Here is a 324,252-nt window from a genome sequence, read left to right on the forward strand (position 1 = left end):
CGTCAACTTTCGAAGACTTTTTTCTCAACCGCCTAGCCGCTCGCTCCGAAGAGACTTGAACCACCAGACACGCTTTGCAGCGCGATCAGCTGAGCCCACGAGTATATGACAGTTTTTGGGCCCCGCAAGACTCTCCCCAACAGAAATCGTCTTCAAGCCCTTCTTATATAGAAGCACTCGCCTTCCCCTTGCTTATCCCTGTCTTGTGCCCCCTCCGATAATCCGTGCCACATGGCACTCATCACACTCCTCGACGCGCAACTCGCGTTCGGTCACGTCCCGCTGCTCGATCATGCGGACTTCTCTCTTCTTGAATCGGAACGCATCGGCCTGATCGGGCGCAATGGCGCTGGCAAGTCGTCCATGCTCAAGATACTGGGCGGCCTGGAAAAGGCAGACGATGGCACCCTCCAACTTCAGCAGAACCTCCGGGTGGCCTATGTGGCCCAGGAGCCGGCGCTCGATATGGATGCGGACGTCTTCACCGCAGCCAGCCAGGGCCTGGGCCCGGTCATTGCCATCCGTGATCTTTATCTGTCCGGCGCGGACGGCCTGGACCTCGACGCCCTCCAGTCCCAGATCGAAGCCTTCGACGCCTGGAACTGGGAGCAGCGCGTAGAAGAGACGCTGCATCGCCTGCACCTGGACCGCAACGCCCGCGTCGGCTCTCTCTCCGGCGGCACCCGCAAGCGCGTCGCCCTGGCCCAGGCCCTCGTGGCCGCGCCGGACGTCCTTCTCTTGGACGAGCCCACCAATCACCTGGACCTGGACTCCATCGAGTGGCTCGAACAGTTGCTGATCGACTTCAAGGGCAGCGTCGTCACCATCACTCATGACCGCAGCTTCCTGAACCGCGTCGCCACCCGCATCGTGGAGCTGGACCGGGGCAAGCTGAACTCCTACCCCGGCAATTTCGAGCAGTACCTATTACAGAAGGAAGAGCAGCTCGCCCAGGAAGCCGTCATCAGCGCCAAGGCCGACAAGCTGCTGGCTCAAGAAGAAATCTGGATCCGCAAGGGCGTTGAAGCCCGCCGCACCCGAAGCCAGAGCCGCATCACCCGCCTGCAGGAACTGCGCGCCAGCCGCGTCTCCCGCCGCGAGGTGCAAGGCAGCGTCAACATGGACGTGGCTTCCGGCCAGTCCAGCGGCAAGATCGTGGCCGAACTCACCGAGGCCACCAAGTCCTTCGGCGAGAAGACCGTCATCCGCAACTTCAGCGGCACCATCCTGCGCGGCGACAAGATCGGCCTGCTCGGCCCCAATGGCGCGGGCAAGACCACGCTGCTCAAGCTGATCCTGGGCGAGCTCGAACCCGACAGCGGCAAGATCCGCCGCGGCACCAACCTGCAGGTGGCGTATTTCGACCAGATGCGCGACAAGCTCGACCTCGACGCCACGCTGGAAGACTTCATCAGCCCCGGCAGCGAGTGGATCGAGATCGGCAGCCAGCGCAAGCACGTCAAGAGCTACCTGTCGGACTTCCTGTTCTCCCCCGCGCGCGCCAACTCCCCCGTGCGCTCGCTCAGCGGCGGTGAACGCAACCGCCTGCTGCTGGCCCGCCTGTTCGCCCGCCCCGCCAACGTGCTGGTGCTCGACGAACCGACCAACGACCTGGACATCGACACCCTGGAACTGCTCGAAAGCCTGCTGCAGGACTACGACGGCACCGTGTTCCTCGTGAGCCACGACCGGACCTTCCTCGACAACGTGGTCACCAGCACCATCGCCTTCGAGGGCAACGGCCACTGGCGCGAGTACGAGGGCAGCGTGCAGGACTGGCTGATCCAGTCCAAGCGCGCCCGCGAGATCGCCGAGCAGCGCCAGGCCGCCGCACCCGCTGCAGCACCGGCCCCCGCGCCTGCGGCGGCAAGCACCGAGCCCGCCGCCCGTGCGACCGCGCCGCGCAAGAAGCTCTCATATAAGGAGCAGCGCGAACTGGATGCCCTCCCCGCCCAGATCGAGACCCTCGAAACCGAGCAGAAGCGCATTTCCGAAATGCTCGAACTCGATGGCGGCGCCATCTACGCCAGTGACGCCTCGCGCGCCACCGAACTGGCCGAACGCCACGCCAAGATCGACGACGAGCTGCTCGCCGCCCTCGAACGGCAGGAAGAACTGAGCACCGCGCGTTAACGCCCACCCCGGTCGTCCGCCCGTCCGACGCGCGGCGGGCGCCGACTAGGCTATACATGCGGCTCATCCCTCCAAGCCCCGGGAAAGCCGCATGCCCTCCTCACTCCACGCGTTCCTGCGTCGTACCGCCGCCCTTCTTGCCATCGCGATCCTGGGCGCCTGCGCGCAACTGCCGCAGAACGTCGACCGCCCGGTGACCACGGCGCTGGCCTCGCCCGACGGCACCGCCCTGGCCACGCTGGTCCAGGAGCGCCGGCAGGCCGACAAGGCGCGCTACGAATCCGGTTTCCTGCTGCTCGGCGGCCCGCAGGCCGCCTACGGCAGCCGGCTCGCGCTGATCGAAAACGCGCAGAAGACGCTCGATTTGCAGTACTACGCCATCCACGCCGACGCCAGCACCGGCCGGCTGGTGCGCAGCCTGCGGACCGCCGCCGAGCGCGGCGTGCGCGTGCGTGTGCTGCTCGACGATTTCCACAGCACCGGCCGCGACGCGCTGGTGCTCGGCCTGGCTTTCATCCCGAACATCGAGATGCGGCTGTTCAACCCGCTGGCGGGTTCGCGCGACTCCACCTTCAGCCGCCTCTTCAACTCGATCGGCGACGCTTCGCGCATCCAGCAGCGCATGCACAACAAGCTGTTCCTGGCCGACAACGTGCTCGGCGTCGCGGGCGGCCGCAACCTGGGCGATGCCTACTTCGGCAACGCGACCACCGGCAACTTCATCGACGTGGACGTGCTGGCGGCCGGCCCGATCGTGCAGGACCTCTCGCGCAGCTTCGACAGCTACTGGAACAACGAGCGCGCCTATCCGGTGCAGTCGCTGGTCACGCGCGACGAACTGCAGGAAATCCGCGAGCGGGCGAAAAAGGCCGACCAGGAACTGGCCGACGAAGCCGCGCGGCTGCAGGCCACCGAAGGAACGACCGCGCAGCCGGGCGGCGAGCCATCGCCAGACATGCCGCCCACCGCGGCACAACGTTCGCGCGCGTGGGACGAAAAAGCGCTCGACCTGCGCACCGCCCAATTCGTCTGGGCCCCCGCCGTGATGCTGGCCGACAAGCCCGGCAAGATCGCGGCCGACTCGGGGCCTGAAGCACAGAAGGCGCCCGGCCTGGTCGTCAGCCGCCCGGACGACAAGGCCGCCGCCTCACGCGGCGCGGCAGCGCTGACGGCAGCATCGACCCTCGCGGCCAATGGCGACACCGTGGTCGAAGGCCTGCTGCAACTCATCGGCCAGGCGCGCAGCGACCTGCTGATCATCTCGCCCTACTTCGTGCCGGGCCGGGACATGACGCAAGCCTTCGCCGCCGCCCGCGCCAAGGGCGTGCGCATCCGGGTGCTGACCAACTCGCTGGCCTCGAACGACGCGCCGGCGGCCCACGTCGGCTACGCCCGTCACCGCGAGGAACTGCTGAAGATGGGCCTTGAACTCTACGAACTGCGCAGCGAGCAGGCCAGCTTCGGCACGGTCTTCGGCGGTTCGAGCGGCGGCGGCAGCAACGCCACGGGCGAATCGCGCGCGATGCTGCATTCCAAGGTGCTGGTGCTCGACGGCCGGCTGCTGGTGGTCGGCTCGATGAACCTCGATCTGCGCTCGCAACTGCAGAACACCGAGATCGCGCTGCTGATCCGCAGCGACGAACTCTCGAAGCTGGCTTCGGTGCAGATCGAGCGCGGCCTGCGCGAGCGGGCCTGGCACGTCGAGCTGGTGAAGGGCTCGCTGATCTGGCGCGCGCCCGAAGGCAGCGGCCTGCAGGACACGACCACCGAGCCCGACACCGGTGCCGGCCTGCGGCTGATGCTCAAGCTCTTCGGGCCATTGGCGCCGGACCAGTTGCTCTAGCCGAACTCAGTGCTTGTGTTGATGCGCCGAGCCGGCCGCATCGGCGCCTTCGGGCGTGCCCACCGGCAGCGTCACGTCCAGCGCGGTCTTCACGCCTTTGGCGTCCTCGAACTTCAGCGTCATCGGCACGGTCGCGCCCTTCGCCAGCGCGCCCTTCAGGTCCATCATCATCACGTGATAGCCGCCCGGCTTGAGCTCGATGGTCTGGCCCGCGGGCAGGTCGAGGCCGCCGGTCAGCTCGCGCATCTTCATGGTGTCGCCTTCCATCTTCATCTCGTGCACTTCGGCCACGCCGGCGGCCGGCGTCGAAATGCTGACGAGCTTCGTGCCGGTGGGCGCGGTCAGCTTCATGAAGGCACCGGTGCCGCTCTGGCCCGGCACCGACTGGCGCACCCAGCCGTCGCGCACGTCGACCGTCGCCACGCCCTGCGCCACCACCTGGACCTTGGCGGCCGGGCTCTTCAGGCCGGCGGTCGAGTTGCCCGATGCCGGCACTTCGGCCCAGTCGACGCTGCCCACGTCGCAGGTCTGCAGCACCTTGAACCACAGCGGACCCGGCATGCCTGGCACCTTGCCGCGCAGCACGAACTCGCCGCGCTCGCTGCCGGGCAGCGCGTTCTGCGCGGTCTCGGCGGTCCAGCGCACCTCGCCGTCGCCCTTGCTCTTTTGCACGTCGAGCTTCCAGCCCTTGCGTTCCTGGGCGTCGCTCAACACGAAGCCCTTGGGCAGGCGCACGGCCAGCCCGGTGGTGGCCTTGGCGCCTTCGCAGGCGTGGCCGACGCGAAAGGCCGCGTTGTAGTCGCTGCCGACCGTGGCGCCGCCCGGCGGCAGCGTGACGTGGGCAAATACTGCTGTAACGCCTGTCAGCATTGCGTATGCCGCTACGGTTTTGAGAGCGATGCGCGAAGAGGTCATGGAAGGCTCCTTGAAGAATCGGATGAATGAAGGAAAAAGTCAGAGGTCGAACTTGAGTTCGGCCACATAGGTGCGTTGCGGGTACGGGTGGAAGGCCCAGTACTTGTTGTTGTTCAGGTTGTCGATGCCCACGGCCGCGCTCCACTGCCGGTCGATCCGGTAGCGTATGCGCGCGTCGACCACGAAGAACTTCGAGAAGCCCATGTACGCGGCGCCGTTGGGGTCGCTGTTGTCGAGCGTGCCGTACTGCTTGCCGCTGTAGCGCGCGCCGACGGTGTAGCTCCAGTTGGCATCGGGCCGGTAGGTGGCGAGCAGCGCGGCGCGCACCTTGGGCACGCGCGGCTGCTGCTGGCCGACGCTGGCCGGAAAGCCGCTGTTGGCGGTGATCTTCGAGTTGGCGAGCGTGAGGCTGCCGCTCAGGTCGAGCCCCTGGATGCCGACGTCGACCGCGTTCAGCGCCACTTCGAGCCCGCGCGTGCGGATCGCATCGACGTTCTGCACCGTGCTCACGAGGTTGGTCAGCGCCTGCGTGTAGAGCGCGTCCTTCGTGTTCTCGAAGAACAGCGTGGTGCGCAGCACGCCGTCGAGCCCCCAGCCCTTGAGGTCGCGCTCGGCGCTGAGTTCGGTGGTCCACGAGCGCTCGGGGCGCAGGTTCGGGTTGGTGTTGACGACCTGGTTGCCGCTGATCGAGCCCTGGTACAGCTCGCTCACCGTCGGCATGCGCACCGCGCGGCCGGTCGAGGCCTTGAAGAGCCACGCCGGCGTGGCCTGCCAGGCGATGGCCGCCTTGGGCGAGTCATAACTGTTCTTGCGCGGCGCGAAGTTCAGCAGCGACGTCGCGTTGCCGAGCTGGCCGCCGTAGGCTTCCCAGCGCTCGTGGCGCAAGCCCAGCGTGGTCTTCCAGTCGGCGGCAAAGCGCCAGGTGTCCTGCACATAGAGCGACTGCAGCCGCGTGTTGCCGTTGAAGGCTGAGAACGGCGACACCGCCGGCCCGCCGATCCAGTCGAGCGTGTTGCCGACGCTGGTGCGCAGCCGCGCCGTGTCCTGCTGGAAGCCGAAGTCGACCACGTGCGCGCCCACGCCTTCCGCCGAACCGGTGGGCCGCCATGTGCCGGCCGCCTTGAAGGTGTTCCAGCCCGAGCCGCCCATGTCGGTGGTGCGCCCCGGGCCGCCGTTGAAGGCAGCGGGCAGCGGCGTGGTCGGCGTGCGCGAGGTGTCGCTCGAATAGTCGAACAGGCTCGCCGCCACTTCCCAGTCGAACACGCCGCCTGTGTGGCTCTTCACCGAAAGGCCGTGCATGTAGTGCGTGAGCGCGGTCTCGGTCGGCGCCAGCGCGGCGCTCGGCGTGTCGAGGTTGTAGCTGCGCCCGCCGATGTTCACCAGCCCGCCGTACACCGGCTGCCCGAAGGCGTTGCGCAGGTAGGTGTCGACGCTGCCGTGCGTGGTGTTGTTCCAGGCGCCCAGCGTGTAGGTGGCGCGCACGGTCGGCGAAAAGTCGTACGCCACCTTGAGCTTGGCCTGCTCCTGCGTGGTGTCGTAGATGGTGGCGCCGCCCACCAGCCACCACGGCTGGTTCGATGGATTCAGCCCGAGCACCGCGCCCGTGACCGGCGTGCCGGCGCTGCCGACCGTGCCGGCGCTCACGAGGCGGTTGCCGAACACCAGCGCCTGCCCCTTGCTCTGGGTGCGCGAGGCGCTGAGCCACCACGACCAGTCGCCGCTGCGGCTGCCCAGCGACAGGTCGAGCTGCTGGCCGGCGGGCGACGAATGGCTGTTGTACAGGTCGAAGTTCGACGCAAAGCCGCTGAGCTTGACGTGCGCCTCGAACTGCGTGGGCATGCGCGTCACGTAGTCGACCACCGCGCCCACCGAGTTGCCCGGGTACGCGGCAGAGAACGGCCCGTAGAGCACGTCGACCCGCTCGATTTCTTCCGGCGACACCATGCCCCAGCGCGGCGCGTAGGTGGCGCCGTTGCCCAGCGGGTTCGACAGCATGATGCCGTCGGCATAGACCATCGAGCGCGCGCTGTTGCCCGTACCCGAGGCGCGGGTGGCGAGCACCGCATGGTTGAAGTCGCCGATGTAGCGCTTGCGCACGACCAGGCTCGGCAGGTACTTGAGTGCGTCCTCGCTGTCGGTGGCGTTGACGGTTTCCACGATCTGATCGTGTGTCACGCCTTCGATGGTGGTCGGTATCTGCGCCGGCAGCGAGGTCGGCCGGCCGCCGCTCACGGTGACGGTGCTCAGGGCGCGGCCGTTGTTGCCGCCGCCTTCAGGCGGGTCGGCCGCCTGCTGCTGCGCCAACGCGGGTGCGCCCAGGGGGAATGCCAAGGCGATTGCCAAGGCGCGGGAATGTTTTTTCACGGGAAACCTGCTCCACGAACTTCAAGCCAGACGGGCCGCAGGCGACCGTCGGTCGGCCGCATGCAGCGATGGTTTTGAAAGTCAGGAGAAAGTCGGGGGCCCGCGCGCCGGCGGTGGCGCAGCGGTGGCCGCGGCAAGGCGCGCGGCGGGAATCGACTGGACCACGCGGCCCAGCGGCAAGGGAAGATCGAACGAGGCCACGGCCACGACCGGTGGCGGCGCACCGGTCAGCACGCACAGCGGGCAGTCCATGTGCGAGGCGCCCATTTCCTGCGCGCCGTTTTCGGTGTGCACCACCACCTTGATGGAACCCGCGCCGGCACACACCAGCTCCATGGCCTGCGGATGCACCAGCGGCGACGCCACCGCCACGCCCAGCGACAGCACAAACCACAACAGCACCCAGCGGCCGATCTGGCCGAGGAGGCGGGTGGGGTGGCGCAGCGCGTGCATGGCGGTCGCGATTATCTGCGCACTTTGGCCTTAGTGGCCGGTGCGGCGCCACGCGGCGCGGCCTTGGCCGGCGCTTTCGAAGCAGCGCCCTTCTGCGCCTTCTGGGCCGGCGCGGCCTTCGCCGACTTGCCGGCTTTGGCGCCCTTGGCAGCCGGCGCGCCCTTCTGGCCCCGCTGGCCCTTGACGGCCTTGCCACCGCGCGTGGCCCTGGGGCCCGGCGACGGCGCCGCGAGCGCCGGCATCGGCTGCGCCGTCTGCGCCTGCGCGTCGGTCAGCACCGGCGTCACGGTGAAGCCGCGCGCCGCCATCAGCGTGGGCAGGCCCTGCGGGCCGATCATGTGCAGCGCACCGACGGCCGCGAACACGTTCTTGCCACCCGCATGCAGCCGCTCGATGCCGTCGGCCAGGCCCGGGTTGCGGTCGTCCAGCAGGCGCTTCATGAGGCGTTGCTCGGCGGGCGTGTTGAGGCAGTCGCACCACTCGGCATAGCGGGCGAGTTTGGTCGCGTCGCTGCGCGCCCAGACATCGGCCAGCTCCTTCATCTGCCCGCGCAGCTTGCCGGATTCGAGTTCGTCGAGTGCCGCATCGACCTGCTCGGCCTCTTCGGTTTCGGACTCGCCCGTCAGCACCTTCAGTTGCTCGGCCGCGCTTTCGAGCGCGACGATCGGCTTGTTGCTGTTGCGCGCGGACACGGCCAGCGTTTCGTCGACGCCGAATTCCGGGTACAGGCCGTCCGCACGCGCCACCAGCCCGGCCAGCGCCGTCACCTGCAGGATCGGCTGCAACTTCGACAACGTGCCCGGCGGCACGCAGGCTTCGCTGTTCTGACGCTCCAGCCGACGCGCACGCTCACCGCTGAGCACGCGTGCCACCAGCGCCGGATCGGCCGGCTGGGACATGGTTTTGGCCGTGGCCTCGTCGCGCGAGTCCAGCTCCAGCGCGAGCGTGTCGCTCTGCGCCAGCGCCTTCTGGATGGTCGGGCCGGGGCGCACCCAGTCGCCACGCCCGATATGGATGGTTCCGTACAACCAGGAAGTACGGCCGTCTTTTTCGATGCGCCACAGCATCCCGCGGTCGATGCCGTTGCGCAGGCCGATGCCCGGCTTTTCGAGGCTGGCGATGGCCGAGGGCGGGCAGGCGGCATGGGCCGCGAATGTAAAGACGCAGCAGGCGCCGGCCAGCAACTGGCGTGGCAGGCGCGGAAGGCTCTGCACGAGGCGCGTCGGCGTCGTGAAATCAAGGCCGCGCATCCACGCGGAGAGGCTTCGGAGTATCCGCAAGGCTTGCTCCAAGATGAAAGAAAGTCCGGCATTCTCACAGCACCGCTGCCCATAATCCGAAACCATGCAGAGCATCTTCCATCTTGCCTTCCACGTTCGCGATCTCGACGGTGCCCGCCGTTTCTATGGCGACGTCCTGGGTTGCGCCGAAGGCCGCAGCACCGACACCTGGGTCGATTTCGACTTTTTCGGCCACCAGATCTCCCTTCACCTGGGCGAGCCCTTCGCCACCACGCGCACCGGCCGCGTCGGCGACGTGATGGTGCCGATGCCGCATTTCGGCCTTGCGCTGGCCCTGCCCGACTGGAAGGCGCTGGCCCAGCGCCTCGAAGCCGCCGGCACCGACTTCGTGCTGAAGCCCCAGGTGCGATTCGAAGGCCAGCCCGGCGAGCAGTGGACGATGTTCTTCAGCGACCCCTTTGGCAACCCGATCGAGGTCAAGGGCTTCCGTTCGCTTGATACGCTTTACGACAAGTGAGCTACACCTTCGCATCGGCTACGGTCTTGTTGCTGCTGATCACCGATCCGCTGGGCAACATCCCGATCTTCGCCAATGCGCTGAAGGGCGTGGCGCCCGAGCGCCGCACCCGGGTGATCGTGCGCGAAGTGCTGATCGCCTTCGCCCTGCTGCTGGGCTTCATGTTCGTGGGCGACGGCTTCCTGCGGGTGATGGGGCTGTCGGGCCTGTCGCTGCAGATCGCGGGCGGCGTCGTGATGTTCCTGATCGCGCTGCGCATGATCTTCCCGCCCGAGCACGTCGCCGCGCCCTCCGCCACGCCGGCCGAAGAGCCACTGATCGTGCCGCTGGCCGTGCCCGCGCTGGCCGGCCCTTCTGCGTTGGCCACGGTGATGCTGCTGGTGTCGCAGGCGCCCGAGCGGCGCCTCGAATGGGTCGCGGCGCTCAGCGTCACCATGGCGGTGTGCGCCGTGGTGCTAGTGCTGGCCGAACGCATCCAGCGGCTGGTGGGCGAACGGCTGGTGCAGGCCTTCGAGCGGCTCATGGGCCTGATCCTGGTGGCCGTCTCGGTCGAGATGATGATCCGCGGCGTCAAGCTGCTGGCCGCTGAAATGGGAAGGTGACTCGCGCCATGCCTGTCTTTGCCGCTCTCCCGCGCCTGCTCCGGACCGGCCTTGCCGCGCTCGTTCCCCTGCTCGGTGCCACGGCGGTTCATGCGCAGCAGGACTGCGACCTCAACGGCCGCAGCATCAACCCCAACAACGGCGCCAGCCTTGCCGGCAAGACCGGCCTGCTGCGCTGCAAGGACCGCGCAAGCGGCGAGCTGCAGCGCGAGGAGCAGGTGCAGAACGGCGTGTCCATGGGCCTGGTGCGCCTGTACGACAAGGGCAAGCTCGCCAAGGAGCACACGCTCAATGCCAAGGGCAACATGCAGGGCCGCGCCCGCGAGTTCTCGCCCACCGGCCGCGTGCTGCGCGACGCCACCTACGACGACGGCCAGGAGCGCGGGCTCGTTCGCAGCTTCTACCCCACCGGCCAGTTGCGGCGCGCGATGTTCTACCCGGACACCGGCAGCGAGCGCGCCTCGGTCGAGTTCACCGAGCGCGGCCAGATGTCGGCCCTGCGCTGCGCCGACGCGCCGGCGCTCGCGCCCGTGGTCGACGACGCCAAGCTGTGCGGCTTCACCGGCAACGCGTCGCAGGTCGAGCTGTTCGACACGCGCGGCACGCTGCGTTCGCGGCTGTCGTACCTGGCGGGCAAGCGGGTGCGCACGCAGAACTTCTACGACAACGGAAAGACCGCGCTGCTCGACGAAACCGTCGGCACCCAGCGCACCGAGCAGAACTATTCATCCGAAGGCATCAAGCGCCGCGAGACGGTGTACCTGCTGGTCGAGCGCACCACGATCCGCCAGCGCGAACAGGCCTTCTCCGAAAAGGGCACGCTGGTGCGCGACCAGCGCTGGAACACCTCGGGCGAGCCGGTGGTCGACGACAGCTACTACCTGAACGGCCAGCCGAGCAGCAAGGCGGTGTACAGCGGCAGTGGCGACACGCGCACGGTGGAAGTCACCGAGTTCCACGACAACGGCCAGCGCGCCGCGCAGGGCAGCTACCAGGTCGCGAGCCGCGGCCGGCAGGTGCCCACCGGCACGCACCAGCGCTTCAGCGAAAAAGGCCAGTTGCTGGCCGAGTCGAGCTTCGACGCCAAGGGCCGCGTGACGCGCGAACGCGCCTGGGACGAGAACGGCGAGCTGCAGCGCGACGACGAAGTCTTCGAGGACGGCTCGCGCAAGGCGTTCACGAGATAGGGTGAACGCCCGCTGCGGGCATCAGTCCAGCTTGATGCCAGCCTGCTTGATGATCGGGCCCCAGCGCATCGATTCCGCGCGCGACAGCGCCGCGAACTGCGCCGGCGTGCCGGGCATCGCTTCCATGCCGAAGTCCTCGAAGCGCTTTTGCACGGTCGGCGTGCCGAAGGCCTTGTTCAGGTCACCGTTGAGCTTGTTGACCACCGCAGGCGACAGGCCGGCCGGGCCGAGGATGCCCTGGAACGCGAACACCTCGGTGTTGGGCACGCCCACTTCGGCCAGCGTCGGCACGTTGGGCAGCAGCTTGCTGCGCGCACCCGAGCCGATGGCCAGCACGCGCACCTTGTTGCTCTGCATGATCGACAGGCCCGAGGCCAGGTCCAGGAACATGCAGGGCACCTGACCGCCCATCACGTCGGCCATGGCGGGCGCGGCGCCACGGTACGGAATGTGGGTGATGAAGGTGCCGGTGCGCACCTTGAACATTTCCATCGCCAGGTGATGCGGCGAGCCGTTGCCCGGCGAGGCGTAGTTGACCTTGCCCGGGTTGGCCTTCACGTAGGCCAGGAACTCCTTGAAGTTCTTCGCCGGAAAGTCCGGATGCACCACCAGCGCGAGCGGGAACTTGCCGATGGCGCCGATGTAGGTGAAGTCTTTTTCGGGGTTGAACGGCAGCTTGCTGAACAGGTGCTCGTTGAAGGCCAGCACCGCGTTGTCGGCCGAAAGAATCGTGTAGCCGTCGGGCTTGCTCTTGGCGACGATGTCGGCGCCGATGTTGGTGGAAGCACCGGGGCGGTTGTCGACCACGATCTGCTGGCCCAGCGTCTGGCGCATGGATTCGGCCAGCACGCGCGCGATCACGTCGGTACCGCCGCCTGCGGGATACGGCACGACCCACTTGACGAGCTGTGCGGGGTAGTCCTGTGCGCGAGCGAAGGGGCTGGCGGCCACGGCGGCGCCGGAGGCGAGCGTGGCGAGAAGGGTGCGGCGGTCCATGAGATCAATCTCCTGTTTGTAGTTCGAAAGCAGACAGCGATGGTACGGGCAGCGCGCGCAATGCGTCGGCCAGCGCATCGCGGCAGCGGGCCTCGTCGCCGACCTGCTCGAACAGCAGCAATGCGAGCCGCGCGAGGAACAGCGATTCGCGCTCGGCACCCGCTTCGCTGATGGCGCGCGCGCACTCGGCGTAGAGGCGGTCGCGGGCGTCGGGGTTGAGCGATGCGGGGGTCGTCATGCGGAAAGCTCCTGTGAAGCGATGGCGGCGGCGCGTGCCAGCGCAGGTTGCAAGGCACCGGCCGGCGGGCGGTGCCAGCGCGCGGCCACGTGGCCATCGGGGCGCAGCAGGTAGACCGCGCCATCGCTGGCACCGAGCGCAGCGAAGACGGTGGCGGACGCCTGCGCATCGGCGCCATCCACGCCCAGGCTCGCGATGGTGCGAACCACAAACGGCAAGGCGCCCTGCTGCGCCTGCGCGATGTCGGCGGCAGGCAGCGAGACCACATCGGACCGCAGCACCAGCAGCGTGAAGACCGGCGCGATCCAGTCGGTGAGATGGCCTTGTGCGAGCGGCTGATCCGCCATCACCTCGCCCGGCAGCGGTCCCGCCGGCAGCGCATCGCCTTCGCTCGACAACGCCGAGTCGGCATAGCGCACCGCCTGCGTCTGGCGCGGATTGATCAGTTGCGCGATGCCCCGATGCGCCTCGGACAGCGACAGCGCCGCCTCGCGCAGCAGGTCGAAGCCGCGCGACGGCGGCGACATGAACTCGGTGCTGCGCATCGCGTTCTCGGCGTTCAGATGAAAGGCCGCGATGCGCTCCTGCGAGTACGAGTCGAGCAGCGCCGCATCCGACGCGCCGCGCGCCACCAGCGCCAGCTTCCACGCGAGGTTGTCCGCATCGTCGAAGCCCGAGTTGAGCCCGCGCACGCCGAAGATCGGCATCGCATGCGCCGCATTGCCCGCGAACACGACGCGGCCGTGGCGATAACTGTCGAGCGTCATCGCGCCGGCACGGTAGACCGAGGTCCACACCGTCTTCCAGGGCAGGTGGCCTTCGCCGATGGCGTCGAGGTGGCGCTGCACGAACTCGGCCACGGCGGGCGGCTGCAGCGCTTCTTCGGTGCTCTGGCCGGGGCGCAACTGGTAGTCGATGCGCCAGATGTCGTCGGGCTGGCGGTGCATCAGCACGGTGGAGCCGGGGTTCCACGGCGGGTCGAACCATGCGCGGCGCTCGGTCGGATGGTCGCTGTGCAGCTCGATGTCGATGATCACGTAGCGGCCTTCGTAGCCCGTGCCTTCGAGCGCGAGCCCCAGCGCCTTGCGCACGAAGCTCTGGCCACCGTCGCAGGCCGCGAGCCACTGGCCGTGCAGGCTGTAGCTGCCTTCGGCATTGCGCACATCGAGCGCCACGCCGTCGTCGCCTTGCGCAAGGCCGGTGAGCTCGGTGCCCCAGCGGATGTCGATGAGCCCCGGCGTCGCCTCGTTGCGGCGAAAGATTTCTTCGAGCAGGTAGTGCTCGGCGTAGTACTGCTCGAGGTTGATCATCGGCGGCAGCTTCTGCTGCGCGTCGTGCGGCATCTCGAAGCGGAACACCTCGGCCGTCTTGTAGAAGCTGCGCCCTCCGGTCCACGGCAGGCCCTTGGCCATGAAGGCCGGCAGCACGCCGAGCCGCGCCATGATTTCAAGGCTGCGGCGCGAGATGCAGGCCGCGCGGCTGCCGACGCACACCGTGTCGTCGGCTTCGAGGATCACGCAGCGCACGCCGTGGTTGGCCAGCCCCAGCGCGAGCGCCATGCCGACCGGTCCGCCGCCGGCGATCACGACCGGATGGCGGCCGGGCTCGATGCCGCCTTCTTCAAGCGGCGGCGTCCAGGGCTTGTAGCGCGTGTAGTGGAAGGCGCCGACCGAGGGCGGCAGTTCGGTGGCGTGCATCGGCGGCGGCACGGGGCCGCTCGCGGCATCGGCGATGGCGGCAACGGTGGGGTTCGTCATGCAACGGGATTGTCCCGATGCGCCACGGCCCTCACTGTCATAACTTCGTACGAGGTACTTACCCTCCCCTTTCCTTTGGACCCATGAGACGCTGGCGTATCCACCCCACCACCGACGCCGCGCTGGCCGCGGCCGTGGTCGGCGATGTGCTGGCCGGCATCGGCACGCCGCACCTGGCCACGAGCTACCTCGCGGCCATGCACCGCGTGATGCCCGTGACCTTCTGCACCGTGTTCGTGGTCGACGCCACCGGCCGCATCGAGGCGGTATCGGCCGCCAGCAGCTACGGCAGCACGGCCGAGCGCACCGCCGAACGCTATGTGGCACTGCGCTTCGACCTGCTCGACCCCAACATGACCTGGCTCGCGGCCCGCAAGCTGCCGCGGCGCGCGCAGTTGTGGCTGGGCCATCAGCGCGCCGACGAAGTGGCCGACCCGGCCTACCGCGCCGCCTGCTATGGCGACGTCGGCATCCGCGAACGCGCCTCGGTGCTGCTGCTGACGCCCACCGGCCAGCGCGTGGCGGTGAGCTTCTATCGCAGCCTGGCGCAACCCGAGTTCGGCGACAGCGACTTCGCGGTGATCCAGACCCACGCCACGCTGCTGGCCGACGCCACGATGGCGCACGGCCGCAGCGCGGTGGTTGCACGGGAAGCGGTGGCGCCGGCTTTTGCCTCGCGCCTGCTGACGCTGAGCCTGCGCGAGCGCGAGGTCATCGCGCACCTGATGGCGGGCAAGACCGCCAAGGAAGCGGCGCGCGAGATCGGCGTCGAGCTGACCACCGTTCGCACGCACCAGTACCGGGCCTTCAGGCGGCTCGGCATCCGTTCGCAGAAAGAGTTGCTGCTGCGCGCGACGGCGGGCGCGTAGCGCCCTGCCTGCTTGCTTATTTGGCGGCGTCCAGGCGCTTTTGCATGCGCGCCGAGCGCTCGGCCGATGGCGGATGCGAACTCATGAGCGAGCTGCCGGTGGCGCCGCCACTGAGCTTTGCCAACTTGTCGAAGGCGCTGACCAGCCCCTTGCGCTCGAGCTTGCGCTCGGTGAGCAGGTCGAAGGAATAGTTGTCGGCCGCGGTTTCGTTCGCTTGCGAGAACTGCGCGTTGACGAACTTCTCGCCCAGGTCGCCGGCCTGCGACTTCGACAGTTGCGCCGCGACACCACCGGCAGCACCGGCCAGCCCGCGCACGGCCGAGGCGGCGTAGACGGTCTGCATGCGCGACTTGGAGTGGCCCAGCGCCACGTGGCCGATTTCGTGGCCGATCACGCCGCGCAGTTCGTCGTCATTCATCAGGTCCATGAGACCGCTGTAGACGCGGATGCAGCCGTTGGCCATGGCCCAGGCGTTCACGTCCTTGGTGATGTAGACCTTGTAGTTGGCCGTCTTGCCGTTCACGCTGGTGGGCATCTGCTTGATGACCTGGTTCAGGCGCGTGGTGTAGCGGCTGTTGGCGGGCGCGATCTGGTTCTTCTGGTCCAGGGCCGCGCAGGACTGGTCGGACATCGCTGCAACTTCCGCATCGGTCAGCGACACGGCCTTCAGGGCCGAGCCGCCCGCCTGGGCGAGCCCGCCGGTGTCGGCGTTCTTCATGGTCTCGCAGCCGACGAGGGTGACGACCGCGAGCACAGCCGCGGTGATAGGCAAATAACGCATTGGAAAACTCCCTTTTTTCTTGGTATGAGGCGGCCGCGGAACGCAGCCGCCGGACGCGCTGCCCGACGCGACTCAGGGACGCGAAGGCAGCGGCGCGATCATAGCCACGGCAGGGAGGGCGCCCGTGGCGAGCGCGGGCATGCATGCGGCGTTGTGCCGCAGCGCCTCAGTCTTCGGCGGCTTCTTCCGCCTGCGGCTTCACCAGCGACACCGGCGCCTCTTTCGGCCGCCCGTTCGTCGACACGATTTCCTGGTCGATCGCGCCGAACAGCGAGCGGCCGTCCAGGCCCTTCATCTCGATGCGGATGGTGTCGCCGAACTTCATGAAGTCGGTGACGGGCGCGCCGGTCTGGATGGTCTCGATGCAGCGCTTTTCGGCGATGCACGAGTAGCCCTTGGGCCAGTCCATCTGGCCGTCTTTCTTCTCGACGCCCTTGTTGCTCACGGTGCCGCTGCCGACGATGCTGCCGGCGCGCACGTTGCGCGTCTTGGCGATGTGGGCGATGAGCTGGCCGAAGTGGAAGGTCATCTCCGGGCCGGCGTCGCACATGCCGACCTTGCGGCCGTTCCAGCTGCTTTGCAGCGCCAGGTGCACGCGGCCGTCCTGCCAGGCCTCGCCGATCTCGTCGAGCGTCACGGCCACGGGGCTGAAGGCGGTGGCGGGCTTGCTCTGGAAGAAGCCGAAGCCCTTGGCCAGCTCGGCCGGGATCAGGTTGCGCAGGCTCACGTCGTTGGCCAGCATCACGAGGCGGATGCCGTCCAGCGCCTGGTCGGGCGTGGCGCCCATGCGCACGTCGCCGGTGATGACGGCGATCTCGGCCTCGAAGTCGATGCCCATGGCTTCGCTGGGCACGATCACGTCGTCGGTCGGGCCGAGGAAGTCGTCGCTGCCGCCCTGGTACATCAGCGGGTCGGTGTAGAAACTCTCGGGCACTTCGGCATTGCGTGCCTTGCGCACCAGCTCGACGTGGTTGATGTAGGCCGAGCCGTCGGCCCACTGGTAGGCGCGCGGCAGGGGCGCCATGCACAGCGAAGGATCGAAGGGAAAGGAATGGCGCGCGCGGCCGGTGTTGACGGCGTCGTACAGGTCCTGCAACTGCGGGCTCATGAAGCCCCAGTCGTCCAGCACCTGCTGCATGCGGCTCGCGATGCCGGTGGCGTAGTGGGCGAGCGTGAGGTCGCGCGAGACGACGACGAGCTGGCCGTCGCGCGAGCCGTCCTTCAGGGTGGCGAGTTTCATGGTGCGGTGCGTGGTGCGAAAGCGGCGCGAAGACAGGCTGCGCAGCCGCTCCCACTTAAACTGGTTGAACGGGCGGCAGTGTACCGAGATGGTCTTCGTGAACCTCCGCAGCCGCACCCACTCCACACACTGATGTCGACGCTCGTCGCCCCCTCTTCGCTGTCCCTTCGCCTGCCCGGTCGTCCGTCCTGGCGGGTGCTGGCCGGGCTGACGCTGGCGGTGGCGCTGGTCCATGTGCTGGTGCTCGGGCTGGCGCCGACGGCCATGGGGCCGGAGCCTTCGCCGCTGGCGAACAAGTTCATCACGCGCACGATCGTGATCGCGCCGCCGGCCTCGGACAAGCCCGCGGCACCGGCTGCGACCGCGCCGGTCGAAGCCAAGCCTCCAGCGGCGGTGAAGCCCAGGCGGCCGCGCGCGCCGTCGGTGCCCCGGCCGAAGCCGGCGCCGGCGCCCGAGGCGGCTGCGCCGGAACCGGATGCTTCTGCGACCCCAACCCCGGAAACGCCCGACCTGATTGCGCAGGCCGCTACCGATTCAGGAGCAAAGCCGCCGGAAGCTGCTGCCAGCGCCCCAGCCGGTGCATCGGCTGCAGGTGGCACCGGAAACGGCCCGCCAGGGGCCACGGCCGGTGCCGCCAACCCGGCGTCGGGCAACATCGTCGGCACCCAGTCGCTGCGCATTCCGGGCTCGGTCACGCTCGATTTCACGGCCACCGGCCAGGACGGCGCTTCGCCGATGCAGGGCGTGTTCGGCGAACTGGTCTGGCTGCAGGACGGCAGCCGCTACGACGCGCGGCTGACGCTCAAGCTGCTGTTCAGCACCATCCGCAGCCAGCACAGCACCGGCCGGATCGGCCCTTCGGGCATCGAGCCGGATCGCTACTCCGAGAGCCGCAAGGCCGAGGTGGCCTCGCATTTCGTGCGCGACCAGGCGCAGGTGATCTTCAGCAACAACGCGCCCCCCGTGCCACTGCTGGCGGGCGCGCAAGACCGGCTCAGCGTGATGATGCAGCTCGGCGGCCTGCTGGCCGGCGACCCGGGCCGCTACCCCACGGGCAGCAAGATTTCGGTGCAGACCGTGGGGCCGCGCGATGCCGGCATCTGGGTCTTCGTGGTCGGCGAAGAAGAAAAACTGAGCCTGCCGGCCGGTGAATACACGGCCCGCAAGCTCACCCGCAGCCCCCGGCAGGAATTCGACAGCAAGCTGGAGCTTTGGCTGGCCCCGGGGTACGGCTACCTGCCGGTGCGGATCAAGCAGACCGAGCCCAACGGCAACTTCGCTGACGCCCAATTGCGCAAATCCCTACCCGAAGCGCCCGTGAATTGAGGCAAAAAGACCATAAATCAGCTCCAGGACGAGGCCATACGACAACTGTTCTTGAAACTGGCGCGTTGATTGCTATCTAACCCCCATGAACGCCATCGACATCCTCACAGGGCCCGCCATGAACATGCTTTACGACTCGGAGTCCTTCGTCGTCGTGCACGTGCAGCCAAATGAAGGCGACGAGCGCGCGAAGCCCGACGTGCCCGTCCTCGAACGCCACGGTTTTGAAATCGTGGACAAGCGCTCGGGCAAGGAGGTCTACCTCGACGGCTCCTGGGCCGAACTGTTCCAGCAGCAGATCACTGCCTGGCAGCTCAACACGCCCACGCAGGAAGAAGTCGAGGACACGCTCGAAGGCTATGCCGAGCTGGCCCACACGCCGGTGCTGGTGCACTGAGCCAAGCCCTCCGCTCAAGCAAACAACAAAGCGCCCCACGGGGCGCTTTTTCATTGGGCGACAGCCATCACCCTCGGCGGTAGATCCACCGGAACATCGGCCCCACCAGCAGCAGCACCGCCACCAGCCGGCACACCTGAAAAGCCGTGACCACCGGCACCCCGAGCTGCAGCACCTTGGCCGTGATCGACATCTCGGCGATGCCGCCCGGCGAGGTGCTCAGGAGCATCGTGGCCGGATGCAACCCCGTCGCCCAGGCCAGCAGCCAGGCCACCCCACCGCACAGCACCAGCATGCCGAAGGTGCCCAACACGACCGAGCCCAGCCAGCGCGGCGCCGTGTGCAGAAACTCCCGGCTGAAGCGCACGCCCAGGCTCACCGCGATCACCAGTTGCGCCGCATTCGACATCCACGTGGGCACCGCCGACAGCGACTGGCCCGCGATGGTGAACCCCATCGCCACCAGCAGCGGCCCGATGAACCACGGGTTGGTGCGCTTGAGCGCGCGCATCACCAGCCCGCCGACACCCGTGGCCAGCGCGAGCAGCAGCAACCCGCCCGTGTTGACTTCACGCGGGCCGGGCGGGTTGATCTCCAGCCCCTGCAGCCCGCTCCACTGCATCGCGAACGGGATCGTGACCGTCACTACCACCAGCCGCAGGCTGTGCGCGGCGGCCACGAGATCGGTGCGCGCACCGGCCGATTCGGCCAGCAGCGTCATCTCCGACGCACCGCCGATCGCGCCTGCAAAGTAAGTAGTGGCTCTCATGGATTTCGCCGGCACATGCGGCATGCGCGCGGCGTGCAGCCCATGCAGCCAACGCCCGAAGCCCCATCCCAGCAACAGCGCCCAGGCAATGGCCAGCCCAATCGCCCACCACACGCTCGCCACCAGCGAGACCACATGCGGCGTGAAATAGAGCCCCAAGGCCGTGCCGATGGTCCACTGCCCCGCATTGCGCAGCGGCGTGGAACTCGCCGTGGGCGCGCCCGCGATCGAAGCCAGCGACACAGCGAGCAGCGGGCCGATCATCCAGGGCAGCGGCGTGTGCAGCGCAAGACAAGCACCCGCAGCGGCGAGCGCCAGCAACAGCGTGACCAGCACGCGAAGGAGAAAACGGAAGGACACGGACAGGGAAAAGCGGGAATGGATGGCACGGCGGGAAGACGCCGAGGGCCTAGTATGGCGCGATGCTTTTCCTTCGACACTGGCCCCTGCGGGCCTCCCGACTCCTGTTCCCGATGCTCGCCGCCACCACCTTCGCGGGCTGCACGGCGCTTTCCTCCGGCTCGACCGCGACGCCACCAGATGCCGATGCCCCCGTCGCACGCCGCATCACGGCCCTGCTGCCGGCCGACGCCCTCCTGCTGGGCGAACAGCACGACGCCCCCGAACACCATGTGATCGAACGCGAAGCCGTGCAGGCACTGGCCGAGCGCGGCCAGCTCGCCGCACTGGCACTGGAGATGGCCGAGGAAGGCCGCAGCACCGCCCACGTCGCGGCCAGTGCGAGCGAGGCCCAGGTGCAGGCCGCCCTCGACTGGAACGACAAGGCCTGGCCCTGGGCCAGCTACGGCCCCGCCGTGATGGCGGCCGTGCGTGCCGGCGTGCCCGTGGTCGGCGCCAACCTGCAGCGCGCCCACATGAAGGATGCGATGGCCGACGTGTCGCTCGACGCGCAGCTCAGCACCAAGGCCTACGCCGCGCAACAGGACGCCGTGCGCGAAGGCCACTGCAAGATGCTCCCCGAATCGCAGATCGTCCCGATGACACGCATCCAGGTCGGCCGCGACCGCGCGATGGCCCAGGCCATCGTTAAGGCCCGGCAGCCGGGCAAGACGGTGCTGCTGATCGCCGGTGCCGGCCATGTGGTGCGCACGCTGGGCGTGCCGCAGCATCTGCCGGACGACGTCAAGGTCGTCACCGTGCGCATGCTGGCCGCGCAGTCCCCTGCCAACGTGGTGGCGGGTGAATACGACAGCACCTGGCAAACGCCGCCGCTGCCTGAAAAAGACTACTGCGCCGAACTGCGCCGGCCCGCAAAGACAAGCTCGCAGTAAGCCTTAAAAAGCCAGCTCAAAAAAAGCCGCGAGCCCGAAGGCCCGCGGCTTTTTGCAGCCTGGTGAAGACGCGGTCTCAGCGCGTCGCGATCGACGAGACCGCCGAGTTGCCCGTGGCCGATGCCGTGATCTGGTTGCCCGTCGTGCGCAGTGCGCTGTTGCCCACGGCGCCCTGTGTGCTGATGCCGAAGTTCACGCTGGTCACCGTGGCCGTGACCGCTCCGGTGTTGACCTGGTAGTTGCCGACCGCCGCGCTCGGCGTGCCGGTGTTCAGCGCCACCTGGGTCACGCGGTTGGTTGCGCTGTTGCCATAGGCCTGCGCAGCCAGCGTGTTGCCCGTCACCCCCACCGTGCCGTTCGAGGTGCCCGCGCCGCCAGGCGTGCCATTGAGCGCCACCTGGTAGCTCACGCCAGAGCTCGACGCCATGACGGCGCCCGCATTGTTCTGGCTGTTCAGGATGGCCGCACTGGCCCCGACGTTGAGCGCGAGCGGTGTCCCCGCCAGAACGGCCGAGCCCGTCGGCGTGGCAGCGCCGTAGTTGCTGCCGGCACCCGAATCCAGCACGTTGGTCGCCGCATTGCCGCGTGCCAGCGCGGCGGTGGTGTTGCCGTCCAGGGAAACACTGCTGCCGTTGAGCGGCACCGCGCCTGCGAGCGTCACACGCGCCGTCGTCACGGCCGTGGCAGTCACAGCCCCCGTGCTGCCCTGCACGTTGACGATGCCGGCGCTGGCGCCCTGCGCCGCATCGCCCGTCACCGCGGCCGTGTTGGTCGCCCGGTTGGCCGATGCCTCGGCGATGGTGCTGTTGCCCGAGACGGTGAACGAGCCACCGACCAGCCCCGTCGTGTTCGGCACCAGGCGGTCCTCGTTGTACAGCGAGGTGGTGGCGGTGCTGCTGACCGCGGCCCCTGCGGTCTGGCGGTTCGACAGCACGTGGTCGCCGTTGGCCGTCACGTTGTCGGCGCTGCCGGTCTCGATGAGCGACACGGCGCCCGTGGAACCCGCGGGCTGCACGTTGCCTGCGGCCACCGTCAGCGTGTTGGCCACGTCGTTGATCACGCCGAGCGCGCTGTTGCTGTTGCCCGAAAGGCGAACCGTCGAGCCGGAAGACGCCGCCGGTGCGAACACGTCAAGGCCCGACGACGCCGCCACAGGCGCCAGTCCCGATTGCGTCGACTGCAATGCCGAGCGCGCCGCCACGTTCGTGCCGGTGATGCTCACGCTGTTGAGCGCCGTGTTGGCCACGGCCTTCGCGCTCTGGCGGTTGTCGGACACGGTGAGCGTCGAGCCCGTCACCGTCGACAGCGGTGCCGAGTCGACGCCGATGCTGCCCGTCACGGTGGCCGACACGGCCCCCGTGCCCACTTGCACGTTGCCCAGCACGTGGTCCGCCGTGAGCGCCGTGAGCGTGGCGCCGGGACCGGTCTGTGCCACCGCAGGCAGCGCGCTGCCTGCGATGCTGTTGCCCTTGACCTCCAGGCTGTTGGTCGCCGCGCTGCCCATGGCCGAGGCGCCCGTGGTGTTCTTGCTCAGCGTGGCGGTGCTGGCGTTCAGCGCGTTGGCGCCGGTCAGCGTCAGCGTGGCGGTGGTGTTCGCCTGCGCCGTCACGGCGGCCCCGCTGTCCTGCACGTTCAGCACCGCGGTTCTTGCGGCCTGCGTCACGCTGCCGGTGGTCGACATCGCATTGCTCGCGCGGTTGGCCGTGGCTTCGGACACGTTGCCGTTGCCCGAGACCGTGAACGTGCTGTTGACCAGGCCCGAGGTCGCCGGCACCGTGGCGTCTTCGTTGTAGAGCGAAAGATCGGCGCGGCTGCTGACCGAAGTCGTGGCCGACTGGCGGTTGGCGATCACCTGGTCGCCCGTGGCCAGCGTGTTGCCCGGCAGCGCGCCCTGCGTCACCAGGGCGGGAAGGCCGAGGCTGCTGGCGCTGCCCGCGGCCACGGTCACCTTGTTGGCGACGTCGTTGATAACAGCAAGCGCGCTGTTGCTGTTGTCCGAGAGGCGCACCGAAGAACTCCCGACGGCGCCGGGCGCAAAGGCCTGGCTGATCGAGCGCGCCTCGACCGCCGCCCCGCTCGCCTGTGTCGATTGCAACGCGGAACGCGCGGAAACCGTACCGGCGCTCAGCGCGATGGTGTTGGTGCCCGTGTTGGCCACGGCTTCAGCGCTTTGCGCGTTGCCCGAGACGCTCAGCTTCGAGCCGCTGATCACCGCGTTGGGCGCCGTGTCGATCCCGTAGGCCGCAGCCACCTTGGAAGACACGGGCGCCGGTCCGGTCACCCGCTGGACGTTCGAGATGGCGTAGTCCCCGTTGGCACTGGCCGCCGCACCGGTGTTCGTTGCAACGGCCGGCAGCAGGCTGCCCGTGGCAATCGTGTTGCCCTTCACGTCGATGCTGTTGGTGGCCGCGTTGCCGGTGGCCGAGCCGCTGGCAATGTTCTTGTCGACCGAGATCTGCGCGCCCGCGATGCTGGCGCCGCCAACGCCGACCTGCACGCCGCTCTTGTCGTTGAGGAACGGGCTCTCCTGGCCGACCGACGACGTCACCGCAGCCGACGTCACCTGGAAGTTCTGCACCGCACCCGAAGTCGTGATGCCGTTCGCGTCGATGCCCACGCCGTTGACCGCGCTGTTGCTCGTGGCCGTGGCCCCGACCGAGTTGCGGCTGGCGTCCACGCTGGTGTTGGCCAGGTTGCCGCCGATCTGCGTCAGCACTTCCGGTCCGCCGCTGCGGGTGGCCGACACCGTGCCTTGGCCGGCCTGTGCGTTCTGCACGCTGAAGGCGGCGTTCACGCCGAGCACGCCCGCGGCACTGAGCGACGCGCCGTTCAGGTTCACAAGGCCGGCGCTGTTGATGTTGTTGCCCTTCACCGCAACGGTGTTGCCGGTCGCGCGGCTGCCGAAGGCCAGCGCCTCGGTCTGGTTGTCCGAGGTCGAGACCGACGAGCCGGCGCCCGACACCGAGCCGCTGATCTGGGTCCGCTCCACGGCACCGCCGCCGACGAGCGCGGAGATGATCGTGTTGGCTCCCGCCACCGTCTGCGCGTTGGTCACGTTGGCCACGAATGTGCCCGTCAGCGGGAACGTGTTGGTCACGTTGTTCACATCCAGCTTGATGCCGTTGGCCGCATCGTTGGCATAGGTCGCCGAGACCACCGTGTTGCTGTCGTTCGAGATGCGCACACCCGCGACGTTGCCGCCGACGTTCACCGCCATCGTGTTGGCGCCAGTGGTGGAAGCATTGACGGTCGCCTGCACCGATTGGTCGTTCAGCACGCCGTAGGCCGCGCGCACCGTGGGCTGCGCAGCCGCGTTGTTGTCGAACGGCAGATTGCTCGCGAGGTTGGCGGTGACCGAGGAAGCCGGCGCACCGATGGGAAGAAGGACGGGCGCAACGGCGACGTTGCCCGTCTTGATGTCCAGCCCGTTCGCCACCGCGTTGCCGTAGGCAATCGAGCGCTGCAGGTTGCCGGTGAGCGCCAGCGAGCCGCCCGATACATTGCCGTTCGCGGCCAGCAAGGCCCGCGCGTCGGAAAGCCCCGCGCCCACCGGCGAGGTGCCGTCGGTCATCTGCACGCTGGCGATGCCCGCGCCGGTGCCCACCGCATTGCCGGACAGCGACAGCGAATTGGTCGCGCCGCTGCCGATCCCCACCGCTTCCTGCTGGTTGCCGGTCACCGACAGCGTGTTGTTCGCGATGTCCACCCCGCCGCCGTTGGCACGCAGCACGACCGTCGGATTGACGTTGACGCCGCCCACCGGGCTGCCGTAGTTGCCCTGCAGGTTGGTGAGCGTGGCGGCGCCGCCGGCCGACACGCGGCCGTCCGAGCTGGTGCCGCCCGTCAGCGTGACGTTGCCGCCACCGATTGCCGCACTGCCCACGCCGCCAGCGCCGAGCGCCACGCTCTGGGTGATCTGGTTGCCTTGGCCGGTGGCGGACAAACGGTTGTTGGCCACCGACACCGTGCTGCCGACGGTACGGCCCGTTGCATCCCCCGTCTCGGCCTGGATGGACGACAACAGGACCAGGCCGCCCACCGGCGTTCCCGAGTTCGATTGCTGGTTCGACAGCGCGACGGTGCCCGCGACCGAGCCGCCGTTTGCGCCCGTGGCAATGGTGCTGGAGGCCGTGTTGCCGACTGCGTCCGCCGTGATGTTGTTGCGTGCGAGCGTGAGGGTGCCGCCGTTGATCGACTGCGCAGCCGCAACCACCTGGGCGCGGTTTGTCGTCGCGGCGACGCCGCTCACAAGGAAGCCGACGCCGAGGTTGCCCTGGCTGTTGACGATGGCCAGGTCGCTGCGGACATTGGTGGTCACGCCCACGCCGACATGCGTGCTGTTGTTGGTCGCCGAGGCGGGCGTGACGGAGCCGACCACCGATACGCCGTCGATCAGGATGCGGTTGCCAGCGGTGCCTGCGGTGGCGCCAAGGGCTTCATTGCCGGTTGCCGCGCTGGAGATGGTGTTGTCCTGCACCGAGAGCTTGCCCTGCAACTGGTTGGAAGGTCCGGCGGGCAAGCCACCGACACCCCCCAGCACCAGCGTGTTCGCGTTGTTCGCGATCTGCGTGGCCGCCAGGATGCCGTTGCCGTTCACCTGCAGGTTCGACACCAGCGCCGAGCCCGCGAACGTGGGTGCGCCGCCAGCCGCGATCGAGGCCGTGTTCGACGCGGTGTTGCCTTTGAAAACGGCCGCGACCGAGTTGCGCGCGAGCGTCGAGTCGACCGTCACGACACCGCCGGTGGTCAGGGCCAGGTCGACGATGTTGCCCGTCACGCTCGCGCTGGAGTCGGGGCCGGTGGCCGCCTGCACGTTGGTCACGACCACATTGCCCTTGGCATCGAAGAGCTGGGCGCCCGCGGGATAGGTCAGCACCGCTGTGCCCGCCAGTGGCGCGGCCGGCCCCGCCGCGGCCGTGCCCGACACCGTGGAGCTGCCGCTGTTGAGCGTCGTCGTTGCCGAAATCGTGTTGTCGGTGTTGACCAGGCTGCCGCTCTGCAGCACGTTGGACTCGACGGCCATCTTGCTGGTGACGACGCTGCTGTTGATCGCGCCGGTGTTGACGCCGATGCCCAGCGAGGCATCTCCCCCGAAGTGATTGGCGATGGTGTTCGTGTAGGTGTTGCCCGTGGCGGTGGCGCCGATCAGGTTGCCGTTGGTGGTCTGGCTCCCGGGGTTCGGAGAGCTGGGCGTGCCGGTGGCGGTCGTGCCCACCGTTGCGCTGGTGATCGTGGCGGTGATCGGCGCCGCATTGGTGCTCTGGCTCGGCAGGGCCGATGCGCCGAGGGCCGTGCCGTTGTACGTGGGGCCGACCAGGGTCTCGGCCGCGTGTGCCCCACCGGTGGCAATCAGCGCCATCGCCACGGCCGCGCCGATGCTGCTGAGGCTGAACATGGGCGCGCTGGCGGCCCGGCTTTGGATCTTGCGTGCTTTCATGGCGTGACTCCTCGGATGTTGGAAAAGGTCTGGTCTGGGTCGAAAGAAAAACAGATGCGCGATGTGCGCGGAACAGTGCGTTCAGTCGCCCTTCACGGCGCTGTCGGAAGAAGAGGCCGGCACGGCCCCGCTGACCACCGGGCTGCCGACGCGCAGCTTGGCGATTTCCTGCAGGCCGGGGCCGTCGCGGTGGATCGACGTGTCGGCCGCATCGGGCCGCCACGTGACGCTGATGGCGCCCGGCGCCACGCCGCGGTTGGCCAGCGCAGAGGTGACGGCGGCAATGCGCTGGTCGGTCAGTTCGTCGCGCTTGCGGGCGTCCCAGTTCTCGGTGTCGCGCGCCACCAGCACGATGTCGGTCGCACCCTTCTTCGCGGCGCCCGCGATCTGGTCGATCAGCGCGAGCGTGCTGCCGCCGAGCGTGGTCGCGCCGAAGTCGAAGGGCACTTGCGTTGCCGTGCCCGTGAGGCGCGCGCCGCCCTGGCCCACGGCATTGACGGCCACGCCGCTCTGCACCACCGGCGAGGTGACCGCTGCGCCGCCCACCGTGGCATCGCCCGGGTTGTCGACCTTGCGCAGGTCGGCGGCGGGCACCAGCGGAATCTGCTCGCCGCCGCCGGGGCGCATCGTCATGCAAGGCCGGTGGTCGACCTGCGTGACGGCGGCCATGAGCCGCACCACGCCTTCTTCGAGCGCGGCGCGCACGCCCATCTGCACCGGCTCCTGGCCCTTCGCGCCGATGTCCACGTCGTACAGCTTGCTGCCGAAGAAACGGAACACGTTCAGGCCGACCTCGTAGCCGTTGAACTGCTTGGTCAGGCTCACGGTGCGCACCACCATCAGCGTCTTGGTGTCGACGATGCGCAGGTCCACGCCCACCGACTGGCTGAAGGTGCGCGCCTTCAGGCCCACCTGGTTCACTGCGAACTCGGCGCCGCCGGAGTTGATGTTGTAGTTCAGCTCGGTGATGCCGCCGACGATGAAGTAGTCGGACTTGTTGATCGAGCCGCCGAAGTACGGCAGCCACGGCACCTGCTGGCCGCCGTTGGGGCCGGCCAACTGGTGGGTCTTGCCGTCGCCGAGCTGGCGGCGGTCGGCGTACGCCAGCTCGCGCTCGGCGATCACCGGGTCGAAGCGTTCCGCGATGCTCACCGCGCCGCCCAGCTTGCCGAGCGCCGAATAGACCATCAGCGCGCCGCCCTGCGTGATGGCGTTGCCTTCGTTGATGCTGTACTTGCCGGTGTAGTCCTTCACGTCGCCAACGCCGATGACGATGGGCGCGCGCCGCGTGGCCGCGATGTGGTCGGCGAAGCAGGCGAGCACCGGCTCCATCGGCGTGATGTTGTCGCGCACCGCCGGGCCGAGCACGACCGGGGCTTCGCTGGGTGCAAAGCGTTGCTGCGGCGCGGAGACGCAACCGGCCAGCGCGAGGGTCGCGGTGGCAACCAGCGAGAGGGTTTGTGTGATGTGCATGGTGCGTGCCCTGTTCAATTGAGCACGCCGAATGCGCACGCCGAGCTGCCGCCCACACTGGCGGTCTGTGCGCCGGTGTTGCCCTGGTTGGAGTTCAGCGCCTGGGTGGCCGCGCCCTGCACCTGCGTGCTGGTGCCGCCCACGATGGCCGAGCCCACCGCACCGGCGTTGGCCTGCGAAGTGCCGACGGTCGCGCCGCCGGGCGTGCCGACGGACGTGCGGCTGTCGTTGCCCGAAGCGTCCGAACGCGCGCCCGCATTCGACGGCGAATTCGCGACCGTGCTGTTGTTGCCGTCATTGCCGGTCGAGTTGGCGGAGACGTTGCAGTTGTACTGGCGACCGATGGTCGTGTTGTAGACCGGCGCCGCGTAGTAGCCGCTCTTCTGCTTGCGGATCATGTCCTGGATGGCGGCCTGATTGACCTTGTCGGTGCTCGACTGGAACTGCCATGCGGCGTTCTCGCCGACGTTGTTGGCCAGCGCCGGCGGCGCGGCGCACACGGCCGCAAGCAGGAGTGCCAGCGACAGCGCTCCACGTTGGCGGCGGCAACCGGACACGTCGGTGCCGGCGGGGGGAAATACGCGTTGCATGACTGCTCCTCTCGGAAAACGCACTCGCACAAAATTCATGAGTGCGACGTTTCGCGAGGGCGATGCTAGGCATCGCAAGCAGCGTTCGGTATCCCGGGAACCGGTAGAAATAACCGGCGGGAACCTGGGGCGCGGGGCGGCGCGCATGGACCGCGATGCGCGGTCCGTGCAACGGAAATCAGTGGGTTTCGGGTGTCATCCGCGCGGCCATGGCAGCGCCATGATCGGCGTCGATGGCATGGGCCGACAGGTTGTCGCCGAGGACGACACGGCCATCGAAAAACGCGGCAGCGCAGCCCCTGCCGCGCATGCCGCTTGCCTGGGTCAGGCGTTCTTCCTGATCGAATCCGCCAGCGTGTTCACCAGCGTGTCGATATGCGATTTCTCCACGATGTAAGGCGGCGCGATCACCAGCACGTCGCCCGCGGCCCGCACCAGCGCGCCCTTGTGGAAGCAGTCCAGGAAGATGTCGTAGGCGCGCTTGCCGGGCAGGCCCGCGATGGGTGCCAGCTCCACCGCCGCGGCCAGGCCCAGGCTGCGGATGCTGATCACGTTGGGCAGGCCCTTGAAGGCGCTGTGGAAGGCATCGCCCAGCACCTTGCCCATCTCGCCGGCACGAGCGAACAGGTTTTCTTCCTTGAAGAGATCGAGCGTGGCAATGGCCGCGGCGCAGGCCACCGGATGGCCCGAGTAGGTGTAGCCGTGGAAGAACTCGACCACGTGCTCGGGCGCGTCGGTCTTCATCATCGCGTCATAAAGCTTGTCGCGGCAGATCACGCCACCCAGCGGAATCACGCCGTTGGTCACGCACTTGGCGAAGTTCAGCATGTCGGGCACGACGCCGAAATAGTCCGACGCGAAGTTGGTACCCATGCGGCCGAAGCCGGTGATGACTTCGTCGAAGATCAGCAGGATGCCGTGCTTGTCGCAGATCTCGCGCAGGCGCTTGAGGTACCCCTTGGGCGGCAGGTACCAGCCGGCCGAACCGGCCACCGGCTCCACGATGATCGCGGCCACGTTGCTCGGATCGTGCAGCGGCAGGATGCGCGTTTCAAGCTCGATCAGCGGGTCTTCGGCCCACACCGGTTCCTCGTTGTGGATGTAGGCGTGGTTCACCGGGTCATGGATGAAGCGCATGTGGTCCACGCGCGGCAAGAAGGCCGAGCCGAACACCTTGCGGTTGCCCGGAATGCCGCCCACCGACATGCCGCCGAAGCCCACGCCGTGGTAACCCTTCTCGCGGCCGATGAACACGTTGCGATGGCCTTCGCCGCGCGCGCGGTGGTAGGCCAGCGCCACCTTCATCGAGGTGTCGGCCGCTTCGCTGCCCGAGTTGCAGAACAGCACCTTGTTGAGGTCGCCGGGCGCGAGCGAGGCGATCATCTCGGCCGCCTTGAAGGCGCGGTCGTTGCTGACCTGGAAGGCGGTGGCGTAGTCGAGCGTGTCGAGCTGCTTCTTGATCGCCTCGTTGATCGGCTTGCGGTTGTGGCCCGCGCCCACGCACCACAGCGACGAGATGCCGTCGATCACCTTCTTGCCGTCATGGGTGGTGAACTCCATGCCGTCGGCCGCCACGAAGACGCGCGGGTCTTTCCTGAAATGGCGGTTGGGGGTGAAGGGCAACCACTGGTTGTCCATGTTGAAGTCCTGGAAGGCCATGTGTGTCTCCTGCGGTGGTCTGCGGTAATAGAGGGCGGGAAAATCGCGATTCTGGCACCCCTGCCACAATTACGCCCCTTGACATGGATCACCCCCAGGCTTGCCCACTGCGTGTGGCCTCCAACCCCCTCGCCGGGGGCGATACCAGCGGCCCGGCAAAGCCGGTTCCGCGGTATCCCTGGAAAATGCATGCGGCACCGCCATCTGTCGAGTGACCGAGTAACTGAATTGATATGACGACAAATACGCCGGCCTACATCCTGAACCTCTCGTGCCCCGACCGTACGGGCATCGTGCACGCCGTCTCGGGCTTCCTGCTCGAGCGCGGCGCCAACATCGAAGAGGCCGCCCAGTACAACGACCACGGCACCGGCCTGTTCTTCATGCGCGTGCGCTTCGCCTGCGGTGAGCACACCGAAGCCACGCTGCGCGAGGAACTGAAGACCTTCGCCGGCGGTTTCGGCATGAGCCTGCAACTGCACGCCGCCGCCGAGCCGATGAAGACCGTGATCCTGGTCAGCAAGGAGGGCCACTGCCTGAACGACCTGCTGTTCCGCTGGAAGAGCGGCCTGCTGTCGATCGACGTGCGCGCCATCATCTCGAACCACCGCGAGTTCTACCAATTGGCGGCCAGCTACAACGTGCCCTTTCACCACATCCCGGTGACCGGCGCGACCAAGGCGCAGGCTGAAGCCAAGCAGTTGGAAATCATCGAGGCCGAGGGCGCCGAACTGGTGGTGCTCGCGCGCTACATGCAGATCCTGAGCAACGACCTATGCCGCAACCTGGCCGGCCGCGCCATCAACATCCACCACTCGTTCCTGCCCAGCTTCAAGGGCGCCAAGCCCTACTACCAGGCGCATGACCGCGGCGTGAAGCTGATCGGTGCCACCGCCCACTACGTGACGGCCGACCTCGACGAAGGCCCGATCATCGAGCAGGACGTGGCCCGCGCCGACCACACCGACACCGTGGAAGACCTCACGGCCCGCGGCCGCGACACCGAGAGCCAGGTGCTGGCCCGCGCGGTGAAGTGGCACAGCGAGCACCGCGTGCTGCTGAACGGCCACCGCACCGTCGTCTTCCGCTAGTCCGGGTCAGTTCCTGTAAGGGTTGTTGGGGCGGCGGTCGTAGCGATCAGGCACGCCGTCGCCGTCACGGTCCCAGCGGCCCGCGCTGTACACCCAGCGCCCGCCATCCTGGCGCCACACCGGCGGGCGGTAGGCATAGCCCGGACGTGCACGCACCCAGACGCCGCCGACCCACACATGGCGCCCGCCGCGCCACTCGTAGTGCCCCGGCGCCCACACGAAGCCGCGCCGCGGCGGCGGCATGCGCTCGAAGCGCGGCGGCGGCGGCGCCACCTGGATGTTGATGATGGGCTGCGCCTGCGCGGCCGTAGGAACGGTCAGCGCACCCACGGACAGCAGCGACGCAGCGCCGACGGAAAGAGCCAATGCGAGTTTTTTCATGAAGAACGCCCCATGAGTTGTTGGAGGAGCCTTCATGCTGCCGGCGCCGTGTGAAGCACCTGTAAGTGGCGCGCGAAATCTTGTGTAGAGCTGTTTCGCGCTTCAACCGTCAGATCGCAGCAGGTCGCGCGATCTGACGCTTGTGCAGGCGCTTGCCCTCAGAACCCCTGCACATCGATCGCCGCCGCCATCGCGGCGCGGCCCGCCTTGCCCGGATGCAGGTGGTCGCCGCTGTCGTACTTGGGGTCCATGGCTGCAGGGTCCGCAGGGTCCCGCAATACGGCATCGAAATCGACCACACCATCCACGTCCTTGCGGGCGCGAATCCAACGGTTGACCTCGTCGCGCATCCTTTCGTTGTCCTCCGTCGAGTAGATCGTGTTCTTGAAAGGTGGCACGGTGCCGATCAGCACCTTCACACCCTTGGCGTGGGCTTGCGCGATCAGTTGCGCGAGACCGGTGGTGATGCGGTGGGTGGTCGGCATCTCGTTGGGCGGAATGACGATGCCCGGTGTGCGGGCGAACGCCTTGCGACCTATGTCGTTGGTACCGATCAGCACGATCACGTGTGTCACGCCGCTTTGCCCCAGCGCATCGCGCGCAAAGCGCGAAAGGCCGCTGGGTCCGGCACCGTCAAACAGCAGCCGGTTGCCGCCGACGCCCGCATTGAGCACCGACACCTCTTTGGGCGCCCCTGGCCGGCTGCGCAACCGCGTGGCCAGCAGGTCGGGGTACGTGCCCTCACCCGCCTCGCCGCCGCCCGCGGTGATCGAATCGCCGAAAGCGACCACAGTCAAGACAGGCTCGCGGCTCCACACATCCAGGCCCGTCACAATGTGATTGAGCACCATCGGTACCGCGCCCTCCAGCTTGGGCTTCAGGACTGCATTGCCCAGCACCACCCAACTCGTCTTCCGGTCTTGCAGGTTGATGGTCGCGAAGGGCGTGAGCTGATCCAGAAAAGTGCTCACCACCACGTCCTGACCGGCTTCGACCGGGAGATCGACGCCGTCACTCCAGGCCTCGGCACCGGGTTCGACGGTAAGGTCACCGCGACCAGCAAAGCGAAGTTCGCGCAATGATGCTGGCGAGGCCGAACTCGCGCCAGTGCCGAGCCCCACGCTCGCAGCCGCGATGTGCAGCGGCGTCTTTCCGAAGATGTTGGAAAAACGGATACGCACGCGCCCGCCGTCCAATGTGGGCCTTAGCAAATGGCGCAGGGTCTGGCCACGGAAGGCCTGTATGCCGACCGCGCCGACTGATGAAACTGCGGCTGGATTGATCGCCAATTCCTGGAAATCCATGGGTGCCATCGTCCAGCCGCCGACCCAATGGGCTTCAACAACGGGTGGACGTGGTTTTCCTGTACCCGCCTGCGCCTGCGCGCCGACAACGAGTGCCGCAAGAAAAAACCCGAGCACCCCTTGCATCGCGGTCGTTCCGCGAACGCGAGCCAGCCAGCGTGAAATCTGTTCCATGCGCGCAAAGCGACCCAGTTTACGGAGCCGCCTTGCCCCCGTGGGTTACGAGGTCTAGCGCAGGGTTACCAGGTGTCGACGTAGGGAGAGACGGGCTGCGCCACGCGCGTGGCGGAATTCAGCCCGCGCACAAGCCACGCGCGCGTCTCGGCGGGGTCGATCACCGCGTCGATCTCCAGCGTCTGCGCCATGTGGATCGCCTCGCCGTTGGCGTACTGCTGTGCCACGAGCTTCTTGAACAGCGCATCGCGCTCGGCGCCTTCGGGCACCGCCGCCAGCTCCTTGCGAAAGCCCAGCCGCACCGCGCCTTCGAGCCCCATCGCGCCGAACTCGCCGGTGGGCCACGCCACCGTGAACACCGGCGCATCGAAGCCGCCCGCCGTCATCGCCTGCGCGCCCAGGCCGTAGCCCTTGCGCAGCACCACGGCGAAGAAAGGCACGCGCAAGTGTGACGCCACCATGAACATGCGGCACACATGGCGCACCTGCGCCTGCGCCTCGATCTCGGGGCCGACCATGAAACCGGGCGTGTCGCACAGCGACACCAGCGGCAGCCCATGCGCGTTGCACAGCTGCATGAAGCGCGCGGACTTGTCAGCAGCCTCCACATCGATCGCGCCACCCAGGTGATGCGGGTTGTTCGCCATCAGCCCGACCGGCTTGCCCTCGATGCGCGCGAGCGCGGTGACGATGCCCGCACCAAAGCCGGCGCGCAACTCGAGCAGCGAGCCGGTGTCGGCCACACCGCGCATCGCGGCGCGCACGTCGTACACGCGCAGGCGGTTCTCGGGCACCACGTGGCGCAGCGTGCGCTGGTCGGCGCATTGCCAGTCGCTGGTCGCGCCCTGGAAGTACGACAGGTACTGCTTCGCGGCAGCAACAGCCGCGGCCTCGTCGTCCACCAGGATGTCGATCACGCCATTGCGCGACTGCACGCTGCTCGGCCCGATCTGTTCGGGCGCGAAAGTGCCGAGCCCACCGCCTTCGATCATCGCCGGGCCACTCATGCCGATGTTGCTGCCCTTGGTCGCGATGATCACGTCGGCGCAGCCCAGCAGCGCCGCATTGCCCGCGAAGCAGCGGCCATGCACGATGCCGACCACCGGCACCTTGCCCGACAGCGCCGCGAACTGGCTGAAGGTGTGGTTGTTCAGGCCCGCGACGATCGGCATGTCGGTGTCGCCCGGCCGGCCGCCACCACCTTCGGCGAACAGCACCACCGGCAGCTTCAGTTGATGCGCCACCGCCAGCAGCCGATCGGTCTTGTGGTGATTGCGCATGCCCTGCGTGCCGGCCAGCACGGTGTAGTCATAGGCCAGCACAGCGCAGCGCGAGACCTCGGGACCGAACTGCCTTGCATTGACGCTGCCAAGGCCGGTGACCATGCCGTCGGCGGGCGTGTTGGCGATCAGGTCTTCGAGCGTGCGGCGGCGCGTCTGCGCGGCGATGGCGAGCGCGCCGTATTCGATGAAGTTGCCGGGGTCGCCAGCGGTGTCGCACAGGTCGGCGATGTTCTCGCGCGCGGTGCGGCCGCCCTGTGCGTGGCGCTTGTCGACAGCGGCCTTGCGGTTGATGTCGAGCGTGGGCGCGTGGCGGTCGATCACCTTCTGCAGGTCGGGGCGAACTGCATCGAGATCGTGCTCGGCGCGCGCCTCGGCCTCGACGGCCTGCGCATCGACGGCCTCCAGCCGCACCAGCGACTGGCCTTCGACGAGGTAGTCGCCGGGCGCGGCCAGCAGCGCGACCACGCGGCCGGCCACGGGCGCGTGCAGCAGGTGTTCCATCTTCATGGCTTCGAGCACGCCGAGCTGGGCGCCGGCGGGCAGCACGTCGCCCACGGCGACTTCGAACTGCACGAGCTTTGCGGGCATCGGGGCCTTGACCGTGAGGTCGTCGGCGTCGTCGTCCACGACGGCCGAAGCGCCTTCCGTCGCAACCACGGGCGCGCCCTTCTTCGCATGCTTTTCCAGCGAAGCCGCAGCCGCGAGCAGGTCGCCCAGGTGCGCCTCCACGAAGCGCGTGTGCACCGCCTGCGTGGCGAACTCGGGCCGCGCCGCGATCGCGCGCAGCAGCGACAGGTTGGTGGCGATGCCGTCGATGTGGCATTCGTCCAGCGCGCGCGACGAGCGCCGCAGCGCATCCGCGAAACGCGGCGAAGGCGACTGCACGATGAGCTTGGCCAGCAGCGTGTCGTAGTGCGGCGAAGGCGCAAGGCCCGTGTAGCCATGCGTATCGACACGCACGCCCGGCCCCGCCGGCAGGTCGAAGCGCGCCAGCGTGCCGCCCGAAGGCCGCGCATTGCCTTGCGCATCAAGCGTCTCGGCGTTGATGCGCCACTGGATCGCAAAGCCGCGTTGCGGTGCCGTGCGATCAGCCTCCACGCCCAGTGCATTCAAACGCTCGCCCGCCGCCACCGCGATCTGCAGTTGCACCAGGTCCAACCCCGTGACCGCCTCGGTCACCGTGTGTTCCACCTGCAGGCGCGGATTGGCTTCGATGAAGACAAAGGGCAAGGTCGACGATTCCGCATCGACCAGAAATTCAAACGTGCCCAGGCCGCGATAGACCACCGTCTTCGCCATGCGCAGTGCGGCCTGCGTCACCTGCGCGCGCAAGGCCTCGGGCAGCGACGGGCTGGGCGCAATTTCCACCAGCTTCTGGAAGCGCCGCTGCAAGGTGCATTCGCGCTCGCCGAGGCTGGCCACGGACTGGCCGTCGCCCAGCACCTGCACTTCGATGTGCCGCGCGTTGCGCATCAGGCGTTCGACATACACGCCCTCGATGCCGAAGGCGGCCTTGGCTTCGGACATGCAGCGTGCATGCGCCTCGGGCAATTCCTCGGCCTTCAGCACCGCGCGCATGCCGCGTCCGCCGCCACCGCCGATGGCCTTCACCATCACGCCCGCGCCCTGCGCATGCTGTTCGGCAAAGAAGGCCTGCGCCTGCGCGAGCGTGACCGCGCCGGTGCTGCCGGGCATCACCGGCACTTCGCATTGGGTGGCCAGTGCGCGTGCACGCGCCTTGTCGCCGAACAGGCCCAGTTGCTCGGGCGTCGGGCCGATGAAGACCAGCCCCGCATCGGCACAGGCTTGCGCGAAATCGGCACGCTCACTCAAAAAGCCGTAGCCGGGGTGCACCGCATCGCAGCCCTGCGCGCGCGCCACGGCGATCAGCGCGGCGATGTCGAGGTAGGCGGAAGGCCCTGTCGCCTCGAGCGCCACGGCCACGTCGGCCAGTTGCACATGCAGCGCCGCCGCATCGTCGCGCGCATGCACCGCCACGCTGGCGATGCCGAGGTCGCGCAGCGCGCGCACCAGCCGGACCGCGATCTCGCCGCGGTTGGCAATCAGAACTTTGGAGAACAGCAAACGGAACCTCTCAGGTGGGGTCTTTGAGCAGGCGACGCAGCACCTTGCCGGCGCCGGTGGTCGGCAATGCATCGATGAAGCTCACGGCGCGCGGCGCCTTGTAGCTGGCCATGTTGTCGCGGGCCCAGGCCACGAGCGCATCGGCATCGAGCGCGGCACCGGGCTTGCGCACGATGAAGGCCTTCACGACCTCGCCTTTCTCGGCATCGGGCTGCGCGATCACCGCCGCCTGTGCCACGGCGGGGTGCTTGATGAGGATGGTCTCGACCTCTTCGGGGAACACGCTGTAGCCCGAGACCTTGATCATTTCCTTGAAGCGGCCGATGAAGGTGAGGTACCCGTCGGCGTCGAGCTTGCCCATGTCGCCGGTGTGCACCCAGCCGCGGCGCAATGTGGCGGCCGTGGCTTCAGGCTTGTTCCAGTAGCCCTTGAAGGTGCCCGGGCTGGTGAGCACGATCTCGCCGACTTCGCCGGTGGGCATGTCGGCGCCCGTGTCGGCATCCAGGATGCGGATCGTCACGCCCGGCACCGGAATGCCCTGCGTGCCCCAGCGCGGCGCATGGTGCGGCGTGTAGGTGTCGCAGGTGTGGGTTTCGCTCAGGCCATAGGCGGCCTCGAAGGACGTGCAGTTGCGCGCGTGCGAGCGCCATTGCGCGGCCAGCGGTTCGGTAAAGGTGATGCCGAAGCTGGTCACCGGGTTCATCTTCAGGCTGCCCAGGTCGAAGCTCGCGATGTCGGGCACCTGCATGCACGCGACGTTCATCGGCGCGATGCTGTACCACCAGCTCACCTTGTAGCCCGCGATGGCCTGCAGCACGGCGCGCGGATCGAAGCGGTGCAGCAGCACCGAGGCGGCGCCGCTGAGCACCGGCACGTTGACGCCCATCAGCATGCCGGCGATGTGATACAGCGGCGCGATGGACAGCAGCACGTCGTCCGGGCCTACGCCGTTGCAGTCGGCGGCAGCGCGTGTCTTGAAGAGCGCGTTGCCATAGCTCAGCATCGCGCCCTTGGGCAGGCCGGTGGTGCCCGAGGTGTAGGTCATGAGGGCCACGTCGTCGAGATCGATGGCCACGGGCTGTGGCCTGGTGTCGGCGCGCATGACGGCCAGGAAGTCTTCGCAGTTGTCGGGCACGCTGCGCGTGGCCTTCTGCTCCGCGGCCAGTTCAGCCGGCAGATCGAGCGAGGCTGGCGTGGGCAACAGGTCGGCGTAGTGCACCACGAACACATGCGCCAGGGCGCTCTCGGCCTGCACCTTGCGCACCACCGGCAGCAACGGCGCGGCCGCGACGATCACGCGCGCCTTCAGGTCGTTGACCTGGTAGGACAGCTCGTGCTCCTTGTTGAGCGGACCGCTCGGGCAGACGATGGCGCCGATCTTCTGGATGCCGAAATGCGCGACCAGGTACTGCGGGCAGTTGTTGAGAAAAAGCACCACCGGCTCGCCCTTCTTCACACCGATGGCCTGCAGGCGGGCCGCGAAGGCGTCGCTGGCGCGGTCGAGTTCGGCCCAGCTCATCGCATGGCCGTACCAGATGCAGGCGGGGCTGTCGCCACGCTCGCGCGCATGGGTGCGCAGGTACTCGTGCAGGGGCTGCTGGGGGCGGTCGGGCAATGTCTCCATGGCGTCACTTTCTCAGGGTTATCGATAGCCGCCTGCGCATGGCGGGCGCTTGCCAATGCGGCATGGTGCACGAACAATCCTACCCATGGGTATAACTTCCGCGACACGGCACAAACCCTCTGGGGACGACGAAACCACGACGCAGCCGCACCTGCCCCAGGGCACGGGGCGCCAGCGCGCGGCCACGCAGGGCACCGACCTGCAGCGCGAGCGCATCCTGCAGGCTGCCGCGCAGCTTTTCGCGGCGCAGGGCTACGCCAACACCACGATGGCGCAGATCGTGCGCGCGCTGGGCGTGACCAAGCCCTTCGTGTACTACTACTTCCGCGACAAGCAGGAGATCTTCGAGACACTGTCATGGCGCCCCGCGGTCGACTGCTTCACCGCGCTCGACTTCGCGGCCACCGACCCACGCCGCGCCAGCGAGAAGGTGATCGACGGCATCGAGCGGCTGATCCGCGCGACCATCACGCATCACCCGGTGGCCTTCTTTGCCTACCGCGAGCCGCAGGTGTACCGCCCCGAATACATCGCGGCGCAAAAGAAGCTCGCGCATCACTTCTACGACCTGTTGTGCCCATTGCTCGAAGAAGCACGGCGCGATGGCGACCTCGACTTTGCCGAGACCAAGATCACCGCGCTCGCGGCCTGCAGCCTGCCGGGCTTTCTGTACAGCTGGTATCGCCCCGGCGGGCGCCTCTCGATCGACGAGGTGGTGGCCGAACTCACGAAGCTGGCCGGCCGCGTGATCGGGCTGCAAGCGAAGAACTGACCGACAACCATCCCCGGAGACAAACCATGAAGTTCAACCGTGCGCCATTGGCGCGGATCGCCCTTGCCTGCCTGCTGGCCACCGCCGGCGCCGCCCACGCGCAGCAGCAACAGACCTACAAGATCGCGTACATCGATCCGCTCTCCGGCCCGTTCGCCAACGTCGGCGAACTGATGCTGATGCACACGCAGTACGCCGTCGACGACATCAACGCCAAGGGCGGCGTGCTCGGCGGCACCAAGCTGCAGTTGCTGCAGTTCGACAGCAAGCTCTCGGCGCAGGAAAGCCAGAGCGCACTGCAGGCGGCCATCGACCAGGGCGCCAGGGCCATCGTGACCGGTGGCTCGGGCTCGTCGGTGGTCACGGCGCTCGTGCAATCGGTGGCGCGCTGGAACCAGCGCAACCCGGGCAAGGAGCTGATCGTGCTGAACCACTCGTCGATCGACCCCGAGATGACCGGCAAGGCCTGCAGCTTCTGGCACTTCCAGACCGAGGCCAACACGGCGATGAAGATGAAGGCGCTGGCCAACTACATCAAGAAGACGCCGGACGTGAAGAAGGTCTACCTGCTGAACCAGGACTACGCGCACGGCAAGCAATGGGCGAGCTATGGCCGGCAGATGGTCGGCCTTGCGCGGCCCGACATCCAGTTCGTCGGCGAGGCGCTGCACCCCATCGGCCGCGTGAAGGACTTCGCGCCCTACGTGGCGAACATCCGCCAGAGCGGGGCCGACTCGGTCATCACTGGCAACTGGGGGCAGGACATGACGTTGCTGCTCAAGGCCGCGGGCGACGCGGGCTACAACCTGCGCTACTTCAACCACAGCGCGGGGTCGGTGCCGGGCACGGTCACGGCCGTGTCGCAGGCGAAGACGGGGCAGCTGACCTGGGTGGCCGAATGGCATCCGGGCGAGGCCGACACGCCGAAGGTGGACGCGCTGGCCAAGGCCTACAAGGCCAAGACCGGCAAGGACTTTCTGGCGCCGCGCATCGACATGACGCCGCGCCTGCTGGCAGCCGCCATCAACAAGGCGGGCTCGACCGATACGGTGAAGGTGGCGCACGCGCTCGAAGACCTGAGCTTCGATTCGGTGGTCGGGCCGGTGCGCATGCGCGCCGAAGACCATCAGTTGCTGTTGCCGCAGGTGGTCAACACCATTGCGCCGGTGGACGGCAAGACGGTGAAGACGGGCTGGGAAGGCACGAACTACGGCTTTCGCACCGATGCCGTCTATACGGGGAACGAACTGGCACAGGGCACCGACTGCAAGATGGTCCGGCCCTGAGGCCCGACGACCGCGCGGGGCTGGCGTGACGGTTCACACGGCCTCGTCGCGCAGCCTCGCCTTGTGGATCTTGCCGGCCGGCGTCAGCGGCAATTGCTCGCGCAGCACGATCTGCCGGGGCATCTTGTAGTCGGCGATGCGCCCGTCGCAATGCGCGAGCAGCGCATCCACCGTCAGGCTGATGCCTTCCCTGGGCACGACGAAGTAGCGGCCGACCTCGCCCAGCACCGGGTCGGGCACGCCGATGCCGGCCACCATCAGCACGCCCGGGTGGCTCGCGATCAGCGCCTCCACCTCGGCCGGGTAGACGTTGAAGCCGCCCTGGATGTACATGTCCTTCATGCGGCCCTTGAGCGTGATGAAGCCCCGGGCGTCCACCATCCCGAGGTCGCCCGTGTGCAGCCATCCGTCGGCGAAGGCACCGCCCGACGCGGCCGCGCCGATGTAGCCGCGCACCACGCCCAGGCCGCGAAAGCACAGCTCGCCGATCTCGCCGTGCGGCAACACGGCACCGCCGGGGGCAAGCACCTGCATCTCCACGCCCTGCAAGGGCTGGCCGATGGCCTGCATGAGGTCGTCGTCGGCGCAGTTTGCGGGCGACATCACTAGCGCGCCCGATGACTCGGACAGCCCGTAGAGGTTCATGACCGTCGCCGCCGGCATGCGCGCCTTCAGTTGCCCGAGCAAGGTGGCGTCGGCGTTCGAGCCGCCGGTGACGATGAGCCGCACGCTGTTCAGGTCGACCGACGCCGACGACGGATGCATCAGCAGCAGCGTCAGCATGGTCGGCACGCCCACCAGCAAGGCGGGCGGATGGCGCCGGATCATGTCGAGCACGGTCTGCGCCTTGAAGGTGCCGACCAGTTCGCAACTGCCTCCGGCCAGCAACTGCGCCAGCACGCCGCAGGTGATGCCGCCCACATGGTTGAGCGGATTGCCGAGCTGCAGCAGCTCGCCGGGCTGCACGCCCGTGTGCTGCGACTGTCCCCATGCCGAGGCCAGCATGCTGGCATGCGTGAGCGCGCAGCCCTTGGGGCGACCCGTGGTGCCGGAGGTGTAGATCACCATCGCGAGGTCGTCCGCCTGCACCTGGGCGGACGCATCGTCGAGCAGCGGGCGCCGTACCGGCGTGGCCGCCATCTCGGCGAAGCGCGCGCCATCGAGCGTCACCACCTGGCGCAACGCCGGCAATTGCGGCGCCAGGCGTTCGAACATCGCCGCGCAATCGAAGTCGTCCACCTGCTCGACCGTGAACACCGCCTGGCAGGCACTGTCGGCCAGCATGAACGCGAGTTCGCTGTCGCGGTAGCGCGGGCTCAGCGCCACCACGGCCACGCCGATGCGCGCCGCCGCAAAGAACAGTTGCAGCCATTCGATCCGGTTCGGCGACAGCAGCGCGATGCGCCCGCCCCGGCGCAGCCCCATGTCCAGCAGGGCGACGGCGAGGTGTTCGCTGGCCTGCGCGGCCTGGCCGAAGCTGAACCCGCGTTCGCCGTCGATGTAGGCCGTGACCTGGGGATGCCGCCGTGCGGCGCGGTCCAGGGCTTCGAAGAGTTTCAGGTCGTTGTCGGGTCCGGCAAAAGACATGGCGTGGCGGAATGAAAGCAAGGGGTCGGCGCAGCGTAGGCGGTGGCCCCGGCGTTGGCTTGCGTCAACAGGCTGCCGGCGCCGCAGGGGCCCAGGAGCTAAGGGAAACCCCGTCCTGCGGGCCCCCGTGCCATCGGGATACTCCGGTTGTTACACCACGGACATCCGAAGCGGGTCCATTCCAAAGGCACAACAACCCATGGCAGGCAAAAACTCGCTCCACCCGATCCCGCATCCGGCGAAGAAACCCTTCGTCGGGAACCTGCTGTCGATCGGCTCCGACTCTCCCGTGCTCGACATGTGGAAGATCGCGCAAGACCTCGGTGGCATCTACTGGCTCGACATGCCGGGCATGCCGGTGATCGTGGTGTCGTCGCCCGCGCTGGTCGACGAACTCTGCGAAGAGGCACGCTTCGACAAAAGTACACGCGGTGCATTGCGACGATTGCGCGCCGCGTCGCACGGGCTCTTCACCTCCGACACGCATGAAGAGACCTGGTCGAAGCCGCACAACATCCTGCTGGCCAACTTCAGCCAGCGCGCGATGCAGGCCTACCACCCGATGATGCTGGACATCGCGAGCCAGCTGGTCACCAAGTGGGAGCGCCTGAACTTCGACGAAGAGGTGGACGTGGTACGCGACATGACCGCGCTCACGCTCGACACCATCGGCCTGTGCGGCTTCGGCTACCGCTTCAACTCGTTCTACCGCGAGGGCTTCCATCCTTTTGTCGACGCGATGGTGCGCACGCTGGAGACGGTGCAGAACCGGCGCGGCCTGCCGCTCGAAGAACTGATGCTGAAGAAGGAGCTTGCACAGCAGCGCAAGGACATCCGCTTCATGCACAAGATGGTGGAAGACATCATCGAAGAGCGCCGCGCAAGCGGTGCCGACATCGCCACCAAGCCCGACCTGCTGAGCTACATGATCGCGGGCGTGGACAAGAAGAGCGGCGAGAAGCTCGACGACAAGATGATCCGCGACGAGTGCATCGAATTCCTCATCGCAGGGCATGAAACCACCAGCGGCCTGCTGTCCTTTGCCACCTACTTCCTGCTGAAGAACCCCGAAGCGCTGGCCAAGGCGCAGGCCGAGGTCGACAGCGTGTTCGGCCCCGACACCACGCAAAAGCCGACCTATGCGCAGGTCAATCGCCTGCAGTACGTGATGCAGGTGCTGAAGGAGGCGCTGCGCCTGTACCCGACGGCGCCGGCCATCGCGATGCGCGCGAAGGAAGACACGACCATCGGCGGCCAGTACACGATCAAGAAGAAGAACATGGTCATCATGCATGCGCTGGCGCTGCACCGTGACAAGGGCATCTGGGGCGAGGACGCCGACGAGTTCAACCCCGACCACTTCAGCCGCGAAGCCGAGCGCGAGCGGCCGGTGAATGCCTTCAAGCCCTTCGGCAACGGGCAGCGCGCGTGCATCGGCCGGCAGTTCGCGCTGCAAGAGGCGGTGCTCACGCTGGGCATGATCCTGCAGCGCTTCAACCTCGTCGACCACACGAACTACAAGCTGAAGATCAAGGAAGCGCTGACGATCAAGCCCGAGGGTTTCAAGATCAAGGCGCTGCTGCGCGACCCGGCCACGCGCCCGCGCAACCACTTGGCCGACGCGACGGCCGCGCCCGTGCAACCCACGCAGCCGGCCGCGCGCAAGCCGCAGGCGGCACGCCATGGCACCTCGCTGCTGGTGCTGCAGGGCTCCAACCTCGGCACGGCCGAAGACCTGGCGCGGCAACTGGCCGAGGCCGGCGAGCTGCGCGGCTTCTCGACCCAGTTGGCTTCGCTCGACGACTACGCCGAGCGCCTGCCGGCCAGCGGTGCGGTGGCGATCGTCTGCGCTTCATACAACGGCGTGGCGCCCGATAACGCGGCCGAGTTTCATCGCTGGCTCGACAAGGCCGACGATTCGCTCAACGGCGTGCGCTTCAGCGTCTTCGGCTGCGGCAACACCGACTGGGCCGCCACTTACCAGGCCGTACCGCGCCGCATCGACGAACGGCTCGAAGCGCTGGGCGCCACGCGCGTGCATCCGCGCGGCGAAGGCGATGCGCGCGAGGACATGGACGGCGCTTTCCAGGACTGGAGCGACGCGCTCTGGCCCGAGCTGGTGAAGGCCTTCGACATCAAGACCGGTGCGGACACGCCGGCGGAGGCGGAGCCGCTTTACACGCTCGAAGAGCTGCCGCCGCCGCAGAAGAACGCACTGGTCGATGCGCTGGGTGCGGTGGCCTTGCGTGTCATCGAAAACCGCGAGCTGCAAAGCGGTGGCAGCAACGGCGAGGCCGGGCGCTCCACGCGCCACGTCGAGCTGACGCTGCCCGAAGGCGTGATCTACCGCGCCGGCGACCACCTGAGCGTGGTGCCGCGCAACAGCCCCGCGCAGGTCGAACGCGCGATGGCGCGCTTCGGCTTCGACCGCTCGGCCCACGTGCGACTGCATGCAGGCGCGGGTCGCAAGGCGGCGCTGCCGGTCGATCAGGTGATCGCGGTCGACCGCCTGCTGGGCGACTACGTCGAGCTGCAGGACGTGGCCACGCGCAAGCAGATCGCCACGCTTGCGGCGCACACCGAATGCCCTTTCACCAAGCCGAAGCTGGTGGCGCTGTCAGGCAGCGACGAAGCCTCGCAGGCCGCGTACAAGGCCGAGGTGCTGCACAAGCGCAAGTCGCTGCTCGAACTGCTGGAAGAACATCGCGCCTGCCAGGTGCCGTTTGCGGTGTTCCTCGAAATGCTGTCGCCGCTGTCGCCGCGCTACTACTCGATCTCCTCGTCGCCGACGATGACGCCGGGCCGCTGCAGCGTCACGGTGGGCGTGGTGAGTGCGCCGGCGCTGTCGGGCAGCGGAACCTTCGAGGGCGTGTGCTCCAACTACCTGGCGCGCGCCGAGGCGGGCGACACGGTGCACGGCGTGATCCGAGAGACCACAGCCGAAGGCTTCCGGCTGCCGGAAGACGTGACGCGCCCGCTGATCATGGTCGGCCCCGGCACGGGTCTCGCACCGTTTCGCGGCTTTCTGCAGGAGCGCGCCGCGCAGGTCGAGGCGGGCGAGGCGCTGGGCGACGCCCTACTCTTCTTCGGCTGCAGGCACCCCGAGCAAGACTTCATCTACGCCGAGGAACTGAAGGCCTGGGCCCATCGCGGCGTGATGAAGCTGCACACCGCGTTCTCGCGCTCGGGCGAGCGCAAGGTCTATGTGCAGGACCTGATCCGCGAACAGGCAGCGCATGTCTGGAAGCTGCTGGAAGCGGGCGCCGTGGTGTACGTGTGCGGCGACGGCTCGCGCATGGAGCCCGACGTGCGGCGCACGCTGAGCGACCTGGCACGCGAGCATGGGCACGACAGCACGGCATGGATGGACAAGATGATTGCCGACCAGCGCTACGTGCTGGACGTGTGGGCCGGCACCTGACGGCCGGCACAGAAGGCGGGCTGGCCGCTAGGCCGGCAGCACGGACGCGTGGGCCCCGAAGGTGCCGCGCACCTTCCAGCCCTCGGGGGTCAGGGCGATCACCTGGTCCGACAGGCCATGCGCCCCGGCTTCGGCCTTGACCCGGGCCGCGGCCGAACACATGAGCGCGAGCCGGGTCGTGGTTGAAATGGGCTGGCCGGCAACGGTCAGCGTGGCCTGGCTGTCCATGAAATAGAGCGCGTCCTTGCTGGGCACCACCGCGATCAGCTCGCCCTTGAAGCCTGTCGAGAGCTTCGCCCAGAGGTCCGGCAGCAGCAGCATGCAGGCTTCGAGGCCGTCGCCCGTCACGAGGGCCTTGTACGCCACCAGATCCTGCGTGGCCGCTTTCGAGTTGGCCTTGCGGTGCAGGTTGTCGACCGCCTGCGCATGCAGCCCTTGCGCATCGAGGCCCAGTTGCTTCATGTACCCGTGGGTCAGCGTGGTGCGTTGCGTGGGGAATTCGATGGCGTAGGTCACGCGCAGATCGACGTCTCCGGCGACGGCCCGGGCAACGGGCGTTTGCGCCCTGGGGTGGCCTTCGGGCGTGGTGGCCGTGTCGGGCATGGGTTCGGATTCATGCAGAAAGTCGGGACGCGTGATGCGGGGATAGATGCGAGGCGGATTGCAGTTCATGGCGCCGGGCATTGTTCTGGCGAGCCCTCTTTGCGGCCAGTACGGAAGTCATGAACCGCCATGAAAAAAGCCGGCGGCTGCCGGCTTTGCTGCGGTTCCGTGACTTCCTACACCTCGCGGTCAGGGTCCGGGTACACCAGCGGCCCCAGCAAACCACGATTGAAGGGCTTCCACTGGCCCTCGGGCTGTGCCAGCCGGTCGGCCACCGCGTACAAAACGGCAGGGTGCGCGCCCAGCCCCAGGTGGCTGGCCATGACCTCGATGTTCTCCGACTGCGGGCCGGTCTTCTCGATGCTGCAGCGCCACGCGACCACGCCATCGGTGCGGCTGAAGATCGAGGTGGTCGGCACGGGCGGCGTGGGCTGCACGACCTTCATGCGGCGCGGGTCGTGCGAACTCTGGCCGCTCACGCCTTCGTACACGCGCCAGGCATTCGTCGCACGCGGGCTGCCGGAAAACGGGCTGCCCAGCGTGATCACGTTGCGGATCAGGTCCGATTGCGCCGATGCCAGCAAGCGCGCATAGACGCCACCCAGGCTCCAGCCGATCACGCTGACCTTCTGGCCGCTCTTCTCGTGCAGGGTCTTCAGCAACTGGACCATGCCGTCTTCCACGCCCTCGCGCGGGCCGAGGTTGCGGCCCAGGCCCCAGCCGTGGGCGTCATAGCCGCGGCTGCACAAATAGCGGCGCAGCAGCAGGGTCGATCCATCGCCGGCCACGAGGCCCGGCAGCACGAGCACGGGGTGCCCGTCGCCACGCGGCGTGAGCTGCAGCAGCGGCCACATGGCGATGCCGGCGCCGGTTTCCCAGAGGGCACGGGCCTCGGCCAGCAGGAGCAGGCGCGAAGGTGGCGCGATGTGGTCACGGGTGGCGGTGGTCATGATGGATGTTTCCTTTTTTGGTTTTTATCTTCTTCAAGACGAACTTGAGGCTGCTGGAGCCAATGCCCCGTCGGACAACAGCGACATTTATCCGAGGTATTTGCCCCTCAGGTAATCAAGGTAAGCCCTCGATTCGCTGGAAACATACGGAGAAACCAGCGTGAGCGTGTAGAAAGCCGCCAAACCGGGGTCGGCCTGCGCCAGCGCGTCGCGCCCCGGCACGAGCCGCTCGAACGACAGCCAGCAGGTGGTGGTGAAGACCATCTGCAGCGCCAGGATGCGGGCCTGCTCGGCGCTGGTCTCGATCACGCCCGAGGCCACCAGCCCTTCGCACAACGCCTGGGCCGCGAGCAGGTTCTGTGCGGTGAGCGCCTGCGCGCGCTGCCCGAGCGCCGGGTATTCGCTGGCCAGGAAAGCCATGTCGCGGTAGATGAAGCGGTATTCGTCGATGGCCTCGAAGCGCAGGTGCAGCGCGAGCCAGAGGTCGTCGATGGCCGCAATGGTGGCCGACGAGCCGTTGAGCGCTTCCATGCGCTGCTCGAAGCGCCGGAACAGCCATTCGACGATGAGCTGCTTGGCCTTGAAGTGGTAGTGCAGGTTGCCTGGGCTCATGCCGAGCTCGGCTGCGATCTTGTGGGTCGACACTGCGGCCAGGCCCTGTGCATTGAACAGCGCAAGGCTGGCCTGCAGGATGCGATCGCGCGTGGTGTTGTTGGAACTGGCCACAACCGGGGTGTGCCGTGGGCCGTTCAGCGTTTGCTGCCGCTGCCGCTGCCGCTGGCACGCGGGCCGGCGACGGGCTTCTCTAATTTCGCGAGACGCTCGCGCAGTTGCGCGACCTCGTCGCGCAGTGCCTGCACTTCCTGCACGCTGGGCATGCCCAGGCGCTGCATGGCGGTGGCGACGCGCTGGTCGAACACGTCCTCGAACTTGCGGATGCCGAAACTGTCGAGGCTGGGAAAGCCACGCGTGAGCGCCGCCTTGGCACCAGTGCCAGCACCGGCATCGACCTTGCCGTGCCCGATGCCGAGCAGACCTTCGATCACATTGGCCTGGCGCTTGGCGACGTCGTTGCGCACGTTGTCCAGCGCCTTGAGGCCGGCACGCAGCAGGACTTCGGCCTTGCCGGGTGCGGCGTCGGATTTCTTTGCGGCGGGCGCCGCCTTGCGGGGCGCCGCCTTCTTCCTGGCCACTGGCGCCTTCTTTGCAGGCACCGCCTTCTTCTTCAACTTTGCAGTTTCGTCAGGACGGGTCGCCATGCAGTGCTCCAGATGCCGGAAAAAAGAAAAAGGGCGCCATCAGGCGCCCCCGGGGGTCAGGCTGCCTTGCGGGCAGCAGCGCGGCGAACCGGCTTCTTGGCCGCGGCGACCTTGGCCTTCACGGTACGCACGGGCTTGGCAACAACGGCTTCGCCGCCAACGCGCGCTTCGATCTGCTTGGTGCCGGCGACGATCTTGTCGGCGATCTGCACCGAGACGGTGGCGATCGGCTGGTGGATGGCGCTCAGGGTGTTGATGACCGAGGTGGCCACAGGCGATTCGACGCGGGCCACGCGGCCGGCCACGGTTTCGATGCCGCTGGTGGTGCCGGCGGCAACACGGTCCATCGCGTTCACGATGCGGCTGGTGTCGATGTCCAGGCGCTTGGCCAGGAAACCGTTGATCTTTTCCTGCGCGCCGATCAGGTTGGCCTTTACCTGTTCGCTCACCAGCGGAATCTGGCGGCTGCCCAGGAAGTTGCTGTAGCGCGAAGCGGCGCCGCCCAGCAGGCGATGCACGCCGGTGCGGTAGGCGCCGACCAGGGTCTTGCCCGCGTCGTTGTACTGGCCGACGACGTGGATGGCTGCGGAAGCGATGGTGGTTTGCGTGGTGGACATGGTGATTTCCTTGAAGTTGATGGGCTCGTTCGCGGGGAATCGCGATGGGCCTATCTTCTTCCGCAGGGCCTAGGCCTGGAAAACTAGAACCGTCGGAAATCTAGTCCAACTGCCCCAATTTTCTGCAAGCCGGCCCGCCGATCATGCCGCAGCGGCTCGGGAAGCCCCGCCGCGCTTGGCCGGGGCTGCGGCGGCCTTGCGGGCCGCGGGCTTGGGCGCGACCTTCTTCGCCACGGTCTTGATGGCTGTCCTGGCTGCTGTCTTGGCCGGAGCCTTCTTCGCAGCCGCCTTCACCGGCGCCTTCTTGCGCGCTGCGGGCTTCTTCGCCGCTGGCACGGCCTTGGCGGCAGGCGCAGCAGGCTCGGCCGCCGGCGCAGGGCTTGCCGCAGCCTTCGCAGGCGCGGCAGTGGCCCCTGCGGCGGCCGGGTGCTTGTGCGTCAGCTCCATCAGCAGCTTGTGCTCGGCCAGCATGTAGTCGCCGATCTCGGTGATGTCGGGCACGGCGCGGCGGCAGGCGATCAGGCCGTAGTCCATGCGGCCGTTGTAGCTCTGCACCGTCACGTTCAGCGCCGTGCCATGGCTCGCGATCGACACCGGGTAGTAGCAGGTGACCAGCGCCCCTGCGAAGTACATCGGAAACGGCGCGCCCGCCACGTTGGAGATGGCCACGTTGGCGGCCGGTGGCAGCAGGTTGACGATGCCCGAGCGTCCCACCATCGAGGCGATGCCCGACACCAGCCAAGGCGCGGCGAAGGTCGGGAAGTCGTCCAGGATCACCGCCTTGAAGCGGTTCATCGTCGCCTTCGAGCTGTTCGACGAGGCGTTGATCGCCTTCAGGCGCTGGATCGGGTCGGTGATGTCGGTCGCCAGGCTCACCAGGATCATGCTGGCCTGGTTGTTGGCCGTGTCGTCGCCGGCTTCGCGCAGGCTCACCGGCACGCCGGCCACCAGCGGCTTGGCCGGCAGCTCGTTGTTGTCGGCCAGGTAGTGGCGCAGCGCACCGGCCACGGTGGCCATGACCACGTCGTTGAGCGACACGCCGAAGTGCTTGGCGATGTACTTGGTCTCGGCCAGCGAGATGGTGCGGCCCGCAAAGGTACGCTGGTTGGTGATGGACACGTTGAGCGACGTGCGCGGCGCAAAGAGGTTGAACTTCTTCGACGCGCCGGCCGTGGCTTTCTCGGCCGCTTTTTCATCGGGCTTGGCAAGGCCGCCGATGGCGCGCGCGATGGCCGGCGCCATCTTGAACAGCTTGACGTACTGCTGCGCCGTGTTGCGCAACGCGGCGGTCGCGAGTTCGGCCATGCCGAGCTGGTAGCCGTTGCCGCGCGGACGCGAGCGCGGCGGCTTCACCACGCGGCCGGTGGCCTCGAGGTCGAAGATGGCCTTGCCCACTTCCACGCCGGCCTGCCCGTCGATGCCCGCATGGTGCACCTTGGTGTAGAGCGCCACCTGGCCGCTTTGCAGGCCGTCGATGATGAAGAACTCCCACATCGGCCGGCTGCGGTCGATCAGCGTGGAATGCAGCCGCGCCACGTACTGCTGCAACTGCCGGTTGGTGCCGGGCTTGGGCAGCGTGATGTGGCGCACGTGGTAGTCGATGTCGATGTCCTCGTCCTCCACCCACACCGGGTTGGACATGTCGAAGGGCATGAGCGCGAGCTTGCGCGTGAACACATCGGCCAGGTGGATGCGGCTGGCCATGAACTGCTTGGCGTCTTCGTAGAAGTCGCCCTTGTAGCCCTTGGGCAGGTCCAGCACGTTGAGCGAGCCCACGTGCATCGGCATCTCTGGTGTTTCCAGGTGCAGGAAGGTGGCATCAAGTCCGCTCAGGTGTTTCATGTGTTGTGTCTCCTTGGTGGGGCATGCGCCGATTGGCAGGATACCGTGCACACCGCGTTTAGGGGCCTCGCCTTCTTCAGTGTTTCCACCGGGGGGAAGGCACCGGCGGGACAGGGGTTTGCCCCAAGTAATGCCAAAGTGCCCGTCGTGCGTTGGCACAAACGCCGGGCGCTATCGATCGGGCTACAGCGCGGGCCCGGACAAAGGCTCACAGACCTTTCTTTCACGGGGGCTTCGTACACTGGCCCCATGACACAAAGCCTCCCTCCGCAGCAGCAAGCCCCGCAGCAAGACGACCAACACCTCTGGCTCGAAGACATCGACGGCGATGCGCAACTGGCCTGGGCCCGGCAGGAGAACGCGAAGACCGTGCAGGCCCATGCGCAGTCGCCCGCGTTCAAGGCACTTGAGCAGGGCATCCTCGAAGTGCTCGACTCCGACGAGCGCATTCCCATGGTCCGCAAGATCGGCCCCGGCTACTACAACTTCTGGCGCGACAAGACGCATCCGAAGGGCCTCTGGCGCCGCACCACGCTGGCCGAATACCGCAAGCCGCAGCCCGCATGGGAGACCGTGCTCGACCTCGACGCGCTGGCCGCGGCCGACGGCGAGAACTGGGTGTGGCACGGCGCCGACTGCCTCGACCCCGACTACAAGCGCTGCCTGATCTCGCTGTCGCGCGGTGGTGCCGATGCGGACGTGGTGCGCGAGTTCGACCTGGAGCGCAAGCAATTCGTCGAAGGCGGCTTCACGCTGCCCGAGGCCAAGAACCACGTGGGCTGGAAAGACATCGACCACCTCTACGTGGCCACCGACTTCGGCCCCGGCTCGATGACCAGCTCCAGCTACCCGCGCATCGTGAAGGAATGGCAACGTGGCACGCCGCTGGCCAGCGCCGTCACGGTGTACGAAGGCGCGCACGAGGACATGTCGGTCAGTGCCTACCGCGACAACACGCCCGGCTTCGAGCGCGACTTCGTCTCGCGCCAGATCGACTTCTACGACAGCGAAACCTGGCTGCGCGGCAGCGACGGCCAGCTCGTCAAGATCGACGTGCCCGACGACTCCAACATGGAAGTCACGCGCGAGTGGATGCTGATCGAGCCGCGCGAAGACTGGACCGTGGGCGGCACGACCTACGCATCAGGCTCGCTGCTGGCCGCGAAGTTCGAGGACTTCATGGCGGGCAGGCGCGAGATCACGGTGCTGTTCGAGCCCGACGACACCACCGCACTGGACAGCCATTCGTGGACGCGGCACCACCTGATCCTGAACGTGATGCACGACGTGGTGAACCGGCTCGAAGTGCTCACGCCGCCGCCCGGCGGCACCGGCGCGTGGGAGCGCAAGGGCCTGGGCGGCGCGCCCGCGCTCTCGACCATCGATGCCGGCGGCATCGACGAGGACGATAACGACGACTACTTCCTGACGGTGAGCGGCTTCCTGCAGCCGACCACGCTCTACATCGGCACCATCGGCCAGGGCGAGCCCGAAGTGCTGAAGGACAGCCCCGGCTTCTTCGACGCCTCGCGCTACAGCGTGAGCCAGCATTTCACGACCTCGAAGGACGGCACGCGCGTGCCCTACTTCGAGATCGCCGCCAAAGACCTGGTCGCCAACGGCAAGAACCCGACGCTGCAGTACGCCTACGGCGGCTTCGAGATTTCGCTGCAGCCCAGCTACAGCGGCAGCATCGGCCGCGCCTGGCTCGACCAGGGCGGCGTGTACGTCATTGCCAACATCCGTGGCGGCGGCGAGTACGGCCCGCGCTGGCACCAGGCCGCACTGCAAGAAAACCGGCTGCGCACCTGCGAAGACTTCGCGGCCGTGTCCGAAGACCTGTTCGCGCGCAACATCACATCGCCCGCGCACCTGGGCGCGATGGGCGGCAGCAACGGCGGCCTGCTGATGGGCAACATGCTCACGCTGTACCCGCAGCTCTACGGCGCCATCGTGAGCGAGGTGGCGCTGCTGGACATGAAGCGCTACACGCATCTGTCGGCCGGCGCATCGTGGATCGCCGAGTACGGCGACCCGGACCAGCCCGAAGAGTGGGAATGGATCAAAGCCTTCTCGCCTTATGAGAACGCGAAGCCGGGCCAGGCGTATCCGCCCGCCCTCTTCACCACCTCGACGCGCGACGACCGCGTGGGCCCGGTGCATGCGCGCAAGATGCACGCGAAGATGGTCGGCCTTGGATACGACAGCAGCTTCTACGAGAACATGGAAGGCGGCCACAGCGCGGCGACGGACAACAAGGAATCGGCCTTCATGGATGCGCTGGGCTACGCGTACCTGTGGCATCACATCCGATAGGCCAATAGAGCAATTGAGCAATTGAGCAATAGACCGATGGAGCGCCCCCGGCCTACTTCATGAAGACAGGCTCCACGACCTGCCCGCTGCCGTAGCCGTCGTCATCCTCGAAGCGCTGGTAGCGGCGCCGCTCCTGCCGATCCAGCCGCTCGCGCAGTTCGTCGCAGGTCACGGGGCGACCGGTGCTGTAGCGGCCGTCCTGGCAGGGGTCGGAGGGCCGGCGCCCCGGATCGTCGAAGCGACGATGGCGGCGCTCCCAGGCTTCGTCGCGGTCCATCTGCCGCAGAAGCTCGCCGCAGTTCATGGCCCTGCCATAGCTGTTGCGGCCATCGCGGCAAGGGTCGTAGGCGGGAGGCTCGCGGTCGAAGACCGACACCACTTCGGCCATCGCCGCGGAGGCGAACCACAACACCGCCGCCAGGACGACCACCTCCAGAAGCTCGACCGTATAGAAGCTGCGCATGCTGTCTGTCCTCCGCGCCCGGTGGGCGTCGTTCGTTGGCAATGCGGCGGATCTTGTTCCACGAACATGGTGTGAACATGACGTCGATATTGGTGAACCGACGCAATACTGATGCAATGCGGCCTGCCTAAAGTGCGGCACGCCGGGGCTCCGGCGATGCAGCTTTTTTGGAAGGACAAGCACGGTGCGCATCCTGCTGGTGGAAGACGAACCCGAAATGGCGTCGGTGCTGCGCATTGCGCTGCACAAGCGCGGCATCCTCGTGGACCATGCCGACACGCTGGCCGGCGGTGCGCGCTACGTCGACGCCACGCCCTACAACGCGCTGGTGCTCGACCGGCGGCTGCCCGACGGCGACGGCCTGGCGCTGGTGTCGAACCTGCGCGCCGCCGGCAACCCCGTGCCGGTGCTGATGCTCACGGCCCGCGATGCGCTGGACGACCGCGTGGCCGGGCTCGACGCGGGCGCCGACGACTACCTGGGCAAGCCCTTCGCGGTCGAGGAACTGCTGGCCCGCATCCGCGCGCTGCTGCGAAGGCCCGCCGAGACGCAAGCGGACGCCCTGCACATCGCGGCGTTGTTGTTCGACTTCGCGCATTGCGAGGCCAGCGTCGCCGGCCAGCGGATGGAGCTGCCGCGCCGCGAACTGCTGGCGCTCGAAACCCTGGTGCGACGCGCCGGCCGCACCGTGCAGCGCGCCGCACTGGAGCGCGCGGTGTTCGGCTTCGACGCGGAGATCCAGTCGAACGCCCTCGACACGCATGTGTCGCGCCTGCGCAAGAAGCTCACTGACAGCGGCGCCGGCGTGGAGATCTGCAGCATCCGCGGCGTCGGCTATCTGCTGCGGCAGCAACCATGAAGCCATCGGCACCGCCCACGCTCAAGCGCCGGCTGATCCGCCAACTGGTGCTGCTGCAGGTCGCCATTCAACTCGTGGTGATAGGTGCGCTGGTGGCGTCGGGGCACCTGGTCGATTTCAGCTCGACGGAGAACACCGTCGAGATCCTGCAGGAGGCTGTGGCGCGCGATGCGACCGGCAAGCTCCACATGCGGCCGACCCGGCGGCTGGTTGCGCTGCGCAAGACCGTGCCGCATCTCTGGTTCTCGATCCGCGACCACCAGGGCGGGCAAGTGCTCGAAGGCCAGATACCGCCCGAGTTCGCGCGCATCGGCGACGTGCTCGATACGGTGCGCCAGGCACGGCTGGGCTGGAACATCGGCGATCCGCCACGGCAGGCTGCGCGCATGCGCTGGGTGGACTCGGCCGCGGGCGACGTGCAGATCCTGACCGGTCCCGACAGCCCCATCACCTGGCGCTACCTGGGCCTTGCGTTGTTGCTGCTCCTGGTCCAGCTGGTGCTGCCGATCATGGCCATCACCACCGCGGCGACGCTGCTGGCCACGCACTTCGTGGTGAAGCGGACCCTGGCCGGACTGAACGCCGCTGCGGCGCGCGCGGGCCAGATCGATGCCGACCAGCGCGGCGTGCGCCTGCCGCTGTCCGATGTGCCGGGGGAGGTGGCCACGCTGGTGGGCGCCTTCAACGACGCGCTGCAGCGGCTCGACGACGGCCATGCGCGCCACGAGCGTTTTCTGGCCGATGCCGCGCACGAGCTGCGCACGCCGCTGGCCATCTTGAACACCCGGCTGGAGAACCTGCCGGACGGCCCCGAAAAGCACCGCCTGCTGACCGACGCCGCGCGCCTGTCGGTGCTGGCGGGCCAGTTACTGGACCTGCAGCGCATGAAGGGCCATGCCGACCGGCGGCAGCGCATCGATCTGGTGGAGATGGCACGCGACGTGGTCGCCGAGATGGCGCCGCTGGCGCTGGCCGCCGGCTACGAGATTTCGCTCGAAGCACAGGCCGCATCCGTCGATGTGGAAGGCGACCGCGATGCGCTGGTGCGCGCGCTGACCAATCTCGTGCAGAACGCCATCGACCATGCAGGCGGCCATGGCGGCGTGGTGGTGCGGGTCGATGCGGCGGGCCACATCGATGTGATCGACGACGGGCCGGGCATTCCGCAGGCACAGCGCGCGCATGTCTTCAAGCCCTTCTACCGCGCGCACGCCACCGGGCCCGGCGCCGGGCTCGGACTGAGCCTGGTGCAGGAGATCGTGCGCGAGCACGGCGGCGATGTCTCGCTGCATGACGCGCCCGACGGCGGCACGCTGTTCCGCATGCGCCTGCCGCTGGCCGGGGCGGACCGCCCTGCATCCTTTCACCACTGAGAGCACCCCAATGAAAACACCGGCTGGCAACAACCGGCGGCTGCCGCTGCGCGCCGCGCTGTCATGGATGCTGTGGCCCGCCCTGTACGGGCTGGGCCTGCTCGGCGCGGGGATGGCCTTCGCAAGCCATGCGCCGCTGCTGTGGTTCAACTTCGTGTACCTGTCGCTGGCACTGGTGATCGCGGTGTTCGAGCGCTGGATGCCGCACGAGCCGCGCTGGCTGGTGGACGACGGCGAGACGCCCTGCAACCTGGCCCACACCCTGCTCACCAAGGGCTCGGCGCAGGTCGCGGCGGCGCTGGCGGCGAGCTTTCCGATGGCCGTGGCGGCGTTCGCGCAGCCTTCGCTGCGCGTGTCGCTGGGCGTGTGGCCCACGCACTGGCCGCTTGTCGCGCAGGTGGTGCTTGCGCTCGTGGTCGTCGAACTCGGGCTCTATGTGGCGCACCGGTCGGCACACGAGTTGCCACTGCTGTGGCGCTTTCATGCGCTGCACCACAGCGTGCGGCGGCTGTGGGTGCTGAACACCGGGCGCTTTCACGTGATCGACAGCGCCTTCAAGGCCGCGCTCGGCCAGATACCGCTGTACCTGCTCGGCGCGCCGCTCGCGGTGTTCGCGTGGGTCGGCGCCGTCACCGCCGTGACCGGCCTGCTGACCCACTGCAACATCGAGATGCGCACCGGCTGGCTCGACCGCGTCTTCAGCACGCCCGCGCTGCACCGCTGGCACCACTCCCGGGTGCTGGAGGAAGGCAACCGCAACTATGGCGAGAACATCGTGCTGTGGGACCTGCTGTTCGGCACCTACCTGCGGCCCGAGCGCCGGCCGCCGGCGGACATCGGCATCGACGGCCATGTCGCGGCGGGCTTCCTGGCGCAGTTGGTGCAGCCGCTGACGGCCACGGGCGTGCAGCAGATCATGGGCATGCCGCCGGTTCATCGGCACAATCGGCCATCCCGTTCCCCGCAGGCGGGGGACTCCACCGGCAGCACCTGAGAGCCCGCCCATGAACACCACCCTCGAACTGATTGGCGCGCCGACCGACATCGGCGCCAGCGTGCGCGGCGCCGGCATGGGGCCCGACGCGCTGCGCGTGGCGGGCCTGCCGGAAGCGCTGGCGCGGCAGGGCTTCGAGATCATCGACCGCGGCAACCTCGCGGGCCCGGCCACGCCTTGGGCGCCACCGGCGAACGGCTTGCGCCACCTCGACGAAGTGATCGCCTGGAACCGCTCGGTCTATGCGGCGGTCGATGCGGCGCTGGGCGCTGGCAACGTGCCGCTGATGATGGGCGGCGACCACTGCCTGGCCATCGGCTCCATCAGCGCGGTGGCGTGGCACGCACGCAAGCGCGGCAAGAAGCTGCGCGTGCTGTGGCTCGATGCGCACTCCGACGTCAACACCGAAACCACCAGCCCCAGCGGCAACCTGCACGGCATGCCGGTGTCGTGCCTGCTGGGCCACGGGCCCGCGGTGCTCACGGGCTGGAGCGGCGAGCGCGCGGCGCTGGAGCACGACGCCATCCGCTTCATCGGCATCCGCAGCGTGGACAGCGACGAGAAGGAAGCCATTCGCACGCTGGGCCTGAGCGTGTTCGACATGCGCCACATCGACGAGCACGGCATGCGCACCACCATGATCGAAGCGCTGCAGGACGTGGACGAAGACACGCACCTGCACGTGAGCTTCGACCTGGATTGCCTCGACCCCGGCATCGCGCCCGGCGTGGGCACCGGCGTGCGCGGCGGCCCGACCTATCGCGAGATGCAGCTTTGCATGGAGATGATTTCCGACACCGGGCGGCTCTGCTCGCTCGACGTGGTCGAACTCAACCCGGCGCTGGATGTGCGCAACCAGACGGCCGAAGTGGCGGTCGAGCTGATCGAAAGCCTGTTCGGCAAGTCGACGCTGGTGCGCTGACGGGTCAGGCGGCGATGCAGCGCTGCATGCGCTGAAGGTCGTCGTGCAGGAGGCACAGGGGCGCGGCCAGCAGTGCGTTCGAGGCGGTGGCCTCTGTTTGATTGCCCTGGTGCTGCATGGCCACCTGATTGAGGGCTGCGAGGTCCGCCTTGCCCTTGCCCTGCAAGGCACCGGCCATGCCGGCCAGCGCGGCGCTCGCGGCCTCTGCAGCTTCACACCAGACAGGGTCGGCACCCGGGTCCGGCATCCGGCGGAACAAGCGGTCCAGCACGATGGCGTCCTGGAAGATCCGCGCCGCGAGCCGTGCCTTGTTCCGATACGCACGTGATGCGCCCGCCGTGGCACCGCGTCGCCACCATCGCGCTTCCAGGTCCGCGCTGCCGGCCAGGATCGTCAGCCGCACCAGCGACGCACGGGTGGCGGCGTTGACGCGTTCGGTCTCTGCTTCGGCGGGCCGGTCCGCCCCGGCCAGCGCGGCGATCCGGCGTGCGATGCCATGCAGCAACGCAGCGCAGCCTTCGTCGAAACGCGGGCCCGCGTGGTACTCGGACGCCACCGTCGAGATCGCCAGCGCCACCCCGACGCCAATGCCGATCTGCACCATCCGCAGCAGCGCCACCTGCAATGCCGAATGACCCGGAATGCCGCCGGCCGACAGGATGATCAACGCCGCCACGGGCGCGCTGCGCAAGCCCGGCACGGCGGCACCGGCGAAAGCCAGCAGCATGACGATGCCCAGCGTGGTCGCCAGCATCGGCGCACCGTGGTGCTGCAGGTAGACGCCCGCGAGGCCGCACAAGGCACCGATGGCGGTGCCGCGCACGCGATCCCAGCCGGCGTCCAGCGTGGACCCGGCGCTGGGCCGCATGACGATCAGCACGCTCATCACCGCCCAGAAGCTTTCGGGCAGATGCAGGGCCATGGACACCAGCCATGCGACAGCCACGGCGACGGCCAGTTGCACGCCGGGGCGCCATCGGCCATGGCGCCAGAAACCGGTCATGCGTTGCGGGGTGGGTGCGGTGCTCATGAGGACGAAGCAGTGGGCGCCTGGCTGCCGAGCGCGGCGGTGAGGCCGTCGAGCATTTCGCAAGCCTGCAGCAGCAAGGCGCGCTGGTCGGCGTCCAGCGTGGTGCTGATCGCATCGGCCAATGCCGCCTCGCGCGAACGCATGAGCGCCTTGAGCCGCCGCGTGCCATCGGCCGTGAGCGACAGCATCCATTGGCGCCCGTCGGTGGGATGCGGAGCGCGACCGATCCAGCCCTCGGCCTCCAGCTCGGCCAGGAGGCGCGTCAGCGACTGGAGCTTGACCCGCTCATGCGCCGCCAGCGTGGTGGGGGAACAAGGCCCATGCCGATGCAACTGGCCGAGCACACTGAGCTTGGCAATGCTCGGACCGTCGGGCGTGGCGCTGCCACTGCGCAACTGGCGCGCCAGTTGCGCGACCGAATTGCGAAGGCGCGAGGCGCATTGCGCCGGGTTGGGTGAAGTTGAAGCCACGTCCAGATCATAAGACGTGTCTTGGTATCTGGCGCCCGGATTTTCAGCCGCGATTGGGCGATGAGTTCACGGGAAAGGTGATGGCGGGTGCCGTGGCGGGCGCGGTGGTCGGCGACGAAGCGGCCGGCGTTTCGGGTTCGGCGGGCGCTTCGGCCTCGCCCTCCGGGCCTTCGAGGAAGCGGTCGAGCAGCGCGAAGAAGCGGTCGTAGAAGCGCTCGTCGGTCAGCGTTTCGCTGGCCACCTTCACCATCGCATCGTCGCTGCCCGAGAACGGCAGCGAGAGCGATCCGATGGCGCCCACGCCCAGGCTCGCCGAGTTGTTGACCTTCTTGATGCCGTAGCGGTCCTGCAGCGCCGTCGCGAAGGCCACGGTGTTTTGCTGCTTGCTGGCCTTGCCGCCTTCGCGCGCGCAGACGATGCGGAACTCGACCTCGACATGCACCTCGGCCGCTGGCTGGAAGCTCTTGCGCCCGGTCACGAGGTCCGCGTTGGCGGCGGTGATCATGTAGCCCTGGCTCAGCAGCGCGCGGCGCGCGGCCTCGCAGGTCTGGGCCTCGGTCGCTTCGTAGTTGCGCGTGTGGGTGGTGGTGGAGCCGAACTCCTCCGGCTCGTAGTTCACGCGGCGCGAACTGCTGCCGCAACCGGCGAGCACGAGGGCGGACACCAGCCCCAGCAGGAGTGCCGGGGCGCGAAGGGAAGAGAAGGTAGTGAGGTGCATGGTCGGCATGGAACGGCGGCGAATGCTAACCGGCGCCTGTGCCGGCACAGGCTTCGAGCGCGGCCAGGTGCCGTCGTTCCCTGCCGCCGGAAATTCTCAGGACCAGAGCAGCACGTGATGGGCCTTCGCCCGCGTCGCCGCGATCAGCCGCGCATTCGGCGCGTCGGTGCTGGCGACCCAGTCGCGCGCGGCTTCGGCGCTGCGGCCGAACTGCTGGTGGCGCTGCACCAGGCGCTGTTCGCGCACGGCATCGTCGATGTCCACGTACCAGACCTCGTCGAGCATCGCCGCCGCGCCGGCCCACGGGCCGACGTCGTGCAGCAGGTAGTTGCCTTCGGTGATGACGAGTTGGGTCGACGGCAGCACGGCGATGGCGCCGGCAATCGGCTCCTCGATCTCGCGGCGGAATTCAGGGGCGTAGACGATGTCGCCATCGGGGCGCTGCTCGCGCAGGCGCTGCAGCAGCGCGACGTAGCCGGCGCTGTCGAAGGTGTCGGGCGCGCCCTTGCGGTCGGCACGGCCGAGCCGTTGCAGCTCGACGTTGGCCAGGTGGAAGCCGTCCATGGGGACGACCTGCGCGCGGTCGGCGCCCACCGCATGAAGCAGTGCAAGCGCCAGCGTGGACTTGCCGGCACCGGGCGCACCGACCAGCCCCAGCAGCTTGCGCTGCCCGCTGGCCATGAGGGCCTGCAGACGGGCGAGGCCGTCTGCAGGAACGGGAGGAAGCTTCTGCAAGGGGGAGGTGGTCGTCATCCCTCGAGCGTAGCGTCCCCGCGCGTCAAAAAAACATCAGCCCGCCCGACTCCTCGCCGAGCCAGAAAGGCGACTGAAACATTGGCCAAAGGCATCGCCGACGAGGAATTCGTCGAGCGCCGTCAACGCGTGCGGCGGCTGATGCTTCGCCGCTATTTCCGGATCGCGCGGAACGTCAGGCTGATGCGTTCCCCCACGCCTTCAGCCTTGGGAATTGCGTGCAACCAGTCCTGCTGGACAGCGTCCGACATGTAGAGCAACGAACCATGGGGCAGCGGGTATTCGAAGCGCAGGCTGCTGTCGGTCTTGCTGCGATACGCAATGGACCGCGTGGCTCCGACCGACACGATGGCGACACCAGTGCCGGGGACCAGCGCCGTGATGTCGTCGGAGTGGAAACCCATCGACGATGCCCCGTCTGGGTAGAGGTTCAGAAGGCAATTGTCCGGACGAAAACCAAGCTCGGCTTCGATCCCGGCGCACAGGATTTCCAGCTCGGCCGGCATCGGCACTGCCTGGTAGGCGATCTGCGAATAGTCGTAGGGCACGCCGAAGCTGGCGGTCTTGCGTGCACGCATGCGCTCGTCCCACGTCACCGCGGCGCCGAGCCATTCGAGAAGGGAATCGGGCGACGCGACGAACGCGGGATCGAGGTGAATCGGCGGGCCACTCATGGGCCCGCAGGATACTGCGACCGGGGTGTCCCCCGGTCGCAATGCACCCCTTTCAGGGGTACAGGCCGCGTTCCTGACGCGCCATCAGAATCCGCTCGCAAGCCACCGCATAGGTGGCGGTGCGCAGCGTGATCTTGTGCTTGTCCGCCGTGTCCCAGATCTGGTTGAGCGCGTTCATCATGATGCGATCGAGGCGCACGTTGATCTCGTCCTCGTCCCAGAAGAAGGACGAGAAGTCCTGCACCCATTCGAAATAGCTCACCGTCACGCCGCCGGCGTTGCAGATCACGTCGGGCACCACCAGCACGCCGCGCTCGGCGAGGATGTCGTCGGCGGTCGGCACCGTGGGTCCGTTGGCGCCTTCGAGCACCAGCTTGGCGGTGGTCTTCTGCGCACGCTCGGCGGTGATCTGGCCTTCGAGTGCGGCCGGGATCAGGATGTCGCAGGCCGTGTCCCAGAAGGCTTCGTTGGGCACCACGTCGCCGCCCTTGAAGGCGATCACACCGTCCTTGTTGGCGATGGGAATCAGCGTCGCGAGGTCCAGGCCGTTGGTGTTGACGATGGTGCCGGTGTGGTCCTGCACGGCCACGATCTTGGCGCCCGCTTCGGCGAAGAGTTCGGCCGCGACCGAGCCCACGTTGCCGAAGCCCTGCACCGCGATGCGCGCGCCGCGCAGGTCCATGCCCAGGCGGCGCGCGGCTTCGCGGCCGGTGACGAACACGCCGCGGCCGGTGGCCTTGACGCGGCCCAGCGAGCCACCCAGGTGCAGCGGCTTGCCGGTGACGACGCCGGTGGCGGTGCCGCCGGTGTTCATCGAGTAGGTGTCCATCATCCAGGCCATGATCTGGCCGTTGGTGTTGACGTCGGGCGCGGGGATGTCGGTGTGCGGGCCGATGATGATGCCGATCTCGCTGGTGTAGCGACGGGTGATCTTTTCCAGTTCGTTCTGCGACAGCTTCTTCGGATCGACGCGGATGCCGCCCTTGGCACCGCCGTAAGGCAGGTTCACCGCGGCGGTCTTGATGGTCATCCAGGCCGACAGGGCCATCACTTCTTCGAGCGTGACGTCGGGGTGGAAGCGCACGCCGCCCTTGCCCGGGCCGCGGCTCATGTTGTGCTGCACGCGGTAGCCCTCGTAGTGGGCAATGCGGCCGTCGTCCATTTCGATGGGCACGTCGACGATCAGCGCGCGCTTGGGGCGCTTGAGGGTTTCGACCCAGCGGGCCAGCGGGCCGAGGTACGGCACGACGCGGTCGACCTGCGAAAGATAGGTGCCCCACGGGCTGTTCGCGGTCGGATTGACGAAGGAAAGTTTTTCGCTCATGAGAGATCCCTTGGTTGAACGGGTGGCCGCAACGATAGACCTCTCGCGCCCGTCGCGCCATGGCTTATGCGCGTCGCGCTGACGGTTATGCAAGAGACGTTGGACGGGCACATTGCGCCGATGTAATCGCGGCGTGCGCCTGCTGACGCCCTGGGTTCCTAGATTGATCCGGCATGCTGGCCCGAAACCGGCATGGCCGGTTCCATCTGGTGCCGGCGAACAACCCAAGGAGATCTTCTACATGCTGCACCGCAAACTTTTCGCATCGTTCGTCGCCGCAACGGCCTCCGCTGCCGCGCTGGCACCCCTGGCTGCTTCGGCGGCCGGCGAATACCACTTCGCACCGACCGAGGCGGGCGTGACGCGCCATCCCGACCATCTTCAGCAGGAGCCGTCGCGCGACAAGGTGGTGGCCGAGTTGGAGACGGCACGGAAGCAACCCGCCTGGAACATCGTGAGCCGCGGCGCGCCCTGGCCCACGCCCCGCACCGGCCAGCCCGCCACGCGCGAGGCCGTGGAGGCGGAGACCATCAGGGCCATGCGCGCGGGAACGATTCCGTCGGGCGAGCGATAGGCCAGGCATGTCCGGCGAGCCCCGTTTGCCGGACATGCGCAGATGACAAAACTGTCATCAACGGGTTATCGATCGGGTGGATCCGTTTTTTAAAGTGAGCACACCAACCGATCAACCAATCACTCACCACCAAGGATCTACAAATGAAGCAGTCGTCCACCAGCACCCGCCTCCTGACCAGCGCCACCGTTGCCGCCCTGCTGGGCGTGTTCGCGGCACCGAGCTTTGCCGGCAACTACGCCGAAGGTGATCCGCGCCCCGTGGCGACGACCTCGTCGACGACGCGCGCCGCCGTGACGTCCGACGCACAGCAGTGGCTGAAGACCGCGCCCACGCAGGGCTACACCGACGGCATCTCGCAGCAGGCCGCCGTGGTGTCGACGAACACCCGCGCTGCCGTCGCAGCCGACACACGCCTGTGGATGCAGTCGGGCCTTGCGGCCAAGCAGAACAGCGAAGCCGGTGCCGACGTGACGCGGCCGGGCTACCAGCAGGCCGCCGCCGAATACGCGCGGCTGCGTGCCAGCCCCGCATACGGCGCGCTGGTCGACCCGCTGAAGAACCAGCAGGGAACGGCTGCGCCGCAGACCACCGTTCGCTGATGAAGATGAAGGGAATGCGCCGGCCGGCCCGCAAAGGGCAGGCGGCGGGCATTTCCTTGGTTCTATTTCCTATGGCCTGCCTGTGCAGGCCGCATCTTCTGCAAGGAATTGGTTCATGAGCCGGATAATCCTCCGATGCTCGACCTGGACCGCATCGATCTCCGCCTGTTGAAAATTCTTCAGGAGGATGGCCGCATCACCAACCTCAAGCTGGCCGAAGCAGTGGCGCTGTCGCCCACCGCCGTGCTGGCGCGCGTGCAGCGACTGACGCGCGACGGGTTCATCCAGGGCTACGAGGCGCGGCTCGATCCGCACAAGCTGGGCCGTGGCTTCACGGTGTTCGTCGAGGTGCTGCTGGACCGCACCACGCCCAACGTGTTCGACCAGTTCAAGGCCGCGGTGCAGGTGCGCGACGAGATCATGGAATGCCACATGGTCGCCGGCGGCTTCGACTACCTGCTCAAGACCCGCATGGCCGACATGGCCGCCTACCGCGAGTTCGCCGGCACCGTGCTGTGGCAGTTGCCCGGCGTGCGCGAGACGCGGACCTATGCGGTGATGGAAGAAGTGAAGAACAGCGCGCGCCTGCCACTGGGCGTGTGAGCGCGGCCGCGCGCGAAATCCTAGTGGTCTAGGCGGGCTTGCGCGCCCTGCCGCCGAAGATTGCGGTGCCGACGCGCACCATGGTGCTGCCGGCGCTGATCGCTGCTTCGAGGTCGGCGCTCATGCCGAGCGAAAGCGTGTCGAGTTCGATGCCCGCGTTGCGGATCGATTCGAAGAGCGCATGCGCGCGCAGGAACAACTCGCGCTGCGCTTCAAAGTCGGGCGCCGGTTCGGGGATCGCCATGAGCCCACGCAGCCGCAGTTGTGGCAAAGCAGCCACAGCCCGTGCAAGCGCCTGTGCCTCGTCGGGCGTCACGCCGGACTTGTTGGCGCCGCCGTCCACATTAACCTGAAGGCATACATTCAGCGGCGGCAAGTGCGCCGGCCGCTGCGCCGAAAGACGCTCGGCAATCTTCAGCCGATCGATGCTGTGGACCCAGTCGAAGTGCTCCGCCACGGGCCGCGTCTTGTTGCTTTGCAGAGGGCCGATGCAGTGCCATTCGAGGGAGGCGCGCAGATCGGCAAGGGCTTCGATCTTGTCGAGCCCTTCCTGCACATAGTTCTCGCCGAAGGCCGACTGCCCCGCCGCATGGGCTTCGCGCACCGCGTCCGCTGCGAAGGTCTTGGACACCGCCAGCAGCCGCACCCCGGCCGCGTCGCGCCCGGCCGTGTTGCACGCCTGCGCGATCCGGTTCTTTACTTGCTGGAGGTCGTCGCCAATCATCGTCATAATCTTCCAAAATCGTATCAAAACGTCACCAGATCCGAGCCAAGGAACCCCGTGGACATTACCCAATTGCTGGCGTTCAGCGTCAAGAACAAAGCGTCCGACCTGCACTTGTCGGCCGGCCTTCCGCCCATGATCCGCGTCAACGGCGACGTGCGCCGCATCAACGTCGATGCGCTCGATCACAAGGGCGTGCACGCGATGGTGTACGACATCATGAGCGACACGCACCGCAAGCACTACGAAGAGTTCCTGGAGGTCGACTTCTCGTTCGAGATCGACGGCCTCGCGCGCTTTCGCGTGAACGCCTTCAACCAGGCCCGTGGCGCAGCGGCGGTGTTCCGGACCATTCCCTCGAAGATCCTGACGCTGGAGCAACTGAACGCACCGAAGATTTTCGGCGAACTGGCGCTCAAGCCGCGCGGGCTGGTGCTGGTGACGGGCCCCACGGGTTCGGGCAAGTCGACCACGCTGGCGGCAATGGTGAACTACCTCAACGAAAACGAATACGGCCACATCCTCACGGTGGAAGACCCGATCGAGTTCGTGCACGAGTCCAAGAAGTGCCTGATCAACCAGCGCGAAGTGGGGCCGATGACGCTGTCGTTCTCGAACGCGCTGCGCTCCGCCCTGCGCGAAGACCCGGACGCCATTCTGGTGGGCGAGTTGCGCGACCTGGAAACCATTCGCCTGGCGATGACCGCGGCCGAAACGGGCCACCTGGTGTTCGGCACGCTGCACACCTCGTCGGCGGCCAAGACCATCGACCGGATCATCGACGTGTTCCCCGGTGAAGAAAAGGAAATGATCCGCGCGATGCTGTCGGAGTCATTGCAGGCCGTGATCTCGCAGACGCTGTGCAAGACCAAGGACGGCCAGGGCCGCGTGGCGGCGCACGAGATCATGCTGGGCACGCCGGCCATCCGCAACCTGATCCGCGAAGCCAAGGTGGCGCAGATGTACTCCACCATCCAGACCGGCCAGGGCTCGGGCATGCAGACTCTGGACCAGAACCTGACAGACCTGGTGCGCCGCAATACGATCTCTGCCGCCGAAGCACGCGGCAAGGCGAAGATTCCCGAGAATTTCCCCGGCTGATCCAGCCACCCGGAGCACGACATCATGGAACGCGATCAAGCCAGCCAGTTCATCAACGACCTGCTCAAGCTCATGGTGAGCCGCAACGGCAGTGACCTGTTCATCACCGCCGACTTTCCGCCGGCCATCAAGGTCGACGGCAAGGTCACCAAGGTGTCGCAGCAGGCGCTGGGCTCGCAGCACACGCTGGCGCTGACGCGCTCGGTCATGAACGATCGCCAGACGGCCGAGTTCGAGCGCACCAAGGAGTGCAACTTCGCAATCTCGCCGACCGGCATCGGCCGTTTCCGCGTGAACGCGTTCGTGCAGCAGGGCAAGGTCGGCATGGTGCTGCGGACCATTCCCGCGAAGCTGCCGACCATCGACGGCCTGGGCATGCCGCAGGTGCTGAAGGACGTGGCAATGACCAAGCGCGGCCTGTGCATCCTGGTGGGCGCCACGGGCTCGGGCAAGTCGACCACGCTGGCGGCCATGGTCGACTGGCGCAACGAGAACTCCTTCGGCCACATCGTGACGGTGGAAGACCCGGTCGAGTTCGTGCACCCGCACAAGAACTGCGTGGTGACGCAGCGCGAAGTGGGCATCGACACCGACAGCTGGGAAGCCGCGCTGAAGAACACGCTGCGCCAGGCACCCGACGTGATTTTGATGGGCGAAATCCGCGACCGCGAAACCATGGAGCACGCGGTGGCCTTCGCTGAAACCGGCCACCTGTGCATGGCCACGCTGCACGCCAACAGCGCCAACCAGGCGCTGGACCGCATCATCAACTTCTTCCCCGAAGAGCGCCGCGCGCAACTGCTGATGGACCTGTCGCTGAACCTGCGCTCGCTGGTCTCGCAGCGGCTGGTGCCCACGGAAGACGGCCAGGGCCGCGTGGCCGCGGTCGAAGTGCTGCTGAACACGCCGCTGATTGCCGACCTGATCTTCAAGGGCGAAGTGGGCGAGATCAAGGAGATCATGAAGAAGAGCCGCAACCTGGGCATGCAGACCTTCGACCAGGCGCTGTTCGACCTGTTCGAGAGCCACTCGATCACCTTCGACGACGCAATCCGCAACGCCGACTCGGCCAACGACCTGCGGCTGCAGATCAAGCTCAACAGCCAGCGCGCGCGAAGCACCGACCTGGCGGCGGGTACGGAGCACTTCGCGATCGTTTGAGCGGACCGGGCAGGCGCGGTTTACTGCACCGCGCTAGTCGATCTGCCGCTGCCACGCGGCGAAGACGCCGGCCACCAACGCAATCACCGCCATCGCGGTGAACCCGTCGAGCGAAGCCATGAAGGTGGCCTGCTGTTCGAGCGTGCGCCACAGCGTGCCCAGCGCCATCGCATGCGCCTCAGCCGCCGAATGCCCCGCTGCCGCAAAGCCATGGGTGAGCGACTCCAGCGCCTGCATGAAGCTGGCATTCGCGGGATTCGCCGACTCGCTCAGCCGCACTTCATGCAGCGCCAGCCGGTGCTGCTGCAATGCGATCACGCTCGATGTCGCGAATGAAATCGCGAGCTGCCGCACCAGGTTCTTGAGCCGGTAGCCGTGCGCGAATTCCTCGGCCGCGAAGGGGCGAAAGGTGAGGTTGGCCACCGGCAGCACGACGAACAGCATCAGCAGCCCACGCAGCAGCAGCGGCCCCAGCAAGGCTTCGCGCCCCACCTGCGGCGTGACCCGCGACAGCCACCATGCCGCCAACGCCGCAATGCCGAAGCCCATGACGATGAGCCACTTCTTGCGCGTGAGCAGCGCCGAATAGCGCAGGTAGACGAACACCAGCAGCCCGGTCGCCAGCGATGCCGCGCCCGTGAAGTAGCCGGTGTTGCCCACGGTGAAACCCAGGCCGCCTTCCATCAACCGGGGCAGCAGGTAGCTGAAGCCCGTCGACAGGTAGTAGTAGACGACGTACAGCGCCAGCCCGACCCGGAAGGACGCATTGCGCAACGCATGCAGCCGCACCAGCGGCGCCGGGTGCTGCCATTGCTGCCAGCCGAACCATGCGAGCCCCGCCACGCCAGCGAGCGTCAGGCCGATCAGTGCGGGCGAGCCGGTGAACAGCTCGAAGTGCGAGCGCGTCAGCACCACCTGCAGCGCCGCCTGCGCGAGCGCGAACACGAGGTAGGCGACGTAGTGCGGCTCGGTGCGCTCGTGCGGCTCGACGTCGCCGATGTCGGGCAGCGTCCACAGCACCAGCAGGCCGATCAGCGCCGCGGCCGGCGCGGTGCTCGCGAAGAGCCAGCGCCAGTCGAAGTTGGTGACGAGAAAGGCGCCCACGATCGGCGCCAGCGCGCCACCGAAGACGATCAGCACCATGAAGGCCTTCAGCGCCTTGGCACGGCGTGCCGGCGGAATGCCGATCTGGATCAGGATACGGCAGGCACCCAGCATCGGCCCGACGAAGTAGCCTTGCACCGCCCGCGCCAGCGTCAGTTGCGTGGAGCTGTCGCACAGCGCCGCGCCGACACCGCCGGCCGCGAAGGCGAACATGCAGATCGCCAGGTAGCGCCGGTAGCCCAATCGCTCGACCCACGCATGCTGTTGCAGGATGCCGAGCACGGCGCCCAGCGCGTACGCGCTCGAAGCCCACACCAGTTCGTCGGGCGAGGCGTTGACGCCGCCGGCGATGTAGCTCGCGAAGAAGGCGAACAGCGCGTTGTCGAAATAGTCGATGGCCGTGACGAGGCCGATGGCCCAGGGCAGCAGCGCGACCGCGACGCTGCTGCCGCGCGAAGGCCATGCCAGGGCCGGGGAGGTCATTTGCAAGCCTCCGTGCCGTGCACGGCAGCACGAGCGTTTTCGGGCGGCCTTGCGGTGCTCATGACGCCGGCCGCTCCTTGCGTCGGCTTTCGAGCGCCTCTTCCACCGGCTCGCCGGCCAAGCGGCGCTCGACATAGTCCAGGTCGCGCCGCAATTGCGCCTGCAATGCGGCGGCTTCCTTCAGCTCGCGGCGGACCTGCGCCACGCGCGCATCGAGCGTGCCCAGTTGCCCGGTCAGCGTTTCGCGCAGCGTCTTGAGCGAGGCATTGGACAGCCGGGGCCGCCCGCCTTCGGCCGGTGCTTCCATCGGCTGCTGCAGCATCGTGGTGATGGCCGTGAGCGAGAAACCCAGCGAGCGCATGCGCAGCACGCGCGCCAGCTTGTCGAGGTCGGCCTGCTCGTACAGGCGGTAGCCGCCCTCGCTGCGCACCGGCACCACGATGCCCAGTTCTTCGTAGTACTTGAGCGTGCGCGGCGTGACGTCGAGCCGCGCGGCGGCGTCGCGCACGGTGATGGTCTTGGCGGGGTTCGGCTCGGTCATGACAGGGGCATTGTAGCCAAACCTGTACGTTCACGTACAGGTTGAAGCCATCCCATCGCTCACGGAATGGCTTTAAGCTCCTGCCCCATGAGCAGCATCAACACCCGAACCTACGAATCCATCCCCGCACAGACGGTGGCCTTTCTCGGCCTCGGCGTCATGGGCGGGCCCATGGCCGGCCATCTGGCCAAGGCCGGCCACAGCGTGACGGTCTACAACCGCACGCCCGCCAAGGCGCAGGCCTGGGCCGCCGAATTCGGCGCGCCCGGCCGCCATGCCCCGACGCCGCGCGAAGCGGTGGCCGGCGCCAGCATCGTGTTCTGCTGCGTCGGCAACGACGACGACCTGCGCTCGGTGGTGCTGGGCGACGACGGCGCCTTCGCCGGCATGGCGAAGGGCGCGGTGTTCGTCGACCACACGACGGCATCGGCCGACGTGGCGCGCGAACTGTCGAAGGCGGCGCAGGCGCTGGGCCTGCACTTCATCGATGCGCCCGTCTCGGGCGGACAGGCGGGTGCGCAGAACGGCGCGCTGACCGTGATGTGCGGCGGTGAAGCCGCCGTGTTCGAGCGCATCAAGCCGGTGGCCATGGCGTTCTCGCGCGCAGTCACGCTGCTGGGCGAGAGCGGCGCCGGCCAGCTCGCGAAGATGGTGAACCAGATCGCCATCGCGGGCCTGGTGCAGGGCCTGTCGGAAGCCATTGCCTTCGGCCAGCGCGCCGGGCTCGACATGGAGGCGGTGCTGGGCGTCATCAGCAAGGGCGCCGCACAGAGCTGGCAGATGGAAAACCGCGGCAAGACGATGATCGAAGGCAAGTTCGACTACGGCTTCGCGGTCGACTGGATGCGCAAGGACCTGGGCCTGGTGCTGGACGAAGCCAAGCGCAATGGTGCGCGCGTGCCGGTGACGGCGCTGGTCGATCAGTTCTATGCCGACGTGCAGCAGGCCGGCGGCCAGCGCTGGGACACGTCCAGCCTCATCACTCGACTGAAATAGGCTCGCCGGAAGCGGCCGGGCTGCGCCGGCCGCTACTTCATTGCTGGATCAGCGGACGGGAGTTGTAGTCGCGCTGCCGGCGGGCTGCGTCGAAGTTCCGCCCGACGGCAGAGGCGCCATCGGCGGAAGCGGAACGCGCGACGATGACGACGAGGCCGGAATGGTCTGCGGCGGCGCGGGCGTGGCCGGAACCGACGAAGTCACCGGTGCGCCGGTGCCACCCGTTTGCGACTGGTTGGCAAGGTCGGCTTCGCTGACGATTTCGACCACGCGTACCACCTTCACGACACCGCCCACGCCGCGCGTGATCTCGGTGGCGCGATCGGTCTCGCGGCGGGTGGCGATGCCCATCAGGTAGACCACGCCGCGTTCGGTCACGACCTTGAACGAGTTGGCGAAGATGTCCTTGGCATCGAGCAGCGAGGCCTTGACCTTGCCAGTGATGTAGAGGTCGTTCGAGCGGTCCTGGAAGGTGCTCGGGGTGCCGATGGTGAGTTCGTTGACCACCGAGCGCACGTTGTCCACGCGCAGCACGGTTTCTTCGACCTTGCGGCGGTCGGCGTCGTTGCCCACCGCGCCGGTCAGCAGCACCTGGCGGTTGAAGCTGGTGACGCTCACATACATCTGGTCGTTGGCCATGTCGCGCACGCGGGCGGCGGCGCGCAGCTCGATGCCCTGATCGTCGAGCTGGGCACCCGAGCTGCGGCGATCGGTCGCCAGCAGGCCCACGCCCACCGCGGCACCGCCCACCACGAGCGGAACGCAGGCGGAAAGACCGGCGACCAGTGCGGCACCCATGGTGAGTGCAATGGCGAAACGCTGGATCGGTGTCGTCGTCATGGTCATGAGGAAATTTCCTGTTCTCCGAGTAACTGGGCATCCACACCGTCGCACAGGCAATGCAGCGCGAGCAGGTGGACTTCGTGGATGCGCGCCGCACGCTCGTGCGGGACGCTGATCTGGACATCGGTTTCGCGCAGCGCGCGGCCGATGACGCCGCCGGTGCCGCTGCTGCCCGCGCCCGGTGCCGAAGGCGGGCCCGAGACCGCGTTGCCCAGCAGGGCGACCACGGTCATGTCGCGCTCATGCGCGGCCATCACGGCAGCGAGCACTGCTGCGGACTGGCCGCTGGCGCTCAGTGCCAACAGCACGTCGCCGGCCTGGCCCAGCGCGCGCACCTGGCGGGCGAAGCGGTCGGCGTCCATGGCATTGGCGCTGTCGGCATTGGGGTCGGTGGTGTCGCCCGGCAGCGCGATGGCGCCCAGCTCGGGGCGCTCGCGCTCGAAGCGGCCGACGAACTGCGCGGCGAACTGCGCCGCCAGCAGACCCGACACGCCAGCACCGCAGGCCAGCACCTTGCCGCCGCTGGTCACGCAGGCCAGGATGGCCTGCATCGCTTGAGAGATGGGTTTGCTGAGGACCGGTCCGGTCTGGTATTTGAGGTCGGCACTGTCAATGAAGTGCTGCTGAATACGTTGCTCGAGCATGTGGCGGGATGATAACTGGGGGTTGTGAAACAAGACGTGTGAGTTGTGGAGCCTTCAGCAAGGCTTCAGTTCCCGCGCGATGCGGGTCAGCCGGCGTCGAACGCGGCTTGCAGCCAGGTGATTTTCTCCTCGACCAGCACCACGTCGAAACGGCAGGGTGGCACCGTGCGCAACTGGTTCAGGTAGTGCCGCGCGGCGAACACGATGCGCCGCTGCTTCAGCCCTGTGATGCTGCCGCCCGCGCCGCCGTGCGCGCCCGTGCTGCGCTGGCGGACCTCGACGAACACCAGCGTGCCACCGCCAGGGCCACGCGGATCGCGCATGATCAGGTCGATCTCGCCGCCGCCTCGGCCCGGCGTTCGATAATTGCGCGCGACCAGCAGCAGGCCGGCGTTGTTCAGATGGTCGAGCGCGGCGTCTTCCGCCGCATCGCCACGATGCTTCGTTGTGGTGGTCTTCATGCTCCCTGCCGTCTTCTTGTTTGTTTTTCCGGAGAAACCCATTGGCTTCACTCGCACCCGCTTCCTTCGGCGCCGCCCTCGCGGCCGCGCATGACGCCGCGGGTGCGCAGCATTATCCGCAGGCCACGCTGTACGTGGTCGCCACGCCCATCGGCAACCTGGCCGACATCACGCTGCGCGCGCTGCATGTGCTGCAACTGGTGGACGTGATCGCCTGCGAGGACACGCGCCACACGCAGAGCCTGCTGCGCGCCTACGGCATCGACCGGCCGGGCGCCCGGCTGCTGGCGGTGCACCAGCACAACGAGGCCGAGGCGGCGCAGACGGTGGTTGCGCGGCTCGCGCAGGGCGAGCGCATCGCTTATGTCAGCGATGCCGGCACGCCCGGCGTGAGCGATCCTGGCGCGCGGCTGGCCGCCGCCGTTCGTGCGGCGGGGCAGCGCGTGCTGCCACTGCCGGGCGCGAGCAGCGTCACCACGCTGATCGGCGCTGCCGGGCTCGTGGCCGACGGCGGCGACGGCAATGCCAGCAGCGCCTTCGTCTTTGCGGGCTTTTTGCCGAGCAAGGCCGGCGAGCGCGATACGGCCGTGCAGGCGCTGTCGCAGGAACCACGCGCCGTCGTGTTGCTGGAGGCGCCGCACCGCATCGAAAGCCTGGCGCGCGCGCTAGCCACGCTGGGCGAACGCCGCATCACGGTGGGCCGAGAACTCACCAAGCAGTTCGAGGAAATCGCAACCGTGGCCGCCAGTGCCCTGCCCGATTGGTTCACGGCCGACCGCGACCGCACGCGCGGCGAATTCGCGCTGGTGCTGCATCCGGTGGCGGTGGCGGGTGACGGCGGCGCAGAGGGCGAACGCGTGCTGCGCCTGCTGCTGGCCGAGTTGCCCGTGAAAACTGCGGTGCGGCTTGCCGCGGAAATCAGCGGCTCGCCCCGCAACGCGCTCTACGAAACGGCATTGCGCATTCGCAACGACGCGCAGGACGTGGACGGCGAATAGCCTGTCACTGCGCCGTGTCGCTGAACTAGCGAGTGGTGATGAACAAGCGCTTCACCCGTCCAGCTCCGCATAGCGCCTGAAGATCCCGTCTTCATTGAACGCGATGCGGCGCGGGCTTTGCAGGTAGTCGTGCACACGCTGGCGGCGCTTGATGTTGGCGTGCAATTTTTCGACCGTCGGCGTCGCGGCCAGCGCCCTCGCTGTGGCCTTGGGAAACGCGTAGTGCAGGCCATCCACCAACTGGAACAGCGAGAGATCGGCATAGGTCAGCATGTCGCCGACCAGGTGCAGATCGCCTGCGGGGTTGCGCTGCAGCACCTGCTCGAACCAGTTCAGAAACTTTGGAATGCGCTCGTCGCGAAAGGCCCGAGCACGCTGCACGGCGGCGTCGCGCTGGTCTTCGTAATAGGCGCCGGTCGAGATCGGGTGGTGCGTGTCGTGCGCCTCGGCCACCGCGTCGGCGATGGTGAGCTGCAACTGGTGGGTCCACAGCCCGTCGGACTCGCCGACGCCCGACAGGCCCAGCCGTGGCCCGAGGTACAGCAGGATCGCGGCAGTCTGCCCCACCACGATGTCGCCGTCGACAAGGAAGGGCGGCGCGAAGGCGGGACGCGCGTTGTTGGGATCGTCGAGGCGACGGCCCAATGCCGATTCGCCGCCGCCGCTGGACGCGGGCAAGCGCGCGACATCGACATAGTCGGCGCCGGCGGCCTCGAGCGCGAGCCGCACGAATTCACCGCGGCCCTGGATGCTGGGCCAGTAATGGAGTTGGTAAGGCATGCGGCCATGGTGTCAGGGACAGCAGGCCCCTGCAACCAATCCGGCCGAAGCAGCGACTTTCGACTACGCGGCGAGATCAGCGGGCGTCTTGCCGCTTTCGAGCGCCGCCTTGAACCACGCGGGGCGCGGACCGCGGCCACCCCAGACATTGCCCTGGTCGTCCTTGAAGCGAGGCGCCGAGGCCGATTTCGCGGACTTCACAGCACCCTTCTTCGCACCCTTGCGCTTGGCGACGGGCGCGGCCGCCGCCTTGGTCTTGCGCGTACCCACGCCCAACTCTTCGGCCGTGAAGCCATAGACCGAGATCGCTTCCTTGATACGGGCCAGCACGCCAGCCGCTTCCTTCTTTCTCAGTGTGTCGGCTTCCTTCTGGAGTTGCGCGATCTGCTTTTGCACCTGGAGGTAGGTCTTGGTCATTGCTTAAGTCGTTGTTGTGAGAGTCAAGCGGTGCTTATACACAGGTCGAGCTGACCACCCAGCGACATTAACGATTGTGTGCACATTGTTACCAACCTGACATCCACGGCCCGAGCGACCGCGCGCGGCGAGGAATGCGGAAGGCGTTGACGCCTTCCTGCCAATCGATCAATCAGCGCAGCGCCATGCCGGCCAGCACGGCGAGCAGCAACGCCAGATAGACCCATGTGTGCACACGGTCCGGAATGCGGCCGATCAATGGCGCGGCGGCGCGAATCCCCACCAGCGAACCGACGACCAGCGCGCCGAACGCGGGCACATCCACATAGCCGACGTGCCACCCTTCCAGCGACGAGGTCGAACGCCACGCCAGCGCCATGTAGGTCGCGGTGCCGGCCAGCGCGATGGGCAGCGACAGCGGGTTGGCCATGGCCGTCGCACGCGTCATGTCGATGCCCCGGCGGCGCATCAGCGGCACGGTCATGACGCTGCCGCCCACGCCAAGGAACGCGGCGATCAGGCCGATGACAACGCTGCCGAGCGCGGCGATGCCGCGCGACGGCGGGCGCACCGTGGAGGGCGCGGCGTGCGTCAGGAAGCCGGGGCGGATCAGGCAATCGAGGATCGTCGCGGCAAGGTAGGCAACGAAGGCCCATCGCACGAACTCGCCATCGGCGAAGACGGCGGCCGCGGCTCCCACGACGGCGCCGATGCCGATGAACCCGAGCAACGGGCGAACCTGCGTCCAGTCCAGCGTGCCCGCACGCTGGTGTCGCCGCGTGGCGAGCAATGCGCCGACGATCATCACGCAGGTCGACGTGGCAACGGCGATGTGCATGGCGGATTGGCCCACGGCGCTGTCGGCGCCATGGGCCGCAATCAAGGCCCGATAGAGCAGTGGCACCACCACGAATCCGCCGCCAAAGCCGAACAGCACGGTGGTGACGCCCGCCAGGCAACCGAAGCCGGCGAGCACGAAATAGAGCGACACGAAGCGCCTCCTGAAGGCATTGAAGAATGCTGCAACGATAGATTCGCCTCGCCTGGCTCGCTTGCGCATGCAGGCCAATAATGTTTTCATTCCGGCCAATCCGAGATCAGCCCGCCATGCGCAACATTTCGCTCGATTCCGTGGACGCCATCGACCGTCCGGTGCTGGCCATCGGTACCGATTACCCGCCCGGCACGCTGCTCCACACGCACAGCCACCGGCGCGCGCAGTTCCTCTACGGCGCAACGGGCGTGATGGAAGTGGGCACCGACGACGGCGCTTGGGTGGTGCCGCCACAGCGGGGCGTCTGGATTCCAGCCGGCAAGCCGCATCGGGTGCGCATGCTGGGCGTGAGCACGCGCAGCCTCTACATCGAACCGCGCGCCGTGCCGCGCAAGGGCAATCAATGCGAGGTGCTGAACGTGTCGCCCCTGCTGCGCCAGTTGCTGATGGAGGCGATCGAACTGCCGGCCGCCTACGAGCGGCAGGGCCGCGATGGCGCCTTGATGCGGCTCGCGCTGCACGAGTTGACGCGTGCGCAGGCCTTGCCGCTGCATGTGCCCCTGCCCCGCGACGCGGCACTGGCCGGTCTTTGCGTGGAATTTCTTCGCCAGCCCGACATCCACGTGACGCCCGCGATGTGGGCCGCGCAGTTGAATGTCAGCGAGCGCACTTTCAGCCGCCGCTTCAGTCTTGAAACGGGCATGGCTTTCGGCAAGTGGCGCCAGCGCGCCTGCGTGCTGGTCGCCCTGTCGCGCCTCGCGGAGGGACAGGCCGTGACCGTGGTGGCGCTGGACCTGGGCTACGACAGCCCGGGCGCGTTCTCTACGATGTTTCGCAAGACGCTCGGGCGCTCACCCTCGCATTTCGTGATGTCGTGATGTCGTGAAAGCAGACGCGGCAGCCCGGCTGGGCTCGCTCACCAGAACTTCCACCAGGGACGCGTCACCTCGCGCAACGCCAGGGGGCGGGTGTCCAGGTCGGCGCCCTGGGTGGGGACGATCGAGTCCCCGGTGCGCCGCCGCAATTCAGCTTCAAGGGCATGCGCAATGCCGCGCGCCTGCTTCTCGCCGCGCAAGGCACGACGACGCCATTCGGCGGCATGCGCTGCGAGGCTGGCCTCGTCCAGATCAGTCAACTCCGTCATGGGTGGGGAAAGAAAAAAACCGGAAGCCTTTGAGTGCTTCCGGTTTGGAATGTGGTCCCGCCGCCAGGAATCGAACCTGGATCTCAGCCTTCGGAGGGCCGAATTCTATCCGTTGAAATACAGCGAGAGAGGGGGTCCGGCAAGCACCGGAGCCACGCATTATCGCCTATCAGGCGACCTCGGTTTCCGCATCGTCCGCAACCGTGATGTCGAGCCGCGTCCGAACGAAGCCCAACCCCGCCAGATAGACGCGAAGCGTGTGTTTTCCCATCGGCACGAGGTCGAAGGCCTCGGGGTCGAGCAGCCAGTTCTGGATGAGTCCACTGATGAGCGCATGCAGGCCCTGCGCCGCCGCATAGCCGGGCACGGGCAGCCGGATGTGGTTGCGGCGCGCGGCCAGCCGCAGGGCTTTTTCGAAGTCGACCACGCAGGCATTGCGCGCATCGAGGTGGCGCTGCTGCACCGAGGCCATGTCGTGCGTGTACTCGACCTTGTGGGTCGCCACGTCGAACACGCGGCGCACCTGCGGGTCGGTGGTCATGAGTGTCAGCGCGTGGATCATGCCCTCCTCGATTTCCGCCAGCGGGTCGTCGGCGTCGGCGGCCGCGGCGGACGAGCACACGGCCTTCGGCCCGGCTTCGAGCGGCAGGATGACGCGTTCCATCATCGCGTTGAACAGGTCGGCCTTGTCCTTGAAGTGCCAATAGATGGCACCGCGCGTTGCGCCCGCCTGTTGCGCAATCTGTTGCAACGAGGTCTGCGAAACGCCTTGTGCCTGAAACAACAACTCCGCAGCATCGAGCAATCGATGCCGCGTAGCCAATGCTTCTTCCTTCGTACGACGTGCCACCAAGTCTCCAGTTTTGTAAAGGCAACGCCCCTTCCACATCGTGGGGCCATTGATCGCAGTCACTATACATCCATGAATGTATGTAGACTACCGGGCTTCCCCGATGGCCCGGCTGTTTATGCTGGCTTCCCGTTCGCACCGCGAACGCGCCATCTCCCGTCTTCGCTTCAAAGGAATCGCATGCCTCTCCTGCATGTTTCGCGTCAATCGTCCTTTTCGCCGCGTCTCGCGACCGTGGCTGCCGTCGTTCTGCTGGTCCTTGCGGGCTGCGGCAAGAGCGACGCGCCAGCCGGCCCCGGCGGTGGTGGCGGTGGCGCTCATCCGGCGCCCGAGGTGGGCGTGGTGGTGGCCGCGCCAACCGACGTGGGCCTCGTGACCGAGCTTCCTGGCCGTCTCGAAGCCTCGCGTATCGCCCAGGTTCGCGCCCGTGCCTCGGGCATCCTGCTCAAGCGTGAGTTCCGCGAAGGCAGCGATGTGAAGGCCGGCCAGTTGCTGTTCCGCATCGACCCGGCACCGCTGGTGGCCGCTTCGCAGAACGCACAAGCCACGCTGGCACGCGCCGAAGCCAACGCCGTGCAGGCCAAGGCCCTGGCCGACCGCTACAAGCCCCTGGTTGAAGCCAATGCGGTGAGCAAGCAGGAATACGCCACCGCCGTGGCCTCGTACAAGACGGCCGAAGCCGACGTGGCCGCCGGCCGCGCCGCCGTGCAGACCGCCAAGATCAACCTCGGCTACGCCGACGTGACCTCGCCCATCGCGGGCCGCATCGGCCGCGCCCTCGTGACCGAAGGCGCGCTGGTGGGCCAGGGCGATGCCACCGAGCTCGCCGTGGTGCAGCAGATCAACCCGCTGTACGTGAACTTCACGCAGTCGGCCTCCGACGCGATGAAGCTGCGCCGCGCAGTGGCCGCCGGCCAGTACAAGCGCGCAAGCGGCGAAGAAGCTGCAACCATCCGCGTGGTGCTGGAAGACGGCACCGACTACCCGCTCGAAGGCAAGCTGCTGTTCTCCGACCTCACGGTCGACTCCACCACCGGCCAGGTCACGCTGCGCGCCGAAGTTCCCAACCCCAAGGGCGAGCTGCTGCCGGGCCTGTACGTTCGCGTGAAGCTCGAACAGGCGCAGGCCACCAACGCGATCACGCTGCCGCAGCAGGCCGTCACGCGCACCCAGCAGGGTGACACCGTGTCGGTGGTCGACAAGGACGGCAAGATCAGCAAGCGCACCGTGAAGATCAGCGCCGCCAAAGACAACCAGTGGGTGGTGCTCGATGGCCTGAAGGCCGGCGAGCAGGTGATGGTCGACGGCTTCCAGAAGCTGCAGATGATGCCGCCCGGAACGCCCGTGAAGGCCGTGCCGTGGACCAAGCCGAACCCGGCTGCCGCGGCGGCCCAACCGGCTGCACCTGCAGCTCCGGCGGCTGCCGCCGCCACAAAGCCGGCTGCTGAGCCGGCACCGGCCACGGCCGAGAAGAAGTAATCAGGAGCGCGCCCGCATGGCCAAATTTTTTATCGACCGCCCGATCTTTGCGTGGGTGATCGCACTGTTCATCCTGGTGATGGGCGGTGTGGCAATCACCCAGCTGCCGATCTCGCAGTACCCGCCGGTGGCACCGCCCGCCATCGTCATCAACGTCGCCTACCCCGGCGCCTCGGCCCAGACGCTCGAGGACAGCGTGCTGTCCGTCATCGAACGTGAAATGAACGGCTCGCCAGGGCTGATCTATATGGAATCGGTGGCCCAGGCCGACGGCACCGGCACCATCACGATCAGCTTCGAAGCCGGCACCAACGACGACCTGGCACAGGTGGACGTGCAGAACCGGCTGTCGCGCGCGACGCCGCGCCTGCCGGCCGCCGTGACGCAGCAGGGTGTGCGCGTGGACAAGTCGCGCAACAACTTCCTGATGTTCGTCATGCTGTCGTCGGACGATCCGAACTTCGACCCGGTGGCACTCGGCGACTACGCTGCACGCAACGTCGTGCCCGAACTGCAGCGCGTGGTCGGCGTGGGCCAGGCCCAGTTGTTCGGCTCCGAAAACGCGATGCGCATCTGGATCGACCCGGCCAAGCTGCAGGGCTTCAACCTGTCGCCGACCGACGTCAACAACGCGATCCGCGCGCAGAACGCCCAGGTGTCCTCCGGCACCATCGGCGACCTGCCAAACATTCCCGGCCAGGCCATCGCGGCCACCGTGGTCGTGAACGGCCAGCTCGCCAACGTCGAGCAGTTCAAGAACATCGTGCTGCGCGCCAACACCGACGGCTCGACCGTGCGGCTGAAGGACGTGGCCCGCGTCGAACTCGGCGGCCAGTCGTACGCCACCTCGGCGCGCCTGAACGGCGTGCCGGCGGTCGGCGTCGGCGTCCAGCCCACGCCCAACGGCAACGCGCTGCAGTCGGCCAAGGCGATCCGCGCCAAGATGGCCGAGCTGGAACGCTTCTTCCCCGCGGGCGTGAAGTGGGCCATTCCGTACGACAGCTCGCGCTTCGTGCAGATCTCGATCACCGAAGTGGTCAAGACGCTGCTGGAAGCCGTGGCGCTGGTGTTCGTCGTGATGTTCCTGTTCCTGCAGAACTGGCGCTACACGATCATTCCAACGATCGTGGTGCCGATCGCGCTGCTGGGCACCTTTGCCACGCTGCTCGCGCTGGGCTTCTCGATCAACGTGCTGACCATGTTCGGCATGGTGCTGGTGATCGGTATCGTGGTGGACGATGCCATCGTGGTGGTCGAGAACGTCGAACGCATCATGAGCGAGGAGGGGCTGTCGCCGCTCGAAGCCACGCGCAAGGCCATGAAGCAGATCTCCGGCGCCATCATCGGCGTGACGGTGGTGCTGATCTCGGTGTTCGTGCCGCTCGCGTTCTTCGCGGGTTCGACCGGCAACATCTACCGCCAGTTCTCGGCGGTGATGGTGGCGTCGATCGCCTTCTCGGCCTTCATGGCGCTGTCGCTCACGCCTGCGCTGTGCGCCACGCTGCTCAAGCCCGTCGAAGCCGGCCACCACCACGAGAAGCGCGGCTTCTTCGGCTGGTTCAACCGCGGCTTCGCGCGCACGGCAAAGGGCTATGAAAGCGTCGTCGCGCGCATCCTGCGCCGCGCCGCGCGCTACCTGGTGATCTACGTTGCGATCGTCGGCGCGGTGGCGTTCACCTACTCGCGCCTGCCAAGCTCGTTCCTGCCGGAAGAAGACCAGGGCAACATCATCGTCAACGTGCAACTGCCGCCAGGTGCGACGCAAGAGCGTGCGCTGTCGGTCATGCAGCAGGTCGAAGGCTTCATCCTGAAGCAGCCCGAAGTGCAGAGCATGGTGGGTGTGATGGGCTTCAGCTTCTCGGGCCAGGGCCAGAACGCCGGCCTTGCCTTCGTGACGCTGAAGGACTGGTCGGAACGCAAGGACCCGGCTCACTCGGCCAGCGCGCTGGCCGGCCGTGCCTTCGGTGCGCTCTCGGGCATCCGCGACGCCTTCATCTACCCGCTGAGCCCGCCGCCCATTCCTGAACTGGGCAATGCCAGCGGCTTCAGCTTCCGCTTGCAGGATCGCGCCGGCTCGGGCCACGAGGCGCTGATCAACGCACGCAACCAGTTGCTGGGCATGGCTTCGCAGAGCAAGGTGCTCAAGCAGGTTCGCCCCGACGGCCTGGAAGACGCGCCGCAACTGCAGATCGACATCGACCGCGACAAGGCCAACGCCCTGGGCGTGAGCTTCGATTCGATCAATGCCACGCTGTCGACCGGCCTGGGTTCGAGCTACATCAACGACTTCCCGAACCGCGGCCGCCTGCAGCGCGTGGTCGTGCAGGCCGATGCACCGGCCCGCATGCAGCCCGACGACCTGCTCAGGCTGAACGCCAGCAACACGCAGGGCCAGCCGGTGCCGCTGTCGGCCTTCGCCACCACCAAGTGGGTGACGGGTGCCACGCAGACGGTGCGCTACAACGGCTATCCCGCCATCCGCATCAGCGGCGACGCAGCCCCGGGCTTCAGCACGGGTGCCGCGATGGCCGAGATGGAAAAGCTCGCCGCGCAGTTGCCACAAGGCTTCGGCTTCGAGTGGACCGGCCAGTCGCGTGAAGAAAAGCTCGCGGGTTCGCAGGCCATCATCCTGTACGGCTTCGCGATCCTGGCGGTGTTCCTCTGCCTGGCTGCGCTGTACGAGAGCTGGTCGATCCCGCTGTCGGTGATCCTGGTGGTGCCGCTCGGCGTGCTGGGCGTGCTGCTGGCGACGATGCTGCGGGCCTATTCGAACGACGTGTACTTCCAGGTGGGGCTGATCACCATCATCGGCCTCTCGGCGAAGAACGCGATTCTGATCATCGAGTTCGCCAAGGACCTGCAGGCGCAAGGCAAGGGCGTCATCGAATCGGCACTGGCCGCCGCCCACCTGCGGTTCCGCCCGATCATCATGACCTCGCTGGCCTTCGGCCTGGGCGTGGTGCCGCTGGTGATCGCCTCGGGTGCCGGTTCGGCCAGCCAGCGTGCTATCGGCACCGGCGTGCTGGGCGGCATGGTGACGGGCACGGCACTCGCGGTGATCTTTGTGCCGGTGTTCTTCGTGGTCGTGCGCACCCTGTTCAAGGGCAGCGCGCGCCAGCACGAAGCCGACAAGCGGCATGCGGAAGCCGCCGGCATCACGGAAGAGAAAGCACATGACTAAGAAACTGATTCCCACAGCCCTGGCCGCCGCGATGCTGCTGGCCGGCTGCTCGCTGATCCCGACCTACGAGCGCCCCGCCGCGCCGGTGCCGACCACCTACCCGGGTGACCCGGCGCAACCGGGCGGCCAGGCTTCGGCCGCGCTGCCCTGGCAGGACTTCTTCGCCGACCCGCGGCTGGCGGGCCTGATCCAGACCGCGCTGGCGAACAACCGCGACCTGCGTGTGTCGGTGCTCAACATCGAGCAGGCACGCGCGCAGTTCCAGATCGAGCGCTCCAACCTGTTCCCTGCGCTGGGCCTGACGGGCAACGGTTCGCGTTCGAGCCCCAACTCACTGCAGGCGGTCGACAGCGCTGCCGGCAGCGTGTCATCGCAATACAGCGTCAACTTCGGCTTCACGGCCTGGGAGCTGGACTTCTTCGGCCGCATCCGCGCGCTGAAGGACCAGGCGCTGTCGCAGTACCTCGCCACCGAAGAAACGCGCAAGGCCGTGCAGATCAGCCTGATCGCATCGGTCGCCAATGGCTGGCTCACGCTGCTGGCCGACGACGAGCTGCTCGAACTCACGCGCCAGACGATGGTCACGCGCGACGAGTCGGTGCGCCTGACCAAGATGCGCTTCGACAACGGTGTGTCGTCGGAACTGGACTTCCAGGCCGCGAACTCGCTCGCCGAAACCGCACGTGCCGCCTATGCGCAGCAACTGCGCGCCCGCATGCAGGACGAGAACGCACTGGCGCTGCTGCTGGGCGCGCCGGTGCCGGCCGAAGCCACGGCGGGCGGCGCCAAGGGCCTGGACGGCATCAAGCCCATGCCCGACGTACCGGCCGGCCTGCCTTCGGACCTGCTGGCCGAGCGGCCGGACATCCGCGCGGCCGAGCAGCAACTGATTGCGGCCAATGCCAACATCGGCGCGGCGCGCGCGAACTTCTTCCCGCGCGTGTCGCTGACGAGCGGCATCGGCACCGCCAGCACCGAGTTCTCGGGCCTGTTCGATCGCGGCTCCAAGGCCTGGTCTTTCGCGCCCACGGTCACGCTGCCGATCTTCGATGCGGGCCGCAACTTCGCGACGCTCAACTCGGCGAAGGCTGGACGCGAGATCGCCGTGGCGCAGTACGAAAAGTCGGTGCAAACGGCCTTCCGCGAGGTGGCGGATGCACTCGCTGGCCGTGCCACGCTGGGCGAAGAGGTGCGGGCGCAGCGCGCGCAGGCCACCGCGGAAGGTGTGCGCTTCAAGCTGTCCGACCTGCGCTATCGCAACGGCATCGCGAGCGCGCTCGACCTGCTCGATGCGCAGCGTTCGCTGTTCACGGCGCAGCAACTGGCGATCAATGCGCGGCTGCTGCAACTGCAGAACCAGGTCACGCTGTACAAGACCCTGGGTGGCGGCTGGGCCACACGCGACAAGGGCTAAGACGCTTCGGCGTCCGATATAGGGAAGCCGATTGCCCGTTAAGGCAAGGGGCCTCTCTATAATCGCCGGTTGGTTAGAAAAAGCCCCCCGACGAGCCCCCGATTTTGAGGACGCCATGAGCGCAGACCCGCATAACCAGGCCACAGAAGAAGCCCATACCGGGCCGATCAAGAACCCGAAGCAACTGCTGCTGGCGGTATTTTTCTCCTTCATTGCCCCGATCCTGATCATCGTGGGTCTTGTGGCCTACGTGGTCTCGGGCACCAAGCCCGCGGGCACCGCGGAGGGCGACAACATGGCGCTCTACGGGGTGACCAAGGAGGCACGCGACCGCGAAGTGGCCGACCGCCTCAAGAAGGTCGGCACCATCGAGATCCGCGACGCCAACCGTCCGCTTGCCGCCGGCGAGGCCGTCTTCAAGGCGCAGTGCATCGCCTGCCACGGCGCCCCCGGCATCCCCGGAGCGCCTCACCTGAACGACGCCGCGGCCTGGGGCCCTCGCATCGGCCAGGGCTACGCCACCCTCCTCGAACATGCCTTGAAGGGCAAGGGCGCCATGCCTGCCCAGGGCGGCGGCGACTTCGAAGACCTCGAAGTGGGCCGTGCCGTGGTCTACATGGCCAACGCCGGTGGCGCCAAGTTCCCGGTGCCTGATCGTCCGGCCACTGCGGCGCCCGCCGAAGGCGCTTCGGCCGCCGCTGCAGCACCTGCAGCCAGCGCACCCGCAGCCAACTGAGATACCTCGCCCCAACGACAAAGCCGGCCCAGCGCCGGCTTTTTTCATGGTCGATGCGTGCGCGAGGCTATTGTTTTGATAGCGACGGTGCAGCGGCGCCGGAATGATGTTCCGACGGACTCAGTACATGCCCAAAGCGGCCGGGCAGCTCGCTGGCTTGCACGACCTCGGGCGTCCAAAGCCCCCGCTCGATGGCCTCGGCCGCGATGCCCACGTCCTGCGTGTGAACCAGCCCGAGGCCGATCGGCGCGACCAGGTAAAGCCGGCCCTCTTCATCGAGCAGGCAGCCCGAGACCTGCACCACCTGGCCCGAATGGGCCGTGACCGTGAAGCCATCGCCCTCCTCGGCCACGCGCCACACCAGCGGCGCGGCCTCCAGCTCCACATAGACGCGCTGCGGCCCGTTCTGGAAGAACCACTGTCCTTCGTCGTCGTGCTCGTAGTTGCGGTGGATGAAGTCGATCAGCTTGTCGTGCCGCAGCATCGAGCCCTTGGCCACGCGGAACGGGCCCTGGGCCTGGGTGCGGTCGTCGCGCATGTACCAGTTGCCGCGCGCGTCGAGGCCGAGCCAGCCGTAGCAGTCGGGCACGTTGGGCCATTTGGCGAGCGCTTGTTTGACGATGTCATCCATAACGCGTCATTCTCGCGCCGGCTGCACGCCCGCGTCGTCAGCCGATGCGCCGCCGTGCACCTGCAGCCAGGCGCCGACCCGCTCCGGCATTCCCCGCACATGCCCCGGCGGCATCCCCATCGGAAAGCCCACATGGCCACCCTGCGCGGGCTGCCACAGCGTGACATGCGCACCAACCTCGCCGGGACGCGGCAGGCTGCTCGCGGGAATGAACGGGTCGTTGCGGGCATTCACCACCAGCGCGGGCACGCGGATGCGGTCCAGGTGGGGCTTGGCCGAGCCCCGGGCCCAGTAGTCTTCGGTGTCGCGAAAGCCGTGCAGCGGCGCGGTGAACACGTCGTCGAAGGTGTAGAGGTCGCGCGCGGCGAGCAGCCGGTCGCGGTCGAAAAGCCCCGGGAACTGCGCCAGCTTGGCCAGCGCCTTGGGCTTCATGGTCGCAAGGAACATGCGCGTGTAGACCAGCCGGTTGAAACCCCGGCCAATGGCGTCGCCGCCCGCCGCCAGGTCGAGCGGCGCGCACACCGAGGCCACCGCGCTCACCACGCGGGCCGCCGTGTCGCCGGCTTCGCTGGCCCAGCGCATCAGCGCATTGCCGCCGAGCGACACGCCCGCCGCCAGCACCGCCCCGCCACCGGCCAGCGCGTGCTGCTCGCGCATGCGCGCCAGGATCCAGCCGATTTCCTCGAAGTCACCCGAGTGGTAGGCGCGCGGCGCCAGGTTCATCTCGCCGCTGCAGCCGCGGAAATGCGGCACCGCGAACGCCATGCCGCGCGACGCCGCGAAGTCTGCGAAGGCTTCGGCGTAGTGGCTGCGCGAAGAGCCTTCGAGCCCGTGGAACAGCACCAGCAGCGGCGGCTTGGCCACCGAAGCGGGCGCGTCGACGAAATCAACATCGACGAAATCGCCATCGGGCGCGGTCCAGCGCTCGCGGCGGTAGACCGGCGCCAGCCCGTCGAAGCGCCGTGCATAGAGCGCAGCCCAGATCGTCTGCAGGTTGCCACCGGGCAGCCAGCGCGGCGCCGCGTAATCCATCGCCGACTGGAGCGAGGAGGATGAAGAGGAAGAAGGAGGGGGAGAAATAACGGCGGAGGACATCAATGCAGGGTCTGGGGCGGATCGTTCACGTCGTCGGGCTCGCGCGCGCTGCCGGGGCTTGCGTGGTGCGCCACCAGGCGCCAGCCTTGCGCGGTCTTGTGATAGACGTTGGTGGCCAGCACGAAGGCGTGGCGCGGGCCTTCAGCCGTGAGCACCTCGATGCGCTCCAGCACGTTATGCACCGCACTCGCGAGCGATTCGATCTTGCGCACCCGCGCCGGCTGAGCGTGGATTGCGCCGTTGCTGAACATCTGCTCGAAGGCCGTGCGAATCGCCACGGCACCCACAAGGCGCGGGCCGCCGGGGTGCACGCAGAACACCTCGTCCTCGTCGGCCCAGCAGGCCATCAATGCATCGATGTCGCCGCGTTGCAGCGCTTCGTAGAAGGCGGCTTCAATGTCATCGGCAGTGCCGCCGATGGCCGCGGCGGCGCGCAGGGGTGTCTTGGGCATGGCGTGATTCTGCCGCGCCGTTCGTGACGCCGGCACTGCACCGCTTTGGTCCCGCCTGCACCGTGCCGCCGCAATCCTTTCGATTCGCCTGCTCTGTTTTGGACCATTTGGTCAAAACAAAACAGAGAGATTGAGTTAACCCATTGATTTGAAATGACTTATTGAATTGGCATGGCGCATGCAAGGAGCTTTGAAACCCGCAACAGGAGCCCTTTCATGAACGTCGGCATCTTCATTCCCATCGGCAACAACGGCTGGCTGCTTTCCGAGAACGCACCGCAGTACAAGCCCAGTTTCGAACTCAACAAAGAGATCACGCTGAAGGCCGAGCGCTACGGCGTCGACTTCGCGCTGTCGATGATCAAGCTGCGCGGCTTCGGCGGCAAGACCGAGTTCTGGGACCACAACCTCGAGTCCTTCACGCTCATGGCCGGCCTTGCCGCCGTCACCAGCAAGATCAAGCTCTTCGCCACCGCCGCCTCGCTGGTGATGCCGCCGGCCATCGTCGCGCGCATGGGCTCGACCATCGACTCGATCTCCAACGGCCGCTTCGGCCTGAACCTCGTCACCGGCTGGCAGCGGCCCGAGTACTCGCAGATGGGCATGTGGCCCGGCGACCAGTTCTTCAGCACGCGCTACCAGTACCTGTCCGAATACATCCAGGTGCTGCGCGACCTCTGGGGCACCGGCCAGTCGGACTTCAAGGGCGAGCACTTCCAGATGGACGATTGCCGCCTGAGCCCGCAGCCGCAGGCCGACATGAAGGTGATCTGCGCCGGTCAGAGCGACGCGGGCATGGACTTTTCCGCGAAGTACGCCGACTACAACTTCTGCTTCGGCAAGGGTGTGAACACGCCCAAGGCCTTTGCGCCCGCCGCCGAAAAGCTCATCGAGGCCACGCGCAAGACCGGTCGCCACGTCACGACCTACGTGCTGATGATGGTGATCGCCGACGAAACCGACGAGGCCGCGCGCGCCAAGTGGGAGCACTACAAGGCCGGCGCCGACCACGAAGCCATCGCATGGCTGGGCCAGCAGGGCGCGGCCGACACCAAGTCGGGAGCGGACACCAACGTGCGCCAGATGGCCGACCCGACCTCGGCCGTGAACATCAACATGGGCACGCTCGTCGGCTCGTACGAAACCGTTGCGCGCCTGCTCGACGAAGTGGCCGAGGTGCCCGGCACCGAAGGCGTGCTGCTGACCTTCGACGACTTCGTGCAAGGCGTCGAAGCCTTCGGCGAACGCATCCAGCCGCTGATGAAGAGCCGTGCGCATGTGCAAAGCCCCGTGCCTTCGCAGGTCGAGCCTGAACGCCTTGCGGCCTGAAGAGGAGACGCGCATGACCACGCCCAAGAACACCACCCTCACCTCGACCACGCCCGTCGGCGCGCCGCGCCTGCCCGGTGCACCCGCACCGCTGGTGCTGCCCGCGCGCCCCGAGCCGCTGGCGCTGCACGCCACCGACTCCGCGCTCATCGTGGTCGACATGCAGAACGCCTATGCATCGATCGGCGGCTATGTCGATTCGGCCGGCTTCGACATCTCGGGTGCGCAAGGCACCATCGCCAACATCGCGCGCAGCATTGCCGCCGCGCGCGCGGCCGGCATGCTGGTCGTGTTCCTGCAGAACGGCTGGGACGCGGCGTACGTCGAAGCGGGCGGCCCCGGCTCGCCCAACTGGCACAAGTCGAACGCGCTCAAGACCATGCGCGCCAGGCCTGAACTGCAGGGCAAGTTCCTCGCCAAGGGCGGCTGGGACTACGAACTCATCGACCAGATGAAGCCGCAGCCCGGCGACATCGTCGTGCCCAAGACGCGCTACAGCGGCTTCTTCAACAGCACGCTCGACAGCACGCTGCGCGCACGCGGCATCCGCCACCTCGTGTTCACCGGCATCGCGACCAACGTGTGCGTCGAATCGACGCTGCGCGATGCCTTCCACCTCGAATATTTCGCCGTGATGCTCGAAGACGCGACGCATGAACTCGGCGGCCCCGCGATCCAGAAGGCCTCGGTCTACAACGTCGAGACCTTCTTCGGATGGGTCTCCACGGTGGACCAGTTCTGCGCCACCTTCGCGCCGCAAGCCGTTCCCCAACCCGCAGCGGCCGAAGCGGCCATCGCCTGATTCACTTCAAGGAGTTTCCGAATGCCCAAGCAAGCCATCATCCCGCCCGGCACCGGCGTGCCGCTCGCCCCCTACGTTCCCGGCACGCTCGCCGACGGCGTGCTCTATGTGTCGGGCACGCTGCCCTTCGACAAGGACAACAACGTGGTCCATGTCGGCGACGCCGCCGCGCAGGCGCGCCACGTGCTCACCACCATCCAGGGCGTGGTCGAAGCTGCCGGCGGCACCATGGACGATGTGACCTTCAACCAGATCATGCTCAAGGACTGGGCCGACTACGCGAAGATCAACGCGGTGTATGCCGATTTCTTCCCCGGCACCAAGCCCGCGCGTTACTGCATCCAGTGCGGCCTCGTGAAGCCCGATGCGCTGATCGAGATTGCCTCGATCGCCCACATCGGACACAAGGCCTGAACGCGATGAGCGCGCTGCACTGCGAGGTGCACGGGCCGTCCGATGCGGCGGCCACCGTGCTGCTGTCGTCCGGCCTCGGCGGTTCGGCCGGGTTCTGGCAGCCGCAGCTCGGTGCGCTGGTGGATGCGGGCTACCGCGTCGTTGCATACGACCAGCGCGGCACGGGCCGCAGCCCTGCTGCATTGCCCGAGGCTTATGCAATTGCAGACATGGCGCGTGACGTGATCGACATACTCGACGCCACGAACACCGCGCAGTGCCACTTCATCGGCCACGCGCTCGGTGGACTCGTTGGCCTGCAACTCGCGCTCGACGCGCCCGAGCGCATCGCCAGCCTGGTGCTCATCAACGCATGGTCCAAGCCCAACCCGCATTCGGTGCGCTGCTTCGATGCGCGGCTCACGCTGCTGGGTGCCAGCGGCCCACGTGCGTACGTGGAAGCTCAACCGATCTTTCTCTACCCCGCCGCGTGGTGCGCCGAGCATGCGCAGCGCGTCGCCGATGAAGTCGATCACGCCTTCGCGCATTTCCCCGGCGAGGCCAACATGCGCGCGCGCATCGCCGCACTGCGCGCCTTCAACATCGACGCGCGCCTTGCCGACATCACCGCCCCCACGCTGGTCGCCGCCGCCAAGGACGACGTGCTCGTGCCTTGGACCTGCTCGCAGCGACTGGCCGATGGCCTGCGTGACGTGACGCTCGACTTCATGCCGCACGGTGGGCATGCGCACAGCGTGACCGAAGCCGACGCCTTCAACCGCAGCCTGCTCGACTTTCTCTCGCGGGTGAGCACACCCACGGTACCAGCATGACCACCACATCCACACTCGACGACGCAGCCCTGTCGCTTCTCTTCACCGGCGCGCGCAGCCACAACGGCTGGACCGATGAACCGGTTTCCGACGCCCAACTGCAGCAGATCTACGCACTGGCCAGCCTCGGCCCGACCTCCGCCAACTGCTCGCCCGCACGCTTTGTGTTCGTGCGAACGGCCGAAGGCAAGCAACGTCTTGCGCCCGCGCTGTCGAAGGGCAACCTCGACAAGACCATGAGCGCACCGGTCACCGTGATCGCCGCATGGGATCGCAAGTTCTACGACAAGCTGCCCACGCTGTTCCCGCATGCCGATGCACGCAGCTGGTTCACCGGCAGCCCCGAGGCTGCGCACGAGACCGCCTTTCGCAATGCCAGCCTGCAGGCCGGCTACCTGCTGCTCGCGGCGCGCGCCGTGGGCCTGGACGCCGGCCCGATGTCGGGCTTCGACAAGGCAAAGGTCGATGCCGCCTTCTTCGAGGGCACCGACTGGAGCGCCAACTTCCTCATCAACCTCGGCCACGGCGACGTGTCGAAGGTGTTCGGCCGCCTGCCGCGGTTGCCCTTCGACGAAGCCTGCTTGTTGGCCTGAAAAAAGTCACCCCATGCTGAACGCGATGGCCTCCCACTCCCCCGCCTCGAACCCAACCGGGCTGCCGCCCGGCTTGCCCAAGGCCGACTACCGCAATGCGATGGCGCGGCTGGGCGCGGCGGTCAACATCATCACCACCGACGGCCCCGCGGGCCGCGCCGGCTTCACCGCCTCGGCCGTGTGCAGCGTGACCGACGAGCCGCCGATGCTGCTGGTGTGCCTGAACCGCTCGGCTTCGGTGTACCCCGCCTTCAAGGCCAATGGCGTGCTGTGCGTGAACGTGCTGGCTGCGGGGCACCAGACACTCTCAACCCTGTTCGGTGGCAAGACGCCGATGGACGAACGCTTCGCGGCCGGCAACTGGAGCCACAAGACCACCGGCTCGCCGATGCTCGACGATGCGGCCGTGTCCTTCGACTGCCGCGTGTTGCACGCCACGCACGCGGGCACGCACGATGTGTTGTTCTGCGAAGCGGTGGCCATTGCCATCGGTGGTGCGGCGCAGGGGTTGATCTATTTCGATCGCCGCTATCACGAGATCGCGGTGCCGCCGCAGCACTGATCCTTCCTGGGGCATTCGCAAGCGATGCCTTTGCATTGCTCCTTCCCCCTCTGGGGAAAGGCTGGGATGGGGGCAGGCAGAGCGCTCGATGGATGCGCCGCGAGCCTCCACCCCTGCCCTCCCCCGGAAGGGGAGGGAAAAAGAAAGATTCAGCGTGGCGTGATGCCTTGAAGAACGATGCGCTGCACGTTCTCCACCGTCTGCTCGAAGAACGCCGCATCGTCCAGCGTGTGCCCCGTCAGCGCCTGCACCTGCACGCCGAAATCCGCGTAGTGCTGCGTGACCGCCCACAGCGCGAAGATCAGGTGATGCGGATCGACCGGCGCGAGCTTGCCGGCCTCGACCCAGGCGCGGATCACCTCCGACTTGCGCTCCACCAGCGTGCGCAGTTCGCGATCAAGCTCATCGCGCAACAGCGGCGCACCCTGGATCATTTCAAGACAGAACAAACGCGACGCATCCGGCCGGTCCCGCGAGACCACCAGCTTGCGGCGGATGTAGTCGCCGATGGCTTCGGCCGGGTCTTGTTCGGCGCTGAAGCCGCGCAGCGGTTCGAGCCACAGCGCAAGCAGATCGCGCAGCACGTTGACGTACAGCTCTTCCTTGTTCGCGAAGTAATAGAGCAGGTTGCTCTTCGACACATCGGCGCGCGCCGCCACCTGGTCGATCGACGTGCCATGCAGCCCGAAGCGGGAGAACAGCCCCAGCGCGGCACCGAGGATCGCGCTGCGCTTGTCCTCGATCTGGCGCAACCGCCGGTTCACGGCCGACGCGCTGCGCACGGCGGGCTTCGCACGTTTGCGCGCCGGCTTGTCGGTGGTGGTCTTGCTGCTGCTGGCTGCGGCCAGCGCCTTGGTCTTCGGCATCGTCCCTCGTTTCTTCTGGATTCCGGATTCGTTCGTTCATTCACTCATCCGCCTGCGAACAGCAGGCTTGCACGAGCCATACCCGCAAGCCCCGGCGTCGCGGCGCACCACTGTAAGGCCACGGTGCATCGCCTTGCGCCACGGCGGCCTGCGGGCCTCGCGCCGCGCACCATGCTGACGCGGCAAAAGCGATTTGTCCATTTGGTCCAACTGGCACAGACGTTGCATGGAGCACGGGTACGCACGCCACGCATGAGGAATGTCCCATGACCCTTCTGTCCGTCCCCATCATCGATCTCGCGCCCTACTTTGCCGGCAGCCCTGAAGGCAAGTCGGAGGTCGCAAGAAAAGTCGACGAAGCCTGCCGCAGCATCGGCTTCCTGGTCATCACCAACCACGGCATTTCCACGGAGCTGATCTCGCGCGTGGCGACGCTGTCGCGCAAGTTCTTCGACATGCCACTGGGCGAGAAGCGCAAGGTCGACCGTCCGCGCGAAGACGCGGTGCGCGGTTACAGCGCAGTCGGCGAAGAGGGCCTGTCGTACAGCCTCGAAGAAGTGGCACCCGGCGACCTGAAGGAGTCGTTCTCCATCGGCCCGTCGAACGTGCCCGACGACGACTACCACCGTGGCCCCGCCGCCGGCCCGCACTTTGAGCCCAACAGCTGGCCGCCCATCGACGGTTTCCGTGAAGCGTACGAAGGCTACTTCGAGGCCATGAGCGATCTCTCGCGCTCGCTGATGCGCATCTTCGCGCTCGGCCTTTCGCTGCCCGAGACCTTCTTCGACGACAAGATCGATGAGCACATCAGCATGTTCCGCGTGCTGAGCTATCCGCCGCAGCGCGAGCAACCGTTGCCCGGCCAGTTGCGCGCAGGCGCACACAGCGACTACGGCAGCCTCACCATCGTGCTGCCCGACGACAAGGGCCTGCAGGTGTTCAACAAGGCCGGCCAGTGGGTCGATGTGCCGCAGGTCGAGGGCGGTTTGGTCGTCAACATCGCCGACCTGATGATGCAGTGGACCAACGACCAGTGGGTATCGACGCTGCACCGCGTGATCAACCCGCCGTTCGAAGTGGCGAGCACCAACCGGAGGCAGTCACTGGTGTTCTTTCACCAGCCCAACTACGACGCAATGGTCGAGTGCTTGCCGAGCTGCCTTGCACCTGACGAAGCGCCGAAGTACGCACCTATCTCTTCGGGCGATCACCTCACCTCGAAGTTCGTCAAGCAGACGACCTTCGGCGGCACCAAGGCGACGGCCTGAATGACGTCTTGCTTTTCTGTTCGTCGCGTCGTGTGGTTTGGGCGCTGCTGCTGTTCAGGGCGGCACTCCCGCCGACACGGTGCTCTTTTTCGCGAATGTCCCCCGCTTCGCTCCTCCTTTATTTCGCGAAAAAGAGCCCCGTATCGACGTGAGCGCTCAGAGCGGTTGTTGATCGGCCGCAAGCGCAGAGCGTGCCCATGTGCGAATGGCACCAGGTGCTCCCCGCAGCGAAATAAAGGAGGAGCGAAGCGGGGGACATTCGCGGAGGGGAGCTCCTGGTGTCATTCGCACTCGCCCCGAATGCTCCCGCCCTGAAGAACAGCAGCACCAAGAACACCAGCAATGAGCAGCTGACATGGCCCATCTCTCCTACGTCAACGTCTTCGCCAAAGACGTGGTCGCGCTCAGCGGCTTCTACCAGCGTGTGTTCGGCTTCCCGGAAATCGAGGCCATCCGCTCACCCATCTTTCGAGGACTCGACACCGGCAAGTCGAGCCTGGGCTTCAACGCCCTCGACGCCTATGAGCTGCTGCACCTTTCCGAGTTCTCCGACACACGCGGCGTGAAGTTCCTGCTGAACATCGATGTCGACAGCCAGGCCGACGTAGACCGCATGGTGCCCATCGCACTCGAAGCGGGTGCGACGCTCATCAAGCCGCCCTACGTCACTTACTACAACTGGTACCAGTCCGTGCTGCTCGACCCCGAGGGCAATGTGTTCCGCATCAACTTCATGATGTGACGCGCGCGGCGACTCCCACTTCTCTTCATCTGTCCTTCCCCTGCTTCCCATGAAAGGTTGCTCCATGCTGCGCACACACCCCACCGGCTTCCTCGGCCTTGCACTGACGCTCGCAGCCGGCGGCGCGTTCTTCACGACGCTGCCCGCTGCGGCCGCTGACGGCTTTACGCTCAAGGACAAGCCCAAGATCGCAATGCTCTACTTCGGCCCGAAGAACGACGGCGGCTGGACCCAAGCCTTCGACGAAGCCCGCGTGAAGATCGAAAAGGAAATCGGCCAGAAGATCCAGTTCGTCGAGAACGTGCCCGAAGACGCATCGGCCATCAAGCCCGCTGCAGAGAAGTTCATCCAGCGCGGCGCCAACATCGTGATCGGCACCGCCTTCGGTTATTCCGACAGCTTCAAGGACCTGGCCGCCAAGTACCCCGACGTCGCCTTCCTCAACGGCTCGGGCACCACCAACGGCAGCAACCTCGAATCGTTCTACGGCCGCACCTACGAAAGCCAGTACCTGTGCGGCATGGCCGCCGGCGCGGCCTCGAAGACCGGCAAGCTCGGCTTCGTCGCGGCCAACCCCTTCGGCGTGGTGAACTGGACCATCAACGCCTTCGCGCTCGGTGCGCAGAAGATGAACCCCAACGCCACCGTCAACGTGATCTACACCGGCGCGTGGAACGACCCCATCAAGGAACGCGCAGCAGCAGCCGCGCTGATCGACCAGGGCGCAGACGTGATCGGCCAGCACGTCGACAGCCCCACGCCGCAGATCGTGGCGCAAGAGCGCGGCGTGTACGGCACCGGCCACCACCGCGACCTGCGCCAGTTCGCGCCCAAGGCCACGCTGTGCTCGTCGGTGTGGGTGTGGGACCGTTTCCTCACCCCCGAGCTGAAGAAGGTGATGGCCGGCAACTGGAAGCCTGCGCCCTACGGCGCCTTCATCGAAATGAAAGATGGCGGCACCGACATCGCGGGCTTCGGCCCCGCCGTGCCCAAGGACAAGGCCGCGCAGATCACGGCGGAGCGTGAGGCGATCCTCAAGGGCAAGCAGATCTACGCCGGCCCGCTCGCCGACCGCGAGGGCAGGGAGCGCGTGGCCAAGGGCGCGGTGCTGTCGGACGCCGACCTCTGGAAGATGGACTGGTTCGTCAAGGGCGTGGTCACGCAGAAGTAAGAACGCCTTTCACAAAGACACCATGCCCAACGCGCTCGAACTCACCGGCATCCGCAAGTCCTTCGACGGCTTCGCGGCATTGACCGACGCCCACTTCGCCGCGCGCTGGGGCGAGGTGCACGCCCTGCTTGGCGAGAACGGCGCCGGCAAGTCGTCGCTGATGAACATCGCGGCCGGGCTCTATGCACCGGAGGCGGGGCAACTGCTGGTCGACGACAACGCGGTGCGCTTTGCCGGGCCGCGTGATGCGGCGCGGCACCGCATTGGCATGGTCCACCAGCATTTCAAGCTGGTCCGGCCGTTCACGGTGGCGCAAAACATCCTGCTCACCGCGCCACCGCCGGCCGAGTTCCAGAGCCACGGCGAGCGGCTGCGCGAGATCGAACGCGACATCCGCAACAAGGCCGCGGAGCTGGGCTTCGAGATCGATCCGTCCAAACGCATCGATGCGCTCTCCATCGCCGAGCAGCAGCGCGTGGAAATCCTCAAGGTGCTGCTGGCGGGCGCGCGCATCCTGATCCTCGACGAGCCCACGGCCGTGCTGACCGACCAGGAGGCCGCGCGCCTGCTGCAGACCGTGCAGGGGCTGGCGCGCGCGGGCGCCGCCGTGGTGCTGGTCACGCACAAGATGGCCGACGTGAAGACCTATGCCGACCGCGTGACGGTGATGCGCGGCGGGCGCACGGTGGCCACGCTGGAGCCGGGTGCGACGTCGGTGAGCGAACTCGTGAAACTGACGGTGGGCGAGTCCATCGCTGCTGCATCGGGCTTCCAGCCCGCGAAGGCGGCACGCGGCCCGGTGCGCCTCACGGTGCGCGGGCTGCGCTCGCCCGCTTCGCCGCAAGGACGGCGCGTGCTCGACGGCGTCGACCTCGAACTGCACGCGGGCGAAATCTACGGCCTTGCCGGCGTCGGTGGCAACGGCCAGGGCGAACTGGCGGGCGCAATCATGGGCCTGCCAGGCGAAGCGACCGAAGGCGAGATCCGGCTCGAAGGGCATGGCGACCTCAAGACGATGCCCGCACCGGCGCGGCGCGGGCTCGGCATCGCCGCGATTCCGGCCGACCGCTACGGGCTCGCGCTCGCGGGCGGCCTCTCGGTGGCCGAGAACTACGCCATCGGCCGCGTGCACAGCGGGCGCTATGGCCCGGTGTGGCACCTGCGCCGTGGCCGCATCCAGAGCGACACGCAAGAGGCCGTGCGCGCCTTCGACGTGCAGGGCGTGCGCTCGGTCGCGCAGAAGGCCGCGCTGCTGTCGGGCGGCAATGCACAGAAGCTGGTGCTGGCGCGCGAGTTCGGCAAGTCGCCGACGCTGGTGCTGGCGCACAGCCCCAGCCGCGGGCTCGACGTGCGCGCCAGTGCCGAGGTGCATGCGCGGCTGCGCGCCGCGCGCGATGGTGGCGCCGCGGTGCTGCTCATCAGCGAAGACCTCGACGAAGTGCTGCAACTGGCCGACCGCGTGGGCGTGATGACGCGCGGCCGCATCGCCGGCGAGTTCGCGCAACCGGCCGACCGGCAGGCCATCGGACAGGCGATGGTGGACCATGGCTGACGCATCGCTGGCCGCCGACATGGCACATCCTTCCCCATCAAAGCCGGCAACGCATCAAGGCGCGCGAACGGCACAGCCGCTCGCCGGCCGCCGCTACGCACTGGAAATCCGCCAGCACATGGCATGGCGATGGCAGGCGCTGATCCTCGCGGCAGCGCTGGGGGTCGGCTTCTCGATCTCGGCCGCGATCCTCGTGGCCGCCGGTGTGCCGGCCGATGAACTCGCCAACGAGTTCGTGGTGCAGACCTTCCTCGACGGCCAGAACTTTCGCGCCGTGCTGTTCCAGGCCGCGCCGATGATCCTGGTCGGCCTCGCGGGTTCCATCGCGTTCCGCGCGCGCTTCTGGAACCTGGGCCTGGAAGGCCAGATGGTCTGGGGCGCCATCGGCGCGACCGCCATCTCGATGTGGCAGATCGGCCCCGAGAACCTGCGCCTGCCGCTGATGTTTTTGGCGGCCGTGTGCTGCGGCCTGCTCTGGGTGCTGGGGCCGGCGTGGCTCAAGCTGAAGCTGGGCGTGAACGAGATCATCTCCACGCTGATGCTCAACTACATGGCGGCCAACTTCCTGCTGCACCTGGTCTATGGCAGCTGGAAAGACCCGAAGGACAACTTTCCGTACTCGCCGCAGTTCCGCGCCTTCGAGCGGCTGCCCGAGCTGGGCGCCGGTGTGGGCAGTGCGATTCTTCTCGCGGGCATCGTGGCGCTGCTGGCATGGTGGCTGGTGGGCGTGAGCCGCGCGGGGCTGTACCTGCGCTTCGTCGATGCCAATCCGCGCGTGGCGCATGCCAACGGCGTGCCGGTGCGCCGCACCATCTATGGCGCGGTGCTGCTGTCGGGCGCGATGGCCGGGCTCGCGGGCTTCGCGGTGGCGGCGGGGCAGGAAGGGCGGCTCACGCAGGCCTTCTATCAGGGCTACGGCTTCTCGGGCATCCTCATTGCCTTCCTTGCGCGCAACAACCCGTTGGCGGCCACCGTGGTGGCGCTGCTGGTGGCGGCGCTGTTCGTCACCGGGCGCAGCCTGCAGGTGTTCTATCAGGTGCCGTTCTCGATGGTGCAGCTGATACAGGCCATCATCGTGGTGTGCGTGGCGTCGAGTGACTTCTTCATTCGTCATCGGCTGCGCCGCGTGGGCGGGGAGACCGCAGCATGAGCGGAAGTGTGATCCTCAACTGGCTCGCGAGCACGCCCGACTTCGCGGTGCCTTATGCACTGGCATCGCTCGGCCTCATCATCTGCGAGCGCGCGGGCGTGCTCTCGCTCGGCGCCGAAGGGCTGATGCTGGTCGGCGCACTGGCCGGCATCGGCGCGCAACTGGCGCTCGGCCAGCCGGCGGTGTCGCTGGTGCTGGCGATGCTCGCGGCCAGCCTCGTCTCGGTGCTGTTCGCGGTCATGGTGATCTGGCTGCGCGTGAACCAGGTGATCGCCGGGCTCGCGCTGGTGTTCTTCTGCCAGGGGCTCACCGCGCTGGTCGGCTCGATGGCCGACTGGACCAACCATGCCACCGAAGGCATCGGCACGCTGGCGCTGTGGCCGCTGTCGCTGCTGCCGGGCGTGGGCAGATTGTTCGAGCAGAACGCGATGGTGTGGCTCACGCTGCCGATCTTCGGCGCGGTGGCGTGGTTCTTCACGCGCACCTCCACCGGCCTGCGGCTGCGTGCCGTGGGCGAGAACCCGCAGGCCGCCGACGCGGCCGGCATCCGCGTGACGACGTGGCGCTTTGCAGCCGTGCTCGCGGGCTCGGCGCTGGTGGGGCTGGCGGGTGCGTACATCTCGGTGGTCAGCACCAAGCTGTGGATCGCGGGCATGACCGGCGGACGCGGCTGGATCGCGGTGGGCCTCGTGATCTTCGCGCGCTGGTCGCCGTGGAAGGCGCTGGTGGGCGCGCTGCTGTTCGGCTGCATCGAAGCGCTCATTCCGCAACTGGCGGCAGCCGGCGTGCAGTTGCCGCAGTACTTCGTGATGATGACGCCGTATGCGGTAACGCTGGGCGTGATGGTCTGGGTCGCGCTCTCGCGGCGCGGTGCCGATGAAGAGCCCGGCGCGCTGGGCCAACCTTATGTGCGAGAGGAACGGCGATGAAGGCCTGGGTCTATGGAGAAGAACGTGCACTCGACAACGCGCAGTTTGCCGATTACCTCGATCCGGCCACCACCGCGGTGCTGTCGATCGACATGCATCGCGGCCATCTGGACGACGACCCCGATTGCCCCTGCCCCGCGCCACGCGCACGGGACGTGGTGGCGCCCATCGACAGCTTCCATGACGAAGCACGCGCGCTGGGCGTGCGCATCGTCCACATCAAGTCGGTGCTGCGGCCCGGTGGAGTGGACGACACCCAAGGCATTCCGGCTGCCTGGCGCCGCACCTTCCCGCTGCATGTGGGCGCGATCCCGAACGCCGATGCACATGCCCTCGAAGGCTCGCGCTGGACCGAATGGGTCACGCGCGTGGAGCCCGGCGACATGCGCGTGGAAAACAAGCGCCGGCTGTCGGCCTTCTACCCGACCGACCTCGACTTTCTGCTGCGCAACCAGCGCATCCAGACCGTGGTGCTCGATGGCGGCTTTACCGATTGCTGCGTGCTCAACACCGCCTTCGACGCGAACAACCACAACTACCGCGTGATCGTGCTGCGCGACCTGGTGCGCGGCACCGACGCGCATCTGGAAGGCGCGGCGCTGGCGATGGTGTCGCTGCACCTCGGGTTGGTGCTCGATTCGGCGGAGTTGCTGCGCCAGTGGCGCGGCTGATTCGCTAACCCGGCAAACCCAGCCAGCGCTGCGCGACCGATTGCATCTCGCCGCCCTGCGAGGCCTGCCACACCAGTTCGGGTGCGGCCACATGCACGCCTTCCGGCGCGATGCGTAGGGCCAGGTCGAGCAGTTCCGCCACTTTCGATGCGCGCACCGGCTGCTCGCTGCTCGGCACCATGAAGCGCACGACGGACAGCATCCACGCGGCCAGCCGCTCGGCCGGGTTCGCGAACTTCGCATTCAGCGGCTTGCGCGCCGAGCGCACGAGGATCACGCGCTCGAAGCCGTTCGCCACCACCGCCTGTTCGTCCAGGCTCGCGAGCCCGCGCTTGAGCGCCTCGGGCAGCCGGCCCTGGTCATGCGGCTGCACGATGGCCAGCGTGCGCACGCCGCACGCACGCAACCAGCGCGACAGCTCCGGCAGGTCGGACGGCTCAGGCACCCACAGCGCGCGCTCGCGCTCGTGGTACATGCGCGGCGGATCGAAAGCGATGACCGCCGTGTCGGCCGAGGTCAGCGGCCATTGCGCGATCGGCAGGCCAGGGCTCAGGTACGTCTCGACGCCACGCAGCCCATCGCGGATCGGCTCGCGCGCCAGCACGCGGGCATGGGCAAAGCGGTGGCTGCCCGCCAGCCGGCGCAGCAGCTCCTGCCCCAGGGCACCGGTCGCACCGGCAATGAGCAGCGTGCCGTCGGTGCTTGCAGCGACGGGCGGCGCCGCGCGGTTCGCGGCCTGCAGGGCTTGTAGGGGATCGAGGGACATGGAGCCACCTATGCTACCTTCCGCATCTTCCGCGGAGGTAATGCAAATGATGATGAAGCGCTGGCTATTGATTCTTGTGGCGGTCGTGTCCCTGAGCGGCTGCGGCTACAACCAGTTCCAGGCACTCGACGAGGCCAGCAAATCGGCCTGGAGCGAGGTGCTCAACCAATACCAACGGCGCGCCGACCTCGTGCCCAACATCGTCGCCACTGTGAAGGGCGAGGCCAGCTTCGAGCAGGACACGCTCACCAAGGTGATCGAGGCGCGGGCCAAGGCCACCTCGATCCAGGTGACACCCGAGACGCTCAACAACCCCGAAGCCTTCCAGAAGTTCCAGCAGGCGCAGGGCGAACTCTCGTCGGCGCTGTCGCGGCTGATGGCGGTGTCGGAACGCTACCCCGACCTGAAGGCCAACCAGGCTTTCCGCGACCTGCGCGTGACGCTCGAAGGCACCGAGAACCGCATCACCGTGGCGCGCAACCGCTACATCGAAAGTGTTCAGGAATACAACGTGCTCGCGCGCAGCTTCCCGACCAACATCACGGCCAAGATCTTCAGCTACGCGCCCAAGCCCAACTTCTCGGTGCAGAACGAGGCGCAGATTTCCACGCCCCCCACGGTCGATTTCAGCGCACCGAAGAAGTAAGCCGCGCCCGATGGCCATGGCTGCTGCACTGCTGATGATCCGTCGCGCGCTGGCCGCGGTCTTCCTGACAGCCATCGCCTGGGTGAGCCTGCCGGCGCTGGCGCAGCAAGGCCTCGTGCCGGTGCCCGCGCTCACGGCGCGGGTGATCGACCAGACCGGCACGCTCGACAGCGCACAGCGCAACGGCCTCGAAACCAAGCTCGCCGCCTTCGAGCAGCGCAAGGGCTCGCAGATCGTGGTGCTGATGGTGCCGACGACGCAGCCCGAAGACATCGCCAGCTTCACCCAGCGCGTGGGCGATACATGGAAGATCGGCCGCAAGGGTGTGGGCGACGGCCTGCTGGTGGTGGTGGCGAAGAACGATCGCCAGATGCGCATCGCAACCGCCAAGACGCTCGAAGGCGCGGTGCCCGACCTGGCGGCGGTGCGCATCATCGACGAAGAGATGAAGCCGCGCTTTCGCAACAACGACTTTGCGGGCGGCCTGAATGCGGCGGTGGACCGGCTCATCGGCCTCGTCGACGGCGAGCCGCTGCCGGAGCCTTCGCGCGACACGGGCAATGCGGGCGGCGGCAATGGCGGCTTCGATTGGGAAAACCTCGCGATCTTCCTGTTCGTCGGGGTCTTCGTCGGCGCGCCCATCGTGCGCGCGGTGCTGGGCCAGAAGCTGGGCGCGCTCGTCATGGGCGGCGGCATCGGCGTGGTGGCCTTCTTTCTCACGACCAGCGTGGTCATCGCGGCAATTGCCGGGCTGATCGCGCTGGTGGCTTCTTTCGTCGTCGGCACCGGCAGGCTTGGTGGCGGCGGTGGGGGTGGCTGGGGCGGTGGTGGTGGCGGAGGCTGGGGCGGCGGCCGAGGTGGTGGCGGGGGCGGTTTCGGCTCCGGCGGCGGTGGCAATTTCGGCGGCGGCGGTGCCTCCGGGGGTTGGTGAACATGGCAAGCGACGCAACGCTGTTTTCAAAGCTCGGCCGCATCTGGCGCCATCGCTGGACCGACGAGGCCGCCGTGCGCCATGCGCTGCCGGCCGATGCGCTGGAACGCCTAGGTCGCCGCGTGGCCGCGAGCGAACGCCGGCACAGCGGCGAGATCCGCCTGTGCATCGAAGCCGGCCTGCCGATGTCCTACCTGTGGCGCCATGCACCCGCGCGGGAACGCGCCGTCATGCTGTTCGGCAAGCTGCGCGTGTGGGACACGGCACACAACAACGGCGTGCTGATCTACCTGCTGCTGGCCGAACACGCGATCGAGATCGTGGCCGACCGTGGCATCCACGCGCGTGTGGGCGAAGCCGAATGGGCCGCGATGACGCAGCGCATGGGCGCGGCCTTTGCCGAAGGGCGCTTCGAGGATGGGTTGACGCAGGCGCTGGGGGAGATTTCGGCGCTGCTGGTCGAGCACTTCCCGCTGGGCGAGAACGACTTCGACGTCAACGAGTTGCCTGACGAGCCTGTGGTGCTCTGAGCGCTGTTTTTGTATTTCTCCCTCCCCTTCCGGGGGAGGGTTGGGGTGGGGGCAAGCGGCGTACCCATCGGGCGCTCTGCCCGCCCCCATCCCAGCCTTCCCCCAGAGGGGGAAGGGGCAAGACTCAATTCACCGTCGGCACCGCCCACACCGACTCGCCACCCACCGCATAGAAGCGCCGCCCCGGCGCGGACGCCATCACCAATCCCCCCGTGAATTCACCAAAGGCCGGCAGCACGGCCTGCCGCGCATCGCTCACGAAGCAGGGCAGGCGCATGCTGTCATGCCCACGCCCGTAGAGCCTGCAGGCGGGATGCAGATGCCCAGCGAGCACGAAGTGCGTCGCATGCGATTGCGGATGGTGGCAGCAGCCGAACGGCCCCAGCAGAAAGGGTTCGTCGACCACTTCGATGTCCAGCGTGTCCGGCGGATCGCCCGCGCGGCTGTCGTGGTTGCCGCGCACCAGCGTCATCGCGATGCCCGCATGCCGCGCGCGCCAGCCCTCCACGGTGGCGAGCACGATGCGCGCCTGTGCGGCATGCAGGAAGTCGCCCAGGAACACGAGGCGCTGCGGCGCATGCCGCTCGATCAGCGCATCGAGCCGCGACAGGTTCTCCAGCGTGGTGCCGCCCGGCACCGGCTGGCCCAGCGCCCGGTAGGTCGCGGCCTTGCCCAGATGCAGGTCGGCCACGAACAGCACGCGCGCACCGGGCCACCAGAGCGCGCGCTCGGGCAGCAGTTGCAGCAGCTCGCCCGCCCAATGGACCGGGAGCAGCGATGCGGAAGATTGCGAGGAAGTCACGGGCTGGCAGTGTCGCAAAAGGCGCAGGTGCTGGCGACCGGCTTGCAATTGGCCTCGGTGGCCCCCAGTTCTTGCGCATGACCGAATCGCCCCCGCTGCACATCGTCTGCCCGCACTGCCACACGACCAACCGCGTGCGCGCGGCGCAACTGGGCAGCGCGCCCGACTGCGGCAGTTGCCATCGCCCGCTGTTCGTCGGCCACTCGACCGCCTTGCCGGACGAAGCCACGTTCGACCGCCACATCGCGCGCAACGAGATTCCGGTGCTGGTCGATTTCTGGGCGCCCTGGTGCGGCCCCTGCCGCCAGATGGCGCCGGGCTACGAACAGGCAGCCGCCCAGCTCGAACCCTATGTGCGGCTGGCCAAGGTCGACACCGAGGCTGTGCCCACGCTGGGCGCGCGCTTCAACATCCGCAGCATCCCGACGCTGGCGCTGTTCCGTGGTGGCCGCGAGGTGGCGCGGCAGGCCGGCGCGATGGGCGCGGCGGACATCGTGCGGTGGGTGAAAGCGCACGGCGCCGGCTGATCCGCTCAAAGCGGCGGTAGCGGCCTTGACGGCCTCGAAGGCCGCCGCCGTTCGCGCCGGGCGCCTGATGGCTTCGCCGGCTTGCCCGGCCCCTCTTGCCCGAACACCAGCGTGTTCTTCACGCGCTCCACGCCACCGGCGGTGACCACGCCGCCCGCCGCTTTCTCCAGTTGTTCGACCATGCGCGCGATGCGGTCGGCCACGTTCTCGTTCGACAGCTTCTCGCGGAACAGCTCGACCATCAGCGGAAACGAAAACGGCGTCGGCCGTGCGAGCGGCTTCAGCACCAGCGCCTGCGTCGCCATGCGCGAAAGACTCGCGCGCAAGCGCCCGATCTCCAGCTCCTGCGCCAGCAGCTCCTGCTCGGCCTGCTGCAGCAACCTGTTGCCCGGGTCGTACTTGCGAAACACCTCCCAGAACAGCGAAGACGACGCTTGCAGTTGCTTGCTGCTGCGCTTCTCGCCCGGATAGCCCTGGAAGATCAGCCCCGACACGCGCGCGATCTCGCGAAAGCGGCGCTGTGCGAGTTCGCTTGCATTGAGCGAGGCCAGCACCTCGTGCAGCAACACCCCATGGGCTTCGTCACCCTCGCCTTCTGGCAAACGCAGCACCTGCGGCAGCAGCGTCGGCCAGTCGACCTCGGTGGCGCTCAGCAGCTCGAAGCCGTAGTCATTGACCGCGATCGAGAAGGTGCGCGCCTCGTGCTGCGCGATGCGCCAGGCCAACAGGCTCGCCAGGCCCAGATGCACATGCCGGCCCGCGAACGGATACAGGAACAGATGCGAGCCCTCGCGCGTGCTCAGCGTCTCGGCCAGCAGCGTCTGCGGCGTCGGCAGCGCCGACCACTGCTGCTGAAGCTCAAGCAACGGCCGCACGCACTGCAGCTCGGGCGAGTCGTAGCGCCCTTCGCCGGCCAGCGCAAGCTGCTGCACCACCGCATCGGCCAGCGTGTTCGACAGCGGCATGCGCCCGCCGCCCCAGCGCGGCACCGCCGGCCGCTTGCCTGAAGTGCGCCGCACCCAGGCCGTCATGTCGTGGATGCGCACGAGTTCGAGCAGCCGGCCGCCAAACAGAAAGCAGTCACCGGGTTTCATGCGCGCGACAAAGCTCTCTTCGACAGTGCCGATCTTCGAGCCGCCGAGGTACTGCACCGACATGCTGGCGTCGCTCACGATGGTGCCGATGTTCATGCGATGCCGCCGCGCGAGCCGCGCATCGGGCACGCGCCACACGCCGTCCGCGTCGGGCACGGCGCGTTTGTAGTCGGGGTAGGCCGCGAGCGACGGGCCGCCCTGTGAGACGAAGTCGAGGCACCATTGCCAGCTCTCACGCGAAAGGTTTTCATAAGCGGCCGTGCCGCGCACTTCGTCGAACAGCGCGTCGGGCACGAAGCCACCGCCGAGCGCCACCGTCACGAGATGCTGCACCAGCACGTCGAGCGGCTGGTCGGGCGAATGGCGCGCCTCGATATGGCCCGCCGCGATGGCCGTGCGCGCGGCCGAGCCCTCGACCATCTCGATGCTGTGCGTGGGCACGAGCGTGATGCGCGAAGGCCGCCCCGGCGCATGGCCCGAACGGCCCGCGCGCTGCAGCAGCCGCGCCACGCCCTTGGGCGAGCCGATCTGCAGCACGCGCTCGACCGGCAGGAAGTCGACGCCGAGATCGAGGCTCGACGTGCAGACCACCGCCTTGAGTTCGCCACTCTTGAGGCCCAGCTCGACCCACTCGCGCACCTCGCGGTCGAGCGAGCCGTGGTGCAGCGCAATGAGGCCCGCCCACTCGGGCCGGGCCTCCAGCATGGCCTGATACCAGATCTCGGCCTGCGAGCGCGTGTTGGTGAAGACCAGCGTGGTCTTGCTCGCGGCGATTTCCTCGATCACCTGCGGCAGCATCGTGAGGCCCAGGTGGCCGCCCCACGGGAAGCGTTCGGCGCGGCCGGGTAGCAGCGAATCGATGACCAATTTCTTGGACACCTGGCCCTGCACGAGCACGCCGTCTTCATGGCCCAGCAGTGCGTGCATCGCCTCTTGCAGATTGCCGAGCGTGGCCGACATGCCCCAGATCGCGAGGCCTGCATTCCAGTGCTTGAGCCGCGCCAGCGCGAGCTGCACCTGCACGCCGCGCTTGTTGCCGAGCAGCTCGTGCCATTCGTCGACCACGGCCATCTGCACATGGCCAAGCACTTCGCGCGCATCGGCGCGGGCGAGCAGGAGCGAGAGGCTTTCGGGGGTGGTGACGAGCACGGTGGGCAGCCGCGCGTTCTGCGCACTGCGCTCGGCTGATGAGGTGTCGCCGCTGCGTGCGCCGGCGCTCCACGGATGCACATCGGCGCCGAGGGCTTCGAGTGGCTGCTGCAGCGCACGCAGCGTGTCGGCGGCGAGAGCACGCATCGGCGTGAGCCACAACACGGTGAGCGGCATCGGTGTCGGCTTGAGGGCGCTCTGCTTGCGCGCCTTGGAGAACGCCAGCAAGGCGCCGAGCCACACCGCATAGGTCTTGCCCGCGCCGGTGGTGGCGTGCAGCAGGCCAGACTGCCCTCCGGCGATGGCCTTCCAGACCTCGCGCTGGAACTTGAACGGCTTCCAGCCTCGCGCCGCGAACCACGCATCGAGCGCAACCTTGACCGCTTTGACTTTGGATTTGGATTTGCTCCTTCCCCCTCTGGGGGAAGGCTGGGATGGGGGCAAGCGGCCTTCAACAGGCCGCTCACTCCCGATACGCCGCGTGCCCCCACCCCGACCCTCCCCCGGAAGGGGAGGGAGAAATTCGAGGTCCGGTGGCTTGCTCATATCGGCAGCAACGCAGCAAGCGTCTCCAAGGTATCCGCCTCATCCACCGGCTTGTCCTCCCGCCACCGCAGCATGCGCGGAAAGCGCACCGCGATGCCGCTCTTGTGCCGCGTGCTGCGCGCAATGCCTTCAAAGCCCAGCTCGAACACCAGCGTCGGCTTCACGCTCTTCACCGGCCCGAAGCTCTCGATGGTGGTCTTGCGGATGATCGCGTCCACGCGCGCCATCTCGGCATCGGTCAGGCCCGAGTAGGCCTTGGCGAAGGGCACGAGCTTGCGGTCTTCCTGTCCGTGTGGGCCGTCCCACACGGCGAAGGTGTAGTCGCTGAAAAGGCTCGCCCTGCGGCCGTGGCCGCGCTGTGCGTAGATCAGCACCGCATCGATGCTCAGCGGATCGATCTTCCATTTCCACCACACGCCCACGTCCTTGGTGCGGCCCACGCCGTACTGCGCGTCGCGGCGCTTGAGCATCATCCCCTCGACACCCATCGTGCGCGCGGCTTCGCGCTGGCGCGCAAGGTCTGCCCAGTCGATGCCGGTGAGCATCGGGCTCGGCAGCAGCGAAGGGTGCCGCATGCGCGTGACCAGTTCATCGAGCAGCACGCGCCGATGCGACTGCGGCTGCGCGCGCAGGTCGCGCCCTTCCCATTCGAGGATGTCGTAGGCCAGCAGCACCACCGGAATGTCCCGCAGCAATTTGGCGCCGAGCGTCTTGCGGCCGATGCGCTTCTGCAGCTCTGCGAAGGGCTGCACCTTGCCTTCGCTTTCCGGTGAAGTCTCGTCGCTGCGCCACACGACGATCTCGCCATCGAGCACCGTGTCATCAGGCAGCGCCTCGCCGAGTACGGCAAGTTCGGGGAAGCGCTCGGTCACCAGTTCTTCGCCGCGCGACCACACCCACACGACGCCCGCGCGCTTGACCAGTTGCGCGCGGATGCCGTCCCACTTCCACTCGACGATCCAGTCGGCCGGCGGCCCCAGCACCGCATCGAACTGGTCGAGCGGAATGTTGAAGGGATGCGCGAGGAAGAAGGGATAGGGCTGCCCGCTGGTCTTCTGCACCTGCTCGGCGCCCGACTCCGGCGCGATGAGCGCGCTGTAGTCCTCGGGCCGCGGCCGCGCACCGATGTGCGTATAGCCCATGAGCCGTTGCGCGACACGCTTGGCGTCGACGCCGCCGACAGCCGCGAGCGCCTGCGTCACCTGCAGCTTCGACACGCCCACGCGGAACGCACCGGTGATGAGCTTGAAGTACACCAGCCGCTCTTCGGCCGCGAGCTGTTGCCATTGCACGCGCAGCCGTTCGGCGAGCAGGTCGGGCGACGTCTTCGCGGCGTCGCGCAGGGGCAGCAGGTGCTGCTCGACCCAACCAGCCAGCCCCAGATCGTGCGTCTCGCTCGGTGGCGGCAACAGCAATGCGATGGTCTCGGCAAGGTCACCCACGGCATCGTAGCTTTCGTCGAACAGCCACTCGGGCAGGCTCGCCGCCTCCTGCGCGAGCAGGCGCAACAGCTTGGTGGGCACGAGCTGGCGCGGCTTGCCGCCGGCGAGAAAGTAGACGGCCCATGCGGCATCGGCGGGAGTGGCTTCGCGCAGGTAGCGCTGCAGCGCCGCCTGCTTGGCCAGGCTCGACGTGCTCGCATCGAGATCGCGATAGAGCGCAGCGAAGTCCTTCACGTCTTCGCTCCTTCCCCTTCCGGGGGAAGGTCGGGATGGGGGCTCTCGGCGTCCCCATCGGGCGCCGCTGGCCCCCTCCCCAACCCTCCCCCGGAAGGGGAGGGAGCCTCCTGGTCGTCTTCATCGCCGTACTCGGTCTTGAAGCCCTGCGCGTCGAGTCCGTTTTCGGTGAGCCATCGCACCATCACCTGCACGCTGCCATGCGTGACGAACACGCGCTCGGCACCGGTGCCTGCAATGGCTTGCTGCAGGCCGGGCCAGTCGGCATGGTCGGACATCACGAAGCCGCGGTCCACGCCGCGTCGGCGGCGCGTGCCACGCAGTTGCATCCACCCACTCGCGAAGGCATCGGCGTAGTTGCCGAAGCGCTTCATCCACGGCGTGCCCTGCGCGGAAGGCGGCGCGAGCACCAGCGCGCGCTTGAGCAGCGCCGCATCGACACCCGGATCGGTCACGCGCAAGGTCTCGGGCAATGCCACGCCGGCCGCGCGATAGACCGCATTGAGCGGCTCCACGGCGCCATGCACGACGATGGGCCCGATGCTGGCGTCCACGCCATGCAGGATGCGCTGCGCCTTGCCGAAGGCATAGCAGAACAGCACCGACGCACGGCCCGCCTCGGCATTCGCGCGCCACCAGCCATCGATCTCGGCGAACAGCACGGCCTGCGTGGGCCAGCGGTAGATCGGCAGGCCGAAGGTCGACTCGGTGATGAAGGTTTCGCAGGGCACGGGCTCGAAGGGCGTGCAGGTGCCGTCGGGCTCGGTCTTGTAGTCGCCCGAGGCCACCCACACGCGGCCGCCGTGTTCGAGCCGCACCTGCGCCGAGCCCAGCACATGACCGGCCGGATGCAGCGACACGCGCACGCCATGGTGCTCGATGGCTTCGCCGTAAGGCAGCGTCTGCAGGTTGATGTCGGCGCCCAGCCGCGTGCGCAATATGCCTGCGCTGTCGGTATGGGCCAGGTAATGCGCATGGCCGACACGGGCATGGTCCGAATGCGCATGCGTGATGACGGCGCGCGCCACCGGCCGCCACGGGTCGATGTAGAAATCGCCGGGCGGGCAGTACAGGCCCTCGGGCCGTGCAATGACGAGGTCTTCCTTGGCGGGCATGGCACGCCATCGTAGGCGGTGCTGTTCTTTCGCGCCGCCGAGCGCGGGCCGCAAAGCGCTGTGGGCCGGCGCCTACCTGCGGCCGCCTGCGCTTCTTACTTCTTGCGGCCCGCCATGGCGTCGAGCACGTTCATCTTCATGCCGTTGGGCATCATCATGTCGCCGGGCCGCTGGTCGGCCTTGCAGGGGCCGATCCATTTCGCTTCCATGGTGGTGGTGCTTTCCGAGCGGCCCATCAACGGCGGGTTGTAGCTGGCCTTGCGGTCCATGCGGTAGGCGGAATTGAAGTCGCCGCTGATCACGGTGTGCGTGGTGGCGGTGGTGGCGCCGAGCTTGCAGACCGAATCGATGGTGATCTGGTTGCCGTTCTGGGCGCGCACGTCTTGCGAACAGGCGTCCTTGCCGAGCGCCTGCGCCATGCCCTGGCCGCGCTCCTGCATGGCCTTGTCGCTGGCCGCGTCGATGCATTGCTGCATGGTGGCGGCGGGGGTCTTGCTGGTGGCATCGCCGGTATGAATTTCCCACAGGCCGGGCTTGCGGGCCGGCATGTCGAGCGCGAACGCGGGGCCTGCAAGGGCGCCAACGACGGCGCACAAGGCAAGGGCAGGCAAACGAATCTTCATGGTGAACTCTCCCCATCGGGATGGCTGCGAAGCCGGCTTTGTACAGGGCTTGGCGCAGCGGCGGAATATCGCGATCGGCCTACGCCGCCTGGCCCGCGTGCGAGCGCGCGGCCGCCCCTTGCCGCGAAGTAATACCGAGTGCCACACCCAGCGCCAGCCCACCGAGCACGTCGATCAGCACATGCTGGCGAACCGCCATCGTCGAATACACGATGCCCACGGCCCATGCGATGTTGAACAGGCGCAGCCATGTCGGCGCGCCGACGTCGCGCAACTGCCGCGCGAGCACGATGCAGGTGAACACCGAGAAGGACACATGCAGCGAGGGAAAGGCGTTGCCGGCCGAGTCGACGGTCTTGAGAAAGTGCAGCGAACTGCCGGGCATGGCGTCGATGACGAAGTTGGGAATGGCCGTGGGCATGAACCAGAACACCAGCAGCGCAATGCAGGTCATGGCCGCGCAGCCGAATGAAAAGCCCAGCAGCTCTCGCTTGTCCTTCGCCAGCAGCACGGGCAACGCAATGTAGCCCCACAGCGAAAGATAGACCGGCAGCAGCAGCGGCCAGAACGCGATCAGCCGGTCGAAGGCGGTGAGTGGCAGCACCCAGGCCTGGCCCGCGTTCTTCATGATCCAGAAGTACAGCGGGAAGAAGCCGAGCGTCGCGACGGTGTTGCCGACCAGCTTCAACGGGAACAGCGTGATGCAGCGCAGCCACAGGGCCCGCAGCCATCGCGTCGATGAAGGGGAAGAAGATCCGCTGGGAGAAGAAAAGGTCATGGATGCCTGCGGTCGCGCGAAGCGGCCTCGCGGGTGCGAGGCCGGCGCGCTACCAGGGCGTCCACTTTAATTCGCTTTTCGCCGAGGCCACCGTGCGCTCGATGAAGCGAACGCCGCGCGCGCCGTCTTCCACGCGGGGATAGTCGGCCGCCAACGGATCGGCCGCGTGGCCCGCGAGCCGGGCGCGGATGTCGGCCGCCACGCCCGCATAGACATTCGCAAAAGCCTCGATGAAGCCCTCAGGGTGGCCGGCAGGCAGGCGGCTCGCGCGTTGCGCGGCTTCGCACAGCCAGGGCGCGCCACGCGTCAGGATGCGCTTGGGGCCGTCGTGCGGCAGGTGCACCAGTTGGCTCGGCTGCTCCTGATGCCATTCGAGCGTGCCCAGCGTGCCCGAGATGCGCAGGCGCAGATCATTCTCCAGGCCCGTGTTGATCTGCGACGCGACGAGCACGCCGCGCGCGCCGCCCTTGAAGCGCAGCAGCAGGCTGCCGTCGTCGTCGAGCGTGCGGCCGGGCACCAGCGAACTCAGGTCGGCGCACAGGCTTTCGATGTGCAGGCCGGTGACGCTGGCCACGAGGTTCTCGGCATGCGAGCCGATGTCGCCGATGGCGCCGGCCGCGCCGCTGCGCGCGGGGTCGGTGCGCCAGTCGGCCTGCTTGTTGGTGCCGCCTTCGACGTGGCTGGCGAGCCATCCCTGGTTGTATTCGACGACGACCTTGCGGACCTCACCGATCTGGCCCGAGCGCACCATCTCGCGCGCCTGCCGCACCATCGGATAACCGGTGTAGTTGTAGGTGACGCCGAACACCGTGCCCTGCTTCGCCACGGTGGCGACCAGCGCATCGGCCTGCTCGCGCGTGTGCACCAGCGGCTTGTCGCACACCACGTGGAAGCCCGCTTCGGCAAAGGCCTGCGCCACCGGAAAGTGCACATGGTTGGGCGTGACGATCGAGACGAAGTCGATGCGCTCGCTGTCGGGGCGCTTGAGTTCGTCGGCCAGCAGCGAGGGCCAGTCCGCGTGGTTGCGGTCGTCGGCAAGGCCGAGGTCGCGGCCCGAGGCACGCGCCTTGTCAGGGCTCGACGACAGCGCGCCGGCCACGAGTTCGATCTGGCCGTCGAGTGCCATGGCCTTGCGGTGCACGGCGCCGATGAAGGCATCGCGGCCGCCGCCAACCATGGCGTAGCGCAGCTTGCGAAGAGGTGTGTCGGTCATCAATCTTCCGGTTTTCTGCCTTGGCAACTGTTCCCTCTCCCTCTGGGAGAGGGCCAGGGTGAGGGCATCGGCGGTTGCACATTCACCGCCTTTGCTACCGCCGCCGGCCCTCACCCCAACCCTCTCCCCAAGGGGAGAGGGAGCAAGGCCGGACGGCCGTTCGTCAGAACATCAGAACGGCGAGTTGGGGTGGTAGAAGTCCTTCGCGTTTTCCTTAGTGATGAGAACCGAAGGAATGATCGTCGTCGCCGGCAGCTTCTCGCCCTTCAGGCGCGCTTCGGCCGTGAGCTTGATCGCGTCGTAGATGAACTTGGGCGAGTAGCTCACGTCGGCACCGATGCGCGGGTCCTTGCCGTCCATGATGGTCTTGACCATGTCCTTCGCGCCGGCGCCGCCGAACACGATCTTGATGTCGTCGCGCTTGGCCTGCGCGATGGCCTTGAGCACGCCCACCGCCATGTCGTCGTCGGCGGCCCAGATGGCGTCGATCTGCTTGAAGCGCGTGAGGTAGTCCTGCGTGACCTTGAAGGCGTCGTCGCGGTTCCAGTTGGCGTACTTGGCGTCGAGCAGCTTGATGTCGGGGCTGCCCTTGAGCACCGCGTTGAAAGCGTCCATGCGCTCGTTATCGAGCGTGGTCGCAATGCCGCGCAGCGCCACCACGTTGCCCTTGCCGCCCAGCGTCTTCACGATGTACTCGGCGGGGATCTTGCCGAAGGCGGTGTTGTCGCCGGCCACGTAGGCGTCTTGCGCGCTGGTGTCGGTCAGGCCACGGTCGACCACGGTGACGTACGCGCCCTTGGCCTTGACCTGCGCGACCGGCTTGGTCAGCGCGGCCGATTCGAACGGGAACACGACCAGTGCATTGATCTTGGTCACGGTCGACAAGTCTTGCAGCTGGTTGGCCTGCTCGGGCGCGTTGGCAGCCGTCTTGATCGTGATCTTCAGGTCCTTGTGTTCCTTCTCCAGGTCCTTCTTCGCCTGGTTGGCCCAGTAGTTGATGCCGCCCATGAAGCTGTGCGTGGCCGCGGGAATCGAAACGCCGAGGTTGACCTTTTCCGCGGCAAGCGCCGGCAGGCTGGCGAACGCTGCGGCGGCAACGGCCGTGAGTGCGATACGACGTGTGAAGCTTGTCATGCTGGATGTCTCCTTGTGGTTGATGGAACGAACGAACGTACGAGCGGGAAAAACTCTATCGACGCCCACGCTGGAGGAACGCGACGATGATGATCACGAAGCCCTGCACCGCAGCATTCAGGTACACGCTGATGATGCTGGTGAGGTTCAGGATGTTGCTGATGACCGAGAGCAGGATCGCGCCCACCACCGTGCCGGTGATGCTGCCCGCGCCGCCCTTGAGCGCGGTGCCGCCGACGATCACCGCCGCGATGGCTTCCAGCTCCCACAGCAGGCCGGTGGTCGGCGATGCGGAGCCCAGGCGCGGCACGTACAGCAGCGTCGCGATGCCCACGCACACGCCGAGCAGCACGTAGGTCATGATCTTCACGCGGTCGACGTCGACCGCCGCATAACGCGCCACCTGCTCGTTCGAGCCGATGGCCTGCACATAGCGCCCGTAGGCCGTGCGGTTCAAGATGACGCCGCCGATGATCGCGACGATCACGAACACCCACACCGGTACCGGGATGCCCGCAAGGCTTGCGTAGTACACCGGTGCATAGAGGTCCGACAGGTCGTTGTCGAGCGTGAGCGCGCCGCCATCGGCGAAGTACGTGAGGTACGCGCGAAAGATGCCGAGCGTGCCCAGCGTCACGATGAAGGGCTCGATGCGGCCCTTGGTAATGAGCAGGCCGTGCGCCAGCCCGAACACCGCGCCGAGCACGATGGCCAGCACCGCGCCCATCACCACCGCCAGCAGCGGCGAGCCCGAAGCAGGACCGGCCCAGTTGATGAACATGATCACGCTGCCCGCGATGAGCGCGGCCATCGAGCCGACCGACAGGTCGATACCGCCCGAGATGATCACGAAGCACATGCCCACCGCGATGATGCCGATGAAGGCGGTGCGCGTGAGCACGTTCATCGCGTTGTCGACGGTCGCGAAGTCGCTGTTGAGCAGCGTGCCCGCGATGCACAGCAGCACGAGGCCGATGACCGGGCCGAGGCCGTGCAGGCGCTCGGTCCAGCGCGGCGTGGCTTCGCTGCGGTGGGCTGCGGCTTCAGGCGGCTGTTGCGGCGGGGGTATCTGCTGTTCCGGTGGCATGAGCGATGAGCTCCTCTTCTGTGAGATGGTCCGCATCGAGCGTGGCGACGAGCTTGCCGGCACGCATCACCGCGACGCGGTGGCACAGGCCGATCAGCTCCATCAGCTCGGACGAGACGACGATCACCGCGAGCCCTTCGCGGGCCAGTCGCTGGATCAGGAAATAGATGTCGCGCTTGGCGCCCACGTCGACGCCGCGCGTGGGTTCGTCGAGCACCACCACCTTGGGCTGTGGCTGCAATACCTTGGCCAGCGCGAGCTTCTGCTGGTTGCCGCCCGAGAGCGACGAAGCTTTGACGTCGAGCGAGCCGGTGCGGATGCCGTAGTCCTTCACCGCCTCGGCCAGTGCGCCGCGTTCGGCCTCGGGCTTGAGCCAGGGCTGCGCATAGCGTTCGAGCGCCATCAGCGTGAGGTTCTGGCGCAGGCCGAAGTTGACGTGCAGGCCCTTGCCCTTGCGGTCTTCGCTGAGGTAGGTGAGGCCGTGCTTGGCGGCATCGCGCGGGTTGCGCCAGCCTTTGCCGTTCGGCACGGGCTTGCCGAGCATTTCGACGCTGCCGCTCGCAGGGCGCAGGCCGAGCAGGCCCTCGAAGAGTTCGGTGCGGCCCGCGCCGACGAGGCCCGCGAAGCCGAGGATTTCGCCGGGGCGCACCTCGAAGCTCGCGTCCTGCGCCCAGCCGGGCACGCTGAAATTGCGCACGCGCATCGCGGGTGCATCGGCCGCGATCACCACGTCACGCGGCGGGTACAGGTCGGCCAGTTCGCGGCCCACCATGAGGTTGGCCATCTGCTGGCGCGTGACGTCGGGCGTGGGTGCGCGGGCGACGAAGCGGCCGTCGCGCATCACGATCACTTCGTCGGTCACCTGCTCCACTTCGTCGAGCTTGTGCGAGATGTAGACGATGGTCACGCCATCGGCACGCAACTGCGCGATGAGCTTGAACAGGCGCTCGGTCTCGCCGGGCGTGAGCGTCGCGGTGGGCTCGTCCATGATGAGCAGGCGCGCCCGGCGGGCGATGGCTTTCGCGATCTCGACAAGCTGCTTCTCTGCCACGATGAGCTTTCGCACCTTGGTGCGCGGGTCGACCTGCAGGCCGACGGCGGCGAGGGCCGCTGCGGCGTCGCGCTCCATCGAAGCGTCGTCGAGCAGCCAGCCCTTCTTCTTTTCATGGCCGAGGAAGATGTTCTGAGCCACGCTCAGGTCTTCGGCGAGGTTGAACTCCTGGTGGATCAGCACGATGCCCAGTGCCTCGGCGTCACGCGAACTCGTGAACTGCTGCGGCTGGCCGTTGATGCGCAGCGTGCCACCGGTCAACGCCTCGTAGCCTGCGAGGATCTTCATCAGCGTGGACTTGCCCGCGCCGTTCTCGCCAAGCAGGCCGTACACGCGGCCGGGCGCGAGCGCGAAGCTCACGCCATGCAGCACCTGCACCGGGCCGAAGGCCTTCACCACCGCATCGAACTCGACGGCGACGCTGCCCTTGGTGTTGTTGTCCGCACTCATGGCGCCACTCCGCGAACCTTGAGGGTTTCGTGCATCGCGAGCACGCCGGCGCCGACGAGGCCGCCCTGCATGCCCAGCGGCGTGTACTGGATTTCGAGGTGCCGTGTCGATAGCGCGAGCGAGCGCTGGTACACGCTCTGGCGCACAGCCGCGAGGAACAGCGGTCCGATGCGCGTGATGCCGCCGCCGATGAACACATGCGACGGATTGAAGAAGTTCACCACCGACGCAAGCATCTGGCCGATGAGGCTGCCCGCGTGCTGGATGATGCCGTTGGCCGCCGTGTCGCCGCCTCGGCTGGCCTGGCCCACGTCGATCGCGTCGATGCGCCCATGCACGCGCAGGCATTCGGCCAGTGCGGCGCTTTCGCCGGCTTCGGCCGCTTGCACCGCCATGCGCGTGATCGCGGGGCCGGCGGCCATGGCTTCGACACAACCGAGGTTGCCGCAATGGCAGCGCGGGCCTTCCTGGTCGACGCAGATGTGGCCCACGTCGCCAGCCGAACCCGCGGCGCCGCGGTACACCTCGCCGTGGCAGACGATGCCGCAGCCGATGCCGGTGCCGATCTTGATGACGAGGAAATTGTTGAGCGAACGCTTCAGGCGCCAAAGCTCGCCCAGTGCCATGAGGTTCACGTCGTTGTCGACGAAGACCGGCGCTGCGTAGTCTTCGCGCAGGTAGTCGCGGATCGAGAAACCGTCCCAGGCCGGCATCAGCGGCGGGTTCACGAGCTGGCCGATCTCGAAGTTGACCGGGCCGGGCACACCGATGCCGATGCCCAGAACATCCTTGGCACTGCAACCGCAGCGGGCCAGCAGCTCGCGCATGAGGATGCGCACGCGCGCCAGCACGACGGTGGGGCCTTCGCGCACGTCGGCGGGTTCGTCGTGTTGCGCGAGCACGGTGAGGTCGGGGCGCAGCACCGCGACGTCGAGGCTGGTGGCGCCGATGTCGATGCCGACGAGCACGCCAAGGCCGGCGTGGAGCTGGAGGTTTTCTGCGCGGCGGCCACCGGAGGAGCGCTGCAGGCCGGCTTCGGCCAGCAGGCCTTGTTCGACAAGGCCGGCGATCAGGCCGTTGGCCTTGCTCTTTGAAAAGCCGAGCTGTTCGGCCATGGCATGGCGCGAGCCGCCGGCCGACCAGAAGGTCGTTTCCAGCAACCGCATTTCATCGGTCGTGATGCCGCTCCAGGGTGCCACGCGTTTTGTCTCCGGTGTTCTTGTCTTTTTGCCGCCGCCCGCAGCCTTCGGTCTTGGGCGAAGGCGAATACTAGGGGTAGGGCTTCAGCCGGACAAGGCTGAACTTCGACCAAATTCAGATCGAAGATGACTGCGCGTGGCCACCGGACGGCCAGACGCAAAAAAGCCGCCCGGAGGCGGCTTTTTTTGTTTGGCAAGAGCCTGGGCTCTTGTTACTTCTTCTGGCGGTACTTGCGCAGCGCAGCGATCTGGGCAGCCATCACGGCCAGCTCCGATTGCGCCATCGCGATGTCGATGTCGCTCTTCGCGTTCTTCAGCGCTTCCTCGGCGGCAGCCTTGGCCTGGTTGGCCTTCTCGTCGTCGAGGTCCTTGCCGCGGATCGCGGTGTCGGACAGCACGGTGACGGAATTGGGCTGCACTTCGAGAATGCCGCCAGCCACGAAGACGAACTCTTCGCCGCCGTCGGCCGTTTCGATGCGCACGGCACCGGGACGGATGCGCGTGATCAGCGGGGTGTGACGCGGATAGATGCCGAGCTCACCGGCTTCACCGGGCAGCGCGACGAACCTGGCTTCGCCCGAGAAGATCGACTCTTCCGCGCTGACCACGTCGACGTGAATGGTGTTTGCCATCTGAGTTCCTATGCGGTCGCCTTAAGCGGCCTTCTTGGCTTTTTCGAACGCTTCGTCGATGCCGCCCACCATGTAGAACGCTTGTTCCGGCAGGTGGTCGGCTTCGCCGTTCACGATCATCTTGAAACCACGGATGGTTTCAGCCAGCGGCACGTACTTGCCGGGCGAGCCCGTGAACACTTCGGCCACGTGGAACGGCTGCGACAGGAAACGCTGGATCTTGCGGGCGCGGGCCACGGCGAGCTTGTCGTCGGGAGCCAGTTCGTCCATGCCCAGAATCGCGATGATGTCGCGCAGTTCCTTGTAGCGCTGCAGCGTGCCTTGCACGGCGCGGGCCACGTTGTAGTGCTCTTCGCCGACCACGTTCGGGTCGAGCTGGCGCGAGGTCGAGTCCAGCGGGTCCACGGCGGGGTAGATACCTTGCGAAGCGATGTCACGCGACAGCACCACGGTCGAGTCCAAGTGGGCGAAGGTGGTGGCGGGCGACGGGTCGGTCAAGTCATCCGCAGGGACGTACACGGCCTGGATCGAGGTGATCGAGCCGACCTTGGTCGACGTGATCCGCTCTTGCAGGCGGCCCATTTCTTCGGCCAGCGTCGGCTGGTAGCCCACGGCGGAAGGCATGCGGCCCAGCAGAGCCGACACTTCGGTACCGGCCAGCGTGTAGCGGTAGATGTTGTCCACGAAGAACAGAACGTCACGGCCTTCGTCGCGGAACGACTCGGCAATGGTCAGGCCGGTCAGCGCCACGCGCAGACGGTTGCCCGGGGGTTCGTTCATCTGGCCGTAGACCATCGCGACCTTCGACTCTTCGAGCTTGTCGAGGTTCACGACGCCGGAGTCGGCCATCTCGTGATAGAAGTCGTTGCCTTCGCGAGTACGTTCACCCACACCGGCAAACACCGACAGACCCGAGTGAGCCTTGGCGATGTTGTTGATGAGTTCCATCATGTTCACGGTCTTGCCCACGCCGGCGCCGCCGAACAGGCCCACCTTGCCGCCCTTGGCGAACGGGCACACCAGGTCGATCACCTTGATGCCGGTTTCCAGCAGGTCTTGCGAAGGCGACAGTTCGTCGTACGCGGGAGCCTTGCGGTGGATCGAAGCGGTGAGGTCCTGGCTGACCGGGCCGCGTTCGTCGATGGGCGAACCCAGCACGTCCATGATGCGGCCGAGCGTGGCCTTGCCGACGGGCACCGTGATGGGTGCGCCGGTGTTCTTGACGATGATGCCGCGGCGCAGGCCGTCGGACGAGCCGAGTGCAATCGTGCGCACCACGCCGTCGCCGAGCTGCTGCTGGACTTCGAGGGTCAGCGCGCTGCCTTCGAACTTCAGTGCGTCGTAAATCTTCGGCATCTGGTCACGCGGGAACTCCACGTCGACCACGGCGCCGATACATTGGACAATTTTTCCTTCAGCCATGACGTTTCCTTCTGGATGGATCTCTAAATAATTGCGACAGGTTCTTGCAGAAGCGTCCTGGTGCCAGTACGGGCCGCTTTTGCAAGAATGCCGGACGGGCCGGCACCCTTGGATGCTTCAGTTCAGATCAGCACTTCATTGCCGTGGCTTGCGCGGCGAAGGCGTCCGAGGCGGCCTTGCAGGCCTGGCCCAGAGCAGCCTTGTCGGTGCCCATCGAGGCCCAGGCAGCCTTGGTCTGATCGAGGCCCGACTTCATGGCGTCGGCGGCTGCACCGCTTTGCGAGGACACGCAGGCCGTGACCTTGGCCAGGTAGTCGTTGCACTCTTGCGGCAGGTCGGCGGCCGATGCCGTCGGGGCTGCTGCTGCGGGCGCTGCTGCCGCGGGTTCCGGTGCGGGAGCAGGAGCCGGTGCGGGCGCTGCTGCGGCGGGAGCTGGAGCAGGCGCGGGCGCCTCTTCCTTCTTGGAGCAAGCAGTCAGAGCGGCTGCAATAGCCACCAGAGCAAGAATTTTCTTCATTTGCGCAGAGTCCCCTAAAAGAAGGCCTTGGATTACCGGGCGCGCAGAGCGCGCTCGATCAGCAATGTGGCCCGTTGCATTGCCTCGATCAGACGCCCGCGGCCGCAGCCGCGCCGGACACGATTTCAGACAATTCCTTCGTGATGCCGGCCTGGCGGGTCTTGTTGTAGACCAGCTTCAACTCGTCGATCACGTTGCCCGCGTTGTCGGTGGCGGCCTTCATGGCCACCATGCGTGCGGAATGCTCCGAAGCCATGTTTTCAGCCACGGCCTGGTACACCAGCGATTCCACGTAGCGCACCAGCAGTTCGTCGATCACGCTTTGCGCATCGGGCTCGTAGATGTAGTCCCACGAGTGATGACCCGCTTCGACTTGCAGCGTCTCGGCCTTCAGCGGCAACAGTTGTTCCACCATCGGCTCTTGCTTGATGGTGTTGATGAACTTCGTGTAGCACAGGTACACCGCCGACAGCTTGCCTTCGGCATAGGCGTCAAGCAGCGTCTTGACAGGCCCGATGAGCTTGTCGAGGTGCGGCGTGTCGCCCAGGTGCGTCACATGGGCCACCACGCGGGCGCCGATGCGATTCAGGAAACCCAGACCCTTGCTGCCGATGGCGACGGAGTCGACCGTGTTGCCGGCCGCCTGCGCTTCGCGCAGCTTGCCGGTGACGGCACGCAGCAGGTTGGTGTTCAAGCCGCCGCACAGGCCCTTGTCGCTGGTCACGACGATGAAACCGACGCCCTTGGCCTCGGTCGTCTTCATGAACGCGTGGGTGTACTCCGGGTTCGCCTTGCCAAGATTGGCTGCGATGTTGCGGATCTTTTCGCTGTAGGGGCGAGCGGCGCGCATGCGTTGCTGCGCCTTGCGCATCTTGGAAACCGAGACCATTTCCATGGCCTTGGTGATCTTCTTGGTGTTCTCCACCGATTTGATCTTGCCGCGGATTTCCTTACCTGCTGCCATGAGAGCTCCTTCTTGCGTCGGTCAAGGCGTCGATCAGGCGAACGACTTCTTGAACGAAGTGGCGGCGGCCAGCAGTTCGGCTTCCGCGTCCTGGCAGACCTTCTTGAAAGCCTTCTTCTCGTCGCTGTCGTCGGCCTTCGCAGGCTTCGGATCCCATTTCGCGCCGTTCTTTTCCATCGTGGCCAGCAGCGGTGCGTGGCTCGACTTGAGGAACTGGTGGAAGCCGTGTTCGAACGAGAGAACCTTCTTGATCTCGATGTCGTCCATGAAGCCCTTGTTCACAGCGAACAGCGTGGCGCTCATCAGCGAGATGGGCAGCGGGCTGTACTGGGACTGCTTGAGCAGTTCGGTCACGCGGGCGCCGCGGTCGAGCTGCTTGCGGGTGGCTTCGTCCAGGTCGGAGGCGAACTGGGCGAAGGCCGCGAGTTCGCGGTACTGCGCCAGGTCGGTACGGATACCGCCGGACTGGTTCTTCACCAGGTTGGTCTGAGCCGACGAGCCCACGCGCGACACCGAGATACCGGCGTTGATGGCGGGACGGATGCCGGCGTTGAACAGGTTGGTTTCCAGGAAGATCTGGCCGTCGGTGATCGAGATCACGTTGGTCGGAACGAAAGCGGACACGTCGCCGGCTTGCGTTTCGATGATCGGCAGTGCGGTCAGCGAACCGGTCTTGCCCTTGACTTCACCCTTGGTGAAGGCTTCGACGTAGTCGGCGTTCACGCGGGCTGCGCGTTCGAGCAGACGGCTGTGGAGATAGAACACGTCGCCGGGGTAGGCTTCGCGGCCTGGCGGGCGGCGCAGCAGCAGCGAGACCTGGCGGTAGGCCACGGCTTGCTTGGACAGGTCGTCATAGACGATCAGTGCGTCCTGGCCGCGGTCGCGGAAGTATTCGCCCATCGTGCAGCCCGAATAGGCCGACACGTATTGCATGGCCGCCGATTCGGAAGCCGATGCCGCCACCACGATGGTGTAGTCCATCGCGCCGGCTTGTTCGAGTGCGCGCACCACGTTCTTGATCGACGAAGCCTTCTGGCCGATCGCAACGTAGACGCAGGTCATGTTCTGACCCTTCTGGTTGATGATCGCGTCGATCGCCACGGCGGTCTTGCCGGTCTGGCGGTCACCGATGATCAGCTCGCGCTGGCCACGGCCGACGGGCACCATCGAGTCGACGGACTTCAGGCCGGTCTGCATCGGCTGGTCGACGGACTTCCGTGCGATCACGCCGGGAGCGACCTTTTCGATCACGTCGGTCATCTTGGCGTTGATGGGACCCTTGCCGTCGATCGGCTGGCCCAGTGCGTTCACCACGCGGCCGATGAGCTCGGGGCCGACCGGCACTTCCAGAATGCGGCCCGTGCACTTGACGGTGTCGCCTTCGGAGATGTGCTCGTATTCGCCCAGAATCACGGCGCCGACCGAGTCGCGCTCGAGGTTCAGCGCCAGGCCGAACGACGGCGTGCCGTCAGCGCTCGGCGGGAATTCAAGCATTTCGCCCTGCATCGCGTCGGACAGGCCGTGCACGCGCACGATGCCGTCGGTCACCGAAACCACGGTGCCCTCGTTGCGGATGTTGGCGCTGACCCCAAGGCCCTCGATGCGGCTCTTGATCAGTTCGGAAATTTCTGCGGGATTGAGTTGCATGACTCTTTCCTTCTTTCTTTGAGGCTACAAGTAGAGGGCTGGAAACCGATCAGGCCGCCAGCGCAACTTTCATTTGTTCAAGGCGCGCTTTGACGGAGGTGTCGAGCACCTCATCGCCGACCACCACGCGGATGCCACCGATCAGTTCCGGCTCTTGCTGGACCGTGACCTGGAGCTTGCGACCGAAACGCTTTTCGAGCGCAGCTGCCACATTGGCCAGGGCCGCGGCATCGATCGGGAAGGCGCTGTAGACCACCGCGTCGGACGAGCCGCTCTTCACGTTGGCCAGTGCCCGGAACTGCTTCGCAATTTCCGGTAGCACCGAAAAACGCCCGTTCTCGAGCAGCGCGCCCAGGAAGTTCTGGGCATGAGCAGCCAGTGGCGCACCGAATGCGCCGGCAACCACGCCAAGAACCTGTTCGGCCGTGGCCTTGGGGTTGTCGGCGAACTGCTGGAGCTCCGGGTTGGCTGCGATGGCAGCAACCTTTTCGAGCCAGGCGCTGGTGCCGGCAACGTCGGACGACGAGGCCTTGAAGAGCGCTTCGGCGTAAGGGCGTGCAATGGTGGCGAGTTCTGCCATGGCTTCTATCAGAGTTCGGTCTGCAGACGGGCGAGCAAATCGGCGTGGACGCCTGCATTCACTTCCTTGCGCAGAATCTGCTCTGCGCCCTTGACGGCCAGTGCGGCAACCTGCTCGCGCAGGGCTTCACGGGCCTTCAGTGCCTGCTGGTCGGCTTCGACACGAGCAGCTGCAACGATCTTGTTGCCTTCTTCGGTCGCGCGGGCCTTGGCCTCTTCAACGATGGCCTGGGCGCGACGTTCGGCGTCGGCAAGACGTTGTGCGGACTCGTTGCGTGCCTGGCCGAGTTCGGCTTCCACACGCTTGTTGGCGGCGGACAGCTCGGACTTGGCCTTGTCGGCGGCAGCGAGGCCTTCGGCGATCTTCGCAGCGCGGTCGTCCAGCGCCTTCGCGATCGGCGGCCACACGAACTTCATCGTGAACCCGACCAGGATCAGGAACACGATCATCTGAACGATCAGGGTACCGGTAATGCTCACTTTTCACCCTCTCTTTGGGATTGAATGCGAAGCCATTCCGCAGACGGGAACGACGACACGGGTCCGACGAGAAAGACTTACTTCGGCAGGAGGGCGATCTGGGCCAGGAACGGGTTGGCCGTTGCGAACCACAGCGCGATACCGGTGCCGATAATGAAAGCAGCGTCGATCAGGCCGGCCAGCAGGAACATCTTGGTTTGAAGTTCGCCCATGAGTTCAGGCTGACGTGCGGCCGACTCGAGGTACTTGCTGCCCATGATGCCGATGCCGATACATGCGCCCACAGCGCCCAGACCGATGATCAGGCCGGCGGCCAGTGCAACAAAGCTAATAACTTCCATGATGACTCCTAGAGGACTTTGGTTGAAGAGAAAACAAAAAACAAAAACGAAACTGGGTGATCAGCGAGCGTGATCAGTGGTGCTCGTGGGCCTGGCCGATGTAGACCAGCGTCAGCATCATGAACACGAAGGCTTGCAGCGTGATGATCAGGATGTGGAAGATGGCCCAGGCCGTGCCCGCGATGATGTGGCCGAGCGCCAGGAAGATGCCGGTGGCCGACAGCGTGAAGGCACCGCCCATCAGGGCGATCAGCAGGAAGATCAGTTCGCCGGCGTACATGTTGCCGAACAGCCGCATGCCGTGCGAGACCGTCTTGGCGACGAACTCGATCATTTGCATGGCGAAGTTGAACGGGTACAGCGCCCAGTGGTTGCCGAAGGGTGCGGTGAACAGCTCGTGGATCCAGCCGCCGGCGCCCTTGATCTTGATGTTGTAGTAGATGCAGATCAGCAGCACGGCCACCGACATGCCCATCGTCACCGAGAGGTCGGCGGTGGGCACGACGCGCAGATAGGCGTGGTGCGGGTCTTCACCGGCAATGTGGAAGATCTTGGCCCAGATCGCCGGGAACAAATCGACCGGGAACAGGTCCATTGCATTCAGCAGGAAGATCCACACGAAGATGGTCAGGGCCAGCGGTGCAACGAACTTGCGGCTCGTGGCGTTGTGCACGATGCCCTTGGCTTGCTGGTCGACCATTTCAACCAGCAGTTCGACGGCCGCCTGGAAACGACCGGGAACACCCGAAGTCGCCTTACGCGCAGCAAGCCAGAGCAACCAGCAGCCCAGGATACCCAGAGCGATGGAGAAAAAGAGCGAATCGAAGTTGAAGACCGAAAGATCGGCCACACCTGCAGGCTTGGAGCTTTGCAGATGCGTCAAGTGGTGAACGATGTATTCACCAGCGGTCTGACCTTGTTCCGCAGCGTTTTCAGCAGCCATTCCGTTACTCGTCTTTATGTTTCCGGCGCTTGGGCGTGAACATCACCGCCAACCAAGCCGCCTTCATTGTCACCACCAAGCCGACCAGCATTGCAGGCCAGCTCAGCGCCGTTATCAGCCTTGGCGCAGCGATAAGCATCGCCACGGACAAGGCCATCTTGACCATTTCCCAGAGGAAGAAGCCAAACACCGCAGTGCCCGGATTCAGGGAAGAAAACCGACCGGTCAATCCGCGTGCGAACACCGCCGATGGAATGACCACCGCGATCGCACCGTAAGCGGCGGACCAACCCAGATTTTGCCTCCCCGTCAGTCCCCAGATGGCCAAAGCCACCACCAGACCGACAACCAACTGACCCGCGACCACCCGCCATGGGGAGACCGAGGGATTCTTCGCACGCAGTTCACGCGCCTCATCGGCGGTCAACGGCTTGAATTCTGTGCCGAGGTCTTCAGTGACCTCCGTGTCTTCTTGTCGGGCGATTGTTTTCATTTTGAATGAAGCCCGGATGACGACCCAGAATTGCTACAAAGCCATTGATTATAAGTAAAAACCCAAGCTATCCCGACACCTGACGTGTCGCGCATGCAAATCAGTCGCCGCATTCCCTGACGCGAGCCCGACCCGGCACACGCAACCATAATTCCTTCATGCACCCTATCACCGACGCCCTTCCCGCCACGCTTTGTTACCTCGACGGCGAATACACCGCCCTGCGCGACGCAAAAATCAGCGTGCTCGACCGGGGCTTCATTTTCGGCGATGGCATCTATGAAGTCGTCCCCGTCTATGGCGGCCAGCCCTTCTGCTTCGAGGAGCACATGGCCCGACTCGATCGCTCGCTCGCAGAGCTGCAGATCATCAACCCGCTTTCACTCGCGCAGTGGCGCGAGATCGCGATGCGCCTGACCGCTCCAGCAGGCAACGCCCCCCAGTCCGTCTACTTTCAGATTACCCGCGGCGTCGCGCCACGCGACCACTCGATGGTCCGCGGCCTGCAGCCCACGGTGTTCGTGATGGTCAACCCGCTGCCGCCCATCGCCGACGCAGTGCGCGCCAAGGGCGTGGCCTGCGTCACCGCAGCCGATTTCCGTTGGCAGAAGGCGCACATCAAGAGCACCAGCCTGCTGGGCGCGGTGCTCGCACGGCAGATCAGCGTGGAAGCCGGCGCGACCGAGACCATCATGTTCCGCGACGAATGGCTCAGCGAGGCCTCGTCGAGCAATGTGTGGATCGTGAAGGACGGCACGCTCATCGGCCCGCCGAAAGACAACCTCGTGCTGACCGGCATCCGCTACGGCCTGCTGGAGCGCCTGTGCGAAGAGCGCGACATTCCCTTCGCGCTGCGGCGCGTCTCGCGCGAGGAAGTGTTCGCCGCCGACGAGCTGCTGATCTCCTCGGCCACCAAGGAAGTGCTGCCCGTCGTGACACTCGACGGCAAGACCATTGGCAATGGCCATCCCGGCCCCATCTACGAGAGCTTGTATGCGGCCTACCAGCAGGCCAAGCAACGCAACGCACAGAAGCAAGGAGCCCCGGCATGACCGACGAAACGACCACCACCGAAACCACCTCGATCCCCGACCCGCGCAAGGAGTCGCTGATCGAGTACCCGTCGCAGTTCCCGATCAAGGTCATGGGCGCGAAGACCGACGGCCTCGTGCACGCCATCACGCAGATCGCAGAGAAGTTCGATCCGGCCTTCGACGCCACCACCGTCGAGCTGCGCGACAGCAAGGCCGGCAACTACCTGGGCGTGACGATCACCGTGACGGCCACCAGCCGCGAACAGCTCGACGACCTCTATCGCGCGCTGTCGTCGCACCCGTCGGTCAAGGTCGTTCTCTGACGACACCTGGATGCTGGCGACAGACCACCCGATGAACGCCGCCATTGCGCCGCAATGGCTGGGCCGTGTCGACTACGTCGAAAGCTTCGCGGCGATGAAGCAGTTCACGCTGGAACGCACGCCCGACACGCCCGACGCACTATGGATTTGCGAGCACGCCCCGGTGTTCACGCAAGGCATCGCCGGCAAGCAGGACCATATCCTCGCGCCGGGTGATATCCCGGTCGTGCAAACCGATCGCGGCGGCCAGGTCACCTTCCACGGCCCCGGCCAGGTGGTGGCCTACCCGCTGATCGACCTGCGGCGCGCGGGCTACTACGTCAAGGAATACGTCTACCGCATCGAGGAATCGGTGCTGCGCACGCTGGCCCACTTCGGCGTGACCGGCCACCGCGTGGCAAGCGCGCCGGGCATCTACGTGCGGCTGGACGACCCGTTCTCGCACGCCGCCCTCACCGGCCCGCTGCCCGCCGGCGACCCGTTTCGCGGCCTCGGCAAGATCGCCGCGCTGGGCATCAAGGTCAGCCGCCACGCCACCTACCACGGCGTGGCGCTCAATGTCGGCATGGACCTCGAACCCTTCTCGCGCATCAACCCTTGCGGCTACGCGGGGCTGCAGACGGTCGACCTTTCTACAATCGGCATCCAAACCACATGGGAAGAAGCCGCCCGGGTCCTGAGCCAGAAGCTCACCACCTACCTGGCGCCCTGACACTCCAATGAGCACCACCGAAGTCGTCCGCGACGCCCAGAGCGCCGAAACCTACAACCCCCTGGCCAAGCAAAAAGCGGCGGCCAAGCTTTCGCGCATCCCCGTCAAGGTGGTCCAGACCGGCGAAGTGCTCAAGAAGCCCGACTGGATCCGCGTGAAGGCCGGCAGCCCCACCACGCGCTTCTACGAGATCAAGCAGATCCTGCGCGAAAGCAATCTGCACACGGTCTGCGAAGAAGCCTCCTGCCCGAACATCGGCGAATGCTTCGGCAACGGCACGGCCACCTTCATGATCATGGGCGACAAGTGCACGCGACGCTGCCCGTTCTGCGACGTGGGCCACGGCCGTCCCGACCCGCTCGACAAGGACGAGCCGCTCAACCTTGCCAAGACCATCGCCAAGCTGCGCCTGAAGTACGTGGTGATCACCAGCGTCGACCGCGACGACCTGCGCGACGGTGGCAGCCAGCATTTCGTCGATTGCATCGCCAACATCCGCGAGCTGTCGCCGATGACGCAGATCGAGATCCTCGTGCCCGACTTCCGCGGCCGCGACGACCGCGCGCTGGAAATTCTGAAGGCCGCGCCGCCGGACGTGATGAACCACAACCTGGAAACCGCGCCGCGCCTGTACAAAGAAGCGCGCCCCGGCAGCGACTACCAGTTCAGCCTGAACCTGCTCAAGAAGTTCAAGGCACTGCACCCGAACGTGCCGACCAAGAGCGGCATCATGGTCGGCCTGGGCGAAACCGACGAAGAGATCCTGCAGGTCATGCGCGACATGCGCGCCCACGACATCGACATGCTGACCATCGGCCAGTACCTGTCGCCGTCGGGCTCGCACCTGCCGGTGCGCCGCTATGTGCACCCCGACACCTTCAAGATGTTCGAGGAAGAGGCTTACAAGATGGGCTTCAGCCACGCGGCCGTGGGCGCGATGGTGCGCTCCAGCTATCACGCCGACCAGCAGGCGCACGCCGCCGGCGTCTGACTGAACGCATCGAAGAAGCAAAGGCCCCGTCGAGGGCCTTTTTCGATTCAGGGAGAACAGATCAGATGACCGCCACCGTCTTGACGACGCTCGCCACCAAGCCCGTGAAGGGCCTGGTCGAGAACCATGCCGCCTATGCGCGCCAGCACGGCTACACGCACCGCATCGCCGACAGCACCCACGTGTGGGGTCCGCGCCAGCCGGTCTTCTATCGCTACCACGCGATCTACCATCACCTGACGCAGACCGACGAAGGCAGCCTGCTGCTGGTGCTCGACCAGTTCGCGGTCGTCTACTGGCCGCATCCGCTGGCGCCGCACTTCGACGGCATCGACTCGCTGGTCTGTACGCAGGCCGGCGACGACTCGCTCTGCAATACCAGCATGCTGTTGCTGCGCAACACGCCGGCGGTGCGCGAGCAGATGCGCCAGCTTGTCGACCTGTTCTCGCATTGGGCGGTGCACATCCTGGAAGACAACGAGCAGCCCGAGAACGCGCTGGTCGCCAGCCTGTTCCCTCCCCGGCCCTGCACCGTTCCCCTGTCCGACGGGCTCTATCCGAACGTCCAGGCCAACTGGCCCGGGGGCAGCTACTACGAATCCATCCACACGGCGCGGCCACTGGTGGCCAACGACGCGCCCACCTGGCGCCGCGCCGACGGCCGGTGGACGCCCCCGCTCGACTACGACTTCAGGGGCGTGCAGAACCTGGTCGAGGAAGCCGCGGCACTGGCGCGCGGCGAGCGGCCGCCCTTCCTTGCGCTGTCCGACACGGCCACCCCTACGCAAGACGAACTGCACCTGAACCCCGATGCCCGCATCGCCTTCGTCAGCATCTACACGGCGAACATCGCAAGCTACGGGCGCATCCACGAAGAGAGCTTCGCGCGCTACTGCCTGCGCCACGGCTACGGCTACCACCTCTACCGGAAGGTGCCCGGCTTCGCCAACGGACTGACGGGCTCATGGACCAAGCCGCACCTGCTGCGGCGCCACCTCGCGGCGCACGAGTTCCTGCTCTGGGTCGATGCGGACATCCTCGCGTTCGATCAGTCCCGCCCCATGGAGCCGCTGGTCGCGGGCCGCCAGGCGCTGGTGGCCAACGACCACACGGCATGGAACATGAATTCGAGCATCGTCGGCGTGCGCAACACGCCCGACATGCATGCGCTGGTGGAAGACGTCTGCCAGCAGATCGAAGCCGCGCCCGATCGCTCGTCGGTCCACGCCAACGGCGGCGACCAGACCTACTTCGCGAACGCCTTCAGGGCACGAGGCCTGATCACCGAGGCGCAGGTGGTGGATACGCTGTCGCTCGACGCGCCGGCGATCTACGCGAGCGCCGAGCACAGCCACTTCGTGCACTTCCCCACGCAGCACACGCCGCAGCGCGCGGCGTCCATGCATTTCTGGAATCTGCAGAGCCTGGCGCGCGACGCCCGCCAGGACATCGCGTCCTAGGCAGGCTCGCGTCACGCCATCACGTCACCCGCGGGTGGCGTTCTCCTTCATCTTCGCCAGCGCGATGGCAATGGCCGCGCCGCCCAGCGTCTTGATCAACCCCGAGTGCTGCGCATAGAACTGGCTCACCCCGTCGATCACGCCCGCATGCTGCTCCTCGGCATGCGCGGCGATTTCGGTCACCTGCGCGGGCGACAGCTGCGACGCCTGGTCGGGCGTGACCTGCGTCTGCCCCGGCTGCAACATGCGCCCGAGCACGCCGCCCGCCAGCCCCGATGCGGCGGCCGGCCCGAGCGTGGCCAGGATCTGGTTGAGCACGCCCGCCTGCTGCGTGGGCGAAGACTGGCCGAAGAGCTTGCCGACCATGTCGCCGAACGGCGGCGTCTGGTCGGACCGCATGGCCGCGGCGAGCCCCGCACCGATCTCGCCGGTGGAGGCGTTCTGCGTGACCTGGTCGATGTGCGCATCGGCGTTGTTGCCGCCGATGGCCTGCTGGAGGATGTCGAGTAGACCCATGTTGAAGCTCCTTGCTTGCGTATGTGTCGAAGTGGCCCGGGCCGGGTTATTTGGTCACGAGGTGCCACACCCCGAGCAGCACGACGGCGCCGATCACCGAGGCGATGAAGCCGGCGCCCCCGCCGGCGGCGTAGAGCCCCAGCGCCTGTCCAGCATAGGTCGCAACCAGCGAGCCGGCAATGCCGAGCACCACGGTCAGGATGAAGCCCATCGAGTTGTTGCCCGGCAAGACGGCGCGGGCCAGCAGCCCCGCGATGAAGCCGATCAGAATCGTCCAGATGATGTGCACGGCGAACTCCCTGTCTTTCAAGAATGTGCGCCGAAGGGATCTCCGGCGCCGCGCCATGTCCCGGCGCGTGGGCATCGTGGACCGGCCTTCCTGAGCGCCAACTGACGACGCCCCTGCCCCGCCGTGGTCGCCAAAGTGCTGGCGACCGGCGGGTTGTTCGCTATCCTGCCGGCTGGTCAAACGGAAGGATTGATTTTGCAAACGCACCCTGCCATTCAAGCGGCGATGGAGCGCCCCTTCGGCGCCATTGCCGACCTGGTTCGCCTCCACGCCCAGCACACGCCCGAGCGCCCCGCGCTCGCGGACACGGCACACGCCCTGGACTACCGCGCGCTCGACGCCCTGATGGACCGCGTGGCGGCCAGCCTGCAGCGTGACGGGCTCAAGGCCGGCGACGCCATCGCGATCTGCGCGGCCTCGTCGGTGAACTACGCGGCGGTGTTCCTGGGCGCGCTGCGCGCGGGCGTCGCGGTGGCTCCGCTGGCCCCCGGCTCCACGCCTTCGAGCCTGGCCCGCATGATCGAGGATGCCGATGCGCGCATCCTGTTCACCGACGCATCGGCCGCCGACGTGGTTGGCCCCGCGAAGGAAGGCGGCATTCCGAGCGTGGCGCTCGACGGCTCTACCGCGGGCCGCGGCCTCGATGCCTGGCTCGCACCGGCCGGCGCGCAGCCGGCGGCGGTCGAAGTGCAGCCCTCGTGGGCCTTCAACATCATCTATTCGTCGGGCACCACGGGCGAGCCCAAGGGGATCGTGCAGGGCCACGGCATGCGCTGGGCCCACGTGCAGCGCGGCGCCAAGTACGAGTACCGCCCCGACACCGTCACGCTGCTGTCGACGCCGCTGTACTCCAACACCACGCTGGTGGTGTTCTTCCCCACCATCGCCTTCGGCGGCTGCGTGCTGCTGATGTCCAAGTTCGATGCGGCCGGCTACCTCAAGCTGGCCGAGCAGCGCCGCGTGACGCACACCATGCTCGTGCCGGTGCAGTACCAGCGCCTGATGGCGCACCCGGCCTTCGACGCGCACGATCTCTCGTCGTACCGCTTCAAGTTCAGCACCAGTGCGCCCTTCAATGCCGCGCTCAAGGCCGACGTGCTCAAGCGCTGGCCCGGCGGGCTGATCGAGTTCTACGGCATGACCGAAGGCGGCGGCACCTGCATCCTTGAAGCGCACCTGCACCCGACCAAGCTGCACACCGTCGGCCAGGCCGCCGAGGGCAGCGACATCCGCCTGATCGACGAAGAAGGCAACGAACTTCCGCGCAACAACACCGAAGTGGCCGGCGAGGTCGTGGGCCACTCGGGCGGCATGATGACCGGCTACCACCGCCAGCCCGAGAAGACGCGCGAAGCCGAATGGTTCGACGCCACCGGCAAGCGCTTCATCCGCACCGGCGACGTGGGCCGCTTCGACGCCGATGGCTTCCTGACGCTGTTCGACCGCAAGAAGGACATGATCATCAGCGGCGGTTTCAACATCTACCCGAGCGATCTCGAAGCCGTGGTGCGCGGCCATGCGGCCGTGGCCGACGTGGCGGTGGTCGGCGTGCCGTCCGAGCAATGGGGCGAGACGCCGATGGCCTTCGTGGTGCGCCGCGAGGGCGACGCCAGCACCGAAGACGCGCTGCTGCAATGGACCAACGCCCAGCTCGGCAAGACGCAGCGGCTGGCGCGCCTGCACTTCATCGACGAGCTGCCGCGCAGCGCGATCGGCAAGGTGCTCAAGCGCGAGCTGCGTGACCTTGTCGGCCGCTGAGGCGTCCACACCACCGTCCGAACAGGGCGGTGGCGGCAACGGCCTGCTGTGGGTGCTGGTCGCGGTCGCCGTACTGTTCGCCTTCCTGCGCCCGCGTGCGCCGATGGACTGGCTCAAGCTGGTCGACTGGCAGACCGTGGGCGCTCTCGCCGGGCTGCTCGCGATCACGCAGGGCGTGGAAAAGAGCGGCATGCTGCAGGCCACCGCACAGCGCCTGCTGGCGCGCACCACCAACCAGCGCAGCCTGGCGCTGCTGCTCACGGCCAGCGCGGCCTTGCTCTCCGCGCTGGTGACCAATGACGTGAGCCTGTTCCTGCTGGTGCCGCTGACGCGCGTGCTGGCCAATCAGGCACACCTGCCGCTCGCGCGGCTCGTGGTGCTACAGGCGCTGGCCGTCAATGCGGGATCGGCGCTCACGCCCATCGGCAATCCGCAGAACCTTTACCTGTGGCACCGTTCGGGCGAAGGTTTTTTCGCCTTCATGGGCATGATGGGGCCGACCGTGGCCGTCATGCTGTTCTGGTTGTTCGTCGCGACCTGGCTGCTGGTGCCGCCCACGCCGATCGCGCTCAAGCCCGAGACCGAAGCCGCGCCGGTGCAGCCGCGCCTGCTGGCGCTGGCGGGCGTGCTGTTCGTCGGCTTCGTGATCGCGCTCGACCGGCACTGGCTACTGGCCGGCCTGGGCGTGGTGTTCGGCGTGTTCCTGGTGTCGTATCCGCGCGTGCTGCGCGGCATCGACTGGGCGCTGCTGGCGATCATCGCGCTGATGTTTGTCGACCTGCGGCAACTGGCCGAGCTGCCCGCCATTGCCGCGCTGCTGGGGCAATGGCCGATTGCCGAGGGCTGGCGCGCATACCTTGCGGCCATCGTCACCTCGCAGTTCATCAGCAACGTGCCGGCGGCGATCCTGCTGGACCGCTATGTGCACGACCTGCCCGCGCTCGCGGCGGGCGTGAGCGTGGGCGGCTTCGGCTGCGTGCTGGGCTCGCTGGCCAACCTGATCGCCTTGCGACTCGCGAAGCTGCCGAACGGGCTGCGCGAGTTCCATCGCATCAGCATCCCGTTTCTGCTGGTGTGCGCGGCCTCGGCGCTGCTGCTGCGGCTGGGGTGACAGGCGGGTAGCGCGGGAAGACAATCGGCGCTGTTCACGCGCCTTGCCTCCATGCACACGCCCGCCCACACCCTTTCGCTGCGCGACTACGGCAGTTCGCGCGGCAGCCATGCGCACGATCACTTTCAGGTGCTGATCGGGCTTGATGGCGTGCTGGAGATCGAGGTCGAAGGTCGCGGCACCGGCATCGGTGCCGGCGAAGCGCAGGTGGTCGCACCCGGTGACCGGCACGACTTCGAGGCGCGCGGCGATGGCAGCGTGTGCCTGGTGCTCGACACGCCGCATCCGCTGTGGGCCCGGTGTGTCGAACGGGCGCCGGATCACGCGCCGCAACTGCATGCGCTGGCGCGCTATCTCGCGCAATGCATGCAGCAGCCGGCGCATTCCGCGCTGGCGTTGCAGCACGGCCCTGCGCTGTTGCTCGAAGCCTGGGGCCCCTCGCCGCGGCCTTCGGACGCGCGCCGTCGTCGCATCGACTGGCCGGCGCTTGCAGCATGGGCCCGTGCGCGATGGCACGAACCACTGACCGTTGCCGATCTCGCCGACATCGCCTGCCTGAGCGCCAGCCAGTTCGCGCAGCGCTGCCGCGATGAACAAGGGATGGGCGCGATGCACTGGCTGCGCACGCTGCGGCTGGCGCATGCGCGCGAACTGCGGCTGGAAGGCATGGGCGTGGCCGAGACGGCGCGCCGCACGGGCTACCGCTCGCCCTCCGCACTCACCGCCGCGCTGCGCCGCTGAGGCCCCTGTCTTTCTCCCTCCCCTCCCGGGGGAGGGTTGGGGTGGGGGCACGACGGCATCCACCGAAACGCTGCGCCTGATCGAAGGCCTGCCCCCATCCCAGCCTTCCCCCGGGAGGGGAAGGAGCAAGACCGAGACCATCGATGCGCGACGACGAACCGGCGTTGCGCGACGACCGCATCCCGTAGCCTCGCCCGCCATGCCGTCCACGTTCTACGCCCTGCTCGCCATCGCACTCTGGGCCACGCTCGCCTCGCTCGGCACCGCGCTCTCGCACCTGCCGCCATTCCTGCTGACCGGGCTCGCGCTGATCATCGGCAGCGTGCCGAGCTGGCCGCTGGTGCTGCGCGACCGCGCCGCGTGGAAGGTGCCGCCGCGCACACTGGCGCTGGGCGTCTACGGGCTGTTCGGCTTTCACTTCCTGCTGTTCATCGCGCTGCGGCATGCGCCACCGGTCGAGGCCAATCTCGTCAACTACCTGTGGCCGCTGCTGATGGTGGTGCTGGCGCCCGTGTTGCTGCCGGGCGTGTCGCTGCGGCCTCTGCATGTGGTGGCGGCGCTGCTGGGCTTCGCGGGCGCGGCCATCGCGATCCTGGGTGCACGCGGCGGTGCGGCATCGGCCATGTCGAACACGACAGCCGGGTACTGGGGCTTCCTGCCCGCACTGGGCTCTGCCTTCATCTGGGCCAGCTACTCGCTGTGGACGCAGCGCGTGCCCGCGTTCCCGACCTCTGCCATCGGGCTGTTCGGACTGGCCTCTGGCGCCCTGTCACTGGGTTGTCATGCACTGCTCGAACCGTCCGTCGCGCTGTCCGCGAAAGACTGGCTGCTGGTCACGCTGTGCGGCCTCGGTCCGCTGGGCGCGGCCTTCTTCGTGTGGGACATGGCGCTCAAGCGCGGCGACGCACGGCAGATCGGCATCCTGAGCTACATCACGCCGCTGGCATCGACCGCCCTGCTGCTCACGGTGACCGGGCGCCCGCTGACGGGAACCATCGCGCTGGCCGCGGCGCTGATCATCTCGGCCGCGATCATGGGCACGCGCGCGCGCTGAATCGCCCATGTCCGACGGGCCGCGCCCGTTTTTGTGGCTAGAGTGGAGCCTCAGGAAAAAAAGGAGCCTCGACCCATGGACCACAAGAACAAGAACGATGACTTCGAGATCACGCCCAAGCTGGTGTTCGACCTGAACCTGGCGCTGTACCTCGACCTGGTGGCCGCACTCGAAGGCGCGGGCGCCGTCACCTACCGCCAGATGGCCGCTCGGGTGCTCAACATCAGCATGGACGCGCGCGACGACGGCGAAGCCGGCCTGTCGACCGTGCTGGAAGGCGTGGCCAAGGGCTTCGCCGGCCAGAGCGACGGCCTGTCGATCGAGCTGCTGAAGGCGGCCCGGGGCCTGCGTGAAGACGAGGCCATGGGCGACATTCCGATGCGGCCCGACCTGGACTGAGCAGGCCCTCCAGCCGACGTGGCGCCAAAAAAATGCGCCACGCCAAGAATCGCACACTGTCGTTTTCCCCTCGGGATGTACAACACCAACGCAGGCCATGGCACGCCCCCAGGGCCTGTGTTCTCGTTCACATCACAGGGAGAAAATCCAATGCGTACATTGAAAGCCGTGGCCTTGGCCATCGGTTCCAGCCTTTGCATGATTCCGGGGGCCTGGGCCGCCAACTCGCTGCAGATCGTCTGCGCGTCCGACCAGGGCGGCGAGTGCTATGCCAGCTTCGCCTACGACACGACCGCCTACAACTTCGGACGCGAGGCGCGTTTCGAGTGGGAAGGCAGAAACATCGTCATGACGCCGCTGGTCGGAGGGCGCGTCAAGCTCGCATGCTTCGGCGACGAGAAGATCAGCAAGATCGACGGCTTCAAGGGGGGCTCCTTGACGGTGCGTGTGCTCGGCCCGACGGACAACGCCGAATACGCGAAGGCCAGCGCGACCCTCCCGATCTGCTACCGCTGGTCGCTACCTTGATCCCACGGCCATTGCGCCGGGCAGCGACTGCTACTTGTAGTCGATCGTGAAGTTCGCAGTGCCGTTGGCGCGCCCCGGCGTCACGGCATTGCCGGTCTGGTAGTAGCGCGCGGTGAACGGCAGCAGGTAGTCACCGTCCTTCGATGGCCCCACGAACGCGGCCTCGCCATACTTGACCGGCACCTTCTTGTCGTCGATCACCTGGATGCCCACACCCGTGGCGACACCCTGACCGTCCTGAGTGAGGCGCAGGACACCATCGTCACCGCCCGGATCCTTGGTCGCATCCATGCGCAGATACACCTGATTCGCCATGCCCACGCCCGCCTTGCAGTTGAGCTTGATATTGAAGTTGCGCTCGGCCGCCGTGCTGCCCTTGCCCTTGAAGGCGCTTTGCGGAACCTTGCCGAACTGCACGGAGATGTTGCGCGAGCCGACGTCCACGGTGCAGGAGGGCGTGATGATGGTGATCGCATTGGCGCTCAGGAACGTGGTCAGCACGGAATTCCCCGGATCGCCATTGCTGAAGTACCTCGTGTAGGTCCCTTGCGCCAGCGGTCCGCTGCCGGTGGTGCCCGCCGTCTTGTACACCTCGACCCTGAATTTCGCGCTCGGATCGAACGGGCCGAAGCTTCCCGTCAGAGTGTGCGGGTAGTAGTGCTTTGTCGTGGAACTGATGACGCGCAGGAGCCGGATGCCGATCCCCTGCACATTGGTGGAATACATCTTCTCCAGCCCGGGGAAATTCATGTCCTGCCCTTGCAGCATGACGCCATTTACCGTGTCCGACGTAGCGCATTTCCATGGCGTCTTGCTTGCGCTGGGGTTGATCGGAAAATCCCTCTCGCCGAGCTTTTGACCCACCACCGCATCGTTGGGCACAAGGATCGTTCCCATGACCATGTCGATGGTCAGTGGCTGGTAATCCGGCGTATTCATCTTGCAACCTGTATCCGCCGCCCAGGCCCCCTGCGCGCCCGACAGCAGCCCGGCCGCCGACAATGTGAGGCGCGCGAGCTTCCTGCCCATGGCCGCGTTGCTCTGCTTCATTCGGATCCTTTGGATTTCAAGCCGACCACCGCATCCAAGGCGCACTGCCCGGACAACTCGCGGATCGGCGGCGGGTTCTTTTCGTCGGGCAGGCTGTAGGGCACGACGCACTGGTCGACCGCGCCCCGGCCCCATCGCACGGTCAGGCGGCCGCTGCTGGCCGCGCCCGTGACGAAAGCCTGTCCCTCGGGGCCGACGATGCCGACCTCCTGGCCCGCCTCGTTCTCGATCTTCGAGCCGAGCGGCAGCACCCGGCCCTTCACGTCGGTCAGCACCATCAGCAGGCGGAAACCGATCGAGGTCTCGAACTTCGCGACCACCACGGCGCCGCGCGTGGGCACCACGTCCAGGGCCGCGTTCTTCACTTCCACGGTGTCGCCGAGATCGCCGGTGCGGATCGCGACGCGGTTCAGCCGGTAGGGCGTCATGCTGGGGATGACCGCGTTGCCCGCCGCGTCGGTTGCCACGCCGGGCCGCGACTCGATGCCCACGCCCTGGGCCTTCGGCGCCTGCACCAGCGTCAGGGTCTCGCCGAGCGGCTGCGACATCGTGATGCCGCCGCCATGGAACAGCAGCCCGCCGGCCATGCCCACGGTGCTCTGGCCGTAGCCGCGGCCCTGCGAATGACCGAGATCCAGGCGGCCCACCGACCCCAGGTAGCTGGCGCTCGCGCTGCCGCTGCTGCCGCCGCCCTGGTTGGTGTCGCTGGCCGTCACGTTGTAGGTCAGGCGGCTGTCCTCGAGGGCCGAACCGTAGACGCTGGCCTGCTGGCTCATGCGGCCGGTGCTGTCGCGATTGAGCGCGTATTGCGCGCTCGCGCGCGTGTCGCCCAGCGGAATGCTCAGCGTAAACATGAGCTGGCGCACCGGCGGCCGGTTCAGGCTGGTGGTGTAGTTGTAGTTGATGCTGTAGCCGAATTGCTTGTAGTTGCCCGAGTAGCCCACCTGCACCAGCCGGTCCTTGGCGCTCGTGCCCCAATAGCTTTGCTGGCGCGCCGACGCGAACACGCTGCCCCAGTCCTTGATCTGCTGCGACAGCTCGAAGCGCACTTCGTTGCGGCGGCTGTTGAAGGATTCGAAGGGCCGCAGGTCCTGCATCTGCACCGCTTCCGCGAAGGTGCGGTAGCCGCTGGTCGAATAGCGGTAGCCGGCCACGCGGAAGTTGGTGCCCGAGTCCATGAAGGCCTTCGAGTAGAGAAAGCGCACCGACTGGCCGTCGTAGGTCTTCGCGCCCTGCAGCGGTGTGCGGTCGGTGGTGCGCGCGCTCGACAGGTCGATCGACACCGCGCCGAAGTCCTTCATGTTCTTGCCCACGCCGATCAGCATCGACTGGTAGATGCCCGACAGCAGCAGGCCGCCATAGGCCGATATCTCTCCGCCCAGGCCGCGCGCCAGGGTCGCCTGCAGGAAAGCGGGCTGGGACTGCCGGCGCGGTTCGCCGGTCGTGGCGACGTCGAGGTAGTTGTTGCGGTACTTGCCCGCGGTGGCCGAATAGCGCCAGGTGCCCTCGCGCAGCAGCGTGGGCACGGCCGAGAAGGCCTGCGTGTACTTGGTCTCGCGGCCGTCGGCCTCGGTGATGGTGACCTCGATGTCGCCGCTCGACGCAGTGGGATAGAGGTCGTCAAGCACGAACGCGCCCGGCGCCACGAAGGTGCTGTAGATCACGTAGCCGTTCTGGCGCACCGTGACGCGCGCATTGGTCCGCGCGATGCCGCGGATCGTGGGCGCGTAGCCCTGCTGGCTGTCGGGCAGCATCGCATCGTCGGACGACAGCTGCACGCCGCGGAAGGGCACGCTGTCGAAGAAGTTGCCTGGCGTGCTGCCGTCGCCGATCAGCAATTGGCCATTGATCGCGGCGATGTCGCGCTGCGCATAGCTGTTGACGGCCTGCCAGCGGTTCTCTCCGTCGATGCCGCGGTTGTAGGTCGAGAAATGGCGAAAGCGCCAATCGCCGTAGTTGAAGCCCGCGCGCAGGCCGGCGAACAGGGTGTTGCGCTGCGGGGTCTTGCTGCGATCGGCGAAAGGGTTGCCGTCGAACACGTTCTGCGGCGGCGCGAAGGGATTCACGTCGTTGCGGTACTTGTCGCCGCTGTAGCGCGCGAAGTTGAGCTGGTAGTCGAGCATGCCGGCGGTGATGCCCCGGTCCCATTTCTCGGGCCCCACGGCCCCGCGCGCCGAGCGCTTGAGCGCTGCCTGCGGGATGCTGACGAACAGGCGCTGCTTGCCGGCGTCGTAGCTGTAGCTGGCCTCGGGAATGGTCGCGCCCAGATCGATGCAGGCATCGTCCGTGGCACTCGCCAGCGCGGGAAACACCGCCACATTGACGCCCCAGTCGTCGAGCATGCCGCGCGTGAGGCATGGCTGTGCATCGTTCTTGCCGTCCTTCTCGATGAAGCGGATCTGCGCCTGCCCCGCGCCGCGTTCGTTGAGCGAGACGTCCACCGTGTACTGGCCCGCGAGCACGCGGTTGCCGAAGGCAAAAAGCGAAAGATCCGCCAGCGGCTGGTCGCCGCCGATATTGAGGAATTCCTCGTTGAAGCTGGAGCCGGCCACCTGCTGCTTCTGCTGCGGCTGCGCATGGCCGGGCGCGCCGAGTGCACACAGCAGCGCCGCGCCCACCGTCAACCGGAAAGGCGCGCGCAGGACAGGTGAACGACTGCTGTGCATGGAGTCCGCCGCTTGCGCCTCAGCGCTTTGCCGCATCCGCGGGCGCCGGGACCAGCTCGGGCTTCACGGTCACGGGCTCGGCACCCGCCGGCACCTGCACGCGCTCTTCGGGCGTCTCGCCGCCGTAGTCGTTGAGGGTCGTGAAGTTGACCTGGATCGCCTGCGGCGTCTTCACCGCGCTCAACGGATAGGTCGTCTCGCCGAGCGGCGGCACCATGTCGGCATTGATCAGTTGCTGGCCGCCATTGATGTTCAGGGCCGTGAAGGTCACGTGGTAGGCCGTGGGATTGGCGACCTTGAGCACGGCACCCTGCCCGTCGGCACCGGCGCTCACCGCCCACTTGAGCTGCGCGCGCGATTCGTCGGACTTGCCCACGAGTTTCGAAGGCCGGTAGAACAGCTTGATGCGGCTGCGCACCGCGATCTGCAGCACGTTCTCTTCGTTCGACTTCTCGGGAATCTCCTTGACGTTGAGCCAGAACACCGACTCGCGGTCGGCCGGCAGCTCGCCACCCACGCGCATGATGCGCAGGATGTTCTCCATGCCGGGGTCGAGCCGCGACAGCGGCGGCGTGACGAGCAGCGGGGTCTTGTTCTTGCCTTCGCCCGCATCGATCCAGGTCTGGACCACGTAGGGCGAAGCGCCGGTGTTCTTCACCGGAATGGAAGCCTCGCGGTCCTTCTCGCCGAGGATCACGCGGGTGCCGCCGAGCATCACGCCCGCGCCGGCCGGCCACTGGAGGCCCAGCATCAGCAGGATGGCGAAGGCCCAGCGGAAGCGATGGTTGCTGCACATGGAAAGGAAGTCCTTGGGGCCGGCACGACGCATGAAGCGCAGACCGGCACGGCGATGCCTGTCGAGGCATCGTCGAAAAAAGAGGCGAGAAAAGAAGAGCCGGCGCCGACCGGGACCCGAGGTCCGGGCCAGCGCCGGGAATGACCTCATGGTCCGCCCCGAAGCGGCGAGCGCTTCGGCGGACCGTGCAGGCCTGCGGCGCCGCTTACTTGTAGGCGACCGTGAACTGCGCGACCGCGTTGGCCGGACCGACCGTGACGGCGGTCTTGGTCGACACGTACGTCGCCTGGAACTTCAGCGAGTTGTCGCCCAGACCCAGAACGTACTGGCTCGACTCCGAACCCAGCGCAATCTTGGTGCCGGCGGAGTCGCCGAGTTCGATGCCCACGCCCGAAGCCGCGCCCACACCGACCTGGCCGGCATTGGCCACGCGCAGGACCGTGGCGTCGTCGGCATCGGCCGTGCCCGAGAAGGTCACGGTCGCGCCCTTGGCGGTGGCGCCGCAGCCCAGCAGGTCGATGGTGAACTTGGCAGGCGTGGCCTTCTTGCCGACGGTCCCGGTGAACACGGGCGGCGTGGCGGTGCTGAGGGTGCCGAAGACGTTGCGCGAGACCTTGCCGAGCGGCACGGTCATGTTCTGGCTGTTGGGCGAGATCGAGCAAGGCGCATCAACGATTTCACCGGTGAAGTTGATGGTGCCGTCAGCGGCGAAGGCGCCCTGCGACAGGACACCGGCCGCGACCACTGCGGCCAGCTTGAAGAAAACTGCTTTCTGCATTTACATTCCCTGATGATTGATATAACCAAATTGCTACCCGCTTATGCAAGGCAGGCCGCAGTCTAGTTATCCAAAGACGGGAGAAGAAGTGCAGTTGGCGTCAGTTCACCATGGTTAACATTGCAATCACATTGTTTGTGAAATACACACGCCCTCTAACAACCAGAAACCTTTAGTCTGCGATCTGCAACACCAGTTTTCCGAAGTTCTGCCCGGCAAACAGCTTGTTGAGCGACTCGGGGAAGGTGTCGAGGCCTTGCACGACGTCTTCCTTGCTCTTCATGCGCCCATCTTTCAGGTACCCGGCCAGCTCGGCGATGGCCACGGGGTAGCGGTCGGCGTAGTCGAACACCACGATGCCTTCCATGCGCGCGCGGTTCACCAGCAGGCTCAGGTAGTTGCGCGGACCGGCGGCCGGCATGCTGTTGGCGTTGTTGTACTGGCTGATGGCGCCGCAGATGATGATGCGGGCCTTGCGCGCCAGCTTGGCCAGCACGTGGTCAAGGATCTCGCCGCCGACGTTGTCGAAGTAGATGTCCACGCCCTTGGGGCAATGTTCCTTCAGGCCCGCGCGCACCGCGCCTTCGCCGGCCTTGTAGTCGATGCAGGCGTCGAAGCCCAGCTCTTTCACCACCCATTCGCACTTGGCCGCGCCGCCCGCGATGCCGACCACGCGGCAGCCCTTGATCTTGGCAAGCTGGCCCACCGTCTGGCCGACCGCGCCGGCCGCGCCCGACACCACCACCATTTCGCCCGGCTTGGGCTGGCCCACATCCATCAGGCCGAAGTAGCCGGTCATGCCCGGCATGCCGAGCACGTTGAGCCACTGGCCGATGGTGCCGACGTTCAGGTCGACCTTCACCAGCCCGTTGCGCTTGATCTGGTCCTGCGGGATGAGGATGTATTCCTGCACGCCGAGCGTGCCGTAGACCGTGTCGCCGACCGCGAACTGCGGGTTCTTCGATGCGATGACGCGGCCGATGCCACCGGCGCGCATCACCTCGTCGATGCCCACGGGCGGGATGTAGCTCTTGGCGTCGTTGAGCCAGCCGCGCATGGCGGGGTCGAGCGACAGCGACAGCGTCTGGACCAGCACGCCGCCCTCGTCCGGCTCGCCGACGGGCTCGGTGGTGAACTTCCAGTTTTCGCGGGTGGCCGTGCCTTCGGGGCGTTTGGCGAGGCGGACCTGGTGGTTGGTGAGGGGGCTGCTCATGATGTCTCCTTGGTTGACGGCTGGCACGCAGGCGCATCGTAGCCGCGCACTCCGGGCCGGCTGGTAGCGCAGGCGACAGCGCGCGCCCGCCCTCCTGCGAACCCCAAGGACTAAGGCAGCCGGATGGTGATCTGCAACCCCGGATGCGCGTTGCGCACCGTCAGCTCGCCGCCATGCGCCTCGGCGATCAGCCGGCACAGGTACATGCCCAGGCCGACGCCACCGGTGGTGCGCGCGCGGGCGCCATCGGTGCGATAGAAGGGCTCGGTCAGGCGTTCGAGCTGCGCCTCCTCGACACCGGGGCCGTGGTCGCGCACCTCGATCTCGACGCCCTGCTTCTTGCCATCGACCACGGCGCGCAGCAACACGCACGGCGGCCGGGGCGCGCCGGCGCTGTAGCGCAGGGCGTTGTCCAGCAGGTTGCGCACCAGCAGCCGAACGCGCATGCGGTCGACGGCGTGCGGCGGCAGGCCTTCGGCCAGGTCCAGGTGCACGTCCTGCGCATCCGGCATCTCGGCCACGGCCTCGCGGATCAGCACCGCCAGGTCGACCGGCTCGCGCTGCAGCGCCACGTGCGGGCTGGCGAGGCGCTCGCTTTCGAGCAGGTCGCTGATCAGGTCGCGCATCTCGTTCAGGTCGCGCAGCAGCGCCTCGCGCTCGGCCTCGCCTTCAGGCGTGGCGGGCAGCAGCTCGGCGTTGAGCCGGGCGCGCGTGAGCGGCGAGCGCAGCTCGTGGCTCAGCGCCAGCAGCAGGCCGCGCTTGGCGTCGAGCATGGCCTGGATGTCGTCGGCCATGGTGTTGATGCGCTGGGCCAGGTCGCCCAGGTCGTCGTTGCGGCGGATCGGAATCGGCTGCGTGAACTCGCCACGGCCGAAGCGCTGCGCGCCTTCGCGAATGTCGATCAGCGGCCGCAGCAGGCGGCTCACGAAGGCATAGGCCAGCACCACCAGCAGCAACAGCACGCAGAGCGTGGCCCAGCCGGCGGTGCGCGGCGCGAATTGCCAGAGCTTGGGCGCCCAGCCGAAGATGACGCGGTGGCCGTCGGCCGTGGGGCGCACGAACCATTTGTCGTTGCTCTGCGCCTCGTCGCGGTCATGCATCCAGCCGCCGGGGCTGTTGGGGCCGCCCGGGTTCGAGTCCCAGTTGACCGTGGGGCCGACGATGCGAATGGTGATCGGCAACCGGTTCACCAGCGCCTGCGCACGCACCACGTCGGGCGGCGTGCCCAGCTCGGCGACGAGTCGGTCGGTGTAGTCCACCAGCATCGGCTGCGCGGCCTCGGCCCAACCGGTGGAGAAGGACTTCTTCATGCCGCCCACGAACACCGCCGCCATCACCAGAGCCAGCATCACGAACATCATCACCAGCCGCATGCGCAGCGAGCGGCGCCAGCGGCGCTTGCCCTGCACCTTCTCGTGCCACTGCGCGTGCCATTGCTTGCGCATCTCTTCGCGGCGGCATGCCATCTCGCGCCATGCCTGGCGGTGATCCTTGCGGCGAAAGTTCATGCGGATTCGCTGCGTGCCACGGCCAGCGCGTAGCCGGCATTGCGCAGCGTCTTGATGCAGTCCAGCGGCTCCAGTTTCTTGCGCAGGCGGCTCACCACGATGTCGACCGCGCGCGTGTACAGCTCGGCCTCGTGGCCACGCAGGCGGTTGAGGATGTCGTCGCGGCTGAACACCTTGCCGGGCTCGGCGGCCAGCAGCGCGAGCAGCTCGAACTCGGTGCCGGTGAGCTCGACGCGCTCGCCCTGGCGCAGCACCTGGCGCCGGTCGAGGTCGATCGACAGGCCGTCGAACACGCGGTGCTGCGTGCCGTTGGCCGCCGGCGGCGCGCTGCGCTGGCGACGCAGGATGGTCTGCACGCGCGCCACCAGTTCGCGCGGCTCGAAGGGCTTGGGCACGTAGTCGTCGGCGCCCAGTTCGAGGCCGACCACGCGGTCCATCACTTCGCCGCGCGCGGTGAGCATCACGATGGGAATGTCGCTTTCCTTGCGGATCTCGCGGCACAGCTCGAAGCCGTCCATCTCGGGCAGCATCACATCGAGGATGGCTGCGTCGTACTGGCCGGCGCGCAGCATGGCGAGGCCTTCGCTGGGGCGCACCGCACTCTCGAGCGTGCAGCCGAAGCGTGCGAAGTAGGTGGTCAGCGGCGCGGCGAGGTGTTCGTCGTCGTCGATCAGCAGGATGCGCGGCATGGCGGGATTGTGCCTTCTGGCCAAAAAGTGGCGGATGACTTCGCTGACCATCAAACCGGCCGGCATCGCACCGCCAAGGTCAGGCCCGTCACCAGCATCGTGAGCAACAGTGCGTGATAGATCACATCGGGCAGCGTGCGCGGACCGATGCCCACGGCGATGGTGGCCAGGCCAACGAGCGTGCCCAGCAGCGCAAAGCCCTGGCCGACGATCGCGGCCCGGCGCGCGTCCGATGGGCGCAGCCAGGTCTCGACCGAGGCGAACACCAGCACGACCGCGATCACCGTCTCGGCCGTGCGGGCATGTGCGTGCGCAAAGCCCGGCACGATCCGGCCCGCGTGCACCATCGACGCAATACCGAGCGTGAGCGCCTCGGTCAGCATCCAGGCGCGCGCGACCTGCGGACGCAGTACGGGTGCGGCGCCGCTCACCACGGATCGGCCCGGCCGATGCGGCCCAGGTGCGTGAGGCCGAAGCCATCGGCGTACTTGAGCCCGTAGCCCAGGGCACGGTCGAGGCCGATGTGGGCGCACCAGATCAGGCCGCCGGCCACGGCCCACGGCATGGCCGCGAGCACGCCGAGCGCCAGCAGCGCAACCGCACCGATGTACGAATGCGCCGCGTTGTAGAGCGCAGCGCCCACGCGCGGCCCCGCGAGGTAGCCCAGCATCGACAGGTCGGGCGCGAACAGCATGAGCGCGAACGCGCCCCAGCCCGCGCCGAACTGCGCGTAGGCGGCCAGCGCCACGCCCAGCACGGTGACGCCTTCGAGGCGCAACAGCGTGCGAACGCGGCCACCGGCCATGCCGGCCGCCTCGTTGGAAGCCGCGGCGTGCGACACCCAGGGCGCCGGCGCTGCGGCGACGCGCCGTACCGCAAGCCCGAAGGCCGACATGGCCTCAGCCATGACGGCTCCAGCGTCGGCCGCCGCGGTCCATGAAGTCGCGCACCTTCTGCTGCTGCGCGGCGTTCAGGTTGTCGAAGAAGTCGGCGGCGGCGGCAATGACCTCGGGGCTTCCGGTGCGCACGGCGGCGGTCTTCTCGTCGATGAGGCGCGAGGCGCCGGCCTGGTCGAGCTTGTTGCCCGCGAACAGCGCCTTGAACTGCGAGCGCGGATCGCCCGAGCCGCCGGCACCGCGCAGGGCTTCGCGCTGCGCCTGCAGCTTCTCGGCCAGCACGGTGAGCTTCTGCTTTTGCGCGGCATCGAGTTCGAGCTTGCTGCCCACGCGCTCGACCATCTTGGCGCGGAAGTCGGCGCTGTCGCCGCCGCCCCAGCCATGGCGTTGGCCGGCACAGCCGGCGATGCTGCCGGCAACCATCGCCGCGCCGGCGAAACCGAAGAGAGTGCGTTTGATCCAGTGCTTCATATCAAGTCCTTGGTGTTGTCTTGTGAGGAGGAAGCTCGATGGTGCTCGGGGCACCGGGCCAAGTCCTCTCGCCGGCGTATCGGCGTGTTTCGTTTGATTGCGACGGCTTGTGACGTGGCAACAAGCCCGTGCCGCTTACAGGCGGCTGCTCTTGGCGTTGGCTGCTGCGTTGCGTGCGTCGACGGGGTTCTGCATCGTCGAGACGACCTTGCTGTTCACGCGCGAGCCCGAGGACACGTTCTGGTCTGGTGCGGCCGCGGTGCGCACGGCTTCGGCAACCACGCTGGCGCGGTCGGTCGACACGGCCACGGTTTCGGCGCCGCGCGAGCCGCGCACGACGTTCTGGTTGGGCGCCGATGCGGTGCGCACGGCTTCGGCGTTGACTTCGACGCGGCTCTTGGCCGACACGGGCGCTTGCACGCCCTCGTAGCTTTCGGCCTTGGCGCCGGCAGCGGCGAGCATGGCGAACGAGCCGACGGCAACGATGTGCGTGAAGGAAAGAGATTTCATGATGCAGGCCTTTCTGGTGTGGAAGAAGAGGACCTGATCGTGCTTGCGGGGGCGCCGCAAGTCCTTTCGCCGCAGTTTCGGCGTGTTTCGTTTTATTGCAGCGCTATTGCTTTCGCAGCAGTTGCAGCAGCGCGGCCAGGGCCAGGCAGGGCACGAGCAGCGCCCAGAAACCCGCATGCGCATAACCCAGCCCGCCGCCGAGCGAGCCCACCGCGAAGGCCGCCACCGGCGGCCACGCCTTGTGTACGCGGGCCGATGCGCCGGCCATGCCGGGCGCGCGCGTCGCGATGTCGACCAGGTCCATCACGAGCTGCGTGACGTTGCCGGTCATCACGGTGCTGGGCGTCACGCGCGAGAACACGCTGCGCGCGGCGGTGTTCTGGATCGACATGGTCAGCACGCCCATCAATCCGACCGCGATGGCCGACACGCCGTTGCCGCTGACGAAAGGGCCGGCCCACACGCCGGCGCCCATGAAGGCCAGCAGGCACACCAGCTGCGTGCCCATCAATGGCACGGCGGTGTCGAGCCCGCGCCGCTCGCGCCGCAACTGGAACAGCCGCGTGGCCGCCACGCCCAACACGAAGGCCGGCAATGCCAGCAGCTTGCCGACCACGCCCGAATGCCCGCTGCCGGCCATGGCCGCGCCGATCAGCACGAAGTTGCCAGTGACGTGCGCGGTGAACAACCCGAACAGCGCGACGAAACCGAGGGTGTCGACAAAGCCGCCGGTGAAGGCCAGCAGCATGCCGCGCCATGCGCTCTCGGGCGGGCTGTCGGCGGTGGTTGCCGGGGCGGCGGCCGAGGGTGTGGGCGTGGCGTTGGTCATTCGCGCGGTGTCCTTTGCGGTGTGTCGGCCAGCACGGCGACGTTGCCAGCAGCGCGCCGAAGACTCAGCCCGCGAGCGCGGCGCCGGGATCGTCCAGTTCGAGCACGCCCTTGGCCCAGGCTTCGAGCTTGCTGGTATCGGCCCGCAGCACTTCCTGCTTGACCGCGAGGATGCGCGAAGGGTGCATCGAGAAGCTGCGCAACCCCAGGCCCAGCAGCAGGCGCGTGAAGGCCACGTCGCCCGCCATTTCGCCGCACACGGCCACGCCCTTGCCCTGCCGACGGCACTCAGCGATGGTGTCGGCCACCAGCTTCAGCACGGCCGGGTGCGCGGGGTCGTACAGGTGCGCCACCGACTCGTCGGCCCGGTCGATCGCCAGCGTGTACTGGATCAGGTCGTTGGTGCCGATGGAGAGAAAGTCGAAGTGCTTGAGGAAGATGCGCAGCGTGAGCGCGGCGGCCGGTATCTCGATCATGGCGCCGAGCTTCACGTGGCCGTACACCGCGCCGCGATTGTCCAGCTCGGCACGCGCGAAGTCGATCAGCGAGATCGTCTGGCGGATCTCGCTGGCGTGCGCGAGCATCGGAATCAGCAGATGGATTTCGCCGTGCGCCGCCGCGCGCAGGATGGCGCGCAACTGCGTGAGGAACATGGCCGGGTCGGCCAGGCTCCAGCGGATGGCGCGCAGGCCGAGCGCGGGGTTCAGGTGCTCCTGCTTGTTGGCCGACTTGCTGTCCAGCGGCTTGTCGGCGCCCACGTCGATGGTGCGGATGGTGACGGGCATGCCCTGCATGCCCTCGACCGCGCGCTTGTAGGCCTGGTACTGCTCTTCCTCGTCGGGCAGGCGGGTCTGGCGCGCCGACGACTCGCGGCCCATGAAGAGGAATTCACTGCGGAACAGGCCCACGCCCACCGCGCCGGCCTTGACGGCACCCACGGTGTCCTCGGGCATCTCGATGTTGGCGAGCAGCTCGACGCGCTGGCCGTCGAGCGTGACCGCCGGCTTATGGCGCAGGCGCGCAAGGCGGCCGCGTTCGAGGTCGCCCTGGCGCTGCTTGAAGCCGTACTCGGCCAGGATGATCGGCGAGGGGTCGATGATCATCACGCCGGCGTCGCCGTCGATGATGACCCAGTCGTCCTGGCGCACGAGCTGGCTCGCGGTGCGCGCGCCGACGATGGCCGGGATGTCCATGCTGCGCGCGACGATGGCGGTGTGCGAGGTGCGTCCGCCCACGTCGGTCACGAAGCCGGCGAACACGCTCTTCTTGAACTGCAGCATGTCGGCCGGCGACAGGTCATGCGCGATCAGCACCAGCGGCACGTCGATGCCGTCGCCCGCGGTGGGGTCGTCGTCGTCATCAGTGTGGGCGGCGCGCTTGCGGCGCGGCGGGCTCGGCGCCAGCACGGCGGCGGTGCCCTTCATGCGGTGCAGGATGCGCTCGACCACCTGTTCGAGGTCGGCCTTGCGCTCGCGCAGGTACGCGTCTTCCATCTCGTCGAACTGGCGCGCGATGATTTCGAGCTGCGTGGTCAGCGCCCATTCGGCGTTGTAGAGCCGCTCGCTGATCCAGTGCTTGACGCCGCCGCTCAGGGCTTCGTCCTGCAGCAGCATCTGGTGCACTTCGAGCAAGGCGGCCAGCTCGTGCGGCGCGTCGTTCGGGCCCATCTGCGCGACGCTGCTCTGCAGCTTGATGAGCTCGTCGGCGACGGCGTTGCGCGCGGTGCGCACGCGGTCGATTTCGGTGTCGATCTCTTCGGGCTTGATGAAGTAGTGGGCCACATCGATGCGGCTGGACACCACCAGCACCGCACGCCCGATGGCAATGCCACGGGCAACAGGAAGGCCGTGGACTGCGAATGTCATGGGGTGGCCCTTATTCGCCTTCGCCGAACTTGTCGTCCATGAGCTGGACGATGGCGTTCATCGCTTCTTCTTCCTGGGCGCCGTTGGTCTCCAGCTCGACGGTGGAGCCGAGCCCGGCGGCCAGCATCATGACGCCCATGATGCTCTTGGCGTTGATGCGGCGGTCGCCGCGCGAGAGCCACACCTCGCAGGGAAAGCTGCCTGCGAGCTTGGTCAGCTTGGCGGATGCGCGTGCGTGCAGGCCCAGCTTATTGCTGATGGTCACGGATTTCTTGATCACTGTGCTTTCTTTTTGCCTGGTTCTGGGGAGCCGCCACGGCCACCTGCATCACGCCCGCGGTGCCGCCCGCGATGGCGCGCTGCACAAGCGTGTCGAGTGGTTCGTGCCGGTAGGTGACGGCGCGCAGCAGCATCGGCAGGTTGACACCCGCCACCAGCCGCGAACGCACGCCGTCCACCAGCTTCTGCGCCACGTTGCAGGGCGTGGCACCGAACACGTCGGCCAGCACCAGCACCTGCGAGCGCGGCGCATGCAGTTGCTGCGCGAGCGTGATGCGCGCGGCGGCCAGCGTTTCTTCGGGCGACACGTTGGGCAGCACGTCGAGCGCAATGACGGCCTGCTCGCAGTCGGGAAACACATGCAGCGCGCACTGCCGCAGCGCCTGCGCGAACGGTGAGTGGGCGATGATGAGAATGCTGTTCATGCGGAGCGAAGGACGACGCGTCGATTATGCGGGGGCGCCCAAAGGAAGTAGATACAGGACACAACGCAGCAGCCCGGAAAAACGGACAGTGCTGCACGGAACGCGGGCAGCGTGTCGAGCCCGGTGCGTCTCCCAGCCGTGGGATTCACTATCGAAATGATGGAAACCATAGCCATCGCGACGGGCAGGCACCAGCTCATGCGATCTGCCACCGCCCGGCGAGCATGCCGCCGCTCATGGGAGGCGCAGGCTCTCGAAGAAGGTCTTGGCCGCCTCGGGCGAGGACGGCTTGCCCAGCACGGTGGCCTGGTAGAGCGCCACCGTCCCGTCTTTCTGCGACTGGGCGAACCAGAGCACCTGGACGGGCGCCGCGCCTTGCGTCGATGGCTGCGCGTCCAGCCGCAGCGGCGCGGGTGCGGCGGTCGCGCGTGGCAGGGTTGCGGGCGCTTCGGCCACCTGCGCCTCGGCCAGCTGGCTGCGCGTGGCGGTGCGCCAGGCATTGAGCCAGGCCTCGGCCTGCACGGGGCTGTTGGCGGCGGCGTGGGCAATGGCGAAGGTGGCACCGCCGGTCTCGCAGCCGGTCATGTCGACCTGCACGGATTCGGCGCCCAGCGGCAGGGCACGGTTGGCGCGGTCGGGCTTGCAGGGCAGCAGCGCGACCAGGCCCGATTCGGCGATCGGCACTTCGCGCCAGTTGAAGGTGGGGCTGCAGGCGGCGAGCAGGGCTGCCGCGGTCAGCGCAAGCCAGGAAAATGGAGCGGGCGACGGCATGGGGGAGCGATTATCGAGCCGCCCGGGGCCGCCGGAGCGCTCGCCAGCACGATCCAGCGGGCGGAACTAAAATCGCGCCGCCCTTCTCTCTCCGCTGCCATGAAAAAATACATCGCTGCCGCCGCCGTCGCTCTTGCATTGGCCGTCGGCGTGGGGGTGTACCTCGGCACCGGCACCTCCGCAGCACCGGTCTCGACCTTCGTGCTGCTCGACGGCACCCAGAAAACCACCGCAGACCTGAAGGGCAAGGTCACGCTGGTCAACTTCTGGGCCACCAGCTGCGTGACCTGCGTTGGCGAAATGCCCAAGGTCATCGCGACCTACGACAAGTACAAGTCGCAGGGCTACGACACGCTGGCCGTGGCCATGAGCTACGACCCGCCGAGCTACGTCGTCAACTTCGCCGAAACACGCAAGCTGCCGTTCAAGGTGGCGATCGACAACACCGGCAGCGTGGCGCAGGCCTGGGGCGACGTGAAGCTCACGCCGACCACTTACCTGGTCAACAAGCGCGGCGAGATCGTGAAGCGCTATGTGGGCGAGCCCGACTTTGCCGAGCTGCACAAGCTGATCGAGAAACTGCTCGCCGAGGCCTGATCGCTTCGACCACAAATAAAAGGCGCTCCGAGGAGCGCCTTTTGTTTTTGAAGCTACTACGACGGGCTTACTGGTTGCGAAAGCTGTCGTGGCAAGCCTTGCAGCTCGCGGCGGTCGGGCCGAACTGGGCCTTCAGCGCATCGAGGTTGCCGGCCTTGGCCGCCGTCACCAGCTTGCCGGTTTCCTCGATCAGCTTCTGCTGGCGTTCCTTGAACTTCGCGTCTTCCTTCCAGACTTCGGGCTTGGCCTTGCCGCCCTCGGTGCCGGCACCGAAGCCTGCCCAGGGCAGCTTCGCCATGTCGGCCACCACTTCGGCATTGGCGGCAGCGGCCGTGGCGTCGTAAGGCGCGCGGCCGTTGGCCATGGCGCCGAGGCGGCCGAAATGCTGGCTCATCACGAACAACGCGCTCTGGCGGTACTTGATGGCGTCTTCGGGCTTGGCGAACTGGGCCGCCGCGGGCAGCGCCACCGCAGCACAAGCGGCTGCAAGGGCGAGCGAAGCAAATCGATTCATCGTGGATCCTTCCTCTACGTGGGTGGGGGCAAACGCCGTCGAATGCGACGCTGCGGCCGAGTGTAGGGGCAGGCCATGGCGGGCGCATAGCAACAACCCGAAGCAGCACGGGGCCCGGACTTTGCTAATCTGCGCCTTCCGCAGCATCGCGCCCCGCGCCCCTTTCGATGACCGATTCCTCCGTGGCGGCCCGCCACGCACGCGCCAGCGATGGCGCCCACACCCGTGTCTGGGACCTGCCGACCCGCCTGTTCCACTGGGCACTGGCCGTCGCCGTGATCGGCCTGATCGGCACGGGCCTGAACGGCATCATGGAATGGCACTTCCGCCTGGGGTACACGGTGCTCGCCCTGCTGCTGTTCCGCCTGCTCTGGGGTTTCGTGGGCGGGCGCTGGTCGCGCTTTGCCTCGTTCTTCTACGGGCCCGGCTCGGTCATCGCCTACCTGCGCGGACGGGCACATCCGGACCACCTGATCGGCCACACGCCGCTCGGGGCGCTCTCGGTGTTCGCGGTGCTGGCCATCCTCGCGCTGCAGGTCGCCACCGGGTTGATGGCCGACGACGAGATCTCGGCCTCCGGGCCGCTCACGCGCTTCGTGTCCGGCGCGGTGGTGAGCCTTGCCACTGGCTGGCACAAGGCGCAGGGCAAGTGGATCGTGATTGCGCTCGTCAGCCTGCATGTGCTGGCCGTGCTGTTCTATGTGCTGGTCAAGCGGCATCGCCTGGTGCGGCCGATGGTGACGGGCGACAAGCGAATCGTTGCCGCCAACGGGGATGTCGTGGCAAGCCGTGACGATGCGGCATCGCGCTGGCTCGCGCTGGTGCTGTTCGCGCTGTGCGCCGGCGTGGCGTTCTGGGTGGCGTCGTTGCGCGTATGAGCTCATCTGTTTCACGCCCCCTGCCGCTGTCGGACATGCCGGCCGTCGTGCTGCTCGTGCCCGAATCGGCGCACGAGATCGATGCCGCCCGCGCAATCTTCCGCGACTACGCGGCCTCGCTGAACATCGACCTCGAGTTCCAGGACTTCGATGGTGAACTCGCCGAGCTGCCCGGTGAATACGCCGAGCCACGCGGGAATCTGCTGCTGGCGCTGGTCGATCCGGCCAACGTCAAGGAAGACGCCGGGCGACAGTGCCCGACGCTGCAGCGCGCCAACGGCACGCTGGCGCACATTGCGGGCTGCTGCGCATTGCGCCCCCTGGACAACGTGGACTACGCCAATGCGGCGGAGATGAAGCGCCTGTACGTGCGCCCCGGTTTTCGCGGACTGGGCCTGGGCCGCCAACTGGCCGAGGCCACGCTCGATGCCGCGCGCGGCGCGGGTTATGCCTGTGTGTTGCTCGACACGCTCGACGACATGGAATCGGCGCGGGCACTCTACGAAGACCTGGGCTTCGCGGAGGTGCCGCCCTACTATCACAACCCCGTCGCCGGGGCCCACTACCTCAAAGTGGATCTTTGATTGCTGCTGCTGCCGCTGCTCAGCCGCGGGCTTGCGCCAGCAGCGTGTCGGCGTCGCTGACTTCGAACTTGCCCGGTGCCTCGACGTTGAGCGTCGCGACCTTGCCGTCCTTCACGAGCATCGAATAGCGATTGCTGCGCAGGCCCATGCCGCGACCGTTCAGGTCGAGCGTGAGGCCGGTGGCCTTGGCGAAATCGGCACTGCCGTCGGCCAGCATGCGGACCTTCGTGCCCGTCTTCTGGTCACGCGCCCAGGCGCCCATCACGAAAGCGTCGTTCACGCTCACGCACCAGATTTCGTCAACGCCGGCGGCCTTGAAGTCATCGAAGTGCTGCACATAACCCGGCACGTGCTTGGCCGAGCAGGTGGGCGTGAAGGCGCCCGGCAGCGCGAACAGCGCAATGGTCTTGCCGGCCGAAGCCTTGCTCACATCCACGGCGTTCGGGCCGATGCTGCAGCCTTCGCCCTCGACCTCGGAATATTCCTGCAGGGTGGCCGAAGGAAGGGTGTCGCCGACTTTGATCATTCAATTGCTCCAGAAAAAGAAAAACGGCCCACATTGTGGGCCGTTTCCGGTTGAGTCGTGTGACTCGAAGATCAGACCAGTGCGGCCTTCTCGACCAAGCGGGTCACAACCCAGTTCTTGGTCTTCGAGATCGGACGGCTTTCCGTGATCTCGATGGTGTCGCCCAGCTTGTACACACCGTTTTCGTCATGTGCGTGGTACTTGCTCGTCTTGGCCACGATCTTGCCGTAGAGCTCGTGCTTCACACGGCGCTCGACCAGCACGGTCACGGTCTTGGCACGCTTGTCGCTGACCACCTTGCCGATCAAGGTGCGCTTGAGGGATTTTTTAGCTTCCGTCATGTTCACTCCTTATTTGGCGGCTTGGGTTTCTTGCTGCTTCTGCGCAAGAATGGTCTTGGCGCGCGCGATGTCGCGGCGCGTCACGCGCAGCGTCGAGGTGTTCGACAGCTGTTGCGTGGCTTTCTGCATGCGCAGGCCGAAGTGGGCCTTTTGCAGGTCTTTGACTTCGGCTTGCAGTGCTGCGACATCTTTCGTGCGCAGGGTTGCAGCCTTGGTCACCTTGGCCGGAGCCGCGGTCTCTTTTTTCTTACGTGTTGCCATGGGTGTTCTCCTCTCAGGCGCCGAGCTGGCGAGCGACGAACGTCGTGCGCAGCGGAAGCTTGGCGGCGGCCAGGCGGAACGCTTCGCGGGCGAGTTCTTCGGGCACGCCGACGATCTCGAACACGATCTTGCCAGGCTGGATTTCAGCGACGTAGTACTCGGGGTTGCCCTTACCGTTACCCATCCGAACTTCGGCGGGCTTGGTCGAGATTGGCTTGTCCGGGAACACGCGGATCCAGATACGGCCACCGCGCTTCACGTGACGTGAAATTGCGCGGCGAGCGGCTTCGATCTGGCGTGCCGTGAGGCGACCGCGGTCGGTGCATTTGAGACCGAAGTCACCGAAGGCAACCGAGTTACCCCGGGTTGCGATGCCGGTGTTGCGGCCCTTTTGTTCCTTGCGGAACTTTCTGCGTGCAGGTTGCAGCATTTTTAATACTCCGTAGTTCTAAGAGCGATCACTCGCTCTTGGCACCGTCAGCTGCTGCAGCTGGCGCGGCTTTGCGGACGCGCTTAACGGCGGGTTTCGAGTCTGCACCCGGTGCAGCAGGAGCTCCACCGGTAGCTTCTGCGGGCTTGTCGCTGCCATCAGCCGGCGCGGTGTTGCCACCGATCGGGCCACGGCCACCGGCACGGGGGCCAGGACCACGGCGATCGCCACCCGGACGGTCGCCACCAGGGCGGCCATCGCGGCGGGGACCACGCGGACGACGCTCGTCGTCCGGACGCGGCGTTTCGACGGCCGGCAGGTCGTTACGACCCAGCGTGTCGCCCTTGTAGACCCAGACCTTGACGCCGATGACGCCGTACGTGGTCTTGGCTTCCGAGGTGCCGTAGTCGATGTCGGCGCGCAGGGTGTGAAGCGGCACGCGACCTTCGCGATACCACTCGCAACGAGCGATTTCGATGCCGTTCAGGCGGCCCGACGACATGATCTTGATGCCCAGGGCACCCAGACGCATGGCGTTTTGCATGGCGCGCTTCATGGCACGGCGGAACATGATCCGCTTTTCGAGCTGTTGCGTGATGCTGTCGGCGATCAGTTGCGCATCGATTTCGGGCTTGCGCACTTCTTCGATGTTGACTGCAACCGGCACGCCGAGCTGACGGCCCAGTTCGCGCTTGAGGTTCTCGATGTCTTCGCCCTTCTTGCCGATCACGACGCCCGGACGTGCCGAGTAGATCGTGATGCGTGCGTTCTTGGCGGGACGTTCGATCATGACGCGCGACACCGAAGCGTTCTTCAGCTTCTTCTTCAGGTATTCGCGAACCTTGATGTCTTCGGCCAGCATGCCCGCGAAATCGCGGTCGCTTGCGTACCAGCGGCTGGACCAGTTACGGGTAACCGCAAGGCGGAACCCGGTTGGGTGGATTTTCTGTCCCATATTTCTTCCAGGCCTTCTTAGTTGCCAACCGTCACGTACACATGGCACGTGGGCTTGCTGATGCGATTGCCGCGACCCTTGGCCCGCGCGGTGAAGCGCTTGAGCGTTGCACCTTGCTCGACGTAGATGGTCTTGACCTTCAGCTCGTCGATGTCGGCACCGTCGTTGTGCTCGGCGTTGGCAATTGCCGACTCGAGCACCTTCTTGATGATCACAGCGGCCTTTTTCTGCGTGAATTGCAGAACGTTGAGCGCTTGATCAACCTTCTTGCCGCGGATCAGGTCAGCGACCAGACGGCCCTTGTCGACCGACAGGCGGACACCGCGGAGGACTGCACGTGTTTCAGACATGGTCGTTCCTTACTTCTTCTGGACTTTTTTGTCCGCGGGGTGCCCCTTGAACGTGCGCGTGAGCGCAAATTCGCCGAGCTTGTGGCCGACCATCTGGTCGGTGATGTACACAGGCACGTGTTGCTTGCCGTTGTGCACAGCGATGGTCAGACCGATGAACTCGGGCAGAACCATCGAGCGGCGCGACCAGGTCTTGATCGGCTTCTTGTCCTTGGTCGTCACGGCCTTGTCGGCCTTGGCCACCAGGTGGTGGTCGACGAAAGGACCCTTTTTGAGAGAGCGAGTCATTGGCTATCCCTTACTTCTTGCGACGCGACACGATGAAGACCTGCGTGCGCTTGTTGTTACGGGTGCGATAGCCCTTGGTCAGATTGCCCCATGGGTCGACAGGATGGCGGCCTTCGCCAGTCTTGCCTTCGCCGCCACCGTGCGGGTGGTCGACCGGGTTCATCACGACGCCGCGAACGGTCGGGCGAATGCCCTTCCAGCGCTTGGCGCCTGCCTTGCCGAGTTGGCGCAGGCTGTGTTCTTCGTTGGCCACTTCGCCGATGGTTGCGCGGCATTCGATGTGGATGCGACGCACCTCACCCGAACGCATGCGGACCTGGGCGTAGACGCCTTCGCGAGCCAGCAGCGTTGCCGACGTACCGGCGGAACGCGCGATCTGCGCGCCCTTGCCGGGTTGCAGTTCGATGCAGTGGATCGTCGAGCCGACCGGAATGTTGCGGATCGGCAGGGTGTTGCCGGCGCGGATCGGGGCTTCGGCGCCCGACAGCAGCGTTGCACCAGCTTCAAGACCGCGCGGGGCGATGATGTAGCGGCGCTCGCCGTCGGCGTAGCAGACCAGAGCGATGTGGGCGGTACGGTTCGGGTCGTATTCGATGCGTTCGACCTTGGCCGGGATGCCGTCCTTGTTGCGCACGAAGTCGACAACGCGGTAGTGGTGCTTGGAACCACCGCCCCGATGACGGATCGTGATGTGACCGTTGTTGTTACGGCCGGCCTTCTGGAACTGGGGTTCCAGCAGGGCTGCGTGAGGAGCACCCTTGTGCAGGTGATCACGCGAAATCTTCACCGCGCCGCGTTGGCCCGGCGAAGTGGGTTTCATCTTGATGACGGCCATGATTAAGCGCCTTCCCCGACGAGGTTGAGCTCTTGACCCGGCTTCAGGGTCACATAGGCCTTGCGAACGTTGTCGCGGCGGCCGATGGACTTGCCAAAGCGCTTGGTCTTGCCCTTGGTGTTGAGCACCGACACGCCCTGGACTTCGACCTTGAACATCAGTTCAACAGCGGCCTTGATCTCGGGCTTGGTGGCGTCTTGCAGCACCTTGAAAGTGACAGCGTTCGACTTCTCGCCGACCATCGTTGCCTTTTCGGACACGATCGGGGCGACCAGCACCGCCATCAGGCGGCCTTCTTCGAACGTACGTTCAGCGGCGGTAGGGTTCACGCGGCTCATGCGAACATCTCCTTGAGCTTGTCGACGGCACCCTTGGTGACCAGCACCTTCTTGTAGTGAACCAGCGACACCGGATCGGCGTAACGAGGTTCGACCACGAGGATGTTGACCAGATTGCGCGAGGCAAGGTACAGGTTTTCGTCGACTTCTTCGGCGATCACGAGCACGGACTCGAGATTCATTGCCTTGAAACGGGCTGCCAGCGGCTTCGTCTTGGGCGAATCCACGGTCAGCGAATCCACCACGGCCAGACGGCCTTCGCGAGCGAGCTGCGAGAAGATGGCGGCCATGCCGGCGCGGTACATCTTCTTGTTGATCTTCTGCGAGAAGTTTTCGTCAGGCATGTTCGGGAAAATCCGGCCACCCCCACGCCACAGCGGCGAGGACGTCATACCGGCACGGGCGCGGCCCGTTCCCTTTTGCTTGAAAGGCTTCTTGGTCGAGTGCTTGACCTGTTCGCGGTCCTTCTGGGCGCGCGTGCCTTGGCGGGCGTTGGCCTGGAATGCAACGACGATCTGGTGAACCAGGTCTTCGTTGTAGTCACGGCCGAACACGGTCTCGGGGGCGTCGTACTTCGACGCGGCCTGGCCTTGTTCGTTCAGGAGTTCGAGTTGCATTACTTCGCTCCTTCAGCCGCTTGCGGCTTGGCCTTGATGGCGGGACGCACGGTGACAAAGCCACCCTTCGAACCCGGGATCGCGCCCTTGATGAGCAGCAGTTGACGCGCTTCGTCGATGCGGAACACATCGAGGTTTTGCGTGGTCTTGGTCACATCGCCGAGGTGACCCGTCATGCGCTTGCCGGGGAACACGCGACCGGGGTCTTGTGCCATGCCGATCGAGCCGGGAACGTTGTGCGAACGGCTGTTACCGTGCGAGGCGCGTTGCGAGCTCATGTTGTGGCGCTTGATCGTGCCGGCGTAGCCCTTGCCGATGGAAGTGCCTTGCACGTCCACCTTCTGGCCCACGGAGAACACGCTGCCGGCCGCGATCACGCCGCCAGCCTTGTGCTGACCTGCGGTTTCTGCGGTGACGCGGAATTCCTGGATGATTTCACCAGCTTCGACACCCGCCTTGGCGAGGTGGCCGGCTTCGGGCTTGGTCACGCGCGATGCTTTGCGCGAACCGAACGTCACCTGCAGGGCGACGTAGCCATCGGTCTCTTGGGACTTGATCTGGGTCACACGGTTGTTGGACACATCCACCACCGTGACAGGAACTGCGTCCCCGTCATCGGTGAAGAGACGCATCATCCCCACCTTGCGGCCCAGCAACCCGAGGGAGTTGCTCAGACTCATATGTTTTCTCCAAAAATGGAAATCCTCTTTCGCCACTGCCACTTCAATTGGCGACAGCGTTTGCACGGTTTCCCGCGCTACGTAAGAAGGTTGATAAATCTCTGCCCGAACAACACCCATGCGGACGCAACAAGGGCAGAGCCAAAGATTATAGCCCGCTATGCGGGCAGGGTGCAAGGGGCGCGTTCAGGCCGGATTCCAGGGGCTTTCGACCCTGCTTTTGCCCGTTTTTTGCCTATTTGGCAGGCATCGAGATGATGTTTTCCCCATCCGGCGTCGACTTGAGGTCCCCGCTCGACTTCAAGGCGGGCTTCACGGCGCCGGTCTGAATGGGAATGGAAATGGCGCTTGTCGCGTCACCCTGCTGAATGAATACATTCAGGTAAGCGAGGCCTTCGCCCTGGCTCACCACGGAGACGGTCGCACCGGTGCGCTTGCCCGCCGGCAACGCCAGCGTGCTGGCACCTGAGAGCGTGAGGCCGGTGTCGGTGGTAATACGAACCGTCGCGCCGTCCGGGTTGCTCACGCCGTCGAACTGCAGCACGACGGCCACCGCCTTGCCCGCCTGCGGCGTGCCTTCGAGTTGGTAGCGCAATGTGACGCCAGAGTCATTGGGCTTGCGGGCCGCAACCATCATGGGCGCCGCGCGATGTGCTGCGACGGAAGGCTTGTTGGCATTGCGCGGGGCTGGCACGCCGTCGGCCAAGGCCGGCACACAGAACGCCCCCACGGACAGGCACGCCACAGCAAGCATCGAATTTGAGCGAATGGTCATGGATGGCACCCTTCCCTATTGAATGGTGACGTTGAAGCACGTCTTGGTTCCTGAGTTGGCGGAGTCGGAAACCGCCAGAACGTAGTCACCGACCCCAAGGCCGACCTTGCCGCTCGATCGCGGGATCAATCCGCCACGATAGATGTCGAATTGAGGGACCGCACCGGCTGGACCGCCCCCGACGACAAACTGGTAATCACGATTCGCCGGCGCCGTGAAACGAAGGTACGCAAAGCTTCCCAGCTTGTTGTCACTACCGGCCACATTCGAAACGCAGGCCGTCGTCACCACTGGCACGGTCATTGCCGCTCCATACATCGGCAGCACGTCCGGGACTGCCGGCAGCCCGCCGGCATTCCCTTCCTGGTCACCATAAGGATCGTTGGCCACGGCACTGATCTTCTGAGCCGTCAACAAGCCAGCCAGCGCAGACCTGCTCTCCGGCGCCACGACGCCGAATGCCGAGGCAAACGGGTGGATCGACGTGACGGCAGCCCCGCTGCGGAAGGGCAAGCTCGTCATGGTGTTGTGGATCGGCCCGAAGCCGACTTGTTGATTGAGGTTCCAGAAAATCGCCTGGATCGAGGTTTCCCGATACCAACCCGGATTGGTCGAGGGTCCGGTCGTGAGGTCCAGGCTGCCTCCCCCGGCTTGCCTGGCTCCCTTTGAATCCACGTAGTTGCGCCGATTGAGCGCAATGCCTGACCAGGCATTGCCCCAACCCTCGGAAAACGCCAGGCGCCGGTCGACGCGATCGTCCCCCGTGTGATCGCCACCGGTCGAGTCGTCGCGGCTGAAGGAGGACTGATAGTAGTGACCCCATTCGTGCGCAATCACGGGCGCATCGAATTCATCGGTGTCGACATCTTCCTTGCCCAGCACGTAGATCTCGCGCCCGGTGCTTCGGTTGATGAAGAAAGTGGTGCCGATCTGGCCCGCCGCCACGCTGCCGCCCGCCGGTGCGTTGTCGGGACTCCAGAACACGCGCAGCACCGGAAACGCAGAAGCCGGCGCAACCGACAGGACCTTCTGCATGGCGGTGTAGACCGTATCGAGAATGGCGAAAGGCGCCGCCACGCGCTGTCCGGCGTACCTGGAGCCGTCCCAGCCGGTGGCGGCACGAAGATCGTGCGTCGATGCGACTGCGCCCGATGAGAACGCCGACGACTGCATGGAGTACAGGCCGCTCGCCCGGGTGTTGTCACGCACGCTGACATCCCAGCTCGCCCCGGGGGCGGTGCGGGTCAGTTGAGCCCGCACGCGCACAAAGACAGTCGAGTTCGCCGGAACGGTCAATGCGTAAGCACCGCTGTCGTCGGTGGTCGTCACTGCCAATTGCGCGGAAGAGGTGGCATCGACCGCCTCCACCGTGGCGCCACGCACCGGCTTGATCGAAGTGCTTGTGTAGACAAGACCTCCGTTCGGGTTCGGAACGGATTCGTAAGTGGCCGTGCCACTCAGGGTCACGGTAACTCCCGCCACAGGCGGAAGAATGGGAAACCCACCACCACCGCCGCCTCCTCCGCCCCCGCAGCCGGCAAGCAGTGTCGCCGCAAGGCAAGCCGCCGCACCGAATCCAAAGGAAAACTTGTTTCTCATAATGTGTGCTGCCCTCGTTTCAGCCCCGGCCAGCATGCTTATAAAAGCCGGTGCGCGAGGATGCCACAGCCACCCCGAAAAGCACAAAGCCCGCCTGCATTTCTGCAGGCGGGCTTTGTGTCAAAACGCGACGCGAAGCTGAATTACTGCAGCTTGATCTCGACGTCCACGCCGGCCGGCAGGTCGAGCTTCATCAGCGCGTCCACGGTCTTGTCGGTCGGGTCGACGATGTCCATCAGGCGCTGGTGCGTGCGGATTTCGAGCTGGTCGCGCGACGTCTTGTTGACGTGCGGCGAACGCAGGATGTCGAAACGCTTCATGCGGGTCGGCAGGGGCACGGGGCCCTTGACGATCGCGCCGGTGCGCTTGGCGGTGTCAACGATTTCGGCTGCCGATTGGTCGATCAGCTTGTAGTCGAACGCCTTCAGGCGGATGCGGATTTTTTGCTTGGTTGCCATGGTGATTCCTTTGCGTCCGGCTTAGATGTCGAGGATCTTGGCCACGACGCCCGAACCCACGGTACGGCCGCCTTCACGGATGGCGAAGCGCAGGCCTTCTTCCATCGCGATCGGGTTGATCAGCTTGACGGTGATGCTGACGTTGTCGCCAGGCATGACCATTTCCTTGTCCTTGGGCAGCTCGATCGCGCCGGTCACGTCCGTCGTGCGGAAGTAGAACTGCGGACGGTAGTTGTTGAAGAACGGCGTGTGACGGCCACCTTCGTCCTTGGACAGCACATACACCTCGGCGGTGAAGTGCACGTGCGGCTTGATCGAGCCGGGCTTGCACAGCACTTGGCCGCGCTCGACTTCTTCGCGCTTGGTGCCGCGCAGCAGCACGCCGACGTTGTCGCCAGCTTGACCTTGGTCCAGCAGCTTGCGGAACATTTCCACGCCGGTGCAGGTGGTCTTGACGGTCGGGCGGATGCCGACGATCTCGATTTCTTCACCGACCTTGATCACGCCACGCTCGACGGCGCCGGTCACAACAGTGCCGCGACCCGAGATCGAGAACACGTCTTCGACGGGCATCAGGAACGTGCCGTCCACGGCGCGCTCAGGCGTCGGGATGTACGTGTCCAGCGCTTCGGCCAGCTTCATGATGGCTTCTTCGCCCAGCTTGCCCTTGTCGCCTTCGAGGGCGAGCTTGGCCGAGCCGTGGATGATGGGGGTGTCGTCGCCAGGGAACTCGTACTTGTCGAGCAGCTCGCGCACTTCCATTTCGACCAGCTCGAGCAGCTCGGCGTCGTCGACCATGTCGCACTTGTTCAGGAAGACGATGATGTAACCCACACCCACCTGGCGAGCCAGCAGGATGTGTTCACGCGTCTGGGGCATCGGGCCGTCAGCGGCCGAGCACACCAGGATCGCGCCGTCCATCTGGGCGGCGCCGGTGATCATGTTCTTCACATAGTCAGCGTGGCCGGGGCAGTCAACGTGAGCGTAGTGGCGGTTGGCCGTTTCGTACTCGACGTGGGCGGTGTTGATCGTGATGCCGCGGGCCTTTTCTTCAGGCGCTGCGTCGATCTGGTCGTAAGCCTTGGCTTCGCCGCCGAACTTGGCCGACAGAACGGTTGCGATCGCAGCCGTCAGCGTGGTCTTGCCGTGGTCAACGTGACCGATCGTGCCCACGTTCACGTGCGGCTTGGTGCGGGTGAATTTACCTTTTGCCATTTTTCAATCCTTGAAAGAGCATGTCCCGTGTATTGGTTTTATGTCTGCACCCGATTGCTGGTTCGCCTCGCACGGGAACGTGGCGGCACCGGATCGCAGACAACGAAGGCCGCGCACTGCGCGACCCTGCATTCTTTTCAATCAGTTGGGGACAGAGCAAATTTGCTGCGCAAATCTTGGTCTGTCCCGCAAAGACATTACTTAGCGCGAGCAGCCACGATGGCTTCAGCAACGTTGCGCGGAGCTTCAGCGTAGTGCTTGAACTCCATCGTGTACGTGGCACGGCCTTGCGACATCGAACGCAGCGTGGTCGAGTAGCCGAACATTTCCGACAGCGGCACTTCGGCCTTGATGGCCTTGCCGCCACCGATCATGTCTTCCATGCCCTGCACCATGCCGCGGCGTGAGGACAGGTCGCCCATCACGTTGCCGGCGTAGTCTTCAGGCGTTTCGACTTCCACGGCCATCATCGGCTCCAGGATCACGGGGCTGGCCTTGCGGGCGCCTTCCTTGAAACCGAAGATCGCGGCCATCTTGAACGCCATTTCGTTCGAGTCCACGTCGTGGTACGAGCCGAAGTGCAGCGTGACCTTGACGTCGACGACGGGGTAGCCCGCCAGCACGCCCTGCGTCAGCGCTTCAACAACGCCCTTTTCCACTGCGGGGATGTATTCGCGAGGAACCACACCGCCCTTGATGGCGTCGACGAATTCGAAGCCCTTGCCAGCTTCTTGCGGCTCGAGCTTCAGGATGACGTGACCGTACTGGCCCTTGCCGCCCGACTGGCGAACGAACTTGCCTTCGGCATCTTCGACGGTCTTGCGGATCGTTTCGCGGTAAGCCACTTGCGGCTTGCCCACGTTGGCTTCCACGCCGAACTCGCGCTTCATGCGGTCCACGATGATTTCGAGGTGAAGCTCGCCCATGCCGGCGATGATGGTCTGGCCCGATTCTTCGTCGGTCTTGACGCGGAACGACGGGTCTTCCTGTGCCAGGCGTTGCAGGGCGATGCCCATCTTTTCCTGGTCGACCTTGGTCTTCGGCTCAACAGCTTGCGAGATCACCGATTCCGGGAACACCATGCGCTCGAGCGTCAGGATGGCTGCGGGATCGCACAGGGTTTCGCCCGTGGTCACTTCCTTCAGGCCGATACAGGCAGCGATGTCGCCAGCGCGAATTTCGCTCACTTCGACGCGGTTGTTCGCATGCATCTGCACGATCCGGCCAATGCGCTCTTTCTTGCCACGCACCGGGTTGTAGACGCTGTCGCCCTTGGTCAGCACGCCGGAATAGACGCGCACGAAGGTCAGCTGGCCGACGAACGGATCGGTCATGAGCTTGAATGCGAGCGCGGAGAACTTTTCGCTGTCGTCGGCCTTGCGGGTCGTCGGCACTTCGTCTTCGTCCATGCCCTTGACCGGCGGGATGTCCGTCGGTGCGGGCATGTATTCGACGACGGCGTCGAGCATGGCTTGCACGCCCTTGTTCTTGAAGGCCGAACCGCACAGCATCGGCTGGATTTCGCCAGCGATGGTGCGTTGGCGGATCGCAGCCTTGATTTCGGCTTCGGTCAGCTCATTGCCTTCGAGGTACTTGTTCATCAGCTCTTCGCTCGCTTCGGCAGCGGCTTCGACGAGCTTTTCGCGGTATTCGGCGCAGACGGCGGCCAGGTTGGCCGGGATTTCGCCGTAGGTGAACGTGATGCCCTTGTCTTCGTCCCAGATGATCGACTTCATTTTCACGAGGTCGACGATGCCCTGGAAGTGCTCTTCGGCACCGATCGGGATCTGGATCACGACAGGGTTGGCCTTCAGGCGGTCCACCATCATCTGGCGCACGCGCAGGAAGTCGGCGCCGGTGCGGTCCATCTTGTTGACGAACGCGAGGCGCGGAACCTTGTACTTGTTGGCTTGGCGCCAGACGGTTTCCGACTGGGGCTGCACGCCGCCGACGGCGTCGTACACCATGACAGCACCGTCCAGCACGCGCATCGAGCGCTCGACTTCAATGGTGAAGTCCACGTGGCCGGGGGTGTCGATGATGTTGATGCGGTGTTCTTCGAACTTGCCAGCCATGCCCTTCCAGAAGCAGGTGGTGGCAGCCGAGGTGATCGTGATGCCGCGCTCTTGCTCTTGCTCCATCCAGTCCATCGTGGCGGCACCGTCGTGCACTTCACCGATCTTGTGGTTCACACCGGTGTAGAACAGGATACGTTCGGTCGTCGTGGTCTTGCCAGCGTCGATGTGCGCGGAGATGCCGATGTTGCGGTAGCGCTCGATGGGGGTCTTGCGGGACATGATTTACTTTCGGGTTGAAATGCGTTGAGCGCTGGGCCCCGAGTACGGGCACAACGCCCGACACTCGACACCCAACGCCCAAGCGAAGTTTGATTTTTAGAAGCGGAAGTGGCTGAACGCCCGGTTGGCTTCTGCCATGCGGTGCACTTCATCGCGCTTCTTCATGGCACCGCCACGGCCTTCCGTGGCTTCCATCAGTTCGTTGGCCAGACGCAGGGCCATCGACTTTTCACCGCGCTTGCGGGCAGCTTCCTTGATCCAGCGCATCGACAGGGCGAGGCGACGGACGGGGCGCACTTCGACCGGCACTTGATAGTTCGCACCGCCAACGCGGCGCGACTTCACTTCGACCATCGGCTTCACGTTGTTGATGGCAACGGTGAATGCTTCGAGAGGGTCCTTGTCCGGGTTCTTCTTTTCGATGAATTCGAGCGCACCGTAAATGATGCGTTCGGCAACAGCCTTCTTGCCGCCTTCCATGATCACGTTCATGAATTTGGACAGCTCGACATTGCCGTACTTGGGATCCGGCAGGATTTCACGTTTGGGGACTTCGCGACGACGTGGCATTTTTTTAACCTCTTTGCTTCAGTTGGCACCGTTTCCGGTACCGCGAGAGCCAGCTGGAACTCTCACTTACTCGACCCGACATTGGGTCACTTCGCTCGACAAGCCCGCCAAGGCCATCGAACACCGTTTGTTTTCTGACGACAGGAAGGCTTAAGCCTTCTTGGGACGCTTTGCGCCGTACTTGGAACGCGACTGCTTGCGGTCTTTCACGCCTTGCAAGTCGAGCGAACCGCGCACGATGTGGTAGCGAACACCGGGCAAGTCCTTGACACGACCGCCGCGAACCAGCACGACGCTGTGTTCCTGCAGGTTGTGGCCTTCGCCGCCGATGTAGGAGATGACTTCGAAGCCATTGGTCAGACGGACCTTGGCAACTTTACGAAGCGCCGAGTTGGGCTTCTTAGGCGTCGTGGTGTAGACGCGGGTGCAGACACCGCGACGTTGCGGCGAGTTCTGCATGGCAGGGCTCTTCGAATTGATCTTTTCGACCGTTCGACCCTGACGCACCAGTTGATTGATGGTTGGCATGAATGAATAAGTCCCAAAACAGCCCGGTTTTGACTGTGAAGCCGCCCTTGTCGTGACGCAAGGAAACCGGGAGATGACGAAAACGTGAAACCCTTCGGAAAATTCCGAAAAGCCCACGAGTATAGCAAATGAGCCTGAAACGGCAACGTCTGCGGAAACCGGCGTGGGCCGGGGCAGCCTCAGCCGCCCTGCAGCCTTACTTGATCCAGAGGCGCACGGCGTCCCAGGCGCGGCCGAAGACACCTGCCTGCTCGACCGCCTCCAGCGCGACCAGCGGCACGTCGGCCAACGGCTGGTCGTCCAGGGTGACCTTGAGCGAGCCCACGGGCTGGTACTTGGTGAACGGCGCCACCAGCGGATCGGGGCGCGACACCTGCGTCTTGATCTTGCTGGCGCTGCCGGCGGGCACCGCGACCACGATGGCTTCCGGACGGCCCAGCTTCAGGATGTTGGCCTTGCCCTTCCAGACGGCCGGAGTGGCGGCCGGCTGACCAGCGTCGAACAGGCGGACGGCGTCGTACGCCGTGTAGCCCCAGTTCAGCAGCTTTTGTGATTCGTTGGCGCGCGCCGTCTCGCTCGAAGCACCCAGCACGATCGACAGCAGGCGGCGGCCGCCAGTCAGGTTGGGGAAGTCGCGCCTGGCGGTCGCAATCATGCAGTAGCCGGCCGCTTCGGTATGGCCGGTCTTCAGGCCGTCGACGGTCGGGTCGCGGAACAGCAGCAGGTTGCGGTTGGTGTCGTTGGTCGACGGCGTGCCGGGGTAGCGGTACTTCTTGATCGCGTAGTACTTGGCTTCCTCGGGGAAATCGCGCACCAGGCGCGTCGCAAGGATGCTCAGGTCGCGCGCCGTGGTCGTGTGGCCGGGTGTCGTCAGGCCTTCGGGGTTCTTGTAGCTCGTGTTCTTCATGCCCAGCGCCTTGGCCTGGGCGTTCATGAGTTCGACGAAATGCTCCACCGTGCCGCCCACGCCTTCGGCCAGCGCCACCGTGGCGTCGTTGCCCGACTGCACGATCAGGCCCTTGATGAGGTCTTCGACCGGCACCTGCATCTTGGGGTCGATGAACATGCGCGAGCCGGGCATCTTCCAGGCGCGCGGGCTGACAGGAAAGGTCTGGGTGAGCGTGATCTTCTTTGCGCGCAGTGCGTCGAACACCACGTACGCCGACATCAGCTTGGTCAGCGAGGCCGGCTCGACCGGGCTGTCGATGTCCTTCTGCGCCAGGATCTGGTTGGCGGTCACGTCGAGCAGCAGGTAGCTGCGCGCGGCAACTTCGGGCGGCGCCGGCATCTGGGCGGCGGCGATCAAACTGACGGATGCAATGGCGGCAAAGACCAGCGCGCGGAGCGCGCCCAGAAAACGATTCATGGGGAGTGTGGAAAGAGACGGAAACAAGGCCGAAAGGCCGTCAGGCACTGCCCGCGCGCAGATGGCGGACTACCAGACTTTTGAGCAGCGGCAATTGTCCGTGAAAGAAATGGCCGCCCCCGGGGACGACTGTGACAGGAAGTGACTGCGGCCGCGCCCAGTCCATCACCGCGGACAGCGGCACGGTGTCGTCGGCTTCGCCATGGACCACCAGCGCCCGCTCGTGCGCCTCGACGGGCAGCGTGGCGACGGTGTTGCGCGCGGCGGCGGTCCCCACCAGCACGATCTGCCGCAGGTCACGCTCGGCCCAGAGCTTTGCGACAGCGCCACTGGCGACGAAAGCACCGAAGGAAAAGCCGGCGATCGCCAGCGGACCTTCGGGGGCGAGTTGGCCGATGACGTTGAGCATGTCTTCCAGCTCGCCACGCCCTTCGTCGTGCACGCCTTCACTGGCACCCACGCCGCGGAAGTTGAAGCGCACCGAGGTCCAGCCGCTGGCGACAAAGGCACGTGCCAGTGTCTGCACGACCTTGTTGTCCATCGTGCCGCCGAACAGCGGATGGGGATGGGCGATGACCGCGATGCCGCGCGAAGCGTCGGCCGGTTGATCGCGCTGCACCTCGATCACGCCGGCGGCGCCCTGGAGGCTGATCTTTTCGGTCTGGGAGTTCATGGCACTGTCGGTGTAGTGGCCGCCGGCCGGGCCGGCGTCGTGCACGGTACGAGCACGGGGTCTTCGGGAAAGTTCAGCGGCCGACGTCGGCAGGCAGCAAGAGCCGCTCGACGACCTGCCCGTTCTTCAGGTGCGATTCGACGATCTCGTCGATGTCGTCGGCATCCACGAAGGTGTACCAGACGGCTTCGGGATACACCACCGCCACCGGCCCACCCGCGCAGCGGTCGAGGCAACCGGCCTTGTTCACGCGCACTTTGCCGGGCCCGGCAAGACCCGCCTCCTTGACCTTCGCCTTGCAGCGATCGAAACCTTCCTGCGCGTTGTGCAGGGCACAGGAGTCTTCGCCGTTCTTGCGCTCGTTGAGACAAAAGAAGATATGGCGGCCGTAGTAACCGGACGGCACGGCAGAGGTGGGACTGGACATCGGCCGATTTTAGTGACCGGCCCCTCAGGCCGTCGTGACGGCACCGGGCCGCCCCCGGCGCGACAGGGCAGCCACCACATAGGCCAGCACCGCGAACGGCCAGGCCCACCCCAGCCACTGCGCCAGCCCGTGAAAGCGAATGAAGCGCCCCTGCTCCCACGTGGCCAATGTCTGCGCGAAGTACGCGCTCTCGGGCGCCTGGTTCAACAGGCTCAACTGGAGCACGAGCCCCACCAGCAACAAGGCGGCGCACAGGCGGCGCGGCGCGAACAGCAGCAGCACGCCGGCAAAGAGCGCCGCCGCCATGCCGACCTGAACAGGCAGGTCCATCCACGCCCACGCATGCGAGGGCCCATAGCTCAATGCAGCCGACAGCGCCGAGGCCGCGATGCCGGCCAGCAAGGTCAGCGGCAGCAGAATGGCGCGCTGGACGACCGAGCGCGCCACCAGATAGCCCAGCAGGCACGGCACCAGCGCCCCAAGCATCACGCACAACAACTCCACCGCCGGCACCAGCGGCTCGAGCTCGAACTGCCGCAGCGGCAACCAGTCGATGAAAGGCGTGTCGAGCAGCCACTCGGAGATCGCGACCTCGAGCCGCTCGAACACCTGCCCCAGCCCGAAAGTGACGGCGGCCGGAAAAAGCAGCGCAAAAGGCCAGAGCGCGAGCAGCACCAGCGCGCCGCGTGCGTCTTCAACGAACCACTGCGAACGCGCACGGCTCCAGTGCGCGACGGCACCCAGCCGCTCCAGCGCCGCGGCCAACACCGCGCCGACGAGCGTGCCCACCGTGTTGAGCCCCAGGTCGACATTGGACGGAATGCGGACAGGCAGGTAGCTCTGCAGCGTCTCCATCGCAAAGGCGATCGCTGCGCCGGCCACCGTGGCGCGCAGCACCGCGCGCCACACGCTGGCGCTGCGGCGGGTGCGCAGCACTGTCAGGGCGCACAGGAAGCCGAAGGGCACGTAGCCCACGACATTGATCGCCAGGTCGAAGCCCGTCCAGTACTTCGGCCATGGCGCCGACAGATAGGCCCAGGGCGCAATGCCCTGGTCGCGCCAGTCGGCAAAGGGATAGAGGCTGGCGTAGACGATCAGCGCCGCATAGGCAAGCGCCAGGGGGAGCGCGGCGGACTTGTGCGACCTCTCCACCGTGTGCACCGGGTTCAGAACGGCTTGACGACCACCAGGATCACGATGCCCAGCAGCAACAGCACGGGCAGTTCGTTGAACCAGCGGTACCAGCGGTCGCTGCGCCGGTTGCCGCCTGCCACGAAGCGGCGCAGCAGCACGCCGCAGCCATGGTGATAGCCGATGGCCACCAGCACCAGCGCCAGCTTGGCATGCATCCATCCGTTGCCCGGTCCGCGCCCGATGCCATAGCCCAGCCAGAGCCACAGGCCGAATCCCAGTGCCGGAATTGCAAGGAAGGTCGTGAACCGCATCAGCTTGCGCGCCATCAGCAGCAGACGCTCGCGTTCGGCAACCGACTCGGGCGGAACCATCGCAAGATTGACAAAAATCCGTGGGAGGTAGAACAACCCCGCGAACCAGCTTGCAATGAAAACAATGTGTAGAGATTTGACCCAAAGCATGGCGGCAGTTTAGTAGCGCACCATGCCGGCGCCCCTGACTTGAGGCGGTCCGGAAAGGCTTCGGACAAAAAAAAGCCCGACGTCTTCACGTCGGGCTGGGAAGCCCTTTTGCTGTCACACATCAAGGCACCCGCTCAGGGAGGAAAAGCGGGGAGCGGCAAGCCGCCCGCTTCAGAATTTAACAAAGACGAAACAAGGTTTCAAGCGACTGAAGCACTTTCTTTGACATTTAAAGTAAAAAAGTTAACTCTTTTGTTCTACTATTTTCCGTAGTTGTCAGACAACCTGACTCACGGAGCGCAGTACTGCGAAATGTTGCTTCAGGCACAATTTTAGGTATATGACGTCATCACTTTCCCCCCAGGCCATGTTCCCCGCCAACCGGCCGCGGCGACTGCGTCGCAATGCCTTCACCCGCAACCTGGTGCGAGAACACGCGTTGACGGCCAATGACCTCATCTACCCGGTGTTTGTGCAGGAAGGCGAGAAACGGCGCGATGCCGTGCCGTCAATGCCCGGCGTGGACCGCCTCAGCCTCGACCTGCTGCTGCCCGTGGCAGAGCAATGCGTGGCGGCCGGCATCCCGGTGATGGCGTTGTTTCCCGTGATCGACGCCAGCCTCAAGACGCCCTCCGGCGACGAAGCCTTCAACCCCGAAGGCCTGATTCCCCGCGTGGTGGCCGCGCTCAAGGCGCGCTTTCCCGAACTGGGCGTGATGACGGATGTTGCGCTCGACCCCTACACCAGCCACGGCCAGGACGGCCTGCTCGACGACACCGGCTACATCCTCAACGAGCCGACCGTCGAAGTGCTGGTGAAGCAGGCACTCGCGCAGTCGCAAGCCGGCGTGGACATCGTGGCGCCCAGCGACATGATGGACGGCCGCATCGGCGCCATCCGCACCGCGCTGGAAGCGCGCGGCGACATCCATACGCTCATCATGGCCTACAGCGCCAAGTACGCCAGCGCCTTCTACGGCCCCTTCCGCGACGCCGTGGGCTCGGCCTCGACGCTGGGCAAGGCCAACAAGAAGGTCTACCAGATGGACCCCGGCAACAGCGACGAGGCCCTGCGCGAAGTCGCGCTGGACATCGCCGAAGGCGCCGACATGGTGATGGTCAAGCCCGGCATGCCCTACCTGGACATCGTGCGCCGCGTGAAGGACGAGTTCCATGTGCCAACCTTCGCCTACCAAGTGAGCGGCGAGTACGCGATGCTCAAGGCCGCCGCCCAGAACGGCTGGCTCGACCACGACGCCGTGGTGCTCGAAAGCCTGCTGGCCTTCAAGCGCGCCGGCGCCGATGGCGTGCTCACCTACTTCGCGCTCGACGCCGCACGGCTGCTGCAAAAACAGTAGCATCATGCGCCCGTCGGACGGTCGTTTCCGACTGTTCTGGCGCACAAGAAGAATCAAACGGGGGCGACGTCATGCGCATCTTCGAAATCAGCCGATCGCAGGTCAGCGAGCATCAGGCGCTGGCGCCGCTGACCGTGCCAGGCGCATGCGGTGCCGGCGGCTACCTCTGGATCTCGCTCACACGCGAGGAATTTCGCACCTCGCTGCCCGAGGTCCAGCAGATCCTGCAGACGCTCTGCCTGACCCAGCTGGTCGACCTGCACGTGGCCGACCTGCTCAATGACCAGTTGCCTTCGCACTACGACTACACCTCGCAGTACGACGTGCTGGTGTTCCGGCGCCTCGCGACCGCCCAGGGGCAGACACCGACGGGCAATGGCAACGAAACGGCCCCGGCATCCAAACCACCGCAGCCCCGCAGCGGCCCGCCCGTACTGCGCCGCGTCGACACCCGCCCGGTCGGCTTCGCGGTGTTCGACCGCGTGCTGCTGTCGGTGCACCCCGAAGACGGCGCCGTGCGCGACGCCTTCGCCACACGGCTGCTGGCTGCCGCCTCGCCCGACGATCGCGGCGCACCGGCGCTCGACGTGCGCGCCACCTCGGCCCGCCTGCCGACCAGCCCGTCCGACCTGATGCTGCGGGTCATCAACCAGATCGTCGACGGCTATCTCGACCTGCGGCGCGAGCTCACCAAGCAGCTCGACCACTGGCAGACCGAGCTGATCGACCCGCGCAGCCGATTCACCAACTGGGGCGCGCTGATGGAGGCGCGCCAGTCGCTGCATCACCTGGACGAGATCTGCGAGGACCAGCGCGCCGCCATGCAGGACTGGATCGACTCGCTCGAAACCCTGCCGGTGCCCAAGGGCGATGCGGAGCTGCGCGAACGCGAGCTGATCATGATCCGCAGCCGCGATGTGCTCGAGCACATCGAGCGCGTGGTGCACCACGTGCACCGGCTGGAGCAGAACGCCGAGACGGCGGTGCAGATGCACTTCAGCGTGCAGGGCCACCGCGCCAACGACATCATGCGGGTGCTGACGGTACTGACCGCCGTGTTCCTGCCGCTCAATCTCATCGCGGGCATCTTCGGCATGAACTTCGAGTTCATCCCGCTGGTGCACAAGGCCGACGGCTTCTGGATCGCGATGACGTCGATGCTGGTCATCGCGGTGACGCTGGTTCTGATCTTCTGGCGCAAGCGCTATCTCGCGCGCACGCGCTGACGCACCGCACCGATTCGCCGCGCCCAAAGAAAAAGGGCCACGCTTTCGCGTGGCCCTTTTTGCATTTCGGCTGCCCCGAAGGGCGGCTTCAATTACTTGGCGACGGCGCCCGAACCTTGTTGGGCCTGGACACGTGCGTCAGCCGGGTTGGCCATCGTCGAGATGACCTTGCTGTTGACGCGCGAGCCCGAGCTCACGTTCTGGTCAGGAGCGTATGCAGTGCGAACGGCTTCGGCTGCAACGATGGCGCGGTCTTGCGACACGGCGACCGTTTCCGGGCCGCGCGAACCGCGGGTCACGTTCTGGTTCGGAGCCGATGCGGCGCGCACGGCTTCGGCGTTGACTTCGTCGCGGCTCTTGGTCGAGACGGCGGTGTTCACGCCTTGGTACGTTTCAGCTTGAGCGCCGGTGGCGGCAAGCAGGGTCAGGGCGGCAGCGGCGAGGATTTGCGAGGTCTTCATGGTCATTTCTCCTAATGTGTTCGTCGGATGGTTTTTCCACCAGGCTTGCACGTTCGCTTGCCTGTGCCGCGAGTTTCCGGGCGAATCGCACAGCCAGAACGCTCGGTTCAGAGACACCGTGTTTCCTCTATTGAAACAATGCTGACATCAAGGCATGCAAGCAATAAAAAGCCGGGCCGATTCGCATCGGCCCGGCCCATGGAAAACAACGCCTTTTCAGCTTACGGTCGTGCCGTTCGGAACTGCGGCGGAACCTCGCTGTTGGCAAAGGCGCGGCGGTCCAGGTTCTGGTTCGGCGCATGCGCAGTAGCCACCGCCTCCGCCCGCACCGAAGCCCGATCGCGCAAACCGGGCCGCGAGACCGCCGGTGCCTCGACCACGTCGCCATAGACGTTCCCGTCGCGCGCCGCCGCCGCGGCCTTACTCGCCACCTCGGTGCGGCTGGTGGCCGCCTTGAGCGGCTGCACGGTCTCGTAACCTTCGGCATGAACGCCCGCGACGGCCAGCATCGACAGGGCGACAACGGCAATGGTCTTCGAGGTCTTCATGTCTGTTCCTTCCGGTGTTTCAGCGGGCCTTCGAACGCGGGGCAAAGCCGCAGGATCGATGCAGGCTGGCTGAAACGGCGGGCCTGTAACCGAAGTGTCGCCCAATCCCGCTAGGAAAAACCCGGGAGAATCGAACCATCGCGTTCCCAAAACGGAAACAATGGGCTCTTTGACATGGACAGTCTCGATCTGATCAGAACCTTCCGGGAAGTCGCCTCCCACGGCAGCTTTTCCCAGGCGGCCAAGAAACTCGACATGTCGAAGGCCACGGTCAGCAAGTATGTGGCCGAGCTCGAAACCCGCTTCGGCGTGCGCCTTCTCAACCGCTCCACGCGCTCCGTGAGCCTCACCGACGCCGGACAGTTGCTGCTCGAGCGCAGCACGCCCGTGCTCGAGATGGTGGAGCTCACGCAGGCCGCCCTGCAGGAGCGCGCCAGCCAGCCCGGCGGCCGGCTGCGCATTTCGGCCCCGCACGGCATGGGCAACGGCGAGTTTCCCAACCTGCTGGCCGACTTCATGCGCTACTACCCCGACGTGAGCATCAGCCTGCAGCTGACCAATCGCACCGTCGACCTGGCGGAAGAAGGCATCGACGTCGACATCCGCAGCGGCCCGGTCGAAGACGCCAACCTGATCGTGCGCAAGCTGCGCCCCATGAGCATGGTGGTCTGCGCCTCGCCGATCTACTGGAAAAAGCACGGCAAGCCCGAGCATCCGCGCGACCTGACGGGGCACGAGGCGCTCACGCATTCGCTGCTGGGCGCACAACCGGTGTGGCGTTTCGACGATGGCGGCCAGCCGCTCGACGTGCCGGTCAAGAGCCGCATGGACTGCACCGAGGGCGCGCCGCTGATCCGGGTTGCCATGCACGGCTTCGGCGTGATCTACCTGCCCTCGCTGCTCGTGCAATCGCACATCGACCAGGGCGAACTGGTGCCGGTGCTGCAGGACTACGCGCGCAAGGACATGTGGCTGTCGGCCGCGTACCTGCAGCGGCGCCACAACAGCGCGGCGTTGCGCGCGCTGCTCGACTTCCTGCAGACCCGCGTGGGCAACGGCACAGCCGCGCGCAAGCCGTAAATGAAAAAGCCCGGCACTGGCCGGGCTTCGTGTTTGCGGATCAGTGAGATCAGCCGACGTGCTTGGCAAAGAACGCCAACGTGCGTTCACGGGCCAGCTTGGCGGCTTCCGCGTTGTACGAACCGCGCTGGTCGCAATTGAAGCCGTGCCCCACGGGATACACATGCACTTCCACCTCGGGATGCGCCTTCTTGAAGGTCTCGATGGTGTCCAGCGGAATCCAGTGATCCTGGTTGCCGAAGTGCGCGAGCACCGGCACCTTGGGCTGACGCGCAGTTTCTTCCGGCGTGGTCATGCCGCCGCCGTAGTACGGCGCCGCCGCGGCCAGGCCGGGCAGCAGGCTCGCCGCGCGCCAGACCAGCAAACCGCCCCAGCAATAGCCGACGATGCCGACCTTGCCGGCCTTCGATGCGTAGGCAATCGATGCCTCGATGTCCTGCAGCACGCCGGGCGCGGGCAGCGCCTCGACCGCGGTCTTCAGGCCGAAGCCGTTCTTCATGTCCTCGTCGGTGTAGCCCAGATCGACGCCCTGCTGCACGCGATGAAAGGTCGCCGGCGCCACCGCCAGATAACCGTCGGCCGCGTAGCCGTCGGCCACCGCGCGGATGTGCGAGTTCACGCCGAAGATTTCCTGCACCACGACCACCGCGCCGCGCGGCTTGCCTGCAGGTTCCGCCACATAGGCGGGAAAGCTGAAACCGTCCTTGGCGGTGAGATCGATGAATTGACCCATGTCCTGTTGCTCCTTGATGGCAAATAAATAATTGAATGCCGGGTTACGGGCGCAGCGCACGCTCGACGAAGTCGAGACGGTCCTGCCCCCAGAAAATCTCGCCGTCGATCACATAGCTCGGCGCGCCGAACACCTGGATGTCGATGGCCTCCTGCGTGTAGGCCTCGTAGCGCTCCTGCACCGCCTGGCTCTGCGACTGCTCGGCACGCTTGGCCGGCAGGCCGCATTCCACGACCAGCGCTTCGAGCAGATTCGGATCGCCGATGTTCCGCTCCTGCACCCAGACCGCCGCGAACACCGCCGCGCTCACACGCATGGCCGCTTCGGTTCCGTCGTTGATGTCGACCGCGATGATCAGCCGGGCCGCGTCGTCGCTCGCTACCGGAAAGAACTTCGGCTTGGGGTTCAGCGGCAGCCCGAGATGGCGGGAGAAGCGCGCCAGATCGACCAGCCGGTAGGCCTGGCGCTGCGGCGCCCGCTTGCCCAGCGGCAGCCCGCCGGACACCGGGAACACGCTGCCCATGTCGATGGGCCGCACGCGCACCGTGGCGCCCGCCGCCGCGGCGATCGCCTCAAACCGGGTATGACCCAGATAGGTCCAAGGGCTCTGGGGCGCAAAGTAATAGTCAATGGTCTTGCTGATGCTCATGCGCTGGCCCTCGATGATGTAATCCAAGCCGACGGTTTTAACTGACACGCAGTTTCTCTGCAGGAGGTAGGTTTTGGACCAGGTGCTCTTGATCACAGGTGGCGGACGCGGCATCGGCGCTGCCACCGCCCTGCTGGCGGCGAAGCGCGGCTACGCGGTGGCCGTCAACTACGCCAGCAACTCGCTGGCCGCCGACGAGGTGGTGCGCACCATCCGTGCCGGCGGCGGTACGGCCATCGCGGTGCAGGCCGACGTGGGCGACGAAGCGCAGGTGCTCGCGATGTTCGAGAAGGTCGACGCCAAGCTCGGCCGGCTCACCGCGCTGGTCAACAACGCGGGCGTGGTCGACGCGACGGCCCGCGTCGACGAAATGAGCGTGGCGCGGCTGGAGCGCATGTTCCGCATCAACGTGATCGGCAGCTTCGTCTGCGCGCGCGAAGCCGTGCGCCGCATGAGCACCCGGCACGGCGGTGCGGGTGGCGCCATCGTCAACATCTCCAGCGGCGCCGCACGCATCGGCTCGCCCGGCCAGTACGTCGACTACGCGGCCAGCAAGGGCGCCATCGACACCTTCACCATCGGCCTGGCCAAAGAGGTCGCCGACGAAGGCATCCGCGTGAACGCGGTGCGCCCCGGCGTGATCGACACAGACATCCACGCCTCCGGCGGCCTGCCCGACCGCGCCGCCGCACTCGGCCCGCAGATACCGATGAAGCGCGCCGGCACCGCCGACGAGATCGCGGGCGCCATCCTGTGGCTGCTTTCGGCCGAGGCCAGCTACACCACCATGGCCCTGCTCGACGTCACCGGAGGCAGATAGCCATGAGCACCTCGATGGACCTGATCAAGCCGCTGGTCACGCTGGTGGCCATCGTCAACCCGTTGGCCATCGTGCCCTTCTTCATCCACTACACGCAGGGCTACACCGATGCGCAGCGCCGCCACACGGTGCGCATGTCGGCGTTCAGCGCCTTCGTCGTCATTGCGGTCAGCGCGCTGATCGGGCTGCAGCTGCTGTCCTTCTTCGGCATCTCGATCGCGAGCTTCCAGGTCGGCGGCGGCCTGTTGCTGCTCATGAGTTCGATCTCGATGTTGAATGCGCAACCGGCCGAGAGCAAGACCAACGTCGAAGAACTGCGCGCCACCGAAGTGAAGGCGTCGATGGGCGCCTCCATCGCGGTGGTGCCGCTCACGATTCCTCTGCTCACCGGGCCGGCCGCGATTTCCACGGTGGTGATCTACGCCGACAAGGCGCAGCACCTGTGGGAACTCGCGGTGCTGGTCGGCTACGGCGTGGTGGTCGCGCTGGCCACCGCCCTTGCGTTTTCGCTCGCGCAACCGATCGCGCGCGTGCTCGGCAAGACCGGCATCAACATCATGACGCGGCTGATGGGCTTGATCCTTGCGGCGCTCGCGGTCGAGGTGATGGCCGACGGGCTGGGCAAGCTGTTCCCGATCCTGTCGAAGCTTGGCTGAGCCGATCGGCCGGCTGGTTTGGCCGGTTCGATCAGCCCAGCATCTTCTCGATGATCTTCCAGTGCGCGGGCTCGACCGGCGTGATCGACAGCCGGTTGCCCTTGCGCAGCACGATCAGCTCGGCCAGCTCTGGCTTGGCGCGCAGCTCGGGCAGCGCCAGCAGGCGGGTCTTGCGCACCGCCTGCACGTCCACCAGCAGCCAGCGCGGATCGTCCTTCTTCGCGCCCGCGTCGTAGTACGGCGACTTCGCATCGAACTGCGTCGGATCGGGCTTGATGCCCGAGGCCACGCGCGCGATGCCGGCAATGCCCGGCTCGGGGCAACTGGAGTGATAGAACAGCACGCCGTCGCCGAGCTTCATGCCGTCGCGCATGAAGTTGCGCGCCTGGTAGTTGCGCACACCGGTCCACGCCACGGTGGCACCGGGCGCGGCGAGCGCGTCGTCGATCGAGACCTCGTCGGGTTCGGATTTCATCAACCAGTACTGGGGCATGGCAGGCACTCTCGCGATGGGATTCGCGACGAAATATAGCCGCCCTCCCCGGTACTGGCGAGCGCTCTTTACGGTGTCACGTAGTCAGACACCACCACCCACTTGCCGTCCTTGATCTGCGACAAGCGCGACTGGTCGTTGCCCAGGCGCTTGGTGGCCGTGTAGGTGCTCTTCGGGCTGCCGAACATGTCGGGCTCGAAGGTGATGCTGTCCATCGCCTTGATGAAGCTGTCGGTCGTGAGGTTCGGGCCGGCCTTCTGCGCCGCCTTGATGAACGAATCGATGATCACGTAGCCGTACACCGAGAACACCGTCGGGTCTTCGTTGAACTTGGTCTTGTACTTGTTGGCCCAGAAGCGCAGCGGCTGCGACTGTTCGTCGGTGTAGGGGTTCTGCACCGTCATGGTGGCGTAAACGCCGTCCATGGCCTTGCCGCCCAGCTTGTGGATCAGGTCGGTGTACGCCGCGCTGGAGCCGATGAAGGTCGGGTTGAAGCCGGTCTTGCGCGCTTCGCCCACGGTGCCGATGGTCTCGCGGATGATGGTGCCGAGCACCACGAGGTCGCAGTTGGCGGCCTTCATCTTCGCGACCTGCGAGCTGAAGTCGGTGGCGCCGCGCTTGAACGAAGTCTTCTCGGCCAGCTCCATGCCCGCCGCCTTCAGGCCCGCTTCGGCGCCGCGCTGCACTTCGAGCCCGAACTCGTCGTCCTGGTAGATCGTGCAGACCTTCTTGGCGCCCTTGTCCTTGATCATCTTCGGCAGGGCCAGCCGGATCTGGTCGTAGTAGGTGGCGGCGAACGAATACTTCAGCCGGTTCAGCGGCTCGTACATTTCGCGCGCCGCGGTAATGGGCATGTAGTTGATGACGTTCTTGTCGAACTGCACCGGCATCGCCGCCATGTTCTGCGCCGTGCCGATGTGGCCGGCCATGATGAAGATCTTTTCCTGGTTCACCAGCTTCTGCGCCGCCAGCACCGCCTTCTTCGGGTCGTAGCCCGAGTCTTCGACGAACAGCTTGAGCTTGCGCCCGTTGATGTTGCCCTGCTCGTTGAGTTCGTCCACGCGCAACTGCATGCCGTTGCGCGCCTGCTTGCCGAAGCCCGCGAGCGGGCCCGACAAGTCTTGAATCGTGCCGATGCGGATCTCGTCCTTGGTCACGCCCTGTTGCTGCTGCGCGGACGCGAGCGTCGCGACCAGGCCCAGCACGGCCAGCGCCGTCAGTGTCTTGAGCTTCATGCGGTTGTCTCCTCGGGTTGACGAAAAAAACGGATCTGCAATCTCTCTGCGCGCGGGTCAGCGGTACATGGCCTCGATGCGCTGCGCGTACTTGGTCTGCACCAGCTTGCGCTTGAGCTTCATCGTCGGCGTCAGCTCTTCGTCTTCGGCGCTGAGCTGCGTTTCGAGCAGAAAGAACTTCTTGATCTGCTCGACACGCGCGAACTTGGCGTTGACGCGATCGATCTCGCCCTGGATCAGGTCCAGCACTTCCTGCGTGCGCGTCAGGCTCTCGTAGTTGCTGAACGGCACGTCGTTGTCTTGCGCAAACTTCTCGACGTTCTCCTGGTCGATCATGACGATCACCGTGAGGTAGGGCTTCGCATCGCCGATCACCACGGCATCGGTGATGTAGAGGCTGAACTTGAGTTCGTTCTCCAGCTCGCTCGGCGTCACGTTTTTCCCGCCTGCCGTGATGATGATGTCTTTCATCCGGTCGGTGATGCGGAAATACCCGTCCTCGTCCATCACGCCGACGTCGCCGGTGTGCAGCCAGCCGTCGGCATCAATGGTCTCGGCGGTCTTCTCGGGCAGGTTCAGATAACCCATGAAGACATTGGGGCCACGCACCAGGATCTCGCCGGTGGTCGGCTCGATGCGAACCTCGTTGTAGCCCGTGGCCGGGCCGATGGAGCCCGGCTTGATGCGGGTTGCCGGCACGGCAGTCGAGGCGCCGCACGACTCGGTCATGCCCCACACCTCCAGCATCGGCACGCCAAGCGCCAGGTACCACTTGACCAGCTCGGGCGAGATCGGCGCCGCGCCCGTCACGAGAAAGCGCGCACGGTGAATGCCGATGAGCTTGCGCGCGTTGTCCAGCGCCAGCAGCCGCGCGAGCCTGAACTTGAGCCTGAGCCCCGCGCCGACGGATTCACCCGCCAGCACACGTGCCGCAATGGATTCGCCCACGCCGATGCTCCACTTGTAGGCGGCCTGCTGCAGCGGGCTCGCCTCCTTCAGCGCGATCATCACGCCCGAATAGAACTTCTCCCACACGCGCGGCACGGCCGTGAACACGGTGGGCGCAATCTCGCGCACGTTCTCCGGCACCGTCTCGGGGTTCTCGACGAAGTTGAGGATGGAGCCGGTGTACATCGCGAAGTACTCGCCGCCCATGCGCTCGGCGATGTGGCACAGCGGCAGGAAGCACATGCGCTCGTCTTTTTCGTCCTGCGCGATGAGCGTGTTGTAGCCGCGCGCGGTGTACACCAGCCCGGCGTGGCTGTGCATGGCGCCCTTGGGCTTGCCGGTGGTGCCCGAGGTGTAGACGAGGATGGCAAGGTCTTCGGGGCGGCAAGCCGCCACGCGGCGCTCGACGGCCTGCGGGTCACCGGCAAGATGCATGCGGCCGAGCGCGCGCAGTGCATCGAGGCTCATGACGCCAGGGTCGTCGAGATCGCGCAGGCCTTCCATGTCGAACACGATCACGCGGCGCAGGCCCGGCAGGCCGGCGCGCACTTCGAGCGCCTTGTCGAGCTGCTCGTCGTCTTCCACGAAGAGGATGGTGGTGCGCGAGTCTTCGCACAGGTAGTGCACCTGCGAGGCCGCGTCGGTCGGATAGATGCCGTTGGACACGCCGCCGCAACTGAGCACGGCCAGGTCGGCCAGCACCCATTCGATGACGGTGTTGGAGAGGATGGAGGCGCACTCGCCCGGCGCGAAGCCGATGGCCATGAGCCCGGCCGCGATCTCGCGCACGGCTTCGGCGGTCTGCCGCCAGCTCCAGGTGCGCCAGATGCCCAGTTCTTTCTGCCGCATCCAGATGTTGTCGCCGCGCTGGTTGACGGCGTTCCAGAACATCGCGGGGATGGTGTCGCCGGGCACGACGACGTCGAGCCGGGGTTCGAAGGTGTTGAGGTCCCAGAGTCCTTGCATGGCGGCTATCTCCAGGTCTTCTTCTTTTTCCAGCGCCGCTCGCCGCGCACGCCGTCGTCTTTCACGCCGAGGTAGAACTCCTTGATGTCTTCCTTTTCGCGCAGGCGCTCGCAGGAGTCTTCCATCACGATGCGGCCGTTCTCCAGCACGTAGCCGTGGTCGGCGGCATTGAGCGCCATGTTGGCGTTCTGTTCGACCAGCAGGATGGTGGTGCCACGTTCGCGGTTGATGCGCACGACGATCTCGAAGATCTCTTTCGTCAGCTTGGGGCTCAAGCCGAGGCTGGGTTCGTCCAGAAGAATGAGATGCGGCGCGGCCATGATCGCGCGCGAGATGGCCAGCATCTGCTGCTGGCCGCCGGAGAGCAGGCCGGCGTCCTGCGTCGCGCGTTCACGCAGGATGGGGAAGTAGGTGTAGACCGTCTCCATGTCCCGCGCCACGCCGTCGCGGTCCTTGCGGGTGTAGGCGCCCATCAGCAGGTTGTCTTTCACCGACAGCAGCGGGAACACTTCGCGGCCTTCGGGCACGTGGCTCAGTCCTTGTTGGACGATGTAGGCCGGGTCCTTGGCCGTGATGTCCTTGCCCTGGAATTCGATGCTGCCTTTGCGCGGATCGATGATCCCCGAGATGGTCTTGAGGATCGTGGTCTTGCCCGCGCCGTTGGAGCCGAGCACCGTCGCTATCTCGCCTTGCCTGACCTTCAGGCTGACACCCCGGATGGCCTTGATGGGGCCGTAGGCGCTTTCCACGTTCAGGAGCTGGAGTACGGCGTCGCTCATGCTGCGGCTCCTTCGTTCGGGGAACGGCGTTGGAGACCCTGTCCCCGGCGGGCCGACGTCACCGGCCCTTCGGGCTTCCCTGCGCTGCTCGCGACGGGCGGGGTCTCGCAGAACTCGCTTCGCTCAAACAGCTGCGAGCCCTGATCCGCCCGTCGCTGCGCTGCTCGGCGGCGCCTCAACGGCCCGCCGGGAACAGGGCCCCCAACGCCGTGGACACGCACAGGGCGAATACCCCACGACCGAGCCCGGTGTGCGGTGCGGGGTGGGCGCCCCCTCTGCGCCGCCGAGGAGCGCAGCGTTTCGCGGACAAGGGCTCGCAGCTGTTTGAGCGAAGCGAGTTCTGCGAGACCCCGCGAAATGCGAGCACCGCAGGGGAGCCGCGAAGCGGCCGGTGCAGTGGGGGCGACCGCACCGTGCCGCATACCGGGCGCTCTCCCAAAGGTAGCGAACAGGACACTCATGCCACCACCCTTCTCAAACTGCTCACGTCGTCCACAGTCCCGAGATAAGCCTCGATCACACGTGCATCAGCCTGCACCTCACGCGGCGTGCCCGTAGCCAGCACCTCGCCCTGGTTCATAGCAAGCACGCGATCCGACACCTTCGACACCAAGGACATGTCGTGCTCGACCATCAACACCGATACGCCCAGCTCATGCTGGATGTCCTGAATCCAGAACGCCATGTCGGCCGTCTCTTCGACATTGAGACCGGACGACGGCTCATCGAGCAGCAGCAGCTTGGGCTCGGTGCACAGCGCACGCGCCAGCTCCACCACCTTGCGCACGCCATAGGGCAGCCCCGCCACCATCGAGTCGCGATGGTGCTGCAGGTCCAGCAGCTCGATCACCTGCTCCGCCTTCTCGCGCGCCGCAATTTCGGCGCGCCGCGTGGCCGGCGTGAAGAACACTTCGCTCCAGAACCCCGTCTGCCGGTGCGTGTGCCGGCCGATCAGCAGGTTGTGCAGCACCGTCGCATGCTCGAAGAGTTCGATGTTCTGGAAGGTGCGCGCAATGCCGAGCGCGGCAATCGCGTGCGGCGCCTGCTGCGTCAGCGCGATGGCGCTTCCCGCCTCGCCATGCCACGTGATCTCGCCGGTGGTCGGCGTGTAGATGCGGCTGATGAGGTTGAACACCGTCGTCTTGCCCGCGCCGTTCGGGCCGATCAAGGTGAAGACCTCGCCGCGCCGCACGTCGAAGCTCACCTTGTTGACCGCGAGCACGCCGCCGAAGCGAACGCTCAGGTCCTTGGCCGACAGGAGGATGTCGTTGCTGCTGTTGCTGCTCATCTCAGTCGATCCGACTTGGTGAACGACTTCTGCCGCTTGAACAAGCCCCTGCGGTAGAACGGAAAGAGCTGCAGCCAGGTGCGGATCTTCAGCCAGCGGCCGTACAGCCCCAGCGGCTCGAACAGAACGAACGCAATCAGCACCAGGCCATACACCAGCCCCTGCAGGCCCGGCGCCTGGCCGATGACCGCCGGCAGCCAGTCCTTGCCCATCGAGATCAACTGCGGCATCGCGATCAGGAAGATCGCCCCGAGGAACGCGCCGTGCACCGAACCCAGCCCGCCGATCACCACCATCAGCAACAGGTCGATCGACTGCAGGATGCTGAACTGGTCGGGCGAGATGAAGCTCAGCTTGTGCGCGTACAACGCACCGCCCAAACCTGCGAGCGCCGCCGAGATCGCGAACGACATCGTCTTGTAGCGCGCGAGATGGATGCCCATGCTCTGCGCCGAGATTTCCGAATCGCGGATCGCGACGAAGGCGCGCCCTGTCGGAGAACGCAGCAGGTTCAGGATGCCCAGCGTGGCCAGCACCGCCACCACCAGGCACAGGAAGTAGAAGCCGTCGCCCGAGCCCAGCGACCAGCCGAAGAGCTGCGGCGACTTCACGTGCAGCCCCGCGTTGCCGCCCGTCACGCTCTCCCAGCGCGCGAACACCTCTTCGACGATGAAGCCGAAGGACAGCGTCGCGATGCCCAGATAGATGCCCTTCACGCGCAGCGCCGGCAACGCCACCACCACGCCCACCGCCGCCGACAGCGCCGCAGCGGCAACCAGCGCCAGCGGGAACGGCACGCCCAGGTTCGTCAGCACGCCTTGCGTGTACGCCCCCGCCCCCAGAAAGGCCGCATGCCCGATGGAGAACTGCCCTGTGAACCCCGCAAGCAGCATCAGCCCCAAACCGACGATGCCGTAGATCAGCACGAAGGTCAGTTGCGCCAGCCAGTATTCGTCGATGACCCACGGCGCCGCGATGAGGAATGCGATGAGCAGGCTGTACCAGAGCACATGCCCGCCGTGCCGCGCGAGGCGGATGTCCTGGTCGTAGCTGGTCTTGAAGATGAAGCGCATATGAGACTTACACCTTCTTGCGCAGCTTCTCGCCGAACAATCCGTTGGGCTTGATCATGAGCATCAGCAGCACCACGATGTACGGCGCCGTGTCCTTGAAACCATCGGGCAGGTAGAAGCCCGCGAACGACTCGACGATGCCGATGATCAAGCCACCGACGATCGCCCCCGGCAGGCTGCCGAAGCCACCCACCACCGCTGCAGGAAAGGCCTTGAGCCCGATGAAGCCCATGTTCGCGTGCACGAAGGTGATGGGCGCGAGCAGCATGCCGGCAATGGCCGCGACGGCCGCCGCCAGCCCCCACACCAGCCCATTGAGCCGCTTCACCGGAATGCCCATGTAGTAGGCCGCGAGCTGGTTCTGCGACGAGGCCTGCATCGCGATGCCGAGCTTGCTGTAGCGGAACATCGCGAACAGCAGCGCGCAAAGAATGGCCGTGGCAATGATGATCGCCAGTTGCTCGAGGTTGACCACCAGCTCGCCCAGTTTCCAGATCTGGTCCTTGTAGGGCACGGCCAACGTGTGGGTCTCGGTGCCGATGCCCGGCACCATCGTGATGATGCCGCGCGCCACGTACGCAATGCCGATGGTGAGCATCACGATCGAGAACTGCGGCTGCCCCAGGATCGGGCGGATCACCACCAGCTCCAGCAGCACGCCGAAGGCCGCCATCGCCACCACCGCGAGGATGGCCGCGAGCCAGAACGGCATGCCGAACAGCGACATGCCCGCGAACGCGCCGAAGGCACCGAGCATCATCAGGTCGCCCTGCGCAAAGCTCACCGTTTCGGTGGCCTTGTAGATCAGCACGAAGCCCAGCGCGATCAGGCCGTAGATGCAACCTTGTGCAATGCCCGACAGCAGGAGTTGGAGGATCTGCATGGGGCCCCTGTGTGCTTACTGTCGGAAGCCACCGGCCGCGTCATGCAGCGCGAGGCGGCGCGAGCCGGCCACGATGTCGCTGGGCTTGAGGCCGTAGACCTGGCGGATCGAATGGCTGAAGTGCGTCGAATCGGGGTAGCCGGTATCGAGCGCGATGTCGGTCAGCGTGGCGCTCTGGTGCACGTAGCGCAGCAGGCTGCGCGCACGCTTCCACGCCCTGAAGGCACGGAACGCCATTCCAGTCTCTTGCTTGAACAGGTGCAGGAAGCGCGAGAACGACAGGTTCACCGAGGCCGCGCAGTCTTCGGCCGAGGTGGGTGCGGCCGGGTCGGCGTTGATGGCGTCGATGACCTTGCGGATGCGCGCATCGAGCGTGCGCGGTGCAAGCGCTTCACCAAAGAACACCGTATCGAAATCGAACCCGTCGAAGCTCAGCATGCGGCCCGAAGCGGCGAGCAGTTGCGCATGGGCATCGCGCACGCGCTGCGCGAACTCGGGGGCGTCGACGGGCCCGCAGTGCTGCATGAAGGCGGGCATGCGCCCGGGGTCGACCGATTCGGATTCGATCAGCAGGTTGAAGATCAGCGGGCATGCGCTCTCGACACGGTGCGGCACATGCGGCGGCACCACGATCAGCTCGCCCGATTGCCATGCCCCGCCGCCGATGCGGATGCGGTTGGGCGGCGCGCCGGTGGGCGACACGTACACGCCGTGGCCACCCATGGTGCGCTCGGCGGCCGCGCCGAGCAGCCCGGCGTAGAACACGCGCTGCGGCACCAGCCACATCAGGCGCTCGCCCTGCCGTGCGTCGCCGCTGTGAGGCGGCGCCGTCCTTGTTCGCTGCATGGTATTTGTCTCCTGCATCGTTCAACTGCCAACCGGGGGGTGGCGTCGCGTTCGCTGGATCGTAGCGGCGCGAGCCGGCTGCGCGGCACCCATTTGCGCGGGGACTTTCCCTAGGCCGCAGCGAAGGCGCGCCGCAACTCAGTGGCGCAAAGCGCCACGGCGGTGTTGGCCTCGTCGAGCACCTTGCCCATGGGGATGAAGCCATGGATCTGCCGCTCGAAGCAGACGTACATCGCGCGGTTGCCGGCGGCGGTCAGGGCTGCGGCGTAGGCCAGCCCTTCGTCGCGCAGCGGGTCGTAGCCGGCCGTGATCACCAGCGCCGGCGGCAGCTTCGACAGGTCGGGGTGCAGCAGCGGCGAAGCGCGCCAGTCGAGGTCGTGCTTCGGGTCGGTGATGTAGTGGTCGTGGAAGTACTTGATGGTGTCGCTGGTCAGCAGATAGCCCTGCCCGTTGCTCTGGTGCGAGGGATGCACGCGGCGCATGTCGGTGGCCGGATAGATGAGCAACTGGAAGGCGATGGGCAGGTCGCCCGCGTCGCGTGCGGCGATCGACACCACGGCCGCGAGGTTGCCGCCGGCGCTGTCGCCGCCCACGGCGAGACGGCTCGCATCGAGCCCCAGCGCCGCGGCCTCGCGGCGCACCCAGCGGGTGGCGGCGAGCACGTCGTCGAAGGCGGCGGGAAAGCGGTGCTCCGGGCCCATGCGGTAGTCGACCGCGACCACCGCGCAGCCGGCGCCGTTGGCCAGCTCGCGGCACAGCACGTCGTGCGTGTCGAGGTCACCGATGACCCAGCCGCCGCCGTGGTAGTACACCAGCACCGGCAGCGGGCCAACGCCCGAGCCGAGCGGCCGGTACAGGCGCACCGGGATGGTGCCGTGCGGGCCGTCCGCTGCGAGGTCGCGCACTTCGGCGACTTCCGCGGGCAGCGGCTGCGTGGCGGTGCGCCGCTCGCGGTAGAAGGTCCGCGCATCGGCGGGCGACAAAGTGTGGGTCGGCGGGATGCCGCGCGCCTCGATGAAGTCGAGCAAGGCGCGCGCCTGGGGATGCAGCATGGTGTCTCCGGTGGGTCGAGCAAACGCCCAGTGTGGAGTGCATCGCGCATGCGGGGTATCCGCATGCACCCGCATCCACCGGCGTTCTTGCAGGAGCCCGCACCATGCATGCGCCTGCGCGGCGCGGCTTGCGAAAACTGGCTACGGCTGTCGCGTGCGTCCCGATACTCGGGGGCTCAGGCCTTGCGTGGCTTCACGCGCGAGGCGGCTTCCTTGGCAAGCTTGCGGGCCGTGTCGGTGTCGGCCGCATGCACCAGCGCCACGCCCATGCGGCGCTTGACGAAGCTCTCGGGCTTGCCGAACAGGCGGATGTCGCTGCCGGGCACCTGCAGCGCCTCGGCCACGCCGTCGAAGGCGATGCCGGTGGCATCGACGCCGCCGTAGATCACCGCGCTGGCGCCAGGGCTCTTGAGCGAGGTGTCGACCGGCAGGCCGAGGATGGCGCGCGCATGCAACTCGAACTCGTTCTGCCACTGCGTGGCCATGGTCACCATGCCGGTGTCGTGCGGACGCGGGCTGACTTCGCTGAACCAGACTTCGTCGCCCTTCACGAACAGTTCGACGCCGAACAGGCCCTGCCCGCCCAGGTCGGCCGTGACGGCCTGCGCGATCTGCTGCGCCTTCTGCAGCGCGGCCGGTGCCATGGGATGCGGCTGCCAGCTTTCCACATAGTCGCCGCTCACCTGCACGTGGCCGATGGGGTCGCAGAACTTCGTTTCCACGGTGCCCGCCGCATCCTTGGCGCGCACGGTGAGCAGCGTGATCTCGTAGTCGAAATCGATGAAGCCCTCGACGATCACGCGGCCGTGGCTCACGCGGCCGCCGGCCATGGCGTAGTCCCAGGCCTTCTGCACGTCGGCGGGGCCGTCGATCTTGCTCTGGCCCTTGCCGGAGCTGCTCATCACCGGCTTGACGATGCAGGGGTAGCCGATGCCTTCGTCGATGGCGGCCTGCAGCTCGGCCAGCGAGTCGCAGAACTTGTAGGGGCTGGTCGGCACGCCCAGCGTTTCGGCGGCCAGCCGACGGATGCCTTCGCGGTCCATCGTGAGGCGGGCGGCGCGGGCCGTGGGAATGACGCGCACCACGCCCGCGTCTTCGAGCTGCTGCAGCATCGGCGTGGCAATGGCCTCGATCTCGGGCACCACCAGCGTGGGCTTTTCGGCCTCGATGAGCGCCTTGAGCGCCTCGGGATCGCTCATGGTGATGGTGCGCGCATGGTGCGCCACCTGCTGGCCGGGGGCGTTCTCGTAGCGGTCGACCGCGATGGTCTCGACGCCCAGGCGCTGCAGGGCGATCAGCACCTCCTTGCCGAGCTCACCGGAGCCGAGCAGCATCACGCGGGTGGCGGAGGGGGAAAGAGGGGTGCCGAGGGTGGTCATGGTCGAAGTCGAAAAAGGGGGAAGAAAAAGCAACCGCCGCACTGTAAGCCACCCGTGTCACGCGCGGCAACGGCGCCCCGACGGGGCTGATTCACAATCGATGTCCTGCCGCGGTGGCGCCCCGGTGCGCCACCCGCTCCCCGCATTCTTTTTTGTTTTCTCTCAAGGAGTTTTCTCATGGCTATCCAGACCGTCGGCATCATCGGTGCCGGAACAATGGGCAACGGCATCGCGCAGGCCTGCGCGGTGGCCGGCGTGAACGTGGTGATGGTCGACATCGCCCAGGCGGCCGTCGACAAGGGCCTGGCCACGGTGTCGGGCAGCCTCGACCGCCTGATCAAGAAAGAAAAGCTCACCGTCGAGCAGAAGACCGCCGCGCTGGCGCTGATCAAGGGCTCGACCAACTACGACGACCTGAAGAGCGCGCAACTGGTCATCGAGGCCGCCACCGAGAACCACGCGCTCAAGCTCAAGATCCTCAAGCAGGTCGATGACATGCTGGCACCCGAGGTGATCATTGCGTCGAACACCTCGTCGATCTCGATCACACAACTCGCGGCCGCCACCTCGCGCCCCGACCGCTTCATCGGCATGCACTTCTTCAACCCGGTGCCGATGATGGCGCTGGTGGAACTGATCCGCGGCTACCTCACGAGCGACGCCACGCACGACGCGGTGAAGGCACTGGCCGAGACGCTGGGCAAGTCGCCGATCACGGTGAAGAACGCGCCGGGCTTCGTGGTCAACCGCATCCTGGTGCCGATGATCAACGAGGCTTTCTTCGTGCTGTCCGAAGGCATCGCGACCGCCGAAGACATCGACGCCGGCATGAAGCTGGGCTGCAACCAGCCCATCGGCCCGCTGGCACTGGCCGACATGATCGGCCTGGATGTGTGCCTGGCCGTGATGGAGGTGTACCTGGAGCAGTTCGGCGATTCGAAGTACCGCCCCTGCCCGCTGCTGAAGGAAATGGTCGCCGCCGGCCAGCTCGGCCGCAAGACCGGACGCGGCGTCTACACGTACTGAGCCTCACAACAAGAACAACAACCCGGAGACAAAGACTCAATGACCGCCACGCCCACCACCCCACCTGCAGAAGGCTGCATCGACACCCAGGTGCTCGACCACGTGCTGCTGATCGGCATCAACCGCCCGGCCAAGCGCAACGGCTGGACGCCGCCGATGTTCAAGCAGCTGGCCGAGGCCTACACCCGCCTCGATGACGACCCGACGCTGCGCGTGGGTGTGCTGCATGCCTTCGGCGACCACTTCACGGCGGGCCTGGATCTGCCGGCGGTGACCGAATACATGAAGCGTGGCGAAAAAGCGATTCCCGCCGGGCTGGTGGAGCCGCACGACTTCGGCCTGCCCGGCTACCGCCGCCGCACCAAGCCGATGGTCGTGGCCGTCAAGGGCATCTGCTTCACGGTCGGCATCGAGCTGATGCTGGGCGCGGACATCGTGGTGGCGGCCGACAACTGCCGCTTCTCGCAGATGGAAGTGCAGCGCGGCATCATGGCCACGGGCGGCGCCACGCTGCGCATGGCCGAGCGCGCGGGCGTGGGCAACGCGATGCTGCACCTGCTGACGGCCGACGAGTTCGACAGCGCCGAAGCCTATCGCCTGAACTTCGTGCAGAAGGTGGTGCCGGCCGGGCAGGAGCTGGACGCGGCACTGGCCATTGCGCAGCGCATCGCGGCGCAGGCACCGCTGGCGGTGGTGGCCACGCGGCTCAACGTCATCAAGGCCGTAGAGCAGGGGCCGCTCGCGGCGGTGGCGGAGTTCATCGACACACAGAAGCGGCTGTCGAACAGCGAGGACGCGGCGGAAGGCGTGCGCTCTTTCGTCGAGCGCCGTCCCGCGCGCTTCAGCGGCCGTTGATGCAGTTGTCGATGAACACCCCAGGACAAACCACCATGACCTTTTTCGCACGCACGGCGCTTGCCGCCGCCTTCACCCTGCTTGCCGTGAACATCTCCAACGCCCAGACGCCCGCGCCCGCCGCGCTGCCCGACCCCGTGGCCACCTCGGTCGAGGCCATGGGCTGGATGAAGGGCTTTCCGCCCGCACCCGACAAGCTCATCACCTTCGACAATCCGGTCGGCGGCGTGTATCCGCGCACGCGCTGGAGCTTCTCGCACGTGCGCGAGACGGTGCCGACCGCCAACGTGTGGCGCGGCCCCGGCGCGGCCAGCCCGCTGCCATCGGCCGCACCGCGCTTCGACATCGAGAAGGTCACGTTCAAGCCCCTGGGAGGCACAGGCGACGCGACGACGATGAACTTCGCCCAGATGATTTCCGGCACCTACACCGACGGCATCCTGGTGATGCACCGCGGCAAGGTGCTCTACGAGAAGTACTTCGGCGCGCTCTCGCCCGAGCGGCCGCACATCGCGATGTCGGTCACCAAGTCCTTCGTGGGGACGCTGGCCGCCATCCTCGCGGACGAAGGCAAGCTGGACCCGGCCGCGCCGGTCACCAAGTACCTGCCCGAGATGAAGGACACGGCATACGGCGACGCCACCGTGCGCCAGGTGATGGACATGACGGTCGGCGTGCACTACTCCGAGAACTACGCCGACCCGAAGGCAGAGATCTGGGACTACGCGCGCGCCGGCGGCATGCTCACCCAGGGCCAGAACTACACCGGCCCGAAGTCGTTCTACGAATTCCTCGTCACGCTGAAGAAGGAAGGCGAGCACGGCGATGGCTTCGCCTACAAGACCGTCAACGCCGAGGTGCTCGCCTGGATCGTGCGCCGCGCGAGCGGCCAGTCGCTGGCCGACCTGCTGAGCGAGAAGATCTGGCGCCGCATCGGTGCCGAGCAAGACGCCTACTTCATGGTCGACCGCATCGGCACCGAGTCGGGTGGCGGCGGCCTGAACACCGTGCTGCGCGACCTGGCGCGCTTCGGCGAGACCATGCGCAACGACGGGCGCGCGTCCAACGGGCAGCAGGCGATTCCGAAGGCGGTGGTGGAAGACATCCGGCGCGGCGGCGACCCGGCCAAGTTCGTCAAGGCCGGCTATGCGCTGCTGCCGGGCTGGTCGTACCGCGACATGTGGTGGGTGTCGAACAACCCGCACGGCGCCTACATGGCGCGCGGCATCCACGGCCAGAGCATCTATGTGGACCCGAAGGCCGAGATGGTGATCGTGCGCTATGCCTCGCACCCGATCGCGGCCAACGGCGGCAACGACCCGCTGACCTTGCCTGCGTTCCAGGCGATGGCCGAAGCGTTGATGCGCTGATGCGCCCCTGAGCCTTCCTTGCGGCTCAGGTCCTGGCGCGTTCGCGGGCGATGACCAGAAGCCCGTCCATGATCAGGCTCTCGACCAGCTCGAAGTGCCCGTTCATCACGGGCGCCATCTTCCAGCCAGCGCCGCCGGTCATGTAGCAGGCCGGCTCGGCGCCGCAGTGCGAGCGCACGTGCTGCACCATGCGCTCGACCGCGCCGGCAATGGCGTAGGTGCCGCCGCTGGTCAATGCATCGCTGGTGTTGGTGGGAAATTCGCGCACCTCGCCGGTGGGCACGTGCAGGCCCGCCGTGCCCGACTCCAATGCGCGCAGCATGATGCCGTGGCCCGGCAGGATCAGGCCGCCGAGAAACTTGCCGCTGGCGTCGATCGCCTCGACGGTGACGGCCGTGCCGATCATCACCACCACCATCGGCCGCGCCGGCCCTTGCGCGAGCATGCGGTGGCGCGCGCCGATCATCGCCACGAAGCGGTCGGCGCCCAGGCGCGTCGGATGGTCGTAGCCGTTCACGATGCCGGCCTCGCCAGCGCTCGACACCACCCAGCGCGGCGTGCAGTCGAAGCGCTCGACGATCTGGTCTTCGGCGCGGCGCCGCAGGGTGTCGCCGGCCACCACGCAGCCCAGCATGGAGCCGGGTGCGGGCAGGTCGGCCCAGGGGCCGTCGGCGAGCCGTTCGATGTGGTCGAGAAATTCCGCGCCCTGCGCCTGCAACGCAGCGCCGGGATGGGCTCCGTCGTAGAGCGCCCATTTGAGGCGGGTGTTGCCGATGTCGATTGCGAGGAAGGGGGATGCCATGCGCCGGATTATTGCGACTTTGTTGTTATTCCTGCTGGCACGTCTTTGACACACGCGGCATGGGCCTACGCCGGCCCACCGCGTTCGGCCACTACATTCGCAAATTCCATCCACCACGGCACAAGGAGAAAACCATGGGATTGCTGAGTTTCATCAAGGAAGCCGGTGAAAAACTGTTCGGCGGATCGTCGGCGCAAGCCGCCACGCCCGACGCGAACGTTGCCGCCGCAGCCGCGATCAAGACCTACATCGAGACGCAGAACCTCGGGCTCACGGGCCTCGAAGTGACTTACGTTGCAACCAGCGGCGTGGTCACGCTCGCCGGCCAGGCGCCCTCGCAGGAAGCCAGCGAAAAAGCTTCGCTGGCGGCGGGCAACGTGGCCAACGTGACGAGCGTGGACAACAACCTCGTCGCACCGGCTGCGCCGCCAGCGCAGTACCACGACGTGGTGAGGGGCGACACGCTGTCGGCCATCTCGAAGAAGTACTACGGCGACGCCAACAAGTACAACGCGATCTTCGAAGCGAACAAGCCGATGCTGACGAGCCCGGACAAGATTTATCCGGGGCAGAAGCTGCGGATTCCGCCGTTGAGCTGAGCCTCCTTCCGCCCTTCCAAGAAAGCCCGCAGCATGCTGTGGGCTTTTTTGTTTTTACCGGCGGTCCTTATCCTGTTTGCACTCAGACGAATACCGGCCGCTCCCCGCAAGGGTCCGCCGCGCCCCATCAGGCAGCACCGGTTAAGCTGCGCCCGGCGTAAGAATGCGTTAACGACTTAGTAGATGAACCCCCAAGCCCTCTCGTCCTTTATTTGGTCTGTCGCGGATCTGCTGCGCGGCGACTACAAGCGATCCGAATACGGGCGCGTGATCCTGCCCTTCACCGTGCTGCGCAGACTGGATTGCGTCCTTGAAGCGACCAAGACTGCCGTCCTGAAAGAACTCACTGCCAAGACAACAGCGGGCCTGAATCCCGAGCCTTTTCTGCTGCGCAAGACCGGCGAACGCTTCTACAACACCTCTGCGCTGGACCTCGTGAAGTTGCTGGGTGACCAGGACAACATCCGCAAGAACCTGAGCGACTACGTCCGTGCCTTTTCGCCCGCGACACGCGACATCTTCGAACGCTTCGACTTCTACACCCAGGTCGAGCGACTGGCCAAAGCTGACTTGCTCTACCTCGTCACCGAGAAATTTGCCAATATCGACCTGCATCCCGAAGTGGTGGACAACGCCAGCATGGGTACGGTGTTCGAGGAGCTGATCCGCAAATTTGCCGAAGGCTCCAACGAGACAGCCGGGGAACACTTCACGCCGCGCGAAGTCATCCGCCTGATGGTGAACCTGCTGTTCATCAACGACGACGAGGTGCTCACACCCGGCACCGCCGTCGTTCGCACCATCTATGACCCGACCGCCGGCACCGGAGGCATGCTCTCGATCGCCGACGAGCACCTGCAGGAGCACAACCCGCAGGCACGACTGACCATGTACGGCCAGGAACTCAACGACGAGTCCTACGCCATCTGCAAGGCAGACATGCTCATCAAGGATCAGGATGTGACCAACATCGTCGCTGGCAACACGCTCAGCGACGACGGCCACGGCGGCCGCAAGTTCGACTACATGCTCTCCAATCCGCCCTTCGGCGTGGAGTGGAAGAAGGTCGAGAAGGCCGTGCGCCAGGAGCACGAGAACAAGGGCTTCGACGGCCGCTTCGGTCCCGGCCTGCCACGCGTAAGCGACGGCTCCATGCTCTTTTTGATGCACCTGCTATCGAAGATGCGTCCCGCCAAGGACGGCGGCAGCCGCTTCAGCATCGTGCTCAATGGCTCACCGTTGTTCACCGGCGGCGCCGGCAGCGGCGAGAGCGAGATCCGTCGCTACGTACTGGAGAACGATCTGGTGGAGGCCATCGTCGGCCTGCCCACCGACATGTTCTACAACACAGGCATTGCCACCTACGTCTGGATTCTGTCCAACAAGAAGCAAGCCGAGCGCAAGGGTCGTGTGCAGCTTATCGACGCCAGCGGCTTCTGGCAGAAGATGCGCAAGAGCCTGGGCTCCAAGCGCAAGGAGATGAGCGACGCACATATCGCCACCGTCACGCGCCTATTCGGCGAATTCGCCGAGGCCGATTTGGTCACGGTCTTCGACGCCGCAGGTCGGACCTCGGGCGAGCCACAGCTGATCACTAGCACCGACAACATGCCCATCGCCCCCGAGGGCGGCAAGCTAAGGCGCGTGCCCATCTCGCGCATCTTCAAGAATGAGGACTTCGGCTACACGACCATCACCGTCGAGCGGCCACTGAAGGACGAGGCCGGCAAGCCGGTGCTCGGTGCGAAGGGCAAGCAGAAGGGCAAGCCCCAATCCGACAGCGCGCTACGCGATACCGAGAACGTGCCGCTGGACGAAGATATTCAGGCCTACTTTGAGCGCGACGTGCTACCCCACGCGTCCGATGCCTGGATCGATGAAGAGAAGAGCAAGGTCGGCTACGAGATTCCATTCAATCGCCACTTCTACGTCTTCGAGCCACCGCGCAGCCTGCACACCATCGACGAAGAACTGAAGGCCGTCTCGGCCAGCATCATGAAGATGCTGGAGGAACTGGCGGAATGAGTTTGTCAGAGTACTGCGAGCACAAGGACAGTGGGGTCGCTGGGTTAGGACAGATACCGTCCCATTGGAGCGTTCCACCGCTCTATCTACGCTATCAAGCCGACCTTGGAAAGATGCTCGACACCAGTCGTGTCACAGGGGAAAACCTTCACCAATATCTAAGAAATGTCGACGTCCAGTGGGGTCGCATCAACTTTGAAGATCTCCCTCAGATGGACATTGCGCCGACTGAGGTCGCTCGATACACCGTTCAAGCCGGTGACCTGTTGGTTTGTGAAGGGGGTGAAGTCGGCCGTGCCGCTGTCGTTGAAGTGGTTGAAGGGGTAACGGCATTCCAAAAGGCATTGCATCGTCTGCGTCCGATTCACTCAGACGAAGTGTCGAAGTACATGTTCTATGTACTTCGATGGGCAGCAGATTCGGGTGCGTTCTCTACCAATGGCCAATCAACTATTGCCCACCTAACAGGCGAGCAGCTACGCAAATACAGATTCCCTTGCCCGCCCGGCGGCGAGCAAGTCACTATCGCGGCCTTCCTTGACCGCGAAACCGCCAAGATCGACGCGTTGATTGCCGAGCAGAAAAAGCTCGTCGCCCTGCTGGCCGAAAAGCGCCAAGCCACTATCTCCCGCACCGTCACCCGCGGCCTCAACCCCAACGCCTCGATGAAGGATTCCGGTGTAGCGTGGCTTGGGGAAGTGCCAGCACATTGGGAAGTCACGAGAGTTAAGCGAGTCGTCTCAACCATTGAACAAGGTTGGAGCCCTCAGTGCGAGAACTTCCCTGTCGAAGGCCCCGAGGAGTGGGGAGTACTCAAAGTGGGCTGCGTGAACGGCGGAACGTTCGATCACACAGAAAATAAGAAGCTCCCCGCCGAGCTCGTCCCTTTGCCTGAGTTCGCTCTTAAGAAAGGCGACCTGCTGATTTCCAGGGCGAATACAAGAGAGCTTGTTGGCGGCGCTGCAGTGGTCCAGGCCGACTTTGACCGATTGCTCTTATGCGACAAGCTATATCGCTTACGACTAACCCCTGATGAATGTCTGCCGGATTTCGCGGCAGCTTTCCTTGGTACGCGGGAAGCAAGGTCGCAAATTGAACTCGATGCCACGGGGGCTAGTAATTCGATGTTGAATATTGGACAAAGCATCGTTCTAGAGTTGCGGTTGCCGTTGCCGAACCTCGACGAGCAGACCGAGATCATCGAGTTTCTTCAAGCTGAATCCAATCGGTTTGATGCTTTATCTGTCAACTCCCAGCGCGCCATAGTGCTATTGAAAGAACGCCGCAGCGCCCTCATCGCCGCCGCCGTCACCGGCCAGATCGACGTGCGCGGCGCCGTCGCTGTCGAGGCAAACCCATGAGCAACGCCAGCCCCAAAACCATCCAGATCTTTCTGCCAAGCGGAGAACCCACGGGCATTCGCGTCGCAGAGATCACGACTCGCATCGTTCAATTGATCGAGGTGCCACGCAAGCGCCTGCCCGAGTTCTTCAAGATGGCCGAAAGCACACAGGTCGGCGTGTATTACCTCGTCGCGGTGCCCGAGGACGGCAGCGCGCCGCAGGTCTACATCGGCCAGACGAGCGATTTGCGCGCACGCCTGGCCGAGCACGACAACAAGAAGGATTTCTGGGAACGGGTGCTGGTACTGGTGTCGCGCACGCACTCGCTGACGCAGACGCATGCGCTGTTCCTGGAGTGGCTGAGCATCGACACCGCGCGCAAGGTGGGCCGCTACAACGACCTGAACGCCAACGCGGGCAGCCGGCCACACACACCCGCGCCGCTGGAAGCCGATTGCCGTGAGGTCTTTGAAACCGGCCAAACCTTGCTGGCGACGCTGGGCCACCCCTTGTTCGTGTCGCTGCCTCAGCCAGACGGGCGCGCGGTCAAGACCGAGCTTTTCTACTGCCGCTCGGGCGGTGTGGAAGGCAGGGGGCTGTACACGAACGAAGGCTTTGTTGTGCTGGCCGGCTCGGTGGGGCGCCGGCAACAGATGTCGTCCATCCAGGGCACGAGCAATGAGAGCTTTCGCGACAAGCTTGTCAGCGACGGCGTGATGAAGATCGATGGTGACACCGTGGTTTTCGCCCGCGATCACCTGTTCCGCTCCCCCAGCACGGCTGCAGTGGCCCTGCTGGGCCGCTCGGCCAATGGCTGGATCGAGTGGAAGGACCACGCCGGCCAGACCCTGGATGCAGCCAAGCGACAAGCCATCGGCGCCTGAGCACTTGATGCCTTGGGCTTGTCGAATGTCGCCTTATTAGCAACAATCGTCGCCTAATGAGCAACGACTCTTCCCTGATGGACCTCCTGTTCCCCGCCGCGCGGCAGCGTGCGCTGGCGGTGCTGCTGCTGCAATCGCAGTCGGCCTTCCATCTGCGGGAACTCGCGCGCCTGACCGACAGCCATGCAGGCACGCTGGCGCGAGAGGTCGACAAGCTGGCACGCACCGGCCTGCTGCTGCGCAGCGAACAAGGCAATCAGGTGCGTTACAGCGCAAACACGAGCCACCCTCTGTTCGCCGATCTAGCCGCAATGTTTCGCAAGACACATGGCGTGGTGCCTGCCATGCGCGAAGCGCTGGCGCCGCTGGATGCGCAGATCAGGTTGGCGCTGGTGTTTGGCTCGGTGGCGCGCGGCACGCCCTCGCCGGGTAGCGATGTCGACCTGCTGGTGCTGGGCAGCGTGGACTTCATGACGCTGGCACAGGCGGTGTTTCCTCTGCATGCGGCACTGGGCCGCGAGGTGAACACGGTGCTCTACACGCCCGAGGAATTTGCGCAACGCGCGCGCAGTGGCGATGCATTCGCGCGCGACATACTGGCCAAACCAAAATTGCTTGTGAAGGGAGGAGCCGATGAGCTTGCAGAACTTGCTGGCGATCGGGCGGCTGCAGGCCCACCAGCCTGATGCCGCGGGCATCGCCAAGCTGCTTCAGGCGGCGCGGCGAAATCTGGCTGACGCGCACATTACGCAAGTCAGCACCGACAACCGATTCGACGCGGCCTACAAATGCATCATGCAATGCGCGATGCTGGCTTTATGGGCCAACGGCTACCGCACGTCCACCAGCCAACCTGGCCATCACCAGACGGCCATCCAGAGCCTGGGCCTGACGCTGGGTGTGGCGCAGCCGCAGATCATCGTGCTCGATGCGCTGCGTCGGCAGCGCAATGTGAGCGACTATGAAGGTGACCCGGTTTCCACCGCCACGCTGCAGGCCTGCATCGAGCAAGCCGCGCAATTGCTGGCCAGTGCCGAAAACTGGCTCCGAGCCCATCGACCTGACCTCCTGACCTAGCCATGAATCTGCACCAGGAACACCACTTCGAGCGTGAAATCTGCGCTCACTTGGCCGCCAACGGTTGGCTGTATGCCGAAGGGGATGCCGCGCAGTTCGACCGCACCCATGGGCTGTTTCTGCCCGACCTGCTGGCCTGGGTGGAGACCACGCAAACCGACAGTTGGCAGCGCCTTTCCAGGACACATGGCTCCGCGCTGCCCCAAGTGCTGGCCGAGCGCGTGCGCAAGAGCATGAATGAGCGGGGCACGCTGGACGTGCTGCGCAGGGGTGTGGAAATGCTTGGCCTCAGGGAGCCGCTGGAACTGGCCCAGTTCAAGCCCGCCCTGGCGATCAACCCCAACATTCAGGCGAAGTACGCAGCCAATCGGCTGCGCGTGGTACGGCAGGTTTGCCACTCTCCCAACAGTCCGAAGGACGAACTGGACCTGGTGCTGTTCCTCAATGGCATCGCCGTGGCCACGGTGGAGTTGAAGAGCAACTTCACGCAGAACGTTCAGGATGCCGTGGACCAATACCGCTTCGACCGACATCCGCAACCCAAGGGCGGCGTGCTGGAGCCGCTGCTGGGTTTCCCGGGCGGGGCACTGGTGCACTTCGCGGTCAGCCAGTCCGAAGTGATGATGACGACCCGGCTGGCCGGACCGGCAACGACCTTCCTGCCCTTCAACCGCGGCAATGCAGGCGGCTCTGGCAACGCCCCCAATCCAGAGGGGTTTGCCACCGCCTATCTGTGGGAAGAGGTGTGGGCTCGCGAAAGCTGGCTGGACATCCTGCACCGCTACCTCATCTGCAAACGCGACGACAAGAAGCAGCCGCAGGCGGTCATCTTCCCCCGCTATCACCAGCTCGACGCCACGCGCAGCCTGGTGGCGGATGTGTTCGACAAGGGGCCGGGCGAGCGCTACCTCATTCAGCATTCGGCCGGCTCGGGCAAGACCAACTCGATTGCGTGGACGGCGCACTTCCTGGCCGATCTGCACAACGCGCAACATCAAAAGCTGTTCGACAGCGTGCTGGTGGTCAGCGACCGCACGGTGCTGGACGCGCAGTTGCAAGAGGCCATCTTTGACTTCGAGCGCACCACCGGTGTGGTGGCCAGCATCACCAACGAGCACGGCAGCAAGAGCGCGCAGCTCGGCCAGGCGCTGAAAGACGGCAAGAAAATCATCGTCTGCACCATCCAGACCTTTCCTTTTGCCTTGCAGGAAGTGCAGAGGCTGGCCGCTACCGAGGGCAAGCGCTTCGCGGTGATTGCCGACGAGGCACACAGCTCGCAGACTGGCGAGGCAGCGGCCAAGCTCAAGCAACTGCTCTCGGCGCAGGAATGGGCCGAGTTGCAAGATGGCGGCGAGGTGGATACCGAGGCGCTGCTGGCCGCGCAGATGGAGGCGCGTGCTGGCGGGAGTGGCAATGGAAGCCTTACCTACGTGGCCTTCACCGCCACGCCAAAGGCCAAGACGCTGGAGCTTTTCGGGCGCAAGGGGCCAGACGGTTTGCCCCAGCCCTTCCACGTCTATTCGATGCGCCAGGCCATCGAAGAGGGCTTCATCCTCGATGTGCTGAAAAATTACACCAGCTACAAGCTCGCGTTCAAGCTGGCCCACGACGGTCAGGAGTGGGACGACAAGCAGGTCGAGCGCAACACGGCGATGAAGGGCCTGATGCAGTGGGTACGGCTGCACCCCTACAACATCGCCAGCAAGGTGCAGATCGTCGTCGAGCACTATCGGGAGAACGTGCAGCCGCTGCTGGAAGGCCGAGCCAAGGCCATGGTGGTCGTCGGCAGTCGCAAGGAGGCCGTGCGTTGGCAGAAGGCCATCCGCGCCTACATCACCAGGCAGAACTATCCATTGGGCGTGCTGGTGGCCTTTTCAGGCGAGGTGAATGACCCCGAAAGCTTTCCCGATGCCGTCACCGAGACCCACGACGTACTGAACCCGGGCTTGCGTGGGCGCGACATCCGTGAAGTGTTCAAGGGGCAGGACTACCACCTGCTGCTGGTTGCCAACAAGTTCCAGACGGGCTTCGACCAACCGCTGTTGTGCGGCATGTACGTGGACAAGATGCTGGGCGGCATCCAGGCCGTGCAGACGCTCTCGCGGCTGAACCGTGCCTACCCCGGCAAGGACACGACCTATGTACTGGACTTCGTCAACGAGCCGGCGGAAATCCTCACGGCCTTCAAGACCTACTACAAGACGGCCGAACTGGAGACGGTGACCGACCCGCATCAGGTTTACGACCTGCGCGCCAAGCTGGACGCCACGGGCTACTACGACGAGTACGAGGTGGACCGCGTGGCCAAGGTGGATCTGGACCCGAACGGCACGCAGAAGCAGCTCGACGCCGCCATCGCGCCCGTGGCCGACCGCCTGCTCAAGCGCTACAAGGCCGCGCAGCAAGATCTGGCGGCAGCCGAGGAGAAGCACGACCACAAGGCCGCTCAAACAGCCAAGGACCAGTTGGACGCGCTGCTGCTATTCAAGAACGACATGGGTGCCTACGTGCGCCTGTATGCCTTCCTGAGCCAGATCTTCGACTACGGCAACACAGGCATCGAGAAACGCTTTCTCTTCTACAAGCGGCTCGTTCCACTGCTGGACTTCGGCCGAGAACGCGACACCGTGGACTTGTCCAAGGTGGTGCTGACCCATCACACACTGAAGAGCCGGGGCAAGCAGCCGATGGGGCTGAATGCGGATGGCACCTACAAGCTAGCCCCCATGGACGCGGTGGGCACTGGCCTTGTGCAGGAGAAAGAGGCGGTCTACCTGGTCGAGATCATCGAGAAGGTGAACGGCCTCTTTCAAGGAGAGCTGACCGATGACGACCAGCTCGTGTACATCAACGGCGTGCTGAAGGGCAAGCTGCTGGAGAACGAGACCCTGGTCCAACAGGCGGCCAGCAACAGCAAGGAGCAGTTCGCAAACTCGCCGGACCTGGGCAAAGCCCTCATGGACGCGATCATCGACGCCTTCGAGGCACACCAGACCATGAGCTCTCAGGCCTTGGGCTCGGAACGTGTGCGTGATGGGCTGAAAGACATCCTGCTTGGCCCCGCACAGCTGTACGAGGCACTGCGAGCACGCTCAGGCAGCGGAGGCACAAGGCCTTCGGCCTCGTAGCGGACGCGGGTTCAGTTCTGCTTCCAGGGCAGCCCGCGCTTGCGCCACCCACCGATCAACCCGCGATGCCCGTCTGCATCCGGATTCCCCTCGAAGCCTTCGAGGATGTTGTAAGCCACCACCCCCAGTTCGGTCGCGCGCTTCGCAGCAGCAATGGAACGAACACCGCTGCGGCACAACAGCACCAGCTTCTTGCCCCCTTCGCCCGCCGCGCGCACACCATCGTCGAAGGCCGGGTTCAGCGCCATGCCCGGCCACTGCTTCCACGCCAGCGGCACGGCGCCCGGCACATAGCCGACCCATTCGCGCTCGGCGTCGGTGCGCACGTCGACCATCACGGCCTCGCCGCTTGCCAGCCACTGCGCGGCCTGCTCCGGCGTTACATCGCCCGCGTAGCCTTTGTCTTCAACCGTTGCATTCATCTTTCTGCGTCCTTCAATCAAGAGGGTTAGTCCGGGGCGGCGGCCATCTTTACCTTGGGTGGCATCCGCCGGATGGTGGAATTTTTCACCGGTTCGTGAAAACCCTGTTTGTCACGTTTTCCTCAGCCCCAAAGATGGCGGCTTGGCCTGTCAAACATAACTCCAAGACGGCGGCCTGGGTTTCCCAGAACGAACGCTATGGAGTGAGACAACATGACAGACACCAAACTGCCCCGCCGTCGCGGGCTGCTCAAGGGCGCGGCCGTGGCCGCGGGCGCCATGTCCGTGCCGATGATCAGCACGGCGCAAACCACCTCGCTGCGCTTCCAGAGCACCTGGCCGGCGAAGGACATCTTCCACGAGTACGCCAACGACTTCGCCAAGAAGGTCAATGACATGGCGGGCGGCCGCCTGAAGATCGAAGTGCTGCCCTCGGGTGCCGTGGTGCCCGCGTTCCAGTTGCTGGAGGCCGTCAACAAGGGCACGCTCGACGGCGGCCACGGCGTGGTGGCCTACCACTACGGCAAGAACTCGGCACTCGCGCTGTGGGGCTCCGGCCCGGGCTTCGGCATGGACGCCAACACCGTGCTGGCCTGGCACAACTACGGCGGCGGCAAGGTGCTGCTCGAAGAGATCTACAAGAGCCTGAACATGGAAGTGGTGTCGTACCTGTACGGCCCCATGCCCACGCAGCCGCTGGGCTGGTTCAAGAAGCCGGTGGCGAAGGTCGAGGACATGAAGGGCCTGAAGTTCCGCACCGTCGGGCTTGCGGTCGACATGTTCACCGAGATGGGAACGGCCGTGAACCCGCTGCCCGGCGGCGAGATCGTGCCCGCGCTCGATCGGGGGCTGATTGACGCGGCCGAGTTCAACAACGCATCGAGCGACCGCGTGCTCGGCTTTCCCGACGTGGTGAAGAACTGCATGCTGCAGAGCTTTCACCAGTCGGGCGAACAGTTCGAGGTGCTGTTCAACAAGGGCAAGTACACGGCGATGCCGCAGGAGCTGCGTTCCATCATCGACTACGCCGTGCAGGCCGCCAGCGCCGACATGAGCTGGAAGGCGGTGCAGCGCAATTCGCAGGACTACGCCGACATGAAGAAGGCCGGCATCAAGTTCTACAAGACGCCCGACGCGGTGCTGCGCGCGCAGCTCGCGGCATGGGACAAGACGGTGGCGAAGAAGTCCGAAGAGAACCCGCTGTTCAAGAAGGTGCTGGCGTCGCAGCGCGAGTTCGCCGAGCGCGCGCTGCAGTGGCAGAACGACTACGGCGTCGATTTCAAGATGGCCTACGCGCACTACTTCGGGAAAAAGAAGGCCTGAGGAATCTGCCGCTAGCGGCCGTTCGCGCCAGCCAACCGGAGTGCTTCGGTTGGCTGGCTTTCTGATGCGTGCTCTTCTTCTGCCTGCCATGCCTTCATGACCATCCAACGCTTTCTCCACGCCGTCGACCGGTTCAGCATGGTCATCGGCAAAACCTTCTCGTGGCTCATCGTGGCGCTGATGCTGCTGGTGTGCGGCGAGGTGTTCAAGCGCTACGCGCTCAACGCGCCCACCGCCTGGATCTTCGATGCCAACAACATGCTCTACGGCACGCTCTTCATGATGGGCGGCGCCTACACGCTCGCGCAGGCGGGCCATGTGCGCGGCGACTTCTTCTACGGCAGCATGAAGCCGCGCACGCAGGCCGCGCTCGACCTCGTGCTGTTCGCGCTCTTTTTCCTGCCCGGCGTGGTGGCGCTCACCTGGTCGGGCTGGACCTACTTCGGCGAGTCGCTCGCGATGCGCGAGCAGACCTTCAATGCCGACCCGATACCGGTCTACCCCTTCAAGTTCGTCATTCCGCTGGCCGGTGCCGTGCTGCTGGTGCAGGGCATCGCCGAGATGGTGCGCTGCGTGCTGTGCCTGAAGACCGGCGTGTGGACGCCGCGCCTGAAGGACGCGGAAGAGATGGACGTGGTGGGTGAGCAACTCGCCGGCAGCAGCTACGTCGACGAAGCCGACAAGCGCGAGGTGATCGAAAAGGCCAAGGCCATCGAGCAGGCCGCGCAACAACGCAAGAGCGACACGACGGGAGGTGCCGCATGAGCGAGCCCGCACTCGGCTTGGCGATGCTCGGCCTCATCGTGGTCGTGATCATGCTGGGCTTTCCCACCGCGTTCACGCTGATGGGCCTGGGCATGTTCTTCGGCTTCATCGCCTTCTACGACCCGGCTATGCCCTGGCTCGACAACAAGGTCTTCGACCTGATGGTGCAGCGGGCCTTCGGTGCAATGACCAACGAGACGCTGCTGTCCATTCCGCTCTTCGTGCTGATGGGCTACGTGATGGAGCGCGGCGCGCTGGTCGACAAAATGTTCCACAGCGTGCAGCTGGCCTTTCGCCGCGTACCGGGTTCGCTCGCGGTCACCACGCTGATCGTTTGCACCTTCTGGGGTATCGCCAGCGGACTGGTCGGCGCGGTGGTGGTGCTGATGGGCGTGATCGCGATGCGGCCGATGCTCAACGCGGGCTACGACACGCGCCTCGCCGCCGGCGTCATCACGGCCGGCGGCACGCTCGGCATCCTGATTCCGCCCTCGGTGATGATCATCGTGTACGCGGCCGTGGCCGGGCAGTCGGTGGTCAAGCTCTATGCGGCTGCGATGTTCCCGGGTTTCTTCCTGGCCTTCCTGTACCTGATCTACGTGATCGGCTGGGCGATGCTGCAGCCCAAGGTGGCGCCGAAGCTGTCTCCCGACAAGCAGCGCGCGCCGATCACGCCGTGGGTCGCGCACATCGCGCAGAGCTATTCGCCGCGCATGCTGCCGGCGCTGCTCGCGGCCGTGGTGTCGCCGGGGCGCGCGCTGCGCGGTGCAGTCGATGGCGTGCGCATCACCTGGTGGCTGCTACTGCGCAGCCTGCTGAATGCGCTGGTGCCGCTGGCGCTGGCCGCAACCACGCTGGGCTCTGTGTGGTGGTACGTGACGATCTACTCGCAGAAGGACAACAACAACGCGCCGGTTGTCGCGGAACAGCAGCAGGCGACGCAGAAAGCGGCTGCAGGAGCGGCTGCGACGCTGCCCGAGGCATCGTCTTCATCGGACAGCGGCACCGGCCTTGCCGAACCACCGACCGATGACGCGCAGAAGGAGCCCGCATCGGAAGGCGGCCTGCAGGAGCCTCCCGGTGGTGTCGAAGAACCGCCCGGCAGCGAAACCTCCGCGCCCCCGCCATCGGCCGAGGGTGGCCTGCAGCAACTCGGCGAAACCGTCGATGCACCGAAGACCGCCGCAGTCCCCGAGGCCTTCTACACAGGCTTCCTGATGGCCAGCCTCTTCACGCTCGCGCTGCTCGGCTGGTACTACTGGCACATGGATGCGGAGCAGTTCGAGATCCTGCGCATGCTGGTGTCGTCGGTCATGCCGCTCGCCACGCTCACGCTGGTGGTGCTGGGCGTGATCCTGTTCGGCATCACCACCGCCACCGAGTCGGCCGCCGTCGGCGCGGCCGGTGCCTTTCTCATGGCATGGCAGGCGGGCACGCTGGACTTCAAGAAGACGAAGGAAGCGGTGTTCCTCACGCTCAAGACCACGTCGATGGTGTGCTGGCTGTTCGTGGGCTCGGCGCTGTTCTCGGCCGTGTTCGCGCTGCTGGGCGGCCAACGCATCATCGAAGAGTGGGTGCTGGGCATGAACCTGAGCCCGCTGCAGTTTCTGCTGCTGTCGCAGGCCATCATCTTCATCCTCGGCTGGCCGCTGGAGTGGACCGAGATCATCGTGATCTTCGTGCCCATCTTCCTGCCCCTGCTCGCGCACTTCCAGATCGACCCGCTGCTGTTCGGCGTGCTGGTGTTCGTGAACCTGCAGGCGGCCTTCCTGTCGCCGCCGGTGGCGATGTCGGCCTTCTATCTGAAAGGGGTGTCGCCTTCGCACGTGACGATCAACCAGATATTCGCCGGGATGATGCCGTACATGCTGATCGTGATTCTCTGCATGGTGTTCATGTACATCTGGCCGGGGCTGACGCTTTGGCTGCCGCAGTACCTGTACGGATGACGCTTGCCCTGATTCAATTTACGCCGTATATTTTATGGCGTAAATTAATCAAGGAGCCGAATGCGAAAAGCACTGTCCGACGAGGAGGTCCAGGACTTCCGCCGTCGTCTTCTGGCCGTTGCGGAACGCTCCTTTGCCGAGCATGGGGTCGATGGCGTCACGGTGCGCCAGCTTGCGCAACAACTCGGCTGCAGCGCCATGACGCCCTACCGGTACTTCCGGGACAAGAATGAAATTCTTGCGGCGGTCACGGCGGCGGCGCTGGATCGCTTCTCGGCATCGCTGGAAGCCGCATTTGCAATTTCCGGCAGTGCCTCCGAGCGATCGGCCTCGGTGCGCGAGGCCTACCTTCGCTTTGCCTTCGAAAACGCCGGGGCGTACCGGCTCATGTTCGACCGGCCGCATCCCGAGATGTCGCACTTTCCGGACCTGGCGCGCGCCGCGCAGCGTGCGGAGCGGATCATGGCCGCGCCGCTGGAACGCCTGGTGGAAGACGGTGCCATCTCCGGCGACCCTCGCCTGCTGGGCCGGGTCTTCTGGAGCGCGATCCACGGCGCCGTGTCGCTGCAGCTTGCCGGCAAGTTCGATGCGTCCCCCAACTTCGACAGCGTGCTCAGCCACATGCTGCGCTTCATCGTTGCAGGTGCGACCGCCCATGAAAAATAAGACATCGATGCTCACCGTCGACGGCTCCCGGGTGCATGTGGTCGACGAAGGGGAAGGACCTCCGGTGCTGTTCCTGCACGGCAACCCCGACACCTGCGACATCTGGCGTGGACTCATCGACCGGTTGCAGCCGAACCACCGCTGCATCGCACCCGATCTGCCGGGCTACGGACAGTCGGTTGCCGCGCCGGGCTTCGATTGCACGCTGGAACATCTGGCCGCATTCGTCGATGCACTCGTGGTCCAGCTTCGCCTGCAGGAGCCTGTCAGCCTGGTGGTGCACGACATCGGCGGCCAGTTCGGCCTGGCCTGGGCGGTCAGGCATCCCGAGAAGCTCAGGCGCATCGCGATCTTCAATACGGCCTTTTCGCCGGACTATCGCTGGACGCGCCTGCACAAGATCTGGCGCACGCCCTTTCTCGGCGAGCTGGCCCAGCGCCTGACGACCCGGCGCGCGTTCACAAGGGAGATGAAGAAAGGCGCGAGCCGGTTGACCGGCGAACAGATCGACCGGATCTACGACCGGATCACGCCGTCCATGAAGCAGATGGCACTGCGGTTCTTTCGGGCCACCGAGCTGTCGCACTTCGAGGGCTGGGACACGCAGTTGCGAGAACTCGCATCGCTCATCCCCTTTCTGGTTCTGTGGAGCGACGACGATCCGTACATCGCACCCGCGTTCGCCGACCGCTTCGGCGCGCAAACGGTGCGTCGCTACAGCGGCTACGGGCATTGGCTGCCGCTGGAAGCCACCCGCCTCGTCGGCAATGAACTCGAAGAATTTCTCGCACCGACAACCCGAGAATGACGGAACGCACACTCCGACATCGAGAAATCACGCCATGGCCTACAGCTTTCTGAACGTCACCATTCCTGCGGGAACGCATATCCGGATCGGCGTCCCCGCGGAGCAACCTGACGAAGCGATTGCACGACTGACATCCCTGTTCGAAGCACGTCCTCATGTGCAACGCGCGCAGCTCGGGCTGATGGAGGTTCGCCCCTCGGAAGGCGAGCCGTACTTCACCTACGTCATCGGCTGGCACACAACCGATGGAGAGCCGCATGCCGACGAACGCGAAGTGCTGAATGCACTGGAAGGCGTGCCCGCGGGCCGATGGCCCATCTCGATCGCGCCGATCACCGAAACTTTTTTCACCGACGAAGCCATCGTTTTCTACGCGCGCCGCAGCGAGCCGGTTCGCGCCAGGAAAGCAGGCTTCTTCGCGAGCCTCTTCGGCAAGACGCGGGCATCGTGAGCGGTACGCTTCGGCGACAGCCGATGCGCAGCCACCATCAACGGCGCCGCTCCACATACGGCCGCGCCTGCAGCAGCACGATCCTGTCACCCACCGTCGCCCATTCGATGTCCTGATCGACTGCGTTGAAGGTGCGCTTCACCGCCGCGCCCACGTTGGCGAGCCGCACCACCAGTTCATCGGTCAGCACGTTGCGGCCGGCTTCCACGGGCACTTCCTTCACCCCGCCATCCTTGTCGAGCTGAAGCGAAGTCTCTTCCGCCGAGCGGCTCAGCACCTGGATGGCCTTCGACCAGCTCGAATACATCACCTGTTCCGCCACGCGCTTGCCTTCGACCACGCGGATGCCGATGCCGCGCTTGGCCGAGATGTAGGTCACATGCGGATGCCCGGCATCGAAAGGGTCGCGGGTGATCATCACGCCGGCGTTGGTCGAGTCGATGGCGGTCTGCACGAAGACGCCCATCAGCACCGACTCGGCGCCGAAGCCCGCGGCGCTGCGCGCCTCCCAAGCCTCGGGGTTGAACACGGAGGCCCACACCTTCTTCACCGCAACTTCGAGCGCGTCGCCGGTCTTGACGTTGGGCATGGTGGTGTAGAGCCCCGCGCCGCTGAAGCCGGGCAGGTCTTCGGAGTTGGACGAGCTGCGCACGAACACGCCGCCACCACCCAACTGCGCCTGCCATGCGGCACGCCACGCCGCCGCGGTGGCTGCATCGACCGGCCATTGCACGATTTCGTCGCGCAGTTGCGCCAGCGCCTTCTGCCGCAACTGCGGGTCGCTCGCGAAGCCGGGTTGCTGCTGCATGCGTGCGATGCGATCAGCCAGGCCGTTGCTGCGCATGAAGCGGTCGTAGTGCGCGAAGGGAATGCAGAAGCCGTCGGGCACCGATGTGCCGGGAATGTGCGCAGCCAGCATGGCGCCGAGGTTCGCGGCCTTGGTGCCGCATTGCGCGCTGTTGCGCGCGCGCAGCGCGGCGAGCGGCAGCAGGCGGGTTTCGCGCAGGTCGGGCTTGATCGCTTTCGCGCCGCCGGGCGTGGCGCCGGTGGATGCGGTGCGCACGGCGCGCGGCGGCAGCGCCGCGATTTCTTCGGGCGTGAGCCGGCGCACCTGGTAGCCGGAGGCCGCGACCTTGAGCGCCACCCACTGGCCTGCGTGTTCCTTCAACACGGTCGCGGCGTCGCGCACGTAGGCGTTCGGAATGCCCCAGCCCTTGGCGAGCAGGTTGACGTGCGACAGCGCGGTCGATGGCCGCTCGGTCAGCACGCCCGCCACGGGCGGCAGGCCGATCGGCACCTGGCGCAGCACGGCGATGTCGTCGGGCAGCAGCGCGTTCAGTGCGTTGGCGCTCGCGGCTTCGTCCACGATGCGCACGCGGCCGGTGGCGGTGCCGAGGTTCATCGGCATGTAGGGCTGCTCGCGGATCAGCGCTTCCTGGCTCACGTAGTCGAGCCCGGTTTCCTTCGCAACGCGCTCGTGCAGCGTGGAGTTGGTCTTGAACTTCACGGGGCCGAAGAAGCTGGCCTTGATCTGCGCATCGGCCTGCCGCAGCAGCGGCGCGGTGAGCCGGTCGCCTTCCCAGAATTCATAGGTGAAGGTGCCGATGTTCTGCTGCCAGCTCAGCGTGCCGAACAGAAAGCGCCGGTCGGGCACGAGGTAGTTGCGGTCGATCTCGCGCTTGATGGTGTTGGGCGTGAGCCGGGTGTCGCGCAGAAAGCGCACGTGCAGCTGGTAGCGCGGCGTGTCGATGTAGTACATGCGCGCCGGCTTGGCCTGCCGGTCGATCACGAACAGCACGTGGGCCAGTTGCATCGGTGTGCCGGCGTCGTAGACGCGCGCGAGCGTGTCGAAGTCGCCCTGGCTGCGCAACGCGGGCAGCGACGACGGCACGGCCGGGCGCGGCACCAGTTGCGCGGCGGGGCCTTCGGGCTGGGGCTGGTTCTGCTGCTGGTAGTAAGACGGCTTGCGCGCGAGTTGCGCGCTGGCTGGTGCCATGGCCGCCATTGCGCAAAGCGCCAGGCCTGCAACCCAGCCCAGCGTCTTCATCGCTCCTGCATTGCCTCGATCTTGTGCCTTGCCCGCTGGATGCGCGGTGCGGTCATTCTTCATGGAGAGTCCCTCATTGCCGACGAGCGCGGATTCTCGCTCGCGGCAGATGCCGGGTTCTCCCCCCGCTGTCAGCCGCGCGACGCAGCCTCCGACGACTGGCCGCACTGGCCGCAGAACTTCGCGCCGGCCTGCATCGTGGTGCCGCACTTGCCGCATGCGGCTGGCAGCATCGACGTGCCGCATTGCTGGCAGAAGCGCGCGCCGGGCGCGTTGGCCGTGCGGCAGGCCGGGCATGCGGCACCGCCTCCGTTGTTGTTGTTCGATGGCGGCGCGCCGTTTCCATAGCCACCGTAGCCACCGGAGGAACCGTGATGGCCGCCACCACCGCCGCCGCCATGCCGCCTACCGCCATGACCACCGAAAAGTCTTTCAAACATGCCCATGTGCTGCTCCCGTTCTTGCTGACTGAGGACTGCGGCAACGTCGCCGGTGGCGATGGATTCCCGCAGGGCCTGACGCAAGTGGAATCCTTGAAGCAGCTTCAGGGTCAAGCGCGTGCTTTCAATAGCCCTCGGGGAGTGCGGCTTACTGCACAAGTCCCGGCCAGAGCGCTGCCATCGACCGGCCGCTAGAGTCGGCGGTCAAGGAGCTTTTTCATGCGCACATTCGACTTCGATCTCTTCGTCATTGGCGGTGGCAGCGGTGGCGTTCGCGCCGCGCGCATGGCGGCGCAGACCGGCGCCCGCGTGGGGCTGGCCGAGGCCGCCGAGCTGGGCGGCACCTGCGTCAACGTGGGCTGCATTCCGAAGAAGCTCTACAGCTACGCGGCCGGCTATGCCGAGTCTTTCGAGGAAGCGGCGGGCTACGGCTGGCAACTGCCCGAGGCACCGCGCTTCGACTGGGCGCACCTGAAGACGCAGCGCGCCAAAGAGATCACGCGGCTCAACGGCATCTACGCCTCGCTGCTGAAGAACTCGGGCGTCACGCTGATCACGGGCTGGGCGCAACTGGTCGACGGCCACACGGTGGAAGTCGACGGCAAGCGCCACACCGCGCGCCACCTGCTGGTGGCCGTCGGCGGCACGCCCTTCGTGCCGGACATTCCGGGCCGCGAGCACATCGTGACCTCCGATGCGATGTTCGACCTAGATCCCTTTCCCAAGCGCCTGCTGGTGGTGGGCGGCGGCTACATCGCCTGCGAGTTCGCATCGATCTTCAACGGCCTCGGTTCCAAGGTGACGCAGTTGCATCGCCGCGCGCACCTGCTCACCGGCTTCGACGACGACGTGCGCCAGTTCCTCGCGAAGGAGATGGACAAGGCGGGTGTCGACCTGCGGCTCAACTGCGAGGCCTCGTCGATCTCGCGTGGCCCGCACGGGCTGACCGTCACGCTGGGGCGCGGCCAGCAGATCGAGGCCGACACGGTGCTCTTCGCCACCGGCCGCGTGCCCAACACGCAGGGCCTGGGCCTCGAAGCAGCAGGCGTGAAGCTCGACGACAAGGGCGCGATCGCGGTCGATGCGCACTACCGCACTTCGGTGCCGTCGATCTACGCGGTGGGCGATGTGTCGACCCGCGTGCAGCTCACGCCGGTGGCGCTGGCCGAGGCGATGGTGGTGGTCGACGAACTCTTCGGCAAGGGCAAGCGCCACCTCGACTACGAGTTCATTCCGACGGCCGTGTTCACCCATCCGAACATCGGCACCTGCGGCTACAGCGAGATCGATGCGCGCGCGAAGTTCGGCGAGGTGACGGTGTTCTCCAGCGAGTTCAAGTCGCTGCGCCACACGCTCTCGGGTAGCAGCGAGCGCACCTTCATGAAGCTGGTGGTGGACAAGAAAAGCGACCGCGTGGTCGGCCTGCACATGGTGGGCGCGGACGCGGGCGAGGTGGTGCAGGGTTTTGCAGTGGCGATGCGCGCGGGCGCGACGAAGGCGATGTTCGACAGCACCATCGGCATCCACCCCACGGCCGCCGAAGAGTTCGTGACGATGCGCGAACCGATGCCTGGCTAGACGACGGCCTTCTGCTGCTTGCCTTCGAGCAGCTTCACCATCACGAACAGCACGCGGTTGGCCGGTGTGGGCACGCCGAGCGCCTCGCCGCGCCGCACCACAAGGCCGTTGAGGTGATCGATCTCGCTGAGCTTGCCGCGCGCGAGGTCTTGCGCGGTCGATGAGTATTGCGAGGGCATCGACTGCGCGATGCCGCGAATGGCGGCGTCGGTGTCGCCCACCACGTCGATGCCTTCGGCCTTCGCCACGGCAAGGCACTCGGCGACCACGTCGCGGATCACGTCGGTGACGCCGACGCCTCGCGTCAGTTCGCCATAAGGCAGTTGCGAGACCGCCGATAACGCGTTGTAGGCGCAGTTGAGGATCAGCTTGGCCCAGAGCGAGCCGCGCACGTTGTCTGAAATCTGCGTGGGCACGCCGGCCGCAATCAGGTGCTGCGCCACTTGCTCGCTGGCGCGCGAGGGCGCGATCACCAGTTCGCCACGCCCGTGGTGCCTGACATGGCCGGGGCCGGCCATCTCGGTCGCCACATAGACCACGGCGGCCGCCACTTCGTTCGACCGCAGGACCGAACGCACGCGCGCGTCGTTGTCGACACCGTTCTGCAGCGTCAGCACCAGCGCATCGGGCGACAGGTGCGGCTGGATCAGCGCTGCGGCCGATTCGCTGTCGGTGGACTTCACGCAGAACAGCACGAGATCCGCGCCCTGCACCGCGCTGGCTTCGGTGCTCGCATCGAGCTTCACATGCTCGTCGAAGGTCTTCGTCTCCAGCCGCAGGCCGTGCGCCTTGACGGCTTCCACATGCGAAGGCCGCCCGATCAACACCACCTCGTGGCCCGCGCGCGCCAGCATGGCGCCGTAGTAGCAGCCGACCGCGCCGGCACCCATCACTGCGACTTTCATCGATTCACTTCCTTGGTTGTTCCTGTGCGATCGCAGAGGTTAGCGAAGACACGTGTTTCATGCTTCCGCTCCGCGCGATGCCACGCCTTCTTCAAGCAGCCATTCGCGAAACGCCGCGAACGCAGGCAGGTCGAGCCGGTCGGGCCGGTAGCAGAGGTAGTGGCCCTGGTTCACGCTCACCGGCGTGCCGCAGGGGCTCAGCAGCGCGCCTTCCGCCAATTCTTCCTGCACCAGCAGCTTGGGCACCAGCCCGATGCCCAGCCCGTTGAGTGCCGCCTGGATCAGCGCCGAATACTGCGCGAAACGCGGGCCGGCCACGGTCTGCACCTCGGGCACACCATGCTGCGCGGCCCATTGCCGCCAGGCCGTGGGTGCGCCTTCGTGATGCAGCAGCGTGTGGCCCACGATGTCGGCCGGCTGCGCGATGCGGTGGCGCCCCTCGACCAGCGAGCGCGCCACGATCAGCACGAACTCGCGCCCCGCGATGTATTCGGACACCACGCCGGGCCAGCCGTCGGGGCCGTAGCGGATCGCGGCATCGACGCCGGCCGGAATGCCGTCGCTCGGCTCCAGGTGGCGGCTGAAGCTCAGCATCACATGGCGGCTCTTCTGGCTGAAGGCCGGCAGGCGCGGAATGAGCCACTTGGTCAGGAAGGTGGGCACGCTCGCCAGCGTGAGAAGGCCCGCGCCGGCATCGCCCGAGCGGGCCTCGAAGGTCGCGGTCTCGATGGCGCGCAGGCCGCCCGAAATCTTCTGCCAGTACACGCGCCCCTGCGGCGTGAGCTGCACGCCACGACCATTCTTCTGCAGCAGCTCGCGGCCCAGGAAGGCTTCGAGCCCCGCGATCTGCTTGCTGACCGCGCTCACGGTGATGCACAGGGCACCGGCCGCCAGCGTGATGCTCTCGTGGCGCGCCACCGCATCGAAGGCCAGCAGCTCCTGGATGGTGGGGCAGTCACGCTTCATGCATGGGGCCGGTTGATGAAATCTTGGTGAAAAACATTTTCCAATTGCTCAAGTGTCGTCATCCAACTTTCACCCATAGGTTCTCAGGTGCTTCCTAGAATTCGGGGAACGCTGCGGCACGCCTTGCGCAGACAGTAGCGCATCCGGAAAGTATGCCGGGTGTCCATGACACTGGAGACAACCTTGGTTCGCGGCATCTCGCTCATCTACGGCCTGTACCTGCTGCTGCCCATTGCCCTGCTGCTGCTCGGCAGCTTTGGCGGCAACTGGACCAACACGCTGCTGCCCACCGGCATCACGGGTCAGTGGTATGTAGCCCTGTGGCTCGACACATCCTTTCGCAAGGCCTTCGTCAGCAGCCTCGTGGTGGCCATGTCGGCCTGCGCCATCAACACCGTGCTGGCGCTGCCGCTGGCCTATGCGCTGTACCACGGCGCGCGGCGCGGCGGCAGCCTGGCGGCGCGCATCGTGAGCGCCACGCCGGTGGCCGTGCCGCCGATCACCATGGCCTTCGGCTACATGATCGTGTTCAACACCGACCTGGCGCCCTGGCTGGGCTCGATGCCGTTGCTGATTGCGGCGCACGCGATCCTCACGCTGCCCTACCTCACGAACACGCTGCTGGCGGACCTGCGCCACCTCGACCTGGGCCGGCTCGAACAGGCCGCTGCCACGCTCGGCGCCTCGGGCTGGCAGCAGTTCACCGGCATCGTCATGCCCAGCCTGCGCCAGAGCCTGATCAGCGGGCTGGTGATGGTGGCCGCCATTTCGGTGGGCGAGTTCGGCGTGTCGAACCTGCTCACGAGTTTTCAGAACCGCACCTACCCGGTGGTGCTGCTGCAGGCCTTCTATGGCGCGACGGGCTTTGCCTGCGCGGCCACGGTGATCCTTCTTGTGCTGGCGAGTGCGTCGGCGCTTCTTTCTTCTTCCCTTGTGAAGCAGCGCGCATGAGCCTCTTGTTTGACGACGTCAGCTACAACTACCCGGGCAGCACGCACGGCCTGCACGACGTGTCGCTCGACGTGCGCACCGGCGAACTGGTGGCGGTGATCGGGCCCAGCGGCTCGGGCAAGTCGACGCTGCTCAAGCTGGCGGCGGGCCTGGAGACCGGCCACACCGGCCGCATCGCGCTCGGCGGCGAAGACATGTCGCGCACGCCGGTGCACCAGCGCCACATCGGCATGGTGTTCCAGAGCTATGCGCTGTTTCCGCACCTGAGCGTGCTGGACAACGTGGCCTACGGCCTGAAGCTGCGCAAGGTCGATACGACAGCCCGGCGCAAGCGCGCGCAGGAGCTGCTCGACATCGTGGGGCTGGGCGAGTACGCGCAGCGCGCCGTGGCGCAGCTCTCGGGTGGACAACAGCAGCGCGTGGCCCTGGCGCGCGCACTGGCCATCGACCCGCGCGCACTGCTGCTCGACGAGCCGCTGTCGGCGCTCGATGCCAGCGTGCGCGGCCACCTGCGCGACCAGATCCGTTCGATACAACAACGCTTCAACGCGACCACGCTGCTGGTCACGCACGACCAGGAAGAAGCGCTGGTGATGGCCGACCGCGTGGCCATGCTCAAGGACGGCCGGCTGCTGCAGATCGCCACGCCGCGCGAGATCTACGAGAACCCCGCAAGCCGCGTGGTGGCGGAGTTCGTCGGGCTCTCGACGATCCTGCCGGGCAAGGTGGCATCACCGGGCCGGCTCGACATGGGCTTTGCCGAACTCTTCGCCGACACCGGCAGCCGCACCTTCGGCACGCCGGTGCATGTGCTTGTGCGGCCCGAGCACATCCAGCCCGATCCGCCGTCCGACAGCGTGAACCGCCTCGCGGGGCACACCGGCGCGCAGCGCTACCTGGGCGCACTCACGCGCTACGACTTCGAGGTGGAGGGCGCGGGCAAGCCCTTTCTTGCCGAGTCGGCGGCACCGGCTGCACAAGCGATTGCCATCGCGCCCGAACACCTCCGCTTGCTCGACCACTGACCCCTTCCTCCATTTCATCCATTTCCTTCCAAGGAGCCACCATGCAACGCAGACATCTGATCCAGGCCGCCGGCGCATTGCCGCTGGCCACGCTCGCGGCCCGTACCGCCTTTGCCTTCGACGGCCCCGAGCTGTATGCGGGCGAGAAGGCGCTGTACGCCGAAGCGCAAAAGGAAGGCCTGTGCGTGTCCTTCGACACCGGCCCCGAATGGGCCAACTGGAAGTCGCTGTTCCGCGACTTCAAGAAGCGCTACCCCGAGATCGAGCTGACCTACAACGACATCGGCTCCGCCGCCACCGTGGTCTCGCTCGAAAAGACCAAGCGCCGCCCGCAGGCCGACACCGCCTACTACTTCGCGGCCTCGGCCGTCGACGCCGCGAAGAAGGACGTGGTCGCGCCCTTCAAGCCCGTCAACTTCGACAAGCTGCCTCCCGTGTTCCGCGAGGCCGAGGGCCGCTGGTTCACCATCCACACGCTCAACATCGCTTTCCTGGTCAACAAGAAGCTGGTGAAGAACGTGCCGACGAGCTGGGCCGACCTGCTCAAGCCCGAGTTCAAGAGCACGGTGGTCTACCTTGACCCGCGCACCACCGGCATCGGCCAGGTGCTGACCTTTGCCGCGGCGTATGCCAACGGCGGCAGTGTCGACAACGTGCAGCCCGGCACCGACTACCTGGGCAAGCTGCATTCGGCCGGCAACGTGCTGCGCGTGGAAGGCACGACACCGTATGCCAAGTTCCTGAAGGGCGAAATCCCGGTGTGGATCAGCTACGAGAACGACGGCCTGAAGGCCAAGCACGTCGACGGCATGGGTGATGCGGTCGAGGTCGTGATTCCGAAGGAAGCCAGCGTGGCCGCGCCCTACGCCATCAGCCTCGTGAAGAACGGCCCGAACCCGAACGCCGGCAAGCTGTGGCTCAACTTCATCATGAGCGAGGCGGGCCAATCGCTGTTCGCGCAGGGCTTCGTGCGCCCCGCCGTGCCGGGCACGCCGCTGAGCGCCGACGTGGCCGCCAAGATGCCGGCCGCACCGCAGATCCGCCCGCTCGACGTGGTGAAGGCCTCGGAGCGCAAGGCCGAAGTCGACAAGCTCTGGGCGCAAGCCGCGCTGGGCAAGTAAGCAACAAGGCCCGAAGGAACGTGATGCGACGCTTTGGCGCCTGGCCTGCATGGGCCTTCATGGCGCTGTTCTTCGCGGTGCCGCTGGCGGCGCTGCTGCCCGAAGCCTTCGGCGAGGGCGGCAGTGCCTTCGGGCGGCTGTTCGGCAACCCGCTGTTCTTCGGCGCGCTGCGCAACACGCTGGGCCTGGGCCTGGCGGCGGGTGCGATCTCGGCGCTGGTGGGCACCTGCATCGCCATCGAACTCGCGCGCCAGCCCGAAGGCCGGCGCCAATGGATGATGACTTTGCTAGGCCTGCCGCTGGCCTTCTCGGGGCTGGTGATTGCCTACGGCTTCATCCTGGCCTTCGGGCGCGCGGGCTTCGTGACGCAGTTGCTCGCGGGGCTGGGCGCCGATCCGGCGGTCATCGGCAGCTGGATCTACAGCGTGTCGGGCCTGGGCTTTGCCTATGCCTACTACCTGATCCCGCGCGTGGCGCTGTCGCTGTACCCGGTGTTCGCCAACCTCGACATGCGCCCGGCGCAGGCCGCGCGCACGCTGGGTGCGTCGAAGGCGCGCGCGTTCTGGGACACGGTGGTGCCCGAGGTGATGCCCTCGGTGCTGTCGAACGCCTGCATGGTGGCTGCGATTGCGATGGGCACGTATGGCACGGCGTTGGCGCTGGTGGGCACGCAGCTCAACATCCTGCCGCTGATGCTGTTGGCGCAGGTGGGCGATGGCGGTTCCGATTTCGCGGTGGCAGCGGCCTTGTCGCTGGTGCTGATGGTGGTGTGTGTGATCGTGATGGGAGTAGGCGATGTCGTTACGCGAAGGCGCGAGCGCGGTGCTGTCGGCGCCGGTCACTGAGGCGCTGACGCGCCTGGCGCAGAAGCAATGGGGTCCGACGCGTCATCGCCAGCCGGTGGCCATGCTCGGCCCCGGCGACGGTGGCCCGGCCGAATGCGAAGCCGCGTACGCGGTGGCGCATGCGTTGGCCGGCGCGGGCATGGCGGTGATTTGCGGCGGGCGCGGTGGCGTGATGGCGGCAGCCTCGCGCGGTGCCACCGAGGCAGGCGGCATTGCCGTGGGCGTCCTGCCCGAGGACGACGATCGCAACGCCAACGAATGGCTGAGCGTGGCCATTCCCACGGGCATGGGCGAGATGCGCAACGGCATCATCGCGCGCAGCGGCGTGTGCCTGATCGCCATCGGCGGCAACATGGGCACGTTGTCGGAGATGGCGATGGGGCTGAAGTGGGGCAAGCCGGTGTTCGTGATGCATGGCGATGTCGAACTGCCGGGCGCTGTGCAGGCTGTTGACGTGAACGACATGCTTGGCAAGGTGCTGGACTGTCTCTTGGCCTGAGTGTCGGTTTGTTCGGGCGCTCTTGTTCAGGGCGAGTGCGAATGACACCAGGAGCTCCCCTCCGCGAATGTCCCCTGGGGCGCTGCGCGCCCCTCCTCCTTTATTTCGCTGCGGGGAGCACCTGGTGTCATTCGCACAAGGGCACGCTGCTGGTGTACCGCTGATCAACAACTGCTCTGTCCAACGCTCGCGCCGATACGGGGCTCTTTTTCGCGAAATAAAGGAGGAGCGAAGCGGGGGACATTCGCGAAAAAGAGCACCGTATCGGCGGGAGCGTCGCCCTGAACAGCAGCCCCAAAAACAAGCCCCGCAAACGACAAAGCAGAAGACACGACAGGCATTGCACAATGCCGTCATGCCCTACATGCCCACCTTCGTTGCCCCCGCCCGCTTCACCGATGCTGCCGCCGCCCTCGAACAGGTCAAGGCCATCTACCAGGGCGGACTTGCCCACCTGCGCGAGTCGATGCTGCGCTTCGTCGCCGGCGAAGCCCTGCCCGGCCGGGTGCGTGCCTGCTACCCCTTCGTGCGGGTGCACACGCACACCGTCTCGCGCCACACGCCGCCAGCCAACGCGGGCCTGAGCTACGGCTTCGTGGCCGGACCGGGCCGCTACGAAACCACGCTGACGCGGCCCGACCTGTTCTCGCGCTACTACCTCGACCAGTTCCGCCTGCTGCTTGAAAACCACCAGGTCGAACTGGAGGTGGGCACCAGCACGCAGCCCATTCCGATTCACTTCTCGTTTGCCGAGAACGACCACATCGAGGGCACCATGAGCGCCGATCGCCGCGCCCTCATGCGCGACGCGTTCGACCTGCCCGACCTGGGCGTGATGGACGACGGCATCGCCAACGGCACCTACGAGGCACGCGACGGCGAAGCGCAACCGCTGTCGCTGTTCACGGCCGCGCGGGTCGACTACTCATTGCACCGCCTGCGCCACTACACCGGCACCGCGCCCGAGTGGTTCCAGAACTTCGTGCTGTTCACCAACTACCAGTTCTACATCGACGAGTTCGTGCGCCTGGGCCACGAAGCCATGGCCGACGAGAACAGCGAGTACGTGGCCTTCATCGAGCCCGGCAACGTGATCACGCGCCGGCGCGGCCTGGCCGCCGGCGCCAGCGACACCTACGCCCACCTGCTGGACGGCAGCCAGGGCACCGCGCCGCCGCGCCTGCCGCAGATGCCCGCCTACCACCTCGTGCGCGAGGACTGCAGCGGCACCACCATGGTCAACATCGGCGTGGGCCCGGCCAATGCCAAGACCATCACCGACCACATCGCCGTGCTGCGCCCGCATGCCTGGATGATGCTGGGCCACTGCGCCGGCCTGCGCAACACGCAGCAGCTTGGCGACTACGTGCTGGCCCACGCCTACGTGCGCGAAGACCACGTGCTCGATGAAGAACTGCCGCTGTGGGTGCCGATCCCCGCGCTGTCCGAGATCCAGCTCGCGCTGGAAAAGGCCGTGGCCGACGTCACGCGCTACGAAGGCCCCGACCTCAAGAAGATCATGCGCACCGGCACCGTGGCCAGCACCGACAACCGCAACTGGGAGCTGCTGCCCGGCAACCAGCCGCAGCGCCGCTTCAGCCAGAGCCGCGCGGTGGCGCTGGACATGGAAAGCGCGACCATCGCGGCCAACGGCTTCCGTTTTCGCGTGCCCTACGGCACCCTGCTGTGCGTGAGCGACAAGCCGCTGCACGGCGAGATCAAGCTGCCCGGCATGGCCAACCACTTCTACCGCGAGCGGGTCGAGCAGCACCTGCGCATCGGCATGCGGGCCATCGACATCCTGCGCGAAGAGGGCTCGACACGGCTGCACAGCCGCAAACTTCGCAGCTTTGCCGAAGTGGCGTTCCAGTAAGAAACGTGTTCCCGGCCGGTGGGCGTCCATCGGGGTTTGTCCCTGCACGCCTGCGGGAACGATTGGCATATTTCGCGGACATCATTCAGTTTCCCCACAGACAACCGGAAACAAGATGCCCCAGTCGACGTCCGCACCTCTCTCCCGCCGCAGTTTCTCGGCATGGATCGCGGCATCGGCCGCCGCCGCAGGCGCGGGGCATACCGCGCTGTGGCCCGGCACCGCCAGGGCGGCCGACGCACCGCTGAGCAGCAAGCTGCGCATCGTCATTCCCGCCAATGAGGGCGGCGGTTGGGACCAGACCGGCCGCGCGCTGGGCGCTGCCCTGCTGGCCTCGGGCGCGGTGGGCAACGTGGTGTACGAGAACATCGGCGGCAAGGGCGGCACCATCGGCCTGGCCAAGTACGTCGAGAAATACGACGCCGACCCCGAAGCGCTGCTGGTCAGCGGCATGGTGATGGTCGGCGCGGTGGCGCTGCAAAAACCCACCGTGACCATGGCCAGCATCTCGCCCGTGGCACGCCTGACCAGCGACTACGAAGTGGTGGCGGTAAAAGCCGACTCGCCCATCAAGACGCCCAAGGACCTGATCGCGCAACTGCGCGCCGATGCCGCCAACACGGTCATCGCGGGCGGCTCGGCCGGCGGTGTCGACCACATGTACGCCGGCATGCTGGCGCGCGTGGCGGGCGCGTCTTCCACGCTGGTCTACCAGGCGCACCCGGGCGGCGCGCAGGTGGTCGAGGCGCTTGAAACCGGCAAGGCGGTGGCAGGCATCTCGGGCTTCAGCGAATTCAGCGACAGCCTGGCCAGCGGCAAGCTGCGCGCCATCGGCGTGTCGTCCAAGCATCCGTTCCAGGGCATCACCTCGGTACGCGAACAGGGTGTCGATGCCGACCTTGCCAACTGGCGCGGCGTGATGACCGGCAAGAAGGTGCCGCCCTACCGCAAGGCCGTGCTGCTCGATGCGGTGCGCCGCGCCACCACGCACGACCTGTGGGTGAAGACCATCAAGCGCAACAACTGGGACCCGTACTGGATGGCGGGCAAGGACTTCGAGAGCTTTCTCGAACTCGACACGGCGATGGCCGGGCCGCTGATCTATCTGCTCAAGCTGAAGGCCTGAGCGCCCGTCTTCCGGTTCCGCTGGTTCAGGCGAACAGCTCGGGCATCTCGCGCTGGGCCTTCGGCGTCAGCGCGAGCGCGCGGCCGTCCAGCTCCTGCCGCACCCAGCCGCGGCGCAGCGACAGTTGCAGCCATGCCGCACCGAGCGCGCCGCCCAGGTGCGGGCGTCGCTCGCTCCAGTCCAGGCAGGCGCAGGCGAAGCGGCGCCGTGAACGCCGCACCGCATCGACCTCGACCCCCAGGCTCTCCAGCGCGATCGCGCCTTCGGCCGTCAGTTCGTAAGAACCGCTCTGCAGGCCGCTGAGCCAGCCCTGTGCATGCAGCCGGTCGTGCAGCGCCACGCCGGCCGTGCCGGCCATGTGGTCGTAGCAGGTGCGCGCGCTGCGCAGGCGGCTCGGCGTGTTCGGCTTGAACTCGGCGGCGCGCGGCGCACCGGCCACCACCATCAGGCTTTCGAGCGCGGCCGCAACATCGTCGTTGGCCAGCCTGAAATAGCGGTGCTTGCCTTGCACCAGCAGCTCGACCAGGCGCTCTTCCTTCAACCGTGCCAGATGCGCGCTGGCCGTGGACGCTGCCACTTCGGCCACGGTGGCCAGCTCGGTGGCGGTGCGCGCGTGGCCGTCCATCAGGCAGTTCAGCATGCGGGCGCGTGCCGGCTCGGCGATGGCGCCGGCCAGTCGTGCCAGTTGGAAGTCGGCGCTCGGTGAAGAGGAGGAAGAGTTCGTGTCCATGTGCCCATCGTAGAACGGCTGCGCATCCGACACTTCGTTCACGGGCGAAGTGTGGCAGCGGCTTCAATCGCACACTGCGGCCATGAACACATCAAGCCCCACTTCCACCGACCTGCCCGTCGATCCGGTCGCGGCCGCCACGCATGCAGACCCCTATCCGTACTACGCCAGCCTGCGCGCGGGTCCGCCGCTTGCGTGGAACGAAAAGCTGCGCCTGTGGGTCGCGAGCCGCGCCGATGTCATCGAACAGGTGCTGGGCGCGCACGGCGCACTGCGCGTGCGGCCCGTCGCCGAGCCGGTGCCGCGCGCCATCGTCGGCAGTGCGGCGGGTGAAGTGTTCGGGCATCTGGTGCGCACGAACGAAGGCCCGGCGCATCAGGCTCACCGGCCCGCGCTGCAACGCGCGCTGGCCGGGCTCGACCTGAATGCCGTGCACGCGGCCGCATCGCAAGTGGCACAGCGCGTGCCGGAGCAAGCGCTGTCCGACACGATCTTCTCCATGCCCGTGCAGGCGGTCGCGCACCTGCTCGGCTTTGCCGACGAGACGCTGCCGCAGGTCGACCGCTGGATGCGCGATTTCGTCGCCTGCCTGTCGCCGTTGTCCACGGCAGCGCAGTTGGAGGCTGCCAGTGTGGCCGCTTCCGAACTGCTGACGCGCTTCGAGGCGATGGCCGCTAGTGCGCCCCCACGCAATGGCACGCTGCTCGCCGCCGTGCTGGCGGAAAGCGCAGCGAGCGCACCGCTGTCGCGCGCGCTGCTCGCGAACCTCGTGGGCCTGCTCTCGCAGACCTGCGATGCCACGGCGGGCCTTCTCGGCAACAGCCTCATCGCGGTGATGCGCGAGCCCTCGCTGCGCCCCGCCCTGCGCACGCGCGATGGGCTTCAATCGATCGTGGAAGAAACGGCGAGGCACGATCCCTCGGCGCAGAACACGCGCCGCTTCGTTGCGGAGCCGATCACGCTGGCGGGAACGCCGCTGGCCGTGGGCGACGCGGTACTGGTGCTGCTGGCCTCGGCCAACCGCGATCCCGCGTTCAACCCCGACCCGGATGTGTTCATGCTTGTGCGCGCCCGGCGCCGCATGCTCGGCTTCGGTCACGGCATGCATGCCTGCCCGGGGCAGGCGCTGGCCTGCACATTGGCAGCAGCGGGCCTCGACGCATTGCTGCGTCGCACGCCCGACCTGCAGGCGCAGCAAGAACGCGGCTGGCACTACAGGCCGACGGCCGCGCGCATTCCCGTCTTTCACTGACGGGCGCGCGGCGAACGCTCAGGCGTGCGTGGAAGCCCAGCGGCCGGTGCGCGCCAGATGTGGCGACAGCTCCGCATCGCCCCAGCGCAGCGGCAGCGCCAACGGACGGCGCAGTGCGTGCTCGACCCGAAAGCGCATCAGGCGTTCCGCGCCCTCGAAGGCCGCGACCTCGGGCCCGTCCCACACGATCTCGGCCGTGACCGCCACGTGCAGCAGCTCGCCGTTGTCGAAGTCGATGAACAGCAGACCCGCGCGCGGATGAGCCGCGAGGTTGCCGAGCGTGTTGAAAAAACGGTTGCCGTTGAAGTCCGGCACCGTGAGCACGTCGTCGCCGTCGATGCGCACGAAGCCCGGCAGGCCACCGCGATGCGACACGTCGACACCGTGCGAGCTGGCATCGGCGTCGTCACCCGCCGCCACATCGTTCGGATAGGCGGTGGCAATGAACAGCGTGTCGGCGCTGCCGATCAGGCGATGGGCCGCCAGGTCGAGCGTGTCGAGCCACTGCACCGGTGCCGCATCGCCGCGCGTCGGCATGAACACCGGCTCGCGCGCCTGGATGTACCGGGGGCAATTGCCGAAGCTCTGCTGCACCTGCACCATGAAGCCGCTGGCGTCGAGCGCCTCGACCGTGCCGTTCATGCGGTTGCGCCGCCGCGTGTGCGGCTCGATGCCGAGCAGGCCCAGCGTGGCACCCGGCGCCAACTGGCCGGCCAGCGGATCGCCTGCGGTGGGCAACGCATCGACGCGCAGGTGCGTCGGATCGGGCGAATGCGCAAAGCCGGCGGGCGCGGCCAGCACGCTGGCCCAGGGCTGCAGGTTCGCATCGAGGCTGCCGACCACGAGAAAGGGCAACTGCGCGAAGAAGGTGCGGTGCTGGTCCGGCATGTAGTCGCGGATCACGCGCGGCCCGGCCACCTCCATCTGCTCGCGTGAACCCACCAGGGCTTGCAACGCGCGCTCGCCGGCATGGAACGGCGCGGCGATCATGCGACGACCGCCGCAAGCCCGATGGCCGTCCGCACCATCGGCACGAAGCCGGGCAGCGCTTCCACACGCACCAGCCAGTCGCGCAGATGCGGATAGCCGTCCAGCGACACGCTGCCTTCGGGCGCATGCGCCACATAGGCGTAGTTCGCGATGTCGGCCAGCGTGGCGGCGGGGCCGGCAAGAAAGGGCTGCTGCTGCAGGTGCATCTCCATCACCGAGAGCAAGGCGTGCGATCGGGTCACGGTCTCGGCCGGGTCGGCGGGCAGGCCGAACAGCGCCATGATCCGCGCCGCCGCCGGGCCATACGCCAGCGGACCGGCCGCCACCGAGAACCAGCGCTGCACGCGCGCCATGCCGACCGCATCGCGCGGCATCCAGCGCGCCGGATCGGGTGCGTAGCGTTCGTTGAGGTAGACCAGGATCGCGTTCGAATCGGCCAGCGTGAGGTCACCGTCCTCGATCACCGGCACCTGCCCGAAAGGGTTGCGTGCCAGGAACTCCGGCGCGCGGTGGTCGCGCTTCCGCAGGTCGAGTTCGATGATTTCGAAGGGCAGCCCGAGCATCGTAAGAAAGAGTCGCACGCGATGCACATGGCCCGAGAGGGCGGTGCCGTAGAGCTTGATGGGTTGCGCGGGACGGTGGCTGGCGGCGGTGGTGTTCATGAGGGATTCCTGTGAATGGGCTGGGCCTGCCCCCAATTCTTCTCTCTTGCGCCTCATGAATGAATAGCCATTCCTGTATTTGACTGCTGCGTTTTCCGGTTTAATCGCGCCATGGATCGTTTCAAGGCCATGCAGACCTTCGTGCAGATTGCCGAGCAGGGCAGCCTCACGCGCGCCGCCGAGGCGCTCGGCACCTCGCTGCCCGCGGTGGTGCGCTCGCTCGCGGCGCTCGAAGCGCACCTGGGCGTGCGCCTCTTCCACCGCACCACGCGCCGCCTGTCGCTCACCGAAGAGGGCCGCCACTACCTGCCCAGCGCGCGCGACGTGCTGCTCGCGGCCGATGCCGCCGACCTCGCGCTGAAGGCCGAGGCGCGCGAGCCGGCGGGCCAGCTCACCATCACCGCGCCGGTGCTGTTCGGCCACATGTACGTGGCGCCCGCCATCACCCGCTTCATGCAGCGCCACGACAAGGTGCGCTGCAGCGTGCTGCTGTACGACCGCACGGTGAACCTGCTCGAAGAAGGCATCGACGTGGGCATCCGCATCGGTGCGCTGCAAGATTCCTCGCTGGTGGCGCAGTCGCTGGGCACCATCCGCCGCGTGGTGGTGGCAAGCCCGGCATACCTCGACCAGCATGGCGTTCCGCTGCATCCGCGCGATCTGGCGGGTGCGCCCTGCGTGCGTGGCCGCATCGATGCGCCCCTGCAATGGGTGTTCCACGAAGGCGGCCGGACCGTGAACGTGACGCTGAGCGGCCGGCTCGAATTCAACCATCTCGCCCCCGCCATCGAAGCGTGCGCCGCCGGCATGGGCTTCGGCACCTTCTTCTCCTACCAGGTGCTGCCGCTGGTGGCACAGGGCCGCCTGAAGCTGGTGCTCGAAGACTTCGAGCCGCCGCCACGGCCGGTGAGCGTGATCTATCCGAACGCGCGGCTGCTGCCGGCACGCACGCGCGCCTTCATCGACTGGATGAAGGCGGAGTTCTGCGGGCTGCGGATGTAGGGCTACAGCGCGGCGACGGGTGCCGGCAAGGGCTTGCCCTCGCACAGAAGCGCCGCATCGCTGGCCATGCTGCGCACGGCTTCTTCAAGCCCGAGGTTCAGCACCGACATGAACTCGCCATTGCCATTGACCCAGTTGGTGCCGGTGCCCATGCCGTGGTACTGGCGCGAAGCAAGTTCGCCGCCCGGCAGCCGGTAGCTGACCTGCAGCACCACGTGCGAGACGAGGTTCAGGTCGGTGGACCATGCGTGCGCCAGGCGCAGCGCCACGTCGGCCGTGACCTGCCGTGCGCCGGCGGGTGTGGGGGCCGGTGCACCGAGCACGGTCTGGAAGCCGTAGCGGCTCATCGACTGCAGCGCGCCGCGCGTCCACGCCAGGCCATCGCCGCTTCGCAGCGACTGCACGGACCTGGGCGTGGCATGCACCGTGGGCATCATCAAGGTGAGGTTGCCGGCGTTCGCCTTGTTGCTGCGCGTGTCTTCGATCTTCGGCAGGTAGAGCGTGCAGTTGGGTGCGAGCAGCGGCTGCGTGATGACCGGCGAACCGTCGGAGCGTGCGGTCGGTGCCGGTGTCGGCGCGAAGACCATGCTGAGCGGCTCGCCCTCGGTCAGCGCATGCGCAAGACCTGGCAAGAAGCAGGAGGTGCAGAGGATGGCGGCAGCCACGCGATAGGTTCGATTCATGGGGCCGTGCTCCGCAGCGAATACATGGCGCCGTCCTGGTCGCGGAACACCACGCGGCCGGCCTGATCGTCGAAGCCTTGTCCGGCCAGCGTGACCCACGAGCCGTTGACGTTGAAGCGCGATGTCTTCACCGCACCCGAGCGCGCACCCGCGATGTCCAGGGCCACGAGGCGCAGCGTCTGCGTCATCGAATCGCGCATGACCGAGCGCAGCACCTGCCCGTCGTTGGCCGTCAGGCGCCGGATGACGGTGGCGCGCGTGCCGCCGCCGATGGGCGTCTGGAAGATGGCGGAGGCGCGGTACGAAGGCTCGCTGTTGCCGCCCTGCCAGAGGATGGCCGATGTGCGCGTGGTGAACGCGCCGAGCCCGGGTTCGAGTGCGTACTGCAGCAGCAGCACCATGTAGGCGGGACCGGACTTGGTGGCGGCGATGCGGGCGTCCTGCTCGGCCTTGAGCGGCATGGCCGTCAGCACCTGCGACGAGCGCACCTTCAGCGGAAACGCGCTCGGCTCGGCCAGCATCGCGTTGATGGCGGGGCCGGCTTCGGTGCGGTAGTCGTAGTCGAGCAGCGGGCCGACGATGGCCTGCACCTCGGCGCTCATGTCTTTCTGGCGCGACTGCTGCACCGACGAATCAATCAGCGCGCCGATCAGGCCGCCGCCGGTGGCCGCGCTCACGCCGGGCGCCTTCGCGGAGAACATGAAGCTTTCTTGCGCCACGACCACGCGCACGTCGACCTCCTGGACCGTGTGCCGGTCCGCGGCCGCCAACGGGCGATGAAAGGGCGCGCAGGCGCCGAGCAACAGCAGCACCGACAGCGCCAACAGGAAACGCAGCATCTTTTGGGCCTCCCCCCGAGAATTGCAATCCGGCGCCGATTGTGCCGTTGCAACGGGCGCAGCGGGCGCCACAGGTGCAATGCGCGCCGCATGAAGTTGCTCGCAAGTCGGGCGGCTTGTCCATCGATTGAAGCGATGGGGCGCGCAATGCGCGGCTGGGTCAGAATGGCCGCGTGCCGCCCTCCACCCCCACTCCTCCCCTCTTCCACGTCAGCCATCTGCACAAGCGCTATGGCGACAACACGGTCGTGAACGACCTGTCGTTCGAGATCGCGCCGGGCGAATGCCTGGGCGTGATCGGCCCGAACGGCGCCGGCAAGACCACCACCATCCGCATGTGCCTGGGCCTGACCGCGCCCGATGGCGGGCAGATCGAGGCGCTGGGCCTGCAGATGCCGCGCGATGCGCTGGCCATCAAGGCGCAGCTCGGCGTGGTCACGCAGTTCGACACGCTCGACCCCGACTTCAGTTGCGCCGAGAACCTCGTGGTGTACGGCCGCTACTTCGGCTTCAGCAAGGCGCAGGTGCGGGCGCGCGTGCCGCAGTTGCTGGAGTTCGCGGCGCTCTCGCACAAGGCCGATGCGAAGCCGGGCGAGCTGTCGGGCGGCATGCGCCGGCGGCTGTCGCTGGCGCGCGCACTGGTCAATGACCCGAAGCTGCTGCTGCTCGACGAACCGACCACCGGGCTCGACCCGCAAGCACGCCACCTGATGTGGGAGCGGCTGCAGGTGCTGCTGCAGCAAGGCAAGTCGATCCTGCTGACCACGCACTTCATGGACGAGGCCGAGCGCCTGTGTTCGCGGCTGTTGGTGCTGGACCACGGCCGCAAGATCGCCGAAGGCCGCCCGCGCGACCTGATCGCGGAGCACCTGGAGCCCGATGTGGTCGAGGTGTATGGCAACGGCGCGCTGGCGCTGGCCGGGTCGGCCGAACTCAAGGCGATGGCGGCGCGCGTGGAGGTGAGCGGCGAGACCGTGTTCTTCTACACGCAGGACGCGCGGCGGTTGCTCGATGCATTGACGCAGCACGTCGGCCTGCGCACCTTTCACCGCCCCGCCAATCTCGAAGACCTTTTTCTCAAGCTCACCGGCCGGCAGATTCGCGAGGACGGCTAGACCATGAACACGACGACTTCAACAACGACGCCCGGCATCACGAACGCCGCGCCGCCCTCGCCTTCGGTGTGGCGCGCGCCCGAGATCTCGCTGCGCTGGTGGCCGGTGTTTCTGCGCAACCTGCTGGTGTGGCGCAAGCTCGCGATACCGAGCCTCATCGGCAACATCGCCGAGCCGCTGATCTGGCTCGTGGCCTTCGGCTACGGCATGGGCGCGCTGGTGGGCCAGGTGGCGGTGGATGGCGTGAAGGTGCCCTACATCCTGTTCCTGGCCAGCGGCTCGATCTGCATGAGCGCGATGAACGCAGCGAGCTTCGAGGCGCTGTACTCGGCGTTCTCGCGCATGCATGTGCAAAAGACCTGGGACGGCATCATGAACGCGCCCGTGGGGCTGGACGACATCGTGCTGGCGGAGATGCTGTGGGCGGCGTTCAAGTCGATCTTCACCGTGACCGCGATTTTGTTCGTGATGCTGGGGCTGGGCATCAGCCACAGCCCGAAGCTGTTCGTGGCGTGGATGGTGCTGATCGGCGCGGGCATCACCTTCTCGTCGATTGCGCTGATCTTCAATGCGCTGGCGAAGGGCTACGACTTCTTCACCTACTACTTCACGCTGTTCATGACGCCGATGATGTTCTTGAGCGGGGTGTTCTTTCCGCTTGAACAACTGCCGTCGGCGGTCAGGGCGGTGGCGGCGTGGCTGCCGCTGACCAATGCGGTGGCGCTGGTGCGGCCGTTGTTCATGGACCAATGGCCGGCCGACTGGTGGCTGCATGCGGGCGTGCTGGCTGTGTATGCGGTCGTCGCCTTCTGGATCGCGTTGGCATTGACGCGCAAGCGGTTCCGGGGCTGAGCGCCTTCAACCGCCGCCATCGGGTTGCGGACGGGCAAGCGCATGGGCCGCAGGGTCGGTGCGCTCATGTCCCCCTGATGCACGTCTGTTCTCGACGAACGCTCGGTTCCCTCGTGTACGTTGCAGCGCCGTCCTGCGTGCCGACCCTGTTCAGGCTCACGTTGCACCTGTCCGCTTGCCATTGCATGCGGGCTTCGTAGTCGCCGCCGACCACGGGCTCGAAAGAGAGGGTCACCACGCAGGTCTTGCTGTCCGCGCTGATCCCCAGCTTCATGGTGATGAGTTCGCGGCGGCCGGCGGGTATGAGCCGCTCGATGAATATGTGGCCGTCGAGCTCGGCGCCCCCGGGGATGCCCAGCGGCTTTTCCTGTGCGCCCGGCCGTGCGATGCCGCTGAAGAAGCCAAGCGCCATCGGGGCTTCGCACTCGCCGCTCGGATAGATCACGGAGGTGACCCCCTTCGACCATTCGGTCTGCTGGCTGACGATGCGCAATCGCGCGACATCCTTGCCTTGAGGCGCCTGGTACGAGGCGGCACAACCGGCCAGCAATACGGCAAGGGCCGCCGTCGAAAGGCGCCGCATGCAGGTGATTCCCGAGGCGGTGGAGAGCGTCAGAGAACTGTTCATGGTTTTCAGTTGAAGGGCTGAGGAATGGTTCACGCGGCCGGCACTGGAGTATGCCGAGCCTTGCCGCAACCGCAGCACCTTCAATTGACAGCTCGATGCGCCCCCACGGATGCAACCGCCACAGCGCTACTTGCCCGCGCCCGTCACCCCGCAGTTCTTCTTCGCCCCGCTGTCGCCTTGCGGCAGCACGATGCCCCAACGCATGCGCAGTTCGTCGGTACCGGCCCACGGAATGTCCAGCGTGCCACGGCAATCGGCGGCGGCCATGCGGGGTTCGAGCAGCATGCCTTCGGAGCGGAACTCCCGTGTGTCGAGGATCAGCACCATGCCGCCTTCGCGCTCCAGCTCACCGGGCGCCAGCCACGGCGAGTTGCGTTCGTCGCCGTCGATCAGCAGTTGCATCGACGGGTCCATCTTCAATGCCACCGCGCCCGCGAACCAGGTGTCGCCCACGAGCAGCTTGAACGGCCGGTCGCCGGCGCGGTCGCGCCAGATGGCACCCACCGCATCGGCGACTTCCTGCGCCGGCAGGTTGGCGCGCGTGATGTAGCCCAGCCGCTTGCTCAGCACACCGTCGACCCAGCCCTGCCCGAGCGCGCCGGCCACATGAAGCACCATCACCGTGGCCACCACGCCGCGCCAGCGGCGACGGCTCCAGCGCTCCGCGTCGAGGCCGGGCAGCATGGCCACGGCCCACAGCGCGGCCGGCAGGAAGAAGGTGGTGAGCCAGGACGCGACCAACGGAATCTTCAGCAGGATCGCGGCGGGAAACACCAGGCACGCGGGCCCCAGCGTGGCCCAGGCCAGGAAGCGCCGGTCGAACGCGTTCAGCCCCGGCGTGGCAATCGAAGGCGATGGCCCCGCCGCCACGGAAGCGCGCGTGAGCCAGGCCCAGCCGACCAGCAGCAGCATCGGCGACAGCCGGGCCACCTGCGTCACGAACACGTGCGTCAGGCGGCGAAAGCCTTGCCCGTGCGAGCCTGGCGCATGGACCGAATGGCGCGCGTAGGCGATCGTTCGCGCGGAGTGCTCCAGCACCCACCACACGTGCGGCGCCATCAGCAGCGCCGCCACGCCGGCCGCCACCAGAAGCCCGCGCCGCACCTGCGCGTCGCGCCACAGGCCCTGCCGCACGATGAAGGCCGCGCCGACCGCGAACTGCACCACCGCGCTGTACTTGGTGAGCATCGACAGCGCCGCGAAGACGCCCAGCCATGCCCAGTCGCGCAGCCTCGACGCCGACGGCGCATGGAGCACGCGCCACAGCATCCACCAGTAGCCGGCCAGCGGCAGCAGTTGCACGGTGTTGTGGTTGTAGATGACCGCGCGTTGCACGTGGTAGGCCACCAGCGAGCCGAGCAGCACGGCCAGCGCCGCGCGCGCCGGATGGACCATCTCGATCGACCAGCGCCAGACGAGATAGAGCGCGCCCACGCCGCAGCCGACACCGGCCGCGTAGGTCAGCCAGGGCTGGCGCCCGCCCAGGCGCACCAGCACGCCCATGATCCAGCTCGGCAGCGGCGGATGCTTGTAGTAGCTCCACTCGAAGCTGCTGCCCCAGAACAGCTCTTCGACGTTGTCCCAGGGCGGGGTTGGATAGAAGTAGCCGATGGACAAGGTCCACAGCAGCAGCATCGCGCCCAGGGCCAGCAGGACGTCGCGGTGCAAGGTGGGCGCCGGCCCGGCGAAGGCCGCAAGGCTTCCCTTCGGCGGAATCAGGGTGGATCGCATACGAGGTCAGCAAGGCTTGCCGGCCACGATGGCAAGCAGGAAGGTAAACAAAAGGCTTCTAGTGTGGCACGGCGTTTACCTTAACTTTACATTGCACACAATTCAATTGCTCGCTATACTTCGCCCCATGCGCTCCGACACCGTTTCCGCCGACGAAATGCTCAAGCTGGACAACCAGCTGTGCTTCGCCGTCTATTCCGCCTCGTTGGCCATGACCCGGCTCTACAAGCCGGTGCTCGAAAAGCTGCAGCTCACCTACCCCCAATACCTCGTCATGCTCGCCCTCTGGGAGCAGGACGGCCCGATGGTCTCCGCGCTCGGCGAACGGCTCTCGCTCGACTCCGGCACGCTCACGCCGCTGCTCAAGCGCCTCGAAGCCAACGGCTATGTGGCGCGGGTGCGCGACGTGGCCGACGAACGCCGCGTGCACATCACCCTGACCGCCATCGGCCGCAAGCTCAAGACCCGCGCCGCCGATGTGCCGGGCTGCCTCATGGCGGCCACCGAGTGCTCGGTGCCCGAACTCATCGCGCTCACCCAGCAGATCCAGACCCTGCGCGACCGCATCAAGAAGGCGGCCTGACACACGACCGGTTTCCTTGTTTCTCCCCGCTTCGATCCAGAAAAGAGAGAAGCTTTTTCCCGTCCCTCCCTCCCTCATCTCAAAGGAATCACCATGACCACCAAGCTCGACAAAGTGCTCTACACCGCAGAAGCCCACACCGTCGGCGGCCGTGACGGCGCAGGCAAGTCCAGCGACGGCGCCATCGACGTCAAGCTGAGCTCGCCCGGTTCCGGCAAGCCCGGCACCAACCCCGAACAGCTGTTCGCGGTGGGTTACGCCGCCTGCTTCATCGGCGCCATGAAGGCCGTCGGCCCGAAGATCGGCGTGAAGGTGCCGGACGACGTCGCCATCGACTCCAGCGTTTCCCTTGGCCCGACGAACGGCGGCGCTGCCTACGGCATCGCCGTCAAGCTGGCGATCACGCTGCCCGGCCTCGACGCGGATGCCAAGCAGAAGCTGGTCGACACCGCTCACCAGGTCTGCCCGTACTCGAACGCCACGCGCGGCAACATCGACGTCGAACTCACGATCGCCTGATCGCCTGATCACCCTGCAGCAGCAACGAACAAGCGACCCGGCCACAAGCCGGGTCGCTTTTTTCATGCCCGCGCTTGTCTCACGGGTGACGCCGAAACGCCGGGTGCGATAGCGCCTTTCACCAAGCTTGGCTAATGTCGCGGCACGCACCGAAGCCCCGCCCCTCACACAACCCGTGGAGATCGACACCATGAGCACCACCAGCCTCCTGATCCGCAAAGACCAGCTCGCCACCACGCGCCTGCACACCGCCACCGACGAACCCTTGGCGGACGGCCAGGTGCGCGTGCGCATCGACAGCTTTGCGCTCACCTCGAACAACATCACTTATGCCGCCTTCGGCGATGCGATGAGCTACTGGCAGTTCTTCCCGAGCGGCGAGGAAGGCTGGGGCACGATCCCCGTGTGGGGCTTCGCGAGCGTCGTGCAGTCGCTGAATCCGGGCGTGCCGGTCGGCGAGCGGCTCTACGGCTACTGGCCGATGGCCTCGGGCGCGGTGCTCAGCCCCGGCCGGCTGTCGCCCGAACGCTTTACCGACGTGGCGCCGCACCGCGCCGAACTGCCTGCGGTCTACAACCAGTACTTCCGCTGCAACGCCGACCCGCTGTACACCGCCGATACGGAAGACACGCAATCGCTGCTGCGCCCGCTGTTCATCACCTCCTGGCTGATCGACGACTTCATGGCCGACAACGATTTCTTCGGCGCCAACACCATGCTGCTGTCGAGCGCATCGAGCAAGACGGCCTACGGCACGGCCTTCCAGTTGCACCAGCGCGAAGGCATCCAGGTGATCGGCCTGACCTCGCCCGGCAACGTGGCCTTCTGCGAAAGCCTGGGCTGCTACGACCGCGTGGTGACCTACGACGCGCTCGACACCATTGCGGCCGATACGCCCTGCGTGTATGTGGACTTCGCCGGCAACGGCGAACTGCGCAACGCGATCCATGGACGTTTTACCGATCTCAAGTACAGCAGCTCCATCGGCGGCACGCATGTCGAGCAGCTCGCATCCAAGGGCGCGGGCAAGGACCTGAGCGGCCCGCGCGCCACCTTGTTCTTTGCGCCCGCGCAGATCAAGAAGCGCACCACCGAATGGGGCGCCGAGGAGTTCGGCCGGCGCATGGTGTCGGCCTGGCATCACTTCATCGCCGAAGCGACCGACGCGAAGAAGCCCTGGCTGCGCGCCGAACATCACATCGGTGGCGATGCGGTGCAGGCCGCCTACGCCCAGGTGCTCGCGGGCAAGGGCGACCCGCGCACGGGCCATGTCCTTTCTCTTTACAAACAACCGGCCGGCAAATAACGCCCTGCGGGTCGCAGTGGCGACAATCGCTGCATGACCCTTTCCCCTGCAGCGCCCGCGAACACCCATCCCTATGAGAGCCTCACGCCCGACGTGGTGCTCGACGCACTCGCGACGCTGGGCCTGCACGGCGATGGCCGGCTCACCGGCCTGAACTCCTATGAAAACCGGGTCTACCAGGTGTTCCTGGAAGACCGCAGTGCAGTGGTGGTCAAGTTCTACCGCCCCGGGCGCTGGAGCGAAGCCGAGATCTTGGAAGAGCACGGTTTCTCGCTCGAGTTGGCTGCTGGCGAAGTGCCGGCCGTGCCCCCACTGGTTGTCGACGGCAAGACCCTGCACCACCACGCCGGATTCGCGTTCAGCGTGAGCCCCTACCGGGGCGGCCGCGCGCCGGAGCTGGACAACTTCGAGGTGCTCGAATGGGTCGGCCGTTTCCTGGCGCGCATCCACACCGTGGGCAGCGCCAAGCCTTTCGAGGCGCGCCCCGCGCTCGACCTGCAGACCTTCGGCCTCGACTCGCGCGACTGGCTGCTGGAGAACGACAAGATCCCGCTCGACATGCAGCGCGACTGGGAAAAGATCTGCAACGAAGCGCTGGACATGGTCCGCGCGACCGCCCTCGCGCTGCAGCCGCCGGCCTCCGACTTCAAGCCCCGCAAGCTGCGCCTGCATGGCGACGTGCACCCCGGCAACATCCTGTGGACGCCCACCGACCGACCTGGCGGCGGCCCGCACTTCGTCGACCTCGACGACGCGCGCACCGGCTTCGCGGTGCAGGATCTGTGGATGCTGCTGTCCGGCGACCGCGCGCAGCGCACCTCGCAGTTGTCGGGCCTGCTCGACGGCTACGAGCAGTTCCGCGAATTCGACCGGCGCGAGCTGGCGCTGATCGAGCCGCTGCGCACGCTGCGGCTCATTCACTACAGCGCGTGGCTGGCGCGGCGCTGGGAAGACCCGATCTTCCCGATCAACTTCCCGTGGTTCGGCTCCAGCGACTACTGGAAGGGGCAGATCCTCGTGCTGGAAGACCAGTGCGAGCAGATGGCGGAAGAACCGCTCTACGCCTGAAGCTCGGCGGCGGCCGCGATGCTCTCGGCCACGCCCTGCAGCAGCCGCTCGACCAGCACGCTCGGCGGCCCGGTCCGCCACACGCCGTAAGCCTCCGACTGCACCACCGCGCGGTCGAGCGGGCGGAACACCGCGCCGCGCAGGGCCGAGTGCCGCATCGCCTGCGGCACCAGCGCCACGCCCATGCCCTGCGAGACCAGCGAGACCACGGCCAGCCAGTGGCGCACCTCGTGCCGCACCTCGGGCAGGAAGCCCGCGTCGGCGCAGATCGACAGGATGCGCTCGTGATAGTCCGGTGAAGCCTCGCGCGAGAACAGCACGAAAGGCTGGTCGCGCAAGTCAGCCGGGGCCAGCACCTTCTTGCGGGCGAGCGAATGCCCCGCGGGCAGGCAACACACGAAGGGCTCCGACAGCAACAGGCGCTGCTGCAGCTCGGGCGGCACGCGGCGCGTGTGGGCAAAGCCGAGGTCGAGCCGGTCGTTCAGCAGCTCGGCGATCTGCACGCCGGAGTTGAGTTCGCTCAAGGTGATGCGCACCGCCGGGTGCGTGGCCTGGAAGGCACGCAGCGCCTGCGGCAAGCCCCGGTAGAGCATGGCGCCGACGAAGCCGATGCGCAGCCGGCCGGCCGAACCGGTGGCCACGTCGCGCGCTTCGAGCGCGGCCTCTTCGGCCTGCAGCAGCAAGCGCCGCGCCGAGATGCGCAGCGCCGCGCCCGCGTGCGTGAGCCGCACTTCCTTGCTGTTGCGCTCGAACAGCCGCGCGCCCACCGACTCTTCGAGCTGGCGGATTGCCACCGACAGCGGCGGCTGCGAAATCGACAAACGCCGAGCCGCCCGCCCGAAGTGCAGTTCTTCGGCGAGCACGGAGAAATAGCGCAGGTGCCGCAGTTCCATGAATAGTCAAATCAAATCGAGCAAGACCAATTCGATATTAGACACGGATCGTCGCGGCTTCAACAATGCGGCGAACCCAGGAGACAAGACCCATGTCCGAGAACGCCGCATCTGCCGCGCCAACAGCCGCGCACGCCCATCCGATTCCCGACCGCCACGGTCAGAACCTGTTCACCACCGACACCGAGCTGCATGCGCTGCTCGCGCTCTACCTGCCCGACGACTTGCTGACCCATATGCAGCCGCACTTCGAGCGCCTGGGCGGCCTGGCGGGCGGCCTGCTCGACGAACTGGCCGGCACCGCCGACCGCAACCCGCCCACGCTGAAGCAGCGCACCCGCACCGGCCTGGACGAGCAGAAGGTCGTCAAGCATCCGGCCTATGTGGAGATGGAGCGCCTGGCGCTCAGCGAATTCGGCCTGGCCGCGATCTCGCACCGCGACGAAACCCTGGGCTGGACCGGCAAGATGCCGCCGCTGGTCAAGTACGTGCTGACCTACCTGTTCGTGCAGGCCGAGTTCGGCCTGTGCTGCCCGGTCTCGATGACCGATTCGCTCACGCGCACGCTGAAAAAGTTCGGCAGCCCCGAGCTGGTCGCGCGCTTCCTGCCGCGCCTGACCTCGCTCGACTTCGACGAACTCGCGCAAGGCGCGATGTTCATGACCGAGCAGGCGGCCGGCTCCGACATCGCGGCCACCGCGACGATGGCCCGACGCGAGGCCGATGGCAGCTGGCGCATCACCGGCGACAAGTGGTTCTGCTCCAACCCTGATGCCGATTTCGCGATGGTGCTCGCACGCGCTGAAGACGGCGTGGCGGGCATGAAGGGTGTGTCGCTGTTCCTGCTGCCCCGCCGGCTGGAAGACGGCAGCCTCAACCACTACCGGATCATTCGCCTGAAGGACAAGCTGGGCACGCGCTCGATGGCCAGCGGCGAGATCCGGCTCGAAGGCGCCATCGCGTACCTCGTCGGCGAAGAAGGCCGCGGCTTCGTGCAGATGGCCGACATGGTGAACAACTCGCGCCTGTCGAACGGCGTGCGCGCCGCGGGCCTGATGCGCCGCGCGGTGGCCGAGGCCGAGTACATCGCCTCGGAGCGTCGCGCCTTCGGCCGCACGATCGACCAGATGCCGCTGATGCAGCGCCAGCTCGACAAGCTGCGCCTGCCGGCCGAGCAGGCACGCACGATGGTCTGCCAGACCGCGCTGGCCCTCGCGCGTTCCGATGCCGGCGAGCCCGATGCCTACGCACTGCTGCGCATCCTCACGCCGCTCATCAAGTTCCGCGCCTGCCGCGATGCGCGCAAGGTGACGGGCGATGCGATGGAAGTGCGCGGCGGCTGCGGCTACATCGAGGAATGGAGCGACCCGCGCCTTGTGCGCGACGCGCACCTGGGCTCGATCTGGGAAGGCACCAGCAACATCGTGGCGCTCGACGTGATTCGTGCCCTGAAGCGCGAAGGCTCGCTGCCGGTGCTGCGCGCGCACTGCGAAAAGCTGCTCGACGACGCGGCGCTCGCACCCGCCTTTGCCAAGGCGCTGCGCGATGCACTGGCACGCGCCGCCGCGCTGGCCGAGACCGCCGCACGCGAAGGCGGCGACGTGCTGGCTCGCCAGGCCGCGTCGGCGCTGTACCACTGCACGAGCGCCATCGCGATGGCGTGGGAAGCCTCGCGCGGCGGCTCTGCCGCGCGCCTGCGCTGGGCCCAACTGGTGCTGCTGCACCGCGTGCTGCCGCGCGATCCGCTGGCACCCGACGCCATGCCCGCCGACTGGAACGCGACGGCCGCGCGCAACGCCGCGGTGCCGGCCTGAACTTTTTCCCCGACAAGAAACGGAGACATCCCTTGAAACGCCTCACCTTCCTGCTGGCCGCCTGCGCCACGCTGCTGACCGTCGTACCCACCCTGCCCACTGCACAGGCGGCCGACGCCTTCCCCTCGAAGCCCATCACGCTGGTCGTGCCCTTCCCGCCCGGCGGCCCCACCGACGCGATGGCCCGCACGCTCGCCGCCGAGATGAAAGATCGCCTCGGCCAGCCGATGATCGTGGAGAACCGCGCGGGCGCCGGCGGCAACATCGGCGCCGAATACGTGGCGCGCGCCGAGGCCGACGGCCACACGCTGATGTTCGGCACCTCGGGCCCGCTGGCCATCAACAAGAGCCTGTACCGCAAGGTCAACTACGACCCGGTGAAGAGCTTCGCGCCGGTGATCCAGGTGGGTTATCTGCCGAATATCCTGGTGGTCAACCCCGCGCTGCCGGTGAAGAACGTGCCGGAGCTGGTGGCCTATGCCAAGGCCAACCCGGGCAAGCTCAGCTATGCCTCATCGGGCAACGGCGCGTCGTCGCATCTGGCGGGCGTGCTCTTCAACTCGGTGGCGGGCACCGACCTGCAGCACATCCCCTACAAGGGCACGGGCCCGGCGCTCAACGACCTGCTGGGCAACCAGGTCAGCATGACCTTCACCGACATCCTCACCGCGCTGCCTTACGTCAAGGCCGGCAAGCTGCGCGCGCTGGGCGTGGCGACGCTCGCGCGTTCGCAGGCGCTGCCTGATGTGCCCACCATTTCGGAGCAGGGCTACAAGGGGTATGACGTGAGCGTGTTCTTCGGCATCGTGGCTCCGGCCGGTACGCCCTCCGATCGGGTGGCCAAGCTCAACCATGCGTTTGCCGAAGTGCTGAACTCGCCGAAGGTGAAGCAGATGTTTGCGTCTCAGGGGCTGGAGGCTTCTTCCGATACGTCGCCGCAGAAGCTGGGGCAGTTCATTGCTGTCGAGTCTTCCAAGTGGAAGGACGTTGTGCAGAAGTCGGGGGCGCAGCTCGACTGATTCTGCTGCGTTGTTGTAGTGCGGTTGTTCAGGGCGACGCTCCCGCCGACACGGTGCTCTTTTTCGCGAATGTCCCCCGCTTCGCTCCTCCTTTATTTCGCGAAAAAGAGCCCCGTATCGACGTGAGCGCTCAGAGCACTTGTTGATCGGCTGCAAACGCAGAGCGTGCCCATGTGCGAATGGCACCAGGTGCTCCCCGCAGCGAAATAAAGGAGGAGCGAAGCGGGGGACATTCGCGGAGGGGAGCACCTGGTGTCATTCGCACGCGCCCCGGACAAACGCACAAACGAACGAAAAACAAGGACCACTGAAATGACACAAGCCCCCCAAGGCGCCCTCACAGGCATTCGCGTGCTCGACATCTCGCGCATCCTCGGCGGCCCGTACTGCGGCCAGATCCTCGGTGACCACGGCGCCGATGTGCTCAAGGTCGAGCCGCCGCAGGGCGACGACACGCGCACCTGGGGCCCGCCGTTCAAGGAAGGCGTGGCCTCGTACTACCACGGGCTCAATCGCAACAAGCGCGTGCAGCACCTGGACTTCTCGACGGAAGAAGGCCGCGCTGCGCTGCTCGCCTTGGTGGCCGAGGCCGACGTGCTGATCGAGAACTTCAAGACCGGCACGATGGAACGCTGGGGCATCGGCTACGAGACGCTGTCGCAGCGCTTTCCGCGCCTCGTGTGGTGCCGCGTGTCGGGCTTCGGCGCCGATGGTCCGCTGGGCGCGCTGCCCGGTTACGACGCGGCGGTGCAGGCCATGACCGGCATCATGAGCATCAACGGCGAGGCCGACGGCGGGCCGCTGCGCGTGGGCCTTCCTGTCGTCGACATGGTGACGGGGCTGAACGCGGTGATCGGCGTGCTGCTCGCGCTGCAGGAGCGCCAGCGCAGCGGGCGCGGGCAGTTCGTGGAAGCGGCGCTGTACGACAGCGGCCTGTCGCTGCTGCATCCGCATGCGGCCAACTGGTTCATGGACGGCACCGCGCCGCGCCGCACGGGCAATGCGCATCCCAACATCTATCCCTACGACGCGCTGGCCACCGGCACCGACCCGGTGTTCGTGGCGGTGGGCAACGACCGGCAGTTCGCGAGCCTGTGCCGCTGCATCGGGCTGCCCGAGCTGGCGGACGATCCGCTTTACCGCACGGCCGGTGCGCGCTCGGTGCATCGCGACGGGCTCAAGCAGCGGCTCGAAGCGGCGATGGCCATTTTCGACGGCCGCGTGCTGGTCGACTTGCTGATGGCAGCCGGCGTGCCCGCCGCGCCGGTGCTGCCGGTGGCGGATGCACTGCAGCATCCGCACACGCTGCACCGCAAGATGGTGGTGGAGATGGAAGGCGGCTACCGGGGCATCGGCGCGCCGGTGAAGCTGAGCCGCACGCCGGCCAGCTACCGCCATGTGCCGCTCACGCCGGGCAGCGCGTTCCTGCCTTTGGACGGAGCGACTGCTTCAGCGAAAGACTGAGCGGCCCCTGCCGATGCCGTAGTACGCGATGCCGGCGGCTTCGACCTCTGCAGCGTCGTAGAGGTTGCGGCCGTCGAAGATCGCGGGCGTCTTCAGCGTGTTCGCGATGTGCGCGAAGTCGGGCTGGCGGAACTCGCGCCATTCGGTCACCAGCGCGAGCGCATCGGCGCCCTGCAGCGCCTCGTTGGCAGTCGCGCACCAGCGCACATCGCCGCGCTCGCCGACGATGGCGCGTGCATTCGCCATCGCCGCCGGGTCATAGACCTGCACGCGTGCACCCGCCGCCCACAGCCGCTCCAGCAGCACGAGGCTGGGCGCATCGCGCATGTCGTCGGTGTCGGGCTTGAAGGCCAGGCCCCAGAGGGCGATGGTCCTGTTCGCGATGCGGCCCTCGAAGTGGTGCGTCATCAGGTCGAACAGCCGCCCTTTCTGTTCATGGTTGACGGCCTCGACCGCCGAGAGAATGCGCAACGCATGACCATCGCGGCCGGCCGCATGCCGCAGCGCCCGCACGTCCTTGGCAAGACACGAACCGCCGTAGCCCGCGCCCGCCTGCAGAAAGTCGGGGCCGATGCGGTGGTCGGCCCCGATGCCGCGCCGCACCATCTCGATGTCGGCACCCGCCTGCTCGGCCACGCGCGCCATCTCGTTCATGAAGCTGATGCGGGTCGCAAGCATCGCGTTGGCGGCGTACTTGGTGAGTTCGGCCGAGCGGCGGTCCATCACGAGCAGTTGCCGCTCCGGGTCGCGCACGAAGGGTGCATAGAGCCGGGTCAGCAGGTCGATGGCGGCCGGGTCTTGCGAGCCGATCACCACGCGGTCGGGCTGGCGGCCATCGCGAACGGCCGCGCCTTCGCGCAGGAACTCGGGGTTGACCGCCACCGCGATGCGATGCGCCGCACCGCGTTGCGAAAGTCCTTCTTGCAAAACGGCCTCGACCTGTTCCGCCGTTCCCACCGGCGCGGTGGACTTGCACACCACCAGCGCATCGCGGTCGCGGTGCCGGCCGATGCTGCGCGCCACCGCCATCACATGCTGCAGATCGACTTCACCATGCGCATCGGCCGGCGTGTTGACCACGATGAAGAGGACGTCGCCATGCAGGCTGGCCACGCGCTCGTCGGCGCTGAACCGCAATCGCCCTGCCGCGATGCCGGCGGCCACCAGCGCCTCCAGATCCGGCTCGTGCAGCGGCATGAAGCCGCGCTGCAAACCCTCGATGCGTGCCGCATCCGCGTCCGCGCACAGCACCTCGTGCCCCGCCTCGGCCAGGCAGGCAGCGAAGCTCAGGCCCACGTAGCCGGCACCGAAGATGCTGACTTTCATGGCGGCCCCCGTTCTTTTTGGCACTGGTGGCGCGCACGGTTGTGCGATAAAAGCGGAATGCAAGCCTTCAAAACAATGTCCGGACAGGAAAATTCGATGATGCCCGATCAAGTTGCAGCGCGTTGCGCGCTGGTCCTGGAGACCAACAACCTGCGCGGCGGAGCGGATGCCGAGGCCAAGACAAGCACCAGCCTGCAACGCCTCGTCGCCCTGCTGGCAAGGCAGAAGCTGCCGCTGACAGCCCTTGCGCAGGTGGTCGTCACGCACGACGGACTGAGCCCGGCCACCTGCGATGCGGTGAGCGCGCTCGCGGGCCGCCCGGTCGATTTCGTTCGCATCGACACGGCCACCGGCTACTACGACGCCAAGAACGTCGGCTTCGCAGCCACCGACGCGGCGCGCTGCGACCATGTGGTGTTCGCCGATGCCGACTGCCTGCCCGACGACGACTGGCTGCTGCAGATGCTGATGCCGTTCACCCAATCTGATGCGCCCGCCGTGGTGGCCGGCCGCACCAGCTATGCAGCCAGCGTGGTCGGCACTGCGCTGACGACCATCGACTTCATGTACTTCCCCAACGCCGATCACGCGGGCGCCACGAGCAACTTCTATGCGAACAACGTGGTCTTTCGCCGCGACGTGTTCGAGCAGCACAGCTACCAGGCGTTGGACGGCGTGTACCGCGCGCACTGCCAGGTGCTGGGCATGCGGCTGAAGGCCGCCGGCGTGCCCATCCACTACGCAGCGGCGGCCCACACCGAGCACCGCCTGCCCGACACGCGCGCCGAAGCGCTCAAGCTGCGCTGGATGCGCGGGCAGGACACCTACTCGCTCACGCCGCACCTGCTGCGCAGCTATGTGTCGGCGCGCTGGCAATGGCTCGCCAAGAGCGGCCCCATCGGGCCGTTGTGCGTGCTGTTCACGCGGCTGGGTTTCAGCATGCGCGCGCTCAACCATCAAGACTTGCCGCCGTTGCGCGGCCTGCGCTGGGTGGCGGGCGTGGCATTGATCCTGGGGTTCTCTGCGGTCGACATGCTGGGTGCGTTCGCGCGTGGCATCGGGCTGCACACGACAGGGAAGACGAACGCAGACGCGCAGGCGCTCTCCTATCACCGGCCTTGATGGCCCTCTTCAAAAGAACAACAAACAAACAAGACCATGCAAATCCGTTCTCTGTTTTCCGTGCGCCATGTGGCCCTGGGCCTCGCGCTCGCAGGCGCCTTCACGTTCGCCAGTGCCGCCGACTTCACCGGCCGCGGCGTCTTCAACTTCAAGTCCGACAGCGGCTGCCCCTTCGGCCCGCTCGCTGCCGCCAGCGACTGCAACCGCCTTGCGCTGGACGACGCCGACACACGCGCCGCGCTCGACAGCACCGCGCACACCATCCGCTTCACGAACACCCACACCTACGACGAGAAGACCATCGTGGGCGACGTGCTGCTGCAGGGCTCCGGCCAGACGCGCAGCGGCAAGCGCGTGCCTCTGACCTTTCACGCCTTGCTGAGCCGCTCGGGCACCGACTGGTCGGTGAGCAGCCATGCGCACACACCCATCGGCGACGAGTTCAGCGACATCCGCATCGACCCCTACCAGGTCATCGTGAACGACGGCAGCGCCGAGCGCGTGGTACTCACGCCCGCGCAGATCGGTGAAGCACTCGCCAAGCCTTCACTGACCGCGCGCCTGGCCAATGTGCTGGTGCAGGTGGACGACAACCGCACCGGCGGCGCGAAGGATGCAGACATCACCATCGGGCTGGGCCTCAGCAAGGCCTCGAAGTCGGTGGCGCGCGCGCGTTTCCATGCACCGGGCGCGAAGGGCCGCGAGCTGGCCGAAGCCATGCGGCAAGGCAACTGGACGCTGGAGCTGCAGGCCCTGAGCGGCAAGATCCCGCGCCAGGTGGTGCAGCGCGACCTGTTCCTGTACGGGCTCGAATCGCAGTCGCTGCTGCAACCGCTGCTGCAGCGCGGATTCCGCAAGAACGAGAAGCTGGTGCTCGGTGCCACCAACGGCAAGGGCTATGTGCGCTACGACGGCCAGCAGCGCGAGTTCGCGGGTGCCGATGCGGCCGCGCGGGCCTTCCTGCAAGACAGTTTCATCGGCCTCGTGCTGGGCTGGCAGCAACAACAGCCGCAGGCCGTGACGGCCAAGGCCGATGGACGCTGACACTTCGCCCTTCGTAACAACGGCAGCCGGCTTCGACTGCCTCGCTCCGCCCGTGCTGCGCGGCTGGCCGGCGCTGCAGGCCCGGCTGGTGCACCACGTCAAGCGCGCCGCGCTGCGCCAGTTGCATGCGAGCAATGCGGGCGAGATGCTGCTGCTGCGCTTCTATCTGGTCGGCGAAGAATCGTCCGAGCAGGCGCTGCAACGCGAGCTGCGCATCAACCCGCCCGACTGGCTTGCACGCCAGCTCGATCAGCACCTGGCCGACGAGCAACTGCATGCGCGCCTGTTCGCCGGAGCCATCGTCGAACGCGGCGGCAGCGCGCAGGCCGCCGCATCGCCAGAAGAAGCGCCGCAGCCCGACTGGCTGAGCCGCCGCAAGCTCGCGCGCTGGCAGGGGCTGATCCGCCAGCATGCGCCGCACTTCGCGCAGGGCGGACTGGTGCCGGCCTATGCCATCGGCTTGTCAGCGGAGCAGATGGCTTCGCGCATCCTGCAGCGGCACTGCGCGCTGATCGGGCCGGCGCATGCGCTGCACCCGCTGCTGTCGCGCGTGCTGGCCGACGAAGACCGCCACATCCGCCTGTGCAGCCACACGCTGCAGCGCTGCGTGGCTCCGCATGAACAGGCGCGGCTGGCGCAACTGATGCGCGAGGTGCGCGACACCGAGCGCGGCTTCGGCATCACCGGCGCGGTCGGCATGTTCCTCGCCGGCGTGGCCCTGCGGCTGCGCCCCGGCGCGGCGCGGCCCGTGCACGCCTGAGTCGATGCCGCCGCGCATCGTCTACCTCGCGACCGCGGACGCGCGCGGCCATCTGATGCGCGCGCAGTTGCTCACGCATGCGCTGCGGGCCGCCGGCGCGCAGGTGCAGGTGCTCACCACCTCGGACGAAGGCGCGCGCTTCCTGGCCGGCTTCGGCATCGACGCGCCGGTGCTCTCGCGCCACTACGCGGTGCAGTTCGACCGCGAGCAGAACATGCTGCGCCGCGAGACCGACCGCAACGTCGCCCACTACATGTTCAGGCCCGAACGCATGCTGCGCGACGTGGTGCGGCTGCGCGGCTGGTTCCGTGATGCGGACCTGGTGGTGAACGACTCCTTTCACCCCGCGCTGCTGTTCATGGGCTGGATGCCCGGATGGCGCCGCAAGGTGGTGCATGTGTACGGCGCCAGCCTGCGGCATGCGCTGCAGACCAACTTCAGCGGCCGCATGCCGGGCGCCATCGCGAAGGTGTTCGGCGGCATCGTGGCCTGGCAGATCGACCGCAGCCTTGCGCGCATCGAGCACGACTTCGCGTACGACGCGCCACGGCACGACGGACGCGGCGGCCACCGGCTGGCCACGCCCGTCGCGGTGGTCGCCGCCCATGGCACGGAAGCAGACGGCGCGACGCGAAGGGCCGCCGTGTACCTCAACCCGCACTTCGAGGAACCTGCGCTGGCCGATGGGCTGGAACAGGGACTGGCTGCCGCAGGCCTGCCGGCGCACCTTGTCGGCGAGGGCTATGCGCACCGGCCGCATTGGCATGCGCGCGACGAGCACTGGATCGAGACGGCCGCGCGCAGCGCCTTCATCGTCTCGGCACCGGGCATGGCGGCGCTGTCGATCGCGGCGGTCTACCGCAAGCCCATCCTGCTGCTGCTGACCGACCAGCCGGAGCAGGCGATCAATGCAGGGCGCGCCGCGCAGTTGGGGCTGGCGCATCGCGTGGTGGTGTGGCGCGGCGATGCGCAGAAGTTTGCACGGGCGGTGGCTTCGGCAGCCGGCGAATTGCTGGCCTTGCCGCAGAGCGCGACGGATGCCGCCGAGGGCCGGCAGGGCGCCATCGACCGGCTGCAGCCTTGGGTCGCGCTGCTGTCGGCGCTGGCCGCGCCGGCTAGCCGCTGATCACCCCGCGCGCCGAATCGACCAGCGCGCGAAACACCCGCGCGACGGCGCGCACCGGGTACATCTCGGACCACTGCTTCGAGGCCGTGACCTTCGGCGGTGCCGAGATCACGCCCCGGCCCATGCGCAGCGACACCTGCAGCCGGCGGATCGCAAAGCTCGGCCGGGCCACCATCAGCCGACGCAGGCCGAGCGCGGCACCGGTGACTCCGGCAGCGCCGGCATCGGCAACCACGAACTGCAGCACCAGGCATTTGCGCCCCGCGGTGGGTGGCAGCTCGAAGACAAGGCTGCGCCGCCGCGCACCGACCGTGCGCTGCCCCGGCAGCACCACGCCGTCGAACATCGCATGGACGCTGGTGGCCTTGGCGTTGCTGCGAAAGTCGATGCGAACTTCGAGGCGATGCGGCTGCTGGTGCGACGACGACGGCGACAGCGCCGGCAGCGGAATCACGAGGCAGGCCAGCTCGCCCTGGCTGCGCACGCCTTCGTCATGGAACCCCGACCAGCCGTGGCTGAGCCAGCCTAGCGCGGGGCTGCCGGGGTGAAACATGTAGGGCCGGCCCAGTTGCAGCTCGGACACTTCGCCCAGGCCAGCGGCCTGCGCGTCGAAGCCCCAGCGCGCGCCGAATGCGTGCTCGATGGTCGCGGCAGGCCACGCCGCGGTGCTGGGCGCCGCGTTGCGGCTTTTTTCTTCTTCGCCGCCACCTGCGCACGCGGCCGCCATGAAGTCCATCGCGCCGAGTCCGGCACCGATCGCTATCCAGTCCGAGCAGGCCAGCGGCAACTGGCTGGCCGCGTTGCGGTCGGCCTCGATCAGCGCATGGCCGGGCTTGCGGAAGTAGCGTGCCTCGGTCAGCACGCTCGACGACAGGCTGGCGGCAAAGTGCACGTTCGACGCCGACAGCAGCGCGTAGGTGTTCTCGTGCGTCCAGGCCACGTTGGGAATGGCGCGCGCAATCGGCGCGAGGTCATGCAGCGCGGGCTCGTAGGGGTGCGGCTTGATGACCAGCAGGTCGACGCTTTGCGCCAGTTCGCGCAGCGGCGCGACGACGCTGGCCGGGTGCATGGTGCGCCCGCCGCTGACCAGCGACAGGTCGACCAGGCTCTGGCCGAAGAACAGGCCCACGCGCAGGCGCGGGTCGAACAGCGAAGGAGCGCCGCGCCGCGCGAAGTAGCCCTTGAGCACGGCCGCGTGGTTCCAGAACAGCTCTTCGTCCACGCTGCGGGCCCGCAGCGCGGCCTCGATGACGGGGTCGTTGGTGCGGGCGCAGAAGTGCAGGTGCTCGGTAAAGCGGCGCGGGTCGATCTCGATGTCCAGGTAGCTCGCGCCGCTGCGGTGGATGCAATGCTGCAGCGCTGGCGTGAGCCCCCAGCCGATCACGAGGCAGCCCGGATCGAACACCGGCATGCCGTCGCGCCCGGCCAGCGGCAGCAGGTCGGCCACGCAGGCGCGCGCCCAGCCGGCCTGCGTGCAGGGCAGCTCGAGCCGGTCCATGAGGCGCGCGACGTCGATGCGTCCGCCTTCGGTGATCGGTGCCACTTCGCGCATGGGCAGGCCCAGCCGGCCCAGTGCGGAATCGAAAAAACCACGGAGAAATCGCCGGTTTGCGACGTGGTAGACGAGCCCGTTGGCGGGCGAGCGGAAGAAATCGTCCGCAAAAATAACGTGATGGAACCGGCGAGTTGTCATCGGTTTCGGGGGGTGTGGCCTGCCCCTTGCAAACCAGCCCGCCGACCTTTCCTGAGCGATGTGCCAATCTAGGCAGCGACTCTTAGCAAAGAATGAGGAAGGCATGGAGGCCAAGCAAAGTTCATGCAAAGGCTCCGTAAAGCGCGGCGATACATGCGCGCCACGGTGGCTGCCGACCGTCAGAGTTTTGGCTTACACAGGTGTTTTTGCGGCGTTCGCTGTACGGCGGGTTCGGGGTCATTCGGGGCGAGTGCGAATGACACCAGGTGCTCCCCTCCGCGAATGTCCCCCGCTTCGCTCCTCCTTTATTTCGCTGCGGGGAGCACCTGGTGTCATTCGCACAGGGGCACGCTGCTATTGATCCTGCGATCAACCACCGCTCTGTCCAACGCTCGCGCCGATACGGGGCTCTTTTTCGCGAAATAAAGGAGGAGCGAAGCGGGGGACATTCGCGAAAAAGAGCACCGTGTCGGCGGGAGCGTCGCCCTGAACAGCAACACCCAAACGCCAAATAGACAGCCCCTCAATCGAGCGACAGATTCAGCTCACGAATCAGCGGCCGCCAGCGTGCCGACTCGCCCTCCAGCAACGCCGCGAACTGGGCCGGCGCGTCACCCACAGGCTCCACGCCGAACTCGGCCAGCTTGCGCCGCACGACCGGGTTGTGAATGGCGCTCGCCACCGATTGCTGCAACTGCGCCACCACCTCCGGCGGCGTGCCGGCCGGCACCACCAGGCCCATGAGCGCAGCGGCCTCGACCTGCGGCATGCCCAGCTCGGCAAAGGTCGGAATGCCGGGCAACTGCGCAAGGCGGGTGGAATGGGCCACCGCCAGCGCGCGCAGCTTGCCGCTCTGGATGAAGCGGCGGGCCGCCGCCAGGTCGCACATCATCACCGGCAACTGGCCGCCCGCCACGTCGGCCAGCGCGGGCGCGGCGCCCCGGTAGGGCACATGCACCATCTCCAGCCCGGCCTGCCGTTCGAGCAGTTCCATCGCCAGGTGCTGCGGACTGCCGGTGCCGGCCGAGGCAAAACTGACCTTGCCGGGGAAAGCACGCGCGTCCTCGATGAAAGCCCGCGCGTCCTTCACGCCGCTGGAGGGCCCGACCAGCAGCACCATCGGCAACCGGCCCAGCAAGGTGACGGGCGCGAAATCGCGCGAGGGGTTGTAGCTGAGGTTGCGGTACAGCGCGGGGTTGAACACCAACGTGCCGTTGTCGGCCGACAGCAGCGTGTAGCCATCGGCCGGGGCGCGCGCAGCCTCGATGGCGCCGATCGCGGTGTTGCCGCCCGAACGGTTCTCGATGGTCACCGGCTGGCCTGCATCGATGGCCAGCTGGGTGCCGATGGTGCGCGCGACGATGTCGGCGCCGGCACCGGCCGGGTACGGCACGATCCAGCGGATGGGCTTGGCGGGAAAGGCGAACTGCGACTTCACTGCGCGGGGCAGCACCGTGGCCGCAAGGGCGGCCATGGCCAGGAGGTGCAGCAGCAGCGGTCGGCGCGTCATGGGCGACTGTCTCCGAAGGAGATACCAGCCGCCATGTTAGGCCGGGTCGCGGATTCGCGTGAAAGGCGCGCCGGTCAGGGCGCGACGGGGTTGCCGGGCATGCCGAGGGCGCCGGCTTCGCGGACCGGGGTCGAGGCGGCAGCCACGGCCGGGGTGTGGTTCACGGCAGGCGCGACAGGCTCCGGCGGCGGGCGCGTGATCTTGACGAGCGGTGCCCGGGCCTGGACCACGGTGCGTGTCGCAGGGGCAACAGCGGCCGACGCCTGGGCCGGGGGTGCTGCAATGGGGGTGAACGGATCGGCGGGCGTCGAATAGCGCACGGGAGGCGGCGCCGAAGCCGCAGGCGCCGTGGATGCCACCGCACCGTTTGCGGCAGCACCACCGGCAGGCGCCGCGGGCGCGGCCTTCGGGTCATAGAGCACGGCGCCCTTGCCGACCCCCGCGGCCACCGGCCCCACGCCGACACCCACGCTGGCCGAGCTCGACACCACGCCGCCGTTGTTCACCGCCACGCCCGCGCCGAGCGGGCCGAAACCGGTGTTCAGGCCCATCGAGAAACTGCCGTCCTTGGTGGCGCCCAGGCCCAGCGAGAGCCCGGGGACCAACGGAATGCCGATCTGGTAGTGAGAACAGCCGCCCATCAGGAGCAGCATCAGCGCCGCCGGAACGGCGGCCATCGCTGCTGCTGCACGGATGCGCGGCCGTGCCATCACACCAGCAGCGCATTGACGCGCCTCACGTAAGCGGCGGGGTCGGCCGGCAGGCCGCCTTCGGCGAGCAGCGCCTGGTCGAACAGGATGTTCGCGAGGTCGTCGAAATGCGCCGAGCTTTCGAGCTTCTTCACCAGCGGATGGTCGGCGTTGACTTCGAGCACCGGCTTCAGGTCGGGCGCGGGCTGGCCGGCCTGCTTGAGCATGCGTGCGAGCTGCGTGCTCATGCCGCCGTCCTGCACCACGAGGCAGGCGGGCGAGTCGACCAGGCGCGTGGTCACGCGCACGTCGTCAGCCTTGTCCTTGAGCGCTTCCTTGAGCCGCTCGAGCATCGGCTTGAAGGATTCGGCGGCCTCTTCGGCGGCCTTCTTCTCGGACTCGTCCTGCAGCTTGCCCAGGTCGACCGCGCCCTTGGCCACGCTTTGCAGCGGCGTGCCGTCGAACTCGGTGAGGTAGTTGAGCGACCACTCATCGACGCGGTCGGTCATGAGCAGCACTTCGATGCCCTTCTTCTTGAAGACTTCGAGCTGCGGGCTGTTCTTGGCGCCGGCGAGGGTGTCGGCCGTGATGTAGTAGATGGCGTCCTGGCCTTCCTTCATGCGCGCCTTGTAGTCGGCAAAGCTCACGCTCACGCCGTCGGTGGTGCTCGATGCGAAGCGCAGCAGCTTGGCGATGCGGTCGCGGTTGCCCATGTCCTCGCCCAAGCCTTCTTTCAGCACCGCGCCGAACTCGGCGTAGAACTTGGCGTACTTGCCCGATTCGTCGGCCGCAGCAGCGGCGGCTTCGGCGGCGGTGGGTGCGTTCTTGTCGACCACGTCCGTCACGGCTTCGGTCGGCTCAGGCGCCGGCACCGATTCGCCCGAACCCACGTCGATCTTTCCTTCGCCGCTCTCGGGCGCGGTCTTCTGCTTCTTGGCCAGGTCTTCGAGCATGGAGAGCACGCGCTTGGTGCTGCCCTCGCGAATCGCCTTCACGTCGCGGCTTTCCTGCAGCAGCTCGCGGCTCACGTTCAGCGGCAGGTCGGCCGAGTCGATCACGCCCTTCACGAAGCGCAGGTAGCTGGGCAGCAGCGCTTCGGCGTCGTCCATGATGAAGACGCGCTTGACGTACAGCTTGACGCCCGCGCTCTTGTCGCGGTTCCACAAATCGAACGGCGCCTTGGCCGGGATGTAGAGCAGCTGCGTGTATTCAGTGCTGCCTTCCACGCGGTTGTGGCTCCAGGCGAGCGGCGCCTCGTAGTCGTGGCTGATGCTCTTGTAGAACTCTTCGTACTGCTCGGGCGTGATGTCCTTCTTGGGACGGCTCCACAGGGCGTTGGCCTTGTTGACGGTTTCCCATTCGCCGGTTTTCACCATGTCGCCGGGCTGGTCGTTCTCGCCTTCCTTCCACTCTTCCTTTTCCATGAGGATCGGGAGCGAGATGTGGTCGGAGTACTTGCCGACGATCTGCTTGATCTTCCAGGCGTTGAGGTATTCGTCGGCGTCGTCGCGCAGGTGCAGCGTGATGCTGGTGCCGCGCTCGGCACGCGTGATGTCGGCCACCTCGAAGTCGCCGGCGCCGCCACTCACCCAGCGCACGCCCTGGTCGGCCGGCAAACCGGCGCGGCGCGATTCGACGCTGATCTTGTCGGCCACGATGAAGCCCGAATAGAAGCCCACGCCGAACTGGCCGATCAGCTGCGCGTCGGCCTTCTGGTCGCCGCTGAGCTTGCTCATGAAGTCCTTGGTGCCGCTCTTGGCGATGGTGCCGAGGTTGTCGATGGCCTCCTGGCGCGACAGGCCGATGCCCTTGTCGGTGATGGTGAGCGTGCGGGCGGCCTTGTCGAAGGACAGGCGCACGTCCAGGTCGGGCTGGTCTTCGTACAGCTCGGGATGGTCGAGCGCCTCGAAGCGCAGCTTGTCGCAGGCGTCCGACGCATTCGAGATCAGCTCGCGCAGGAAGATTTCCTTGTTGGAATAAAGCGCATGCGTGACGAGGTGCAGCAGTTGCGCGACTTCAGCCTGGAAAGGGAGTTTGGTATTGGAGGAATCAGCCATTGGAAAGAGAGGTATCGGATCGAAAAAATTCTAAGTCGGCGGCACGGCCATACGGGGACGCCGCGCCAACTTTCTCAGGTAAGGCCTTTGTCTACCTAAACAACGGTGCAGGGGGTCATAGCTGAAGAGATTGTCCGGGCGCCCGAAAAGTTATCCACAGCCCCGGAACCACGCTGTAACACAGAAAGTTACCGCAGATAACATTTCTGAAATATCCTGCACTCCGCCACTGAACAGGGCAGCAATGCTCAGGGAACCAGGGATGTCGTTTGATGATTCGAGTGACACAGCGGACTGCGGTCGATCCCGCCAGAGCGATCTGGCGCACGACGGTGGTGCGGGTGTGGCTCGGCTGTGCCGCCGCCCTGTGCGGGCTCCCGCCGGCACTGGGCCAACCCACCACCGGGCCTGCCGTGGCTGACGCGCGCATCGAACCGATGACCCGCGCCCAGGCGGAGCAGGCAAAGCTGAAGGCGCTCGCCGATTCCGCCCCCAAGGCTTACGAAGACCGCTTCATGAACGCGGGGGCCGAGCCGGCCGACGATGCCGCGCCCGAAGCCGAGCAGCCGCAGGGCTTTCGCGCCTGGCTGGTGGAAAGCCGCATCGGCTTCGGCTCCGCGTCGGCCTCCGGCTACGGCAGCCAGCGCGCGGCCGAGTTCGGCCAGCGTTTCGAGTACCGCCGCGAGACGCTCAACTACGGCGAATTCGTGCTGCAGGCCGACGGCCGCCACCTGAGCGGCGACAAGCTCGTGGACGGCGGCGGCATCGGCGCGCTGGGCTATGCGCGCGAGCCCACCAGCGGGCGCTTCACGCTGCGCAACCTGGGCTTTCCGCTCACCACGCAGACCTTTGCCGACAGCGCGGTGGGCGACATCTACAGCGAGCTGACCGACGGCCTGGGCCGCAACTACCGGCTCTCGCTGGGCTCGACGACGGTGCGCGGCGCCTCGATGCGCATCTTCAACGCCGACCTGGACGTGCGCGCCGGCTTCGGCCAGCGCGGCAACCTCGCGGGCGGCCCCTACCCGGGCTTCGAGAAGAGCCAGGGCACGCTCGGCTGGCTCGGATTCACGCAGCGGCTGGGCGACTCGTGGTTCACCGCGCTGCAGCTCGACCAGGCGCGCGACGTTCCGGCCTACTACTACGACCCGCTCCCGGCGCAGGGCTTCGGCCGCAAGGACGTCGCGAGCTGGGCCGCCTCGCTGGGCTACGGCCGCGAGGTGGTGCGCGACGGCGACTTCAGGGCGCGCGCCACGCTGGTGGGCAGCAGCGTGAGCTCGCCCACGGCGGGCGTGGCAACGGGCGGCTCGCAGGGCCTTTTCCTTGAGGCGAGCGCGCGTTCCGGGCTCTACCGGCACGAGTTCGGCGTGTACACGGCGCGGCCGAACCTGCACTTCGGCGACTACGCGCTGTCCACCGGCACGGGCGGCGCCTACTGGCGCATGGACCGCAGCACGAGCCGCATGAGCTGGGGCGCGGGCCTGGACCAGGAGCGCACCGGCGCAGACCCCAACTACCACCTCGCGGGCTATTCGCGGGTGGGCATCAACGGCAACATCCAGTACCTGTTCGACCGCGACACCTCGGTCGGCGGCAGCCTGAACCTGTACCGCACGCGCTACGACAAGAGCACGGACCCGGCCGCCGCCAGCAGCAGCGCCGCGACGGCGTCCGATGCGCGCAGCCTCTACGGCAACGCCTTCTACCAGACACGTTTCTTCGACTGGCCGCGCAGCCGCTTCACGCTGACGGTGCGGCGCAACGAACTGCTGGTGCGCAACGACGAGGCCGCCACCGGCCAGGAACTGCAGTGGGAGCAGGACTGGATCGGCGGGCGCTTCGAGAGGATGCGGCCCGAACTCACCACCACCCTGGGCTACGCGCGCGACCGCAGCGGCGGCATCGCGCGCAACTACCCGACGGCCGGCGTTCAGTTCCGCTACTGGACGGATGGCGGCCTGCAGCTCGGCGGCAACCTGCGCTACACCTCGCAAAGCGGTGGCCTGTACACCAGCCGGGGCCTGTCGGGCACGCTCACCGCCGAGAAGGAACTCGCGCCGGGCTGGCGCCTCGGTTTCGCGGCCAGCTTCAACCAGGCGCGCGCGGCGCTGGTGCCGACCACGTTCTCCGGCACCAACCTCTATCGCAGTCAAGAGAAGGCCGCCTACATCTACCTGCGCTGGGAGGGCAGCACCGGCACGGCCTACCAGCCGGCCGGGATGCGCGGCAACGGCGCGGGCGGCGGGAGCGTATCGGGCCATGTGTTCTTCGATGCCAACCGCGACGGCCTGCAGCAGGCCGGCGAAGGCGGCGTGGCCGGGGTCGAGGTGCTGCTCGACGGCCGCTACCGCGCCATCACCGATCGCGACGGCCGCTTCGAGTTTCCGCTGGTCACGACCGGCCGCCACCAGCTGACGCTCACGCTCGAAAGCGTGCCCCTGCCATGGGGTGCCAGGGGCGACAGCGGCGTGAGCGTCGACGTGCCCCTGCGTGGCCAGGCCACCACCGAGATCCCCGTGGTCAAGGTGGCCGAATGAATGAAGAAACGAATGAATGAATCCATGAGCAGCGCTTTCGTCCGGTTTGTTCCCATCCGCATTCAACACAAGGAGACGCCATGACCCGAAGAGAAACCGCCCCCCGCCTGCTGGCCCTGTCGCTGGCCGCATTCGCTCTTGCCCTGCCGGGCGGCGGCGCCCTGGCGGAGAGCCAGTACGGCTCCGGCTCCGGCACAGGCGCGATCACCGCGCAGGCCAGGGTCAACCTGAGCGTGACGGTGCCCAAGCTCATCCTGCTGCGCGTGGGCTCGACCAACGCCACGCAGGACACGGTGGCCTGGACCTCCGCCCTCAGCATTCCCGGTGCCACCCCCACCACGCCGCTGCCCAGCGTCAACAACACCAACGTCGACTGGAGCGGCACGGCCCCCACGGTCACCACCAGCACGACGGGTGGAACGCTCACCGTGTACGCGTGGACCAACGCGGGCGCGGGCACCATCAACTGCGCCCTCGGCACCTGGAGCGCCAACGGCGGCCCCGCCAACGGGGACTTCTCCGTGGGGACGACCGGCAACCTGCCGCATCCGGGCGCCAACCTCGGCGCCTGCGCCTCGACCTCGTTCGCATCCAACCAGGTGGTCACGGGCAACTGGACCTACACGCTGGGCGGCACAGCCGCTTCCTGGGTCGCGGGCGTCTACACCAACACCATCACCTACACGGCGCAGGGCATCTGATGCGCGCCGCCGCAGTCGCGGGCGCGGCGGCACTGGCGTTGGTGCTCGCGTGCGCGGCGGCGCCGGCGCGCGCCGTCATCACCATCGTGACGGACACCGGCAGCAGCTACGGGCTTGTGCTGCGCGTGGGCTCGGCCGGCACCACGGTCGACACCGTGGCCTTCAGCGTCACCGGCGCCAATGCCGGGCTCACGCCCACGGCGGTGACCGGCACGCCGCCGATCACGGTGTGGGTCACGCCGGTGCGGCCGATGACCAACACCACCACCGCGCGCCCGGTGACGCTGCGCGTGGATTCGTCCTCGGGACTGCTCTGCCAGTGGGCCGGCTGCGGCGCGATTTCCATTCCCTTCAGCAAGATCAGCTGGACCGCCTCGGGCAACGACAACGCGGCGTCGGGCGACATCCAGAGCAGCAGCACCGGCTTCAACGGCACGACCAACCAGACGATCGCGAGCTACAACGCCAACGCCACCTTCTGCGTCGGCCTGCTGGGCCTGCCGTGCGTGCTGGGCATCGGCACCTGGACCTACCAGTCACGGCAGCTCTCGTCCACGACGCTGCAGTTCATCTACGCCAACGACACCGTCTACCCCGGCGGCACCTACATGGGCACCGTGCGCTTCACGGCGTCGATGGAATGAGCGCGCGGCGCCGGCACCTGCGGGCGGCGGCCTGCGCGGCGTGCCTCGGCACGGCCGCGATGGCATGGACGCAGGTGGCGCGGCTGGACGATTCGGCCTCGCCGCGCGCGCAGGTGCGCGGCGATTTCAGCAGCGCCCAGGGCATGGACGGCAACCTGCTGGTGCTGCCCTTCGGCCGCGTCGAATACCGGCTGGCCACTGCGCCCTATGTCGGGCGGCGCGCGCGCATCTTCTACGTGATCCCGCCGGCCATCGTGGGGCTGCGCTCGCCGGCCGGCCTGCGCATCGACTGGCGCGGCAACGGCGCGTTCGCGAGCGGCTCGGGCCGCCCCGGCGACCGGGTGCAGGTGTGGAACGGCATCGTGCAGACGCCGTGGATGAACGAAACCTTCGACCTCACGCTGCGCGTGGACCCGCGCGAGTTGCGCGTGCCCACGGGCGCCGCGCTGAGCTTCGAGTCGACCTTCGAGATCGAGACCTTGCCATGAACGACCACGCCTTCGACGCCCCTCGTCACCTTCGCTTCAACCGGCTGCGCGCCGCTGCCGTGCTCGCCTTGCTGCTTGCAGCCGTGGCCCACCACCACGCGATGGCCGCCCCGTTCGAGATCGCCGTCACGCCATCGCGCTTCGAGCTTGCGGCCAAGGGCGGCACCCGCCTGGGGCAGTCGCTGGACATTCACAACCTGGCGTCGACCACGACCGAGGTGGCGATCCGCACCATCGACTGGAGCTATTCGCCCGAAGGCGACATCGGCTATCACGACGAGCTGCTGCCCGGCAGTTGCCGGCCCTGGGTGATGCTGGAGCGGCGCGTCGTCTCCGTGCCGGCGCGCAGCAAGAAGTCGTTCCGCTTCCAGGTCGATCCGCCGGCCGACGCGCCGCGCGGCGAATGCCGCTTCATGATCGCCATCGAAGGCACGGAGCCCGCGCAGCAGACCGTCATTCGCGGCGGTGGCGCGAGCCTGAACCTGCCGGTCACGGGCCGCATCGCGGTGGCGGTGTATGTGCTGCTCAACGGCGCCGAGCCCAAGCTGGAGATCCGCCAGATCGCCACCGGCGAAGCCACCGGTGCCCGCCGCGCGCTCATCACCGTGGTCAACACCGGCGACGCACACGGCCGGCTCGAAGGCAGCCTGGACGCGACCGACAGCAAGGGCCGCGCCTTCGAGCTGGTGCCCGAAGGCACGCCGATCCTGCCGGGCCAGACCCGCACGCTGGCGCTGGTGCCCAAGGGCGACGGCGGAGCAACCGCAGCACCGCAGCCCGTCTACCCGGTGAAGGCCAGCGGCGCGCTGGACTGGGAGAAGGGCAGCTTCAAGGTCGATGTGGAGCTGAAATGAAACACGGCAGCGGCCTGCGCCTGCACGGTGCGGTTGCCGCTGCCTGCCTGCTGGCGACGGCCGCCATCGCACCGATGGCCGCGCACGCCGCCTCCAGCACCGCGGGTCCGAGCAGCTCGGTGCCGCTGACCACGGGCACCGTGGCGCTGAACTTCACGCTGGCGATCGACAAGTTCATCTTCTTTCGCATCGGCGACGGCGCCTGGCCCACGCCGGGCGGCACCACGAGCAGCGTGAGCTTCACGGTGGCGCCGACGATTCCCGGCGGCCCCACCACGCCGACGGCCGGCAACAACAAGCCGGTGAACTGGAGCGGCGCCGCGCCCACGTTGGGCGTGACGCCGAGCGGCAACGTCCTGCCGGTCGAGGTGCGCAGCAACGCCGGGGCGGTCGGCCTGCACGCCACGGTGACCACGCCGCTCACGAACGGCGCGTACACCATCCCGATGTCGGAAATCACCATCAACTCGAGCGACGGCAACCTGCCCGCGCCGGTGATTCCGGCCACGGGCAGCGGCGCCACCATCAGCGTGGTCCCCACCGACGCCACCGGCCTCGTCACCCTGCGCACCGCAAGCTGGACCTTCCTGTACGCCAACCTGGCCAGCCGCACCGCCGGCACCTACCTGGGCGTGGTGACTTTTACCGCCAGCTCGCCCTGAATCTGCGCCAAGTCAGCTTCCGCTGGGATTGATCCCCAAAGCTGCGCAGTTGCCTTTCCACACCCCAGGAGCTTTGCATGAACAAGAACCCCAAGAGGAAGATGCTTTGGATCGCCGCCTGCCTCGGGCTGGCCGCCTTCGCCGCCCAGGCGCAGGTGCCGGCCGATGCGCCCGCCGGCACCACCGTGCAATGCAAGGACGGCAGCTACGCTTCGCCCGACACCAAGTCGGGCGCCTGTCGGGGTCACAAGGGCATCAAGACCTGGTTCGGCAAGGCGGCCGATGCCAAGGCCGCGCCGGCAACTGCAACAGCCGCTGCTGCGCCTGCTGCTGCCGCGCCCGCCGTGGAAACCCAGTCGGCCAGCGTCGACAAGACCGGCGTGGCCCCGAGCACCGGCACTGCAACCAAGACACCGGGCGCGCCCGACCTCACGAAGATGGCGGCCGCTCCCGGCGGCGGTGCCGGCAAGGTGTGGGCCAATGACGAGACCAAGGTCTACCACTGCATGGGCGACCGCTACTACGGCAAGACCAAGAAGGGCGAGTACCTGAGCGAGGCCGATGCGAAGGCCAAGGGCATGCACGCCTCACACAACAAGGCCTGCTCTTAACGCAGGCGCACCGTCATCGAGGTTGTGATTCAACCTCGCGGGTCCAGCGGTCGATCAGGCGCTTGCGCTCGGCCGCTTTGCCGTACTTCTCGAAGTCGTACTTGATGAGCTTCACGTCGGCCATCGACGCAATGCGCGCATCGGGCTTGAAGGTCTTGTTGGCCGGCGTCTGAAGGCTGTCCGCCTTCGCGCCGATGGACTGGCCCGCCGGGCTCATGAGCCAGTCGTAGTAGCGCTTCGCGTTCTCCTTGTTGCGCGCGCCCTTCACCAGCGCGATGCCGCCCACTTCGTAGCTCGTGCCTTCGCACGGCGCCGCCGTCTTCACCGGAAATTTGTCAAAACGCCAGCGCTCGAAGCCGAAGATGAAGCTCACGCCGATCGCCACCTCGCCCTTGGCCACGTTGGGCGCCTGCGCCTGTCCGCTGCGGGTGTAGCTGGTGATGTTGCGGTGCAGCTTCTTCAGGTAGTCGAAGGCCGCGTCCTCGCCCATCTGCTGCACCAGCCCCGCGATGACGGTGTAGGCCGTGCCGCTGGAGGCCGGGTGCGAGATCTCGATCTCGCCCTTGTATTCGGGCTTGACCAGGTCGGCCCAGCACTTGGGCTCGTGCAGCTTCTTTTTCTTGAGCAGGTCGGTGTTGAAGCCGAAGCCGATCGCGCTGGTGTAGAAGCCGCCCACCATGTTCTGCGACATCGCGTACTGCCGCACCGACCATTCATGCAGGTCGTTGATGTAGGCCGGCCGGTAGGCATCGAGCAAACCCTGCTCGGCGGCCTGCAGGAACGGGTCGCCGGTGCCGCCCCACCAGATGTCGGTCTTGGGGTTGGCGGCCTCGGCACGCAGTTGCGCGCCGATCTCACCGGTGCCCTTGTGGGCCTGCAGCACCTTGATGCCGGTCTCGCGCGTGAAGGCCGTGGCCGCCGCCTCGCACCAGCCCGCGTCGGTGCTGCACAGCGCATTCACCGTGCCTTGCGCGGCCGCGTTTGGCGAAGAAAGAAGCATCGCGGTGCCCATCAGGCACGCGGCGATGGTGGCAAGGGGGCGAAGGGTGAATGGGCGCATGCGTTTGTCTCCTGCGAGTGGCTCGTTTGTTGTTGAAGGCAGGCCGCAGGATAGCGGCTGCCCCACCGTTCAGGGCACGACCTGCAGCAGCGGCGGCAGGTGCTCGGCCAGCCAGTCGATCACCACGCGCGTCTTGAACGGCAGGTAGCGGCTGCGCGAGCGGATCACGTTCAGCTCGAAGCCGAAGGGCCTGGGTTCCTCGAACACGCGCACCAGCGTGCCGGCCGCGAGCGCATCGGCCGCCAGCCACGACGGCAGCCGCGCGAGCCCCAGGCCACCGACGGCCGCTTCGAGCAGCACTTCGGCGCTGTCGCAGCGCAGCCGCGAGGGCAGCGTCACTTCGACCGGCCGGCCCTGGGCATCGTGAAAGCGCCACGCCGAGACCTGGCCGTCGCGCGCATAGAGCACCGCTTCATGCGCGCCCTGCAGATCGCCGACGTTCCTGGGGTGGCCACGCTCTGCCAGGTACTGCGGCGCGGCGCACAGCGCCATCCACTGCACACCGACCGGCCGCGCGATCAGGCCCGTGCTGTCGACCAGCTCGCCGCTGCGGATCGCGAGATCGAGCCCCTCTTCGGCCAGGTCCACGCGCCGGTCGTTGAACGCGAGTTCCAGCGACAGCTGCGGATGCTGCCGCGCCAGTGCCAGCAGCAACGGGCCGACCTTGAGCCGGCCGAGCATCGCCGGCATGCTGATGCGCACGATGCCGGTCGCGGTGCTGCGCGCCACGTCGGTCAGCGCCTGCGCGGCATCGAGTTCGTCCAGCACGCGCCGGCAGCGCTCGTAGTAGCCGTGGCCTTCCTCGGTGAGGCTCTGGCTGCGCGTGGTGCGCAGAAACAGCCGCGTGTTCAGCCGTGCCTCGAGGCGCGCGATGCTCTTGGCGACCGCCGAGCGGGTGACATGCAGGCGCTGCGCCGCCAGCGCGAAGCTGCCGGCCTCGACCGCTGCGACGAACTCTTCGATGCCCTGGAGACGTTGTCCCATTGGATACTTTCAAGCACCAGTAAAGAGAAAATTATCCGCCACCGGATACCTCGCATCCTCAATAGCATGGCGGCTCCCTGTCATTCGTGGAGCCTTCCAATGCAAGTACCCGACACCCTGCGCCGCTGGCAACTGCCCCGGCTGGGCCGCGCCCATCTCGAACAGGCCGAAGCGCCGATGCCCACGCCGGGCGCGGGCCAGATCCTGGTGAAGGTCGGTGCGGTTTCACTCAACTACCGCGACCTGCTGATGATTCGCGATGGCATGGGCATGCCGCTCGGCCTGCCCTTCACGCCCGGCTCCGACATGGCCGGCACCGTGGTGGCCACCGGCCCCGGCGTGACCCGCTTCGCCGTGGGCGAACGCGTGCTCAACACCTTCTGGGGCGGCTGGATCGACAGCCACTGGCACGCCGACACCACATTGTTGGGCGGCCCCGGCCCGGGCATGCTGGCGTCGCATGTGCTGATCGACGCGGCATGGGCCGTGGCCGCGCCCACCACATTGAACCTGTCCGAAGCGAGCACGCTGCCGTGCGCGGGCCTCACCGCATGGTTCGCACTGGCCGAGACCGGCGGCTTGCGCGCGGGCGAGACCGTGCTGATCCACGGCACCGGCGGCGTCGCGCTGTTCGGGCTGCAGCTCGCGCGGCTGCATGGCGCGCAAGCCATCGTGGTGACGGGCAGCGAGGACAAGCGCGAACAGGCACGTGCACTGGGCGCCACGCACGTGCTGCTGCGCGACAGCGACTGGCCAGCCGAAGTACGCCGGCTCACGGGCGGTCGCGGTGCCGACCATGTGCTCGAACTGTCGAGCGGCCCCAACCTCGACCGGTCCCTTCAGGCAGTCAGGCAAGGCGGTCGCGTGTCGATCATCGGCATGCTCGGCGGCGACACGCTGAGCGCGTCGTTCTACGCGATGGTGCTGGGCCGCGTGACGGTGCAGGGCATCGGCGTCGGCCATCGGCGCGCGCTCGAAGACCTGGTGCGCGCCATCGACGTCAACGCGCTCAAGCCGGTGATCGCGGCGTCCTATGGTTTCGACGCATTGCCTGCGGCGCTCGATCATCTGGAACGCGGTGCGTTCGGGAAGATCGTCATCACGCTTTGAGGTATTGAGGCCTTCCGTTCACATGCAACGCAGTTGCGGCACCGCACAAAAGCCGCGTTGTTCGTGAACAGGTTCCGTTCATCGCAACGAGGTGCTCGACTCTCTCCATTTCTCGTTTCAGAATCCGCCCGCGCCCGGCTTCGGCCGCGTGCGTTTTCTCAACTTCAGGATGGAGCGTTATGGAACACAGTACCTACAAAAAATGGTCGGCCGAGTTCATTGGTACTTTCTGGCTCACGCTCGGAGGCTGCGGAAGCGCAGTTCTGGCCGCGACATTTCCAGGTACCGGCATTGGTTTTCTGGGCGTCGCACTCGCCTTCGGTCTCACGGTGGTGACGGGTGCGTATGCACTGGGTCCGATCTCGGGCGGCCACTTCAATCCGGCGGTGTCGATCGGCCTTGCGGCCGCAGGGCGCTTCAAGGCCTCGCAGCTCGCGGGCTATATCGTGTCGCAGGTGCTGGGTGCCATCGCTGCCGCGGGCGTGCTCTATCTCATCGCCACCGGCAAGCCGGGCGCGGACATCGGTGGCTTCGCCACCAACGGCTATGGCGAACACTCGCCCGGCAAGTACGGCATGACGGCCGCATTGCTGTGCGAGGTCGTGATGACCGCGGTGTTCCTGATCGTGATCCTTGGCTCCACCGCCAAGCGCGCAGCCGGCGGCTTCGCGGGCCTGTCGATCGGCCTGTGCCTCACGCTGATCCACCTGATCTCGATCCCGGTGACCAACACCTCGGTGAACCCGGCACGCAGCACGGGCCCGGCCCTGTTCGGTCCGTCCTATGCCGTGTCGGAACTGTGGCTGTTCTGGGTCGCGCCCATCGCGGGCGCCATCATCGGCGCGGTGATCTACCGCGCACTGCTCAGCAACAACAGCGACGATTGACGCCGCTGTTGTCGTGAGCCTCGTCGGAAGCTAACTCAGCTTCCGGCGCCCGACTTCACCATCGGCAGTGAAGTCGATTGGCCGATAGGCTCCGTACCAGTGGGGTGCGAAGCCGCCCAGGCGCCGGCCTGGATGTCGGACACCGGCGTCGTCGAATTCATCGCGGGTGCGGAGGTCGACTGACCGATGGCTTCCGTGCCGCTCGGACGGGCAGCGGCCATCGCACCGGCTTGCACTTCCGGCTTTTCCGGCGAGTTCATCTGCAGCGGATGGAAGTCCGAGCCATCGGTGGTTTCAGCCGACGCATTGACCGCGCCCAGCGCTGCGAACGCAGCGAAGGAACCAACGGCGAGAAGCTTGAAGGAATTGCGCATGGTGTGTTCTCCTGAGTGCAGGTTGTCTCCGGTCACGTGCCATCGCGCGAACTGCGCGTGGCAGGACCTGAATGCACTCTAGGCACGCAGACTGAGGTGAAGGTGAGCGAAGAGTTAGAGGCGCGTTAGCGGCGCGCTCAAAAATACCGCTTTGGTTTTGATCCGGCAGCGAGCGAGCGAGCCCGTGCGCTACGCCACCGACACAGGCAGGTGCACACGCGCCATCAGCCCCCGGCCATCGCTGCGGTTGCGCAGCTCGATGCGCAGGCCATGCCGCTCGGCGGCCGTGCGCGCAATGGCAAGCCCCAATCCGCTGCCGCCCGCGGCCGCACCCGGCACGCGAAAGAAGCGGTCGAACACGCGGCCCATCGCGGCCTGCGGAATGCCGGGGCCGTTGTCGAGCACATCGACCACCGCATGCCCTTCGAACAGATGCAGCCGCACATCGACCACGCCGCCTTCGGGCGCGTAGCGCAGCGCGTTGTCGATCAGGTTGTCGAACACGCTGCGCAGCTCGGCCGCGGGCGCGAACACCACCGCCGCCATGCTGCCCTCGAAGCCGATGTCCACGCAGCGCGCATCGGCCAGCACCATGAGCTGGCTCACGCTCTCGCGCAGCAGCACCTCGATGTCGACGCGCTCGCCCGCGGCGCCGCGCTGCGGTGCGTCCTGCCGCGAGAGATGCAGCAGTTGCTCGATCAGGTGCTGCGCGCGCGTGACGCCGGCTTCGAGCTGGTTGAAGCGCTCTGTCGCTTCACCGGCCGGCACGTGCGCGCGCAGGTTCTCGATCTGCAGGCCGATGGCGGCCATCGGCGTGCGCAGTTCGTGGGCCGCGTCCTGCACGAAGCGGCGCTGCGTGGCGAAGGCACTGCGCACGCGCGACAGCAGGTTGTTGAAGGCGCCCACCAGCGGCGCGATCTCGTCAGGCACGCGCGCGAGCGACAGCTCGGTGGGGCTGCGTTCGTCCTGCGATGCCACGTCGCGCGCCACCGCACGCAGCGAGCGCGAAGCGGCGGACACGATGAGCCACAGGATCAGCAAGGCCACCGGCAGCAGCAGCGCGATCGGCAGGCCTTCGAGCAGGGCACGCCGCAGCGCACGGCGGCGACGGTAGTCCTCGTTCTGCAGCACCTGCACGCGCGGCTGGTCGGCGCGCGGGCCGGGCTCGGCGGTGAACACGCGCCAGCTCGATTGCGCATGTGCACCCGCGCTCACGTCGCTGAAGCCGATACTGCGCTGCAATGGCACCGACAGCGCGGGCCATGAACTCGCGCGCAGCGTGGTGCCGTCGGCGCTCCATATCTGCACGATGAACGAGCCGCGCGAGAAAGCCGCCTCGCCGTCCATCACACGCGGCGTCTTCGGCTGGTCGCTGCCCGTATAGGACTCGGCCACCAGGCGCATCTGGTCGTCCAGCGCGTTGTGGACCAGGTTGCCGTAAGCCAGAAAAGAGAACCAGGCCGTGAGCACGGCCGCGAGCACGTGCAGCGTGATCAGCCACAGCAACAGTTGCGTGCGCAGCGAGCGCGGCCGCCACCACCGGCCGTGGCCGCGCGTCGCACCGGTCATGCCGCCACGCGCCAACCCAGGCCGCGCACGTTGCGGATGGCGTCCGCGCCGAGCTTGCGGCGCATGCCGTGGATCAGCACGTCGATGGCATTGCTGGTCACTTCCTCGCCCCAGCCGTAGATGCGGTTTTCGAGCTGCTCGCGCGAGAGGATGGCGCCGGGCCGCTCCAGCAGCGCATGCAGCAGCGCGAATTCGCGCGCGGTGAGCGCCTCGCGTTCGCCGTTCACTACCACTTCGCGCGTGGTCAGGTCGAGCTGCAGCGCGCCACTGCCGACCAGCGAGTGCGCGGCACCGTCGCGGCGGCGCACGATGGCCCGCATGCGCGCGAGCAACTCGCGGAATTCAAAGGGCTTGAGCAGGTAATCGTCGGCGCCGAGGTCGAGGCTGTGGATGCGGTCGTCCACCCCGTCGCGTGCGGTCAGCACCAGCACGGGCGTGGCGTCGCCGCGTTCGCGGGCGCGTCGCAGCACCTCGGTGCCGTCCTGCTTGGGCAGGCCCAGGTCGAGCAGCACGCAGGTGTAGCCGCCATCGCCCAGGGCGCTTTGCGCGAGTTCGCCGTCGCGCACCCAGTCGGCGGACCAGCCCGCACCCTCGAGCGCCTGCTTCAGGCTGCGCCCGATCATTTCGTCGTCTTCCACCAAAAGCACGCGCATCGCGGTGACTCCTTAGGCCGCAAGGTAGCACGCGATCGGGATGACCGGAAGTGCTTGCGCCGTGGCGCAGCCTAGGGGCGAAGAATTAGGCGGGACTGACTTGGCCGCAGTGCAGTGCCGCAGGTTCAGGGCATGCGAACGGCGTGCCGCTCGCTTTCATCGCCGTCGCCGTCAGCGGCGGCGAATGCCAGCAGCCGCATGGCCTCTTCCTGCACGCCGAGCCGGTCGGCCTTCGACCAGCGCGTGAACGGCTCCAGCACCACGGTGGCGGCGTTCTTCGCCCGCTCGATCTTCCACACGCCCGCCACGAAGCCGTCGAGCAGCACCGTGCCGCGCACGATGCCGTTGACGGTGAACACGCGGGCACGGTGCGCCGCGCTCAGCACACGGCTGCGGTCGGCGTGCGAGAGCAGCAGGTTGTCCCACTCGGCGACGAGGCGCGGCGGCGCGGGTGTGTCGGGGTCGGGGCGCGGCGCGCGCGGCAGGTCGAACAGTTCCTGGCCCTGCTCGCCCACGAACACGCGCAGTTGCGGACGCAGGCGTTCCGCCACGGCCTTCCAGCCGGTCAGGCCCGACCATGCGCCGGCATCGGCCAGCGTGGCGGGGCCGAAGGCGGCGAGGTAGCGCAGCAGCAGCGCGTCTTGCGTGGCCGGGGCAACGTCGGCGGCGAATTCACCGAGCCAGTGCCCGATGGGCAGCAGCAGCGCGCTCTGGTGCGAGTTCCAGCTGCCGGCAGGCGGCAGGTGCACCAGCGGCACGTTGTTGCGGATCACCGCGGCCAATGAGGCCGCTTCGCTTTTCGGCCAACGCTCGGCGAGCGCCTGCCCGAGTTCGGCGCTGGTGCGTGGACGCTCATCGAGCAATGCGCGTCCGGCCGCGACCACCGCCGCGCGGTCGATGCCTTCGAGCGCCCGCTTGTGATTGCCCAGCAGGCCGCGCTGGTGCACCGGCTCCAGCAGCGGACGCCATGCCAGCGCATCGGCGGCCGTCATCAGATGCAGGGTTGAGCGCATCGCCGACATGCGCACGATGCGGCGCTTGCGCATGGCCTCGGTCAGGTGTTCGCGCTCGAAGCCTTCGAGCCGGCTCCATAGGCCGATGTAAGGCGGGTTCGGTGCCTGCGCCTGCAACCCGGCCAGCCGCTCGATGGCCTGCGTGACCGATGCCTTTCGCCGCTCCAGCAGCATCTGCCGCGCCAGCGTGGCACGGTTCAATGCGCGCAGGCTCAGCGTGGCGGCGGGCATGCGCGCGCGGGGTTCTTCAGAACTTTTCGTGCGGGCCGAGGTAGCGCCACTGCCCCACCGGCAGGTTGCCCAGCATCACCTGGCCGATGCGCACGCGCTTCAGGCCCACCACCTTCAGGCCGACCAGCTCGCACATGCGGCGGATCTGGCGCTTCTTGCCTTCGGTGAGCACAAAGCGCAACTGCTCGGGGTTCTGCCATTCGACCTTCGCCGGCTTGAGCGCCTGGCCGTCGAGGCTCAGGCCGTGGCGCAGCTTCGCGAGCATCGCCGGCGGAAAGACCGCCTGCACGTTCTGCGTGACCGGATCGTCGTCGTCCATGCGAATGAGCTGCCCCGTGGGCGCGGGCTGGCCCAGGCCGTGGTAGGCCACACGCACCAGGTATTCCTTCTCCATCACCGAGTCTTCGCCGATCAACTGGCGCGCGATGCGGCCGTCCTGCGTCATGACCAGCAGGCCGATGGAGTCGATGTCGAGCCGACCACACGGCGCCAGGCCGCGCATCTGGCTGGGGTGAAAGAAGAAGCGCGCGTTGTCGTCCACCCAGCGGTTCTGCGGCGTGAACAGCGTGACTGCCGGCTCGTGCCCGTCTTCGGCCTGCGCGCTCACATAGCCGATGGGCTTGTTGATGAGGATGGTGACCAGGTTCGCCTGCTGGCCCTTGGCCGCCTTGTCGATCTCGATGCGGTCGGACGGCGTGACCTTCACGCCCATTTCGGCCGGCTTGCCGTTCACCTTCACCCAGCCGTTGGCGATCCATTCGTCGGCCTCGCGGCGCGAGCACATGCTGAGTTCGGCCATGCGCTTGTTGAGCCGCACCGGCCCGCCGCTGGCCACGGGTGGCGGCGCCGCGCGGCGAAATGGCTGGCTGGATTCGGTCGGATGAGGGGCGGGGCCGCGACGGGCCGGACCGTTGGAGGGGGGAGACGCAGGCATGAGCGATTATCGACCAGCCTCGATGACCGCCCACAAGACGGCTTGATCGAAATGCGTGACCAAGCTATCCTGACCGCAAGCGCGAGTTGATCGCGCCATTTTTGGGGGATTCCCAAGTGAGCACACGCAAGTTTCAGTACGCCATCGTCATCGGGCGTTTTCAGCCCGTTCATTTCGGTCACCAACGACTCATCGAAGAGGCCTCACGCGCCGCCGATCGGGTCATCGTGGTGGTCGGCTCCGCCCGCACACCGCGCAGCGTCAAGAACCCTTTTACCTTCGACGAACGCGAACGCATGGTGCGCGCCTGTTTGCGCAGCACCGACCAGATGCGCGTGAGCGTCGTCGGCGTGGGCGACTCGCCCTACAACGACCAGCTCTGGATCGCGTCGATCCAGTCGGCCGTCGAGCGGCTGATCCAGCAGGACGGCCATGTGCCCGCGCAGGCCAAGGTGGCGCTGGTGGGCCATCTGAAGGACGCGTCGAGCTACTACCTCAAGCTGTTCCCGCACTGGGAGTTCGTGGCCCACCAGAACGTGGAGAGCCTCAACGCCACCGACGTGCGCAGCCTCTACTTCGATCCCGAGAACCGCGGGCAGCTCGCACGGGCCGACCTGCCCGACGGCACCGCCGCCTTTCTCGACAGGTTCACCGGCACCGGCGACTACGCCGAGCTTTGCGAAGAGCGCGCCTTCCTCATCGACTACCGCGACAAGTACCGCTACGCGGGCAGCGACTTTCCGCCGATCTACACCACGGTCGATGCCATCGTGGTCGAGGCTGGTCACATCCTGCTGGTGCAGCGCAAGTTCCATCCCGGCAAGGGCACCTGGGCGCTGCCCGGCGGCTTTGTCGGCCAGCACGAGCGGCTGCAGGACGCGGCCATCCGCGAGCTGAAGGAAGAAACCCGGCTCAAGGTGCCCGTGCCCGTGCTCAACGGCAGCATGAAGGCCAGCCACGTGTTCGACGCGCCCGACCGCTCGCAGCGCGGCCGCACCATCACGCACGGCTTCTTCTTCGAGCTGGCGCACAACCAGTGGACGGGCCTGTCGGACGTGCGCGCCGACGACGATGCGGCCGAGGTGCGCTGGGTGCCGATTGCCGAGTTCCTCGACATGCAGGACCGCATCTACGAAGACCACTTCTTCATCGCGAATCATTTTTTGGGTGGCCTGGGCAAGAACTGAACGACCAGGCTTTGTCAGCAAGAACGGCCCCGGTTGACGGGGCCAGCGTGAAAGGAGCTTTCACATGAACCGCAACCTCACCTCCTCGCCCCTGGGCAACAACCTGCTGCTGCGCACCGACTCCTACAAGGTGTCGCACTGGATGCAATATCCGCCCGGCACGCAGACGGTGCACAGCTACATCGAATCGCGCGGCGGCATCTTCAGCCACTCGTTGTTCTTCGGACTGCAGGCGTACCTGCGCGAGTACCTGCAGACGCCGGTGACGCTGGCCGATGTCGATGAAGCCGCCGCGCTGATGGCGGTGCACGGCGAGCCTTTCAACCGCGAAGGCTGGCTGCGGCTGATCGAAAAGCACGGCGGCCTGATGCCGGTGCGTATCCGCGCAGTGCCCGAAGGCAGCGTGCTGCCGGTTCACAACGTGCTGGCGACCATCGAGAACACCGACCCCGAGTTCTTCTGGGTCACGAGCTTTCTCGAAACCGAGTTGCTGCGCGCCATCTGGTATCCGACCACGGTGGCCACGCTGTCGGCTGCAGCGCGCACCACGCTGCTGCGGTACCTCGAAGCGACCTGCGACGATCCGCAAGGGCAGATCGCTTTCCGGCTGCACGACTTCGGCGCGCGTGGTGTGTCGAGCCTCGAATCGGCGGCGCTCGGCGGCATGGCCCACCTGGTCAACTTCATGGGCACCGACACGCTGGCCGCGCTGGTGGCGGCGCGCCGTTACTACGACTGCGACGTGGCGGGCTTCTCGATTCCCGCGGCCGAGCACAGCACCATCACGGGCTGGGGCCGCGACCATGAGTCCGACGCCTACAGCAACATGGTCGACCAGTTCGGCAAGCCCGGTGCGACCTTCGCGGTGGTGAGCGACAGCTACGACATCTTCAATGCCTGCGCGCGCATATGGGGCGACGAGCTGAAGGCGAAGGTGGTGGCTTCGGGCGCGACGCTGGTGGTGCGGCCCGACTCGGGCGACCCGGCGGAAACCACGCTGAAGGTGGCTCGGATATTGGCCGATCGCTTCGGCACGACGACGAATGCCAAGGGCTTTCGGGTGCTGAACAACGTGCGCATCATCCAGGGCGATGGTGTGAATCTCGACTCGCTGCGGCTGTGCCTATCAAACTTCTTCCACAACGGGTTCTCGACGGAGAACATCTCATTCGGCATGGGCGGCGGATTGCTGCAGCAAGTGAATCGCGACACGATGCAGTGGGCAATGAAGTGTTCCGCCATGCAGGTGAACGGCGAGTGGCGCGATGTCTACAAGTCGCCGGTGGGCGATGTGAGCAAGGCATCGAAGAAGGGGCGGCTCGCGCTTGTGCAGAACGCACGTGGCGAGGTGCAGACGTTGCGCGAGGAAGCGCTCGCGGCCGACCAGGTCGATCTGCTGCAGACGGTGTTCGAGAACGGGCGCATCGTGGCGAGCACGAGCTTCGAGGCGATTCGGGAGCGCGCGGCCATTGGCGTTGGTCAGTTTGTTACCTCGCGCGCTCCGCTTTGAGGTGTTGTTGAGCTTTCGGGGCGGATTCGGGTTCGGGTTCATTCGGGGCGAGTGCGAATGACACCAGGAGCTCCCCTCCGCGAATGTCCCCCGCTTCGCTCCTCCTTTATTTCGCTGCGGGGAGCACCTGGTGTCATTCGCACAGGGGCACGCTGCTATTGATCTCGCGATCAACAACCGCTCTGTCCAACGCTCACGTCGATACGGGGCTCTTTTTCGCGAAATAAAGGAGGAGCGAAGCGGGGGACATTCGCGAAAAAGAGCACCGTGTCGGCGGGAGCGTCGCCCTGAATGAACGACGGCGCCCGAACAACAACAGCGCCGAACAAGAGCAGTTCATCACCCCGCAAGCCCCTACCTCAACAGCCGCAACCAGCACTGCCACACGGCATGACCATAATCCGCGCAGACCGCCGAATCCATGACCAAACTCCTGATCCTCAGCGTGAGCGCCGGCAACGGCCACGTGCGTGCAGCACAGGCGCTTGCCGCCACCGCCCAGAACCTCGCCCCGCCCTGCACGGCGGTTCACATCGACGCCATGGCCCACGTGGCCGGAGGCTTTCGCAAGGTTTACACCGACTGGTACATCCAGCTCGTGAACCGCGCGCCCGACCTCTGGTCGTACCTGCACCAGCGTACCGACGTCACGCCGCACCACGCGCCCTCGCAGCGGCTGCGACGCGGTATCGAGCGACTGAGCACCGGCGCGCTGGTGCGCGAGATCCGCCGCGAGAAGCCCGATGCGGTGATCTGCACACACTTCCTGCCGGCCGAGTTGCTGATGCGCGAGCGCAACCGGGGCCGCATCGACTACCCCGTGTGGCTGCAGATCACCGACTACGACCTGCACAACATGTGGCTGGTGCCGGGCATGGCGGGCTATCTTGCTGCGACCGAAGAAGTGGCCTTCCGGCTGCGGGCTCGCGGCATTCCCGCGGACCGCATCCACGTGACGGGCATTCCGGTGATGCCGGCTTTCTCTGAACCTGACGTGCCGGCGCTCGCGCGCCACACCTGCGCGACGGAACTCGGCTTCGACCCTTCGCGCCCCATCCTGCTGATGGCCTCTGGCGGTGCCGGCGTGGGCGACCTGCCGAGCATGGTCGAGCGCGTGCTCGGCCTGGGCGGTGAAGGCAACTTCCAGGTCATCGCCGTCGCGGGCCGTAATGTCGAAGCGCACGGCAAGCTCGAAGCGCTGGCCAGGCGCCACCCGGGTCGCGTGGTGGCCATCGGCTTTACCAACGAGATGCACAAGCTCATGGCGGCGGCCGATCTGGTGGTCACCAAGCCCGGCGGGCTCACGGTGTCCGAATGCCTGGCGCTGGGCAAGCCGATGCTGCTGATCTCGCCCATTCCGGGGCAGGAAGAACACAACGCCGGCTTCCTGATGGAAGAAGGCGCCGCATGGCTCGCCTACGACGCCATCGGCCTCGACTACAAGGTGGCGCGCCTCATGGCCGACCCCGCCAAGCTCGCGCACATGGCCACGCGCAGCCGCGCGCTCGGCAAGCCGCAGGCCGCACGGGCCGTGCTGCAACACGTGCTGGGTGCCAGCGCGTGAGCGGCGAGGCTGAAAAAACCGGCGTGGGCCGCACGCTGGGCTACCTCGCCTGGGTGGTCGTGATGGCCTTCTTCTTCGCCAACGCGGAGATCCAGATCGAAGGCGGCGCCGGCTGGGCGACGTCGCTGCCCACCTGGCGCATCGAGAACAGCATCTGGCTCGACATCTTCTGGGGCGGCCGTGCCATGACCGGCTACCACGCCTGGGTGTTCACTTTCATGGCGCTGGTGTTCTTCTCGCCGCTGGCGTTCAACGGCCGGTGGACGTGGCGCAACGTGGGGTTCGCCGTCGCGGGGTTGATCGTGTTCTGGGTCAGCGAAGACTTCATGTGGTTCATGATCAACCCGTCCTTCGGCTGGGCCCGCTTCAACCCGGTCGATGCCTTCTGGCACAAGCACTGGCTGTGGGGCGCGCCGGTCGACTACTGGGGCGGCCTGGCGGTGGCGGCGCTGATCCTGGCGACCCGGCACTGGCGGCGCAAGAACAAATGACGACACCCAAGATCGACGACCCGCGCCCCGGCCACTGGGCCGATCCGCTGGACGAACTGCAGGTAGAGAACCTGCACCGCATCACGCCCACGCTGTACCGCAGCGCGCAACCCCGGCGCGCCAACATGGCAGCACTGCAATCGCTGGGCATCCGCACCGTGGTGAGCCTGCGCTCCTTCAACGACGACAAGAAGGTGTTTGCCGGCTCCGGCATTCGCCTCTTGCGCGTGCCGATCAACACCTGGTCCATCGACGACGCCAAGGTGCTGCGCGCGCTGGTCGCGATTCGCGAGGCCGAAAAGATTGGCCCGGTGCTCATCCACTGCATGCACGGCGCCGACCGCACCGGCGTGGTGGCCGCCGTCTACCGCATGGCGGTGCAGGACTGGGACAAGGACAGCGCACGCCACGAAATGCTGCGCGGCGGCTACGGCTATCACACGCTGTGGCGCAACATTCCGCGCTACATCGAGCGGCTCGATCCGCCGAAGATGCGCCACGCGCTGGCCCATGCGCCGGCCATTCCCATGGTGTCCTGAAGGCGCCTGCGGTTTTCGCACCCCGCTCCTATACTGGCCGCCCCGTGGCCACCGGCCATTCCGAACGAACCTCTTCAAGGGCTACTTCCATGGCACTCCAGATCCGCTCCCTCGTTCGCTCGAACGGCGAACTCGAACTCTCGCTGCATGACGAGGCGATCCCCGAACCGCAGGCCCACGAGGTGGTGATCCGCGTCGAGGCATCGCCGATGAACCCGTCGGACCTGGCCCTGCTGTTCGGCGCCGCCGACATGAGCACCGCCAAGGTATCCGGCACGGCCGAGCGCCCGGTCGTCACCGCCACCGTGCCCGAACGCGCCCGCGCCTTCGTTGCCGGTCGCCTCGACCAGTCGATGCCCGTCGGTAACGAAGGCGCCGGCGTGGTCGTCAAGGCGGGTTCATCGCCGGCCGCGCAGGCGCTGCTCGGCAAGACCGTGGCCGCCATCGGCGGCGCGATGTACTCGCAGTACCGCGCGGTCGCCGTCGCGCAGTGCATCGAACTGCCGCCGGGCACGACGGCCGCCGAAGGCGCTTCGTGTTTTGTCAATCCCCTCACCTCGCTCGGCATGGTCGAGACGATGCGGCGCGAAGGCCACAAGGCGCTGGTGCACACCGCCGCCGCCTCCAACCTCGGCCAGATGCTCAACAAGATCTGCCAGAAGGACGGCGTCGACCTCGTCAACATCGTGCGCAAGCCCGAGCAGGAAGCGCTGCTGCGTGGCCTCGGCGCAAAGTACGTGTGCAACGCCACCTCGCCCACTTTTCTCGAAGACCTGACGCAGGCGCTGGTCGACACCGGCGCCACGCTGGCCTTCGACGCCACCGGCGGCGGCAAGCTCGCGGGCCAGATCCTCGGCTGCATGGAAGCGGCGCTGAACCGCACCGCCAAGGAATACAGCCGCTACGGCTCGACCACCCACAAGCAGGTCTACATCTACGGCGGCCTCGACCGCAGCCCGACCGAGTTCGTGCGCAACTTCGGCATGGCATGGGGCATGGGCGGCTGGCTGCTGTTCCCGTTCCTCGGGAAGCTCGGCGATGAAGGCACGCAGCGTTTGAAGGCGCGCGTTGTGGCGGAACTGAAGACCACGTTCGCAAGCAAGTACACGCGCGAGGTATCGCTGGTCGAGGCACTGCAGCTCGATGCGATCGGGGTGTATGGGAAGCAGGCGACGGGGGAGAAGTTCTTGCTGAATCCGAACAAGGGCGTGGCGGCCTGAGACCGCCGCTACTCCAGCACAAGCCGTCCGTTGCGCACCGTCACCCGCTTGGGTGCGGAGCCGAACTTGGGGTGCTCTGACCAGGTGAGGGTCAGGTGCTGCGGATCGGTGCGGCTTTCCAGTTGCGTGCGCAGCGAGGCACCGCTGGCGTCGTCGAGTTCTATCGATTCGAGGCAACTCTGCAGGAGCAACTTGTCGTGCTCGACAAGGCGCAATGGCGGCTGCGCTACCTCGATGAGACGGAGGATATCTTCCGTGCCAGCGCCGCAGTAGCCAGCGCCACGGTTCTCGCGCGAAGGCTCCTGCGTCACGAGGTAGAAGTAGGTGTGGCCGTCCTGCTGGAAGGTCGCGGCGCCCGCGACGAACACATCGTCCGACGTGGCGATGGCCCGCTTCAACGCCGGGCTCCATTTCAGGTTCACTGAAACGCCGGAGGCCATCTTCGCGCGAGGCACAGGCGCAATGCGAAGCGTTGCACCATCGCCGATCTGCAGCGGCGGCGATGACGGCGCCGCGTGGAGTGCAACGCTGAGCAGCGCCATGGAGGCGCCGACAACCCAGGCCGCGCCGAAGCGTTTCATCGTGGTGTTCATGCGGGCCGATTGTCGCTAGGCGGCCACTGCGCCGAACAGCAGGCTCGCGCCATCGTTCGACTGCTGGATGGCCTCGCGTGCGTAGTCGCGCATGGCGGCTTCGTAGTCGGCGACCGCCGCCATCACGGGGGTTCGATTGGCGAATGCCGTACCCAATTTTTCGGCGAGCGTGGCGGCGTCGTGGAGCGCGGTGTTCGCGCCCAGGCCACCGGCGGGGCTCATGACGTGGATGGCGTCGCCGAGCACGGTCACGCCATCGGTCTTCCATTCGGGCGGTGCCGTCATGGTCCGGATCGGAAGCATCGCGACATCGGAGGGCGCGGCCAGCTCGAAGAGGGCACGGAATCCGGGATGCCAGTCGGCGGCGCGAGACAGCACGATGGCGTGTGCGCCGTTGCCGTCAGAGTTCAAACGGTCGTTCGGTCCGAACATGGCCCAGTAGAGATAGTCGCCAACTGGCCGGGGCGACGACCGTGGCCTGAACTTCATCGGATCGACGATGACCGCGAGGCGATCGCCGAATGCAACGGACGTCTTCGTATGGAACAGCGGTGCGATGCGCGATGCAGTGTCCGCAGCGAAGAGCGTCTTGCCGTAGATGCAGGTTGACCCGGTGTCGATCGGCACCACGCCGGGAAGGCGCAGGCCGCGCACCGTGGAATTGACGCCATCGGCGGCCACAAGCACATCTGCTTCGACCACGCTGCCGTCTTCGAAGCATACGTGCAGTGCGCCACCGCCGCTGCGCTCGTAGCCAGCGAACGCGCGGCCGAAATGCACATGCGCTTCGATGCCGCTGAGCAGCACCCGGCGCATGGCGAGGCGGTCGGCGTTCACGTCTTCCACGCGGCCCACGGGGGCGTCGTCACCACCCGCGCGCTGCCATGAAGCAACCCACCGGTCACTCACGGGTTCGAGGCTGGGGGCGATGAGGTTGACGCCACTCACGGGGATTGCGCAGGTCTCCTTGAAGAGAGTGTTCAACGCGGGCGGCAGGCAGACTTCTAGCGCTTGCTGGCCTGTCTGGTCGATCTTGATGCGGAAGCCCTGCGGGCGGCTGTCGGGTGCAGCGTCGCGCTCGTAGACGTCGAAGGACACGCCACGTCGGTGGAGCCCCTGTGCGAGGCACAGGCCGCCAAGGCCTGCGCCGATGATCACTATGTGCAAATCTGCTCTCCTGTTTTTTGTCCGGACATTCGGACAGGGGACAGTGTTGAGCTGGGTGGCTTGAGGGCGGTAATGAGTGAGGGACTGAAAGTAATGAGATTGGGTCAGGAGGCTCCTTCGGTGTTCTTTGGGGAGGCGCCCGGTACGCGGCACGGCGCGGTCAGCCCCACTGTGCCGGCCCTTCGGGCTTCCCTGCGGTGCTCGCGTCTCGCGGGGTCTCGCAGAACTCGCCTTCGGCTCAAACAGCTGCGAGCCCTGATCCGCGAAACGCTGCGCTCCTCGGCGGCCCAGAGGGGCTGACCACACCGCACCGCGTACCGGGCTCCAGGGGTGAACGGTGGCTCTGTACTTCTTTAAGGCTGTCTGCCCTCACCCCAACCCTCTCCCAGGGGGAGAGGGAGTAATACAGGGAGCGGGCTCCGAAGAGCGGCGATCAACAACCGCTCTGACCACGGCGATGGGTGCTGTGTCCTTGGGCGGCCGTTGAGGCACCGCCGAGCAGCGGAGCGGCGGGCGGATCAGGGCTCGCAGCTGTTTGAGCGAAGCGAGTTCTGCGAGACCCCGCCCGTCGTGAGCAGCGCAGGGAAGCCCGAAGGGCCGGTGACGTCGGCCGCCCAAGGACACAGCACCCATCGCCGAGCCCCCGACCGAAAACCGACCAGCAGCTAAACCACCAACCGATACCCCACAGCAGTCTCAGTCAGCAGATGCCGAGGCTGCGCAGGATCAGCCTCCAGCTTCTGCCGAAGATGCCCCATGTAGATCCGCAGATAGTGACTCTGGTCCGTATGCGACGGCCCCCACACTTCGCGCAGCAGTTGGCGCTGCGTCAACACACGCCCCGCATTCGCAACCAGCACAGACAGCAGCCGGTACTCGGTCGGCGTCAGATGCACCTCCGCACCCGCGCGCCGCACGATGCGTGCACCGCGATCGAACTCGATCTCACCAAAGCGGAACAGCGCTTCCGCAGGTTCGTCGCTGCCCCCACCCGCCGCACGGGGACGCCGCAGATTCGCACGCACCCGCGCCAGCAGTTCACCCGTGCCGAAGGGCTTGGTCAGATAGTCGTCGGCCCCTGCATCCAGCGCGGCGATCTTGTCCGCTTCATCGGTGCGCGCAGACAGCACGATGATCGGCACCGCCGACCAGCCGCGTACATCGCGAATCAGCGAAACCCCATCGCCATCGGGCAACCCGAGGTCGAGCACCAGCAGGTCGGGCTGGCGCGTTCCCGCTGCCGCCAGGCCATCGCGCAGCGTGCCGGCCTCGTGCACCAGCCAGCCTTCGGCCTCGAGCGCGCCACGCACAAAACGGCGGATCTGCGGCTCGTCTTCGATCACGATGGCGGTGGGAGATGGCATGGCTTCAGAGTTGGGCTTCGGCCGGTTCGGGCGGCTCGCGGCGTGGCAGGGTGACCGTGAATTCTGCACCGCCATCGCGCGCATTGGCAGCAGTGATCTCGCCACCGTGCGCGCTCACCACTGCCCTGCAGATGGCCAGGCCCAGCCCCACGCCCGGCGTGGCCGATTCGACCTCGCCGCGCGTGAACTTGTCGAACAGTTTTTGCTCGTGGCCGAGCAGCGCGGCGGGCAGGCCCGGACCGTGGTCGCGCACCGTCAGAACCAGCGTACCGGGCTCGGCACGAGCGCCGACCACGATGGGCGGCGCTCCGTACTTGGTGGCGTTTTCGAGCAGGTTGACCAGCACGCGCTCGATCAGCACCGCATCGAACTCGACCAGCGGCAGTTCGGGGTCGAGCGTCGTCTGCACCACGACGCTGCCCAGCGATGTGCGCGCCGCGCGAATGGCCGAGCCGACCACCTCTTCCACCGATTGCCAGTCGCGCCGCAGGTTCACCGCGCCACCCGCGATGCCGCTTTCGAGCCGCGCCATGTCGAGCAGGTTGTTGACCAGCGCATGCAGCTCGTGCGCCTGCGCGACGATGGCGCGGGCCGCTTCGGCATGCTCGGCGGGCGGCAGCGTCTGCAGCGATTCGGCCAGCGCGATCAGCGCGGTGAGCGGCGTGCGCACGTCGTGCGAGATCGCGCCGAGCAGCGCATTGCGCAGCCGCTCCGACTCCATCTCGACCACCGCCTGCTGCGCCACCTCGACGTAGTGCACGCGCTCCAGCGCAATCGCGATCTGCCGCGCCAGCGTGTCGAGCTGCTGCGCCTGCTCGGGAATGAGCAGCCAGCGCGGTTGGGCCGGCGACAGCGCCAGCACGCCGCGCACACGCATCGGCGCCTGCAGCGGCACGTAGTGCCAGGGCTGTGCCGCCAAGGTGGCAGTGGCAAGGCCGGCCGGCTGGCCGTGGCGGAAGGCCCAGTCGGCCACCTGCGGATCGAAACCCTCCGGGGGATCGGTGGGCATCACGAGCTGGTCGGCCGCGTCGGTGACCAGCACCACCGCATGACCGCCGAAATGGCCCCGCACTGCGGCGCCGCCCAGCGTGACGACCTGCGAACTCTCCAGCGCGGCGGACAGCTCGCGCGTCAGCTCGAACAGCGAGCGAGCGCGCCGCTCCCGACTGGTCGACACGCCGGCCGCAAAGCGCAGCCCGGCCGTGAGCTGGCCCACCAGCAGGCCGACGCCGAGCATGACCGCGAAGGTCAGCACGTACTGCACGTCGCTCACCGCAAATGACAGGCGCGGCGGCACGAAGAAATAGTCGAAGGCCGCCACGTTGAGCGATGCCGCCAGCGCCGACGGCCCGCGGCCGAAACGCATCGCCACGCCCACCACGCCGAGCAGGAACAGCATCACGATGTTCGACAGTTCGAGCACGCTGGCCAGCGGCGTGCAGACCAGCGTGAGCGCGACGCTGGTCGCGGCGGCCCATGCGTAGCCGGGCCAGTAGGTCGGCGCCTTCTCGTGGTCGTCGCTGTCGATGCGGGCGCCCTCCAGTGGCGCGCGCGACAAACGACGCGAGCTGTCGGCGGGGGCCACTTCCATGATGTCGAGCGTGGGCGCGCGTTGGGCCAGCGCGCGTGACAACGGTAGCGCGCGTGCGGGCCACCAGCGGCGCCAGCCGGTGGCCGGCGCCGAGCGGCCCAGCACCAGCGTCGCGCAGTTGAGCCGGCGTGCCTGTTCGGCGAGCTGCTCCGCCACGTCGGAGCCCGTGAGCACGGCCGTGGCCGCGCCCAGTTCTTCAGCCAGCTTGAGCACGGCAAGGATGCGGTCGCGTTCGGTCGCGGCCAGCCGTTGCAGGCGGGGCGTTTCGACATACACCGCATGCCATCGCACATTGAGCTGGCCTGCCAGACGCGCCGCCGTGCGCACCGTTTGCGCCGCGCCTTCATGCGGGCCGACGCACGCGAGGATCGCGCCCGAGGTGTTCCACGCCTGCAGTCCACGGCCGTTGCCGCCCGCGCCCGATTGCTCGACGCGCCAGCCGCGCACATCGTCTTCCACGTGCTCGGCGGTGCGGCGCAGGGCGATCTCGCGCAGCGCGATCAGGTTGCCCTTGCGAAAGAAGTTCTGCGCCGCGCGCTCGGCCTGCTGCGGCAAATAGACCTTTCCGGCCGCGAGCCGGGCGGTGAGTTCGTCGGGCGTGACGTCGACCAGCACCACTTCGTCGGCTTCGTCGAGCACGGTGTCGGGCACGGTCTCGTGCACGCGCACGCCGGTGATGGCGCCGACTGTGCCGTTGAGGCTTTCCAGGTGCTGAACGTTGAGTGCCGACCACACCTCGATGCCGGCGGCCAGCAGCTCCTGCACGTCTTGCCAACGCTTGGTGTGGCGCGAACCGGGGGCGTTGGTGTGGGCGAGTTCGTCGACCAGCAGCACGGCAGGCTTGCGTGCCAGCGCGGCGTCGAGGTCGAACTCGGCGAGCGTGCGGCCCCGGTAGTCCAGCTCGCGCAGCGGCAGCGCCTCGAGGCCCGCGAGCAGCGCGGCGGTTTCGCTGCGGCCATGGGTTTCGATCACGCCGATGAGCACGTCGCGGCCGCTGGCGCGCTCGCGGTGGGCGGCGCTGAGCATGGCCCAGGTCTTTCCCACGCCGGCGCTGGCGCCGAAGTAGATGCGCAGCTTGCCGCGCTGCGCGCGCGCCTCGTCGCTGCGCAGTTGCGCAATCAGGGCATCGGGGTCGGGGCGGAGCATCTCGTTCATCGGCAACGCAGGTTATCGCATCGGGTGGCAGGGGCGCCAGTGGTGTGTCGAACGCTTCGCTCGCGGGCGAAGCGGTGAATTTCCTGCGGCCCAGAATGAATTGTCTGAAGCCTGGAAAGCAGACACGACACCATGAACAGCACCTCTTCTCCCATCCGTCCGGTACTTTCGCCGCCCGCCCGCACCGCTGGCAAGCACCGCGGGCTCGCGCTGGTCACGCTGTGCCTGGCGGTTCTGGTCGCGCAGGTCGACATGGCGGTGGTCAATCTCGGCACGCGACCCATCGGCGAATATTTCTCTGCGGGCGTCATCGCGCTGCAGTGGGTGGTGGACAGCTACAACCTGGTCTATGCCGTGTTGTTGCTCACCGGTGGCCTGCTGGCCGACTTGTACGGCCGGCGCCGCATCTTCATGACAGGTGCGGCGATCTTCACGGGCGCCACGCTGCTGTGCGCGCTCTCGACGTCGGTCTGGATGCTGATTGCCGGCCGCGCGCTGGCGGGCCTGGGCGCGGCGCTGCTGATGCCCGCGTCCCTCGCGATCGTTCGGGTGGTCTGGCAGGACGCCGCCGAGCGCGGCCGTGCGCTGGGCATCTGGGCCGCATGCAACGGCCTCGCCATGGCCATCGGCGCACCGCTGGGCGGCGTGCTGATCCATCACTTCGGATGGCGCAGCATCTTTCTCGCGGTGATTCCGCTGAGCGGGGCCGCGCTGTTGCTGGCGTTGCGCTCGATCCCCGAATCGTCGGACCCCAAGGGCCGCAGCCTCGACATGCCGGCGCAGGTCTTCGGTGCGCTCGCGCTGGGCGGGCTGGCCTTCGCCGCCATCCAGTCGCACGACGCGCCGACACTGGCTGCCACCGCGCTGGTGGCGGCCTTGATCGCCTTCGTGCTGTTCCTTCGCATCGAGCGCGACAAGGGCACGGCGGCGCTGGTGCCGCTCGACCTCTTCGGCATTCGCGCGTTCCGCAGCGCGATGGTCGCCACCATCGGCATGACCTTCGGCATGTACGGCACGCTGTTCCTGGTGCCGCTCACATGGTTGAGCACCGGCGCGCTCGACGCCACGCAAGCCGGCCTTGCATTGATCCCGATGTCGTTGGTGTTCGTGGCAGTCTCGCCGTTCAGCGGCAGGCTGACCACGCGGCTCGGCGCGCGCACCATGACTTGCGGCGGCGTGGCGGTCATCGGTTGTGGGCTGATCCTGATCGGGATCGGCGCGCCCTTCGCATCGATTGCGCTGGCCGAAGCGGGACTGGTATTGACGGGCATCGGCATGGGCCTGGCCACGGGTCCGCTGATGGGCGTGGCGGTCGGCGCGGTCGATGCCGCGCGCTCGGGCACGGCATCGGCGTTGATCAACGTCGCGCGCATCGCGGGTGCCACGCTCGGTGTCGCGATGCTGGGCGCGCTCTACGCCGCAGTGCATGGCGGTGCCCATGGGCTGCAGATCGCGATGTTCGCGGGCGCTGCGGTCCAGTTGGGTTGCGCGGCGCTGGCATGGAACATGGCGCGGATGCGCCCGGCCTGACCCGGCGGCATCAAAGCGGAGATCGGCCCGCATACGGAGACGGCACGCCTGTCAGCGCGCCGACTCATCCTTGTCGCGAGGACGATGATGGCGCCGGGCCGTGCGCGACAGCACGAACCAGGCAAAGCCCAGCGGCACGAACAGTGCCGCCATGGCCAGCAGGGCAAGGAGCAGGTCAGTGACCATGGCGCAGGCCGCAGCGTGCGAGGTGCTCGCGCCAGCTCACGAGCCGGCCGATTTCGCCCGAGGGCACGCATTCGATCAGCCGGTGCAGCACGTCCGCGTAGCTGGCGATCGGCAGGCGGATCATCAGGCGCACGCAGGGCGCATCGCTTTCCTGCGTGCTGCAGGCGTGCAGCAGCGGCTCGCAGCGCACCACACCCGCGTCGGGGCAACCGGCGATGCTGCGGCGCACGCGCAGGGCGTCGGCGCAGCAGACGGTGACGTCGAGCACGAAGAACTGGGTCGTCTTGCTCATCGCGGCATGCGCGGTGCGCAGGACGCCAGGGTGTTCTCGGTAAGCGGCATAGGCCATGGTTGTTTTCTCCTCAACGCGCGGTTGTCGAAGCAGGGGTTGCGTCGAGCGCGAGATTCAATGCGAGCACGTTGACGCGCGATTCACCCAGCAAGCCCAGCAACGGGCGCTGTGTGTTCTTCGCGATCAGCGTGTTGATCTGTTCGACCGGCACGCCGCGCACGCGGGCCACGCGTGCCGCCTGGTATTGCGCGGCGGCGGGGCTGATGTCCGGATCGAGCCCGCTGGCCGATGCCGTGACGAGGTCGACCGGCACCGGTGCGGTGTTGCCCGGATCGGCTGCGCGCAGGGCTTCGATGCGGCCCTTGACCGCATCGGTCAGCGCGGGGTTCAGCGGGCCCTGGTTCGAGCCGCCCGACGAACTCGCGTTGTAGGGCTGCGGCGACGTGGCCGACGGACGGCCCCAGAAGTGCTTGGGGTCGCTGAAGTTCTGGCCGATGAGCTTGGAGCCCACGGTCGTGCCGTCGAGCACGATCAGGCTGCCGGCCGCTTGCGCGGGGAACACCGCTTTCGCGGCGCCGGTGACGAGCATCGGATAGATCAGGCCGGTGATCGCGCTCAGCAATACGAAGAGCACGAGCGCGGGGCGAAAGATACTGCCGTTGTTGTTTTTCATGATGAAGAACTCCTCAGACGAGATGGACGGCCACGAGCAGCCAGTCGATCAACTTGATACCGATGAAAGGAACGAGCAAGCCGCCCAGGCCGTAGATGGCGAGGTTGCGGCGCAGCAGCGCGGCAGCGCCCACCGGCCGGTAGCGCACGCCCTTGAGCGCCAGCGGAATCAGGAACACGATGACCAGCGCGTTGAAGATCACCGCGCTCAGGATGGCCGACGACGGGCTCGCCAGCCGCATCACGTTGAGCGCACCGAGCTGCGGATAGGTCGACACGAAGATCGCCGGAATGATCGCGAAGTACTTCGCCACGTCGTTCGCAATCGAGAAGGTGGTGAGCGAGCCGCGCGTCATCAGCAGCGCCTTGCCGGTTTCCACCACTTCGAGCAGCTTGGTCGGGTTGGAGTCCAGGTCGACCATGTTGCCGGCCTCCTTCGCGGCCTGCGTGCCGCTGCCCATGGCCACGGCCACGTCGGCCTGCGCGAGCGCGGGGGCGTCATTGGTGCCGTCGCCGGTCATGGCGACCAGGCGACCTTCGGCCTGGTACTTGCGGATCAGCGCGAGCTTGTCCTCGGGCGTGGCTTCGGCCAGGAAGTCGTCGACGCCGGCCTCGGCCGCGATGGCGGCTGCAGTGAGCTTGTTGTCGCCGGTGATCATCACCGTCTTGATGCCCATGCGGCGCAGCTCGGCAAAGCGCTCCTTGATGTCGGTCTTGACGATGTCCTTCAGCTCGACCACGCCCAGCACGCGGTCGCCTTCGGCCACGGCCAGCGGCGTGCTGCCGCGGCGTGCCGTTTCCTCGGCGGCGCGCAGCATCTCGGCGGGCATCGAGCCGCCGAGCGATTCCACATGCCGGCGGATCGCATCGACCGCGCCCTTGCGCAGCACGATGAGGTCGGTGTCCAGGCTGTTGGGCGCGGCCGGCAGGTCGACGCCGCTCATGCGGGTCTGCGCGGTGAAGGGCACGAAGCGGGCGCCATCGACCGCAGTGGTGTCCAGGCCGTCGCGGCGGGCCAGCTCGACGATGCTGCGGCCTTCGGGCGTTTCATCGGGCAGCGAAGCGAACATGGCGGCGCGTGCCAGCCGGGCCTTGGGGATGCCGGGCGCCGGCAGGAAGGCGCTGGCCTGGCGGTTGCCGTGCGTGATGGTGCCGGTCTTGTCGAGCAGCAGCACGTCGACGTCGCCGGCGGCTTCCACCGCGCGGCCCGAGGTGGCGATCACGTTGGCCTGCATCATGCGGCTCATGCCGGCCACGCCGACGGCCGAGAGCAGGCCGCCGATGGTGGTCGGGATCAGGCACACCAGCAGCGCCACCAGTGCGGTGAGCGACACCACGGTGCCCGCGCCAGCGGCCTCCACGCTGAACACCGAGAACGGCAGCAGCGTGACGGTGACCATCAGGAACACCAGCGTGAGCGCCACCAGCAGGATGGTCAGCGCGATCTCGTTCGGCGTCTTCTGGCGCTTGGCCGCTTCGACCATGCCGATCATGCGGTCGAGGAAAGACTCGCCCGGGTTCACCGAGATGCGCACCACCAGCCAGTCGGACAGCACGCGGGTGCCACCGGTCACGGCCGAGAAGTCGCCGCCCGATTCGCGCACCACGGGTGCCGATTCGCCGGTGATGGCGCTTTCGTCGACCGAGGCCACGCCTTCGATGACTTCGCCGTCGAGCGGGATCACGTCGCCGGTCTCGACCAGCACGATGTCGCCCTTGCGCAGGTTGGGTGCCTGTTCAGGCAGCCACGAGGCGCCGTGGTGCGGCTCCGTCAGCTTCTTGGCCCAGGTGTCCTTGCGCAGGCCGCGCAGCGACGCGGCTTGCGCCTTGCTGCGGCCTTCGGCCAGCGCTTCGGCGAAGTTGGCGAACAGCACGGTGAACCACAGCCAGATGGTCACGGCCAGCACGAAGGCGGGCTTCATGCCGGTGTCGCCCGGGAAGCTCATCGCGTGCACCCAGAGCAGCGTCGTCAGGATGCTGCCGATGTAGACGATGAACATCACCGGGTTGCGCCACTGGGTGCGCGGGTTCAGCTTGGCGAAGGCGCCCCACAGGGCGGGCTTGACCAGCGCTGCATCGAACAGCGAAAGAGAGGTTTTGGTGTTGACAGTCATGGTGGGCTCCTTATTTCCAGAGCACCAGGTGTTCGACGATCGGCCCGAGGGCGAGCGCCGGCACGTAGTTGAGCAAGCCGACCAGCAGCACGGTGCCGATCAGCAAAGAGACGAACAGCGGGCCGTGCGTGGGCAGCGTGCCGCTGGTGACGGGCAGGCGCTTCTTGGCGGCCAGCGCGCCGGCAATGGCCAGCACCGGCACGATCATCGCGAAGCGGCCGAGCCACATGGCGAGCGCGAGCAGGCCGTTGTAGAAGGGCGTGTTGGCCGACAGGCCCGCGAAGGCGCTGCCGTTGTTGTTGGCGGCCGAGGTCAGCGCATAGAGGATTTCCGAGAAGCCATGCGCGCCGGGGTTCGCAATGCCGGCCTTGCCGGCACCCGCGACCACGGCCACGGCGGTTCCCGCCAGCACCAGGATCGGCGTGACTAGGATGGCGATGGAGATGAGCTTCATCTCGCGAACCTCGATCTTCTTGCCCAGGTACTCCGGCGTGCGGCCGATCATCAGGCCAGCGATGAACACCGCGAGCATCGCGAAGATCAGCATGCCGTACAGGCCCGAGCCCACGCCGCCGAACACCACTTCGCCCAGTTGCATCAGCACCATCGGCACCATGCCGCCCAGCGGCGTGAGCGAGTCATGCATGGCGTTGACCGCACCGCACGAAGCGGCGGTGGTCACGGCGGCAAACAGCGAGGTGGCGTCGATGCCGAAGCGCACTTCCTTGCCTTCCATGTTGCCGCCGGTCTGCAGCACGCTCGACACCTGGTCGACGCCCAGCGAGGTCAGCAGCGGGTTGCCGGCCTGCTCGGCGGGCGTGATGACCACCACCGCGATCACGAACATGATCGTCATGGCGGCCAGCACGGCCCAGCCCTGGCGCATGTCGCCGACCACGCGGCCGAAGGTGAAGCACAGCGCCGCCGGGATCACGAAGATCGCGAGCATTTCCAGCAGGTTGGCCAGCGCGGTCGGGTTCTCGTACGGATGCGCCGAGTTGGCATTGAAGAAGCCGCCACCGTTGGTGCCGAGCATCTTGATGGCCTCCTGCGAAGCCACCGGGCCCATGGCCAGCACCTGCGTCTTGGTGGTGGCGTCTTCCATCACCGGCTGGCCCTTGTCGTCCTTCAGCGGCTGGCCGTCGGCGCCGTTCTTCGGTTGCTGGAAGGCGGTGGTCTCGACCGTGTTCACGGTCTTGTAGTCGTCGAAGTTCTGGATCACGCCCTGCCCTGCAAGGAACAGCGCGAGCACGAACGACAGCGGCACCAGCACCCACAGCGTGATGCGCGTGACGTCGGCCCAGAAGTTGCCGACCAGGCCCTTGCCGTCACCCCGGCGCGCAAAGCCGCGCACCAGTGCGAAGGCCACCGCGATGCCGGTGGCGGCGGACAGGAAGTTCTGCACCGTCAGGCCAAGCATCTGCGTGAGATAGCTCATGGTCGACTCGCCGGCATAGCCCTGCCAGTTGGTGTTGGCAACGAAGCTCACCGCGGTGTTGAAGGCCGAGTCGGGCGACACGGCCGTCATGCCCGCGGGGTTGAGCGGCAACCAGCCCTGCACGCGTTGCAGGCCGTAAAGGAAGATGGCGCCGATGGCATTGAAGGCCAGCAGCGCGAGCGCGTAGCGCAGCCAGTGCATCGACTGCTCCGGCTGGGTGCCGGCGATCTTGTAGAGCGGCGACTCGACGCGCTGCATCCAGCGCGGCACGCGCTCGTTGCACAGCGCGGCAAGGAACTTGCCGACAGGCCAGGCCAGCACCAGCAGTGCGGCCAGGAAAAAGGCCAACAGGCCCCAGGCGGAGGAGGTCATTTCAGAATTCCTCCGCGCAGATCAGCGCGAACACGAGGTAGGCGAACAGGATCACGGCGATCAGGGCGCCGAAGCCATAGAGAACTTCGAGGCTGATCACGATGCTTCTCCATCGCCAACAGCGGTTTTCGGTGGGTTCGGTCCCTCGAGCCGGTTCAGCCCGACGACCATGGCCGCCACCACGACCCACAGCGCCAGCAAGGCGCCCATCCAGACGATGTCCATACATCACTCCTGCAAAACAAGACAGGCTTCAGTCTCGGCAGTCGTGCGTAAAACCGGGGGAAAGAGTCGAAGGGCGGGCGTAAAGAAAGCGTAAAAACGCGCGTCAACACCCTTGGCTGTGCGCGGCGCGCACAACAGTTGTCGCCGCTTCGCCCTGCGCGCGGGCCGGTGCCGTTCCTAGACTTTCCAGCGTCGCTTTTGACGAACCTCCAGTCTTCAGGAACCCACCATGTTCAACCTCTCCCGCCGCGGGCTCATGGGCGCGCTGGCCCTGCCTTGCGCGGCCGGCATCGTCGGCACCGCTGCTGCTGCCGCCGCATCGCCCTTCGCAGCGACACCCACCATCCGCGCCATGTCGGGCGCGCAGGCCCGGCGGCAGGTGCCCGCCAACGCCACGGCCTTGCTGGTGATCGATTTCCAGAACGAGTACTTCACCGGCCGCATGCCCATTGCCGACGGATCGAGCGCCATGGCCCAGGCAAAGCGCCTCCTGGCCTGGGCGGACCAGCACGTGCTGCCCGTGTTCCAGATACAGCACATCGCACCGGCGGGCGCCGCCGTGTTCGCCGAAGACGGCGACACCGTCAGCTTCCACCCGGACATGCAGCCCAGGGCGCGCGACACGGTCGTGCAAAAACGCACCGTCAGCGTCTTCGCCGGCACCGACATCGCACGGCAGCTGCAATCGGCCCATGTCCGCACGCTCGTGATCGCCGGCCTCATGACGCATGCCTGCGTGGCCGGCGCCGCCCGCGATGCCGCGGCGCAAGGTTTCGACGTGGTGGTGTCGTCCGACGCCACGGCCACCCGGTCGATCCGCCGCGAGAACGGCGACACGGTGCCGCACGACAGCCTGCATCGCGCGGCGCTGGCCGAGATCGAGGACACCTTCGGCGACGTGCTGACGACCGCGCAGATCCTGGCCCTGGCGCTTGCATGAGAATGCGCGTCATCTGAGGCATCCGCAGGAGGGCGGCGCATGGATCAAGTGAAGGCGATGCGCGCCTTTCAGCGCATCGCGCAGGCAAAGAGTCTTTCGGCCGCCGCGCAATCGCTGGACACGACGCACTCCAGCCTCTCGCGCCAGTTGCAGGCGCTGGAGACATCGCTCGGTGCGCAGCTCGTGCGGCGCGACACCCGCGGCATCACGCTGACCGAAGCGGGAGAGCGCTACCGGGCCGCCTGCACGGACATCCTGTCGCGGCTCGATGCGGCCCATGCGGATGCGGCGGCGGATGGCGGCAAGGCGCCAGCCGGAACGCTCAGGGTGAGCATGCCGCTTTCGATCGCCACGCTGGACCTGCCGGACTGGCTGCCCGACTTCCAGGCGCGCCATGCCGGCATCCGGCTGGACGTGGTCTGCACCGACCGCTTCACCAAGCTGGTCGCCGAAGGCATTGACGTGGCCTTGCGCATCAGCGCCGAACTCGAAGACGCTTCCATGATGGCGCGCACGCTGGCGGTCTCCGATATGGTGCTGGTCGCTGCCCCCCGGTACCTGGTCGGCCACGGCCTGCCACGGACGCCGGAAGACCTGTCAGGGCACCAGTGCCTGCTTCACAACGGGCCCGAGAATCCGGCGCACTGGACCTTGCACATGCACGACGGCCGGCAGCAGACGTTCAGGCCGGATTCGCGTTTCGCATGCGACACGGTCACGGCGCTGTACGCGGCCGCGAAGTGCGGGCTGGGCATTGCGGCGCTGACCTGGCACACGGTCCGCGCCGACCTGCAGGCCGGCACGCTCGTGCGGGTTCTGCCCGACATCACGCTCGGGCAGCGCACCTACACGGCGCTCTATCCCCGGACACGGCATGTTCGCCCTGCGGTGCGCGCCTTCATCGATTTCATGGCGAGCTGCTACCGATAGGCAGGCCCGTCGTCAAAGCTCCCGCTGAAGCTGCCACGCCTGGTATTTCAGGCTCGCCACTGCGCCGACGACGATGCCGACGATGGCCGGCAGGCTGGCGATGCTCAAGGTGGAAAAGGCGCTCAACCCCTGCCCGATGGTGCAGCCCATGGCCGTGACGCCGCCAATGCCCATCAGCACGCCGCCCGTCATGTGGTGCGCAAGGTCATTGGTGCCGGCAAAGCCTTCCCAGCGAAATTCGCGCGACCACAGCGCATGCACCGCAGCACCCACCACCACGCCGGCCACCGACGCGATGCCCAGGGTCAGCAGCTTGTTGGCGTCGCTGTAGAACAGCAGCCAGTCGAGCGCATAGGCCACCGGCGTGACGAAGCTCAGCGCCTCGGCGCGGCCGGAGTTGGTGGCCAGGAAGACATGTTCCAGCGTCAGCGGATGCTCGTCGACCACGGCCCAGTGGCCGCTGAGCCACCACGCCGCCACGACCAGCAGGCCGATCAGCAATCCACCGACAAGACTGCGCACATCGCGTGTCTCGCGGCGGCCCCATGCAGCCCATGCGATCAGCGCGCCGCCGACGACCAGGCCGATGAGAAGGCGCAGCGACGGGCCATGCACCTGCAGCGCCGCGGCCAACACGTCGGGCAGCGATGCATTGGTCGCCATGTCGACATGCACCTTGTCCACGGTGGCCACGCGCAGCACGGCCGTGATGCCCTTGAGCGTGGCAAAGGCCGACACGCCCATCACCAGCAACACCACCAGCGCCTTCAGGCTGCCGCCGCCCAGACGCACCAGCGTCTTGTTGCCGCAGCCCGAGGACAGCACCATGCCCGCGCCGAACAGCAGGCCGCCGACGAGTGCCGCCAGCCAGAGGATGCGGTTCGAGGCATACAGCGTCTGGTTCGGATCGACCAGCCCTGCAAAGACCAGCGCGGAGAAGCCGATCAGCGCGATGCCGCCGGCCGCCGCCCATTGCTTCACGCGCGTCCAGTCGCCCAGGTTCACCACGTCGCTGATCGCGCCCATGGTGCAAAAGCGCGTGGACCGCGCCACAGCGCCGAACACCGCCGACAGCACGAAGGCGGCCACGAGTGCGAGCGACGTGAGAAGAGAAACCTGCTCGATGGACATGCCGCGATTCTAGGGAGCGGCCCTGCGCCAGCGTCGGTTCGATTCAGCTCAAGCCAGGATTCGGTGCGATGTTCTTCAACACGGGTTCATCAAGCCGGCGCGTGGAGATCACCTTGCGCGACTTCAGCCACGGCTCGACCACTTCCCACACCGGCTTGTTGCCGGCCGTGCGCGCTTCTTCGCTCACCGGCGCCCAGCCCGCGACCTTGTAGGTGCGGCTTGCGTCGATGGGCTTGCCGCCCAGGCGCATGTCCTGGATGCGCTGGCCCATGCCTGCGGTCGGGTCGCAGGTGTACTGCAGCCCACCCACGCGCACCATGTCGCCGCCCTGCTGGTAGTAGGGGTCGGGGTTGAAGAGGTTGTCGCAGACGTCTTCGAGCACGGTCTTCAGCGTCTCGCCGGTCATCTGCGTCACGGTCGCATACGAGTAGGTGGTGGCCGTCATGTCCATCAGCCATTCGCGCGTGATGGGCTGGCCGGGCAGCAGCGAAGTGCCCCAGCGGAAGCCGGGCGAAAAGGCGATGGGCGCATCTTGCACTTCCATCAGCGCGTCGAGCAGCAACTGGTCGCCGGTGCCGTTGAAGTTGCCGCGCCGGTACAGCGTGCCGTCGGTGTGGGCGAGCGTTTCCGAGAGCTTGGCTTCATAAGGCGCACGGATGCGCGTGATGAGCGCGTCCATTTCCTTGTCGGCCGGAATCAGGTCGGAGAACACGGGCAGCAGCCGGTAGCGGAAGTCGCTGACCTTCTTGCCCTTGACGTCGAAGTCGATCACGCCGAGAAACTTGCCGTTGGAGCCGCCATTGACCACGATGGTCTTGCCGCCCGCGTTGCTCACCAGCGTGGGCATCGGCGTGCCGTCGTGCGTGTGGCCGCCGAGGATGGCGTCGATGCCGGTCACGCGGCTGGCCATCTTCAGGTCGACGTCCATGCCGTTGTGCGAGAGCACCACCACCACCTGCGCGCCCTTGCCGCGCGCTTCGTTCACCACGCGCTGCAGGTTGTCGTCCTGGATGCCGAAGGTCCAGTCGGCCACCATGTAGCGCGGGTTGGCGATGGGCGTGTACGGAAAGGCCTGGCCGACGATGGCGCAGGGCACGCCGTTGATCTCGCGCATCACATAGGGCTTGAACACCGGGTCGCCGAAGTCGGCGGTCTTGACGTTCTGCGCGACGAATTCGATCTTGCCGGCAAAGTCTTTCTCGATGATCTGCTGCACCCGCTCCATGCCGTAGGTGAACTCCCAGTGCCCCGTCATGACATCGACGCCGAGCAGCTTGCAGGCATCGACCATGTCTTGCGCTTGGGTCCACAGCGAGGTGGCCGAGCCCTGCCAGGTGTCGCCGCCATCGAGCAGCAGCGCGCCGGGCCGGCTGGCCTTGAGTTGCTTGACCAGCGTGGCCAGGTGCGCGAAGCCGCCGACCTTGCCGTAGCGTTGCGCGGCTTTGTCGAAGTCGAGGTACGTGAGCGCATGCGCCATGCGCGTGCCGGGCGGCACGCCCGCGGCTTTCAGCAGGTGCTCGCCCACCAGGTGCGGCACCTTGCCGCGCATGTTGCCCACGCCGATGTTCACGCCGGGTTCGCGAAAGTACAGCGGCTTGAGCTGCGCATGGCAATCGGTCATGTGCAGCATCGACACGTTGCCGAAGCGCGGCAGCGCATACATGCTGTCGAGGCCGGCGGCCGCGTCGGCACTGCCGTAGCGGCCAAGGCCAATGCCGGCAACGGCGCCGGCCCCGAGCATCTGGACGAACTCGCGCTTGGAAAGGTTCATGGAAAAAAGAGAGCGCCGGGCGTTCAGCGGTTGACGGGAGACTGGGGGTCGAGCAGCAGGCCCATCACGTCGCGGATCTGCTTCTCGTCGAGGATGCCGGAGTGGCCGACGCGCGGCATGTTCGAGCAGGCGTTGTAGGCGCGCGCGTTCCACAGCTTGCCCCAGGTGTATTCGACGATGGGCTTGGCCGCCGCGCTGGCCGGATCGCTCACGCCGCGCAGCTTGCCGTAGTGGTAGAGGCTGGGGCCGAGCGTGCCGAAGGAGATTTCTTCCTTCGACATCTGGTGGCAGTTGTAGCAATTGCCGCCGTTGACTGACGCGGTGGCCGTGGGGGCCGGGTCGGTCCAGGTCAGGCCGCGCCCGTTCTGCGCGAGCTTCTCGCCTTCGCGCCAGTCGCCGATGAACTTGCCATCGGCGGGCCAGCGGATGGTCTTCATGTTCGCGGCTTCGATGTCCTTCGCGGTCTTCTCGTCGAGCGGCTTGCCGCTGGCATCGGCTTCGCTGCAGGCGAGGTTGGCCGGGTCTTGCACCAGCCGGTCGACCTTGGCGATGCCCTGGTCGCGGAAGGAGCGCTGCAATGCCTGGGCAGTGAGCTTGTCGAGGTCGGCCGCGCTGTCGACGGACGCGCAACCGAACACGGTGAGCGCGCAGGCCACGGCGGCCATGCCAAAGAGGTGATCGGCTTTCATTTCTTGTTCCTTCAGTGGCTCATCGCGCTGCGTGTGAGCTTTGTCGGGGCCGTTGGTATCTGGCGTTCTTGTTCTTGGCGCTGTTGTTCAGGGCGTGTGCGAATGACATCGGGTACTCCCCTCCGCGAATGTCCCCCGGGGCGCTGCGCGCCCCTCCTCCTTTATTTCGCTGCGGGGAGCACCCGATGCCATTCGCACCTGGGCACGCTGCTGGTGTGCAGCCGATCAACGACTGCTCTGTCCAGCGCTCGCGCCGATACGGGGCTCTTTTTCGCGAAATAAAGGAGGAGCGAAGCGGGGGACATTCGCGAAAAAGAGCACCGTGTCGGCGTGAGTGCCGCCCTGAAAAGCAGCAGCGCCCAAACACAACGCGACGAACAAAAACGCAAGACGTCATTTCAGCGCTTGATCGCCGGCGCAGTGGTCTTTCCACCCTTGCCATTGACGCCCATGTACACAGCCAAAGCCACGGTCACGTCGCTGGCATAGCCTGGGTACGGAAAGCGCTGCTGGCGGAAGCAGTCGTTCAGCCGCCGCTGCATGCCCCACAGTTCGCCAGACGACACGCGGTAGGCCGGCCAAGCGCCGAAGCCTTCACCTGCGCCCGGGTTCTTCGTGAGGTTGGGCAGGTCCTGCAGACGAATGCGCTTGCCGTCCGCGCCATGGCAGGTGGCACAGGCAAAGTCATGCGGACCGGCACGCAGGAAGAACAGGCGCTTGCCCACTTCATACGCACGCCGCTCGCTGGCATGCGACTGCGGCAGATTCAGCGGCATGCCCTTCGACTCGGCCGAAATCCACGCCACCAGTCCTTCGATGTTCTTCTGCTCGCCAGTACCGAAAGGCGTCTTCGCAATGGCAGCCGCATCGAAGCCCTGCAGCGTTTCCATGCAGGTGAGCAGGCGCGACTCCATGTCCTGCACGCGGCCCGTGTCGGCAAAGTAGCGCGGCAGTTCCGCGAAGGCGCCCTTGACCACGCCCGGCCCCTTGCCCAGGTCGCACTTCTCCATCGACGCGGCCTTGGGTCCGCGCTTCTGTTTCCAGAGGTCTTCGCCCCTGGCCTCGAACAGCTCGGCGGGGTTGCCGTCCTGAAGCAATGCGCGGTATTCGGCGATGCCTTCGGCCGTGGTCTTTTGCTGCGCCGCGGCGTGCAGCGAGATGCAGCCCGCCAGCACCAGCAGGCTCAGGCATGTGGTTGTTTTCATGGGGCTGGCTCCTCTTCGGGGCTAGCTGACGGTGGCTTCGTCGGTGCGCGTTTCGCCGCGGTTGTCCTTCCAGGTCACGGCGATCTTGTCGCCGGCCTTCGCGCCCTTGAGCGTGAACTGCATGAACGGGTTCTTCGACACCGCCGGGCCCCAGTCGGCCGTGAGCACGGTCTTGCCGTTAAGCGATGCCGTCACCTCCTGGATGAACCACGCGGGAATGATCTTTCCGGCGGCGTCCTTGCGCTGGCCGGTTTCCATTTCGTGCGCCATGAGAATGCGCACGGTTGTCTTGTCGCCCGAAGCCTGGGCACGGATGCGCATGGGATCTGCTGCCATGGTGTGTCTCCTTGTTGTTGTCGTCGTGGATGCTGCTGCGCGAATAGAAAGTGCTTGCGTCTTCAGCCGCCGCAGCCGCCGAGCGTGACCTTCACTTCCTTCTTCGCGAAGAAGGCCTTGCCGTCGTTCATGATCGCGATGGCATACACGTCCGACGACTGGCCCAGCTTGGCGCGCGTGGTGAAGTTCGGCTCGACGAACTCCGAGGTGTTGAAGATCGCGACCACGGCGTTCGGGTTCTTCTCGACCAGCAGCATCAACTGCTTGACGCCGCCCAGCGTGGTGGCCACGCTCAATGGCACGACGGCGCCGTTCTCGGCGATGTCGGGGCCGGTGATGGTGACGTCCTTGCTTTCGACCGGTGCGCCGGCACCCACGGCCTTCAGCGCATCGGCCACGCTCTTGGCCTCGAAGGCGTCTTTCGAGTAGGCGAGCGCGGTGGCGGGAAGCCAGCCGGCAGTGGCCACCACGCCCGCGAGGGCGGCGGACTGCGCGAGGATCTGTCTGCGGTTTTTCATGGGGTTGTCTCCTGTCGAATCGATGGTAGGCCGGGCGAGCGGCCTGCGTGTCATGGCTTGCCCTCGGGCGCGGCGCTTTCGGCGAGCCAGCGTGCGATGGACTTGGCCTCGTCGTCGGCGATGGTCTGTGGTGGCATCGGGATCGCGCCCCACACGCCGGAGCCACCGGCCTTGATCTTCTGCAGCAAGTGGTCGGCCTGGCCCGGGTACTTCTTCGCGATGTCGGAGAAGGCGGGGCCGACGAGCTTCTGCCTCATGCCGTGGCAGGCCGTGCAACTGTTCTTCTCAAGCAGCGCGGTGGGCACCTTCGATGCAGTGGCGGCTTGTGGCGCTGCGGCCTTGGCGGCGGGCGGTGCAGTCTCGATGCCGTGCTGCGCGCCGACCAGCCGGTTCTGATCGGCGAGGTTGCCGTGGCTGCCGCGTGCATGCGGCGGCAACTGGGCGACCTTCTGCTCGCCCGGCACGCAGTCGTGCATGCAGGCCACCGCCGCCACGTCGGGCTTGGCGGCGCGGCCGAACTCGGTGCCCGGCCACATCGCGTGCGCGGTGGTCGCGCCGTTGCGGTTGGGCATGCGGGCCTGCACCTCGCGGATGTTCTTGTCGGACAGCGTGAAGTCGTCGGGCACGATGCCGCCCAGATTCAGGATGTAAGCCGTCACGGCATAGACGTCGTCCGGCGTCAGCGACTTGGGCTGGTTCCACGGCATCGCGCGGTACACGTAGTCCCAGACCGTCGACAGGCTCGACACCTTCATCAGCGTCGTGCGGCCCGGAAAGGCCGGGTCTTTCAAGCGCGCGACGTGGCCGGTCTTGATGTCCTCCGCCGTGGTGCCGCCGACGATCGGGCTGAACACCTGGTTCGATTCGCCGAACACGCCGTGGCATGACGCGCACTTGCTCTCCCACACGTCCTGCCCGCGCGTGACCGAGCCCGAGCCGGGCGGCAGGCCTTTGAAGTCGGGGCGCACGTCGATGTCCCACGCGGCCACTTCCTTCGGCGTGGCGTCGCGGCCGATGCCGGGGTAGCCCGTGGTCTTCGGTTGCGCCCACGTGGCCACGCACACGCTGCAGGCGGCCAGCGCCAGCAAGGCACGCAAGGTTCGTGGCGCGACGCGTTCAGCTGAGCTGGACATTGGCCACCTCCCCGCTCTGCTGCACCTGCCACGACTGGATGGCGTTGTTGTGATAGATCGAGCGCGTGCCGCGCACCGCGCGCAGTTGCCGGTAGCTGGGCTGCACGTAGCCGGTGTCGTCCATCGCGCGGCTCTGGATGATGGCGGGTGTGCCGTCCCACACCCAGTCGATGTTGAAGCGCGTGAGGCACTTCGACAGCACCGGCGATTCGAGCCGCGCGGTGCGCCAGTTGCGCCCGCCGTCCACGCTCACGTCCACGCGCTTGACCTTGCCGCGGCCCGACCAAGCGAGGCCGGTGATGTTGTAGAAGCCCTTGTCGAGCAGCATCTGCCCGCCCGAAGGCGTGGTGACCACGCTCTTGCATTCCTGGATGCTGGTGTACTGGCGGTGCTGGCCGTCGGGCATGAGGTCGACGTAGTGCACCGTCTCGTCCTTGGTGCCGTAGGGCTGGTCGCCCAGCTCGATGCGGCGCAGGTACTTGATCCAGCTCACGCCCTGAACGCCCGGCACCACCAGCCGCAGCGGGTAGCCCTGCTCGGGCCGCAGCATCTCGCCGTTCTGCCCGTAGGCCACCAGCACCTCGCCCGAGCGGATGAGGCTCATGGGAATGGTGCGCGTCATCGAAGAGCCATCGGCGCCTTCGGCCAGCACGAAGCGCTCGCCCTTCAGGTCGGCACCGGCCATCTCCAGCAAGGTGATGAGCGGCACGCCGGTGAATTCGCTGCACGACAGCATGCCGTGCGTGTACTGGGCCGTGGGCACCGCGACGTTGCCCCACTCCATGCCGGTGTTGGCGCCGCATTCGATGAAGTGAAAGCGCGAGACCGAAGGCAGGCGCATCAGCTCGTCGAGCGTGAAGACCTTGGGTGCCTTCACCATGCCGTTGATCATCAGGCGGTGCTTCGACGGATCGATGTCCCACCAGCCCTGGTGGTGCCGCTCGAAGTGCAGTCCGCTCGGCGTGACGATGCCGAACAGCGACTGCAGCGGCGCGAAAGATACCGAGGCCTGCGCGGTCGGCGTGAGCCCCGGGCTCTGGCGGCGCTGCACATTGGCTTCGTACTTCGACGGCTTGCCGTAGCCATCGGTGACCACCGGCTGGCCGAGCCCCGTGCTGTGCGCCGGCAGTTGAAGGATGGCGGGGTCACCATCGGCGGTGCTGCCCTGCGCAAGCGCGGCCGAAGCGGCCGTGCCCGCCACCGCGGTGGCAAAGGCATTGCGGATGAAGTCGCGGCGCCCGCCCTGGGCCTGCGCGAAGACCGTGCGCACGCCCTCGGTGTCGACGAAGTTTTCCGGCGCCTTGCGCACCTGGCCGGGTTGCTGCTGGATGCGTGAGCCCATGGGCGCCTTGCGTGTCTTACTTGGCGCCGCCCAACACCCAGGCGGCCAGCGCCTTGGCATCGGCCTCGCTCAACGCAGGCTGGCCGGGCATCGGCACCGCGCCCCACTTGCCGCTGCTGCCCTTCTGAATGCTGGCCGTGAGCACAGCGAGTGCATCGGCCTGGCCCGCGTACTTCTTAGACACGTCGATGTAAGCCGGGCCCACGAGCTTCTTGTCGATCGCATGGCAAGCCAGGCAGGCGTTCTTCTGGGCGAGTTCCTTGCTGGCATGAACCTGGGGCGAGAGCAGCAATGCAGCGGCGGCGACTGCCACGGCGAGCGACGGCGACAACTTCAATTCGGTCTCCTCGAAACGCGTGCAGGAGCTGCCGGTTTCATCGTTAAATAAGCAAATCGTTATGTATTGATTTTAGGAGTGATCGCGCACAAGGGAAGCCCTTCATGCTTGGGGGAAACCCGCTCGGTTTCGCCATGCATAACGTCAGCTTCAAGAGCTTCGTGTTGCGGCGCGCGCCTGCTGCAGACGTGCTTCGAGGTACGCACCATAGAAATCGGATGCGCCACCGGTCAGGCGCTCAGCGACCTCGCGGCCGTTGCGGCCGAAGAAGAGCAGCGTCGGTGCAACGCCGACGTGCCACGACTTGATGAGCGCATCGTGCGTGCGCGGCGTGCCGTCGAAGTCGCGCACGATGCGCTGGTCGCGAAAGTCGATCTGCACCACCGGCAGGCCCGCCGCATGTTCGGGTGCGAGGTAGTTTTCGCGCACGACCTTGCAGAAGGGGCAGCCTTGCAGGCTCACCATGACGACCAGCGGCTGCGACTTCGCGAGCGCCATCGCAAGGGACTCGGCCAGCGAAGTCGGCGCAGGCAGTTCAACCTCAGCGGCACCAACCATCGGCGCGACGCACAGCACGGCGAGGCTCGCAACGAGCTGGCGGCGCGTGGTGTCGCGGTGGTTCATCGCGCCTCCTGCTCCATCAGCAGATAGGTGTTGTAGGCGTTCATGCGATTGGCGACCTTGAACAGCGGCAACGACTCGAAGCGCGACCAGTCGGTCGCGGCATAGGCTTCATCGAAAGGCGTCATGTCGGTCGCGGCCTTCTTCATCGCGGCGCGAAGAAAGACGAGATAGTCGCGCGTCTGCTGCAGGTCTTTCTTCGGCTCATCGGAGGCCGGCCCGTGGCCCGGCACGATGGTGCGGGCATCGAGCGCCAGCAGCGCGTCGAGCGATGCGATCCAGTGGCGGCTGTCAGCCGTGCCCACGTACGGAATGCGGTTGCGGAACACGATGTCGCCCGCGAACAGCACCTTCTGCTGCGGCAGGTAGATGGCCAGGTCTTCGGGCGTGTGGGCCGGGCCTGCCGGCTGGATGACGAAGCGCGTGCCACCGATGGTCATCTCGGTGGGGCCGTCGAGCCACACATCGGCAGGCACGAGCCGCGTCTTGTCGTCGATCCACGGCGCGATGTCCTTGCGCGAGGCTTCGAGCCGCAGGCGCGCCGTATCGGAATTGAGGTACGCCTTGCCGAGCGTGTGCGCGATCACCTGCGCGCCCAGCGCCTTGAACACCTGCAGGCCGTAGACATGGTCCGCGTGGTAGTGCGTGAGGATCACGTGGCTGATCGGCTTGGGCGTGATCTTTCTGATCTGCGCCACCACGCGCTCGGCCACGGCGGGCGAGCCCAGCGCGTCGATCATCACCACGCTGTCGCGCGTGACGACGAAGCCGGCGTTGGAGATGAAGTTCTGGTTCTCCGTGGAGCCCAGCGCCGAGATGCCCTGCACGTAATAGACATCGGGCGCCACGTTCACGGGCTGGATGTCCGGCACGGCGAGCGCGTTCACCGTAGCAAGCGAAGCGACCATCAGCAGCAGCGCTTTCGCGGCCTGCCTGCATCGAAGAAAAACCGGGACCATCGTGTGTTGTCTCCTGCCGGGTCTGCGGGCTTGCCCGGCTGTACATATAAGCAGAAGATGATATTTTGCGAGCAACGACAACATCCAGAGGGTTTCCCCATGAGACACGCATTCATCGCCTTCCTGCTCGCCCTGGTCGCTCCGTTCGCGGGCGCGCAGGAGGTCAAGGTGGTCTATCACGTCAACACCGGCATCGAGACCAGCGCGGCGGTGCTCGCCAACATCACCAACCATCTCAATGCGGACCCGAAGGTGAAGATAGTGGTCGTGACGCACGGCCCCGGCATCGACTTTCTTCTGACGGACGCCAAGGACAGCAAGGGCCGCGAGTTCAGCGGCCCGGTGAGTGCGCTGGCCGCGCGCGGCGTGGAGTTCAAGGTGTGCAACAACACGCTGACCACGCGCAACATCGACCCGGGCAAGCTGCTGATGGAAACCAAGGTCGTGCCCTCGGGCGTGGCCGAGGTCGCGCGGCTGCAGGCCAAGGAAGGCTACGTCTACCTGAAGCCCTGAGGCGGCGGTCGGCGCTTGAAGCAAAGCGCCTGGCGGCAAGCGCCGCTTACTTATTCCTGCTCGATGGCGATCTGCACGCAAATGCTGCGGCACAGCGCCACCACAGTCTCGTTCGCGATGCTGTAGTAGATGCTCACGCCTTCGCGGCGTCGCGCCAGCACGCCCGCCTGGTAGAGCGTGTTCAGGTGCTGCGACATGTTGGGCTGCGTGGTGTCGATCTCGGCCAGCAGTTCGCTGACGTTCTTCTCGCCGTTGCACAGCTGGCTCACGATCTTCAGCCGCATCGGCGCGGCCATGGCCCGGAACAGGTCGGCGGCCATGTCGAAGACCTCGTCCTCGGTGACGGCCGTGGACTTCTTTCGGGGTTTGGTGGCCATGCTGAAAAGGTTCATGAGCAGGCCGCAATGTACATCGCCGCCCGCGCCGCGTGCGATGCACGGCCATCGCGTGGTGTCTTTTTGCGGCGCCGCGCGTCACAAGCGAACAGGTTCGCACGTCTTTTCCAGGTCAGCGGGATTCCCCCGCTCAACCCCCTGGAGAACCCAGCATGCACAGCATCCATGAGATAGCCCTCGCCTATCGCGGGCATTGCCACGTCTTTCTCGACAGCCTTCCGGCCCGATTTAATAATCAAAGCACTTTCTTTGATAAAACAACGGGTTGTGCATGAACAAACAATCAAGGGCCTGGCTGGCGGCCGGTCTCGCGGCAGTGGTGGTGGGAGGCGCGGGCTACGCGCTCACGGCAAGGTCCAAGCCCGCCGACAACGGCGGCGGCAGGCCGCCGTCCAAGGTCGCGGTGGCCATCGCGAAGCCTACGGAAATGGCGCGCTTTCTCAGCGGCATCGGCACGCTCGAAGCCAACCGGCAGGTGGAAGTGCCGGCCGAAGTGGAAGGCCGGGTCGCGAAGATCCTGTTCACGCCCGGCGGCCAGGTGCATGCCGGGCAATTGCTCGTGCAGCTCAACGACGCGCCCGAGCAGGGCGACATCGAGCGCCTGACCGCGCAGCGCGCGAATGCCAGGGCGCTGCTCGAGCGCACGCGCCGGCTGGTGCCGCAGCAGGCGGCCACGCAGGAGCAGCTCGAACAGGCGCAGGCGGCCTTCGACCAGTCCAGCGGCGACCTGCGGCGCGCACAGGCGCTGATCGAGCAGAAGCGCATCAAGGCGCCCTTCGACGGCGTGCTCGGCATCCGCAAGGTCAACCTCGGCCAGTTCGTGCGGGCCGGTGATGCGCTGGTGTCGCTCACCGATGCCCGCACGCTGTTCGCGAACCTCACGCTGCCCGAAACCGCGTTGCCGGTGCTCAAGCGCCAACAGTCCGTTGCATTGATGGTCGACGCCTATCCGGGCCGCGTGTTCCAGGCCAGGCTCAGCACCATCGAGCCGCAGATCGGCAGCGACACGCGCACCGTGCGGCTGCAGGCCACGGTCGACAACGCCGATGGCGCGCTCACGCCCGGCATGTTCGTCAACGGCCGCGTCGCGCTGCCGGCGCGCACCGACGCGATCACCGTGCCCGAGACCGCCATCACGTACAGCACGCACGGCGACTCGGTCTTCGTGGTGCGCCCCGGCGACAAGGGCGGCTTCACGGCGCAGCAGGTGTTCGTGAAGGCGGGCGACCGACAGGACGGACTGGTCGTCATCGAGCAAGGCCTGAAGGCTGGCGAGAAGGTCGTCACCTCCGGCCAGTTGCGCCTGTACAGCGGCGCCGCCGTGGCACCGAGCGAGAAAGACACGCTCGCCCTGCAGGAGCCGCGGCCATGAAGTTCACCGACCTCTTCGTGCGCCGGCCCGTGCTGGCGCTGGTGGTCAGCACGCTGATCCTGCTGCTCGGCGCCCGCGCGCTGGGCGACCTGCCGGTGCGGCAATACCCGCTGACCGAGAGCACCACGCTCACCATCACCACGCAGTACCCCGGCGCCTCGCCGGAGCTGATGCAGGGTTTCGTCACGCAGCCGATCGCGCAGGCGGTGGCGACCATCGAGAACGTCGATTACCTGTCGTCGTCTTCCACGCTGGGCCGCAGCGTCATCAGCGTGCGCATGAAGCTCAACGCCGACGCCAACCAGGCGCTCACGCAGGCGATGGCGCAAGTGAGCCAGGTCAAGTACCGGCTGCCGGCCGAGGCCTTCGACCCGGTGATCCTCAAGTCGTCGGGCGAAGCCACTGCCGTGGCCTACGTCGGCTTCTCCAGCAAGACGATGCCGGTGCCGGCGCTCACCGATTACCTCTCACGCGTGGTGCAGCCGCAGTTCGCGTCCATTCCCGGCGTGTCGGGCGTGGAAGTGTCGGGCGGGCAGACGCTGGCGATGCGCGTGTGGCTCGACCCCAACCGCATGGCCGCGCGCGGCATCTCGGCCGGCGAGCTGGCCGACGCGCTGCGGCAGAACAACGTGCAGGCAGCACCAGGGCAGGTGAAGGGCCTGTACGTGGTGTCGAACATCCGCGTGAACACCGACCTGGTGAGCGTGGCCGAGTTCCGCGACATGGTCGTCAAGCGCAACGGTGACGCCATCGTTCGCCTGGGCGACGTGGCCACGGTCGAGCTGGGCGCGGCCAGCGCCGACAGCAGCGCGACGATGGACGGCGACAAGGCCATCTACCTGGGCCTGCAGGCGGCGCCCAACGGCAACCCGCTGGTGATCGTGAAGCGCATCCGCGACCTGCTGCCCGGCATCAAGCAGAACCTGCCGCCGGGCGTGGACGTGCAACTGCCCTTCGAGCTGGCGCGCTTCATCGAGGCCTCGATCGACGAAGTGCAGAAGACGCTGCTCGAAGCCATCGCCATCGTGGTGGTGGTGATCTTCCTGTGCCTGGGCTCGATGCGCGCGGTACTGATTCCGGTGGTGACGATTCCGCTGTCGATGCTCGGCGCGGCGGCCTTGATGCTGTTGTTCGGCTTCAGCATCAACCTGCTGACCTTGCTGGCGATGGTGCTGGCGATCGGCCTGGTGGTGGACGACGCCATCGTGGTGGTGGAGAACGTGCACCGCCACATCGAGGAGGGCAAGTCGCGCGTGCAGGCCGCATTGATCGGCGCGCGCGAAGTGGCCGGCCCGGTGATCGCGATGACGCTCACGCTGGCCGCGGTGTATGCGCCCATCGGCCTGATGGGCGGCCTCACGGGATCGCTGTTCAAGGAGTTCGCCTTCACGCTCGCGGGCGCGGTGGTGGTGTCGGGTGTGATCGCGCTCACGCTGTCGCCGGTGATGGCGTCCTTCCTGCTGCCGCAGGATGCGAGCGCGGGGCGCATGGCCCGCTATGCCGAGGCCTTCTTCCACAAGCTCGCCACCGCTTACGGTCGCCTGCTCGACGTGTCGCTGCACCACCGCTGGGTGACGGGCCTGCTGGCAGCGGCGGTGCTGGTGAGCCTGCCCTTTCTGTACAACGCGGCGCAGCGCGAGCTGGCGCCCGGTGAAGACCAGGCGATGGTGCTGACCGTCATCAAGTCGCCGCAGCACGCCAACATCGACTACGTCGAGAAGTTCGGCAAGAAGTGGGACGAGGTGCTCGCCACGCTGCCCGAGAACACCGGCCGCTGGCTCATCAACGGCTCGGACGGCGTGTCGAACAGCATCGGCGGCGTGCAGCTGTCGGACTGGAAAGACCGCAAGCGCAACGCCGACCAGATCCAGGGCGAGGTGCAGGGCGGCATGAACGAGGTCGAGGGCAGCAGCGTCTTCGCGTTCCAGTTGCCCTCGCTGCCGGGCTCGACTGGCGGGCTGCCGGTGCAGATGGTGATCCGCAGCGCGGGCGACCACCGCACCGTGTTCGAGGCGATGGAAGCGCTGAAGAAGGCGGCGCGCGACAGCGGCAAGTTCGCCGTGGTCGACAGCGACCTGGAGTTCAACAACCCGGTGACCGAAGTGCGCGTGGACCGCGCCAAGGCCAACAGCATGGGCGTGACCATGAAGGCCATCAGCGACACGCTGGCGGTGCTGGTGGGCGAGAACTACGTCAACCGCTTCGGCATGGACGGCCGCTCGTACGACGTGATTCCGCAATCGCCGCGCGACCTGCGCCTGTCGGCCGAGGCGCTGTCGCGCTACTTCGTGAAGAGCGCGAGCGGCGAAGCCGTGCCGCTCGGCAACCTGGTGTCGCTGTCGACCAGCGTCGGGCCGAACAAGCTCACGCAGTTCAACCAGCTCAATGCCTCGACCTTCCAGGCCATTCCGATGCCGGGCGTGACCATGGGCGACGCGGTGGCCTTCCTGAGCGGCGAGGCGAAGAAGCTGCCGGCCGGCTTCAGCTTCGACTGGCAATCCGATGCGCGGCAGTTCACGCAGGAGGGCTCGGCGCTGGTGATGGCCTTCGTGTTCGCGATCGTGGTGATCTACCTGGTGCTGGCCGCGCAGTACGAAAGCCTGCGCGACCCGCTGATCATTCTGATCAGCGTGCCGATGTCGATCTGCGGCGCGCTGGTGCCGCTGGCCATGGGCTTCGCCACCATCAACATCTACACGCAGATCGGGCTGGTGACGCTGATCGGGCTCATCAGCAAGCACGGCATTTTGATGGTGGAGTTTGCCAACGAGATCCAGGAGCGCGACAACCTGCCACGCCGCGCCGCCATCGAGCAGGCCGCGCGCATCCGGCTGCGCCCGATCCTGATGACCACCGCCGCGATGGTGATGGGCCTGGTGCCCCTGCTGTTCGCCAGTGGCGCGGGCGCCGCCAGCCGCTACAGCATCGGGCTGGTGATCGTGGTCGGCATGCTGGTGGGCACGCTGTTCACGCTGTTCGTGCTGCCCACCATGTACACGCTGCTGGCACGCGACCACCGCACGGTGGGCCGATCGCAGCGCGCCGCCGAACTCGATGCGCTCGTGGCGCGCGAGCCGGCCGGCGACCCCGCCTGATACCGAAGGAGCACGACCATGGACAAGAGACTCTTTTCGTACACCGCGCCCTTCGCGCTGAGCCTGCTGGTGCTGACCGGTTGCGCCGTCGGGCCGACCTACACGGCGCCGGCGGATGCACCGGTGGCCATCTCCGCGCCCGAGCAATCGCTGTTCGCCAACGACGCGGTGCAGCGCGACTGGTGGCACCAGCTCGACGATGCGCAGCTCGATGCGCTGATCGAACGCGCGCTCGGCAACAACCACGACATCCGCATCGCGCAGGCCCGGCTGCTGGAGGCTCGCGCCACGCAGACCGAAGCGGAGCTTGACCGCCTGCCCGTCGTGACGGCGGGCGCGAGCAAGACGCGCAGCATCGCGCAGGGCAACAACGGCGCCCAACCCGATGTGCGGTCGCTGGCGCAGAGCAGCCGCGCGGGCTTCGATGCCTCGTGGGAGATCGACCTGTTCGGCCGCCTGCAGCGGCTCGACGAAGCGGCCACGGCGCGCGCGCAGGCCTCGGCCGCCGACCTCGAACAGGTGCGCATCGTCGCGGTGGCCGAGCTGGCCCGCAACTACTACGAGATGCGCGGCGCCGAGCAGCGCATCGCCGTGACGCGCCGCACCCTCGACAGCCTGCGCAGCAGCCTGCGCGTGACCGAGGTGCAGGTGCAGACCGGCCGTGGCCTCGAAGGCGACCTGGCGAGCGCACAAGCCAACCTTGCGACCACCGAAAGCCAACTGCCCGCGCTCGAGACCACGCGCCGCCAGTCGGCCTACCGCGTGGCCGTGCTGGCAGGCCTGCGCCCGGCCGAGCTGGAACCCATGCTGCGGCCGCAGCCACTGCGCGTGCTCGACAAGCGCCTGCCCATCGGCGACCTGGGCGACCTGCTGCGGCGCCGGCCCGACGTGCTGCGCGCCGAACGCGGCCTCGCGGCCAGCACGGCCGACGTGGGCGCCACCACGGCCGAGCTGTATCCGCGCTTCGACATCGGCGGCTTCCTGGGCTTCATCGCGCTGCGCGGTTCCGACCTCGGCAGTTCGTCGAGCCGTGCCTTCAGCGTGACACCCGGCGTGAGCTGGCCCGCGCTGCGGCTGGGCTCGGTCAAGGCCCGCGTGCGCGGCGCCGAGGCCCGCGCCGAAGGCGACCGCGCGCTCTACGAGCAGACGGTGCTGCGCGCCATCGAGGACGTGGAAGGCGCGCTCACCGGCTACGGCCAGAACCAGCTTCGACTGCAGCGGCTGGTGGAAGCCTCGGCCCGCAGCGGTCGCGCCGCCGAACTGGCCGAGGTGCGCTACCGCGAAGGCGCCGCGCCCTACCTGAGCGTGCTTGACGCACAGCGCACCCTGCTGCGCGCGCAGGACGCGGTGGCCGAGGCCGAGACCGCCTCGTACACCAGCCTTGTCGCGCTCTACAAGGCGCTGGGCGGCGGGTGGCAAGCACCCTCGGATGTGAAGGGAGGTCCAACCACCTGACAATGACGCTGATTTCCTCCACGATTGAACCCGCCCATGTCCGCCCCAGATGCCAAGCCCACCTGGATGCCGCACCAGCCGGCAGACCGCATCCTCTCCACGCTCAAGACCCGTGGCGCGCTCGGCATTCCCGACATCGCCAAGGTGCTGAACGTCACGGTGGAAGCGGTGCGCCAGCAGATGGCCAAGCTGGAGGCCGACAAGCTGGTGGACGCCGAAAGCCGCCCCAGCGGGCGCGGCCGGCCCACGCAGATCTGGCGGCTCACCGGCGAAGGCCACAAGCGCTTTCCCGACACGCACGCCGAGATGACGGTGCAGATGATCAGCGCCGTCATCAGCGTGTTCGGCCAGAAGGGCATGGACCAGTTGATCAGCGCGCGCGAGAACACCATGCGCGCCAACTACACCGAGGCCATGCGCGGCGCGCGCAGCCTCAAGACGCGGCTGGAACGGCTTGCCGACATCCGCAGCCGCGAGGGCTACATGGCCGAGTTCCGGCCCGAGGGCGACGGCTTTCTCTTCATCGAGAACCATTGCCCCATCTGCACCGCGGCGCAGGCCTGCACGGGTTTCTGCCGCAGTGAACTGCAACTCTTCGACGAAGTGCTGGGGCCCGACGTGAGCGTCAGCCGCGTCGAACACGTGCTGGCGGGCGCACGGCGCTGCGCCTACCAGGTCATACCGAAAACAGGTGCAGCACCACAAGCCTGAAGCGATTTTTTCTTTCTCCATAACCAACCACAAGGACCCACATGGAACACAAGCTCCCTCCCCTGCCCTACGCCCTCGACGCGCTGGCACCCGAGTACTCGCAAGAGACGCTGGAATACCACTACGGCAAGCACCACAACGCCTACGTCGTGAACCTGAACAACCTGCAAAAGGGCACCGAGTTCGAAGCCCTGACGCTGGAAGAGATCATCAAGAAGGCCAGCGGCGGCATCTACAACAACGCCGCCCAGATCTGGAACCACACCTTCTTCTGGAACTGCATGAAGCCCCAGGGCGGCGGCGCTCCCACCGGCGCGCTGGCCAAGGCCATCGATGCCAAGTGGGGCAGTTTCGACGCCTTCAAGGAAGCCTTCGTGAAGTCGGCCGTGGGCAACTTCGGTTCGGGTTGGACGTGGCTGGTGAAGAAGGCCGACGGCTCGGTGGACATCGTGAACACCGGCGCCGCCGGCACGCCGCTGACGACTGCCGACACCGCGCTGCTGACCGTCGATGTCTGGGAACACGCCTACTACATCGACTACCGCAACCTGCGCCCGAAGTTCGTCGAGACCTTCCTGGCCAAGCTGGTCAACTGGGACTTCGTCGCCAAGAACTTCGGCTGATCGCCGACCGATCGGCGGCTGATCGATCAGCCGTTGATCAGGTTCAGGATGTTCCCGTCCGGGTCCTTGAACCACGCGACCTTCATGTCGCCCATGACATGCAGGTCGCCTTCGAGCGTGGTGCCGGACACGGCGTAGTGCTCGAAGCGCACGCCCCTGGCCTTCAGCGCATCGACGATGCGCCCGATGTCGGAGCCGACCGACCAGGTCACGGCCGTGGCCTGGTTGGTGCCGGCGAAGGCCGAGCGGTACACGTTCACGACGGTGCTGCCGCTGCGATAGACGATCACCTCCTCGCCTTCAGCGTCGACCTGCGTCAGGCCCAGCGTATCTTCGTAGAAGCGGCGGGCCACGGCGAGGTCTTTCACCGCGAGGTTGGCCACCGCATTGATGTTTCCGAGCATGGACGTCTCCTGTGAAGCCGATGAGACGCCATGTTCGGCCCGGGCGGGCGCATGTCAAGCCACGAAGGGAAACAGCCACCGCGAGCCGATACGAGCCCCATCGCGAATGAAGAAATCCACTCTGCGCGGCTTCCGGCACACTGCACCCCCGGTGCAGTGAAGGCAACGACTGCCACCCCGAATCGCCCCGACAAAGCAAAGAGACAACACCCATGATCCGCAGACACTTCGGCCAACTGGCCATCGCGCTGGCATTCCCGCTGGCCTTCTCGGCCGCCGCGCAAACGCAGGCCTACCCCGCCAAGCCGATCCGCATGGTCGTACCCTTCCCGCCCGGCGGCGGCACCGACATCCTGGCGCGCCTGGTCGCCCAGAAGCTCACCGAGGCCAACCACTGGACCGTGGTGCCCGACAACCGCGGCGGCGCCGGCGGCACCATCGGCATTGCCGAGGCCGCGCGCGCCGCGCCCACCGGCTACGACATCGTGATGGGCCAGAAGGACAACATGGTCGTCGCGCCCTGGCTCTACAAGAACCTGAGCTACAACCCGGTGAAGGACCTCACGGCCGTGGCCCACGTGGCCTACACGCCGGTGGTGATCGTCACGCAGGCCAACTCCAAGTTCAAGACGCTCGACGACGTGGTGAAGGCCGCGCGCGCCGCGCCCGACACCGTCACGTATGGCTCGCCCGGCAACGGCACCACCATCCACCTGGCCGGCGAGATCTTCAACGGCGCCGCCAAGATCAAGATGCGCCACGTGCCCTACAAGGGCTCCAACGCGGCCATGATGGACGTGCTGGCGGGCAATGTCGACCTGATGGTGTCGTCGGTGCCCTCGGCCCTGGCGCAGATCAAGGCCGGCAAGCTGCGCCCGCTGGCCGTGACCTCGATCAAGCGCAGCACCTCGCTGCCCGACACGCCCACCGTGGCCGAGCTGGGCTACAAGGACTTCGACGTGAGCACCTGGTACGGCATCTTCGTGCCGGCCGGCACGCCGAAGGATGTTGTCAGCACCCTCAACGCAGCCGTCAACAAGCTGCTGGCCACGCCCGAGATGAAGGCGGCCATCGTCGCCCAGGGCGCGGAGCCGCAAGGCATGACGCCTGAGCAGTTCGGCGCGCTGCTGAAGACGGACTATGAGAAGTGGAAGGGGATCGTGCAGGCCTCGGGGGCGACGATCGAGTAGGCCTTGACGGCGCCCGACCAGGGCGCCGGCGGGCGCGCCAATCAGTCCATCAAGACCGTGGGGCAGGACAAGGTCATTCGCTCGTCCAACGAGGAGTTGTTCCACTCCGGCAAGTCCCGCTTCTCGAATGCCTCGAGAGACGGGTAACCGGTGACGTTCCAACTGTAGGGGCTGACGCCTGCAGCCTGTTCGACCTGGATCACTGCACTCCCGCAATGCTTGCTGCGGCTCTTGAGCTGCAGAGCCAGTCGCTTGTGCGCTCCGGTGAAATCCTTTTCAAGTACCTTGTAGCCGGTGGACTTGCAGATGCTGAAAGGGGTGTGCCATTCAAGCGTCTGGGTACGAATGTAGAGATTGCCGGTGCACGCCCGGCCATTTCCTACGAAGTAGCCGGTGAACGGCCTGTCGGCAGCGAAGGCCGCGCCCGCAAGATCGAGCGCAAGAAGAAGCACCGTGATCTTCAACGTGCGCATGCCACATCCCCTCGCCGGGAGAGCGCCTGCGCCGCGTACTGAAGCTTCTTTGCGTACGCAGGATCGCCATGGTTGTAGCGCTGAGCAATGCCGCCTGCGGAGAGCGCGCTCCAGCCAGTGATGACGCGCTTGATGGATGCCTTCTGATACTTCAGCACATCACCCGCACGCACGATGTGACTCGATGGATTGAGTTTCTTCATCACATCGGCAGTGCTGCCCTGGGCCTTGGCAATCCGGTCGAGGTTGTCGCCTTGCTTTGCCGTGATTTCGTAGATTCCTGCATCGGCATCCGCGACGCTTTTGAAAGCGTAGTTCGCCATGCGCATCAACAAGTACCCCACACCGGCGCGGATGTTCTGCAGCGGTTGTGCTTTCACTCCTTCGATGGACATGTAGGGGCGCATCGACGGCGGAATGATCAAGTCTCCGCCCTCATTGCCAAGCAGGAGCGACGCCAGCCCTGGGTCATTGCGATTGCCGATCTGCATGGGCTTCGATTTCCATTCGAAACTGCCGGCTCCTGTTTCCACCCACAGCATGGACTTGATCACCTTCCAATCCAGTGGAACGTAGCCTTGAGAATTGGACAGATGGCGGTTGTATTCATCGACCACCGACTGAATCTGGCAATCGTAAATATCCCAATCTGCGTCGGCCCTGTCGATGCCGATCTCCCATTTTTCAAGACTGCTTTGTTTTGCGTCTCGTCTCTTCGCGTCAGGCGGAAGGTTTTTCGAAGGCCTGGGGGTTGTCGCTGTAGCCATGTCACTCCCTGAATATTGATCTTGTCCTCGAGGCGCCGCGGTATTGCGGCGCCTCGAAGACAAGGTTATTCCGGGCGTGGCTTTTTCGATTCATGGCAGCCGTGGCTGCCGCGAGAAAACTGCCTGGCTTCGATCAATCCGGCACGAACTTCGTGTTGAAGATGTCCACGTCCGCCGCATCCTCGAACGTCGCCACCTGACCCATCTTCCCGTCGCTCATGCGGCAGGCCGAGAACAGGCTGTAGCGGCCCTTGAAGTAGAACTCGTCCATCACGATCAGCGCGTACGGATAAGGCACGAAGACCTGGTGCTCGAAGACGATGCGGTGCACGTTCCTCGGCGACGGAAAGAGCTTGTATTCGAGGGTGTCGATCGACTTGGCAGTGGCCATGGTGTGCTCGCTTGTTTCTTCTTCTGCGTTCAGGCCGGATCGCGCACGTCGGCCACGGGGTTGTTGCCGAAGTCTTCGCGCGCCAGGTACTTCAGCACCTTGGCGGCTGCGGAGGCGGGGCTGTCGAGCCGGCCCTCTTCCTTCATGCTGACGAAGCGCGTGCGGTCCGGGAATTTCTCGGCCGACGCGCCGCGCAGTTGCACCTGCATGTCGGTGTCGATGATGCCGGGCGCCAGCGAAACGATGCGCGCGCCGTTCGGTGCGCCCGCTTCTTCGAGCGCCACGGCCTGCGAGAAACGGTCCATGCCGGCCTTGGCCGCGCAGTAAGGCGCCTGGCTGCCCATGGCGTTGCGGCCCAGGCCCGACGAGATGTTCAGCACCTTGCGCGTGCCGCGCCATTCGCGGGTCGCGCCGAGAAAAGCGGCGGTCAGCAGCATCGGCGCTTCGAGACCGATGCGCAGGGCCAGCGACAGCTCGGCTCCGATCGCGCTGGACAGCGGCGCGGGGTTGCCCACGGTGCCGGCGTTGTTGATGAGCGTGACGCTGTCGAAGCGCTGCACGTCGATGGTCTTGAGCCATGCGGACACGCGGGCCGATGCGGCCACGGGGTCGGACAGGTCCTGTTCCCACTGCGTGAGTTCGGCGCCGGCCGCCTTGGCAGCTTCGGCCAGTTGCGGGTCTTGCTTGCGCGAAATGCCGAGCACCGTGTGGCCGGCTTGCAGCAGCTGTTCGGCCATGGCACGGCCCAGGCCGCGCGAGGCGCCGGTGATCAGGGTGAGGTGGGAAGCGGTCATCGGAAGGGTCTTTCTGAAACGAAGGCGGGAAGGGTAAGGGGTATTGAAGGGTCTTGAATGCGTGCGCGGCGTGCTCGGCCGTGCTCAACCGGTTTTGAATTGTTTGCGCAGGAAGGCCCGGTGCCGCGCGATGTGCTGCAGCTGCGCCGGCGCGATGCTGCCGCCAAGGTCGACTTCGTCCGCGCCATTGAGCACCGCATTGGCATTGGTCATCGCACGCGCCACGACTTCTTCCTCGCTCACGCCGAGCTGCGCCGCGAGGTCGAGCGCCACGCGCCGCATTGCGCGCTGCGACAGCATCCACATCGCGCCGAAGCGGTCCCATGCAAGCGCGGCTTCTTCGGACTTCTCGCGGTCGGCCAGGATTTCAATGAGCGGCTTGGCCAGGATCGCGTCGAGCGCGTCGATCTTCTCGCTCAGCGCCTCGTTGCGCTCGATGGCTTCCTGCAGCGTCGGGCCGGCGTCGTCGGCCTTCGCCTTCGGCGCCTCGGGCGGCGGGATGAAGCCCGCTTCCGCATTCGCGGGCACGATCTGCAATTGGTCGGTGAGGCTCATGATTTTTCGGTTTCCGGTGAGGGGTTGTTCTTCTTGTTCGACATCGCGGTCGCGCGCAGGCCCGGCAGGTCGAGCACGCGCAGGCCACCGTACTCCACCCGGATCAACCCCTGTGCCGACAGGCCGTTCAGCGCCTCGTTCACACGCTGGCGCGACAAGCCGACCAGGTACGCCAGCTCCTGCTGCGTGATGCGCAGCACCTCGCCCACGCCCGGGTACAGCACCGGGTTGAACAGCGACACCAGGTTGCGCGCCACGCGCGCGTCGGGGTTGTTGAGCCGGTCGATCTCCAGCGCCGCGATGAACTGGCCGAGCCGTTCGTTGAGCTGGTTCATCACGAAGCGGTTGAAGCCGATGGAATGGTCGAGCAGCCAGTGGAAGCTCTCGGTCGGCAGGCCCGCGATCAGGCTGCGCCGCAGCGCCTGGATGTTGTAGCGATAGGGCTCGCGCTTCATCACCGTGCCTTCGCCGAACCAGCCGCCGGGCGGCACGCCGGTGTAGGTGACGGAGCCGCCGTCGGCGTTGTCGTTGCTCATCTTGAGCAGGCCTTCGACCACGCCGAACCAGTAGGTGGGCGAACGGCCGACGCGGCAGACCAGGTCGCCGGGCTCGGCTTCGCCGACCACCAGCGTGGCTTCGGCGCGGCGGCGCTCGGTGGGCGTGAGCGTGGGCAGCCAGGGGATGCCGTCAAGCTCCGCGGCATTGGCGGGACGCACGCGGTCCTTGATCGAGCCACCGAGCACGCTGTGAGAACCGCCATGGGAAGGATTGCCGTGAGGCATCGGGAAACTCCGGGGAGTAGTGTCCCTAGGATTGTCGTTGGAACGACAACCGGGCGTCAAAGTGAGACCTACGATCCGCCCACTGTGCAAACAACCGCCCCCACCTTCCCCCGTCTGCTGCTCGCGCATGCCGAGGCACGCCCCGAGGCACCCGCCGTGCGCGAGAAAGACCTCGGCATCTGGCAAACCTGGACCTGGAACGCCGTGGCGCAGGAGGTGCGCGAAATGGCCTGCGGCCTGGCGAGCCTGGGTTTCAAGCCCTTCGACAACCTCGCCATCGTCGGCGCCAACCGGCCGCACCTGTACATGGCGGTGGTCGCGGCGCAAAGCCTGCGCGGCGTGCCGGTGCCGCTGTACCAGGACGCGGTGGCCAGCGAGATGGTCTTCATGCTGCAGGACGCGGGCATCGAGTTCGTGATCGTCGAAGACCAGGAGCAGGTCGACAAGCTGCTCGAATGCCGCGAGATCCAGAAGGACAAGCAGCCGAGCATCCGCCACATCATCTACGACGACCCCAAGGGCCTGCGCCACTACGACCAGCCGGGGCTGATGAGCTACGAGCAACTGCGTGAGCTGGGCCGGGCCTTCGACAAGGCCAACGTGGGCTACTACGACCGCGCGGTGGCGAGCGGCGAAGCGACCGACGTCGGCGTGATCCTCTACACCTCGGGCACCACCGGCCGCCCCAAGGGCGTGTGCCAGACGCATGCGAGCTTCATCGCGGCGGGCCGCGGCGGCGTGGAGACCGACAAGCTCGGCCCCGGCGACAACATCATGAGCTACCTGCCGATGGCGTGGGTCGGCGATCACCTCTTCTCCGTGGCGCAATGGCTGGTGGGCGGCTTCACGCTCAACTGCCCCGAGTCGAGCGAGACGGTGATGAACGACATGCGCGAGATCGGCCCGAGCTATTACTTCGGCCCGCCGCGCACCTTCGAAGGCCTGCTCACGGCCGTGTCGATCCGCATGGAAGACGCGGCCGCGCCCAAGCGCTGGCTGTACGCGAAGTTCATGGCGCTGGCGCAGCGCGTGGGCGCGGACATCCTCAACGGCGCGCCCGTGGGCACCGGCGACCGGCTGATGTACGCGCTGGGCAACCTGCTGATCTACGGGCCGCTGCGCAACGTGCTGGGCATGAGCCGCATCCGCGTGGCCTACACGGCGGGCGCGGCCATCGGGCCCGACCTGTTCCGCTTCTACCGCTCCATCGGCGTCAACCTCAAGCAGTTCTACGGCCAGACCGAGACCTGCGCGTACGTGTGCCTGCAGCAGGACGGCAAGGTCAAGCTGCAGACGGTCGGCACCGCCGCACCGGGCATCGAGCTGAAGATCGCAGAAGACGGCGAAGTGCTGGTGCGCGGCGTGTCGGTGCTCAAGGAGTACTACAAGCGCCCCGACGCCACGGCCGAGGTGCTCGATGCCAACGGCTACTTCCACACCGGCGACGCGGGCGTGCTCGACAGCGAAGGGCACCTGCGCATCATCGACCGCGCGAAAGACGTGGGCCGGCTCGTGGGCGGCGCGATCTTTGCGCCCAACTACATCGAGAACAAACTCAAGTTCTTCCCGCAGATCAAGGAAGCCGTGTGCTTCGGCAATGCGCGCGACGAGGTGTGCGCGGCCATCAACATCGACTTCGAGGCGGTGGGCAACTGGGCCGAGCGGCGCGGCCTGGCCTACGGCGGCTATGTCGACCTGGCCGGCAAGCCCGACGTGCTCGCGCTGGTGGCCGAGTGCATCGCCAAGGTCAATGCCGACCTTGCCAGCGAAGACGGCATGGGCGAGACGCAGATCGCGCGCTTCCTGGTGCTGCACAAGGAGCTGGACCCCGACGACGACGAACTGACCCGCACGCGCAAGGTGCGGCGCGGCTTCATCGCCGAGAAATACGCGGTGCTGCTCGAGGCGCTCTACGGCGGCAAGACCGAGCAGTACATCGAGACCCAGGTCAAGTTCGAGGACGGACGTACGGGCGTGGTGAATGCCACGCTGAAGATCGTCGGAGTGAAGACCTTTCCCATCATCGTGAAGGCGGCCGCATGAGCGCGCGCAAGACCGGCGAGGTCATCCTCGACGTGCAGAACATTTCGTTGAGTTTCGGCGGCGTGAAAGCGCTGACGGACATCAGCTTCAACGTGCGCGAGCATGAAGTGCGCGCCATCATCGGGCCGAACGGCGCGGGCAAGAGCTCAATGCTCAACTGCATCAACGGCGTGTACTGGCCGCAGCAGGGCTCCATCACCTTCCGTGGCCAGACCTTCAAGCACATGAATTCGCGCCAGGTGGCCGAGATGGGCGTGGCACGCACCTTCCAGAACCTCGCGTTGTTCAAGGGCATGAGCGTGCTCGACAACATCATGACGGGGCGCAACCTCAAGATGAAGAGCGGGCTGCTGGCGCAGGCCTTCCGCTGGGGCCCGGCCGAACGCGAGGAGCTGCAGCACCGCGAGTTCGTGGAGCACATCATCGACTTTCTCGAGATCCAGGCGCACCGCAAGACACCCGTGGGCCGCCTGCCCTACGGCCTGCAAAAGCGCGTGGACCTCGGCCGCGCGCTCGCGATGGAGCCGCAAGTGCTGCTGCTCGATGAACCCATGGCCGGCATGAACGTGGAAGAGAAGCAGGACATGAGCCGCTTCATCCTCGACGTGAACGACGAGTTCGGCGCGACCATCGTGCTGATCGAGCACGACATGGGCGTGGTGATGGACATCTCGGACCGCGTGGTGGTTCTGGACTACGGCAAGAAGATTGGTGATGGCACGCCGGATGAGGTGCGGAACAACGAAGACGTGATTCGGGCGTATCTGGGTGTGGAGCACTGACGCCATGCCCCACCTCGCCCTGAAGCATTGCTCCTTCCCCCTCTGGGGGAAGGCTGGGATGGGGGCACGACGGCCCTCGCAAGACGGCAGCGCCTTATCCGGCGCCGCCTGCCCCCACCCCAACCCTCCCCCAGCGGGGGAGGGAGAAAAACAAGAAAGACACTGACCATGGGCTTTTTCCTCGAAACCCTCTTCGGCGGCCTCATGGTCGGCATGCTCTATTCGCTGATCGCCATCGGCTTCGTGCTGATCTACAAGGCCTCGGGCGTCTTCAACTTCGCGCAGGGTGCGATGGTTCTTTTCGCGGCGCTCGCCATGGCGCGCTTTGCCGAGTGGTTCCCGCTGTGGTTCGGCTTCCAGAGCCTGATCCTTGCCAACATCCTGGCCTTCATCGCCGCCATGGCCGTGATGATCGTCGTGGCCTGGCTGATCGAACGGCTGGCACTCAGCAAGCTGGTGAACCAGGAAGGCATCACGCTGCTGATGGCCACACTGGGCATTGCCTACTTTCTCGACGGCCTGGGCCAGACGATCTTCGGCAACGACATCTACAAGATCGACGTCGGCATGCCCAAGGAGCCGTTGATGGTGCTGCAGGGCACCTTCGAAGGCGGCCTGCTGCTGAGCCAAGAAGACCTGGTCGTCGCGCTGGTGTCGGCCGCGCTGGTGGTGGTGCTCGCGATCTTCTTCCAGAAGACCGCCACGGGCCGCGCCCTGCGCGCGGTGGCCGACGACCACCAGGCCGCGCAGTCCATCGGCATTCCGCTGTCGCGCATCTGGGTGATCGTGTGGTCGGTGGCCGGCTTCTCGGCACTGGTGGCCGGGATCATCTGGGGATCGAAGCTGGGCGTGCAGTTCTCGCTGTCGCTGGTGGCGCTGAAGGCGCTGCCGGTGGTGATCCTCGGCGGTCTCACCTCGATACCGGGCGCCATCATCGGTGGCCTGCTGATCGGGGTCGGCGAGAAGCTGTCCGAAATCTATCTCGGCCCCATGCTCGGTGGCGGCATCGAGATCTGGTTCGCCTATGTGTTGGCGTTGGTCTTCCTGCTGGTGCGGCCCCAAGGCTTGTTCGGCGAAAAAATCATCGATCGGGTCTGAGCAATGTTCTACAGAGAGAACGGTCAATTCAAGTCCAGCTACCGGGCGGATCAACAGATCCTGCCCATCGCGCAGGACCGCATCGCGATGCTGGTGCTGCTGCTCGTGGCCTTCATCGTCGTGCCGCTGGGTGTGTCCGACTACTGGATGCGCGCCATCCTCACGCCCTTTCTGATTCTTTCGCTCGCGGCCTTGGGCTTGAACATCCTGGTCGGCTACTGCGGGCAGATCTCGCTGGGCACCGGTGCCTTCATGGCGGTGGGCGCGTATGCGGCCTACAACTTCCAGGTGCGCATCGACGGCATGCCGCTCATCGCATCGCTGCTGCTCGGCGGCCTGTGCGCCACGGTGATCGGCGTGCTGTTCGGCATTCCGAGCCTGCGCATCAAGGGCCTGTACCTCGCGGTGGCAACGCTCGCGGCGCAGTTCTTCACCGACTGGGCGTTCCTGCGCATCCAGTGGTTCACCAACAACTCGTCGTCGGGCTCGGTGAGCGTGGCGGGGCTCAACGTGTTCGGCGTGCCGATCGAGTCGCCGGTGCAGAAGTATTTGTTCTGCCTGGTCTTCGTGGTGGTGTTCGCGTTGCTCGCCAAGAACCTCGTGCGCAGCGCCATCGGCCGCGAGTGGATGGCCATGCGCGACATGGACGTGGCGGCCGCGGTGATCGGCATTCGCCCGGTGTACGCCAAGCTCACGGCCTTCGCGGTGAGCAGCTTCATCGTCGGCGTGGCCGGCGCGCTGTGGGGCTTCATTCACCTGGGTGCGTGGGAGCCCGCGGCCTTCAGCATCGACCGCTCGTTCCAGTTGCTGTTCATGGTGATCATCGGCGGGCTCGGCTCGATCATGGGCAGCTTCTTCGGCGCCGCCTTCATCGTGCTGCTGCCGCTGTTTCTGAACCAGCTGCCGGCGTGGCTTGGCTTTTCGATTTCGACCGCGCTGGCCTCGCACCTGGAGACCATGATCTTCGGCGCGCTGATCGTGTTCTTCCTGATCGTCGAGCCGCATGGCCTTGCGCGGCTGTGGTCCACGGCCAAGGAGAAGCTGCGCCTTTGGCCCTTCCCGCATTGATTCGTTTCCAGAGTTCCCGTTCGTTCGTTCGCAAAAAACCCGGCACCGAGGTGCCCACATAAGGAGACAGGCATGAAACTGAAATCGCTCGCTCTGACCGCCGCCCTGGTGGCCAGCACCCTCGGCGCCATGCTCGCGCCATCGCTCGCGCAGGCGCAGGCCAAGGAGCAGTTCTTCCCGCTGCTGGTGTACCGCACCGGCCCCTACGCACCCAACGGCACGCCCTGGGCCAATGGCAAGCAGGACTACCTGAAGCTGGTGAACGCGCAAGGCGGCATCAACGGCGTGAAGGTCACTTTTGAAGAATGCGAAACCGGCTATGCGACCGACAAGGGCGTCGAATGCTACGAGCGCCTGAAGGGCCGCCCCGGTGTTGCATTGTTCGACCCGCAGGCCACCGGCATCACCTTCGCGCTGACAGACAAGGTGCTCACCGACAAGATCCCGCTGGTCACGCTGGGCTATGGCTTGGCGGCCTCGCAGGATGGCGGCGTGTTCAAGTGGAACTTCCCGCTGATGGGCTCCTACTGGACCGCGGCCGACATCCTGATCCAGCACCTGGGCAAGAAGGAAGGCGGCATGGACAAGCTCAAGGGCAAGAAGATCGCCCTCGTGTACCACGACTCGCCGTTCGGCAAGGAGCCGATCCCGCTGCTGCAGGAGCGCGCCAAGATGCACGGCTTCGACCTGTCGCTGATTCCGGTGACGGCACCCGGCGTCGAGCAGAAGTCCGCCTGGCTGCAGGTGCGCCAGCAGAAGCCCGACTTCGTGTTGCTGTGGGGCTGGGGCGTGATGAACTCCACCGCGCTCAAGGAGGCCGTGGCCACGGGCTACCCGCGCGAGAAGATGTACGGCGTGTGGTGGGCCGGCGCAGAGCCTGATGTGAAGGACGTGGGCGCCAATGCCAAGGGCTACAACGCGCTCGCGCTGAACGGCTCGGGCCCCGACAACAAGGTGATCCAGGACATCATCAAGCAGGTGCACGACAAGGGCCAGGGCACGGGTCCGAAGGACGAAGTGGGCTCGGTGCTCTACACGCGTGGCGCGATCATCTCGATGCTCGGCGTCGAGGCAGTGCGGCGTGCGCAGGAGCGCTTCGGCAAGGGCAAGGTCATGACCGGCGAGCAGGTGCGCTGGGGCCTGGAAAACCTGGCACTCGACCAGAAGAAGCTGGACGCACTCGGCTTCGCCGGCGTGATGCGCCCTGTGAGCACTTCGTGCCAGGACCACATCGGCTCGACCTGGGCGCGCATGGAAACCTGGGACGGCGCCAAGTGGAACATCGCACCCGAGTGGTACCAGGCCGATGACCAGATCATCAAGCCGATGGCCAAGGCAGCGGCCGACAAGTACGCGACCGAAAAGAAGCTGACGCGCCGCGACGCGGCGGATTGCCAGTCTTGATGCACTGACCGAGTTCCGTGGCGGCTCGCAAGAGCCGCCATTCGACAGCGCGACGCCTTTGCCGCGTTGTCGAATGCTTCGGACCACACCATGAGCGAACCCAACATCCTCCTCAATGTCAACGGCATCGAGGTCATCTACAACCACGTAATCCTTGTGCTCAAGGGCGTGTCGCTCACCGTGCCCGATGGCGGCATCGTGGCGCTGCTCGGCGGCAACGGCGCGGGCAAGACGACCACGCTGCGTGCCGTGAGCAACCTGCTCGCTGGCGAACGCGGCGCGGTGACCAAGGGCACCATCGAATTGCGTGGCGACCGCATCGAGGCGCTGTCGCCGGCCGAGCTGGTCAAGCGCGGGCTGATCCAGGTGATGGAAGGGCGTCATTGCTTTGCCCACTTGACGATCGAAGAGAACCTGATGACCGGTGCCTACACGCGCACCGATGGCAAGGCGGCGGTGCAGCAGACGCTGGAGAAGGTCTACGCCTACTTCCCGCGCCTGAAGACGCGGCGCACTTCGCAGGCGGCCTACACCTCGGGCGGCGAGCAGCAGATGTGCGCCATCGGCCGCGCGCTGATGGCCAACCCGACGATGGTGCTGCTCGACGAACCTTCGATGGGCCTCGCACCGCAGATCGTGGAGGAGGTGTTCGAGATCGTGAAAGACCTGAATACCAAGGAGCGCGTGACCTTCCTGCTGGCCGAGCAGAACACCAACATGGCGCTGCGCTACGCGGACTACGGCTACATCCTGGAGAACGGGCGCATCGTGATGGACGGCGAGGCGAAGAGCCTGCGCGAGAACGAGGACGTGAAGGAGTTCTACCTTGGCGTTGGCGGTGCGGACCGCAAGAGCTTCCGCGATGTGAAGAGCTACAAGCGGCGCAAGAGGTGGCTGGCTTGATCGTTCAGGCGAAACCTTGCGCTTTTGTTCGTCACGCTGTGTTTGGCGTGCGTTGTTCTGGGCGCCGCTGTTCAGGGCGACGCTCACGCCGACACGGTGCTCTTTTTCGCGAATGTCCCCCGCTTCGCTCCTCCTTTATTTCGCGAAAAAGAGCCCCGTATCGACGCGAGCGCTCAGAGCAGTCGTTGATCGGCCGCAAACGCAGAGTGTGTCCATGTGCGAATGACACCAGGTGCTCCCCGCAGCGAAATAAAGGAGGAGCGAAGCGGGGGACATTCGCGGAGGGGAGCACCTGGTGTCATTCGCACTCGCCCTGAATGAACCCGAACCCGAACGCGAACCCGACCCCGCTCCCGTATTGGAAATGCGTCACAAGCCTCACACCCGCGTGGTGGAACACCGAACTGAAAGATGAAGGGTACGGACATGACCGACCACTACGACAAGCTTGAAATACGCGACCCCGCCGAGCGCGAGCGCGACCTGCTGGCCGCGCTGCCGAAGCAGATCGCACAGGCACAGACCGCAACGTCCGCGTTCTCGAAAATCCTCGACGGCGTGAAGCCGGCAGACATCACGACACGCGAAGCACTCGCCAGACTTCCGGTCACGCGCAAATCGGAATTGCTCGAGCTGCAGAAGACACGCCGCACAGCCGATCCGTTCGGCGGCTTTGCATCCATCGTGCGTGGGCCGCGCATGCCGCGCATCTTCGCGAGCCCCGGCACCATCTACGAACCTGAAGGCGAAGCGCGCGACTACTGGCGCACCGCTCGGGCGCTGCATGCGGCAGGCTTTCGCGGCGGCGAGCTGATTCACAACAGCTTCAGCTATCACATGACGCCCGCCGGCTCGATCATGGAAAGCGGCGCGCATGCGATGGGCTGCACTGTGTTCGCGGGCGGCACGGGGCAGACCGAGCAGCAGCTCGAAGCCATCGTCGACCTGAAGCCCGAAGGCTATGCGGGCACGCCCAGCTTTCTGAAGATTCTGCTGGAGAAGGCCGAAGAGAAAGGGCTGAAGCTGCCCTCGCTCACCAAGGCTCTCGTGTCCGGCGAAGCCTTTCCACCGAGCCTGCACGACTGGATTGCCGCGCATGGCGTGAAAGGCACGCAGTGCTATGCCACCGCCGACCTGGGCCTCATCGCTTACGAGACCAGCGCGCGCGAAGGGCTGGTGATCGATGAAGGCGTGCTGGTCGAGATCGTGCGGCCCGGCACCGGCGACCCGGTGCCCGATGGCGAAGTCGGCGAGGTCGTCGTCACCAGCTTCAACCCTGATTACCCGCTGGTGCGCTTCGGCACTGGTGACCTTTCTGCCGTGCTCGCAGGCACCTGCCCCACCGGCCGCACCAACAAGCGCATCAAGGGCTGGCTCGGCCGCGCCGACCAGACCACCAAGGTGCGCGGCATGTTCGTGCATCCGTCGCAGGTCGCGGAGATCACGCGGCGCTTTCCCGAAATCTTGCGAGCGCGCCTCGTGGTGTCCGGAGAGATGGGAGACGACCAGATGACCTTCAGGCTCGAATGTGCCGGCGCACCGGCCGGGCTCGATGCGCGCATTGCCGATGCAGTGCGCGAAGTGACCAAGCTGCGCGGCACCATCGAGCTGGTGGCACCGGGCAGCCTGCCCAACGACGGCAAGGTGATCGAGGACGCGCGCAGCTACAAGTAGCGGCGGTACAGCCAGCGCGTGGTGGTGCGCACCAGCAGCACGGTCAGCGCCATGTAGAGCAGCACCAGTGCCAGCACGAAGCTGACGATGCCACCACCATAGAAGCTGAACGACGCCGTCGCCGCCATGAACAGCCAGACGATCGCGATGACGATGCAGCCCACCTGCACCAGCAGGAAGGCCAGCACCGCGGAGGCCACGGCCCGGAAGGGGCGCACGATCGAGAGGCCTGGCTTGGTACCGAGCCAGCCGCCCCAGTAGGCGAGCGCGAAGGTCACGAGCGCCGGCAGCACCCAGGCCAGCAGCAGCGTCAAGACGTCCACCTCGCCGCCCGGCGGTGCCCAGCGTGCCACGGCGAGACCACTCCACAACTGAAGCCCCGCGAGCATGGCCGCCGCAATCATCGCGACGGCCCGGCGCGGCGATGAGGGCGATGCACCAGGCACCTCGGCCGGCAACGTCTCTTCTTGCGCCGGCACCGATGCGCCGCGGCGCATCACCAGCGCGATGCGCGCCGCCAGCCACAGGCCGAGCACGGTCACCGCCAACTGGATGAGCGACTGCAGCACCATGGCCGCGCCCATCAAGACGCGCATCGAAGCGCCGTCGAAGACGTCCGAGAACTGGCCGCCCGGCATGAAGAGCACCTGCGCCTCGTAGAACAGCGGCGTCAGCGCGTAGTAGTTCAGCACCAGCACCAACACCCACACGCCGCCGAAGCGCAGCCTTGCGTCGTCCGCCAGTGCCACGCGGGCCACGCCCTGCCGTTCGAGCGCGTTGCGCGCGTGGCTCCACGAGAGCGTCGCCACCAGCACCCACGACACGATCGTGCCCGCGAGCAGCATGATCCAGACGCCCGGAATGGCATACGCCTGGCGCATCTGCCCGGCCTGCGGCGTGGAAGGCAGCAGCAGCGCAGCCATGTTGATCACGAACAGGAGCGCGTCCAGGCCCACCGCGATGAACGCGAAGTCGCGGGGCAGGCGCAGCGCGCGGGAGTGAGAGGGGTTCGCCGTCATGGGAATACTTTCGCGTTGAATCGCACATGCCGCAACCGGCATGCGAAGACTGCGAGGGTATCGGATGACGGGGAATGCCCCGTGCCGGCTCAGTGCGCGAGTGCGGCTTCGCCTGCTTCCTCGGGTGTGGGGCCGACATACACCGACTGCGGACGGATCAGCCGGCCCTTGTGCACCTGCTCGCGTGCATGCGCCACCCATCCGCTCACACGGCCCGCCGCGAACACGCAGGTGAAGCTTTCGCGGCCGAAGCCCAGCGCTTCGAGCAGCAGCGCCGTGTAGAACTCGACGTTGGTTTCCAGCGCGCGGTCGGGCTTCTTCTCGCGCAGGATTGCGAGCGCGGCTTGCTCGGCCGCTTGTGCCATTTCAAAGCGCGCAGCGTTGACGCTGCCTTCGGTGCTCAACCGCTGCAGTGCGCCCTTGAGCGCATCGGCGCGCGGGTCTCGCACGCGGTAGATGCGATGGCCGAAGCCCATCAGGCGCTGCCCGCTGGCCACCGCGCCTTCGAGCCAGTGACGCGCGTTGGCAGCAGTGCCGATGGCATCGAGCGCATCGAGCACCGGCCCAGGCGCGCCGCCATGCAGCGGCCCCTTCAACGCGCTGATGCCTGCGAGCACAGCCGACGCCAGCCCCGCGCCGGTGGACGCCACCACGCGCGCGGCAAAGGTCGAGGCATTGAGGCCGTGGTCGCAGACGGTGACGAGATAGGTGTCGAGCGCGGCGCCCTGCGCGACCGTGGGTGTGCGGCCATGCAGCATGCGCAGCATGTCGACGGCATGCGGCAGGGTTTCGTCGGGCGCGAGCGCCTGCACGCCCAGGCGCCAGCGCATGACGGCTGCGGTGTAGACCGTGGGCGCAGCCACGAGGCGCAGCGCTGTCTGCAGATCGTCGCCATCGGGCAGGCGCGCGAGCAGGGCACGCACCGCCTCGATGGGCGGCAGCCGGCGCAGCACGCTGTCGTCGTTGGGCTGAAGGCGCTCGAAGACTTCGCGACGCGCGCGGCCGAGGGCGGAGCGCAGCGCGGCGGCATTGCCAGGCAGCGTGTCGAAGAAGCCTTTGAACAGCAGCGCCACCACGTCTTCGAAGCGCCAGTGCTGCGCGATCTCGTCGAGCGTGTGGCCGCGGATCACCAGCCGGCCTTCGGCACCGTCCACTTCCGACAAGACCGTGTGCGCGGCCACCACGCCTTCGAGGCCGTTCTCTTCAATCATCGTTCTCTCCTGGTTTGACGATGTCATTGATTCTGGCCACACTGACATTGACGTCAATCTTGATTTATTCCATCAACATAATGATGAAGACAGCGCTCTGGCTGCCTGCGGGCGAGGCCCTCGAACTGATGCAGGTTCGCCCGCAGACCCTCTACGCGAGCGTGAGCCGTGGCCGCATCCGCGCCAAGCCCGATGCGGCGGACCCGAGGCGCAGCCTCTACCACCGCGAGGACGTGCAGCGCATCGCGGCGCGCACGCGCGGGCGGCGCAGCACGGAAGCGGTTGCGAGCGAGACGATCCAGTGGGGCGAGCCGGTGCTGGCGTCGGCGGTGTCGACGGTGGCCGAGGGACGGCTCCTCTATCGTGGGCAGGATGCATGCGTGCTGGCGTCGCATGCGACGCTGGAAGACGTGGCGGGCTTGTTGTGGGAGAGCGCGCCGCCGCGCTTCGCGGCTGTTGCGCCTGTGGCCGCGGCACGCAAGGACGCGACACCCTTGCAAGCCGGCCTGCTCGCACTGGCAGCACGTGCCGCCGTCGATCCGCCCTCGCGCGGCCGTTCACGCGCCGTGCTGCAGGCCGAGGCGGCGGATGTGATCGGCACGCTGGCCGATGCGCTGATCGGCCCCGCACCGGCGAAAGCAGTGGCACTGCACACGCGACTGGCTTCGGCATGGCGTCGTCCCCGCGCGGCCGATGACTTGCGCCGCGCGCTGGTGCTGCTGGCTGACCACGAACTCAACGCATCGACCTTCGCGGCGCGCGTGACCGCTTCGACGGGCGCATCGCTCGCCGCGTGCCTGCTCACGGGACTCTCCACGCTGACCGGGCCTTTGCACGGTGGTGCCTCGGCGGCTGTGCAGGCGCTGATGCGCAATGCAGCGGCCATCGGCACCGAGGCCGCCGTGCGCGAGTGGCTCGCGCATGACCGGTCGCTGGCGGCCTTTGGGCACCCGCTCTATCCGAACGGCGATGCGCGATGCAGCGCATTGCTGGCGCACATTGAACTGCCACCCGCCTTCACTGAACTGCGCGAGATCGGCGAGAAGCTGCTCGGTGAGGCGGTGAACATCGACTTTGCGCTGGCCGCCTTGGCAGTGGTGCACAAGCTGCCGGCCGGCGCGCCGCTCACGCTGTTCGCGCTGGCACGCACTGTTGGCTGGACGGCTCATGTGCTGGAACAACAGGCCACGGGGCATTTGATTCGTCCGCGTGCGCGGTACACGGGGCCACAGGCTGGCGAAGCCGAAGGCATGCTGAAGGCCTGAGTGAATCCGCGCTTGCCGAATTCGTCACACATTGCGTAGCGAATTCCGACTCGGCAGGGCGCGCTCCCGTTCAGGTGACCATTGTTTGCAGTGTGTGCGTGGTGTCGCCCGCAAACTGCCTCGACCTCTTTGCCTGTCACGGAAGACGTCGATGCCGCGCACACTTTCAATTGAATCTCCTGCAATCCCTCTTGTCC

The 324,252-nt window shown here is 66.8% G+C and carries 322 protein-coding genes and 1 tRNA gene; 139 read left to right on the forward strand and 184 right to left on the reverse strand.

All coding sequences use genetic code 11. From position 1 onward, the window contains the following. Positions 1–231: 231 nt before the first annotated feature. Both ACSFB7_RS24275 and ACSFB7_RS24280 read left to right on the forward strand, forming a co-directional pair. The gene (locus ACSFB7_RS24275) at positions 232–2,133 is read left to right on the forward strand and encodes an ATP-binding cassette domain-containing protein (RefSeq protein ID WP_435474740.1); all 1,902 of its coding nucleotides are present in this window, start codon (positions 232–234) and stop codon (positions 2,131–2,133) included. 91 nt (positions 2,134–2,224) lie between these two features. After that, complete coding sequence (locus ACSFB7_RS24280) at positions 2,225–3,976, forward strand: phospholipase D family protein (RefSeq protein ID WP_435474742.1); 1,752 nt, start codon at positions 2,225–2,227, stop codon at positions 3,974–3,976. Positions 3,977–3,982: 6 nt separating this feature from the next. Here ACSFB7_RS24280 and ACSFB7_RS24285 read toward each other — a convergent pair whose 3' ends face one another. The 4 genes from ACSFB7_RS24285 to ACSFB7_RS24300 form a co-directional block, all read right to left on the reverse strand. Then, on the reverse strand, positions 3,983–4,846 hold the full coding sequence (locus ACSFB7_RS24285; RefSeq protein ID WP_435474744.1) for a copper chaperone PCu(A)C domain-containing protein: 864 nt from the start codon (positions 4,844–4,846) through the stop codon (positions 3,983–3,985). Between the two features lie 84 nt (positions 4,847–4,930). Continuing rightward, complete coding sequence (locus tag ACSFB7_RS24290; protein WP_435474746.1) at positions 4,931–7,222, reverse strand: TonB-dependent receptor; 2,292 nt, start codon at positions 7,220–7,222, stop codon at positions 4,931–4,933. Between the two features lie 114 nt (positions 7,223–7,336). Then, entirely contained in the window at positions 7,337–7,708 is a 372-nt protein-coding gene (locus tag ACSFB7_RS24295; protein WP_435474748.1) for a DUF2946 family protein, read from the reverse strand. Positions 7,709–7,719: 11 nt separating this feature from the next. Then, positions 7,720–8,988 carry a TraB/GumN family protein gene (locus ACSFB7_RS24300; RefSeq protein ID WP_435474750.1) on the reverse strand — a complete coding sequence of 423 codons (1,269 nt, stop codon included), beginning with the start codon at positions 8,986–8,988 and terminating at the stop codon, positions 7,720–7,722. 64 nt (positions 8,989–9,052) lie between these two features. On the opposite strand from ACSFB7_RS24300, the gene ACSFB7_RS24305 reads away from it, so the two are divergent. From ACSFB7_RS24305 to ACSFB7_RS24315, 3 genes are read left to right on the forward strand one after another with little or no spacing between them, the layout of a single operon-like run. Beyond that, positions 9,053–9,466 carry a VOC family protein gene (locus tag ACSFB7_RS24305; RefSeq protein WP_435474752.1) on the forward strand — a complete coding sequence of 138 codons (414 nt, stop codon included), beginning with the start codon at positions 9,053–9,055 and terminating at the stop codon, positions 9,464–9,466. Further along, positions 9,463–10,068: a MarC family protein gene (locus tag ACSFB7_RS24310; protein ID WP_435474754.1), complete on the forward strand. Its 606-nt coding sequence runs from the start codon at positions 9,463–9,465 to the stop codon at positions 10,066–10,068. The genes ACSFB7_RS24305 and ACSFB7_RS24310 overlap by 4 nt, the downstream gene beginning before the upstream one ends. Before the next feature lie 8 nt (positions 10,069–10,076). Then, entirely contained in the window at positions 10,077–11,255 is a 1,179-nt protein-coding gene (locus ACSFB7_RS24315) for a toxin-antitoxin system YwqK family antitoxin (protein ID WP_435474756.1), read from the forward strand. Between the two features lie 21 nt (positions 11,256–11,276). Here the strand turns inward: ACSFB7_RS24315 and ACSFB7_RS24320 are convergent, their stop codons facing one another. The 3 genes from ACSFB7_RS24320 to ACSFB7_RS24330 are packed head-to-tail and all read right to left on the reverse strand — an operon-like array spanning position 11,277 to position 14,246. Then, the gene (locus ACSFB7_RS24320) at positions 11,277–12,251 is read right to left on the reverse strand and encodes a Bug family tripartite tricarboxylate transporter substrate binding protein (protein ID WP_435474758.1); all 975 of its coding nucleotides are present in this window, start codon (positions 12,249–12,251) and stop codon (positions 11,277–11,279) included. Positions 12,252–12,255: 4 nt separating this feature from the next. Beyond that, a complete protein-coding gene (locus ACSFB7_RS24325) occupies positions 12,256–12,489 on the reverse strand; it encodes a hypothetical protein (RefSeq protein ID WP_435474760.1) in 234 nt (77 codons plus the stop codon). Continuing rightward, positions 12,486–14,246: an FAD-dependent monooxygenase gene (locus ACSFB7_RS24330; protein WP_435474762.1), complete on the reverse strand. Its 1,761-nt coding sequence runs from the start codon at positions 14,244–14,246 to the stop codon at positions 12,486–12,488. Before ACSFB7_RS24330 ends, ACSFB7_RS24325 begins: the two co-directional genes overlap by 4 nt. An 83-nt stretch (positions 14,247–14,329) precedes the next feature. Between ACSFB7_RS24330 and ACSFB7_RS24335 the strand changes: the two genes are divergently transcribed. Next, positions 14,330–15,115 carry a helix-turn-helix transcriptional regulator gene (locus ACSFB7_RS24335; RefSeq protein ID WP_435474764.1) on the forward strand — a complete coding sequence of 262 codons (786 nt, stop codon included), beginning with the start codon at positions 14,330–14,332 and terminating at the stop codon, positions 15,113–15,115. 16 nt (positions 15,116–15,131) lie between these two features. Here the strand turns inward: ACSFB7_RS24335 and ACSFB7_RS24340 are convergent, their stop codons facing one another. Together ACSFB7_RS24340 and ACSFB7_RS24345 are read right to left on the reverse strand one after the other, a co-directional pair. Next, positions 15,132–15,896 carry a M48 family metalloprotease gene (locus ACSFB7_RS24340; RefSeq protein ID WP_435474766.1) on the reverse strand — a complete coding sequence of 255 codons (765 nt, stop codon included), beginning with the start codon at positions 15,894–15,896 and terminating at the stop codon, positions 15,132–15,134. Positions 15,897–16,062: 166 nt separating this feature from the next. Continuing rightward, a complete protein-coding gene (locus ACSFB7_RS24345) occupies positions 16,063–17,136 on the reverse strand; it encodes a fumarylacetoacetate hydrolase family protein (protein WP_435474768.1) in 1,074 nt (357 codons plus the stop codon). A gap of 132 nt (positions 17,137–17,268) precedes the next feature. Here ACSFB7_RS24345 and ACSFB7_RS24350 point away from each other — a divergent pair, with 132 nt between their 5' ends. Then, positions 17,269–18,462, forward strand: coding sequence for a DUF3108 domain-containing protein (locus ACSFB7_RS24350; protein ID WP_435474770.1), 1,194 nt, complete (start codon positions 17,269–17,271; stop codon positions 18,460–18,462). A gap of 118 nt (positions 18,463–18,580) precedes the next feature. Next, positions 18,581–18,859: a BTH_I0359 family protein gene (locus ACSFB7_RS24355; protein ID WP_435475201.1), complete on the forward strand. Its 279-nt coding sequence runs from the start codon at positions 18,581–18,583 to the stop codon at positions 18,857–18,859. Between the two features lie 67 nt (positions 18,860–18,926). Here the strand turns inward: ACSFB7_RS24355 and ACSFB7_RS24360 are convergent, their stop codons facing one another. Beyond that, on the reverse strand, positions 18,927–19,988 hold the full coding sequence (locus ACSFB7_RS24360; protein WP_435474772.1) for an AbrB family transcriptional regulator: 1,062 nt from the start codon (positions 19,986–19,988) through the stop codon (positions 18,927–18,929). A 113-nt stretch (positions 19,989–20,101) separates the two neighbouring features. On the opposite strand from ACSFB7_RS24360, the gene ACSFB7_RS24365 reads away from it, so the two are divergent. Next, complete coding sequence (locus tag ACSFB7_RS24365; protein ID WP_435474774.1) at positions 20,102–20,920, forward strand: ChaN family lipoprotein; 819 nt, start codon at positions 20,102–20,104, stop codon at positions 20,918–20,920. Between the two features lie 76 nt (positions 20,921–20,996). Here ACSFB7_RS24365 and ACSFB7_RS24370 read toward each other — a convergent pair whose 3' ends face one another. From ACSFB7_RS24370 to ACSFB7_RS24380, 3 genes are all read right to left on the reverse strand, one after another. Then, positions 20,997–26,357: a beta strand repeat-containing protein gene (locus ACSFB7_RS24370; protein WP_435474776.1), complete on the reverse strand. Its 5,361-nt coding sequence runs from the start codon at positions 26,355–26,357 to the stop codon at positions 20,997–20,999. Between the two features lie 81 nt (positions 26,358–26,438). After that, positions 26,439–27,830, reverse strand: a complete 1,392-nt coding sequence (locus ACSFB7_RS24375) for a CsgG/HfaB family protein (RefSeq protein WP_435474778.1) — start codon at positions 27,828–27,830, stop codon at positions 26,439–26,441. Between the two features lie 14 nt (positions 27,831–27,844). Next, positions 27,845–28,420, reverse strand: coding sequence for a hypothetical protein (locus ACSFB7_RS24380; protein WP_435474780.1), 576 nt, complete (start codon positions 28,418–28,420; stop codon positions 27,845–27,847). Positions 28,421–28,457: 37 nt separating this feature from the next. Here ACSFB7_RS24380 and ACSFB7_RS24385 point away from each other — a divergent pair, with 37 nt between their 5' ends. Then, positions 28,458–28,817, forward strand: a complete 360-nt coding sequence (locus ACSFB7_RS24385; protein ID WP_435474782.1) for a hypothetical protein — start codon at positions 28,458–28,460, stop codon at positions 28,815–28,817. On the opposite strand, the gene aptA is transcribed toward ACSFB7_RS24385, so the two are convergent. Continuing rightward, the gene (gene aptA, locus ACSFB7_RS24390) at positions 28,745–30,079 is read right to left on the reverse strand and encodes an omega-aminotransferase AptA (RefSeq protein WP_435474784.1); all 1,335 of its coding nucleotides are present in this window, start codon (positions 30,077–30,079) and stop codon (positions 28,745–28,747) included. The genes ACSFB7_RS24385 and aptA overlap by 73 nt on opposite strands. A gap of 233 nt (positions 30,080–30,312) precedes the next feature. Between aptA and purU the strand changes: the two genes are divergently transcribed. Then, positions 30,313–31,170 carry a formyltetrahydrofolate deformylase gene (purU, locus tag ACSFB7_RS24395; RefSeq protein ID WP_435474785.1) on the forward strand — a complete coding sequence of 286 codons (858 nt, stop codon included), beginning with the start codon at positions 30,313–30,315 and terminating at the stop codon, positions 31,168–31,170. A 6-nt stretch (positions 31,171–31,176) separates the two neighbouring features. Here purU and ACSFB7_RS24400 read toward each other — a convergent pair whose 3' ends face one another. The 4 genes from ACSFB7_RS24400 to ACSFB7_RS24415 form a co-directional block, all read right to left on the reverse strand. Continuing rightward, positions 31,177–31,551 carry a YXWGXW repeat-containing protein gene (locus tag ACSFB7_RS24400; RefSeq protein WP_435474787.1) on the reverse strand — a complete coding sequence of 125 codons (375 nt, stop codon included), beginning with the start codon at positions 31,549–31,551 and terminating at the stop codon, positions 31,177–31,179. A 158-nt stretch (positions 31,552–31,709) separates the two neighbouring features. Continuing rightward, entirely contained in the window at positions 31,710–33,029 is a 1,320-nt protein-coding gene (locus tag ACSFB7_RS24405; protein WP_435474788.1) for a GDSL-type esterase/lipase family protein, read from the reverse strand. 65 nt (positions 33,030–33,094) lie between these two features. Continuing rightward, the gene (locus ACSFB7_RS24410) at positions 33,095–36,394 is read right to left on the reverse strand and encodes a carboxyl transferase domain-containing protein (RefSeq protein WP_435475202.1); all 3,300 of its coding nucleotides are present in this window, start codon (positions 36,392–36,394) and stop codon (positions 33,095–33,097) included. Between the two features lie 13 nt (positions 36,395–36,407). Then, the gene (locus ACSFB7_RS24415) at positions 36,408–38,021 is read right to left on the reverse strand and encodes an AMP-binding protein (protein WP_435474789.1); all 1,614 of its coding nucleotides are present in this window, start codon (positions 38,019–38,021) and stop codon (positions 36,408–36,410) included. 85 nt (positions 38,022–38,106) lie between these two features. On the opposite strand from ACSFB7_RS24415, the gene ACSFB7_RS24420 reads away from it, so the two are divergent. Both ACSFB7_RS24420 and ACSFB7_RS24425 read left to right on the forward strand, forming a co-directional pair. Then, positions 38,107–38,793, forward strand: a complete 687-nt coding sequence (locus tag ACSFB7_RS24420; RefSeq protein ID WP_435474790.1) for a TetR/AcrR family transcriptional regulator — start codon at positions 38,107–38,109, stop codon at positions 38,791–38,793. A gap of 26 nt (positions 38,794–38,819) precedes the next feature. Beyond that, on the forward strand, positions 38,820–40,079 hold the full coding sequence (locus ACSFB7_RS24425) for a branched-chain amino acid ABC transporter substrate-binding protein (protein WP_435474791.1): 1,260 nt from the start codon (positions 38,820–38,822) through the stop codon (positions 40,077–40,079). Between the two features lie 33 nt (positions 40,080–40,112). Here ACSFB7_RS24425 and ACSFB7_RS24430 read toward each other — a convergent pair whose 3' ends face one another. Then, entirely contained in the window at positions 40,113–41,666 is a 1,554-nt protein-coding gene (locus tag ACSFB7_RS24430; protein WP_435474792.1) for a class I adenylate-forming enzyme family protein, read from the reverse strand. Between the two features lie 199 nt (positions 41,667–41,865). Here ACSFB7_RS24430 and ACSFB7_RS24435 point away from each other — a divergent pair, with 199 nt between their 5' ends. Further along, complete coding sequence (locus ACSFB7_RS24435) at positions 41,866–45,087, forward strand: bifunctional cytochrome P450/NADPH--P450 reductase (RefSeq protein WP_435474794.1); 3,222 nt, start codon at positions 41,866–41,868, stop codon at positions 45,085–45,087. Between the two features lie 27 nt (positions 45,088–45,114). Here ACSFB7_RS24435 and ACSFB7_RS24440 read toward each other — a convergent pair whose 3' ends face one another. The 6 genes from ACSFB7_RS24440 to ACSFB7_RS24465 form a co-directional block, all read right to left on the reverse strand. Beyond that, positions 45,115–45,690 (reverse strand): DUF1444 domain-containing protein, encoded by a 576-nt coding sequence (locus tag ACSFB7_RS24440; protein WP_435474795.1) that lies wholly within the window; start codon positions 45,688–45,690, stop codon positions 45,115–45,117. A 176-nt stretch (positions 45,691–45,866) separates the two neighbouring features. Continuing rightward, a complete protein-coding gene (locus tag ACSFB7_RS24445; protein ID WP_435474797.1) occupies positions 45,867–46,640 on the reverse strand; it encodes an esterase/lipase family protein in 774 nt (257 codons plus the stop codon). Positions 46,641–46,727: 87 nt separating this feature from the next. Then, a complete protein-coding gene (locus ACSFB7_RS24450; protein ID WP_435474798.1) occupies positions 46,728–47,366 on the reverse strand; it encodes a TetR/AcrR family transcriptional regulator in 639 nt (212 codons plus the stop codon). A gap of 23 nt (positions 47,367–47,389) precedes the next feature. Then, entirely contained in the window at positions 47,390–47,899 is a 510-nt protein-coding gene (locus ACSFB7_RS24455; protein WP_435474799.1) for a phasin family protein, read from the reverse strand. 56 nt (positions 47,900–47,955) lie between these two features. Continuing rightward, entirely contained in the window at positions 47,956–48,516 is a 561-nt protein-coding gene (locus ACSFB7_RS24460) for a hypothetical protein (protein ID WP_435474800.1), read from the reverse strand. Positions 48,517–48,657: 141 nt separating this feature from the next. Beyond that, positions 48,658–50,358, reverse strand: coding sequence for a WS/DGAT/MGAT family O-acyltransferase (locus tag ACSFB7_RS24465; protein WP_435474801.1), 1,701 nt, complete (start codon positions 50,356–50,358; stop codon positions 48,658–48,660). A gap of 249 nt (positions 50,359–50,607) precedes the next feature. Between ACSFB7_RS24465 and ACSFB7_RS24470 the strand changes: the two genes are divergently transcribed. Further along, entirely contained in the window at positions 50,608–52,674 is a 2,067-nt protein-coding gene (locus ACSFB7_RS24470) for a prolyl oligopeptidase family serine peptidase (RefSeq protein ID WP_435474803.1), read from the forward strand. A gap of 52 nt (positions 52,675–52,726) precedes the next feature. On the opposite strand, the gene ACSFB7_RS24475 is transcribed toward ACSFB7_RS24470, so the two are convergent. Continuing rightward, positions 52,727–53,137 carry a hypothetical protein gene (locus ACSFB7_RS24475; RefSeq protein ID WP_435474804.1) on the reverse strand — a complete coding sequence of 137 codons (411 nt, stop codon included), beginning with the start codon at positions 53,135–53,137 and terminating at the stop codon, positions 52,727–52,729. Positions 53,138–53,321: 184 nt separating this feature from the next. On the opposite strand from ACSFB7_RS24475, the gene ACSFB7_RS24480 reads away from it, so the two are divergent. Genes ACSFB7_RS24480 through rocF form a run of 4 tightly spaced genes read left to right on the forward strand, consistent with a single transcriptional unit; the run spans position 53,322 to position 57,285 of the window. After that, a complete protein-coding gene (locus ACSFB7_RS24480) occupies positions 53,322–53,996 on the forward strand; it encodes a response regulator transcription factor (RefSeq protein WP_435474806.1) in 675 nt (224 codons plus the stop codon). Further along, positions 53,993–55,369, forward strand: coding sequence for a sensor histidine kinase (locus tag ACSFB7_RS24485; RefSeq protein ID WP_435474807.1), 1,377 nt, complete (start codon positions 53,993–53,995; stop codon positions 55,367–55,369). Before ACSFB7_RS24480 ends, ACSFB7_RS24485 begins: the two co-directional genes overlap by 4 nt. Before the next feature lie 10 nt (positions 55,370–55,379). Further along, a complete protein-coding gene (gene olsE / locus ACSFB7_RS24490) occupies positions 55,380–56,363 on the forward strand; it encodes an ornithine lipid hydroxylase OlsE (protein ID WP_435474808.1) in 984 nt (327 codons plus the stop codon). 10 nt (positions 56,364–56,373) lie between these two features. Next, entirely contained in the window at positions 56,374–57,285 is a 912-nt protein-coding gene (rocF, locus tag ACSFB7_RS24495; RefSeq protein ID WP_093247203.1) for an arginase, read from the forward strand. Positions 57,286–57,289: 4 nt separating this feature from the next. On the opposite strand, the gene ACSFB7_RS24500 is transcribed toward rocF, so the two are convergent. From ACSFB7_RS24500 to ACSFB7_RS24525, 6 genes are all read right to left on the reverse strand, one after another. After that, complete coding sequence (locus ACSFB7_RS24500) at positions 57,290–58,315, reverse strand: FUSC family protein (protein ID WP_435474810.1); 1,026 nt, start codon at positions 58,313–58,315, stop codon at positions 57,290–57,292. Beyond that, positions 58,312–58,785: a MarR family winged helix-turn-helix transcriptional regulator gene (locus tag ACSFB7_RS24505; protein ID WP_435474811.1), complete on the reverse strand. Its 474-nt coding sequence runs from the start codon at positions 58,783–58,785 to the stop codon at positions 58,312–58,314. The genes ACSFB7_RS24500 and ACSFB7_RS24505 overlap by 4 nt, the downstream gene beginning before the upstream one ends. A 43-nt stretch (positions 58,786–58,828) precedes the next feature. After that, positions 58,829–59,512, reverse strand: coding sequence for a DUF2242 domain-containing protein (locus ACSFB7_RS24510; protein ID WP_435474813.1), 684 nt, complete (start codon positions 59,510–59,512; stop codon positions 58,829–58,831). 87 nt (positions 59,513–59,599) lie between these two features. Further along, the gene (locus tag ACSFB7_RS24515) at positions 59,600–60,256 is read right to left on the reverse strand and encodes a nucleoside/nucleotide kinase family protein (RefSeq protein ID WP_435474814.1); all 657 of its coding nucleotides are present in this window, start codon (positions 60,254–60,256) and stop codon (positions 59,600–59,602) included. Positions 60,257–60,408: 152 nt separating this feature from the next. Continuing rightward, positions 60,409–60,930, reverse strand: coding sequence for an alpha-ketoglutarate-dependent dioxygenase AlkB family protein (locus tag ACSFB7_RS24520; RefSeq protein ID WP_435474816.1), 522 nt, complete (start codon positions 60,928–60,930; stop codon positions 60,409–60,411). A gap of 52 nt (positions 60,931–60,982) precedes the next feature. Then, positions 60,983–62,254: a Glu/Leu/Phe/Val family dehydrogenase gene (locus tag ACSFB7_RS24525; protein WP_435474817.1), complete on the reverse strand. Its 1,272-nt coding sequence runs from the start codon at positions 62,252–62,254 to the stop codon at positions 60,983–60,985. A 241-nt stretch (positions 62,255–62,495) separates the two neighbouring features. Here ACSFB7_RS24525 and ACSFB7_RS24530 point away from each other — a divergent pair, with 241 nt between their 5' ends. The 3 genes from ACSFB7_RS24530 to ACSFB7_RS24540 all read left to right on the forward strand — a co-directional run bounded on the left by ACSFB7_RS24530 (position 62,496) and on the right by ACSFB7_RS24540 (position 64,033). Further along, positions 62,496–62,828 (forward strand): DUF4148 domain-containing protein, encoded by a 333-nt coding sequence (locus ACSFB7_RS24530; protein ID WP_435474819.1) that lies wholly within the window; start codon positions 62,496–62,498, stop codon positions 62,826–62,828. Positions 62,829–62,971: 143 nt separating this feature from the next. Beyond that, positions 62,972–63,430 carry a hypothetical protein gene (locus tag ACSFB7_RS24535; RefSeq protein WP_435474821.1) on the forward strand — a complete coding sequence of 153 codons (459 nt, stop codon included), beginning with the start codon at positions 62,972–62,974 and terminating at the stop codon, positions 63,428–63,430. A 135-nt stretch (positions 63,431–63,565) separates the two neighbouring features. Continuing rightward, a complete protein-coding gene (locus tag ACSFB7_RS24540) occupies positions 63,566–64,033 on the forward strand; it encodes an Lrp/AsnC ligand binding domain-containing protein (protein ID WP_019657564.1) in 468 nt (155 codons plus the stop codon). Between the two features lie 28 nt (positions 64,034–64,061). Here the strand turns inward: ACSFB7_RS24540 and ACSFB7_RS24545 are convergent, their stop codons facing one another. Next, positions 64,062–64,763, reverse strand: coding sequence for a YggS family pyridoxal phosphate-dependent enzyme (locus ACSFB7_RS24545; protein WP_435475203.1), 702 nt, complete (start codon positions 64,761–64,763; stop codon positions 64,062–64,064). Between the two features lie 51 nt (positions 64,764–64,814). Between ACSFB7_RS24545 and ACSFB7_RS24550 the strand changes: the two genes are divergently transcribed. Together ACSFB7_RS24550 and ACSFB7_RS24555 are read left to right on the forward strand one after the other, a co-directional pair. Beyond that, entirely contained in the window at positions 64,815–65,858 is a 1,044-nt protein-coding gene (locus ACSFB7_RS24550) for a type IV pilus twitching motility protein PilT (protein ID WP_093247214.1), read from the forward strand. Between the two features lie 24 nt (positions 65,859–65,882). Then, on the forward strand, positions 65,883–67,019 hold the full coding sequence (locus ACSFB7_RS24555; RefSeq protein WP_435474824.1) for a PilT/PilU family type 4a pilus ATPase: 1,137 nt from the start codon (positions 65,883–65,885) through the stop codon (positions 67,017–67,019). Positions 67,020–67,052: 33 nt separating this feature from the next. Here ACSFB7_RS24555 and ACSFB7_RS24560 read toward each other — a convergent pair whose 3' ends face one another. Further along, complete coding sequence (locus tag ACSFB7_RS24560) at positions 67,053–68,606, reverse strand: MFS transporter (RefSeq protein WP_435474826.1); 1,554 nt, start codon at positions 68,604–68,606, stop codon at positions 67,053–67,055. A gap of 58 nt (positions 68,607–68,664) precedes the next feature. After that, a complete protein-coding gene (locus ACSFB7_RS24565) occupies positions 68,665–69,147 on the reverse strand; it encodes a MerR family transcriptional regulator (protein ID WP_435474828.1) in 483 nt (160 codons plus the stop codon). An 87-nt stretch (positions 69,148–69,234) separates the two neighbouring features. On the opposite strand from ACSFB7_RS24565, the gene ACSFB7_RS24570 reads away from it, so the two are divergent. Then, a complete protein-coding gene (locus tag ACSFB7_RS24570; protein WP_435474830.1) occupies positions 69,235–70,143 on the forward strand; it encodes an NAD(P)-dependent oxidoreductase in 909 nt (302 codons plus the stop codon). 48 nt (positions 70,144–70,191) lie between these two features. Here ACSFB7_RS24570 and ACSFB7_RS24575 read toward each other — a convergent pair whose 3' ends face one another. The 3 genes from ACSFB7_RS24575 to ACSFB7_RS24585 all read right to left on the reverse strand — a co-directional run bounded on the left by ACSFB7_RS24575 (position 70,192) and on the right by ACSFB7_RS24585 (position 72,133). Next, on the reverse strand, positions 70,192–70,989 hold the full coding sequence (locus tag ACSFB7_RS24575) for a BON domain-containing protein (RefSeq protein ID WP_435474832.1): 798 nt from the start codon (positions 70,987–70,989) through the stop codon (positions 70,192–70,194). Beyond that, entirely contained in the window at positions 70,986–71,630 is a 645-nt protein-coding gene (locus ACSFB7_RS24580; protein ID WP_435474834.1) for an SIS domain-containing protein, read from the reverse strand. The genes ACSFB7_RS24575 and ACSFB7_RS24580 overlap by 4 nt, the downstream gene beginning before the upstream one ends. A gap of 86 nt (positions 71,631–71,716) precedes the next feature. Then, on the reverse strand, positions 71,717–72,133 hold the full coding sequence (locus ACSFB7_RS24585; RefSeq protein WP_435475204.1) for a YraN family protein: 417 nt from the start codon (positions 72,131–72,133) through the stop codon (positions 71,717–71,719). On the opposite strand from ACSFB7_RS24585, the gene rsmI reads away from it, so the two are divergent. After that, the gene (gene rsmI, locus ACSFB7_RS24590) at positions 72,133–73,089 is read left to right on the forward strand and encodes a 16S rRNA (cytidine(1402)-2'-O)-methyltransferase (RefSeq protein WP_435474835.1); all 957 of its coding nucleotides are present in this window, start codon (positions 72,133–72,135) and stop codon (positions 73,087–73,089) included. The genes ACSFB7_RS24585 and rsmI overlap by 1 nt on opposite strands. A gap of 51 nt (positions 73,090–73,140) precedes the next feature. Here the strand turns inward: rsmI and ACSFB7_RS24595 are convergent, their stop codons facing one another. From ACSFB7_RS24595 to ACSFB7_RS24605, 3 genes are all read right to left on the reverse strand, one after another. Beyond that, positions 73,141–73,869 carry a glutathione S-transferase gene (locus ACSFB7_RS24595; RefSeq protein ID WP_435474837.1) on the reverse strand — a complete coding sequence of 243 codons (729 nt, stop codon included), beginning with the start codon at positions 73,867–73,869 and terminating at the stop codon, positions 73,141–73,143. A gap of 63 nt (positions 73,870–73,932) precedes the next feature. Further along, the gene (locus ACSFB7_RS24600) at positions 73,933–74,286 is read right to left on the reverse strand and encodes an H-NS histone family protein (RefSeq protein ID WP_435474839.1); all 354 of its coding nucleotides are present in this window, start codon (positions 74,284–74,286) and stop codon (positions 73,933–73,935) included. A 172-nt stretch (positions 74,287–74,458) separates the two neighbouring features. Beyond that, positions 74,459–75,376 carry a sulfite exporter TauE/SafE family protein gene (locus ACSFB7_RS24605; protein WP_435474841.1) on the reverse strand — a complete coding sequence of 306 codons (918 nt, stop codon included), beginning with the start codon at positions 75,374–75,376 and terminating at the stop codon, positions 74,459–74,461. Between the two features lie 17 nt (positions 75,377–75,393). Between ACSFB7_RS24605 and ACSFB7_RS24610 the strand changes: the two genes are divergently transcribed. Continuing rightward, on the forward strand, positions 75,394–76,158 hold the full coding sequence (locus tag ACSFB7_RS24610) for an AraC family transcriptional regulator (protein ID WP_435474843.1): 765 nt from the start codon (positions 75,394–75,396) through the stop codon (positions 76,156–76,158). 38 nt (positions 76,159–76,196) lie between these two features. Here the strand turns inward: ACSFB7_RS24610 and ACSFB7_RS24615 are convergent, their stop codons facing one another. From ACSFB7_RS24615 to ACSFB7_RS24625, 3 genes are all read right to left on the reverse strand, one after another. Continuing rightward, positions 76,197–76,424, reverse strand: coding sequence for a hypothetical protein (locus ACSFB7_RS24615; protein WP_435474845.1), 228 nt, complete (start codon positions 76,422–76,424; stop codon positions 76,197–76,199). Positions 76,425–76,476: 52 nt separating this feature from the next. Next, positions 76,477–76,551, reverse strand: a tRNA-Arg gene (locus ACSFB7_RS24620). A 42-nt stretch (positions 76,552–76,593) separates the two neighbouring features. Further along, positions 76,594–77,277 (reverse strand): TetR family transcriptional regulator, encoded by a 684-nt coding sequence (locus tag ACSFB7_RS24625; RefSeq protein ID WP_435474846.1) that lies wholly within the window; start codon positions 77,275–77,277, stop codon positions 76,594–76,596. A 177-nt stretch (positions 77,278–77,454) separates the two neighbouring features. Between ACSFB7_RS24625 and ACSFB7_RS24630 the strand changes: the two genes are divergently transcribed. From ACSFB7_RS24630 to ACSFB7_RS24645, 4 genes are all read left to right on the forward strand, one after another. Further along, entirely contained in the window at positions 77,455–78,753 is a 1,299-nt protein-coding gene (locus ACSFB7_RS24630) for an efflux RND transporter periplasmic adaptor subunit (protein WP_435474848.1), read from the forward strand. A gap of 16 nt (positions 78,754–78,769) precedes the next feature. Then, positions 78,770–81,934 carry an efflux RND transporter permease subunit gene (locus ACSFB7_RS24635; RefSeq protein WP_435474850.1) on the forward strand — a complete coding sequence of 1,055 codons (3,165 nt, stop codon included), beginning with the start codon at positions 78,770–78,772 and terminating at the stop codon, positions 81,932–81,934. Continuing rightward, on the forward strand, positions 81,927–83,348 hold the full coding sequence (locus ACSFB7_RS24640) for an efflux transporter outer membrane subunit (RefSeq protein WP_435474852.1): 1,422 nt from the start codon (positions 81,927–81,929) through the stop codon (positions 83,346–83,348). The genes ACSFB7_RS24635 and ACSFB7_RS24640 overlap by 8 nt, the downstream gene beginning before the upstream one ends. Before the next feature lie 115 nt (positions 83,349–83,463). Beyond that, positions 83,464–84,084, forward strand: a complete 621-nt coding sequence (locus ACSFB7_RS24645; RefSeq protein WP_435474853.1) for a c-type cytochrome — start codon at positions 83,464–83,466, stop codon at positions 84,082–84,084. 67 nt (positions 84,085–84,151) lie between these two features. Here the strand turns inward: ACSFB7_RS24645 and ACSFB7_RS24650 are convergent, their stop codons facing one another. From ACSFB7_RS24650 to ACSFB7_RS24660, 3 genes are all read right to left on the reverse strand, one after another. Continuing rightward, the gene (locus ACSFB7_RS24650) at positions 84,152–84,715 is read right to left on the reverse strand and encodes a DUF2946 family protein (RefSeq protein ID WP_435474855.1); all 564 of its coding nucleotides are present in this window, start codon (positions 84,713–84,715) and stop codon (positions 84,152–84,154) included. 6 nt (positions 84,716–84,721) lie between these two features. Then, on the reverse strand, positions 84,722–85,747 hold the full coding sequence (locus ACSFB7_RS24655) for a YheT family hydrolase (protein ID WP_435475205.1): 1,026 nt from the start codon (positions 85,745–85,747) through the stop codon (positions 84,722–84,724). 62 nt (positions 85,748–85,809) lie between these two features. After that, a complete protein-coding gene (locus ACSFB7_RS24660) occupies positions 85,810–86,262 on the reverse strand; it encodes a YybH family protein (RefSeq protein ID WP_435474857.1) in 453 nt (150 codons plus the stop codon). Between the two features lie 216 nt (positions 86,263–86,478). Between ACSFB7_RS24660 and rutA the strand changes: the two genes are divergently transcribed. The 6 genes from rutA to rutF are packed head-to-tail and all read left to right on the forward strand — an operon-like array spanning position 86,479 to position 90,774. Further along, complete coding sequence (gene rutA, locus ACSFB7_RS24665; RefSeq protein WP_435474859.1) at positions 86,479–87,591, forward strand: pyrimidine utilization protein A; 1,113 nt, start codon at positions 86,479–86,481, stop codon at positions 87,589–87,591. A 13-nt stretch (positions 87,592–87,604) separates the two neighbouring features. Further along, on the forward strand, positions 87,605–88,393 hold the full coding sequence (gene rutB / locus ACSFB7_RS24670) for a pyrimidine utilization protein B (RefSeq protein WP_435474861.1): 789 nt from the start codon (positions 87,605–87,607) through the stop codon (positions 88,391–88,393). A gap of 21 nt (positions 88,394–88,414) precedes the next feature. After that, a complete protein-coding gene (gene rutC, locus ACSFB7_RS24675; protein WP_435474863.1) occupies positions 88,415–88,807 on the forward strand; it encodes a pyrimidine utilization protein C in 393 nt (130 codons plus the stop codon). Positions 88,808–88,812: 5 nt separating this feature from the next. Then, a complete protein-coding gene (rutD, locus tag ACSFB7_RS24680) occupies positions 88,813–89,619 on the forward strand; it encodes a pyrimidine utilization protein D (protein WP_435474865.1) in 807 nt (268 codons plus the stop codon). After that, positions 89,616–90,212, forward strand: a complete 597-nt coding sequence (locus tag ACSFB7_RS24685) for a malonic semialdehyde reductase (protein ID WP_435474867.1) — start codon at positions 89,616–89,618, stop codon at positions 90,210–90,212. Before rutD ends, ACSFB7_RS24685 begins: the two co-directional genes overlap by 4 nt. A gap of 25 nt (positions 90,213–90,237) precedes the next feature. Next, entirely contained in the window at positions 90,238–90,774 is a 537-nt protein-coding gene (gene rutF, locus ACSFB7_RS24690; protein WP_435474869.1) for an NADH-dependent FMN reductase RutF, read from the forward strand. Between the two features lie 149 nt (positions 90,775–90,923). Here the strand turns inward: rutF and rutR are convergent, their stop codons facing one another. After that, entirely contained in the window at positions 90,924–91,640 is a 717-nt protein-coding gene (rutR, locus tag ACSFB7_RS24695; protein ID WP_435474871.1) for an HTH-type transcriptional regulator RutR, read from the reverse strand. Between the two features lie 266 nt (positions 91,641–91,906). Between rutR and ACSFB7_RS24700 the strand changes: the two genes are divergently transcribed. From ACSFB7_RS24700 to ACSFB7_RS24730, 7 genes are all read left to right on the forward strand, one after another. Next, positions 91,907–92,908 carry an isopenicillin N synthase family dioxygenase gene (locus ACSFB7_RS24700; protein WP_435474873.1) on the forward strand — a complete coding sequence of 334 codons (1,002 nt, stop codon included), beginning with the start codon at positions 91,907–91,909 and terminating at the stop codon, positions 92,906–92,908. A 355-nt stretch (positions 92,909–93,263) separates the two neighbouring features. Next, on the forward strand, positions 93,264–93,650 hold the full coding sequence (locus ACSFB7_RS24705) for a VOC family protein (protein WP_435474875.1): 387 nt from the start codon (positions 93,264–93,266) through the stop codon (positions 93,648–93,650). Positions 93,651–93,714: 64 nt separating this feature from the next. Continuing rightward, positions 93,715–94,821 (forward strand): BMP family ABC transporter substrate-binding protein, encoded by a 1,107-nt coding sequence (locus ACSFB7_RS24710; RefSeq protein ID WP_435474877.1) that lies wholly within the window; start codon positions 93,715–93,717, stop codon positions 94,819–94,821. Positions 94,822–94,843: 22 nt separating this feature from the next. Beyond that, positions 94,844–96,373, forward strand: a complete 1,530-nt coding sequence (locus ACSFB7_RS24715; RefSeq protein WP_435474879.1) for an ABC transporter ATP-binding protein — start codon at positions 94,844–94,846, stop codon at positions 96,371–96,373. Then, positions 96,366–97,523 carry an ABC transporter permease gene (locus ACSFB7_RS24720; RefSeq protein ID WP_435474881.1) on the forward strand — a complete coding sequence of 386 codons (1,158 nt, stop codon included), beginning with the start codon at positions 96,366–96,368 and terminating at the stop codon, positions 97,521–97,523. The genes ACSFB7_RS24715 and ACSFB7_RS24720 overlap by 8 nt, the downstream gene beginning before the upstream one ends. Further along, positions 97,520–98,452, forward strand: coding sequence for an ABC transporter permease (locus ACSFB7_RS24725; protein ID WP_435474883.1), 933 nt, complete (start codon positions 97,520–97,522; stop codon positions 98,450–98,452). Before ACSFB7_RS24720 ends, ACSFB7_RS24725 begins: the two co-directional genes overlap by 4 nt. After that, on the forward strand, positions 98,449–99,123 hold the full coding sequence (locus tag ACSFB7_RS24730) for a cysteine hydrolase family protein (protein WP_435474885.1): 675 nt from the start codon (positions 98,449–98,451) through the stop codon (positions 99,121–99,123). The genes ACSFB7_RS24725 and ACSFB7_RS24730 overlap by 4 nt, the downstream gene beginning before the upstream one ends. Positions 99,124–99,127: 4 nt before the next feature. On the opposite strand, the gene ACSFB7_RS24735 is transcribed toward ACSFB7_RS24730, so the two are convergent. Beyond that, positions 99,128–99,889, reverse strand: a complete 762-nt coding sequence (locus ACSFB7_RS24735; RefSeq protein WP_435474887.1) for a hypothetical protein — start codon at positions 99,887–99,889, stop codon at positions 99,128–99,130. Positions 99,890–99,935: 46 nt separating this feature from the next. Here ACSFB7_RS24735 and ACSFB7_RS24740 point away from each other — a divergent pair, with 46 nt between their 5' ends. The 3 genes from ACSFB7_RS24740 to ACSFB7_RS24750 are packed head-to-tail and all read left to right on the forward strand — an operon-like array spanning position 99,936 to position 101,996. Then, positions 99,936–100,535, forward strand: coding sequence for a LemA family protein (locus ACSFB7_RS24740; RefSeq protein WP_394485558.1), 600 nt, complete (start codon positions 99,936–99,938; stop codon positions 100,533–100,535). Positions 100,536–100,545: 10 nt separating this feature from the next. Then, positions 100,546–101,466, forward strand: a complete 921-nt coding sequence (locus tag ACSFB7_RS24745) for a TPM domain-containing protein (RefSeq protein ID WP_435474889.1) — start codon at positions 100,546–100,548, stop codon at positions 101,464–101,466. A gap of 2 nt (positions 101,467–101,468) precedes the next feature. Continuing rightward, positions 101,469–101,996: a TPM domain-containing protein gene (locus tag ACSFB7_RS24750; RefSeq protein ID WP_435474891.1), complete on the forward strand. Its 528-nt coding sequence runs from the start codon at positions 101,469–101,471 to the stop codon at positions 101,994–101,996. 124 nt (positions 101,997–102,120) lie between these two features. Here ACSFB7_RS24750 and pdeM read toward each other — a convergent pair whose 3' ends face one another. Next, the gene (gene pdeM, locus ACSFB7_RS24755; protein ID WP_435475206.1) at positions 102,121–102,771 is read right to left on the reverse strand and encodes a ligase-associated DNA damage response endonuclease PdeM; all 651 of its coding nucleotides are present in this window, start codon (positions 102,769–102,771) and stop codon (positions 102,121–102,123) included. A gap of 104 nt (positions 102,772–102,875) precedes the next feature. Here pdeM and trxC point away from each other — a divergent pair, with 104 nt between their 5' ends. Continuing rightward, complete coding sequence (gene trxC / locus ACSFB7_RS24760; protein WP_435474893.1) at positions 102,876–103,325, forward strand: thioredoxin TrxC; 450 nt, start codon at positions 102,876–102,878, stop codon at positions 103,323–103,325. A gap of 5 nt (positions 103,326–103,330) precedes the next feature. On the opposite strand, the gene ACSFB7_RS24765 is transcribed toward trxC, so the two are convergent. The 20 genes from ACSFB7_RS24765 to ACSFB7_RS24860 all read right to left on the reverse strand — a co-directional run bounded on the left by ACSFB7_RS24765 (position 103,331) and on the right by ACSFB7_RS24860 (position 124,458). Continuing rightward, positions 103,331–106,114, reverse strand: a complete 2,784-nt coding sequence (locus ACSFB7_RS24765; protein ID WP_435474895.1) for a ligase-associated DNA damage response DEXH box helicase — start codon at positions 106,112–106,114, stop codon at positions 103,331–103,333. Continuing rightward, positions 106,111–107,790: an ATP-dependent DNA ligase gene (locus ACSFB7_RS24770; RefSeq protein WP_435474897.1), complete on the reverse strand. Its 1,680-nt coding sequence runs from the start codon at positions 107,788–107,790 to the stop codon at positions 106,111–106,113. Before ACSFB7_RS24770 ends, ACSFB7_RS24765 begins: the two co-directional genes overlap by 4 nt. Beyond that, entirely contained in the window at positions 107,787–108,905 is a 1,119-nt protein-coding gene (locus tag ACSFB7_RS24775) for a ligase-associated DNA damage response exonuclease (protein WP_435474899.1), read from the reverse strand. The genes ACSFB7_RS24770 and ACSFB7_RS24775 overlap by 4 nt, the downstream gene beginning before the upstream one ends. 95 nt (positions 108,906–109,000) lie before the next feature. Continuing rightward, positions 109,001–109,528, reverse strand: coding sequence for a DUF3617 domain-containing protein (locus ACSFB7_RS24780; protein ID WP_435474900.1), 528 nt, complete (start codon positions 109,526–109,528; stop codon positions 109,001–109,003). 79 nt (positions 109,529–109,607) lie between these two features. Continuing rightward, positions 109,608–110,306 (reverse strand): phosphatase PAP2 family protein, encoded by a 699-nt coding sequence (locus ACSFB7_RS24785; protein WP_435474902.1) that lies wholly within the window; start codon positions 110,304–110,306, stop codon positions 109,608–109,610. A gap of 49 nt (positions 110,307–110,355) precedes the next feature. Then, positions 110,356–111,519: a Gfo/Idh/MocA family protein gene (locus tag ACSFB7_RS24790; protein WP_435474904.1), complete on the reverse strand. Its 1,164-nt coding sequence runs from the start codon at positions 111,517–111,519 to the stop codon at positions 110,356–110,358. Positions 111,520–111,690: 171 nt separating this feature from the next. Beyond that, complete coding sequence (locus ACSFB7_RS24795) at positions 111,691–112,653, reverse strand: substrate-binding domain-containing protein (RefSeq protein ID WP_187112558.1); 963 nt, start codon at positions 112,651–112,653, stop codon at positions 111,691–111,693. Positions 112,654–112,708: 55 nt separating this feature from the next. Continuing rightward, positions 112,709–113,740, reverse strand: a complete 1,032-nt coding sequence (locus ACSFB7_RS24800) for an ABC transporter permease (RefSeq protein WP_435474906.1) — start codon at positions 113,738–113,740, stop codon at positions 112,709–112,711. Further along, complete coding sequence (locus tag ACSFB7_RS24805) at positions 113,697–115,241, reverse strand: sugar ABC transporter ATP-binding protein (protein WP_435474908.1); 1,545 nt, start codon at positions 115,239–115,241, stop codon at positions 113,697–113,699. Before ACSFB7_RS24805 ends, ACSFB7_RS24800 begins: the two co-directional genes overlap by 44 nt. Next, on the reverse strand, positions 115,238–116,407 hold the full coding sequence (locus ACSFB7_RS24810; protein ID WP_435475207.1) for an ROK family protein: 1,170 nt from the start codon (positions 116,405–116,407) through the stop codon (positions 115,238–115,240). Before ACSFB7_RS24810 ends, ACSFB7_RS24805 begins: the two co-directional genes overlap by 4 nt. Before the next feature lie 245 nt (positions 116,408–116,652). Beyond that, entirely contained in the window at positions 116,653–117,072 is a 420-nt protein-coding gene (locus ACSFB7_RS24815) for a F0F1 ATP synthase subunit epsilon (RefSeq protein ID WP_187112561.1), read from the reverse strand. A gap of 21 nt (positions 117,073–117,093) precedes the next feature. Continuing rightward, on the reverse strand, positions 117,094–118,494 hold the full coding sequence (atpD, locus tag ACSFB7_RS24820) for a F0F1 ATP synthase subunit beta (RefSeq protein ID WP_435474910.1): 1,401 nt from the start codon (positions 118,492–118,494) through the stop codon (positions 117,094–117,096). 127 nt (positions 118,495–118,621) lie between these two features. Beyond that, positions 118,622–119,011, reverse strand: a complete 390-nt coding sequence (locus tag ACSFB7_RS24825; RefSeq protein WP_435474912.1) for a hypothetical protein — start codon at positions 119,009–119,011, stop codon at positions 118,622–118,624. Positions 119,012–119,099: 88 nt separating this feature from the next. Continuing rightward, positions 119,100–119,975 carry a F0F1 ATP synthase subunit gamma gene (gene atpG / locus ACSFB7_RS24830; RefSeq protein WP_435474914.1) on the reverse strand — a complete coding sequence of 292 codons (876 nt, stop codon included), beginning with the start codon at positions 119,973–119,975 and terminating at the stop codon, positions 119,100–119,102. Between the two features lie 33 nt (positions 119,976–120,008). Continuing rightward, a complete protein-coding gene (gene atpA / locus ACSFB7_RS24835; RefSeq protein ID WP_435474916.1) occupies positions 120,009–121,622 on the reverse strand; it encodes a F0F1 ATP synthase subunit alpha in 1,614 nt (537 codons plus the stop codon). A 49-nt stretch (positions 121,623–121,671) separates the two neighbouring features. Continuing rightward, entirely contained in the window at positions 121,672–122,202 is a 531-nt protein-coding gene (locus tag ACSFB7_RS24840; RefSeq protein ID WP_435474918.1) for a F0F1 ATP synthase subunit delta, read from the reverse strand. An 8-nt stretch (positions 122,203–122,210) separates the two neighbouring features. After that, positions 122,211–122,681, reverse strand: a complete 471-nt coding sequence (locus tag ACSFB7_RS24845) for a F0F1 ATP synthase subunit B (protein ID WP_007830193.1) — start codon at positions 122,679–122,681, stop codon at positions 122,211–122,213. A gap of 77 nt (positions 122,682–122,758) precedes the next feature. After that, positions 122,759–123,022 carry a F0F1 ATP synthase subunit C gene (gene atpE, locus ACSFB7_RS24850; RefSeq protein ID WP_093443444.1) on the reverse strand — a complete coding sequence of 88 codons (264 nt, stop codon included), beginning with the start codon at positions 123,020–123,022 and terminating at the stop codon, positions 122,759–122,761. A gap of 73 nt (positions 123,023–123,095) precedes the next feature. Beyond that, positions 123,096–123,965, reverse strand: a complete 870-nt coding sequence (atpB, locus tag ACSFB7_RS24855; RefSeq protein ID WP_435474920.1) for a F0F1 ATP synthase subunit A — start codon at positions 123,963–123,965, stop codon at positions 123,096–123,098. Between the two features lie 4 nt (positions 123,966–123,969). Continuing rightward, positions 123,970–124,458 carry an ATP synthase subunit I gene (locus ACSFB7_RS24860; protein WP_435474922.1) on the reverse strand — a complete coding sequence of 163 codons (489 nt, stop codon included), beginning with the start codon at positions 124,456–124,458 and terminating at the stop codon, positions 123,970–123,972. A 158-nt stretch (positions 124,459–124,616) separates the two neighbouring features. Here ACSFB7_RS24860 and ACSFB7_RS24865 point away from each other — a divergent pair, with 158 nt between their 5' ends. From ACSFB7_RS24865 to ACSFB7_RS24885, 5 genes are all read left to right on the forward strand, one after another. After that, on the forward strand, positions 124,617–125,510 hold the full coding sequence (locus ACSFB7_RS24865; protein WP_435474924.1) for a D-amino acid aminotransferase: 894 nt from the start codon (positions 124,617–124,619) through the stop codon (positions 125,508–125,510). After that, the gene (locus ACSFB7_RS24870) at positions 125,507–125,815 is read left to right on the forward strand and encodes a YbeD family protein (RefSeq protein WP_435474926.1); all 309 of its coding nucleotides are present in this window, start codon (positions 125,507–125,509) and stop codon (positions 125,813–125,815) included. Before ACSFB7_RS24865 ends, ACSFB7_RS24870 begins: the two co-directional genes overlap by 4 nt. Positions 125,816–125,846: 31 nt before the next feature. Further along, positions 125,847–126,527, forward strand: a complete 681-nt coding sequence (lipB, locus tag ACSFB7_RS24875; protein WP_435474928.1) for a lipoyl(octanoyl) transferase LipB — start codon at positions 125,847–125,849, stop codon at positions 126,525–126,527. 7 nt (positions 126,528–126,534) lie between these two features. After that, entirely contained in the window at positions 126,535–127,518 is a 984-nt protein-coding gene (gene lipA, locus ACSFB7_RS24880; protein ID WP_093247261.1) for a lipoyl synthase, read from the forward strand. 65 nt (positions 127,519–127,583) lie between these two features. Continuing rightward, positions 127,584–128,978 (forward strand): glycosyltransferase family protein, encoded by a 1,395-nt coding sequence (locus ACSFB7_RS24885; RefSeq protein ID WP_435474930.1) that lies wholly within the window; start codon positions 127,584–127,586, stop codon positions 128,976–128,978. 24 nt (positions 128,979–129,002) lie between these two features. Here ACSFB7_RS24885 and ACSFB7_RS24890 read toward each other — a convergent pair whose 3' ends face one another. Together ACSFB7_RS24890 and ACSFB7_RS24895 are read right to left on the reverse strand one after the other, a co-directional pair. Then, entirely contained in the window at positions 129,003–129,494 is a 492-nt protein-coding gene (locus tag ACSFB7_RS24890; protein ID WP_435474932.1) for a hypothetical protein, read from the reverse strand. Between the two features lie 46 nt (positions 129,495–129,540). Further along, on the reverse strand, positions 129,541–129,783 hold the full coding sequence (locus ACSFB7_RS24895) for a GlsB/YeaQ/YmgE family stress response membrane protein (protein WP_435474934.1): 243 nt from the start codon (positions 129,781–129,783) through the stop codon (positions 129,541–129,543). A gap of 225 nt (positions 129,784–130,008) precedes the next feature. Between ACSFB7_RS24895 and ACSFB7_RS24900 the strand changes: the two genes are divergently transcribed. The 6 genes from ACSFB7_RS24900 (at position 130,009) to ACSFB7_RS24925 (ending at position 135,374) form a co-directional block, all read left to right on the forward strand. Next, positions 130,009–131,541 (forward strand): class I adenylate-forming enzyme family protein, encoded by a 1,533-nt coding sequence (locus ACSFB7_RS24900; protein ID WP_435475208.1) that lies wholly within the window; start codon positions 130,009–130,011, stop codon positions 131,539–131,541. Then, complete coding sequence (locus ACSFB7_RS24905) at positions 131,522–132,652, forward strand: SLC13 family permease (protein WP_435474936.1); 1,131 nt, start codon at positions 131,522–131,524, stop codon at positions 132,650–132,652. Before ACSFB7_RS24900 ends, ACSFB7_RS24905 begins: the two co-directional genes overlap by 20 nt. Positions 132,653–132,703: 51 nt before the next feature. Next, positions 132,704–133,393: a helix-turn-helix transcriptional regulator gene (locus tag ACSFB7_RS24910; RefSeq protein ID WP_435474938.1), complete on the forward strand. Its 690-nt coding sequence runs from the start codon at positions 132,704–132,706 to the stop codon at positions 133,391–133,393. A gap of 199 nt (positions 133,394–133,592) precedes the next feature. Beyond that, positions 133,593–134,447: a DMT family transporter gene (locus ACSFB7_RS24915; protein WP_435474940.1), complete on the forward strand. Its 855-nt coding sequence runs from the start codon at positions 133,593–133,595 to the stop codon at positions 134,445–134,447. A 75-nt stretch (positions 134,448–134,522) separates the two neighbouring features. Continuing rightward, a complete protein-coding gene (locus ACSFB7_RS24920; RefSeq protein ID WP_435474942.1) occupies positions 134,523–134,846 on the forward strand; it encodes a hypothetical protein in 324 nt (107 codons plus the stop codon). Between the two features lie 150 nt (positions 134,847–134,996). Beyond that, positions 134,997–135,374, forward strand: a complete 378-nt coding sequence (locus ACSFB7_RS24925; RefSeq protein ID WP_435474944.1) for a hypothetical protein — start codon at positions 134,997–134,999, stop codon at positions 135,372–135,374. Positions 135,375–135,404: 30 nt separating this feature from the next. Here the strand turns inward: ACSFB7_RS24925 and ACSFB7_RS24930 are convergent, their stop codons facing one another. From ACSFB7_RS24930 to ACSFB7_RS25005, 16 genes are all read right to left on the reverse strand, one after another. Further along, the gene (locus tag ACSFB7_RS24930; protein ID WP_435474946.1) at positions 135,405–136,424 is read right to left on the reverse strand and encodes a fimbrial protein; all 1,020 of its coding nucleotides are present in this window, start codon (positions 136,422–136,424) and stop codon (positions 135,405–135,407) included. Further along, positions 136,421–139,090: a fimbria/pilus outer membrane usher protein gene (locus ACSFB7_RS24935; RefSeq protein ID WP_435474948.1), complete on the reverse strand. Its 2,670-nt coding sequence runs from the start codon at positions 139,088–139,090 to the stop codon at positions 136,421–136,423. Before ACSFB7_RS24935 ends, ACSFB7_RS24930 begins: the two co-directional genes overlap by 4 nt. 19 nt (positions 139,091–139,109) lie before the next feature. Continuing rightward, positions 139,110–139,886 carry a fimbrial biogenesis chaperone gene (locus ACSFB7_RS24940; RefSeq protein ID WP_435474950.1) on the reverse strand — a complete coding sequence of 259 codons (777 nt, stop codon included), beginning with the start codon at positions 139,884–139,886 and terminating at the stop codon, positions 139,110–139,112. A 205-nt stretch (positions 139,887–140,091) separates the two neighbouring features. Then, positions 140,092–140,664 carry a fimbrial protein gene (locus tag ACSFB7_RS24945; protein WP_435474952.1) on the reverse strand — a complete coding sequence of 191 codons (573 nt, stop codon included), beginning with the start codon at positions 140,662–140,664 and terminating at the stop codon, positions 140,092–140,094. A gap of 172 nt (positions 140,665–140,836) precedes the next feature. Next, on the reverse strand, positions 140,837–141,877 hold the full coding sequence (locus ACSFB7_RS24950; RefSeq protein WP_435474954.1) for an NADP-dependent oxidoreductase: 1,041 nt from the start codon (positions 141,875–141,877) through the stop codon (positions 140,837–140,839). Between the two features lie 110 nt (positions 141,878–141,987). After that, entirely contained in the window at positions 141,988–143,385 is a 1,398-nt protein-coding gene (locus ACSFB7_RS24955) for a HAMP domain-containing sensor histidine kinase (RefSeq protein WP_435474956.1), read from the reverse strand. Continuing rightward, positions 143,382–144,074, reverse strand: coding sequence for a response regulator transcription factor (locus ACSFB7_RS24960; protein WP_435474958.1), 693 nt, complete (start codon positions 144,072–144,074; stop codon positions 143,382–143,384). Before ACSFB7_RS24960 ends, ACSFB7_RS24955 begins: the two co-directional genes overlap by 4 nt. Positions 144,075–144,124: 50 nt before the next feature. Beyond that, positions 144,125–144,505 (reverse strand): hypothetical protein, encoded by a 381-nt coding sequence (locus tag ACSFB7_RS24965; protein WP_435474959.1) that lies wholly within the window; start codon positions 144,503–144,505, stop codon positions 144,125–144,127. Next, complete coding sequence (locus ACSFB7_RS24970) at positions 144,502–144,981, reverse strand: DUF4260 domain-containing protein (RefSeq protein ID WP_435474960.1); 480 nt, start codon at positions 144,979–144,981, stop codon at positions 144,502–144,504. Before ACSFB7_RS24970 ends, ACSFB7_RS24965 begins: the two co-directional genes overlap by 4 nt. Next, a complete protein-coding gene (locus tag ACSFB7_RS24975; RefSeq protein ID WP_435474961.1) occupies positions 144,974–145,441 on the reverse strand; it encodes a Spy/CpxP family protein refolding chaperone in 468 nt (155 codons plus the stop codon). Before ACSFB7_RS24975 ends, ACSFB7_RS24970 begins: the two co-directional genes overlap by 8 nt. A 135-nt stretch (positions 145,442–145,576) precedes the next feature. After that, positions 145,577–145,951 carry a DUF4148 domain-containing protein gene (locus tag ACSFB7_RS24980; RefSeq protein ID WP_435474962.1) on the reverse strand — a complete coding sequence of 125 codons (375 nt, stop codon included), beginning with the start codon at positions 145,949–145,951 and terminating at the stop codon, positions 145,577–145,579. Between the two features lie 103 nt (positions 145,952–146,054). Next, positions 146,055–146,780 (reverse strand): YoaK family protein, encoded by a 726-nt coding sequence (locus tag ACSFB7_RS24985; protein WP_435474963.1) that lies wholly within the window; start codon positions 146,778–146,780, stop codon positions 146,055–146,057. Positions 146,781–146,844: 64 nt separating this feature from the next. Next, entirely contained in the window at positions 146,845–148,644 is a 1,800-nt protein-coding gene (ptsP, locus tag ACSFB7_RS24990; RefSeq protein ID WP_435474964.1) for a phosphoenolpyruvate--protein phosphotransferase, read from the reverse strand. A gap of 10 nt (positions 148,645–148,654) precedes the next feature. Next, positions 148,655–148,924, reverse strand: a complete 270-nt coding sequence (locus ACSFB7_RS24995; protein ID WP_187112591.1) for an HPr family phosphocarrier protein — start codon at positions 148,922–148,924, stop codon at positions 148,655–148,657. Then, positions 148,893–149,348, reverse strand: coding sequence for a PTS sugar transporter subunit IIA (locus ACSFB7_RS25000; protein ID WP_093247285.1), 456 nt, complete (start codon positions 149,346–149,348; stop codon positions 148,893–148,895). Before ACSFB7_RS25000 ends, ACSFB7_RS24995 begins: the two co-directional genes overlap by 32 nt. A 234-nt stretch (positions 149,349–149,582) precedes the next feature. Next, a complete protein-coding gene (locus tag ACSFB7_RS25005; protein ID WP_435474965.1) occupies positions 149,583–150,119 on the reverse strand; it encodes a hypothetical protein in 537 nt (178 codons plus the stop codon). A gap of 99 nt (positions 150,120–150,218) precedes the next feature. On the opposite strand from ACSFB7_RS25005, the gene ACSFB7_RS25010 reads away from it, so the two are divergent. Further along, positions 150,219–150,716 (forward strand): TlpA disulfide reductase family protein, encoded by a 498-nt coding sequence (locus ACSFB7_RS25010; RefSeq protein WP_435474966.1) that lies wholly within the window; start codon positions 150,219–150,221, stop codon positions 150,714–150,716. Positions 150,717–150,783: 67 nt separating this feature from the next. Here the strand turns inward: ACSFB7_RS25010 and ACSFB7_RS25015 are convergent, their stop codons facing one another. Continuing rightward, positions 150,784–151,230 (reverse strand): c-type cytochrome, encoded by a 447-nt coding sequence (locus ACSFB7_RS25015; protein WP_435474968.1) that lies wholly within the window; start codon positions 151,228–151,230, stop codon positions 150,784–150,786. A gap of 167 nt (positions 151,231–151,397) precedes the next feature. Between ACSFB7_RS25015 and ACSFB7_RS25020 the strand changes: the two genes are divergently transcribed. Continuing rightward, on the forward strand, positions 151,398–152,108 hold the full coding sequence (locus ACSFB7_RS25020) for a cytochrome b/b6 domain-containing protein (RefSeq protein WP_435474970.1): 711 nt from the start codon (positions 151,398–151,400) through the stop codon (positions 152,106–152,108). Continuing rightward, on the forward strand, positions 152,105–152,692 hold the full coding sequence (locus ACSFB7_RS25025; protein ID WP_435474972.1) for a GNAT family N-acetyltransferase: 588 nt from the start codon (positions 152,105–152,107) through the stop codon (positions 152,690–152,692). The genes ACSFB7_RS25020 and ACSFB7_RS25025 overlap by 4 nt, the downstream gene beginning before the upstream one ends. Positions 152,693–152,711: 19 nt before the next feature. On the opposite strand, the gene ACSFB7_RS25030 is transcribed toward ACSFB7_RS25025, so the two are convergent. The 23 genes from ACSFB7_RS25030 to ACSFB7_RS25140 all read right to left on the reverse strand — a co-directional run bounded on the left by ACSFB7_RS25030 (position 152,712) and on the right by ACSFB7_RS25140 (position 169,816). Beyond that, positions 152,712–153,218 (reverse strand): peroxiredoxin, encoded by a 507-nt coding sequence (locus ACSFB7_RS25030; protein WP_187112597.1) that lies wholly within the window; start codon positions 153,216–153,218, stop codon positions 152,712–152,714. A gap of 71 nt (positions 153,219–153,289) precedes the next feature. Next, on the reverse strand, positions 153,290–153,559 hold the full coding sequence (gene rpsQ, locus ACSFB7_RS25035) for a 30S ribosomal protein S17 (RefSeq protein WP_187112598.1): 270 nt from the start codon (positions 153,557–153,559) through the stop codon (positions 153,290–153,292). A 9-nt stretch (positions 153,560–153,568) separates the two neighbouring features. Beyond that, a complete protein-coding gene (gene rpmC, locus ACSFB7_RS25040; RefSeq protein ID WP_093443910.1) occupies positions 153,569–153,778 on the reverse strand; it encodes a 50S ribosomal protein L29 in 210 nt (69 codons plus the stop codon). A 55-nt stretch (positions 153,779–153,833) separates the two neighbouring features. Continuing rightward, a complete protein-coding gene (gene rplP / locus ACSFB7_RS25045) occupies positions 153,834–154,250 on the reverse strand; it encodes a 50S ribosomal protein L16 (RefSeq protein WP_021012789.1) in 417 nt (138 codons plus the stop codon). A 28-nt stretch (positions 154,251–154,278) separates the two neighbouring features. After that, the gene (gene rpsC / locus ACSFB7_RS25050) at positions 154,279–155,205 is read right to left on the reverse strand and encodes a 30S ribosomal protein S3 (protein WP_435474973.1); all 927 of its coding nucleotides are present in this window, start codon (positions 155,203–155,205) and stop codon (positions 154,279–154,281) included. A 17-nt stretch (positions 155,206–155,222) separates the two neighbouring features. Beyond that, entirely contained in the window at positions 155,223–155,555 is a 333-nt protein-coding gene (gene rplV, locus ACSFB7_RS25055; protein WP_007838134.1) for a 50S ribosomal protein L22, read from the reverse strand. A gap of 9 nt (positions 155,556–155,564) precedes the next feature. Continuing rightward, on the reverse strand, positions 155,565–155,843 hold the full coding sequence (gene rpsS, locus ACSFB7_RS25060) for a 30S ribosomal protein S19 (protein WP_007838132.1): 279 nt from the start codon (positions 155,841–155,843) through the stop codon (positions 155,565–155,567). Positions 155,844–155,853: 10 nt separating this feature from the next. Then, positions 155,854–156,678 (reverse strand): 50S ribosomal protein L2, encoded by an 825-nt coding sequence (gene rplB / locus ACSFB7_RS25065; protein WP_093247294.1) that lies wholly within the window; start codon positions 156,676–156,678, stop codon positions 155,854–155,856. A 2-nt stretch (positions 156,679–156,680) separates the two neighbouring features. Further along, complete coding sequence (rplW, locus tag ACSFB7_RS25070; RefSeq protein WP_007838129.1) at positions 156,681–157,016, reverse strand: 50S ribosomal protein L23; 336 nt, start codon at positions 157,014–157,016, stop codon at positions 156,681–156,683. Beyond that, positions 157,013–157,633 carry a 50S ribosomal protein L4 gene (rplD, locus tag ACSFB7_RS25075; protein WP_013543942.1) on the reverse strand — a complete coding sequence of 207 codons (621 nt, stop codon included), beginning with the start codon at positions 157,631–157,633 and terminating at the stop codon, positions 157,013–157,015. The genes rplW and rplD overlap by 4 nt, the downstream gene beginning before the upstream one ends. Continuing rightward, complete coding sequence (rplC, locus tag ACSFB7_RS25080) at positions 157,633–158,313, reverse strand: 50S ribosomal protein L3 (protein ID WP_435475209.1); 681 nt, start codon at positions 158,311–158,313, stop codon at positions 157,633–157,635. Before rplC ends, rplD begins: the two co-directional genes overlap by 1 nt. A 235-nt stretch (positions 158,314–158,548) precedes the next feature. Beyond that, on the reverse strand, positions 158,549–159,088 hold the full coding sequence (locus ACSFB7_RS25085) for a hypothetical protein (protein ID WP_435474975.1): 540 nt from the start codon (positions 159,086–159,088) through the stop codon (positions 158,549–158,551). Between the two features lie 15 nt (positions 159,089–159,103). Further along, positions 159,104–160,555: a hypothetical protein gene (locus ACSFB7_RS25090; protein ID WP_435474976.1), complete on the reverse strand. Its 1,452-nt coding sequence runs from the start codon at positions 160,553–160,555 to the stop codon at positions 159,104–159,106. Between the two features lie 275 nt (positions 160,556–160,830). Beyond that, positions 160,831–161,145, reverse strand: coding sequence for a 30S ribosomal protein S10 (gene rpsJ, locus ACSFB7_RS25095; RefSeq protein WP_007838118.1), 315 nt, complete (start codon positions 161,143–161,145; stop codon positions 160,831–160,833). A gap of 21 nt (positions 161,146–161,166) precedes the next feature. After that, positions 161,167–162,360: an elongation factor Tu gene (tuf, locus tag ACSFB7_RS25100; protein ID WP_013539103.1), complete on the reverse strand. Its 1,194-nt coding sequence runs from the start codon at positions 162,358–162,360 to the stop codon at positions 161,167–161,169. Between the two features lie 197 nt (positions 162,361–162,557). Further along, positions 162,558–164,657 (reverse strand): elongation factor G, encoded by a 2,100-nt coding sequence (fusA, locus tag ACSFB7_RS25105; RefSeq protein ID WP_435474978.1) that lies wholly within the window; start codon positions 164,655–164,657, stop codon positions 162,558–162,560. A gap of 96 nt (positions 164,658–164,753) precedes the next feature. Continuing rightward, on the reverse strand, positions 164,754–165,227 hold the full coding sequence (rpsG, locus tag ACSFB7_RS25110; protein WP_101491328.1) for a 30S ribosomal protein S7: 474 nt from the start codon (positions 165,225–165,227) through the stop codon (positions 164,754–164,756). Positions 165,228–165,377: 150 nt separating this feature from the next. Continuing rightward, entirely contained in the window at positions 165,378–165,755 is a 378-nt protein-coding gene (gene rpsL, locus ACSFB7_RS25115) for a 30S ribosomal protein S12 (RefSeq protein ID WP_013543948.1), read from the reverse strand. Between the two features lie 196 nt (positions 165,756–165,951). Then, a complete protein-coding gene (locus ACSFB7_RS25120) occupies positions 165,952–167,121 on the reverse strand; it encodes a D-alanyl-D-alanine carboxypeptidase family protein (protein WP_435474979.1) in 1,170 nt (389 codons plus the stop codon). 40 nt (positions 167,122–167,161) lie between these two features. Then, positions 167,162–167,794 (reverse strand): alpha/beta hydrolase, encoded by a 633-nt coding sequence (locus ACSFB7_RS25125; RefSeq protein ID WP_435475210.1) that lies wholly within the window; start codon positions 167,792–167,794, stop codon positions 167,162–167,164. A gap of 73 nt (positions 167,795–167,867) precedes the next feature. Continuing rightward, positions 167,868–168,221, reverse strand: a complete 354-nt coding sequence (locus tag ACSFB7_RS25130) for a (2Fe-2S) ferredoxin domain-containing protein (protein ID WP_435474981.1) — start codon at positions 168,219–168,221, stop codon at positions 167,868–167,870. Between the two features lie 24 nt (positions 168,222–168,245). Continuing rightward, positions 168,246–169,373 carry a VanZ family protein gene (locus ACSFB7_RS25135; RefSeq protein ID WP_435474982.1) on the reverse strand — a complete coding sequence of 376 codons (1,128 nt, stop codon included), beginning with the start codon at positions 169,371–169,373 and terminating at the stop codon, positions 168,246–168,248. Positions 169,374–169,387: 14 nt separating this feature from the next. Next, a complete protein-coding gene (locus ACSFB7_RS25140) occupies positions 169,388–169,816 on the reverse strand; it encodes a CopD family protein (RefSeq protein ID WP_435474984.1) in 429 nt (142 codons plus the stop codon). Positions 169,817–170,183: 367 nt separating this feature from the next. Between ACSFB7_RS25140 and hemB the strand changes: the two genes are divergently transcribed. Next, positions 170,184–171,173: a porphobilinogen synthase gene (gene hemB / locus ACSFB7_RS25145; RefSeq protein WP_435474986.1), complete on the forward strand. Its 990-nt coding sequence runs from the start codon at positions 170,184–170,186 to the stop codon at positions 171,171–171,173. A 71-nt stretch (positions 171,174–171,244) separates the two neighbouring features. Continuing rightward, entirely contained in the window at positions 171,245–172,399 is a 1,155-nt protein-coding gene (locus ACSFB7_RS25150; RefSeq protein ID WP_435474988.1) for a magnesium transporter CorA family protein, read from the forward strand. 92 nt (positions 172,400–172,491) lie between these two features. Here ACSFB7_RS25150 and ACSFB7_RS25155 read toward each other — a convergent pair whose 3' ends face one another. After that, complete coding sequence (locus tag ACSFB7_RS25155) at positions 172,492–172,860, reverse strand: DUF4148 domain-containing protein (protein WP_435474990.1); 369 nt, start codon at positions 172,858–172,860, stop codon at positions 172,492–172,494. A 221-nt stretch (positions 172,861–173,081) separates the two neighbouring features. Continuing rightward, a complete protein-coding gene (locus ACSFB7_RS25160) occupies positions 173,082–173,408 on the reverse strand; it encodes an alpha/beta hydrolase (RefSeq protein WP_435474992.1) in 327 nt (108 codons plus the stop codon). Positions 173,409–173,582: 174 nt separating this feature from the next. Here ACSFB7_RS25160 and ACSFB7_RS25165 point away from each other — a divergent pair, with 174 nt between their 5' ends. Beyond that, on the forward strand, positions 173,583–174,488 hold the full coding sequence (locus ACSFB7_RS25165) for a LysR family transcriptional regulator (protein ID WP_435474994.1): 906 nt from the start codon (positions 173,583–173,585) through the stop codon (positions 174,486–174,488). A 49-nt stretch (positions 174,489–174,537) separates the two neighbouring features. Here the strand turns inward: ACSFB7_RS25165 and ACSFB7_RS25170 are convergent, their stop codons facing one another. Together ACSFB7_RS25170 and ACSFB7_RS25175 are read right to left on the reverse strand one after the other, a co-directional pair. After that, the gene (locus tag ACSFB7_RS25170) at positions 174,538–175,221 is read right to left on the reverse strand and encodes a dienelactone hydrolase family protein (protein WP_435474996.1); all 684 of its coding nucleotides are present in this window, start codon (positions 175,219–175,221) and stop codon (positions 174,538–174,540) included. 43 nt (positions 175,222–175,264) lie between these two features. After that, the gene (locus ACSFB7_RS25175; RefSeq protein ID WP_435475211.1) at positions 175,265–175,870 is read right to left on the reverse strand and encodes a 2-hydroxychromene-2-carboxylate isomerase; all 606 of its coding nucleotides are present in this window, start codon (positions 175,868–175,870) and stop codon (positions 175,265–175,267) included. Between the two features lie 73 nt (positions 175,871–175,943). Here ACSFB7_RS25175 and ACSFB7_RS25180 point away from each other — a divergent pair, with 73 nt between their 5' ends. Continuing rightward, positions 175,944–176,690 carry an SDR family oxidoreductase gene (locus ACSFB7_RS25180; RefSeq protein ID WP_435474998.1) on the forward strand — a complete coding sequence of 249 codons (747 nt, stop codon included), beginning with the start codon at positions 175,944–175,946 and terminating at the stop codon, positions 176,688–176,690. 2 nt (positions 176,691–176,692) lie between these two features. Beyond that, positions 176,693–177,346 carry a MarC family protein gene (locus ACSFB7_RS25185; protein WP_435475000.1) on the forward strand — a complete coding sequence of 218 codons (654 nt, stop codon included), beginning with the start codon at positions 176,693–176,695 and terminating at the stop codon, positions 177,344–177,346. Positions 177,347–177,377: 31 nt separating this feature from the next. On the opposite strand, the gene ACSFB7_RS25190 is transcribed toward ACSFB7_RS25185, so the two are convergent. The 10 genes from ACSFB7_RS25190 to purT form a co-directional block, all read right to left on the reverse strand. After that, positions 177,378–177,839, reverse strand: a complete 462-nt coding sequence (locus ACSFB7_RS25190; RefSeq protein ID WP_435475002.1) for an EVE domain-containing protein — start codon at positions 177,837–177,839, stop codon at positions 177,378–177,380. 68 nt (positions 177,840–177,907) lie between these two features. Then, positions 177,908–179,074: an ABC transporter substrate-binding protein gene (locus ACSFB7_RS25195; protein WP_435475004.1), complete on the reverse strand. Its 1,167-nt coding sequence runs from the start codon at positions 179,072–179,074 to the stop codon at positions 177,908–177,910. A 57-nt stretch (positions 179,075–179,131) separates the two neighbouring features. Next, a complete protein-coding gene (locus ACSFB7_RS25200; RefSeq protein WP_435475006.1) occupies positions 179,132–180,988 on the reverse strand; it encodes an AMP-dependent synthetase/ligase in 1,857 nt (618 codons plus the stop codon). Positions 180,989–180,993: 5 nt separating this feature from the next. Next, positions 180,994–181,767 (reverse strand): ABC transporter ATP-binding protein, encoded by a 774-nt coding sequence (locus ACSFB7_RS25205; RefSeq protein WP_093058710.1) that lies wholly within the window; start codon positions 181,765–181,767, stop codon positions 180,994–180,996. Positions 181,768–182,224: 457 nt separating this feature from the next. Beyond that, on the reverse strand, positions 182,225–183,055 hold the full coding sequence (locus tag ACSFB7_RS25210; RefSeq protein WP_435475008.1) for an ABC transporter ATP-binding protein: 831 nt from the start codon (positions 183,053–183,055) through the stop codon (positions 182,225–182,227). Then, entirely contained in the window at positions 183,052–184,128 is a 1,077-nt protein-coding gene (locus tag ACSFB7_RS25215) for a branched-chain amino acid ABC transporter permease (protein ID WP_435475010.1), read from the reverse strand. Before ACSFB7_RS25215 ends, ACSFB7_RS25210 begins: the two co-directional genes overlap by 4 nt. Positions 184,129–184,135: 7 nt before the next feature. Further along, positions 184,136–185,011 carry a branched-chain amino acid ABC transporter permease gene (locus tag ACSFB7_RS25220; protein ID WP_435475012.1) on the reverse strand — a complete coding sequence of 292 codons (876 nt, stop codon included), beginning with the start codon at positions 185,009–185,011 and terminating at the stop codon, positions 184,136–184,138. A gap of 15 nt (positions 185,012–185,026) precedes the next feature. Continuing rightward, positions 185,027–185,857, reverse strand: coding sequence for a helix-turn-helix domain-containing protein (locus ACSFB7_RS25225; protein WP_435475014.1), 831 nt, complete (start codon positions 185,855–185,857; stop codon positions 185,027–185,029). A gap of 110 nt (positions 185,858–185,967) precedes the next feature. Continuing rightward, a complete protein-coding gene (locus ACSFB7_RS25230; protein ID WP_435475016.1) occupies positions 185,968–186,909 on the reverse strand; it encodes an alpha/beta hydrolase in 942 nt (313 codons plus the stop codon). Positions 186,910–187,085: 176 nt separating this feature from the next. Next, a complete protein-coding gene (gene purT / locus ACSFB7_RS25235) occupies positions 187,086–188,288 on the reverse strand; it encodes a formate-dependent phosphoribosylglycinamide formyltransferase (protein WP_435475018.1) in 1,203 nt (400 codons plus the stop codon). A 177-nt stretch (positions 188,289–188,465) separates the two neighbouring features. Here purT and ACSFB7_RS25240 point away from each other — a divergent pair, with 177 nt between their 5' ends. The 3 genes from ACSFB7_RS25240 to ACSFB7_RS25250 are packed head-to-tail and all read left to right on the forward strand — an operon-like array spanning position 188,466 to position 191,539. Beyond that, entirely contained in the window at positions 188,466–189,314 is an 849-nt protein-coding gene (locus ACSFB7_RS25240) for a 3-hydroxybutyryl-CoA dehydrogenase (RefSeq protein WP_435475020.1), read from the forward strand. 39 nt (positions 189,315–189,353) lie between these two features. Beyond that, complete coding sequence (locus ACSFB7_RS25245) at positions 189,354–190,169, forward strand: crotonase/enoyl-CoA hydratase family protein (protein WP_435475022.1); 816 nt, start codon at positions 189,354–189,356, stop codon at positions 190,167–190,169. 35 nt (positions 190,170–190,204) lie between these two features. Continuing rightward, positions 190,205–191,539 (forward strand): serine hydrolase domain-containing protein, encoded by a 1,335-nt coding sequence (locus tag ACSFB7_RS25250; RefSeq protein ID WP_435475024.1) that lies wholly within the window; start codon positions 190,205–190,207, stop codon positions 191,537–191,539. A 25-nt stretch (positions 191,540–191,564) separates the two neighbouring features. Here the strand turns inward: ACSFB7_RS25250 and ACSFB7_RS25255 are convergent, their stop codons facing one another. Next, positions 191,565–192,341: a type III pantothenate kinase gene (locus ACSFB7_RS25255; RefSeq protein ID WP_435475026.1), complete on the reverse strand. Its 777-nt coding sequence runs from the start codon at positions 192,339–192,341 to the stop codon at positions 191,565–191,567. Between the two features lie 134 nt (positions 192,342–192,475). Here ACSFB7_RS25255 and lysM point away from each other — a divergent pair, with 134 nt between their 5' ends. From lysM to ACSFB7_RS25290, 7 genes are all read left to right on the forward strand, one after another. Beyond that, the gene (gene lysM, locus ACSFB7_RS25260) at positions 192,476–192,940 is read left to right on the forward strand and encodes a peptidoglycan-binding protein LysM (protein ID WP_435475027.1); all 465 of its coding nucleotides are present in this window, start codon (positions 192,476–192,478) and stop codon (positions 192,938–192,940) included. A gap of 183 nt (positions 192,941–193,123) precedes the next feature. Next, complete coding sequence (locus ACSFB7_RS25265; protein ID WP_435475029.1) at positions 193,124–194,965, forward strand: type I restriction-modification system subunit M; 1,842 nt, start codon at positions 193,124–193,126, stop codon at positions 194,963–194,965. A 113-nt stretch (positions 194,966–195,078) separates the two neighbouring features. Next, on the forward strand, positions 195,079–196,326 hold the full coding sequence (locus ACSFB7_RS25270; protein ID WP_435475031.1) for a restriction endonuclease subunit S: 1,248 nt from the start codon (positions 195,079–195,081) through the stop codon (positions 196,324–196,326). Next, on the forward strand, positions 196,323–197,192 hold the full coding sequence (locus tag ACSFB7_RS25275; protein ID WP_435475033.1) for a GIY-YIG nuclease family protein: 870 nt from the start codon (positions 196,323–196,325) through the stop codon (positions 197,190–197,192). The genes ACSFB7_RS25270 and ACSFB7_RS25275 overlap by 4 nt, the downstream gene beginning before the upstream one ends. A 77-nt stretch (positions 197,193–197,269) precedes the next feature. Beyond that, positions 197,270–197,878: a nucleotidyltransferase domain-containing protein gene (locus ACSFB7_RS25280; protein WP_435475034.1), complete on the forward strand. Its 609-nt coding sequence runs from the start codon at positions 197,270–197,272 to the stop codon at positions 197,876–197,878. Next, positions 197,826–198,269, forward strand: a complete 444-nt coding sequence (locus ACSFB7_RS25285) for a DNA-binding protein (protein WP_435475036.1) — start codon at positions 197,826–197,828, stop codon at positions 198,267–198,269. The genes ACSFB7_RS25280 and ACSFB7_RS25285 overlap by 53 nt, the downstream gene beginning before the upstream one ends. 2 nt (positions 198,270–198,271) lie before the next feature. Further along, positions 198,272–201,397, forward strand: a complete 3,126-nt coding sequence (locus tag ACSFB7_RS25290) for a type I restriction endonuclease subunit R (protein WP_435475038.1) — start codon at positions 198,272–198,274, stop codon at positions 201,395–201,397. Between the two features lie 11 nt (positions 201,398–201,408). Here ACSFB7_RS25290 and ACSFB7_RS25295 read toward each other — a convergent pair whose 3' ends face one another. Continuing rightward, positions 201,409–201,819 carry a rhodanese-like domain-containing protein gene (locus ACSFB7_RS25295; RefSeq protein WP_435475040.1) on the reverse strand — a complete coding sequence of 137 codons (411 nt, stop codon included), beginning with the start codon at positions 201,817–201,819 and terminating at the stop codon, positions 201,409–201,411. 213 nt (positions 201,820–202,032) lie between these two features. On the opposite strand from ACSFB7_RS25295, the gene ACSFB7_RS25300 reads away from it, so the two are divergent. From ACSFB7_RS25300 to ACSFB7_RS25325, 6 genes are all read left to right on the forward strand, one after another. Further along, on the forward strand, positions 202,033–203,142 hold the full coding sequence (locus ACSFB7_RS25300; protein ID WP_435475042.1) for a TRAP transporter substrate-binding protein: 1,110 nt from the start codon (positions 202,033–202,035) through the stop codon (positions 203,140–203,142). A 96-nt stretch (positions 203,143–203,238) separates the two neighbouring features. Beyond that, complete coding sequence (locus ACSFB7_RS25305; protein WP_435475044.1) at positions 203,239–203,907, forward strand: TRAP transporter small permease subunit; 669 nt, start codon at positions 203,239–203,241, stop codon at positions 203,905–203,907. After that, the gene (locus ACSFB7_RS25310) at positions 203,904–205,856 is read left to right on the forward strand and encodes a TRAP transporter large permease (RefSeq protein WP_435475046.1); all 1,953 of its coding nucleotides are present in this window, start codon (positions 203,904–203,906) and stop codon (positions 205,854–205,856) included. Before ACSFB7_RS25305 ends, ACSFB7_RS25310 begins: the two co-directional genes overlap by 4 nt. A gap of 60 nt (positions 205,857–205,916) precedes the next feature. Then, the gene (locus ACSFB7_RS25315; RefSeq protein WP_435475048.1) at positions 205,917–206,522 is read left to right on the forward strand and encodes a TetR/AcrR family transcriptional regulator; all 606 of its coding nucleotides are present in this window, start codon (positions 205,917–205,919) and stop codon (positions 206,520–206,522) included. Next, positions 206,512–207,330 carry an alpha/beta fold hydrolase gene (locus ACSFB7_RS25320; protein WP_435475049.1) on the forward strand — a complete coding sequence of 273 codons (819 nt, stop codon included), beginning with the start codon at positions 206,512–206,514 and terminating at the stop codon, positions 207,328–207,330. The genes ACSFB7_RS25315 and ACSFB7_RS25320 overlap by 11 nt, the downstream gene beginning before the upstream one ends. A 34-nt stretch (positions 207,331–207,364) precedes the next feature. Continuing rightward, positions 207,365–207,781 carry an enhanced serine sensitivity protein SseB C-terminal domain-containing protein gene (locus tag ACSFB7_RS25325; protein WP_435475050.1) on the forward strand — a complete coding sequence of 139 codons (417 nt, stop codon included), beginning with the start codon at positions 207,365–207,367 and terminating at the stop codon, positions 207,779–207,781. 37 nt (positions 207,782–207,818) lie between these two features. Here the strand turns inward: ACSFB7_RS25325 and ACSFB7_RS25330 are convergent, their stop codons facing one another. Together ACSFB7_RS25330 and ACSFB7_RS25335 are read right to left on the reverse strand one after the other, a co-directional pair. Further along, positions 207,819–209,891 (reverse strand): PEP/pyruvate-binding domain-containing protein, encoded by a 2,073-nt coding sequence (locus ACSFB7_RS25330; protein WP_435475051.1) that lies wholly within the window; start codon positions 209,889–209,891, stop codon positions 207,819–207,821. Positions 209,892–209,959: 68 nt separating this feature from the next. Further along, positions 209,960–210,268 (reverse strand): double zinc ribbon domain-containing protein, encoded by a 309-nt coding sequence (locus tag ACSFB7_RS25335; protein ID WP_435475052.1) that lies wholly within the window; start codon positions 210,266–210,268, stop codon positions 209,960–209,962. A 219-nt stretch (positions 210,269–210,487) separates the two neighbouring features. On the opposite strand from ACSFB7_RS25335, the gene gorA reads away from it, so the two are divergent. Then, positions 210,488–211,846 carry a glutathione-disulfide reductase gene (gene gorA / locus ACSFB7_RS25340; protein ID WP_435475053.1) on the forward strand — a complete coding sequence of 453 codons (1,359 nt, stop codon included), beginning with the start codon at positions 210,488–210,490 and terminating at the stop codon, positions 211,844–211,846. Here gorA and ACSFB7_RS25345 read toward each other — a convergent pair. Beyond that, positions 211,843–212,751: a ketopantoate reductase family protein gene (locus ACSFB7_RS25345; RefSeq protein ID WP_435475055.1), complete on the reverse strand. Its 909-nt coding sequence runs from the start codon at positions 212,749–212,751 to the stop codon at positions 211,843–211,845. The two genes, gorA and ACSFB7_RS25345, sit on opposite strands and share 4 nt — an antisense overlap. A gap of 57 nt (positions 212,752–212,808) precedes the next feature. Then, on the reverse strand, positions 212,809–213,717 hold the full coding sequence (locus ACSFB7_RS25350; protein ID WP_435475057.1) for a LysR substrate-binding domain-containing protein: 909 nt from the start codon (positions 213,715–213,717) through the stop codon (positions 212,809–212,811). 165 nt (positions 213,718–213,882) lie between these two features. Here ACSFB7_RS25350 and ACSFB7_RS25355 point away from each other — a divergent pair, with 165 nt between their 5' ends. The 7 genes from ACSFB7_RS25355 (at position 213,883) to ACSFB7_RS25385 (ending at position 221,157) form a co-directional block, all read left to right on the forward strand. Continuing rightward, a complete protein-coding gene (locus ACSFB7_RS25355; RefSeq protein ID WP_435475058.1) occupies positions 213,883–214,668 on the forward strand; it encodes an ABC transporter permease in 786 nt (261 codons plus the stop codon). Next, entirely contained in the window at positions 214,665–215,693 is a 1,029-nt protein-coding gene (locus ACSFB7_RS25360; protein ID WP_435475060.1) for an ABC transporter ATP-binding protein, read from the forward strand. Before ACSFB7_RS25355 ends, ACSFB7_RS25360 begins: the two co-directional genes overlap by 4 nt. Before the next feature lie 41 nt (positions 215,694–215,734). Beyond that, positions 215,735–216,814, forward strand: a complete 1,080-nt coding sequence (locus tag ACSFB7_RS25365) for an extracellular solute-binding protein (RefSeq protein ID WP_435475062.1) — start codon at positions 215,735–215,737, stop codon at positions 216,812–216,814. Positions 216,815–216,837: 23 nt separating this feature from the next. Further along, positions 216,838–217,659, forward strand: coding sequence for an ABC transporter permease (locus ACSFB7_RS25370; RefSeq protein ID WP_435475063.1), 822 nt, complete (start codon positions 216,838–216,840; stop codon positions 217,657–217,659). Next, the gene (locus ACSFB7_RS25375) at positions 217,610–218,158 is read left to right on the forward strand and encodes a TIGR00725 family protein (RefSeq protein ID WP_435475064.1); all 549 of its coding nucleotides are present in this window, start codon (positions 217,610–217,612) and stop codon (positions 218,156–218,158) included. The genes ACSFB7_RS25370 and ACSFB7_RS25375 overlap by 50 nt, the downstream gene beginning before the upstream one ends. 355 nt (positions 218,159–218,513) lie before the next feature. After that, a complete protein-coding gene (locus tag ACSFB7_RS25380; RefSeq protein ID WP_435475065.1) occupies positions 218,514–220,031 on the forward strand; it encodes an AMP nucleosidase in 1,518 nt (505 codons plus the stop codon). A gap of 115 nt (positions 220,032–220,146) precedes the next feature. Next, a complete protein-coding gene (locus ACSFB7_RS25385; RefSeq protein WP_435475067.1) occupies positions 220,147–221,157 on the forward strand; it encodes a Bug family tripartite tricarboxylate transporter substrate binding protein in 1,011 nt (336 codons plus the stop codon). A gap of 25 nt (positions 221,158–221,182) precedes the next feature. Here ACSFB7_RS25385 and ACSFB7_RS25390 read toward each other — a convergent pair whose 3' ends face one another. Next, positions 221,183–221,887, reverse strand: a complete 705-nt coding sequence (locus ACSFB7_RS25390; protein ID WP_435475069.1) for an ArsR/SmtB family transcription factor — start codon at positions 221,885–221,887, stop codon at positions 221,183–221,185. Between the two features lie 82 nt (positions 221,888–221,969). Here ACSFB7_RS25390 and ACSFB7_RS25395 point away from each other — a divergent pair, with 82 nt between their 5' ends. Next, the gene (locus ACSFB7_RS25395; protein ID WP_435475071.1) at positions 221,970–223,139 is read left to right on the forward strand and encodes a cytochrome P450; all 1,170 of its coding nucleotides are present in this window, start codon (positions 221,970–221,972) and stop codon (positions 223,137–223,139) included. Between the two features lie 18 nt (positions 223,140–223,157). Here the strand turns inward: ACSFB7_RS25395 and ACSFB7_RS25400 are convergent, their stop codons facing one another. Both ACSFB7_RS25400 and ACSFB7_RS25405 read right to left on the reverse strand, forming a co-directional pair. Continuing rightward, positions 223,158–224,129, reverse strand: a complete 972-nt coding sequence (locus tag ACSFB7_RS25400; protein WP_435475073.1) for a flavin-nucleotide-binding protein — start codon at positions 224,127–224,129, stop codon at positions 223,158–223,160. Next, complete coding sequence (locus tag ACSFB7_RS25405) at positions 224,126–224,791, reverse strand: glutathione S-transferase family protein (RefSeq protein ID WP_435475075.1); 666 nt, start codon at positions 224,789–224,791, stop codon at positions 224,126–224,128. Before ACSFB7_RS25405 ends, ACSFB7_RS25400 begins: the two co-directional genes overlap by 4 nt. Before the next feature lie 111 nt (positions 224,792–224,902). Here ACSFB7_RS25405 and ACSFB7_RS25410 point away from each other — a divergent pair, with 111 nt between their 5' ends. Then, entirely contained in the window at positions 224,903–225,793 is an 891-nt protein-coding gene (locus tag ACSFB7_RS25410; protein ID WP_435475076.1) for a LysR family transcriptional regulator, read from the forward strand. Between the two features lie 2 nt (positions 225,794–225,795). Here ACSFB7_RS25410 and ACSFB7_RS25415 read toward each other — a convergent pair whose 3' ends face one another. Both ACSFB7_RS25415 and ACSFB7_RS25420 read right to left on the reverse strand, forming a co-directional pair. Continuing rightward, positions 225,796–226,476: a hypothetical protein gene (locus ACSFB7_RS25415; protein WP_435475078.1), complete on the reverse strand. Its 681-nt coding sequence runs from the start codon at positions 226,474–226,476 to the stop codon at positions 225,796–225,798. Further along, on the reverse strand, positions 226,473–227,315 hold the full coding sequence (locus ACSFB7_RS25420; RefSeq protein WP_435475080.1) for a hypothetical protein: 843 nt from the start codon (positions 227,313–227,315) through the stop codon (positions 226,473–226,475). Before ACSFB7_RS25420 ends, ACSFB7_RS25415 begins: the two co-directional genes overlap by 4 nt. Before the next feature lie 173 nt (positions 227,316–227,488). On the opposite strand from ACSFB7_RS25420, the gene ACSFB7_RS25425 reads away from it, so the two are divergent. Continuing rightward, positions 227,489–228,430, forward strand: coding sequence for an ATP-binding cassette domain-containing protein (locus tag ACSFB7_RS25425; RefSeq protein ID WP_435475082.1), 942 nt, complete (start codon positions 227,489–227,491; stop codon positions 228,428–228,430). A 3-nt stretch (positions 228,431–228,433) separates the two neighbouring features. Continuing rightward, positions 228,434–229,282 carry an ABC transporter permease gene (locus tag ACSFB7_RS25430; protein ID WP_435475084.1) on the forward strand — a complete coding sequence of 283 codons (849 nt, stop codon included), beginning with the start codon at positions 228,434–228,436 and terminating at the stop codon, positions 229,280–229,282. 64 nt (positions 229,283–229,346) lie between these two features. Here the strand turns inward: ACSFB7_RS25430 and ACSFB7_RS25435 are convergent, their stop codons facing one another. Both ACSFB7_RS25435 and ACSFB7_RS25440 read right to left on the reverse strand, forming a co-directional pair. Next, positions 229,347–229,910, reverse strand: coding sequence for a hypothetical protein (locus tag ACSFB7_RS25435; RefSeq protein WP_435475086.1), 564 nt, complete (start codon positions 229,908–229,910; stop codon positions 229,347–229,349). Between the two features lie 126 nt (positions 229,911–230,036). After that, positions 230,037–231,641, reverse strand: coding sequence for a glycosyltransferase family 39 protein (locus tag ACSFB7_RS25440; RefSeq protein WP_435475088.1), 1,605 nt, complete (start codon positions 231,639–231,641; stop codon positions 230,037–230,039). 127 nt (positions 231,642–231,768) lie between these two features. Between ACSFB7_RS25440 and ACSFB7_RS25445 the strand changes: the two genes are divergently transcribed. The 4 genes from ACSFB7_RS25445 (at position 231,769) to ACSFB7_RS25460 (ending at position 235,117) form a co-directional block, all read left to right on the forward strand. Then, on the forward strand, positions 231,769–232,224 hold the full coding sequence (locus tag ACSFB7_RS25445; RefSeq protein WP_435475089.1) for a MarR family winged helix-turn-helix transcriptional regulator: 456 nt from the start codon (positions 231,769–231,771) through the stop codon (positions 232,222–232,224). Positions 232,225–232,317: 93 nt separating this feature from the next. After that, positions 232,318–232,743, forward strand: a complete 426-nt coding sequence (locus ACSFB7_RS25450; protein WP_093243232.1) for an organic hydroperoxide resistance protein — start codon at positions 232,318–232,320, stop codon at positions 232,741–232,743. Positions 232,744–232,933: 190 nt separating this feature from the next. Further along, positions 232,934–234,049 (forward strand): DUF2855 family protein, encoded by a 1,116-nt coding sequence (locus ACSFB7_RS25455; protein WP_435475091.1) that lies wholly within the window; start codon positions 232,934–232,936, stop codon positions 234,047–234,049. A 33-nt stretch (positions 234,050–234,082) separates the two neighbouring features. Beyond that, positions 234,083–235,117, forward strand: coding sequence for a serine/threonine protein kinase (locus ACSFB7_RS25460; protein WP_435475093.1), 1,035 nt, complete (start codon positions 234,083–234,085; stop codon positions 235,115–235,117). On the opposite strand, the gene ACSFB7_RS25465 is transcribed toward ACSFB7_RS25460, so the two are convergent. Beyond that, positions 235,108–236,010: a LysR family transcriptional regulator gene (locus ACSFB7_RS25465; protein WP_435475095.1), complete on the reverse strand. Its 903-nt coding sequence runs from the start codon at positions 236,008–236,010 to the stop codon at positions 235,108–235,110. The genes ACSFB7_RS25460 and ACSFB7_RS25465 overlap by 10 nt on opposite strands. Positions 236,011–236,102: 92 nt before the next feature. Here ACSFB7_RS25465 and ACSFB7_RS25470 point away from each other — a divergent pair, with 92 nt between their 5' ends. The 3 genes from ACSFB7_RS25470 (at position 236,103) to ACSFB7_RS25480 (ending at position 240,307) form a co-directional block, all read left to right on the forward strand. Continuing rightward, positions 236,103–237,824 carry an acyl-CoA dehydrogenase family protein gene (locus ACSFB7_RS25470; protein ID WP_435475097.1) on the forward strand — a complete coding sequence of 574 codons (1,722 nt, stop codon included), beginning with the start codon at positions 236,103–236,105 and terminating at the stop codon, positions 237,822–237,824. A gap of 32 nt (positions 237,825–237,856) precedes the next feature. Continuing rightward, entirely contained in the window at positions 237,857–238,843 is a 987-nt protein-coding gene (locus tag ACSFB7_RS25475) for a Bug family tripartite tricarboxylate transporter substrate binding protein (RefSeq protein WP_435475099.1), read from the forward strand. 312 nt (positions 238,844–239,155) lie between these two features. Then, the gene (locus ACSFB7_RS25480; RefSeq protein WP_435475101.1) at positions 239,156–240,307 is read left to right on the forward strand and encodes a CaiB/BaiF CoA transferase family protein; all 1,152 of its coding nucleotides are present in this window, start codon (positions 239,156–239,158) and stop codon (positions 240,305–240,307) included. Here the strand turns inward: ACSFB7_RS25480 and ACSFB7_RS25485 are convergent. Further along, a complete protein-coding gene (locus tag ACSFB7_RS25485; RefSeq protein ID WP_435475103.1) occupies positions 240,293–241,633 on the reverse strand; it encodes a UDP-glucose dehydrogenase family protein in 1,341 nt (446 codons plus the stop codon). The genes ACSFB7_RS25480 and ACSFB7_RS25485 overlap by 15 nt on opposite strands. A 96-nt stretch (positions 241,634–241,729) precedes the next feature. Between ACSFB7_RS25485 and ACSFB7_RS25490 the strand changes: the two genes are divergently transcribed. From ACSFB7_RS25490 to ACSFB7_RS25505, 4 genes are read left to right on the forward strand one after another with little or no spacing between them, the layout of a single operon-like run. Continuing rightward, a complete protein-coding gene (locus ACSFB7_RS25490; protein WP_435475105.1) occupies positions 241,730–242,755 on the forward strand; it encodes a glycosyltransferase family 2 protein in 1,026 nt (341 codons plus the stop codon). Positions 242,756–242,791: 36 nt separating this feature from the next. Next, the gene (locus tag ACSFB7_RS25495) at positions 242,792–243,799 is read left to right on the forward strand and encodes a hypothetical protein (protein WP_435475107.1); all 1,008 of its coding nucleotides are present in this window, start codon (positions 242,792–242,794) and stop codon (positions 243,797–243,799) included. Continuing rightward, positions 243,789–244,559 (forward strand): hypothetical protein, encoded by a 771-nt coding sequence (locus ACSFB7_RS25500; RefSeq protein ID WP_435475109.1) that lies wholly within the window; start codon positions 243,789–243,791, stop codon positions 244,557–244,559. Before ACSFB7_RS25495 ends, ACSFB7_RS25500 begins: the two co-directional genes overlap by 11 nt. 4 nt (positions 244,560–244,563) lie before the next feature. After that, positions 244,564–245,685, forward strand: coding sequence for a glycosyltransferase family protein (locus tag ACSFB7_RS25505; protein ID WP_435475111.1), 1,122 nt, complete (start codon positions 244,564–244,566; stop codon positions 245,683–245,685). Here ACSFB7_RS25505 and ACSFB7_RS25510 read toward each other — a convergent pair. From ACSFB7_RS25510 to htpG, 4 genes are all read right to left on the reverse strand, one after another. Continuing rightward, positions 245,675–247,378, reverse strand: a complete 1,704-nt coding sequence (locus ACSFB7_RS25510) for a hypothetical protein (RefSeq protein WP_435475113.1) — start codon at positions 247,376–247,378, stop codon at positions 245,675–245,677. The two genes, ACSFB7_RS25505 and ACSFB7_RS25510, sit on opposite strands and share 11 nt — an antisense overlap. 523 nt (positions 247,379–247,901) lie before the next feature. Further along, on the reverse strand, positions 247,902–248,888 hold the full coding sequence (locus ACSFB7_RS25515) for a Bug family tripartite tricarboxylate transporter substrate binding protein (protein WP_435475115.1): 987 nt from the start codon (positions 248,886–248,888) through the stop codon (positions 247,902–247,904). Positions 248,889–248,962: 74 nt separating this feature from the next. Beyond that, positions 248,963–249,565 carry a hypothetical protein gene (locus ACSFB7_RS25520; protein ID WP_435475117.1) on the reverse strand — a complete coding sequence of 201 codons (603 nt, stop codon included), beginning with the start codon at positions 249,563–249,565 and terminating at the stop codon, positions 248,963–248,965. 32 nt (positions 249,566–249,597) lie between these two features. Next, positions 249,598–251,634 carry a molecular chaperone HtpG gene (htpG, locus tag ACSFB7_RS25525; protein WP_435475118.1) on the reverse strand — a complete coding sequence of 679 codons (2,037 nt, stop codon included), beginning with the start codon at positions 251,632–251,634 and terminating at the stop codon, positions 249,598–249,600. Positions 251,635–251,906: 272 nt separating this feature from the next. On the opposite strand from htpG, the gene ACSFB7_RS25530 reads away from it, so the two are divergent. From ACSFB7_RS25530 to ACSFB7_RS25560, 7 genes are all read left to right on the forward strand, one after another. Then, positions 251,907–254,171 carry an SdrD B-like domain-containing protein gene (locus ACSFB7_RS25530; RefSeq protein ID WP_435475120.1) on the forward strand — a complete coding sequence of 755 codons (2,265 nt, stop codon included), beginning with the start codon at positions 251,907–251,909 and terminating at the stop codon, positions 254,169–254,171. 80 nt (positions 254,172–254,251) lie between these two features. Continuing rightward, complete coding sequence (locus ACSFB7_RS25535; protein ID WP_435475121.1) at positions 254,252–254,872, forward strand: hypothetical protein; 621 nt, start codon at positions 254,252–254,254, stop codon at positions 254,870–254,872. Next, entirely contained in the window at positions 254,872–255,516 is a 645-nt protein-coding gene (locus tag ACSFB7_RS25540; protein ID WP_435475122.1) for a hypothetical protein, read from the forward strand. Before ACSFB7_RS25535 ends, ACSFB7_RS25540 begins: the two co-directional genes overlap by 1 nt. Continuing rightward, positions 255,513–256,004 (forward strand): hypothetical protein, encoded by a 492-nt coding sequence (locus ACSFB7_RS25545; protein ID WP_435475123.1) that lies wholly within the window; start codon positions 255,513–255,515, stop codon positions 256,002–256,004. Before ACSFB7_RS25540 ends, ACSFB7_RS25545 begins: the two co-directional genes overlap by 4 nt. Then, a complete protein-coding gene (locus tag ACSFB7_RS25550; RefSeq protein WP_435475124.1) occupies positions 256,001–256,858 on the forward strand; it encodes a COG1470 family protein in 858 nt (285 codons plus the stop codon). Before ACSFB7_RS25545 ends, ACSFB7_RS25550 begins: the two co-directional genes overlap by 4 nt. Continuing rightward, the gene (locus tag ACSFB7_RS25555) at positions 256,855–257,520 is read left to right on the forward strand and encodes a hypothetical protein (RefSeq protein ID WP_435475125.1); all 666 of its coding nucleotides are present in this window, start codon (positions 256,855–256,857) and stop codon (positions 257,518–257,520) included. The genes ACSFB7_RS25550 and ACSFB7_RS25555 overlap by 4 nt, the downstream gene beginning before the upstream one ends. Positions 257,521–257,597: 77 nt before the next feature. Next, a complete protein-coding gene (locus ACSFB7_RS25560; RefSeq protein WP_435475126.1) occupies positions 257,598–258,131 on the forward strand; it encodes a DUF3761 domain-containing protein in 534 nt (177 codons plus the stop codon). A gap of 13 nt (positions 258,132–258,144) precedes the next feature. Here the strand turns inward: ACSFB7_RS25560 and ACSFB7_RS25565 are convergent, their stop codons facing one another. Both ACSFB7_RS25565 and ACSFB7_RS25570 read right to left on the reverse strand, forming a co-directional pair. Continuing rightward, the gene (locus tag ACSFB7_RS25565) at positions 258,145–259,191 is read right to left on the reverse strand and encodes an ABC transporter substrate-binding protein (RefSeq protein WP_435475127.1); all 1,047 of its coding nucleotides are present in this window, start codon (positions 259,189–259,191) and stop codon (positions 258,145–258,147) included. 69 nt (positions 259,192–259,260) lie between these two features. Then, a complete protein-coding gene (locus ACSFB7_RS25570) occupies positions 259,261–260,175 on the reverse strand; it encodes a LysR family transcriptional regulator (RefSeq protein ID WP_435475129.1) in 915 nt (304 codons plus the stop codon). 99 nt (positions 260,176–260,274) lie between these two features. Here ACSFB7_RS25570 and ACSFB7_RS25575 point away from each other — a divergent pair, with 99 nt between their 5' ends. Together ACSFB7_RS25575 and aqpZ are read left to right on the forward strand one after the other, a co-directional pair. Continuing rightward, positions 260,275–261,285 carry a zinc-dependent alcohol dehydrogenase family protein gene (locus tag ACSFB7_RS25575; RefSeq protein ID WP_435475131.1) on the forward strand — a complete coding sequence of 337 codons (1,011 nt, stop codon included), beginning with the start codon at positions 260,275–260,277 and terminating at the stop codon, positions 261,283–261,285. A 179-nt stretch (positions 261,286–261,464) separates the two neighbouring features. After that, the gene (aqpZ, locus tag ACSFB7_RS25580; RefSeq protein WP_435475133.1) at positions 261,465–262,172 is read left to right on the forward strand and encodes an aquaporin Z; all 708 of its coding nucleotides are present in this window, start codon (positions 261,465–261,467) and stop codon (positions 262,170–262,172) included. Positions 262,173–262,207: 35 nt separating this feature from the next. On the opposite strand, the gene ACSFB7_RS25585 is transcribed toward aqpZ, so the two are convergent. From ACSFB7_RS25585 to ACSFB7_RS25605, 5 genes are all read right to left on the reverse strand, one after another. Then, positions 262,208–262,546, reverse strand: coding sequence for a hypothetical protein (locus ACSFB7_RS25585; protein WP_187112687.1), 339 nt, complete (start codon positions 262,544–262,546; stop codon positions 262,208–262,210). Positions 262,547–262,735: 189 nt separating this feature from the next. Next, positions 262,736–264,115, reverse strand: a complete 1,380-nt coding sequence (locus ACSFB7_RS25590) for a sensor histidine kinase (RefSeq protein WP_435475135.1) — start codon at positions 264,113–264,115, stop codon at positions 262,736–262,738. Next, positions 264,112–264,768, reverse strand: a complete 657-nt coding sequence (locus ACSFB7_RS25595) for a response regulator (protein WP_187112689.1) — start codon at positions 264,766–264,768, stop codon at positions 264,112–264,114. Before ACSFB7_RS25595 ends, ACSFB7_RS25590 begins: the two co-directional genes overlap by 4 nt. A 125-nt stretch (positions 264,769–264,893) precedes the next feature. Beyond that, positions 264,894–266,012 (reverse strand): winged helix DNA-binding domain-containing protein, encoded by a 1,119-nt coding sequence (locus ACSFB7_RS25600; protein ID WP_435475137.1) that lies wholly within the window; start codon positions 266,010–266,012, stop codon positions 264,894–264,896. A 16-nt stretch (positions 266,013–266,028) separates the two neighbouring features. Next, positions 266,029–266,811 carry a pseudouridine synthase gene (locus ACSFB7_RS25605; protein ID WP_435475212.1) on the reverse strand — a complete coding sequence of 261 codons (783 nt, stop codon included), beginning with the start codon at positions 266,809–266,811 and terminating at the stop codon, positions 266,029–266,031. Between the two features lie 251 nt (positions 266,812–267,062). Here ACSFB7_RS25605 and ACSFB7_RS25610 point away from each other — a divergent pair, with 251 nt between their 5' ends. The 6 genes from ACSFB7_RS25610 to ACSFB7_RS25635 all read left to right on the forward strand — a co-directional run bounded on the left by ACSFB7_RS25610 (position 267,063) and on the right by ACSFB7_RS25635 (position 273,457). Then, positions 267,063–268,133 (forward strand): bifunctional nicotinamide-nucleotide adenylyltransferase/Nudix hydroxylase, encoded by a 1,071-nt coding sequence (locus tag ACSFB7_RS25610; protein WP_435475139.1) that lies wholly within the window; start codon positions 267,063–267,065, stop codon positions 268,131–268,133. Positions 268,134–268,197: 64 nt separating this feature from the next. Then, on the forward strand, positions 268,198–269,643 hold the full coding sequence (locus tag ACSFB7_RS25615; RefSeq protein ID WP_435475141.1) for a nicotinate phosphoribosyltransferase: 1,446 nt from the start codon (positions 268,198–268,200) through the stop codon (positions 269,641–269,643). A 421-nt stretch (positions 269,644–270,064) separates the two neighbouring features. Beyond that, positions 270,065–271,207, forward strand: a complete 1,143-nt coding sequence (locus ACSFB7_RS25620) for an MGDG synthase family glycosyltransferase (protein WP_435475143.1) — start codon at positions 270,065–270,067, stop codon at positions 271,205–271,207. Continuing rightward, on the forward strand, positions 271,204–271,698 hold the full coding sequence (locus tag ACSFB7_RS25625; protein WP_435475145.1) for a hypothetical protein: 495 nt from the start codon (positions 271,204–271,206) through the stop codon (positions 271,696–271,698). Before ACSFB7_RS25620 ends, ACSFB7_RS25625 begins: the two co-directional genes overlap by 4 nt. After that, complete coding sequence (locus ACSFB7_RS25630) at positions 271,695–272,237, forward strand: tyrosine-protein phosphatase (protein ID WP_435475147.1); 543 nt, start codon at positions 271,695–271,697, stop codon at positions 272,235–272,237. Before ACSFB7_RS25625 ends, ACSFB7_RS25630 begins: the two co-directional genes overlap by 4 nt. 89 nt (positions 272,238–272,326) lie before the next feature. Then, entirely contained in the window at positions 272,327–273,457 is a 1,131-nt protein-coding gene (locus tag ACSFB7_RS25635) for a zinc-binding dehydrogenase (protein ID WP_435475149.1), read from the forward strand. A gap of 8 nt (positions 273,458–273,465) precedes the next feature. Here the strand turns inward: ACSFB7_RS25635 and ACSFB7_RS25640 are convergent, their stop codons facing one another. From ACSFB7_RS25640 to ACSFB7_RS25655, 4 genes are all read right to left on the reverse strand, one after another. Then, positions 273,466–274,050 (reverse strand): hypothetical protein, encoded by a 585-nt coding sequence (locus ACSFB7_RS25640; RefSeq protein WP_435475151.1) that lies wholly within the window; start codon positions 274,048–274,050, stop codon positions 273,466–273,468. 15 nt (positions 274,051–274,065) lie between these two features. Then, positions 274,066–275,208 (reverse strand): FAD-dependent oxidoreductase, encoded by a 1,143-nt coding sequence (locus ACSFB7_RS25645; protein ID WP_435475213.1) that lies wholly within the window; start codon positions 275,206–275,208, stop codon positions 274,066–274,068. A 674-nt stretch (positions 275,209–275,882) separates the two neighbouring features. Then, on the reverse strand, positions 275,883–276,581 hold the full coding sequence (gene kdpE / locus ACSFB7_RS25650; RefSeq protein ID WP_435475153.1) for a two-component system response regulator KdpE: 699 nt from the start codon (positions 276,579–276,581) through the stop codon (positions 275,883–275,885). 4 nt (positions 276,582–276,585) lie between these two features. After that, positions 276,586–279,327: a DUF4118 domain-containing protein gene (locus tag ACSFB7_RS25655; RefSeq protein WP_435475154.1), complete on the reverse strand. Its 2,742-nt coding sequence runs from the start codon at positions 279,325–279,327 to the stop codon at positions 276,586–276,588. 132 nt (positions 279,328–279,459) lie between these two features. On the opposite strand from ACSFB7_RS25655, the gene ACSFB7_RS25660 reads away from it, so the two are divergent. Beyond that, positions 279,460–280,857 (forward strand): MFS transporter, encoded by a 1,398-nt coding sequence (locus ACSFB7_RS25660; RefSeq protein WP_435475155.1) that lies wholly within the window; start codon positions 279,460–279,462, stop codon positions 280,855–280,857. A 51-nt stretch (positions 280,858–280,908) separates the two neighbouring features. On the opposite strand, the gene ACSFB7_RS25665 is transcribed toward ACSFB7_RS25660, so the two are convergent. The 7 genes from ACSFB7_RS25665 to ACSFB7_RS25695 are packed head-to-tail and all read right to left on the reverse strand — an operon-like array spanning position 280,909 to position 286,156. Further along, complete coding sequence (locus tag ACSFB7_RS25665) at positions 280,909–281,043, reverse strand: hypothetical protein (protein WP_435475156.1); 135 nt, start codon at positions 281,041–281,043, stop codon at positions 280,909–280,911. Next, complete coding sequence (locus ACSFB7_RS25670) at positions 281,033–281,392, reverse strand: hypothetical protein (RefSeq protein ID WP_187112703.1); 360 nt, start codon at positions 281,390–281,392, stop codon at positions 281,033–281,035. The genes ACSFB7_RS25665 and ACSFB7_RS25670 overlap by 11 nt, the downstream gene beginning before the upstream one ends. A 13-nt stretch (positions 281,393–281,405) precedes the next feature. Beyond that, positions 281,406–282,008 carry a potassium-transporting ATPase subunit KdpC gene (gene kdpC / locus ACSFB7_RS25675; protein ID WP_435475157.1) on the reverse strand — a complete coding sequence of 201 codons (603 nt, stop codon included), beginning with the start codon at positions 282,006–282,008 and terminating at the stop codon, positions 281,406–281,408. 13 nt (positions 282,009–282,021) lie between these two features. After that, positions 282,022–284,121, reverse strand: coding sequence for a potassium-transporting ATPase subunit KdpB (kdpB, locus tag ACSFB7_RS25680; RefSeq protein ID WP_435475158.1), 2,100 nt, complete (start codon positions 284,119–284,121; stop codon positions 282,022–282,024). Positions 284,122–284,131: 10 nt separating this feature from the next. After that, positions 284,132–285,931, reverse strand: coding sequence for a potassium-transporting ATPase subunit KdpA (gene kdpA, locus ACSFB7_RS25685; RefSeq protein WP_435475160.1), 1,800 nt, complete (start codon positions 285,929–285,931; stop codon positions 284,132–284,134). A gap of 1 nt (position 285,932) precedes the next feature. Further along, complete coding sequence (gene kdpF, locus ACSFB7_RS25690; protein WP_093243136.1) at positions 285,933–286,031, reverse strand: K(+)-transporting ATPase subunit F; 99 nt, start codon at positions 286,029–286,031, stop codon at positions 285,933–285,935. Next, a complete protein-coding gene (locus tag ACSFB7_RS25695) occupies positions 286,028–286,156 on the reverse strand; it encodes a hypothetical protein (RefSeq protein WP_435475162.1) in 129 nt (42 codons plus the stop codon). Before ACSFB7_RS25695 ends, kdpF begins: the two co-directional genes overlap by 4 nt. Before the next feature lie 256 nt (positions 286,157–286,412). Here ACSFB7_RS25695 and ACSFB7_RS25700 point away from each other — a divergent pair, with 256 nt between their 5' ends. Continuing rightward, the gene (locus tag ACSFB7_RS25700) at positions 286,413–287,096 is read left to right on the forward strand and encodes an isochorismatase family protein (RefSeq protein WP_435475214.1); all 684 of its coding nucleotides are present in this window, start codon (positions 286,413–286,415) and stop codon (positions 287,094–287,096) included. 39 nt (positions 287,097–287,135) lie between these two features. Beyond that, on the forward strand, positions 287,136–288,026 hold the full coding sequence (locus tag ACSFB7_RS25705) for a LysR family transcriptional regulator (RefSeq protein ID WP_435475163.1): 891 nt from the start codon (positions 287,136–287,138) through the stop codon (positions 288,024–288,026). 12 nt (positions 288,027–288,038) lie between these two features. Here the strand turns inward: ACSFB7_RS25705 and ACSFB7_RS25710 are convergent, their stop codons facing one another. The 11 genes from ACSFB7_RS25710 to ACSFB7_RS25760 all read right to left on the reverse strand — a co-directional run bounded on the left by ACSFB7_RS25710 (position 288,039) and on the right by ACSFB7_RS25760 (position 298,068). Continuing rightward, positions 288,039–289,157 (reverse strand): YeeE/YedE family protein, encoded by a 1,119-nt coding sequence (locus ACSFB7_RS25710; RefSeq protein WP_435475165.1) that lies wholly within the window; start codon positions 289,155–289,157, stop codon positions 288,039–288,041. 43 nt (positions 289,158–289,200) lie between these two features. Continuing rightward, positions 289,201–290,928: a thiosulfohydrolase SoxB gene (gene soxB, locus ACSFB7_RS25715; protein WP_435475167.1), complete on the reverse strand. Its 1,728-nt coding sequence runs from the start codon at positions 290,926–290,928 to the stop codon at positions 289,201–289,203. 23 nt (positions 290,929–290,951) lie between these two features. Then, the gene (gene soxX / locus ACSFB7_RS25720) at positions 290,952–291,617 is read right to left on the reverse strand and encodes a sulfur oxidation c-type cytochrome SoxX (RefSeq protein WP_435475168.1); all 666 of its coding nucleotides are present in this window, start codon (positions 291,615–291,617) and stop codon (positions 290,952–290,954) included. 398 nt (positions 291,618–292,015) lie between these two features. Beyond that, a complete protein-coding gene (gene soxA, locus ACSFB7_RS25725; protein ID WP_435475170.1) occupies positions 292,016–292,822 on the reverse strand; it encodes a sulfur oxidation c-type cytochrome SoxA in 807 nt (268 codons plus the stop codon). 21 nt (positions 292,823–292,843) lie between these two features. Next, positions 292,844–293,143: a thiosulfate oxidation carrier complex protein SoxZ gene (soxZ, locus tag ACSFB7_RS25730; RefSeq protein ID WP_435475215.1), complete on the reverse strand. Its 300-nt coding sequence runs from the start codon at positions 293,141–293,143 to the stop codon at positions 292,844–292,846. A gap of 77 nt (positions 293,144–293,220) precedes the next feature. Next, positions 293,221–293,676, reverse strand: coding sequence for a thiosulfate oxidation carrier protein SoxY (soxY, locus tag ACSFB7_RS25735; RefSeq protein WP_435475172.1), 456 nt, complete (start codon positions 293,674–293,676; stop codon positions 293,221–293,223). A 50-nt stretch (positions 293,677–293,726) separates the two neighbouring features. After that, positions 293,727–294,809 carry a c-type cytochrome gene (locus ACSFB7_RS25740; RefSeq protein ID WP_435475173.1) on the reverse strand — a complete coding sequence of 361 codons (1,083 nt, stop codon included), beginning with the start codon at positions 294,807–294,809 and terminating at the stop codon, positions 293,727–293,729. Further along, a complete protein-coding gene (gene soxC, locus ACSFB7_RS25745) occupies positions 294,793–296,151 on the reverse strand; it encodes a sulfite dehydrogenase (protein ID WP_435475175.1) in 1,359 nt (452 codons plus the stop codon). Before soxC ends, ACSFB7_RS25740 begins: the two co-directional genes overlap by 17 nt. 16 nt (positions 296,152–296,167) lie before the next feature. After that, positions 296,168–296,464 carry a c-type cytochrome gene (locus tag ACSFB7_RS25750; protein ID WP_435475216.1) on the reverse strand — a complete coding sequence of 99 codons (297 nt, stop codon included), beginning with the start codon at positions 296,462–296,464 and terminating at the stop codon, positions 296,168–296,170. Between the two features lie 174 nt (positions 296,465–296,638). Next, the gene (locus tag ACSFB7_RS25755) at positions 296,639–297,112 is read right to left on the reverse strand and encodes a thioredoxin domain-containing protein (protein ID WP_435475176.1); all 474 of its coding nucleotides are present in this window, start codon (positions 297,110–297,112) and stop codon (positions 296,639–296,641) included. Then, positions 297,109–298,068: an MBL fold metallo-hydrolase gene (locus ACSFB7_RS25760; RefSeq protein WP_435475178.1), complete on the reverse strand. Its 960-nt coding sequence runs from the start codon at positions 298,066–298,068 to the stop codon at positions 297,109–297,111. The genes ACSFB7_RS25755 and ACSFB7_RS25760 overlap by 4 nt, the downstream gene beginning before the upstream one ends. Before the next feature lie 99 nt (positions 298,069–298,167). Here ACSFB7_RS25760 and ACSFB7_RS25765 point away from each other — a divergent pair, with 99 nt between their 5' ends. After that, positions 298,168–298,581, forward strand: a complete 414-nt coding sequence (locus tag ACSFB7_RS25765) for a DsrE family protein (protein ID WP_093243116.1) — start codon at positions 298,168–298,170, stop codon at positions 298,579–298,581. Positions 298,582–298,631: 50 nt separating this feature from the next. Here ACSFB7_RS25765 and ACSFB7_RS25770 read toward each other — a convergent pair whose 3' ends face one another. After that, the gene (locus tag ACSFB7_RS25770; RefSeq protein WP_124458168.1) at positions 298,632–298,958 is read right to left on the reverse strand and encodes an ArsR/SmtB family transcription factor; all 327 of its coding nucleotides are present in this window, start codon (positions 298,956–298,958) and stop codon (positions 298,632–298,634) included. 289 nt (positions 298,959–299,247) lie between these two features. Here ACSFB7_RS25770 and ACSFB7_RS25775 point away from each other — a divergent pair, with 289 nt between their 5' ends. Genes ACSFB7_RS25775 through ACSFB7_RS25795 form a run of 5 tightly spaced genes read left to right on the forward strand, consistent with a single transcriptional unit; the run spans position 299,248 to position 306,232 of the window. Continuing rightward, positions 299,248–300,348 (forward strand): efflux RND transporter periplasmic adaptor subunit, encoded by a 1,101-nt coding sequence (locus ACSFB7_RS25775; RefSeq protein WP_435475180.1) that lies wholly within the window; start codon positions 299,248–299,250, stop codon positions 300,346–300,348. After that, positions 300,345–303,443 carry a MexW/MexI family multidrug efflux RND transporter permease subunit gene (locus ACSFB7_RS25780; protein WP_435475181.1) on the forward strand — a complete coding sequence of 1,033 codons (3,099 nt, stop codon included), beginning with the start codon at positions 300,345–300,347 and terminating at the stop codon, positions 303,441–303,443. Before ACSFB7_RS25775 ends, ACSFB7_RS25780 begins: the two co-directional genes overlap by 4 nt. An 18-nt stretch (positions 303,444–303,461) precedes the next feature. Then, on the forward strand, positions 303,462–304,898 hold the full coding sequence (locus ACSFB7_RS25785; RefSeq protein WP_435475182.1) for an efflux transporter outer membrane subunit: 1,437 nt from the start codon (positions 303,462–303,464) through the stop codon (positions 304,896–304,898). Between the two features lie 36 nt (positions 304,899–304,934). Next, complete coding sequence (locus tag ACSFB7_RS25790; RefSeq protein ID WP_435475183.1) at positions 304,935–305,609, forward strand: helix-turn-helix transcriptional regulator; 675 nt, start codon at positions 304,935–304,937, stop codon at positions 305,607–305,609. A gap of 41 nt (positions 305,610–305,650) precedes the next feature. After that, positions 305,651–306,232 carry a superoxide dismutase gene (locus ACSFB7_RS25795; protein ID WP_435475184.1) on the forward strand — a complete coding sequence of 194 codons (582 nt, stop codon included), beginning with the start codon at positions 305,651–305,653 and terminating at the stop codon, positions 306,230–306,232. 26 nt (positions 306,233–306,258) lie between these two features. Here ACSFB7_RS25795 and ACSFB7_RS25800 read toward each other — a convergent pair whose 3' ends face one another. Then, complete coding sequence (locus tag ACSFB7_RS25800; RefSeq protein WP_435475185.1) at positions 306,259–306,636, reverse strand: VOC family protein; 378 nt, start codon at positions 306,634–306,636, stop codon at positions 306,259–306,261. Positions 306,637–306,848: 212 nt separating this feature from the next. On the opposite strand from ACSFB7_RS25800, the gene ACSFB7_RS25805 reads away from it, so the two are divergent. Beyond that, entirely contained in the window at positions 306,849–307,826 is a 978-nt protein-coding gene (locus ACSFB7_RS25805; RefSeq protein ID WP_435475186.1) for a Bug family tripartite tricarboxylate transporter substrate binding protein, read from the forward strand. 41 nt (positions 307,827–307,867) lie between these two features. On the opposite strand, the gene ACSFB7_RS25810 is transcribed toward ACSFB7_RS25805, so the two are convergent. The 6 genes from ACSFB7_RS25810 to ACSFB7_RS25835 all read right to left on the reverse strand — a co-directional run bounded on the left by ACSFB7_RS25810 (position 307,868) and on the right by ACSFB7_RS25835 (position 311,588). Then, on the reverse strand, positions 307,868–308,299 hold the full coding sequence (locus ACSFB7_RS25810; protein WP_435475187.1) for a hypothetical protein: 432 nt from the start codon (positions 308,297–308,299) through the stop codon (positions 307,868–307,870). Beyond that, on the reverse strand, positions 308,287–309,066 hold the full coding sequence (locus ACSFB7_RS25815) for a LysM peptidoglycan-binding domain-containing protein (RefSeq protein ID WP_435475188.1): 780 nt from the start codon (positions 309,064–309,066) through the stop codon (positions 308,287–308,289). The genes ACSFB7_RS25810 and ACSFB7_RS25815 overlap by 13 nt, the downstream gene beginning before the upstream one ends. Before the next feature lie 133 nt (positions 309,067–309,199). Then, positions 309,200–309,457 carry a hypothetical protein gene (locus ACSFB7_RS25820; protein ID WP_435475189.1) on the reverse strand — a complete coding sequence of 86 codons (258 nt, stop codon included), beginning with the start codon at positions 309,455–309,457 and terminating at the stop codon, positions 309,200–309,202. Between the two features lie 29 nt (positions 309,458–309,486). Beyond that, on the reverse strand, positions 309,487–310,251 hold the full coding sequence (locus ACSFB7_RS25825; RefSeq protein WP_435475190.1) for an SDR family NAD(P)-dependent oxidoreductase: 765 nt from the start codon (positions 310,249–310,251) through the stop codon (positions 309,487–309,489). Positions 310,252–310,335: 84 nt separating this feature from the next. Then, on the reverse strand, positions 310,336–310,806 hold the full coding sequence (locus ACSFB7_RS25830; protein ID WP_435475191.1) for a hypothetical protein: 471 nt from the start codon (positions 310,804–310,806) through the stop codon (positions 310,336–310,338). After that, positions 310,803–311,588 (reverse strand): Crp/Fnr family transcriptional regulator, encoded by a 786-nt coding sequence (locus ACSFB7_RS25835; RefSeq protein WP_435475192.1) that lies wholly within the window; start codon positions 311,586–311,588, stop codon positions 310,803–310,805. The genes ACSFB7_RS25830 and ACSFB7_RS25835 overlap by 4 nt, the downstream gene beginning before the upstream one ends. A gap of 84 nt (positions 311,589–311,672) precedes the next feature. On the opposite strand from ACSFB7_RS25835, the gene ACSFB7_RS25840 reads away from it, so the two are divergent. From ACSFB7_RS25840 to ACSFB7_RS25870, 7 genes are all read left to right on the forward strand, one after another. Continuing rightward, positions 311,673–313,631, forward strand: coding sequence for an AMP-dependent synthetase/ligase (locus ACSFB7_RS25840; RefSeq protein ID WP_435475193.1), 1,959 nt, complete (start codon positions 311,673–311,675; stop codon positions 313,629–313,631). Beyond that, positions 313,628–314,413 carry an ABC transporter ATP-binding protein gene (locus ACSFB7_RS25845; RefSeq protein ID WP_435475194.1) on the forward strand — a complete coding sequence of 262 codons (786 nt, stop codon included), beginning with the start codon at positions 313,628–313,630 and terminating at the stop codon, positions 314,411–314,413. Before ACSFB7_RS25840 ends, ACSFB7_RS25845 begins: the two co-directional genes overlap by 4 nt. 168 nt (positions 314,414–314,581) lie before the next feature. Next, positions 314,582–315,511 carry a branched-chain amino acid ABC transporter permease gene (locus ACSFB7_RS25850; RefSeq protein ID WP_435475195.1) on the forward strand — a complete coding sequence of 310 codons (930 nt, stop codon included), beginning with the start codon at positions 314,582–314,584 and terminating at the stop codon, positions 315,509–315,511. A gap of 3 nt (positions 315,512–315,514) precedes the next feature. Continuing rightward, a complete protein-coding gene (locus ACSFB7_RS25855; protein ID WP_093243083.1) occupies positions 315,515–316,579 on the forward strand; it encodes a branched-chain amino acid ABC transporter permease in 1,065 nt (354 codons plus the stop codon). Between the two features lie 72 nt (positions 316,580–316,651). Beyond that, complete coding sequence (locus tag ACSFB7_RS25860; protein WP_435475196.1) at positions 316,652–317,983, forward strand: ABC transporter substrate-binding protein; 1,332 nt, start codon at positions 316,652–316,654, stop codon at positions 317,981–317,983. Between the two features lie 90 nt (positions 317,984–318,073). Then, positions 318,074–318,886, forward strand: a complete 813-nt coding sequence (locus tag ACSFB7_RS25865) for an ABC transporter ATP-binding protein (RefSeq protein ID WP_422084573.1) — start codon at positions 318,074–318,076, stop codon at positions 318,884–318,886. Positions 318,887–319,312: 426 nt separating this feature from the next. Continuing rightward, entirely contained in the window at positions 319,313–320,560 is a 1,248-nt protein-coding gene (locus tag ACSFB7_RS25870) for a phenylacetate--CoA ligase family protein (RefSeq protein WP_435475197.1), read from the forward strand. Here the strand turns inward: ACSFB7_RS25870 and ACSFB7_RS25875 are convergent. Further along, entirely contained in the window at positions 320,551–321,579 is a 1,029-nt protein-coding gene (locus tag ACSFB7_RS25875) for a hypothetical protein (RefSeq protein WP_435475198.1), read from the reverse strand. The two genes, ACSFB7_RS25870 and ACSFB7_RS25875, sit on opposite strands and share 10 nt — an antisense overlap. An 89-nt stretch (positions 321,580–321,668) precedes the next feature. Continuing rightward, complete coding sequence (locus ACSFB7_RS25880) at positions 321,669–322,790, reverse strand: citrate synthase/methylcitrate synthase (protein WP_435475199.1); 1,122 nt, start codon at positions 322,788–322,790, stop codon at positions 321,669–321,671. Positions 322,791–322,873: 83 nt separating this feature from the next. On the opposite strand from ACSFB7_RS25880, the gene ACSFB7_RS25885 reads away from it, so the two are divergent. Then, positions 322,874–324,055, forward strand: a complete 1,182-nt coding sequence (locus ACSFB7_RS25885; protein WP_435475200.1) for a citrate synthase — start codon at positions 322,874–322,876, stop codon at positions 324,053–324,055. Positions 324,056–324,252: the final 197 nt, after the last annotated feature.

Origin of the sequence: Variovorax raffinosi, assembly GCF_051216615.1 — a bacterium.
Taxonomy (GTDB): domain Bacteria; phylum Pseudomonadota; class Gammaproteobacteria; order Burkholderiales; family Burkholderiaceae_C; genus Variovorax.

What these genes read in the sequence shown, in the direction of transcription:
- ACSFB7_RS24275 (WP_435474740.1), top strand. Translation starts at nt 232, where the DNA reads ATGGCACTCATCACACTCCTCGACGCGCAACTCGCGTTCGGTCACGTC.
- ACSFB7_RS24280 (WP_435474742.1), top strand. Translation starts at nt 2,225, where the DNA reads ATGCCCTCCTCACTCCACGCGTTCCTGCGTCGTACCGCCGCCCTTCTT.
- ACSFB7_RS24285 (WP_435474744.1), bottom strand. Translation starts at nt 4,846, where the DNA reads ATGCTGACAGGCGTTACAGCAGTATTTGCCCACGTCACGCTGCCGCCG.
- ACSFB7_RS24295 (WP_435474748.1), bottom strand. Translation starts at nt 7,708, where the DNA reads ATGCACGCGCTGCGCCACCCCACCCGCCTCCTCGGCCAGATCGGCCGC.
- ACSFB7_RS24305 (WP_435474752.1), top strand. Translation starts at nt 9,053, where the DNA reads ATGCAGAGCATCTTCCATCTTGCCTTCCACGTTCGCGATCTCGACGGT.
- ACSFB7_RS24315 (WP_435474756.1), top strand. Translation starts at nt 10,077, where the DNA reads ATGCCTGTCTTTGCCGCTCTCCCGCGCCTGCTCCGGACCGGCCTTGCC.
- ACSFB7_RS24320 (WP_435474758.1), bottom strand. Translation starts at nt 12,251, where the DNA reads ATGGACCGCCGCACCCTTCTCGCCACGCTCGCCTCCGGCGCCGCCGTG.
- ACSFB7_RS24325 (WP_435474760.1), bottom strand. Translation starts at nt 12,489, where the DNA reads ATGACGACCCCCGCATCGCTCAACCCCGACGCCCGCGACCGCCTCTAC.
- ACSFB7_RS24330 (WP_435474762.1), bottom strand. Translation starts at nt 14,246, where the DNA reads ATGACGAACCCCACCGTTGCCGCCATCGCCGATGCCGCGAGCGGCCCC.
- ACSFB7_RS24335 (WP_435474764.1), top strand. Translation starts at nt 14,330, where the DNA reads ATGAGACGCTGGCGTATCCACCCCACCACCGACGCCGCGCTGGCCGCG.
- ACSFB7_RS24340 (WP_435474766.1), bottom strand. Translation starts at nt 15,896, where the DNA reads ATGCGTTATTTGCCTATCACCGCGGCTGTGCTCGCGGTCGTCACCCTC.
- ACSFB7_RS24345 (WP_435474768.1), bottom strand. Translation starts at nt 17,136, where the DNA reads ATGAAACTCGCCACCCTGAAGGACGGCTCGCGCGACGGCCAGCTCGTC.
- ACSFB7_RS24350 (WP_435474770.1), top strand. Translation starts at nt 17,269, where the DNA reads ATGTCGACGCTCGTCGCCCCCTCTTCGCTGTCCCTTCGCCTGCCCGGT.
- ACSFB7_RS24355 (WP_435475201.1), top strand. Translation starts at nt 18,581, where the DNA reads ATGAACATGCTTTACGACTCGGAGTCCTTCGTCGTCGTGCACGTGCAG.
- ACSFB7_RS24365 (WP_435474774.1), top strand. Translation starts at nt 20,102, where the DNA reads ATGCTCGCCGCCACCACCTTCGCGGGCTGCACGGCGCTTTCCTCCGGC.
- ACSFB7_RS24370 (WP_435474776.1), bottom strand. Translation starts at nt 26,357, where the DNA reads ATGAAAGCACGCAAGATCCAAAGCCGGGCCGCCAGCGCGCCCATGTTC.
- ACSFB7_RS24375 (WP_435474778.1), bottom strand. Translation starts at nt 27,830, where the DNA reads ATGCACATCACACAAACCCTCTCGCTGGTTGCCACCGCGACCCTCGCG.
- ACSFB7_RS24380 (WP_435474780.1), bottom strand. Translation starts at nt 28,420, where the DNA reads ATGCAACGCGTATTTCCCCCCGCCGGCACCGACGTGTCCGGTTGCCGC.
- ACSFB7_RS24385 (WP_435474782.1), top strand. Translation starts at nt 28,458, where the DNA reads ATGAGTGCGACGTTTCGCGAGGGCGATGCTAGGCATCGCAAGCAGCGT.
- aptA (WP_435474784.1), bottom strand. Translation starts at nt 30,079, where the DNA reads ATGGCCTTCCAGGACTTCAACATGGACAACCAGTGGTTGCCCTTCACC.
- purU (WP_435474785.1), top strand. Translation starts at nt 30,313, where the DNA reads ATGACGACAAATACGCCGGCCTACATCCTGAACCTCTCGTGCCCCGAC.
- ACSFB7_RS24400 (WP_435474787.1), bottom strand. Translation starts at nt 31,551, where the DNA reads ATGAAAAAACTCGCATTGGCTCTTTCCGTCGGCGCTGCGTCGCTGCTG.
- ACSFB7_RS24405 (WP_435474788.1), bottom strand. Translation starts at nt 33,029, where the DNA reads ATGGAACAGATTTCACGCTGGCTGGCTCGCGTTCGCGGAACGACCGCG.
- ACSFB7_RS24415 (WP_435474789.1), bottom strand. Translation starts at nt 38,021, where the DNA reads ATGGAGACATTGCCCGACCGCCCCCAGCAGCCCCTGCACGAGTACCTG.
- ACSFB7_RS24420 (WP_435474790.1), top strand. Translation starts at nt 38,107, where the DNA reads ATGGGTATAACTTCCGCGACACGGCACAAACCCTCTGGGGACGACGAA.
- ACSFB7_RS24425 (WP_435474791.1), top strand. Translation starts at nt 38,820, where the DNA reads ATGAAGTTCAACCGTGCGCCATTGGCGCGGATCGCCCTTGCCTGCCTG.
- ACSFB7_RS24430 (WP_435474792.1), bottom strand. Translation starts at nt 41,666, where the DNA reads ATGTCTTTTGCCGGACCCGACAACGACCTGAAACTCTTCGAAGCCCTG.
- ACSFB7_RS24435 (WP_435474794.1), top strand. Translation starts at nt 41,866, where the DNA reads ATGGCAGGCAAAAACTCGCTCCACCCGATCCCGCATCCGGCGAAGAAA.
- ACSFB7_RS24440 (WP_435474795.1), bottom strand. Translation starts at nt 45,690, where the DNA reads ATGCCCGACACGGCCACCACGCCCGAAGGCCACCCCAGGGCGCAAACG.
- ACSFB7_RS24445 (WP_435474797.1), bottom strand. Translation starts at nt 46,640, where the DNA reads ATGACCACCGCCACCCGTGACCACATCGCGCCACCTTCGCGCCTGCTC.
- ACSFB7_RS24455 (WP_435474799.1), bottom strand. Translation starts at nt 47,899, where the DNA reads ATGGCGACCCGTCCTGACGAAACTGCAAAGTTGAAGAAGAAGGCGGTG.
- ACSFB7_RS24460 (WP_435474800.1), bottom strand. Translation starts at nt 48,516, where the DNA reads ATGTCCACCACGCAAACCACCATCGCTTCCGCAGCCATCCACGTCGTC.
- ACSFB7_RS24465 (WP_435474801.1), bottom strand. Translation starts at nt 50,358, where the DNA reads ATGAAACACCTGAGCGGACTTGATGCCACCTTCCTGCACCTGGAAACA.
- ACSFB7_RS24470 (WP_435474803.1), top strand. Translation starts at nt 50,608, where the DNA reads ATGACACAAAGCCTCCCTCCGCAGCAGCAAGCCCCGCAGCAAGACGAC.
- ACSFB7_RS24475 (WP_435474804.1), bottom strand. Translation starts at nt 53,137, where the DNA reads ATGCGCAGCTTCTATACGGTCGAGCTTCTGGAGGTGGTCGTCCTGGCG.
- ACSFB7_RS24485 (WP_435474807.1), top strand. Translation starts at nt 53,993, where the DNA reads ATGAAGCCATCGGCACCGCCCACGCTCAAGCGCCGGCTGATCCGCCAA.
- olsE (WP_435474808.1), top strand. Translation starts at nt 55,380, where the DNA reads ATGAAAACACCGGCTGGCAACAACCGGCGGCTGCCGCTGCGCGCCGCG.
- rocF (WP_093247203.1), top strand. Translation starts at nt 56,374, where the DNA reads ATGAACACCACCCTCGAACTGATTGGCGCGCCGACCGACATCGGCGCC.
- ACSFB7_RS24500 (WP_435474810.1), bottom strand. Translation starts at nt 58,315, where the DNA reads ATGAGCACCGCACCCACCCCGCAACGCATGACCGGTTTCTGGCGCCAT.
- ACSFB7_RS24510 (WP_435474813.1), bottom strand. Translation starts at nt 59,512, where the DNA reads ATGCCGACCATGCACCTCACTACCTTCTCTTCCCTTCGCGCCCCGGCA.
- ACSFB7_RS24515 (WP_435474814.1), bottom strand. Translation starts at nt 60,256, where the DNA reads ATGACGACCACCTCCCCCTTGCAGAAGCTTCCTCCCGTTCCTGCAGAC.
- ACSFB7_RS24520 (WP_435474816.1), bottom strand. Translation starts at nt 60,930, where the DNA reads ATGAGTGGCCCGCCGATTCACCTCGATCCCGCGTTCGTCGCGTCGCCC.
- ACSFB7_RS24525 (WP_435474817.1), bottom strand. Translation starts at nt 62,254, where the DNA reads ATGAGCGAAAAACTTTCCTTCGTCAATCCGACCGCGAACAGCCCGTGG.
- ACSFB7_RS24530 (WP_435474819.1), top strand. Translation starts at nt 62,496, where the DNA reads ATGCTGCACCGCAAACTTTTCGCATCGTTCGTCGCCGCAACGGCCTCC.
- ACSFB7_RS24535 (WP_435474821.1), top strand. Translation starts at nt 62,972, where the DNA reads ATGAAGCAGTCGTCCACCAGCACCCGCCTCCTGACCAGCGCCACCGTT.
- ACSFB7_RS24540 (WP_019657564.1), top strand. Translation starts at nt 63,566, where the DNA reads ATGCTCGACCTGGACCGCATCGATCTCCGCCTGTTGAAAATTCTTCAG.
- ACSFB7_RS24545 (WP_435475203.1), bottom strand. Translation starts at nt 64,763, where the DNA reads ATGACGATGATTGGCGACGACCTCCAGCAAGTAAAGAACCGGATCGCG.
- ACSFB7_RS24555 (WP_435474824.1), top strand. Translation starts at nt 65,883, where the DNA reads ATGGAACGCGATCAAGCCAGCCAGTTCATCAACGACCTGCTCAAGCTC.
- ACSFB7_RS24560 (WP_435474826.1), bottom strand. Translation starts at nt 68,606, where the DNA reads ATGACCTCCCCGGCCCTGGCATGGCCTTCGCGCGGCAGCAGCGTCGCG.
- ACSFB7_RS24565 (WP_435474828.1), bottom strand. Translation starts at nt 69,147, where the DNA reads ATGACCGAGCCGAACCCCGCCAAGACCATCACCGTGCGCGACGCCGCC.
- ACSFB7_RS24570 (WP_435474830.1), top strand. Translation starts at nt 69,235, where the DNA reads ATGAGCAGCATCAACACCCGAACCTACGAATCCATCCCCGCACAGACG.
- ACSFB7_RS24575 (WP_435474832.1), bottom strand. Translation starts at nt 70,989, where the DNA reads ATGACCATGACGACGACACCGATCCAGCGTTTCGCCATTGCACTCACC.
- ACSFB7_RS24580 (WP_435474834.1), bottom strand. Translation starts at nt 71,630, where the DNA reads ATGCTCGAGCAACGTATTCAGCAGCACTTCATTGACAGTGCCGACCTC.
- ACSFB7_RS24585 (WP_435475204.1), bottom strand. Translation starts at nt 72,133, where the DNA reads ATGGGTTTCTCCGGAAAAACAAACAAGAAGACGGCAGGGAGCATGAAG.
- ACSFB7_RS24595 (WP_435474837.1), bottom strand. Translation starts at nt 73,869, where the DNA reads ATGCCTTACCAACTCCATTACTGGCCCAGCATCCAGGGCCGCGGTGAA.
- ACSFB7_RS24600 (WP_435474839.1), bottom strand. Translation starts at nt 74,286, where the DNA reads ATGACCAAGACCTACCTCCAGGTGCAAAAGCAGATCGCGCAACTCCAG.
- ACSFB7_RS24610 (WP_435474843.1), top strand. Translation starts at nt 75,394, where the DNA reads ATGCGCAACATTTCGCTCGATTCCGTGGACGCCATCGACCGTCCGGTG.
- ACSFB7_RS24615 (WP_435474845.1), bottom strand. Translation starts at nt 76,424, where the DNA reads ATGACGGAGTTGACTGATCTGGACGAGGCCAGCCTCGCAGCGCATGCC.
- ACSFB7_RS24630 (WP_435474848.1), top strand. Translation starts at nt 77,455, where the DNA reads ATGCCTCTCCTGCATGTTTCGCGTCAATCGTCCTTTTCGCCGCGTCTC.
- ACSFB7_RS24635 (WP_435474850.1), top strand. Translation starts at nt 78,770, where the DNA reads ATGGCCAAATTTTTTATCGACCGCCCGATCTTTGCGTGGGTGATCGCA.
- ACSFB7_RS24640 (WP_435474852.1), top strand. Translation starts at nt 81,927, where the DNA reads ATGACTAAGAAACTGATTCCCACAGCCCTGGCCGCCGCGATGCTGCTG.
- ACSFB7_RS24645 (WP_435474853.1), top strand. Translation starts at nt 83,464, where the DNA reads ATGAGCGCAGACCCGCATAACCAGGCCACAGAAGAAGCCCATACCGGG.
- ACSFB7_RS24650 (WP_435474855.1), bottom strand. Translation starts at nt 84,715, where the DNA reads ATGGATGACATCGTCAAACAAGCGCTCGCCAAATGGCCCAACGTGCCC.
- ACSFB7_RS24655 (WP_435475205.1), bottom strand. Translation starts at nt 85,747, where the DNA reads ATGGATTACGCGGCGCCGCGCTGGCTGCCCGGTGGCAACCTGCAGACG.
- ACSFB7_RS24660 (WP_435474857.1), bottom strand. Translation starts at nt 86,262, where the DNA reads ATGCCCAAGACACCCCTGCGCGCCGCCGCGGCCATCGGCGGCACTGCC.
- rutA (WP_435474859.1), top strand. Translation starts at nt 86,479, where the DNA reads ATGAACGTCGGCATCTTCATTCCCATCGGCAACAACGGCTGGCTGCTT.
- rutB (WP_435474861.1), top strand. Translation starts at nt 87,605, where the DNA reads ATGACCACGCCCAAGAACACCACCCTCACCTCGACCACGCCCGTCGGC.
- rutC (WP_435474863.1), top strand. Translation starts at nt 88,415, where the DNA reads ATGCCCAAGCAAGCCATCATCCCGCCCGGCACCGGCGTGCCGCTCGCC.
- rutD (WP_435474865.1), top strand. Translation starts at nt 88,813, where the DNA reads ATGAGCGCGCTGCACTGCGAGGTGCACGGGCCGTCCGATGCGGCGGCC.
- ACSFB7_RS24685 (WP_435474867.1), top strand. Translation starts at nt 89,616, where the DNA reads ATGACCACCACATCCACACTCGACGACGCAGCCCTGTCGCTTCTCTTC.
- rutF (WP_435474869.1), top strand. Translation starts at nt 90,238, where the DNA reads ATGGCCTCCCACTCCCCCGCCTCGAACCCAACCGGGCTGCCGCCCGGC.
- rutR (WP_435474871.1), bottom strand. Translation starts at nt 91,640, where the DNA reads ATGCCGAAGACCAAGGCGCTGGCCGCAGCCAGCAGCAGCAAGACCACC.
- ACSFB7_RS24700 (WP_435474873.1), top strand. Translation starts at nt 91,907, where the DNA reads ATGACCCTTCTGTCCGTCCCCATCATCGATCTCGCGCCCTACTTTGCC.
- ACSFB7_RS24705 (WP_435474875.1), top strand. Translation starts at nt 93,264, where the DNA reads ATGGCCCATCTCTCCTACGTCAACGTCTTCGCCAAAGACGTGGTCGCG.
- ACSFB7_RS24710 (WP_435474877.1), top strand. Translation starts at nt 93,715, where the DNA reads ATGCTGCGCACACACCCCACCGGCTTCCTCGGCCTTGCACTGACGCTC.
- ACSFB7_RS24715 (WP_435474879.1), top strand. Translation starts at nt 94,844, where the DNA reads ATGCCCAACGCGCTCGAACTCACCGGCATCCGCAAGTCCTTCGACGGC.
- ACSFB7_RS24720 (WP_435474881.1), top strand. Translation starts at nt 96,366, where the DNA reads ATGGCTGACGCATCGCTGGCCGCCGACATGGCACATCCTTCCCCATCA.
- ACSFB7_RS24725 (WP_435474883.1), top strand. Translation starts at nt 97,520, where the DNA reads ATGAGCGGAAGTGTGATCCTCAACTGGCTCGCGAGCACGCCCGACTTC.
- ACSFB7_RS24730 (WP_435474885.1), top strand. Translation starts at nt 98,449, where the DNA reads ATGAAGGCCTGGGTCTATGGAGAAGAACGTGCACTCGACAACGCGCAG.
- ACSFB7_RS24735 (WP_435474887.1), bottom strand. Translation starts at nt 99,889, where the DNA reads ATGTCCCTCGATCCCCTACAAGCCCTGCAGGCCGCGAACCGCGCGGCG.
- ACSFB7_RS24740 (WP_394485558.1), top strand. Translation starts at nt 99,936, where the DNA reads ATGATGATGAAGCGCTGGCTATTGATTCTTGTGGCGGTCGTGTCCCTG.
- ACSFB7_RS24745 (WP_435474889.1), top strand. Translation starts at nt 100,546, where the DNA reads ATGGCCATGGCTGCTGCACTGCTGATGATCCGTCGCGCGCTGGCCGCG.
- ACSFB7_RS24750 (WP_435474891.1), top strand. Translation starts at nt 101,469, where the DNA reads ATGGCAAGCGACGCAACGCTGTTTTCAAAGCTCGGCCGCATCTGGCGC.
- trxC (WP_435474893.1), top strand. Translation starts at nt 102,876, where the DNA reads ATGACCGAATCGCCCCCGCTGCACATCGTCTGCCCGCACTGCCACACG.
- ACSFB7_RS24765 (WP_435474895.1), bottom strand. Translation starts at nt 106,114, where the DNA reads ATGAGCAAGCCACCGGACCTCGAATTTCTCCCTCCCCTTCCGGGGGAG.
- ACSFB7_RS24775 (WP_435474899.1), bottom strand. Translation starts at nt 108,905, where the DNA reads ATGCCCGCCAAGGAAGACCTCGTCATTGCACGGCCCGAGGGCCTGTAC.
- ACSFB7_RS24780 (WP_435474900.1), bottom strand. Translation starts at nt 109,528, where the DNA reads ATGAAGATTCGTTTGCCTGCCCTTGCCTTGTGCGCCGTCGTTGGCGCC.
- ACSFB7_RS24785 (WP_435474902.1), bottom strand. Translation starts at nt 110,306, where the DNA reads ATGACCTTTTCTTCTCCCAGCGGATCTTCTTCCCCTTCATCGACGCGA.
- ACSFB7_RS24790 (WP_435474904.1), bottom strand. Translation starts at nt 111,519, where the DNA reads ATGACCGACACACCTCTTCGCAAGCTGCGCTACGCCATGGTTGGCGGC.
- ACSFB7_RS24795 (WP_187112558.1), bottom strand. Translation starts at nt 112,653, where the DNA reads ATGACAAGCTTCACACGTCGTATCGCACTCACGGCCGTTGCCGCCGCA.
- ACSFB7_RS24800 (WP_435474906.1), bottom strand. Translation starts at nt 113,740, where the DNA reads ATGCCACCGGAACAGCAGATACCCCCGCCGCAACAGCCGCCTGAAGCC.
- ACSFB7_RS24805 (WP_435474908.1), bottom strand. Translation starts at nt 115,241, where the DNA reads ATGAGTGCGGACAACAACACCAAGGGCAGCGTCGCCGTCGAGTTCGAT.
- ACSFB7_RS24810 (WP_435475207.1), bottom strand. Translation starts at nt 116,407, where the DNA reads ATGCGGTTGCTGGAAACGACCTTCTGGTCGGCCGGCGGCTCGCGCCAT.
- ACSFB7_RS24815 (WP_187112561.1), bottom strand. Translation starts at nt 117,072, where the DNA reads ATGGCAAACACCATTCACGTCGACGTGGTCAGCGCGGAAGAGTCGATC.
- atpD (WP_435474910.1), bottom strand. Translation starts at nt 118,494, where the DNA reads ATGGCTGAAGGAAAAATTGTCCAATGTATCGGCGCCGTGGTCGACGTG.
- ACSFB7_RS24825 (WP_435474912.1), bottom strand. Translation starts at nt 119,011, where the DNA reads ATGAAGAAAATTCTTGCTCTGGTGGCTATTGCAGCCGCTCTGACTGCT.
- atpG (WP_435474914.1), bottom strand. Translation starts at nt 119,975, where the DNA reads ATGGCAGCAGGTAAGGAAATCCGCGGCAAGATCAAATCGGTGGAGAAC.
- atpA (WP_435474916.1), bottom strand. Translation starts at nt 121,622, where the DNA reads ATGCAACTCAATCCCGCAGAAATTTCCGAACTGATCAAGAGCCGCATC.
- ACSFB7_RS24840 (WP_435474918.1), bottom strand. Translation starts at nt 122,202, where the DNA reads ATGGCAGAACTCGCCACCATTGCACGCCCTTACGCCGAAGCGCTCTTC.
- atpE (WP_093443444.1), bottom strand. Translation starts at nt 123,022, where the DNA reads ATGGAAGTTATTAGCTTTGTTGCACTGGCCGCCGGCCTGATCATCGGT.
- atpB (WP_435474920.1), bottom strand. Translation starts at nt 123,965, where the DNA reads ATGGCTGCTGAAAACGCTGCGGAACAAGGTCAGACCGCTGGTGAATAC.
- ACSFB7_RS24860 (WP_435474922.1), bottom strand. Translation starts at nt 124,458, where the DNA reads ATGAAAACAATCGCCCGACAAGAAGACACGGAGGTCACTGAAGACCTC.
- ACSFB7_RS24865 (WP_435474924.1), top strand. Translation starts at nt 124,617, where the DNA reads ATGCACCCTATCACCGACGCCCTTCCCGCCACGCTTTGTTACCTCGAC.
- ACSFB7_RS24870 (WP_435474926.1), top strand. Translation starts at nt 125,507, where the DNA reads ATGACCGACGAAACGACCACCACCGAAACCACCTCGATCCCCGACCCG.
- lipB (WP_435474928.1), top strand. Translation starts at nt 125,847, where the DNA reads ATGAACGCCGCCATTGCGCCGCAATGGCTGGGCCGTGTCGACTACGTC.
- lipA (WP_093247261.1), top strand. Translation starts at nt 126,535, where the DNA reads ATGAGCACCACCGAAGTCGTCCGCGACGCCCAGAGCGCCGAAACCTAC.
- ACSFB7_RS24885 (WP_435474930.1), top strand. Translation starts at nt 127,584, where the DNA reads ATGACCGCCACCGTCTTGACGACGCTCGCCACCAAGCCCGTGAAGGGC.
- ACSFB7_RS24890 (WP_435474932.1), bottom strand. Translation starts at nt 129,494, where the DNA reads ATGGGTCTACTCGACATCCTCCAGCAGGCCATCGGCGGCAACAACGCC.
- ACSFB7_RS24900 (WP_435475208.1), top strand. Translation starts at nt 130,009, where the DNA reads ATGGAGCGCCCCTTCGGCGCCATTGCCGACCTGGTTCGCCTCCACGCC.
- ACSFB7_RS24910 (WP_435474938.1), top strand. Translation starts at nt 132,704, where the DNA reads ATGCACACGCCCGCCCACACCCTTTCGCTGCGCGACTACGGCAGTTCG.
- ACSFB7_RS24915 (WP_435474940.1), top strand. Translation starts at nt 133,593, where the DNA reads ATGCCGTCCACGTTCTACGCCCTGCTCGCCATCGCACTCTGGGCCACG.
- ACSFB7_RS24920 (WP_435474942.1), top strand. Translation starts at nt 134,523, where the DNA reads ATGGACCACAAGAACAAGAACGATGACTTCGAGATCACGCCCAAGCTG.
- ACSFB7_RS24925 (WP_435474944.1), top strand. Translation starts at nt 134,997, where the DNA reads ATGCGTACATTGAAAGCCGTGGCCTTGGCCATCGGTTCCAGCCTTTGC.
- ACSFB7_RS24930 (WP_435474946.1), bottom strand. Translation starts at nt 136,424, where the DNA reads ATGAAGCAGAGCAACGCGGCCATGGGCAGGAAGCTCGCGCGCCTCACA.
- ACSFB7_RS24935 (WP_435474948.1), bottom strand. Translation starts at nt 139,090, where the DNA reads ATGCACAGCAGTCGTTCACCTGTCCTGCGCGCGCCTTTCCGGTTGACG.
- ACSFB7_RS24940 (WP_435474950.1), bottom strand. Translation starts at nt 139,886, where the DNA reads ATGTGCAGCAACCATCGCTTCCGCTGGGCCTTCGCCATCCTGCTGATG.
- ACSFB7_RS24945 (WP_435474952.1), bottom strand. Translation starts at nt 140,664, where the DNA reads ATGCAGAAAGCAGTTTTCTTCAAGCTGGCCGCAGTGGTCGCGGCCGGT.
- ACSFB7_RS24950 (WP_435474954.1), bottom strand. Translation starts at nt 141,877, where the DNA reads ATGAGCAGCCCCCTCACCAACCACCAGGTCCGCCTCGCCAAACGCCCC.
- ACSFB7_RS24955 (WP_435474956.1), bottom strand. Translation starts at nt 143,385, where the DNA reads ATGAACTTTCGCCGCAAGGATCACCGCCAGGCATGGCGCGAGATGGCA.
- ACSFB7_RS24960 (WP_435474958.1), bottom strand. Translation starts at nt 144,074, where the DNA reads ATGCCGCGCATCCTGCTGATCGACGACGACGAACACCTCGCCGCGCCG.
- ACSFB7_RS24970 (WP_435474960.1), bottom strand. Translation starts at nt 144,981, where the DNA reads ATGGCTGAGGCCATGTCGGCCTTCGGGCTTGCGGTACGGCGCGTCGCC.
- ACSFB7_RS24975 (WP_435474961.1), bottom strand. Translation starts at nt 145,441, where the DNA reads ATGAAGCACTGGATCAAACGCACTCTCTTCGGTTTCGCCGGCGCGGCG.
- ACSFB7_RS24980 (WP_435474962.1), bottom strand. Translation starts at nt 145,951, where the DNA reads ATGAAATCTCTTTCCTTCACGCACATCGTTGCCGTCGGCTCGTTCGCC.
- ACSFB7_RS24985 (WP_435474963.1), bottom strand. Translation starts at nt 146,780, where the DNA reads ATGACCAACGCCACGCCCACACCCTCGGCCGCCGCCCCGGCAACCACC.
- ptsP (WP_435474964.1), bottom strand. Translation starts at nt 148,644, where the DNA reads ATGACATTCGCAGTCCACGGCCTTCCTGTTGCCCGTGGCATTGCCATC.
- ACSFB7_RS25000 (WP_093247285.1), bottom strand. Translation starts at nt 149,348, where the DNA reads ATGAACAGCATTCTCATCATCGCCCACTCACCGTTCGCGCAGGCGCTG.
- ACSFB7_RS25005 (WP_435474965.1), bottom strand. Translation starts at nt 150,119, where the DNA reads ATGCCGTCGCCCGCTCCATTTTCCTGGCTTGCGCTGACCGCGGCAGCC.
- ACSFB7_RS25010 (WP_435474966.1), top strand. Translation starts at nt 150,219, where the DNA reads ATGAAAAAATACATCGCTGCCGCCGCCGTCGCTCTTGCATTGGCCGTC.
- ACSFB7_RS25015 (WP_435474968.1), bottom strand. Translation starts at nt 151,230, where the DNA reads ATGAATCGATTTGCTTCGCTCGCCCTTGCAGCCGCTTGTGCTGCGGTG.
- ACSFB7_RS25020 (WP_435474970.1), top strand. Translation starts at nt 151,398, where the DNA reads ATGACCGATTCCTCCGTGGCGGCCCGCCACGCACGCGCCAGCGATGGC.
- ACSFB7_RS25025 (WP_435474972.1), top strand. Translation starts at nt 152,105, where the DNA reads ATGAGCTCATCTGTTTCACGCCCCCTGCCGCTGTCGGACATGCCGGCC.
- ACSFB7_RS25030 (WP_187112597.1), bottom strand. Translation starts at nt 153,218, where the DNA reads ATGATCAAAGTCGGCGACACCCTTCCTTCGGCCACCCTGCAGGAATAT.
- rpsQ (WP_187112598.1), bottom strand. Translation starts at nt 153,559, where the DNA reads ATGACGGAAGCTAAAAAATCCCTCAAGCGCACCTTGATCGGCAAGGTG.
- rplP (WP_021012789.1), bottom strand. Translation starts at nt 154,250, where the DNA reads ATGCTGCAACCTGCACGCAGAAAGTTCCGCAAGGAACAAAAGGGCCGC.
- rpsC (WP_435474973.1), bottom strand. Translation starts at nt 155,205, where the DNA reads ATGGGACAGAAAATCCACCCAACCGGGTTCCGCCTTGCGGTTACCCGT.
- rplV (WP_007838134.1), bottom strand. Translation starts at nt 155,555, where the DNA reads ATGTCTGAAACACGTGCAGTCCTCCGCGGTGTCCGCCTGTCGGTCGAC.
- rpsS (WP_007838132.1), bottom strand. Translation starts at nt 155,843, where the DNA reads ATGACTCGCTCTCTCAAAAAGGGTCCTTTCGTCGACCACCACCTGGTG.
- rplB (WP_093247294.1), bottom strand. Translation starts at nt 156,678, where the DNA reads ATGGCCGTCATCAAGATGAAACCCACTTCGCCGGGCCAACGCGGCGCG.
- rplW (WP_007838129.1), bottom strand. Translation starts at nt 157,016, where the DNA reads ATGAGCCGCGTGAACCCTACCGCCGCTGAACGTACGTTCGAAGAAGGC.
- rplD (WP_013543942.1), bottom strand. Translation starts at nt 157,633, where the DNA reads ATGCAACTCGAACTCCTGAACGAACAAGGCCAGGCCGCGTCGAAGTAC.
- rplC (WP_435475209.1), bottom strand. Translation starts at nt 158,313, where the DNA reads ATGAGTCTGAGCAACTCCCTCGGGTTGCTGGGCCGCAAGGTGGGGATG.
- ACSFB7_RS25085 (WP_435474975.1), bottom strand. Translation starts at nt 159,088, where the DNA reads ATGACCATTCGCTCAAATTCGATGCTTGCTGTGGCGTGCCTGTCCGTG.
- rpsJ (WP_007838118.1), bottom strand. Translation starts at nt 161,145, where the DNA reads ATGGCAACCAAGCAAAAAATCCGCATCCGCCTGAAGGCGTTCGACTAC.
- tuf (WP_013539103.1), bottom strand. Translation starts at nt 162,360, where the DNA reads ATGGCAAAAGGTAAATTCACCCGCACCAAGCCGCACGTGAACGTGGGC.
- fusA (WP_435474978.1), bottom strand. Translation starts at nt 164,657, where the DNA reads ATGTCCCGCAAGACCCCCATCGAGCGCTACCGCAACATCGGCATCTCC.
- rpsG (WP_101491328.1), bottom strand. Translation starts at nt 165,227, where the DNA reads ATGCCACGTCGTCGCGAAGTCCCCAAACGTGAAATCCTGCCGGATCCC.
- rpsL (WP_013543948.1), bottom strand. Translation starts at nt 165,755, where the DNA reads ATGCCAACCATCAATCAACTGGTGCGTCAGGGTCGAACGGTCGAAAAG.
- ACSFB7_RS25120 (WP_435474979.1), bottom strand. Translation starts at nt 167,121, where the DNA reads ATGAATCGTTTTCTGGGCGCGCTCCGCGCGCTGGTCTTTGCCGCCATT.
- ACSFB7_RS25125 (WP_435475210.1), bottom strand. Translation starts at nt 167,794, where the DNA reads ATGAACTCCCAGACCGAAAAGATCAGCCTCCAGGGCGCCGCCGGCGTG.
- ACSFB7_RS25130 (WP_435474981.1), bottom strand. Translation starts at nt 168,221, where the DNA reads ATGTCCAGTCCCACCTCTGCCGTGCCGTCCGGTTACTACGGCCGCCAT.
- ACSFB7_RS25140 (WP_435474984.1), bottom strand. Translation starts at nt 169,816, where the DNA reads ATGCTTTGGGTCAAATCTCTACACATTGTTTTCATTGCAAGCTGGTTC.
- hemB (WP_435474986.1), top strand. Translation starts at nt 170,184, where the DNA reads ATGTTCCCCGCCAACCGGCCGCGGCGACTGCGTCGCAATGCCTTCACC.
- ACSFB7_RS25150 (WP_435474988.1), top strand. Translation starts at nt 171,245, where the DNA reads ATGCGCATCTTCGAAATCAGCCGATCGCAGGTCAGCGAGCATCAGGCG.
- ACSFB7_RS25155 (WP_435474990.1), bottom strand. Translation starts at nt 172,860, where the DNA reads ATGAAGACCTCGCAAATCCTCGCCGCTGCCGCCCTGACCCTGCTTGCC.
- ACSFB7_RS25160 (WP_435474992.1), bottom strand. Translation starts at nt 173,408, where the DNA reads ATGAAGACCTCGAAGACCATTGCCGTTGTCGCCCTGTCGATGCTGGCC.
- ACSFB7_RS25165 (WP_435474994.1), top strand. Translation starts at nt 173,583, where the DNA reads ATGGACAGTCTCGATCTGATCAGAACCTTCCGGGAAGTCGCCTCCCAC.
- ACSFB7_RS25170 (WP_435474996.1), bottom strand. Translation starts at nt 175,221, where the DNA reads ATGGGTCAATTCATCGATCTCACCGCCAAGGACGGTTTCAGCTTTCCC.
- ACSFB7_RS25175 (WP_435475211.1), bottom strand. Translation starts at nt 175,870, where the DNA reads ATGAGCATCAGCAAGACCATTGACTATTACTTTGCGCCCCAGAGCCCT.
- ACSFB7_RS25185 (WP_435475000.1), top strand. Translation starts at nt 176,693, where the DNA reads ATGAGCACCTCGATGGACCTGATCAAGCCGCTGGTCACGCTGGTGGCC.
- ACSFB7_RS25190 (WP_435475002.1), bottom strand. Translation starts at nt 177,839, where the DNA reads ATGCCCCAGTACTGGTTGATGAAATCCGAACCCGACGAGGTCTCGATC.
- ACSFB7_RS25195 (WP_435475004.1), bottom strand. Translation starts at nt 179,074, where the DNA reads ATGAAGCTCAAGACACTGACGGCGCTGGCCGTGCTGGGCCTGGTCGCG.
- ACSFB7_RS25200 (WP_435475006.1), bottom strand. Translation starts at nt 180,988, where the DNA reads ATGCAAGGACTCTGGGACCTCAACACCTTCGAACCCCGGCTCGACGTC.
- ACSFB7_RS25205 (WP_093058710.1), bottom strand. Translation starts at nt 181,767, where the DNA reads ATGAGCGACGCCGTACTCCAGCTCCTGAACGTGGAAAGCGCCTACGGC.
- ACSFB7_RS25210 (WP_435475008.1), bottom strand. Translation starts at nt 183,055, where the DNA reads ATGAGCAGCAACAGCAGCAACGACATCCTCCTGTCGGCCAAGGACCTG.
- ACSFB7_RS25215 (WP_435475010.1), bottom strand. Translation starts at nt 184,128, where the DNA reads ATGCGCTTCATCTTCAAGACCAGCTACGACCAGGACATCCGCCTCGCG.
- ACSFB7_RS25220 (WP_435475012.1), bottom strand. Translation starts at nt 185,011, where the DNA reads ATGCAGATCCTCCAACTCCTGCTGTCGGGCATTGCACAAGGTTGCATC.
- ACSFB7_RS25225 (WP_435475014.1), bottom strand. Translation starts at nt 185,857, where the DNA reads ATGCAGCGAACAAGGACGGCGCCGCCTCACAGCGGCGACGCACGGCAG.
- ACSFB7_RS25230 (WP_435475016.1), bottom strand. Translation starts at nt 186,909, where the DNA reads ATGCTGCATCCCCAGGCGCGCGCCTTGCTCGACTTCATCGAGGCGCGC.
- purT (WP_435475018.1), bottom strand. Translation starts at nt 188,288, where the DNA reads ATGACCACCCTCGGCACCCCTCTTTCCCCCTCCGCCACCCGCGTGATG.
- ACSFB7_RS25240 (WP_435475020.1), top strand. Translation starts at nt 188,466, where the DNA reads ATGGCTATCCAGACCGTCGGCATCATCGGTGCCGGAACAATGGGCAAC.
- ACSFB7_RS25245 (WP_435475022.1), top strand. Translation starts at nt 189,354, where the DNA reads ATGACCGCCACGCCCACCACCCCACCTGCAGAAGGCTGCATCGACACC.
- ACSFB7_RS25250 (WP_435475024.1), top strand. Translation starts at nt 190,205, where the DNA reads ATGACCTTTTTCGCACGCACGGCGCTTGCCGCCGCCTTCACCCTGCTT.
- ACSFB7_RS25255 (WP_435475026.1), bottom strand. Translation starts at nt 192,341, where the DNA reads ATGGCATCCCCCTTCCTCGCAATCGACATCGGCAACACCCGCCTCAAA.
- lysM (WP_435475027.1), top strand. Translation starts at nt 192,476, where the DNA reads ATGGGATTGCTGAGTTTCATCAAGGAAGCCGGTGAAAAACTGTTCGGC.
- ACSFB7_RS25265 (WP_435475029.1), top strand. Translation starts at nt 193,124, where the DNA reads ATGAACCCCCAAGCCCTCTCGTCCTTTATTTGGTCTGTCGCGGATCTG.
- ACSFB7_RS25270 (WP_435475031.1), top strand. Translation starts at nt 195,079, where the DNA reads ATGCTCGACACCAGTCGTGTCACAGGGGAAAACCTTCACCAATATCTA.
- ACSFB7_RS25275 (WP_435475033.1), top strand. Translation starts at nt 196,323, where the DNA reads ATGAGCAACGCCAGCCCCAAAACCATCCAGATCTTTCTGCCAAGCGGA.
- ACSFB7_RS25280 (WP_435475034.1), top strand. Translation starts at nt 197,270, where the DNA reads ATGGACCTCCTGTTCCCCGCCGCGCGGCAGCGTGCGCTGGCGGTGCTG.
- ACSFB7_RS25285 (WP_435475036.1), top strand. Translation starts at nt 197,826, where the DNA reads ATGAGCTTGCAGAACTTGCTGGCGATCGGGCGGCTGCAGGCCCACCAG.
- ACSFB7_RS25290 (WP_435475038.1), top strand. Translation starts at nt 198,272, where the DNA reads ATGAATCTGCACCAGGAACACCACTTCGAGCGTGAAATCTGCGCTCAC.
- ACSFB7_RS25295 (WP_435475040.1), bottom strand. Translation starts at nt 201,819, where the DNA reads ATGAATGCAACGGTTGAAGACAAAGGCTACGCGGGCGATGTAACGCCG.
- ACSFB7_RS25300 (WP_435475042.1), top strand. Translation starts at nt 202,033, where the DNA reads ATGACAGACACCAAACTGCCCCGCCGTCGCGGGCTGCTCAAGGGCGCG.
- ACSFB7_RS25305 (WP_435475044.1), top strand. Translation starts at nt 203,239, where the DNA reads ATGACCATCCAACGCTTTCTCCACGCCGTCGACCGGTTCAGCATGGTC.
- ACSFB7_RS25310 (WP_435475046.1), top strand. Translation starts at nt 203,904, where the DNA reads ATGAGCGAGCCCGCACTCGGCTTGGCGATGCTCGGCCTCATCGTGGTC.
- ACSFB7_RS25315 (WP_435475048.1), top strand. Translation starts at nt 205,917, where the DNA reads ATGCGAAAAGCACTGTCCGACGAGGAGGTCCAGGACTTCCGCCGTCGT.
- ACSFB7_RS25320 (WP_435475049.1), top strand. Translation starts at nt 206,512, where the DNA reads ATGAAAAATAAGACATCGATGCTCACCGTCGACGGCTCCCGGGTGCAT.
- ACSFB7_RS25325 (WP_435475050.1), top strand. Translation starts at nt 207,365, where the DNA reads ATGGCCTACAGCTTTCTGAACGTCACCATTCCTGCGGGAACGCATATC.
- ACSFB7_RS25330 (WP_435475051.1), bottom strand. Translation starts at nt 209,891, where the DNA reads ATGAAGAATGACCGCACCGCGCATCCAGCGGGCAAGGCACAAGATCGA.
- ACSFB7_RS25335 (WP_435475052.1), bottom strand. Translation starts at nt 210,268, where the DNA reads ATGTTTGAAAGACTTTTCGGTGGTCATGGCGGTAGGCGGCATGGCGGC.
- gorA (WP_435475053.1), top strand. Translation starts at nt 210,488, where the DNA reads ATGCGCACATTCGACTTCGATCTCTTCGTCATTGGCGGTGGCAGCGGT.
- ACSFB7_RS25345 (WP_435475055.1), bottom strand. Translation starts at nt 212,751, where the DNA reads ATGAAAGTCGCAGTGATGGGTGCCGGCGCGGTCGGCTGCTACTACGGC.
- ACSFB7_RS25350 (WP_435475057.1), bottom strand. Translation starts at nt 213,717, where the DNA reads ATGAAGCGTGACTGCCCCACCATCCAGGAGCTGCTGGCCTTCGATGCG.
- ACSFB7_RS25355 (WP_435475058.1), top strand. Translation starts at nt 213,883, where the DNA reads ATGACACTGGAGACAACCTTGGTTCGCGGCATCTCGCTCATCTACGGC.
- ACSFB7_RS25360 (WP_435475060.1), top strand. Translation starts at nt 214,665, where the DNA reads ATGAGCCTCTTGTTTGACGACGTCAGCTACAACTACCCGGGCAGCACG.
- ACSFB7_RS25365 (WP_435475062.1), top strand. Translation starts at nt 215,735, where the DNA reads ATGCAACGCAGACATCTGATCCAGGCCGCCGGCGCATTGCCGCTGGCC.
- ACSFB7_RS25370 (WP_435475063.1), top strand. Translation starts at nt 216,838, where the DNA reads ATGCGACGCTTTGGCGCCTGGCCTGCATGGGCCTTCATGGCGCTGTTC.
- ACSFB7_RS25375 (WP_435475064.1), top strand. Translation starts at nt 217,610, where the DNA reads ATGTCGTTACGCGAAGGCGCGAGCGCGGTGCTGTCGGCGCCGGTCACT.
- ACSFB7_RS25380 (WP_435475065.1), top strand. Translation starts at nt 218,514, where the DNA reads ATGCCCTACATGCCCACCTTCGTTGCCCCCGCCCGCTTCACCGATGCT.
- ACSFB7_RS25385 (WP_435475067.1), top strand. Translation starts at nt 220,147, where the DNA reads ATGCCCCAGTCGACGTCCGCACCTCTCTCCCGCCGCAGTTTCTCGGCA.
- ACSFB7_RS25390 (WP_435475069.1), bottom strand. Translation starts at nt 221,887, where the DNA reads ATGGACACGAACTCTTCCTCCTCTTCACCGAGCGCCGACTTCCAACTG.
- ACSFB7_RS25395 (WP_435475071.1), top strand. Translation starts at nt 221,970, where the DNA reads ATGAACACATCAAGCCCCACTTCCACCGACCTGCCCGTCGATCCGGTC.
- ACSFB7_RS25400 (WP_435475073.1), bottom strand. Translation starts at nt 224,129, where the DNA reads ATGATCGCCGCGCCGTTCCATGCCGGCGAGCGCGCGTTGCAAGCCCTG.
- ACSFB7_RS25405 (WP_435475075.1), bottom strand. Translation starts at nt 224,791, where the DNA reads ATGAACACCACCGCCGCCAGCCACCGTCCCGCGCAACCCATCAAGCTC.
- ACSFB7_RS25410 (WP_435475076.1), top strand. Translation starts at nt 224,903, where the DNA reads ATGGATCGTTTCAAGGCCATGCAGACCTTCGTGCAGATTGCCGAGCAG.
- ACSFB7_RS25415 (WP_435475078.1), bottom strand. Translation starts at nt 226,476, where the DNA reads ATGAATCGAACCTATCGCGTGGCTGCCGCCATCCTCTGCACCTCCTGC.
- ACSFB7_RS25420 (WP_435475080.1), bottom strand. Translation starts at nt 227,315, where the DNA reads ATGCTGCGTTTCCTGTTGGCGCTGTCGGTGCTGCTGTTGCTCGGCGCC.
- ACSFB7_RS25430 (WP_435475084.1), top strand. Translation starts at nt 228,434, where the DNA reads ATGAACACGACGACTTCAACAACGACGCCCGGCATCACGAACGCCGCG.
- ACSFB7_RS25435 (WP_435475086.1), bottom strand. Translation starts at nt 229,910, where the DNA reads ATGAACAGTTCTCTGACGCTCTCCACCGCCTCGGGAATCACCTGCATG.
- ACSFB7_RS25440 (WP_435475088.1), bottom strand. Translation starts at nt 231,641, where the DNA reads ATGCGATCCACCCTGATTCCGCCGAAGGGAAGCCTTGCGGCCTTCGCC.
- ACSFB7_RS25445 (WP_435475089.1), top strand. Translation starts at nt 231,769, where the DNA reads ATGCGCTCCGACACCGTTTCCGCCGACGAAATGCTCAAGCTGGACAAC.
- ACSFB7_RS25450 (WP_093243232.1), top strand. Translation starts at nt 232,318, where the DNA reads ATGACCACCAAGCTCGACAAAGTGCTCTACACCGCAGAAGCCCACACC.
- ACSFB7_RS25455 (WP_435475091.1), top strand. Translation starts at nt 232,934, where the DNA reads ATGAGCACCACCAGCCTCCTGATCCGCAAAGACCAGCTCGCCACCACG.
- ACSFB7_RS25460 (WP_435475093.1), top strand. Translation starts at nt 234,083, where the DNA reads ATGACCCTTTCCCCTGCAGCGCCCGCGAACACCCATCCCTATGAGAGC.
- ACSFB7_RS25465 (WP_435475095.1), bottom strand. Translation starts at nt 236,010, where the DNA reads ATGGAACTGCGGCACCTGCGCTATTTCTCCGTGCTCGCCGAAGAACTG.
- ACSFB7_RS25470 (WP_435475097.1), top strand. Translation starts at nt 236,103, where the DNA reads ATGTCCGAGAACGCCGCATCTGCCGCGCCAACAGCCGCGCACGCCCAT.
- ACSFB7_RS25480 (WP_435475101.1), top strand. Translation starts at nt 239,156, where the DNA reads ATGACACAAGCCCCCCAAGGCGCCCTCACAGGCATTCGCGTGCTCGAC.
- ACSFB7_RS25485 (WP_435475103.1), bottom strand. Translation starts at nt 241,633, where the DNA reads ATGAAAGTCAGCATCTTCGGTGCCGGCTACGTGGGCCTGAGCTTCGCT.
- ACSFB7_RS25490 (WP_435475105.1), top strand. Translation starts at nt 241,730, where the DNA reads ATGATGCCCGATCAAGTTGCAGCGCGTTGCGCGCTGGTCCTGGAGACC.
- ACSFB7_RS25495 (WP_435475107.1), top strand. Translation starts at nt 242,792, where the DNA reads ATGCAAATCCGTTCTCTGTTTTCCGTGCGCCATGTGGCCCTGGGCCTC.
- ACSFB7_RS25500 (WP_435475109.1), top strand. Translation starts at nt 243,789, where the DNA reads ATGGACGCTGACACTTCGCCCTTCGTAACAACGGCAGCCGGCTTCGAC.
- ACSFB7_RS25505 (WP_435475111.1), top strand. Translation starts at nt 244,564, where the DNA reads ATGCCGCCGCGCATCGTCTACCTCGCGACCGCGGACGCGCGCGGCCAT.
- ACSFB7_RS25510 (WP_435475113.1), bottom strand. Translation starts at nt 247,378, where the DNA reads ATGACAACTCGCCGGTTCCATCACGTTATTTTTGCGGACGATTTCTTC.
- ACSFB7_RS25515 (WP_435475115.1), bottom strand. Translation starts at nt 248,888, where the DNA reads ATGACGCGCCGACCGCTGCTGCTGCACCTCCTGGCCATGGCCGCCCTT.
- ACSFB7_RS25520 (WP_435475117.1), bottom strand. Translation starts at nt 249,565, where the DNA reads ATGGCCGCCGTTCCGGCGGCGCTGATGCTGCTCCTGATGGGCGGCTGT.
- htpG (WP_435475118.1), bottom strand. Translation starts at nt 251,634, where the DNA reads ATGGCTGATTCCTCCAATACCAAACTCCCTTTCCAGGCTGAAGTCGCG.
- ACSFB7_RS25530 (WP_435475120.1), top strand. Translation starts at nt 251,907, where the DNA reads ATGATTCGAGTGACACAGCGGACTGCGGTCGATCCCGCCAGAGCGATC.
- ACSFB7_RS25535 (WP_435475121.1), top strand. Translation starts at nt 254,252, where the DNA reads ATGACCCGAAGAGAAACCGCCCCCCGCCTGCTGGCCCTGTCGCTGGCC.
- ACSFB7_RS25540 (WP_435475122.1), top strand. Translation starts at nt 254,872, where the DNA reads ATGCGCGCCGCCGCAGTCGCGGGCGCGGCGGCACTGGCGTTGGTGCTC.
- ACSFB7_RS25545 (WP_435475123.1), top strand. Translation starts at nt 255,513, where the DNA reads ATGAGCGCGCGGCGCCGGCACCTGCGGGCGGCGGCCTGCGCGGCGTGC.
- ACSFB7_RS25550 (WP_435475124.1), top strand. Translation starts at nt 256,001, where the DNA reads ATGAACGACCACGCCTTCGACGCCCCTCGTCACCTTCGCTTCAACCGG.
- ACSFB7_RS25555 (WP_435475125.1), top strand. Translation starts at nt 256,855, where the DNA reads ATGAAACACGGCAGCGGCCTGCGCCTGCACGGTGCGGTTGCCGCTGCC.
- ACSFB7_RS25560 (WP_435475126.1), top strand. Translation starts at nt 257,598, where the DNA reads ATGAACAAGAACCCCAAGAGGAAGATGCTTTGGATCGCCGCCTGCCTC.
- ACSFB7_RS25565 (WP_435475127.1), bottom strand. Translation starts at nt 259,191, where the DNA reads ATGCGCCCATTCACCCTTCGCCCCCTTGCCACCATCGCCGCGTGCCTG.
- ACSFB7_RS25570 (WP_435475129.1), bottom strand. Translation starts at nt 260,175, where the DNA reads ATGGGACAACGTCTCCAGGGCATCGAAGAGTTCGTCGCAGCGGTCGAG.
- ACSFB7_RS25575 (WP_435475131.1), top strand. Translation starts at nt 260,275, where the DNA reads ATGCAAGTACCCGACACCCTGCGCCGCTGGCAACTGCCCCGGCTGGGC.
- aqpZ (WP_435475133.1), top strand. Translation starts at nt 261,465, where the DNA reads ATGGAACACAGTACCTACAAAAAATGGTCGGCCGAGTTCATTGGTACT.
- ACSFB7_RS25585 (WP_187112687.1), bottom strand. Translation starts at nt 262,546, where the DNA reads ATGCGCAATTCCTTCAAGCTTCTCGCCGTTGGTTCCTTCGCTGCGTTC.
- ACSFB7_RS25590 (WP_435475135.1), bottom strand. Translation starts at nt 264,115, where the DNA reads ATGACCGGTGCGACGCGCGGCCACGGCCGGTGGTGGCGGCCGCGCTCG.
- ACSFB7_RS25595 (WP_187112689.1), bottom strand. Translation starts at nt 264,768, where the DNA reads ATGCGCGTGCTTTTGGTGGAAGACGACGAAATGATCGGGCGCAGCCTG.
- ACSFB7_RS25600 (WP_435475137.1), bottom strand. Translation starts at nt 266,012, where the DNA reads ATGCCCGCCGCCACGCTGAGCCTGCGCGCATTGAACCGTGCCACGCTG.
- ACSFB7_RS25605 (WP_435475212.1), bottom strand. Translation starts at nt 266,811, where the DNA reads ATGGCCGAACTCAGCATGTGCTCGCGCCGCGAGGCCGACGAATGGATC.
- ACSFB7_RS25615 (WP_435475141.1), top strand. Translation starts at nt 268,198, where the DNA reads ATGAACCGCAACCTCACCTCCTCGCCCCTGGGCAACAACCTGCTGCTG.
- ACSFB7_RS25620 (WP_435475143.1), top strand. Translation starts at nt 270,065, where the DNA reads ATGACCAAACTCCTGATCCTCAGCGTGAGCGCCGGCAACGGCCACGTG.
- ACSFB7_RS25630 (WP_435475147.1), top strand. Translation starts at nt 271,695, where the DNA reads ATGACGACACCCAAGATCGACGACCCGCGCCCCGGCCACTGGGCCGAT.
- ACSFB7_RS25635 (WP_435475149.1), top strand. Translation starts at nt 272,327, where the DNA reads ATGGCACTCCAGATCCGCTCCCTCGTTCGCTCGAACGGCGAACTCGAA.
- ACSFB7_RS25640 (WP_435475151.1), bottom strand. Translation starts at nt 274,050, where the DNA reads ATGAACACCACGATGAAACGCTTCGGCGCGGCCTGGGTTGTCGGCGCC.
- kdpE (WP_435475153.1), bottom strand. Translation starts at nt 276,581, where the DNA reads ATGCCATCTCCCACCGCCATCGTGATCGAAGACGAGCCGCAGATCCGC.
- ACSFB7_RS25655 (WP_435475154.1), bottom strand. Translation starts at nt 279,327, where the DNA reads ATGAACGAGATGCTCCGCCCCGACCCCGATGCCCTGATTGCGCAACTG.
- ACSFB7_RS25660 (WP_435475155.1), top strand. Translation starts at nt 279,460, where the DNA reads ATGAACAGCACCTCTTCTCCCATCCGTCCGGTACTTTCGCCGCCCGCC.
- ACSFB7_RS25665 (WP_435475156.1), bottom strand. Translation starts at nt 281,043, where the DNA reads ATGGTCACTGACCTGCTCCTTGCCCTGCTGGCCATGGCGGCACTGTTC.
- ACSFB7_RS25670 (WP_187112703.1), bottom strand. Translation starts at nt 281,392, where the DNA reads ATGGCCTATGCCGCTTACCGAGAACACCCTGGCGTCCTGCGCACCGCG.
- kdpC (WP_435475157.1), bottom strand. Translation starts at nt 282,008, where the DNA reads ATGAAAAACAACAACGGCAGTATCTTTCGCCCCGCGCTCGTGCTCTTC.
- kdpB (WP_435475158.1), bottom strand. Translation starts at nt 284,121, where the DNA reads ATGACTGTCAACACCAAAACCTCTCTTTCGCTGTTCGATGCAGCGCTG.
- kdpA (WP_435475160.1), bottom strand. Translation starts at nt 285,931, where the DNA reads ATGACCTCCTCCGCCTGGGGCCTGTTGGCCTTTTTCCTGGCCGCACTG.
- ACSFB7_RS25695 (WP_435475162.1), bottom strand. Translation starts at nt 286,156, where the DNA reads ATGGACATCGTCTGGATGGGCGCCTTGCTGGCGCTGTGGGTCGTGGTG.
- ACSFB7_RS25700 (WP_435475214.1), top strand. Translation starts at nt 286,413, where the DNA reads ATGGGCGCGCTGGCCCTGCCTTGCGCGGCCGGCATCGTCGGCACCGCT.
- ACSFB7_RS25705 (WP_435475163.1), top strand. Translation starts at nt 287,136, where the DNA reads ATGGATCAAGTGAAGGCGATGCGCGCCTTTCAGCGCATCGCGCAGGCA.
- ACSFB7_RS25710 (WP_435475165.1), bottom strand. Translation starts at nt 289,157, where the DNA reads ATGTCCATCGAGCAGGTTTCTCTTCTCACGTCGCTCGCACTCGTGGCC.
- soxB (WP_435475167.1), bottom strand. Translation starts at nt 290,928, where the DNA reads ATGAACCTTTCCAAGCGCGAGTTCGTCCAGATGCTCGGGGCCGGCGCC.
- soxX (WP_435475168.1), bottom strand. Translation starts at nt 291,617, where the DNA reads ATGAAAGCCGATCACCTCTTTGGCATGGCCGCCGTGGCCTGCGCGCTC.
- soxA (WP_435475170.1), bottom strand. Translation starts at nt 292,822, where the DNA reads ATGAAAACAACCACATGCCTGAGCCTGCTGGTGCTGGCGGGCTGCATC.
- soxZ (WP_435475215.1), bottom strand. Translation starts at nt 293,143, where the DNA reads ATGCGCATCCGTGCCCAGGCTTCGGGCGACAAGACAACCGTGCGCATT.
- soxY (WP_435475172.1), bottom strand. Translation starts at nt 293,676, where the DNA reads ATGAAAAACCGCAGACAGATCCTCGCGCAGTCCGCCGCCCTCGCGGGC.
- ACSFB7_RS25740 (WP_435475173.1), bottom strand. Translation starts at nt 294,809, where the DNA reads ATGTCCAGCTCAGCTGAACGCGTCGCGCCACGAACCTTGCGTGCCTTG.
- soxC (WP_435475175.1), bottom strand. Translation starts at nt 296,151, where the DNA reads ATGGGCTCACGCATCCAGCAGCAACCCGGCCAGGTGCGCAAGGCGCCG.
- ACSFB7_RS25755 (WP_435475176.1), bottom strand. Translation starts at nt 297,112, where the DNA reads ATGAACCACCGCGACACCACGCGCCGCCAGCTCGTTGCGAGCCTCGCC.
- ACSFB7_RS25760 (WP_435475178.1), bottom strand. Translation starts at nt 298,068, where the DNA reads ATGGTCCCGGTTTTTCTTCGATGCAGGCAGGCCGCGAAAGCGCTGCTG.
- ACSFB7_RS25765 (WP_093243116.1), top strand. Translation starts at nt 298,168, where the DNA reads ATGAGACACGCATTCATCGCCTTCCTGCTCGCCCTGGTCGCTCCGTTC.
- ACSFB7_RS25770 (WP_124458168.1), bottom strand. Translation starts at nt 298,958, where the DNA reads ATGGCCACCAAACCCCGAAAGAAGTCCACGGCCGTCACCGAGGACGAG.
- ACSFB7_RS25775 (WP_435475180.1), top strand. Translation starts at nt 299,248, where the DNA reads ATGAACAAACAATCAAGGGCCTGGCTGGCGGCCGGTCTCGCGGCAGTG.
- ACSFB7_RS25780 (WP_435475181.1), top strand. Translation starts at nt 300,345, where the DNA reads ATGAAGTTCACCGACCTCTTCGTGCGCCGGCCCGTGCTGGCGCTGGTG.
- ACSFB7_RS25785 (WP_435475182.1), top strand. Translation starts at nt 303,462, where the DNA reads ATGGACAAGAGACTCTTTTCGTACACCGCGCCCTTCGCGCTGAGCCTG.
- ACSFB7_RS25790 (WP_435475183.1), top strand. Translation starts at nt 304,935, where the DNA reads ATGTCCGCCCCAGATGCCAAGCCCACCTGGATGCCGCACCAGCCGGCA.
- ACSFB7_RS25795 (WP_435475184.1), top strand. Translation starts at nt 305,651, where the DNA reads ATGGAACACAAGCTCCCTCCCCTGCCCTACGCCCTCGACGCGCTGGCA.
- ACSFB7_RS25800 (WP_435475185.1), bottom strand. Translation starts at nt 306,636, where the DNA reads ATGCTCGGAAACATCAATGCGGTGGCCAACCTCGCGGTGAAAGACCTC.
- ACSFB7_RS25805 (WP_435475186.1), top strand. Translation starts at nt 306,849, where the DNA reads ATGATCCGCAGACACTTCGGCCAACTGGCCATCGCGCTGGCATTCCCG.
- ACSFB7_RS25810 (WP_435475187.1), bottom strand. Translation starts at nt 308,299, where the DNA reads ATGCGCACGTTGAAGATCACGGTGCTTCTTCTTGCGCTCGATCTTGCG.
- ACSFB7_RS25815 (WP_435475188.1), bottom strand. Translation starts at nt 309,066, where the DNA reads ATGGCTACAGCGACAACCCCCAGGCCTTCGAAAAACCTTCCGCCTGAC.
- ACSFB7_RS25820 (WP_435475189.1), bottom strand. Translation starts at nt 309,457, where the DNA reads ATGGCCACTGCCAAGTCGATCGACACCCTCGAATACAAGCTCTTTCCG.
- ACSFB7_RS25825 (WP_435475190.1), bottom strand. Translation starts at nt 310,251, where the DNA reads ATGACCGCTTCCCACCTCACCCTGATCACCGGCGCCTCGCGCGGCCTG.
- ACSFB7_RS25830 (WP_435475191.1), bottom strand. Translation starts at nt 310,806, where the DNA reads ATGAGCCTCACCGACCAATTGCAGATCGTGCCCGCGAATGCGGAAGCG.
- ACSFB7_RS25835 (WP_435475192.1), bottom strand. Translation starts at nt 311,588, where the DNA reads ATGCCTCACGGCAATCCTTCCCATGGCGGTTCTCACAGCGTGCTCGGT.
- ACSFB7_RS25845 (WP_435475194.1), top strand. Translation starts at nt 313,628, where the DNA reads ATGAGCGCGCGCAAGACCGGCGAGGTCATCCTCGACGTGCAGAACATT.
- ACSFB7_RS25850 (WP_435475195.1), top strand. Translation starts at nt 314,582, where the DNA reads ATGGGCTTTTTCCTCGAAACCCTCTTCGGCGGCCTCATGGTCGGCATG.
- ACSFB7_RS25855 (WP_093243083.1), top strand. Translation starts at nt 315,515, where the DNA reads ATGTTCTACAGAGAGAACGGTCAATTCAAGTCCAGCTACCGGGCGGAT.
- ACSFB7_RS25860 (WP_435475196.1), top strand. Translation starts at nt 316,652, where the DNA reads ATGAAACTGAAATCGCTCGCTCTGACCGCCGCCCTGGTGGCCAGCACC.
- ACSFB7_RS25865 (WP_422084573.1), top strand. Translation starts at nt 318,074, where the DNA reads ATGAGCGAACCCAACATCCTCCTCAATGTCAACGGCATCGAGGTCATC.
- ACSFB7_RS25870 (WP_435475197.1), top strand. Translation starts at nt 319,313, where the DNA reads ATGACCGACCACTACGACAAGCTTGAAATACGCGACCCCGCCGAGCGC.
- ACSFB7_RS25875 (WP_435475198.1), bottom strand. Translation starts at nt 321,579, where the DNA reads ATGACGGCGAACCCCTCTCACTCCCGCGCGCTGCGCCTGCCCCGCGAC.
- ACSFB7_RS25880 (WP_435475199.1), bottom strand. Translation starts at nt 322,790, where the DNA reads ATGATTGAAGAGAACGGCCTCGAAGGCGTGGTGGCCGCGCACACGGTC.
- ACSFB7_RS25885 (WP_435475200.1), top strand. Translation starts at nt 322,874, where the DNA reads ATGAAGACAGCGCTCTGGCTGCCTGCGGGCGAGGCCCTCGAACTGATG.